General features: G+C 64.5%; 424 protein-coding genes, 6 tRNA genes, 3 pseudogenes and 1 riboswitch (2 of these 434 only partly in view). Of the genes and pseudogenes, 268 read left to right on the top strand and 165 right to left on the bottom strand.

Translation table 11 applies throughout. The annotated features are described in order from the left end of the window. Positions 1-1,319: the 3' portion of a winged helix-turn-helix domain-containing tetratricopeptide repeat protein gene (locus JQ592_RS07920; protein ID WP_211402291.1), read on the top strand. It extends 259 nt beyond the left edge of the window; only the last 1,319 of its 1,578 coding nucleotides appear in the window; its start codon lies beyond the left edge, outside the window; its stop codon occupies positions 1,317-1,319. A 58-nt stretch (positions 1,320-1,377) separates the two neighbouring features. Further along, positions 1,378-1,530: a hypothetical protein gene (locus JQ592_RS07915; protein ID WP_211402290.1), complete on the top strand. Its 153-nt coding sequence runs from the start codon at positions 1,378-1,380 to the stop codon at positions 1,528-1,530. A gap of 21 nt (positions 1,531-1,551) precedes the next feature. Here the strand turns inward: JQ592_RS07915 and JQ592_RS07910 are convergent, their stop codons facing one another. Then, positions 1,552-1,833, bottom strand: a complete 282-nt coding sequence (locus tag JQ592_RS07910) for a hypothetical protein (protein WP_211402289.1) — start codon at positions 1,831-1,833, stop codon at positions 1,552-1,554. A 157-nt stretch (positions 1,834-1,990) separates the two neighbouring features. Between JQ592_RS07910 and JQ592_RS07905 the strand changes: the two genes are divergently transcribed. Beyond that, positions 1,991-3,634, top strand: a complete 1,644-nt coding sequence (locus JQ592_RS07905) for a winged helix-turn-helix domain-containing tetratricopeptide repeat protein (protein WP_211402288.1) — start codon at positions 1,991-1,993, stop codon at positions 3,632-3,634. Positions 3,635-3,822: 188 nt separating this feature from the next. Here JQ592_RS07905 and JQ592_RS07900 read toward each other — a convergent pair whose 3' ends face one another. From JQ592_RS07900 to JQ592_RS07890, 3 genes are all read right to left on the bottom strand, one after another. Continuing rightward, positions 3,823-4,239, bottom strand: coding sequence for a RidA family protein (locus JQ592_RS07900; protein ID WP_211402287.1), 417 nt, complete (start codon positions 4,237-4,239; stop codon positions 3,823-3,825). Positions 4,240-4,455: 216 nt separating this feature from the next. Then, positions 4,456-5,490: an alpha/beta hydrolase family protein gene (locus JQ592_RS07895; protein WP_246820222.1), complete on the bottom strand. Its 1,035-nt coding sequence runs from the start codon at positions 5,488-5,490 to the stop codon at positions 4,456-4,458. A gap of 448 nt (positions 5,491-5,938) precedes the next feature. After that, a complete protein-coding gene (locus tag JQ592_RS07890; RefSeq protein WP_211402286.1) occupies positions 5,939-6,793 on the bottom strand; it encodes an arylamine N-acetyltransferase family protein in 855 nt (284 codons plus the stop codon). A 399-nt stretch (positions 6,794-7,192) separates the two neighbouring features. Between JQ592_RS07890 and JQ592_RS07885 the strand changes: the two genes are divergently transcribed. Beyond that, complete coding sequence (locus JQ592_RS07885) at positions 7,193-7,861, top strand: helix-turn-helix domain-containing protein (RefSeq protein WP_211402285.1); 669 nt, start codon at positions 7,193-7,195, stop codon at positions 7,859-7,861. A 121-nt stretch (positions 7,862-7,982) separates the two neighbouring features. On the opposite strand, the gene JQ592_RS07880 is transcribed toward JQ592_RS07885, so the two are convergent. Continuing rightward, complete coding sequence (locus tag JQ592_RS07880) at positions 7,983-8,312, bottom strand: nuclear transport factor 2 family protein (RefSeq protein ID WP_211402284.1); 330 nt, start codon at positions 8,310-8,312, stop codon at positions 7,983-7,985. 166 nt (positions 8,313-8,478) lie between these two features. Between JQ592_RS07880 and JQ592_RS07875 the strand changes: the two genes are divergently transcribed. Next, entirely contained in the window at positions 8,479-12,525 is a 4,047-nt protein-coding gene (locus JQ592_RS07875) for a response regulator transcription factor (RefSeq protein WP_211402283.1), read from the top strand. Between the two features lie 164 nt (positions 12,526-12,689). On the opposite strand, the gene rpmG is transcribed toward JQ592_RS07875, so the two are convergent. Together rpmG and JQ592_RS07865 are read right to left on the bottom strand one after the other, a co-directional pair. Next, complete coding sequence (gene rpmG / locus JQ592_RS07870) at positions 12,690-12,857, bottom strand: 50S ribosomal protein L33 (protein WP_007603295.1); 168 nt, start codon at positions 12,855-12,857, stop codon at positions 12,690-12,692. A 124-nt stretch (positions 12,858-12,981) separates the two neighbouring features. Beyond that, positions 12,982-14,307, bottom strand: a complete 1,326-nt coding sequence (locus JQ592_RS07865) for an LLM class flavin-dependent oxidoreductase (protein ID WP_211402282.1) — start codon at positions 14,305-14,307, stop codon at positions 12,982-12,984. A gap of 257 nt (positions 14,308-14,564) precedes the next feature. Between JQ592_RS07865 and JQ592_RS07860 the strand changes: the two genes are divergently transcribed. Beyond that, positions 14,565-15,923, top strand: coding sequence for a metallophosphoesterase family protein (locus JQ592_RS07860; RefSeq protein ID WP_211402281.1), 1,359 nt, complete (start codon positions 14,565-14,567; stop codon positions 15,921-15,923). A 27-nt stretch (positions 15,924-15,950) separates the two neighbouring features. Here JQ592_RS07860 and JQ592_RS07855 read toward each other — a convergent pair whose 3' ends face one another. Genes JQ592_RS07855 through topA form a run of 4 tightly spaced genes read right to left on the bottom strand, consistent with a single transcriptional unit; the run spans position 15,951 to position 22,299 of the window. After that, on the bottom strand, positions 15,951-16,712 hold the full coding sequence (locus JQ592_RS07855) for an NUDIX hydrolase (RefSeq protein ID WP_211402280.1): 762 nt from the start codon (positions 16,710-16,712) through the stop codon (positions 15,951-15,953). 31 nt (positions 16,713-16,743) lie between these two features. Then, positions 16,744-17,184, bottom strand: coding sequence for a DUF983 domain-containing protein (locus tag JQ592_RS07850; RefSeq protein ID WP_433996404.1), 441 nt, complete (start codon positions 17,182-17,184; stop codon positions 16,744-16,746). Then, positions 17,178-19,529, bottom strand: coding sequence for a ribonuclease R (gene rnr / locus JQ592_RS07845; protein ID WP_211402278.1), 2,352 nt, complete (start codon positions 19,527-19,529; stop codon positions 17,178-17,180). Before rnr ends, JQ592_RS07850 begins: the two co-directional genes overlap by 7 nt. Before the next feature lie 7 nt (positions 19,530-19,536). After that, positions 19,537-22,299: a type I DNA topoisomerase gene (gene topA / locus JQ592_RS07840; protein ID WP_211402277.1), complete on the bottom strand. Its 2,763-nt coding sequence runs from the start codon at positions 22,297-22,299 to the stop codon at positions 19,537-19,539. A 228-nt stretch (positions 22,300-22,527) separates the two neighbouring features. On the opposite strand from topA, the gene JQ592_RS07835 reads away from it, so the two are divergent. Next, positions 22,528-22,767: a hypothetical protein gene (locus tag JQ592_RS07835; protein ID WP_211402276.1), complete on the top strand. Its 240-nt coding sequence runs from the start codon at positions 22,528-22,530 to the stop codon at positions 22,765-22,767. A 188-nt stretch (positions 22,768-22,955) separates the two neighbouring features. Here JQ592_RS07835 and JQ592_RS07830 read toward each other — a convergent pair whose 3' ends face one another. Continuing rightward, complete coding sequence (locus JQ592_RS07830) at positions 22,956-23,426, bottom strand: winged helix-turn-helix transcriptional regulator (protein WP_211402275.1); 471 nt, start codon at positions 23,424-23,426, stop codon at positions 22,956-22,958. Between the two features lie 122 nt (positions 23,427-23,548). On the opposite strand from JQ592_RS07830, the gene JQ592_RS07825 reads away from it, so the two are divergent. Continuing rightward, positions 23,549-24,322: an SDR family oxidoreductase gene (locus JQ592_RS07825; RefSeq protein WP_211402274.1), complete on the top strand. Its 774-nt coding sequence runs from the start codon at positions 23,549-23,551 to the stop codon at positions 24,320-24,322. Positions 24,323-24,499: 177 nt separating this feature from the next. Continuing rightward, positions 24,500-24,682, top strand: a complete 183-nt coding sequence (locus JQ592_RS07820) for a hypothetical protein (RefSeq protein WP_211402273.1) — start codon at positions 24,500-24,502, stop codon at positions 24,680-24,682. A 60-nt stretch (positions 24,683-24,742) separates the two neighbouring features. On the opposite strand, the gene JQ592_RS07815 is transcribed toward JQ592_RS07820, so the two are convergent. Further along, positions 24,743-25,348, bottom strand: coding sequence for an FMN-dependent NADH-azoreductase (locus tag JQ592_RS07815; RefSeq protein WP_211402272.1), 606 nt, complete (start codon positions 25,346-25,348; stop codon positions 24,743-24,745). An 83-nt stretch (positions 25,349-25,431) separates the two neighbouring features. On the opposite strand from JQ592_RS07815, the gene JQ592_RS07810 reads away from it, so the two are divergent. Next, positions 25,432-25,878, top strand: coding sequence for a winged helix-turn-helix transcriptional regulator (locus tag JQ592_RS07810; protein WP_211402271.1), 447 nt, complete (start codon positions 25,432-25,434; stop codon positions 25,876-25,878). On the opposite strand, the gene dprA is transcribed toward JQ592_RS07810, so the two are convergent. Together dprA and JQ592_RS07800 are read right to left on the bottom strand one after the other, a co-directional pair. Continuing rightward, positions 25,875-27,017, bottom strand: coding sequence for a DNA-processing protein DprA (dprA, locus tag JQ592_RS07805; RefSeq protein ID WP_211402270.1), 1,143 nt, complete (start codon positions 27,015-27,017; stop codon positions 25,875-25,877). The two genes, JQ592_RS07810 and dprA, sit on opposite strands and share 4 nt — an antisense overlap. 106 nt (positions 27,018-27,123) lie before the next feature. Continuing rightward, positions 27,124-27,549, bottom strand: coding sequence for a DoxX family protein (locus tag JQ592_RS07800; RefSeq protein ID WP_211402269.1), 426 nt, complete (start codon positions 27,547-27,549; stop codon positions 27,124-27,126). Between the two features lie 435 nt (positions 27,550-27,984). Between JQ592_RS07800 and JQ592_RS07795 the strand changes: the two genes are divergently transcribed. Together JQ592_RS07795 and JQ592_RS07790 are read left to right on the top strand one after the other, a co-directional pair. Continuing rightward, positions 27,985-28,266, top strand: a complete 282-nt coding sequence (locus JQ592_RS07795; RefSeq protein WP_211402268.1) for a DUF6959 family protein — start codon at positions 27,985-27,987, stop codon at positions 28,264-28,266. Positions 28,267-28,274: 8 nt separating this feature from the next. Beyond that, complete coding sequence (locus tag JQ592_RS07790; protein ID WP_211402267.1) at positions 28,275-29,519, top strand: amidase; 1,245 nt, start codon at positions 28,275-28,277, stop codon at positions 29,517-29,519. On the opposite strand, the gene JQ592_RS07785 is transcribed toward JQ592_RS07790, so the two are convergent. From JQ592_RS07785 to JQ592_RS07770, 4 genes are all read right to left on the bottom strand, one after another. Continuing rightward, the gene (locus JQ592_RS07785; RefSeq protein ID WP_211402266.1) at positions 29,511-30,725 is read right to left on the bottom strand and encodes a patatin-like phospholipase family protein; all 1,215 of its coding nucleotides are present in this window, start codon (positions 30,723-30,725) and stop codon (positions 29,511-29,513) included. The two genes, JQ592_RS07790 and JQ592_RS07785, sit on opposite strands and share 9 nt — an antisense overlap. A gap of 212 nt (positions 30,726-30,937) precedes the next feature. Then, positions 30,938-31,534 (bottom strand): glycerol-3-phosphate 1-O-acyltransferase PlsY, encoded by a 597-nt coding sequence (gene plsY, locus JQ592_RS07780; RefSeq protein WP_211402540.1) that lies wholly within the window; start codon positions 31,532-31,534, stop codon positions 30,938-30,940. 101 nt (positions 31,535-31,635) lie between these two features. After that, entirely contained in the window at positions 31,636-32,937 is a 1,302-nt protein-coding gene (locus JQ592_RS07775; RefSeq protein WP_211402539.1) for a dihydroorotase, read from the bottom strand. 5 nt (positions 32,938-32,942) lie between these two features. Beyond that, positions 32,943-33,890, bottom strand: coding sequence for an aspartate carbamoyltransferase catalytic subunit (locus tag JQ592_RS07770; RefSeq protein ID WP_211402265.1), 948 nt, complete (start codon positions 33,888-33,890; stop codon positions 32,943-32,945). 218 nt (positions 33,891-34,108) lie between these two features. Here JQ592_RS07770 and JQ592_RS07765 point away from each other — a divergent pair, with 218 nt between their 5' ends. The 3 genes from JQ592_RS07765 to JQ592_RS07755 all read left to right on the top strand — a co-directional run bounded on the left by JQ592_RS07765 (position 34,109) and on the right by JQ592_RS07755 (position 37,541). Next, positions 34,109-34,831 carry a M15 family metallopeptidase gene (locus tag JQ592_RS07765; RefSeq protein ID WP_246820218.1) on the top strand — a complete coding sequence of 241 codons (723 nt, stop codon included), beginning with the start codon at positions 34,109-34,111 and terminating at the stop codon, positions 34,829-34,831. 186 nt (positions 34,832-35,017) lie between these two features. Further along, entirely contained in the window at positions 35,018-36,661 is a 1,644-nt protein-coding gene (locus JQ592_RS07760; protein ID WP_211402263.1) for an acyl-CoA dehydrogenase family protein, read from the top strand. A gap of 115 nt (positions 36,662-36,776) precedes the next feature. Further along, complete coding sequence (locus JQ592_RS07755; protein WP_211402262.1) at positions 36,777-37,541, top strand: CPBP family intramembrane glutamic endopeptidase; 765 nt, start codon at positions 36,777-36,779, stop codon at positions 37,539-37,541. Here the strand turns inward: JQ592_RS07755 and JQ592_RS07750 are convergent. Together JQ592_RS07750 and ruvX are read right to left on the bottom strand one after the other, a co-directional pair. After that, complete coding sequence (locus tag JQ592_RS07750; RefSeq protein WP_211402261.1) at positions 37,538-38,461, bottom strand: AEC family transporter; 924 nt, start codon at positions 38,459-38,461, stop codon at positions 37,538-37,540. The genes JQ592_RS07755 and JQ592_RS07750 overlap by 4 nt on opposite strands. A gap of 4 nt (positions 38,462-38,465) precedes the next feature. Beyond that, positions 38,466-38,945, bottom strand: a complete 480-nt coding sequence (gene ruvX / locus JQ592_RS07745; protein ID WP_211402260.1) for a Holliday junction resolvase RuvX — start codon at positions 38,943-38,945, stop codon at positions 38,466-38,468. Between the two features lie 46 nt (positions 38,946-38,991). Between ruvX and JQ592_RS07740 the strand changes: the two genes are divergently transcribed. Then, positions 38,992-39,207, top strand: a complete 216-nt coding sequence (locus tag JQ592_RS07740; protein WP_211402259.1) for a hypothetical protein — start codon at positions 38,992-38,994, stop codon at positions 39,205-39,207. Between the two features lie 58 nt (positions 39,208-39,265). Here the strand turns inward: JQ592_RS07740 and JQ592_RS07735 are convergent, their stop codons facing one another. Both JQ592_RS07735 and JQ592_RS07730 read right to left on the bottom strand, forming a co-directional pair. Then, the gene (locus JQ592_RS07735; RefSeq protein WP_211402258.1) at positions 39,266-40,201 is read right to left on the bottom strand and encodes a cyclase family protein; all 936 of its coding nucleotides are present in this window, start codon (positions 40,199-40,201) and stop codon (positions 39,266-39,268) included. Between the two features lie 187 nt (positions 40,202-40,388). Next, a complete protein-coding gene (locus JQ592_RS07730) occupies positions 40,389-41,279 on the bottom strand; it encodes a LysR family transcriptional regulator (protein ID WP_211402257.1) in 891 nt (296 codons plus the stop codon). Positions 41,280-41,376: 97 nt separating this feature from the next. Here JQ592_RS07730 and JQ592_RS07725 point away from each other — a divergent pair, with 97 nt between their 5' ends. The 9 genes from JQ592_RS07725 (at position 41,377) to JQ592_RS07685 (ending at position 49,744) form a co-directional block, all read left to right on the top strand. After that, on the top strand, positions 41,377-42,402 hold the full coding sequence (locus JQ592_RS07725; protein WP_211402256.1) for an NAD(P)H-dependent flavin oxidoreductase: 1,026 nt from the start codon (positions 41,377-41,379) through the stop codon (positions 42,400-42,402). A 136-nt stretch (positions 42,403-42,538) separates the two neighbouring features. Beyond that, the gene (locus tag JQ592_RS07720) at positions 42,539-43,615 is read left to right on the top strand and encodes an NAD(P)H-dependent flavin oxidoreductase (protein ID WP_211402255.1); all 1,077 of its coding nucleotides are present in this window, start codon (positions 42,539-42,541) and stop codon (positions 43,613-43,615) included. 171 nt (positions 43,616-43,786) lie between these two features. Continuing rightward, complete coding sequence (gatC, locus tag JQ592_RS07715; protein ID WP_008548395.1) at positions 43,787-44,074, top strand: Asp-tRNA(Asn)/Glu-tRNA(Gln) amidotransferase subunit GatC; 288 nt, start codon at positions 43,787-43,789, stop codon at positions 44,072-44,074. A gap of 18 nt (positions 44,075-44,092) precedes the next feature. Further along, positions 44,093-44,305 carry a hypothetical protein gene (locus JQ592_RS07710; RefSeq protein ID WP_027547180.1) on the top strand — a complete coding sequence of 71 codons (213 nt, stop codon included), beginning with the start codon at positions 44,093-44,095 and terminating at the stop codon, positions 44,303-44,305. Further along, positions 44,302-45,777, top strand: a complete 1,476-nt coding sequence (gene gatA, locus JQ592_RS07705; RefSeq protein WP_211402254.1) for an Asp-tRNA(Asn)/Glu-tRNA(Gln) amidotransferase subunit GatA — start codon at positions 44,302-44,304, stop codon at positions 45,775-45,777. The genes JQ592_RS07710 and gatA overlap by 4 nt, the downstream gene beginning before the upstream one ends. Then, entirely contained in the window at positions 45,768-46,070 is a 303-nt protein-coding gene (locus tag JQ592_RS07700) for a hypothetical protein (protein ID WP_211402253.1), read from the top strand. The genes gatA and JQ592_RS07700 overlap by 10 nt, the downstream gene beginning before the upstream one ends. Further along, the gene (gene gatB, locus JQ592_RS07695) at positions 46,067-47,545 is read left to right on the top strand and encodes an Asp-tRNA(Asn)/Glu-tRNA(Gln) amidotransferase subunit GatB (RefSeq protein WP_211402252.1); all 1,479 of its coding nucleotides are present in this window, start codon (positions 46,067-46,069) and stop codon (positions 47,543-47,545) included. The genes JQ592_RS07700 and gatB overlap by 4 nt, the downstream gene beginning before the upstream one ends. A 1,529-nt stretch (positions 47,546-49,074) precedes the next feature. After that, complete coding sequence (locus JQ592_RS07690) at positions 49,075-49,341, top strand: hypothetical protein (protein ID WP_014494734.1); 267 nt, start codon at positions 49,075-49,077, stop codon at positions 49,339-49,341. Between the two features lie 193 nt (positions 49,342-49,534). Continuing rightward, positions 49,535-49,744, top strand: coding sequence for a hypothetical protein (locus tag JQ592_RS07685; RefSeq protein WP_211402251.1), 210 nt, complete (start codon positions 49,535-49,537; stop codon positions 49,742-49,744). 139 nt (positions 49,745-49,883) lie between these two features. Here the strand turns inward: JQ592_RS07685 and JQ592_RS07680 are convergent. After that, positions 49,884-49,976 (bottom strand) — tRNA-Ser (locus JQ592_RS07680). Positions 49,977-50,823: 847 nt separating this feature from the next. Here JQ592_RS07680 and JQ592_RS07675 point away from each other — a divergent pair. The 3 genes and pseudogenes from JQ592_RS07675 (at position 50,824) to JQ592_RS07665 (ending at position 54,966) form a co-directional block, all read left to right on the top strand. After that, positions 50,824-52,386 carry a porin gene (locus tag JQ592_RS07675; RefSeq protein WP_211402250.1) on the top strand — a complete coding sequence of 521 codons (1,563 nt, stop codon included), beginning with the start codon at positions 50,824-50,826 and terminating at the stop codon, positions 52,384-52,386. A gap of 302 nt (positions 52,387-52,688) precedes the next feature. Beyond that, positions 52,689-53,260 (top strand): annotated as a pseudogene (locus JQ592_RS07670) (formylglycine-generating enzyme family protein). A 29-nt stretch (positions 53,261-53,289) separates the two neighbouring features. Continuing rightward, complete coding sequence (locus JQ592_RS07665) at positions 53,290-54,966, top strand: arylsulfatase (RefSeq protein ID WP_211402538.1); 1,677 nt, start codon at positions 53,290-53,292, stop codon at positions 54,964-54,966. A gap of 292 nt (positions 54,967-55,258) precedes the next feature. On the opposite strand, the gene JQ592_RS07660 is transcribed toward JQ592_RS07665, so the two are convergent. Further along, positions 55,259-57,658, bottom strand: a complete 2,400-nt coding sequence (locus JQ592_RS07660; RefSeq protein WP_211402537.1) for a lytic transglycosylase domain-containing protein — start codon at positions 57,656-57,658, stop codon at positions 55,259-55,261. 280 nt (positions 57,659-57,938) lie between these two features. Here JQ592_RS07660 and dapA point away from each other — a divergent pair, with 280 nt between their 5' ends. From dapA to JQ592_RS07640, 4 genes are all read left to right on the top strand, one after another. Continuing rightward, complete coding sequence (gene dapA / locus JQ592_RS07655) at positions 57,939-58,829, top strand: 4-hydroxy-tetrahydrodipicolinate synthase (protein ID WP_211402249.1); 891 nt, start codon at positions 57,939-57,941, stop codon at positions 58,827-58,829. Positions 58,830-58,885: 56 nt separating this feature from the next. Beyond that, positions 58,886-59,299, top strand: a complete 414-nt coding sequence (gene mscL / locus JQ592_RS07650; protein WP_211402536.1) for a large conductance mechanosensitive channel protein MscL — start codon at positions 58,886-58,888, stop codon at positions 59,297-59,299. 67 nt (positions 59,300-59,366) lie between these two features. Beyond that, positions 59,367-59,840 carry an SsrA-binding protein SmpB gene (gene smpB / locus JQ592_RS07645; RefSeq protein WP_035709956.1) on the top strand — a complete coding sequence of 158 codons (474 nt, stop codon included), beginning with the start codon at positions 59,367-59,369 and terminating at the stop codon, positions 59,838-59,840. A 4-nt stretch (positions 59,841-59,844) separates the two neighbouring features. Beyond that, positions 59,845-60,426 (top strand): peroxiredoxin, encoded by a 582-nt coding sequence (locus JQ592_RS07640; protein WP_211402248.1) that lies wholly within the window; start codon positions 59,845-59,847, stop codon positions 60,424-60,426. A 12-nt stretch (positions 60,427-60,438) separates the two neighbouring features. Here the strand turns inward: JQ592_RS07640 and JQ592_RS07635 are convergent, their stop codons facing one another. Beyond that, positions 60,439-61,113, bottom strand: coding sequence for a uracil-DNA glycosylase (locus JQ592_RS07635; RefSeq protein WP_211402247.1), 675 nt, complete (start codon positions 61,111-61,113; stop codon positions 60,439-60,441). Beyond that, entirely contained in the window at positions 61,094-61,741 is a 648-nt protein-coding gene (locus tag JQ592_RS07630) for an NYN domain-containing protein (protein WP_018644573.1), read from the bottom strand. Before JQ592_RS07630 ends, JQ592_RS07635 begins: the two co-directional genes overlap by 20 nt. 330 nt (positions 61,742-62,071) lie before the next feature. Here JQ592_RS07630 and rpoZ point away from each other — a divergent pair, with 330 nt between their 5' ends. The 10 genes from rpoZ to JQ592_RS07580 all read left to right on the top strand — a co-directional run bounded on the left by rpoZ (position 62,072) and on the right by JQ592_RS07580 (position 70,642). Next, complete coding sequence (gene rpoZ, locus JQ592_RS07625; protein WP_008133017.1) at positions 62,072-62,464, top strand: DNA-directed RNA polymerase subunit omega; 393 nt, start codon at positions 62,072-62,074, stop codon at positions 62,462-62,464. Between the two features lie 207 nt (positions 62,465-62,671). Next, positions 62,672-64,957 (top strand): RelA/SpoT family protein, encoded by a 2,286-nt coding sequence (locus JQ592_RS07620; RefSeq protein ID WP_211402246.1) that lies wholly within the window; start codon positions 62,672-62,674, stop codon positions 64,955-64,957. Positions 64,958-65,002: 45 nt separating this feature from the next. Beyond that, a complete protein-coding gene (locus JQ592_RS07615; RefSeq protein WP_211402245.1) occupies positions 65,003-65,755 on the top strand; it encodes a pyridoxine 5'-phosphate synthase in 753 nt (250 codons plus the stop codon). Then, on the top strand, positions 65,752-66,171 hold the full coding sequence (gene acpS, locus JQ592_RS07610; RefSeq protein WP_080137036.1) for a holo-ACP synthase: 420 nt from the start codon (positions 65,752-65,754) through the stop codon (positions 66,169-66,171). Before JQ592_RS07615 ends, acpS begins: the two co-directional genes overlap by 4 nt. Positions 66,172-66,421: 250 nt before the next feature. Then, on the top strand, positions 66,422-67,186 hold the full coding sequence (gene lepB / locus JQ592_RS07605; protein ID WP_211402244.1) for a signal peptidase I: 765 nt from the start codon (positions 66,422-66,424) through the stop codon (positions 67,184-67,186). Then, positions 67,183-68,064, top strand: coding sequence for a ribonuclease III (gene rnc / locus JQ592_RS07600; RefSeq protein WP_211402243.1), 882 nt, complete (start codon positions 67,183-67,185; stop codon positions 68,062-68,064). The genes lepB and rnc overlap by 4 nt, the downstream gene beginning before the upstream one ends. Beyond that, a complete protein-coding gene (gene era, locus JQ592_RS07595) occupies positions 68,054-68,980 on the top strand; it encodes a GTPase Era (protein WP_211402242.1) in 927 nt (308 codons plus the stop codon). Before rnc ends, era begins: the two co-directional genes overlap by 11 nt. Before the next feature lie 21 nt (positions 68,981-69,001). Next, positions 69,002-69,382, top strand: a complete 381-nt coding sequence (locus tag JQ592_RS07590; protein ID WP_183247862.1) for a hypothetical protein — start codon at positions 69,002-69,004, stop codon at positions 69,380-69,382. Positions 69,383-69,522: 140 nt separating this feature from the next. Next, complete coding sequence (gene recO / locus JQ592_RS07585; RefSeq protein WP_211402241.1) at positions 69,523-70,272, top strand: DNA repair protein RecO; 750 nt, start codon at positions 69,523-69,525, stop codon at positions 70,270-70,272. 100 nt (positions 70,273-70,372) lie between these two features. Further along, positions 70,373-70,642 carry a hypothetical protein gene (locus JQ592_RS07580; RefSeq protein ID WP_211402240.1) on the top strand — a complete coding sequence of 90 codons (270 nt, stop codon included), beginning with the start codon at positions 70,373-70,375 and terminating at the stop codon, positions 70,640-70,642. A gap of 71 nt (positions 70,643-70,713) precedes the next feature. On the opposite strand, the gene JQ592_RS07575 is transcribed toward JQ592_RS07580, so the two are convergent. Continuing rightward, entirely contained in the window at positions 70,714-71,721 is a 1,008-nt protein-coding gene (locus tag JQ592_RS07575; protein ID WP_211402239.1) for a helix-turn-helix domain-containing protein, read from the bottom strand. 508 nt (positions 71,722-72,229) lie between these two features. Between JQ592_RS07575 and JQ592_RS07570 the strand changes: the two genes are divergently transcribed. The 10 genes from JQ592_RS07570 (at position 72,230) to JQ592_RS07525 (ending at position 87,569) form a co-directional block, all read left to right on the top strand. Beyond that, positions 72,230-73,249: a formylglycine-generating enzyme family protein gene (locus tag JQ592_RS07570; protein ID WP_211402238.1), complete on the top strand. Its 1,020-nt coding sequence runs from the start codon at positions 72,230-72,232 to the stop codon at positions 73,247-73,249. Positions 73,250-73,259: 10 nt separating this feature from the next. Further along, entirely contained in the window at positions 73,260-74,954 is a 1,695-nt protein-coding gene (locus tag JQ592_RS07565; protein ID WP_211402237.1) for an arylsulfatase, read from the top strand. Positions 74,955-75,054: 100 nt separating this feature from the next. After that, a complete protein-coding gene (locus tag JQ592_RS07560) occupies positions 75,055-76,083 on the top strand; it encodes a DUF1254 domain-containing protein (RefSeq protein WP_211402535.1) in 1,029 nt (342 codons plus the stop codon). 17 nt (positions 76,084-76,100) lie between these two features. Beyond that, a complete protein-coding gene (locus JQ592_RS07555; RefSeq protein ID WP_246820216.1) occupies positions 76,101-77,528 on the top strand; it encodes a DUF1254 domain-containing protein in 1,428 nt (475 codons plus the stop codon). Between the two features lie 49 nt (positions 77,529-77,577). After that, positions 77,578-78,588 carry a SphA family protein gene (locus JQ592_RS07550; RefSeq protein WP_211402235.1) on the top strand — a complete coding sequence of 337 codons (1,011 nt, stop codon included), beginning with the start codon at positions 77,578-77,580 and terminating at the stop codon, positions 78,586-78,588. Between the two features lie 21 nt (positions 78,589-78,609). Beyond that, positions 78,610-80,715 (top strand): adenylate/guanylate cyclase domain-containing protein, encoded by a 2,106-nt coding sequence (locus JQ592_RS07545; protein ID WP_211402234.1) that lies wholly within the window; start codon positions 78,610-78,612, stop codon positions 80,713-80,715. Between the two features lie 56 nt (positions 80,716-80,771). Beyond that, positions 80,772-81,719, top strand: a complete 948-nt coding sequence (locus JQ592_RS07540) for an ABC transporter substrate-binding protein (protein ID WP_211402534.1) — start codon at positions 80,772-80,774, stop codon at positions 81,717-81,719. Between the two features lie 242 nt (positions 81,720-81,961). Beyond that, positions 81,962-84,220, top strand: a complete 2,259-nt coding sequence (parC, locus tag JQ592_RS07535) for a DNA topoisomerase IV subunit A (RefSeq protein ID WP_211402233.1) — start codon at positions 81,962-81,964, stop codon at positions 84,218-84,220. Positions 84,221-84,469: 249 nt separating this feature from the next. Next, a complete protein-coding gene (locus tag JQ592_RS07530) occupies positions 84,470-86,020 on the top strand; it encodes an ABC transporter substrate-binding protein (protein WP_211402232.1) in 1,551 nt (516 codons plus the stop codon). A gap of 4 nt (positions 86,021-86,024) precedes the next feature. Continuing rightward, the gene (locus tag JQ592_RS07525) at positions 86,025-87,569 is read left to right on the top strand and encodes a GMC family oxidoreductase (protein ID WP_211402231.1); all 1,545 of its coding nucleotides are present in this window, start codon (positions 86,025-86,027) and stop codon (positions 87,567-87,569) included. A 269-nt stretch (positions 87,570-87,838) separates the two neighbouring features. Here the strand turns inward: JQ592_RS07525 and JQ592_RS07520 are convergent, their stop codons facing one another. The 3 genes from JQ592_RS07520 to JQ592_RS07510 all read right to left on the bottom strand — a co-directional run bounded on the left by JQ592_RS07520 (position 87,839) and on the right by JQ592_RS07510 (position 90,684). Then, positions 87,839-88,294 carry a hypothetical protein gene (locus JQ592_RS07520; protein ID WP_211402230.1) on the bottom strand — a complete coding sequence of 152 codons (456 nt, stop codon included), beginning with the start codon at positions 88,292-88,294 and terminating at the stop codon, positions 87,839-87,841. Positions 88,295-88,480: 186 nt separating this feature from the next. Continuing rightward, positions 88,481-89,866 carry a chromate efflux transporter gene (gene chrA, locus JQ592_RS07515; protein WP_211402229.1) on the bottom strand — a complete coding sequence of 462 codons (1,386 nt, stop codon included), beginning with the start codon at positions 89,864-89,866 and terminating at the stop codon, positions 88,481-88,483. After that, on the bottom strand, positions 89,866-90,684 hold the full coding sequence (locus JQ592_RS07510) for a chromate resistance protein ChrB domain-containing protein (protein WP_211402228.1): 819 nt from the start codon (positions 90,682-90,684) through the stop codon (positions 89,866-89,868). The genes chrA and JQ592_RS07510 overlap by 1 nt, the downstream gene beginning before the upstream one ends. Positions 90,685-90,879: 195 nt before the next feature. On the opposite strand from JQ592_RS07510, the gene dmeF reads away from it, so the two are divergent. From dmeF to JQ592_RS07495, 3 genes are all read left to right on the top strand, one after another. Then, a complete protein-coding gene (gene dmeF / locus JQ592_RS07505; RefSeq protein WP_211402227.1) occupies positions 90,880-91,854 on the top strand; it encodes a CDF family Co(II)/Ni(II) efflux transporter DmeF in 975 nt (324 codons plus the stop codon). Positions 91,855-91,941: 87 nt separating this feature from the next. Continuing rightward, positions 91,942-92,769 (top strand): N-acyl homoserine lactonase family protein, encoded by an 828-nt coding sequence (locus JQ592_RS07500; protein WP_211402226.1) that lies wholly within the window; start codon positions 91,942-91,944, stop codon positions 92,767-92,769. A gap of 82 nt (positions 92,770-92,851) precedes the next feature. Beyond that, on the top strand, positions 92,852-93,730 hold the full coding sequence (locus JQ592_RS07495) for a DMT family transporter (protein ID WP_211402225.1): 879 nt from the start codon (positions 92,852-92,854) through the stop codon (positions 93,728-93,730). Here JQ592_RS07495 and JQ592_RS07490 read toward each other — a convergent pair. Next, on the bottom strand, positions 93,727-93,918 hold the full coding sequence (locus JQ592_RS07490; RefSeq protein ID WP_211402224.1) for a hypothetical protein: 192 nt from the start codon (positions 93,916-93,918) through the stop codon (positions 93,727-93,729). The genes JQ592_RS07495 and JQ592_RS07490 overlap by 4 nt on opposite strands. A 31-nt stretch (positions 93,919-93,949) precedes the next feature. Beyond that, complete coding sequence (locus JQ592_RS07485; RefSeq protein ID WP_211402223.1) at positions 93,950-95,107, bottom strand: MFS transporter; 1,158 nt, start codon at positions 95,105-95,107, stop codon at positions 93,950-93,952. Between the two features lie 165 nt (positions 95,108-95,272). On the opposite strand from JQ592_RS07485, the gene JQ592_RS07480 reads away from it, so the two are divergent. Next, positions 95,273-96,532 (top strand): adenylate/guanylate cyclase domain-containing protein, encoded by a 1,260-nt coding sequence (locus JQ592_RS07480; RefSeq protein WP_211402222.1) that lies wholly within the window; start codon positions 95,273-95,275, stop codon positions 96,530-96,532. A 201-nt stretch (positions 96,533-96,733) separates the two neighbouring features. Here the strand turns inward: JQ592_RS07480 and JQ592_RS07475 are convergent, their stop codons facing one another. Continuing rightward, on the bottom strand, positions 96,734-97,978 hold the full coding sequence (locus JQ592_RS07475; RefSeq protein ID WP_211402221.1) for an MFS transporter: 1,245 nt from the start codon (positions 97,976-97,978) through the stop codon (positions 96,734-96,736). 168 nt (positions 97,979-98,146) lie between these two features. Between JQ592_RS07475 and JQ592_RS07470 the strand changes: the two genes are divergently transcribed. Continuing rightward, a complete protein-coding gene (locus JQ592_RS07470; RefSeq protein ID WP_211402220.1) occupies positions 98,147-99,499 on the top strand; it encodes an Nramp family divalent metal transporter in 1,353 nt (450 codons plus the stop codon). 127 nt (positions 99,500-99,626) lie between these two features. Here JQ592_RS07470 and JQ592_RS07465 read toward each other — a convergent pair whose 3' ends face one another. The 3 genes from JQ592_RS07465 to hemB all read right to left on the bottom strand — a co-directional run bounded on the left by JQ592_RS07465 (position 99,627) and on the right by hemB (position 102,432). After that, a complete protein-coding gene (locus JQ592_RS07465) occupies positions 99,627-100,403 on the bottom strand; it encodes an arginyltransferase (protein WP_211402219.1) in 777 nt (258 codons plus the stop codon). A 130-nt stretch (positions 100,404-100,533) separates the two neighbouring features. Next, on the bottom strand, positions 100,534-101,076 hold the full coding sequence (locus JQ592_RS07460; protein ID WP_211402218.1) for an RDD family protein: 543 nt from the start codon (positions 101,074-101,076) through the stop codon (positions 100,534-100,536). 294 nt (positions 101,077-101,370) lie between these two features. Next, a complete protein-coding gene (gene hemB / locus JQ592_RS07455) occupies positions 101,371-102,432 on the bottom strand; it encodes a porphobilinogen synthase (RefSeq protein ID WP_211402533.1) in 1,062 nt (353 codons plus the stop codon). Positions 102,433-102,555: 123 nt separating this feature from the next. Here hemB and JQ592_RS07450 point away from each other — a divergent pair, with 123 nt between their 5' ends. From JQ592_RS07450 to JQ592_RS07435, 4 genes are all read left to right on the top strand, one after another. Beyond that, a complete protein-coding gene (locus tag JQ592_RS07450; RefSeq protein ID WP_211402217.1) occupies positions 102,556-103,053 on the top strand; it encodes a DUF6163 family protein in 498 nt (165 codons plus the stop codon). A gap of 551 nt (positions 103,054-103,604) precedes the next feature. Then, the gene (ldtR, locus tag JQ592_RS07445) at positions 103,605-104,123 is read left to right on the top strand and encodes a transcriptional regulator LdtR (RefSeq protein WP_018320040.1); all 519 of its coding nucleotides are present in this window, start codon (positions 103,605-103,607) and stop codon (positions 104,121-104,123) included. Positions 104,124-104,319: 196 nt separating this feature from the next. Then, positions 104,320-104,556: a hypothetical protein gene (locus JQ592_RS07440; protein WP_211402216.1), complete on the top strand. Its 237-nt coding sequence runs from the start codon at positions 104,320-104,322 to the stop codon at positions 104,554-104,556. Between the two features lie 37 nt (positions 104,557-104,593). Further along, positions 104,594-104,815 carry a hypothetical protein gene (locus JQ592_RS07435; RefSeq protein WP_018644620.1) on the top strand — a complete coding sequence of 74 codons (222 nt, stop codon included), beginning with the start codon at positions 104,594-104,596 and terminating at the stop codon, positions 104,813-104,815. 38 nt (positions 104,816-104,853) lie between these two features. Here JQ592_RS07435 and JQ592_RS07430 read toward each other — a convergent pair whose 3' ends face one another. Then, on the bottom strand, positions 104,854-105,174 hold the full coding sequence (locus JQ592_RS07430) for a hypothetical protein (protein ID WP_211402215.1): 321 nt from the start codon (positions 105,172-105,174) through the stop codon (positions 104,854-104,856). 309 nt (positions 105,175-105,483) lie between these two features. Here JQ592_RS07430 and glyA point away from each other — a divergent pair, with 309 nt between their 5' ends. From glyA to JQ592_RS07390, 8 genes are all read left to right on the top strand, one after another. After that, the gene (gene glyA / locus JQ592_RS07425) at positions 105,484-106,782 is read left to right on the top strand and encodes a serine hydroxymethyltransferase (protein WP_211402214.1); all 1,299 of its coding nucleotides are present in this window, start codon (positions 105,484-105,486) and stop codon (positions 106,780-106,782) included. 15 nt (positions 106,783-106,797) lie between these two features. Next, the gene (nrdR, locus tag JQ592_RS07420) at positions 106,798-107,280 is read left to right on the top strand and encodes a transcriptional regulator NrdR (RefSeq protein WP_011087793.1); all 483 of its coding nucleotides are present in this window, start codon (positions 106,798-106,800) and stop codon (positions 107,278-107,280) included. Then, on the top strand, positions 107,277-108,425 hold the full coding sequence (ribD, locus tag JQ592_RS07415; RefSeq protein WP_211402213.1) for a bifunctional diaminohydroxyphosphoribosylaminopyrimidine deaminase/5-amino-6-(5-phosphoribosylamino)uracil reductase RibD: 1,149 nt from the start codon (positions 107,277-107,279) through the stop codon (positions 108,423-108,425). The genes nrdR and ribD overlap by 4 nt, the downstream gene beginning before the upstream one ends. A gap of 1 nt (position 108,426) precedes the next feature. Beyond that, on the top strand, positions 108,427-109,035 hold the full coding sequence (locus JQ592_RS07410; protein ID WP_211402212.1) for a riboflavin synthase: 609 nt from the start codon (positions 108,427-108,429) through the stop codon (positions 109,033-109,035). A 182-nt stretch (positions 109,036-109,217) separates the two neighbouring features. Beyond that, a complete protein-coding gene (ribH, locus tag JQ592_RS07405) occupies positions 109,218-109,709 on the top strand; it encodes a 6,7-dimethyl-8-ribityllumazine synthase (RefSeq protein ID WP_211402211.1) in 492 nt (163 codons plus the stop codon). A 4-nt stretch (positions 109,710-109,713) separates the two neighbouring features. Next, positions 109,714-110,211 carry a transcription antitermination factor NusB gene (nusB, locus tag JQ592_RS07400; protein ID WP_211402210.1) on the top strand — a complete coding sequence of 166 codons (498 nt, stop codon included), beginning with the start codon at positions 109,714-109,716 and terminating at the stop codon, positions 110,209-110,211. Positions 110,212-110,386: 175 nt separating this feature from the next. Further along, positions 110,387-111,385 (top strand): thiamine-phosphate kinase, encoded by a 999-nt coding sequence (gene thiL, locus JQ592_RS07395; protein WP_211402209.1) that lies wholly within the window; start codon positions 110,387-110,389, stop codon positions 111,383-111,385. Between the two features lie 231 nt (positions 111,386-111,616). Next, the gene (locus JQ592_RS07390; RefSeq protein WP_211402208.1) at positions 111,617-113,731 is read left to right on the top strand and encodes a sodium-translocating pyrophosphatase; all 2,115 of its coding nucleotides are present in this window, start codon (positions 111,617-111,619) and stop codon (positions 113,729-113,731) included. Between the two features lie 150 nt (positions 113,732-113,881). Here the strand turns inward: JQ592_RS07390 and JQ592_RS07385 are convergent, their stop codons facing one another. Together JQ592_RS07385 and JQ592_RS07380 are read right to left on the bottom strand one after the other, a co-directional pair. Further along, positions 113,882-114,895 carry a Bug family tripartite tricarboxylate transporter substrate binding protein gene (locus JQ592_RS07385; RefSeq protein ID WP_349630448.1) on the bottom strand — a complete coding sequence of 338 codons (1,014 nt, stop codon included), beginning with the start codon at positions 114,893-114,895 and terminating at the stop codon, positions 113,882-113,884. A 222-nt stretch (positions 114,896-115,117) separates the two neighbouring features. Then, complete coding sequence (locus tag JQ592_RS07380) at positions 115,118-115,603, bottom strand: outer membrane protein assembly factor BamE (protein ID WP_211402207.1); 486 nt, start codon at positions 115,601-115,603, stop codon at positions 115,118-115,120. A gap of 98 nt (positions 115,604-115,701) precedes the next feature. Here JQ592_RS07380 and JQ592_RS07375 point away from each other — a divergent pair, with 98 nt between their 5' ends. The 8 genes from JQ592_RS07375 (at position 115,702) to JQ592_RS07340 (ending at position 121,476) form a co-directional block, all read left to right on the top strand. After that, positions 115,702-116,265 carry a ubiquinol-cytochrome C chaperone family protein gene (locus JQ592_RS07375; protein WP_211402206.1) on the top strand — a complete coding sequence of 188 codons (564 nt, stop codon included), beginning with the start codon at positions 115,702-115,704 and terminating at the stop codon, positions 116,263-116,265. Continuing rightward, complete coding sequence (locus JQ592_RS07370) at positions 116,262-116,831, top strand: YceD family protein (RefSeq protein WP_211402205.1); 570 nt, start codon at positions 116,262-116,264, stop codon at positions 116,829-116,831. Before JQ592_RS07375 ends, JQ592_RS07370 begins: the two co-directional genes overlap by 4 nt. A 298-nt stretch (positions 116,832-117,129) precedes the next feature. Further along, complete coding sequence (gene plsX, locus JQ592_RS07365) at positions 117,130-118,191, top strand: phosphate acyltransferase PlsX (RefSeq protein WP_211402204.1); 1,062 nt, start codon at positions 117,130-117,132, stop codon at positions 118,189-118,191. Continuing rightward, the gene (locus JQ592_RS07360; RefSeq protein ID WP_211402203.1) at positions 118,188-119,168 is read left to right on the top strand and encodes a beta-ketoacyl-ACP synthase III; all 981 of its coding nucleotides are present in this window, start codon (positions 118,188-118,190) and stop codon (positions 119,166-119,168) included. The genes plsX and JQ592_RS07360 overlap by 4 nt, the downstream gene beginning before the upstream one ends. A gap of 134 nt (positions 119,169-119,302) precedes the next feature. Continuing rightward, the gene (locus tag JQ592_RS07355) at positions 119,303-119,644 is read left to right on the top strand and encodes an integration host factor subunit alpha (RefSeq protein ID WP_026311906.1); all 342 of its coding nucleotides are present in this window, start codon (positions 119,303-119,305) and stop codon (positions 119,642-119,644) included. Positions 119,645-119,669: 25 nt separating this feature from the next. Then, entirely contained in the window at positions 119,670-120,248 is a 579-nt protein-coding gene (locus JQ592_RS07350; protein WP_211402202.1) for a MerR family transcriptional regulator, read from the top strand. A 109-nt stretch (positions 120,249-120,357) separates the two neighbouring features. Then, positions 120,358-120,435 (top strand) — tRNA-Pro (locus tag JQ592_RS07345). Positions 120,436-120,519: 84 nt separating this feature from the next. Further along, complete coding sequence (locus JQ592_RS07340) at positions 120,520-121,476, top strand: outer membrane protein (protein WP_349630447.1); 957 nt, start codon at positions 120,520-120,522, stop codon at positions 121,474-121,476. A gap of 160 nt (positions 121,477-121,636) precedes the next feature. Here JQ592_RS07340 and JQ592_RS07335 read toward each other — a convergent pair whose 3' ends face one another. After that, positions 121,637-122,554, bottom strand: a complete 918-nt coding sequence (locus tag JQ592_RS07335) for a TetR/AcrR family transcriptional regulator (RefSeq protein ID WP_246820213.1) — start codon at positions 122,552-122,554, stop codon at positions 121,637-121,639. A 15-nt stretch (positions 122,555-122,569) separates the two neighbouring features. Here JQ592_RS07335 and JQ592_RS07330 point away from each other — a divergent pair, with 15 nt between their 5' ends. Then, on the top strand, positions 122,570-123,355 hold the full coding sequence (locus JQ592_RS07330; protein ID WP_246820211.1) for an alpha/beta fold hydrolase: 786 nt from the start codon (positions 122,570-122,572) through the stop codon (positions 123,353-123,355). Between the two features lie 134 nt (positions 123,356-123,489). Here JQ592_RS07330 and JQ592_RS07325 read toward each other — a convergent pair whose 3' ends face one another. Continuing rightward, the gene (locus JQ592_RS07325; protein ID WP_027547402.1) at positions 123,490-123,729 is read right to left on the bottom strand and encodes a hypothetical protein; all 240 of its coding nucleotides are present in this window, start codon (positions 123,727-123,729) and stop codon (positions 123,490-123,492) included. Between the two features lie 329 nt (positions 123,730-124,058). Here JQ592_RS07325 and JQ592_RS38735 point away from each other — a divergent pair. The 4 genes and pseudogenes from JQ592_RS38735 to JQ592_RS07305 form a co-directional block, all read left to right on the top strand. Next, positions 124,059-124,231, top strand: a pseudogene (locus JQ592_RS38735) (dihydrodipicolinate synthase family protein); the annotation flags it as partial. Between the two features lie 203 nt (positions 124,232-124,434). Beyond that, positions 124,435-124,614, top strand: a complete 180-nt coding sequence (locus JQ592_RS07315) for a hypothetical protein (RefSeq protein WP_211402198.1) — start codon at positions 124,435-124,437, stop codon at positions 124,612-124,614. Positions 124,615-124,650: 36 nt separating this feature from the next. Continuing rightward, complete coding sequence (locus JQ592_RS07310) at positions 124,651-125,622, top strand: SDR family NAD(P)-dependent oxidoreductase (RefSeq protein ID WP_211402197.1); 972 nt, start codon at positions 124,651-124,653, stop codon at positions 125,620-125,622. Positions 125,623-125,896: 274 nt separating this feature from the next. Further along, positions 125,897-127,009: an alpha/beta hydrolase family protein gene (locus JQ592_RS07305; protein ID WP_211402196.1), complete on the top strand. Its 1,113-nt coding sequence runs from the start codon at positions 125,897-125,899 to the stop codon at positions 127,007-127,009. Positions 127,010-127,084: 75 nt separating this feature from the next. Here the strand turns inward: JQ592_RS07305 and JQ592_RS07300 are convergent, their stop codons facing one another. Beyond that, positions 127,085-127,591 carry a MarR family winged helix-turn-helix transcriptional regulator gene (locus JQ592_RS07300; protein WP_026311904.1) on the bottom strand — a complete coding sequence of 169 codons (507 nt, stop codon included), beginning with the start codon at positions 127,589-127,591 and terminating at the stop codon, positions 127,085-127,087. A gap of 407 nt (positions 127,592-127,998) precedes the next feature. Here JQ592_RS07300 and JQ592_RS07295 point away from each other — a divergent pair, with 407 nt between their 5' ends. After that, positions 127,999-129,555 (top strand): porin, encoded by a 1,557-nt coding sequence (locus JQ592_RS07295; protein ID WP_211402195.1) that lies wholly within the window; start codon positions 127,999-128,001, stop codon positions 129,553-129,555. A 267-nt stretch (positions 129,556-129,822) separates the two neighbouring features. Here JQ592_RS07295 and JQ592_RS07290 read toward each other — a convergent pair whose 3' ends face one another. The 3 genes from JQ592_RS07290 to JQ592_RS07280 form a co-directional block, all read right to left on the bottom strand. After that, complete coding sequence (locus JQ592_RS07290) at positions 129,823-130,302, bottom strand: GcrA family cell cycle regulator (protein ID WP_211402194.1); 480 nt, start codon at positions 130,300-130,302, stop codon at positions 129,823-129,825. Between the two features lie 74 nt (positions 130,303-130,376). Beyond that, entirely contained in the window at positions 130,377-130,574 is a 198-nt protein-coding gene (locus tag JQ592_RS07285) for a hypothetical protein (RefSeq protein WP_007603456.1), read from the bottom strand. A 200-nt stretch (positions 130,575-130,774) separates the two neighbouring features. Beyond that, positions 130,775-131,716: an acetamidase/formamidase family protein gene (locus JQ592_RS07280; protein ID WP_211402193.1), complete on the bottom strand. Its 942-nt coding sequence runs from the start codon at positions 131,714-131,716 to the stop codon at positions 130,775-130,777. A gap of 169 nt (positions 131,717-131,885) precedes the next feature. On the opposite strand from JQ592_RS07280, the gene JQ592_RS07275 reads away from it, so the two are divergent. From JQ592_RS07275 to JQ592_RS07265, 3 genes are read left to right on the top strand one after another with little or no spacing between them, the layout of a single operon-like run. After that, a complete protein-coding gene (locus JQ592_RS07275) occupies positions 131,886-132,653 on the top strand; it encodes a YdcF family protein (protein ID WP_211402531.1) in 768 nt (255 codons plus the stop codon). 52 nt (positions 132,654-132,705) lie between these two features. Further along, a complete protein-coding gene (locus JQ592_RS07270) occupies positions 132,706-133,488 on the top strand; it encodes a DUF169 domain-containing protein (RefSeq protein WP_211402192.1) in 783 nt (260 codons plus the stop codon). A gap of 9 nt (positions 133,489-133,497) precedes the next feature. Then, entirely contained in the window at positions 133,498-134,676 is a 1,179-nt protein-coding gene (locus JQ592_RS07265; protein ID WP_211402191.1) for a saccharopine dehydrogenase family protein, read from the top strand. 161 nt (positions 134,677-134,837) lie between these two features. Here JQ592_RS07265 and JQ592_RS07260 read toward each other — a convergent pair whose 3' ends face one another. Beyond that, the gene (locus tag JQ592_RS07260; protein ID WP_211402190.1) at positions 134,838-136,034 is read right to left on the bottom strand and encodes an FAD-dependent monooxygenase; all 1,197 of its coding nucleotides are present in this window, start codon (positions 136,032-136,034) and stop codon (positions 134,838-134,840) included. 147 nt (positions 136,035-136,181) lie between these two features. Here JQ592_RS07260 and JQ592_RS07255 point away from each other — a divergent pair, with 147 nt between their 5' ends. Then, a complete protein-coding gene (locus JQ592_RS07255; protein ID WP_211402530.1) occupies positions 136,182-136,652 on the top strand; it encodes a MarR family transcriptional regulator in 471 nt (156 codons plus the stop codon). Here JQ592_RS07255 and JQ592_RS07250 read toward each other — a convergent pair. The 3 genes from JQ592_RS07250 to JQ592_RS07240 all read right to left on the bottom strand — a co-directional run bounded on the left by JQ592_RS07250 (position 136,627) and on the right by JQ592_RS07240 (position 140,836). Further along, on the bottom strand, positions 136,627-137,877 hold the full coding sequence (locus JQ592_RS07250) for an O-antigen ligase family protein (RefSeq protein WP_211402189.1): 1,251 nt from the start codon (positions 137,875-137,877) through the stop codon (positions 136,627-136,629). The two genes, JQ592_RS07255 and JQ592_RS07250, sit on opposite strands and share 26 nt — an antisense overlap. A gap of 155 nt (positions 137,878-138,032) precedes the next feature. Further along, a complete protein-coding gene (locus JQ592_RS07245) occupies positions 138,033-139,583 on the bottom strand; it encodes an undecaprenyl-phosphate glucose phosphotransferase (RefSeq protein ID WP_211402188.1) in 1,551 nt (516 codons plus the stop codon). Between the two features lie 119 nt (positions 139,584-139,702). Then, positions 139,703-140,836 carry a glycosyltransferase family 4 protein gene (locus JQ592_RS07240; RefSeq protein ID WP_211402187.1) on the bottom strand — a complete coding sequence of 378 codons (1,134 nt, stop codon included), beginning with the start codon at positions 140,834-140,836 and terminating at the stop codon, positions 139,703-139,705. Between the two features lie 201 nt (positions 140,837-141,037). Here JQ592_RS07240 and JQ592_RS07235 point away from each other — a divergent pair, with 201 nt between their 5' ends. Then, positions 141,038-143,326 (top strand): GumC family protein, encoded by a 2,289-nt coding sequence (locus JQ592_RS07235; RefSeq protein WP_211402186.1) that lies wholly within the window; start codon positions 141,038-141,040, stop codon positions 143,324-143,326. Between the two features lie 219 nt (positions 143,327-143,545). Here JQ592_RS07235 and JQ592_RS07230 read toward each other — a convergent pair whose 3' ends face one another. Beyond that, positions 143,546-144,727 carry a GNAT family N-acetyltransferase gene (locus JQ592_RS07230; RefSeq protein WP_211402185.1) on the bottom strand — a complete coding sequence of 394 codons (1,182 nt, stop codon included), beginning with the start codon at positions 144,725-144,727 and terminating at the stop codon, positions 143,546-143,548. Between the two features lie 130 nt (positions 144,728-144,857). Between JQ592_RS07230 and JQ592_RS07225 the strand changes: the two genes are divergently transcribed. Beyond that, positions 144,858-145,907, top strand: a complete 1,050-nt coding sequence (locus JQ592_RS07225) for a polysaccharide deacetylase family protein (RefSeq protein WP_211402184.1) — start codon at positions 144,858-144,860, stop codon at positions 145,905-145,907. Here the strand turns inward: JQ592_RS07225 and JQ592_RS07220 are convergent. After that, positions 145,891-146,112, bottom strand: a complete 222-nt coding sequence (locus JQ592_RS07220) for a DUF2842 domain-containing protein (protein ID WP_152102867.1) — start codon at positions 146,110-146,112, stop codon at positions 145,891-145,893. The genes JQ592_RS07225 and JQ592_RS07220 overlap by 17 nt on opposite strands. Before the next feature lie 110 nt (positions 146,113-146,222). Here JQ592_RS07220 and JQ592_RS07215 point away from each other — a divergent pair, with 110 nt between their 5' ends. Beyond that, positions 146,223-147,305 carry a COX15/CtaA family protein gene (locus JQ592_RS07215; RefSeq protein WP_211402183.1) on the top strand — a complete coding sequence of 361 codons (1,083 nt, stop codon included), beginning with the start codon at positions 146,223-146,225 and terminating at the stop codon, positions 147,303-147,305. Between the two features lie 19 nt (positions 147,306-147,324). Here JQ592_RS07215 and JQ592_RS07210 read toward each other — a convergent pair whose 3' ends face one another. The 4 genes from JQ592_RS07210 to JQ592_RS07195 all read right to left on the bottom strand — a co-directional run bounded on the left by JQ592_RS07210 (position 147,325) and on the right by JQ592_RS07195 (position 150,831). Next, positions 147,325-147,669 (bottom strand): hypothetical protein, encoded by a 345-nt coding sequence (locus JQ592_RS07210; RefSeq protein ID WP_211402182.1) that lies wholly within the window; start codon positions 147,667-147,669, stop codon positions 147,325-147,327. Between the two features lie 195 nt (positions 147,670-147,864). Further along, complete coding sequence (locus JQ592_RS07205) at positions 147,865-149,145, bottom strand: O-acetylhomoserine aminocarboxypropyltransferase (RefSeq protein WP_211402181.1); 1,281 nt, start codon at positions 149,143-149,145, stop codon at positions 147,865-147,867. Positions 149,146-149,294: 149 nt separating this feature from the next. Further along, positions 149,295-149,879: a CoA-binding protein gene (locus JQ592_RS07200; protein WP_211402180.1), complete on the bottom strand. Its 585-nt coding sequence runs from the start codon at positions 149,877-149,879 to the stop codon at positions 149,295-149,297. 127 nt (positions 149,880-150,006) lie between these two features. Next, a complete protein-coding gene (locus JQ592_RS07195; RefSeq protein WP_211402179.1) occupies positions 150,007-150,831 on the bottom strand; it encodes an enoyl-CoA hydratase in 825 nt (274 codons plus the stop codon). 86 nt (positions 150,832-150,917) lie between these two features. Between JQ592_RS07195 and JQ592_RS07190 the strand changes: the two genes are divergently transcribed. The 6 genes from JQ592_RS07190 (at position 150,918) to JQ592_RS07165 (ending at position 154,591) form a co-directional block, all read left to right on the top strand. Next, entirely contained in the window at positions 150,918-151,346 is a 429-nt protein-coding gene (locus JQ592_RS07190; RefSeq protein ID WP_025036650.1) for a PaaI family thioesterase, read from the top strand. Between the two features lie 156 nt (positions 151,347-151,502). Then, positions 151,503-151,967 (top strand): 50S ribosomal protein L13, encoded by a 465-nt coding sequence (gene rplM / locus JQ592_RS07185; protein WP_018642440.1) that lies wholly within the window; start codon positions 151,503-151,505, stop codon positions 151,965-151,967. Between the two features lies 1 nt (position 151,968). Beyond that, a complete protein-coding gene (gene rpsI / locus JQ592_RS07180) occupies positions 151,969-152,448 on the top strand; it encodes a 30S ribosomal protein S9 (RefSeq protein ID WP_018642439.1) in 480 nt (159 codons plus the stop codon). Between the two features lie 231 nt (positions 152,449-152,679). Then, complete coding sequence (locus tag JQ592_RS07175; protein WP_211402178.1) at positions 152,680-153,900, top strand: GGDEF domain-containing protein; 1,221 nt, start codon at positions 152,680-152,682, stop codon at positions 153,898-153,900. 59 nt (positions 153,901-153,959) lie between these two features. Continuing rightward, positions 153,960-154,196, top strand: coding sequence for a hypothetical protein (locus tag JQ592_RS07170; protein WP_211402177.1), 237 nt, complete (start codon positions 153,960-153,962; stop codon positions 154,194-154,196). A 98-nt stretch (positions 154,197-154,294) separates the two neighbouring features. After that, entirely contained in the window at positions 154,295-154,591 is a 297-nt protein-coding gene (locus JQ592_RS07165; protein WP_025036647.1) for an antibiotic biosynthesis monooxygenase family protein, read from the top strand. 6 nt (positions 154,592-154,597) lie between these two features. Here the strand turns inward: JQ592_RS07165 and JQ592_RS07160 are convergent, their stop codons facing one another. After that, positions 154,598-155,767 carry an AI-2E family transporter gene (locus JQ592_RS07160; protein WP_211402176.1) on the bottom strand — a complete coding sequence of 390 codons (1,170 nt, stop codon included), beginning with the start codon at positions 155,765-155,767 and terminating at the stop codon, positions 154,598-154,600. 291 nt (positions 155,768-156,058) lie between these two features. Between JQ592_RS07160 and JQ592_RS07155 the strand changes: the two genes are divergently transcribed. Further along, positions 156,059-156,832, top strand: coding sequence for a gamma-glutamyl-gamma-aminobutyrate hydrolase family protein (locus JQ592_RS07155; protein ID WP_211402175.1), 774 nt, complete (start codon positions 156,059-156,061; stop codon positions 156,830-156,832). 205 nt (positions 156,833-157,037) lie between these two features. Here the strand turns inward: JQ592_RS07155 and JQ592_RS07150 are convergent, their stop codons facing one another. Continuing rightward, positions 157,038-158,018 (bottom strand): GlxA family transcriptional regulator, encoded by a 981-nt coding sequence (locus JQ592_RS07150; RefSeq protein WP_211402174.1) that lies wholly within the window; start codon positions 158,016-158,018, stop codon positions 157,038-157,040. Between the two features lie 150 nt (positions 158,019-158,168). Between JQ592_RS07150 and JQ592_RS07145 the strand changes: the two genes are divergently transcribed. From JQ592_RS07145 to JQ592_RS07130, 4 genes are all read left to right on the top strand, one after another. Further along, entirely contained in the window at positions 158,169-158,423 is a 255-nt protein-coding gene (locus JQ592_RS07145) for a tautomerase family protein (protein WP_211402173.1), read from the top strand. A 176-nt stretch (positions 158,424-158,599) separates the two neighbouring features. Continuing rightward, positions 158,600-159,982, top strand: a complete 1,383-nt coding sequence (locus JQ592_RS07140) for an NfeD family protein (RefSeq protein ID WP_211402172.1) — start codon at positions 158,600-158,602, stop codon at positions 159,980-159,982. Beyond that, positions 159,979-160,740 (top strand): slipin family protein, encoded by a 762-nt coding sequence (locus JQ592_RS07135; protein WP_211402171.1) that lies wholly within the window; start codon positions 159,979-159,981, stop codon positions 160,738-160,740. Before JQ592_RS07140 ends, JQ592_RS07135 begins: the two co-directional genes overlap by 4 nt. 132 nt (positions 160,741-160,872) lie before the next feature. After that, on the top strand, positions 160,873-161,961 hold the full coding sequence (locus JQ592_RS07130; RefSeq protein ID WP_246820209.1) for an asparaginase: 1,089 nt from the start codon (positions 160,873-160,875) through the stop codon (positions 161,959-161,961). Positions 161,962-162,195: 234 nt separating this feature from the next. Here JQ592_RS07130 and glnA (JQ592_RS07125) read toward each other — a convergent pair whose 3' ends face one another. After that, positions 162,196-163,605 (bottom strand): type I glutamate--ammonia ligase, encoded by a 1,410-nt coding sequence (gene glnA, locus JQ592_RS07125; RefSeq protein WP_211402169.1) that lies wholly within the window; start codon positions 163,603-163,605, stop codon positions 162,196-162,198. A 150-nt stretch (positions 163,606-163,755) separates the two neighbouring features. Beyond that, a complete protein-coding gene (locus JQ592_RS07120; RefSeq protein WP_007603495.1) occupies positions 163,756-164,094 on the bottom strand; it encodes a P-II family nitrogen regulator in 339 nt (112 codons plus the stop codon). A 380-nt stretch (positions 164,095-164,474) separates the two neighbouring features. Here JQ592_RS07120 and JQ592_RS07115 point away from each other — a divergent pair, with 380 nt between their 5' ends. Together JQ592_RS07115 and JQ592_RS07110 are read left to right on the top strand one after the other, a co-directional pair. After that, entirely contained in the window at positions 164,475-165,974 is a 1,500-nt protein-coding gene (locus JQ592_RS07115; protein ID WP_211402168.1) for an NAD(P)H-hydrate dehydratase, read from the top strand. Then, positions 165,974-166,408, top strand: coding sequence for a GNAT family N-acetyltransferase (locus JQ592_RS07110; RefSeq protein WP_211402167.1), 435 nt, complete (start codon positions 165,974-165,976; stop codon positions 166,406-166,408). The genes JQ592_RS07115 and JQ592_RS07110 overlap by 1 nt, the downstream gene beginning before the upstream one ends. A 6-nt stretch (positions 166,409-166,414) precedes the next feature. On the opposite strand, the gene JQ592_RS07105 is transcribed toward JQ592_RS07110, so the two are convergent. Then, complete coding sequence (locus JQ592_RS07105; protein WP_211402166.1) at positions 166,415-167,719, bottom strand: multicopper oxidase domain-containing protein; 1,305 nt, start codon at positions 167,717-167,719, stop codon at positions 166,415-166,417. 154 nt (positions 167,720-167,873) lie between these two features. Here JQ592_RS07105 and JQ592_RS07100 point away from each other — a divergent pair. The 6 genes from JQ592_RS07100 to JQ592_RS07075 all read left to right on the top strand — a co-directional run bounded on the left by JQ592_RS07100 (position 167,874) and on the right by JQ592_RS07075 (position 175,424). Next, positions 167,874-167,958, top strand: a tRNA-Leu gene (locus JQ592_RS07100). 172 nt (positions 167,959-168,130) lie between these two features. After that, on the top strand, positions 168,131-169,492 hold the full coding sequence (gene tig, locus JQ592_RS07095; protein ID WP_211402165.1) for a trigger factor: 1,362 nt from the start codon (positions 168,131-168,133) through the stop codon (positions 169,490-169,492). A gap of 367 nt (positions 169,493-169,859) precedes the next feature. After that, the gene (locus JQ592_RS07090; protein ID WP_211402164.1) at positions 169,860-170,495 is read left to right on the top strand and encodes an ATP-dependent Clp protease proteolytic subunit; all 636 of its coding nucleotides are present in this window, start codon (positions 169,860-169,862) and stop codon (positions 170,493-170,495) included. 452 nt (positions 170,496-170,947) lie between these two features. Beyond that, entirely contained in the window at positions 170,948-172,219 is a 1,272-nt protein-coding gene (gene clpX, locus JQ592_RS07085) for an ATP-dependent Clp protease ATP-binding subunit ClpX (protein WP_211402163.1), read from the top strand. Between the two features lie 326 nt (positions 172,220-172,545). Continuing rightward, the gene (gene lon, locus JQ592_RS07080) at positions 172,546-174,969 is read left to right on the top strand and encodes an endopeptidase La (protein ID WP_211402162.1); all 2,424 of its coding nucleotides are present in this window, start codon (positions 172,546-172,548) and stop codon (positions 174,967-174,969) included. Positions 174,970-175,028: 59 nt separating this feature from the next. After that, a complete protein-coding gene (locus JQ592_RS07075; protein ID WP_211402161.1) occupies positions 175,029-175,424 on the top strand; it encodes a GFA family protein in 396 nt (131 codons plus the stop codon). A gap of 133 nt (positions 175,425-175,557) precedes the next feature. Here the strand turns inward: JQ592_RS07075 and JQ592_RS07070 are convergent. Both JQ592_RS07070 and JQ592_RS07065 read right to left on the bottom strand, forming a co-directional pair. Further along, positions 175,558-175,634 (bottom strand) — tRNA-Val (locus JQ592_RS07070). A gap of 228 nt (positions 175,635-175,862) precedes the next feature. Then, complete coding sequence (locus tag JQ592_RS07065; protein WP_211402160.1) at positions 175,863-176,225, bottom strand: hypothetical protein; 363 nt, start codon at positions 176,223-176,225, stop codon at positions 175,863-175,865. Positions 176,226-176,363: 138 nt separating this feature from the next. Here JQ592_RS07065 and JQ592_RS07060 point away from each other — a divergent pair. After that, positions 176,364-176,451: transfer RNA gene (locus JQ592_RS07060), tRNA-Val, on the top strand. A 4-nt stretch (positions 176,452-176,455) separates the two neighbouring features. On the opposite strand, the gene JQ592_RS07055 is transcribed toward JQ592_RS07060, so the two are convergent. Beyond that, positions 176,456-178,273 carry a caspase family protein gene (locus tag JQ592_RS07055; protein ID WP_211402159.1) on the bottom strand — a complete coding sequence of 606 codons (1,818 nt, stop codon included), beginning with the start codon at positions 178,271-178,273 and terminating at the stop codon, positions 176,456-176,458. A gap of 235 nt (positions 178,274-178,508) precedes the next feature. On the opposite strand from JQ592_RS07055, the gene JQ592_RS07050 reads away from it, so the two are divergent. Then, positions 178,509-179,369 carry a class I SAM-dependent methyltransferase gene (locus tag JQ592_RS07050; RefSeq protein WP_211402158.1) on the top strand — a complete coding sequence of 287 codons (861 nt, stop codon included), beginning with the start codon at positions 178,509-178,511 and terminating at the stop codon, positions 179,367-179,369. A 243-nt stretch (positions 179,370-179,612) separates the two neighbouring features. Here JQ592_RS07050 and JQ592_RS07045 read toward each other — a convergent pair whose 3' ends face one another. The 15 genes from JQ592_RS07045 to JQ592_RS06975 all read right to left on the bottom strand — a co-directional run bounded on the left by JQ592_RS07045 (position 179,613) and on the right by JQ592_RS06975 (position 197,450). Further along, the gene (locus JQ592_RS07045; RefSeq protein WP_211402157.1) at positions 179,613-180,596 is read right to left on the bottom strand and encodes a cation diffusion facilitator family transporter; all 984 of its coding nucleotides are present in this window, start codon (positions 180,594-180,596) and stop codon (positions 179,613-179,615) included. A 2-nt stretch (positions 180,597-180,598) separates the two neighbouring features. Continuing rightward, positions 180,599-183,811, bottom strand: coding sequence for a divalent metal ion exporter subunit IhpC (ihpC, locus tag JQ592_RS07040; protein WP_211402156.1), 3,213 nt, complete (start codon positions 183,809-183,811; stop codon positions 180,599-180,601). Beyond that, a complete protein-coding gene (gene ihpB, locus JQ592_RS07035) occupies positions 183,804-184,781 on the bottom strand; it encodes a divalent metal ion exporter adaptor subunit IhpB (protein WP_211402155.1) in 978 nt (325 codons plus the stop codon). Before ihpB ends, ihpC begins: the two co-directional genes overlap by 8 nt. Then, a complete protein-coding gene (ihpA, locus tag JQ592_RS07030; RefSeq protein ID WP_211402154.1) occupies positions 184,778-186,052 on the bottom strand; it encodes a divalent metal ion exporter subunit IhpA in 1,275 nt (424 codons plus the stop codon). Before ihpA ends, ihpB begins: the two co-directional genes overlap by 4 nt. Positions 186,053-186,107: 55 nt before the next feature. Further along, positions 186,108-186,473 carry a hypothetical protein gene (locus JQ592_RS07025; RefSeq protein ID WP_211402153.1) on the bottom strand — a complete coding sequence of 122 codons (366 nt, stop codon included), beginning with the start codon at positions 186,471-186,473 and terminating at the stop codon, positions 186,108-186,110. Positions 186,474-186,616: 143 nt separating this feature from the next. Beyond that, on the bottom strand, positions 186,617-189,775 hold the full coding sequence (locus tag JQ592_RS07020) for an efflux RND transporter permease subunit (RefSeq protein ID WP_211402152.1): 3,159 nt from the start codon (positions 189,773-189,775) through the stop codon (positions 186,617-186,619). Further along, positions 189,772-191,247, bottom strand: coding sequence for an efflux RND transporter periplasmic adaptor subunit (locus JQ592_RS07015; protein WP_211402151.1), 1,476 nt, complete (start codon positions 191,245-191,247; stop codon positions 189,772-189,774). The genes JQ592_RS07020 and JQ592_RS07015 overlap by 4 nt, the downstream gene beginning before the upstream one ends. Next, positions 191,244-191,642: a FixH family protein gene (locus tag JQ592_RS07010; RefSeq protein WP_211402150.1), complete on the bottom strand. Its 399-nt coding sequence runs from the start codon at positions 191,640-191,642 to the stop codon at positions 191,244-191,246. The genes JQ592_RS07015 and JQ592_RS07010 overlap by 4 nt, the downstream gene beginning before the upstream one ends. A gap of 120 nt (positions 191,643-191,762) precedes the next feature. Further along, positions 191,763-192,125 (bottom strand): hypothetical protein, encoded by a 363-nt coding sequence (locus JQ592_RS07005; RefSeq protein WP_211402149.1) that lies wholly within the window; start codon positions 192,123-192,125, stop codon positions 191,763-191,765. A gap of 201 nt (positions 192,126-192,326) precedes the next feature. Beyond that, complete coding sequence (pepT, locus tag JQ592_RS07000; protein ID WP_211402148.1) at positions 192,327-193,577, bottom strand: peptidase T; 1,251 nt, start codon at positions 193,575-193,577, stop codon at positions 192,327-192,329. A 215-nt stretch (positions 193,578-193,792) separates the two neighbouring features. Next, entirely contained in the window at positions 193,793-194,122 is a 330-nt protein-coding gene (locus JQ592_RS06995) for an HU family DNA-binding protein (protein WP_211402147.1), read from the bottom strand. A 197-nt stretch (positions 194,123-194,319) separates the two neighbouring features. Further along, positions 194,320-194,396 (bottom strand) — tRNA-Asp (locus tag JQ592_RS06990). A gap of 160 nt (positions 194,397-194,556) precedes the next feature. Further along, a complete protein-coding gene (locus JQ592_RS06985; RefSeq protein WP_211402146.1) occupies positions 194,557-194,760 on the bottom strand; it encodes a hypothetical protein in 204 nt (67 codons plus the stop codon). Positions 194,761-194,903: 143 nt separating this feature from the next. Next, the gene (locus JQ592_RS06980) at positions 194,904-196,199 is read right to left on the bottom strand and encodes a spinster family MFS transporter (RefSeq protein ID WP_211402145.1); all 1,296 of its coding nucleotides are present in this window, start codon (positions 196,197-196,199) and stop codon (positions 194,904-194,906) included. 60 nt (positions 196,200-196,259) lie between these two features. Then, a complete protein-coding gene (locus JQ592_RS06975; RefSeq protein ID WP_211402144.1) occupies positions 196,260-197,450 on the bottom strand; it encodes an aromatic ring-hydroxylating dioxygenase subunit alpha in 1,191 nt (396 codons plus the stop codon). A gap of 181 nt (positions 197,451-197,631) precedes the next feature. On the opposite strand from JQ592_RS06975, the gene JQ592_RS06970 reads away from it, so the two are divergent. From JQ592_RS06970 to JQ592_RS06825, 30 genes are all read left to right on the top strand, one after another. Further along, positions 197,632-198,144, top strand: a complete 513-nt coding sequence (locus tag JQ592_RS06970; RefSeq protein ID WP_211402143.1) for a MarR family winged helix-turn-helix transcriptional regulator — start codon at positions 197,632-197,634, stop codon at positions 198,142-198,144. Between the two features lie 178 nt (positions 198,145-198,322). Then, positions 198,323-200,578 (top strand): TonB-dependent siderophore receptor, encoded by a 2,256-nt coding sequence (locus JQ592_RS06965; protein ID WP_211402142.1) that lies wholly within the window; start codon positions 198,323-198,325, stop codon positions 200,576-200,578. 660 nt (positions 200,579-201,238) lie between these two features. Then, positions 201,239-201,604 carry an NADH-quinone oxidoreductase subunit A gene (locus tag JQ592_RS06960; protein WP_008136158.1) on the top strand — a complete coding sequence of 122 codons (366 nt, stop codon included), beginning with the start codon at positions 201,239-201,241 and terminating at the stop codon, positions 201,602-201,604. Continuing rightward, positions 201,595-202,182, top strand: coding sequence for a NuoB/complex I 20 kDa subunit family protein (locus JQ592_RS06955; RefSeq protein ID WP_433996402.1), 588 nt, complete (start codon positions 201,595-201,597; stop codon positions 202,180-202,182). The genes JQ592_RS06960 and JQ592_RS06955 overlap by 10 nt, the downstream gene beginning before the upstream one ends. 11 nt (positions 202,183-202,193) lie before the next feature. Next, positions 202,194-202,805: an NADH-quinone oxidoreductase subunit C gene (locus JQ592_RS06950; RefSeq protein WP_211402141.1), complete on the top strand. Its 612-nt coding sequence runs from the start codon at positions 202,194-202,196 to the stop codon at positions 202,803-202,805. Positions 202,806-202,807: 2 nt separating this feature from the next. Then, a complete protein-coding gene (locus JQ592_RS06945) occupies positions 202,808-204,004 on the top strand; it encodes an NADH-quinone oxidoreductase subunit D (RefSeq protein WP_211402140.1) in 1,197 nt (398 codons plus the stop codon). Next, positions 204,004-204,978: an FkbM family methyltransferase gene (locus JQ592_RS06940; RefSeq protein WP_211402139.1), complete on the top strand. Its 975-nt coding sequence runs from the start codon at positions 204,004-204,006 to the stop codon at positions 204,976-204,978. Before JQ592_RS06945 ends, JQ592_RS06940 begins: the two co-directional genes overlap by 1 nt. Before the next feature lie 11 nt (positions 204,979-204,989). Next, positions 204,990-205,601: an NADH-quinone oxidoreductase subunit NuoE gene (gene nuoE / locus JQ592_RS06935; RefSeq protein WP_211402138.1), complete on the top strand. Its 612-nt coding sequence runs from the start codon at positions 204,990-204,992 to the stop codon at positions 205,599-205,601. Then, positions 205,601-205,807, top strand: a complete 207-nt coding sequence (locus JQ592_RS06930; RefSeq protein ID WP_211402137.1) for a hypothetical protein — start codon at positions 205,601-205,603, stop codon at positions 205,805-205,807. The genes nuoE and JQ592_RS06930 overlap by 1 nt, the downstream gene beginning before the upstream one ends. A 15-nt stretch (positions 205,808-205,822) precedes the next feature. Next, entirely contained in the window at positions 205,823-207,148 is a 1,326-nt protein-coding gene (gene nuoF / locus JQ592_RS06925; protein ID WP_122403004.1) for an NADH-quinone oxidoreductase subunit NuoF, read from the top strand. A gap of 5 nt (positions 207,149-207,153) precedes the next feature. Then, a complete protein-coding gene (gene nuoG / locus JQ592_RS06920; protein WP_211402136.1) occupies positions 207,154-209,229 on the top strand; it encodes an NADH-quinone oxidoreductase subunit NuoG in 2,076 nt (691 codons plus the stop codon). A gap of 10 nt (positions 209,230-209,239) precedes the next feature. Then, positions 209,240-210,307 carry an NADH-quinone oxidoreductase subunit NuoH gene (gene nuoH / locus JQ592_RS06915; RefSeq protein WP_130366410.1) on the top strand — a complete coding sequence of 356 codons (1,068 nt, stop codon included), beginning with the start codon at positions 209,240-209,242 and terminating at the stop codon, positions 210,305-210,307. Between the two features lie 14 nt (positions 210,308-210,321). After that, positions 210,322-210,810 (top strand): NADH-quinone oxidoreductase subunit NuoI, encoded by a 489-nt coding sequence (nuoI, locus tag JQ592_RS06910; protein WP_026232873.1) that lies wholly within the window; start codon positions 210,322-210,324, stop codon positions 210,808-210,810. 137 nt (positions 210,811-210,947) lie between these two features. Beyond that, on the top strand, positions 210,948-211,586 hold the full coding sequence (locus JQ592_RS06905; protein WP_211402135.1) for an NADH-quinone oxidoreductase subunit J: 639 nt from the start codon (positions 210,948-210,950) through the stop codon (positions 211,584-211,586). Further along, a complete protein-coding gene (gene nuoK / locus JQ592_RS06900; RefSeq protein ID WP_008547737.1) occupies positions 211,583-211,891 on the top strand; it encodes an NADH-quinone oxidoreductase subunit NuoK in 309 nt (102 codons plus the stop codon). Before JQ592_RS06905 ends, nuoK begins: the two co-directional genes overlap by 4 nt. Before the next feature lie 8 nt (positions 211,892-211,899). Continuing rightward, positions 211,900-213,978, top strand: coding sequence for an NADH-quinone oxidoreductase subunit L (nuoL, locus tag JQ592_RS06895; protein ID WP_211402134.1), 2,079 nt, complete (start codon positions 211,900-211,902; stop codon positions 213,976-213,978). Further along, complete coding sequence (locus JQ592_RS06890) at positions 213,979-215,484, top strand: NADH-quinone oxidoreductase subunit M (RefSeq protein ID WP_211402133.1); 1,506 nt, start codon at positions 213,979-213,981, stop codon at positions 215,482-215,484. Positions 215,485-215,506: 22 nt separating this feature from the next. Continuing rightward, complete coding sequence (nuoN, locus tag JQ592_RS06885) at positions 215,507-216,943, top strand: NADH-quinone oxidoreductase subunit NuoN (RefSeq protein ID WP_211402132.1); 1,437 nt, start codon at positions 215,507-215,509, stop codon at positions 216,941-216,943. A 1-nt stretch (position 216,944) separates the two neighbouring features. Next, positions 216,945-217,751: a biotin--[acetyl-CoA-carboxylase] ligase gene (locus JQ592_RS06880; protein ID WP_211402131.1), complete on the top strand. Its 807-nt coding sequence runs from the start codon at positions 216,945-216,947 to the stop codon at positions 217,749-217,751. Then, the gene (locus tag JQ592_RS06875; protein WP_211402130.1) at positions 217,751-219,421 is read left to right on the top strand and encodes a ribonuclease J; all 1,671 of its coding nucleotides are present in this window, start codon (positions 217,751-217,753) and stop codon (positions 219,419-219,421) included. The genes JQ592_RS06880 and JQ592_RS06875 overlap by 1 nt, the downstream gene beginning before the upstream one ends. 43 nt (positions 219,422-219,464) lie before the next feature. Beyond that, positions 219,465-219,869, top strand: coding sequence for a methylmalonyl-CoA epimerase (gene mce, locus JQ592_RS06870; protein WP_211402129.1), 405 nt, complete (start codon positions 219,465-219,467; stop codon positions 219,867-219,869). Positions 219,870-219,878: 9 nt separating this feature from the next. Next, complete coding sequence (locus JQ592_RS06865; protein WP_211402128.1) at positions 219,879-220,154, top strand: DUF1467 family protein; 276 nt, start codon at positions 219,879-219,881, stop codon at positions 220,152-220,154. 31 nt (positions 220,155-220,185) lie between these two features. Next, positions 220,186-220,533, top strand: a complete 348-nt coding sequence (locus JQ592_RS06860) for a hypothetical protein (protein WP_211402127.1) — start codon at positions 220,186-220,188, stop codon at positions 220,531-220,533. An 86-nt stretch (positions 220,534-220,619) separates the two neighbouring features. Then, a complete protein-coding gene (gene mtnK, locus JQ592_RS06855; RefSeq protein WP_211402126.1) occupies positions 220,620-221,909 on the top strand; it encodes an S-methyl-5-thioribose kinase in 1,290 nt (429 codons plus the stop codon). Between the two features lie 161 nt (positions 221,910-222,070). After that, complete coding sequence (locus JQ592_RS06850; protein WP_211402125.1) at positions 222,071-223,660, top strand: ABC transporter substrate-binding protein; 1,590 nt, start codon at positions 222,071-222,073, stop codon at positions 223,658-223,660. 54 nt (positions 223,661-223,714) lie between these two features. Continuing rightward, positions 223,715-224,638, top strand: coding sequence for an ABC transporter permease (locus JQ592_RS06845; protein ID WP_211402124.1), 924 nt, complete (start codon positions 223,715-223,717; stop codon positions 224,636-224,638). Further along, positions 224,635-225,456, top strand: a complete 822-nt coding sequence (locus tag JQ592_RS06840) for an ABC transporter permease (RefSeq protein WP_211402123.1) — start codon at positions 224,635-224,637, stop codon at positions 225,454-225,456. Before JQ592_RS06845 ends, JQ592_RS06840 begins: the two co-directional genes overlap by 4 nt. Continuing rightward, complete coding sequence (locus tag JQ592_RS06835; RefSeq protein WP_211402122.1) at positions 225,453-226,433, top strand: ABC transporter ATP-binding protein; 981 nt, start codon at positions 225,453-225,455, stop codon at positions 226,431-226,433. Before JQ592_RS06840 ends, JQ592_RS06835 begins: the two co-directional genes overlap by 4 nt. Continuing rightward, a complete protein-coding gene (locus JQ592_RS06830; protein ID WP_211402121.1) occupies positions 226,426-227,466 on the top strand; it encodes an ABC transporter ATP-binding protein in 1,041 nt (346 codons plus the stop codon). Before JQ592_RS06835 ends, JQ592_RS06830 begins: the two co-directional genes overlap by 8 nt. A gap of 138 nt (positions 227,467-227,604) precedes the next feature. Next, positions 227,605-228,498 (top strand): amino acid ABC transporter substrate-binding protein, encoded by an 894-nt coding sequence (locus tag JQ592_RS06825; RefSeq protein WP_211402120.1) that lies wholly within the window; start codon positions 227,605-227,607, stop codon positions 228,496-228,498. A 121-nt stretch (positions 228,499-228,619) separates the two neighbouring features. Here JQ592_RS06825 and JQ592_RS06820 read toward each other — a convergent pair whose 3' ends face one another. Continuing rightward, positions 228,620-229,036, bottom strand: coding sequence for a c-type cytochrome (locus JQ592_RS06820; RefSeq protein WP_211402119.1), 417 nt, complete (start codon positions 229,034-229,036; stop codon positions 228,620-228,622). Positions 229,037-229,234: 198 nt separating this feature from the next. Between JQ592_RS06820 and JQ592_RS06815 the strand changes: the two are divergent. Further along, a pseudogene (locus tag JQ592_RS06815) lies at positions 229,235-229,621 on the top strand (oligopeptide/dipeptide ABC transporter ATP-binding protein); the annotation flags it as partial. A gap of 401 nt (positions 229,622-230,022) precedes the next feature. Continuing rightward, positions 230,023-230,193 (top strand): hypothetical protein, encoded by a 171-nt coding sequence (locus JQ592_RS06810; protein ID WP_211402118.1) that lies wholly within the window; start codon positions 230,023-230,025, stop codon positions 230,191-230,193. A 21-nt stretch (positions 230,194-230,214) separates the two neighbouring features. Here the strand turns inward: JQ592_RS06810 and JQ592_RS06805 are convergent, their stop codons facing one another. Further along, positions 230,215-230,841, bottom strand: a complete 627-nt coding sequence (locus tag JQ592_RS06805) for a LysR family transcriptional regulator (RefSeq protein WP_211402528.1) — start codon at positions 230,839-230,841, stop codon at positions 230,215-230,217. Between the two features lie 128 nt (positions 230,842-230,969). Between JQ592_RS06805 and JQ592_RS06800 the strand changes: the two genes are divergently transcribed. After that, positions 230,970-231,362, top strand: coding sequence for a RidA family protein (locus tag JQ592_RS06800; protein ID WP_211402117.1), 393 nt, complete (start codon positions 230,970-230,972; stop codon positions 231,360-231,362). A gap of 47 nt (positions 231,363-231,409) precedes the next feature. After that, on the top strand, positions 231,410-232,114 hold the full coding sequence (locus tag JQ592_RS06795) for an L-2-amino-thiazoline-4-carboxylic acid hydrolase (RefSeq protein WP_211402116.1): 705 nt from the start codon (positions 231,410-231,412) through the stop codon (positions 232,112-232,114). Between the two features lie 536 nt (positions 232,115-232,650). Here JQ592_RS06795 and JQ592_RS06790 read toward each other — a convergent pair. The 5 genes from JQ592_RS06790 to JQ592_RS06770 form a co-directional block, all read right to left on the bottom strand. Next, complete coding sequence (locus tag JQ592_RS06790; RefSeq protein WP_211402115.1) at positions 232,651-233,784, bottom strand: hypothetical protein; 1,134 nt, start codon at positions 233,782-233,784, stop codon at positions 232,651-232,653. 304 nt (positions 233,785-234,088) lie between these two features. Beyond that, positions 234,089-235,117 (bottom strand): ABC transporter permease, encoded by a 1,029-nt coding sequence (locus JQ592_RS06785; protein ID WP_060912410.1) that lies wholly within the window; start codon positions 235,115-235,117, stop codon positions 234,089-234,091. Between the two features lie 12 nt (positions 235,118-235,129). Next, positions 235,130-236,632 carry a sugar ABC transporter ATP-binding protein gene (locus JQ592_RS06780; protein ID WP_211402114.1) on the bottom strand — a complete coding sequence of 501 codons (1,503 nt, stop codon included), beginning with the start codon at positions 236,630-236,632 and terminating at the stop codon, positions 235,130-235,132. Positions 236,633-236,638: 6 nt separating this feature from the next. Continuing rightward, positions 236,639-237,661, bottom strand: coding sequence for a sugar ABC transporter substrate-binding protein (locus JQ592_RS06775; protein WP_211402113.1), 1,023 nt, complete (start codon positions 237,659-237,661; stop codon positions 236,639-236,641). 140 nt (positions 237,662-237,801) lie between these two features. Further along, complete coding sequence (locus JQ592_RS06770; RefSeq protein ID WP_211402112.1) at positions 237,802-238,206, bottom strand: globin; 405 nt, start codon at positions 238,204-238,206, stop codon at positions 237,802-237,804. 483 nt (positions 238,207-238,689) lie between these two features. Between JQ592_RS06770 and JQ592_RS06765 the strand changes: the two genes are divergently transcribed. The 9 genes from JQ592_RS06765 to JQ592_RS06725 all read left to right on the top strand — a co-directional run bounded on the left by JQ592_RS06765 (position 238,690) and on the right by JQ592_RS06725 (position 248,246). Continuing rightward, on the top strand, positions 238,690-239,064 hold the full coding sequence (locus JQ592_RS06765; protein WP_211402111.1) for a DUF2946 domain-containing protein: 375 nt from the start codon (positions 238,690-238,692) through the stop codon (positions 239,062-239,064). Positions 239,065-239,148: 84 nt separating this feature from the next. Then, positions 239,149-241,626, top strand: coding sequence for a TonB-dependent receptor (locus JQ592_RS06760; protein ID WP_246820204.1), 2,478 nt, complete (start codon positions 239,149-239,151; stop codon positions 241,624-241,626). Positions 241,627-241,664: 38 nt separating this feature from the next. Beyond that, positions 241,665-242,186: a copper chaperone PCu(A)C gene (locus tag JQ592_RS06755; protein WP_211402109.1), complete on the top strand. Its 522-nt coding sequence runs from the start codon at positions 241,665-241,667 to the stop codon at positions 242,184-242,186. Continuing rightward, on the top strand, positions 242,186-242,620 hold the full coding sequence (locus tag JQ592_RS06750; RefSeq protein ID WP_211402108.1) for a hypothetical protein: 435 nt from the start codon (positions 242,186-242,188) through the stop codon (positions 242,618-242,620). The genes JQ592_RS06755 and JQ592_RS06750 overlap by 1 nt, the downstream gene beginning before the upstream one ends. A 20-nt stretch (positions 242,621-242,640) precedes the next feature. Further along, a complete protein-coding gene (locus JQ592_RS06745) occupies positions 242,641-243,159 on the top strand; it encodes a YcnI family protein (protein WP_211402107.1) in 519 nt (172 codons plus the stop codon). Continuing rightward, positions 243,159-244,718, top strand: coding sequence for a copper resistance CopC/CopD family protein (locus tag JQ592_RS06740; protein ID WP_211402106.1), 1,560 nt, complete (start codon positions 243,159-243,161; stop codon positions 244,716-244,718). The genes JQ592_RS06745 and JQ592_RS06740 overlap by 1 nt, the downstream gene beginning before the upstream one ends. Positions 244,719-244,863: 145 nt before the next feature. After that, positions 244,864-246,183: a proline--tRNA ligase gene (gene proS, locus JQ592_RS06735; protein WP_211402105.1), complete on the top strand. Its 1,320-nt coding sequence runs from the start codon at positions 244,864-244,866 to the stop codon at positions 246,181-246,183. Positions 246,184-246,256: 73 nt separating this feature from the next. Beyond that, positions 246,257-247,537 (top strand): lipoprotein-releasing ABC transporter permease subunit, encoded by a 1,281-nt coding sequence (locus tag JQ592_RS06730; RefSeq protein ID WP_018642337.1) that lies wholly within the window; start codon positions 246,257-246,259, stop codon positions 247,535-247,537. A gap of 7 nt (positions 247,538-247,544) precedes the next feature. After that, positions 247,545-248,246, top strand: coding sequence for an ABC transporter ATP-binding protein (locus tag JQ592_RS06725; protein WP_211402104.1), 702 nt, complete (start codon positions 247,545-247,547; stop codon positions 248,244-248,246). A 324-nt stretch (positions 248,247-248,570) separates the two neighbouring features. Here JQ592_RS06725 and JQ592_RS06720 read toward each other — a convergent pair whose 3' ends face one another. Then, entirely contained in the window at positions 248,571-249,650 is a 1,080-nt protein-coding gene (locus JQ592_RS06720) for a quinone oxidoreductase family protein (RefSeq protein WP_211402103.1), read from the bottom strand. Between the two features lie 109 nt (positions 249,651-249,759). On the opposite strand from JQ592_RS06720, the gene JQ592_RS06715 reads away from it, so the two are divergent. Beyond that, positions 249,760-250,533, top strand: coding sequence for a helix-turn-helix transcriptional regulator (locus tag JQ592_RS06715; protein WP_211402102.1), 774 nt, complete (start codon positions 249,760-249,762; stop codon positions 250,531-250,533). Between the two features lie 53 nt (positions 250,534-250,586). On the opposite strand, the gene JQ592_RS06710 is transcribed toward JQ592_RS06715, so the two are convergent. From JQ592_RS06710 to JQ592_RS06690, 5 genes are all read right to left on the bottom strand, one after another. Further along, entirely contained in the window at positions 250,587-250,835 is a 249-nt protein-coding gene (locus tag JQ592_RS06710) for a DUF6894 family protein (protein WP_211402101.1), read from the bottom strand. Positions 250,836-251,204: 369 nt separating this feature from the next. Beyond that, complete coding sequence (locus JQ592_RS06705) at positions 251,205-251,954, bottom strand: Crp/Fnr family transcriptional regulator (RefSeq protein WP_211402100.1); 750 nt, start codon at positions 251,952-251,954, stop codon at positions 251,205-251,207. Further along, positions 251,951-255,121, bottom strand: coding sequence for a CheR family methyltransferase (locus JQ592_RS06700; RefSeq protein WP_211402099.1), 3,171 nt, complete (start codon positions 255,119-255,121; stop codon positions 251,951-251,953). The genes JQ592_RS06705 and JQ592_RS06700 overlap by 4 nt, the downstream gene beginning before the upstream one ends. A 167-nt stretch (positions 255,122-255,288) precedes the next feature. Further along, entirely contained in the window at positions 255,289-255,570 is a 282-nt protein-coding gene (locus tag JQ592_RS06695) for a hypothetical protein (RefSeq protein ID WP_211402098.1), read from the bottom strand. A 6-nt stretch (positions 255,571-255,576) separates the two neighbouring features. Further along, positions 255,577-256,581, bottom strand: a complete 1,005-nt coding sequence (locus JQ592_RS06690) for a chemotaxis protein CheB (RefSeq protein ID WP_211402097.1) — start codon at positions 256,579-256,581, stop codon at positions 255,577-255,579. Positions 256,582-256,665: 84 nt separating this feature from the next. Here JQ592_RS06690 and JQ592_RS06685 point away from each other — a divergent pair, with 84 nt between their 5' ends. Continuing rightward, positions 256,666-257,070 carry a response regulator gene (locus JQ592_RS06685; protein ID WP_211402096.1) on the top strand — a complete coding sequence of 135 codons (405 nt, stop codon included), beginning with the start codon at positions 256,666-256,668 and terminating at the stop codon, positions 257,068-257,070. Between the two features lie 52 nt (positions 257,071-257,122). Continuing rightward, complete coding sequence (locus JQ592_RS06680; protein WP_211402095.1) at positions 257,123-257,293, top strand: hypothetical protein; 171 nt, start codon at positions 257,123-257,125, stop codon at positions 257,291-257,293. Positions 257,294-257,729: 436 nt separating this feature from the next. On the opposite strand, the gene JQ592_RS06675 is transcribed toward JQ592_RS06680, so the two are convergent. From JQ592_RS06675 to JQ592_RS06660, 4 genes are all read right to left on the bottom strand, one after another. Next, entirely contained in the window at positions 257,730-258,983 is a 1,254-nt protein-coding gene (locus JQ592_RS06675; RefSeq protein WP_211402094.1) for a hypothetical protein, read from the bottom strand. An 88-nt stretch (positions 258,984-259,071) separates the two neighbouring features. Next, positions 259,072-260,391 carry an MFS transporter gene (locus JQ592_RS06670; protein ID WP_211402093.1) on the bottom strand — a complete coding sequence of 440 codons (1,320 nt, stop codon included), beginning with the start codon at positions 260,389-260,391 and terminating at the stop codon, positions 259,072-259,074. A 95-nt stretch (positions 260,392-260,486) separates the two neighbouring features. Beyond that, entirely contained in the window at positions 260,487-260,786 is a 300-nt protein-coding gene (locus JQ592_RS06665) for a DUF3551 domain-containing protein (protein WP_211402092.1), read from the bottom strand. 1 nt (position 260,787) lies between these two features. Further along, positions 260,788-261,096, bottom strand: coding sequence for a DUF3551 domain-containing protein (locus JQ592_RS06660; RefSeq protein WP_211402091.1), 309 nt, complete (start codon positions 261,094-261,096; stop codon positions 260,788-260,790). 255 nt (positions 261,097-261,351) lie between these two features. Between JQ592_RS06660 and JQ592_RS06655 the strand changes: the two genes are divergently transcribed. The 17 genes from JQ592_RS06655 to fabZ all read left to right on the top strand — a co-directional run bounded on the left by JQ592_RS06655 (position 261,352) and on the right by fabZ (position 283,311). Then, positions 261,352-262,071 carry an outer membrane protein gene (locus tag JQ592_RS06655; RefSeq protein WP_211402090.1) on the top strand — a complete coding sequence of 240 codons (720 nt, stop codon included), beginning with the start codon at positions 261,352-261,354 and terminating at the stop codon, positions 262,069-262,071. Positions 262,072-262,527: 456 nt separating this feature from the next. Beyond that, complete coding sequence (dnaE, locus tag JQ592_RS06650) at positions 262,528-266,031, top strand: DNA polymerase III subunit alpha (protein ID WP_211402089.1); 3,504 nt, start codon at positions 262,528-262,530, stop codon at positions 266,029-266,031. 114 nt (positions 266,032-266,145) lie between these two features. After that, complete coding sequence (locus JQ592_RS06645; protein WP_211402088.1) at positions 266,146-266,889, top strand: carbonic anhydrase; 744 nt, start codon at positions 266,146-266,148, stop codon at positions 266,887-266,889. 208 nt (positions 266,890-267,097) lie between these two features. Further along, the gene (locus JQ592_RS06640) at positions 267,098-267,538 is read left to right on the top strand and encodes a DUF2846 domain-containing protein (RefSeq protein ID WP_349630446.1); all 441 of its coding nucleotides are present in this window, start codon (positions 267,098-267,100) and stop codon (positions 267,536-267,538) included. A 59-nt stretch (positions 267,539-267,597) separates the two neighbouring features. Then, positions 267,598-268,338: a carbonic anhydrase gene (locus JQ592_RS06635; RefSeq protein ID WP_211402086.1), complete on the top strand. Its 741-nt coding sequence runs from the start codon at positions 267,598-267,600 to the stop codon at positions 268,336-268,338. A gap of 181 nt (positions 268,339-268,519) precedes the next feature. Then, the gene (locus tag JQ592_RS06630) at positions 268,520-271,231 is read left to right on the top strand and encodes a caspase family protein (RefSeq protein WP_211402085.1); all 2,712 of its coding nucleotides are present in this window, start codon (positions 268,520-268,522) and stop codon (positions 271,229-271,231) included. Between the two features lie 212 nt (positions 271,232-271,443). Continuing rightward, positions 271,444-272,439 (top strand): 30S ribosomal protein S2, encoded by a 996-nt coding sequence (locus JQ592_RS06625; protein ID WP_130366453.1) that lies wholly within the window; start codon positions 271,444-271,446, stop codon positions 272,437-272,439. Between the two features lie 133 nt (positions 272,440-272,572). Then, on the top strand, positions 272,573-273,496 hold the full coding sequence (gene tsf, locus JQ592_RS06620) for a translation elongation factor Ts (protein ID WP_211402084.1): 924 nt from the start codon (positions 272,573-272,575) through the stop codon (positions 273,494-273,496). 60 nt (positions 273,497-273,556) lie between these two features. Then, positions 273,557-274,273, top strand: a complete 717-nt coding sequence (gene pyrH / locus JQ592_RS06615) for a UMP kinase (protein ID WP_211402083.1) — start codon at positions 273,557-273,559, stop codon at positions 274,271-274,273. 68 nt (positions 274,274-274,341) lie between these two features. Then, positions 274,342-274,905 carry a ribosome recycling factor gene (frr, locus tag JQ592_RS06610; RefSeq protein ID WP_100179729.1) on the top strand — a complete coding sequence of 188 codons (564 nt, stop codon included), beginning with the start codon at positions 274,342-274,344 and terminating at the stop codon, positions 274,903-274,905. Positions 274,906-274,915: 10 nt separating this feature from the next. Beyond that, entirely contained in the window at positions 274,916-275,674 is a 759-nt protein-coding gene (locus JQ592_RS06605; protein ID WP_211402082.1) for an isoprenyl transferase, read from the top strand. Further along, a complete protein-coding gene (locus JQ592_RS06600) occupies positions 275,671-276,513 on the top strand; it encodes a phosphatidate cytidylyltransferase (RefSeq protein WP_211402081.1) in 843 nt (280 codons plus the stop codon). Before JQ592_RS06605 ends, JQ592_RS06600 begins: the two co-directional genes overlap by 4 nt. 4 nt (positions 276,514-276,517) lie before the next feature. After that, a complete protein-coding gene (gene dxr, locus JQ592_RS06595; RefSeq protein ID WP_211402080.1) occupies positions 276,518-277,741 on the top strand; it encodes a 1-deoxy-D-xylulose-5-phosphate reductoisomerase in 1,224 nt (407 codons plus the stop codon). A gap of 44 nt (positions 277,742-277,785) precedes the next feature. After that, the gene (gene rseP / locus JQ592_RS06590; protein ID WP_211402079.1) at positions 277,786-278,937 is read left to right on the top strand and encodes an RIP metalloprotease RseP; all 1,152 of its coding nucleotides are present in this window, start codon (positions 277,786-277,788) and stop codon (positions 278,935-278,937) included. A gap of 174 nt (positions 278,938-279,111) precedes the next feature. Continuing rightward, positions 279,112-281,649 (top strand): outer membrane protein assembly factor BamA, encoded by a 2,538-nt coding sequence (bamA, locus tag JQ592_RS06585; protein ID WP_211402078.1) that lies wholly within the window; start codon positions 279,112-279,114, stop codon positions 281,647-281,649. A gap of 136 nt (positions 281,650-281,785) precedes the next feature. Next, positions 281,786-282,853 carry a UDP-3-O-(3-hydroxymyristoyl)glucosamine N-acyltransferase gene (lpxD, locus tag JQ592_RS06580; RefSeq protein WP_211402077.1) on the top strand — a complete coding sequence of 356 codons (1,068 nt, stop codon included), beginning with the start codon at positions 281,786-281,788 and terminating at the stop codon, positions 282,851-282,853. Then, positions 282,850-283,311, top strand: coding sequence for a 3-hydroxyacyl-ACP dehydratase FabZ (gene fabZ / locus JQ592_RS06575; protein WP_183238958.1), 462 nt, complete (start codon positions 282,850-282,852; stop codon positions 283,309-283,311). Before lpxD ends, fabZ begins: the two co-directional genes overlap by 4 nt. Before the next feature lie 22 nt (positions 283,312-283,333). Here fabZ and JQ592_RS06570 read toward each other — a convergent pair whose 3' ends face one another. Next, positions 283,334-283,657 carry a KTSC domain-containing protein gene (locus tag JQ592_RS06570; RefSeq protein ID WP_211402076.1) on the bottom strand — a complete coding sequence of 108 codons (324 nt, stop codon included), beginning with the start codon at positions 283,655-283,657 and terminating at the stop codon, positions 283,334-283,336. 159 nt (positions 283,658-283,816) lie between these two features. Here JQ592_RS06570 and lpxA point away from each other — a divergent pair, with 159 nt between their 5' ends. Genes lpxA through lpxB form a run of 3 tightly spaced genes read left to right on the top strand, consistent with a single transcriptional unit; the run spans position 283,817 to position 286,660 of the window. After that, complete coding sequence (gene lpxA, locus JQ592_RS06565) at positions 283,817-284,608, top strand: acyl-ACP--UDP-N-acetylglucosamine O-acyltransferase (RefSeq protein WP_211402075.1); 792 nt, start codon at positions 283,817-283,819, stop codon at positions 284,606-284,608. A 19-nt stretch (positions 284,609-284,627) separates the two neighbouring features. Continuing rightward, positions 284,628-285,485 carry an LpxI family protein gene (locus tag JQ592_RS06560; protein ID WP_211402527.1) on the top strand — a complete coding sequence of 286 codons (858 nt, stop codon included), beginning with the start codon at positions 284,628-284,630 and terminating at the stop codon, positions 285,483-285,485. After that, the gene (lpxB, locus tag JQ592_RS06555; RefSeq protein WP_211402074.1) at positions 285,482-286,660 is read left to right on the top strand and encodes a lipid-A-disaccharide synthase; all 1,179 of its coding nucleotides are present in this window, start codon (positions 285,482-285,484) and stop codon (positions 286,658-286,660) included. Before JQ592_RS06560 ends, lpxB begins: the two co-directional genes overlap by 4 nt. Positions 286,661-286,714: 54 nt before the next feature. Here lpxB and JQ592_RS06550 read toward each other — a convergent pair whose 3' ends face one another. The 9 genes from JQ592_RS06550 to gltX form a co-directional block, all read right to left on the bottom strand. Further along, positions 286,715-287,482, bottom strand: a complete 768-nt coding sequence (locus tag JQ592_RS06550; RefSeq protein WP_211402073.1) for an SDR family NAD(P)-dependent oxidoreductase — start codon at positions 287,480-287,482, stop codon at positions 286,715-286,717. Then, the gene (locus JQ592_RS06545; RefSeq protein ID WP_211402072.1) at positions 287,479-288,594 is read right to left on the bottom strand and encodes an ABC transporter ATP-binding protein; all 1,116 of its coding nucleotides are present in this window, start codon (positions 288,592-288,594) and stop codon (positions 287,479-287,481) included. Before JQ592_RS06545 ends, JQ592_RS06550 begins: the two co-directional genes overlap by 4 nt. A gap of 10 nt (positions 288,595-288,604) precedes the next feature. Then, positions 288,605-289,462: a carbohydrate ABC transporter permease gene (locus JQ592_RS06540; protein ID WP_211402071.1), complete on the bottom strand. Its 858-nt coding sequence runs from the start codon at positions 289,460-289,462 to the stop codon at positions 288,605-288,607. Beyond that, positions 289,455-290,303 carry a carbohydrate ABC transporter permease gene (locus JQ592_RS06535; RefSeq protein WP_246820289.1) on the bottom strand — a complete coding sequence of 283 codons (849 nt, stop codon included), beginning with the start codon at positions 290,301-290,303 and terminating at the stop codon, positions 289,455-289,457. The genes JQ592_RS06540 and JQ592_RS06535 overlap by 8 nt, the downstream gene beginning before the upstream one ends. A gap of 71 nt (positions 290,304-290,374) precedes the next feature. Continuing rightward, the gene (locus JQ592_RS06530; protein WP_211402069.1) at positions 290,375-291,661 is read right to left on the bottom strand and encodes an ABC transporter substrate-binding protein; all 1,287 of its coding nucleotides are present in this window, start codon (positions 291,659-291,661) and stop codon (positions 290,375-290,377) included. A 59-nt stretch (positions 291,662-291,720) separates the two neighbouring features. Beyond that, positions 291,721-292,899, bottom strand: coding sequence for an ROK family transcriptional regulator (locus JQ592_RS06525; RefSeq protein ID WP_211402526.1), 1,179 nt, complete (start codon positions 292,897-292,899; stop codon positions 291,721-291,723). Positions 292,900-293,025: 126 nt separating this feature from the next. Further along, positions 293,026-293,730, bottom strand: coding sequence for a hypothetical protein (locus tag JQ592_RS06520; protein WP_246820202.1), 705 nt, complete (start codon positions 293,728-293,730; stop codon positions 293,026-293,028). Between the two features lie 99 nt (positions 293,731-293,829). Continuing rightward, positions 293,830-295,134 carry a citrate synthase gene (gene gltA, locus JQ592_RS06515; RefSeq protein WP_211402068.1) on the bottom strand — a complete coding sequence of 435 codons (1,305 nt, stop codon included), beginning with the start codon at positions 295,132-295,134 and terminating at the stop codon, positions 293,830-293,832. A 146-nt stretch (positions 295,135-295,280) separates the two neighbouring features. Then, positions 295,281-296,708, bottom strand: coding sequence for a glutamate--tRNA ligase (gene gltX, locus JQ592_RS06510; protein WP_211402067.1), 1,428 nt, complete (start codon positions 296,706-296,708; stop codon positions 295,281-295,283). Positions 296,709-296,852: 144 nt separating this feature from the next. Between gltX and JQ592_RS06505 the strand changes: the two genes are divergently transcribed. Both JQ592_RS06505 and JQ592_RS06500 read left to right on the top strand, forming a co-directional pair. Then, positions 296,853-298,529 (top strand): glutamine--tRNA ligase/YqeY domain fusion protein, encoded by a 1,677-nt coding sequence (locus tag JQ592_RS06505; RefSeq protein ID WP_211402066.1) that lies wholly within the window; start codon positions 296,853-296,855, stop codon positions 298,527-298,529. Positions 298,530-298,546: 17 nt separating this feature from the next. Then, positions 298,547-298,933: a YybH family protein gene (locus JQ592_RS06500; RefSeq protein WP_211402065.1), complete on the top strand. Its 387-nt coding sequence runs from the start codon at positions 298,547-298,549 to the stop codon at positions 298,931-298,933. Between the two features lie 40 nt (positions 298,934-298,973). On the opposite strand, the gene JQ592_RS06495 is transcribed toward JQ592_RS06500, so the two are convergent. The 3 genes from JQ592_RS06495 to JQ592_RS06485 are packed head-to-tail and all read right to left on the bottom strand — an operon-like array spanning position 298,974 to position 301,240. Then, a complete protein-coding gene (locus JQ592_RS06495; RefSeq protein WP_183238967.1) occupies positions 298,974-299,459 on the bottom strand; it encodes an adenosine-specific kinase in 486 nt (161 codons plus the stop codon). Between the two features lie 38 nt (positions 299,460-299,497). Then, positions 299,498-300,178, bottom strand: coding sequence for a phosphoribosylanthranilate isomerase (locus JQ592_RS06490; RefSeq protein WP_211402064.1), 681 nt, complete (start codon positions 300,176-300,178; stop codon positions 299,498-299,500). Positions 300,179-300,199: 21 nt separating this feature from the next. Beyond that, the gene (locus JQ592_RS06485) at positions 300,200-301,240 is read right to left on the bottom strand and encodes a ribonuclease Z (RefSeq protein ID WP_211402063.1); all 1,041 of its coding nucleotides are present in this window, start codon (positions 301,238-301,240) and stop codon (positions 300,200-300,202) included. A gap of 24 nt (positions 301,241-301,264) precedes the next feature. Here JQ592_RS06485 and JQ592_RS06480 point away from each other — a divergent pair, with 24 nt between their 5' ends. Next, entirely contained in the window at positions 301,265-301,774 is a 510-nt protein-coding gene (locus JQ592_RS06480) for a YbhB/YbcL family Raf kinase inhibitor-like protein (RefSeq protein ID WP_246820201.1), read from the top strand. Between the two features lie 17 nt (positions 301,775-301,791). Here the strand turns inward: JQ592_RS06480 and glnA (JQ592_RS06475) are convergent, their stop codons facing one another. Both glnA (JQ592_RS06475) and JQ592_RS06470 read right to left on the bottom strand, forming a co-directional pair. Further along, a complete protein-coding gene (gene glnA / locus JQ592_RS06475; RefSeq protein WP_211402062.1) occupies positions 301,792-303,222 on the bottom strand; it encodes a type I glutamate--ammonia ligase in 1,431 nt (476 codons plus the stop codon). A gap of 126 nt (positions 303,223-303,348) precedes the next feature. Continuing rightward, positions 303,349-303,531, bottom strand: a complete 183-nt coding sequence (locus tag JQ592_RS06470) for a hypothetical protein (protein WP_028171775.1) — start codon at positions 303,529-303,531, stop codon at positions 303,349-303,351. A 247-nt stretch (positions 303,532-303,778) separates the two neighbouring features. Between JQ592_RS06470 and JQ592_RS06465 the strand changes: the two genes are divergently transcribed. Continuing rightward, entirely contained in the window at positions 303,779-304,141 is a 363-nt protein-coding gene (locus JQ592_RS06465) for an SPW repeat protein (protein ID WP_211402061.1), read from the top strand. Between the two features lie 64 nt (positions 304,142-304,205). Here JQ592_RS06465 and JQ592_RS06460 read toward each other — a convergent pair whose 3' ends face one another. Beyond that, complete coding sequence (locus tag JQ592_RS06460; RefSeq protein WP_211402060.1) at positions 304,206-305,534, bottom strand: MFS transporter; 1,329 nt, start codon at positions 305,532-305,534, stop codon at positions 304,206-304,208. A 386-nt stretch (positions 305,535-305,920) separates the two neighbouring features. On the opposite strand from JQ592_RS06460, the gene JQ592_RS06455 reads away from it, so the two are divergent. Continuing rightward, positions 305,921-306,154, top strand: a complete 234-nt coding sequence (locus tag JQ592_RS06455) for a DUF2171 domain-containing protein (protein ID WP_024341296.1) — start codon at positions 305,921-305,923, stop codon at positions 306,152-306,154. A 97-nt stretch (positions 306,155-306,251) separates the two neighbouring features. After that, positions 306,252-308,534: a ComEC/Rec2 family competence protein gene (locus tag JQ592_RS06450; protein ID WP_211402059.1), complete on the top strand. Its 2,283-nt coding sequence runs from the start codon at positions 306,252-306,254 to the stop codon at positions 308,532-308,534. A 9-nt stretch (positions 308,535-308,543) separates the two neighbouring features. On the opposite strand, the gene JQ592_RS06445 is transcribed toward JQ592_RS06450, so the two are convergent. Further along, positions 308,544-309,485, bottom strand: coding sequence for a GAF domain-containing protein (locus JQ592_RS06445; RefSeq protein WP_211402058.1), 942 nt, complete (start codon positions 309,483-309,485; stop codon positions 308,544-308,546). Here JQ592_RS06445 and JQ592_RS06440 point away from each other — a divergent pair. Further along, positions 309,472-309,693, top strand: coding sequence for a hypothetical protein (locus JQ592_RS06440; RefSeq protein ID WP_211402057.1), 222 nt, complete (start codon positions 309,472-309,474; stop codon positions 309,691-309,693). The genes JQ592_RS06445 and JQ592_RS06440 overlap by 14 nt on opposite strands. Positions 309,694-309,710: 17 nt before the next feature. On the opposite strand, the gene JQ592_RS06435 is transcribed toward JQ592_RS06440, so the two are convergent. From JQ592_RS06435 to JQ592_RS06420, 4 genes are all read right to left on the bottom strand, one after another. Further along, positions 309,711-310,142, bottom strand: a complete 432-nt coding sequence (locus tag JQ592_RS06435) for a hypothetical protein (protein ID WP_211402056.1) — start codon at positions 310,140-310,142, stop codon at positions 309,711-309,713. A 195-nt stretch (positions 310,143-310,337) separates the two neighbouring features. After that, positions 310,338-310,541, bottom strand: a complete 204-nt coding sequence (locus tag JQ592_RS06430; RefSeq protein ID WP_211402055.1) for a hypothetical protein — start codon at positions 310,539-310,541, stop codon at positions 310,338-310,340. A 173-nt stretch (positions 310,542-310,714) separates the two neighbouring features. Further along, positions 310,715-311,416, bottom strand: coding sequence for a transcriptional repressor LexA (gene lexA, locus JQ592_RS06425; RefSeq protein WP_211402054.1), 702 nt, complete (start codon positions 311,414-311,416; stop codon positions 310,715-310,717). Between the two features lie 174 nt (positions 311,417-311,590). Beyond that, on the bottom strand, positions 311,591-312,802 hold the full coding sequence (locus tag JQ592_RS06420) for a molybdopterin molybdotransferase MoeA (protein WP_211402053.1): 1,212 nt from the start codon (positions 312,800-312,802) through the stop codon (positions 311,591-311,593). Positions 312,803-312,936: 134 nt separating this feature from the next. On the opposite strand from JQ592_RS06420, the gene JQ592_RS06415 reads away from it, so the two are divergent. Beyond that, positions 312,937-313,164, top strand: coding sequence for a hypothetical protein (locus tag JQ592_RS06415; protein WP_211402052.1), 228 nt, complete (start codon positions 312,937-312,939; stop codon positions 313,162-313,164). Next, positions 313,161-313,478, top strand: a complete 318-nt coding sequence (locus JQ592_RS06410; protein ID WP_246820200.1) for a type II toxin-antitoxin system RelE/ParE family toxin — start codon at positions 313,161-313,163, stop codon at positions 313,476-313,478. The genes JQ592_RS06415 and JQ592_RS06410 overlap by 4 nt, the downstream gene beginning before the upstream one ends. Before the next feature lie 76 nt (positions 313,479-313,554). Here JQ592_RS06410 and JQ592_RS06405 read toward each other — a convergent pair whose 3' ends face one another. The 3 genes from JQ592_RS06405 to JQ592_RS06395 form a co-directional block, all read right to left on the bottom strand. After that, positions 313,555-313,749: a hypothetical protein gene (locus JQ592_RS06405; protein ID WP_211402051.1), complete on the bottom strand. Its 195-nt coding sequence runs from the start codon at positions 313,747-313,749 to the stop codon at positions 313,555-313,557. Between the two features lie 155 nt (positions 313,750-313,904). Further along, positions 313,905-314,531 carry an HAD-IA family hydrolase gene (locus JQ592_RS06400; RefSeq protein WP_211402050.1) on the bottom strand — a complete coding sequence of 209 codons (627 nt, stop codon included), beginning with the start codon at positions 314,529-314,531 and terminating at the stop codon, positions 313,905-313,907. 15 nt (positions 314,532-314,546) lie between these two features. After that, complete coding sequence (locus JQ592_RS06395; protein ID WP_211402049.1) at positions 314,547-315,680, bottom strand: alpha-hydroxy acid oxidase; 1,134 nt, start codon at positions 315,678-315,680, stop codon at positions 314,547-314,549. Positions 315,681-315,975: 295 nt separating this feature from the next. Between JQ592_RS06395 and JQ592_RS06390 the strand changes: the two genes are divergently transcribed. After that, positions 315,976-317,313: a S41 family peptidase gene (locus JQ592_RS06390; RefSeq protein WP_211402048.1), complete on the top strand. Its 1,338-nt coding sequence runs from the start codon at positions 315,976-315,978 to the stop codon at positions 317,311-317,313. Between the two features lie 68 nt (positions 317,314-317,381). Here JQ592_RS06390 and JQ592_RS06385 read toward each other — a convergent pair whose 3' ends face one another. Together JQ592_RS06385 and JQ592_RS06380 are read right to left on the bottom strand one after the other, a co-directional pair. Further along, positions 317,382-318,137, bottom strand: coding sequence for an SDR family oxidoreductase (locus JQ592_RS06385; protein WP_211402047.1), 756 nt, complete (start codon positions 318,135-318,137; stop codon positions 317,382-317,384). Positions 318,138-318,525: 388 nt separating this feature from the next. Next, on the bottom strand, positions 318,526-318,780 hold the full coding sequence (locus JQ592_RS06380; RefSeq protein ID WP_211402046.1) for a hypothetical protein: 255 nt from the start codon (positions 318,778-318,780) through the stop codon (positions 318,526-318,528). Between the two features lie 473 nt (positions 318,781-319,253). Between JQ592_RS06380 and JQ592_RS06375 the strand changes: the two genes are divergently transcribed. From JQ592_RS06375 to JQ592_RS06345, 7 genes are all read left to right on the top strand, one after another. Next, on the top strand, positions 319,254-320,483 hold the full coding sequence (locus JQ592_RS06375; protein WP_246820286.1) for an OpgC domain-containing protein: 1,230 nt from the start codon (positions 319,254-319,256) through the stop codon (positions 320,481-320,483). 151 nt (positions 320,484-320,634) lie between these two features. Continuing rightward, entirely contained in the window at positions 320,635-321,354 is a 720-nt protein-coding gene (locus tag JQ592_RS06370; protein WP_211402045.1) for a Spy/CpxP family protein refolding chaperone, read from the top strand. Positions 321,355-321,376: 22 nt separating this feature from the next. Beyond that, complete coding sequence (locus JQ592_RS06365) at positions 321,377-323,359, top strand: 2Fe-2S iron-sulfur cluster-binding protein (protein WP_211402044.1); 1,983 nt, start codon at positions 321,377-321,379, stop codon at positions 323,357-323,359. Between the two features lies 1 nt (position 323,360). Continuing rightward, the gene (locus tag JQ592_RS06360; RefSeq protein WP_211402043.1) at positions 323,361-324,068 is read left to right on the top strand and encodes an iron reductase; all 708 of its coding nucleotides are present in this window, start codon (positions 323,361-323,363) and stop codon (positions 324,066-324,068) included. Between the two features lie 11 nt (positions 324,069-324,079). Then, positions 324,080-324,844: a class III cytochrome C family protein gene (locus JQ592_RS06355; protein ID WP_349630445.1), complete on the top strand. Its 765-nt coding sequence runs from the start codon at positions 324,080-324,082 to the stop codon at positions 324,842-324,844. A 229-nt stretch (positions 324,845-325,073) separates the two neighbouring features. Beyond that, positions 325,074-325,460, top strand: coding sequence for a hypothetical protein (locus tag JQ592_RS06350; RefSeq protein ID WP_211402041.1), 387 nt, complete (start codon positions 325,074-325,076; stop codon positions 325,458-325,460). A gap of 317 nt (positions 325,461-325,777) precedes the next feature. Next, positions 325,778-326,389, top strand: a complete 612-nt coding sequence (locus JQ592_RS06345; RefSeq protein ID WP_211402040.1) for an RNA polymerase sigma factor — start codon at positions 325,778-325,780, stop codon at positions 326,387-326,389. Here the strand turns inward: JQ592_RS06345 and JQ592_RS06340 are convergent. The 5 genes from JQ592_RS06340 to JQ592_RS06320 all read right to left on the bottom strand — a co-directional run bounded on the left by JQ592_RS06340 (position 326,386) and on the right by JQ592_RS06320 (position 333,579). After that, a complete protein-coding gene (locus JQ592_RS06340; protein ID WP_211402039.1) occupies positions 326,386-329,106 on the bottom strand; it encodes a bifunctional diguanylate cyclase/phosphodiesterase in 2,721 nt (906 codons plus the stop codon). The genes JQ592_RS06345 and JQ592_RS06340 overlap by 4 nt on opposite strands. A 200-nt stretch (positions 329,107-329,306) precedes the next feature. Next, positions 329,307-329,822: a cyclic pyranopterin monophosphate synthase MoaC gene (gene moaC / locus JQ592_RS06335; protein ID WP_211402038.1), complete on the bottom strand. Its 516-nt coding sequence runs from the start codon at positions 329,820-329,822 to the stop codon at positions 329,307-329,309. A gap of 1 nt (position 329,823) precedes the next feature. After that, positions 329,824-330,645, bottom strand: a complete 822-nt coding sequence (trpC, locus tag JQ592_RS06330; RefSeq protein WP_211402037.1) for an indole-3-glycerol phosphate synthase TrpC — start codon at positions 330,643-330,645, stop codon at positions 329,824-329,826. 7 nt (positions 330,646-330,652) lie between these two features. Further along, entirely contained in the window at positions 330,653-331,666 is a 1,014-nt protein-coding gene (gene trpD / locus JQ592_RS06325) for an anthranilate phosphoribosyltransferase (RefSeq protein WP_211402036.1), read from the bottom strand. A gap of 14 nt (positions 331,667-331,680) precedes the next feature. After that, positions 331,681-333,579: a SurA N-terminal domain-containing protein gene (locus tag JQ592_RS06320; protein ID WP_211402035.1), complete on the bottom strand. Its 1,899-nt coding sequence runs from the start codon at positions 333,577-333,579 to the stop codon at positions 331,681-331,683. Between the two features lie 256 nt (positions 333,580-333,835). Here JQ592_RS06320 and tpiA point away from each other — a divergent pair, with 256 nt between their 5' ends. The 3 genes from tpiA to JQ592_RS06305 all read left to right on the top strand — a co-directional run bounded on the left by tpiA (position 333,836) and on the right by JQ592_RS06305 (position 336,931). Then, on the top strand, positions 333,836-334,591 hold the full coding sequence (gene tpiA, locus JQ592_RS06315; RefSeq protein ID WP_211402034.1) for a triose-phosphate isomerase: 756 nt from the start codon (positions 333,836-333,838) through the stop codon (positions 334,589-334,591). Positions 334,592-334,746: 155 nt separating this feature from the next. Then, on the top strand, positions 334,747-335,133 hold the full coding sequence (secG, locus tag JQ592_RS06310; protein WP_211402033.1) for a preprotein translocase subunit SecG: 387 nt from the start codon (positions 334,747-334,749) through the stop codon (positions 335,131-335,133). A 166-nt stretch (positions 335,134-335,299) separates the two neighbouring features. Continuing rightward, the gene (locus JQ592_RS06305; protein ID WP_183239002.1) at positions 335,300-336,931 is read left to right on the top strand and encodes a CTP synthase; all 1,632 of its coding nucleotides are present in this window, start codon (positions 335,300-335,302) and stop codon (positions 336,929-336,931) included. Between the two features lie 4 nt (positions 336,932-336,935). Here the strand turns inward: JQ592_RS06305 and JQ592_RS06300 are convergent, their stop codons facing one another. The 3 genes from JQ592_RS06300 to JQ592_RS06290 form a co-directional block, all read right to left on the bottom strand. Continuing rightward, the gene (locus tag JQ592_RS06300; protein WP_211402032.1) at positions 336,936-337,598 is read right to left on the bottom strand and encodes a class I SAM-dependent methyltransferase; all 663 of its coding nucleotides are present in this window, start codon (positions 337,596-337,598) and stop codon (positions 336,936-336,938) included. A 113-nt stretch (positions 337,599-337,711) separates the two neighbouring features. Continuing rightward, positions 337,712-339,088: a sensor histidine kinase gene (locus JQ592_RS06295; RefSeq protein ID WP_211402031.1), complete on the bottom strand. Its 1,377-nt coding sequence runs from the start codon at positions 339,086-339,088 to the stop codon at positions 337,712-337,714. Positions 339,089-339,098: 10 nt separating this feature from the next. After that, positions 339,099-339,776, bottom strand: a complete 678-nt coding sequence (locus JQ592_RS06290; protein WP_211402030.1) for a response regulator — start codon at positions 339,774-339,776, stop codon at positions 339,099-339,101. A gap of 188 nt (positions 339,777-339,964) precedes the next feature. Between JQ592_RS06290 and JQ592_RS06285 the strand changes: the two genes are divergently transcribed. The 4 genes from JQ592_RS06285 (at position 339,965) to glsA (ending at position 344,455) form a co-directional block, all read left to right on the top strand. Further along, positions 339,965-340,291 (top strand): NIPSNAP family protein, encoded by a 327-nt coding sequence (locus JQ592_RS06285; protein ID WP_211402029.1) that lies wholly within the window; start codon positions 339,965-339,967, stop codon positions 340,289-340,291. A 126-nt stretch (positions 340,292-340,417) separates the two neighbouring features. Then, positions 340,418-341,266: a 3-deoxy-8-phosphooctulonate synthase gene (kdsA, locus tag JQ592_RS06280; RefSeq protein ID WP_211402028.1), complete on the top strand. Its 849-nt coding sequence runs from the start codon at positions 340,418-340,420 to the stop codon at positions 341,264-341,266. Continuing rightward, a complete protein-coding gene (locus JQ592_RS06275) occupies positions 341,266-342,471 on the top strand; it encodes an MFS transporter (RefSeq protein WP_211402027.1) in 1,206 nt (401 codons plus the stop codon). The genes kdsA and JQ592_RS06275 overlap by 1 nt, the downstream gene beginning before the upstream one ends. A 109-nt stretch (positions 342,472-342,580) precedes the next feature. Then, positions 342,581-344,455 carry a glutaminase A gene (glsA, locus tag JQ592_RS06270; protein WP_211402026.1) on the top strand — a complete coding sequence of 625 codons (1,875 nt, stop codon included), beginning with the start codon at positions 342,581-342,583 and terminating at the stop codon, positions 344,453-344,455. Positions 344,456-344,497: 42 nt separating this feature from the next. Here the strand turns inward: glsA and JQ592_RS06265 are convergent, their stop codons facing one another. The 4 genes from JQ592_RS06265 to JQ592_RS06250 all read right to left on the bottom strand — a co-directional run bounded on the left by JQ592_RS06265 (position 344,498) and on the right by JQ592_RS06250 (position 347,694). Continuing rightward, positions 344,498-345,139, bottom strand: coding sequence for a glutathione S-transferase family protein (locus JQ592_RS06265; protein WP_211402025.1), 642 nt, complete (start codon positions 345,137-345,139; stop codon positions 344,498-344,500). 172 nt (positions 345,140-345,311) lie between these two features. Further along, positions 345,312-346,109 (bottom strand): substrate-binding domain-containing protein, encoded by a 798-nt coding sequence (locus JQ592_RS06260; protein ID WP_211402024.1) that lies wholly within the window; start codon positions 346,107-346,109, stop codon positions 345,312-345,314. Positions 346,110-346,125: 16 nt separating this feature from the next. Further along, on the bottom strand, positions 346,126-346,578 hold the full coding sequence (queF, locus tag JQ592_RS06255; protein ID WP_165424973.1) for a preQ(1) synthase: 453 nt from the start codon (positions 346,576-346,578) through the stop codon (positions 346,126-346,128). A gap of 138 nt (positions 346,579-346,716) precedes the next feature. Continuing rightward, positions 346,717-347,694, bottom strand: coding sequence for a Vgb family protein (locus JQ592_RS06250; RefSeq protein WP_211402023.1), 978 nt, complete (start codon positions 347,692-347,694; stop codon positions 346,717-346,719). Between the two features lie 174 nt (positions 347,695-347,868). Between JQ592_RS06250 and eno the strand changes: the two genes are divergently transcribed. Both eno and JQ592_RS06240 read left to right on the top strand, forming a co-directional pair. Beyond that, positions 347,869-349,152 (top strand): phosphopyruvate hydratase, encoded by a 1,284-nt coding sequence (eno, locus tag JQ592_RS06245; RefSeq protein WP_211402022.1) that lies wholly within the window; start codon positions 347,869-347,871, stop codon positions 349,150-349,152. A gap of 34 nt (positions 349,153-349,186) precedes the next feature. Then, positions 349,187-350,323, top strand: coding sequence for a zinc-binding dehydrogenase (locus JQ592_RS06240; RefSeq protein WP_211402021.1), 1,137 nt, complete (start codon positions 349,187-349,189; stop codon positions 350,321-350,323). Between the two features lie 29 nt (positions 350,324-350,352). On the opposite strand, the gene JQ592_RS06235 is transcribed toward JQ592_RS06240, so the two are convergent. Next, the gene (locus JQ592_RS06235) at positions 350,353-351,090 is read right to left on the bottom strand and encodes an SDR family oxidoreductase (protein WP_211402020.1); all 738 of its coding nucleotides are present in this window, start codon (positions 351,088-351,090) and stop codon (positions 350,353-350,355) included. 98 nt (positions 351,091-351,188) lie between these two features. Here JQ592_RS06235 and JQ592_RS06230 point away from each other — a divergent pair, with 98 nt between their 5' ends. The 15 genes from JQ592_RS06230 (at position 351,189) to JQ592_RS06160 (ending at position 366,534) form a co-directional block, all read left to right on the top strand. Beyond that, a complete protein-coding gene (locus tag JQ592_RS06230; RefSeq protein WP_246820199.1) occupies positions 351,189-352,172 on the top strand; it encodes an AraC family transcriptional regulator in 984 nt (327 codons plus the stop codon). A gap of 106 nt (positions 352,173-352,278) precedes the next feature. After that, positions 352,279-353,277, top strand: a complete 999-nt coding sequence (locus tag JQ592_RS06225) for an MBL fold metallo-hydrolase (RefSeq protein WP_211402019.1) — start codon at positions 352,279-352,281, stop codon at positions 353,275-353,277. 280 nt (positions 353,278-353,557) lie between these two features. Further along, entirely contained in the window at positions 353,558-354,109 is a 552-nt protein-coding gene (locus tag JQ592_RS06220; RefSeq protein WP_211402018.1) for an NADPH-dependent FMN reductase, read from the top strand. A 177-nt stretch (positions 354,110-354,286) separates the two neighbouring features. Then, positions 354,287-354,604, top strand: a complete 318-nt coding sequence (locus tag JQ592_RS06215; RefSeq protein WP_130366516.1) for an FtsB family cell division protein — start codon at positions 354,287-354,289, stop codon at positions 354,602-354,604. A 204-nt stretch (positions 354,605-354,808) separates the two neighbouring features. After that, the gene (locus tag JQ592_RS06210) at positions 354,809-355,780 is read left to right on the top strand and encodes a GAF domain-containing protein (RefSeq protein WP_211402017.1); all 972 of its coding nucleotides are present in this window, start codon (positions 354,809-354,811) and stop codon (positions 355,778-355,780) included. A gap of 170 nt (positions 355,781-355,950) precedes the next feature. Next, positions 355,951-357,468, top strand: a complete 1,518-nt coding sequence (adh, locus tag JQ592_RS06205) for an aldehyde dehydrogenase (protein WP_211402016.1) — start codon at positions 355,951-355,953, stop codon at positions 357,466-357,468. A 279-nt stretch (positions 357,469-357,747) separates the two neighbouring features. Then, entirely contained in the window at positions 357,748-358,770 is a 1,023-nt protein-coding gene (gene pdhA / locus JQ592_RS06200) for a pyruvate dehydrogenase (acetyl-transferring) E1 component subunit alpha (RefSeq protein WP_211402015.1), read from the top strand. Positions 358,771-358,799: 29 nt separating this feature from the next. Continuing rightward, positions 358,800-360,182, top strand: a complete 1,383-nt coding sequence (locus tag JQ592_RS06195; RefSeq protein ID WP_211402014.1) for a pyruvate dehydrogenase complex E1 component subunit beta — start codon at positions 358,800-358,802, stop codon at positions 360,180-360,182. A 3-nt stretch (positions 360,183-360,185) separates the two neighbouring features. Next, positions 360,186-360,488, top strand: coding sequence for a DUF5076 domain-containing protein (locus JQ592_RS06190; protein ID WP_027559362.1), 303 nt, complete (start codon positions 360,186-360,188; stop codon positions 360,486-360,488). 2 nt (positions 360,489-360,490) lie between these two features. After that, the gene (locus JQ592_RS06185) at positions 360,491-360,943 is read left to right on the top strand and encodes a nucleoside deaminase (RefSeq protein WP_130366521.1); all 453 of its coding nucleotides are present in this window, start codon (positions 360,491-360,493) and stop codon (positions 360,941-360,943) included. A gap of 62 nt (positions 360,944-361,005) precedes the next feature. Next, positions 361,006-362,346 carry a pyruvate dehydrogenase complex dihydrolipoamide acetyltransferase gene (locus JQ592_RS06180; protein WP_211402013.1) on the top strand — a complete coding sequence of 447 codons (1,341 nt, stop codon included), beginning with the start codon at positions 361,006-361,008 and terminating at the stop codon, positions 362,344-362,346. Between the two features lie 22 nt (positions 362,347-362,368). Continuing rightward, positions 362,369-362,602, top strand: coding sequence for a hypothetical protein (locus JQ592_RS06175; protein WP_183239024.1), 234 nt, complete (start codon positions 362,369-362,371; stop codon positions 362,600-362,602). 17 nt (positions 362,603-362,619) lie between these two features. Then, entirely contained in the window at positions 362,620-364,041 is a 1,422-nt protein-coding gene (gene lpdA, locus JQ592_RS06170; RefSeq protein ID WP_211402012.1) for a dihydrolipoyl dehydrogenase, read from the top strand. Positions 364,042-364,105: 64 nt separating this feature from the next. Further along, on the top strand, positions 364,106-365,347 hold the full coding sequence (locus JQ592_RS06165) for a threonine synthase (RefSeq protein WP_211402011.1): 1,242 nt from the start codon (positions 364,106-364,108) through the stop codon (positions 365,345-365,347). 215 nt (positions 365,348-365,562) lie between these two features. Beyond that, positions 365,563-366,534: a tripartite tricarboxylate transporter substrate binding protein BugD gene (locus JQ592_RS06160; protein WP_211402010.1), complete on the top strand. Its 972-nt coding sequence runs from the start codon at positions 365,563-365,565 to the stop codon at positions 366,532-366,534. 59 nt (positions 366,535-366,593) lie between these two features. Here JQ592_RS06160 and JQ592_RS06155 read toward each other — a convergent pair whose 3' ends face one another. The 3 genes from JQ592_RS06155 to JQ592_RS06145 form a co-directional block, all read right to left on the bottom strand. Then, positions 366,594-366,980, bottom strand: coding sequence for a response regulator transcription factor (locus tag JQ592_RS06155; protein WP_211402009.1), 387 nt, complete (start codon positions 366,978-366,980; stop codon positions 366,594-366,596). 89 nt (positions 366,981-367,069) lie between these two features. After that, a complete protein-coding gene (locus tag JQ592_RS06150) occupies positions 367,070-367,735 on the bottom strand; it encodes a response regulator transcription factor (RefSeq protein ID WP_211402008.1) in 666 nt (221 codons plus the stop codon). Then, the gene (locus tag JQ592_RS06145) at positions 367,732-370,161 is read right to left on the bottom strand and encodes a PAS domain-containing sensor histidine kinase (RefSeq protein WP_211402521.1); all 2,430 of its coding nucleotides are present in this window, start codon (positions 370,159-370,161) and stop codon (positions 367,732-367,734) included. Before JQ592_RS06145 ends, JQ592_RS06150 begins: the two co-directional genes overlap by 4 nt. Positions 370,162-370,871: 710 nt before the next feature. Here JQ592_RS06145 and JQ592_RS06140 point away from each other — a divergent pair. The 3 genes from JQ592_RS06140 (at position 370,872) to JQ592_RS38210 (ending at position 371,795) form a co-directional block, all read left to right on the top strand. After that, the gene (locus JQ592_RS06140) at positions 370,872-371,243 is read left to right on the top strand and encodes a hypothetical protein (protein WP_246820197.1); all 372 of its coding nucleotides are present in this window, start codon (positions 370,872-370,874) and stop codon (positions 371,241-371,243) included. Then, complete coding sequence (locus tag JQ592_RS06135; protein ID WP_211402558.1) at positions 371,240-371,428, top strand: hypothetical protein; 189 nt, start codon at positions 371,240-371,242, stop codon at positions 371,426-371,428. The genes JQ592_RS06140 and JQ592_RS06135 overlap by 4 nt, the downstream gene beginning before the upstream one ends. Before the next feature lie 205 nt (positions 371,429-371,633). Beyond that, positions 371,634-371,795, top strand: coding sequence for a hypothetical protein (locus JQ592_RS38210; protein WP_246820195.1), 162 nt, complete (start codon positions 371,634-371,636; stop codon positions 371,793-371,795). Positions 371,796-371,878: 83 nt separating this feature from the next. On the opposite strand, the gene JQ592_RS06125 is transcribed toward JQ592_RS38210, so the two are convergent. Further along, the gene (locus tag JQ592_RS06125) at positions 371,879-374,065 is read right to left on the bottom strand and encodes a lytic transglycosylase domain-containing protein (protein ID WP_211402006.1); all 2,187 of its coding nucleotides are present in this window, start codon (positions 374,063-374,065) and stop codon (positions 371,879-371,881) included. Positions 374,066-374,382: 317 nt separating this feature from the next. Between JQ592_RS06125 and JQ592_RS06120 the strand changes: the two genes are divergently transcribed. The 9 genes from JQ592_RS06120 (at position 374,383) to JQ592_RS06080 (ending at position 384,466) form a co-directional block, all read left to right on the top strand. Continuing rightward, on the top strand, positions 374,383-376,119 hold the full coding sequence (locus JQ592_RS06120) for an adenylate/guanylate cyclase domain-containing protein (RefSeq protein ID WP_211402005.1): 1,737 nt from the start codon (positions 374,383-374,385) through the stop codon (positions 376,117-376,119). Positions 376,120-376,247: 128 nt separating this feature from the next. Continuing rightward, positions 376,248-376,424: a hypothetical protein gene (locus JQ592_RS06115; RefSeq protein WP_018642221.1), complete on the top strand. Its 177-nt coding sequence runs from the start codon at positions 376,248-376,250 to the stop codon at positions 376,422-376,424. Between the two features lie 152 nt (positions 376,425-376,576). Next, positions 376,577-376,789, top strand: a complete 213-nt coding sequence (locus JQ592_RS06110) for a hypothetical protein (RefSeq protein ID WP_211402004.1) — start codon at positions 376,577-376,579, stop codon at positions 376,787-376,789. A 134-nt stretch (positions 376,790-376,923) separates the two neighbouring features. Beyond that, a complete protein-coding gene (locus tag JQ592_RS06105) occupies positions 376,924-377,181 on the top strand; it encodes a hypothetical protein (RefSeq protein WP_211402003.1) in 258 nt (85 codons plus the stop codon). Positions 377,182-377,274: 93 nt separating this feature from the next. Continuing rightward, positions 377,275-377,496 (top strand): hypothetical protein, encoded by a 222-nt coding sequence (locus JQ592_RS06100; protein ID WP_080137494.1) that lies wholly within the window; start codon positions 377,275-377,277, stop codon positions 377,494-377,496. Between the two features lie 64 nt (positions 377,497-377,560). Next, positions 377,561-377,757: riboswitch (cobalamin riboswitch) on the top strand. 113 nt (positions 377,758-377,870) lie between these two features. Beyond that, positions 377,871-380,102, top strand: coding sequence for a TonB-dependent receptor (locus tag JQ592_RS06095; RefSeq protein WP_211402002.1), 2,232 nt, complete (start codon positions 377,871-377,873; stop codon positions 380,100-380,102). A 58-nt stretch (positions 380,103-380,160) separates the two neighbouring features. After that, positions 380,161-380,739: a hypothetical protein gene (locus tag JQ592_RS06090; protein ID WP_211402001.1), complete on the top strand. Its 579-nt coding sequence runs from the start codon at positions 380,161-380,163 to the stop codon at positions 380,737-380,739. Positions 380,740-381,933: 1,194 nt separating this feature from the next. Beyond that, positions 381,934-383,658: a dihydroxy-acid dehydratase gene (gene ilvD / locus JQ592_RS06085; RefSeq protein WP_211402000.1), complete on the top strand. Its 1,725-nt coding sequence runs from the start codon at positions 381,934-381,936 to the stop codon at positions 383,656-383,658. Beyond that, positions 383,645-384,466 carry a tetratricopeptide repeat protein gene (locus JQ592_RS06080; RefSeq protein WP_211401999.1) on the top strand — a complete coding sequence of 274 codons (822 nt, stop codon included), beginning with the start codon at positions 383,645-383,647 and terminating at the stop codon, positions 384,464-384,466. The genes ilvD and JQ592_RS06080 overlap by 14 nt, the downstream gene beginning before the upstream one ends. A gap of 61 nt (positions 384,467-384,527) precedes the next feature. Here JQ592_RS06080 and xth read toward each other — a convergent pair whose 3' ends face one another. Beyond that, on the bottom strand, positions 384,528-385,325 hold the full coding sequence (gene xth, locus JQ592_RS06075) for an exodeoxyribonuclease III (protein ID WP_211401998.1): 798 nt from the start codon (positions 385,323-385,325) through the stop codon (positions 384,528-384,530). Positions 385,326-385,460: 135 nt separating this feature from the next. Here xth and JQ592_RS06070 point away from each other — a divergent pair, with 135 nt between their 5' ends. After that, positions 385,461-387,791, top strand: coding sequence for a hybrid sensor histidine kinase/response regulator (locus tag JQ592_RS06070; protein WP_211401997.1), 2,331 nt, complete (start codon positions 385,461-385,463; stop codon positions 387,789-387,791). Here the strand turns inward: JQ592_RS06070 and JQ592_RS06065 are convergent. The 4 genes from JQ592_RS06065 to erpA all read right to left on the bottom strand — a co-directional run bounded on the left by JQ592_RS06065 (position 387,788) and on the right by erpA (position 392,858). Continuing rightward, positions 387,788-388,690, bottom strand: coding sequence for a hypothetical protein (locus JQ592_RS06065; protein ID WP_211401996.1), 903 nt, complete (start codon positions 388,688-388,690; stop codon positions 387,788-387,790). The genes JQ592_RS06070 and JQ592_RS06065 overlap by 4 nt on opposite strands. Before the next feature lie 180 nt (positions 388,691-388,870). Further along, complete coding sequence (locus JQ592_RS06060; RefSeq protein WP_211401995.1) at positions 388,871-389,551, bottom strand: hypothetical protein; 681 nt, start codon at positions 389,549-389,551, stop codon at positions 388,871-388,873. A gap of 470 nt (positions 389,552-390,021) precedes the next feature. After that, positions 390,022-391,827, bottom strand: a complete 1,806-nt coding sequence (locus JQ592_RS06055) for an alpha/beta fold hydrolase (RefSeq protein WP_211402520.1) — start codon at positions 391,825-391,827, stop codon at positions 390,022-390,024. Positions 391,828-392,528: 701 nt separating this feature from the next. After that, positions 392,529-392,858, bottom strand: coding sequence for an iron-sulfur cluster insertion protein ErpA (gene erpA / locus JQ592_RS06050; RefSeq protein WP_024342679.1), 330 nt, complete (start codon positions 392,856-392,858; stop codon positions 392,529-392,531). A 123-nt stretch (positions 392,859-392,981) separates the two neighbouring features. Here erpA and JQ592_RS06045 point away from each other — a divergent pair, with 123 nt between their 5' ends. The 12 genes from JQ592_RS06045 (at position 392,982) to surE (ending at position 405,035) form a co-directional block, all read left to right on the top strand. Continuing rightward, positions 392,982-394,190, top strand: coding sequence for a deoxyguanosinetriphosphate triphosphohydrolase (locus JQ592_RS06045; protein ID WP_211401994.1), 1,209 nt, complete (start codon positions 392,982-392,984; stop codon positions 394,188-394,190). A 9-nt stretch (positions 394,191-394,199) separates the two neighbouring features. Next, entirely contained in the window at positions 394,200-395,990 is a 1,791-nt protein-coding gene (gene argS / locus JQ592_RS06040; RefSeq protein WP_211401993.1) for an arginine--tRNA ligase, read from the top strand. A gap of 140 nt (positions 395,991-396,130) precedes the next feature. Continuing rightward, entirely contained in the window at positions 396,131-397,690 is a 1,560-nt protein-coding gene (locus tag JQ592_RS06035) for an SPOR domain-containing protein (RefSeq protein WP_211401992.1), read from the top strand. Between the two features lie 46 nt (positions 397,691-397,736). Then, positions 397,737-398,765, top strand: coding sequence for a beta-N-acetylhexosaminidase (nagZ, locus tag JQ592_RS06030; RefSeq protein WP_211401991.1), 1,029 nt, complete (start codon positions 397,737-397,739; stop codon positions 398,763-398,765). Further along, a complete protein-coding gene (locus tag JQ592_RS06025; protein WP_018642200.1) occupies positions 398,762-399,601 on the top strand; it encodes a segregation and condensation protein A in 840 nt (279 codons plus the stop codon). The genes nagZ and JQ592_RS06025 overlap by 4 nt, the downstream gene beginning before the upstream one ends. 21 nt (positions 399,602-399,622) lie before the next feature. Next, positions 399,623-400,387, top strand: a complete 765-nt coding sequence (scpB, locus tag JQ592_RS06020; protein ID WP_211401990.1) for an SMC-Scp complex subunit ScpB — start codon at positions 399,623-399,625, stop codon at positions 400,385-400,387. Positions 400,388-400,553: 166 nt separating this feature from the next. Beyond that, complete coding sequence (locus JQ592_RS06015; protein WP_018642198.1) at positions 400,554-400,787, top strand: twin-arginine translocase TatA/TatE family subunit; 234 nt, start codon at positions 400,554-400,556, stop codon at positions 400,785-400,787. An 89-nt stretch (positions 400,788-400,876) separates the two neighbouring features. After that, positions 400,877-401,413 (top strand): Sec-independent protein translocase protein TatB, encoded by a 537-nt coding sequence (tatB, locus tag JQ592_RS06010; RefSeq protein WP_211401989.1) that lies wholly within the window; start codon positions 400,877-400,879, stop codon positions 401,411-401,413. Then, positions 401,410-402,222, top strand: a complete 813-nt coding sequence (gene tatC / locus JQ592_RS06005; RefSeq protein ID WP_211401988.1) for a twin-arginine translocase subunit TatC — start codon at positions 401,410-401,412, stop codon at positions 402,220-402,222. Before tatB ends, tatC begins: the two co-directional genes overlap by 4 nt. Positions 402,223-402,406: 184 nt before the next feature. After that, on the top strand, positions 402,407-403,738 hold the full coding sequence (gene serS / locus JQ592_RS06000) for a serine--tRNA ligase (protein WP_211401987.1): 1,332 nt from the start codon (positions 402,407-402,409) through the stop codon (positions 403,736-403,738). Between the two features lie 59 nt (positions 403,739-403,797). Next, on the top strand, positions 403,798-404,154 hold the full coding sequence (locus JQ592_RS05995) for a hypothetical protein (RefSeq protein WP_211401986.1): 357 nt from the start codon (positions 403,798-403,800) through the stop codon (positions 404,152-404,154). Positions 404,155-404,267: 113 nt separating this feature from the next. After that, complete coding sequence (surE, locus tag JQ592_RS05990; RefSeq protein ID WP_211401985.1) at positions 404,268-405,035, top strand: 5'/3'-nucleotidase SurE; 768 nt, start codon at positions 404,268-404,270, stop codon at positions 405,033-405,035. A gap of 112 nt (positions 405,036-405,147) precedes the next feature. Here surE and JQ592_RS05985 read toward each other — a convergent pair whose 3' ends face one another. Beyond that, positions 405,148-405,519: a response regulator gene (locus JQ592_RS05985; protein WP_211401984.1), complete on the bottom strand. Its 372-nt coding sequence runs from the start codon at positions 405,517-405,519 to the stop codon at positions 405,148-405,150. A 239-nt stretch (positions 405,520-405,758) separates the two neighbouring features. On the opposite strand from JQ592_RS05985, the gene JQ592_RS05980 reads away from it, so the two are divergent. The 6 genes from JQ592_RS05980 (at position 405,759) to JQ592_RS05955 (ending at position 414,179) form a co-directional block, all read left to right on the top strand. After that, positions 405,759-406,409, top strand: a complete 651-nt coding sequence (locus JQ592_RS05980) for a protein-L-isoaspartate(D-aspartate) O-methyltransferase (RefSeq protein ID WP_211401983.1) — start codon at positions 405,759-405,761, stop codon at positions 406,407-406,409. Between the two features lie 109 nt (positions 406,410-406,518). Continuing rightward, positions 406,519-407,913 (top strand): LysM peptidoglycan-binding domain-containing M23 family metallopeptidase, encoded by a 1,395-nt coding sequence (locus JQ592_RS05975; protein ID WP_211401982.1) that lies wholly within the window; start codon positions 406,519-406,521, stop codon positions 407,911-407,913. 384 nt (positions 407,914-408,297) lie between these two features. Continuing rightward, complete coding sequence (locus tag JQ592_RS05970) at positions 408,298-409,293, top strand: formylglycine-generating enzyme family protein (RefSeq protein ID WP_211401981.1); 996 nt, start codon at positions 408,298-408,300, stop codon at positions 409,291-409,293. A 114-nt stretch (positions 409,294-409,407) separates the two neighbouring features. After that, a complete protein-coding gene (locus JQ592_RS05965; RefSeq protein ID WP_211402519.1) occupies positions 409,408-411,090 on the top strand; it encodes an arylsulfatase in 1,683 nt (560 codons plus the stop codon). Positions 411,091-411,262: 172 nt separating this feature from the next. Continuing rightward, positions 411,263-412,300, top strand: a complete 1,038-nt coding sequence (locus tag JQ592_RS05960; protein WP_433996401.1) for an HAD family hydrolase — start codon at positions 411,263-411,265, stop codon at positions 412,298-412,300. Positions 412,301-412,748: 448 nt separating this feature from the next. Further along, positions 412,749-414,179: an outer membrane protein gene (locus JQ592_RS05955; protein WP_211401980.1), complete on the top strand. Its 1,431-nt coding sequence runs from the start codon at positions 412,749-412,751 to the stop codon at positions 414,177-414,179. 396 nt (positions 414,180-414,575) lie between these two features. Here the strand turns inward: JQ592_RS05955 and JQ592_RS05950 are convergent, their stop codons facing one another. Then, entirely contained in the window at positions 414,576-415,556 is a 981-nt protein-coding gene (locus tag JQ592_RS05950) for an ATP-binding protein (RefSeq protein ID WP_211401979.1), read from the bottom strand. Positions 415,557-415,737: 181 nt separating this feature from the next. On the opposite strand from JQ592_RS05950, the gene yajC reads away from it, so the two are divergent. From yajC to JQ592_RS05920, 6 genes are read left to right on the top strand one after another with little or no spacing between them, the layout of a single operon-like run. After that, the gene (gene yajC, locus JQ592_RS05945; RefSeq protein WP_028171851.1) at positions 415,738-416,115 is read left to right on the top strand and encodes a preprotein translocase subunit YajC; all 378 of its coding nucleotides are present in this window, start codon (positions 415,738-415,740) and stop codon (positions 416,113-416,115) included. Between the two features lie 47 nt (positions 416,116-416,162). Next, positions 416,163-417,767, top strand: a complete 1,605-nt coding sequence (gene secD, locus JQ592_RS05940; RefSeq protein ID WP_211401978.1) for a protein translocase subunit SecD — start codon at positions 416,163-416,165, stop codon at positions 417,765-417,767. A gap of 10 nt (positions 417,768-417,777) precedes the next feature. Beyond that, positions 417,778-418,797, top strand: a complete 1,020-nt coding sequence (secF, locus tag JQ592_RS05935; RefSeq protein WP_211401977.1) for a protein translocase subunit SecF — start codon at positions 417,778-417,780, stop codon at positions 418,795-418,797. A gap of 60 nt (positions 418,798-418,857) precedes the next feature. Further along, the gene (locus JQ592_RS05930; RefSeq protein ID WP_211401976.1) at positions 418,858-419,241 is read left to right on the top strand and encodes an Mth938-like domain-containing protein; all 384 of its coding nucleotides are present in this window, start codon (positions 418,858-418,860) and stop codon (positions 419,239-419,241) included. Beyond that, a complete protein-coding gene (locus JQ592_RS05925) occupies positions 419,238-420,101 on the top strand; it encodes a phytoene/squalene synthase family protein (protein WP_211401975.1) in 864 nt (287 codons plus the stop codon). The genes JQ592_RS05930 and JQ592_RS05925 overlap by 4 nt, the downstream gene beginning before the upstream one ends. A gap of 45 nt (positions 420,102-420,146) precedes the next feature. Next, positions 420,147-421,391, top strand: coding sequence for a threonine ammonia-lyase (locus JQ592_RS05920; protein WP_211401974.1), 1,245 nt, complete (start codon positions 420,147-420,149; stop codon positions 421,389-421,391). A 10-nt stretch (positions 421,392-421,401) separates the two neighbouring features. Here the strand turns inward: JQ592_RS05920 and JQ592_RS05915 are convergent, their stop codons facing one another. Continuing rightward, on the bottom strand, positions 421,402-422,580 hold the full coding sequence (locus tag JQ592_RS05915) for an aminotransferase class V-fold PLP-dependent enzyme (RefSeq protein WP_211401973.1): 1,179 nt from the start codon (positions 422,578-422,580) through the stop codon (positions 421,402-421,404). Between the two features lie 154 nt (positions 422,581-422,734). Between JQ592_RS05915 and JQ592_RS05910 the strand changes: the two genes are divergently transcribed. Next, positions 422,735-423,208: a VOC family protein gene (locus JQ592_RS05910; RefSeq protein WP_211401972.1), complete on the top strand. Its 474-nt coding sequence runs from the start codon at positions 422,735-422,737 to the stop codon at positions 423,206-423,208. A gap of 40 nt (positions 423,209-423,248) precedes the next feature. Here JQ592_RS05910 and JQ592_RS05905 read toward each other — a convergent pair whose 3' ends face one another. The 6 genes from JQ592_RS05905 to JQ592_RS05880 form a co-directional block, all read right to left on the bottom strand. After that, on the bottom strand, positions 423,249-423,638 hold the full coding sequence (locus tag JQ592_RS05905; RefSeq protein WP_211401971.1) for a response regulator: 390 nt from the start codon (positions 423,636-423,638) through the stop codon (positions 423,249-423,251). After that, positions 423,635-427,234, bottom strand: coding sequence for a GAF domain-containing protein (locus JQ592_RS05900; protein ID WP_211401970.1), 3,600 nt, complete (start codon positions 427,232-427,234; stop codon positions 423,635-423,637). The genes JQ592_RS05905 and JQ592_RS05900 overlap by 4 nt, the downstream gene beginning before the upstream one ends. A 200-nt stretch (positions 427,235-427,434) precedes the next feature. Further along, the gene (locus JQ592_RS05895; protein WP_211401969.1) at positions 427,435-428,001 is read right to left on the bottom strand and encodes a CAP domain-containing protein; all 567 of its coding nucleotides are present in this window, start codon (positions 427,999-428,001) and stop codon (positions 427,435-427,437) included. A gap of 95 nt (positions 428,002-428,096) precedes the next feature. Beyond that, positions 428,097-429,191 (bottom strand): AMP-binding enzyme, encoded by a 1,095-nt coding sequence (locus JQ592_RS05890; RefSeq protein WP_211401968.1) that lies wholly within the window; start codon positions 429,189-429,191, stop codon positions 428,097-428,099. Between the two features lie 7 nt (positions 429,192-429,198). Further along, a complete protein-coding gene (gene trmFO, locus JQ592_RS05885; protein ID WP_211401967.1) occupies positions 429,199-430,626 on the bottom strand; it encodes a methylenetetrahydrofolate--tRNA-(uracil(54)-C(5))-methyltransferase (FADH(2)-oxidizing) TrmFO in 1,428 nt (475 codons plus the stop codon). Positions 430,627-430,753: 127 nt separating this feature from the next. Next, positions 430,754-430,906, bottom strand: a complete 153-nt coding sequence (locus JQ592_RS05880) for a DUF1127 domain-containing protein (protein ID WP_007590701.1) — start codon at positions 430,904-430,906, stop codon at positions 430,754-430,756. A gap of 595 nt (positions 430,907-431,501) precedes the next feature. Between JQ592_RS05880 and JQ592_RS05875 the strand changes: the two genes are divergently transcribed. Then, entirely contained in the window at positions 431,502-431,828 is a 327-nt protein-coding gene (locus JQ592_RS05875) for a hypothetical protein (protein ID WP_211401966.1), read from the top strand. A 63-nt stretch (positions 431,829-431,891) separates the two neighbouring features. Here JQ592_RS05875 and JQ592_RS05870 read toward each other — a convergent pair whose 3' ends face one another. Further along, positions 431,892-432,716 (bottom strand): lytic murein transglycosylase, encoded by an 825-nt coding sequence (locus JQ592_RS05870; protein ID WP_211401965.1) that lies wholly within the window; start codon positions 432,714-432,716, stop codon positions 431,892-431,894. A gap of 127 nt (positions 432,717-432,843) precedes the next feature. Next, positions 432,844-433,752 (bottom strand): DUF2189 domain-containing protein, encoded by a 909-nt coding sequence (locus tag JQ592_RS05865; protein WP_211401964.1) that lies wholly within the window; start codon positions 433,750-433,752, stop codon positions 432,844-432,846. Between the two features lie 336 nt (positions 433,753-434,088). Between JQ592_RS05865 and JQ592_RS05860 the strand changes: the two genes are divergently transcribed. Next, positions 434,089-434,490, top strand: a complete 402-nt coding sequence (locus tag JQ592_RS05860; RefSeq protein WP_211401963.1) for a DUF3597 domain-containing protein — start codon at positions 434,089-434,091, stop codon at positions 434,488-434,490. Positions 434,491-434,540: 50 nt separating this feature from the next. Here JQ592_RS05860 and JQ592_RS05855 read toward each other — a convergent pair whose 3' ends face one another. After that, positions 434,541-434,816 carry a GNAT family N-acetyltransferase gene (locus JQ592_RS05855; protein WP_211401962.1) on the bottom strand — a complete coding sequence of 92 codons (276 nt, stop codon included), beginning with the start codon at positions 434,814-434,816 and terminating at the stop codon, positions 434,541-434,543. A gap of 103 nt (positions 434,817-434,919) precedes the next feature. On the opposite strand from JQ592_RS05855, the gene JQ592_RS05850 reads away from it, so the two are divergent. Further along, positions 434,920-435,855 carry a tetratricopeptide repeat protein gene (locus JQ592_RS05850; protein ID WP_211401961.1) on the top strand — a complete coding sequence of 312 codons (936 nt, stop codon included), beginning with the start codon at positions 434,920-434,922 and terminating at the stop codon, positions 435,853-435,855. A gap of 199 nt (positions 435,856-436,054) precedes the next feature. Continuing rightward, complete coding sequence (locus JQ592_RS05845) at positions 436,055-436,453, top strand: SPW repeat domain-containing protein (protein WP_211401960.1); 399 nt, start codon at positions 436,055-436,057, stop codon at positions 436,451-436,453. Positions 436,454-436,499: 46 nt separating this feature from the next. Here JQ592_RS05845 and JQ592_RS05840 read toward each other — a convergent pair whose 3' ends face one another. The 3 genes from JQ592_RS05840 to JQ592_RS05830 form a co-directional block, all read right to left on the bottom strand. Next, positions 436,500-436,775 carry a GNAT family N-acetyltransferase gene (locus JQ592_RS05840; protein WP_211401959.1) on the bottom strand — a complete coding sequence of 92 codons (276 nt, stop codon included), beginning with the start codon at positions 436,773-436,775 and terminating at the stop codon, positions 436,500-436,502. An 11-nt stretch (positions 436,776-436,786) separates the two neighbouring features. Continuing rightward, the gene (locus JQ592_RS05835; protein ID WP_211401958.1) at positions 436,787-437,302 is read right to left on the bottom strand and encodes a DUF3828 domain-containing protein; all 516 of its coding nucleotides are present in this window, start codon (positions 437,300-437,302) and stop codon (positions 436,787-436,789) included. Between the two features lie 82 nt (positions 437,303-437,384). After that, positions 437,385-437,753 carry a hypothetical protein gene (locus JQ592_RS05830; protein WP_211401957.1) on the bottom strand — a complete coding sequence of 123 codons (369 nt, stop codon included), beginning with the start codon at positions 437,751-437,753 and terminating at the stop codon, positions 437,385-437,387. A 106-nt stretch (positions 437,754-437,859) separates the two neighbouring features. On the opposite strand from JQ592_RS05830, the gene JQ592_RS05825 reads away from it, so the two are divergent. The 3 genes from JQ592_RS05825 to JQ592_RS05815 all read left to right on the top strand — a co-directional run bounded on the left by JQ592_RS05825 (position 437,860) and on the right by JQ592_RS05815 (position 440,928). Continuing rightward, positions 437,860-438,345: a hypothetical protein gene (locus JQ592_RS05825; RefSeq protein WP_246820185.1), complete on the top strand. Its 486-nt coding sequence runs from the start codon at positions 437,860-437,862 to the stop codon at positions 438,343-438,345. Positions 438,346-438,450: 105 nt separating this feature from the next. Continuing rightward, the gene (locus tag JQ592_RS05820) at positions 438,451-440,058 is read left to right on the top strand and encodes an acyl-CoA synthetase (protein ID WP_211401955.1); all 1,608 of its coding nucleotides are present in this window, start codon (positions 438,451-438,453) and stop codon (positions 440,056-440,058) included. 9 nt (positions 440,059-440,067) lie between these two features. Beyond that, on the top strand, positions 440,068-440,928 hold the full coding sequence (locus JQ592_RS05815) for a PCC domain-containing protein (RefSeq protein ID WP_211401954.1): 861 nt from the start codon (positions 440,068-440,070) through the stop codon (positions 440,926-440,928). Positions 440,929-440,944: 16 nt separating this feature from the next. On the opposite strand, the gene JQ592_RS05810 is transcribed toward JQ592_RS05815, so the two are convergent. Next, positions 440,945-443,008, bottom strand: a complete 2,064-nt coding sequence (locus JQ592_RS05810; protein WP_211401953.1) for a DUF1217 domain-containing protein — start codon at positions 443,006-443,008, stop codon at positions 440,945-440,947. 269 nt (positions 443,009-443,277) lie between these two features. Between JQ592_RS05810 and JQ592_RS05805 the strand changes: the two genes are divergently transcribed. The 3 genes from JQ592_RS05805 to JQ592_RS05795 all read left to right on the top strand — a co-directional run bounded on the left by JQ592_RS05805 (position 443,278) and on the right by JQ592_RS05795 (position 446,500). After that, positions 443,278-444,045: an AAA family ATPase gene (locus JQ592_RS05805; protein WP_211401952.1), complete on the top strand. Its 768-nt coding sequence runs from the start codon at positions 443,278-443,280 to the stop codon at positions 444,043-444,045. A 923-nt stretch (positions 444,046-444,968) separates the two neighbouring features. Continuing rightward, positions 444,969-445,535, top strand: coding sequence for an SRPBCC family protein (locus JQ592_RS05800; RefSeq protein WP_211401951.1), 567 nt, complete (start codon positions 444,969-444,971; stop codon positions 445,533-445,535). Positions 445,536-445,552: 17 nt separating this feature from the next. Further along, complete coding sequence (locus JQ592_RS05795; protein WP_211402517.1) at positions 445,553-446,500, top strand: cytochrome D1 domain-containing protein; 948 nt, start codon at positions 445,553-445,555, stop codon at positions 446,498-446,500. 105 nt (positions 446,501-446,605) lie between these two features. Here JQ592_RS05795 and JQ592_RS05790 read toward each other — a convergent pair whose 3' ends face one another. Both JQ592_RS05790 and JQ592_RS05785 read right to left on the bottom strand, forming a co-directional pair. After that, the gene (locus tag JQ592_RS05790) at positions 446,606-447,526 is read right to left on the bottom strand and encodes a nucleoside hydrolase (protein ID WP_211401950.1); all 921 of its coding nucleotides are present in this window, start codon (positions 447,524-447,526) and stop codon (positions 446,606-446,608) included. 35 nt (positions 447,527-447,561) lie between these two features. Continuing rightward, on the bottom strand, positions 447,562-448,203 hold the full coding sequence (locus JQ592_RS05785; RefSeq protein WP_211401949.1) for an HAD family hydrolase: 642 nt from the start codon (positions 448,201-448,203) through the stop codon (positions 447,562-447,564). A 101-nt stretch (positions 448,204-448,304) separates the two neighbouring features. Between JQ592_RS05785 and JQ592_RS05780 the strand changes: the two genes are divergently transcribed. Together JQ592_RS05780 and JQ592_RS05775 are read left to right on the top strand one after the other, a co-directional pair. Continuing rightward, the gene (locus tag JQ592_RS05780; protein ID WP_211401948.1) at positions 448,305-448,532 is read left to right on the top strand and encodes a DUF433 domain-containing protein; all 228 of its coding nucleotides are present in this window, start codon (positions 448,305-448,307) and stop codon (positions 448,530-448,532) included. Positions 448,533-448,542: 10 nt separating this feature from the next. Further along, positions 448,543-448,869: a DUF5615 family PIN-like protein gene (locus tag JQ592_RS05775; protein WP_211401947.1), complete on the top strand. Its 327-nt coding sequence runs from the start codon at positions 448,543-448,545 to the stop codon at positions 448,867-448,869. A gap of 6 nt (positions 448,870-448,875) precedes the next feature. Here JQ592_RS05775 and JQ592_RS05770 read toward each other — a convergent pair whose 3' ends face one another. The 3 genes from JQ592_RS05770 to uvrA form a co-directional block, all read right to left on the bottom strand. Continuing rightward, positions 448,876-449,199: a hypothetical protein gene (locus JQ592_RS05770; protein WP_211401946.1), complete on the bottom strand. Its 324-nt coding sequence runs from the start codon at positions 449,197-449,199 to the stop codon at positions 448,876-448,878. Between the two features lie 74 nt (positions 449,200-449,273). Continuing rightward, positions 449,274-449,843, bottom strand: coding sequence for a DinB family protein (locus tag JQ592_RS05765; RefSeq protein WP_211401945.1), 570 nt, complete (start codon positions 449,841-449,843; stop codon positions 449,274-449,276). Between the two features lie 131 nt (positions 449,844-449,974). Continuing rightward, on the bottom strand, positions 449,975-451,096 hold the 3' end of the coding sequence (gene uvrA, locus JQ592_RS05760; RefSeq protein WP_211401944.1) for an excinuclease ABC subunit UvrA. 1,854 nt of this gene lie beyond the right edge of the window; only the last 1,122 of its 2,976 coding nucleotides appear in the window; its start codon lies off the right edge, out of view; its stop codon occupies positions 449,975-449,977.

Below are 451,096 nucleotides of genomic sequence, written 5' to 3'. Positions count from 1 at the left end.
AGACATTGCCGCGCAAGGGCTTTCGTTTCGTTGGACAAGTGCAGGAAGCGCAAGGACCTGCAGGCGCGACGGTCACCGACAATCTGGAAGAAGAGCCGAAACCCGCTCTCCCACTCCCGGATAAACCCTCGGTCGCGGTTCTTCCCTTCACCAATCTGAGCTCCGATCCAGAGCAGGAATATTTCGCCGACGGGATGGTGGAGGACATCATCGCCGCGCTGTCTCGTTTCAAGGCGCTGTTCGTCATCGCCCGCAATTCGAGTTTCACATACAGGGGACGCGCCGTCGACGTGAAGCAGGTCGGGCGCGAGCTCGGGGTGCGCTACGTGTTGGAAGGGAGCGTTCGCAAAACGACAAACCGAGTGCGCATCACGGGACAGCTCCTCGATGCTGCCACTGGGATACACCTTTGGGCCGACCGGTTTGATGGCGGTCTTGGCGACATCTTCGATCTGCAGGACCAGGTTACCGAGAGCGTTGTCGGGGCGATCGCGCCAGCGGTGGAAAAAGCCGAGATCGAGCGGGCCAAGCGCAAGCCGACCGAGAGTCTCGACGCCTATGCACTCTACTTGCGCGGGTTGGCCCAGACTTATCAGTTTGCGAGCCGGCAAGCGTTCGACGAGGCATTGCGCCTGTTCAACGGTGCGATCCAGCTCGACCAGGCTTTTGCGTCAGCCTACGCCCGTGCCGCTTCTTGCTACGCCAACGCCAAGACTGCTGGCTGGATTTCAGGCACAGCAAACGAGATCGCCGAAGTAACGAGGCTGGCTCAGCGGGCCGTTGAGTCGGGCAGGGATGATGCGCTCGCACTTTCCCGCGGCGGGTGGGCGTTAGCGTTTGTTGTTCGCGATCTTGCGCTGGGCGCTGCCTTGGTCGACCGCGCGCTTGTGCTCAATTCCAATTTGGCCGAGGCATGGTTTTGTGGCGGCTGGATCAAAAATTACCTCGGAGAGCCAAAACTGGCAATCGAGCGCTTCGCGCGTGCCATGCGTCTAAACCCGCTTGATCCGCGCGTGATGGGTACCCGAACCGGGACCGCGCATGCACATTTCTTCCTGCGCCAATATGACGAAGCGGCATCGTGGGCAACGATGGCCTTGCAGGACAGTCCGGACTTTCAACCTGCACTACGCATCTCCGCCGCAAGCAACGCAATGGCCGAACGGCGGGAGCAAGCACATATGGCAATGGTTCGGCTACGGCAGGTGAATCCCGGTCTACGTATTTCCAATCTCAAAAACGTGCTGGGCCCTTATCAGCATGCGGAGGATCTCGGGCTATACGGAGCAGGATTGCGGCAGGCAGGGCTGCCAGAATGACAATCGCAGCCAAGGTGTCTCGCCCGTGGCGATGTTCGTTCTTGGCCCTTTTTGAGACATGCTCGCTGGCCCCGACGGGGGACGCACCGGCTCCTACACCATGGCCTGGCGCATAGGCGTCGCGCTCGGCCTTGCCGGCGGCATCGTGCAGGTGGCGTTCGCGCTGATCCGGCCGTCGCAGTCGCCGGCCCCGGTGTTGAAGGCGGCGTAGGCGGAGCGTCGTGCGGTCCGCTCAGGCATCGCGGGCCGCTCGCGCCGCGCTGGAGGACATGCCGCGCGTTGCCGGATGATCGCACGGTTGCCGAGCAGCTGAAGCGGCCTGATGAGCGATCGACGCTGCAGCCCACGCGTTGAACAGGCGCCTCAGACGCGCCGCCAGCAGCAGAACCTTCTTCCTCAAGGTCGGCGTCGTCGCGGACGGGAGGGATGCGAGCGCCTGCAGGGAGCCGCGCTGTGCCATGACGGCAAACCATCCGGCACGATAGCGGTGCAGACGATCAGACGCGCGGATCATGGCATCTTCTCCGGTTGAACGATGGTTGGCCGGTCTTTAAACTCGACCGATCCCTCACGCTTGGCGGATTTCTTCAGGACACGTTGGTTTTTTCCTGAGTTGGAGATTGTTTCGACGACAGCGGCGATACGCGGCCAGCCTCGGCAAGGAAATGATAATGGTAGCTAAATACCGTTTTTCGGATTTCGAGGTCGATCTAAGCCAGCAGGAGCTTCGACGTGAGGGGACGCCTGTCCATATTGAACCTCAGGTCTTCGATCTCATCGTTCATCTGGTGCGCAACCACGAGCGGGTTGTGAGCAAGGACGAACTGATCGACATCGTGTGGAACGGCCGCATCATCTCCGAGGCGGCTTTTTCCAGCCGCATCAACGGCGCCCGGCGCGTGCTCGGCGACAACGGAACGGATCAGCTCTTCATCAGGACGCTGCATCGGCGTGGCTTCCGGTTCGTGGCTCAGGTCCAGGCGATCGGCGGCTCCGACGCCGATGCGATCCGGCTGGCGCCGGACCACCGCGCGACAATCGACGTTCCGAAACAGGCATCGCTCTCTCCCGACGTGTCCCATCTCGACGACGTCGTTTCGGAAGCGGTCAAGGCAGAGGCAAATTCACGTACGTTCATCGCCGTGCTGCCGTTCACGAACATGTCGAGTGATCCGGAGAACGAATATTTCAGCTATGGATTGACGGAAGACATCATCCGGCTTCTCGCCCGCAACCGCTGGCTTTCCGTGATCTCGCGCCACTCGACGATCGGGTTCCAGGGGCGGGTCGTCGACGCACGCGACGTCGGCGCACAGCTCGGTGTGAGCTATGTCATGTCCGGCAGCGTTCGCAAGAGCCGCGATGTGGTGAGGATTACGGCAGAGCTGACCCGGGCCGCGGACGGGATGCAGCTTTGGTCCGACAAATACGAACTTCAACTCGAGAATATCTTCGATATCCAGGAAGAGATGGCCAAGCAGATCGCCGCCACCATCGAACCCGAATTGTCGAAAGTGGAGCAGCAGCTCGCCGCACGAAAGGCGCCCGAAAGCCTCGACGCGTGGGACTGTTACCAGCGCGGGCTGTGGAATCTCTGGCGATTTACCACGCCTGGATTCGACTCGGCCGAGGACTATTTCCAGCGTGCGATCGCGGCAGATCCCGGCTTTGCGCGCGGACATGGTGCGCTTGCCTACGTCAATATCCAGCGCGCGCTCTATGATGATCCGAAGACGCGGCCTGCGCGACTGGAAACGGCGTTGCGCCAGTCGCGTCTCGCAGTGACGCTCGATGAGCTCGATTGCTTTTGTCATTGCGCCCTTGGACGGGCGCTATGCCTGATGCGTCAGAACGACGAGGCGCTGGCGGCCATCGACACGTCGCTGGAGCTCAATCCAAGTTTCGCGCAGGGATATTTTGCACAAGGGTTCAATCTGCTGTGGTGCGGGCGGGAGCTCGAAGCCGAGGCGCTGCTTGATCGCGCGACGATGCTCAGTCCCCGCGACAGCCATCTCTGGAGCTTTCACCACGTTCGTTCCTGGACGCATTTCTCGCTCGAAGAATACGACATTGCGGTGGAGTTTGCGCGCAGGGCGACGCGGCAACCGAACGCCACGTATCGCGCTTATGCGACACTGGCGGCGTCCCTTGGCCGCCTGGATGAAAGGGTGCAGGCACGCGTGGCAACCGCTGAGCTGCTGCAACGCAAGCCGGATTACAGGATAGAGACGGCGCGGCAGGAGCTCTTTTTTTGCAACGATCAAGGCTTCGTCGATCGTTTCGCTGAAGGACTGGCTGTTGCCGGCATCAGGTAAGTAGACGGCGGACGCCTGGCAGAGCACTGGCGCAAGGTGCGCCGTAGGCGGGGCGTGTGGTCGCTTCGTCTGCTTGGGAGCTTATAGCGGAGCCGCGCTACCTGGTCGCGATGGTTGCTTGTGACCCAACTCGGAAATCTGCGGCGCTGTGCGATATCGCCTTTTGAGCCACTGCAGCCGTCCACCATCTACTTGCGGGGAAGAAAAACATTGGAGGGTTCAACCTCGATCAGAAACGCGTCATTGGCGAGACTCGGCACCCCGATCCAGGTTGCACAAGGCGGGTTCTCGCCGAATATCGCCCTCAGGGCGCCACTGATCGCGTCGCTTTCATGCATATGGCCCTGCTTGATATAGAGTCGAAGTGAACCGACATCATTGAGCGTTGCACCGACCGATGCCAACGCGACAGCTAGGTTTTCGAGGCTCTTTTCAAGTTGACGCCCGATGTCACCGGCGCCAACGATTTTCCGCTCGACGTCCCAAGCGACCTGACCGGAAACATTTACAACGTCACCGAACGGGGTCCGGATGACTGCAACCTGAGCAAAGCCATACGGCCTACTATCAAACAGTCCTGCAGCAACATGGATGGATCGATTCATTGCAGCTCCTTTTGGGCGCGGATCGACGACGCGACACAATAGAGCATACGAACACGATACGACACTTCAGCTATGGCCCCCATTACGTTCTACTTGGCCCCACGTCGGCTTTCAGGTGGGAAGCTGACCACGCGCGGATGGGTCGGCGAAGTCGCCTGTTGACCCGGAACGGACACGCTGAGCGTTTAAAGATGAGTCTGCCGGCAAGCTTCGAGCTTATTTTGCCGACCTGCTCAGGGTTGTTCGAAAGAAGTCCACGATGCTCGCATCGAGTTGCTTGTGGAAAGCAGGCCGATCGAACCCAGCTGCATCTGCACAAATCTCGGAAGCCTGTGCAGACAGCTCTGCCGTACAAGGCGCAAAGAAGGCAAAGTGGCCCGCATTCGGAACTATTCTATAATCCTGTTGTGATCCCAACTTTTGGTGGACGGCCGAAACATCTTGAAGAACGACGCCGTCGCCGCCGAACTCCGAAGCCCATAGCTGCACGGGCACATTGATGGAAGCTAAGCTCCTCGATGAAAAAAATGGAGCTGGCGGATCGGCGAGGGCAGCCGCCTTAATCCGTGGATCGTGCGCAAGCGGCTCGGCTGGAACGTCGTTGCTGAGAACACGCCGACAGAGCTGGTACAACGGGTGTTCTTGGCAAAAGGTCGTACCGATCACCCAATCAGCGTCACCTCCTAACAGAGCTAGCCCAGTATAACCACCGCGCGAGAAACCAAAGAAGCCAATACGGTTCGAGTCGATGGTGGCCGCAAATGCCGAGGTGTGGATCAGAAAGTCGATAACGCGTCTGACCTCTTTCGGCCGCTCGATCCAGACCGATAGATCATTAGTTTGACTTAAATCCTCGGCGGTGTCGCCAGGATGATTGAGGGCAGCGACTATGAAACCGTTTTCGGCGAGGGCCTCCGCAGTGTCGTGATGTGCCAGAAATGACCCGGCCCGACCATGCGAAATGACGATAAGGGGCAGTTCGTGCGCATTGAGAGGACAATTTGCCACGGCGGGCAGCGAAAATGGTCCCAGGACAATCTGCTTGGGCGTGTCCGCGCAGGGATACCAGACTAGCACTTGAATGGCTGGCCCTTCCGTTCCAGCGGGAACGTCAGAGCGGCGGAGTCCAGCGCCGAGAGCGGCATTTACGACAGACGCAAGAATCACAGCGAGCAAGCATGTACGGACGAGCATCATCTTCTCCGAGATCAACTCGCGATGAATTCTACTTAAACGTTTTGTTCTCGGCAAGTTCTCGCTTCTAGCGAGAGGCTTCGTCAGCTTGTGACGCTCGGCCAAATTCGTAGGGAGCGCGGCATGTTTGGTTCCTTGGCAAAGCGGACCATGCCTAATAGGCTGCCAAGGTCTGCTCTTGGCCCTTAGCTGACTTCCGCTCTTGGCCTCGCACTGTCCGCTTTCGAGAGCTGAGCGGAATAGCATCGTGGAGCTGCCCAGGGCAGCCTTTTACCCATTCCGGAAGTCGACTCGAAGAGAGCCTAAGCTCGTAGCTCGTAGGATGGGTAGAGCGAAAGCGAAACCCATCAATCCGTCCATCGATGACGAAACATGATGGGTTTCGCAAGGGCTCAACCCATCCTACACAGGCTACGACTTGCTGCTTGGAGGCTTACAGGGACGCCGCACTGCCTGGTCGTGATGGGTCGCTTGTGACCAATCCGGAAGTCGACTCGAAGAGAGCCTAAGCAAAGAACGGGTGGGGCGCGTCTCCCGTTCCTTTCGCCTTCATGACGGCGATGCACTCATCGATCTGCTGGTCGGACATGTTTAGTCCGAATTCGCCGCATAGCACGTCCCTGAACTCTCTCTCGGTCATCAGCCAGCGTTTCTCCGCATGCCCGTCTGCGTCCCGGACGGTGACACGCGCGTTGTACATGGTGATCCGGCTCCTGTTCGGTCCCGGCTTTGCCACGATGATGTTGCCTTGGTACGGCGTGTCTGGATGTGTCGCCGTGTACCAGTTGGTGATCTCGTATTCGCCATCGTAGCGCGGGTAAGGAATGACCCGGTAAATGTGCTGCCAGCCATGCTTGAGCCGCGCCTGGAGCGTCAGCTCGCCGCCGACATCGATGAAGCGCATGACCTCGTGGGGGGTCTCTTGCTCGATCTGCGGCACGAGCATCAGCGCGCAGGTCGGCGCGAGGTTGCCGAACCCGACATCTGCAAGATAAGTGCCCTCCGGCAGGTCCACTTTCAGCAACATGTGGATGGCCGGGCGCGGCGCGTCAATCTCCAGCCCGCGCACGACCCGCCCTTGCAGGCTTGTGATCCTGTAGCCGAGCGACCGGAGTCCGGCTCGGAACAGCATGTTCTGTTCAAAGCAGTATCCGCCTCGCCCGCCGGCAATCATCTTCTGCTGCAGCGTAGGCACATCGAGCTTGGGCGGATGCCCGAGCATGATATCGAGCGTTTCGTATGGAATTGAATGCGAGTGTGCGAGAATAAGCCGATTCAAAGTCTCGAGCGTTGGCGCGAGCGACCCTTTATAGCCGATGCGCGCAAGCCAGGCCTTCTGGTCGAGTTGAGCGTCGGACATCGCACGCACTCCGGGGGTCTGGTGGGGCCCATATTGGCATTCCTCGGCCCGGCGTCCCAGAAGTAACCGTGCGACGGCCTGGCTCGATTGGAGTTCGGGAATGGCAGCTATTGGCCCATCGTCGACTTCGAGAGACGATTCGCCGCGCCCCGATGCTTGTTTGATCTCGATCAATAGGCCGCCTTTCCGCTGACCTAGGGAAGGGTTGCGTAGCCCCACTACGCGACCCACCAAAGCCGTCGGCTTCCCCAAGGGCTGGCGGCTTCCTTTTGCCCGGCTTCTCCAGGAGGGCCTTGGAAACGCTCCGGGTAATTGCTAGTTTTTCCCGAGTTTGCGTCCGATCAATCTCGCCTCGCCGTATTTGCCTAGCATGTGTTGAACCTTCAGGGAGGTCGAACAATGCTGGTGAGGATCAATGCCGCACCCCGCATGCAAATCGACGGGCAGCTCGCTGCTCTGGCCGGTGAGCGGATGATGTCTTGCTGCGAATTCAGGTATCGCAGGGGCTTCGAGATTTTTGGCGAGGGCGAAGAGCCCGAATACGTCTACCAGATCATCTCCGGCGCGGTGCGCACCTACAAGCTTCTCCCGGACGGTCGCCGTCAGATCAACGCGTTCCACCTGCCCGGCGACATGTTCGGATTCGAGAATGAGACAATTCACCGTTTTACGGCTGAAGCGATCGTCGAAACCAATGTCCACCTCATGCGGCGCAGCAGCATTCTAGAGGCGGTGCGAAATGGAGGCGCGGGTACCAAGGACCTCATCAAATTCGTCACCCAGAATCTTCAGCACGCCGAGAGCCACATGCTTCTCCTCGGCCGAAAGACATCGCTCGAGCGGGTGACGGCATTCCTTCTCGAAATGGATGAGCGGCTGCAGCATCCGGACGTGATGATCTTGCCGATGAATCGCCGCGACATCGCCGATTATCTCGGACTGACCCTGGAGACCGTGTCCCGGGCGCTTTCGATCCTGCGAGACGAAGGACTGCTGCGCTTTGACGGAAATACGCAGCGGCGGCTCGAGCTGGTCGACCGTGGCGCTCTCGCCAGGATCGACGCCTGACGGCCGCTTTCTCCGGCCTGGCAAGCTTCCCTCATGCCGGCGTTCAAGCGGCCGACGATGGCGCATTGCGCCAGCCTGACTGACCGCTAGTGAACAAGCGGGCCTGGATGACGCCGCGGGTCTAGTGGTGGGGGGGACTGCAGTCCAACTCCTTGATCCTCCCGGCGTCGTCAAACGCAAAAAGCGCGCTCATGACGCCGGCACTCGTGATGTAGGAGAGAATGGTCCCGTCGTGGTAGGGATTGAGATCGTCCAACGTGCCTGCCGGATATTCCCGGAGGCGATCGACCCAATAGGCACGCAATGCCTCGCGGCCGGTAATGGTCTTGACGCAGCCGCAGCCGCAATGGACCACGGCATCGTCGGCATACATTTCCAGGATCGCTTCGATATCGCCCGCGCGGTAGGCATCGAGCCAGTCAACCGCAACGCCCATCGGGTCAAAGGACATATTTCTTACCTGCATACCGTCATAACCATATCGTCAAAACTTGCAATTTTAGGTCGGGTTAACCCCGCTAAGCCTCTTTCTCCAAACGATTAATTGTATTTTAATACCCCGACCCGGCCCCGGCCATATGCCGAAGGACATAGATCGCCGGGCCGAGGCAGGGTCCATGTTAGATGTCACTGCGAAGCAGGCGGTATTTCAGCGCATCCGCCTTGTGATCGTCGATCGACAACCGATTGTTCTACAGGGACTGAGGTCGGTATTCGGGCCACAGCAGGACTTCGACGTAGTCGCATCGGCCAGCGATGGGACCAGCTGCCTCGAAGCTATCAGGAATTTGACACCCGACGTCGCGCTTCTTGCTGACACGCTGCCGGATCTGTCGGTCTCCGAGATCCTGGCGATTGCGAAGGCTGAGAATCTTCCCACGCGCCTGGTGTTCTTCACCGAGTCCGACACCGGCCAGGATCTGACCGCAGCTATTGCTGCTGGCGCCTGCAGCGCAATTTCGAAGTATGCCTCCCCCGACACGATGCTGCGATCACTGAGGCTGATGGCGAAGCGTGGTGTGTCGCTCGAGCAGTCCGATTTCTCGCCAACCGGCAAGGCTGACGGCGGCAAAATTGAAAAGATGCTGGAGCTATTGACGCACCGGGAACGTCAAATTGTACGACTGGTGTCGGAAGGAATGTCGAACAAGGAGATCGCGCGCCAGCTCAACGTTTCCCAAGGGACGGTCAAGGTCCACCTGTACAATATTTTTCAGAAGCTTGAGATCACCAACAGAACGGTGCTCGCGACCATCGCATTGTTGCAACGCACCTCCGCCTTCACGCTCTCGCTGGCCCTTCTGGCGCTTGCAATTGCGGACGAACTCAAGGCGTCGGAAGCGAACGACGTGTCTGCGAACGACGTGTTTGCGAACGATAGCGGCATCGGCCATGCGGGAGAGCACGCCGAATATGAGCCCTGGAAGAAGGCAATTCTCCGGCACCTCATCGTCTGGGAATCCGCCGAGACGCCCGCGCTCGCCCAGAGAGACTTGTTTGCGAAGGTGAGCCAGGTCACGAACCCGGCGGCGGCAATGGAGGCGCTGCGCGCGGCTGAGCAGTCTGTTGGCGCCAAACCGTGGAAAGACCACGGTCCTGTGGGATCGAGCACGCCCAATCTTCCAACGCTTGTACTGCGAGGAGCTGGCGACACCCAGATTGGAGGTGACCCGGCCCCGGACCATCTGGTCCCGCGGCTTGCTTCCAATCCGATGTCGATTCAGGGAGGGTATGGCACCTTCGCCACGCTCGCCGGTGCATTGATCTACGCACTGCACGACCCCAATCTCGCCGCCGCACAGACGCATGACCCAGGCAAAGCGTCGCTCGACGGCTTCGTGACCGTCACCGGAGAGAATGCGACGACGAAAGTGGCCGCGATCACCGATGCCGACGTCAATCATATCGGCCACTCAGCCCCGGGTTTCCTTGCGCAGGATTCCCGCCTGCCTTCCGCCTCTGTGGCCCCTGGAAACGAAGGCGTCGCTGGAGAAGCTGCCCGGAGCCAGATGGGCGATGGCGCCGCGGGTGACAACCAAAAATCTCTTGGCTTGTTGGACGGTCACGATGCCGGTGCCGGCGGAGATAGAAGCGATCAACTGACGGGCAGCAACGTCGATGAAAAAATTGTTCATCGCACCGCGATCGATTCCAATTCGACCTCTTCCGACGCTGTCTTCGATTTCGCATCCGGGTCGAGCAGGATCAATCTTGCGGCTTTCGGAGCGCTTGCCTGGCTGCATATGACAGCGGCAAGCAAGTCCATACCGCCACATACTCTCGCCTGGATCTACAACTCGGCGACCAATGAAACGATCGTCTATGTGAATTCGACCGATCATAGTCTCGATATCGGCGATCGCGGCCTGGTGGAAATCCATCTGCAGGGGATTGTATCCATTGCGGAGCCGGATTTCGTCGGCCAGCCAGAGGGCACGGCTGTCGCAATCACCCTGGAGCAGCTCGAAGAAGCGCTGATATCGGCGGCCGCAACCGATGAGGCTGTCCTGAGCACCGACAATGTCCATGGCATTGTCGGGTCGGGCGAGAGCACACTCGAGACGGCCGGGGTCTGGAATCTTCGGGCCGACGACGGCCTGCGGTTTCAATTCGGGCAGACCCGGACCGGATTCGGGGCGTCGACGAGGTCGAGAAGTTTCGCTAGCGATACGGCGGATGCAACGGAAGAGAGCGGTGGCGCGTCTGCCGTGTCGGCTCACACATCATCGATCGTGCTTGCTCATAGCGTGAAGGTTGCGGCAGTTGAAAATCCCACATTGAAGAGTGAGCCGATCAATGCGGGCACCGGCGTATCGCCGACTGGGCTGAACGAGATCATCCAACCGAGCGTGATAACGGGCGACAACGCGGGCCGCGGTAACTCTGAGCACGCTTCGGAGCAAGGATCTGAAAGGGCCGCAGCCAAGGAGTCGACAGAAGCTGATTCCGACCCGGACAACGGCGTCGGTAATGACAAGAAGACGGCAGAATCGGCCGACGTGGTCCACGGCAAATCCGAGCACTCAGACTCTGCAAATGCGGCCGCCACGGAGTCGACTGAAGCTGACTCCAAACCGGACAACGGCGTCGGTAATGACAAGAAGACGGCAGAGACTGCCGACGTGGACCACGGCAAATCCGAGCACTCAAACTCTGCAAAGGCGGCCACCACGGAGGCGACTGAAGCCGACTCCAAACCGGGCAACGGTCTCGGCAATGACAAGAAGACGGCAGAGACGGCCGACGTGGACCACGGCAAGTCCGAGAACTCAAACCCTGCAAAGGCGGCTACCACGGAGGCGACTGAAGCCGACTCCAAACCGGGCAACGGTCTCGGCAATGACAAGAAGACGGCAGAGACGGCCGACGTGGACCACGGCAAGTCCGAGAACTCAAACCCTGCAAAGGCGGCTACCACGGAGGCGACTGAAGCTGACTCCAAACCGGGCAATGGCGTCGGCAATGACAATGAGCATGACGGTTCGCAGGGGGCGGCGAAAAAGGCAGAATCAAGCGGCGTGGAGCCCGGCAACTCCGAGCACTCGAACTCTGCAAACGCAGCGGAAGCAGCCGAGAGTGTTCAGCCGGATGTCGCAACGGCCGCTAACGCGGGCCACGGAAACTCGCAGCACGTTTCGGAGCCGGGGTCTGCCAAGGCGGCAGCTACGGAGTTGGCTGAAGCTGACTCCACACCGGGCAACGGTGTCGGCAATGACAAGAAGACGGCCGAGGCGGCCGACGAGAACCACGGCAACTCGGCGCGCGATCTACACCCAGACTCCGCAAACGGACCGAAAGCAGTCGACGTCGTCGAACCGGTCGTCGCAACGGATGACAGCGCGAGCCACGGCAACTCGGATCACGCTTCGGAGCCGGGGCCTGCAAAGGCGGCTGTTACGGAGCTGGCTGAAGCTGACTCCACACCCGGCAACGGTGTCGGCAATGACAAGAAGACGGCCGAGGCGGCCGACGTGGACCACGGCAACTCGGCGCACGATTTACCTCCAAACTCCGCAAACGGACCGCAAGCAGCCGACGTCGTCGAACCGGTCGTCGCAACGGACGATAGCGCGAGCCGCGGCAACTCGGATCACGCTTCGGAGCCGGGGCCCGCAAAGGCGGCTGTCACGGAGCTGGCTGAAGCTGACTCCATGCCTGGCAACGGCGTCAGCAATGACAACGCGCAAGACGCTCCGGCTGCGGACGCGTCAGCGGCAGTGGAGACGGCAGAGCCGGTCGCCGTTGAGCACGGCAATTCGGGGCACGATTCCAAGTCAACCTCTGCACCGGACGCAGCCGAGACTGTCGAGCCGAGCGTCGCAAGCGGCGATAATGCCGGACACGGAAACTCGCAGCAGGTGGCGCAATCTGCGGCGATCGCATCGGAAGCCGCACAGCCGGCTAAGACTGCGGCCGCGACCGGCGGCGCGGAAGACCTGGTGTTCCGCTTCGATAGCGCGGCAACTCCTTCCACTCCCGTCGCGGTCGTTGAGTCTCAAGTGCTCAATACTCCGCTCGATGCGCACGTACCGCCCGGTCAGGACAAGCACCTCGAGATCATCGTCCAGATAATCACCAGTGTGCTGGACGACCACGCGGCCAACCACGGCAATAGCGGTTCGCATCCTGCCATTGCACATGGGGCTCATGACTTGCTGATTTGAAGTGTTAGTGCGCCCCCGATGATGGCGGCAACTCAGCTCTCGTGCCTCGGACGCAGCGCAGGGTCTCGCCGTCGCCCTGAGGTGCGCGTCCTGCGGTCGAGAGCGGCCAAAATAAAAACGGGGCCGTGAGGCCCCGTCAAAAGTCCGTAACGTATCCCGCGATCTTACTTGATCTTGGCTTCGCGGAATTCGACGTGCTTGCGCGCGACCGGATCGTACTTCTTCTTGACCAGCTTGTCGGTCATGGTGCGCGAATTCTTCTTGGCGACGTAGTAGAAGCCGGTGTCGGCCGAGGACACGAGCTTGACCTTGATGGTGACCGCTTTGGCCATGTTCTGAACCTCAGAAAATTGGGGAATCTGGAGCCGGCCAAACGGCCCGCGTTGGCCGGCAACCTAGCCAGAAACCGCCTGATGTCAAGGTTTTAGGGCCGGAAATCTGTCCGAAACGGCCCGATTACCCCTCAAAGAACCGGTTTTTCGGCCGGGGAAGACCCAGATTCTCCCTCAAAGTGGCCCCTTCATACTCTTTGCGGAAAATCCCGCGCTTCTGCAGCTCCGGGACGACCTTGTCGACGAAGTCGTCGAGGCCCGCGGGCAGGAACGGGAACATGATGTTGAAGCCGTCGGAGCCGCGCCCGACCAGCCATTCCTCCATCTGGTCGGCGATGGTTTTAGCGGTGCCGACGAAGGCGAGGCCGCCATAGCCGCCGACCCTCTGGGCGAGCTGGCGCACGGTGAGCTTGTCGCGGGCGGCAAGATCAACCATGCGCTGGCGGCCGCTCTTGCTGGCATTGGTCTCGGGGATCTCGGGGAGGGGACCATCGGGATCGAAGCCGGAGGCATCGGTGCCGAGGATGACGGACAGCGAGGCGATGGCACTGTCGTAATGCACGCGGCTGTCGAGCAGGGCACGCTTCTCCTTGGCCTCATCGACGCTGTCGCCGACCACGACGAAGGCGCCGGGCAGGATCTTGAGATGCTCGGGATCGCGGCCGATCTTCTCCATGCGGCCCTTGATGTCGGCATAGAGCTTCTGGCCGTCGGCCAGGCTGCCGCCGCCGGTGAACACGGCTTCCGCGGTCTCGGCCGCGAGCTGCTTGCCGTCTTCCGATGCGCCGGCCTGCACGATCACCGGCCAGCCCTGCACGGGGCGGGCGATGTTGAGGGGGCCGCGCACCTTCAGATATTTGCCGTTGTGATCGAGGGTGTGCATCTTGGCGGGATCGAAGAACAGGCCGCTCTCGACGTCGCGCACGAAGGCATCGTCGGCGAAGGAATCCCACAAGCCCGTGACGACGTCGTAGAACTCGCGGGCGCGCTTGTAGCGCTCGGCGTGCTCCATGTGATCGTCGAGGCCGAAATTCAGCGCCGCATCCGGGTTCGAGGTGGTGACGATATTCCACCCCGCACGGCCGCCGCTGAGATGATCGAGCGAGGCGAAGCGGCGCGCGACGTGATAGGGCTCGTCGAAGGTGGTCGAGCCCGTCGCGATCAGGCCGATGCGTTCGGTGACCGCCGAGAGCGCCGACAGCAGCGTGAACGGCTCGAACGAGGTCACGGTGTGGCTGCGCTTGAGCGCATTGATCGGCATGTTCAAGACGGCCAGGTGATCGGCCATGAAGAAGGCGTCGAACTTGCCGGCCTCGAGCTTTTGGATCAGCTGCTTGATGTGACTGAAGTTGAAATTGGCGTCGGGCCAGGCGCCGGGATAGCGCCAGGCGCCGGTGTGGATGCTGATCGGGCGCATGAACGCGCCAAGCTTGAGTTGCCGTTGTGCCATCGCCCCGTATCCGTTCTGGGTGTCGTTCGCAAAGACATAGGCACGCCTGGGAACTCCGCCATTGGGGGAGGCGGGAAGAATTTTTTGTTTTTCGCGACGCGCTCAGCACAATCGCGTCATTGACACGGACCTGACGACCTACGACGTCAATCTCTGCGGCAGCAAGGGCACCGAGCCGGACGAGAGCTGATCAAGGCCTGGTTGCGACCCGTTCCGGAAATTGCCATCTTCGCGGCCAAACACCGCGATGGAAGGCCATGACCTCTGCGAATAATTCCATTCCCGCGCTTCTGCCGCGCGGCAAGGGCCACCAATTTCTGTTGTATGGCGACTCGTGTTCGGGCGTGCCCGGTGCCCTGCACGAAAAGACCTTCGCCTCGGTCAACGCAGTCGTTCAGCGCCTGGAACCGCAGCCTGACTTCGTTCTCTTTCCGGGCGATGAAATCATCGGACTGACGCCGGATCCGGACGCGCTGCGTGCGCAGTGGCGCTATTGGCTGGATACGGAAATGGCATGGCTCGACCGTGCGGCCATTCCGATGTGGCACACGACCGGCAATCACACGACCTATGATTTGATGAGCGAGGCGGTGTTTCGCGCAGTGCTGGACCTGCCGGACAATGGGCCGCCGGGGCAAGCCGGTCTGTCATACTTCGTGAGGCGTGGCGATCTCCTGATGGTGTTCGTCAACACGCTCTGGAGTGGGCTTGGCGGTGAGGGCCATGTCGAGCTGGCGTGGCTGGAGGCAACGCTCAGGGAGCATGGTGATGCCCGGCATAAGCTCGTCCTTGGTCATCATCCGGTGTTTCCGATCAACGGCTTTACAGGGACATATCAGCGCGAGATCGGCCACGAATACGCTCGCCCGTTCTGGGACATCCTGGTGAACGAAAACGTGCTTGCCTATCTGTGCAGCCACATCCTCGCCTTCGACGTGCAGGCGCATCGCGGTGTCCTCCAGATTTGCACTGCGGGCGCGGGAACGGCTCACAGGATGCCGGAAGGCGTCGAGTATCTGCATTGCGTTCAGGCTGCGCTTGACGAGGAGGGCCTGCGTTATCAGGTGCTCGACGTTGACGGCGCCGTCAGGGAGAAGTTGGAATGGCCGCTGCGCGATCCTGATCCCGCCCGGTGGAGGGAGCTGCCGCTCGGGGAAGCCGAAGCGCCGTTCAGCGGACGTGTGGAGAGCGGAGATAGGATCGAGCTGAGACTGGTGGGACAAAGTGCTGCCACCGATGTCGCATCGGCTCAGACGATTTTCACGGCTTTCGCGCCTGGTTCGATCGCGCCGTTCTGGCTTGGGTTTCGGGGACCGAGGCAAACTCTGACAGCCATCGTTGGTCGTGAGCCGGGACGTAGCCCGACCTATTGGTTCGGACCCGATCTTCCGGCAGGCGACCGCTTTGATATTCACGTCGCGATCTGTCCGGATATGGGCCCCGGCGGTCTCCTCTACCGCCATCACGACTCTCCGCGCTGGTCGTCCTTCACCTCTGCGACGGCGCGAGGGCTGGACCAGCTGGCGTGGCCCCGGCATTGGGCGATCGGCCACGGACAAGGTGGCCGCGAAGACCGGGCCTTCAGAGGTGCCGCGCTGAGTTTGCTGATCGCGTGAGCAGGCCTGGAGAGCTCGGCGGCTGGATTAGCCCAAAATATCCTTCTGCATCTTGCCGCCGTAGAAATGGAAGAACGGCACCGGCGCGTCGTGGCGGAGCGGGCCGGTGGCGAGGCGGGTGTCGAGCTCGTTGAGCACGTTGCGCGTCATCGGATGCAGATCGGCGAGAGGTTTCGAGCCGAGCTCGACCCAGACCAGCTCGACCAGCTCCGCATCGGCATGGATCACGCCCTCGACGCGGTGGGTGATCGCGGAGGCATCCGCGGTGAAGAAGCGCGTGTCGAACCGCTTGACGCGGCCGGGCGGGGTGATCGCGCGCGCGATCAGGAACAGGCTGGAGGGATCGGGCAGCAGGCCCGCATCTGCAAACGGTTTCCACGGACCTTCGAGCCTGGCCTTGCCCTCAGTTTTGTCTTGGGCCTTGCGGCCGAGGCAGAGGCCGGTCTCCTCGCACGCTTCGCGGATCGCGGCGATCGCCAGCGATTTTGCGCGCGAGGCCGGCGTCTTTGGGCTGCCCTTGGCGAGATTGGCCTCTAACTCGGCCGTGATCGGAGCAGCACACGGCACGCGATAATCGTCCTTGTCGACACGGCCGCCGGGGAAGACGAATTTCCCGGGCATGAACACCACCTTGTCGTGGCGCTTGCCGACCAGGACCTTTGGGACCGTGCCGCTGCGATCGACCAGGATCAGCGTCGCCGCATCCTTCGGGCGGAAATAGGGATGGTGGTCTGCTTCCTTGCCCTCGTGGATCTTGGCCTTTTCTTCTGCCTGCGAAATATCCGTCATGTCCTCACCCAGACCGTTTCTTGCTTATTGCTTAGACCGGCGGAATACCATCCGGAGGGTTCTCGTCAAAGCCGTGCATGCGCAGAGCCCATTGCAAGCCGACCACGGCGCCCTTCACGGGCTGCAGCAGCGCGAGCGAGGCAAAGAACGTGAAGGGCAGATAGGCCGCGAAGCTGATCCAGATCGGCGTCGTGTAATTGGTCTCGATCCAGAGGATCGCAGGCACCACGATGTGGCCGACAATGACGATGACGAGATAGGCCGGCAGATCGTCGGCGCGGTGCGGCGTGAAATCGAGGCCGCAACTGGCGCAATTGTCCGCCGTCTTCAGGAAGGCGCGGAACAGCTTTCCCTCGCCGCAGCGCGGGCAGCGGCCGCGAAAGCCGCGTTTCATCGCCGTCCAGACGTCGCGCTTCTCGACGAGGCCGGTCTCACGCGTCCAGATCTTTGGGGCCGTGCTCATCGTCACCACGCCTTGCCTTTCTTGCCCTTGCCTTTTCCCTTGTTCTTGCCCTTCTTCCCCTTGCCGGACTTTTGCTTCTCCGGCTTGCGTTTTCTCTCCGGGCTGCGTCCGGGATGCGCCTTGGACGAGGGGCGGCGCTGTGGACCGGGTCGCCTGCGGTCGCGCGGGCTCGCCTCACTGGACGACGACAGCAGCTCGAAGCGCAGCGCGCCGGCGATGGGGGCTGCTTCGATCAGGCGGACGTCGACGACGTCACCGAGCTGATACATGGTGCCGCTGCGCGTGCCGACCAGTGCGTGACGGCTCTCGTCATAATTAAAATATTCCGTGCCGAGGGATCGGATCGGGATCAGACCGTCGGCGCCGGTCTCGCTCAGCTTGACGAACAGGCCGGCGCGGGTGACGCCGGAGACGCGGCCCTGGAAGCTCGCGCCGATTCGATCGGCGAGGTGATGCGCGATCAGGCGGTCGACGGTCTCGCGCTCCGCTTTCATCGCGCGCCGTTCGGTCAGCGAAATATGCGCGGCGACCTCGCCGAGGCTCTCCGGCGTCTCGCTGTCGGGCAGGGCGCCCTCGCCGAGGCCGAGCGCGCGGACCAGCGCGCGATGCACGACGAGGTCGGCATAGCGGCGGATCGGCGAGGTGAAATGCGCATAGCGGCGCAGGTTCAGACCGAAATGGCCGTAGTTCTCGGATGAGTACTCAGCCTGCGCCTGGGCGCGCAGCACGACCTCGCTCACCAGCGGAAAGTAATCATGGCCTTCGAGCTGGGCCAGCACGCGGTTGAACGTGGTGGGGCGCAGCGCGCCCGATTTGGCGAAGGGGACGTCGAGCGTCTCCAGGAATTCCGCGAGCGCGTGGACCTTCTCCAGCGTCGGCTCGTCATGGACGCGGTAGATCAGCGGCAGCGACCTCTTCTCCAGCATCTCCGCTGCGGCGACGTTGGCGAGGATCATGAACTCCTCGATCAGCTTGTGCGCGTCGAGACGCTCCGGCACGACGACGCGATCGACCGTCCCGTCGCTCTTGAGCAGGATCTTGCGCTCGGGCAGATCGAGATTGAGCGGATCGCGCTCGTCTCTTGCGCGCTTGGCGCAGGCGTAAGCAGCATAGAGCGGTTTGAGGATTGGATCGATCAGGGGCCCGGTGGTGTCGTCAGGCCGTCCGTCGATCGCAGCCTGCGCCTGCGCGTAACTCAGCTTCGCGGCCGAGCGCATCAGGATGCGATGAAAACTGTGCGAGCGCTTGCGGCCGTCGGGGCCGAGCACCATGCGCACCGCGAGCGCGCCGCGCGGCTCGCCCGGCACCAGCGAGCAGAGATTGTTGGAAATGCGCTCGGGCAGCATCGGCACGACGCGGTCGGGGAAATAGACCGAGTTGCCGCGATCGAGCGCGTCGCGGTCGAGCGCGGTGCCAGGGCGCACGTAGAAGCTGACATCGGCAATGGCGACGTTGACGATGAAGCCGCCCTTGTTGTGGGGATCGTCGTCCGCCTGCGCATGCACCGCGTCGTCGTGATCCTTGGCGTCCGGCGGATCGATGGTGACGAGCGGGACGTCGCGCCAGTCCTCGCGTCCTTTCAGGTTGGCGGGCTCCGCCGCTTCCGCCTCGCGCTCGGCGGCCGAGGAGAATTGCAAGGGAATATCGTGCGCGTAAATCGCGATCAGGCTGATCGCCTTCTCGGACTTGACCGAGCCGAGCTTCTCCTTGACCCGGCCGGAGGCAAGGCCAAAGCCGCGCGAGCGGACGATGTCGACGCTGACGAGATCGCCGTCCTGCGCGCCTGATGTATCGGTCTTCGCGATGTTCAGCTCGCGATCGGCGAACTTCTTGTCGACGGGGACGAGCCGTCCGCCGCCTTCGGGAAGGCTGCGGAAGACGCCGAGGATGCGGCTCTTGGCCTTGTCGATGACCTTGATGATGCGGCCGCGATAGGCGGGGCCTTCGTCATCATCGCTGCGCTCGACGCGCAGCAGCGCGCGATCGCCGACGCCGGCGGCGGTGCCGGGCTTGGGCCGGCGCGGCATCTCGATGAGGATTTTTGGCGGCTCGCCGTTCTCGACCTCATCCCATTCGGCAGGGGAGGCGATCAATTCGCCGTCGGAGTCGCGGCCGGTGATGTCGGCCAGCAGCGTCGGTGGCAGCGCGTCCGGTTCGGAGACCGTGTGGCGTTTCTTCTTGATGATGCCGTCGTCGGCGAGCTCGCGCAGCATGCGCCTGAGCTCGGCGCGATCGGCGTTCTTCAGGCCGAACTCGCGCGCAATTTCGCGAGTCCCGACCTTTCCTGGATTTGCCTTGATGAAGGCGACGATGGCTTGCCTGTCGGGAAAGCCATGGTCTTTCTTTGGTTTCACTTAACCTCTAATTCTTGCCGGCACTCTTCTTGGCCGGAGCCTTGGTGGCGGCTGCCTTGGTCGGCGACGTCTTTGCGGTCGACGACACGGCGGCGCGCGCCTTGCTGGTGGATTCGGATTTGGATTTGGCCGCGGCTTTCTTCGCGGCCGGTTTCTTCGGCTTTGGCGCGGCGTCCTCGCCGTCCGCGGCCTTGTCTGCAGCCTTCTTGGCCTTGGCGGGCTTCGCCGCCTTTTTCGCCTTGGTCTTGCCGCCGCTCTTTCCGCCACCTTTGGCCGCGCGCTCGTCGATCAGCGCGATCGCCTGCGGCAGCGTGATGGCGTCCTTCTCGAACTCGGCGGGGATCGTCGCGTTGACGCCGCCCGCGGTGACATAGGCGCCGTAGCGGCCGCTCTTCACGGTGACGGTGCCGAGCGTCGGATGATCGCCGATGGCCTTGCCGGGATCGGCGCCGAAGCGCCGGCTCGGGCCCTTGGCGACCTTCTCCGCGATCAGCGTCACCGCGCGGTTGAGGCCGATCTCGAAGACCTCGTCGCCGGCCTCGAGGCTCGCATAGGTCTTCTCATGCTTCACGAACGGCCCGAAGCGGCCGAGACCCGCCGTGATCGGCTGACCGGTTTCCGGATGCTTGCCGATCTCGCGCGGCAGCGACAAAAGCTTCAGCGCAAGCTCGAGATCGACATCGCTGGGCGAGGTTCCCTTCGGGATGCCTGCGCGCTTCGGCTTCTCGCCTTCCTCATAATCCTTCTGCTCGCCGAGCTGGATGTAGGGGCCGAAGCGGCCGGCCTTGACCCAGACATCGCGGCCCGTATCGGGATCCTGGCCGAGCGAACGGTCGGCAGTCGCCTCGCCATCGGCGGCGAGCTGACGGGTGTAGCGGCATTCCGGATAGTTCGAGCAGCCGACGAAGGCGCCGAACTTGCCGGCCTTCAGATTCAGCCGGCCGGTGCCGCAGTTCGGACACTGGCGGACGTCGCCGCCATCCGCGCGGGCGGGGTAGATGTGCGGCCCCAGCGTCTCGTCGAGCACGTCGAGCACCTGCGCGACGCGCAGGTCCTTGATGTCGTCGACGGCGCCGATGAAGTCGCGCCAAAAATCCTTCAGCACCTGCTGCCAGGAGATCTCGTTGTTGGAGATGCGGTCGAGCTGCTCTTCCAGGCCGGCGGTGAAATCGTATTCGACGTAGCGGCTGAAGAAGCTCTCCAGGAACGCGATCACGACGCGGCCCTTGTCCTCGCCGTGCAGGCGCTTCTTCTCCAGCTTGACGTAGCCGCGGTCCTTCAGGACCTGGAGGATCGAGGCATAGGTCGAGGGCCGGCCGATGCCGAGCTCTTCCATGCGCTTGACGAGGGACGCTTCCGAGAAGCGCGGCGGCGGCTCGGTGAAGTGCTGGGTGACGGCGAGCGACTGCCGCTTCAACGCTTCGCCGGCGCTCATGCCGGGCAGGCGGCGGGAATCCTCGTCCTCCTCGTCGTCGCGGCCCTCCTGGTAAAGCGCGAGGAAGCCGTCGAACTTGACGACCTGACCGGTGGCGCGCAGCTCCAGCGTACGGCCGCCGGCCTTCGCGGTGATGTCGACGGTTGTGCGCTCGAGCTCGGCCGATTCCATCTGGCTGGCGATGGTGCGCTTCCAGATCAGCTCGTAGAGCCGCGCCTGATCGGCATCGAGCTTGCGGCTCATGCTGTCGGGGCGGCGGGAGAGGTCGGTCGGGCGGATTGCTTCGTGCGCTTCCTGGGCGTTCTTGGCCTTGGCCTGGTACTGGCGCGGCGCATCCGGCACATAGGCGTTGCCGTAATCCTCGCCGATCACCTTGCGCGCCTGGGTGATCGCGGACGGATCGATCTGCACGCCGTCGGTACGCATATAAGTAATGAGTCCGGTGGTCTCGCCGCCGATGTCGATGCCTTCATAGAGGCGCTGGGCGATGCGCATGGTGTGCGCGGGCGCAAAGCCGTATTTGCGGCTGGCTTCCTGCTGCAGCGTCGAGGTGGTGAAGGGGGCCTGCGGATTGCGCCGGGCGGGTTTTGCATCGACCGCCGTGACGGCGTAGGCGGCCGCTTCCAGCGCCTTCTTGAAGTCCTCGGCTTCCGTGCCGGTGCCGATGTCGAGGCGCTGGATCTTCTTGCCGTCGGCGCCGACGAGACGCGCCTCGAAGGCATCGCCGCGCGGGGTGAGCAGGGTCGCGATCAGCGACCAATATTCGCGGGCTACGAACTTCTCGATCTCGAGCTCGCGGTCGCAGACGAGGCGCAGCGCCACCGACTGCACGCGGCCCGCCGAGCGGGCGCCCGGCAGCTTGCGCCACAGCACGGGGGAGAGGGTGAAGCCGACGAGATAGTCGAGGGCACGGCGCGCCATATAGGCGTCGACCAGCGCACCGTCGATCTCGCGCGGATGCTTCATCGCGTCCGTAACGGCCTGCTTGGTGATGGCGTTGAACACAACGCGCTCGATCTTCTGATCCTTGAGCGCGCGCTTCTCCTTCAGCACCTCCAGCACGTGCCAGGAGATGGCCTCGCCCTCGCGATCGGGGTCGGTCGCCAGAATCAGGCGCTCGGCGCCCTTCAGGGACCTCGCGATATCATTGAGCCGGCCGGCCGCCTTGGGGTCGACCTCCCAGATCATCTTGAAATTGGCGTCGGGATCGACGGAACCGTTCTTCGCCGGGAGATCGCGGACATGGCCGAACGAGGCCAGAACCTCGTAGGACGAGCCCAGATATTTGTTGATCGTCTTGGCTTTCGCCGGCGACTCCACAATGACGATATTCATTTAGTTCCAGTGGCTTACGGGAAAATCTCGGGCCGAAAACGAAAGGACTCGGGTCGGCCGTTTCGACCCGAACATGGGTGGTGAGGCGGCCCCTGTCAAATCGAGGGGTGTTGAAAGCGCTCCAAATGGGAAAAGTTTCATATCGAGAAAGTTGCAAATCACCACCTTGGAGTTGCGGTCAATGTCGGCGTAGTGTCTCTGTGGGGCATGGATTCGGGGTGGGGACGGGTGACAAGGCCGGGAAAGAAGCGGGCGCGCGCCGTATCGGGCGTGCCGGGAGGCTCGCGCAACGAGGAACCAGGGGAAGGCGGGGCAGATGAGGCGGTGGCCTTCATCGCCGAGCAGGTGGCTGCCTTGCGCAAGCTCGCCGAGCGCCACAAGCTCGACGTGCTGCATTATCTCCTGGGGATGACGCAGCTGGAGGCCGACGAGCATTTGCGGCTGCGGACCAAGCGCAAGCTGTCGTGAGGCTTCAATGTCGTCCCGGCGCAGGCCGGGACCCATACCGCGTGATCTATCGAGAACGCGCAGTATCCGTATCGGCGAAGGATCACTGCCAGTCTTCGCCACACCGCTCCCTGTGGTTATGGGTCCCGGCCCCCGTGCGCAATTGCGCACTAGGCCGGGACGACCATGAGGAGAGATCGTGCGCGACGTCATCCCGTTGCGCGCCGCCGTCGCGCCGGTCGTAGCTTCAGCGTGGTATCCGCCGGCGTGAGCAGCCGCCCGTCCTCGGCGCGCATTTCGAGCTTCTTCACCGGGCGGCCTTTCTCGCGATCGACCAAAATGGTCGCGATCTCTTCGGGGTGATCATCGAATTCCTCGCTCCATTGCCGCAGCGCGACCAGGATCGGGAAGGTGCCGCGGCCTTTCGGCGTCAGCACATATTCCTGGTAGGCGCTGCCGTCGGAGGCGGGGGCGGTTGCCAAAATGCCGTGGTCGACCAGCGCGCGCAGCCGCACTGACAAGATGTTCTTGGCCATGCCGAGCTTGCTCTGAAACTCGCCGAAGCGGCGCAGGCCGAACAGCGCCTCGCGGATGATCAGCAGCGACCACCAGTCGCCGAGCGCGTCCAGCGACCGTGCGATCGGGCAGGAATCGCCCTCGAAGCTTGTTCGTTTCACCATCGTTCCGGTCCTGTCGCGTTCGCACGGTTCAGCCGCCGATCACGCGCTTGTGTGGTTGCATCATAAAACCAAATGCCCTAGATGGCAACTTAGTTTCATCATGCAACTAACTGGAGGCGAACGTGAGATTGAAGAACAAGACGGCCCTCATCACCGGCGGCAACAGCGGCATCGGGCTTGCGACGGCAAAACTGTTCGTGGCCGAGGGCGCCAAGGTGGTGATCACCGGGCGCAACAAGGAGACGCTGGCGGCAGCCGCCAAGGAGCTCGGGCCGAACGGCCTCGCCTTGCCTGCCGATGCGACCGACATCGCGGCGACGGAAGCCGCGATCAAGCAGGGCGCGGAAAAATTCGGCAAGTTCGATATCGTGTTCGCCAATGCCGGCATCGCCGGCGGCACGCCGCTGGGATCGGCGGCGCTCGAAGTGTTCGAGAAGGTCATCAGCACCAACCTGACCGGCGTGTTCTTCACCGTGCAGTCCGCGCTGCCTTATCTCAACGATAATGCCTCGATCATCCTCAACGGCTCGGTGATCTCGGTGCTCGGCATTCCCGGCTACTCCGCTTATGGCGCGGCGAAGGCTGGCGTGCGGGCGATGGCGCGGATCATGGCCTCGGAGCTGTCGCCGCGCGGAATCCGTGTCAACGTCGTTGCGCCCGGCGCGATCCGCACGCCGATCTGGGGGCCTGCGACCGCAACGCCCGAAGCCGAGAAGGTGTTCGAGAAGCGGATCGGGCTGATGACGCCGCTCGGCCGCCTCGGCGAGACGGATCACGTTGCGAAGACGGTGCTGTTCCTCGCTTCCGATGATGCCGCGCATGTGCAGGGCCAGGAGATCTTCGTCGACGGCGGCGCGGTGGCATCGCCGAGCGGCGCGCCGATCTATCGCGGTTGATCAAGCAAGGTGAAAATTGAATCTGTCGGCGCGACGAGGTTGGTTGCGCCGGCCGGTTCCCTCGCGTTGTGCGATCTAATTTCTAAACCTTTGCGTGAGGTGTTGAACCTTCGCTTGCGCTGCAAAGACATTTTTACGGGTGGGGGTCACAAGACTCAATTTTAGAGGGAGCCCGTGATGCCGAAGGCAGCTCGCTTCTTTTCATCGATTTCAGCACCGCGTATATACACCGAACGTTCCGCCATTCCCGCCAAGCGCTCCGACGCGTCCGAGTTCATCGGAGTGGCGCTCTTTGCCGGCATCGGCCTGTTCATTTCGCTGGTGGCCGTCATCCTGGGCATGCAGGGCATCTGGCTCTAGCCTATCGATCTGTCAGCCGCCGCCGGAGACCGGCAGCGGCTGGTATCGTCGGCGCGAGCTTTACGCAGCCTGCAAATTGGTGGCGGCCTGGAGTGCGCCTGCAATCGCCTTCTCGCGGTGCTCCGGTCCGACCTGGATGCCATCGGCGATGATGAATTCGGGATTGATCCCGATGAAGCCGAACACGCCGCGCAAGTAGGTTTCGAGATGCTCGAGCGCCGCGGCCGGCGAGCCTGCGCCGTAATAGCCGCCGCGCGAGATGGCCAGGATCACGCGCTTGCCGCCGGCAAGACCCTGCGGTCCATTCGCCCCATAGCTGAACGTCTTGCCCGCGACGACGATGCGGTCGATCCACGCCTTGAGCTGGCTGGGAATCGTGAAGTTGTACATGGGGGCGCCGATCACGACGATGTCGGCGGCCAGGAACTCGTCCAGCGCGGCCGCGCTCGCGGCGAGGTCGGGTCCGAGTTCCGCCGGTGCGGGCGCGCCTTGCGCGGCCGCCAGGTGCGAGCCGGAGAGGTGGGCAAGCGGGGCCTGGCTCAGGTCGCGATAGGCCACCTCGAGCGAGGGCGTGGCCTGCTTGAGACGGTCGACGATGGCGGCGGAAACCTGCCGGCTGACGGAGTGGGGGCCGAGCACGCTGGAGTCGATATGGAGGAGTTTCATTTGGGGTCACCCTGGTATAGATTTGTAACCCGGACTACATGAGTGACTGTCGAAATCCCCGCAAGAACGCACTTTTTTGAGCCATGGACACATTATTGAAACCTGCTCACACCGATTTGCCTGCCTCGCCAAGGCCGGATCAGAGGCTAGGTCCAGGTCCGGATCAAAGGCCGGATCCCAACCACGCGGACTGCCGCGGGGTCGCCTCCGTGCTGTCCCGCGTCGGCGACAAATGGAGCGTGTTCGTCATCATGATGCTGAGCGACGGGCCAAAGCGCTTCAACGAGCTGAAGCGCATGATCAACGGCATCTCGCAAAGGATGCTGACCCTGACGCTGCGTGGCCTCGAGCGCGACGGCCTCGTCACGCGCACGATCTTCCCGACCATTCCGCCGCGCGTCGACTATGAGCTGACCGATCTCGGCCACGGGCTGTCGCGGCCCGTCGAGGCGCTCGGCAAATGGGCGAAGGACCATCTGGATCAGATCGAGGCCGCGCGCACGAGGTTCGACCAGCGCAACGAGGGCTAGATCAGCGAGACCAGTCCGCCGCCGTGGCGCTCGAGCCGGCCGGCGAGCTCGAGCTCCAGCAGCACGGTGCGCACGATCGCGGGCGAGGCGCCGGACATGCGCACGAGATCGTCGATCGTGACAGGGGCAGGGCCGAGCAGGCCGGTGATCTGGTCGCGGTCATGGCTTTGCGGATCGTTCTCGTACGGCTCGCTGTCGGGCTCGCCAGCGGGGTGCATCAGCGGCCGCTCCATGATCGGCTGCACCGCGTTGATGATGTCGGCAGCTTCGGTGACGAGCGTTGCGCCCTGCTTGATCAGGTCGTTGGTGCCGGCGGCGCGCGGATCGAGCGGCGAGCCGGGGACTGCGAACACCTCGCGGCCCTGTTCGGCCGCCATGCGCGCGGTGATCAGCGAGCCGGAGCGGTGCGCCGCCTCCACCACGACGACGCCGAGCGCGGCGCCCGAGATCAGGCGGTTGCGGCGGGGGAAGTCGCGGGCGCGCGGCTCGTGGCCGAGCGGCATCTCGGAGATCGCCGCGCCCTTATGATCGAGGATCGCGGCGAGCAGGTCGCCATGCTCGGGCGGATAGATGCAATCGTGGCCGCCGGCGAGCACCGCGATCGTGCCGCTCTCGACGCTGGTGCGATGCGCAGCCTGATCGACGCCGCGCGCCAGCCCCGAGATGATGACGAAGCCGGCCTCGCCGAGCTCGCGCGCGAGCTGGCCGGCGAATTTCAGTCCGGCACCGGAGGCGTTGCGCGAGCCCACGATCGCGATCATCGGCCGCATCAGGGTTTTGGCGTCGCCGCGCACGGCCAGCAGCGGCGGCGCATCGTCGATCATCGCCAGACGTGCCGGATAGCCGTCCTCGCCGGGCGCGAGCCAGGCAATGCCGAACTTGCGGCTCGCGGCGAGCTCGGCCTTCGCCTCATCGGTGCTGCAGATCCGTCCCGATCGCTGCGCACCGCCGCGGCGCGCGAGATCCGGCAGCCGCTCCAGCGCGGCGCGCGGGCTGCCGAAATGATCGACCAGCGACCGGAAGGTGCGCGGGCCCACATTGTCGGAGCGGATCAGCCGCAGGCGGTCGATCCGCTCTAGCTCGGTCAGCTCCACGCTTGGGTTGATGGCGTCCACGGCGTCTCCTTGCAGGGGCAGCATGGAACAACCTGAGGGCGTGGGCAACAGTCCCGTGCGCTTGATCGGCTTCAAAGGCACCTGCAGGAAGACCCGGCTTGGTCGACGGGTCTTCCGCAGGGGCGTCCATTCAGCGAGCGTGCGCCACCTGGCCGACAGCGACGCCGTTACGCGAGACGCGAGCGTCAAGGCTGAGAGCACCGGCGCCGAAGGCAAAGATCTGAAGCAGGCCGCCTGCCATCATCACGTTCTTGAGGAAATGGATCATCTGATTCTGGTCGGCGAAGTTGTTGTGGAACGAGACTGCCGCAGCCAGCGAGAATATGGCGAGCGTCAGCGCGACCGAGCGGGCCTGATAGCCAGCGATCAGCAAGAGTCCGCCGCCGAGTTCGACGAGCACCGCGATCGCATAGGCCAACGGGGGCACCGGCAGTCCTGCAGAGGCGATGTAAGCGGTCGTTGCACCATAAGCGGTGAGCTTGCTGAAGCCAGTCATTGCGAACGGGAGGCCGATCAGCAGTCGGCCAACGAGGGAAGCATAGCGGGTCGTGTCCATGATAGTCGCTCCTGTGCTTGGTTGAGGTCCAACGGCGGCGCCGGGAGGAAAGGGACCGCCACAGACGCTGTGTCCTCAAACTGGCCCGATCGAATTGCGACTGAAATAGAAATGATTGAAAGCTACTGTTTCCATTTTTGATCTTATTGGCGTGGATCCCTATTGAAATCGACTGCGGATGGAGTTTCGGACAAGAGCTCCTGCCGACCCCAGTTTACCCTTGGGGCACTGGTTTCAAGATCGACGCAGTAATCGATCCGGCGCCGGCTGAATCCACGGAATTTTGGCTCCACGAATTGCAGATGGACGTGCCGTCTAACGCTTCCTTGTGGGCGCGCATGGAACAACGTGAGGGCGTATGGAAAGGGGTGGACCCGTCTGCGACACCCCAATAAATGGATAATGACCAAGCGGATTGATGTCTGAGGCTTTGGAATGCGCGTCGCACCGGTCGAGATTTTCGACGACACCACAAACGCGGCGGTGATGCGCCACCCGGGACGGCATTTTCCCGGCATGCTGATTCAGGGCGATACCCTCCACTCGCTCTGTTGCATGGCAGACGATGCCTGTTCGGCTCTCGACCGGTCGTCGGAAGCGTACGAGAATGCCAACGAGCTCAGAAACCGGCTTTGGTCGTACCTCAATCACTACAAGGCTGTGCTGGATGAGCACGGCTTGCCTCTGCCGTTCAGCGACCGGGGCACCTTCACTTAGGAATATCCATGATCTCACTCGCCGACCTCCAGCGCCGCATTGAAGCGGGCGAGCTTTCGCCTGACGCCGCCATCGCCCAGTCGCACGCGGCGATCGAGGCCAAAGAGAAAGACGTCCGCGCCTTCGTCCGGCACGATAAATCCGCAAAAGCACAAGCCACTGGCCCGCTGCGGGGCATCGCGGTCGGGATCAAGGACATCATCGACACCGCCAACATGCCGACCGAGATGGGCTCGGAGATCTATCGCGGCTGGCAGCCGCGCAGCGATGCGCCTGTGGTGATGATGCTGAAGCGGGCGGGGGCCACCATCATCGGCAAGACCACGACGACCGCGTTCGCCTCGCGCGATCCGACCCCGACGCTCAATCCGCACAATCTCGGTCACTCGCCGGGCGGCTCGTCCTCGGGTTCGGCGGCGGCGGTCGGCGCCGGCATGATCCCGCTGGCGCTGGGCACCCAGACCGGCGGCTCGGTGATCCGCCCCGCGGCCTATTGCGGGACGGCCGCGATCAAGCCGTCATTCCGGATGCTGCCGACGGTCGGCGTGAAGTGTTATTCGTGGGCGCTCGATACGGTCGGCCTGTTCGGCGCGCGCGCCGAGGATCTCGCGCTGGGATTGCTGGCGATGACCGGCCGCAACGAATTCTCCGGCATCGTTCCGGCGAAGGCGCCGCGCATCGGCGTGGTCAGGCAGGAGTTCGCCGGCGCCGTCGAGCCGGCCGCCGAAGAGGGCTTGCAGGCCGCGATCAAGGCGGCGGAGAAGGTGGGCGCCAGCGTGCAGGCCATCGATCTGCCGGAGTCGGTGCGGGAGGCCTGGCGCATCCACCCCATCATCCAGGAGTTCGAGGCGCATCGCGCGCTTGCCTGGGAATTCTCCGAGCATCACGACGAGATCGCGCCGATGCTGCGCGAGAGCCTCGATGCCTCGGTCGGGCTGACGCCGAAGGAGTATGACGAGGCGCGCCGGATCGGCCGGCGCGGCCGCCGCGAGCTCGGCGAGCTGTTCGAGGGCGTCGACGTGCTTCTCACCTATTCGGCGCCGGGCACGGCGCCGGCCAAGGCGCTCGCGACCACTGGTGATCCCCGCTACAACCGGCTGTGGACGCTGATGGGCAATCCTTGCGTCAACGTTCCCGTGCTGAAGGTGGGCGGCCTGCCGATCGGCGTGCAGGTGATCGCGCGCTTCGGCAATGACGCGTATGCGCTGGCGACGGCGTGGTTCCTGGAGCAGGCGCTGGCGAAGTCAGGCTAGCGCGGGCTCGACGGCGGCGATGCTTTGGCCGGAGGCAGGTGGAGCTGCGCCGGCGACCGCGCCTTGATTGAGCCAGCGCTCGGCGGCCTCGCGGCCGCTTCGGTGCAACAGGCGGATGAAGCCGCGGCCGAGATCGGTCGATGAGCGTTGCGCGAGCCCGTCAACGGAGTCTTCCGCGGCGATCCGGGAGAGCCGCAGCGACGGCGCGGTGCGTGACTGCGCCCATTCGATCGCGGCGACCTCGGCATTGAGCGCGGCGTTCGCCGCGATCTGGTCGAGCCGGCGGTCGATGGCGGCGAGCGTGATCGGCACGTAGCTGTCGCGCGATGGCGTGACCTGAACCAGCAGCACGTCCGTCGCCGCCGTTTCCTGCACCAGCCTCACCAGCGGCGGATTGCCGCCGATGCCGCCGTCCCAATAGGCTTCGCCCTCGATCTCGACGGCGCAGTGCACCAGCGGCGGACAGGTTGAGGCCAGCGCGACGTCGGCGGTGATGGCATCGTTGCGGAAGATCTGTTGCTGCCCGTCGCGGATCCGCGTCGCCGCGATCAGGAGTTTGGGGGATTTCGCCTCGCGCAGCGCCGCGAAATTGATGTCGCGCGACAGCGCCTGCCTGAGTGGATCGAGATCGAACGGATCAAACTGGCCGGAGCGCAGCGTCGGCCCGAATGCGACCGAGCTTCCCGCCGGCGAAAATCCGCCGACCAGCATCAATGAGCGGAACGAGGCCTCATGCATGAGGCGGACCCAGAACCGGTTCAGCCGGCTGTGCGCAGCTTCACGGCCGCCCTCGGCGAGGCCGCCAGCGAGCAGCAGCGCATTGATCGCACCGGCGCTGGCGCCGCTGATCGTGTCGATCGCGATGTCAGGCTGTTCCAGCAGCCGCTCCAGCACGCCCCAGGTGAAGGCGGCGAAGGTGCCGCCGCCCTGGAGGGCCAGCGACAATTTTCGCGGGGGCCATTGTCTTGAGGGAGCCGGGGCCGGCGCAACGGGTGCGGCGACGGTGATCACCTCGACAGGACGGGGCGGTTGCGTGGCCGCAACAGGCTGCGGCGCTGGCGGTGAAATGGTGACAGGCTCAGGAGCGGGAGGTGGCGAGGGGGCACCGGACCAGATGTCCGTTGCAAAGAGCAGCCGGCTTGCCGCGGTGCGTGCTGCACCTTGCGAACCACCGTCAATCTGCGTGCCGACAATCTTCTCGCTCATTCTGAGCAACCGCGTAACGCCCTTTTTCCCCGTCAGGATGACAGGCATGGAACCCGTTCGCTACTATCTGCCGCGAGCGGTGCGAAAGTTGCGAACAGAATTTGGCATATAATGCGGAAGAGGCGCGGCGGTATCCGTACTTTTTTCGGACTTGGATTTTGTTTGACGCGTTTTCTTGACGCGAACCGGTATCCACTTCGCTCGAAAACGCTCTACGCCTTCTCGCCGATCCGGCCTTCTTTTCCTGATTGCAGCCGCTTGATGTTCTCGCGATGCATGTAGAACAGCAGCAGCGTCAGCACTGCGAACAGCGAGGCCAGCGCAGGGTGGCCGAACCACCACAGGAACAGCGGGGTGATGAACGCCGCCACCAGCGCCGAGAGCGAGGAGTAGCGGGTGGTGAAGGCGGTCGCGAGCCACAGCAGGCAGAACACCACCGCGCCCGGCCAGAACAGGCCGAGCAGGATGCCGATATAGACCGCGACGCCCTTGCCGCCCTTGAACTTCAGCCAGACCGGGAAGAGATGCCCAAGGAAGGCGCCGAGCCCCGCCACCATCGCGGCGTTGGGACCGGCGATGTAGCCGGCGATCACCACCGCCGCGGTGCCCTTGAGCGCATCGAGCAGCAGGGTGGCCGCGGCAAGACCCTTGCGCCCGGTGCGCAGCACATTGGTGGCGCCGATATTGCCGGAGCCGATCGAGCGCAGATCCTGCGTGCCGGCGAGTTTTGTCAGGACCAGCCCGAACGGAATCGAGCCGAGCAGGTAGCCGATGACGAAGGCCACCGGCAGAAATGCTTCAAGACCCATGGCTGCAAATCCCTTGGTCGCATCTCCATGCTGTGCGACGCCACGCATGATCTCGTCCCGCTGCGCCGTCGCCGTGCAGGGCGAGGCGCGAATTCGCCGGTCTAGACATGCTCGTAGACCGTCCGTCCGCCGACAATGGTGCGCACCACGCGGCCTGTAAAGCGGGCCTCGTCGAACGGGGTGTTCTTGCAGGGCGATTTGAGGTCGGCGGGATCGACCACCCAGGGCGTATCGGGGTCGATCACGATGACGTCCGCAGGCGCACCTGCGCGCAGGGTTCCGCCTGCCAGCCCGAGCAGCTCGGCCGGCCGGGTCGACATCGCCCGGATCAGCGTCTTCAGCTCCAGCTCGCCATTGTGCACCAGCCGGAGGCCGGCCGGCAGCATGGTCTCGAGCCCGATGGCACCGGGAGCTGCTTCCGCGAACGGCAGGCGCTTGACCTCGACGTCCTGCGGATTGTGATCGGACATGATGACGTCGACGAGGCCGGAGGCGACGGCGGCAACCAGCGCGCGGCGGTCGTCCTCGGTGCGCAGCGGCGGGGACAGTTTCAGGAACGTCCGGTAAGGGCCGATGTCGTTCTCGTTCAGCGCGAGGTGGTTGATCGAGACCGAGGCGCTGACGGCAAGCCCGGCATCGCGGGCGCGTTTCAGCACGTCGAGGGAATCGATGCAGGACAGCGATGCCGCGTGATAGCGGCCGCCGGTGAGGGCGACGAGGCGCATGTCGCGCTCCAGCATCACGGCCTCGGCCGCGTTGGGGATGCCCATCAGGCCGAGGCGCGTGGCGAACTCGCCCTCGTTCATCACGCCTTCGCCGACGAGGGCGCGGTCCTCGGTGTAGTGCACGATCAGCGCATCGAAATCGCGGGCGTAGGTCAGCGCCCAGCGCATCACCTGCGCGTTGGTGACGCTTTTGTCGCCGTCGCTGAAGGCGACCGCGCCTGCGGCCTTGAGCAGGCCGAACTCGGTCATCTCCTCGCCGCGCATGCCCTTGGTCAGGGCCGCCATCGGCTGGATGTTGACGATCGCTGTGTCGCGGGCGCGGCGCATCACGAAGTCCACCGTCGCCGAATTGTCGATGACGGGCGCCGTGTCGGGCTGGCAGATGATCGTGGTGATGCCGCCGGTCGCGGCCGCCTGGCTCGCGGAGGCAAAGGTTTCGCGATGGCTGAAACCGGGCTCGCCGACAAAGGCGCGCATGTCGATCAGGCCGGGCGCCACGATCTTGCCGGAGCAGTTGACGATGTCGGTGCCTTCGGGGACGCCGGCAGCGCCAATGCCGCGGCGGGTCTCGCGGATGGTGCCGTCGGCGATCAGGACGTCGCCGGGTCCGTCGAAATCCCTGCTGGGATCGACGACGCGGGCGTTGGCGAGCAGGATGGGGCGGCGATCGGTCAGCATGGGCATCACGCGTTCGGCAAGTTGCGGGCGAGCGCTTCCAGCACGGCCATGCGCACGGCCACGCCCATCTCCACCTGTTCGCGGATCAGCGACTGCGCGCCGTCGGCGACGGCCGAGTCGATCTCCACGCCGCGGTTCATGGGACCGGGATGCATCACGAGCGCGTCCGGCTTGGCGTAGGCGAGCTTCTTCTGGTCCAGCCCGAAATAATGGAAGTATTCGGAGGAGGAGGGCACGAACGAGCCGTTCATGCGCTCGCGCTGGAGCCGCAGCATCATGACGATGTCGGCGCCGTTCAATCCCTCGCGCATGTCGCGCGCGACCTCGACGCCCATCCGTTCCAGCCCCGGCGGCAGCAGTGTGGAGGGACCGACGACGCGGACGCGCGCGCCCATGGTGTTGAGCAGGATGATGTTGGAGCGGGCGACGCGCGAATGCAGCACGTCGCCGCAGATCGCGACCACGAGGCCCTCGATCCGGCCCTTGTTGCGGCGGATGGTGAGGGCGTCCAGCAGCGCCTGCGTCGGATGCTCGTGGGCGCCGTCGCCGGCATTGATCACGGAACCGTCAACCTTGCGGGCCAGCAGTTCCACGGCGCCGGAGGCGTGATGCCGGACCACCAGGATATCCGGGTGCATGGCGTTGAGCGTCACCGCCGTGTCGATCAGCGTCTCGCCCTTCTTCATGGACGAGGAGGACACCGACATGTTCATGACGTCGGCGCCCAGCCGCTTGCCGGCGAGCTCGAACGAGGATTGGGTCCGGGTGGAGGCCTCGAAGAAGAGGTTCACCTGCGTCCGTCCACGCAGGACGGTGCGCTTCTTGTCAACCTGGCGGTTGAGCTCGACATATTCTTCGGACAGGTCGAGGAGGCCGGTGATGTCGGCCGCGGAAAGGCCCTCGATGCCCAGCAAATGCCGGTGGCCGAGGACGAAGGTCGATTTCGATGTCATTAAAAGCAGAGCTATAGGCGCGGACCGGGGGTGGGGCAAGGGGCAAAGAGCGGGACGGGAGTTATCCCCCGATCTGTCTCCCGCACAATCATTTCCGGGATGGCGCGCAAGCGCCAGACCCGGAATCTCGAGATTCCGGGTTCGGCTCTTCGAGCGCGCCCCGGAATGACAGGGGAAAGCGAATGAACTTGGTCAGATCTATTTCAATTTCATTTCTTATGATCGCTTCCATCTCACCCGCGTCCGCCCAATCGCTCCCCGGCGGCTTCGTCTATCTGCGCGACATCGATCCCAGCATCGTCCAGGACATCCGCTACGCCACGGCGAACAATTTCGTCGGCCGCCCGCTCGCCGGCTACGGCGCCGGGGAATGCGTGGTGAAGCGAGAGGTCGGGGAGCGGCTGCGGGCGGTTCAAACCGAGCTGGCAGCGCAAAATTTGTCGCTGAAAATGTTCGACTGCTACCGGCCGGCGCGGGCCTCGCTCGACATGGTCAAGTGGTCGCAGAACGGCCACGAGACCGCCGCCGAGCGGCGCTACAATCCAAAGATCCCGAAGACCGAGCTGTTTCGCCTCGGCTACATCGCTGGCCGCTCGCAGCATTCCACTGGAGCTGCGCTCGACCTCACGCTGGTCGATCTCAAGGCCGATAATTCCGGCAAATATGATCCGACAAAGACCTATGCCGACTGCACGGCGCCGGTCGAGGCGCGGGCGCCGGAAGGCAGCGTCGACATGGGCACCGGCTACGACTGTACCGACGCCAAGGGCCATACCGCGGCACCGTCGATCACACAGGAGCAGCGCGCCTGGCGCAGGCGCCTGGTGGCTGCGATGGCCAGGCAAGGCTTTGTGAACTATTCGAAGGAGTGGTGGCACTTTTCCCTGCCGGGGGCGGGCGGGGCGGCCTATGATTTCCCGATCCAGCCGCGAACAAGGTAGAGTTTGATTGCAGATGCAGCCACGAAGCGGGTTACCTCTCCCAAGGGGAGAGGTCGGCGCGAAGCGCCGGGTGAGGGGATCAACTCCCTCGGTAGAGCGTAACCCCTCACCCGCGCCTCCGGCGCGACCTCTCCCGTCGGGAGAGGTGGCACCTCCCGTGACGGGACAGATTTGATCGGACGCAAGATGACCCAGCCCAGTTTTGCGACCCACGAGGTCTTCAACCAGTCGCCACCATTCGAGGACGTTGACCTGTTCGTCGTGGACCGGCCGCTGGTCGACGCGGTCAAGGCCAATGGCGGTGGGGCGGCTGAACGCGAGCTGTCGGAGTTCGGCAGGCATTGGGGCTCGGCCGCAATGGCCGAGCGCGGGCGCGTGGCAAACGAGAACACGCCGAAGCTGCGGACCTTTGACTCGAAGGGCAATCGCCGCGACCAGGTCGAGTTTCATCCGGCCTATCATGAACTGATGGCGCACAGCGCCCATGCCGGCGTGCACAATTCGACCTGGACGGCGGATGGCAAGCCGGCGGGCGACGCCGCGGAGGTCATCCGGGCCGCAAAGTTCTACATCGCCGCGCAAGTCGAAACCGGCCATCTCTGTCCGATCACGATGACGCGCGCCTCCGTGGCCGCGCTGGCGATGCAGCCTGATCTGCTCGCGCGCGTGATGCCGGTGTTGTCGACCAGAAGCTACGATCCCAGCTTTGCGCCGTGGTGGGACAAGCGCGGCATGACGCTCGGCATGGGCATGACCGAGAAGCAGGGCGGCACCGACGTGCGCGCCAACATGACGCGCGCGGTGCGCGACGGCGATGCCTATCGCATCACCGGGCATAAGTGGTTCATGTCGGCGCCGATGTGCGATGCGTTCCTGGTGCTGGCACAGGCAGATAGCGGGCTGACCTGTTTCTTCATGCCGCGCTTTGCGCCGGATGGATCGGTGAACGCGATCCAGTTTCAGCGGTTGAAGGACAAGCTCGGCAACCGCTCCAATGCGTCCTCCGAGGTCGAGTTCGTCGGCGCCTATGCGGAAGCGGTCGGCGAGGAGGGCAAGGGCATCCGCACCATCATCCAGATGGTGCAGCTGACGCGGCAGGATTGCGCCATCGCCTCGGTCGGATTGATGCGGTCGGGGCTCGCGCATGCGCTGCATCACGCCCGTCACCGCAGCGTGTTCCAGAAACATCTCGCCGATCAGCCGCTGATGCAGGCCGTGCTGTCGGACATGGCGCTGCATGTCGAGGCGAGCACGGCCCTGGTGATGCGGCTCTGCCGCGCCTTCGACCGGACCCCGCACGATGCGTCCGAGGCCGCCTACATGCGGCTGCTCACGCCCGCAATCAAATACTGGACCTGCAAGAGCGCGCCGGCATTCCTTTACGAGGCGATGGAGTGTCTCGGCGGTAACGGCTATGTCGAGGACGGCATTTTGGCGCGCCACTACCGGGAGTCGCCGGTCAACGCGATCTGGGAAGGCTCGGGCAACGTGATGTGCCTCGACGTGCTGCGCGCGCTCGCGCGCGAGCCGGATGCGGCGACGGCCGTGCTGCAATCGCTTGCGGCCGGGGCCAAAGGCCTGCCGGGCGCAGCCGAGGCGGCCGCGTTCATCGGCAAGACCTTTCGTCGCGCCGATGGCGAACGCGTTGCCCGCGTTGCGGTCGAGAAGCTGGCGCTGCTGGCCGCGGCCGCCGCGCTCAACAGCGTGTCGCCTCGTCAGGCCGAACTCTTCGCCGCCACGCGCCTCGCCGCGACCCATGCCAGCATGTATGGCGCGGTCGAGCTGGAGAGCAGCGACGTTCGCGCGCTGCTGGAGCGGGCGCTGCCGTGATTGTTTGTTCCGTCATTCCGGGGCGTCCGAAGGGCGAACCCGGAATCTCGAACTTCCGGGTTCGATGCTCCGCATCGCCCCGGAATGACGATGATATCCAAACGAAAGCCTCCTGATGGACTCCCTCAATCCCGATCATCCGCCGCTCGTCATGACGCCTGCGCCGCCGCGCGTCTGGAAATTCTGGGGCACGGCGCTGTGGGGCCTCTTCATCTTCGTCGCGATGTTCGTTGGGCAGGTCGGTGCGATCCTGCTGCTGGTCGTGCTGCGCGGCGTTCCGATCGGCATGGCCTCGCTGCAGTCGATCGGTCACGAGCCCCAGGCGCTGGCGCTGTCGGTTATCATGGGCTTGCCGACGACACTTGCTGCGGTGTGGCTCGCCATCCGCATCAAGAAGGCGTCCTTCGTCGACTATCTGGCGCTCTATTGGCCGTCCTGGAAGCAGCTGCTGTTCGGCGCGGTCGGTCTCGTCCTGATCGTCCTGGCCTGGGAGGTGGCGTCGCGATCGCTCGGACGCGAGGCGACGCCGGGCTTCATGACCGATCTGTTGAAGTCCGGCCGCGACAAGGGCGGCGCGCTCATGCTGCTGCTCGCCTTCAGCGTGGCGGCGCCGATGTCGGAAGAGGTGCTGGCCCGCGGCTTCCTGTTACGCGGCTGGTCGGCGAGCTTCCTGCGTGTGCCGGGCGCGATTCTGCTGTCTTCGCTGGTGTGGACGGTCGTGCACCTGCAATACGACATGTACTTCCTCGCCGAGGTCTTCTCGATCGGCCTGTGGTTCGGCTATATGCGCTATCGTGCGGGCTCGCTCTGGCTCACGATCATATTGCACGCGCTGAACAACATGACCGCGGTGGTGCTGACGATGTGGCTGGGGAGCTAGGCCACCAGCGCGATCGCGACCGGCATGGTGATCGCCGCCAAGATCGTCTGCAGCGTGATGATCTGCGCCAAGAGTGGCGCATCGCCGCCCATCTGGCGGGCCAGCACATAGGCGCTGGGTGAGGTCGGCACCGCCGCGCAGATCGCGACGATCGCAAGGCTGTTGCCTGAGAGCCCGAACCAGCCGGCAAGAACCAGCGCGAGCACGGGCATCAGGACCAGCTTGAACGCCACGCCGATGATCGCGCTCACGCTGGGGCGGAGCAGGCCCTTGAGCTGGAGGCCGGCGCCGGTGACGAGCAGGCCGATGGCGAGCGAGGAGCGGCCGAGCGCGTCCGCCACCTCGTGCCAGATCTTCGGCAGCGGCAGATGGACGACGTTGATGACGAGGCCGATCGCGCAGGCCCAGATCAGGGGATTGCGGATCACCGTCATAACGATGGCGCGGGCGGACTGTTTTTCGGGGGAAGCATAGTGCGCAAGCACGGCGACGCTGAAGACGTTGACCAGCGGAATGATCGCGACCATGGCCACGGAGGCGAGCGCCAGCCCGACGTCGCCGAACATGTTGGCGGAGACGGACAGTGCGACATAGGTCTGCCAGCGCGTCGCGCCCTGGAAGATCGAGGTGAAGGCGGGGCCGTCGATGTCGAGCCGCGACAGCGCAGGACGCAGCGCGAGGCAGAGCAGCGACATCGCCAAAGCCGACAGCAGCAGCGCGCCGCCGACGCCGGCGACCGGCACTTTTGAAAGGTCCGCCTTCACCAGCGTCTGGATCAGCAGCATCGGGAACAGCACGAAATAGGTCAGCCGCTCCAGCCCGTGCCATTGCGTGTCCAGCCGCATCAGGCTGTGCCGGAGCACCACGCCGAGCACGATGAGAATGAAGACCGGCAGCAGCGCCGCGATCACGACGGCCATGGGATCAGCCGGTGCGCAGATTGGTGAGCCGGTCGAGTGCGCCTTGCAGGATGAAGATCGCGGCGTGCTCGTCGATCACCTCGGCGCGCTTGGCGCGGCTGACGTCCATGCCGATCAGCTCACGCTCGACGGCCGCGGTCGACAGGCGCTCGTCCCAGAGGCCGATCGGGAGGGCAGTGAGGCCGGCGAGGTTGCGGGCGAAGGCGCGGGTGGATTGCGCGCGCGGGCCCTCGCTGCCGTCCATGTTGATGGGCAGGCCGAGCACGAAGCCAGCCGCCTTGCGCTCGGCGGCGATCGCGAGCAGCCGGGCCGCGTCCTGCTTGAACTGCTTGCGCTGGATCGTCTCGACGCCGGTGGCCAGGCGCCGGTCCGGGTCGGACACGGCAACGCCGATGGTTTTTGTGCCGAGGTCGAGCCCGACCAGCGCACCGCGTTCGGGCCAGTGGGTTGCAGCGTCGATGAGGGGCAGGATAAGAGCCGGCATGGATTTAGCGCATATCATGCGTCGCGCTGCGGAGTGAACCCGGAACATGGATGCGCTGACACTATTCGGCCTGTTTGCCGTGACGGCGATGCTGGTCTGCTATGCCCTGGAGGACCGCAGCCACTGGTTCGTGTTGCTGTTCGCGGTGTCGTGCGCGCTCGGTTCGGCCTATGGCTTCCTGCAAGGCGCCTGGCCGTTCGGCCTCGTCGAGGCGATCTGGGCCATGGTTGCATTGCGGCGGTGGAATCTGAGGCCGCGGTGACGGAGAAGGCGGGCGAGGGGCCTGCCGGGCAGCAAGCGGCTCCTCGCCCGGTATCAGATCAGCGGATCGCGATCGGGTTGATCATCGCCTGCACGCCGCCGGTCCAGCGCGGCTGGCCCAGCACGAACAGGAATTCGTAGCCCTTGTCCCGGGCGAGCGCGGCGGTGTCCATGTTCTCGAGGATGTAGGTCCCGTTCATGGCGAGCAGGATCTGGTGCACCTCGAACACGTTCTTGCCTTCGAACGGCAGCACCTCGAGCGCCCAGGTATCGGCGCCAACAGCGACAACGCCCTTACCGGTCAGGTACTTTGCGCCCTCGACGCCGAGACCGGGCTCGCCGGCCGAATAGCGCTTGTCATCCTTGCCGATCAGGCTGAGCCAGCCGGTGTGGAAGATGACGACATCGCCCTGGCGGATCTCGACGTTCTGCTGCTTGGCGGCTTCCTCGATCTCCTTGACGTTGAAGGCGGTGCCTTCCTTCACCACGTCGGTCTTGAAATAGGCGGCCATGTCGAGCAGCACGCCGCGGGTGACCATCGGCGGCACCTTCTCGATGCCGAGCTTCTTCAAGCCATTCGGATCGGCGAAGTCGGCGAGCTTGTTGCCGTTGTAATAGACGTGCTCGACGCCGAGATGGCCAAGGCCGTCGAGCTGGCTGCCGATGCCGACCCAGGTGTCGAGGATGTCGTCGTTGTAGGTGGCCTTGTTGGGTCCGAGGCCGGAGTTGCCGGCCTGTCCGGGTTGCACGATGGTGAGCTTGAAGGTGCGCGGCGGATACGCCGGCGTGCTGGGCGTGACAGGAATGCCGAGGGCATAGGTCTTGCCGGTCTTCACCAGCGATGCCGCCTTCACCACGAGCTCGGGCGTCATGTAGTTGGCGGCGCCGATCTCGTCGTTCGGCCCCCATTTCGATTTGGTCCAGTCCTGGGCGCTTGCTGTTCCTGATGTCGCCGACAAAACGGCGAGACAGCACAACACGAGCGTATTGCGCATCGATAGTCCTCCCGATGTTTGGCTTCGTTTATGGTTTCGCGCTGGCCAGTCACTCATCCTAACGTAGAAGGAGCGCGGGCTTCAAAGCTTTTCGAAGTGCTGCGCTGCGATGGCAGAACACCGCGCGGATTGATTCAAACGCGATAGATTTGTGACGAATTTCGTGGCGTGGAACGCTCGCGCTGCGTCAGGCTGCGATGACGTCGTCGTCTTTCTTCAGGCAGGCGACGAAACCTTGAAGCGCGCTGTATTGATGTCCGGCGCTGCGCTGGATGAAGAGCGTCTCGGCGCGCGCATGCGAGGAGCTCAGTGTGTGGATCGACACGCTGCCGTTCATCGCGCTGCGTTCGACGACCGCGCGTGGCAGCAGCGTCACGCCCATGTCGGCGGCGACGCAGCCGATCATGCCGTCGAGCGTGCCGAGCTCGAAGCGCGCGGCCGACGGCCAGCCGAACTCGACGAACACCTGCTCGAGCCGCTGGCGATAGGTGCAGCCGGTGCGGAACACCAGTGCGGTCGGGCCCGACTCCGGCGTGCCGGCGCGCAGCTCGGCAAGCGAAGTCCAGCGCCGCGCGCTGACCAGCACCAGCTCTTCGCGGAAGGCGCTGGTCGCGGTGAGGTCGGCGTGCGCGATGGGACCCGCGACGAAGGCGCCGTCGAGCGTGCCTTCGAGCACGGCGGCGACGAGGTCGGCCGTGGTTGCGGTGCGCAGAGAGAGGCGCACGGCCGGGAAGCGGCGGTGGAAATCGGCGAGCAGCGGCGGCAATCGCACGGCGGCGGTCGTTTCCATCGAGCCGATCGCCAGCGGCCCCTTCGGCTCGCCATCGTCGCGTGCGGCCAGCACGGCCTCGCGCGACAGTGCGGCCATTCGCTGCGCATAGGGGAGGAGACGTTTGCCGGCGCCGGTCAGCGTCATGCCGCGGCTGTGGCGCTCGAACAGCGGCGTGCCGATCTCGGCTTCCAGTGCCTTCACGCGCTGGGTGACGTTCGACTGCACCGTGTTGAGCTCTTCGGCGGCGCGGGTGATGCCGCCGGTGCGGGCGACCGCGGCAAACGTCTGGATGTCGCTGAGTTCCATGGCATCATTTCGCTTTTGTGATGGCTGCGTTCGCAACAATTCATTTTTCGAGAATGCTAGTCGCGCCTACTCTCGCTGTCCAGATCGGGGAGGGACCATGCCGATTGTGACACCGCTGACTACGCTGCTGGAGATCGAGCATCCGATCCTGCTGGCGCCGATGGATGTCATCGCCGGCAGCCGTCTGGTCTCGGCTGTGAGCCGCGCCGGCGGCTTCGGCATTCTCGGTGGTGGCTATGGCGAACGGGCGTGGCTGGAGCGGGAGACGGCGAAGCTCGCCGAACTGCGTGCGCCGTTCGGGATCGGCTTCATCACCTGGAGCCTCGCCAAGCGGCCCGAGCTTCTCGATGTCGCGCTCGCCGCAAAACCGTCTGCGATCATGTTGTCGTTCGGCGATCCCACGCCGTTCGCGCCCAAGATCAAATCCGCCGGCGCGCGCCTGATCTGCCAGGTGCAGGACGAGGCGATGGCGCGGCAGGCGCTCGACGCCGGCGCCGACATCCTGATCGCGCAGGGAACGGAGGCGGGCGGTCACGGTGCTTCGCGCACCACCGTCGATCTCGTGCCGGCGATCGTCGATCTCGCGGCCGGCCGCGTGCCTGTCGTTGCGGCCGGTGGCATCGCCGACGGGCGCGGGCTCGCCGCGATGATGATGCTGGGCGCCAGCGGCGTGCTGCTGGGCACGCGCTTCTATGCCAGCCAGGAGGCCGACGGTGCTGAGGAGGCCAAGCGGCGCATCTGCGCGGCGAACAGCGGCTCAACGGTGCGCGGCATCATCTTCGATCTCTCCCGCAACAATGTCTGGCCGGCGCCGTTCACGGGACGGTGTCTGGTCAACGACCACGCCAGGCGCTGGATCGGCCGCGAGGTCGAGCTGATGCAGAATGTTGCCGCAGTCGCGGCCGAGTATGCGGCGGCAAAGGCCGCCGGCAATTTCGACGTCGCGGCGGTGATCGCGGGCGAGGCGGTCGGACTGATCCATGATATTCCGCCGGCGGCCGAGATCGTCGAGCGGATTGCGGTTGAGGCGGAGCAGTTGCTGGAAGGACGGCGCAACTCCGGTGCTTCTTTCCCTTCTCCCCTTGTGGGAGAAGGTGGCGCGGATGCAATCCGCGCCGGATGAGGGGTTCTATCCGCGGAGAGTGAAGTCAAATCCGAGAGGTCTGCGTCCGCAGATGCAAACCCCTCACCCGTCTCGCCGCTAACGCGGCGATCCACCCTCTCCCACAAGGGGAGAGGGTCAGAGCGAGAGAACAACCATGTGGCCTGACCGTCGACTGATCGATCTCTTCAAGACCGAATTCCCGATCGTGCTGGCGCCGATGGCCGGTGCGATCGATGCGGAGCTGGTGATCGCGGCCGCACAAGGCGGAGCGCTGGGGTCGCTGCCGTGTGCGATGATTTCGGCGGAGAAGGCGCGCGAGCAGGTCGGTCTGATCCGCCAGCGCGTCAAGGCGCCGGTCAACATGAATTTCTTCTGCCATACGCCGATCGAGCTCACCGCGGAGGCTGAGGCACGCTGGAAGCAGCGGCTGACGGGCTACTACACCGAGCATGGTCTCGATCCGGCGGCGCCGATCGCGGCGGCCAACCGTGCGCCGTTCGATGCTGCGTTCTGCGAGGTGGTCGAGGAGTTGAAGCCGGAGGTCGTCAGCTTCCATTTCGGCCTGCCGGAGCAGGCGCTCCTGAAGCGCGTCAAGGTCGCTGGCTGCCTCGTCATCTCGTCCGCCACCACCGTGAAGGAAGCGGTCTGGCTCGAGCAGCACGGCGTCGATGCCGTGATCGCGCAAGGTGCCGAGGCGGGCGGTCATCGCGGCATGTTCCTGACGGACAAGATCGCCGAGCAGCCCGGCACTTTTGCGCTGGTGCCGCAGGTGGCCGATGCCGTGAAGGTGCCCGTCATTGCGGCGGGCGGCATCGCCGACGGGCGCGGCATCGCCGCGGCCTTCGCGCTCGGCGCCTCCGGCGTGCAGATCGGCAGCGCCTATCTGCGTTGCCCGGAATCCAAGGTCAGCGCGGGCGGGCGCAAGGCGCTCGCCGAAGCGCGGGACGATTCCACCGTGATCACCAATGTCATGACCGGCCGGCCGGCGCGCGGGGTGCAGAACCGGCTGATGCGCGAGGCCGGCCCGGTCTCGCCGGATGCGCCGCCGTTCCCCCATGCGGCGACCGCGCTGGGGCCGCTGAAGGCGTCTGCCGAAAAGCAGGGCAGGGTGGATTTCACCAATCTCTGGGCGGGACAGGCCATCGCGCTCGGCCGCGAGGTCTCCGCCGCTGAATTGACCCGCGATCTCGCCAAATCGGCCCTCGCTCGCCTGAAAGCGCTGGCCGGATAGGCCCAAAGCGCGATGAGCTCCGGTCTCATCGTGCTTTAGGTTATTGTTTGCGCATGATCTTTTCGGAAAACCGCTGCGCACTTTTCCGGATCATGCGCCCAGCGCCGGTTGCGGCGCAAAAGCGGCCTCTGCTATACGGCACATAGGTTTTGCCGTGAGAGGCCTTATATAATGTCCGTCGACGCCGCTACCGTCCGCCGCATCGCGCATCTGGCGCGCATTGCGGTTTCCGAGGACGAGGTTCCGCATCTGCAAGGCGAGCTCAACGCCATGCTCGCCTTCGTCGAGCAGCTCTCGGAGGTCAATGTCGAGGGCGTGGAGCCGATGACCTCGGTCACCCCGATGCAGATGAAGAAGCGGCAGGACGTGGTCAATGACGGCGAGATCGCCGACGATATCGTTGCCAACGCGCCGGCGACCGAAGGTCACTTTTTCCTTGTGCCGAAGGTCGTCGAGTAACTCTTAGGACCAGGCCCGATGTGTCTGCTTTGCGACGATGAGAAGGCCTACCAGGCCTACATGAATTACCTCGACAAGATGGAGCGGCAGGGCAAGGCTGCCGATCCCAATGTCGCCGTCAACGCCGTGCTCGACGAGATCGAGGCGGCCGCGAAAGCCGCCGCCAAAAAAGACGACCCGGCCAACGACAAAACCCTGTCTCCGTTCTTCTGCAGCCCGATCAATAAATGACCGATTTGACATCGCTGACGCTCGCCGAGGCCCGCAAGGGTCTCGCCGACAAGACTTTCACGTCACTCGAGCTGACCGACGCACATCTTTCCGCGATCGAAGCCGCGCGCGTGCTCAACGCCTTCGTGATGGAGACGCCCGACCAGGCGCGCGCCATGGCGCGCGAGGCGGACAACAAGATCGCCAAGGGTGACGCCGGCCCGCTCGCAGGCATCCCGCTCGGCATCAAGGATCTGTTCGCGACCAAGGGCGTGCGCACCACGGCTTGCTCGAAGATTTTGGGCAATTTCGTGCCGACTTATGAGTCCACGGTGACCTCGCAGCTCTGGCGCGACGGCGCCGTGATGCTCGGCAAGCTCAACAATGACGAGTTCGCCATGGGGTCGGCGAACGAGACCTCGTGCTTCGGTCCCGTCGGCAATCCCTGGCGGCGCGAGGGAAGCAACACGACGCTGGTGCCGGGCGGCTCGTCCGGCGGCTCGGCCTCGGCGGTGGCGGCGCTGCTGTGCATGGGCGCGACCGCGACCGACACCGGCGGCTCGATCCGCCAGCCGGCGGCGTTCACCGCGACCGTCGGCATCAAGCCGACCTATGGCCGCTGCTCGCGCTGGGGCATCGTCGCCTTTGCCTCCTCGCTCGACCAGGCCGGTCCGATCGCACGCAGCGTGCGCGATAGCGCAATGCTGCTGCGCTCGATGGCCGGGCACGATCCGAAGGACACCACGTCTGTCGATATCCCTGTGCCGGATTACGAGGCTGCGATCGGCAAGTCCGTAAAGGGTATGAAGATCGGCATCCCCAAGGAGTATCGTCTCGACGGCATGCCGGCCGAGATCGAGAAACTTTGGGAAGCGGGCGCAGCGTGGCTCAGGAGCGCCGGCGCCGAGCTCGTCGAGGTGTCGCTGCCGCACACCAAATACGCACTGCCGGCCTATTACATCGTGGCGCCGGCGGAAGCGTCCTCCAACCTCGCGCGCTATGACGGCGTGCGCTACGGCCTGCGTGAGCAGGGAAGGAACATCATCGAGCTCTACGAGAACACCCGCGCCGAAGGCTTTGGCGCAGAGGTGCGCCGCCGCGTCATGATCGGCACCTACGTGCTCTCGGCCGGCTATTACGACGCCTATTATCTGCGCGCCCAGAAGGTGCGCACGCTGATCAAGAAGGATTTTGAGGATTGCTTCGCCAAGGGCGTCGACGCGATCCTGACGCCGGCGACGCCGTCGGCGGCCTTCGGCATCGGCGAGAAGGGCGGTGCCGATCCGGTCGAGATGTACCTCAACGACATCTTCACGGTGACCGTGAACATGGCGGGCCTGCCGGGCATCGCGGTGCCTGCCGGCAAGGACGCACAGGGCCTGCCGCTCGGCCTGCAGCTGATCGGCCGTCCGTTCGAGGAGGAGACGCTGTTCTCGCTCGGCGAGGTGATCGAGCAGGCCGCCGGCCGCTTCACGCCCGCGAGGTGGTGGTGAATGTCGCGGCATTCATCGCGAGCCTCGACGGTGCGGCGCCCGCGCCGGAGCTGAACGCGCCGCTCGCCGGTCTCTGGTGGGCCGGCAAGGGTGACTGGGACCGCGCGCACAAGATCGTCCAGGACGAGAGCAGCCGCGATGCGGCGTGGGTGCACGCTTATCTGCACCGCGTCGAAGGCGATCTCGGCAATGCCGGCTACTGGTATCGCCAGGCCGGCCAGGTCGCGGCAAAGGATTCATTGGAAGCGGAGTGGGAGCGGATCGCTGCCACGCTGCTCGGGAGCAGGACATGAGCACGGCCACGCACAAGCTTCTCAAAGGCGCCACCGGCGATTGGGAGATGGTCATCGGCATGGAGATCCATGCCCAGGTGACCTCGAACGCAAAACTGTTCTCGGGCGCCTCCACCGCTTTCGGCGGAGAGCCGAACAGCCACGTGTCGCTGGTCGACGTCGCGATGCCCGGCATGCTGCCTGTCATCAACGAGGAATGTGTCAGGCAGGCTGTCCGGACCGGGCTCGGTCTCAACGCAAAGATCAATCTGCGTTCGGTGTTCGACAGGAAAAACTATTTCTATCCGGACCTGCCGCAGGGCTACCAAATCAGCCAGTACAAGTCGCCGATCGTGGGCGAGGGCGAGGTGCTGGTCGAGCTCGACGGCGGCCGCAGCGTCACCATCGGCATCGAGCGCCTGCATATCGAGCAGGATCCCGGCAAAATGCTGCACGACCAGTCGCCGTCGCTGTCCTTCATCGACTTCAACCGCTGTGGCGTGGCGCTGATGGAGATTGTCTCAAAACCGGACATCCGCGACGCCGAGCAGGCCAAGGCCTATGTGACCAAGCTGCGCTCGATCATGCGTTACCTCGGCACCTGTGACGGTGACATGGAGAAGGGAAACCTGCGCGCCGATGTGAACGTTTCCGTGCGCAAGCCCGGCGGACCGCTCGGCACCCGCTGCGAAATCAAGAACATGAACTCGATCAACTTCATCGGCCAGGCGATCGAGTATGAAGCGCGGCGCCAGATCGAGATCATCGAGGACGGTGGGCAGATCGAGCAGGAGACGCGTCGGTTCGACCCCGACAAGGGCGAGACGCGCTCGATGCGGTCGAAAGAAGAGGCGCACGACTATCGCTACTTCCCCGATCCCGACCTGCTGCCGCTGGAGTTCAGCCAGGCGTTCGTCGACGAATTGAAAGCGAAGCTGCCTGAGCTGCCCGACCAGAAGAAGGCGCGCTTCGTCGCCGATTTCGGCCTGTCGGCCTATGATGCGAGCGTGCTCGTCGCCGAGCGCGAGAGCGCGGTGTTCTACGAGACGGTGCTCGACAAGCTCGCCAATCGCGCGCGCGACGGCAAGATGGCGGCGAACTGGGTGATCAACGAGCTGTTCGGCCGTCTCAACAAGGAAGGCCGGGATATTACGGGCTCTCCGGTCAATGCCGAGCAGCTCGCTGCGATCATCGACCTGATCGGCGAGGGCACGATCTCCGGCAAGATCGCCAAGGACCTGTTCGAGATCGTCTGGCAGGAAGGCGGCGACCCCCGCGCGCTGGTCGAAAGCCGCGGCATGAAGCAGGTCACCGACCTCTCGGCGATCGAGAAGGTGGTCGACGACATCATCGCGGCCAATCCCGACAAGGCCGCGCAGGTCAAGGATAAGCCGCAGTCGCTCGGCTGGTTCGTCGGCCAGGTGATGAAGGCGTCCGGCGGCAAGGCCAATCCGCAGAGCGTCAACGACCTGCTCAAGTCCAAGCTCGGCATCTAGCCTCACGCGTTCGAACGAGGTGACGGACGCGCTTCGTCACCTCGCTTTGGGTTCGCGATGCGACGCGCGCGCACCCTCGAGCGGCAAACATCACCCGCTCAGGGCGCGCAACGCCACCGAATCGCCGTCGCGCGATTCGCGCAAAACGGCGGCTTGCACACGCTCTGACGAGCGCTTCCGCCGTTAAGCATGAAAATAATTTCGTTGCCAAAATTCGCGACTCAGAGTCCGCGACTCGCCTCCGCGAGGCGATCGAGCGCTTTGCAGCGTGCTTCGTCGCATTGATCACGCGTGATGTGCGCGCACAGAATAATACTTGCTGCATAGAGTTTTTTTGCAATCGCTGCGCTTGACGACGTCGATGCTGCGAGAAGCATTTGCAATCGCAGACGCGTGTCTCTGCGTGTCGGCAAATCAAGCGCGGCTGGCGCAGGCGCACCGCGCCGTCAACACTTCCTTAAGTGAGAAGATGTTTTTTTCGTCGTGTTGGTGTATTCGGGGTGAGTGCATTCGATCCCCGAATGCACGCAGCGATTAAAGCCATCTCACACATCGGAGGGCAACATGGCCAAGAAAGCGAAGAAGGCGAAGAAGGCGAAGAGCGCAGTGAAGAAGACTGCGAAGAAGACCCGCAAGGTCGCGAAGAAGAAGAAGTAACTTCGCTTCTGAAGTTGCCGGCTCTTAAAGCAGCCGGCACGTCATCAGCGCCTCCCAGAGGTTCTGGTCGACGATAGAGGGTGTCGGCGAGACATCAGGTCAACGGTCGGGCCGTTCTCTTTCACGGTCCGGCAGAAGAAACGAGTTTTCTTCGTTCGGTGCGGTTCTCTTTCCAAAGGGCTCCGCAATTCCGCAAGCGGCCTTCGGGTCAACGTGGAATCTGGTCCTGACGTGTTCGCCGACGCCCTCGTTCTCCCTGAGGCCGGGGTATTGCCGGCATCCCCTTTCCCGACATTGCTGATCTGACCGCGACGCGTCCGCGCCGCTCTCGTCGTGCTGCCTTCGGGCAGGCGAGGGCTGCGGCCCGATTGCGCGCTGTTTGCGCGACGCTTCTCCATTCGCGGCGTCATCGCCCGGCTCCGACCGGGCGATCCAGTACGCCGAGACGGCAGTGGTTGAATCGATGGGCCGCGGCGTACTGGATTCCCCGCCGGAGCCTGTCATCGGGCTCGCCGAAGGCGAGACCCGGTGGCGGGGAATGACAGGGCGGACGCGGTCCGTCACCGCGCGCAATGGTTATCGTTCTCCGAAAATCCCAGGGTAAACCGAATCTGACGAATCGCAGAAGTGCCTGCAAATCAGGGACTTCTTGAATTCCTCGCGCAGGCCTCGCGCGCTCGCGTTTACGTCCCCTTCATCGCGATACTTAAACTGCCATTCAAATTTGCCCGCCATCATCGCCTCCAACAAGCCGGCAAACGGCATGGGGAGAGTTGAACACCGCACGATCCCAGAAGGGATCATGCACATCAGAGTTGGACGGGAGCCGCGCTCGGGGGAACGAGGCGGCACAAGAACAAAGGGGATGCGTTATGTTTCAGGGTACTTTCGATCTGGAGACGGCGACGCCGATCGACGCGAGCGCGCTGTCGGACGTGCTGTTCGAGCGCGGGATCTATTGGGCGAGCGGCCGCTCCGGCCTCGTCGATCTCGTCGCCGCGCACAAATGGTTCAATCTCGCCGCGCTGAAGGGCCGCAAGGATGCCGTGGCGCTCCGCCAGGAAGTCGCCGGGCAGATGTCGGATGCCGAGATCTCGGCCGCGCAACGCGAGGCGAGGGCCTGGGTTTCCGCCCACTAGGCCATTTCCGTTCCGGTTGGTCGGAGCGGCACTCCAGGTCTTCGTTGATGCGTCTTCTTTACGCGAGCCGGTATCCGCCACGCTCGAAAACATCTTAAGCGCAGAAACGTGTCCGGCCCCGTGTTTTCACGGGTGAGCCTTGTTGCGCTGAATCAATGGTGTCGCCGCGTGGCTGCTTAACAACCGGCCCGCAATGAGCGCCCGTGACACGAATGGACAATGGCTGCCGATTCAGATCGCGCCCGATGATTGCGATCTGGAACTCGGACGGCCGCACAAGACGGGCATCGTGCCCTGGACCTTTCCGGCCTGCCGCAGGTCCGGCGTCTGGTTCAACGTCTGGGCCAACGAGCCGGTGCTGATCTCGCCCTCGCATTGGCGCATCTGGCGGTCCGGCCGCTAGGCGCGGACACACATATATAAGGTGATCGCGAATCGGCCTGAGTTCGGCGGCGTTGATCGCTTGCGCGGGGCTTTCGCAGCCGTTCGGCAGCTGCTTTCAGGTGAAAGAACCCACAGATCTCGGTGCTGCTGCTTTTGGGTGGCGGAGAGGGAGGGATTCGAACCCTCGATACAGCTTGAGACCGTATGACGCTTTAGCAAAGCGTTGCCTTCAGCCACTCGGCCACCTCTCCGGTGCGAGCCTTATGCATCTAATTGCTTGAGCGGGTCAATTTGGAAGCGTGTGTTTTCGCTCGAATATTCCCATCGATTTTCCCAGACAAACCGGTTTGCGCGGGGGGAGCGAACCTGAGGCGGCGAGAACGGACCAGCGAGCTGGAATCGTCTGGAGTCCCACGACAAGGACGCCTTTCGCGGATGAACGCGGCTCTTCTCGTGCAAGCACCTGACATTACTGATAATTTTTCAGAGCTTACGCCCGAAAGCGCCTGACTGGGTTCCCTCCAGCTCCGCTTGAGCTGCTGGCCAAATCCCCAATAGCCCGCCATCCCCAGGAGTATGCCGCGGCCTGGGAGCACCGCTGTGACCGCGCGCGCACCAAGAGATGCGTCGCGAAACGAGCCGCGGAAGGAGGCTGAGCCTTGTCCTTGAGTCTTCTTCTGATTCCACGATTCGAGCGCGCCAAAGCCCGTGCGAGCGAAGGCGTTGTCCGTCGCTCCTTAACTGGGGAGTTTTCATGGCAAATGGAACCGCTTCAAAAATGATAGCAAAAACAGCATGTTACGAGGGCGCTGCGATCACATCTGCGTGTTATTTGTGCAACACCCGTCGGAAAACACGCTTCTTAGGCCCGTCTCGGAGCGTTCTGTTGTTGTGTGTGCAAGGACGTTCGGTAATTGTGACTGAGCGACGGAGGGGGGCATCCCGAGGTCGTCCCGTTTAGGTCTTTCGCTTAAGTCCCTCGCGTTCATGCGGGTGTGTCCGAAGGCGCGAAGGGGCCAAGAGCGGTGATTTAGAGGGGGTTGGGGAATTGGCCGTCCGGTCAGTGACCTTCCCTGAAGAGCAACTTGGAGGTTTAACATGAAGTTGGTTAAGAGCCTTTTGCTCGGCTCAGCGGCGGGTCTGATCGCCGTGGGCGGAGCGCAGGCAGCCGATCTCCCCGTGAAGGCCAAGGCGGTCGAGTACGTGAAGATCTGCTCCCTGTACGGTGCCGGATTCTACTACATCCCGGGCACTGACACCTGCATCAAGCTGGGTGGTTATCTGCGCGCTGAAGTCGCGCTGGGCACCAACAGCGTCTACGGCATGGCGACCGGCACCCCGGCCGGGGCGCACAACCGCCTGAGCAACTACTACACCTGGCGCGCTCGTGAAGACCTCAACATCGACACGCGCACCGCGACCGAATATGGTGTGGTCCGCACGTTCTTCGATGCGACGTTCTCCTGGACCTCGGGTGGCTATGTCGGCCTGGGCAACGCCACGGGTCTGACCCAGTATACCTCCGGGCTCGGCATCAACTCGGCAGGTGGTCTCGCTGGTGCAAGCGCCGTCAACCCGACTGACGGCGGTACCTCGGGCGGTTCGCTCGGCGTGTACTATGCCTTCATCCAGTTCGCCGGCTTCACGATGGGTAAGGCCGTGTCGCAGTTCGACGCGCCCTGGACCAACTATCCCGGCAACAACTTCGACGGTCTCGTCGGCGGCAGCGGCACGGTCACTGGTGTCAACCAGTTCACCTACACCGCTGACTTCGGTCAGGGCATCACGGCGTCGTTCTCGGCGGAAGACGCGACCGCGTACTACCAGGCCGGCAACGTGAACCTGAGCGGTGCGACGGGCCTCGGTGCGATCACCGGTGCTGCGTATGGCTCCAACGCCATCGGTGGCTCGCGTTCGCCGAACCTCGTCGGTATGGTCCGCGTCGACCAGGCTTGGGGTCTCTTCCAGGCGTCGGTGGCCGCGCATGACAACCACGTTGCCTACTACGGCGCGACCGAGCCGAGTGGCCACCCCGACGACAAGTGGGGTTGGGCAGTTCAGCTCGCTCTGTCGATCAAGAACATCCCGACCGGTGCGGGTGACGTGATCAACATTTCGGGCGTCTACACCGACGGTGCGACCCGCTACAACTTCCAGAACCTGGTCGGCAGTTCGTTCGGCATCTACGGTAGCTCGGGTGTTGCCTACCAGAGCTTCGGAGGCGGCTTTGCTCCGGACACCGTGTTTGTCACCGGTGGCTCGCAGGAGAGCATCAAGACCTGGGGCTTCCGTGGCGCTTACACCCACAACTGGGATCCCTACTGGAACACCGCGATTTACGGTGCTTACGGTGCGGTTCAGTGGGGTGGCGGGGCCAAGACCTTCCTTTGCGGAGCCGGTGGTCTCATCTCGTCGATTGCGGGCGTGACGGGTTGTAACCCCGACTTCAACATCGGCCAGGTTGGTTTGATCACGCGCTGGACTCCGGTGAAGAACCTGACCTTCTCGGCTGACTTCAACTGGACCCACCTCGACCAGAAGTATTCTGGTGTCGTGACCACCACTGCAATCAACTCGGGGTCTGCCAAGCCGATCGCGAGCTACGAGCTGAAGGATCAGGACTCTTTCACCCTGCTCCTCCGCGCTCAGCGCAACTGGTAAGTTCGGTCTAACGACCTGACAGAGAGCCCCGGCGGGAAACCGCCGGGGCTTTTCTTTTGGTTGCATGGGCTTGCGAGCCAGCGAGGGTCGGCTTTCAAGCTACTCAGGCTTGAGCCTCCGCTGCCGCCGAGCTGTGGACCCTTGATCTGGATCAATCCGGAGACGAGCCGCTCCGTTTCTGTACGCCTCACCGTCCGTCAAAGGCCCCACTTTCGAAAGACGCACATCAAGCGAATCGACTCTTCGGGCGGTGTCACGAATCAAGCAACGCAGGCCGCTGATGCACGCGCCCGGGGGGCGTCATGAATCTGGCTGATACGAAATCGTTGTCTGGCTCCGGACAATCGTCTGAGCATCCAGCAGGTGAGGGGATGCTGTATGTGCCGGGCGGCACGTTTCGCATGGGCTCGGATCGGCATTATCCGGAGGAAGCGCCGGCCCATCGCGTTACCGTTGACGGATTCTGGATGGATCGCACGCCGGTCACCAACCGCCAATTCCGCAAATTCGTGAACGCGACCGGTTACGTCACTGTCGCCGAAGTTACACCTGATGCGAATGACTATCCGGGCGCTCTGCACATGCTCAGGGCCGGCTCGCTGGTCTTCACGCCGCCTAAGCGAGCCGTAGACTTGCGCCCCGAAAGTCTGCTGCATCCCGCAAAATCCTCGCGGAGGGCCCGAGGGCGCGAGCTACGACTCTTGTCAGCCAAACCTCAGGATTCCGCGCAAGGTGCTCAAGGGCGGCTCGCATCTTTGCGCTCCCAACTACTGCCGCCGCTATCGTCCGGCCGCGCCGTCATGCCGAGCCGATCGACACCTCAGCAAGCCATCTCGGCTTCAGGTGCATCACCAGGAAGAGGATCACATCATGAGTAACGATAGGATTCCAGAACAGCCTGAGATGAGCACGAGACCAATCGGCGGAGAATTGAAACGCCGCGATCTCTTGTTGAGTGGCAGTTCTCTCGTCGCCGCTTCGGCGCTCTCGGCCGTCGGATTGACGAGCCCGGTACAAGCGCAGCAACCGGCACCAGCGCCAGCAGCGGCCGGCCAGCGGCCGAACATCGTCGTCATCATGGGAGACGATATCGGCATCTGGAATATCGGCGCCTACCACCGCGGGATGATGGCCGGGCGGACGCCAAACCTCGACAAGATCGCCGCCGAAGGCATGCTGTTCACCGACTACTACGCCGAGGCGAGTTGCACGGCGGGTCGCGCCAACTTCATCACCGGTGAGCTGCCGATCCGGACCGGCATGACCACAGTCGGCCAGGCCGGCGCTCCCACCGGCTTGCCGGCGGAGGCCGTGACCATTGCCACGGCGCTGAAAGGAATGGGCTACGCCACCGGCCAGTTCGGCAAGAACCACCTTGGCGACAAAAACGAGTTTCTGCCTACGGTGCATGGCTTCGATGAGTTCTTCGGCTACCTGTATCACCTCGACGCGATGGAAGATCCGGCCCACCCCGCTTATCCGCAGGAGCTGTTGAACACAGTCGGTCCGCGCAACATGGTTCACTCGTGGGCGACCAACGTGGACGATGCCACCGTGGATCCGCGCTGGGGCAAAGTCGGCAAGCAGAGGATCGAAGACGCCGGAACGCTCTATCCCAAGCGGATGGAAACCGTGGACGATGAAATCCGCGACTTTGCGCTGAATTTCATCGACAGAGCTAAGGCCGACAACAAGCCATTCTTCCTGTGGCTCAATCCGACCCGCATGCACATCGTTACGCACCTGTCGCCGAAGTACCAGGCGATGCGCAACTCCAAGAACGGTTGGTCCATCCATGAAGCCGGCATGGCGCAACTCGACGACGACGTTGGCATCGTGATGCAGAAGCTGAAGGACATGGGCGTCGATGACAACACCATCGTGGTCTTCACGACCGACAACGGCACCGAGGTCTTCACCTGGCCCGATGGGGGACAGACGCCATTCGCGCAGAGCAAAGGCACGGTCATGGAGGGCGGCTTCCGCGCGCCGGCGATGATCCGCTGGCCGGGCAAGGTGCCGGCCGGCAAGGTCGAGAACGGCATCATGTCCGGGCTGGACTGGTTCCCGACCTTCCTGGCCGCTGCCGGCAACCCCAACATCGTCGACGAGCTCAAGAAGGGTAAGCACATCGGCGACCGCACCTACAAGTGCCATCTGGACGGCTACAACCAGCTGGACATGATCACTGGCAAGGGGCCGTCAAATCGGCACGAAATCTTTTATTTCGGCGAAAGCGAGCTGGGGGCCGTGCGCATCGACGACTACAAATATCGTTTCATCGACCAGCCTGGAGGCTGGTTGGGTGAAAAAAGCAAGGTTGACGTGCCCTATTTGACCAACCTTCGCCTCGATCCTTTCGAGCGCACGGGCTGGCCCGATAGCGGGACCAAATACGGAGCGCAACAATACTTCGACTGGTTCAAATACGAATTCTGGCGCTTCGTGTTTGTTCAGCAGCAGGTGGAAAAGCTGGCGATGACGGCGATCGAGTTTCCGCCGATGCAGAGGGGTGCAAGCTTCAATCTAGACGCGGTGAAGGCCAAGATCGAAGCGGCGCGGGCGGCGATAGCGAAATAGGCGCGCAGTTCTGAGCCCTTGCGGGTGGCCTCCTATGGTCGCCCGCTCCTCTTGCCCGTTGTTGGTACTTTGCGTCGTTTCGCTGCGATGCGGAATTTGGTCCGCTATCGGCGCCGTCGCGGACGTTCTGACTAGCTACGTCGGCAGCTCTCAAGCTGCGCGCTCTGGGACGGCTCGCCTCACGACCAGGTTCGGCCTCGAGAATATTCCTCGAAGGCTCGAGCCGGACGACGGCGCATGTCCGGCCTTCGCCACCGATGCTCCCGGCAGCGAATCGAGAGTCGGGCCGTCTCTATTCCACGCTGCCGGCGCCGCGGCGCAAATCGGCCTCGATCTGCAGCCGCGTACCGCCGCCGAAGCGGGCGCGGTAGACCTGAAGGTTCTCCATGATCCGCTGCACGTAATTGCGCGTCTCGGAGAAGGGGATCAGCTCGACCCAGTCGACCGCATCGACCTTGGGGTCGCGTGGATCGCCGTAGCGGTCGATCCACTTCTTCACGCTGCCGCGGCCGGCATTGTAGGCGGCAAAGGTCATGATGTAGGAGCCGCGATAATCCTCGAGCAGCCCGCCGAGCTCGGCCGAACCGAGCGTGGCGTTGTAGACCGAATCGTTCTTGAGCCGCCCCAGATCGTAGGTCGCGCCGTGCCGCTTGCAGACATAGCGCGCGGCATCCGGCGTCACCTGCATCAGCCCGTAGGCCTGGGCCGGCGAGACCACCGACGGGTTGAACGCGCTCTCCTGCCGCGCGATGGCGTAGACGATGCTGCGCTCGACCTCGGGGCCGATCGGCGTGAATTGCGGGATGCCGTTGACGGGATAGGCATAGAAGTCGAAGGGCAGGCCACGGTTGAGCGCGGCCTTGCCGAGCAGCAGCATGCCGCGCGCGTCGCTGTAGCGCTGGGTCAGCTCGCCAAGGCCGGCAAGCGCCTCGGGATCGCCGTTCTCGCCCATGTCGGCGAGCATCGGCACCGCCATCTCGCGTTCATCGAGCTCGTAGAGCAGGTGCGCGGCGCGCACGATCTCGAGCCGCTCGGCGCCGCGGCCGCGCGGCTGGCTGTTCAGCTCGATCTGCGGCAGGCCGAGTTTTGCGCGCGCGAGCTGGCCGTAATAGCTGGTCGATTGTTCGGCAGCGCGGGCATAGGCATTGCGCGCCTCCTGCTGGCGGCCGGCGGCTTCCGCGGCGCGGCCCTGCCAATAGCCGGCGCGCGCCAGCGTGGTCGGGTTGACGCTGCCGACGCCGATGCGGGCAAAGTGCTGCGTGGCGATCGTGGGGTCGTTGAGGAAGCGCAGCGCGATCCAGCCCGCGGTGAATTCCTGCTCGGTCTTGTAGATGTCGCGGGAGGGCAGGGCCGCATCGCGCGCGATCAGATAGGCGCTGCGGAATTCCTCGGTGTCGATCATCTTGCGCGCCAGGAGGCGCCGCTCGATCCACCATTCGTCGAGATTGTAGAGCCGGTTCGGATCCTTCGGCGCCGACAGCATCAGCTGGGCGGCCTCAGTGAACTTCTCCTCGCGGCGCAGCAGCTGGATCCTGCTGAAGAGGAAGCCGGGATCATTGTGCAGCTCGCGCGGCACCGCCTCGAGCAATGCCCGCGCGTTCGGCGCCTTCTTGACGGAGGCGATGCGGGCCTTGGCGAGCGCGACATAGCCGGCGCCGAGGCGTTTTGCGGCGCGCAGCGCGGCCTCGTTCTCGCTGCCGTAGAGCAGGGTGTCCATCCGCGCCTTCTGGTCGCCCGGCGTCAGCAGGGCACCGAACTGGTCGAGCGCGTTGTTCTCGGTGTCCTCCGACATCGGATCGCTGCGCCAGGCCTCGCGCACCAGCCGCTCGGCATTGGCGCGGTCGCCGCGCGCCAGCATCGCCTTGGCGAGCGTGAAGCGGCCCTTGGCGGATACCGGGGATTCGTTCTCGAACCAGGACCACGCGACGGAATCGTCGCGCCTGTCGTCCCACATCGCGGCCTCGAGGCGGCGGCGCAGGAAGGTCTGCGACGGCCAGCTCGGATTGGCCGAGAGGAAGGCGCGGTAGCGCTCGACGGTGGCGCCATTATCCTCGCTGCGCAGGATGATCCATTCCGCAAGTTTTCGCGCGACGGGATCGGAGATGGAGGCGGCGTAGTTGGTGGCGTCTCCCGCCTTGCGCTTGCGCACGAGCTCGATGACGTTCTCCAGCGTGTCCTTGTCGGCCTGCGACGTCGACGAGGTCGCAGCGACCGCGGCTGGCGTGACCGGCTTGCGCGGTGCGGCGTGCTGGCGGGTCGCCGGCGCCAGCACGGGAGCTGCGATGGGTTTTGCCGGGGCCGGGGCGGTCGGCCTGACGGTGGCCGTCACGGCCGGGGCGGGCGCCGTTTTGGCGGGCGAGCCGTTGGCGGTTGGCTGTGATTTTGGCGCAGGGGCTGCGGCTGCTGGCTTCGGCTTGTCCTTCCCGGAGTCCTTGCCCGCGGTCTTGCCGGCATCCTTGCTGGTCTCCTTGGCCGGCTTCTTCGCTGCATCCTTGGCCGGGGCGCCAGCCGCCGCCTTGCTCGAACCCTTTGTTGCGTCCTTGCCGGTTCCCTTCGACGTGTCCTTGGCTGCGCCCTTGGCTGATCCCTTCGCGGCGTCCTTGGCAGTTTGCTTCGCGGGTTCCTTGGTCCCGTCTGCGGGCGTTTCGTTGGACTTGGCGAGGGCGACGCAGCCGACCGACAGCCCTGCCATCAGGCTCACGACCAGACCGGCGGATCGCCAGGCGGCACGAGGAAAGGAGGTCACGGCGTTTCGTCGCCCCGAATCAGTGAAGTGGCTCAAGATCTAGCTGAATCTGATTGAATATGCGGACAAAATACCAACAGCCGCTTACTTCCGGCGGGTTTGCACCACCACCGCGGCAAAATCGCGGCCTAAACGGTGCGTCCCCGGGCTGCGGCCCTTTTACCGGCGGGATAGACCCGATATGTATGGGGCTTGCTCTCAAGATTGCCGCGTACGGAGGAAGTCCATGGCAGCCAAGACGAAATTCCGGGGTTCGTTCACCGCCTTGGTCACGCCGTTCAAGAACGGTTCGCTGGACGAGGCGGCGTTCCGCTCCCTGGTGAACTGGCAGATCTCGGAGGGCACCAATGGCCTGGTCCCGGTCGGCACCACCGGCGAGAGCCCGACGCTGAGCCATGACGAGCACAAGAAGGTCGTCGAGTGGTGCATCGCTGAAGCCAAGGGCCGCGTGCCCGTGATCGCGGGCGCCGGCTCCAATTCGACCAAGGAGGCGATCGAGCTCTCGCAGCACGCCGAGAAGGCTGGCGCGGACGCTGTGCTGATCGTGACGCCCTATTACAACAAGCCGACCCAGGAAGGCATGTATCAGCACTTCAAGGCGATCAACGATGCGATCGGGATTCCGATCATCATCTACAACATTCCGCCGCGCTCGGTGATCGACATGTCGGTCGACACCATGAAGCGGCTGTGGGAGCTGAAGAACATCGCCGGCGTCAAGGACGCCACCGCCAGCATGGTGCGCGTCTCGCAGCAGCGCGCGGCGCTGGGCGAGGATTTCAACCAGCTCTCCGGCGAGGACGCCACCATCATCGGCTACATGGCCCATGGCGGCCATGGCTGCATCTCGGTGACCTCCAACGTCGCGCCGCGCCTGTGCTCCGAGTTCCATGCCGCCTGGCAGAAGGGCGACCATGCCACCGCCTTGAGGCTGCACGACAAGCTGATGCCGCTGCACAACAACCTCTTCATCGAGAGCAATCCGGCGCCGATCAAGTACGCGATGTCGCTGCTCGGCAAGCTCGACGAGACCCTGCGGCTACCGATGGTGCCGGTCTCCGAGCCGACGCGCGTTGCGGTGCGCAGCGCCATGGTGCATGCCGGCCTGATCAACTGATGCGGTAGGCTTTCGGGGAGCTTGTCATGGGCGGGGTCGACGAAAGGGGCATGCGGATGCTCAAGGAGTTCCGCGAGTTCGCGATGAAGGGCAACGTCGTCGACCTCGCGGTCGGCGTCATCATCGGTGCGGCCTTCGGCGCCATCGTCACGTCGCTGGTCGGTGACGTCATCATGCCGATCATCGGCGCCGCCACCGGCGGTCTCGACTTCTCGAACTACTTCATCCCCTTGTCGAAGGCGGTTACCGCCACCAACTTAGCGGATGCGAAAAAGCAAGGCGCGGTGCTCGCTTACGGCAGCTTCCTGACGTTGACGATCAACTTCATCATCATCGCCTTCGTGCTGTTCCTGGTGATCCGCGCCATGAACACGCTGAAGCGCAAGGAGGAGGCCAAGCCCGCGGAGCCGCCGAAGCCGTCGGCCGAGGTCGAACTGCTCACCGAGATCCGCGATCTCCTCAAGAAGTGACGCGCGCGCTTCGTCCAAACTGTTAGCATCGCTGCGCATCAGGTTTGTCCGCCGGGTTTTGTAGGTCATGGCCGATAAGAACGAACGTCCGATCAAGGTCATGGCGGAAAACCGCAAGGCCCGCTTCAACTACGCCATCGAAGATACGATCGAGGCGGGCATTGCGCTGACCGGCACCGAGGTCAAGTCGATCCGCAACGGCAAGAGCACGATCGCCGAATCCTACGCCGATTCCAAGGACGGCGAGATCTGGCTGATCAACGCCACCATTCCCGAATATCTCCAGGGCAACCGCTTCAATCACGAGCCGAAGCGGCCGCGCAAGCTGCTGCTGCATCGCCGGCAGATCAACAAGCTGATGGGCGCGGTCGACCGCGAGGGCATGACGCTGATCCCGCTCAAGCTCTATTTCAACGAGCGCGGGCGCGCCAAATTGCAGCTCGCGGTTGCCAAGGGCAAGAAGCTGCACGACAAGCGCGAGAGCGAGAAGAAGCGCGACTGGAGCCGGGAGAAGGGCCGGTTGATGCGGGCGAGGGGATAATGCGATGAACCAGCGGAACCTGCTCGAGGTTGACTGGAGCCAGATTCCGGCACCCGCCGATGATGGCGGTGCCGCGCATCTCAAAGGTTTGACGCTGCCTCCGATCGGCCTGCTCGCGACCGACGACAGGTCGGTGACGCTGTCGGCGCTGCGCGGCCGGACCGTGGTGTTCGCCTATCCGCGCACCGGCGAGCCCGGCAAGATCGCGCTGGTGGACGATTGGGACATGATCCCGGGGGCGCGCGGCTGCACGCCGCAGACTTGCGCGTTCCGCGATCTGTTCGCCGAGCTGAAGGCTGCAGGCGCCGCCCACGTGTTCGGCCTCTCAACCCAGAGCAATGACTACCAGACCGAGATGGCCTCGCGCCTGCATCTGCCGTTCCCCGTGCTGTCGGACGAGAAGCTGGCGCTGACGCGGGCGTTGAACCTGCCGACCATGGAAGTCGCGGGCCTGACGCTGATCAAGCGGCTTGCGCTGATCATCGACGATGCCAGCATCACGCATGTGTTCTATCCGGTGTTTCCGCCCGACCGGAATGCCGGCGACGTCCTGGACTGGCTGAAGGCCAATCCAGCCAAGGGCTGACCAGGACGAGACCTAATCGAGGTCGGCCTTGATCCTCGCGAACACCGACCTGAACATGTCGGCGGTCAGCACGCCGGTGTTCGTGTTGTAGCGCGAGCAGTGATAGCTGTCGTACAGCTTGAACGGTCCGGCCTGATGCACCGCGCCATGGCCGAAGGGGGCCTGCGAGGCCTTCAGCTTCAGCGGCTTGAGCACGCTGTCGTGCGCAATCCGACCGAGCGCGACGATGGCGCGCAGCTTCGGCATCGTCTCGAGATTCGCGACGAGGAACTGGCGGCAGGTGTTGATCTCGACCGGCAGCGGCTTGTTTTGCGGCGGCACGCAATGCACCGCATTGGCGATGCGGCAGTCGACCAGCTTCAGCCCGTCATCAGGCCGCGCCTGATAGGCCCCCTTGGCAAAGCCGTATTCGAGCAGCGTGGCGTAGAGCAGGTCGCCGGCATAGTCGCCGGTGAAGGGACGGCCGGTGCGGTTGGCGCCCTGCATGCCCGGCGCCAGGCCGACGATCAGGAGGCGTGCCGTGATGTCGCCGAAGGGCGGGACCGGGGCGTTGTGCCACAGCGGCTCGCGCGCGCGGTTCGCCTCGCGAAAGGCGACCAGGCGCGGGCAGAACGGGCAGTCACGATCGGGGACGAGGGTGGGGGGCTGGCGGCTGGACCGTGCCGCCTCACTCCTCGAAGTCGTCATCGCCCCTCGGCGCCATGGTGGTCGCGCGCTGGAGGAACTGCGGGGCGTGGTGGCGTCCCTCGCCACGCTCGCCGCGGTCGCGCGGGGCGGGGCGTTCGGACGGGTCGCGGCCGAGCTTGGATTGCAGCTCGACGAGGTCGGTGAAGACGTCGGCCTGGCGGCGCAGCTCGTCGGCGATCATCGGCGGCTGGCTGGCGATGGTGGAGACCACGGTGACCCGCACGCCGCGGCGCTGGACGGCCTCGACCAGGGAGCGGAAGTCGCCGTCACCGGAGAACAGCACCATCTGGTCGATGTGCTCGGCGAGCTCCATGGCGTCCACGGCCAGCTCGATGTCCATGTTGCCCTTGACCTTGCGGCGGCCGGAGGCGTCGATGAATTCCTTGGTCGCCTTGGTGACGACGGTGTAGCCGTTGTAGTCCAGCCAGTCGATCAGCGGGCGGATCGAGGAGTATTCCTGATCCTCGATGATGGCGGTGTAGTAGAACGCCCGGAGCAGCGTCCCGCGGCTCTGAAACTCCTTCAGCAGGCGCTTGTAGTCGATGTCGAAGCCCAGGGTTTTCGCCGTCGCGTAGAGATTGGCCCCGTCGATGAAGAGCGCGATCTTGTTGGTAGGAGAAGGTGACATTCAGTTTGCTCGCGTAGTGTGTCGTGATTGATCGTTTATTGTTGGCGCGGCGGCAGCCAGTCGCGCAGTCCCAAGGTGGCGCCTAAACCCGTCGAATCCGCAAATCCGGAGAAGTCGGGGCAATCAAGGTATAGTTATGGCGGACTCTCATACACCCGGCGCCGCCCTCGCTGGCAGCCCGGGAAATCACCCATCCCAGCCCTAATGTGGGGGTACCAGAGCCATTTGGCGAGGCCAAATCACAAATTGGCCTTGCGAAACTGGCTTGGCCCCTATAACTAGCCCCAATCATCCACATATTTCGTCCCACCCACAACGGAGCGACAGTCCATGGCTCGCGTCACCGTAGAAGATTGTATCGACAAGGTCGACAACCGGTTTGACCTGGTCCTGCTGGCCGCCCACCGCGCCCGCATGATTTCGTCAGGTTCACAACTAACGGTTGACCGCGATAACGACAAGAACCCTGTTGTGTCTTTGCGTGAAATTGCCGACACGACCATCTCGCCGGAGGACCTCCGCGAGGAGCTGGTGCACTCGCTCCAGAAGTTCGTCGAGGTCGATGAGCCCGAGCCGGATACGGTGCCGCTGATCGGTTCCGCCGGCGCCAGCGTCGATGCGGACGATACCGAAGTTGCCGTTGAGCGCATGACCGAAGAGGAGCTCCTGAAGGGCCTCGAAGGCCTCGCGCCGCCGGAAGAGCAGCCCGAGGAGGACGAGTAATCGTCCCGTCGCAATCGTCGACTTCTTGTGATCATATCAAAGGCCCGAACCGTTGTTCGGGCCTTTGCTTTTGTTGGCGTTTTCGTGGTTACCATAGCGTTGCCGGTTCGCGCCGCGCACCTGTCACCGAATTGATCGGACGCGCGCGCGATCGGCGCTAAGATGTATACAACGGGTAGCTCATGGCCCGTTTGAAGGCAGGACGGAATGGTATATCGGCGCCGGAGATCAACGCAGATGCAGGCCGCAACCGAATCGGTTGCAATGGCCCCGACTGCGCCGGTGGTGCGCCCGGCAAAGCCGCGCGCGCGCATGATGCGTCAATATGACCTCGTCGAGCGCGTCAGGTCCTACAATCCCAACACCAACGAAGATCTGCTCAACCGCGCCTATGTCTACGCCATGAAGGCGCACGGCTCGCAGACGCGGGCCTCGGGCGATCCTTACTTTTCGCACCCGCTCGAAGTGGCGGCGATTCTCACCGACCTCAAGCTCGACGATGCCACCATCGTGGCCGCGCTGCTGCACGACACGATCGAGGACACCGAAGCGACGCGCGGCGAGATCGACCAGATCTTTGGGCCCGAGATCGGCGCGCTGGTCGAGGGCCTGACCAAGCTGAAGCGGCTGGAACTGGTGTCGCGCGAGGCCAAGCAGGCCGAGAACCTGCGCAAATTGTTGCTGGCGATTGCCGATGATGTCCGTGTGTTGCTGGTCAAGCTCGCCGACCGCCTGCACAACATGCGCACGCTGGAATTCGTGCCGACAGAATCGCGCCGGCGCATCGCCGAGGAGACGCTCGACATCTATGCGCCGCTCGCGGGGCGCATGGGCATGCAGCAAATGCGCGAAGAGCTGGAAGATCTGTCCTTCCGCACGCTCGACCCCGAGGCCTATTCGGTGGTGATGCAGCGGCTCGATGCGCTCGCCGAGCGCAACCGCAACCTGATCGGCGAGATCGAGGACCAGCTCTCCAACAATCTGCGCCACCGGGGCCTGGGGGCGCGGGTCTACGGCCGCCGCAAGAAGCCATTCTCGATCTGGACCAAGATGGAGCGCAAGTCGGTCGGCTTCGAGCAATTGTCTGATATCTTCGGCTTTCGCGTCGTCGTGAACGACGTCGAGGCGTGCTACCGCGCGCTCGGCATCGTTCACACCACCTGGCCGGTCGTGCCGGGCCGTTTCAAGGACTACATCTCGACGCCGAAGCAGAACGACTACCGCTCGATCCACACCACCGTGATCGGTCCGGGCAACCAGCGCGCCGAGCTGCAGATCCGTACCGAGGAGATGGATCAGATCGCCGAGCGCGGCATCGCCGCGCACGTGTTCTACAAGGAAGACGCGGGCTCGCCGACCGAATACCTCAAGCGCGAATCCAATGCGTTTGCCTGGCTGCGCCACACCGTCGGCATCCTGTCGGAGAGCGCCAATCCCGAGGAATTCCTCGAGCATACCAAGCTCGAGCTGTTCCACGACCAGGTGTTCTGCTTCACCCCGAAGGGCAAGCTGATCGCGCTGCCGCGCCATGCCAACGTGATCGACTTCGCCTATGCCGTACACACCGACGTCGGCAACAGCGCCGTGGGCTGCAAGATCAACGGCAAGTTCTCGCCGCTGTCCTCGGAGCTGCAGAACGGCGACGAGGTCGAGGTGCTGACCTCCGAGGCGCAGTCGGCACCGCCGTCCGCCTGGGAAACGCTGGCGGTCACCGGCAAGGCGCGCGCCGCGATCCGCCGCGCCACGCGTACCGCGGTGCGCGACCAATATGTCGGCCTCGGCCGGCGCATCGTCGAGCGCCTGTTCGAGCGTGCCAAGATCGAATACGCCGACGACAAGCTCAAGGGCGCGCTGCCGCGGCTTGCGCGCACCTCGATCGAGGACGTCATGGCGGCCGTGGGGCGCGGCGAGATCAAGGCCTCCCACGTCGCGCGCGCCATGTATCCCGACTACAAGGAGGAGCGCGTCGCCCGCTACGGCATCAAGAAGGGCCTGGCCGCCAAGCTCAAGGAGAAGTCGTCCGAGCCGCCGCGCAGCCCGGTCGCGATCCCGATCCGCGGCATCAATTCCGACCTGCCGGTGAAGTTCGCCCCGAACGGCGGCGCGGTGCCCGGCGACCGCATCGTCGGCATCGTCACCCCGGGCGAGGGCATCACGATCTATCCGATCCAGGCGCCGGCCCTGAAGGATTTCGAGGAGGAGCCGGAGCGCTGGCTGGACGTGCGCTGGGACATCGAGGACACCGCGCCGCAGCGCTTCCCGGCCCGCATCAAGGTCGAGAACGTCAACGAGCCCGGCGCGCTGGCGCAGATCGCGACCGTGATCGCCGAGCACGACGGCAACATCGACAACATCAGCATGCAGCGCCGCTCACCCGATTTCACCGAGACGACGATCGACCTCGAAGTCTACGATCTCAAGCACCTGAGCGCGATCCTCGCCCAGTTGCGCGCGAAGGCGGTCGTCGCCCGCGTCGAACGTGTTAATGGATAGACGCATGCCGCATGTGTCCGTCTCTCTGATTTCGTGAGTCCTGAAATGCCTGCAACTCCGCTCCGTCTCGGCGTCAATATCGATCACGTTGCAACCGTGCGTAACGCGCGCGGCGGCCGCCATCCCGACCCGGTGCGCGCCGCGCTGCTGGCCATCGAGGCCGGTGCCGACGGCATCACGGCTCACTTGCGCGAGGATCGCCGGCACATCCGCGACGAGGACATGGCGCGGCTTAAGGCGGAAATCTCCAGGCCGCTCAATTTCGAGATGGCCGCGACCGACGACATGATGCGCATCTCGCTCGCCACAAAGCCGCACGCGGTGTGCCTGGTGCCGGAGCGGCGCCAGGAGGTGACGACCGAAGGCGGGTTAGACGTGGTCGGGCAGCACAATGCGCTCGCGCCCTACATCGCGCGATTGAGCGATGCCGGCATCCGCGTCTCGCTGTTCATCGCCGCGGACCCCGCGCAGATCGAGATGGCGGCGCGGCTGCGTGCGCCTGTGATCGAGATCCATACCGGCGCCTGGTGCGATGCCGTCGTCGACGGCCACGCCGACAAGGCCGCGGCCGAATGGCAGCGGATCGTGGCCGGGGCAAAGCTGGCGAAGGACGCCGGGCTGGAGGTTCATGCCGGCCACGGGCTCGACTACGCCACGGCGGAGACGATCGCAGCGCTGCCTGAGATCATGGAGCTCAACATCGGCTACTACATGATCGGCGAAGCGCTGTTCGTGGGCCTTGCCGAGACGGTGCGCAGCATGCGGGCGGCGATGGACCGCGGCCGGAGCCGGGCATGATCATCGGCATCGGCTCCGACCTGATCGACATCACCCGCGTCGCCAAGGTGATCGAGCGCCATGGCGAGCGCTTCCTCGACCGCATCTTCACCGCGGCCGAGCGGGCCAAGGCGGAGCGGCGGGCCAAGAACGAGAAGATGGTGGTGGCGACCTATGCCAAGCGCTTCGCCGCCAAGGAGGCCTGCTCCAAGGCGCTCGGCACCGGTATCCGCCGCGGCGTCTGGTGGCGCGACATGGGGGTGGTCAACCTGCCGGGGGGACGGCCGACCATGCAGCTCACCGGCGGTGCCCTGGCCCGGCTCCAGGCCCTGACGCCGGAGGGATTCGAGCCGCGGATCGACCTTTCGATCACCGATGACTGGCCGCTCGCCCAAGCCTTCGTCATCATTTCCGCCGTCCCGTTGGCGAAGCCCTGACCGTTCGAGGGTCATTTTATAATTCTTATTAAAAATCAATATCTTATGCAGTTTTGATGCGATCCTTGATTGCGTGGCTCCCGACAACCGTCTAAAAGTCCGCCGACGCAAACCAGGCTGGGTGAATTCGGCTTTACGCCGGAATTGGCCCTCATTATCAGAATCAGGACAATCTCCTTGCGCCGCGAAGCGATGGGCCGTTCGCGGGAGGAGGGCGCTCTGTGACCCGCCGGCTGGAATTGAGAGAGCAATGAGCGTGACTTCGGGAACGAAAACTGAGAGCGGCGTCGGCGAAACGATCCGGGTCGTGATCCATGCTCTCCTGATCGCGCTCGTGATCCGCACCTTCCTGTTCCAGCCGTTCAACATTCCCTCGGGGTCGATGAAGGCGACGCTGCTGGTCGGCGACTATCTGTTCGTCTCGAAATATTCCTACGGCTATAGCCACTACTCGATCCCGTTCTCGCCACCGCTGTTCTCGGGGCGGGTCTGGGGCTCGGACCCGAACCGCGGCGACATCGTCGTGTTCCGCTTGCCCAAGGACGACTCCACCGATTACATCAAGCGCGTGATCGGCCTTCCCGGCGACCGCGTCCAGATGCGGGACGGGCTGCTCTACATCAACGACACCCCGGTCGAGCGGCAGCGCATGAGCGAATATGTCGGCGAGGATCCGTGCGGCTCCGAGGGCGGCGGCATCTCCCGGGTGAAGCGCTGGAAGGAGACGCTGCCGAACGGCGTGAGCTATGAGACGCTGGACTGCGCCGACAACGGCTACATGGACAACACCAACGTCTATACCGTGCCGGCCGGGCACTTCTTCATGATGGGCGACAACCGCGACAACTCGACCGACAGCCGATTCCTCGGCCAGGTCGGCTACGTGCCGCAGGAGAATTTGATCGGTCGCGCCCAGATGATCTTCTTCTCGATCGCCGAAGGCGAACATGCCTGGATGTTCTGGCGCTGGCCGTGGGCGGTGCGCTGGAATCGCTTCTTCAAAATCGTCCGATGAAAGACGAAGCCAAGGACATCACGACCGAACCGATCGACGCGCAAGCCGTCCCTGACGGCGAAGCTGCAGCCAAAACGCTTGCGACCAAGACTCCGGAAACCAAGTCTCCTGAAGCCAAGGCTCCCGAAGCCAAGACTCCCGCAAAGAAGAAGCGGGTGCGGAGCAGCAAGGCCAAGGCGGCGGACGCGAACGCCGCGCTCGAGGCGCGCATCGGCCACGCCTTCACTGACCCGAACCTCTTGATGCAGGCGATCACGCACGTCTCGGCGCTGAAGTCCGGACGCAAGCGCGGCGACAGCTACCAGCGCCTCGAATTCCTCGGAGACCACGTGCTCGGTCTGGTCGTCTCCGACATGCTCTATCATGCCTTCCCCAATGCCGATGAAGGCGAGCTGTCCAAGCGCCTTGCCGAGCTCGTGCGCAAGGAAAGCTGCGCGGACGTCGCCAAGTCGCTCGGCCTGCTCGACGACATCAAGCTCGGTTCGGTCGGCTCCAGCGCAGATGCGCGCTTACGCAAATCCATCCTCGGCGACATCTGCGAGGCCGTGATCGGCGCCATCTTCCTGGACGGCGGCCATGCCGCGGCGGCCGAGTTCGTCAGGCGCAACTGGACCGAGCGCATGCACAAGCCGCGGCGTCCGTTGCGCGATCCCAAGACCGTGCTGCAGGAATGGGCGCAAGGGAAGGGGCTGCCGACCCCGGTTTACCGCGAGGTCGAGCGCACCGGCCCGCATCACGATCCGCAATTCCGCGTCGCCGTCGACTTGCCGGGCCTTGCGCCGGCCGAAGGCGTCGGCGGCAGCAAGCGCGCGGCAGAGAAGGTGGCGGCCTCGGTGATGATCGAACGTGAAGGCGTTGGCGGCGGCAATGACGGCTGAAGCAAGCGGCGAGGCGCCGACCGCGACGCGCTGCGGCTTCGTCGCGCTGATCGGCGCGCCCAATGTCGGCAAGTCCACGCTGGTCAACGCGCTGGTCGGGGCCAAGGTCACGATCGTCTCGCGCAAGGTGCAGACCACGCGCGCGCTGATCCGCGGCATCGTCATCGAGAACAACGCGCAAATCATCCTGGTCGACACGCCCGGTATCTTCTTGCCCAAGCGCCGGCTCGACCGCGCCATGGTCTCGACCGCCTGGAGCGGAGCGCATGACGCCGACCTCGTCTGCGTGCTGCTCGATGCCAAGACCGGGATCGACGAGGAGGCTGAGGCCATCCTCGCCAAGGCGGCCAGCGTCAACCACGAGAAGATCCTCGTCATCAACAAGGTCGACCTGGTTCAGCGCGAGAAGCTGCTGGCGTTGGCGCAGGCCGCCAACGAGCGCATGAAGTTCGCGAGAACCTTCATGATCGCGGCGATCTCGGGCGATGGCGTCGACGACATCCGCACGACGCTCGCCGAGATGGTGCCGTCGGGCCCGTTCCTCTATCCCGAGGACCAGATGTCGGACGCGCCGATGCGGCAGCTGGCGGCCGAGATCACGCGCGAGAAGATCTATCAGAAGCTGCACCAGGAATTGCCCTACCAGTCCACGGTCGAGACCGACAAATGGGAGGAGCGCAAGGATCATTCGGTGCGGATCGAGCAGACGATCTACGTCGAGCGCGAAAGCCAGCGAAAGATCGTGCTCGGCAAGGGCGGCGCCACCATCAAGTCGATCGGCGCGGACTCGCGGAAGGAGCTGATGCAGATCCTGGACGTGCCGGTGCATCTGTTCCTGTTCGTCAAGGTGCGCGAGAACTGGGGTGACGATCCCGATCGCTACCGCGAGATGGGCCTGGACTTCCCCAAAGAATAACCAAGAAAAGATCGGCATGCGATGAGCGTACCCGCCAACGTCCAGCGCTTCGAAGCGCTGCTGTATGCATCATTGATGCTGGATGCCGTCTCGGTTGCCGTGCAGGACCGCACGCCCAATGCCGAGATGACCGAGCAGATGATCATGACGGCGACCTTGCTCGCCGGCGGCATGATTCTGCTCCTCGTCTATTTCGTCTGGCTGGCCGCGCGTTGGCGCAAGAACTGGCCGCGCTGGGTGCTGGCGGCAGCCCTCGTGCTGTCGGTGATTTCGCTCGGCCAGATCATCGGCGAGAAGGGCATGGAGCTCGACAGCGCCATCGAGATCGTGTCCTGCGTGCTGACGACGATGGGCCTGTATTTCTCCTTCACCGGCGACGCGCAGGGCTGGTTCAACGCGTGAATTGATATGTTCCGTCATTCCGGGGCGATGCGAAGCATCGAACCCGGAATCTCGAGATTCCGGGTTCGCCTCTTCGAGGCGCCCCGGAATGACGGGAGATGGCGCTGCGCTCCTGACTGGAATCCGCTACACTTCCTCCCATGGAATGGACCGACGAAGGCATCGTGCTGGGCGTGCGGCGGCATGGCGAGAGCAGCGCCATTGTCGAGCTCTTGACGCGCGCGCACGGCCGACATCTCGGCCTCGTGCGCGGTGGCGCCAGCTCGCGGCTGCGGCCGCTGCTGCAACCCGGCAACAGCGTCAGCGCGGTGTGGCGGGCACGGCTCGACGAGCATCTCGGCACCTACGCCATCGAAGGACTGAAGCTGCGCGCGGCCACGCTGCTGGGATCGTCCCATGGGGTCTACGGCGTCACCCATCTGGCCTCGATCGCGCGGCTCCTGCCGGAGCGCGATCCGCACGAAGAGATATTTGCGCTGCTCGAACATTCGCTCGATGATTTCGACGACATCGGCAGCGCGGCGGTGCATCTCATCCACTTTGAGCTGGCGATGCTCGCCGAGCTCGGCTTCGGGCTGGCGCTGGAGAATTGCGCGGTGACCGGCGAGACCACGGACCTGATCTACGTCTCGCCCAAATCCGGCGGGGCGGTATCTCGCGGCGCGGGCGAGCCGTGGCGGGACCGGCTGTTGCGGCTGCCGCCATTCCTGCGGCACGGCGAAACCGCGAGCGAACTCACCGAGCAGGATCTCCAGGATGGCTTCAGGCTGACCGGCCTGTTCCTGCTTCGCCACGTGCTGGAGCCGCGCGGACAGGGCCATTCCGACGCGCGGGCCGGCTTCATCAATGCGCTGATGCGGCAGCAGGCGAAGGCGATCTCGGGGCCATGAGGGAGCCGCGCGTCTGCCCTGCCTGAGGGCATGGAGTTCCCCGGAACGAAATCGGCCTGATGGCGTTGCCGGCGAGGGTTCCACAATGGGGACAGCCTAAATGTTGATCAGAGGATTTGCGCTCTCGGCGGCGCTGCTTGCTCTTGCGCCTGATGCGATGGCTGGCGAGCCGCAACCCGGCCTGTTTCGCCGCGCCTCCTGCACGGTTGTGCGGTACTATGTGGCGAAATATTCCGCGGCAGCCGCAGAGACATGGGCGCGCTCCCACGGCGCGACGGAGGCCGAGATCGAGACGGCCCGCCGCTGCCTGACCAACACCCCGGCACAGGCAAAGACCCAGACCGTGACCGCCGGATGGGCCGGGCAATAGCCTGCCCGCAAGGAACCGATTGATCCTGAACCGGGCTGCACGGAACAACGTCGCGCGATCCGCTCGTTGTTTCATCTCTCGGAGAGGATGGAGCCTGCTTGGGCGTGACCATCGTCCGAGAGAGGGAATGATGTGACTCCCAGGGTTTGCGACGGACGCTCTCCGAACATCATCGAATAATACTGCGAGAAGCGCCCGAGCTCGTAGAAGCCCTGTTGCATCGCGACCGCTGCCACGGTGGTCGAACCCGGCCTGCTCTCCCGCAGGATGGAGTGAATGGTGCACAGGCGCTTGTGGCGCAGGAAGGTGACGGGGCCGAGCCCGAACACCTCTTGAAAGGCGCGATGCAGAGTGCGTCGCGACACCGTGAACGCGGCGCATATTTCCGAAACATGCACCGGGCGCGTGCCGGCCTGGTCGAGATACTCCTCGACCTTGCGGATCAGCCGCCTTGCTGAAGGAAGTCTGCCGCGGTCATCGGGCGGCAGCGACGACATCACGTTCGCAGCCATGCATTCGACGATCGATCGTTTCCAGAAATCGGCCGTCGACGGCGTCAGGCCGTGCTTGTGGATGGCCAGATGGGACATGATCCGGATCAGACGACGCGAGGCCAATGCGCCGGTCGCGAGGTCTGCCCGGAAGTGACCACGCCTGCGCCATGTGTCGGGATCGCTCAGACGCGCCTCTCCGCCGAACAACTCCCCCACCTGATCGAGATCGAAGCGCATGGCCGCATAAGCGGATGCGCCGTGAAAGACGCCGTCATGCTCGAGCAGCGGCGGAATCACGAGCACGTCGTTGAGCTGCATGTCGAACGACCAATGGGCAACGCGCTGCTCGGCTGCCAGCAGCATGCCGATGATGAGCTTGTCGTCGCTGGAGGTGCGCTGCGTGCGCATTCCGATGTTGAAGGCGCCGATGCTGAGCGAGAAATCGCCGATGCCGACATGCGACAGTGTCCCGCGTAGCCGCCCGCGTCCGAGCTGCATGACGTCGACGTGAGAGCCGTGCACGGCCTGGTGTAGACCCTCGAAACCGTCGAGCTTCCGCGAATCAACCAGAAGAGACTGCACCATGGTCGTACACTTGTATTGAAGCGCGACATTTGTGCGGCAGGCGGCAAACGGAAATACCACTACAACGCGAAGAGGTGCTGTGAATTGAGTTCGCGTTTTGAGGCGAATGATCGTCGAATTCGACACGATGAATCCGGCAATGAGGCTGCCAATTCAGCGAATGTGAGACGTGGCATCGCTCGATCCCGGCCATCGCCGCGACGTGCTGGCACAATCTGCACATCACAGTCGCCGCATCTTCGGATACCGTTTGCAACCTAAGCGATACGAATCGAGAGCGCGCTGCAGATCGTGGCGTGGAAGGGGCAGCGTGCTGCTGCATGCTCGGATCGCGTGCGCAAGAACGGGAGAGATGTTGACGCAATTCGCGATCTGCATCTCCTGCCCTCAGCGCCAGGAAGAGGGGGACCAGACCATGCGTCCAATGCGCCGGGCAATCCGCCGTCATCGGCGCCTGCCGAAGTCCGTATCATAGCACCGGTGGACTGCGCGTATCGGAGTTTCCATCATGCTGCGGGCCGACCCGGATCACTGCGAGTGGTTGCCGGATGATGTGAAGACCGGCGAGATGGTCTTCATTCCCGGCGGCACCTTCCGTATGGGATCCGATCACCACTATCCCGAGGAAGCGCCGAGCCATCGTGTCTCGGTCGACGGCTTCTGGATCGACCGCACGCCGGTGACCAACCGGCAGTTCAAGGAGTTCGTCAACGCCACCGGCCATGTCACGGAGGCGCAGCTCGTTCCCGATCCCAAGGATTATCCCGGTGCGCTCAGGGAGATGCTCTACGCAGGCTCGCTGGTGTTCTCGCCGCTGCCGCGCATCACGGATCTTGCCGACTGGAGCCAGTGGTGGTCCTTCATGCGCGGCGCCAATTGGCGCCATCCCTACGGCCCCGGCAGCAATATCAAAGGGCTCGACGACCACCCGGTCGTGCACGTCTCCTACAATGACGCGGCCGCCTATGCGCGTTGGGCTGGCAAGGATTTGCCGACCGAAGCGGAGTGGGAGTTCGCTGCGCGCGGCGGGCTCGATGGCGAGGAGTTTGCCTGGGGTGATGCGCTGATGCCGGGCGGCAGGTACATGGCCAACATCTGGCAGGGAAGTTTTCCTGTCCAGAACCTCGGCGAGGATGGGTTCGAGCGTACCTCGCCGGTCATGGCCTTTCCGCCGAACGGCTACGGGCTCTACGACATGATCGGCAATGTCTGGGAGTGGACCTCGGACTGGTGGTCGTCGCGGCATCAGGCCGAAGCGGCGAAGCCCTGCTGCATTCCCAAGAATCCGCGTGGCGGTCGGGAGGATGCGAGCTTTGATCCATGTCAACCCGACGTCCGCATCCCGCGCAAAGTCTTGAAGGGTGGCTCACACCTCTGCGCGCCGAACTATTGCCGTCGCTACCGCCCCGCGGCGCGGCACGCCGAGCCGGTCGATACCTCGGCCAGCCACGTCGGGTTCAGGTGCGTGGTGAGATCGCCTATCTCCGTGCATCACAAGCAGGAGGGAAACGCCGCCAGAGTAACGTAGGGAGAATCGCATGAGCAGCGAATTGGAGAATAAGAACAACAAGTCCCGGGCTGAGCAGACGATCAATCGCAGACATCTGTTGCTGGGAACGTCGTCCATCGTCGCGGCCGCGACGCTGACGTCGGAGGCACTGGCACAGGCCCAGAAGGCCGCACCCGCGCCGGCCGCAGGCGATGCGCGCAAGCCGAACATTCTCTTCATCATGGGCGATGACATCGGCTGGTTCAACGTCAGCGCCTACAACATGGGCATCATGGGCTACCGGACGCCTAACATCGACCGCATCGGCAGGGAAGGCGCTGTCTTCACCGACTGGTACGGTCAGCAGAGCTGCACCGCGGGCCGCGCAGCCTTCATCACCGGACAATCGCCGATCCGCACTGGATTGACCAAGGTCGGGCTGCCAGGCGCCGAGCTGGGTCTCGGGCCGCTCGATCCGAGCGTTGCCGACGTCATGAAGTCGCTCGGCTACGCCACCGGCCAGTTCGGCAAAAATCATCTCGGCGACCGCAACGAACATTTGCCGACCGTGCACGGCTTCGACGAGTTCTTCGGCAATCTCTATCATCTCAATGCGGAAGAGGAGCCGGAAAACCCTGACTATCCAAAGGGCCCGCGATTCCGCGCGAAGTTCGGTCCGCGCGGTGTGCTCAAATGCAAAGCCAGCGACCGCGACGATGCAACCGTCGATCCCGCCTTCGGACGCGTCGGCAAGCAGGTCATCGAGAATACCGGCGCGCTCGACAGCAAGCGTATGGAGACCATCGACGAGGAATTCCTCAGCGCGGCAATAGATTTCGTCAAGCGCAAGCAGGCCGAGGCTGTTCCATGGTTCTGCTACTTCAATTCGACGCGGATGCACATCTTCACGCATTTGAAGAGAGAATCGGACGGCAAGACCGGTCTCGGCGTCTATCCGGACGGCATGGTCGAGACCGACGGACATGTCGGGCAGCTCCTCAAGGTCATCGACGATCTCGGCGTCGCCGACAACACCATCGTCGTCTACACCACCGACAATGGCGCCGAGGTATTCACCTGGCCCGACGGTGGTTCGACGCCGTTCAAGGGCGAGAAGGCCACGAACTGGGAGGGCGCTTTCCGCGTGCCCTGCCTGATCCGCTGGCCCGGCGTGATCAAGCCGGGAACCATCGTGAACGACATCTGTGCGCATGAGGACTTCATTCCGACATTCGCGGCGGCGGCGGGCGAGACTGGTATCCTCGCCAAGCTGAAGTCGGGCACCACGCTGAATGGCAAGACGTTCAGGGTCCACCTGGACGGCCAAAACCTGCTGCCCTTCTTCAAAGGCGACGAGAAGGAATCGCCGCGCCAGGAATTCCTCTACTGGAGCGACGACGGCGATCTGATGGCTCTGCGGGTCCGCGAGTGGAAGATCGCTTTTATGGAGCAGAATAGCGAGCCAAATCCCAAGACGCCGATTGGCGTCTGGCAAGGCAACTTCAACAAGTTGCGCGGGCCCAATCTCTATAATCTACGGGCCGATCCGTTCGAGCGCGGGACCGAGAGCATCTACTACGCCAATTGGCAGGTGCATCGAGCATTCCTGTTTGTGCCGGCACAAGCTGCGGTCGCACAATGGCTGGAGAGCTTCAAGGATTTCCCGCCACGCGCCAAGGCGGCGAGCTTCACCGTGAGCGACGCGATGGACAAGATCACCGTTGGCGTCTCGAACAGGAATTGAGGTCGACGGCGGTGCGGTCGGCGGCCACAAACCCGCCGGTCGCATCGCCGTGTTCGACGGCACCCCGCGGTGCGAGCAGCGTGGCTGTGGGAGTCCCGCAATGAAACCAGCTGTTTGGTTTGCGTCCATCGCCATGTTCGCGAGTTCGCAGGTTCTCGCGCAATCGCCCGTGCCCGTCACGGTCGACAATTTCGTCCGCGCCGAGACCGATCTCTATCTCGGTAATGCGGCCAGGGACGCCGGGGGCGTAGGCAAGCTTTTTCATCATCGCGAGCCCATGCAGATCGACAGGCAGCCCGTCATCCGAACCAATCGCGATACGCTGTATTCGTCGGTGGTGCTTGACCTCGATGCCGGGCCGGCAACAATCACGTTGCCGGACGCGGGCAAGCGCTTCCGCTCGATGCAGGTGATCAATGAAGATCACTATGTGGTCGGCAATGTCGAGCACGGCGCTGGCACCTACACCTACGGCAGGGAAAAGGTCGGCACCCGATACGTCTTGGTCGCATTGCGCACGCTGGTCGACCCGCAAGATCCAAAGGACGTCGAGAGGGTGCACGCGTTGCAGGACGCGACCACAGTGAGCCAGAAAGCTGCTGGCAAGTTCGAGGTTCCTGCGTGGGACCCAGCGAGCCAAAAGAAGGTGCGGGATGCCCTCCTTGTTCTCGGCGCGTCGTTGCATGACTTCAAGCGCGCGTTTGGGGCGAAGGAGCAGGTGGACCCGATCCGTCATCTGATCGGCACAGCGACCGCATGGGGTGGTAATCTCGACAAGGAAGCCACGTATCTCAGTTTCAATCCTGAGAAGAACGACGGCAGCACGGTCTACAAGCTGATCGTTCCCGGCAACGTGCCTGTCGACGGCTTCTGGTCGATCAGCCTCTACAACGCCGAGGGCTATTTCGAGAAGAACCCGTACAACGCCTACTCCCTCAACAATCTGACCGCGGTGAAATCGGCCGACGGCTCGACGGCGATCCAGTTCGGCGGCTGCGACGGCAAGATCCCGAACTGCCTGCCGATCATGAAAGGATGGAACTACACCGTGCGGCTCTACCGGCCGCGCCCCGAAATCCTGAACGGCAAGTGGAAATTCCCGGAGCCGAAGCCGGCAAGCGGAGCGTAGCGAAGATGGAGGCCGTCATGAGACGGGCAGTCGGCGGATTGGTTGCGATGATGCTGGCGACCGCGACCGTGCAGGCGCAAAGCCTGTCGCCGGATGACATTGCCGCGCGCAACATCCAGCGCCGCGCCGTCGAGGCGATGATCTGGGGCATGCCCGCGGTCAATGCCGACCTCATGCTTCAGGCCATGCTGAGGACCACCAGCGCGAAGGTCAATGAGGTCGTCTACTGGTCGAGGCCAGTGAACTGGAAGAACCAGACGCTGACACCGAATCCGGATGCGATCTATCTGATGTCGTTCTGGAATGTGAAGGACGGCCCGGTCGTGATCGAAATCCCGCCGGCGCGGGGCGGCTCGATCGCCGGCAATATCGTCACGGCCTGGCAGATGCCGCTGGAGGACGCCGGCCCCGAGGGTGCCGACAAGGGGCAAGGCGGCAAGTATTTGATCCTGCCGCCCGGCTACAAGGGCGAGGTGCCGGCGGGCCACATTGCGCTTCAATCGGACACCTTCAGCGGCTTTGCGCTGCTGCGCTCAAATCTCGCAAGTCATGGCGATGCTGACGTCGCAAAGTCGGTCGCCTACGGCAAGCAGATCAAGGTGTATCCGCTCGCGCAGGCGAAGAGCCCGCCACCGACCCATTTCACGGATGCCTACGACGTCCTGTTCGATTCCACGATCCCTTACGATGCGAGTTTCTATCGCAGCCTCGACCGCGTGGTGCAGAGCGAGCCATGGCTTGATCGCGATCGCACGATGATCGACCAGCTTGCGACCATCGGCATCGAGAAAGGCAAGCCGTACAATCCCGACCAGAAGACGCTTGCGCTGCTCGATCAGGCTGCGCGCGAGGCGCATGCGGTGCTGGAGCAGCGCTACGATGCGGGATTCCCCGTGATCAATCCGGGCATTCGCTGGTTCCCGGCCGCCGTGGCGGAGATGGTGAAGGCGGCAAGCGGTGGATACGCCGATCCGAATGCCTATCCGATCGACGCGCGCGCGGTGACGTACACGCTCGGCTTTACCGGCGTGAAGCGGCTCGGCACGGCGCAGTTCTACCTGATGGTGGCGAAGGACAAGGACGGCCAGCCTCTCGAGGGCAGCGCAACCTATCGCCTGACCGTGCCGGCAAATGCGCCGGTCAGGCAATACTGGTCGGCAACGGTCTACGACCGCGAGACGCATGCGCTGGTGCGGAATATGCCGAGCGCGAGCCGAGCCTCGATCAGCCCGGGCATCGAGAAGAACGCCGACGGTTCAGTCGACGTCTATTTCGGCCCCAAGGCGCCGGCCGGCAAGGAAGCCAATTGGGTGCCGACCGATCCCGCGCGAAGATTCGAGTTGCTGTTCCGTCTCTATGGTCCGGAGCAGCCGTTGTTCGACCACAGCTGGAAGCTGCCCGATGTGGAGCGCATCGCCACGACGATTGGAGGGGCCACGAAATAGAGGACCAGGCGCGACGGTTGGATGACGCGATCGGAACGAGGGCACGACAATGTCGGGACACATTCGAAAGACCGGGCTTGCAACCGCCTTGGCGCTGGCGACCTTCTCCGCCCAGCCGGCGCTGGCCGCCGCCGGCGGCGTGAGCTTCTGGCTGCCGGGTATCTTCGGCAGCCTGGCCGCCGTTCCGGTGACGCCGGGATGGGCCTATTCGACCATCTACATCCATCTGCAGGACAAGGCCGGAGCAGGGCAGAACTTCGTCACAAGCGGCGGCATACCCGGTTCGGTGACCGCCGGCCTCAATGCGCATGCCGACGTGCTGGTCATGGGCATTACTTACACCTCGCCGATGCCGGTGCTTGGCGGCCAGGCTGGCTTCACCCTGCTGACCGTGCCGGGAAACATCGGCGTCGGCATCGACGCGACGCTGACAGGTCCGAGAGGCAACACCATCTCGGGCAGCGCGACGGACAACCGCACAACGCTGGCCGACGTCTTCTATCAAGGCACGCTGAAATGGAACCAGGGCGTGCACAACGAGATGGTCTACATCACCGGCAACATCCCGAGCGGCACCTACGATTCCAGCCGGCTCGCGAATTTGAGTTTTGGCTTCCCGGCGATCGATGCGGGAGCCGGCTACACCTATCTAGACCTCAAGACCGGGCATGAATTCTCGATCGTCGGTGGGCTCACCTACAATTTCATGAACCCGTTCCTCCAGTACCAGAACGGCATCGACTTCCATGTCGATTGGGCGGCGTCCCAGTTCGTCAGCAAGAATGTCCATATCGGCGTCGCCGGCTATTTCTTCCAGCAGCTCACCGACGACAGCGGTCCCGGCGCCAGGCTCGGCGGCTTCAGGGGGCAGGCGGTCGGCATCGGGCCGCAGATCGGCTTCATGATCCCGATGTCCGACGGCTATCAGGGCTATCTCAATGTCCGTGGCTACAAGGACCTCGAGGTCGAGAACCGGCCGAAGAGCTGGTCGACCTGGGTCACCTTCTCGGTCTCGCCGGCCGCGCCCGCGCCGGCGAAGCCCATCGTTCGAAAGTACTGAGGGAGGCGCCGGCGTCGCTCGATGGCGGGAGATCAAACCACAAAGCGCGCATTCCGCATCGGCTTTCAGACATCGATCATCACGGTGTTCGTTGCCGTCGTGCTGATCGTGGGCTTGACGCTGGTCTATCTCAGCTTCGAACGCGTGACGGTGATCACGCAGAAGGCAGCCAGCAGCTTCATCGAGAAGGTGGCTCAACTGGGCGCGGACCACGTCGATGAGCAGTTCAAGAACGTGCGCGACAATCTCGAAATCCTGTCCGGCCTGCCGTCGATCCAGGAGGCTGACATCGCCGATAACTCGCGGCTCTACAGCCTGATGGCGGCGATGCTGCGCAACAATCCGCAGCTCTTCAATCTCTATGTGGGCTATGAGGATGGTTCATTCATCGAGATGGACGTGATCGATCGCGCCAGGGCCGCCTTCAGGACGAGCCTGAATGTGGATCAGGATGCGGCCTTCAGGCTTGTGGTGATCTCGCGTACGGCGGGAGCCGCACCGGTGACCCAATATCTGTCCGAGAACCTCATCCAGGTCGCCGAGGTCGCAGGACCCAGGGGCTACGACCCGCGTCAGCGGCCCTGGTATGTCGAGGCATTCAGGAACGACAAGACGCTGCTGACCGGCCCTTACGTCTTCTACGCCACGGGCGAACCCGGTTACACGCTGCGGACGCCGTTGAAGGAGGGACGGCGCGGCGTCGTCGCCGGAGACGTGCTGCTCAACCGCTTCGAGGACATGCTGGCGGAGCAGAAGCTCGGGCCGTCGGGCCTCGCCTTCCTGTTCAACGACACCGAGCGGATCGTCGGCCATCCCGAGATGAACCGCCTGATGGCCGAGATTCCGGAGCGGCAGGACGACCTGCCGCAGGTCGGCGCGCTCAAGCTGCCGGGCCTCGTGCCGATCATTCGCTCCTGGCGCGAGGGCGGGCCGGCCCAGCAATTCTTCACAGGCGCGTCGGGGCGCACCTATGTCGCCGCGGTCCACAAGCTTGAAACGACGGGCTCCGCCAATGTTCGCCTCGCGATGATCGCGCCGCTCGACGAATTCTACGCGCAGATCATCCGCGAGCGCCGCACGCTGTTCGCGCTGGCGCTCGCCTTCGTCGGCGCCACGCTGCCGTTCGCGTTCTGGCTGGGATCGCTGATGGCGCGGCCGCTGCGCAACATCGTCCAGCAGACCGACGAGATCCAGCGCTTTGAGATCGCGGAGCGGCCGCGCGTTCATTCCGTCATCACCGAGATCGAGGAGCTCGGTCGCTCGGTGTTCACCATGCGCAGCGTGGTCCGCAGTTTTGCCAGCTTCATCCCGCGCCAGATCGTGCGGCAGCTGATCGAGACCGGCTCCTCGCTCAGCCTCGGCGGAGCCAGGCGCGAGGTGACGGTGCTGTTCACCGACGTCGCCGATTTCACCGCCAAGACGGAACGGGCCGACCCGTCGCAGGTGATGATCCACACCTCGCGCTACTTCGCCGCGCTGTCGGACGAGATCATGCGGCACCAGGGTACGATCGACAAATATATCGGCGATGCCGTGATGGCATTCTGGAATGCGCCCGCCGATGACCCTGATCACACCGTCAATGCCTGCCGCGCCGTCCTGGCATGCGTCGTGGCGAATGAAGCGCTCAACGGGGAATTTCGGCGCGAAGGCTGGCCGCCCTACCACACGCGCTTCGGCCTTCACGTCGGCGATGCCGTGGTCGGCAACATCGGCTCGAGCGACCGGATGAACTACACCGCGCTCGGCGCCACCATCAACCTGGCCTCGCGGCTGGAAGGGCTGAACAAGAATTACGGCACGCGCGTGCTGGCCAGCGCGGCCGTTCGCGCCCGTGCGGAGCAGGCGTTTCTGTTCCGAAGTGTCGACAGCATCAGACCCAAGGGATTTGCCGAGGCGATCGAGGTCAGCGAGCTGCGCAGCGAGCTCATGCAGGCGAACGAGGCCGAAATCACGATGTGCCGGCGCTGGGACGAGGTTTTCACGCTGATCGCTCAGGACGGCGCGGTCGAGACGGCCCGGGTCCGGCTCGCCGGCTTCCTGCTCGATTATCCCGCGGACGGCATCGCGCAGTTTCACGCCCGGCGACTCCGCGCGGCGGCCCAGAATCCGGGTGAGGCGGCGTGAGCGCCGGCGCCATCAGCCGCCGACGGTTGCTGCATCGTGGCGCGGCCCTGGCCACCATGTCGGCGCTGGGCGCACCGGCTCTTGCGCAGGCCCGCAGCAGAGTGCGGCTCGGCTATCTCCACGTGGTTGCCGTGGATGGGCACATCTGGACCGGCCTCGATCGCGGCTCGTTCGACCGCGAGGGAATTGATTTCGAACTGCACGAGTTCAGCACCGGACCCGAGGTCTTCGAGGCGATGGGGAAGGGCCGGGTCGATGTCGTTTCGGCTGGTGGCGTCATCTCGAATTATCTTGCGCTTGGCCAGGGCCGGGGCTTTCTCATCAACGACATCGAGGTGGCGACCGCGCAACTCTGGGTCCGGCCGACGCTCGGCGTCACGACCTTCGCCGACCTCAGGGGGAGACGGATCGCGACGACCACGAAGACCACGGCGCACATCTTTCTCGACAGGGCGCTGCGCGCCAACAACATCAATCCGTCCGAGGTTCAGATCGTCAATCGCAGCATGCCCGCCGCGGTCCAGGCGTTCATTGCCGGCGACGTTCCTGCCGTGGCGCTCTGGGTGCCGTTCAATATCGCGGTGCGTAAGGTGCTGCCCGAGGCAATCAAGCTGGTGGATGCGTCCGCCTTCTATCCGCAATCGGCCGTGCTGGGCGGTTGGGCCGCGATGAGCAATTACCATGCGGAGAACAGGGAGGTGCTCAGCCGGATCATCCGGGCCTGGACGGATGCCAACGATCACATGGTCCGCAATCCGGCGGCGGCCGCGGAGGCCTTGCAGCGGTCCCACTATCAGCAGTCGGGCCGGGACGACATCACTGAGGCCTTCAAGGCGCAGAAGCTTTATTCCTCGCGCGAATGGCGGCGCCTCTATTCGGACGGCACTGTCGTGAAGTGGCTCCAGCAGGTCAGCGACTTCTTCATGGCAGATGCCGGAGTCACGAGCCCAGTCCGGGCATCGGACTACTTTGACACGCAGCTCTATCTTTCGACCGTCGCATAAATGCCCGGACCATCGCGGCCTCTGCGGTCATTGCGACGCGACCGGCGCCCCATACCGCCTGGAGCGTCGGCAGGCGCCCTGTGGATAACTCGCGCCGCGGCCCTGAGACAGGGCAGGGGGCGCATGTCGCTGCCCAGCCTGCTATATATCCGCCCGAATCGCGCCCCAGCGGGGGAGAATTGGCTACGTTTCTGGGCGATCAGCCCGAAGCTTGACCGTAAGTCTTTGAAAGTAAAGGCCTAATGGGCAAACGAATAGTTCCGCCGGAAGAGCCGGCCGAAATCCACGAGGTGCCGCTGCGGGAAGCGCTGGAAGAGCGCTATCTCGCCTATGCGCTGTCCACCATCATGCACCGCGCGCTGCCGGACGCGCGCGACGGCCTGAAGCCGGTGCACCGGCGCATCCTTTACGGCATGCGGCTGCTCCGGCTCGATCCCGGCACGGGGTTCAAGAAGTCCGCAAAGATCGTCGGCGACGTGATGGGCTCGTTCCATCCGCACGGCGACCAGGCGATCTACGACGCCATGGTCCGCCTCGCGCAGGATTTCTCCTCGCGCTACCCGCTGGTCGACGGCCAGGGCAATTTCGGCAATATCGACGGCGATAATCCGGCCGCCTACCGCTACACCGAAGCGCGCATGACCGACGTCGCGCGGCTTCTGCTCGAAGGCATCGACGAGGACGGCGTCGAATTCCGTGCCAACTATGATGGTCAGTCGAAAGAGCCGGTCGTGTTGCCCGGCGGCTTCCCGAACCTGCTCGCCAATGGCGCGCAAGGCATCGCGGTCGGCATGGCGACCTCGATCCCACCGCACAATGCCGCCGAGCTTTGCGACGCGGCGCTGCATCTGATCGAGAAGCCCGACGCGAAATCCAAGTCGCTCTTGAAGTGGGTCAAGGGCCCGGATTTCCCGACCGGCGGCATCTGCGTTGATTCCAAGCAGGCCATCGCTGAAGCTTACACCACGGGCCGGGGCTCGTTCCGTGTCCGCGCCAGATGGCAGCAGGAAGAGGGCGCGCGCGGCACCTGGGTCGTCGTCGTTACCGAGATTCCCTATCTGGTTCAGAAGTCGCGGATGGTCGAGAAGATCGCCGAGCTGCTCGACCAGAAAAAGTTGCCGTTGGTAGGCGAGGTCCGCGACGAATCCGCCGAAGACGTTCGCCTCGTCATCGAGCCGAAGTCGAAGAACGTCGACCCCGCGCTGATGATGGAATCGCTGTTCCGGCTGACCGAGCTCGAAAGCAAGATTCCGCTGAACCTCAATGTGCTGATCAAGGGCCGCATTCCCAAGGTCGTGGGGCTCGCGGAGTGCTTGCGTGAATGGCTGGACCATCTGCGCGACGTACTGATCCGCCGCAGCAACTTCCGCAAGGCGCAGATCGAGCACCGGCTGGAAGTCCTCGGCGGCTTCCTGATCGCCTATCTGAACATCGACAAGGTGATCAAGATCATCCGCACCGAGGATGAGCCGAAGCCCGAGCTGATGAAGGCGTTCAAGCTCACCGAGGTGCAGGCGGAAGCCATCCTCAACATGCGCCTGCGCTCCTTGCGCAAGCTCGAGGAGATGGAGATCCGCACCGAGGACAAGAACCTCCGTGCCGAGCTCAAGGGCATCAACGCGGTGCTCGCCTCCGAAGCCGAGCAGTGGAAGAAGGTCGGCGAGCAGGTCGGCAAGGTCCGCGACATGTTCGGACCGAAGACGCCGCTCGGCAAGCGCCGCACCACCTTTGCGGATGCGCCCGAGCACGATCTCGCCGCGATCGAGGAAGCCTTCGTCGAGCGTGAGCCGGTGACGGTCGTCGTGTCCGACAAGGGCTGGATCCGCACCATGAAGGGGCATGTCGAGGATCTCTCGGGGCTCGCCTTCAAGCAGGACGACAAGCTCGGCTTCGCCTTCTTCGCCGAGACGACCTCGAAGCTGCTGCTGTTCGCCACCAACGGCAAGTTCTATTCGCTCGACGTTGCGAAGCTGCCGGGCGGCCGCGGCCACGGCGAACCGATCCGCCTGTTCATCGACCTCGAGCAGGAGGCGGCGCCGGTCGCGCTGTTCGTCAACAAGGGCGGACGCAAGTTCCTGATCGCAAGCCACGAGGGTCAGGGCTTCGTCGTCAACGAGGACGATTGCGTCGGCACCACCAAGAAGGGCAAGCAGGTTCTCAACGTCGATATGCCGAACGAGGCGCGCGCGATCACCGAGGTGCTCGGCGACACCGTCGCGGTCATCGGCGAGAACCGCAAGATGCTGGTCTTCCCGCTCGACCAGGTGCCGGAGATGGCCCGCGGCCGCGGCGTGCGGCTGCAGAAGTACAAGGACGGCGGCCTCTCCGACGTCGCCGTGTTCGACGCCAAGGCCGGCCTGACCTGGAAGGACTCCGCCGGCCGCGAGTTCAGCGCGACCATGAAGGAGCTCGCGGAGTGGCAGGGCACCCGCGCCGACGCCGGCCGCCTGCCGCCGAAGGGTTTCCCGAAGTCGAACAAGTTCGGCAAGGTGATCGGGTAGGGGGCGCTGGCCGCAACTGTTGCCACAACAACGGTGTCATGCCCCGGCTTGACCGGGGCATCCAGTACGCCGCGGCCCATCGGTTCAATCACAGCCGTCTCTGGAATACTGGATCGCCCGCCTTCGCGGGCGATGACAGTGAGTGTGGCGCAAACGCGTGGCAGATAGTCGTGAGCGCATACGTGCGGGCACGAACATTGCTTTTTCCTGGCGACTGCAAACGGCTGGTCAAAAGGCAAAAACAACCCAATGTTCAAACTGAAGGCTTTCATTCCGGCGCTGTTCGGCCTCGCGCTGGTGGCGGCGCCCGTGCATGCGGCGAGCAATCTCGTCGCGGTGCTCGAGGCGGAAATCGTCACGCTCGATCCGCATTTCTCCACGGCCTATATTTCGCGCACGTTCGGCTACATGGTGTTCGACACGCTGTTTGCGAAGGACTCCAAGGGCGAGATCAAGCCGCAGATGGTGCAGGACTGGAAAGTCTCGGCCGATGGCCTGACCTACAGTTTCACGCTGCGCGACGGTTTGAAATGGCATGACGGCCAGCCGGTCACATCAGCCGATTGCGTGGCCTCGCTGCGCCGCTGGGGCACCCGCAGCGCACTCGGCCGCCGCATCTTCGCGATCACGGCCTCGCTCGAGCCGTCCGATGCCAAGACCTTCGTGCTGACGCTGAAGGAGCCGTCCGGGCTCGTCATCGACGCGCTCGGCAATCCCGTCAGCCCGGTCGCCTTCATGATGCCCGAGCGCATCGCGAAAACGCCCGGCGACCAGCGCATCACCGAGATCATCGGCTCCGGTCCGTTCGTCTACAGCAAGGCCGATCACCGCACCGGTGACCGCATGATCCTGAAGAAGTTCGCCGACTATGTGCCGCGTCCCGAGCCCGCCGACTTCCTCGCCGGTGGCAAGCGCGTCAACGTCGACACGCTCGAGATTCGCGTCATTCCCGATGGCGCGACCGCGGCCTCTGCGCTCCAGGCCGGCGAGGTCGACTTCATGCAATACGCGCCGTTCGATCTGTTGCCGCAACTGGAGAAGAACTCGCGCGTCAAACTCGTCAACTTCACCGGCGGCAACATGTTCGCCGGCGCCTATCGCCTCAACGCCGCGTCGAAACCGTTCGACGATCCCGAGATCAGGCGCGTGCTGTGGAAGCTGGTCGATCAGCGCGAAGTGCTGGATGCGCTCGGCCTCGATGCCAAATACGCCACGCCCTGCGCGACCTACTTCACCTGCGGTACCACCTATGAAAGCAAGGCCGGCACGGAAGCGGCCGCCAAGCCGTCAATCGAAGCGGCGAAGGCTGCGCTGAAGGCGACCAAATATGCCGGCGAGCCCGTCGTCGTCATGGAGGCCAACGATCTCGAAGCTCCGCGCGTCTCGGCGCAGGTGCTGGCCGAGCGGCTGAAGGCTGCAGGCTTCAACGTCGATCTGCAGGTGATGGACTGGGCGAGCGTGCTGGCGCGCCGCGCCAAGAAGGAGGGCTGGAGCGTCTACGGCGTTCACGCCGGCGGCTTCGATCTCGGCTCGCCGCTGACCAACGTCATGGTCGCCTTCAACTGCGCCGACTTCACCGGCTGGCAATGCGATGCGCGCATTACGCCGTTGATGGAAGCCTTCGCCAAGGCGCCGGCCGAGGAGGACCGCAAGAAGATCGCGGGCGAGATCCAGGCCGTCATGTACGATCAAGCGCCCGCGATCCCGTGGGGGCAGTTCGCGCAGCCGGCGGCCTATCGCGCCACTCTGCGCGGTCTGATACCGTCCGCCATCCCCGTGTTCTGGAACGTTGAGAAGTAACGCGATGTACGATGTCATTGTTGTCGGCGGCGGTTCCGCCGGCGCCGCTGTGGCCGCAAGGCTCTCCGAAGATCCCGCACGCCGCGTGCTGCTGTTAGAGGCCGGTCTCGACTGGCGCGCTGATGAAGCGCCCTGGGAAGTGAGGACGCCCAATCCGATTCCGATCATCCACAAGCGCGAATATCAGGAAAAATGGCAATGGCCCGATCTTCTGACACGCCGCGTGGCGGGGCAGGAGCCGCGCTTCTACTGGCGCGGCAAGGGGCTCGGCGGCTCGTCGATGATGAACGGCCAGATCGCGATCCGCGGCGTTGCGGATGCCTTCGACGAATGGGCCGCCAATGGCTGCACCGGCTGGTCGGCCAAGGAGGTGATGCCGCTGTTCTCCGTGATCGAGGACGATCTGGAGTTCGGCGACGCCGCAGGCCACGGCAGTGGCGGACCGCTCCCGGTCTACCGCGCGCCGCCCGAGAAATGGGGCCCAATCGATCGCGGCTTGCGCGATGCCGCGCTGGCCAGCGGCTACCCATGGTGCGCCGACCTCAACGGTCCCGATGGTGAGGGCGTTGCCTGCTATCCCATCAACAGCCGCGACAGCCGACGCATCACCACCAATGAGGGCTATCTGGAGCCCGCGCGCGGCCGCGCCAATCTGGAGATCCGCGGCCACGCGCTGGTCGATCGTGTCCTGATCAGCGACGGACGGGCAACCGGCGTCCGGGTCCATGTCGAGGGGCAGGGCACCCACGAGATCAGCGCGCGTCAGATCGTGCTGTGCGCCGGCGCGATCCACAGTCCGGCGATCCTGCTGCGCTCGGGCATCGGCCCGGCAGGGGAGCTGAAGGCGATGGGCATCGCGGTCGAGCGCGATCTGCCGGTCGGCCGCCACTTCTTCGACCACCCGCTGTTTCGCGCCACCATCCAGCTCCGCGAGAACCTGCGGCCGAGCGATCCGGATACCCGCCACACCAATTGCTGCGTGACCTATTCCTCGGGCCTCGCCAATGGCGGCAAGCGCGACATGATCCTGATCGCGTTCAATCATCGCGGCATCGGCGTGCCCGGCGCGATCGGCGCCGGGCTGTTCAACGCCTATTCGCGTGGAACGCTCAAATTGGCCTCGACCGATCCCGCGATCGATCCTGTCGTCGAGGAGAACATGCTGGCCGATCCCCGCGACATGCTGCGGATGATGGATGCGGTGAAACGGCTGGCCGTGATCACCTCGCAGCCCGCGCTATCAGGCATCGCCGACTGGATCAGGCTGACCGACACCGACCTGACGCTGCCGCAGGCAGCTAACCTGCCCGATCACGAGCTCGATGCGCTGCTGCGGCGCGAGACCGGCGACATCCAGCACGCCGCGGGCAGCTGTCGCATGAGCGGCGCTGGCGACGCCGATGGCGTGGTCAACCCCGATGGCACCGTGAAAGGGATCAACGGCCTGCGCGTCGCCGATGCCTCGATCATGCCGTCCGATTGCCGCGCCAACACCCATTTCACCACCGTGGTGATCGGGGAGGCGATTGCGCGGATGATGATGCGGTAGCGCGACAACGACAGTGTCATGCCCCGGCTTTGACCGGGGCATCCAGTACGCCGCGGCCTCTCTTCTCGATCACGACCATCTCGGAGTACTGGATCGCCCGGTCAAGCCGGGCGATGACACCGAGAGTGAGGCTAGACAGGTCATCGCTCCGCTACAGGTTTCAAACAGCGGGCGAGCGTTCGCATTCTCGCGGCGCATGTCGCCCGAGTTTGACCTCTCTGTTTTGCCCGACGGATAACGGTCGACGGGGCCACGCCCCAGAGGGATACTCAGATTTCGCAACCGGTCAGATTCAGCGCCTTGAGCAAACCGCCAAACGCCTTGAGCCGACAGGGCTCGGTATTGCTGGCGGCCTTTGGACGCTGGAAATTGGCGGTTTGCTTGATAGCGATTGCTCTTGGCTTCGGCTTGGGACGTTCAGCGGCCGCGATCTTCTTCGAATTGTGCCGATGACGGGCAATCGGCTTCGGCTCGGACGAACCAATATGGATGTCTTCCGGGGGAGCGGCACGGTCTTCAACCACAGCAGCCTGCGTCGGCGTCTCGCTGCTCACAGCAACAATTTCAAGGCGATCAGCTTTCGCCAGCGCGCCATGTGAAGCGGAAATGTCTGTTTTTTGCTCGGCGACCGCGGCTGCGCGACGCGGTGGAGCTCTCAGCTCCATGGCCGACAGCATTCCTACAGTCAGCAGGATCAGGAGGCCCAACAACGCCATTCTCAGCATAATGCGCCTCTAACCTGCGTTAGTGCTGCTGAAAATTCTCCGCTCCAATAAGGCAACTTGTCGGCGGGCGGCCGGCTCACGACGGATCATTTACCGACAGGGTTAACGTCGGTGATGCGCCCCACACATGCCGAGAATGCTGCCGCTCACGTCCGTCCGGCGGTGAAAATGGAGGCGCTACACTTCCTAAATGACCCCCGCCAGCCGTAGCGCCACGCCCGCCGCGCAGCTGCCCGCCAGCACCGTCAGCATCCCGAGCTTGAACCGGAAGATGGCGGTCGCCGCCGCGATCGCCAGCAGCAGCGCCGGGATATCGACGCTGGTCAGCACCGGCCGGTCGAACGCGAACGGGAAGGCGTGCACCGGCGCGGTCTCGCGGAACAGGGTGTGCAGCGCGAACCAGATCGAGAGGTTGAGGATCACGCCGACGACCGCGGCGGTGATCGCGCTGAGCGCGCCGGCAAGGCCTGTGTTGCCGCGTAGCCGCTCGATGTAGGGGGCGCCGACGAAGATCCAGAGGAAGCAGGGCGTGAAGGTGACCCAGGTTGCGAGCAGGCCGCCGAAGGTTGCCGCGACCATCGGCGACAGTCCGCCCGGATCGCGATAGGCCGCCATGAAGCCCACGAACTGCAGCACCATGATCAGCGGGCCCGGCGTGGTCTCGGCCATGCCGAGGCCGTCGAGCATCTCGTGCGGCTTCAGCCAGTGATAATGCTCGACCGCCTGCTGGGCGACATAGGCCAGCACCGCATAGGCGCCGCCGAAGGTGACCAGCGCCATCTTCGAGAAGAACAGCGCGATCTGGCTGAACACGTTGGCCTGTCCCAGCGCTGCGAGCAGCGCGATCACGGGCACCAGCCAGAGCGCGAGCCACAGCGCGCCCACGCGGATCGCGCGGCCGGTGTCGGGTTTGACGTGATCGGGCACGGCCTCGCCGAGCATGCTGTCGATCGCGGCGCTGCTGCCGCCGGGACCGTGACCGGCCGGGGCAAATTCCGGACGGCCTTGCCTTGCGCCGATATATCCGATCACGCCGGCGGCGATGATGATGATCGGGAAGGGGACGGCGAAGAAGAAGATCGCGACGAAGGCGATCGCAGCGAGCGCGATCATGATGCGGTTCTTCAGCGCGCGCTTGCCGACGCGCACCACGGCCTCGACGACGATGGCGAGCACGGCGGCCTTGAGGCCGAAGAACAGTGCCTCGACGAAGCTGACATTGCCGAAAGCCGCGTAGATGTAGCTCAGGGCCATGATGGCGATGATGCCGGGCAGGACGAACAGCCCGCCCGCCATCAGGCCGCCGGCGGTCCGATGCATCAGCCAGCCGACATAGGTCGCAAGCTGCTGCGCCTCCGGTCCCGGCAGCAGCATGCAGTAGTTCAGCGCATGCAGGAAACGGCCCTCGGAGATCCACTTCTTCTCCTCGACCAGGATGCGGTGCATCACCGCGATCTGGCCCGCGGGCCCGCCAAAGCTCAGGCAGGCGACGCGAAGCCAGACGCGGAAGGCCTCGTTGAAGCTGATGCCGTGACCGGCATCAGCTCCCGTTTGAAGGCTGCGAATATCCATTACGCCTTCACCTTGTTGGTCGGCCAGTTGTGGGTCTCGGTGGTGGCGTCGCGGCACCAGCGGTAGAAGGCATCGTAGAGCAGCATGCCGGCCTCGAGCTGCTCGAGATCGTCATCGTACATCCGCGACAGCCCGAGCGAGGCCGCGAGCAGGCCCGGTGCCTCCGGCGCCAGATCCGGCCGCGCGGTGTCGGCGCCGCGCACCAGCGTCGCGAGCCGGAGCAGGGCCGGCGTCGCAATCCCGAACTCCTCGATCATGACGTCGAAGGTGCAGAGCTCGCCGCGGTGGCTCCAGAACACGTTCTCGATGTCGAAGGGGGCTGCGCCAAAGCGCTCGCCAACGGCGACCACCTCGGACGGCGCCACGTAGAGGAACACCGCGTTGGGATCGACGAAGCGGCGGATCAGCCAGGGGCAGGCGATACGGTCGATCTTCGGCCGCGCCCGCGTGACCCAGACGGTGCGCCCCTGCGCGTCGCGCGGCGGCAGCTTCCGGGTGTCGAGGAGCGGCAGCTTGGCCGCCTTCCAGCCCTCGAAGCCGCCCTCCAGCGTCTCGGCCTCCACGCCGAGCTGGCGGAGCCAGGCCGCCGTGCCCTGCGCGAGCTTCTCACCGCGGAAGCACGAGACGACGGCCCGGCGGCCGGCGAACTCGCCGCCCCAGTCCGTCACGTTCTCGTGGCTGCGCCTGATGGAGCCGGGGATCAGCCGCCGGTCGGCGGCAAAATCCTCCTCCGTGCGGACGTCGATCAGGACAGGTGCATTGGCCGTGCCGATCAGGCGCGCCAATTTATCGGATGATATGGTCGTGAAAGTAGACATGTTGAGCGTCCTCGTAGGAACTAAACGGGACGCGATACTTGGGCATGTCGCCTCGTGGGGAGATCGCTCAAATCCCCATGGGCTGATTACAGCTAAACTAAGCGGAACTGTCAATCCGCGGGACGTTTGGGCCTTAGAAAATCGGCGGCCGCGGGTCTATAGTGTCCTCGAGACCTGAATCTTCTGGAGAATTCGATGCATTCCCACTCCATTGAACAGTGGACCCATGATCACGCCTTCCTCGGCGAGAAGCACGACGAGAACGAGCGGCGCACCTGGCTCGTGGTCGTGCTGACGCTGGTCATGATGGTCGGCGAGATCGTGGCCGGCTCGCTGTTCGGCTCGATGGCGCTTCTGGCCGATGGCTGGCACATGGGAACGCATGCGGCCGCGCTCGGCATTGCCGCCTTCGCCTACCGCTTCGCGCGCCGGCATCTGGGCAATGCGCATTTCACCTTCGGCACCGGCAAGTTCGGCGATCTCGCCGCCTTCTCCAGCGCGATCATCCTTGGCCTGATCGCGGTCGAGATCGCCTATGAGAGCGTGCTGCGGCTGATCACGCCGGTACCGATCGTCTACGGCGAGGCAATCGCGGTGGCCGCGCTGGGGCTGTGCGTCAACCTCGCCAGCGCGTGGCTGCTGCGCGATAGCCACGACCATCATCATCACGGCCACGATCATGGCCACAGCAATGCGCATCACGATGACGACGATCATGACCACGACCATGATCACCACCACCATCATCACGACAACAACCTTCGCGCGGCTTACGTCCACGTCATGGCGGACGCAGCGACCTCGGTGCTGGCGATCGGCGCCCTTGTGGTCGCGATGTATTCGGGCTGGGTCTGGGCCGACCCGGCCGTGGGCCTGATCGGCAGCGCCGTGATCGCAAGCTGGGCGTTCGGCCTGATCAAGTCGTCGGGCGCGGTCCTGCTCGACGTCCGCGCCGACGAGACGCTGGAGCGGGTGATCCGGGCCCGCATGGAGGTCGGCGAGGATCGTGTCACCGATCTGCATCTGTGGCAGGTCGGCCCCGGTCATTGCGCCGTGCTGGTGTCCGTAGTGTCGGACAAGCCGAAGCAGCCAGCCGTCTACAAGAAGCGGCTCGCCGGGCTGAAGGGCCTCAGCCACGTCACAGTCGAAGTCGAGACCTGTCCGCACTGATGTGATCGGCGGATGCGGAATTCTGTGGCGCGGCCGGGGTTGATCCCCGGTCGCAGCTTCCCAAACGCTTGCCAAGGAGGACCAGGGATGATGCCCAGGATCAAGCTTGCTTTCGCCGTCGCTCTCGCCTTGTCCAGTCATGCCGCGATGGCGCAGTCGGAGAGGAGCGGCGTCGAAAGGCTCTACGTCCTCAATTGCGGCGAGGGCACTGCCGGCGACATCTCGCGTTGGACGCCCGGCATCAACGAGGGCAAGACGATGGACTTCGTCGACAGCTGTTACCTCGTCAAGCACGCCAAGGGCTGGTTCCTGTGGGACACCGGGATCGCGGACTCCGTCGCGGCCATGCCCAATGGTCTTACGCCCGCCGATCCCAAGGCCGTGACCTGGCGGCGGCCGAAGACGCTGGCCGCCCAGCTCGACCAGCTCGGTGTCAAGCCCGACGACATCAAGGCCATGGCCGTCTCGCATACGCACCCGGACCATTCCGGCAATGTCGAGCTGTTCCCGCAGGCCACGCTCTACGTGCAGAAGGCCGAATATGACTGGCCCGGGGCCAACAACGAGCCGCGCTTCAAGCCCTCGCACCCGGTCGAGCAACTCGCGGGCGACAAGGATGTGTTCGGCGACGGCAGCGTAACCATCCTGTCGACGCCCGGCCACACGCCGGGGCACCAGTCGCTGCTGGTGAAGCTGCCCAAGACCGGCGCGGTGGTCCTCTCCGGCGACGCCGTGCACTTCAAAGACAATTGGGACAACCGCCGCGTGCCCAGCATGAACGTCAGCAAGGACCAGACCGCGGCCTCGATGCAGAAGATCGCCGACACCCTTGCCAAGGAGAAAGCGCAGCTCTGGATCAACCACGACAAGGCCCAGCGCGACAGCCAGAAGATGGCGCCGGAGTTTTACGACTAGCTTCGCGCAAGCCCCTGTTGCCACACCGATGGCAGCAGGGATGTGCTAGCCGCCCGCATAAGCTCCGGCATAGGAGACGGTCGTGGGGGAGTGGCTCGGGGTTGCGATCGCGCTTGTCTCGAGCAGCATCGGCGGCACCGCCGCGGCGATCACGCGCTATCTCGTCGCCGGCGCCGATCCGGTCCTGCTCGCGACCCTGCGCTGGGGGATCGGCTTCCTCTGCCTGCTGCCATGCGCGCTGTTGCTCGGTGTGCGTTGGCCACAGCGCTCCGACTGGCCGGCTGTGGCGCTGCTCGGCATCTGCTTCTTCGGCATTTTCTTCATTCTCTACAATATCGCGGTGTCCTACACGACCGCGGCGCGCGCCAGCCTCGCGCTGGCGACGCTGCCGTTGCACACCATGGTGGTCGGCGCGATCCTCGGCGTGGAGCGGCTGACCGCGCGCAAGATCATGGGTGTGGGCATCGCCGTGCTCGGCGTGGCGGCGGCGCTCGCCGCGGGCCTGGCGCAAAGTCCGCCGGGAGCGTGGCGCGGTGAGCTGATCATGACCGCGGCTGTGTTCTGCATGGCGTTCTACAACGTCTTGTCGCGACCGCTGATGCAGCGCTCGAGCGCGCTCGGCTTCCTCACGGTCGGCATGGGCGCGGGCGCCGTGGTGCTGGTGCTCGCAGGTCTCGTGAAGGGTAGCTTTGCGGCGCTCGATCATTTCACCACGGCGCAGTGGATCGCGGGCATCTATCTCGGCGCCGGCGGCGGCGCGCTCGCCTTCATCCTCTGGGTCATGGCGCTGGCGCGGGCGACACCGACCCGCGTCGCCAACACGATGACGGTCAATCCGATCGCCGCCACGTTGCTGGCCGCGCTGCTGATCGGCGAGCCGATCACGGCGAACCTTCTGATCGGGCTCGTCGCGGTCTTCGCCGGCATCTGGATCGCGACCGGCGAGACGAAGCCGGCCTAGCTCTTCGGCACCGTGGCCGCCGGCGGGCTCGCCTCCGGCGTCTTCTTCGGCTTCAGCGAGCCGGCATAGAACGAGACCAGCCACACCAGCAGGAGGGCGAGGAGATAGACGCCCCAGGCCTGCGGCGGCGTGGTCGCCCAGCGCAAAAGGCCCTTGAAGGAGCGGGGCGGAGTGTTGTCGTCGGTCATGGCCCGCTTGTGCGCGAAAGCGGCGATGCGGTCAATCCGGCCGCCGCTCGGCGCGGATCAGGAAAAGCGCCGCCAGCGCCGAGAGGCTGAGCGCGGATGAGACGATCAGCACCTTGGCGCCCATGACGTCGATCAGCAGGCCGAAGACCAGCGGCGCCACCGCCTGCGCCATCCGCGCCGGCGCGCCGATGATGCCGAGGCGATAGCCGAAATCCTTCGGGCCGAAGATCGACAGCGGCAGCGTCCCGCGGGCGATCGTCAGGATGCCGTTGCCCGAGCCGTGGAACAGCGCAAAGGCGCTCGCGGCGGCACCGCCAAAGATGGCGACGACGGCAGCGCCGATCGGATGGGTGAGCGAGGCGAGCCGTGTCGACCATAAGGGATGAAAGCGGCTCAGAACGCCGGCTTCGAGGATGCGTGCCGCCACTTGCGCCGGGCCGATCAGCGCGCCGGCCGCGATCGCCTCGACATGCGTCGCGCCCGTGGCCTCGACGATGCGCGGGAAATGCACCGCCATCGCGCCGGTGACGGTCCAGACCGCGGCGAAGACGAAGGCGAGCAGGATCATGGTGCGGTCGAGCGGCAGATGTGGCTTCTCGGCCGTCGCCGCCGCCTGTCTTGCGCCCTTGATCGCGGGCAGCATGAAGAAGTTGAGCGGCAGGCCGATGAGGATGTTGGCGGCGGCCCAGGCAAAACAGGTCTCGCGCCAGCCGATATGGGCAAGGCCCCAGGCGGTGAGCGGCCAGCCGACAGTGGAGGCAAAGCCCGCCATCAGCGTGATGCCCGTGATGGGCCTGCGCGCCTCGGTGCCGTAAATGCGGCCGAGCGCGGCGAAGGCGGCGTCGTAGAGGCCCATCGCCATGCCGATGCCGAGCACGAGCCAGGCGATCGCCATCACCAGAACGGATTGCGACAACCCAAGGAGTACGAGGCCGGCGGCGATGGTCAGGTTGGAGGCCGACAGCACCTGCCGTCCGCCGACGAGATCGATCTGCCTCCCGATGCGCGGGCCGAGCATCGCCGAGATCACCAGCGAGGCCGAGAAGGCGCCGAAGATCCAGTTGGAGGAGACGCCGAGGTCGCGCGCCATGGGGTCGGCGAGCAGGGCCGGCAGATAATAGCTGGAGGCCCAGGCCAGGGTCTGCGTGGTGCCGAGCGCCAGGATGATCGGAAGCTGGCGCTGGCTCATATTCCGGTATGTCTGATCGGCGGGGTCATCGGCCGCATTTGCAGCCCGCGGCGAGGGTGCGTCAACAGCGCCTGCGGCATATTCGACCTGCTGCGGGCGGGAGACTCATTGCACGCGCTCCGTGCGCGGCCTTTCGTTCGTCACGAATGCACGCCATAATGGCGTATGCAATTGACCTCGCGCCTCGCGCTGATGAACTGGCTGACCGGCCAGGGGCTCACGGGCCTGCCCGAAAACGAACTGCTCCGCGGGTTCTGCGAACGCTGCCGCGCCGAAGGGCTGGAACTCTCGCGCGGACTCGTCGTCATCGACACGCTGCATCCGATCTATGAGGGCCGCGGCTTCCGCTGGAGCGACCGTCCCAGCAACGAGAGCGACGCCTTCGAATACGGCTCGACCGCCGAGGGCGACGCGGCCAAGAGCTGGCGCCGTTCGGTGTTCTTCCACATGCTCGAGCACGGCCACGACGAGATGGTGATCGATCTCGCCGATGCGCCGTCGCTGGATTTCTCGCAGATCGGCGATCTCGCCGACAAGGGCCACAAGCACTATCTCGCCTTCGTGCACCGCTTCGGCGAGAACGGCGCGCTCGGCCTGATGGACTGCCTGTATTCCTGCTGGACCACACGCCGCCCCGAAGGCTTTGGCGAAGACGGGCTCGAGGCGCTGCGCGATCTGGTGCCGGTCTTGGGACTTGCGATCAAGTCGGCGCAGCAGGTCGATATCGCGCGCACGCTCGGCCGCGTCTATCTCGGCCGCGACGCCTCCGAGCAGGTGCTGCGCGGACGCATCTCGCGCGGCGTCACCGAGCGCATCAACGCCGTGCTCTGGTATTCGGATTTGCGCGGCTCGACCGGGATCAGCGAGAGCATCGGCCCCGACGAGATCATCCCGTTCCTCAACGATTATGCGCAGGCGGTGATCGATGCGATCCACGACGCCGGCGGCGACGTCTTGAAGCTGATCGGTGACGGTGTGCTCGCGATGTTCACCGGCGACGACATGGCAGCTGCGCGCCGCGCCGCGCTCCGCGCCGAGCATCTGTCCCGCCAGAACGTCGCGGCGCTGAACGCGCGCCGGGCGGCCGACGGCCGTCCCACCACGTCCGCCTATATCGGCCTGCATGTCGGCGAGGTCTTCTACGGCAATATCGGCAGCGAGGACCGGCTCGATTTCACGGTGGTGGGCCCGACGGTGAACGAGGTCAGCCGCATCGCCTCGATGAGCCGCTCGGTCGATCGCGAGCTCTTGGCATCAGCGGAGTTCTACAAGGGCCTGGATGCCGCCGGCCGGCGCTATCTCGTCTCCACCGGCCGCTACGCGCTGCGCGGCATCGGCCGCGCGCAGGACCTCTACACCCTCGATCCCGAGGTCGATGCCAGCGAGCCGGTGACGGGGAGCTATGAGCGGTATCTGGCGGGGTAGGCGCAACGTCGTCCCGGCCTAGTGCGCAATTGCGCACGGGGGCCGGGACCCATACCGCGTGATCTATCGATCGCGAACGGCGCTAGTCCCAACAAACACTTTGTAACTAAGAGTCTCCGCCAAACTACTCTTTGTGGTTATGGGTCCCGGCCTTCGCCGGGACGACGATGGAGTTTTGTTGCTCCTCTTTCGAGAGATCGGCTAACACCCCACCGCCACCTCATCTCCCACCATGTCCGGCTGCCGGTCGAGTGCTGCTGCCGGGGACAGCAGGATCACCAGCGCCTGCGCGCCGAACACGGCTGCGGCGAGATAGAGGCAGGCTTCGGCGCTCCAGAAGCCGCCGACGATCGCACCCAGTGCCGAGCCGAGCGGGCGGGCGCCGTAGCTCATGATGTTGATGGCGGAGACGCGGCCGAGCAGGCGCGGCGGCGTCACCGACTGGCGCAGCGTCGTCGTCGAGATCACCCACAGGATCGGCCCGACGCCGAGCAGGAAGAAGCTCAAGCCCGCAAGCCAGGGCGAGGGGACCAGCACCGTCAGCGCCATCACGACCGAGGCGACGAAGCCCGTGACCGGACCGAGGCCGACAACCGTGCCGAAGGCGATGCGCTGCATTACGCGTGTGGCGAGGAGCGCGCCGATCACCATGCCGACGCCGTACATCGTCAGCACCGTGCCGACGCCGGCGGCGGTCAGGCCGAGATGGCGCACGGCGTAGGGCACGAACACCGCGATCTGCAGGAACCAGCCGGTGTTGAAGATGAACTGGGTGATGAACACCGGCCGCAGTAGCGGATGGTGAAACACGAACGCCGCGCCTTCGCGGATCTCCTGGAACGGATGGCGCCGTGGCATCGGCGCGCGGGCGGGCTCGTAGATCCCGGAGAGCAGCACCACCGCGATGGCCGAGAGTGCCGCGGCAAAGCCGAAGGCGAGACTCGCCCCCCACCAGCCGACCAGTGCGCCGCCGAGCGCAGGCCCACTTGCAAAGGCGATGGTGCGCGCAAGCTCGATCCGCGCATTCGCTGCTGGCAACAGGTCCGCGCTCACCAGCGAAGGCACCAGCGCCGGCGCTGCGACACTGTAGACGACGGTGCCGCACACGGCGGCGAAGCCGAGCAGCGACAGCAGTGACAGATTGAGCGCGCCGAGCACGAGCAGCAGCACGATGGCCGCGAGTGCCGCCGCCCGCAGCGCCTCGGCGCCCGCCATCAGCGTGCGGCGGGAGATGCGGTCGGCGAGCAGGCCGGCCGGAATGGCGAACAGCACGAAGGGCAGGGTCAAGGCGGTCTGCAGCACGCCGGTCTGGCCTTCGGCGACCCCGAGCGTCAGCACGGCGACGATCGGAGCGGCGGCCAGCGCGATCTGCTCGGCGGACTGCGCCGCGAGATTGGACCAGGCGAGGCGGCTGAAGGTGTCAGGGAGGCGCGGCGAATTTGACATGGCTCATTTCCTGCAAAGTCGGATTGGCGCCAGTATCCGCTTCCGGGCCCGGCCAAACCCACCCGGTTTCCGACAGGCGGGGCAAAACGCGGCCGCACCGGGAGCTGATGCGGCTAGATGCAGTTGCAAATGAGTTGCAATAAGCGCCGACTTCGGTATTCTGACCGCATGGATGCCCGCTCCCCTGATTTGACCCCCAATGCCGCCGGCTGGCGCGCTGACGCGCCAGCCACCAAGAGCCTCGCCGAAGTGAACGCCACGGTCGCCATTCCGGCCGCGGGCCGCTGGTGGCGGCGGCTGCTCGCCTTTGTCGGTCCCGGCTACCTCGTTTCGGTCGGCTACATGGACCCCGGCAACTGGGCAACCGACCTCGCCGGCGGCTCGAAGTTCGGCTACACGCTGCTGTCCGTCATCCTGCTCTCGAATTTGATGGCGATCCTGCTGCAGTCGCTGGCGGCTCGGCTCGGCATCGTCACCGACCGCGATCTCGCGCAGGCCTGCCGCGCCACCTATTCGCCGGCGGTGAACTTCCTGCTCTGGCTGGCCTGCGAGGCCGCGATCATCGCCTGCGATCTCGCCGAGGTGATCGGCACCGCGATCGCGCTGAAACTCCTGTTCGGCATTCCCTTGATCGGCGGTGCATTGCTCGCCGCGCTCGATGCATTCCTGCTTCTCATCCTGATGAACCGTGGCTTCCGTTTCCTGGAGGCCTTCGTCATCGCGCTGCTCGCGGTGATCGCGGCCTGCTTCGTGGTCCAGATCGCGGCTGCGGCTCCGCCGGTCGCGGAGGTCCTGCACGGCTTTGTGCCGAAGAGCGAGATCTTCACCAATCCGGAGATGCTCTACATCGCGATCGGCATCATCGGTGCCACCGTGATGCCGCATAATCTCTATCTGCACTCCTCGATCGTGCAGACGCGCGCCTATCAGCGTAACGACGAGGGCCGCCGCGAAGCGATCAAATGGGCGACGACGGACTCCACCATCGCCCTGATGCTGGCGCTGTTCATCAACGCCGCAATTCTCGTCGTGGCAGCCGCGACCTTCCACGGAAGCGGCCATTCCGACGTCGCCGAGATCGGCCAGGCCTTTGAGCTGCTGTCGCCGCTGCTCGGCCTCGGCGTTGCCTCGACGCTGTTCGCGGTGGCGCTGCTCGCCTCGGGCCTCAACTCGACGGTGACCGCGACGCTCGCCGGCCAGATCGTGATGGAAGGTTTTCTCGATCTGCGCCTGCCGAGCTGGGCGCGCCGCCTGCTGACGCGCGGCATCGCGATCATTCCGGTGATCATCGTCACGGCGATCTATGGCGAACGCGGCACGGCGGATTTGCTGGTGTTCAGCCAGGTCGTGCTCTCGATGCAGCTGCCCTTCGCCGTCATCCCGCTCGTGCGCTTCGTCTCCGACCGCCGCAAGATGGGCCAGTTCGCGATCCCGGTGTCCGTCGCTGCGATCGCTTGGATCGTCGCGGGCGTGATCGTGATTTTGAACGTGAAGCTGCTGGCGGATACGTTGTTCGGGTGATGTTGCCACCGCGTAGCTGTCATCGCCCGGTTTAACCGGGCGATCCAGTATTCCAGAGGCCGTTGTGATTGAGCCGAGAAGCCGCGGCGTACTGGATGCCCCGGTCAAGCCGGGGCATGACAGAAAGCTAATCCTGCGGCTCGGACGCCGTATCCCCCTGCGCGTCGATGCGGAGCCAGCCTGACGGGGCAAGGCGCTGCTGCGGCAGGAAGCGGGCCTTGTAGTCCATCTTCTTGGAGCCCTCGATCCAGTAGCCGAGATAGACGTAAGGCAGGCCCTGACGCCGCGCGCGGGCGATGTGGTCGAGGATCATGAAGGTGCCCATCGACCGGCTGACCTGGCTCGGCTCGAAGAACGAATAGACCATCGACAGGCCGTCGCTGAGGACGTCCGTGAGCGCGACCGCAATCAGCTCCTCGCCGCGGCCGGTGACGCCGCTGTCGGGGCCGCGCTTGCGGTACTCGATGATACGGGTCTCGACATGGCTGTCCTCGACCATCATGGCGTAGTCGAGCACGGTCATGTCGGCCATGCCGCCATGGCGGTGGCGGGCGTCGAGATAGGCGCGGAACACCGAATATTGCTCGGAGGTCGGCACCGCGCTGCGCTGCTCGCCGATGATGTCGGCGTTGCGCGCCATCACCTTGCGGAAGTTGCGGGAGGGGCGGAACTCGTTGGCGATGACCCGGACCGAGACGCAGGCGCGGCACTGATCGCAGGCCGGCCGGTAGGCGATCGACTGGCTGCGGCGGAAGCCGCCATGGGTCAGGAGGTCGTTGAGGTCGCCGGCGCGGTCACCCACGAGGTGCGTAAACACCTTGCGCTCATGCCGGCCCGGCAAATACGGGCAGGGCGAGGGCGCCGTGAGGTAAAACTGGGGGGTGTCGCGCGAGTGCTGGGTCAAGGGACGTCGTGGGCCTCCGAAGTGGACATCAGCATCGCGCTACGGAAGCTCTCGGTCAATTGGTCTGCTCGGCAGGTCAGATGCGTCAGCTTAGTCGGTCCTGGTTGATAGGTTCTTGATCGCCGGGTTCTCAGTAGGTCCTTGCGCCTTGCGGGACGGGCGCACGCACGGAGTTGTTGATCACGACCGTTCCCAGCACGAAATCGTGCAGCAGGCGCCGGCGGCCGTTGAACGGGCCGACCAGCACCACGAAGGGCGACAGGAACGACACCGTCACCCAGAACAGCACGGCATGGGTGGCGCCGAGCACGAAATAGCCGGGCGCGCCGTACCAGGTGCGCAGCTCCAGGTCCATGACCCGCATGCCGATCGTCGCGGAAGAGGCACCGCCGATGCACGCGCCGTAGTAGACGATGGCCCAGATCACGGAGGCCGGCCAGGCCAGCCAGAACAACGCCCAACCGATGCCGAGCGTGACCACGCCGAACAGCGCGATGAAGATGTATCCGAGGATCACCGGCACCGAGATTACGACCATGTCGATCAGGAAGGCGAACACCCGCCGCGTTGCGACGCCGCGGAACAGTTCCGGGTGGAGATAGGGATCGTACGCATGCGGTTGCACCCCGCCGTCGTTGCGCCAGGCGCCTGAATTACCCGAGTCGTACGACATGGTCCGTTCTCCCAGCGAAGCCGCTTCGCAGGACATGGGAACAGGCCATCCCCGTGCCAAGGGCGCGCGGGCGTCAGCAAGCCGAAATATTCCGGCGATTCGGGGGCGGTGGCAGGCAATGCTAGCGCCCCCCCGGATGTCGTCCCGGCGAAGGCCGGGACCCATACCCACAGGGAGCAGTTTGGCGAAGACCGGCAGCGATCCTTCGTCGGTACTAACGCCGCGCGCTATCGCTAGATCACGCGGTATGGGTCCCGGCCTTCGCCGGGACGACGCCGGAGAGGCCGTGTGCGCTTATCCTTGGCTCCGCAGCTTCTCCGCCGCCTTCGGCGCAAAATAGCTCAGCACGCCGTCGGCGCCGGCGCGCTTGAAGGCGAGCAGGCTCTCCATCATCGCACGGTCGCCGTCGAGCCAGCCGTTGTTCGCGGCGGCCGCGATCATCGCGTATTCGCCGGAGACCTGGTAGGCGAAGGTCGGCATCGCAAAGGTGTCCTTCACGCGGCGGACGACGTCGAGATAGGGCATGCCGGGCTTCACCATCACCATGTCGGCGCCCTCGGCGATGTCGAGCTCGACCTCGCGCAGCGCTTCATCGGTGTTGGCGCTGTCCATCTGGTAGGTGCGCTTGTCGCCGGTGAGCGTCTTGGCCGAGCCGATGGCGTCGCGGAACGGGCCGTAGAAGGCGGAGGCGTATTTGGCCGCATAGGCCATGATCTGCACGTCGAGCAGGCCAGCGCGGTCCAGCCCCTCGCGGATCGCGGCGACGCGGCCGTCCATCATGTCGGAGGGGGCGATGATGTCGCAGCCGGCTTCGGCCTGCACCAAGGCCTGACGCACCAGCACGGCCACCGTCTCGTCGTTCAAAATCTTGCCATCGGAGATCAGGCCGTCATGGCCGTGGCTGGTGAAGGGATCGAGCGCGACGTCGCAGAGGATGCCGATCTCCGGAAACTCCTTCTTGATCGCGCGTACGGCCTGGCAGACCAGGTTGTTCGGATTGGTGGCTTCCGAACCCTCTTCGTCGCGCAAGGAGGGATCGGTGTAGGGAAACAACGCGATGCAGGGGATGGTGAGCTTCATCGCGCGTTCGGCCTCGCGCACGGCCTGGTCGACGCTGAGGCGGTCGACGCCCGGCATCGAGGCGACCTGCTCACGCTTGTTGTTGCCATCGATCAGGAATAGCGGCCAGATCAGATCGTCCGTGGTGAGGACGTTCTCGCGCACCATCCGCCGGGCCCATTCGGCCTTGCGGTTGCGGCGCGGGCGGACGGTCAGATCGAGGGCAGGGGAGGCTGCTCCGCCATCCCGGCGCGAAACCTCGCGCAATTCGATCGGACGCCCGTATTTGATCGCCATCATTCTTCCTCCGGCTGGAATTATTCTTATACCAGCTCGCATGGTTCCCGTCACCGCGGCTTGACCTGCCGCAAGGGATGGCAGCCGATTGATTTTGCGGGCCGAAGCAGCCAGAAGGGGCCCATGTCCGAGATCTCCACCCGCGAAGCGGCCCGTGACAGCGCCAGGGACGCTGCCCGAGACAATGCCAGAGAGAGCGCGCTCTCGGTGGCGGCGATCTCGTCGGAGCGGCCCGAGTCTGATGACAATGTCTGGACGCGGCGGCTAGTGCTGTTCCTGCGGGTGATGGCGCTGCTCTCGATCCTCAAGGGCCTCTATCACTGGGCGCAGGTGACCGGCTTCGTCGGCGGTGAGGACGAGGCGTTCGAGAACCAGGCGATGGCCTGGCAGGCCGCGACCGTCTACTTCGCCGTGATCGAGCTCGTCGCCGCCGTTGGCCTGTGGCTTGCCACGCCCTGGGGCGCGGTGGTGTGGCTGACCACCGTGGTGTCGATGGCGGTGATCGAGCTGATGTTCCCGGGAATCTACGGCGGCAGCCTGGTCGTGGTCGGCGTCGAGGTCTTCATGCTCGCCGCGTATCTGGCGCTCGCCTGGATGGCCGCGCGCGAACGGCCGCCGTAGGCGACGTGCGTCGCTCGACAATGCTCTCGTGCCCCGGACGCAATGCAGCGCGCCCCTGGCGATGCGAAGCATCGTCCAGTGCGGCGTGATGCGTTGCAGAGCCGGGGTCCACTTATCCGCTTGTCCGCAATCTCGCTTTGAAACATCTGGGTCCCGGCTCTGCGCTTCGCTTGTCCGGGACACGAGAGCGGAGCTTGCGCAGTTGTGCGCGATTGGTTGACCGCTGGTTGCCTCAAATTTGCAGTAAGTTTTCACTAACCAGCGTGTTCCGCCACAGCTGTTACGCGCCCGTTTCGAAACGGGGCGGGGCTGTTCTGGAATGCGACAGTGGCGGCGGACGGAGGGTGAACAGGACCTTGCGAAGGTCAACAGAGGGTTGCGAAAAGTCCTTGTGGGACAGGCTTAATCCGCAATTCACTGTCTTAAATTCATGATCTCTTTATTCTCTTATTTAAGCCGATCTTCAAACGAGCCCCTTAAGTTGCACCTATCGGACGGGACACAAGTTTCGTCGAATAAGTGTCGATAAAAACGACAACAGGGGAAGTGTCATGATGAAAGCCGTCGCAACTGCGGCAGATACCGCAGAGCGCGTCTCCGGCCAGCAGGGTTCGGTGCAGTCGCTCTATCTGGAAGCTTTGACTCTGGTGGAGCGGCTGCATCGCCGGCTCCTCGACGTCATCAAGGACGAGTTCGATCGTCGCGGTCGCGCCGACATCAACTCGGTGCAGGCGCTGCTGCTCTACAACATCGGCGACAAGGAGCTGACCGCCGGCGAGCTGCGCACGCGCGGCTACTATCTCGGCTCCAACGTCTCCTACAATCTGAAGAAGCTCGTCGAGCTCGGCTTCCTCGATCATCAGCGCTCGCGCGTTGATCGCCGCTCGGTGCGCATCCGCCTGACCCCGCAGGGCCAGGAAGTCCGCCGCATCGTCGACGCGCTCTATCAGAAGCACGTCAAGACGGTCGAGCAGGTCGGCGGCATCTCGGGCGAGGAGTTCTCGACCCTCAACAAGTCGCTGCACCGTCTCGAGCGGTTCTGGACCGACCAGATCCTGTACCGCCTCTGAGTTCCAAGGGATCAAGGCCAAGCCGGCCCGGCAACAAGACCGGCAGGCCTCCCGAACGTGCCTGACTTCCCCAAGCGCATCGGCCCGGCTTCGCCCGGTCCGGTGCGTTTTGCCATTTCGCAACTGCGAAAAAATGTCCGATCGGGGCGGAACCAGAGCCCGGCATCGCGGTTAGTCCTCTGGATCGGAGGATGCAATGGCGGGCGGGCGCGGGTTGCAGGCAATGAACGTCGAGCTCGTGAGCGATGCCTACGCGATCGCCGCGAACTACCTCCGCCGCTCCGGTGCAATCTCCGACACGCTCGTCACCAACGAACGCCTGCTCGAGATCATCATCAAGCTGATCCAGCACGGCGAATTCAACAAGATCAGGCTCGCCAACAAGGCGATCACGCGGTTCGAGACGCAATCCGAGGTCCGCGCGGTTGCCTGATCAAGATTCCCAAGACTTGAGAGAACCAGAGGGTGCAATGGAAGCTGCCATCGACCGCATCATGCAGACCTATGACCTGCTCGCCAACCGCACCGCTGCGGCCAGCGAGGAGGCACGGGCCAAGGTCACGAACTACCTCAATACCCTGGTAGAAGCGGGCGAGAAGGACCCGCACAGGTTGACGGTCTGCGGCCTGACCTATCTCCGCCAGCTCGACGGTAGCGTGGACCCGGTGAAGGCGGGGTATACCGGCTTGTAAGAGGGGGCCGGATCGCAACAGCCGAATTGGCGGCAGCCCTATTTGAACTCAACCTTTTCGGTCCTCGATCCGGGAGGACCGAACCTCTTGACGGCGTATCCCCCTTTTAGAGCCGGCCAGCTGCTCAAGATCGGGAAGATTGCTTCGAAGCGTGCATTTGCATCCGGGCCGTACATAAACAGCTGGCATTCGCCGCCCCCAAACTCGTCGCCGTCAAATTCGCCGACTTCATGCAAAATGATTGCGTCGTGCAGCCTGTCGGAGACGCTGTGAATTGAAGTGCGTTCCTCGGCTGTTCCAAGACCGGGGCCCGACAGGGGGACATGCACCTTCACGCATTGTTCGATCTTGCCTGACATTTCACCTCCAGCATGTGGCCAATTCGTACCCTATAATGCCTGGATCCTCATAAGAACCGGCGGCCTACTGGGTGTCTTTATATTTTTATACAATCTAAAATAGAAATGGGTCGCATTTTTACGGTGATCGGGATTCCCGGGACAGGCCCGAATTCCGCGATTCCCACCATATCTTGCATAAATATCAGGCCCGACCCGCAAATGCTTGGCCGGGGGCGGGCGATGTGGTAGATCGCGCGTGCTTCCGATCGCCACACCAGACCCGCCCGTAGCCCGCCAAAAGGCTGCGGCGGTGGAGATATTCGCAAGATGACCCTCGCAAAAACCGCCTCCGCGCCCGATTCGTTTTTCACCGCCTCGCTCGAGCAGGCCGACCCGGAAATCGCCGCCGCCATCAAGGGCGAGCTCGGACGGCAGCGCCATGAGGTCGAGCTGATCGCCTCCGAGAACATCGTCAGCCGGGCCGTGCTGGAAGCGCAGGGTTCGGTGATGACCAACAAGTACGCGGAGGGTTATCCGGGCGCGCGCTATTACGGCGGTTGTGAGTGGGTCGACGTCGCCGAGAACCTCGCGATCGATCGCGCCAAGAAGCTGTTCGGCGCTGGCTTCGCCAACGTGCAGCCGAACTCCGGCAGCCAGATGAACCAGGCGGCGTTCCTGGCGCTGCTGCAGCCTGGCGACACCTTCATGGGCCTCGACCTCGCGGCCGGCGGCCATCTCACCCACGGTTCGCCCGTCAACATGAGCGGCAAGTGGTTCAAGGCCGCGCACTACACCGTGCGCCGCGAGGACCAGATCATCGACATGGACGCTGTCCAGAAGCAGGCTGAAGAGGTCAAGCCGAAACTGATCATCGCCGGCGGCTCGGCCTATTCGCGCGCCTGGGATTTCAAGCGTTTCCGCGAAATCGCCGACAGCGTCGGCGCGTATCTGCTCGTGGACATGGCGCACTTCGCGGGCCTCGTCGCCGGCGGCGTGCATGCTTCGCCGGTGCCGTATGCGCACGTCACCACGACGACGACGCACAAATCGCTGCGCGGTCCCCGCGGCGGCCTGATCCTCACAAATGACGAGACGCTCGCCAAGAAGCTCAACTCGGCGATCTTCCCGGGCCTGCAGGGCGGCCCCTTGATGCACGTGATTGCGGCGAAGGCGGTGGCTTTCGGCGAGGCGCTGCGGCCGGACTTCAAGGTCTATGCCAAGAACGTCGTCGAGAACGCCAAGGCGCTGGCCGAGGCGATGAAGAGCCACGGCTTCGATATCGTCTCCGGCGGCACCGACAACCATCTGATGCTGGTCGACCTCAGGCCGAAGGGCCTGAAGGGCAATGTCTCGGAGAAGGCGCTGGTCCGTGCGGCCATCACCTGCAACAAGAACGGTATCCCGTTCGATCCCGAGAAGCCCTTCGTCACCTCGGGTCTGCGTCTCGGCACGCCCGCCGCGACCACCCGCGGCTTTGGCGTTGCCGAATTCCAGCAGGTCGCCGGCATGATCGCCGAGGTCCTCAACGCGATCGCGCAGTCCTCCGATGGCAAGGCGCCGCTGGTGGAAGCTGCGATCAAGGAACGGGTCAAGGCGCTCACCGACCGGTTCCCGATCTATCAGTAAGGCTGGGTTCAACGGATGCGCTGCCCGAACTGCAATAGTCTCGATACGCAGGTAAAGGACTCGCGTCCGACCGAGGACTCGTCCGTGATCCGCAGGCGGCGCGTGTGCGTCGCCTGCAATTTCCGCTTCACCACCTTCGAGCGCGTGCAGCTGCGCGAGCTCACTGTCATCAAGCGCAACGGCCGCCGCGTGCCGTTCGATCGCGACAAGCTGATGCGCTCGGTACAGATTTCGCTGCGCAAGCGGCAGGTCGAGCCCGAGCGGGTGGAGAAGATGGTCTCCACCATCGTGCGCGAGCTCGAGACCGGGGGCGAGGCCGAGATCTCCTCCGAGGTGATCGGCGAGACCGTGATGGAGCATCTGCGCACGCTCGACGACGTCGCCTATGTGCGCTTCGCCTCGGTCTACCGCAATTTCCGCGAGGCCAAGGATTTCGCCGACGTGCTCGGCGAGCTCTCCGGTGAGGAGGAAGCGCGGCTCGCCGCGATCCGCAAATGATCTTCCGCATCCTGGAAGATCAGTTCGCGCAGAAGGCCCGCGAGGCCAAGAACGCGGATCGCCGCTTCATGGAGCTGGCACTTTCGCTGGGTAAGCGCGGGCAGGGGCGCACCTGGCCCAATCCGGCTGTGGGTGCCGTGATCGTCAAGGACGGTCTCATCGTCGGCCGCGGCTGGACGCAACCGGGCGGGCGTCCGCATGGCGAGCCCGAGGCGCTGCGGCGCGCAGGCGAGGCGGCACGCGGTGCCACGCTCTATGTCACGCTCGAGCCGTGCTCGCATTTCGGCAAGTCGCCGCCTTGCGCCGACGCGGTGATTGCAGCCGGCATCAAGCGCGTGGTAGCGGCGATCGAGGATCCCAATCCGGAAGTGGCGGGCCAGGGCCATGCGCGCCTGCGCGCCGCCGGCATCGCGGTGGATGTCGGTCTTTGCGCGGCGGAGGCTGCGTTCGACCACGCCGGGCATTTTCGCCGCATCCGTGACAAGCGCCCGCATGTGATCCTGAAGCTCGCTGTCTCGCCCGACGGCAAGATCGGTGCGGCCGGCGGCAAGCCAGTCGCGATCACGGGGGAGGCCGTGCGCGACCGTGTGCATCTCCTACGCGCGCAGAGCGACGCCATTCTGGTCGGCATCGGCACGGTGCTGGCCGACGATCCGCAGCTCAATTGCCGCCTGCCGGGCATGGAAGCGCGTTCTCCAATACGTGTCGTTCTCGACCAGAATCTGCGCATTCCGGCCTCGAGCCAGCTCGTGCGCTCCGCACGTGAGACACAGCTTTGGGTGATTGCTTCCGAGCTTGCGGAAGCGGCCGCCGCGACCCGCCTTGGCGCTGCCGGTGCGCAAATCATGCGGATGCCGCCGGGCAGTGCATCCGGATTCGATCTACCGGCCGTGCTGCATGCACTGGCGGAGAAGGGCATCACGCGGCTGATGGTCGAAGGCGGCAGCCGCGTTGCGGCTTCGTTCGTCGCGGCCGATCTCGTCGACGAGATCTGGCTGTTCCGCGGGGCGGAAGCGGTCGGCGAGGGCGGCGTCGATGCGCTCGATGCATTGCCCCTGTCGAAAATCACGCAGTCGCAGGCCTATAAGGTTCATGCTAGCGAGACATTCGACCACGATACTCTCACCGTCTACGAGCGCGCCTAACATGTTCACCGGCATTATCACCGATATCGGCGAGATCGTCAGCTTCACGCCAACGGCGCAGGGGCAACTGCACCGGCTGCGCATCGCCTGCCGCTACGATCAGACCACCATTGCCGACGGCGCCTCGATCGCCTGCAACGGCGTCTGCCTGACGGTGGTGGCCTCGGGCGTTGCCGACGGCAGGACGTGGTTCGATGTCGATGCCGCGGCCGAGACGCTGGCGCTGACGACGGCAAAGCACTGGAAGCTGGGGACGAAGCTCAATCTCGAGCGCGCGCTGAAGATCGGCGACGAGCTCGGCGGCCATATCGTCGCCGGCCACGCCGATGGCATCGCCACCATCGTCAGTCGCGAAGACCTGCCCGACATGGCGCGGTTCGTGCTCTCGACGACGCGCGAGCTGGCGCGCTTCATCGCCACCAAGGGCTCGATCACGCTCGACGGTGTCTCGCTGACGATCAATACGGTTGCAGATGTGACCTTTTCGGTGCTGATCATCCCGCACACGCTGACGGTCACGACGATCGGTGGCTGGAAGGCAGGCGCCGAGGTCAATATCGAGGTCGATCTGATGGCCCGCTACGCGGCGCGGCTGACGGAAATGAAGTGACCGGCGCAGCCGTCATTCCGGGATGGTCCGCAGGACCAGACCACAGGTGCGCAATTGCGCACCGGGGAATCTCGAGATTCCGGGTTCGATGCTTTGCATCGCTCCGGAATGACAGTTTCTAACTTGGCTTACGGACCTGCGGCGACTACATAGCGCCGACCCCTTTCGAAACGGATTGAACGATGGCAGACGCGCGGCGCGCACCCCTGAAGGACCAAACCGACATTTCCGGCGCACGTGCGCTGATTGTCGAGGCGCGGTTCTATGACGATCTCCAGGACGCGCTGCTGGATGGCGCGGTGGCCGAGTTGAAGGCGGCCGGTCTGACGCATGACGTCATTACGGTTCCCGGCGCGCTGGAGATCCCGGCGGCGGTGGCCATCGCGGTCGATGCCGCGGCGGCGAACGGCAAGCCCTATGACGCGGTGATCGCGCTTGGCTGCGTGATCCGCGGCGACACCATCCATTTCGAGATCGTCTCGCAGGAATCCTCGCGCGCGCTGATGGACCTCGCCGTGGCGCGAAAGCTGCCGCTCGGCAACGGCATTCTCACCGTCAACACCGAGGCGCAGGCCTGGGCGCGGGCGCGTGCCAGTGAGCTCAACAAGGGCGGCGATGCCGCGCGCGCGGCGCTTGCAATGCTGCGTATCAAACGCCGTCTGGCGCGGGCCTGAAGTCATGGCTGACAACACCAAGAAGCCGGCGGGGCTTGCGGAGAAGAAGGCGAACCGGCGCGGCGCGGCGCGGCTCGCGGCCGTCCAGGCGCTGTACCAAATGGACATTGCCGGCGCCGGCATCAACGACATCTTCGCCGAGTTCGAAAGCCACTGGCTCGGCAACGAGGTCGAGGGCGATACATATCTGCCGGCGGAAGCCGCCTTCTTCCGCGACGTCGTCTCCGGCGTCGTGCGTGACCAGAAGAAGCTCGACCCCCTGATCGACGAAGCGCTGTCGAAGGGCTGGCCGCTCAAGCGGATCGAGGCGATCCTGCGCGCTGTGCTGCGGGCCGGGGCCTATGAGCTCCAGCACCGCAAGGACGTGCCGGGCCGCGTCGTCGTTTCCGAATATGTCGACGTCGCCAATGCCTTTGTCGACCGCGAGGAGACCGGCATGGTCAACGCCGTGCTCGACCAGATCGGCCGCCAGTTTCGCGGTGACGAGTTCGGGCGGGGGTAGTTTCCCGCGAGGGCGGTGAAGTGATGCGAGACGGCTGCCCCATATTCCGCTGTCATCACCCGCGAAGGCGGGTGATCCAGTACGCCGCGGCCTGTCGATTTTACGTAACCGCCTCTGGAATACTGGATCGCCCGGTCAAGCCGGGCGATGACAGTGGAGTGTGGGGCTGACTCTGATGGCAAACCAGCAGAATCCCTCCGCCGAAGACGCCCTCATCGCGCGCTATTTCAAGCCGCTGGCGACCGATCCCGGTGCGTTCGGGCTGGTCGACGACGCGGCGGTCCTGTCCTCATCCGGCGACGACATCGTCGTCACCACCGATGCCGTGGTCGAGGGCGTGCACTATCTTGCCACCGATCCCCCCGAGACCATCGCGCGCAAGGCGTTGCGGGTGAACCTGTCCGATCTTGCCGCCAAAGGCGCGGCGCCGGCCGGCTTCGTGCTGACGCTGGCGTTGCGGAGCAAGGAGGATGCATGGCTCAGGCCGTTTGCGGATGCGCTCGGCGAGGATGCGAAAGCGTTCGCCTGTCCGCTGCTCGGCGGCGACACTGTCTCGACGCCGGGACCGCAGATGATCTCGATCACCGCCTTCGGCCGCGTGCCGAAGGGGCGGATGGTCGGCCGCACCGGCGCCAGGGCCGGCGATCGTATCCTGGTGACAGGCACGATCGGCGATGCCGCGCTCGGCCTCGACGTGCTCACCGGTGGCGCCGCGGCTGAGGGGCTGGCATCCGATCCCGCGGGAAGAGAAGCCTTGATCTCGCGCTATCGAGTGCCGCAGCCGCGCAATGTGCTGGCCCGGGCCGTGCGCGACCATGCGTCGGCCGCGATGGACGTCTCCGATGGCCTTGCCGGCGATCTGACCAAACTCTGTGCAGCGTCCGGCGTCACGGCCACGGTCGACGTGGCGAGCGTGCCGCTTTCGGCGACCGCAGCAAGTCTCGTCGCCCGCAACGTTGTTTGCGTTGAGACGCTGCTGGCCGGAGGCGACGATTACGAGGTCCTGTGCACTGTTCCGCCGGCGCAAAGCGATGCTCTGATTGCGGCCGGTCGGGCGGCGGGCCTTTCCGTCGCCGCGATCGGCACGATCGTCGCGGGCCAGAAGCGGCCACGCTTCCTGGACGGGCAGGGGCGAGAACTGACCTTGAAGCGGCTGTCCTACAGCCATTTCTAGGAATTGCTCCAAACCGGCATCTTAGTTCTCGGGACTGGCTAAATACCTGCCGAGATCGGCTTTTTCGGCCTCATCCGGCGTTGCACCCTCAATTTGATTTTGGCAAGCTTGTGACCGACTGGAGCCGCCCCTTCGGGAAAGGGGCGGCTTTGTTCAAAATCAAGGCGCCGTACCGCACGACGGACAACAAAAGGCGCCGGGGGTACATCAAGGATCTGAGGCAAAAATCACATGACAGCATTATGGTTGATAGTGCTCTGCGGAGTGCTTTCCGTCGTCTACGCGATTTGGGCGACGTCTTCGGTGTTGGGCGCGGATGCGGGGTCGCCGCGCATGCAGGAGATCGCAGGTGCGGTGCGTGAAGGCGCACAAGCCTATCTCCGGCGCCAGTACACCACGATCGGTATCGTCGGCATCGTCATCTTCGTGCTGCTTGCCTATTTCCTCGGCCTCTATGTCGCGATCGGTTTTGCCATCGGCGCCGTCCTGTCCGGCGCCGCGGGCTTCATCGGCATGAACGTCTCGGTTCGCGCCAATGTGCGTACGGCACAGGCCGCGACGACGTCGCTCGCCGGCGGCCTCGAGCTCGCCTTCAAGGCGGGCGCCATCACGGGCCTGCTGGTGGCGGGTCTCGCGCTGCTGGGTGTGACCCTCTATTTCGGCTTCCTGGTCCACTCACTGAAGCTCGCGCCCGACAGCCGCACCGTGGTCGACGCCATGGTGGCACTCGGCTTCGGCGCCTCGCTGATCTCGATCTTCGCCCGTCTCGGCGGCGGCATCTTCACCAAGGGTGCGGACGTCGGCGGCGACCTCGTCGGCAAGGTCGAGGCCGGCATCCCCGAGGACGATCCGCGCAACCCCGCGACCATCGCCGACAATGTCGGCGACAATGTCGGCGACTGCGCCGGCATGGCCGCCGACCTGTTTGAGACCTACGCGGTGACCGCGGTCGCCACCATGGTGCTCGCGGCGATCTTCTTCGCCAAGACGCCGATCCTCGCCAACATGATGACGCTGCCGCTCGCTATCGGCGGCATCTGCATCATCACCTCGATCATCGGCACCTTCTTCGTCAAGCTCGGGCCGAGCCAGTCGATCATGGGTGCGCTCTACAAGGGCCTGATCGCGACCGGCATCCTGTCGCTGATCGGTATTGCCCTGGTGATCTACTACCTGATCGGCTTCGGCAAGCTCGACGGCGTCGACTACACCGGCATGGCGCTCTTCGAATGCGGCGTTGTCGGGCTCGTCGTCACCGCGCTGATCATCTGGATCACTGAATACTACACCGGGACCGACTATCGTCCGGTGAAGTCGATTGCGCAGGCCTCGGTGACCGGTCACGGAACCAACGTGATCCAGGGCCTTGCCGTCTCGATGGAGGCGACCGCGCTGCCTGCGCTCGTCATCATCGCCGGCATCCTCGTCACCTACAGCCTGGCCGGCCTGTTCGGTATCGCGATCGCGACCGCCACCATGCTGGCGCTCGCCGGCATGGTCGTCGCGCTCGATGCCTTCGGCCCCGTCACCGACAACGCCGGCGGCATTGCCGAGATGGCGGGCCTGCCGAAAGAGGTGCGCAAGTCGACCGACGCGCTCGACGCGGTCGGCAACACCACCAAGGCGGTGACCAAGGGCTACGCGATCGGCTCCGCCGGTCTCGGTGCCCTCGTGCTGTTCGCCGCCTACAACGAAGACCTCAAGTTCTTCGTCGCGAACAAGACCCCGTACTTCGCCGGCGTCAATCCCGACTTCTCGCTGAACAATCCTTACGTCGTCGTCGGCCTGCTGTTCGGCGGCCTACTGCCGTATCTGTTCGGCGCGATGGGCATGACGGCCGTGGGCCGTGCGGCCGGCGCGATCGTCGAGGAGGTGCGACGCCAGTTCCGCGAAAAGCCGGGCATCATGCAGGGCACCGACAAGCCGGACTACGGCAAGGCCGTGGACCTGCTCACCAAGGCGGCGATCAAGGAGATGATCATCCCCTCGCTGCTTCCGGTGCTGTCGCCGATCGTCGTCTACTTCCTGATCTATGCGATCGCGGGCGGCGGCGCGGCCGGCAAGTCGGCGGCGTTCTCCGCCGTCGGCGCGATGCTGCTCGGCGTCATCGTGACCGGCCTGTTCGTCGCGATTTCGATGACCTCGGGCGGCGGCGCCTGGGACAACGCCAAGAAGTACATCGAAGACGGCCATTTCGGCGGCAAGGGCAGTGACGCCCACAAGTCCGCCGTCACCGGTGACACCGTTGGCGATCCCTACAAGGACACGGCGGGCCCCGCGGTGAACCCGATGATCAAGATCACCAACATCGTGGCCCTGCTGCTGCTGGCGATCCTGGCGCACTGAGACGCGATGATGAGACAAGACAAAACCCCGCGGCGCGAGCCGCGGGGTTTTTGATTCGCGTTGTCATTCCGGGTTGGTCCGAAGGACCAGACCCGGAATCTCGAGATTCCGGGTTCGATGCTGCGCATCGCCCCGGAATGACGCTGCGCGCTACTGCACGTCCATCTGCAGCCCTTCCTTCTGGATGATGCCGGCGAACTTCTTCGTCTCGGCGTCCACGAAGTCGGCGAACTGCTGCGGGGTGCCGTAATCGGCGCGGGCGCCCATGGCGGCGATCTGCTTCTTGATGTCGTCGCGCTCCAGCATCGCCTTCACCTGGAGATTGAGCGCATCGAGGATGGGGGCAGGCACGCCCTTCGGCAGGAAAACCGCGAACCACGACGAGACATCGAAGTTCGCCAGCTCCGGCGCGCTCTCGCGCATGGTCGGCAGATTGGGCGCGAGGTCGCTGCGTTCGGGCGTGGTGACGCAGAGGCCGGTGAGGGTGCCGTTCTGCACCTGCGGCAGGCTTGGATAGAGATTGTCGAACAGAATCTGGATGTCGCCGGCGAGCGCGGCCTGGAGCGCGGGCCCCGCGCCGCGGAACGGGATGTGCGTCATCTTCAGCCCGGTGAGCTGGAGGAACCAGGCGCCGGTGAGGTGAGGGCTCTGGCCGACGCCGGAGGAGGCGTAGCTGAGCTTGTCCGGATTGGCCTTCAGGTAGGTGATCAGCTCGGCGACCGACTTGATGCCGGTCTTCGGATGGGCCGAGACGATGTTCGGGATCCGGATCATGTTGGAGACCGGCTGGAGCTGGTCCGGCTTGTAGGTCAGGTTCTTGAAGATGCTGTAGGCAATCGCGTTCGGGCCGGGGTTACCGACCAGGATGGTGTGACCATCGGGCTTGGCGCGGACCACCTCGGCGGTGCCGATCGTGCCGCCGCCGCCGGAGCGGTTCTCCACGACGGCCGACTGGCCCCAGGCGGTTTGCAGATGGGCGGCCAGCAGCCGGCCCATGACATCGGTCGAGCCACCGGCCGCAGCCGGGACCACGAGGCGGACGTTCTCGGTGGGCTTCCAGTCCGCAAGACTCGATCGCGGCAGGATCGCTGCGGCCGAAAGGCCGGCAGCGCCGGCAAGCACGCGACGGCGGGACAACAAAGTGTTCTGAAGTTTCTTGGACACGAATCCACTCCCAGCTTCTTGTTTTGCTGGGAGCGTAGGGAACCCGGTGCGCAACGGCAAGTCGCGCACGACGGCATGTGCCGCGCGGATAGCGGCACGACGCCGCAGGCTAGAGCCATTTCCGTTCCGATGAATCGGAACGGGGCTCTAAATTTTTGTTTTGACGCGTTTTCTTGACGCGAACCGGGGTCCACTTCGCTCGAAAACGCTCTGAAGAAGGGCTCAGTTAAAGCTGAGCAGCTTGAAGATCGGCGTGAGGTAGCTCATCTCCTGGCCCGATGTCGGCGTGGTGCGGCTGATGAAGTCGAAGATCTTGCCGTCCTGCAGGCCGTAATTCGCCAGCCGGCGCACGCGCCGGTTCTTGTCGAAATAGATCGCGATCACGCGCTGATCGACCACCCTCTGGTTCATGAAGGCGACCATGCGCTCCGAGCGCTGCGAGATGTAGTAGAACACCTCACCGTCGAGCGTCGCGACGGTGGAGGGCGTGCCCATGACGATCAGGACCTGGTCCTGGCTCGCGCCGATCGGGATCTGCTCCAGCGCGCCGGGCGGCAGGATGTAGCCCTTCTGGAATTGCTCGCCGGTGCAGCCCGCAAGCGCCACGCCGACCAAGGCCGCAGCGGCCGTAAGGCGCAGGCCGCGCCAGCGTGCATGAAGGCCGCGCCGCTTGTCCGCGCGCAGGCCGGTCTGGTTCGTTTTCGTCATAGCGGAACTGATTCCGTCCCCTTGCGTCGCGCGAGGCGCTGAAGTACCGGGCGGAGGCTCTGAATGCAACACGCGCGCGCCCGCTTGCGGAAACCACAATGCTTTGGCCGTTCAATCACTTCAGGAAACCCCGGCTAGCCCCGCCGGGCACCATTGAAGCCATCTATGGCATGATCGTGACGCAGGCGCGAGAACCCATATTTTACCGCGACTTGGGCGTGCCTGATACGGTTAACGGGCGTTTCGACCTGTTGCTGCTGCATCTGTGGCTGCTCTTGCGCCGCCTGCGCACGGTTCAGGGAGGCGCTAGAGGCGCCACGGAGCTGTCGCAGGCGCTGTTCGACCGCTTCTGCGAGGACATGGATGACAATCTGCGCGAGATGGGCGTGGGCGACCAGACCGTGCCGAAGCGGATGCGGGCCTTCGGCGAGGCCTTCTACGGCCGCGTCCAGGCGTATGACCAGGCCATGGACGGCGGGGGCGAGGCGCTGGCGGCGGCGATCTGCAAGAATATCTTGAATGGCGCCGGCATGGACCACGCTCGGCAGCTCGCGGCCTATGCGAGGGCGACCGAGGTCGATCTCGGCCGGACCAGCGAGGCCGCACTGCTTGGTGCGTCCTTCAGTTTTCCCCCGGCGTTCAGGGAGGGTGTCACGCCATGAGCCGACCCAACAGGACATCCTCGCCAGATCCCTGGCGGGCGCCCGTCATCGTTGCGCAGATTCCCGACACCGGCCTGCATCGCGAGCTCGAGGCATCGGCGGCCGAGCGGCAGGCCATGGCGGATGTCGCCGGCGTCCGGGAGATCCTGTCCGCTCACGCCAGCTTCGACGTCGTGCCGAAGAGCGGCAGCCGGGTCCAGGTCACGGGGCATGTCCGCGCCCGGGTCGGCCAGACCTGCGTGGTCACGCTCGATCCGATCGAGAGCGAGATCGACGAGGAGGTGGACCTGACATTCGCCCCCGAGGCCGAGGCGCGGCGCCTGTCCGACCTGATCGAGGAGCGGCAGGACGACGAGGAGCCGCCGGAGGTGGTTGATCCGCCGGAGGCCATTCTCAACGGCGTCATCGACCTCGGCCGGCTCGCCACCGATGCCTTGTTCCTGGCGATCGATCCCTATCCGCGCAAGGAGGGGGCCGTATTCGAGGCGGAGGTCACCGCCCCCGACCCGGAGGACCATCCGTTCGCGGCGCTGAAGGCGCTTCAGGACAACAAAAAGGACCAGTAGCTGCCGATTCCCCGTAAGACCGCTGGCCACGGCGCTCGAGGCGTCTGTGGCGGTGGTTTGAAAGTCTGATTTATCTATTTGATTTCTATGTGTTTCCAGCGAATTCGCCGGTCCGCCGCCGGATCGCCCCGAATGCAAAAGGCTGGGGGCAAGAGGTTGTTTCGGAGTAACAAAACGCTATTGTCGCGCCCCGGTCCGGGTGCGGCGTGGCGCTTGGCCGGCCGCCATGTTCATGGCGAACCCATTTGCGGGCCCCGCTCGTTCAAGACCGCAACCAGACCAGGTTTCCAGGACTTTCATGCCCAGCAAGGTTCGTATCGCGCTTGACGCCATGGGGGGCGACGACGGCGCCGCCGTGGTCATTCCAGGCGCCGCCATCTCGCTTGGCAGGCATCGCGACACCGAGTTCCTGCTGGTCGGGGACCGGGCCAAGATCGAGCCCGAGCTCGAGAAGCATCCCCAGCTCAAGGCCGCCTCGAAGATCGTCCATACCGATGTCGCCGTCAGCATGCACGACAAGCCGAGCCAGGCGCTGCGGCGCGGCCGCAAGACCTCCTCGATGTGGCTGGCCATCGACGCGGTGAAGAAGGGCGAGGCGGATGTTGCAGTCTCCGCCGGCAATACCGGCGCGCTGATGGCGATGTCGCGCTTTCATCTGCGCACGCTGCCGGGCATCGACCGCCCGGCGATCACGGGGATATGGCCGACCAGGCGCGGCGAGTCCGTCGTGCTCGACCTCGGCGCCACCATCGGCGGCGACGCGCACCATCTGGTGGCGCTCGCGCTCATGGGCGCGGCGATGGCGAGCGTGCTGTTCGACAAGAAACGCCCCACGGTCGGGCTCCTCAATATCGGAACCGAGGAGATCAAGGGGCACGAGGAGATCCGTGAGGCCGGGGAAATCCTGCGTGCCAGAAATCTGCCGGAACTCGACTATATCGGCTTCGTCGAGGGCGACGGCATCGGCAAGGGGCTGGCCGACGTCGTCGTGACCGAAGGTTTCAGCGGCAATATTGCCCTGAAGGCCGCCGAGGGAACCGCCCGGCAGATGGCCGAATTACTCCGTAACGAGATGCAGCGGAGCTGGCCGTCCAAGCTCGGCTATCTGTTTGCGCGCAGCGCCTTCCAGGCCCTGCGGGACAAGATGGACCCCAACAAGTCCAATGGCGGCGTGTTCCTGGGGCTCAACGGACTGGTGGTTAAAAGCCATGGCGGAACCAGCGCCGAAGGCTTTGCCTATGCGATCGATGTTGGCTATGAGATGGCTCACTACGATCTCCTGAACAAGATCAATCAGATGCTCAACCGCGAAGGTGGTGCACTCAGTTCCGTGCAGGCCGCGCAGGAGGCTGTTTCGTGACTCAAATTCGTTCGGTCGTGCTCGGCTGCGGCTCCTACCTGCCGGAGCAGGTGGTGACCAACGCCCAATTGGCGGCGCGTATCGACACCTCCGACGAGTGGATCGTCCAGCGCACCGGCATTCGCGAGCGGCACATTGCGGCCGAGGGCGAGTTCACCTCGCACCTCGCGATCAAGGCGGCACAGGCGGCGCTCACCGATGCCGGCGTGGACGCGCAGTCGATCGAGCTGATCGTGCTGGCGACCTCGACGCCGGACAACACCTTCCCCGCAACGGCGGTCGCCGTGCAGCACGGCCTTGGTATCAACCACGGCGCGGCCTTCGATCTTCAGGCGGTGTGCTCGGGCTTCGTGTTCGCGCTCGCGACCGCCGACAATTTCCTGCGCACCGGCGCCTACAAGCGGGCGCTGGTGATCGGCGCCGAGACCTTCTCGCGCATCCTCGACTGGAACGACCGCGGCACCTGCGTGCTGTTCGGCGACGGTGCCGGCGCGGTGGTGCTGGAGGCGCAGGAGCAGCCGGGCAATGCCGCGACCGACCGCGGCATCGTCACCACTCACTTGCGCTCCGACGGCCGCCACAAGGCAAAACTGTTCGTCGACGGCGGACCATCCTCGACCCAGACCGTCGGGCATCTGCGCATGGAGGGCCGCGAGGTCTTCAAGCATGCGGTCGGCATGATCACCGACGTGATCGTCGACGCCTTTGAGGCGACCGGGCTCAATGCCGACAGCATCAACTGGTTCGTGCCGCACCAGGCCAACAAGCGAATCATCGACGCGTCCGCGCACAAGCTGCATATCGCGCCGGAGAAGGTGGTGCTGACGGTGGACCGTCACGGCAACACCTCGGCCGCCTCGATCCCGCTGGCGCTGGCGGTGGCGCGCAAGGACGGCCGCATCAAGAAGGGCGACCTGGTCCTCTTGGAAGCGATGGGCGGCGGTTTCACCTGGGGCTCGGCGCTGGTGCGCTGGTAGCGCCACAGTCGATAAAATTTTGCCGGAATCAGCCGCGATTATCGATGCGTCTGCATTGATGAGCGCTGTTGACCGCCGTATCGTAACCTCATAATTTCAGACAACAATTGTTCGCCGTGATGTGGGGCAGGGCGATGACCGATCAAAGTAAAACCGTAACGCGTGTCGATCTCTGCGAAGCTGTCTACCAGAAGGTGGGCCTGTCGCGGACGGAGTCGTCCGCGTTCGTGGAACTCGTGCTGAAGGAGATCACCGATTGCCTGGAGAAGGGCGAGACGGTGAAGCTGTCCTCGTTCGGTTCCTTCATGGTGCGCAAGAAGGGCCAGCGTATCGGCCGCAATCCGAAGACCGGCACCGAGGTGCCGATCTCGCCGCGCCGCGTCATGGTGTTCAAGCCGTCGGCGATCCTGAAGCAGCGGATCAATGCCCAGCACCGCACCAACGGCGACGGCAGCAAGGTTCAACCCGAGGCGTAACCGCCCAACGGATAAGGATTGGCATTTGGACAAGGCGCCGGATGCGTTCCGAACCATCAGCGAAGTAGCGCAGGAACTCGACATTCCGCAGCACGTGCTGCGGTTCTGGGAGACCCGCTTCTCCCAGATCAAGCCGATGAAGCGCAGCGGCGGCCGCCGCTATTACCGCCCCGATGACGTCGACCTGCTCAAGGGCATCCGCCGGCTGCTCTACGGGGAGGGCTACACCATCCGCGGGGTGCAGCGGATTCTCAAGGAGCACGGCGTCAAATCGGTGCAGGGCCTCGCCGACGGCGCGGCCGCGGTCTCGTTCGGGGCGATCGAGGACGCCATCGGCGCGAGCCTGATCGAGCCCGACGACGAGGGGCCCATCAAGGGCATCGCTGACGCCGACGATGACGACTACCAGGGGAATGAGGAGGAAGGCATCGACTTCCGCTTCACCGAGGTCGACGACGAGGAGATTCTCACCACCTTCCGCAAGGGCGGCACGGCCGCCGCGCCCGCCGGCCCCAGCGCGCTGGACCGGGAGCGCCTCGGGCGGGCCCTTGCCGACCTCGTCGCCTGCCGGGAGATGCTGGATCAGGCGCTGAAGGACGGGTAGGGCGGTCCGCCCGGCTTTGTGGCCAGTTTCGGGAGAGATGGGCGCGGGATACCAAAATGGTGTCGCTCGCCTTGCGCAAAGCGGCGATCCTAGCTAATGGAACGACGTTCGGAGCGTGGCGCAGCCCGGTTAGCGCACTAGTCTGGGAGACTAGGGGTCGGAGGTTCAAATCCTCTCGCTCCGACCAAATTCCTCAAGAATCAAATTCCTTTCCGGGCCGTCGGTTTACCGCGGGCCGGCCGTTTGCGGTTGATTTTGCAACGTCCCGCAAGTGTTGCCCTCGCGTCACAGCGTGCAGCGTCAACATGATTTAAGAATTTCGGGCACTTTGGAATCGCGGAGGGGGCGTCCCGTGAGAAGAGTACTGGCTGCTGTAGCAGTCTTGGCGAGTGTCGCGTCGGGGGCGGAAGCTGCTGATCAAAGCCCTGCACTTTTCACGAAAGTGCGCCCGGCTGACTCCAGTCCACGCTGGACGGGATTTTACGCTGGCGGCAACGTTGGCGGCGCATGGGCAGACCGGTCCGTGAATTTCACGAGTGACGCGGCCTCCGCTTTCATCTTCAATCCTGGAGTTCCGATTGCGCCTGCGTTTGCGGGGCAGGTTGCTCCCAGCCCTCACGATTTTTCGATGAGTGGTGTAACGGGAGGGCTGCAAGCGGGCTACAATTGGCAACTCGATAGCAAATGGCTGGTCGGCGTAGAAGGTGACTTGAGCGCATCCAGCTTGCGCGGCGGCGGTCGTGAAACAACGCCGATTCTACCCCCAGCTTTCGCACAGACCATCTCGGCTGAGCAAAAGATTGACTGGTGGGGGAGCATTCGTGGGCGTCTGGGGGCGCTGGTCACGCCTAGCGTTCTTTTGTATGGGACCGGCGGCTTTGCTTTTGGTCGAGTAGCGACATTTGACGACTACATCGTGAACGGACCGGGTGGCGCTTTCAGTGTCTCCGTCGCCGGCACTTCATTCAGCTGTACGATCGGATTGATTTGCTTCACGGGGACCGATTCCCGCATTCAGGCTGGCTGGACGGTCGGTGGAGGCGGCGAATGGCGCTTTGCGCCTCGTTGGAGCTTCAAGGCCGAATATCTCTACGTTGACCTCGGCAAATCGTCGGTGGCAGTCAACGCACTCGCAACGAGCATCGGTCCGAACCTGTCCAGATACACCGCAAATTTCGGCCGGGCGGATTTCCATGTCGCCCGAGTCGGCGTGAACTATCATTTTTGACGTTTGGAGCAGATCGTGCCCTCGGAATGATAGGGACCTCCGGCAATCGGTCGCGCAAGCCTCGCCGGAATGTTTTCCAGTCATAGCGGGAGCCAGGCCTTGCTGAAAAGGTGGGGCTAGAGTGCAGGCGCGCCCACATCGTTCTATCTGTAAGGGCTACCTACCTCAAATACCCCACCACCATCCGCGTCGTCTCGTCCACCAGCGTCTTCACCATCTTCTCCGTCAGCATCTCGGCGTGGTTCAGCACGGTGTTGTGCGCGACGGATTCGATCGCGCTGACGCAGATGAACGTCGCCAGCCCCGGATCGATCTTGCGCATCTCCTTGCGGCGGCTTTCGAGATAGGTGCGCACCAAGGTGTGGACCTCGCGGTTGAAGGCTTCGACGTCCTTGAGCTGGCCGGTGCGGGGGATCTGCTCGGCGAGCACCCGATGTAGTTTCGGGTTGATGCGGTGGGCTTCGATCGCGACGGTGACGAGTTTTCGCACGGCCTTGTCGATCGGCATGTCGGCGACCTCCGTCAGTGCTGTGCGGACGATGCCCATGATCTCCTCGTTGTGACGCTCGATCACGGCGGCGACGAGGGCCTCCTTGCTCGGGAAGTATTGGTAGAGCGAGCCGACGCTGACGCCGGCCACTTCGGCGATGCGGTTGGTGCTGGCTTTCTCGAAGCCTTCCTTGACCAGAATGCGAGCAGTTGCCTCGACCAGCGCGTCGACGGTGGCGCGGGATCGCTCCTGCGAGGCATTTTTCCGGGGTTTTGTGTGCGATTTGCGGGCCACGGCCTTGTGATCTGAATGCGAGTAGGAAAAGCGAGCGAATGCTCGCATTATATCGGCAAGTGGCGGCGGGTCGGCAAGCCTCTTGTCGCCGTTTCGAAAGAGCCAGATGGGGATGTGGCCATGAGCGTTGCCAGACTTGTGTCGGCATTTCAGTTCTGCCCGGGCGGTTGCGTGTTCGGTCCACCGGCCCGGCGCGATCCAGCGCCAAGCCTGCAAAGCCGCGCCTTCAACCTGCTGCTGCGCCTTCTTCCATTCAAGAAGCAGCTTGCATCGGCCGAGGCCGTGCAGGCGCATGTGCAGAAGCTCGCGTTGGAGCCTGTAACGTTCGAGCCGACCGGGCTCGGCCGCGGCGTCGAGGCAACGCTGACGAAGATGGGCGGCTGGCCGGTCTACTACACCACGCCGTCGTCGGGACATGAGGGCTGCAACTACGTCATGTTCCTGCATGGCGGCGGCTTCATCAACGAGATCGTGCCGGCGCATTGGCGCTTCGTCGGACAGATGACGCGCAAGGCGCGTGTGTGCTGCGTCGTGCCGATCTATCCGCTGGCGCCGCGCGCGACCGCGAAGGATGTCGTGCCGGCGACAGCTGAGTTGCTACGCATGCTGCTGGAAGACGCAGGACCGGCCAAAGTCACGGTGGTCGGCAATTCGGCCGGCGCGGGGCTCGCGCTCGCGGCCTGCCAGTGGCTGCGCGATCGCGGTCATCGGCAGCCGAGCCGGCTGGTGCTGATCTCGCCCGCTGCCGATGCGTCGGTCAGCCGTCCGGAGCAGGTTGCGATCGCTGCGCGCGATCCGATGCAGGACATTCCGGGGATCCTCGAGGCGGGGCGGCTCTATGCCGGCGAGCTCGATGTCGGCCATCCCTTTGTCAGTCCGCTCAACGGCGCCTTCCGCGCGCTGGCGCCGATGACGATCTTCGCAGGCACGCGCGATCTGCTCTATCCTGACAGCGTCGATCTCGCGGAGCGGGCGAGGGCGGTGGGCGTGCCGGTCGAGCTGCATCTGTTGCGTGACCAGCCGCACAATTATGCGCTGATGCCGACGCCGGAGGGACGGCGGGCACGTGCGATCATCTTGCGTGAGGTGGCTTAAGGGTGTGACGTGATCATCGTCACAGAGCGCGCTGCCGCGAACGGTCTGGCGCTGGCAGTGCCCGCGTGGAGGGACAAGGCGGCCCCCGGGGCGTTTCCTCTTGTAGTCTTGCTATCCGTAGTCTTGCGGGGCCTTCAGGCGTGACCCTTGATCTCGTAGTGACCCGGCACGCATTTGTAGCGCTCGAGGCGCCAGTTGGCGTGATAGATCGGATGCTCGCCCATCCACTTCGCCAGCGGTGCCTGTGCACCGATCGCACACTGCATCATCGACATTTCGGGCGTCATATTGCTGTCGGTCACGATTTCCTCGACGCAAGCGCCCGAGGCAGATGCACCTAGCCGGCAGAGCACGGCAACGACGGTCACGAACATTCCAGTCACCTCATCGGTAGTTTCAGACCACGAAGAGGATGCAAGCGGAGTGCCAGAGCCTGTGACACAAACAACACGCTGGCCTGGACGACTCGACCCGGCGTCCACCTTTCATTTGGCGATTCGGATTGTAAAAAATTGCCATTAACCCGAAGCCGGACAAATACGGGGAACCCGCGGCAAAACACCCTGGAATGATCGATTGTCAGGGCAGCGCCGCGTATGAGCCACTTCACAAGGCCCGCACGGCCGACACGATTCGTGAAGTTGCGGGCACTCGTCAAACGAGCGGGGCTGCCGCAGCACCACAGGAAACGCGAGGGCGGACCATGAAGGTGCGACGGACCGGCGTGATCCCGCCGATGACGACGCCGTTCCGGAACGACGGCTAGCGACGGGGGAGGCGGTGGAGGGACGTATTCCCGTGATCGCCGGCATCATCGTCGACGCCACGCGCGACGCGATCCGTCGCGGTATGCGCGTGCGCGACTGGAGTGTCGCCGTCCACAAGCTCGGGACCTGCGGCGCCGCAGGCCTCCTGTCGCGCGATCTCGTGGGGTGAAGGGTCGCGACCATTCATGCGCGCCAATGCAGGCGTTTCACACCGCGCAGCAAGGCCGCAACCCGCGAGGCATTCGAGGCTCACGGCATGCTGAGCGGCGCGCGCATCGCGGCGGCCGAATAGTCCGCGGGCCGAAATAACCGATGTCGAACGGCCGCGCCGATCCGCTTTTACCTGCGGATGCGGCGCTGCTACATTTCGCGCGCGTCAGCGCAGCGCTAAAAGCGCGATGCGATTGGATAAATCGTCATCGCGCTTTAGGTTATTGTTTGAGCATGATCTCTTCGGAAAACCGCTTCACACTTTTCCGGATCATGCTCTGAAGAAACATACCGACAAGGGGAGGGGCCGAAAGTCCCATGAAGGATTTTGCTGGAAAGATCGCGGTCATCACCGGCGGCGGCACGGGAATGGGGCGCGAGCTCGCGCGGCAGCTCGTTGCCGAGGGCTGCAATGTCGCGATGTGCGACGTGTCGGAGGCCGCAATGGCCGAGACCAGGCGGCTGTGCGAAGTCGAGAAGCTGCCGCAGGGCCTGCGCGTCACGACGCATGTCGCCGATGTCGCGATCGAGGATCATCTCAAGCGCTTCCGCGACGAGCTCGCCGAGCAGCAGAAGACCGACAGGATCCATCTCTTGTTCAACAATGCCGGCATCGGTGGCGGCGGCAGCCTGTTCACCAACACGCGCGAGCAATGGGAGCGCACCTTCAACATCTGCTGGGGCGGGGTCTATCTCGGCGTGCGCACCTTCCTGCCGATGCTGGTCGCGGCCGACGAGGCCCACATCGTCAACACCGCCAGCGTCAACGGCTTCTGGGCCTCGATCGGCATGAACCAGGCGCACACCGCCTACAGCTCGGCCAAGTTCGCGGTGAAGGGATTTACCGAAGCGCTGATCAACGACCTGCGCCTGCATGCCCCGCACGTCAAATGCTCGGTGGTGATGCCCGGCCATATCGGCACCTCGATCGTCTCCAATTCGCGCAAGGTGCAGAGCGCGGACGGCTCGGAGCGGCTCAACGCCGACGAGGTCGCGCTGACCCGCAAGCGCATGGTCGCCGCCGGCGTGCCGGATGCCGACAGGATGTCGGACGAGGACATCCAGGCGGCGTTCGCCGAGCGCGCCCGCAGCTTCCTGGAGGACGCGCCGACGACGGCCGCGCAGGCCGCGAAGATCATCCTCGACGGCGTCAAGGCGGAGCGCTGGCGCATCCTCGTGGGCGAGGACGCCAAGCGCCTCGACGAGCGCGTCCGCGCCACGCCGGAGCAGGCCTACGATCGCGCCTTCTACGAAAGTTTTACCCAGGAGGTCGGCTGGCGGCTCGGTTGAGTCTGCGTCGCCGTGGCTGCCGGCGGCGCGCGCATATGGGTATGATGATCGTCATGGCAAGAGGTGCGCAGTCAATTTGACGTGCCACCTCCTGCCATTGCTCGCAGCCTTATGACGAATTGGAATGTCACGCATGCGGGCGCGGTCCATCGTTCAAGCATCGTTCAAGCGATGGTGATCTCAAACACCTGTAATGGCGCGCACGGCAGCTTGGTTGGCGAACCAAAATAGTTTAGTCAATCAGGGGTAACGCGATGACAGAGCGTAGCTCCCGATGATGCCCGCATGCCTCTCCGACGACTGGACCCTTTGCCCGGAGAGAGAGGACATCTCCGCTGAATTCACGCGGCTCCTCACCGCGGCCCAGGAGGGCGGCGCCACGATCGCGGAATGCCTGATGATCGCGCGGCAGCTCAAGCGGGGCGACGAGCAATCCTGGCATCGCGAGTGGAAGAAGCTGGCGCGGACCAACCGCCACCGTGCCGAGGCCGCGTTCGCGGAAGGCCACATGGCGACCGCGCAGCGCAACTGGCTGCGGGCCCTCAACTACTACGGTGCGGCGGCGATGCCGCTCGATCCGGCCGACGAGCGCCGCTGGGTCGCGGTGCTGGCGATGCAGGAATGCGCCCGCCGCTATCTCACGGCGCGCGCGCCGGCCGGCGAGGTCGTGACGATTCCCTGGGTCGAGGATCATGCGTTGCAGGGCTACTTCCTGCCCGCGCCGTCTGCACGAGGGCGGACGCCGACCGTGATCTGCATCGGTGAGCCCGGACACCGCAAGGAGGAATTCCTGTTCAAGCTCGCGCCGCATGCGCGCGAGCGCGGATTGTCGATGCTGGCGCTGGACCTGCTCGGCGACCAGCGCGACGACTACACCGATACGCTTCTGCAGCGCCGCGACCTCGAGAGCGCGATTGCGAGCGTCATGGATTATCTGGAAACGCGCGGCGATGTCGATTTCGGCCGCGTCGCCATCGTCGCGGACGGGTGGGGCTCCTCCTTCGTGGCGCGCGCGGTGTTGCAGGAGCCGCGGCTGGCTGCGGCGGTCTGCGACGGCGGCCTGTGGGATCTGCACGAACGATCCTTCTTCGCCAGCCGATTCGCGATGAGCGACCTCAGCATCGTCCCGGTGCCGCACGCGCCGCTGATGGCCTCCAGCGCCGATTGTCCGGTGCTGATCACGCTCGGCGAGGATGGCTGGCTCAAGGCCGACCGGGCGCGTCAGATCGTCCAGAAATCCCGGCTCGGCAGCTCCGACATCGCGCTGAAGGTGTTCACCGCAGCGGAGACCGGCGCCGCGCAGGCCCATGCCGACAATCCGAGCCTTGCCAACGAATACATCTTCGACTGGCTGGAGACCCGGCTCGGCACCGGGCGGGGGATTTGAGCGCGGCCTCGCGTGCTTGGGTTTATTTGAGCATGATCTTTTCGGAAAACCGCTGCGCACTTTTCCGGATCATGCTCAGAAATCGAGCGAGATCCTGACGCAGGCCTTTTCCAACCGGGTCTTCAGCGTCGCCAGCTTGGTGGTGAATTCCGTCAGCTCGTTCTCGTCGAACTCCTGGAAGACGAATTCGCGAATCGTCTTGTACTGCTCGTTGAGGCTCGCAATGTGCTTCTGGGTCTTGTCGACCAGGGACAGCCGCACGACCCGGGCGTCGGTCGGCGAGGGCCGCCGGCGCAGCAGGCCTTTCTTCTCCAGCAGCTTGGACTGGGTGGTGACGAAGGAGGGATCGACGTGGAGCAGCTTGGAGACCACGTTGACCGGCACGCCGTCGTCCTTGTCGAGGTCGGAGATCGCCATCAGGATCAACCATTGCGGGCCGCTGATGCCGAGCGTCCTCGCCCAGAACTGACGCAACTCCTCCAGATACATGTTGATCGAGGATATCTCCCAGGTGAAGCGCCTGATGATATCCAGATTGCCGATGGAGCGCAGGCGCGCTCCTTCTTTCCTCGTCGCGGACACAGCATCACTCCCGTGAAATGATTCTTCAGGCCGGTGTTCGTGCGGTGGACATAGTCCACGCAAGCCTGCCCCGACGCAAGTGCAGAGCAGGGTAATTTTGTCACTAAAACTACAAAGATGAGCCGGTCAGCATATTCACCCGGCCCGGGTGTTGCGCCCGGGGCACAGGTTTAGTGAAACCACAAAGCTGATCAAATAAACTATTTTGATTAGTGTAATGGCGCAGGCATATTGGCGCATGACGGTGGGGGGTACTCGATCGTCCCGTTGCAGGTGGTTCGCTCACGTCCCTCGCGTCGAAAGCGGGTGTGTCCGAAAGCGCGAAGCGGCCGAGCGGATTTGAAGAGACGGGGATCTGGGGGGCCTCACGGTCCAGTCTCCGTAAAATGACAACTTGGAGGTTTTAAATGAAAATGGTGAAGAGCCTTTTGCTCGGCACTGCGGCGGGTCTGATCGCCGTCGGCGGAGCTCAGGCAGCCGATCTTCCGGTCAAGGCCAAGGCGGTCGAATACGTGAAGATCTGCTCGCTCTACGGCGCGGGTTTCTACTACATCCCGGGCAGCGACACCTGCATCAAGCTGGGCGGCTATCTGCGTGCCGAAGTGGCGCTCAATGCCGGCGGCAACTACAGCGCCCAGTACAACGGTGTGTTCGCAGCCAACAACCGGCTGACCAACTACTACTCGATGCGCGCTCGTGAAGATCTCAACATCGACACGCGCACCGCAACCGAATACGGCGTGGTCCGCACCTATTTCGACGCTGTCTTCACCTGGACGACCGGCAACTATGGCGGCACCGGTTCGGCCACGGGCGGGACCCAGTACAGCGGCACGATCGGCCTCAACGCCGCGGGTACCGGCCTTACGGGCTCGAGCGGCGGCAACGTCAACGGCACCGACGGCAACCTCTCGGGCGGCGCGCTTGGCGTCTACTACGCCTTCATCCAGTTCGCCGGCTTCACACTGGGTAAGGCGGTCTCGCAGTTCGACGCGCCCTGGATCAACTATCCCGGCAACAACTTCGACCAGCTGGTCGGCGGCAGCGGCACCACCAACGGTGTCGTTCAGGCCACCTACACGGCCGATTTCGGTCAGGGCGTGACGGCCGCGTTCTCCGTGCAGGACCAGACGCAGGTCTTCACGACCAACATCTGGAACACCGCCGGCATGAGCACCACGGGTGTCCTCGGTGGTGCCTACGGCTCCAACGACATCGGCGGCAGCCGCGCGCCCGATATCGTCGGCATGGTCCGCGTCGATCAGGCCTGGGGCCTGTTCCAGGCGTCGGTGGCCGCGCACGACAACCATGTCGGCTACTACGGCGCGACCGAAGTCACCGGCCATCCCGAAGACAAGTGGGGCTGGGCCGTTCAGCTCGCCTTGCAGATCAAGAACATCCCGACCGGTGCCGGCGACGTGATCAACGTCTCGGGCGTCTACACCGAGGGTGCGAGCCGCTACAACTTCCAGGAGCTGGCAGCGACCAGCTACTCGATGTTCGGCAGCTCGAACGCGGCGTATCAGAGCATCGGCTTTGCCGGCGTGTCTGACGCGGTGTTCGCTCCGGGCGGCGGCCTCGAGCTGACCAAGACCTACGGCTTCCGTGGTGCCTACACCCACAACTGGAGCCCGTTCTGGAACACGGCCGTCTACGGCGCGTGGGCTGCGGTCAACTACAGCGGTACGGCGAAGAGCCTGATCTGCGGCAGCGCCGCGTTCGCCACCCTGACCGGCACCTGCAACCCGGACTTCAACATCGGCCAGGTGGGTGTCATCACCCGCTGGACGCCTGTGAAGAACCTGACCTTCTCGGCTGACTTCACCTACAGCCATCTCGACCAGAAGTATTCGGGCGTGATCACGACCGGAGCGCTGACGGGCGTCGCCAAGCCGGCGGCCACCTACGAGCTGAAGGACCAGGACACCTACAGCCTGCTGCTGCGCGCCCAGCGCAACTGGTAAGGCCGGTCTATCGGACTTGATGAAGCCCCGGCGGGAAACCGCCGGGGCTTTTTCGCAAGAGGGGGATTTCGGAAAATCAGGTGGCCTCTGCCAGGGACGAAGACGAGCTATGCGATACGACCGCCTCAAACTTATTTACTTACCTGAGTTAATCAGCTATATAGCTTTCAGCCGAATACGAAAGTTGCGGCTCTTAGCTTCACGCTAAGCCTCCAGGAACCTCCGGTGATGCCCCGCCGGAGGTTTTTCTTTTTTGGAGAACAGGGGTCAACCGCGCATCATGCGAACGCGCGAGTTCGGCCGGTAGGCGAGGCGGCTGTGGCCTGTGCAATAGGGCTGGCCGTCGGGCGCAGTATTGCCGCAGAAACAGAAGTCCTCCGCGCCCGGCGTCGAGATCGGCCAGCGGCAGCGGTTCTCGGACAATTCCAGCAGCGAGCAGCGATTGGCCTCGTCGATGGGACCGGCGACGACAGGCGCGTCGGTCTCGCCATAGATCGTGGCGAGCATCTCATATTGCAGCCGCGGCACGGCGCGTGTCGCGCGCGCCGGCGGCGCGAGGCTTCGCTCGAGCCTGCGGTCTTCGACCGCGCGGCTGCGCGTCAGATTGAGCCGGGACAGCTTGCCGATGACCGCATTGCGGCTGACGCCGATGTCGGCGGCGATCTCGCGGCAGGAGAGGCCGGCCTCGAAGTGCTGCTTCAGAAGTTCAATTCGTTCGTCGGTCCATGTGGGTGAGAGAACAGGCATTGGTAACGGTCCCAGGTTGCAGATGTCGGCCATCCGCCTTGTCCAGATCCGTCCGCCTCACGTCCTGCGCGCGCTCACGTCCTGCCATTGTCGCGAATCGACAAGAGCCCGTCCTTGATGGCGAGACGGATGCCTTCCTCGATCAAGGTACGTGCGACGCCGGGAACGCTGGTGCCGTGGGTGCCCTGTCTCACCAGTTTCTCCAGATAGGTGATGGTCGAGAGCGCCAAGGTTACGGGAATGCGGTCAGTCTCGGCTTTTTCGGTGGCCATGGCCCGAACGCTAGCCTCTTACTCGGGTACATAAAAGTAACGATTAAGACTCTATTTAGGTTCGGGGGTGGAAGTCAAATGTGGTCACGGGCCGCAGTGCAGCGCATTGGAATCACTTGAGAAATCGGACACGCGCCGGCGCGCCGCGCGAAAACTCGCGCGGCGGCGTGGCGTCTAAAGGTCGGAAGATGCGGGCCGGCTCAGCCGTGCACGATGGCCTTTTCGATCATGCAATGGATGCCCTTGGAGCCGTTGACGGTCTGGGTCACCCGCAGATCGGCCGCCAGGCTGCACAGGGTGTAAGCGTCCTCACGCGACAGGTTTCGCGTCTCACCGAGCAGGGTGATCATGTCGCGCAGCGCGCGCACCACGCAACTGTCGAGGTCGGGATCCATCGCCATGGTCATGTAGTGCGTCGCCGTCTCGGCCCGCGGATAGTTGAAACGCAGGTCCTTGCGCAGCGTCAGGCGGAAGCGGCCCTGCAGCGCGGTCTCGATCGCGGTGACGCAGACCTCGCCGTCGCCCTGCACGCCATGGCCGTCGCCGCAGGAGAACAGCGCGCCGGGGACGAACACCGGCAAATAGAGCGTCGCGCCCGCACCAAGCTCCTTGTTGTCGAGATTGCCGCCCATGGCGCGCGGGACCAGCGAGGAGATGCGGCCCCAGCTAGGTGGCGGCGATACGCCCATCACGCCGAAGAATGGTTTGAGCGGCAGATCGAGGCCCCAGGGCAGACGGCCGACCATCCGCGTCCGGTCCAGCGGGATGTTGAGGATGCGCGTCTCGTGAAAATCGTCGGGCAGGGTGCCGGCCAGCGGCCTGATGAGGTTGTAGCCCCAATCCTGCCGGAGCTGGACGTCAAGAATCTCGATCGCGAGCACGTCGCCGGGTTCGGCGCCCTCGACCGCGACCGGTCCGGTGAGGATGTGGCCGGGCAGCATGCGCTCGCACCTGGCATGAACCTCGAGCAGCTCCGGCGGAATGTGAAACTTGTCGCGGTCGGGCAGCATGTCGGGGCCGCCGCTGATGGTGTCGACCGTCACCTCGTCGCCGCTCTTGATGGTGAGGACGGGCTTGAGCGCGGCCTCGAAGAAGCCCCAATGACAGGTCTCGGGGCTGGAATGCAGGTGATGATGGGTCATTTGCGGCCGTCCAATCGGTTCTTGCTTGTCATGCCCGGGCTTGACCCGGCGAGCGATCCTCTTTCAAGAAGATTTCCGATCATGGACGGGCCGGTCAAGCCCGCGCGTGGCAACATCATTCAGCGAGGCTCCCCTGTATTTCGTTCTGTCCAAGACCCTCGGCATCGCGCTGCTGCCGATCAATCTCCTGGTTGAGCTCGGCATCCTGTCGCTGCTGTTGATGCTGACGCGCTTTGCCGCACTCGGCCGCAAGCTTGCGGTGGCAACACTGGTCCTGCTGGCGCTGGCTGCGTTCTCGCCGCTCGGCAATCTCCTGCTTTATCCGCTGGAGTCGCGCTTTCCGGCGTGGGATCCCTCGCGCGGGGCGCCCGACGGCATCATCGTGCTCGGCGGCTCCGTCGACACCGACCTGTCGGAGGCGCATCGCACGCCGGTCGTTCGGCACGCAGCCGACCGCTTGTTCGCGCCGGCTGATCTGGCCCGCCGCTATCCAAACGCGCGCATCGTCTTCACCGGGGGCTCGGCGAACCTCGTCTCGACCGAGGCCAAGGAGGCCGACTACTCCGCGCCGGTGCTGGAAAGCCTGGGCATCGCGAAGGAGCGCCTGATCCTCGAGCGCGACTCCCGCAACACCTGGGAGAACGCGATCTTCACCAGGCAATTGGTGTCGCCGAAGCCGGGCGAGCGCTGGCTGCTGGTCACCTCGGCCTTTCACATGCCGCGCTCGATGGGCATCTTTCGCAAGGCAGGATTCGATGTCGAGGCCTATCCCGTGGACTGGCGCATGGGCGGGCGTGAGGATCTCTTCGCATTCACCCGCATCGGCGGCGAGGGTCTTGCCAAGACCGACGTCGCGATGCGCGAATGGATCGGCCTCCTGGCGTACCGCATCATGGGCCGGATCGGCGAGTTGCTTCCGGGGCCGACCAAGGACTAGGGTCGCAAAACAAGAACACAGCACCGGCGCGATCGCCGGCCGGGAGGACGCCATGCAGCAGCAGAGTGCAGAGAGGATCGACCTTGCCGGCCTCGTTGCCGATCTCAACAGCCTGCTGCGGGTGAAGACGAATGTGATCGGCATGAAGCTGTTCGCGCACGCCGCGGAGATGGAAGCGATCCCGAAGATTCGCCGGCCGAATGCGATCCACACCACCGACCAGATCGTCAGCATGGCCGCGCGTCTGGGATGGACTGTCGGCATCACCGCCGACGATCTGGTCGGCGCGCAGTGCCGTGCGGTGATCGGGCTTGCGCCGCAGGACGACAAATGGCTCGCCGGCGAAAACTATGTCGGGGTCTGGCACGGCACCGCGGAGGACGCGCGCAAGCGCCAGGAGGCGCTGGACGTGGTTCCGTTCGGGCAATATCAGGCGCTCGCGGTCAGTCCGCTCGCCAGCGGCCGGCTCGATCCACCCGACATCTGCCTCGTCTACGCGACGCCGGGACAAATGATCATCCTGATCAACGGGCTGCAATATACCGGCTACAGGAAATTCGAGTGGGGCGTGGTCGGCGAGACCGCTTGCGCGGATTCCTGGGGCCGGGCGCTCAAGACCGGGGAGCCCAGCCTGTCCTTGCCATGCTATGCCGAACGGCGCTATGGCGGCGTGCCGGACGAGGAGATGCTGATGGCCTTGAAACCTTCGCATCTCGCCAAGGCAATCGAGGGCATGAAGGCGCTGGCCAAGAACGGCCTGCGCTATCCGATCCCGCCCTATGGTATTCAAAGCGACGTCCGTGCCGGCATGGGCGTGAGCTACGCGAAGAAGTAAAGGCCAGTCATGAGCTCTGCGAAATTCGACATCGTCGTCTACGGCGCGACCGGTTTCACCGGCCAGCTCGTCGCCGAATATCTGGCGGCGCATTACACGGACGACAAGGCGCTCAAATGGGCGATGGCGGGCCGCAGCCTCGACAAGCTGAAAGCGGTGCGTGACGCCATCGGCGCGTCCGCCGACACGCCGCTGATCGTGGCGGATGCGTCGGACGCTGCCTCGCTGAAGGCGATGGTGGCGCAGACCAAGTCGGTGATCACGACGGTTGGTCCGTATCAATTCTATGGCGAGGACCTGTTAGCTGCCTGCGTCGCCGCGGGTGCGGATTATTTCGATCTCTGCGGTGAGCCGGTCTGGATGCGGCAGATGATCGACAAGTACGATGCGGCAGCCAAGGCGAGCGGCGCGCGCATCGTGTTCTCCTGCGGTTATGATTCCGTGCCGTTCGAGCTCGGGACGTTCTTCGTGCAGGAGGAAGCGAAGCGTGTGTTCGGCGCGCCGGTGGCCCGCGTGAAAGGCCGCGTGCGCGACATGCGCGGCACGCTGTCGGGCGGCACCGCGGCGAGTGCGAAAGCGACCTTCGACGCCGTCGCCAAGGATCTCAGCCTTGTCGCCATCCTCAACGATCACTTCGCGCTGACGCCCGGCTTCACCGGCCCGAAGCAGCCCAAGGGCAACAGGGCGGTCTATGAGGAGGACCTGCAATCCTGGGCCGCGCCGTTCATGATGGCGCTGATCAACACCCGCAACGTCCATCGCTCCAACATGCTGATGGGCTTTCCCTACGGCCAGGACTTCGTCTACGACGAGATGGTCCTGACCGGCCCCGGCGAGAAGGGCGAGGCGAACGCCAAGCGCGTGATGGCGGCCAACGCGGAGAAGACCGGCCCGAATGCGCCGAAGCCGGGCGAGGGGCCGTCGAAGGAGGAGCGCGAGAAAGGTCTCTTCAACCTGCTCTATGTCGCGATCGCGCCCGACGGCCGCATGGTCCGCGCCGGCGTCACCGGTGACCGCGATCCCGGCTACGGCTCGACCTCCAAGATGATCTCCGAATGCGCGATCTGCCTGCTGCGCGACGCGAGCGATGTCGCAGCCGGCTTCTGGACGCCGGGCGCAGCGATGCAGCACAAGCTGATCAAGCGGCTGCAGGACAATGCGGGGCTGACGTTCAGGGTGGAAGGCTAGGCGTTTCCTTCGCCTCGCCCCGCTTGCGGGGAGAGGCCGACGCGCGGAACGCGCGGCGGGTGAGGGGGAGTCTCCGCGAGTCCCGCACTCACCGTTTTCGCGGAGAGAGCCCCTCACCCCAACCCTCTCCCCGTAAGAACGGGGAGAGGGAGAGAAAGAAACTACACCGCCCGCGCGTCATACGCGTACATGAACTCCATGCTCTTCGAGCCCAGCGGCAATAGCCATTTCAGCATCTGATTGCGGACCCATGCGCCGGTGGCGCTGAACTCGTGCTTGCTGTTGCCGTTGCGGCGGGCGATCGCGACGATCTTCTCGGTGCGCGGGCGGCGCTCGGCCTCGAAGGCCTGGAAGGTGGCGCCGAGTTCCTGTCCCTCCTGCATCAGACGGGCAAGCCGCATCGCGTCCTCCAGCGCGAGCGAGGCGCCCTGGCCGGCATGGGGACTGGTCGCATGCGCGGCATCGCCGATCAGCAGCGAGCGCTTGCGCGACCAGGTCGGCAGGGTCGCGACGTCGAGCGTGTCGGTGACCACGATGTTCTCGGCCGCTTCGATGATATCAGGGATCGGATCGTGCCAGCCGCGATGGAAGCCGCGCAGATGCTGCTTCAGCGTCGCCTGGTCGAGCGCGCGGAACATCGCCGCGTCCATGCCGTGCGCGGGCTGCGTGCTCCACCACATCACGCCGTCGTTCGGATCCGGGCTGCAATAGCCGTAGCCGAAGAAGCCGCTCTGGCCGAACGTGGTCTCGACACGCCGGCCGATCGGCCTGCCGTCGAGGACGGCGTGCGGCACGAAGCCGCCGAAGCCGATCAGGCCGGTGTCGAAGGGTTGCGGCCCGTCCGGCACGACTTGGCGGCGCACGACCGAGTGCACGCCGTCGGCGCCGATCAGGAAGTCGCCTTCGGCGGTGGTGCCGTCGGAGAAGTAGGCGATGATCGGCTGGTCGCCGCGGTCCTCGATCTTGATCAGCCGCTTCTCGAAATACAGCGAGACGCAGGCGCACCAGGCTTTGTCGATGAGGATCTCGTTCAGCGCCGCGCGGGAGATGTTGACGGCGGGCTGGCCGAAGCGCCGCGCCATGTCGCGGTTGATCGAGCCGAGCTTCTCGCCGCCCTGGGAATAGAAGTCGAAGGCTTCGGCGACCGAGCCGCGGCTGATCAGCTCGTTGGCAAGCCCGATCTCGTCCATCACGTGCATGCCGTTCGGCGCAATCTGGAGGCCGCCGCCGATGCCCTTTGAATAGGGCCACGCCTCGTAGATCGCGGACTCGATGCCGGCGCGGCGCAGCAGGATGGCGGCGACGGGCCCGGCGATGCCGGCACCGATGATCAGGGCCTTGCGGGGACGGCTGGACATGGCTTGCTCCCGACGTTTCCGTGGTGCTAGGAGAAATTACGGTCGCTAAATCTCTTAGTGACTAAGATATATATCGAGTAAGATAAGGGGCAGACCTTGTCAAGGACGAAGGCGCGCGCTGCGCTGTTGCAGGAGCTCGAGGCGGCGATGCGCAGGTCGTCCGCGCAGGGCGTGCTCTATGGCCAGACCGTTGCGAACGTTGCCGGAATCGCCAACTCCGACCTCGAATGCATGGACATCCTCTATCTCGAGGGCCGCGTCACCGCGGGCCGGCTCGCCGAGGTCACGGGCCTCACGACGGGCGCGATCACCGGCGTGATCGACCGGCTCGAGAAGGCCGGCCTCGTGCGCCGCGAGCGGGATGAGAAGGACCGCCGCAAGGTCTTCATTTCCGTCGTGCCGGAGACGGCCATGAAGATCGGTCAGCTCTATGTGCCGATGCAGCAGGCGATGGAGAAGGTGTTCGGCGCCTATTCGGACGAGGAGTTGCGCCTGCTGCTGCGCTTCGCCAACGAGGGCTACAAGGGCGTGCTCGCGGCAACGGAGGCGCTGAAGGGGCTGCTCGACACGCCGCCGGAGAAGCGTCCCGCGCTCAAGCTGAAGAAGCTTCGTCCCTAACCTTGTAGATCTGCGCCGCGGCGATCATGCCCCACATCGCGCCCAGCATCATCCAGAAGTGGCGCCAGTGGTCGGTGTCGATCACGAAGCTTTCGCCGACGGTGCCGACGAAGGCGGAGAAGATCGCGAGATAAGCGCGCTGCCAGGGTACGCGGACGAAGATGTGCCTGAAGCCCATGATGACGGTGGTGATGACCAGCGCGGGATAGCAGACGCCGGAGAGCCAGCCGCCGGACATGAAGGCGTTGAGGTAAGAGTTGTGGGTGTCCTCGGGGAAGTAGCGGTGGAATTGCAGCGGGCCGATGCCGAACGGCAGCTCGAGCGCCATCTCCGCACCCAGGATGTGCCGGCCGAAGCGGCCGAAGCGGCCCTCGTCATAGCTCTGGTCGAAGCTCGCGCGCTGCTTGAACATCTCGGCGGTGGCATCGAATGACAGCAGCACCGCGATCAGCGCGAGGCCCAGCACCGCGGCGACGATCGCCATGATGACGATGCGCGAGCGCTGCGCGTTGGTGCGGCTGGTCAGCACCATCAGCGCCAGCATGAACGCGGAGGTCAGCACCAGCCCGCCCCAGGCGGCGCGCGAGAACGCGAGCAGGATCGCCAGCGACATGATGCCGAAGGCGATGACGTTGCGGAGCGCCTTGCCGAGCCTGTCCGAGACCACGCTCTGGAGCGCGAACAGCGCCGGCAGGATCAGGAAGGCGCCGAGCACGTTCGGGTCCTTGAACGTGCCGCGCGCGCGGCCGTAGAGCGTGAGCAGGTCGCTGCCGCCGGGAACGAGGTGGAAGTAGCCGGCGATCGCCAGGAGTGAGGCGACCATCGCGCCGACCACGAGGCCGCGGCGGAGCATGTCGAGCCGCGCCGCGGTGTCCTCGGAGGTGACCATCGCGAAGAACACCACGGTCACAGCCATGTACCAGGAGGTCGCGATCCAGCTCGCCACCTCGGGCTGCTCGAACAGCGGGATCGCGCTGATGGTGTAGCCGACATTGAGCAGGACCAGCATCAGCACCAGCGGCATCAGCACCAGCCGCAGGCGCAGACCGGTTGCGAAGAAGGTGACGGTGGCGAGCAGCGTCGCGATCTCGTAGGGGCTGGGCTCGATGAAGACGATGGCGCCGGAGGCGCCGACCAGCCATACCAGCGCGCGCTGGAGCGCCAGCACGCCGGGCGCAGCCGGTGCGGCCAATTTCACTCCACCGGCTGTCGCCGCATACGCCATCACACGCTCATACGCTTACGCTACTGGTACACCACAAACTCGGCTGTCATCGCCCGGCTTGACCGGGCGATCCAGTACTCCGCGGCGCGCGTTGCAGGAAACGGCTGGCGCTGCGGCGTACTGGATGCCCCGCCTTCGCGGGGCATGACGGAAACTCAATACGCGTTCTCGTTCTTGGTCAGCAGCGAGATCGGCGTCTTCAGGAGAATGACGAGGTCGAACAGCACCGACCAGTTCTCGATGTAATAGAGGTCGAACTCGACGCGCTTCTGGATCTTCTCTTCGTTGTCGATTTCGCCGCGCCAGCCGTTGATCTGGGCCCAGCCGCTGATGCCGGGCTTGACGCGATGGCGGGCGAAATAACCGTCGACGGCTTCGTCGAACAGCCGGCTCTGGAGCTTGCCCTGCACCGCATGCGGGCGCGGGCCGACCAAAGAGAGGTTGCCGGAGAACACCACGTTGAAGAGCTGCGGCAGCTCGTCGAGGCTGGTCTTGCGGATGAAGCGGCCGACGCGGGTGACGCGCGGATCGTTCTTGGTCACCACCTTCGACGCGGTCGGGTCGGCCTGGTGGTGGTACATCGAGCGGAACTTGTAGACGTCGATGCGCTCGTTGTTGAAGCCGAAGCGCTTCTGGCGGAACAGCACCGGACCCGGGCTGTCGAGCTTCACGGCCAGCGCCACCAATCCCATGATCGGCAGCGCTGCGAGGAGGGCGAGGCCGCCGACGATGCGGTCGAACAGCCATTTCATCACCAGGTCCCAGTCGGTGATCGGCGCCTCGAACACGTCGAGCGTCGGCACCTCGCCGAGATAGGAATAGGAGCGGGGACGGAAGCGCAGCTTGTTGGTGTGCGCGGAGAGACGGATGTCGACCGGCAGCACCCAGAGCTTCTTCAGCATCTCCAGGATGCGGGTCTCCGCGGAGATCGGCAGCGCGAACAGCACGAGATCGACGCGGGTACGGCGGGCAAACTCGACGATGTCGTCGACCTTGCCGAGCTTTCGCGCGCCGGCGCAGGTGTCGAGCGCGCGGCTGTCGTTGCGGTCGTCGAACACGCCGAGCACGTGGATGTCGGAATCGTCCTGCGCCTTCAGTGCCTCGACCAGTTCCTCGCCGTTGCGGTCGGAGCCGACGATGATGGTGCGGCGGTCGAGCCGGCCCTCGCGCGCCCAGGCGCGCACCAGCGAGCGCAGCACCAGACGCTCCGCGATCAGCGCGGCGAGCCCGAGGAAATAGAAGGCGGCGAGCCACAGCCGCGACATCTCGCTGCCGAACTTGGCAAAGAAGGAGACACCGATGAACAGCAGGAAGACGAACGACCAGGACGAGATCATCCGCGTCATCTGGCGGAGATGACCGCGGAACAGTTGCACCTGGTAGATGTCGGCAGCCTGGAAGCAGACCACGGCTGCGACCGCGACGGCCACGATCTCCGCAGGATAGATCCAGTTGAAGCCACCCGCGAGCGGCATGACATAGCCGACATAGACCGCGATGCCGACGAGGCTCAGCAACACGAAATCAATGAGGCGGACGAAGCCGGTGATCACGATCGGCGAATAGGCGCGGGCGACCTTCTGGTTGACGACCTCGAGCGCGGCGGGCGAGAGCCGGCGGCGGCGCTCCACAAAGGGCTGGTCAGCTGGCCTCGCCGCGGCGCTGGTCGCGGCATCGATCATCGAGCGTGCGTTGAGCGGTTCCACGGGCGTCCACGTCCATTCCAAGAGCCCGCGGGTCGCGACTTTGCGGCCCCGGGCAAGCATCCCCTGGCACTCGATTACCGAATAAATCGGAAGATTTTCTAAAGCGGCCTTAAGGGTGGTTAATGATTGGCAAATGCGTCGCGATAGCCCGCGAGCACGCCGTCGACCATTGCCTGCTGGGAGAAATGCGCGGAGATCCGCTCGCGCAAGGTCGTGGCGCGTTGCGCGGTCGCTTGCGGATCGTCCAGCGCCGCAGCGATCGCCTCCGCCATGGCCTCGGGATTGCTCGGCGCGAACAAAGCGGGGCTGTCGGGGCCGAAGATTTCGGGGATGCCGCCGATCTTCGACGCGATCATGGGAATGCCAGCCGCTCCCGCCTCGATCACCACATAGGGCATGGAATCGCCGCGCGAGGGAACGACCAGCAGCCGCCCCTTGGAGAAGCCGTAGCGCGCCTTGACGTGGCCGATGAAGCGGATGGCGCTGGAGAGGCCGAGCTTTTCGACCTGTGCCTTCAGCGCCGCCGTCTCTTCGCCGTCGCCGCCGAGGGTGAGCGTGACCTTCTTGCCGCCTTCGCGCAGGCGCGCCACGGCATCGACCAGCAGGTCCGCGCCCTTGATGTGCCTGAACTCGCCGACATAGCAGAGGTCGGTGGCATCCTCGGCGGTGGCGACAGGTTCGAATTCTTCCGGCGTCACGCCATTGAAGACGCAATGCACCACGCCCTTGGGCGTGCCGACGATGCGCTGGTAGGTGTCGCGGGCAAAGGCGCTCTCGAACAGGAACAGGTCGGTCGCGCCCGTCAGCGAGCGCTCGAGCCGCGCGTAGAACTCGCCCTTGAAGGTGTTGAGCGGATAGTGCAGCGAGCCGCCATGCGGGGTGTAGATGCGGATGGTGTCGTCGGTGCGTCGCCGCATGCGGATGAAGGCGCCGGCCTTGGCGCCGTGGCCGTGCAGGACGTCAGGCTTGAGCTTCGCGATCAGGCGCCGCATCCGCAGCCACACCATGACATCATCGGGCGACGGCTCGCGGCGGATCGCCATGCGGTGCACGCCGAGCCTCAAGCGCGGCGCGAGCTCGGCCAGCGCCTTGTCGGCGCGTTCGCCGCCGGTGAGGCTGTCGGCGAGGATCCCGACATGATGGCCGCGGTCGACCTGGCCGTTGGCGACGTCGAGGATGTGGCGAAAGATGCCGCCGACCGGAGCGCGCACGGCGTGCAGGATTCGAAGCGGCTGGTCGGGTGAGGGGGGCATGATCAAAACCAGCGCTCGACGGCGAGTACCGAACAACTCCGGGAAATATCGAGATGGATTAAGAGCCTTCGTGGTTAACAAACGGTGACGGGCGCGCGTGCGCGCGGCGCGGGACGCCTGCGATTAACCCAGCGGCAACCTTAATGGAGTGTAATCGCCGTGGTTGAGGTAGAGTCGCGGCGTTGCCTGCGGGAGTGTTCGATGCGTTTAGCGTTCTGGCGTGCCGGCAAGGACAAGGCGGTGGTCGAGCGGGCTGTTTCGAAGTCCAAGGCCGAAGCCAAGAAGGCCGAATCCGCACCCAAGGTCGAAGCCCCCAAGGTTGAAGCAAAGTCTGCGCCGGTGGTCGCGAAGCAACCAGCAGTCGAATCCGGTGACATCGATCTGCACGCGCTCGGCGCGGCGTTGGCGCGCAAACGCGGCTGGATCATCGTGCCGACGGTGCTGGCGCTCGTCGCGTCGATCGCCGCCGTCAATCTCGTCACGCCGCGCTACAAGTCGGAATCCCGCATCCTGATCGACGGCCGCGAGAACGTGTTCCTGCGCCCGAACAGCGACCGCGCCGAGGAGCGGCAGGCGCTCGACGCCGAGGCCGTCACCAGCCAGGTGCAGCTCGTGCTGTCGCGCGATCTCGCGCGCGAGATCATCAAGAAGAACAAGCTCGCCGAGCGGCCCGAATTCGATCCGGTGCTGCAAGGCATCTCGCCGCTGAAGTCGCTGGCGGCCCTCGTCGGCATCGGCCGCGATCCGTTCTCGATGACGCCGGAAGAGCGCGTGCTCGATGCCTATTACGAACGCCTCCAGGCCTACGCCGTCGACAAGTCGCGCGTCATCGTGGTCGAATTCCAGTCCGCCGATCCGGATCTCGCCGCGCGCGTCGCCAACTCGATCGCCGACGGCTATCTCGTGCTGCAGCAGAATGCCCGCCAGGACCAGGCGCGCAATGCGAGCCAATGGCTCGCAGGCGAGATCGAGAATCTGCGCAAGAAGGTCTCCGACGCCGAAGCCAGGGTCGAGGATTTCCGCTCCAAGTCGAGCCTGTTCGTCGGCACCAACAACACCACGCTGTCGAACCAGCAGATGGGCGAGGTCAACACCCAGCTCAACAACGCACGCTCGATGAAGGCGGATGCGGAATCCAAGGCGCGGCTGATCAAGGAGATGCTCCAGAGCGGCAAGCCGATCGAGGCATCCGAAGTGGTGAACTCCGAGCTGATGCGGCGGTTGTCGGAGCAGCGGGTCACGTTGCGTGCGCAGCTCGCCGAACAGTCGTCCACGCTGCTCGGCAACCATCCGCGCATCAAGGAGCTGAAGGCCCAGCTCGGCGACCTCGACAACCAGATCCGGGACGAGGCGGCCAAGATCTCCCGCTCGCTCGAAAACGATGCGCGCATCGCCAGCGGCAGGGTCGACGGCCTGACCGCGAGCCTCGAGCAGCTCAAGAAGCAGGCGACCTCGACCAACGGTCAGGATGTCCAGCTCCGCGCGCTCGAGCGCGAGGCCAAGGCGCAGCGCGACCTGCTCGAGACGTATCTTGCCAAATATCGCGAGGCCAATACCCGCGAGACCATCGACACCGCGCCGACGGATGGTCGCATCATCTCGCGCGCCATCGTCTCCAACACGCCGGCCTATCCGAAGAAGCTGCCGATCGTGCTGATCGCGACGATCGCGACGCTGCTGCTCTCGTCCGGCGTCGTCGTCACCGGCGAGCTGCTGCGCCAGACCGCGCCGCGCGCGGCGGCTGTCTTTGCGCCGGCGCCGGCGCAAATCCAGGCGGCGGTCCGTCAGGAACCATTGGTCCAACCGGTGGTCGAGCCCTTCGTCGAACCTGTCATTGAAGAGCCGGCGCCGCTTCAGCCGGAGATGACGGCTGGTGCCGGTGTCGCGGAATTCGCCGAGATCGAGCATCTGGCGGGCAGCTTGCGTGCCGCGGGCGCCGCGGCGAAGAAGGTCACGGTGCTCGGCACCGCGCCCGGCGAAGCCGTCACATTGTCGGCGCTGACGCTGGCCCGGCATCTGGCACGCGACGCGCGCGTCGTCGTGGTCGATCTCGCCGCGTCCTCGCCGACCATCGCCGCGGTGTCGGTCGATGCTTCTGCCCCCGGCCTGGCCGAGCTGATGCAGGGCGAGGTCTCGTTCGCCCAGGTCATCACCCGCGACAAGCTCTCGCGGCTGCATCTGGTCATGGCCGGCCGTCCCGGTTTCGACCGCAGCCTGTTGCAATCGCCGCGCGTGGGCCTCGCGATCGACGCGCTGCTCCGCGCCTACGACCATGTGCTGCTCGATGCCGGCGGCGCTTCCGACCTCCCGGCCGAGCTGCTGACGGCCAACGCCCGCGCCGTGGTGGTGCCCGACGCCTCGATGGGACCGGATGCGCGCACGCTGATGTGCGAGCAGCTCAAGGCCGTCGGATTCAGCGAGGTGACGATGCTGAGCAAGCCGGTGCAGGCGTCGGATGCCGTGGACACGCCGCGCGTGGTGGCGGCTTGAACTTTGTTCCCCTCTCCCCTTGCGGGACCTTGCGGGAGAGGGTGGCTCGCCGCAAAGCGGCGAGACGGGTGAGGGGTCTCCATCCTCACGAATAGTCGAGCGAGCGGAGAGGACCCCTCATCCGGCGCCATAGCCGAAGCTTCGCTTCGGCGTTCTTAAGAACGGCGGCCGAAGGCCGCCTATGCCACCTTCTCCCACAAGGGGAGAAGGGAAGGGAAACTACCCGAACGCCTGCCGAAGCCGTCGGGCCAGGTCGAACAGCACCTGGTTCTGCTTCACCAGCCGCTTGCCGTGGCTGAGCGAGGACATCGCCATTGCCGCGAGTTTTCCGCGCGAGGTTAGCGGCACGAAGCTGTCGAAGATGTCCTCGTCGTCCTTGCAGAACATCCGCTTGTAGTCGTCCGAGCCGATGCCGAGGTCGAGCGAGCGGTAGCCGCGCTCGCCGTAGCGGTCGATGATGTAGCGCATCAGGATCAGCCCGGGGCTGTAGCGGGCGTGCTCGGACATCGTGTAGGTGTTGAACATCATCGAGAAGCGCTGGCCGTCGGCGACGCCGGCGAAGATCGCGATCACCTCGTCGTTGCATTCGAGCGCGTGGATGTCGATGACACGTCCTTCGCCGCGCGGCGCGAGGCACGCGCTGCGGACGAACTGCTCGACGCCCGGCTCGGCGAAAACGTTCGGGAGCTTCTGTTCGGCCATCCGCGCCGGCTTGACGCGGAAGAACCAGTCGAGCAGGCGGGTGACGTCCGCGTCCGTCGTGGCGAGGTGATAGCGGTAGCCGGCGAGCGACTGGAGCTTCTTCTCCTTGCTCTTCAGGCGGCGGCGGAAGGAATTGCTGATCCGCGATGCAGGCGGGCCGCCCGGCTCCATCGTCAGCAGCGGACAGCCGTTGATCGCGCTCTGTCGCGACAGGGCTGCAAACGGGTTCTGCTGGTCGTTCCAGCGCAGCGGCTGCTGCGTCAGCGCGAGCACGTCGACATGGGCGCGGAGCGGCGCAAGCAGCGCGTCGAGATCGGCGGCGCCGGCCTCGCCTGCGAACTCGGCGTTCCACAGGCCCATGTTGAAGGTCGTATGCTTGCCGCCCATGAAGCAGGCCGTGCGCACGCCGTGGCCCTGGCGCAGCGAGAGCGGCAGCAGCAGGAGCGGCTCGCGATCGGCGTCGCGGGCGATGACGACGAAGGGGCGGGCGCCTTCGTGAGCGCCGACCAGCCGCTGCCAGGGGCCGAGCAGGTCGAAGCGCTGGTAGGGCGTGAAGAGGTGACCGGGCTCCTCGAAGGCACGCCAGACCGCCTCGGCTTCACCGAGATCACTGAGGATGTCGACATGCGCGATACGGTTCGCTTTCGACCGCGCTGGCGCTTCTGCCGTCCGGCTTTGCATCGCCGCAGCCATGGTCATTCGCGAAACCTGTCGAGAAAACGAAAATTGCGTAATTCGGCCTGTGGCCGACCTTTGCAAACAAATGTCAACAAAGGGTAATGACAATAAGCGAGGGAACGGGCCGCCGGCGAGCGCGAAGGGTGGGATATTGGCATCCGACGACAGATGGTTGGAACGGCTGCGCCTTGAGCTGACCTGGCTCACCGGTCAGGCTCTGCTCCGCAGTCGTGGGGCCGGCGCCATCCTGCGCTTTGTGCATGTGCGGCCGCGGCGGCGCGGCGGATTTCAGCCGCTGCGCGCGCACGAGATCACGCCGCAATTCCTCGACCGCGCCATTCGGGCGCTGAAGCGGTGGAAGTATGATTTTCTCGGCATGGACGAGGTCTGCCGCCGCGCCGTGACGCTGCCGGAGAAGCGGCGCTTCGTGGCGCTCACCTTCGACGGCGCTGCCAAGGACCTGATCAAGTTTGCCTATCCGGTGCTCGCACGCCACGCCGTGCCATTCACGATCTATGTGCCCACCGCATTTCCCGACGGCGTCGGCGAAGCCTGGTGGCTCGGGCTCGAGCAGGTGATCGCGCACGAGAGCCGCATCAGCCTGATGATGGGCGACAAGGAGCAGCGTTTCACCGTCACAGGCAACGCCGAGAAGCAGGCGTTGTTCGCGTATCTCGAGAGCTGGCTGCGCTCGCTGCCGCCGGTGGAGCTATCGGCTGCGATCGCCGATCTCTGCACGCGCTACCGGGTCGACCTCGCCGCGCTCTCGCGTGAGGCGTCGATGGATTGGGAGGATCTGGCGAAGCTGGCTGCCGACCCGCTGGTCACGGTCGGCAGCGCGACCGTGAACTATCCCGTTCTCGCCAACATGAAGGACGCCGCCGCGCTGCGCGAGATGACGATGGGCAAAGCCGTGGCGGAATCCGCCTTTGACCGCGAGATCCGGCATCTCGCCTTTCCGTTCGGTGACCGCTCCTCGTTCCGGCGCAGCCACGTCGTGATGGCGGAGGAGGCCGGGTTTGCCAGCGCGGTCTCGACGATCCCGGGCATCGTGGAGGCGGAGGGGCGAACCAATCTGCGCGCGCTGCCGCGGATTTCCTGGGACGGCCGGGTCCGCTCGCTGCGGATGCTGCGCGTGCTGATGTCAGGTGTCGCCTTTGCCCCGGTGAGACCGACCGGCAGCGCTACGAGCCAGACTTGATACGATCAGGCCTCTGCATCCAGCTCACGATCGGCATCGCCGGCAGCACCCAGCCCATGCCGACCACGACGTAGTAGATCGCCTGCCGCCAGCCGGACTCGGCGATCCACGGCATCTGCGCCGCCGCCATGCCGAGCAGAGCCCAGACGGTGGCCAGCACCAGGAGCAGGATGGCGCCGAGGAACTTGCGGGTGCGGATCGTCATGGCAGACTACTAGCGGCCTTCGCGTAACTTGCGCTGCGGGAGCGGGGGACTATAAGGAGCACGCAGTCCGGTTCAAGTCTCTTAGGCACAGGCTTGGTTTTGTCCTTGAAATGACGATGATTTCCACCCCGTCCGAGCCGCACCGCGCCGTGCGCTGGTGGCTGATCTCCGTGGCCGCCTTGATCGCGCTGATGGTGCTGGTCGGCGGGGCGACGCGGCTGACGGAATCCGGCCTGTCGATCGTCGAATGGAAGCCGGTCACGGGCAGCATTCCGCCGCTCTCGGAGACGCAGTGGACCGAGGCGTTCGAGGCCTACAAGAAGATCCCGCAATATCGCGAGCTCAACGCCGGCATGAGCCTGTCCGAGTTCAAGGAGATCTTCTGGTGGGAATGGAGCCACCGGCTGCTCGGCCGCTTCATCGGCGTTGCCTATCTGCTGCCGTTCCTGTTCTTCCTCTGGCGCGGCGGCCTGTCGGGTGAGCTCAAGCGTCGGCTGTGGCTGCTGTTCACGCTCGGCGGTCTCCAGGGCGCGGTCGGCTGGTGGATGGTGGCCTCGGGCCTGTCGGAGCGGGTCGAGGTCTCGCAATATCGGCTGGCGACGCATCTGGTGCTGGCGCTCTTGATCTTCGCCGGCATCGTCTGGACGGTGCGGCGGCTCAAGGAGCGGCCGCAGATTGTCGCGCCTGCGCGGCTGCGCTTCACCAGCGCGCTGCTGCTCGTCGTGACCTTCGTGCAGATCTATTTCGGTGCGCTGGTCGCGGGCCTGCGCGCGGGGCGCGCTTACAACACCTGGCCTGAGATCGACGGCGCGTTCATTCCGTCGGCTGATCGACTCTGGTTCGAGACGCCGTGGTGGCGCAACATGTTCGACAATGTGCTGACCGTGCAGTTCGAGCATCGCATGACGGCCTATGCGCTGTTCGTGCTGGCGGCGCTGCATGCGTTCGACGCGGTGCGTTCTCGCGCGGGTGCCGCGGCCGGCGGCGCGCTCTGGCTGTTCGCGGCGGTCAGCCTGCAGGCCGTGCTCGGGATCCTCACGCTGCTCAATCAGGTGCCGATCGGGCTCGCGCTCGCGCACCAGGCGGTTGCGATCGTGGTGCTGACGCTTGCGGTGATGCAGGTGGAACGGCTTGCGTCACGGCAGTCTGCGCAAGCGCAGCCGCGCGCGGTTCCTGTCAGCCAGCCCGGCTGATCACCATCAGCCCGGCTGATCAGCAATAGCCGTAGACGCCGCACGCGTAGGGCAGGCGCCAGAAATAATCGACCTGCTTCCCGCCGTAATACGGGCCCTGATAATCGTAGCTCCAGGGCCGGCCGTAATAGCCCGGCAAGGTGCTGGAGCCGGGCAGGAGCGGCGTGCCCGGCAGGTTGCGGATATAGCTGCCGATGCCATAGGCCGGCGAGATCAGCGCATCCGCATCGGTCTCGACATAGACCTGTGGCGGGTCCTGCGGCGGCACGGCAGCGCGCCGCTTCGGCGTCGCCGGCAGATCGGCGGCGAGCGCGCCTGAAACCGTCAGCATCGCCGCAAGGGCAGGCACCATCCAGCGCAGCATCGTCGGCTCCGAATCAAAGGGGCGATCCAAGGACGATGTATGCGGCAGATATGGTTAATGACTGTTAACTGGCGGCGGCCGAAACGGCCGCCGTCATTCCGGGGCGCGCGGAAGCGCGAACCCGGAATCCAGAGATGAGCAAATATTGTCGAGGTTCCGGGTTCGGTGCTTCGCACCGCCCCGGAACGACAGCAACTACGCGCTCAACGCCTGCTCGAGGTCGGCGATCAGATCTTCCTTGTCCTCGATGCCGACCGAGAGCCGCACCACGTCGGGGCCGGCGCCGGACTTCACCTTGGCGGCGTCATCGAGCTGGCTGTGCGTGGTCGAGGCCGGGTGGATCACGAGCGAGCGGGTGTCGCCGACATTGGCGAGGTGCGAGAACAACTGCAGCTTCGACACCAGGCTGACGCCGGCGTCATAGCCGCCCTTCAGGCTGAAGGTGAACACGGCACCGGCGCCCTTCGGCGCGTATTTGCGCGCGAGCTGGTTGTACTTGTCGCTCGGCAGGCCCGCATAGCTGACCGAGGCCACCGCCGGATGGCCGGCGAGGAATTCGGCGACAGCCTTGGCGTTGTCGCAGTGCTTCTGCATGCGCAGCGGCAGCGTCTCGATGCCGGTCAGGATCATGAAGGCGTTGAAGGGCGAGAGCGCGGGGCCGAGGTCGCGCAAGCCGAGCACGCGGCAGGCGATCGCGAAGGCGAAATTGCCAAAGGTCTCCTGGAGGCGGATGCCGTGATATTCCGGCCGCGGCTCGGAGAGCATCGGGTATTTGCCGCCGGTGGACCAGTCGAAGGTGCCGGCATCGACGATGATGCCGCCGAGCGAGTTGCCGTGACCGCCCAAAAACTTCGTCAGCGAGTGCACGACGATGTCGGCGCCGTGGTCGATCGGGCGGATCAAATAGGGCGAGGCCAGCGTGTTGTCGACGATCAGCGGCACGCCCGCTTTGCGCGCCACCGTCGAGATCGCCTCGATGTCGGTGATGCTGCCGGCAGGGTTGGCGATGGACTCGATGAAGATCGCTTTGGTGCGCGGCGTCACCGCGCGCTCGAAGCTTGAGATGTCATCGGGATCGGCCCACACCACGTTCCAGCCAAAACTCTTGAACGCATGCGTGAACTGGTTGATCGAGCCGCCATAGAGCTTTCGCGCGGCGATGAACTCGTCGCCGGGCTGGAGCAGTTGCTGCAGGATCACAACCTGCGCGGCATGGCCGGAAGCAACCGCCAGCGCGGCGGTGCCGCCTTCGAGCGCGGCGACGCGCTCTTCCAGCACGGCATTGGTCGGGTTGCCGATGCGGGTGTAGATGTTGCCGAACGCCTGCAGGCCGAACAGCGAGGCGGCGTGATCGGCGTCGTTGAAGACAAATGATGTCGTTTGATAAATCGGGGTCGCGCGCGCGCCGGTGGTCGGATCGGGCTGTGCACCGGCATGCACGGCGAGGGTTGAAAATCCCGGAAGGCGATCGCTCATAGAAGGCGTCCTGTTCTCTTGGTCTGAAATCGCGCGGCATGCTGATGGGCAGGGCGCCCGCCGTCAAGGCGCCGCGTCACATCAGGATCATTTGGGAATGATCGTGCTACCCATTGTCGCGCCCGCGAAACGAAACCTTCGCAATTGCGTCAGCTTTGCTCGGTCTTGTTTTTCGCGGCGCGATCCGATGCTGCGGTCTCGCCGCCGCCGACGCTCATCCGATTGAGGGATAGCCGCATGCCCTGTGTCGGTACCGGCGCGCGCTTGGAGCTGAGTGTGCGCGAATTCACGCCCATCCAGGATATTTCGGACGACAGGCGGCCATATTCGATCTTCGGGCAGCGGTTCATGACCACCTTGATACCGACCGATTCCGCTTTCGCCGCCGCGGCATCGTCACGCGCGCCGAGCTGCATCCAGATCACCTTCGGCAGCGGATCGAGTGTGAGCGCCTCTTCGACGACGGGCATGATGTGGCTGGAGTTGCGGAAGATGTCGATCATGTCGATCGGACGGCCGATGTCGGAGAGCGAGGCGACGAAGGGTTTGCCGAGCAGCTCCTTGCCGACATGACCGGGATTGACCGGGATCATGTCGTAGCCGCGCTGTGCCAGATATTTGAACGCGAAATAGCTCGGCCGCACGTTGACCGGCGATGCGCCGACCATCGCGATCAACTTCACGCTGTTGAGGATGCCGCGGATGTAATTGTCGGGATAGGCGTCGTGGTTCATCTTTTTCTTTCGTTCGTCATTCCGGGGCGATGCGCAGCATCGAACCCGGAATCTCGAGATTCCGGGTTCGGCTCTGCGAGCCGCCCCGGAATGACGATGTGGGGTTGAGCAGCGATAACGCCGCCCATCATTCATCCCGCCATGTCGGCGTGCGCTTCTCGATGAAGGCGCCGATGCCTTCCTCGGCGTCGCGCGCCATCATGTTCTCGGTCATCACCTCTGCGGCATAGCGATAGGCGTCCGCAAGGCTCATCTCGGCCTGGCGGTAGAAAGCCTCCTTGCCGAGCTTGACGGTGTAGGCGGATTTCAGCGCGACCTGTTGTGCCAGCTCGATCGCGGCGCCGAGTTCGGTGCCGGCAGGCACGACACGGTTGACGAGCCCGATCTCGCGGGCGCGGTCGGCCGTGACAGGCTCGCCCGTCAGCAGCATCTCCATCGCCTGCTTGCGCGGGACGTTGCGCGACAGTGCCACCATGGGCGTCGAGCAGAACAGACCGATGTCGACGCCGGGCGTCGCAAAGCTTGCGGCTTCCGAGGCGATTGCGAGGTCGCAACTCGCGACGAGCTGGCAGCCGGCGGCCGTCGCGATGCCCTGGACGGCCGCGACCACGGGCTTCGGCAGATGCACGATCGCCTGCATCATCGCGCTACAGGCGTTCATGATCCCGGCGAAATAGGCGCGGCCGCGATCGGGATCGCTGCGGCGCGCGGTCAATTCCTTGATGTCGTGGCCGGCGGAAAAGGCCGGGCCGTTGGCGGCGATGACGGCAGCGCGGATGCGCTTGTCCTCGGCGATCGCGTTGAAGCTCGCATGCAGCTGGCCGATCATCGCCTCCGACAGGCTGTTGCGCGCGGCGGGGCGGTTCAGCGTCAGCACGGCGACGCTGCCGACGATCTCGCGCAGCAGGATCGGCGGTTGCGGGGAGGGGGCACGGGCGGCCTGAACGGACATTGACGCGACTTCCGTGGAATGATTGCAATTGGATGACACCAATAACTTAATGTACCAGGGCGACCGAAGCGAGGGTGGGGAACGGCATGGCGTTAGCGAAAATGAGCGTGGCGGAGCTCGAGCAGTTTCTCCGCGACGAGTTTCCCCAGGCCTTCAGCGGCGACGACATCACGATCGAGAGTGCGGACGGCCAAACCAGCCTTTTGCGCCAGCGCTATAGCGAAAGGATGCTGCGGCCGGGCGGAACCGTGTCGGGTCCGACGCTGATGGCGCTCGCCGATTTCGCGATGTACGTGGTGCTGCTGTCCGCGATCGGGCCGATCGGCCTCGCCGTCACCACCAATCTCAACATCAACTTCCTGCGCAAGGGCCAGCCAGGGCAGGACGTCCTGGCCGAGGCGCGGCTGCTCAAGCTCGGCAAGCGCCTGGCGGTCGGGGAGGTGAACCTCTTGTCTGGTACCTCACCCGATCCGATCGCTCATGTCACCTCGACCTATTCCATTCCAAATGTTTGAGCTTTTTGAGGGTAATATAGCACCTTATTTTCAAGTCATTGATTTCATGGATGTAATTTCCGTCGTTGGGCATTGACCGTTGCGCGTCTCTTCTCTAGAAACTCGCGCAGTCCGGTGCGGTGTTCGCGCCGATGTCTCCCTCACGGAAATTCTGACATGAAAACCTTTTCGGCAAAGCCGGCCGAGGTGACGAAGAAGTGGGTGCTGATCGACGCCAAGGGTCTGGTCGTCGGCCGTCTCGCCACCATCGTCGCAATGCGCCTGCGCGGCAAGCACCTCCCGACCTACACCCCGCACGTTGATTGCGGCGACAACGTCATCATCATCAACGCGCAGCATGCGGTCCTCACCGGTCGCAAGCGCGAGCAGAAGACCTATTACAAGCACACCGGCTATGTCGGCCACGTCAAGGAGCGCACCGCGCGCCAGATCCTCGAGGGCCGTCACCCCGAGCGCGTGCTCGAGAAGGCCGTCGAGCGCATGATCCCGCGTGGTCCGCTCGGTCGCGTGCAGATGGGCAACCTCCGTGTCTACGGCGGCGCCGATCATCCGCACGAGGCGCAGCAGCCCGAGAAGATCGATATCGCCAAGTTGAACCGCAAGAACACGAGGGCCGCATAACATGGCCGAATCCATCCAGTCGCTCGACCAGCTCTCGCAGCTCAAGACGGCGGCGGCGCCCGAGGCGCCCAAGCACGAGAAGAAGGTCGACAAGTTCAACCGCGCCTATGCCACCGGCAAGCGCAAGGACGCGGTCGCCCGCGTGTGGATCAAGCCGGGCGCCGGCAAGGTCACCGTCAACTCGCGCGAGGTCGAGGTCTATTTCGCCCGTCCCGTGCTGCGCATGATGATCGAGCAGCCGTTCTCCGTGGCCCAGCGTTCGGGCCAGTACGACGTGATCTGCACCGTCGCCGGCGGCGGTCTGTCCGGCCAGGCCGGCGCGGTCCGTCACGGCATCTCCAAGGCGCTCACCTATTTCGAGCCGGAGCTGCGCTCTGTGCTCAAGAAGGGCGGCTTCCTCACCCGCGACTCGCGCGTGGTCGAGCGCAAGAAGTACGGCAAGGCCAAGGCCCGCCGGTCCTTCCAGTTCTCGAAGCGTTAATCGCTTCGGTCGCATTCGCCGCGAAAGCGGCTTCAATGAGATGCAAAAGGGCGCTGATTTTCAGCGCCCTTTTTATTGTTCGTTTGTATGCAAATTGACGACGAGTTTCCGGAAAACTTGCGGACGCGCGAAAACCTGAATGGAACCCGCGGGAACCTAGCGTCGCATTCGGAAGGGCGCGCAAATCGGATGTGCCGATCGCGTAACTGCTATGTTTTCAAGGGGGCCGACATGATGTCGCTCGATAGCATCACGCTCTATTTGGTTGCCACCATGGTTGCCGCACTGCTCGGCGCCATGATGGTGTTCTTTGGCAGGCAGGAGAACAGTCCTGCGCTGAAATGGTGGGGCACCGCCTATCTGCTCGGTGCCGCCTCCGTCGCGCTTTGGACGGCCGCCGGCGAAAGGCTGGGGCCGCATCTCTATCTGGCGTTAAATGCCGTCGGCTTCGTGGCCTGCGGCATGGTGTGGAATGCGGCGCGCGTCTTTCACGGCCGCAAGCCGAACTGGCCCGGCCTCGTGCTCGGCGCGCTCGCCTGGGTCGCCGCCGTGACGCTGCTCGATCCCACGGCGTCCATGCTGCGCATGATCATCGGCGCCGGCATCGTCTCGGTGTACGCGGCGGTGACGGCGAGCGAGCTCTGGGTCGAGCGGCGCAAGAGCCTGCAGCGGCGCTGGCCGGCCTTCGTCGTGCCGGTGATGCACGGCTGCGTGCTGATGCTGCCGATCCTGATCGGCAGTTTCCTGCGCCCGCATGATGCCGGCTTCTCCTCAAGCATCTGGGTCACCGTGTTCGCGGTCGAGCTCGTGCTCTACGCCGTCGGCACCGTCTTCGTGATCTTCATGCTGGTGTCGGAGCGCACCGTCACCGCGCACCGGACTGCGGCGTCGACCGATCCGCTCACCGGCATGCTCAACCGCCGCGGCTTCTCCGAAGCCTGCGGCCGCGTGATCGACCGCGAGGCCAAGGCCGGGCGGCCCGTCACCGTGATGATCTTCGACATCGACCACTTCAAGTCGATCAACGACCGCTTCGGCCATCCCGCCGGCGACGAGATGCTGAGACTGTTCTCGACCGTCGTCGTCAGCAACTTACGCATCTCCGACCTCTCGGGCCGCATTGGCGGCGAGGAGTTCGCCGCGCTCCTGCCGTGTGCGCTGGAGGAGGGCGTGCTGGTCGCCGAGCGCGTGCGCGAGGCGTTCGAGACCTCCGGCGTCGTGGTCGACGAAGGCCCGGTCGACACCACCGTCAGCATCGGCGTTGCCGGCGGTCCGGCCGGCACCGAGCTCGAGGTGTTGCTGGCGTCTGCCGACACCGCGCTCTACCAGGCCAAGCGCGGCGGCCGTAACCGCGTCGAGGCGGCGGAGGAGCTGCCGCTGTCGCTGGAGAACTGGCGCCGCCAGAGCGCGGCGCGGGCCGGTGCGCCGCAGGCGCGTCCGGTCACGGCGTGAACGCGAGGGCGGCCCTGCGGTAATCCGCTGTTTACCGTTCGATCCCTACCATTGCGGTCATGGAATCGATCCGTCGACAGAACCCGCAGGCCGCCCTGATGTCGCTCGAAGCTCAGGCAGCCTCGGCACGCGGCGGCTTCGCCTGCCTGTTCTCGACCGCGGACGAATACGAGACGGCGCTGATCACCGAGCGCCGTGCGCAGGGACGCTACACGCAAGGCCGCAGCTACTGGCCGCTCGCGCTGTTCGTCGGTTGTGCGCTGATCGTCGCGGGCACGGTCCTGCTGTTCGCCTGACAGGCCTGCATTTTTCGTCCGGGCAGGGCGCCGTTTCGGCGCCTTTTTCTTTGTCGCGGTCTGCGGTAGACACGGCCGTCAACAAAAAGGTGGAAACGATGATCACCGAGATCGCGCAAATCGACGTCAAGCCGGGCAGCGAGAAGGATTTCGAGGCCGCCGTCGCCAAGGCCAAGGCCGCCTTCGGCCGCTCCAAGGGGTTTCACGGCTTCGAGCTGCACAAGTCGATCGAGAAGCCGCAGCGCTACCGGCTGATGGTGAAGTGGGCGACGCTGGAGAACCACACCGTCGATTTCCGCGGCTCCGAGAATTTCACCGAATGGCGCGGCCTCGTCGGCCAGTATTTTGCCGCGCCACCGGAGGTCGAGCACACCGAGACCGTGCTGACCACGTAAGGCGTGTTAGGCCGCCTCGGCGAGGGGCGGCGCCTCATACGTCTTGAAATGGTCGATCATGACCTTGGCGATGGCGACCAGCGGGAGCGCCAGCGCGAGGCCCCAGATTCCGAACACGACGCCGAGCAGGATCTGGAACGCGAACAGCGTGGCCGGCGGGATGTCGAGCGCCTGCCGCTGCAGGATCGGTGTCAGCACGTAACTCTCCAGGGCGTGGACGCCCATGAAGAGCAGAAAGGCCGACAGCGCCGGGATCCAGCCCGAGGCAAGGCTCGCCAGCACCACGACGACGCCGGCGATGATGGCGCCGACAGTCGGGATGAAGGCGAGCAGGCCAGCCTGGATTCCAAGGATGAACGAGCCGGGAATGCCGATGATGGCAAGCCCGATCCAGGTCACGACGCCAACCGCGATCATCACGATGATCTGTGCGATCAGCCAGCGCTCCAGCGTCTCAGCTGTCCGGTCGATGATGAGCGCGACGCGGGTGCGATGCTTCGCAGGCGCGAGGAACAGCAGGCCGTCGTGATAGACGGCGGGCTGGGCAGCGAAGGCGAGCCCCAGAAACAGCACGATGAAGATGTTGCCGACGGCGCTGATCGCGCTGAACAGCAACTTGAAGGTCTGGCTTACGATCGCCCCGCCGCTGGAGGCGAGCGCGCCTGCGCCCGGCAGGCCGCCATGTGAGGGCTGGCTCGGGGCGGGCGCCGGCGCCGCGTCGGTCGAGGCCGCGGGCGCGCCATTGCCGAGATCGAACACGCTGGTGTCGATGCCGTGGTTCTCCAGGAAGGACCGGACGTTGGTGATCTGCGACTTGATGGTCTTGCTGAGCAGCGAGGCCTGCTCGGCGATGGTGGCACCGCCGAGATAGGCAACGCCTGCGAGCAGCACCGCAAGGACGAGGCAGACGATCGCGAGTCGCATTGTGTGTGGCAGGTGAACGCGCCGTCCGAGCGCATTGGTCAGCGCGTTGAGGCCGACGCCGAGCAGCATGCCGGTGAAGATCAGGAGCAGGGTGGCCGCAAAATACCAAGTGAAAGCGAGCAGCGCGGTGAACAGCACGACGCCGATGCCGCCGACCGAGATCGCCCAGGCCTGATCCCGAGCCTGATGCCAAGCCTGATCCCGAGCCAGATCGGTGCGGGGCCGGGGCCGTTCATCTCTGGAAATGGTCACGTCGGGTCCTTTTCGGAACACTGCAGGTGGCCAGCCACTCTTTCGCGAAATTCCAGCGGGGATCAAGCCGGGGGCCGAAGTGCGGGGCCCAAGTGCCGGCCTCTGGTGCCGATCTGGCGCGTCCGGCCTGAAAGGCCTAACGCGGCGGGCACCAAAAGGGGCCATATCGGCGCACTGGCCCGGCATTTGCGCGAAAATAGCATTGCCGTCCCGCGATCCCCTCTGTTGAATTTGTTCCATCCCAGGGGCATCTTTGGAGAATCTTCTTCGCGCGGGAGGTCGGAAGGACAGATGAGAAAGCCGGTCGTCGGCGTGATCGGGAACGCCCATCGCGTCGAGAATCGATTTCAGGTCCAGATGGTCGGCGAGCGCAATTTGCGCGCCGTGGCCGAGGTCTCCGGCGGCTTGCCGGTGATGTTCGCGGGCTCGCCCGATATCACCGATATCGGAGCGCTGCTCGATACCGTCGACGGCATCATCCTCACCGGCGCCCGGGCCAACGTGCATCCGACCCGCTTCAACGTCGATCCGTGCGAGAAGCACGAGCCCTACGACATCCATCGCGACGAGGTGGCGCTGGCGCTCTCGGTCGCGTGCGTTGCCCGCGGCATCCCGCTGTTCGGCATCTGCCGCGGCCTGCAGGAGATGAACGTCGCCTTCGGCGGCTCGCTGCATCCCGAGATCCGCGAGATCCCCGGCCGCATGAACCACCGCATGCCCCGGCTCGAGAACGGCGAGATCCACCCCGATCCGACGGTCGTGTTCGCCGACCGTCACGACGTCAACCTGACGCCGGGAGGCGCCTTCGCAAAAATTCTCGGCTGCGAGAAGATCAGGGTCAATTCGCTGCACGGCCAGGGCATCCTCGATCCAGGCAAGCGCGTGCTGATCGAGGGCATCGCCGAGGACGGCACCATCGAGGCGATCCGCATCGCGGAAGCCCCGACCTTTGCGCTCGGCGTGCAATGGCATGCCGAATACGACCCGCAGCACAATCCCATCAACCGCAAGCTGTTCGAGGCTTTCGGCGAGGCGCTGGTGGCGCGGCAGAAGGCGGCGGCGTAGGGCAGACTCTTACCCCGCCGTCATTGCGACGGCGGGGAGATTGCTGGAGACTACGGCATGCATTCAAGGTGCTCTCCAAATTCGGACGGGATAAACCAATCAGTAGGAATTGGTCCGCCCTGATTTTTGCGGCTCTGATTTGTTCTTTGAGAACGAAGTGGAGTCATATGCAGAACGAAGGCTGACGCCGCGAAGTGCCGGAACACTAACTCGGCGTCGCCACCATCCGCCGCGCGCGATACGCCTGCGGCGACATCAAGGTCAGCTTGCGGAACGCCTTGCGAAAGCTGCTTTCGTCCTCATAGCCGGCGGCGCGGGCGATGGTCTTGACCGGCTGGGTCGTGGTCTCCAAGAGGGTGCGCGCATGCTCGACGCGGCGGCGCATGATGAAGGCCTGCGGCGGCTCGTGGGTGAGCTCCTGAAACTTGCGGTTCAGCGTGCGCTCGCTGAGGCCGAGCGCGCCCGCGAGGCGCTTGACCGTCATCGGGCTCTTGCCGGCGCGGCGAACCAGAAGGTCGGCCCTGGTCAGCAGCGGGTCCTGCGAGAGCAGATAGCCGACGGGCATGAAGATCGATTGGCTGCGCTGCGCGGTGTCGATGACGACGTAGTCCGCGCATAGTTTGGCGATCTCCTTGCCATCGATCATCTCGATCAGCCGGAGCAGGAGGTCGACCCACGACATTGGTCCGGCCGCACAGACGATGCGGTCCGCGACCGTGATGACGGCGTCCGCCGCGAGGTCGATCGTGGGATGCCGCTGCCGGAGTTCGCCCTGCAGCCACCAGGTGATGGTGGCGCGGCGGTGATCGAGCAGGCCACTGCCTGCCAGCAGGAACACGCCGCTGCAGAACGCCCCGATCAGCCGGCCATTCGCATGCTGCTGCCGCAGCCAGGCGCCGGCACGGGCATATTGTGGCTTTAGGCGCTCGGCCGTGACGTGATCGACGAGGTTGCCGGGGACGAGGATCGCATCGAAGCTGCCGCGTCTGCCGATCGCGCCGTCGACTGCGACCATCTGACCGCCGCCGGCGCGGACGTCCCGGCCGTCGAGCGACAGCGTCTGCCAGCTGAAGCGGGGTTTCGCGCCGCTTTGCTGCATCACGTGATTGGCGAGCGACAGGATGTCGGCGATGCCGGCGATCGCCGAATGCATGCAACCTTCCAGCGCGAGAATTGCGAGCTTCATGGGACCTCCAGCGAGATGCGGCGATCCTAGCCGATCACCACGGCGGCGCGTGGCGGAAATTGCCCGATCTCTGGCTTATCCGCCACTGCCTTGCCGGGCCTGCCGGGTCCAAATTCGCCGCGTCGTCACCCGACATGATTGGAGAGAGATATGCCTTACATCACCATTTCGACCGTTCGCGGCATCCTCGATGCTGCGCAGAAGAAGACGCTGCTCGAACGGATCACCGACCTGATGGTCGAGGTCGAAGGGCAGGGAAGTCCGGATTTTCGCCGCAACGTCTGGGTCCGGATCGAGGAGCAGGAGCCCTCGCACTGGTCGCTCGGCGGCATGCAGCCGACGAGCGAGATCATCGCGAGCACGTTCGGTGCGATCGGAGCCGACGGCGTGAGGGTGGCACGGTAGCCTGGCGCAGGGCGGATCAGCCGCAGGCATGGTCCGCCACTGCCTCTGCTCAGCCGATCACATCGCCATTCTGCTTGGCCATTCCCATTGCGTTGCACAATCGCAATGTTGGTCTCCACGCGCAGCATTGAGGTTCTCAAGAGGAACACCATATCCTCTGCAAGGGAGCCCTTGCCGTGCAGACCATGAAGGCGGCCCTCGTTGCGGCGATCACCGTCGCGGCTTTGACCTGCTACCTCCTTCCCAGCGCAGCGGAGGAGAGCGGCCGTGTTGCACTGATTGTTTCGATCGACGGGGCGATTGGCCCCGCGTCGGCGAGCTATGTGAAGGAAGCTTTGGCCAAGGCGAGCGAACGGCGCGCCGAGGTCGTGCTTCTGAGAATGAACACGCCCGGCGGTCTCAATTCCAGCATGCGCGAGATCATCGCGGATGTGCTCGCCTCGCCCATTCCCGTCATCGGTTACGTCGCTCCCTCCGGCGCCCATGCGGCGAGCGCGGGGACCTATATCCTTTATGCGACCCACATCGCGGCGATGGCGCCAGGCACCAATATTGGTGCCGCGACGCCGGTGCAGATCGGCGGGCCGCTGCCCGGACTGCCGGGCGGTACGCCGGACAAGGACGGCAAAGACAAGAAGGATGAGCCGAAGGACGCCATGACGGCAAAGGCGACCAATGATGCGGTCGCCTTCATCCGCAGCCTTGCGGAGCTGCGCGGCCGCAATGCGGACTGGGCGGAGAAGGCGGTCCGAGAGGCTGCGACACTCTCGGCCAACGGCGCGCTGGAAGCTCATGCCATCGATCTCGTCGCGCGCGATCAGGCCGAGTTGCTGCGGCAGCTCGACGGTCGCGTGGTGGAGGTTGCAGGCGGCAAGACGCAGCGCCTCGCAACGAAGGATGCCGTCGTTGAAGCCGTCGACCCCGGTCGGATCTCCCGCTTCCTGGCGGTCATCACCGATCCGAACGTGGCCTTCATTCTCCTGATGATCGGCATCTACGGCCTGATTTTCGAATTCATGTCTCCCGGTGCCGTCGCCCCGGGGGTGGTCGGCGCGATCTGCCTGCTGATCGGCCTCTATGCACTCAATCTGCTGCCGGTCAATTATGCCGGCTTCGCCCTGATGCTGGTTGGACTCGTGCTTCTGACGATCGAGGCCTTCAACCCGACCGTGGTGATCGGTCTCGGCGGGATCATCGCTTTCGTGCTGGGAGCCTTGATGCTTTTCAGGGGCGAGGCGCCTGGCTACCAATTGTCGTGGTGGGTGATCGGCATCACTGCGGCCGTGTTCAGCGGCTTTGCGCTCGTCGTGCTTGGTTCACTTCGGCGCGTCCGCACGGCTCCTGCACTGGTCGGCGCGAAGGCCATGCGAGGCTTGCCCGCGGAGGTCCTCGACTGGAACGGGAACGAAGGTCATGTGTTCGCCCATGGTGAGCGCTGGAGGGCGCGCGGTGCCGAAACGTTCAAGCCCGGAGAGACGGTCGAAGTCGCCAACGTCATCGACCTGACGCTGCTGATACGGCGCGCACCAGCCCGAACCGGCGAGGGAGGTCCATCATGATGCTGGAATATCTGACTTATGCGGCGCTTGCGCTGCTTGTCGTCATGTTTCTATCCCAGGCCATTCGAATCCTGCGCGAATACGAGCGTGGCGTCGTCTTTACGCTCGGCCGCTTTACCGGCGTGAAGGGGCCGGGCCTCATCCTCCTCATTCCGGTCGTGCAGCAACTCGTCAAGGTCGATCTGCGGGTGATGGTGCAGGTCGTGCCGCCGCAGGACGTGATTTCCCGGGACAACGTGTCCGTCAAGGTCAACGCCGTTCTGTACTTCCGCATCGTCGACCCCGAACGTGCCATTATCAAGGTCGGCGACTACATGGCCGCCACCAGCCAGCTCGCCCAGACCACGTTGCGCTCGGTCCTCGGCAAGCACGAGCTGGACGAGATGCTTGCCGAGCGCGACAGGTTGAACGCCGACATCCAGGAGATCCTCGACAAGCAGACCGACGTCTGGGGCATCAAGGTCACCGGCATAGAGATCAAGGACGTCGACATCAACGAAACCATGGTCCGCGCGATCGCCAAACAGGCAGAGGCGGAGCGCTTGCGACGGGCCAAGGTGATCAATGCGATGGGCGAGCAGCAGGCTGCTGAAAAGCTGGTCGAAGCCGGCCGGATTCTTGCGCAGGAGCCTCAGGCGATGCAGCTGCGTTATTTCGCGGCTCTGCACGACATTGCGGGCGAACGGTCGTCGACCGTCGTCTTTCCGCTTCCGACGGGGCTGCTCGACCATTTTATGCCGCGACGGGACAACCCGTAGCAATTAGCAACAGGCTGACCCATCTTCGGCCTCAATGGGCGTATCGAATGTCGATCCCTACTTAAACGGGAGGACAATTCGATGACGAAGCCTACCGCCGGCCCAGCCAGCCGTCGCCAACGTCGAACTTCCATGCTCGCCATTCCACTGCTGTCCTTTGCGCTCTGGTCCGGCGGCATCGGTGCAGCCGCGCACGCCGCAGAGCCGGGCAAGGACGCTTCGGCCAGCAGTCTGCCGCGCATTCTCGTGCTTGCGACGGGAGGCACCATCGCGGGCCAGGCCGATCCGCGCGCGACCGGCGCCTACAAATCCGGGCAGATCACCGGCGAGCAGCTGATGGCGTCGGTGCCGGGCCTGGACAAGCTGGCGACGTTGAACGCCGAACAGATTTCGTCGATCGGCTCCCAGGACATGAACGACAAGGTCTGGTTCGCGCTGGCCCGTCGCATCCAGGACGCCTTCGACAAGAACGAAGCCGACGGCGTCATCATCACCCACGGCACGGATACGCTGGAGGAGACTGCGTTCTTCCTCGACAACGTGGTGCGCGGCGACAAGCCGGTGGTGATCGTCGGCTCGATGCGGCCGGCCACTGCGGTGAGCGCCGACGGCCCCGGCAATCTCTACGAGGCGGTGCAGGTGGCCGCCGATCCGCGTGCGCGCGGCCGCGGCGTGATGGCCGTGCTGAACGACAAGATTCAGGGCGCGCGTTCGGTGACCAAGACCAACACGACGAGCATCGAGACCTTCAGCTCCCCCAATGACGGCCCGGTCGGCTATGTCGACACCGCCGGCGGCATCCGTTTCATGACCCAGGCCGCCGGCTTCAAGCGCGCGAGCTATCAGCTTCCCGCAGGCGAGCAATTGCCGCGCGTCGAGATCGTCTACTCGCATGCCAACATGGACGCCGTTCCGATCGAGGACGCGATTTCCCACGGCGCCAAGGGCATCGTGCTGGCCGGCGTCGGCGACGGCAATACGTCCAAGCCGGCACTGGATGCGCTCGAGGCGGCGGCAAAGAAGGGCATCATCGTCGTCCGTTCCACCCGCGTGCGCTCCGGCTTCGTCACCCGGAACGTCGAGGTCGACGACGACAAGAACGGGTTCGTCGTGTCCGAGGATCTCAATCCGCAGAAGGCACGCGTCCTCACCCAGTTGCTGATCGCGGGAGGCGTGACGGGGCCGGCAGAGCTGCAGAAGGCCTTTACGGCGACGTGGTGATAGGCCGCCTCGCATCTTGTAGGGTGGATTAGCGTAGCGGATTGCGCGAAGCGCAAACCGCTAGGCGTAACCCACCAACTTGATCCCGCATTTTGTTGAATGGTGGGTTACGCCAGCGGACAGCGCTTCGCGCCGCCGCCAGCAAACTAACCCACCCTACGGACTTGCGACTCCGCAAACGAAAAGGCGCCCCTCGCGGAGCGCCTTTTGCTTGTTGCAGAGAGTTCGGGCCGACTAGCCCGAATAGTACATGTCGAACTCGACCGGGTGCGGGGTCATTTCGAAGCGCTCGACTTCGGTCATCTTCAGCTCGATGTAAGCGTCGATGAAGTCGTCGTCGAACACGCCGCCGTTCTTGAGGAAGCCGCGGTCCTTGTCGAGGTTTTCCAATGCCTCGCGAAGCGATCCGCACACCGTCGGGATCTGCTTCAGCTCTTCCTTCGGCAGGTCGTAGAGGTCCTTGTCCATCGCCGGACCCGGATCGATCTTGTTCTTGATGCCGTCGAGGCCGGCCATCAGCATCGCGGCGAAGCCGAGATAGGGATTGGCAAGCGGATCGGGGAAGCGCACCTCGACACGCTTGGCCTTCGGCGAAGCGGTGTAGGGGATGCGGCATGAGGCCGAGCGGTTGCGCGCGGAGTAGGCCAGCAGCACCGGGGCCTCATAGCCCGGGACCAGACGCTTGTAGGAGTTGGTCGACGGGTTGGTGAAGGCGTTGATCGCCTTGGCGTGCTTGATGATGCCGCCGATGTAGTGCAGGCAGGTCTCCGACAGGTCGGCATATTTGTTGCCGGCGAACACCGGCTTGCCGTCCTTCCAGATCGACTGGTGCACGTGCATGCCCGAGCCGTTGTCGCCGAAGACCGGCTTCGGCATGAAGGTGGCGGTCTTGCCGTAGATATGCGCGACCTGGTGGATGCAGTATTTGTAGATCTGCAGGTGGTCGGCCATCAGCGTCAGCGTGTCGAACTTCATGCCGAGCTCGTGCTGGGCGGAAGCGACCTCGTGGTGATGCTTCTCGACCTTGACGCCCATCTTGGCCATGGCACCGAGCATCTCGGAGCGCATGTCCTGCACGGAGTCCTGCGGCGGGACGGGGAAGTAGCCGGCCTTGGTGCGGATGCGGTGGCCGAGATTGCCGCCTTCATATTCCGTGTCGGTGTTGGTGGGCAGCTCCGAGGAGTCGAGACGGAAACCCGTGTTGTAGGGGGTGGAAGAGAAGCGCACGTCGTCGAACACGAAGAACTCGGCCTCGGGGCCGACGAACACGCTGTCGCCCACGCCCATCGACTTCACCATGGCTTCGGCCTTCTTGGCGATGCCGCGGGGGTCGCGGTTGTAGGGCTCGCCGGTGGTCGGCTCGAGCACGTCGCAGGTGATGACCATCGTGGTCTCGGCGAAGAACGGATCGATCGTCGCGGTCACCGGATCGGGCATCAGGCACATGTCGGACTCGTTGATCGCCTTCCAGCCGGCGATCGAGGAGCCGTCGAACATCGTTCCTTCGGCGAAAATGTCCTCATCGATCATGCTGACGTCGAACGTCACGTGCTGCCACTTGCCGCGCGGATCGGTGAAGCGCAGGTCGACGTATTTGACGTCGTTGTCCTTGATCGATTTCAGGACGTCTTTGGCGGTCTTCATGCATACCCCTTTTGGCTCTGCGGGTCGGTTTCCAGGTGAGCAGATTCGTTCTCGCTTTCGGCGAGTTGGCGCAACCGCACAAACGAAATCAGGCCGCCGAAGCAGCCTTTTTTCTTTCAGAGTGTCGCAAAATGCGGGATAGCACCCGGCTCAGATAGCGTCCAGCCCGGATTCGCCGGTCCGGATGCGGATCGCCTCTTCGATGTTGGAGACGAAAATTTTGCCGTCGCCGATGCGCCCGGTCTGCGCAGCGCGGCGGATCGCGTCGATGGCGCGCTCGACCAGATCGTCGCCGATCACGATCTCGATCTTCACCTTGGGCAGGAAGTCGACGATGTATTCTGCGCCGCGGTAAAGCTCGGCGTGACCCTTCTGCCGGCCGAAGCCCTTGGCTTCTGTGACAGTGATGCCCTGAAGGCCGACTTCCTGAAGCGCTTCCTTCACCTCGTCGAGCTTGAACGGCTTGATGATGGCTTCGATTTTCTTCACTGCGCGCCTCCCGGCCTTTCGATCAAATAGCAACGTCTTCGTCAGGATGCGCTTATTCACGCACGATCTTGTCTTCGCTATGCCGGGATCCCTGACCCGTCCGGCAACAACGGCCGGCCACACCCTGTGAGATGTCAGTGAGCACGACGAACCGAAGCGGCTTCCTCGAAAGCAGGGTCTATGCCAAGTTGCAAATACCCTGATTATTGGAGCGTTATCAGCCTTTTAACGAGCATCTCTGATAGGTGGACCCGACCGGGCCAAAATACCGAAGACTACGAAATAGGCAAACAGTTCAGTATGTGTGCAGATTAGTGTTCCCGGCGACGGATCGGCACAAAAAATGCCTGTTGAACAGGCGTTTGTACCAGGGAAGTGGCATGGAAGTTCTGACCAACGCCGAAATGCAGCGCGCCGACCAGCTCGCGATCGCGGCCGGCACGCCCGGCTTCAAGCTGATGCTGAGCGCGGGCCAGGCGGTCGCGGAGGCCGCCAACGTGCTGGTGGAGGAGGGGCCGATCCTGATCGTGGCCGGCCCCGGCAACAATGGCGGTGACGGTTTCGTTGCAGCCGCCGAGCTCGCTGCGCAAGGGCGCGAGGTCTCGGTGATCCTGATGTGCGAGCGCGATCAGCTCCAGGGCGATGCAGCCTCCGCCGCGCGCGGCTGGAAGCATCCGGTGCTCCCGTTCAATCCGCAGGCGATCGGAAAGCCCGCACTGATCATCGATGCGCTGTTCGGTGCCGGCCTCAGCCGTTCCGTCGAGGGCGAGGCGCGGGAGATGATCGAGGCGATCAATGCCAACGGCGCGCCAGTGCTGGCGGTCGACCTGCCGAGCGGCATCAACGGCACCAGCGCCGCCGTGCTGGGCACAGCGGTCAATGCCACCGAGACCGTTACCTTCTTCCGCAAGAAGCCGGCGCACCTGCTGCTGCCGGGACGGATGCATTGCGGCCGGGTGCGGGTTGCCGACATCGGTATCGACGCACAGGTGCTGGACGAGATCAGGCCGCAGATTTTCGAGAACGATCCGGATTTCTGGGGCGGGGCGTTTCCGGTGCCGCGCATCGACGGCCACAAATATGCGCGAGGGCACGTGCTCGCGGTATCGGGCGACGCTGCCGCGACCGGCGCAGCGCGGCTCGCCGCGCGCGGCGCGCTACGCGCCGGCGCCGGGCTGGTGACGCTCGCCACACCGCGCGATGCGCTCGCGATCAATGCCGCCGCGCTCACCGCGGTGATGGTGCGCCCCGTCGACACCGCGGTCGAGTTCGGCGAGCTGCTCGGCGACAAGCGCTACAACACCTGCATCATCGGTCCCGGCGCCGGAATCGGCGAACGCACCTGCGACATGGTCCACACCGCGCTGGCCGCACAACGACATCTGGTGCTGGACGCGGACGCGCTGACGAGCTTTGCCGCAACCCCCGAACACCTGTTTGAATCGATCAAATCCTCCCACGACACGGCCGTGGTGCTCACGCCGCACGAGGGTGAGTTTCCGCGCCTGTTCTCCGATCTCAGCAACAAGCATCCGGGCCGCTCCAAGCTCGAGCGCGTGCGCGTCGCTGCCGAGCGTTCCGGCGCGGTGGTGCTGCTGAAGGGGCCGGATACCACCATCGCCGCGCCAGACGGCCGCGCCACCATGGCCGCCAACGCGCCGCCATGGCTTGCCACCGCCGGCGCCGGCGACGTGCTGTCCGGCATCATCGCCGGTCTTCTCGCGCAGGGCGTGCCCGCCTTCGAAGCCGCCAGCATCGGCGTCTGGATGCACGGCGAGGCCGCAAGCGAGGCGGGGCCGGGCCTGATCGCGGAGGACCTGACCGAGACGCTGCCGGCCGTGCACCGGCGCATCTATGATGCGCTGGGGGTGGAGTATTAGTGCTGAGGCAGCTCGCGCTCGCCGACATGGACGCGGCGGCGCTGGTCCAACGGATCGCATTCGACCTGGCGATGCCGTGGCTCGCCGGGTTGCACACGCCGGAGGAGGACCGCTGGTTCTATCGCGAACATATCTTTCCGACGTGCCGCGTATGGGGATGGTTCGCTGATGACGTCCTGAGCGGGATCATCGCCTTCCGCGACGGCTGGGTCGAACAGCCCTACGTGCTTCCGGTCGCGCAAGGCCGCGGCGTCGGCACCGAACTCCTCGACATCGCCAAAGGCGCCAGCGGACGGCTGGAGCTGTGGACCTTCCAGGCCAGCGTACCGGCGCGGCGCTTCTATGAGGCGCGCGGCTTCGCACTGGTCGAGCAGACCGACGGGGCGCGGAATGAGGAGCGAGAGCCCGACGTCCGCTACCTCTGGACACGCTGATAGGACTCACTCCACCCCATACCAGCGCACCAGGCGCGGCGCCGCCCAGTCGGTCACGACGGATTCGAGCAGCCATCGTCCCGGTGAGGTCGCGGCGAACGCGATGCGCTGGGTCTGGCCGGGCTCGATCGCGAGCGTGTCGAGCCAGTAGGGCTTCCAGCCGTCGTCGAGCTTGTCGAGCAAACGGAACGGGGCGCCGTGCAGGTGGAACACGGTGGTGATCGGGGCGGGGTTCTTGAGGGCCAGCACGACGGTGCGGCCGGCCTTGGCGCGGAAGGCGGGGGCGGAGGCTGTAGAGAAATTTGCGGGCCGTGCCCAACCGGACTCGGCTGCGCCGAGCGCGACATCGAACCGCAGGGCGCCTTTCAGATCGAGCCTCTCGGGAAGATCGTTCGACGGCAGTGGCTGCGGCGGCAACAGCGGCGCGCGCCGCTCCAGTTGGCCTGATATTTTGAGGCTGCCCACCTGGCGTGCCTCCTTGCCGTCATGCAGCAGGAATGTGGCCGATGCGGCCGCATCCACGAAGGCGTCGGCCCGTCCGCCAGGGGCCAGGACGAGGGCGCCGTTGCGGGCCGGGAATGGCTCGGCGGGCTGTCCGTCCAGGGCCATCACGCGGACGTCGTGGCCTTCCAATTTGATCGCCAGAACAGTGCGTTGCGAGCCGTTGATGAAGCGCAGTCGCAGCCGCTCATTGGTTGCGGCTGAGAGTTCGAATGAAGTCTGCCCGTTGATCGTGTAGAGCGGCGCCGTGTCCTTGGGGTCCTGGCCCGGCGGGACCGCGGTGCCATCCGGCCGCAGCCGCCATTCCTCGATCAGCAAGATCTCGTCGCGATCGACAGCGACGGGGCTGGTCTCGACCGCAATGATCGGCAGCGGGCGCGCGGGCTGCTTCAGGCCGTCCTCGAAGAGACGGAAGTCGGCCAGCAGGGTTCCTGCGTTAGGTATTGAAATAATTGATGTTTCGGTCGTGCCCGGCGCTACCGGCGCGCGACCCCGGAGCGGATCGGCCGCGGTCGCGGCATTAAGGCCGTACCAGACTGGTGCAAGTGACACAGGCAGGTCGTTGCGGAAGACCACCTCGCAGCGGTCGAAACGCTTGAGACGGACGTCCCTGAGATGGCTTACGGCGGCCAGCTCCCAGATTGGTGTAGCCGGCTGATCTGGCCTCAGAGCCAGCGTTGCGGGCCTTGCCTGAAGCGCGAGCTGGGCCGTCACGGATGGGCCGGCGCCGCCGGCGATCAGCCCGGCTGCCGAGGCGCCGAGGCCTGCCAAAACCTCGCGTCGATCGGGGGCAAATATCCGCGTTGTCATGGCGCGATCCGGACCACGCTGCGCTGGATAAGTCCAGCCGTCGTGCCTACTTTAAGCCTGTCTGCAGCAGGCCATTTTTTTGCTGCGAACAGTCAAGCACATGTTATAAGCCCGGCCGCCCGCGGCATCGCGGCCGGTCTTGATGCAAATTCACGCGGGCGTGGCGGAACTGGTAGACGCGCTGGATTTAGGTTCCAGTGACGAAAGTTGTGGGGGTTCGAGTCCCTCCGCCCGCACCAAGCGCTTTCAGCGTTTGCACGGATTACGAGGGTCTGCTCCTCGCGGATGTTGTCCGCCTGAAGCCGGTCCGATGAACCACCGGCGGTGAGGCGTTTGCCTCGCGCCGGATCGATTAATGACAGCGTCCCGACGCATGCGCGCCGGGGCCGAACGAAAAGAAGATTGGACGCCATGCAGGTCACAGAGACCCTCTCGGAAGGTTTGAAGCACGAGTTCAAGATCAGCGTTCCCGCGTCTGATCTCGACGCCAAGGCCGGCGCCAAGCTCGTCGATCTCAAGGACAAGGTCCGCATCAACGGCTTCCGTCCCGGCAAGGTGCCGGTGACGCACCTGAAGAAGGTCTATGGCCGCTCGGTGATGGCCGAGACCATCGACCAGACCATCCGCGACACCAACACGCAGCTGTTCTCCGAGCGCGGCTTCCGTCTTGCGACCGAGCCGAAGATCACGATGCCGACCGAGCAGGCCGAGGTCGAGGAGCTGCTGAACGGCAAGACCGATCTGACCTACACGGTCGCGATCGAGGTGGTGCCGTCGATTGCGCTCGCCGACTTCAAGACCTTCCAGGTCGAGAAGCCCGTTGCTGAAGTGACCGATTCCGACGTCGACGAGGCGATCAAGCGCATCGCAGACAGCAACCGTGGTTATGCCGCGAAGGGCGAGGGCGACAAGGCCGCCTCCGGCGACCGCGTCACCATCAACTTCAAGGGCACCATCAACGGCGAAGCCTTCGAGGGCGGTGCCGGCGAGGGCATCCAGGTCGTGATCGGCTCCAACACCTTCATCCCGGGCTTCGAGGAGCAGCTCATCGGCATCGGCGCCAACGAGACGCGCACGCTGAAGGTGACGTTCCCCAAGAACTACATGAGCGAGAAGCTCGCCGGCCAGCCCGCCGAGTTCGAGACCACCGCGACGACGATCGAAGCGCCGCAGGACGTTGCGATCGACGACGAGTTCGCCAAGACGCTCGGCCTGGAATCGCTGGACAAGCTGAAGGATGCCGCGCGCGAGCGTCTGGTTGCCGAGTTCGCCACCGCGACGCGCCAGCGCGTCAAGCGCGCGCTGCTCGACCGCCTCGACGAAGCGCATCGCTTCGAGGCGCCGCCCTCGCTGGTCGACGAGGAGTTCAATCTGATGTGGAACTCGGTCAAGGCCGAGATGGACTCCGCCGGCAAGACCTTTGCCGACGAGGACACCACTGAGGACAAGGCGAGGGAAGAGTACCGCAAGATCGCGGACCGCCGCGTGCGGCTCGGCCTCGTGCTCTCCGAGATCGGCGAGAAGAACAAGATCACCGTGACCGATGACGAGGTCGGCCGCGCCGTGATCGAGCGCGCCCGGCAGATGCCCGGCCGCGAGAAGGAGGTCTGGGACTATTACCGCAGCAACGCCCAGGCGCTGGCCCAGCTTCGTGCACCGATCTATGAGGACAAGGTCGTCGACTTCATCCTCGAGCTCGCCAACGTGACCGAGAAGAAGGTTTCGCGCGAGGATCTCTACAAGGACGACGAGGCGGAAAAGACCGCAGCCTGAAGGCTCTAGAGCGTTTTCGAGCGAAGTGGATACCGGTTCGCGTGAAGAAAACGCGTCAAAAATAGAAGCCAGATCCCCTTTCCGATTCCATCGGAACGGGGCTCCGGGACAGTCTTCTATTAAGGATGATCAGCGAAGGGCCCAGCTAGCCAGATGGTCGGCTCGGCCTCTTTGTGCGAATCAGCTTCAACTGCCCCACGGATTAAGCCTTAATGCGCTCCGCACTTGTCAGGCGCGAATTGGGCTATATCTGTCGCTACATCCTACAAGTCCTGCATCACGGGACGTCCATCAGCCTTCCGGCACATCCAGCCCAAACTGGCAGCCAAGATTGGCGATGTTCGCTTCCTAAAACCCTAGGTGACTCATGCGCGATCCGGTTGAAACCTACATGAACCTCGTGCCCATGGTGGTCGAGCAAACCAACCGTGGCGAGCGCGCCTACGACATTTTCTCGCGCCTGCTGAAGGAGCGCATCATCTTCGTGACCGGTCCGGTCGAGGACGGCATGTCGACGCTGATCGTCGCGCAGCTCCTGTTCCTCGAGGCGGAAAATCCGAAGAAGGAAATCTCGATGTACATCAACTCGCCGGGCGGCGTGGTGACGTCGGGCCTTGCGATCTACGACACCATGCAGTTCATCCGCCCGCCGGTCTCCACGCTCTGCACCGGCCAGGCCGCCTCGATGGGCTCGCTGCTGCTCGCCGCCGGCGAGAAGGACATGCGCTTCTCGCTGCCGAACGCGCGCATCATGGTGCACCAGCCCTCTGGCGGCTTCCAGGGCCAGGCCACCGACATCATGCTGCACGCCCAGGAAATCCTGAACCTGAAAAAGCGGCTCAACGAGATCTACGTGAAGCACACCGGCCAGACCTACAAGTCGATCGAGGATGCGTTGGAACGCGACAAGTTCCTGACCGCCAGCGACGCCAAGGAGTTCGGGCTGGTCGACAAGGTCATCGACAAGCGCGCCGAGGAACCGGCGGCGGCGAAGGCCCCGTAGCACTACTGGACCGTAACGGCGATCCCCGGGATCGCCGGGGTCCCATCAGGGCGGCGTTCACGCTAGGTGCGTGTGGGCGCATTGCAAAACAGTCGTTTTCCGCCCTGCGACAGGCAGAAAGTTCCGCTTTCGTGCTGGTTCTTTCGTGGTAATCCAGCAACGCCGGGGTGATTTCGGTCACTTCTCCCGTGCCAAGACCGGAAATCACGGTATTGTCACGGGTAGCCGGCGACCCCCGATTAGCGAATTCTTGATAGTCGGGTGACAGCATGGTTGGCTACGATTGATCGGCTATGATCGCGGGAGAATCGAGTGACCGTGATTCGCACGGGATGTAGTAACGCGTAGGTCTTTTTTGGTACGGAATTTGCTCTATTTGAACTTCATCCCGACCATCGTGTCGGAATGGAGCGATCGAGCGGAACGGGATCGAACCGCGGACGGAGACATGAATGAGTAAGGTCGGCACGAGCGACTCCAAGAACACGCTATATTGCTCGTTCTGCGGCAAGAGCCAGCACGAAGTCCGCAAACTGATCGCGGGTCCCACGGTCTTCATCTGCGACGAGTGCGTCGAGCTCTGCATGGACATCATCCGCGAGGAGAACAAATCCTCGCTGGTCAAGTCGCGCGACGGGATTCCGACGCCGAAGGAAATCTGCAAGGTGCTGGACGATTACGTGATCGGCCAGAGCCATGCGAAGAAGGTCCTGTCGGTCGCGGTGCACAACCACTACAAGCGCCTCAACCACCAGACCAAGCACAACGACGTCGAGCTCGCGAAGTCGAACATCCTGCTGATCGGTCCGACCGGCTCGGGCAAGACGCTGCTCGCGCAGACGCTCGCCCGCATCCTGGACGTGCCGTTCACGATGGCCGATGCGACGACGCTGACCGAAGCCGGCTATGTCGGCGAGGACGTCGAGAACATCATCCTGAAGCTGCTCCAGGCCGCCGACTACAATGTCGAGCGCGCTCAGCGCGGCATCGTCTACATCGACGAAATCGACAAGATCAGCCGCAAGTCCGACAATCCCTCGATCACGCGCGACGTGTCGGGTGAGGGCGTGCAGCAGGCGCTGCTCAAGATCATGGAGGGCACGGTGGCTTCGGTCCCGCCGCAGGGCGGCCGCAAGCATCCGCAGCAGGAGTTCCTGCAGGTGGATACCACCAACATCCTGTTCATTTGCGGCGGTGCCTTCGCCGGCCTCGAGAAGATCATCTCGGCGCGCGGACGGTCGACCTCGATCGGCTTCGGCGCCCAGGTGCTCGCACCGGAAGATCGCCGTACCGGCGAGATCTTCCGTCACGTCGAGCCTGAGGACCTCCTGAAGTACGGCCTCATCCCCGAGTTCGTCGGCCGTCTGCCGGTCGTTGCGACGCTCGAGGACCTCGACGAGACCTCGCTGAAGAAGATCCTGACCGAGCCGAAGAACGCGCTGGTGAAACAGTACCAGCGGCTGTTCGAGATGGAGAACATCGAGCTGACCTTCGCCGACGAGGCGCTTGGCGCGGTTGCCCGTAAGGCGATCGAGCGCAAGACCGGTGCGCGCGGGCTGCGTTCGATCCTCGAGGCGATCCTGCTCGAGACCATGTTCGACCTGCCGGGCCTGGAGGGTGTGGAAGAAGTCGTGATTTCCCGCGAGGTCGTGGAAGGCACGGCGCGTCCGCTCTACATCTACGCCGATCGGACCGATCGCGCCGTCGAGAATGCCAGCGCCTGATCTCACGACGCTGGAACGCTCCAATCGTCTCATCGAGTTGGGCTGCGGAAGTGTATCTCCGCAGCCGGTGTTGCGTTCGCTTATCCGCGTGCGTAAGCGCCTGATGGCGCGCGTTTTTCAATGACTTGACACCCCCCGGGTCGATAGCCACCTAATGTCGACGGCGAGCGAGAATTCTCTTCAAGATTCGCCTCAGTTCCGATCCGGCAAGCCCGGTCCAACCTGGAAATGGTAGACCGGTTTTGTGGATCACCTCGGCACCTTGTGGCGGTTGCGCATGAGCATGGCGGGCTGCGTGCAAGGGGGCAAAGCAAAAGGAAAAGGCCATGACTAATCCAAAACCCCGGCCAACCATCGTCCACGGCGAAGCGCACGCCTATCCCGTGCTGCCGCTGCGCGACATCGTCGTCTTCCCGCACATGATCGTTCCGCTCTTCGTCGGCCGCGAGAAGTCGATCCGCGCGCTTGAAGAGGTGATGAAGAACGACGCGCTGATCATGCTCGCGACGCAGAAGAACGCGTCCGACGACGATCCGGCGCCCGATGCCATTTACGAGACCGGTACGCTCGCCAGCGTGCTGCAGCTCCTGAAGCTTCCCGACGGCACCGTGAAGGTGCTGGTCGAAGGGCTCGAGCGTGCGCACGTGCAGAAGTACACCGATCGCGCCGACTATTATGAAGCCACCGCCGTGGCGCTCGCCGACACCGATGCGAAGTCGGTCGAGGCGGAAGCCTTGGCACGCTCGGTCGTGTCCGACTTCGAGAGCTATGTGAAGCTCAACAAGAAGATCTCGGCCGAGGTCGTCGGCGTCGTGCAGGCGATCACCGATTTCGCTAAGCTCGCCGACACCGTTGCCTCGCATCTCGCGGTCAAGATCGCCGACCGCCAGGGCATCCTGGAGACGCTGTCCGTCACCACGCGCCTGGAAAAGGTGCTGGGCCTGATGGAGAGCGAGATCTCGGTGCTGCAGGTCGAGAAGCGCATCCGCTCGCGCGTCAAGCGCCAGATGGAGAAGACCCAGCGCGAGTACTATCTCAACGAGCAGATGAAGGCGATCCAGAAGGAGCTCGGCGACGACGATGGTCGCGACGAGCTCGCCGATCTCGAAGAGAAGATCGCCAAGACCAAGCTCTCCAAGGAAGCGCGCGAGAAGGCGCAGCATGAATTGAAGAAGCTGCGCCAGATGTCGCCGATGTCCGCGGAAGCGACCGTCGTGCGCAACTATCTGGATTGGCTGCTGTCGATTCCGTGGAACAAGAAGTCCAAGGTGAAGAAGGACCTGGAGGCCGCGCAGGCCATCCTGGACTCCGATCACTACGGTCTGGAGAAGGTCAAGGAACGCATCGTCGAATATCTCGCGGTGCAGTCGCGCGCCAACAAGTTGACCGGACCGATCCTGTGCCTCGTCGGGCCTCCCGGCGTCGGCAAGACCTCGCTCGGCAAGTCGATCGCGAAGGCGACCGGACGTGAGTTCGTGCGCGTCTCGCTCGGCGGCGTGCGCGACGAGGCCGAGATCCGCGGTCACCGCCGCACCTATATCGGCTCGATGCCCGGCAAGATCATCCAGTCGATGCGGAAGGCGAAGTCGTCCAATCCGCTGTTCCTCTTGGACGAGATCGACAAGATGGGCGCCGATTTCCGCGGCGATCCGTCGTCGGCGCTGCTCGAGGTTCTGGACCCCGAGCAGAACGGGACGTTCAACGACCACTATCTCGAGGTCGACTACGATCTGTCCAACGTGATGTTCATCACCACCGCGAATACGCTCAATATTCCCGGGCCGCTGATGGACCGCATGGAGATCATCCGGATCGCGGGCTACACCGAGAACGAGAAGGTCGAGATCGCGCGCAAGCATCTGATCCCGACCGCGGTGTCCAAGCACGGCCTGGACTCCAAGGAGTTCTCGATCGATGACGACGCGCTGCTGCTGCTGATCCGCCGCTACACCCGCGAAGCGGGCGTGCGTAACCTGGAGCGTGAGCTCTCCACACTCGCCCGCAAGGCGGTGAAGGAGCTGATGATCTCCAAGAAGAAGTCGGTCAAGGTCACCGAGAAGACTCTGGAAGAGCTGCTCGGCGTGCCGAAGTACCGCTTCGGCGAGATCGAGAGCGAGCCGCAGGTCGGCATCGTCACCGGCCTTGCCTGGACCGATGTCGGCGGCGAGCTGCTGACGATCGAAGGTGTCATGATGCCCGGCAAGGGCAAGATGACGGTCACGGGCAATCTGCGTGACGTGATGAAGGAATCGATCTCGGCCGCGGCGTCCTACGTCCGCTCGCGCGCGATCAATTACGGCATCGAGCCGCCGATGTTCGACCGGCGCGACATCCACGTGCACGTGCCGGAAGGCGCGACGCCGAAGGATGGTCCGTCGGCGGGCGTGGCGATGGCCACCGCGATCATCTCGGTGATGACCGGCATCCCGGTCCGCCACGATGTCGCGATGACCGGCGAGATCACGCTGCGCGGCCGCGTGTTGCCCATCGGTGGTCTGAAGGAGAAGCTGCTGGCTGCGGCCCGCGGCGGCATCAAGACGGTGCTGATCCCCGAGGACAACGCCAAGGATCTCACGGAGATTTCCGATGCGATCAAGGGCGGCATGGAGATCATTCCGGTGTCGCGCCTCGACGACGTCGTCGCCAAGGCGCTGGTGAAGAAGCCGGTGCCGATCGTCTGGGAAGAGGACGCCAAGGTGACGGTGAAGCCGGATGGCGATGAAGCCGCCGGCGGCCTGACCGCTCACTGATCTCAAGCGAAAGATGATAAAACGGCGCCTTCGGGCGCCGTTTTTGTTTGAGGCTGGTCATGCAGATCGATGGGCAGTGCCATTGCGGGAAGATCACCTTCGAGGCGGAGATCGACCCGGAGGCAGTCTCGGTGTGCCACTGCACCGACTGCCAGACCCTGACGGGATCGCCGTTCCGGGTGACCGCGATCTGCACCAAGGCCGACGTCAAGCTGACTGCCGGCACGCCCAAGGTCTACGGCAAGCGTGGCGACAACGGCCGGATGCGCTTCCAGCATTTCTGTGGCGACTGCGGTTCCCCGCTGTTCACCAGCGGCGAGGGCGACCAGGCCGATGATTGGGGCATCCGCTGGGGCAGCATCCGCCAGCGCGACGGCTTGCGGCCCTCCAGGCAGATCTGGTGCCAGTCGGCGGCCGTGTGGATCGACGCCGTGCCGCTGCTGCCGGGGGATTGAGGATTGAGCTAGCTTTGGGGATGAGAAGCCCGCCTTCGCCTGCTCGGCTTCGGCGTGGCAGCCTTCGCCCGCTTCGCGTCAGTACGCGTTTTGGCTGGCTTGCCAAGCCGTAGCCCGCGAAGCGGGCGAAGGCTGGTGGGCGGTCACGGATTCGAACCGCGGACCCTCTCGGTGTAAACGAGATGCTCTAACCAGCTGAGCTAACCGCCCAAGTGCGCCTCTTTAGCGCCCCGGCGGGGGGAGGAGCAAGGGGCGAGCGCGCCGCGAGCTGGCCCCAATTTGCGGCTCGGTCAGGGTTTTCAGACCGAACACGAGCAGCCCCGCGACGAGCCCGCTGCGGGGGAATTCACTTTCGTAAGCGCATTTCGCGTCGTTTGACCGAGGAGGCGGCAATCGTGCTTGCCGCCGCTGTGCAGTGCCTCGGCCTGGAGTTCCACGTCAGGCCGTCTTGGTGAACATCGTCAGGACGCCGTCGGTGATGTTGATCGCGACGACTTGTGACGAGCTCAAGCCCTTGGCCTTGAGCACGGAGGCGGCCTGCGGTGTGGCGTCGATGGACTGCCGGAGCGACTGGATGTCTTGGTCGCTTGTGTGCGCCACGAGTTCATCGACCTTCGCGCGCACGGCCGGCTGCAATTCCTTGACGTCCACAACCTGTATGCTCCGGATTACCGTGCTGGACTGAGCGGACGGGGACTCCGCGCCGGGTTGCGACGATGCGCCCTGTGCCTGCACGAGGGCCGGTGTTCCGAGGGAGAGAGCTGCAACGATGACGGATGCCGTGAAGCTGCGCATGGTCATGCCTTTCCGGTTTGAGGAACGGCGAACCTATCGAGGAAATCTGGTTGGCATCTGATTCCGATGTGGCCGTTCGGTGAAACCAATGCGGCCGTAGTGTGCACAGGTAGACGCGCTGCGCAGGCTCCGGTGATGTCTACGGCAAGGGGTTAGCTCAGCTGGTTCGAGCATCTCGTTGACATCGAGAGGGTCGCGCTTCGAATCCGTAGTCCGAACGGCTTCCCTTGCCGCAGTCAGTTGCAGACCTCGATGGCCGTTCCCCAGCTGCCCCCCTTGTAACCTGCAGTGGGGCTGCCCGACTCCAGCTTGCAGCCCGGCCGGACAGGCCGGCAGCCTGCGGCGCCGCAAAACATTTGCCCGCTCGACTTTGCTTGCGGTTTCGCAGGCGATGACTCGACTTGTTTCCGCTCCTCGTCCCGAGCTTTGGGCTGGTCGCGTGTCGCGACCGGCTTCTTGTCCTGCACCTTCTCGCATTCGTTGTCATCATTGACGCGGTAGCCGGCGCGGCAGGCGATCTTCACGCAGGCGTCGCCGTCCGCCTTGAAGCCGCGGTCGCAAACCAGCGGGCAGACGCGGCCCGGCTTGGCCTTGATCGCATCGAGCGCCTCGAAGCTCGCGAGCTTGGCGTCGAACTTCGTGCCGGCATACTTGTTGAACAGCGTCAGCGAGCGTTGTGACGGGGCGCTCCAATCGCCGTCCGCCGAGGCTGTCAGGCAGCCGACACGGCGCAGCTCCGACTGCACCAGCTTCGTGATCTCCTGCGGCGACATCGCCGGCGGGGTTGAAGAGGGGGCCACGGCCGCGACTTTCTGCTCCGCATCGGCGGCGGCCTTCTCGCTCGCGAGCTTCTCGGCCAGCGCCTTCTCGGCGGCAAGCTTGTCGGCGAGCGCCTTTGCCGCTGCGGCCTCGGCGTCCTTCCGCCGTTGCTCCGCTGCGGCCGCCTTGGCTTCCTCGACCTGCTTGGCCTTCTCGGCGGCAAGACGCTTGTCCTCGGCCGCCCTGGCTGCGGCGGCCGCCTTGTCCTGCTCGGCCTTGTTGGCGCGCTCGGCGGCGAGCCGGGACTTCTCCTCTTCCGCCTGCCGAGCTTTGTCTGCGGTCGCCGCGCGGGTTTCTTCGGCGCCGATCTTGTTCAACTGGCCTTTGGCGAGATCGGCATAGAAGCCGCTCGGAAAGCGGTTGAGGAACGCTGTCCATCCGTCGCGCGTACCGAGCTGAAGCGCCAGCTCGTAGTCGCGCCGGATCTCGCTGTCGGGGTTTGCCTGAGGGCCGGCCGCGATCGGCTTTGCCGCAACCAGCGGGACGTCGTCGCCGCCGAGCGAGCCGTAAACATAGGGCTCCTGCTTGTAGCCGGTGTTCTTGAGAACGTCGTCGCGGACGAAGCCGAACGCCTTGCGCAGGTCGAGCCCGGGCGTGGGGAGGCGTTCGACCAGCGCTGCGGCAAACGGGCTGTTCTTGGAGTCTCCGTCAGAGGCGGTGGAGCCGGCCTTTGCCGCGAAGGCGATCATGGTGTTTGGACTGGTCGGCTCGACCTTGGCGAGGCCGCGGCCGATGGCGCGCGCGGCGACGGTACGCTTCATCGTCTTGGCGAACGGGTTGTCGCGGCAGGCGTCCAGGATAACGAGGCGGAGCTGCTTGGCGGGCTCGATGGCGAACAACACCCGGTCGAGCGGAAAAGCCTCGTCGAAGACGTCAGTGTCGGTTTCGAGCGCTGCGTCGGTGGGGATGAGATAGTTGTTGCCGTCCAGCTCGATGCCGTGGCCGGCATAGTAGATGACGGCGACGTCCGCCTCGCGCGCCTTGCTGCCGAACTCGCGCAGCGCCTTGCGCATGTCGACGACGCTAAGGTCGAGTTTGACATCCACGGTGTCGAATCCGGCCTTCCTAAACATGCCGCCCACCAGCGAGGCGTCGTTGACCGGGTTGGTCAACTTCGGCACGCTCTTGTACGCAGAATTGCCGATCACCAGCGCAACGCGCTTCTCGGCGTGGGCCGATCCGCAGCCAAAGCATAATGCGGTCAATAAAAACAGAAAAATCCGAATCGCGCCCATTGCAGCCCCAAATCGCAATGTGACCAGAATAGTCGCAGAGTGCCATCAAGGCAAAAACCTCTATGTGACGAACGTCACAGGCGGCCGCGCGGGTGTAGCCGGAGTGCCGCCAGCCACTGGCGTTGGTTCCGGAAAGAGTGCGCCAAGCATCCCGACGTGATATCGCCGCTGTGCCGGTGCATGCGGTTGGACCGCGGTGCGGGTATCGCGCGGACGAGAACGACCGGGGACAGTCATGCAACAGCCAAGCGGAAACGAGCAAAACGCCGACCAGATCGCCTACTGGAACGGGCCCAGCGGACAGCGCTGGGCCGATCGCCATGCGGTGCAGGAGAAGCTCCTCGGGCCGATCGCCGATGTGCTGTTCGACCGCGCTAAGCCGAGGCCAGGCGAGCGCGTGATCGATGTCGGCTGCGGCTCCGGTGCGACGACGGTGGCGTTCGCGAAGGCGGTCGCGCCGAATGGTTTGGCGCTCGGGCTCGATGTGTCCGAACCGATGCTGTCGCAGGCGCGGACGCTGGCGCCAAAGGGCCTGCCGCTCGATTTCGTGCTGGCGGATGCGACGGTGCATCCGTTCGAGCCGGCGAGCTTTGACCTCCTGGCCTCGCGCTTCGGCGTCATGTTCTTTGCCGATCCCGTCGCGTCCTTCGCCAATCTCCGCCGTGCGCTGAAGCCCACCGGGCGGCTCGCCTTCGTCTGCTGGCGCGAGCCGAAGGAAAATCCCTGGATGATGGCGCCGCTGATGGCGGTCTACAAGCACGTGCCGAAGATGCCGCCGGTCGGGCCGGAGGAGCCGGGCCCGTTCGCCTTTGCTTCAGAGGAGCGCGTGATGCGCATCCTGAAAGGCGCCGGCTTCGTCGACGTCGCAATGGAGCCGCACAATCTGGCGATGGACATCGCGATCGGCGGCGGCCTCGATGCCGCCGTCGACGGCTCGCTCCAGATCGGCCCGGCCAGCCGCGCGCTGCAGGGCCATCCGCCGGAGACCTATGAGGCCGCGAAGGTCTCGATCCGCGAGATGCTCGCGCCGTTCCTCAAGGGGCAGAGCGTGGCGCTGCAGGGTGCGATCTGGATCGTGACGGCGAAGGCGGGGTAGGGCGCTACTCGACGTCGTTGTGGCCCAAGTCGCTGCCAAACACTCGGTGTCGTCCCGGCCTAGTGCGCAATTGCGCACGGGGGCCGGGACCCATAACCACAGGGAGTGGTTGTGGCGCGAGGCTGGCAACTCCGAGTCTTCGACAAACTTCATCCTGTGGTTATGGGTCCCGGATCTGCGCGCGCTTTGGGCGCGCTTGTCCGGGACGACATCGGAGATTGAGGCTGCGGTGCAAACGACACCTCACACCACATCATCCGGCACCAGCGCGCAGCCGTTGTCCGGATGCGTCTCGACCTGGAGCGTGGTGTGGCCGATGCGGAAGGATGCTTTGAGCATCCGCGCGGTCTCCATCAGGAATGCGTCGCCGGCCCCGTCGGGCATGACGAGATGGCAGGTCAGCGCCGTCTCGGTGGTCGAAATCGGCCAGACGTGGAGATCGTGGATCGCGGACACGCCGGGGCGCGCCAGCAGGAGCGCCCTGATCGCGGCGAGGTCGGTGCCCTTGGGGGCGGCCGCCATCGACATGTCGATGGAGCCGCGCAAGAGGCTGGTCGTACTCCAGAGGATGGTGGCGCAGATGACGAGGCTGGTGACGGGATCGAGCCAGAGCCAGCCGGTCCAGACGATCAGCGCGGCCGAGACGACGACGCCGAGCGAGACGGCGGCATCCGCCGCCATGTGCAAATACGCGCCTTCGATGTTGATGTCGTCCTTGCGTCCGCGCGCGAACAGCATGGCGGTGAAACCGTTGATGAGGATGCCGATGCCGGCGACCACCATCACGGTGACGCCCGCGATCGGCTCCGGCTCGCGCAGGCGCAGGATCGCTTCCCAGCCGATCGCGCCGGTCGCGACCAGCAGCAAGACGGCGTTGGCCAGCGCCGCCAGGATGGTGGAGGCACGCAGGCCGTAGGTGAAGCGGCCGCTCGGCGCGCGCCGCGCCGCGATCGATGCGCCCCAGGCGACGACGAGGCCGAGCACGTCGGAAAGATTATGGCCGGCATCCGCGAGCAGGGCGGTGGAGTTGCCGATATAGCCATAGACCGCCTCGGCCACGACCAGCGCGGTGTTGAGGGTAATGCCGATCGCGAAGGCCGGGCCGAAATTGGCAGGCGGATGGACATGCGCGTGGCCAAGACCATGATCGTGACCGTGGTCGTGCCCATGGCCATGAGCATGCGAATGGCCGGCATGGTCATGGCCGTGATGGTCGTGGCTGCCCAAATCTAGCGCTCCCCGGACGCCGCCAAATCGGGCACCATTCTAGGCGTTTCGCGCGCCCCGTCACGCCGGAACAGCACGTAGAGCGCCGGCAGCACCAGCAGCGTCAGCATGGTCGAGGAGATGATGCCGCCGATCACCACGGTTGCGAGCGGCCGCTGCACCTCGGCGCCGGCGCCGGTGGCGAGTGCCATCGGCACGAAGCCGAGCGAGGCGACGAGGGCCGTCATCAGCACCGGGCGAAGGCGCGTCAGCGCGCCCTCGCGCACCGCCTCCACAATGGGCCGCCCCTCGCTGCGCAGCCGCTCGATGAAGGCGATGATGACGAGGCCGTTGAGCACGGCGACGCCCGACAGCGCGATGAAGCCGACGCCGGCACTGATCGACAACGGAATCCCGCGCAGCAGCAGCGCCGCAACGCCCCCGGTCAGCGCCAGCGGCACGCCGGAGAACACCAGCGCCGCATCCGCTGCCGATCCCATGCCCATGAACAGCAGCAGGAACACCAGCAGCAGCGCCACCGGCACCACGATGGTCAGCCGCTTCGTGGCGGAGACCAGCTGCTCGAACTGGCCGCCCCAGCCGATCCAGTAGCCCGGCGGCAGCTTGACCTTCTCCCCGACGGCGGCTTGCGTCTCGGCGACGAAGGAGCGCAAATCGCGCCCGCGAACGTTGGCCATCACCACGACGCGGCGCTTGCCGTTCTCGCGGCTGATCTGGTTGGGGCCCGGCGCGATCTCGATCGCCGCGACCGAGGAGAGCGGCACGTAGCGCGGCGTTGTCCCCGATGTCCCCGGCCAGGCGGTTTTCGTGACGGCCGCAACGTCCTCGCCCGGCGGCAGCGGGATCGGCAGCGACTTGATCGTATCGGGGTTGGCACGCAGGCTTTCCGGCAGCCGCACCACGATGTCGAAGCGCCGATCGCCCTCGAACAGCTTGCCGACCGGCTTGCCGCCGATCGCGATCTCGACGAGGTTTTGCACCTCGCTCAGGCTGAGGCCATAGCGCGACAGCGCTTGGCGGTCGAGCTTGACGGTGAGGATCGGCAGGCCCGCGATCTGCTCGGTCTTGACGTCCGCGGCGCCCTCGATGCCGCGAACGACGCCGTTGACCTGCTGGGCAATGCCGGCGAGCACATCGAGATCGTCGCCGAAGATCTTGACGCCGACGTCGCTGCGGATGCCGGCGATGAGTTCGTTGAAGCGCATCTGGATCGGCTGGGTCATGCCGTAGGCGGTGCCGGGCAGGGTGTTGGCGGCGCGCTCGATCTTCTCGATCACCTCACTCTTCGGCTTGGCGGGATCGGGCCATTCCTCGCGCGGCTTGAGCGTGACATAGGTGTCGGCGACGTTCGGCGGCATCGGATCGTTGGCGATCTCGGCGGTGCCGACCTTGGAGAAGATGGTCGCGACCTCCGGCACCTGCCTGACCGCCTTCTCCAGCCGAAGCTGCATGTCGACGCTCTGGGTCAGGCTGGTGCCGGGAATGCGAATGGTCTCGATGGTGATGTCGCCTTCATCCAGGCTCGGGATGAATTCGCCGCCCATGCGTGTCGCGGCAAAGATGGAGCCGGCGACGATCAGCACGGCGCCGAGCGCGACGCTGCCGCGATAGTGGATGGCGCGGTCGAGCAGCGGCACGTAGAACCGCTTGGCCGCCCGCATGAAGACGTTTTCCGTCTCGGAGACCTTGCCTGTGACAAAGATCGCAACCGCAGCCGGTACGAAGGTGATCGACAAAAGCGCTGCGCCGGCAAGCGCCATCAGCACCGTCAGCGCCATCGGCGTGAACATCTTGCCCTCGGTTCCGGTCAGGGTGAGGACCGGAAGATAGACCACGGCGATGATCAGCGTTCCGAATAGGCTCGGCTTGATCACCTCACTGCTCGCGGCCCGGATGGTCTGCAGGCGTTCGTCCAGCGTCAGCAGCCGCCCGCGGCGGTGCTGCTCGGCGGCGAGCAGCCGCAGGCAGTTCTCGACGATGATGACCGCGCCGTCGACGATGATGCCGAAATCGATTGCGCCCAGACTCATCAGATTGGCGCTGACCTTGCTCTCGACCATGCCCGTGATCGTGAACAGCATGGAGAGCGGGATGACGCAGGCGGTGATCAGCGCGGCGCGGATGTTGCCGAGGATCAGGAACAGCACCGCGATCACCAGCGCCGCACCCTCGACGAGGTTCTTCTCGACGGTCTGGATGGTGGCTTCCACCAGGTTCGTGCGGTCGTAGACGGCGCGCGCGATGACGCCATCGGGCAGCGATTTCGCGATCTCCGTGAGTCTCGCCTTCACGCGCTGGGCCACCGTGCGGCTGTTCTCGCCGATCAGCAGCATGGCGGTGCCGAGCACGGTCTCACCGCCGTTCGTGGTCGCAGCGCCTGAACGCAGGTCCTGGCCTTCCTGGACGTCGGCGACGTCGCGGATGCGCACCGGCACGCCGCCGCGCGAGCCGATCACGATGTCCCTGATGTCCTCGATATTGGCGACCTGGCCGGGAGCGCGGACCAGATATTGCTCGCCGTTGCGCTCGATATAGCCGGCGCCGACATTGGCGTTGTTGGCGGCCAGCGCCGTCATGATGTCGCGGAAGCCGAGCTTGTAGGCCATCAGCCGGCCGGGGATCGGCAGCACATGGAATTGCCGCTCATAGCCGCCGATCGAGTTGACCTCGACCACGCCGGGAATGGTGCGCAGCTGCGGCTTGATGATCCAGTCTTGGATCGTGCGCAGCTCCGTCGGGGTGAACTCGGCGCCCGTCGGCGACTTCGCGCCGGCCTTGGCCTCGACGGAGTAGACATAGATCTCGCCGAGCCCGGTCGAGATCGGCCCCATCGCGACATCGGTGCCTGCAGGCAGCTGGTCCTTCGCCTGCTGGATGCGTTCGTTCACGAGCTGGCGCGCGAAGTAGATGTCGGTGCCGTCCTGGAACACGACGGTGATCTGGCTCAGGCCGTATCGCGAGATCGAGCGGGTGTAGTCGAGCCTGGGCAGGCCGCCCATTGCGGTCTCGAGCGGGAAGGTGATGCGCTGCTCGGCTTCGAGCGGCGACAGGCCAGGCGCGCGCGTGTTGATCTGGACCTGGACGTTGGTGACGTCGGGGACGGCGTCGATCGGCAGCCGCGTGAAATTCCAGGCCCCAAAGGCGCCGGCGGCGAGTGCGAGCAGCACCACGAGCCAACGTTGACGAACGGAGAAGGCGAGGAGGGCGTCAATCATGATCGGCATCTCCCTTGCCCATCTCCGCCTTGACCACAAAGCTGTTCTCGGCGACGTAGCGCTCACCGGCCGAAAGGCCGGCGCGAATCTCGACGAATTTCGGATCGGCATCGCCAAGCTCCACGGGACGCGCCTCGATCTTGTCGCCGTCCTCGCGGACGAACACGATGGTCTTGTTCTCCAGCGTCTGGATCGCGCTTCGCCGCACGGCGACCGCGACGTTGCGGGCGGCGAGGATCAGCCGTGCGGTGACGAACAGGCCGGGGCGCAGGCGGCCGTCGGGGTTGGGCAGCACCACGCGCGCGAGCGCGGTCTGGGTCTCGCTCGAGCCGATCGGCGCCATGTAGGAGATCGTGCCCTTGATCTCGCCGCGGCCGTCGTCGGGATCGATCAGGACCTCGTCGTTGAGACGGACGCGTTTGAGGTCCTGCCGGTAGATCGACAGATCGACCCAGATGGTGGAGAGGTCGGCGACGACGAAAGCCGGCTTCTGCTCGGAGGCGTATTCGCCGAGCGAGATCCGCCGCTCGATGATGGTGCCGGCGAGCGGCGCCTTCAGCTCGTAGACGGTGAGGCTCTGGTTGCTCTCGATCGCGGCGAGCAGATCGTCCTTGGCGACCTTGTCACCGATCCGCTTCTGGATCGATTTTGCAATGCCGGGGAAGCGGGGTGTGACCTGGACGACCGCCTCCTGGTTGGCGCGCAGGATGCCGTTGAACGACAGTGTGTCGGTCAGCGTGGCACCCGCGGCCTCTTCCAGCGTCACGCCGGCGGCGGCCAGCTTGACGTCGGAGATGCGGATGCGGTCGGCGCCGTGCTCGTCCTGCTCGACGTGGTCGTTGGGTTTCTCCGGCTTCTTCTTCGCGGCATGCTCGGTTGACGCAACCTTGGCTGGCGCAAGCATGGAATAGCCATAGGCGCCGAGCGCGGCCGCAATGACGGCGACGATGATGGTGGAGGATGTCTTCATCGTGCGCTCTCCCGGGCCAGCGCAAAGGGATTGCCGACGAGGCCTTCGATGGTGGCAACGCCGGCATGGAAATTCTGCAGCGCCTCCTGCTCGCGCAGCCGGGCCTGGGTGACGCTGGCCTGAGCGTCGAGCACTTCGAGCAGGGTGAAGCGGCCCTGACCGTAGCCTTGCGAGATCGCCTCGGACGCTTCGACGGCCTTGGGGATCGCGGTCTCGCGCAGCACGGAGAGCTCGCGCAGCGAGCCCTGCAGCGAGTCATAGGCGCGGCCGGCGATCACGATCAGCGTGTTGCGGTTGGCTTCGCGCTCGGCTTTGGTCTTGGCGAGGCTCTCCTGCGCCGAGAGGATGTTGCCCTGGTTCTGGTCGAACACGGGGATCGGCACCGAGACGGTGAGGCGCACCGCATCGTCATTGCTCTCGTTGAAATGACGCCAGCCGGCGGCGATCCGCACGTCCGGATAGGGTTTGAGCCGCGCGATCAGCAGCTCGGCATTGCGCTGGGCAAAGACGGCGGTCCAGCGCACCAGTTGCGGATTGGCGTCGATGGCCGCGACCACCGACTGGAATGTCGGCGGGCGTCCCGTGGTGTCGAGCCGGCCGGAGACCTCGCCGAATTTCGCCCCGGGATCGCCCATCAGCACCGCAAGCTCGCGCCTGGCGCTCGCCAGCGTCGCCTTGAGGCGCTCGCGGTCGGCCTTCACCAGCGCGGAGGCGACCTCGGCGCGGCCGGTCTCGGCCGGCGAGGAGGCGCCGGCCTCGACGCGGCGGCGCAGCAGCGGCGTCAACTGGTCGATCGCGGCAATCTGCTCGTCGAGGATCTGGATGCGCCGCTGCGCACCGAGCACGCTGAGGAAGGCGATCGCGGTCTCCGACAGCACCTCCAGCCTGACCGCCTTGCGCTGGATCGCGGCGACCTCGATGCCGGCGGCGCCTGCGGCAATGCGCGCCTCGCGCTTGCCGAACAGCTCGAAGGCCTGGCTGATCTGGAGCGTCGTCTCGGCCGATTTGGTGCCGCGATAGATTCCGGAGCCGAACGAATTGTCCTGCTCGTACGACAGTTCCGGATTGAACAGCGCGCCGGCCTGGATGCGCTGACCCGTGGCGATGCCGACGTCGCGCTCCGCCGCCGTCAGGCGCGGGCTCGCCGCCAGCGCGCGCGAGAGTGCCGCACGCATGGTCAGGGTCTGGGCGTGCGAGGTCGGCACCAGCGATGGGCTGATGAGAATAGCCAGCGCGCACGCGATGCGCGCAGCCGTTCGTCTGCAAGGCATGAAAAGGACCCGTGAAGGAGAACCGATGGGCGCGCGCAACGCCCGGCTGATCCGTTCAGGTCAGGTGTTTTGGAGGCGGGGAGTCCGTGTCGGGCGCGATGCCGGCAAGCGCCTTCTGCCGCTGCTGGACCGGCGGGGCCATCACATCGGTCGCGGCGTCCGAGAGCACCGGCTGCAGGACGGCGACCGAGAAGCAGCCGTGGCAGTGATGACCGGCAAGCGCCTTGTGGTCGCCATGGCCGGCCGGGCCGTCGTCGAGGATCGAGGCGATCTCCGAGCCGCCGGACGGGCTCGTCACATCGATGTCGTGGGCGCCATGGAGCGCGCCCGAGAGTAGATACATGACCGCGACGACCACAGCCACGAGCCCGCGCCAATTGCGCGCGTCGCTCAGTCTGAAGGGCCGGCGGTTCAACACCACGAATTCACTCTCGCTGTCAGTCCGGCTGGCCTAGCATGGCAGCGTGAACAGTGTCGACCCGCAATAGTGTTACGTGTGGGGAACTCAACGTCGCAGGCGCACCCGTCTCGTGCGACCGCGACCGGCTCGCAACATGTGCGAGCTCATTCGGCGGCCTCCCGAACTTGGTCAGATGCGACAACCTCGTCGCCCGAACGCAGCCCAAATCCCTTCACCAGCCCGAAAATCGCGGGGATCACGATCAGCGTCAGCAGCGTCGACGAGATCATGCCGCCGATCATGGGCACGGCGATGCGCTGCATGATCTCCGATCCCGTTCCGCTGCTCCACATGATCGGCAGCAGGCCGGCCATGATCGCAACCACCGTCATCATCTTCGGGCGGACGCGCTCGACGGCGCCTTCCATGATGGCCTTGTCGAGATCTTCGCGGGTCAGGGCGCGGCCAGCAGCTGCGCAGCGCGCTTCGGTTTCGGCAAGGGCGTGGTTGAGATAGATCAGCATCACCACGCCGGTTTCGGCCGCCACGCCCGCGAGCGCGATGAAGCCGACGGCGACCGCGACCGAGAGGTTGAAGCCGAGCCACCACATCAGCCACAAGCCACCGACGAGCGCGAAGGGCAGGGACAGCATCACGATCATGGTCTCGGTGATCGAGCGGAAGTTGAGGTAGAGCAGCAGGAAGATGATCAGCAGCGTCACCGGCACCACGATCTTCAGCCGCGCGGTGGCACGTTCCAGATATTCGTATTGTCCGCTCCAGACCACGTAGTAGCCGGGCGGGAACGGGATGCTCGCCTGCACCGCGGCCCGCGCATCGGCGACATAGCCGCCGAGGTCGCGGTCGCGGATGTCGACATAGATGTAGGTGGCGAGCTGCCCGTTCTCGGTCCGGATCGAGGTCGGCCCGCGCGCCGGCGTGATGCTGGCGACCTCGCCGAGCGGGACGGCGCCGCCGCCCGGCATCGGCACCAGGATGTCGCTGGCGATCGCCTTCGGATTGTCGCGCAGGTCGCGCGGGTAGCGCATGTTGACGGTGAAGCGCTGCCGGCCCTCGACCGTCGTCGTCACGGCCTGGCCGCCGAGCGCGGTGGCGATCGTGTCCTGCACGTCCTGCACCATGATGCCGTAGCGCGACAGCGCCTCGCGGTCCGGCGTGATCTCGAGATAGTAGCCGCCGAGGCTCCGCTCGGCATAGGCCGAGGACGTGCCAGGCACGGCCTTGAGCACCTGCTCGATCTGCCGGGCGAGCTTGTCGATCCCGACGAGATCGGTGCCGATGACCTTGACGCCCACGGGCGTGCGGATGCCGGTCGAGAGCATGTCGATGCGGGCCTTGATCGGCATGGTCCAGGCGTTGGAGACGCCGGGAAACTGCAGCGCCTTGTCCATCTCGGCGATCAGGCTGTCGATGGTCACGCCGGCGCGCCATTGCTCCTTCGGCTTGAGGTCGACGATGGTCTCGAACATCTCCGACGGCGCCGGATCGGTCGCGGTGGCGGCGCGGCCGGCCTTGCCGTAGACCGAGGCGACTTCCGGAAACGAGCGGATGATCCGGTTCTGGGTCTGCATCAGCTCGGCGGCCTTGGTCACGGAAATGCCGGGCAAAGTCGTCGGCATGTAGAGCAGGGTGCCTTCGTTGAGGTTCGGCATGAACTCGGAGCCGAGCCGGCCGGCCGGCCAGATCGAGGCGGCGAGCACGCCGAGTGCGAGCAGGATCACCGGGATCCTGGCGCGCAGCACGCCTGAGATCACCGGCCGGTAGATCCAGATCAGGAAGCGGTTGATCGGGTTCCTGTGCTCCGGGATGATTTTGCCGCGGACGAAGATCACCATCAGCGCCGGCACCAGCGTCACCGACAGCAAGGCTGCCGCCGCCATCGCGAAGGTCTTGGTGAAGGCGAGCGGGCTGAACAGCCGGCCCTCCTGCGATTCCAGCGTGAAGATCGGCATGAACGAGACGGTGATGATCAGGAGGCTGAAGAACAGCGCCGGTCCGACCTCGGCGGCGGCCTCGATCAGGATCGCGACCCTGGATTGGCCGGGCTCTGCGCGCTCGAGATGCTTGTGCGCGTTCTCGATCATGACGATGGCGGCGTCGATCATGGCGCCGATCGCGATCGCGATGCCGCCGAGGCTCATGATGTTGGAGCCGATCCCGAGCAGCTTCATGGCACCGAAGGCCATGAGAACGCCGACGGGGAGCATCAGGATGGCGACCAGCGCGCTGCGGACATGCAGCAGGAACACGATGCAGACCAGCGCCACCACGATGCTCTCCTCGAGCAGCGTGTGCCGTAGCGTGTCGATCGCGGCCTTGATGAGATTGGAGCGGTCGTAGACCGGGACGATCTCGACCGATTTCGGCAGGCTGGTCGCGATCTCCTTGAACCGCTTCTTGACGTTCTCGATCACGTCGAGTGCGTTCATGCCGAAGCGCTGCAGCACGATGCCGCTCGCCACCTCGCCTTCGCCGTTGAGCTCGGCGATGCCGCGCCGCTCGTCCGGCCCGAGCTCGACGCGGGCGACGTCGCGCAGCTTGACCGGCGTTCCATTGTCGGTCTTCAGCACGATGTTGCCGAGATCGTCGACGCTTTTCAGATAGCCCTTGCCGCGGATGACATATTCGAACTCGGACAGCTCTACGGTACGTCCCCCGACGTCGGCATTGCTGGCGCGGATGGCCTCGCGCATCTTCTGCATGGTGATGCCGAGGTCACGCATGCGCTGCGGATCGAGGATGACGTTGTACTGCCGGACGAAGCCGCCGATGCTCGCGATCTCCGCGACGCCTTCCGCCCTGGCGAGCGCGAACTTCAGATTCCAGTCCTGGATCGTCCGGGTTTCCGCGAGGTTCAGCTCCTTGGACATCACGGCATATTGGTAGACCCAGCCGACGCCGGTGGCGTCGGGGCCGATCGTCGGCGTGACGCCGGCGGGCAGCCGGGAGGCGGCACCGTTGAGGAATTCGAGCACGCGCGAGCGGGCCCAGTAGATGTCGGTGCCGTCTTCGAAGATGACGTAGACGAAGGAGACGCCGAAGAAGGAGAAGCCGCGCACCACTTTCGACTTCGGCACCGTCAGCATCGCCGTAGTGAGTGGATAGGTGACCTGGTCCTCGATCACCTGGGGCGCCTGTCCCTGATATTCGGTGTAGACGATGACCTGGGTGTCGGAGAGGTCAGGGATGGCGTCCAGCGGCAGATGCAGTAGGGCATAGAGGCCGGCGGCGGCGGCGAAGCCGGTGCCGAACAGCACCAGCAGCAGGTTGCGGGCCGACCAGGCGATGATGCGCGCGATCATGGCTTGCCTCCCATGGCGTGGCCGGCGTGCGCGTCAGCGCCTTGGGTGTTGGTGCCTTGGTTCGTACCTTGGGCGTTGCCGCCTTCGGCGAGCCCCTTGAGGGCCGCCTTGAGGTTGCTCTCGGCGTCGATCAGGAAGTTGGCGGAGGTGACGATGGCATCGCCCTCGGCGAGGCCGTCGCGGATTTCGACATAGCCGTCGCCGCGCCGTCCGAGCTTGACCTCACGTGGTTCGAAGCGGCCCTGTCCCTTGTCGACCAGGACGGCCTGGCGGCTGCCGGTGTCGAGCACCGCGCTTTCGGCGACGCTGAGCACCGGCGTCGGATTGCCGGTATCGATCTCGGCATCGACATACATGTCGGGAAGCAGCGCAAGATCGGCGTTGGCGAGTTCGATCCGCAGCCGCGCCGTGCGCGTCTCCTTGTTCAGCTGCGGGTAGATGACGCTGATGCGGCCCTTAAAATCCCGGCCGGGATAGCTGCGCGCGCGCACCGTCACGGGCTGGTCGACCGCAATGCCGCCGAGGTCGCGCTCGGCGACGTCGACGGTGGCCCACACCAGCGAGATGTCGGCGATACGGAACAGGATGTCGCCCGGCTGGGCGCGCATGCCGTCGATGGCGCTCCGCTGGAGCACGATTCCGTCACGCGGCGACGACCACTGGATGGTGATCGGGACCGAATGGCTCTTCTCCATCTCGGCGATGACGGGTTCGGGGACGTCGAGGTTGACCAGCCGCTGCCGCGAGCCGCGGCCGTAGGGCTCGATGCCCGCGGTGGTCTTCGAGGTGATGGTCGCGAGATATTCGGCCGCCGCGGACGACACCGCGGGGCTGTAGATCTCCATCAGCGGCTGGCCCTTGGTCACGCGGCTTGCGGTGGTGACGTCGGCAACCTTCTGCACGTAGCTCTCGGCCCGCATGGCGATCACCGAGACCCGGCGCTCGTCGAGCTGGATCGTGCCGGGCGCGCGCACCAGTGTCCGCAGCCGGCGCAGCTCGGCCGGCTCCGATTTGACCCCGCTGCGCTGGATCTTGCCGGGCGACAGTTTTACCGAGCCGTCGTCGCTGTCGTCGCCGTCATAGACGGGGATGTAGTCCATCCCCATCGAATCCTTCTTCGGCACCGGCGAGGTGTCGGGCAGGCCCATCGGGTTGCGGTAATATTTGATCTTGCGATCGCCCTTGTGCGCCCCCCCGTGCTCGGCCGCGCTCATCGTCGCCGGCTGCTCGGAGGCATCGGACGGCGCCGGCACGGCGACATAGTCGCGGCCGTCGTCGGTCTTCTTCGGCGTCGGCGAATAGAGCGGCTTGCCGTCCGGGTCCTGGTAATAGAGCGGGGCCGGCGCATCCGCCGCATTGGCGGCGGACAGGACTGGATCGCCGTTCGGCGGCAACCGGCTGCCGGCGAACAGCGCGACGCCTGCCGCTGCGACAAGCGCAGCGGCAGTGCCGATGAGGCGGCTCCTGCTCATTGCTCGGCCGTGACGACGAGCTTGTTGTCGACCGTGCCGCTTTCGCCCTGCACCTTGGCGCCGAGCGAAAGCTGCCAGCGTCCGGCCATGCCGAAGGTGGCCTTGAAACGGTAGGTGCCGGGCTCGCTGCCCGGCATCGGCGTGACCTTGGTGGCCATCTCCTGCATGCCGTCGGGCGCCATGTCGAGCCGGTTGGCGAACACCACGGCATCGGGCACCGCCTTGCCGGTGGTCTTGTCGACCAGCCGCACCGTCACGACGCGATCGGCGCCGGCCTTGACGGTCGGCTGCACCAGCTGGAATTCGTAGTTCTTGATCTCGGCGCGCGCGGCAGTCGCGAACGTGGTGGCGATCAGCGCGGCCATGGCGGCACGCGCGAGGTTGGTCGTTGTCATGATTTCAATGCCTCGATGGGTCTGATGGAGCCGCACGCAACGACGTGATGTTTTGCGAGACGGCAGGCAGCGATGCGCGCCGGTTGCGGCGCGCATGTTCACCAGGCGCCTGGGCGCCTGTCAGACGATCGATCGAGGTGGGTGGTCCGGAGGCGGGCGGACGAGGCCGTCGACGATGGCATCATCGAGCGGCCGAAGCAGAGCGAGGGGACGCGCATAGCGGATTGCGGTCGCGACCGCTGGTCCCGCCTGCAACACCTTCAGCACGCACATCGCGAGGAGGGGACAGTCCTGGCAGCCGCTCTGCTTCTGCTCCTCTTCCGGACAGCAGGGCATATCGGCCGCCATGTCCGCCATCTGCATCATGCGCGTATCGGAGGAGGCGGGGCCTGACGCGGCCGCCGGGGCGACCAAGGGCGCCACCGCTAATCCGATCGAGATCAGCGATGCAAAGAGCAAGCGGAGGAGGCGCGCCGTCGTCATCGGGGCGATATTCCCACGGGTGGCTCGGACGAGGAAGGTCCCCGTCATTCACTTCTTTGCCAAGCTTAACGGCCCGGCAACCCGCGCGTGTTGATCAATGACAAATGGACCATTTTTCTCGCGCCGGAGTCGCATGAACGACCGGAACTATCTTTCCGGACGGGACCGGGACAGCCGCTTCAGGCTGTTCCGGATCAAGACCTACGCCTTCTCCTCCCAGATCATGGCCAGGTGGACGATGGTCTGCACCGCCTTCTCCATGTCCTGCCGGCTGACCCATTCGAGGCGCGAGTGGAAGGCGTGCTCGCCGGCGAAGATGTTGGGGCAGGGCAGGCCCATGAAGGACAGGCGCGAGCCGTCGGTGCCGCCGCGGATGGCGGTGCGCATCGGGCGCAGGCCGGCCCGGCGGATCGCCTCGATCGCGTATTCGAGCACATGCGGGTGACGGTCGATCACCTGCTTCATGTTGCGGTACTGCTCCCTGACCTCGAAAGTGTAGGTCGAGCGCGGATAGTCCTTCATCACGTCCTTGACGATATCCTCGAGCAGCGCCTCCTTCTCCTTCAGCCCTTCCTCGGTGAAGTCGCGGACGATGAAGGAGAGCGTCGCCTGCTCCAGCGCGCCGTCGATGCCGATCGGATGCAGAAAGCCCTGCTTGCCTGAGGTGGTCTCGGGCGAGCAGCCTTCCTTCGGCAGACGCTCGACGATGGCGGCCGCGATCTTGATCGCGTGCTCCATCTTGCCCTTGGCATAGCCGGGATGGGCGCTGACGCCGTTGATGGTGATGGTGGCGCCGTCGGCCGAGAAGGTCTCGTCCTCGACGCAGCCGGCACTCTCGCCGTCCATGGTGTAGGCGAAGTCGGCCCCCAGCTTCTTCAGGTCGACATTGTCGACGCCGCGGCCGATCTCCTCGTCCGTCGTGAACAGGATCTTGATGGTGCCGTGCTTCACATCGGGATTGTTGATGAAGAAATGCGCGGCATCCATGATCTCGGCGACGCCGGCCTTGTTGTCGGCACCCAGCAGCGTGGTGCCGTCGGTGGTGATGATGTCGTTGCCGATCTGGTTCTTCAGCGCCGGATGCTCGGCGAAGCGGATCACCTGGCTGGTGTCGCCCGGCAGCACGATATCGCCGCCGCGATAGTTCGTCACCATCTGCGGCTTGACGTCCTTGCCGGTGACGTCGGGCGAGGTGTCCATGTGCGAGCAGAAGCAGATCACCGGCACCTTCTTGTCGGTGTTGGCCGGGATGGTGCCGTAGACATAGCCGTAATCGTCGAGATGGGCGTCAGCGACGCCCATGGCCTTCAGCTCGGCGGCGAGCACGCGGCCGAGATCCTTCTGCTTCTCGGTCGAGGGCGAGCTGGGGGATTCCGGATCGGACTGGGTGTCGATGGTGACGTAGCGCAGGAAGCGCTCGGTCACGGTATGCGAAAAGGTGAGGGAGGACATTTCTGGTCAAACCGCCGGGGCTTGTGGGAGCAGGTCTTGGGGAAGCAGGCGGTATATCAGAAAAGCGGGCCGCGATGCGGCCGGAACGACGTACGATCAGGCTTAATGAAACGTAGCGGCCAGAGCGTTTTCGAGCGAAGTGGGCACCGGTTCGCGTAAAGAAAACGCGTCAAAACAAGAATCTGGAGCCAGTTCCGATGCAATCGGAACGGGCTCTAGATCGCCTCTTTGAGTTCCTTGACCGGGCGGAACGCGACCTTCTTGCTCGCCTTGATGTGAATGGCTTCGCCGGTGGCCGGATTGCGGCCGGTGCGGGCGGCGCGCTTGCGGACCTGGAGGATGCCGAGCCCGACGATGCGGACGCGGTCGCCCTTCTTCAGGTGCTTGGTGATCAGATCGACCATGTCCGTGAGGACGGCCTCGGCGTGCTTCTTGGAAAGGTCCTGGCTCTCCGCGATATCGGCGGCGAGGTGCTTGAGCGTGATGGTGGCGGGAGCGGCTGCCTTCTTCGCCGAATCCTTCTTAGCCGAATCCTTCTTAGCCATCTCTGGCCTCCTCAATGACAGGGAAGCCCCGGAAAAGCCGGGAAAGCGTGGGGATCCCTTCTTAAGTCCTGGAAGGCGTAGACGATTCGGACGCGGGCTGACTATGCCACCGGTTCCCGACGGGCGCCGGCAATGGCCCGCACAGCCGCGAAAGGCGTCGAGAAGTTCGGGCTAAGGCTATGAAGGGATTGCCAAAATGGCGCGAGAGACGGGGCTCGAACCCGCGACCTCCGGCGTGACAGGCCGGCGCTCTAACCAACTGAGCTACTCCCGCGTGGCTCGCTGAACGCGCGCGGAACGAGGGGGGACTTAAAGGCGGGGCTTGGTGAAGTCAAGGACGTTGCGCTTCGCCAGCGCATCTCGGCTAAGCATTGCTTTGGAAAACGAAAAAGGCCGCCCGGCGGCGGCCTCTTGTCAACCCGAAGCCGGGCTTATCAGCGAATCTCGGACGTGCCCGCGCTGGTAACCGCCACCGGCTTGCCGGCCTTGATCACCTGGGTCGACTGGGCGGTCTGGCCATAATCGGCGTTGGTACGGGCCGCAATCCCGAAACCGGCCACTGCAATGCCGGCCACCAGCGCCACCACCACGATCTTCAGGTGGGTCGCACGATCAGCAGAGTGAATTGAGTGGTTCATATGAGCCTCCCGACGGGCTTTGCCGCCGTCTATGGGCTCATCTTCTAAGGACCATCTGTTTCCGGATCGTTTCGCGGGTTCCGCAAAATGGTTTCATCCGGCCGCCCGGCTGATTTCGCCGGGCGGTGGCGCGGAGGCGGCTTTCAGGCCGCGGCCCGGCCGATATCGTTCCGGATCGAGCGGGCGGCCCAGACGAACAGCAGGGCGCCGAGCGTGGTCGTGATCGCCGCCGAGAGCAGGGAATAGCGCACCGCTTCCGCGCCATAACTGCCCTTCAGGGCATCGTTGACCATGCCCACGGCGAGCGGGCCGACGCCCTGGCCGAAGCAGGTGGCGGTCAGCGCGATCAGGGCGGAGGCGAGCGCGCGCATGCTGGGCTTGGCCACGGTCTGCGCGATCGCGAAGATCGGGCCGAGATGGAAGCCGACCATGAACGAGGTCAGCGCCAGCATCGCCACCATCATCGCGAAATCCTGCGTCAGCATGCACAGCGCGAACACCGGTCCAGCGAGGCCTGAGGTGATCGCGGGCGCCCACAGCTTCCAGCGGTCGTCGCGGCGGCTGATCTGCGCGACCACGAAGCCGCCGAGCAGGGTGCCGGCCATGCCGGCGAGGCCCTTGAAGGTGCCGGCATAGGTGCCGATCTCGGCGCTCGACAGATGGTGCACGCGGGCCAGGAACGGCGGGATCCAGGCCGCGGTCGCATAATTGGTGTAGGTGGTGAGGCAGAAGCCGATCAGGACGATGATGAAGCTTTGCTGCGAGGCCAGGAAGCGCAGCGTCGGCCCCAGCGGCTCTGGCACAAAATTCTCCTGCATGGCGCCGCGCTTCGGCTCGGAGATCGTCAGCCACAGGATGGCCGCGAGCAGGATGCCGGGCAGGCCGGCGACGTAAAAGGCCATCCGCCAGCCATAGTGCTGGTTGACGTAGCCGCCGACGAAATAGCCGAGGAAGACGCCGAGATAGGTGCCGATGGCGTAGATGCCGAGCGCCCGCGGGCGCTCGTTCTTGGCGAAGAGATCGGCGACGATCGACTGCGAGGCCGGGGAGCCAGCGGATTCACCGATGCCGACACCGATGCGTGCCAGCGCCAGCGAGGTCAGGCTGGTGGCCACACCGCACAGCGCCGTCATCGCGCTCCAGAACGCGAAGGCGACGGCAACGATGTTGCGCCGGTTGAGCCGGTCGGCGACCCGCGCGATGGGGATGCCGAGCAGGGAATAGAACAGCGCGAAGCCGAAGCCTGCGAGCAGGCCCATCATGGTGTCGCTGAGCTGAAATTCCTTCTTGATCGGCTCGATCAGCACGTTGAAGATCGTGCGGTCGAGGAAATTCAGCGCGTAGATGATGGTGAGCAGCCCCAGCACGTAGTAGCGCCGCGCCGAGGGCTTGGCCGCGGCAGCCGTTTGCACCGACATCTGTGACGTCACATCGACCATCGCTTCCCCCAATTTGTCTTTGTTATCGTTGTCGGTCCAGCTCCGATTGGAGCTGGCAGGTCAGCCTTCGCGGATGTAATTCCCCGCTTCGAATGCGACCGGCGGCGCGCTTGCATCAAAGGAGACGCCGATCGGATCGCGGCCCGCGGCGAGTGCATCGAGCTGGTCGCTCAGCATGCGCCGGATCATCAGGATGCCGCGGTCGCTCTGGCCGAAATGCTCCTCGGAATGCACCGTCACCTCGCCCTGGCCGACCTGGGCCTCATAGTCGCCCGGGAATTGCTGGTGCTCTTGCTCGGTCATGTCCCACCAGAACTTTCCGTTGAACTTCGAGCGCATGCGGCTGATCTCGCCAGGTGCCTTGACGCGGCCGGCGACATAGATGCGGAACGACGTATCGTCGATCGGCAGTACCCAGCCAATGGATTCGACGCGGGCGAACTGCGCGACGCGCGGGTTCGGCACCACGCGCAGCGTCGGCAGCGCCGCCTCGCTGACGCGATAAAACACCTTGCCGTCGTCCTGCTTGCGCTCGGAGCGCACGAGGACGCCGCGCGGCGATTTCTCGAACTTCACCTCCGGGATCGACGCCATCATGTTGGTGAATTGCGGACCCGAGAACGAGCCGTGCAGCACCGGCACGTGGTAGGGGTCGACCACGTTCTCGAAATGCTGGAGCCAGTTGCAGGGGATGATCGCCGGACCGCCGCCGCCGATCGAGGAATCGTCGGCCTCGACCAGCTCGCCGTCGTCCATCTTTTCCAGGCACTCATAGTGCGGCAGCACCGGGCGTTTCTCGGCCGGGCCCATATAGGCGAAGATCAGCCCGTAGCGCTCCTCGACCGGATACCAGGGCTGGCGCACCTTGTCCTTGAACTGGCCGCCATCGGGCTCGCAGGGCTGCTCCAGGCAATGGCCTTCGGTGTCGAACTTCCAGCCGTGATAGCAGCAGCGGATGCCGTCCTCCTCGACCTTGCCGTAGTAGAGCGTGGTGCCGCGGTGGCAGCAGCGCGCGTGCAACAGGCCGGCGCGCCCATGCTTGTCGCGGAACAGCACCAGGTCCTCGCCCAGCGCGCGCACTTTCTTCGGCGTGTCGGTGGCGTCACTGATGAGCCCGACCGGATGCCAGTAGCGGCGCAGCAGTTCGCCCATCGGCGTGCCGCGCACGACCGAGGTGAGCTCGGTGCGCGTGTGCGCCGGCTTCATCGCATAGGCCGTGCCGAGATCGCGATCCCGCTGGGTGATGGTCATGCCGGTCCTCCCGCTCTCGGCCGTGCTGGCCGGGGCCTTTTTGATGTCTTGGAAGCAGTGAAAGATAATTCGATGACATTGTCAACGATCTTCTAAATGCCTCTTAATCGCATTTGAGGAGAACGGCCGGCCGCGGCGGCTCAGGCTTGGCAGGGCCGGGCTTTCTTGGCAGAGGTGGACGATGAACCAGACACCGAGCAGCGACGGGTGGACGGCCCCCGAGACGGGCAAGAGCGAGCCGGCGCCGATCACCGCGATGCTGTCCTCGCGGCTGATGGTGCTCGCCAATCTGCTCAAGCGCGGCGCCATCCTGCGCTACAAGCGCCTCACCGGATTGTCCTCCGTCGAGTTCGGTCTCGTCGCCTCGCTCGGCCGGCGGCCGCCGATGAGCGTGGCGCGGCTCGCCGAGGCAGTCGGCCAGGACAAGGGGCAGATCAGCCGCGCGCTGGCCAATCTGGTGTCGCGCAAGCTGATCGCGAAATCGGCAAATCCGAAGGATAGCCGCGAGGTGCTGATCTCGCTCACCCCGGCGGGCCTCGCCGCGCACGATGCGATCGTCGAAGGCGCGCAGGAGCGCAACCGCCGCCTCTTGGAGCATCTGAGCCCAGCCGAGTTCGACATGCTGCTGCAAAAGGTCGATCAGCTCACGGCGATCGCCGCCGAGATGCTCGAGAGCGAGAAGAATTCGCGCTGACGTCCCGATGTGCCCGGGAACATTGGATCGGTTCTAAGAGCAGCTCTAAGAAGCTTTCAATTAGGGAAATCGCGCACCCTCACATAAGCGTCACCATCAGGCGCATGCCGTCGCCGGGACACGGCGGCATGACGCATCAAACATGCAGCTTTGGGGTGGCGCGTTGAACAGTCTTGGAATGCTGCGGTCGGCCGTGTTGGCGACCGCATCCGTTTGGGTTTTGGTGCCGCAGGCATCGTTTGCACAATCATCCACACAGAGCGGCGCGCAGAATCTGCCGTCGGTGACCGTCACCGCACCTGAAGCACGCCGCCGCGCACCCGCATCCGCCGCGCGCAGTGCGCCGCGGCGATCGGTGCAGGCCGCGAACAGAAGCAAGCCGCAGCCGCAGCGCAATGCCGGCTTCGTCGAAACGCCGCGTGGCCCGGTGCGCGGCTACGTCGCCGGTCGCAGCTCGTCCGGCACCAAGACCGACACGCCGATCATGGAGACGCCGCAATCGGTGTCCGTCATCGGCGCGGAGCAGATCCGCGACCAGAAGCCGAACAAGCTCGACGAGGTGCTGCGTTACACCGCCGGCGTGCGGGCAGGGACCTTTGGCGCGGATACGCGCAACGACTGGTGGCTGATCCGCGGCTTCAAGTCCGACGACGTCGGACTGTTCCTCGACGGCATGCAGTTGTTCTACACATCCTATGCGAGCTGGAAGCTCCAGCCTTTCAACATGGAGCGCGTCGAGGTGCTGCGCGGTCCGTCGGCGGTGCTCTATGGCGGATCGAGCCCGAGCGGCATCGTCAACGTCATCAGCAAGATGCCGCCAGCCGAGCCGATCCGCTATGTCGAGACCGGCGTCAACAATTTCGGTAACGCCTATGTCGGGTTTGATTTCGGCGGTCCGGTCGCGACGCAGCCCCAGGATGGCAAGCTGTTCTATCGTGTCGTCGGCCAGGTCCAGAACGGCCCGACGCAGGTCAACTTCACACCCGACAACAATTACTTCATCGCCCCGTCATTGACGTGGAAACCGGATGCCGACACCACGTTCACGGTGTTGGCGTCGGCCTCCCGGCAGGACACCCGCGGCATCAACTTCCTGCCCTATGTCGGCACGGTCACCAATGCCTCGTTCGGCAAGATCCCGACCAGCTTCTTCGCCGGCGATCCCAGCGTCGACAAGTTCACGCGCGAGCAGGAGATGCTCGGCTACCAGTTCGAGCGCAATCTCACTGACGATGTGACGTTCCGGCAGAACGCGCGGTTTGCCCATGTCGACATCACCTATCGCGGTTACGTCGGCAACGACTATGGCAATCAGGCGACGGCCACGCTCAATCGCTACAATTGGTATGCGAAGAACACAGCCAATCAGGCCGATCTCGATAATCAGCTGGAGTATCGCTTCAACACCGGCCCCGTAAAGCACACGATGCTGTTCGGGGTGGACCTGAAGGGTTACCAGATCGACGACTACCAAGCCTTCGGGTTTGGCGTGTCCCCGGTCAGCATCTTCAATCCCGTCTACGGGCAGGCCGAAGTTCCCCTCCCAAGCGATCCGTTCCGAAACTTCCGCATCACGCAGAAGCAGGCCGGCACCTATCTTCAGGACCAGATGAAGCTTGGCAATTTCACGCTGGTGCTGAGCGGGCGCAACGATTGGGTCGAGACCACCCAGGACAACCGCTTTACCGGTGCCACCGTCGACAGCCGCGACGACAGCAGGTTCAGCGGCCGCGCCGGGCTGATCTACAATTTCGACAACGGCATCGCGCCCTATGTCTCCTATTCGACGAGCTACAATCCGATTATCGGCCTCAACGCGCAGAACCGGTTGTTCCTGCCGGAGACAGGGAAGCAGGCCGAGATCGGTGTGAAGGTCGCACCGAAGGGGTTCGACGGCTATTTCACGGCGTCGGCCTTCGACCTGGTCCGTCAGAACGTGGCGACGACACTGCCGGGCAGCGTTCCGGTCCTGCAGAACCAGACCGGCGAGGTGACCTCGCGCGGTATCGAGCTCGAAGCGGTGGCGAACGCCACCAAGGAGCTGAAGCTGATCGGCGCCTTCACGGCCTATCATCTGTTCAACAGCAAGGACCTCGATCCGGCCCTCGTCGGCAAGACGCCGACCAACACGCCCGAGATGCTGGTGTCGGGCTGGGCCGACTACACCTTCAAGGACGGACCGCTTGAGGGCTTCGGCTTCGGCGGCGGCGTCCGCTATATCGGCGCGTCCTGGGCCGATACCGCCAACACCCTCGAGGTTCCCGCTGTGGTGCTTGGCGACCTCGCGCTCCACTACGAATGGCAGAACTGGCGCACGGCGCTGAACGTGATCAACCTGACCGACAAGATCTACGTCGCGAGCTGTGCGTCGGCCACGTCATGCTTCTATGGCGACCGCCGGCGCGTCACCGCCAGCGTCTCCTACAAATGGTGAGGCAAGGGATGAGGAGAGGCGGGGGCAGCTCCGCGCGCCCCTGATCTCGACCATCCCGAGGCTCTACCGACCTGACGACCGCTGATCGCCCAATTGGAGATCGATGAGCTCCCGGGCTATGCCCCCCAGCCCGAAGCTCATTGCGAGCGCGGCGCGTGCGACGCCCCAGCAAGTTGCCGACGCCGCGCTCGCCCCCGTGGCGGGGGCCGGAACGACGCATTCGCCCGACGGGCCCCGGACCCGTCGGGATGCATGGCTCGTCTGACCAGCGGTGCCTGTGGACAGGCGCTATGGCTGTCCTAATCTGCCGTCGCGGCGATCGGGCCACAATGAGCAGCATGTCGCCGACATGACAGGGCGCACTATCCTCGTTGTAATTTGGATTTCGCGGCTTCGCGGCCTAAATAGAGTGGGCTTCCCCAATAGCGGACCTGCCGGCCAAGCGCGCAGGACTGATCGGGATCGCCCTTGCTGGGGCGGTCGATCTGCTCCATACCAGCCGCGGGGTTGATTCCGGGATTTCCACCGTTCTGGGGGCGGCAAAGGGCCTGAAAAGAGCGTGTCTTGCGCCCATTGGTGCACTGCGCTAAGGCTCAGAATAATTCCAAATCGGGACGAATCCGCGGCTCCCCCGACGTCGCGGGAAACAAGGGCTCGCCAATGAGCGGCATTCTACAGAACTATCTTCCACTCGTCGTCTTTATAGGGGTGGCGGGCCTCATCGGCCTCGTGCTGCTGATCGCGCCCTTCATCGTGGCGTTCCAGCAGCCGGACCCGGAAAAGCTGTCGGCGTATGAGTGCGGTTTCAACGCCTTCGACGACGCGCGAATGAAGTTCGACGTCCGCTTCTATCTGGTCGCCATCCTCTTCATCATCTTCGACCTCGAGGTGGCGTTCCTGTTTCCCTGGGCGGTGGCGTTCGGCAAGCTTGGCGCGACCGGCTTCTGGTCCATGGTGGTGTTCCTCGCCGTGCTGACGGTCGGGTTCGCCTATGAATGGAAGAAAGGGGCACTGGAATGGGATTGAACACTGTACCGTCCGCCGGTCCGGTCGTTGCGCCGGCCCCCAAGGGCATTTTGGATCCCTCGACCGGCAAGCCGGTCGGGGCCAATGATCCGTTCTTCCTCGAGGTCAATTCGGAGCTGTCCGACAAGGGCTTCTTCGTGGCCGCGACCGACGACCTCATCACCTGGGCGCGTACCGGCTCCTTGATGTGGATGACCTTCGGTCTCGCCTGCTGCGCGGTCGAGATGATGCAGGTGTCGATGCCGCGCTACGACGTCGAACGCTTCGGCTTCGCCCCGCGTGCCTCGCCGCGCCAGTCCGACGTGATGATCGTCGCAGGGACCCTGACCAACAAGATGGCGCCCGCGCTGCGCAAGGTCTACGACCAGATGCCGGAGCCGCGCTACGTCATCTCGATGGGCTCCTGCGCCAATGGCGGCGGCTACTACCACTACTCTTACTCGGTCGTGCGCGGCTGCGACCGCATCGTGCCGATCGACATCTACGTGCCGGGCTGCCCGCCCACGGCGGAAGCGCTGCTCTACGGCGTGCTGCTGCTGCAGAAGAAGATCCGGCGCACCGGCACCATCGAACGCTAAGGTTTTACGTCATGGACGACGGCAAGCTCGACGCCCTTGGGCAAACGATCGTTAGCGCGCTTCCGGGCGCCGCCACCGGTCACGCGGTGGCCTTCAACCAACTCACGGTTGATGTCGAGGCCGGCAAGATCGTCGAGGTGGTCAAGTACCTCCGCGACGATCCGAACTGCCGTTTCGTCAACATCACCGACGTGACCGCGGTCGATTACCCCTCGCGCGAAAAGCGCTTCGACGTGATCTATCACTTCCTGTCACCGACCCTGAACACGCGGATCCGGCTGCGCGTCGCCGCCGATGAGACCACGCAGGTTCCGTCGCTGATCGACGTGTTCCCCGGCGCCGACTGGTTCGAGCGCGAGGCCTACGATCTCTACGGCGTGTTCTTCGTCGGCCATCCCGACATGCGCCGCATCCTCACCGATTACGGTTTCGAGGGCCATCCGCTGCGCAAGGATTTCCCGCTCACCGGCTTCGTCGAGGTCCGCTACGACGACCAGGAGAAGCGGGTGGTGTATGAGCCTGTCCGGCTTAACCAGGAATTCCGCAAGTTCGATTTCCTCTCGCCGTGGGAAGGGGCGGACTATCCGCTTCCCGGCGACGAGAAGGCGGGACCGAAGGCCTGATCATGAACGAGCAACCCGAACAGCTTCGCAATTTCACCATCAACTTCGGGCCCCAGCATCCGGCCGCGCACGGCGTGCTGCGCTTGGTTTTGGAACTTGACGGCGAAATCGTCGCCCGCGTCGACCCGCATATCGGCCTGCTTCACCGCGGCACCGAAAAGCTGATCGAGCAGAAGACCTATCTCCAGGCGATCCCGTATTTCGACCGGCTCGACTACGTCGCGCCGATGAACCAGGAGCACGCCTTCTGCCTCGCCGCCGAAAAGCTGCTCGGCATCGAGGTGCCGCGCCGCGGCCAGCTCATCCGCGTGCTCTATTGCGAGATCGGCCGCATCCTGTCGCATCTGCTCAACGTCACCACGCAGGCGATGGACGTCGGCGCGCTGACCCCGCCGCTGTGGGGCTTCGAAGAGCGCGAGAAGCTGATGGTGTTCTACGAGCGCGCCTCGGGCAGCCGCATGCATGCGGCCTTCTTCCGCGTCGGCGGCGTGCATCAGGACCTGCCGCAGAAGCTGATCGACGATATCGAGGCATGGTGCGACCCGTTCCTGAAGGTCGTGGACGACCTCGACCGGCTGCTCACCGCCAACCGCATCTTCAAGCAGCGCAACGTCGATATCGGCGTGGTGCCGCTGAAGGAAGCCTGGGAGTGGGGTTTCTCGGGCGTGATGGTGCGCGGCTCGGGCGCGGCGTGGGACCTGCGCAAGTCGCAGCCCTATGAGTGCTACGCCGAGATGGATTTCGACATCCCGATCGGCAAGAACGGCGACTGCTACGACCGTTACCTGATCCGCATGGAAGAGATGCGCCAGTCCATACGCATCATGAAGCAGTGCGTCCAGAAGCTGAACGCGCCTGAGGGCAAGGGCCCCGTCGTCGTCGCCGACAACAAGGTCGCCCCGCCGCGCCGTGGCGAGATGAAGCGTTCGATGGAAGCGCTGATCCACCACTTCAAGCTCTATACCGAGGGCGTCCACGTGCCGGCCGGCGAAGTCTATGCCGCGGTCGAGGCGCCCAAGGGCGAGTTCGGCGTCTATCTGGTCTCCGACGGCACCAACAAGCCCTACAAGTGCAAGATCCGCGCGCCGGGCTTTGCCCATCTGCAGGCGATGGACCACATCTGCCGCGGCCATCTGCTCGCCGACGTCTCGGCGATCCTGGGCTCGCTCGACATCGTGTTCGGAGAGGTCGATCGGTGATGGCGCAGGCGCCAATCCAGTTTGACCGCGCCTCGGGGGCCCTTGAAGGGGCCAACCTGTGGGAGCGGACGGCTGCCTTGGCGCTGGTGACGGGATCGAAGATCTCCTCGCACTTCTCGCATATGGGCTACATCGCCTGCGCCAATTTGCTGGCAAAGACGCTGCCCAAGCGCAACATCGCGATCAAGCTCAATCCCGACGCCGTGTTCGAGTTCCCCTACGGCGACGGCTATTGGAGCAAGCTGCTCAACCGCTCGTACAACTATGAGGACGAGCTCGAGCTGCTGTTCGCCGACTCCATCGACGTCGACTACACGCTGCTCGATTGCGGTGCCAATTACGGCTATTGGTCGGTGCTGGTGTCGAGCAAGCCGTTCGGCTCGCACAAGTCGATCGCGATCGAGCCATCGGGCCAGAACTACCCGAAGCTTGCCAACAACGCCCGCGTCAACGGCAACCGCTTCGAGACCATGAAGTGCGCCATCGGCGCCGCCCGCGGCACCGCGCGCCTCTCCGGCACCAAGCACGAGGCCTTCAGCATCGCCGGCGATCCGACGGCGGGGGGCGAAGAGGTGCCGGTCATTGCGCTGGATAATCTGATCGACGACGGCAAGATCGCCGCCAGCGGCAAGTACCTGATCAAGCTCGACGTCGAGGGCGTCGAGATCGAGGCGATCAAGGGCGGTGCCCGGCTGCTCCAGGCCGACAGCGTCATCATGTGCGAGGAGCACGGCAGCGACCGCAGCCACGCGGTGTCGCGCTACATCCTCGAAGAGACCCCGCTGAAGCTGATCGTGTTCGATCCGCGCAGCAACCGGATGGAGACCGTGACCGAGCTGTCGATCCTCGACCGCATCAAGGTCTCGACCCACGTCGGCTACAACGTTTTCGGCACCGCAAGCGCATTCTGGCAGGACAGGATCGACGCCCTGAATGCCAAGACTCTGAATGCCACCGCGCGCCGCATGCAGTGAGAGATTGAGAGATGTCCGTTCGCCGATTAGCACCGAAGGAAGTCCAGCCCGCGAGCTTCGCGTTCACGGAGGAGAACCTCGCGTTCGCCAGGCAGCAGATCGCGAAATATCCGGCCGGCCGGCAAGCTTCCGCCGTCATCGCCATTCTGTGGCGTGCGCAGGAGCAGCACGACGGCTGGGTCTCGGAGGCCGCGATCCGCGTCATCGCCGACATGCTCGACATGCCCTATATCCGCGTGCTGGAGGTCGCGACCTTCTACACCATGTTCCAGCTCGCCCCGGTCGGCAAGAAGGCCCATGTCCAGGTCTGCGGCACCACGCCGTGCCGCTTGCGCGGCGCCGAGGATCTGATCCACGTCTGCGAGCACCGCATCCATCACGAGCCCTTCCATCTCTCCAAGGACGGCAATTTCAGCTGGGAGGAGGTGGAGTGCCTCGGTGCCTGCGTGAACGCGCCGATGGTGCTGATCGGCAAGGACACCTATGAGGACCTGACCAAGGAAAGCTTCGGCAAGGTGCTCGACGGCTTTGCTTCGGGCAATCCGCCCAAGCCCGGCCCGCAGAACGGCCGCCAGTTCTCGGCGCCGATCACCGGGCCGTCCACGCTGAAGGAGATCACCTGATGCGTGGTCTCTCGACGCCTTCGGTGGAGGGGAGCGGTGCCATGAAGAAGTGGGGCTTCATCGCGATGCATGCCGCCGTGGCGGCTGCCTTCATCTTTCTCCTGCAACGCTTCGGCCTGAACGCGTCGCTGGAATCCAGTCTGCTCTGGGCGTTGACCTTCGCCGTCTGCGCCGCCGGACTTGCCTACAAGCAGTCCAATCGTTGATCGGAAAGCACTGACATGCTCGAGGACAAGGACCGCATCTTCAAGAACCTCTACGGCCTCCACGACTGGGGGCTCGAGGGTGCGCGGCGCCGTGGCGCCTGGGATGGTACGAAGAATATCATCGACAAGGGCCGCGACTGGATCATCAACGAGATGAAGGCGTCGGGCCTGCGGGGCCGCGGCGGCGCCGGCTTCCCGACCGGTCTGAAGTGGTCCTTCATGCCGAAGGAATCGACCGACGGCCGGCCGAGCTACCTCGTCGTCAACGCCGACGAGTCCGAGCCCGGCACCTGCAAGGACCGCGAGATCATGCGGCACGATCCGCATCTCTTGGTCGAGGGCTGCCTGATCGCGAGCTTCGCAATGAACGCGCATGCCTGCTACATCTATGTCCGCGGCGAGTTCATTCGCGAGCGCGAGCGCCTCCAGGCCGCGATCGACCAGGCCTACGAGGCCAAGCTGATCGGCAAGGACAACGTCAACGGCTGGCCGTTCGACCTCTACGTCGCCCACGGCGCCGGCGCCTATATCTGCGGCGAGGAAACCGCGCTGCTCGAGAGCCTCGAAGGCAAGAAGGGCCAGCCGCGCCTGAAGCCGCCGTTCCCGGCCAATGTCGGCCTGTTCGGCTGCCCGACCACCGTCAACAACGTCGAGTCGATCGCGGTTGCGCCCGACATCCTGCGCCGTGGCGCGGCTTGGTTCGCCGGCATCGGCCGTCCGAACAATGTCGGCACCAAGCTGTTCTGCATCTCCGGCCATGTCGAGCGGCCCTGCAACGTCGAAGAGGCCATGGGCATTCCGTTCCGTGAGCTGATCGACAAGCATTGCGGCGGCATCCGCGGCGGCTGGGACAATCTCAAGGCCGTGATCCCCGGCGGCTCGTCGGTGCGCATGGTGCCGGCCGAGCAGATCATCGACACGCCGATGGATTTCGACAGCTTGAGCAAGCTGCGCTCGGGCCTCGGCACCGCGGCCGTGATCGTCATGGACAAGTCGACCGACCTGATCCGCGCCATCGCCCGCATTTCGTACTTCTACAAGCATGAGAGCTGCGGCCAGTGCACGCCCTGCCGCGAGGGCACCGGCTGGATGTGGCGCGTGCTGACCCGCATGGCCGAAGGCCGCGCCCACAAGCGCGAAATCGACATGCTGCTCGAGGTGACAAAACAGGTCGAAGGCCACACCATCTGCGCGCTCGGCGACGCGGCGGCCTGGCCGATCCAGGGCCTGATCGCGCATTTCCGTCACGAGATCGAAGCGCGCATCGACCAGTATTCGCATAAGGCCGATGTCGACGACATCGGCGTCCGCGATCCCGTGAACATGGTCGCGGCGGAGTAAGAGACATGACCAAGCTCATCATCGACGGCAAAGAGATCGATGTCCCCGCCGAGTACACGCTGCTTCAGGCGTGCGAGGCGGCCGGCGCCGAGATTCCGCGCTTCTGCTATCACGAGCGGCTGTCGATCGCCGGCAATTGCCGGATGTGCCTCGTCGAGGTGAAGGGCGGCCCGAAGCCGGTCGCCAGCTGCGCCTGGGGCGTGCGCGACTGCCGTCCGGGCCCGAAGGGCGAGCCGCCGGAGATCTCCACCCGTTCGCCGATGGTGAAGAAGGCGCGCGAAGGCGTGATGGAATTCCTTCTCATCAACCATCCGCTGGACTGCCCGATCTGCGATCAGGGCGGCGAGTGCGACCTGCAGGACCAGGCGATGGGCTATGGTGTGGACACCAGCCGCTTCGCCGAGAACAAGCGCGCCGTCGAGGACAAGTATCTCGGCGCGCTGGTCAAGACCTCGATGAACCGCTGCATCCAGTGCACGCGCTGCGTCCGCTTTTCGGCGGAAGTCGCCGGCGCGCCCGAGATGGGCGCCACCGGCCGCGGCGAGGACATGGAGATCACGACCTATCTCCAGCACGCGCTGACCTCGGAACTGCAGGGCAACCTCGTCGACATCTGCCCGGTCGGTGCGCTGACCTCGAAGCCTTATGCGTTCGCGGCGCGCCCCTGGGAGCTCGGCAAGACCCAGTCGATCGACGTCATGGACGGCGTGGGATCGGCGATCCGGGTCGACACCCGCGGCCGTGAGGTGATGCGCGTGCTGCCGCGCATCAACGAGGCCGTGAACGAGGAGTGGATCTCCGACAAGACCCGCCACATCGTCGATGGCTTGCGCACCCAGCGCCTCGACCGGCCCTATATCCGTGAGGCCGGCAAGCTGCGCGCGGCAAGCTGGACCGAAGCCTTCGCCGCGATCGCGGCCAAGGCGGCGCGCACCGACGGCAAGCGCATCGGCGCGATCGCCGGCGACCTCGCCGGCGTCGAGGAGATGTTCGCGCTGAAGGACCTCTTGGCCAAGTACGGCTCGAGCAATCTGGCGGTGCAGGGCGGCGACGCCTTCGATCCCGCGCTCGGCCGCGGCTCCTACATCTTCAATCCGACGCTGGTCGGTGTCGAGCAGGCCGACGCGCTGCTCATCATCGGCGCCAATCCGCGGAAAGAGGCGGCCGTGTTCAACGCCCGCATCCGCAAGCGCTGGCGGGCAGGCGGCTTCAAGGTCGGCGTGATCGGCGCCAAGGCCGATCTGACCTATGACTACGACCATCTCGGCGCAGGCACCGAGACGCTGGGCGAACTCGCAGCCGGCAAGCACTCCTTCATGGACGTGCTCAAGAACGCCAAGCACCCGATCATCCTGGTCGGGGCGGGCGCGGCGGCCCGTCACGACGGCGCCGCCATTCTCGCCGCCGCCGCCAAGCTCGCGCTCGATGTCGGCGCGGTGAAGGACGGCTGGAACGGCTTTGGCGTGCTGCACGAGACCGCCTCGCGCGTCGGCGCGCTTGACATCGGCTTCTCCGCCACTGCAGGCGGCCTCAACGCCGCGCAGATGACGACGTTCGGCACGCTGGACTTGCTGTTCCTGCTCGGTGCCGACGAGATCAAGGCGCCGGACGGCACCTTCGTCGTCTATATCGGCACCCATGGCGACCGCGGCGCGCATCGCGCCGACGTGATCCTGCCGGCCGCCGCCTACACCGAGAAGTCCGCGATCTACGTCAACACCGAAGGCCGCGTGCAGATGACCGGTCGCGCCGCGTTCCCGCCGGGCGAAGCCCGCGAGGACTGGGCGATCGTCCGCGCGCTGTCGGAAGCGCTCGGCAAGAAGCTCGGCTACGACTCGCTCTCGGCGCTGCGCCAGGCGATCTTCAAGGCCGTGCCGCATCTGATCCGTCTCGACCAGATCGAGGCCGGCTCCGCCGACCAGATCAAGAAGCTGGCGGGGAAGGGCGGCTCGCCCGAGAAGGCGCCGTTCAAGCCGCTGGTCGAGGACTTCTATTTGACCAACCCAATCGCGCGTGCGTCCGCCGTGATGGCGGAATGCTCGCGGCTTGCCTCCGGGCAGATGCTGACCGCAGCGGAGTGAGCGTGTTCTGATGGAATTCTTCGAAAGCGCATTCTGGACCGGGTTCCTCTGGCCGCTGATCATCATGGTCGCCGAGAGCGTCCTGGTGCTCGTCGTCCTGCTCGTGGCGATCGCCTACATCCTGCTCGCGGACCGCAAGATCTGGGCGGCGGTGCAGATCCGCCGCGGCCCGAACGTGGTCGGCCCGTGGGGCCTGCTGCAGTCCTTCGCCGACCTGCTCAAGTTCGTGCTGAAGGAGCCGATCATCCCGGCCGGCGCCAACAAGGGTGTGTTCCTGCTCGCGCCGCTGGTGTCCTGCGTGCTCGCGCTCGCAGCCTGGGCGGTGATCCCGACCAATCTCGGCTGGGTGATCTCCGACATCAATGTCGGCGTCCTCTTCATCTTCGCGATCTCGTCGCTGTCGATCTACGGCATCATCATGGCCGGCTGGTCGTCGAACTCGAAGTACCCGTTCCTGGCCGCGCTGCGTTCGGCGGCGCAGATGGTGTCCTATGAAGTCTCGATCGGCTTCGTCATCATCACGGTGCTGCTCTGCGCCGGCACGCTGAACCTCTCGGCCGTGGTCGAGGCCCAGCACGCACGCGGTCTCGCCAGCCTGATCGGGCTGCCGCAGCTCACCATCCTGAACTGGTACGTCTGGCCGCTGTTCCCGATGTTCGTGGTGTTCTACGTCTCGGCGCTGGCGGAAACCAACCGTCCGCCCTTCGACCTCGTCGAAGCGGAATCCGAGCTCGTCGCCGGCTTCATGGTCGAATACGGCTCGACGCCGTATCTGCTGTTCATGCTCGGCGAATACGTTGCGATCGTCACGATGTGCGCGCTGGCGACGATCCTGTTCCTCGGGGGCTGGCTGCCGCCGGTGGATTTGCCGCCCTTCAACTGGGTGCCGGGGATCATCTGGTTCTCGCTGAAACTGTTCTTCATGTTCTTCCTGTTCGCGATGGCAAAGGCGATCGTGCCGCGCTACCGCTACGATCAACTGATGCGCCTCGGCTGGAAGGTGTTCCTGCCGCTGTCGCTGGCGATGGTGATCGTGGTGGCCGGCGTGCTGCACTTCGCCGGCATCGCGCCGAAGTGAGGGCCGTCATGGGTATCAACATCAACGCCACTGCACGCTCGCTTCTGCTGTCGGAATTCGTCTCGGCGTTCTTTCTCGCCATGCGCTATTTCTTCCAGCCGAAGCCGACGCTGAACTATCCGTTCGAGAAGGGCCCGATCTCGCCGCGCTTCCGCGGCGAGCATGCGCTGCGCCGCTATCCGAACGGCGAAGAGCGCTGCATCGCCTGCAAGCTGTGCGAAGCTGTCTGCCCCGCGCAGGCCATCACCATCGAGGCCGGCCCGCGCCGCAACGACGGCACCCGCCGCACCGTGCGCTACGACATCGACATGGTGAAGTGCATCTATTGCGGCCTCTGCCAGGAGGCCTGTCCGGTCGACGCCATCGTCGAAGGTCCGAACTTCGAGTTCGCGACCGAGACCCGCGAGGAACTGTTCTATGACAAGGCCAAGCTGCTCGCCAACGGCGACCGCTGGGAACGCGAGATCGCGAAAGCGATCGAGCTCGACGCGCCGTACCGGTGAGGTGAGGGCATGATCCTTCCCGCCAACCTCTCGTCATTCCGGGGCGCGCGCAGCGCGAACCCGGAATCTCGCGCCACAACCTCCAGATTCCGGGTTCGCGGCCTTTACCCGCGCCCCGGAATGACGGGGAATGCCCGATGATCCTTCCCGCGCTGTTCTTCTATCTCTTCGCCGGCATCTGCGTCGCCTCGGCGGTGATGGTGATTGTCTCGCGCAATCCCGTGCACTCCGTGCTGTATCTGATCCTGGCCTTCGTCAACGCCTCCGGCCTGTTCGTGCTGATGGGCGCCGAGTTCCTCGGCATGATGCTGATCGTCGTCTATGTCGGCGCGGTCGCGGTGCTGTTCCTGTTCGTGATCATGATGCTCGACGTCGACTTCCTCGAGCTGCGCGAGGGCTTCATCGAGTATCTGCCGGTGGGCCTCGTGATCGGCGGCATCTTCATGTTCGAGCTGCTGCTCACCGTCGGCTTCTGGGTCATCAATCCCGGCGTCGCCAAGACGATCACGGCGGCGATCCCGGCCAACGTCTCCAACACCGAGGCGCTGGGGCTCGTGCTCTATACGAAGTACATCCACTACTTCCAGCTCGCGGGCATGGTGCTTCTGGTCGCCATGATCGGCGCCATCGTGCTGACGCTGCGCCACAAGGCGAACGTGAAGCGGCAGGACATCAACGTTCAGAACGCGCGCACGCCTGAGATGGCGATGGCGATGCGCAAGGTGGCGCCGGGGCAGGGGCTTTCGGATGCCGATGCGGCGGAGTGGGTGAAATGACGATCGGGCTCGGACATTATCTGGCGGTCGGCGCGATCCTGTTCACGCTCGGGATCCTCGGCATCTTCCTGAACCGCAAGAACATCATCGTCATCCTGATGTCGATCGAGCTGATCCTGCTCTCGGTCAACATCAACCTCGTGGCGTTCTCGACCTTCCTCGGCGACATCGTCGGCCAGGTCTTCGCGCTTCTGGTGCTGACCGTCGCGGCCGCTGAAGCCGCGATCGGTCTCGCCATCCTGGTGGTCTATTTCCGCAACCGCGGCTCGATCGCGGTTGAGGACGTCAATCTGATGAAGGGCTGAGCTCTCAAATGGTTCAGGCAATCGTTTTCCTGCCCCTGCTGGGCGCCATTCTGGCCGGCCTCATCTCGCTGGTCGGCGCGCATGCCCGCAACCCCTCGGGCGACGAGGTCGAGCATCACGGCGACCATGGTCACGGCGATGCCCACGCGTCGGCGGCCCATGACGACCATGGGCACGACGACCACGCCCACGACGACCACGGCCATGGTCCGGTGGAGCCGGCGGCGGCCGGCTCGCGCGCGGCGGAGCTGATCACCACGGGACTGCTGTTTGTCGCGGCGGCGCTGTCCTGGATGACGCTGGTCGACGTCGGCTTCATGCACCATGACGCCCGCATCCAGCTGCTGCCTTTCATCTTCTCCGGCGACCTCCAGGTCTGGTGGACGCTGCGCGTCGACACGCTCACCGCCGTGATGCTGGTGGTGGTGACGACCGTGTCCTCGCTCGTGCACCTCTATTCCATCGGCTACATGGACGAGGATCCGTACCGGCCGCGCTTCTTCGGCTATCTCTCACTGTTCACCTTCGCCATGCTGATGCTGGTGACGGCGGACAATCTGGTCCAGCTGTTCTTCGGCTGGGAAGGCGTGGGTCTGGCCAGCTATCTGCTGATCGGCTTCTGGTACCAGAAGCCGTCAGCGAACGCGGCCGCCATCAAGGCCTTCGTGGTCAACCGCGTCGGCGATTTCGGCTTCGCGCTCGGCATCTTCGCGATCTTCATGCTGGTCGGCTCGACCGATTTCGAGACCATCTTCCATGCCGCCCCCGGCCTCACCGGCAAGACCATCAATTTCCTCGGCTGGCACGCCGACGCGCTGACCCTGACCTGTCTCCTGCTGTTCATGGGCGCGATGGGCAAGTCGGCGCAGTTCCTGCTGCACACCTGGTTGCCGGACGCGATGGAAGGCCCGACCCCGGTGTCGGCGCTGATCCATGCCGCGACCATGGTCACCGCCGGAGTGTTCATGGTCGCGCGCCTGTCGCCGCTGTTCGAGCTCGCCCCGACCGCGCAGGCCGTGGTGATGTTCTTTGGCGCCACCACCGCGTTCTTCGCGGCGACCATCGGCCTCGTCCAGAACGACATCAAGCGCATCGTCGCCTACTCGACCTGTTCGCAGCTCGGCTACATGTTCGTGGCGATGGGAGCAGGGGCCTATTCGGTCGGCATGTTCCATTTGTTCACGCACGCCTTCTTCAAGGCGCTGCTGTTCCTAGGCTCCGGCTCGGTGATCTACGCGATGCACCACGAGCAGGACATCCGCAACATGGGCGGCCTCTGGCGCAAGATCCCCTACACCTACGCGGTGATGGTGGTTGGCACGCTGGCGCTGACCGGCTTCCCGCTCACCGCCGGCTACTTCTCCAAGGACGCGATCATTGAGTCCGCCTACGCCTCGCACAATCCGTTCGGGGTGTACGGCTTCCTGATGACGGTCGTCGCCGCCGGCCTGACCTCGTTCTACTCCTGGCGCCTGATCTTCAAGACCTTCCACGGCGAGCCGCATGACGAGCATCATTACGAGGCCGCGCATGAGGCCCCGCTCTGGATCCTGATCCCGATCGGCGTGCTCGCGGTCGGCTCGATCGTCGCGGGCTTCCCGTTCAAGGAGCTGTTCGCCGGTCACGGCGTCGAGGAGTTCTTCCGCGAGTCCGTGAAGATGAACCCGCACATCATCGAGGAGATGCATCACATCCCCGAGACCATCGCCTTTCTGCCGACGGTGATGATGGTGCTGGGCTTCCTCGTCTCGTACCTGTTCTATATCCGCCGGCCGTATCTGCCGGTCGAGCTCGCGAAGACGCAGCCGATGCTGTACCAGTTCCTGCTCAACAAATGGTACTTCGACGAGCTCTACGACGTCATCTTCGTCCGTCCGGCGAAGTGGATCGGCTATCAGCTCTGGAAGAAGGGCGACGGCTTCATCATCGACGGCTTCGGGCCCGACGGCGTCTCCGCCCGCGTTCTGGACGTCACCCGCAACGTCGTGAAGATCCAGACCGGCTATCTCTATCATTATGCATTCGCCATGCTGATCGGCGCCGCCGGCCTGATCACCTGGTTCATGTTCGGCTTTGGAGGCCAGTAAATGACAACCTGGCCCATTCTCTCGGTCACGACGTTCCTGCCGGTGGTCGGCGCGCTGATCGTCTATCTCAGCCGCGGCGATGACGAGGCGGCCCGGCGCAATTCGCGCTGGATCGCGCTCTGGACCACGCTGATCACCTTCGCGGTGTCGGTGATCCTGGTCATGCGCTTCGATCCCAACAGCGCCGACTTCCAGTTCGTCGAGAAGGCGAACTGGCTCGCCACCGGCATCACCTACCACATGGGTGTGGACGGCATTTCGCTGCCCTTCGTGATCCTGACCACCGCCTTGATGCCGTTCTGCATCATCGCGAGCTGGAAGGTCACGAGCCGGGTGCGCGAATACATGATGGCGTTCCTGATCCTGGAAACGCTGATGGTCGGCACCTTTGCGGCGCTCGACCTCGTGCTGTTCTACCTGTTCTTCGAGGGCGGCCTGATCCCGATGTTCCTGATCATCGGCGTCTGGGGCGGCCCGCGCCGGGTCTACGCCTCGTTCAAGTTCTTCCTCTACACGCTGCTCGGCTCGGTCTTGATGCTGCTCGCCATCATGGCGCTGTACTGGAACGGCAACACCACCGACATCCCGACCCTGATGCACACCGCCGTGCCGCGGTCTTTGCAGACCTGGGCCTGGCTCGCCTTCTTCGCCTCGTTTGCGGTGAAGATGCCGATGTGGCCGGTGCACACCTGGCTGCCCGACGCGCACGTCGAGGCGCCGACGGCGGGCTCCGTGGTCCTCGCCGCGATCCTGCTGAAGATGGGCGGCTACGGCTTCCTGCGCTTCTCGCTGCCGATGTTCCCGCTGGCCTCGCATGACTTCGCGCCGCTGATCTTCACGCTGTCGACCATCGCGATCATCTACACCTCGCTGGTGGCCCTGATGCAGGAAGACATGAAGAAGCTGATCGCCTACTCGTCAGTGGCGCATATGGGCTTCGTCACCATGGGCATCTTCGCCGGCACCATGCAGGGCGTCGCCGGCGGCGTGTTCCAGATGATCTCGCACGGCATCGTCTCCGGCGCGCTGTTCCTCTGCGTCGGCATCGTCTACGACCGCCTGCACACCCGCGAGATCGCGGCCTATGGCGGCCTCGTCAACCGGATGCCGCTCTACGCGATGACCTTCATGGTCTTCACCATGGCCAATGTCGGTCTGCCCGGAACCAGCGGCTTCGTCGGCGAATTCATGACGCTGCTCGGCACCTTCAAGGTCTCGATCCCGACCGCGTTCTTCGCCACCTTCGGCGTTATCCTGTCGGCGGGCTACGCGCTGTGGCTCTACCGCAAGGTCGTGTTCGGGGCGCTGGTCAAGCCGTCGCTGATGAGCATGAAGGACCTCACCTTGCGCGAATGCGTGACGCTGTTCCCGATGATCGCGCTGACGATCCTGTTCGGCGTCTATCCGAAGCCGGTGCTCGACATGTCGGCCGCCTCGGTCCAGCAACTCGTCAACAATTACAACACCGCTGTGACGGCCGTGAAGGCCGCCGCACTGCTCCAGTGATCGGGCAGGTCAGGATATCGCCATGAGCTTTTCGACTGCAGGTTATCAACTGGCGCCGGTGCTGCCCGAGCTCGTGCTCGCGGTCGGCGCCATGGCGCTTCTGATGCTCGGGGCCTATCGCGGGCAGGAGACCACGAAAGCGGTCACGACGCTCTCGGTGCTGCTGCTGATTGTGGTCGGCGTGCTCGAATATCTCCAGCCGGCGGGCAAGACCGTCACCTTCGGCGGCAGCTTCATCGTCGACGACTTCGCGCGCTTCATGAAGATCCTGGCCCTGATCGGCTCGGCGGTGACGCTGGTGCTGTCGACCGAGTTCCTGTCCGATCCGTCGCGCCGCATCTTCGAGTATTCGATCCTGGTGCTGCTCTCGACGCTCGGCATGATGGTGCTGATCTCGGCTGGCGATTTGATCTCGCTCTATCTCGGCCTCGAGCTGATGTCGCTGGCGCTCTATGTCGTCGCCGCCTCGAACCGCGACAACGCCAAGTCGACCGAAGCCGGCCTGAAGTATTTTGTGCTGGGCGCGCTGTCCTCGGGCATGCTGCTCTACGGTGCCTCGCTGATCTACGGCTTCACCGGCACCGTGAGCTTCACCGGCATCGCTACCGCCGTGACGGCCGCGAATGTCGGCCTGGTGTTCGGCCTCGTCTTCCTGCTCGCCGGCCTCTGTTTCAAGATCTCGGTGGTACCGTTCCACATGTGGACGCCCGACGTCTACGAGGGCGCGCCGACGCCGGTGACCGCCTTCTTCGCGTCTGCGCCGAAGGTCGCCGCGCTCGCCGTCTTGACCCGCGTCACGCTCACTGCCTTCCCCGGCATCGTCTCGCAGTGGCAGCAGATCCTGGTGTTCGTCTCGATCGCCTCGATGGCGCTCGGTGCCTTCGCGGCGATCGGCCAGAGCAACATCAAGCGCCTGATGGCCTATTCCTCGATCGGCCACATGGGCTTCGCCCTGGTCGGCCTAGCCTCCGGCACGGTCGAGGGTGCGCAGGGCGTCTTGATGTACATCGTGATCTATGTCGCGATGACGCTCGGCTCGTTCTCGATCATCCTCGCCATGAAGCGCAACGGCCAGGCCGTCGAGCAGATCAGCGATTTCGCCGGCCTGTCGCGGACCAATCCGCTGCTCGCCTTCTTCTTCGCGATGCTGCTGTTCTCGCTCGCCGGCATTCCGCCGCTCGCCGGCTTCTTCGCCAAATGGTACGTCTTCGTCGCCGCCATCAAGGCGAACCTGTTCACGCTCGCCGTCATCGGCGTGCTGACCAGCGTCGTGGGCGCCTACTACTATCTCGCCATCGTCAAGACGATGTACTTCGACGAGCCGGCCGGCCAGGTCGACCCGGTGCGCATCGAGGTGCGGACGGTGCTGGCGGTTGCGGGCGTGTTCAATATCCTGTTCGCGCTGTTCGCGGGACCGGTGGTGAGCGTCGCCTCCGCCGCGGCAAAGTCGCTGTTCTAGCATGGGGTTCGCGCTCGGTCCTCGCGCACTCTCGGCGGGCTATAAGCTCGCCGCTTTCGAACGGACCGGCTCGACCAACACCGACGCGATCGAGCACGCGCGGGCCGGCGAACACGGCCCGATGTGGTTCGTCACATCCGATCAGACCGCGGGCCGCGGCCGCCGCCAGCGCGCCTGGATCGCGCCGAAGGGAAATCTCGCCGCCAGCGTCCTCGAGGTCCTGGACATCGCGCCAGCGGTTGCCGCCACCATCGGGTTTGCGGCGGGGCTGGCGGAGGAGGCCGCACTCGAGAAGGTCAGCCTCGAGGCCGCGCTGCGGCTCGGCGAGGGTCGTCCCCGCTACGCCCTGAAATGGCCGAACGACGTCCTCGCCAACGGCAAGAAGCTGGTCGGCATCGGCCTGGAGGCGGAGGCCGTCGGTGACCGCCTCGCCATTGTCGTCGGCATCGGCACCAACGTCGTGGGGGCGCCCGAGGGCACGCCGACGCCCGCCGTGTCGCTCGCAGCTCTCGGCGTCCAGATCAGCGCGGAGGAGCTGTTTACGGCCCTGTCGGACGCCTGGGTCGAGTTTCGTGGCATATGGGACAATGGCCGCGGCTTTGCCGATATCCGTAAACTGTGGCTTGAGCGCGCAGCCGGCCTCGGCGAGAAGGTCGCGATCCATACGGGGACGACGACACTGGAAGGCATTTTCGACACCATCGACGACACCGGCTGCCTGATCGTCTGCACCGAGGACGGCCGGCGTGTGCCGGTGGCGGCTGGCGAGGTGTTCTTCGGCCCGGTCCGCTCGGTGGGGGCTGCGTGATGGCGAGGCCCGACGAACTGGTGTTTGCGCCGCTCGGCGGCGTCGGCGAGATCGGCATGAACCTGTCGATCTATGGCCTCGGCAACCGCCACCAGCGCGCCTGGCTGGCGGTCGATCTCGGCGTCTCCTTCGGTGACGAGGAGCATCTACCGGGCATCGATTTGATCATGCCCGACATCAGCTTCCTGGAGAAGGAACGCAAGAACCTGATGGGCCTCGTGCTGACGCACGCCCATGAGGATCATTTCGGCGCCATCATCGACCTCTGGCCGAAGCTGAAATGCCCGATCTACGCGACCAAGTTCAGCGCCGCGCTGTTCGAGGCCAAATGCGCCGCCGAGCGTAATGCGCCCGAGATTCCGGTCACCGTGGTGCCATCAGGCGGCCGCGTCGATATCGGCCCGTTCAACGTCGAGTTTATTCCCGTCGCGCATTCGATTCCGGAAGCGCATGCGCTGGCGATCCACACCGAAGCCGGCATCGTGCTGCACACCGGCGACTGGAAAATCGACCCGACCCCGACGCTTGGGGCGCCGACCGACGAGAAGCGGCTGCGCGAGCTCGGCGAGGAGGGCGTGCTCGCCCTGATCGGCGATTCCACCAACGCCGTCCGCGACGGCCGCTCGCCTTCGGAGGCCGAGGTCGCCAAGACCATCATCGACCTCGTCAAATCCGCCAAGGGCCGCGTCGCGGTCACGACCTTCGCCTCCAACGTCGCCCGCGTCAAAGCCGTCGCTGACGCCGCCAAAGCCGCCGACCGCGAGGTCGTCGTGGTCGGCCGCGCCATGGAACGCGTGGTGCAGGTCGCGCGCGAGACCGGCTATCTCGACGGCGTGCAGAATTTCCGCTCGCCGGAGGTTTACGGCCACCTGCCGCAGGACAAGGTGCTGGCGCTCTGCACCGGCAGCCAGGGCGAGCCGCGCGCCGCGCTGGCGCGCATTGCCAATGACGACCACCCTGAAATCACGCTGAACCGCGGCGACAGCGTCATCTTCTCCTCGCGCACCATTCCCGGCAACGAGAAGGCGGTCGGCTCGATCATCAACAATCTGGTGCTCCAGGGCGTCGAAATCATCACCGACCGCGACGCGCTGGTCCACGTCTCCGGCCATCCCCGCCGCGACGAGCTGCGCGAGCTGATCTCCTGGGTGAAGCCGCAGCTCCTGATCCCGGTGCACGGCGAGGCCCTGCATCTGCACGAGCATGCAAAACTCGCGCGCGCCGCCGGCGTGCCGCGCGTGCTGGTCTGCCGCAACGGCGACCTCGTCAAGCTCGGCCCCGGCGATCCCGGCATCGTCGGCGAGGTGCCGTCGGGCCGGCTCTACAAGGACGGCACGATCCTGGAGGACTCCAAGTCGCGCGCCGTGGTCGAGCGCCGCCGCATGGCCTTCTCCGGCTGCGCCTTCGTCGCCATCGCCATGACCGCGCAGGGCGAACTCGCCGACGAGCCCGAGGTCGATCTCGTCGGCATCCCCGAGAAGAACAGGGCGGGCGAGACCTTTGACGACCTGGTCTTCGACGCCGTGATGTCCACGATCGAAGGGCTGCCGAAGGCGCGCCGGCGGGATCCGGATGCGCTGGCCGAGTCGGTGCGGCGCGCGGTCCGGGCCGTCATCAACGAACATTGGGGCAAAAAGCCCCCCTGTCTGGTACACGTCCTGACAGTGTAGACTAGGCGTGGTCTTGCGGATCACGCTCTGAGGGAGAAGAAACATGCTGGGTCGCCTCAACCATGTCGCGATCGCGACCAAGGACGCCGTCAAGGCCGCCAAGATCTACGGTGCGGCATTCGGCGCCCAGATCTCGGAAGCCGTGCCGCTGCCCGAACACGGCGTGACAACCGTCTTCGCCACACTGCCCAACACCAAGATCGAGTTCATCGAGCCGCTCGGCGAATCCTCGCCGATCGCAAAGTTCCTGGAGCGCAACGCCGACGGCGGCATCCACCATGTCTGCTACGAGGTCGTCGACATCATCGTCTCGCGCGACACGCTGGTGAAGGAGGGCGCCCGGGTGCTCGGCGACGGCGTGCCGAAGATCGGCGCCCATGGCAAGCCGGTGCTGTTCCTGCACCCCAAGGATTTTTCCGGCGCCCTCGTCGAGATCGAGCAGGCATAAGGCCGCCTCATGGCCATCCAGATATCGACCGCGCTTGCGATCTACTTCGTCATCTGGTGGGTCGCGCTGTTCCTGACGCTGCCGTTCGGCGTGCGCAGCCAGCACGAGGACGGCGTCGGCGCCCCCGGAACCGATCCCGGTGCGCCGATCCTGACGCGGATGGGCCGCAAGCTGATCTGGACCACGATCATCTCGGCCGTCATCTACGGCCTTGGCATGGTGGCCTACCACGCCGGCTATCTCTCGATCGAACGCCTGTCGAAAATGATGGGAATGCCGTTCTAGGTTTTTGATTGCGTTATTGTTGGGGTCATAAATGACATTTCAGAGGATCGTCGTCGCGCTTCTGGTGCTGATCGTCGCAGGACTCGGCGCCATCGGCTATTTCGAATGGAAGATCGCCGTTCAGGCCCGGACGCTGAAGGCGTTCGTCGAGGGCTATGTCTTCAACGAGGCGGTGATGGCCTGCGAGCAGGCCAAGAGCTCGACGCCGTTCAAGTGGAACGGCGGCAAGAGCACCTCGGTGATCGGGCTGAACTCGGTCAAGCCGGACAAATACAACGTCATCGCCAGCTACACGCTGGTGGCGGACAGCGTCTATTGCGATTACGATCCGATCAAAAGAAAGGCCGAGATCGGCTCGAGCTTCCTGGAGCGGGAGTAACGATCCGGCCCATACCAGCATGATCCGGAAAAGTGTGAAGCGGTTTTCCGAGAAGATCATGCTCAAATATGTGGGGTGGGATCGTCATGAGCGGGGACCGGGCAGGGGACTATCGGATTCTGCATGAGGCGGCCTTGCGGGACTATCTCGCGGGCCTTCCGGACCTGAAGGCGCTGCTCGGCGGCGATCCGGCGTCCTGGGCGATCACCGAGGTCGGCGACGGCAATCTCAACCTCGTCTTCATCGTCAAGGGCGCGCGGGGCGGGATCGCGGTGAAGCAGGCGCTGCCTTACGTTCGCCTCGTCGGTGAGAGCTGGCCGCTGCCGCTGTCGCGAGCCCACTACGAATTCCTGGCCCTGTCGCGGCAGGCCGAGCTCGCACCCGGCCTCGTGCCGGCCCTGCTGCATCACAACGAAAAGCTGGCGCTGACGGTGATGGAGCTGCTCGAGCCCCACATCATCATGCGCAAGGGGCTGGTCGCGGGGACGCAATATCCGCGCTTCACGGACGACATCACCACCTTCATGGCGCGGACGCTGTTCTTCACCTCCGACCTCGCGCTCTCTGCCGCCGAGAAGAAGGAGGGCATCGCCGCTTTCGCCGGCAACCACGCGCTCTGCAAGATCACCGAAGACCTGATCTTCACCGATCCCTACCGCATCGCCGAACAGAACCGCTGGACGGCGCCATATCTCGACGGCCTCGCGGCGAACTTACGCGACGATCTGGAGCTGCATGTCGCCATCTCCCGGCTGAAGCTGAAGTTCATGGCGAGCCCCGAGGCGCTGCTGCACGGCGACCTCCACACCGGCTCGATCATGGTGACGGACAGCCAGACGCGCGTGATCGACCCGGAATTTGCGTTCTACGGCCCGGTCGGGTTCGACGTCGGCGCGGTGCTCGCCAATCTGCTGATGGCCTATTTCGCCTCCGCCGGCCACGAGCGCGTGCCGGGCGAGCGGGCCGCGTTCGAGGGCTGGGTGCTTGAGGCGGTCGAGCAGGTCTGGACCGGGTTCGCCGGCAAATTCCTCGACCTCTGGCGCGGCGGCGCGGCCGGAGACGCCTATCCGCCCTCGCTCTTTCCCGGCGAGAAGGGCGCCGCGCGGCTGGAGGCCGAGCGGCAGGCCTACATGCAGCGCCTGTTCGCTGATGCGGTCGGCTTCGCCGCAGCCAAGATCATCCGCCGCATCTTCGGCCTTGCCCACAATATCGATTTCGAGCTGATCGAGGACCCCAGGCAGCGGGCGACCAGCGAGGCCCGCGCGGTGCGGCTGGCGCGGGTGATGATGGTGGAGACGAGGGCATTCCCTGCGATCGCCGACGTCACCGGCGCCGCACGAAAGCTGCGGGACTGGCAGGCGGAATTGTCCGGCTGAAAGAGCCGCATGGTGAGGAGCCCGCCCCACGCTCACCGCGGCCTCCGTCGAAGGACTGCCTCAGGAACCGGCATCGGTTGCCACCAAAACGAAGCTTGCTTTCGACAGGCGACGAATGATCAAATCTGTTGTCGGAACAAACCTGCGTTGTTGGGGGACTCATGATGTTCAGGATGATTGCGATCGTCGCGGGTTTGGGACTGGCGCTCGCCGGAACAGTGGAGGCCCAGACGCCGCGCAAGGGCGGAACCATCCGCATGACGGCGCCCTACGGCTCGAGCTTCACCAGCCTGGACATCCACACCACGCAGCGCGCCCAGGACGAGATCTACGCCAAGGCGCTGCACCGCTCGCTCTACGTCTGGAATTCCGCGGCAGGAAAGCCGGTCCTGGAACTCGCCAAGGAGGACGTGGTCTCGGGCGGAGGTCTCGTTCACACCTTCAAGCTCCGCGACGACGCCTATTTCCACAATGGCCGCAAGATGACCGCCGACGACGTCATCTGGTCCTACAACCGCATCATGGACGGCACCAAGGCCTATCCCGGCGCGCGCTTTGTCCGCGTGATCGAGGGCGCGGCCGCGGTGGAGAAGGGCCAGGCCAAGGACATCTCCGGCCTGAAGAAGATCGACGACTTCACCATCGAGATGAAGCTGACCGAGAAGGTCGATCCGGGCTTCTACTTCTTCACCGCGCTGACCTCGATCTATCCCGCCGACGAGGCCGTCAAGGAGAGCTTCATCCAGAAGCCGATCGGTCTTGGGCCTTTCAAGTTCGTCGAGCATGTGCCGGGATCGCGCATCGTGCTGGAGCGGTGGGACCGGTTCTACAAGCCCGGCAAGCCCTACGCCGACAAGGTCATCGTCTCGGTCATGGGCGAGGCCGCGGCCCGCGATGTCGCCTTCCGCAACAAGGAGATCGACACCTCGGTGCTGGGACCTGCACAATACGTCGCCTACCAGTCCGACGCCGACCTCAAGGGCACCGTCGTCGAGGTCGCCGAGGTGTTTACGCGCTATATGGGGATGAACACCTCATTCAAGCCGTTCGCCGACAAGCGCGTCCGGCAGGCGATCAACTACGCGATCGATACCGATCTGATCATCAACAAGCTGGTGAAGGGCAAGGCCTATCGCGCCACCAGCTGGCTGCCGCTGACCTCGCCGCTCTACGACAAGACCATGAAGCCGTATCCCTTCGATCCCGCCAAGGCCAAGCAGCTCCTCGCGGACGCGGGCTATCCCAACGGTTTCGAGTTCGAATGGACCACCAGCCAGAATGAAAGCTGGGGCCTGCCGATCGTCACGGCCGTCATCCCGATGCTGGACAAGGTCGGCATCAAGGCCAAGGTCAAGCAGGTCGAGACCGCGGTGCTGGCGGAGGTGGTTCGCACCGGCGACTACCAGGCCTTCATCTATTCCCAGCAGACCGGCCCGGATCCCCAGGCGGCGCTGAAATGCTTCCACTCATCGACGCCGCAATCAGCCTGCAACTACATGAACTTCAAGAACGCCGACTTCGATAAGCTGATGGATGAGGCCGGGCAGGCCGACGACGTCGCCAAGCGCGGCCAGCTGCTGCAGAAGGCCAATGCGCTGCTCTATGACGAGGCGCCGGTCTGGTTCTTCAACTACAACAAGGCGGTCATGGCGGTGCAGCCCTGGCTCAAGGGAGTTCAGTTGAACGCGACGGAGCTGACCCATCAGAACGTCGAAGACCTCTGGGTCGACGAGACCTCGCCCGCGAAGTGACACGCGCGCTCCCTCCAGCGCGACAGGCGAGGGAGGGAGCGAGGAAAAGTTGAGATGCTCGCGTTCCTGATCCGTCGCCTCCTGCAGACCATTCCGACCGTGCTGGCCGTCGTGTTGCTGGTCTTCGTGCTGTTCAGCGTCGTTCCCGGCAGCATCGTCTCGACCATGAGCGACGACAGCGATCCGCAGGTCGAGCTGCGCATGAAGAAGCAGCTCGGCCTCGACCAGCCCGTCTACATGCGCTTTGGCGCCTATGTCGCGAGGCTCGCGACCGGTGATCTCGGGGCCTCGTTCCGGACGCGCGAGCCGGTGACGACCATGATCGCCAAGCGGGCATGGCCGACGCTGCAACTGATCTTCGCCTCCATGGCCTTTGCGGTCGTGCTCGGCGTGCCGCTCGGTTTCGTCGCGGCCTTGCGGCCGGGCGGTATCGTTGACAGCGCAGCGATGGTCCTGGCGGTGTCGGGCCTGTCATTGGCCAAATTCTGGCTCGGACTGCTCTTGATGTACCTGTTCGCGCTCAAACTCGGCTGGCTGCCGAGTTTCGGCTATGGCGACGGCAGCCTCAAATACCTGATCCTGCCGGCCGTGACGCTCGGCGTCTCGCCGATGGCGCTGCTGGCCCGCACGACGCGCGCCGCGGTGCTGGAGATCATGACCGCCGACTTCGTCCGCACCGCGCGCTCGAAGGGCATGAGCGAGACCAGGGTCGTGAAGTGGCACGTGATGCGCAATGCGCTGGTCCTCATCCTCACGACCATGGGCCTGCAGTTCGGCGCGCTGATGGGGCAGGCGGTCGTTGTCGAGAAACTCTTCTCCTGGCCGGGCATCGGCTCGCTGCTCGTGGACAGCGTCCTGCAGCGCGACATTCCCGCCGTCCAGGGCTCTATTCTCGTGGTGGTCCTGTTCTTTCTCGCGATCAATCTGCTGATCGACGTGCTCTACGGCGTGATCGATCCGAGGATCAGATACGCATGAAGCTCCGCGCCAATCTCGTCATCGGCGGGTCGTTGTTCGCGCTCGCGATCATCGTCGGCCTGCTTGCGCCCTGGCTGGCGCACACCGATCCCGTCATGGACGCCAATCTGATGAATGCGGAGGAGCCTCCGAGCTGGACCTGGTGGTTCGGCACCGACGGGCAGGGCCGCGACATTTATTCCCGCGTCCTCTACGGCGCGCGCGTCTCGCTGACGGTCGGCATCGTCTCGCAGCTCATCAACAGCGTCATCGGCGTGGCGCTGGGCCTGAGCGCCGGCTATTTTGGCGGCTGGTGGGACGATGTCGTCAACGCCCTGACCAATCTGATGCTCGCGATCCCCTCGCTGATCTTCGCGCTCGCCATCATGGCGGTGCTGGGCCCCGGCCTCACCAGCCTGTTGATCGCACTCGGGTTGACCAACTGGTCCTTCACCTGCCGCCTCGCACGGGCCTCGGCACTGTCGCTGCGGAACCAGGGCTATGTGCAGGCGGCAACCGTGCTCGGCTACGGCGACCTGCGCATCATGGTCACGCAGCTCCTGCCGAACATGTTAGGGCCGATCGTCGTCATCGGCACGCTCGGCATGGGCAGCGCGGTCCTGTCCGAAGCCGCGTTGTCGTTCCTCGGCCTCGGCGTCCGCCCGCCCTTTCCGAGCTGGGGCAGCATGCTCTCGGAGGCCCGCGACCAGATCACGACCGCGCCGTGGCTCTCGCTGTTTCCGGGCCTTGCCATCTTCCTGACGGTGCTCGGCCTCAATTTGCTCGGCGATGGCCTGCGCGACATCCTCGATCCCCACTCGCGGAGCCGGCGGACATGACGGGCGTGCCGCTGATCGAGGTCGAGAATCTCCGCATCGATCTCGATGATGGATCGAGGCGCGTTGCGGCGGCCGAAGGCGTTTCGTTCCGCATCTCACGGGGCGAGACGTTCGGCCTTGTCGGCGAGTCCGGCTGCGGCAAGAGCATCACGGCGCTCGCCTTGATCGGGCTGCTGCGGTCGCCCTTGTCAATCGGTGGCGGCGTCATCCGGTTCGAAGGACGGGAGATCCAGCGGCTCTCCGCTGCCGGGCAGCGGGAGCTGCGCGGCAACCGCATCGCCATGATCTTCCAGGAGCCGATGACGGCGCTGAACCCGGTCTCGCCGGTGGGACGGCAGATCGCCGAGATGTTCGTGCTGCACAAGGGCAAGAGCTGGCGCGAGGCCAACCAGCTGGCGGTCGAGTCGCTCGCGAGCGTCCGCGTGCCCGCGCCGGAGCGGCGTGTCAACGACTATCCGCATCAGCTGTCCGGCGGCATGCGCCAGCGCGTCATGATCGCGATCGCGCTCGCCTGCGGTCCGGACCTCCTGATCGCCGACGAGCCGACCACCGCGCTCGACGTGACCGTGCAGGCGGAGATCATCGAGCTGATGCGCAATCTGTGCGCCGAGCGGGGAACGGCGATCCTGATGATCAGCCATGATCTCGGCCTTGTCGCCAATGTCTGCCGCCGCGTCGCCGTCATGTATGCCGGCCGCATCGTCGAGGAGCGCGGCTCGGCCGACATCTTCCGCGCGCCGTCGCATCCCTATACCCAAGGCCTGGTCGACTCGCTGCCGCGGCTCGGCAGCCGCGCCGCGCTCGGGCGTGTCAGGCTCAAGGAGATTGCAGGCGTTGTTCCGGCCATCACCGGTTTCCCCGATGGCTGCCGGTTCAATCCGCGTTGCGCGCAGGCCACGGATATTTGCCGGACCGCCGCGCCGGAGACGGATTTGCTGGAGGCGGGCGGTTTCGTCCGGTGTCACCACCATGCATGAGCCGCAGCCGAGGCCGGATGACGATCTCATCCTCAGGGTCGAGGATCTCGCGGTTCATTTTCCGCTGGGGGGCGGCTTGTTCGGCCGCGAGCGGCGGCTGCTCCGCGCGGTCGACGGCGTCGATCTCAGCTTGAGGCGAGGGGAATGCCTCGGCCTCGTCGGCGAGTCCGGCTCCGGCAAATCGACGGTCGCCTTGTCGATCCTGGGGCTGTTGAAGCCGACGCGCGGCCATATCGTTGTGGACGGGCGGGAGGTCGTGACGAACAGCCGATCCGCCGATCGCAAGGCCCTGGCGCGGACCGTGCAGATCGTGTTTCAGGATCCCTACGCCTCGCTCAATCCACGCCAGACCGTTCGCCGCACGCTCGAGGATCCCCTGCGTGTGCATGGTGTCACCGCGAAAAGCGAGATCGAGGACCGCGTTGCGACCATGCTCAAGCATGTGGGCCTGCGCCCCGAACAGGCCGACCGCTTCCCGCATGAATTCTCCGGCGGCCAGCGCCAGCGCATCGGCATTGCCCGCGCCCTGATCCTCAATCCCAGGATCGTCATCTGCGACGAGCCGGTCTCGGCGCTCGACGTCTCGATCCGCGCCCAGATCATCAATCTGCTGCTGGAGCTGAAGGACACGCTCGGCCTGTCCTACATCATGATCAGCCACGACCTCGGCGTGGTCGAGCACATGAGCGACCGCGTCGCCGTGATGTATCTCGGCCGCATCGTGGAGAACGGCGACTGGCGTGAGATTTTCGAACGCCCGGCGCACCCCTACACGCAAGCCCTGATCGCCGCCATCCCCGATCCGTTGCGCCACGCCCCGCTGGCGACGACGGGGGGCGACTTGCCCAACCCGCTCAATCCGCCAAACGGATGTGCGTTCAGCCCGCGATGCCGGTATGCGGAGGCGGTGTGCCGGAGCGAGCCGGGGCCGGTGCTGGAGACGCGGCCCGATGGGCATGCGGTGCGGTGCTGGCGGAGTGAGGAGATTGCGGGGCGGAGGGCGCTCGCCTCGACCGAAAGCGGATCTCTCTAAGATAGAGAGCGCATTTTCCGCTCGCCAAGCACGCGAGGTGAGACAAGGCCGGCTCGGCAGCAAGGTTGATCCAGCGCAAATTCAGGCCGGCTTTGCGCCTTTACCTTGAGACTTTTCATCGAGGCTGAGGAGGCAAAAATGCCGACTTTATCGAGTCTCTCGCGGTTTTGCGCTGTTGGCGGCGCCTCACTGATCATCCTGGGTTCTATCGGCGCAACGGCACGCGCTGCGGAGTTGTCGGGTACGCTGGAGAAGGTCAGGAATACCGGGACGATAACGATTGGCCACCGCGAAGCTTCCACCCCCTTTTCATTCGTCGACTCGAACAAGCAACCGGCAGGATATGCAGTCGATCTGTGTCTGAAGATCGTGGATCACGTGAAGACCGTCCTAGAGAAGCCCGATCTCGCAGTCAGGTATGCGGTCGTCACCCCGCAGACACGTATCCCCGCGGTCGTCGATGGCACCGTCGACCTCGAATGTGGATCCACGACCAACACGCTTGCGCGACAACAGCAGGTCGATTTTTCGGCCATTTACTTCACGACCGGTACGCGTCTGCTGACCTGGAAGGCCGATAAGGTCCGGGACATCGAGGATCTCGCGGGCAAGACGATCGCGGTCGTCAGCGGCTCCACCAACGAAAAAGCGCTGAAGGCGCTGATCGACGATGGACGGGCGAAGGGTACCCAGCTCCTGCCCGCAAAAGATTACGCCGACGGCATTGCCGCCCTCGAGGCGAAGAGGGCCGACTCCTTCGCGACGGACGACATCGTGCTGTTCGGCCTGCTTGCCAAGTCGGACAAGAAGCAGGATCTCGAGGTGGTGGGGCGCTATCTCAGTTATGATCCCTATGGAGTCATGTTTCGCCGCGGCGACCCGGACTTTCGCTTGGCAGTGAACAGGGCTTTGGCTCGGGTTTTCCGTTCGGGCGAGATCGCCAGGATCTATGCCAAATGGTTCGATCCGATCTCGGTCCCGATGAGCCCGCTGCTCAAGGCTGGATTTGAGTTGCAGGCGATCCCTGAATGAGGATGTCGTTCAAGCCGTTTCCAATCGGCAAGAAGGCGATCGGAAGGAAACCTTCCGATCCCTGCGGGCTTGACAGCCTGCCGACACGACCTCGCACGATCGACGTGAGAGGTCGACAGGGTTACTGCTGAATGCGGTTTAGATAGTCGACGATGGACAGTGCTTCAGCGCGTATGTAGGCCTCCTGATCATAGGGAGCGTCGACATAGTGTTCCGCTGCTTTCACGGCCCATCGCTTGCCCCAGATCGGCATGTCGCGCGAGCCATGGGCGGAGATCTCAGTCCGTCCGTCGATTACCTTGATGACGCGATCGACTGGAAACACTCCGCCATTCTTCCTGGACAATGAGCTCAAATCGGATGGCGCGACCTTGAGGCTTGTTATGTAGGGGCCATTCCCCTTCGCATCCAACCCATGACAAACGGCGCATTGGACCTCATACGCCTGCTTGCCTGCATCGACCGGCTTGCCTGGTTGAGCGAAGGCGGGGATCTGTGCGGTAGCGAGAATGATGGTGACGATTGAAAGCTTCTTCACGGGCGTCCTCCACTTTCAATGTCCCATTTTTCGATGGGATTTGTGGCGGTCGCCATGATCCAAATCAATGCAATCGCTGCAAGGAGTCTTGGAGACGCGCATGCGGTCGTGGAAGTGCGGATGCAGGCCGTGCGATGCACCGATCGTGGCCGGGTGCCGGGTTCAGAACAGGGCCTGCAGCGCAGCCGTTAGAACAAGGTCGGCCTGTCCTACATCATGATCAGCCACGACCTCGGCGTCGTCGAGCACATGAGCGACCGCGTCGCCGTGATGTATCTCGGCCGCATCGTCGAGAATGGCGACTGGCGCGAGATCTTCGAACGCCCCGCGCACCCGTACACACAAGCCCTGATCGCCGCCATCCCCGATCCCTTGCGCCACGCACCGCTGGCGACGACAGGCGGCGATCTTCCCAACCCGCTCAATCCGCCGAACGGATGCGCGTTCAGCCCGCGATGCCGGTATGCCGTGGACGTGTGGCGCCGCGAGCCGGGGCCGTCGTTGGAGACGCGCGTGGACGCGCACGCGGTGCGGTGTTGGCGGAGCGAGGAGATCGCGGGGCGGATGGCATTGGCCTCAACCTAACGCGTGGAGGTGCAAATCAGTCGCCGGTCACAATCCGGCGCTCAAGATCTCGAGAAATGCGAGAGGGGAAGCTGCCAGCAAGGCTCCTGCGCAAAATCCGACGGCTCCGAGTGCAATGGCGCCCAACCATCCGTGGTGGACCCAACCGTAGGTGCTGCCTATGAAGGTGCACGTTCCCACGGCCGCGACCGTCCATACGATCTATGCGGCAATCTTAACTATTCTGCCCATCGGCTCTTTACCTGGCGCAGTTCGCATCGCCCCAACGAGATGCGTATTTTGTGTCGGCCCATTGTTTCGCGGGCTTGCGATGTACAGGTAATGAGGCATCAGGTTGAACGGAAGTCATCGCGCGTAACGTCAGCAATATTCCGACCGGGTGGACCTATTTGGGGTTCACGTTGGTTTGGACCATCGTGACGTTTTTCGTCTTCCTGCTTTGCATTGCAGTGTTTGCCGCAGGCCATTGGATTGCTGGCCTGTTTATCGTCCTCCTCACCGTTTATCTTGATGTTCGGCACTGCATTGCGATTGGCAAGCGCGCGAGGCTGGGGCTTGTTCGTCGTCCGTAGGTCCAGCAAAAAGCTGTCGCCTCAACTTCCGACGCCGCCGACCAGGCGCGGGCGGCGGTTTGCGAGCGGTTTCTCGGCCGGCAGGGCGCGCAACCACACGCGAAAACTGACGATCTCGGGGCAATCCGCGGTGCCTTCAGGCGCAATCAGCCAATCGCCGAGGCCCGATCCCTCATGGACCCGATCGCAGCGATAGCCTGGATGGTGGCCCACGCCGCGGGCGACCAACAGGTCGACCTTGCCCTCGATCAGTTCGTGGAGGCCTGCGGGCTGCAGCACCCGCAAGCCGATCTCCGCGTGACTGCTGCGAAACGCCGCCAGATCGAGGCGGCGCAGGTCGTAGCTGCCATGGACTCCCAATTGCAGCAGCACTGTACCTGACGGTTTCAATTGCGAGGTCGCATCCGCAATGTGGCGAAAACCTTCGGATATTCCGGGCAGATAGGCGTGACCGGCCGCGGTGAGGATGAGCTGCTTGTGCAGCCGCTCGAACAGCTGCACGCCAAGGCGCGCCTCCAGCGCCTTCACTTGCTGCCCAACGGCGGCGGGCGTCACGTGCAACTCGTGCGCGGCGAGCTTGAAGCTGAGATGCCGGGCGGCGGCCTCAAAGGCGCGGAGCGCGTTGAGCGGGGGGAGGGCGTAGGTCATCGCACCGCACTTTGACACCGATGGGCGGCGGCCTTGCAATAGATTTTCTTGCGCTGAACCGCAGGAATGATGCTTTGCGCAGCCGTGATGCCGCCGGATACGCTCGGCCCGCAATCCGGAGAAACCCCATGCCCCCAGCTCACATCGTCAGCCACAATCCCGCAACGGTCCATGGGCCCGCCGGCGGCTACAGCATGGGGCTTGAGGTGAAGGAGCATCGCCGCCTGCTGTTCATCAGCGGCCAGGTGCCCGAAAATTCCGACGGCACCGTGCCTGACGGGTTCGAGGCGCAATGCGAGCAGGCCTGGCGCAACGTCAAGAACGTGCTCGCTGCCGCCGGTCTTGGCGTCGAGCATCTGGTGAAGGTCACCACGTTCCTGACCGACCGCAATCAGGTCGTGCCCAACCGCACCATTCGTCGCGCGGTGCTCGGGGAGCATCAGCCCGCGCTGACGGTCGTGATCGTCGAGACGGTTGACAGCAAATGGCTGCTGGAGATCGAGGCGATCGCCGCGGAATGAAACCGGCGTCATCGACGTTGCAATCAGCGAACTAGATCAGGTGTTCAATGGCTGAGATGATCCATCCCTTCTACCAGACGCATCGGGACGCAATGGAAGCCGCGATGCGCGAGCGAATAGACCTTGCCGACGCGATGCTGCGCGAGCGCGCGCGCCTCTCTGATATCGACGGGATCAGGCAGGAAGTGATGGACGAGTTCGAGATCGTCCTCACCCAGATGCCCTATGTCGGCGGCGCGGCAAGTCGCATGAGCGATTTCTTCATGCGTCTGACGGGTTTCATGGCCATCAGCCGCGTGCTGCGGCGACACGGCGTGCCGGTGCCCGTGATTGGCGAGATCGAGCGGGAAACCTACAAGGCGCAATTGCTGACCGCGCCTGAAGCGGAGCGTCTCGCCTCGGGGCGTCAATTCATGTCGCCGGGGAACCAGGCCTTGCTGCGCGAGCAGGCGGCAAAAAGCGTAACTGAAAGCCATCAGCAAGAATTTCCGGAAGATTTCGTCTACGATTTCGTCGAGCCGGGTCCGCTGGACAGCTTCGAGTTCGGCATCAACTACAAGGCCTGCGGCTTCTGCAAGCTCGCGGCGCGCCATGGCGACAAGGACATCCTGCCGAACATCTGCGGGCTCGATTTCGACGCCTACGCGACGCGCGGCATCCGCCTGGAAAGGACGCAGACGTTAGCGGGCGGTGCAAGCCACTGCAATTTCCGCTTCTCGCGGCTGCCGTCGAATGCAAAGGCTGAGAGTTGAGCCTTAGTCCAATCTCCATCACCCCCGCGCAATGGCGAAGCCATTGTCGCTGGAGGTGCCGGAGCGTAGCGGAGGCCTCGAAGGGCGACGGCCCGGCTCATCGCGGCCGTAGAAACAGCGGGGCAGGTGTCCCTGCGACAACAGCCCTTACGGCACGTTCCTGATCACCTTCGCCCCCACATAGGGACCGGAGACAGCGATATTCTGTTCCGGGCGTTGGCCCAAATTCAGCGGAGTGTTGGGACGCGAATAACTGCCTGTCTGCAATCCCTGGGGCTGGACCTGATTGGGCTGCCTTGGCGTGTTGGGGGTGGGTAATGTGCGAACGGTGACGCCGTTCCCACCGGTGGGCACCTGTACATTCTGGGCCCGGGCATCGGCCGTAATCAGAACGCTGCCGAGGACGAAGGTTGCGCCTGCAAGTAAAATCGCTCTGCCAGACATGGCGGGTTATCCTCAAAATAATCGACCTTGAGTGGAACACGCCGGCGAACGTTTATCAAGCGGCGGCGCTTTGTCGCAAAGACGCCGACCGCTCAATTCCACGTGTAACGGAGACCGGCTTGAAATCCCGTTGTCTGGGTCGTGTTGTAGGTCGCGATCGGCTTGCTGGGGCCACTGGCTTGCCCGGTCGCGTGCACCTCGAGGTACGACGAAAAATTTGCGCTCCAGACAACGTTGATCTTGCCTGATCCGCGATAGCCAATTGCGCTCGAGGGGAAGATCGGCCCGACGACTCCCAGCGCGCTCGAGTCCGTGATCTGATAGGCGAACAGGGCGACGGCCGGCTGAACCGTATAGGTCATCCATTTCATTTCCGTGCCCAACCGCGCGCCAGCGTGCACTTCCATGGTGTCCGAGAGCTTCGTTCCGAAATTGGCCGTGTAGCCTTCGGAATAGGTCATGCCAATTCCGGGTTCGATGAATACGGAATAGGGGAAATCGAAACGGTATTGCACGTTTCCGGTGAAGCCGACCGAACTGCCCTTGATGACGGTTGGGACGAATACGGGGCCTGACAGGGCGCTTCTCGTCCAGCCGACAAAGCTGGTGAGATCGAGGGAGAAGCCTCCGTTGAGATAGGCGAGCGTGGCCGATGTCGAAGGGACGGTGGTGTCGACGTTCAACAGGCCACCTTGGTGGGACGAGGCGTCGCCTCCCGTCCCCATGAAGGTCAAGGCGTCACTCCCGGTGAAAATCCCGATCTTCGTAACGTCGAATGCCCCCGTGACCGACGCTGTGTCGGTGATGATACCGGCGGTCATGGAGCGCTCGCCGCTGCCGATCAGATTGGCACCATAAAGCCAGCCTGAGGCGATGGCAGGTGTGCCTGCCGGAGCTTTCGCGTAGGCAAGAGCACCGAAGCGATCGTCAAAACCGGTGGCCGCAAACGGATTGCGAGCGTCGAAATCCGATCCGCCCGCGCTGAACGCGAGTCTGGCGGGAAGCGACCCCGGCCTCCGTGCGCGGATCTGGTCGCGAAGGCCCTGCAGGATGTTCTGCACCGCGTTGTTGTTGATCTGCTGATAGAGGCTGATGCCGCCGGACTGGGCTGCGGCGGGTTGTGCCAGGATCAGCAGGAAAGCAGCCGCAGCTGCCGCCGAGACGCTTGAAAATCCTCGAAATCTCATTTCATTTTCGCTCTCGAATCTCTCGCCGAGAATAGCCAAACCCCGGATGAGGCCGCTAGTGCGGCGCGGACACTGCCGCAAGGAGTTGTACGGAGCACAAACGAGAAAGCTCCAACCGGGGCGGCAGAGGCGGGGGGCGCCCGAGCGTCGCGTGCGAGTTGCTGATTGAAGAGGCTAGGCAGGCGAGCAGCGGCAGCATGACATCCTGCCCCTGTTTTGCCCGACGAGTCAAAATTTGAGTGCGGCCGCACTCATGCACATGCGGGTTTGGTAAGTGGCTGAACTGCCTCACAGTTTCTACTGTGCATGGGGTTGTTTTCGCACTTTTTATCTGGAGCGCCGTCTACTCCGCCGCTTTTTCCCTTAAGCGCTGCGCATAGACGTTGATGATCAGCGCCGCCAGCAGGATCAGGCCGCGGATCAGGATCTTCAGAAAACTGTCGATGTTGACGTGGTCGAGGCCGTTGTTGAGCACGCCGAGCACGAATAGGCCAACGATGGTGTTGCCGATGCCGCCGCGGCCGCCGAACAGGCTGGTGCCGCCGACGACGACGGCGGCGATGGAGTCGAGGAGATAGGTGTCGAACTCGTTCTGCTGCGCGCTGCCGAAATGGGCGACGCCGAGCATGCCGCCGATGCCCGAACAAACCGCCGAGATCACCATCACCGCGCCGAGGATGAGCTTGACGTTGAGGCCGGAATATTCGGCCGCCTCGCGGTTGCCCCCGACCATGTAGACGTAGCGGCCGAAGCGCGTGTAGGTCAGCACCAGGTGGCCGCCGAGCAGCATGATGGCGGCGACGATGACGATCCAGGGAATGCCGCCGATCGAGCCCGAGCCGAGCGTCGTGATCAGGCCCGGCACCTTGTAGGCGATCTGGCCGCGCACCAGCAGCGCGGAGATGCCGGCGGCGATCTGCATCATCGCCAGCGTCATGATGAAGGAGGGGATGCCGATCACGGTCAGCCCCAGCGCATTGACGAGCCCAAGCAACGCGCAGAGCAGGATCGACAGGATGATCGCGACCGCGCCGGGCAGGGGAATATTGGCGATGTTGACGTAGGACTCCTGCAGCGTGAAGTAGGCGACCGCGATGCCGGTGACGTTGGCGATGCTGGCGATCGACAGGTCGATCTCTGCGCACAGGATCACGAAGGTGAGGCCGACCGCGATGATGCCGGTCACCGAGACCTGCGTCAGGATGTTGCCGAGATTGTCGAGCGTTGCGAAGGAGGGGCTGGCGAAGGCGAAGAAGGCGGAGAGGAAGATCAAGGTCAGGAACGGGGCGATGTTGCGCATCTGCGAGCGCAGAAAGGGCGCGAGCCCTCGCGCCCGATGGGCTTCCGCAAAGGCCGTCTCACTGCTCGCCATTGTGCTTCTCCGTCACGCCGCTTCCAGCAGGCGGTCCTTGCTGACCGGCTCGTTCGAGAATTCCCGCACCAATGCACCGCGCTTAAGCACGAGGATGCGGTCGGCCAGCGACAGCACCGTTTCCGGCTCGGTCGACAGCACGATGATCGCGAGCCCCCTGGCGCGGAGGTCGCGGACGATGTTGATGACATCGTTCTTGGCGCCGACATCCATGCCGCGGGTCGGCTCGCACAGCACCAGCAGTTTTGGCGGATAGGTGAGCCATTTCGCGAGGGCCACCTTCTGCTGGTTGCCGCCGGAGAGCATGCCGAGATCGAGGCCGACCACGGGCGGCCTGATCTGCAGCTGCTCGACCTGACGCCTCGCGATATCGCGCTCCTGCGTTGGCTTGAGCAGCAGGGACGAGATGCGGTCGAGAATGCTGATCGAGATGTTCTTGTAGACCGCCTCCTGGTGAAACAGCATGTCGCGGCGGCTCTCCGGCACCAGCGCCACGCCCGCGCGCCGCGCTGCCGCCGTGCTGGCGAAGGTCTTGGGCGTGCCCTCGACGGCCAGCGTGCCGGCATCCGGCTTCAGCTTGCCGAACAGGATGCGCGACAGCTCCTGCTGGCCGCAGCCCATGAAGCCGTAGATGCCGAGCACCTCGCCGGCGCGCGCCTCGAAGGAGACGTCCTTCAGGCTGCGCGCAAGCGAAAGCTGATCGGCCTTCAGAACCACCGTGCTGTCGCTTGGCTGCGGCAGCATCAGATCATCGGTGTAGCTGTGCTCGAGCGCCTCGCCGCCGCGGCCGATCATGGCCTCGATCAGCGCGCCCTTGCTGGTCGCCGCGCTCGCGGTCTCCGCAACCTTCCGCCCGTTGCGGAATACGGTCACCGTGTCGGACACAAGCAGAATGTCCTCGATGAAATGCGAGATAAAGACGATGGCGGTGCCTTCCTCGCGCAGCCGCCGCAGCGTTGCGAACAGACGCTCGACCTCTGGCGGGGAGAGGGCGGAGGTCGGCTCGTCCAGGATGACGATGCGCGCGCCGGAGAACAGCACGCGGGCGATCTCGATCAGCTGCTGCAGCCCGATCGGGAGATCGCCGAGCCTGGTCATCGGATCGACGTCGATGCCGAAGCGGGCGAGTTGCTCGCCGGCTTCGCGCGCCATCCGCCGCCATTGTACGAGGCCAAGACGGTTGGTCGGCTGGTTGCCGAGGAAGACGTTCTCGGCGACCGTGAGATCGGGGGCGACAGAGAGCTCCTGATGCACCATGGCGATGCCGGCCGCGTGCGCATCGCGCGCCGAGCGGAAATGCGTCTCCTTGCCGTCGATCAGGAAACGGCCGGAGAACTCGGTGTGCACGCCGGCGATGATCTTCATCAACGTGCTTTTTCCCGCGCCATTTTCGCCGACGAGACCGTGGATCTCACCGGGAAGAAGCGCGAAGTCGACACCACGAAGCGCTTCGACGCCGCCGAAGCTCTTCGTGATGCCCTGCAGTTCCAGGATGGGCGAGCGAACCTCAGGCATGAAGGCTCAGATCAGGAAGTGATCCTGCATCCACTGCATCCCGGCGGCATTGGCCTTGGTCACGACAGGACCGTCGGTGACGACGTTCTTGGGAATGCCCTGTCCGCTCTTCTCGCCGCCGACCACGGCGGAGACGCCGGCGATGATCGCGCCGCCATGGATGCGGCAGGAGGGATTGCGCACGGTTGCGAACATACGGCCTTCGCTGACCGCCTGGATCGCCGGCGGCATGGCATCGACGCCGCCGATCAGGATGTTGGTGCGGCCCCGCGCCTTCATGATGTTGGCCGCCGCAAGCGCCATGTCGTCATTGTGGAAGAACGCCGCGTCGATCTGGGGATATTTCGTCAGGTACGTTTCCCAGAGGCGGGCGGTCTTCGACACGTCCCAGTCGGCCGGCTGGGTGTCGAGCACCTCGATCCCGGGGAATTGCTTGACCACCGAATTGAAGCCCTTGGCCCGTCCTTGCGCGCCGGTGTGACCGAGCGCACCTTGCGTCATGATGATCTTGCCCTTGCCGCCCATGGCGTTGCACAGCGCCTGCGTCACCGAGGCGCCCATGAACTCGTTGTCGGGGGCGAGGAAGGAGTGGACGTTGATCTGGTCGAGCGGCGCGATCAACGTGTCCATGTCGATCACGGGCGTGCCGGCGTCGATCATCTTCTGCACCGGCTGGGTGAGGGTGCCGATGCCGAACGCCTGGATCGCGACGAAGTCCCATTTCTGGGAGGCCATGTTGTCGATCGCCGCGCGCTGCTTCACCGCGTCGAGCTGGCCGTCGAACCAGGTGACCTCGACATTGAACAACTTGCCCCAGAATTCCGCCGCCTGCTTGCCTTGCGCGCACCAGGTCGCCTGAAGGCCGGCGTTGGAGAACGCCGCTTTCAGCGGCTTCTCGCTGCGTCCGACTTCGGCGGCCCGTGCTGGGTTTATGCCCATGCTGCCGAAGAGGGCAGCCCCGGCGCCGGCGGTCGCTGCCGCCTGAAGAAGATCGCGCCTCGTCGTCGAGAAATCTTTCGTCCCGGACATCGCTCGCTCCCATATATTTTGTCGTCGGCGCGTCATTGCCTGCGCGACCGATGGCCGAAAGTCTCTCACAAGAGTTGTTGGCACTCAATCTGCAATCAATCGCGAGATCGCCGCAGCTCGCGTTGGTGCAGCGCAAAGCGTCAGGCCGGAATGCCGGCGTATGTGTCGATCTCGACGAGCAATGCGTCCCAGGCCCGCGCCATGTCCGGCGTCCATTCATCGCCGAGCAGATCGCGCAGCGTATCCCTGATGATGGCGAAGAAGGCGATGAACAGTTCGCGCGACGTGCCATAAGCATCGTGCGATGCGACCTCGCAGGCGATCAGCCGGAAATGTCCGCACCGCTCGCCCGCGAAGTCGAGAATCGCCTCGATCGTCAGCGCCAGCATCGACCCCTTCACGAGCTCGCTGCCTTGCGCCCGGAACATCGTCCGCGTTTCCGGATGGGCTTCGAACAGCCTCTGATAGACGAGCGGCGTGAGATCAGCGCAGCGCTGTGCCGCGAGCTCAAAACTCTGTTCGATCGGATGGGGGGGAGCATTCATCGGCTTTTCAGCCATGCGGGCAAAAAAAGAGCGGGGCCCTGGCCCCGCTCAAAAATTGTGTCGACCCTATTATCCCCGATCTTAAGATTTGATCTTGATTGACGGGGCGACGCTGCGTTTTGCGCGCCAGGGGCTCCTCCCGAGACTTGGACCACCAGACCTCGACCTCGCGGTCAAGTGCCTGAGCAAGAGGATGCTAGATCAACTTTTCTCACTTGTCATCATTTTCGGCAACGATTGTTCAAAATAAGAGCAGCTGACGAAATGATCGGGCTTTTGGCCGTCTAAGCATATGACAAATATAAGAAATCTGTGGATGGGCGGGGATGGTTCGGCTGCCTCAAATGCCGGACCTGGCCCGGCGGTGGGGCACTGCGACCACAGTTTCAGCGGAATTTGCGCTGGGCCAAGCGGGTGGCGGAACTGGCCTCGACTCGGGTGCCGGCCGGTGTTTAGTTAGCGCACGAACGAATGGTTCGGTGGATGCGCGCACGGCTGCAAAAATTCTTACCTCTGGTCCTGCTCGCCCTGGTGATGCAGGTGCTGGCGCCAATTGCCGCCTGTCTCGCGGCGGGCCAGGCCGTTGCCGATCCGCTGTCCGCCACTGTCATCTGCCATAGCGCGAGCGACCAGGGCGGCCTCAACGATCGGACCGGCTCGCCGACTGCGCATGGCGCTGCGTGTGCACTCTGTTGTCTGGCGCAGGCTAACGCTTCGCTCGATTCGCCGCCGCAGCTGGCACTCGCCATTCCCTTCCGCCACGTCGAACGCGTGGTGTGGCGCGCGGCGGATGTATCGGCCGTTTTCGCGCACAATGGCTCAAGCGCCCAGGCGCGCGCGCCTCCTCGAATTTCCTGACGACCTCCACCGTCGCCGCGGCTCGTCCGCTGGCGATTGATGCTGTCGAGCAGCCGGGAAGAAAGCCGGCGTCAGGAATGCCCCATGTTACGTTGTCATGCCCGCCGCGGCGTGAGCGTCGTTGCCGTCCAGGCTGCGCTGCTTGCCTCGTCGAGCGGAGCCTTTGCCCAGAGCAGCAGCGCCGTGCTGCCGCCGGTTACCGTCGATGCGCCCGCGGCAGCGAAGCCCAAGCCGCGCAAGCCGTCGGTGCAGACGACTGTCGCCCGGAACCGGTCGGCGAAGCCCGCCAGCGAGCGGGCAGCTCCCGTCGCCGCGGGCGAGCAGGGGGCGGGCAGCACCCGGCCGTCGCTGGATCCGCCGGTCGCTGTCGCGCGCTATCAATTGCCGCAGCGCTCCTTCAGCATCACGGCGAAGGAGGTCGATGAGACAATCAACCTCAAGGATCCCGAGGACGCCGTCAAATACATGCCGAGCCTGTTCGTGCGGAAACGCAACGACGGGGACAACAATGCCGTTCTCGCGACCCGAAGCTGGGGCCTCAATTCGAGCTCGCGGACGTTGATCTACTACGACGATCTCCTGATCTCCGCGCTGATCGGCAACAACAACACGAATGCCTCGCCGAAGTGGAGCCTGATCTCGCCGGAAGCGATCGGTCGGATCGACTACCTCAACGGTCCGTTCGCGGCCGCCTATCCCGGCAATTCGATCGGCGGCGTGCTGCTGATATCGTCAAAGATGCCGGACAAGCCGTTCGCGGTCGCCAAGGAAACCGTCTCGGTGATGCCGTGGAATCAGTACGGCACCAAGGACACCTACGCGACCAGCCAGACCAGTGCTGCCGCGGGCAATCGCGACGGCAAGCTGTCCTGGCTCGTCAGCGCCAACTATCTCGACAGTTACCAGCAGCCGCTGACCTACACGACGAGCGCTACAATCCCGGCCGGCACGACCGGTGCGTATCCCGCGCTGAACAAGCAGGGCATTGCGGCCAACGTGGTTGGTGCGGGCATCCTCGCGCATTCGCAGCAGACGTCCGGTAACATCCGCCTTGCCTATGACGTGACGGCGCAGGTGCAGGCGACCTATTCGTTCGGGATCTGGAATAACCACCAGGTCTCCAATCCCCAGACCTACTTGAAATCGGCCGCGACGGGTGCGCCCACATTCGCGGGCTTGTCCGGATTTGCCGCTGGCAAGTATGTCTGGGACCAGACCCACGTCAGCAACGCCGTCGCGATCAAGAGCGATACCAAGGGCGCCTACGATTTCGACCTTTCAGTTTCGAGCTACAATTATCTCCAGGACATCCAGCTCAATCCGTTCACCGTCACGCCGACAGGCGTCGGCTATTCCCTGAACGGGAAGATCACGAGGATGGACGGCACCAACTGGCAGAATGCCGATGCCAAGGGGATCTGGCGGCCGTTCGGTTACGACGGACCGCACGAGGTCAGTTTTGGCCTGCATGGGGATCGGTACCGCCTCGAAAGTCCCGTCTATGCGTCATCGGTGTGGTATGCGACGGGAGATACCGGGACAGGAACGCTCTACTCACAGGGCCAAGGTGAGACCCGGACCGGTGCGATCTGGCTTCAGGACGCCTGGAGAATCCTTCCCAATCTGAAGCTCACGCTCGGTGGACGGTTCGAAACCTGGCGAGCCCAGGACGGCTTCAATATCAGCACGGGGACGAGCGCTGCGGGTGCGATTACATCGATCGCGGCGGTTCAACAGCCGCAACTTTCCTCGACGAATTTTTCACCGAAAGCGTCGCTGTCCTTCGACCCGAACAAGGACTGGAACATCACAGCAAACTTCGGGCAGGCCTATCGTTACCCGACCGTCATGGAGCTCTATCAGAACCTGACGGTCGGCGGGGTGGCGACCATTGCCAATCCCAACCTACTACCCGAGCAGGATCTGACGGGTGAGCTGAACATCGAGCGCAGATGGAGCGACGGCCGCATCCGGTTGACCCTGTTCCGGGAGCACACCGACCACGCGATCATCTCCCAGACCAACCTCGTCACCAATCCGGTCACGAAGGTGCAAACGCCGACGACGGTGATCAGCAATGTCGATGCGATCCGGTTGCAGGGTGTCGAGTTGTCCGCCGACAAGGACAACGTTCTCCTCAGCGGTCTACAGCTATTCGGCAGCGTAACCTATGTCGATTCCCGAATCCTGGCCGACGCGGGCTGGGCCGGCGTTGATCCCTTGACGAACCTGCCCACGACCGTGGTCGGCAAGCGCGTGCCTTACGTGCCCGACTGGCGCGCCAAGTTCGGCGTGACCTACCGGCCGAACGACAGCTGGGCCTACACGGTTGCTGCACGCTACAGCGGCAAGCAGTACTCGACGCTGGACAACACGGATCGTGTTTCCCACGTCTATGGCGCGTTCGATGACTTCTTCGTCGTGGACTTGAAGATCCACTACAACGCGACGAAGAATTTTGCGTTCGACTTCGGCATCGATAATCTCTTCAACGAGCAGTATTTCCTGTTCCATCCGTTCCCGGGGCGAACCTTCGTTCTCGCCGGCAAGTACACGTTCTGACGGGTGGGGCGATGTTCACGACAAGAAAGGCAAATGACATGACCAAGCTCTCACGCATCCTCGCGCTCGCGGCACTCTCCGCCACAATGTTTGCAGCACCAGTGCGTGCCGAGGACGTCAAGGCCGGTGATCTCATCATCTCGCAGGCATGGAGCCGGGCGACGCCGGGCGGCGCCAAGGTCGCGGGTGGCTATCTGACGATCGAGAACAAGGGAACGGCCGCGGACAGACTGGTCAGCGTTTCCGCCGACATCGCAGGCAAGGCCGAGGTCCACGAGATGGCGACGGACAATGGCGTGATGAAGATGCGACTGCTCGACAAGGGGCTGGTGATTGATCCGGGCAAGACCGTGAAGCTGGCGCCCGGTGGTTATCACTTGATGCTCCAGGAGCTGAAGGGGCCGTTCAAGCAGGGCGACAAGGTTCCGGTGACGCTTCAGTTCGAGAAAGCCGGCAAGGTCGCCGTGTCTCTCGATGTGCAGGCCGTCGGTGCGCAGGCGCCGGGCGATGGTGGGCAGATGATGAAGAAGATGCACGATCATTCGGGAATGAAAATGTGATGAAACAGATCAAGTCTTCCATGACCTTGCACCGACACTTCGCGGGACTTGCGCTCGCGATGACAGCGTTGCTGTCGATTGCCGCGACACCACTTGCGGCGGCGACCGACGACGACAGCTTCTTCACGCATCTGCACACCGAGAAGGCGATGGCCAATGTCACGGTCTCGCCCGGCCGCGCCGGCCCGGTCGAGATCGCCATCCAGCTCGAGACGGTCGACGAAACACCGCTCACGGCCAAAGCCGTATCGGTGACGCTCGTGGAAACGCGGACCGGGAGAAAACTCGCTCCGGTCGAGGCCTCGCGCGACGGCGAGGATGGCTGGCGCTTGAAGGTGGCGCAGTTGACGCCCGGACGCTGGATGCTGGGGCTCGGGATTTCGATCTCCGAAGCCGATCATGTCAGCGTGGAATCGCCGATCCTGATCAAATGACCCCGCTCGAGAGGCCGAACATGTCGAAGCAATCCCTCTTGTTCCTTGTTGCCGTGCTCGCCGCTTCGCCTGCGGCGGCGCATGTCTTTCTGGAGAGCAAACAGGCCACCGTCGGGGCGTCCTACAAGGCGGTGTTCGCGGTCCCGCACGGCTGCGCGGGCTCGCCGACGGTGAAGATCCGCGTGCAGGTTCCGGAAGGGGTGATCGCGGTGAAGCCGATGCCGAAGGCAGGCTGGACCATCGATGTCGTCGAGGGCAAATATGCCGCCGAGTACAACTTTCACGGCAACAAGCTCTCCTCCGGCGTCAAGGAGGTCGCATGGTCCGGCGGCAAGCTGGCGGACAAGAACTATGACGAGTTCATCATGCACACGGTGCTGACCGACGCGCTCAAGCCGAACACGACCCTGTATTTCCCCGTGGTCCAGGAATGCGAGACCGGCGTCAGCCGCTGGATCGAAATTCCGGCGGAAGGGGCAGGGCATTCGCACGAGGGCAAGTCGCCTGCGCCTGGTGTGAAGCTGCTGCCCAAACCTTGATGCGCCTCCTCGCCGCGCTCGCGACGCTGCTCCTTGTTGCCGGCTTTGCGACCGGCGCGTCGGCCCATGCCGCGCTCGTCTCGGTCGAACCGGCGAGCGGCAGCATCCTGAAGACCGCGCCGAAGGCGGTGGAGCTGCGCTTCAACGAGGCGGTGACGCCGGGCGCAATTCTGCTGATCGATGGTGCGGGCAAGGCACGGGACGATGCCCGCATCGACGCATCGGGCGAGACCATTTCGGTTGTGATGCCGCCGGACCTGCCGCAGGGAACGGCCGTGGTCAGCTATCGCGTGACCTCGCAGGACGGCCATCCCGTCGCGGGATCGGTGATCTTCTCGGTCGGTGCTCCGACGGCGACGAAGCCGCCCGGACGGGCGGACGGCGGATTGAGCGCGCTGATCTGGCTGGCACGGGTTGGTCTCTATCTCGGCCTGTTCGTCGGCATCGGCGGCGTGTTCTTCGCGCGCTGGATTGCGTGGTCGATGACAGGGACGACAGTGCCGCGCATGGCGCTTCTCATCGGCATTCCGAGCGCGATCGTCTCTCTCGGCCTGCAGGGCCTCGATCTTCTGGGCCTGCCGCCAGCAGCGCTCGTGACGACTGTTCCATGGAAGGTCGCATTCGCAACCAGCGCCGGCCCCGCGCTAGTCGTCGCGGTCGCATCGATGCTGTTCGCGATGATGGCGCTGCGCAGCGCGTGGTATGCGCGCGCCTTTGCGATGATCGCATTCATCGGTGTTGGCCTGTCACTCGCCGCGACTGGACACGCCGCGACGGCACCGCCCGAGGTGCTGACGCGGCCGGCGGTCTTCCTCCATGGCCTCGGCGTCGCCTTCTGGATCGGAGCCCTCGCGCCGCTCGCCGCGCTGGTGTCGAAGCCCGCGACTGCGGCTCTTCCGGTCGTGAACCGCTTTTCGCGTATTGCCGTGTTGGCCGTCGGTGTGCTGGCGTTGACCGGCCTTGGCCTCGCCATCGTTCAGCTCGAAAGACCGTCTGCGCTGGTTGAGACCCGTTACGGGGCCGTCCTCTCGATCAAGCTTGGTCTGGCCGTGCTGCTGCTGGCGCTTGCCGCGCTCAATCGGTTCCGGCTGACGTCGGCCCTGGCGCGGGACGAGAAGGCCGCGCCCGCGCTCAAGCGCTCAATCCTGCTCGAATGCGTGATCGCGTTCGCCATCTTCGCCGTCGTGGCCGGCTGGCGCTTCACGCCGCCGCCGCGGACCATTGTTCCCGAGACGCCGCTGGCAATCCACATCCACACCGACAAGGCGATGTTCCAGGTGTTGGTCTCACCGGGAAAGGTCGGCGCCAACGACTTCGTGCTCCAGCTCATGACGGGCGAGGGGACGCCGCTTGGGGCGAAAGAGGTGACGTTGACCCTGGGCCTGCCGGAGCGCGGCATCGAGCCGATGGCGCGGGCCGCCTCACGCGGGCCGGACGGCTACTGGCATGTGCGCAAGGTCGAGCTGCCCTTCGCCGGCCGCTGGCATGTGAGAGTCGATGCGCTGGTGACCGATTTCGAGCAGATCACGCTGGAGGACGACCTCGAGCTGGCGCCGTAGGCAAACGGGTTCAAGCTGAATCTGAAGGCAACGGAAAAATGACAGGAATTCCGCCGCCTTAGCGGCTTTTCCTCATTCCCGGCCTTGTGTTTTCGCTCTCAATCCGGTTTCACTGCAACCCCTCACTGATTCCCAGAGTATTGCCATGCGGTTGTCGCGGTTCTTTCTGCCCATTCTGAAGGAAAATCCGAAAGAGGCGGAGATCGTCTCGCATCGGCTGATGCTGCGCGCCGGCATGATCCGGCAGGAGGCCGCCGGCATCTATGCCTGGCTGCCGCTGGGCTTCCGCGTGCTGAAGAAGATCGAGCAGATCGTGCGTGAGGAGCAGGACCGCTCCGGTGCGATCGAGGTGCTGATGCCGACGCTCCAGCTCGCCGACCTCTGGCGCGAGAGCGGCCGCTACGACGCCTACGGGCCGGAGATGCTGCGCATCGCCGACCGCCACAAGCGCGAACTGCTGTATGGGCCGACCAACGAGGAAATGATCACCGAGATCTTCCGCGCCTACGTGAAGTCGTACAAGAACCTGCCGCTGAATCTCTATCATATCCAATGGAAATTCCGCGACGAGCAGCGTCCGCGTTTCGGCGTGATGCGCGGCCGCGAGTTCCTGATGAAGGACGCCTATTCGTTCGACCTCAACGAGGCGGCGGCGCGCGTTGCCTACAACAAGATGTTCGTCGCCTATTTGCGCACCTTCGCGCGGATGGGGCTGAAGGCGATCCCGATGCGCGCCGAGACCGGCCCGATCGGCGGCGATCTCAGCCACGAGTTCATCGTGCTCGCCGAGACCGGCGAATCCGGCGTGTTCATCAATCGCGACGTGCTGGATCTGCCGGTGCCGGGCGAGGACGTCGACTACGACGGCGACCTGACACCGATCATCAAGCAATGGACCTCGGTCTATGCCGCGACCGAAGACGTTCACGATGCCGCTAGGTTCGAGCAGGAAGTGCCCGCGGACAAGCGGGTGAACACCCGCGGCATCGAGGTCGGGCAGATCTTCTATTTCGGCACCAAATATTCCGAGCCGATGAAGGCGCTGGTGGCGGGGCCTGATGGTGTCGACGTGCCGATCCATGGCGGCTCCTACGGGGTCGGCGTCTCGCGCCTGCTAGGTGCCATCATCGAGGCCTGCCATGACGATGCCGGCATCAAATGGCCCGAGGCCGTCGCCCCGTTCCGGGCGGTGGTGCTCAACCTCAAGCAGGGCGATGCCGCGGTCGATGCGGCCTGCGAGAAGCTCTATGCCGAGCTCCAGGCCAAGGGCGTCGACGTGCTCTACGATGACACCGACCAGCGCGCCGGCGCCAAATTCGCCGCCGCCGACCTGATCGGCATCCCCTGGCAGATCATGATCGGCCCGAAGGGGCTGGCCGACGGCAAGGTCGAGATCAAGCGGCGCAGCGACGGCTCCCGCGAGACCATGTCGCCTGCGGACGCGGTCGCCCGGCTGGTCGGCTGAATATTGTTCATCGCCCGATATCGCGGCCGCCAATCCGGCCACAATTGACCCCGAATCATGGGATTATCGAGCGATGGACGAGACCATGACTGAAACCGTGCAAACCGCGCCTTTTGCGCCCTTCGAGTGGATGCTGTCGGCGCGCTACCTGCGGGCGCGCCGCAAGGAGGGATTCATCTCGGTCATCGCCGGGTTCTCGTTCCTCGGCATCATGCTGGGCGTGGCGACGCTGATCATCGTCATGGCCGTCATGAACGGCTTCCGCAAGGAGCTGCTCGACAAGATCCTGGGCCTGAACGGCCACATCCTGGTGCAGCCGCTGGAATCGCCGCTGACCGACTGGAAGGACGTCGCCGACCGCCTCAGCCAGGTGAAAGGTATCCGGCTCGCCGCACCCGTGGTGGACGGCCAGGCGCTGGCGTCCTCGCCGTGGAACGCCTCGGGCGTGCTGGTGCGCGGCATCCGCTCCGACGACCTCAACAACCTCACCTCGATCGCCAAGAATATCAAGCAGGGCTCGCTCGAGGGTTTTGACGAGGGGCAGGGCGTCGCCATCGGCCGGCGCCTCGCCGACCAGCTGTCGCTGCATGCCGGCGACAGCATCACGCTGGTGGCGCCGAAGGGCGCGGTAACACCGATGGGCACCACGCCGCGCATAAAACCGTACAAGATCGTCGCCGTGTTCGAGATCGGCATGTCCGAATACGATCTCGGCTTCGTGTTCATGCCGCTCGCCGAAGCGCAGGCCTATTTCAACCGCAGCAACGACGTCACCTCGATCGAGGTGTTCACCACCAATCCCGATCAGATCGTCGCCTTCCGCCAAGCTGTGACCGAGGCTGCGGGACGGCCGGTGTTCCTGGTCGACTGGCGGCAGCGCAATTCGACCTTCTTCAACGCGCTCCAGGTCGAGCGCAACGTGATGTTCCTGATCCTGACCATGATCGTGCTGGTCGCAGCCCTCAACATCGTTTCCGGCCTGATCATGCTGGTGAAGGACAAGGGCAGCGACATCGCGATCCTGCGTACCATGGGCGCTTCGCAGGGCTCGATCATGCGCATCTTCCTGATCACGGGTGCCTCGATCGGCGTGGTCGGCACGCTGGTCGGATTCGTCGTCGGTTTGGTGATCTGCCTCAACATCGAGTCCATCAGGCAATTCCTGTCCTGGCTGACCAGCACCGAGCTGTTCTCGCCGGAGCTCTATTTCCTGTCGAAGCTGCCCGCCGAGATCGACATCGGCGAGACCACGGCAGTCGTCATCATGGCGCTGACGCTGTCGTTCCTGGCGACGCTGTACCCGTCCTGGCGCGCCGCGCGCCTCGACCCCGTCGAAGCGCTCCGGTACGAGTGAGGGGCTGATGGAGCAGCAGGGGGCTGACGATGTACCGGTCATTTATCTCCACGAGATAAAGCGGCAGTACTTGCAGGGCGAGGTGCCGCTGACGATCCTCGACGGCGCCAAGCTCGCGTTGTGGGCGGGGCAATCGGTCGCGCTGGTGGCGCCGTCGGGCTCGGGCAAGTCGACGCTGCTGCACATTGCCGGGCTGCTCGAAGCGCCCGATTCCGGCGAGGTCTATGTCAACGGCGCGCCGACATCGCAGCTGCCCGACATCGAGCGCACCCAGCTGCGCCGCACCGATATCGGCTTCGTCTACCAGTCGCACCGGCTGCTGCCGGAGTTCTCGGCGCTCGAGAACGTGATGATGCCGCAGATGATCCGCGGCCTGAAGAAGTCCGAGAGCGTCAAGCGCGCCAAGGAGATCCTCGGCTATCTCGGCCTCGGCGACCGCATCACCCATCGTCCCGCGGAGCTGTCGGGCGGCGAGCAGCAGCGTGTCGCCATCGCGCGCGCGGTGGCCAATGCGCCGCGCGTGCTGTTTGCGGACGAGCCGACCGGCAACCTCGATCCGCACACGGCCGATCACGTGTTCCAGGCCCTGATGCAGCTGGTCAAGGCAACCAAGGTTTCCATGCTGATCGCGACCCACAACATGGAGCTCGCCGGCCGCATGGACCGGCGAGTCTCGCTGTCGAACGGCCAGGTCGTCGAGCTCGAATAACTGAAGTGCGTTTGGCTGATGCAGCCGCGGGCTCGGTTCACCTCTCCCCAGCGGGGAGAGGTCGATTTGCGCCAGCAAATCGGGTGAGGGGGCGCTGCCCAACGTGAGACCGTAAACCCTCACCCGGCGCTACGCGCCGACCTCTCCCAAGGGAGAGGTGAATTCCCGACGCCGCGCCAGTTCGACCTCAAACTAAAAAATCGCGAAAACAACCCCATGCACAGTAGCCGGCCTGTTTCAGGCAGGGCCGGCCCGACGCCTGTCAGGTGGCTGATGTGTCGGGCAAAACGGCGCTGACCGCGCATCGCCGCAGCGGCACGCCAGTTACGGCCTGATCACCGTCAATTTGAATGGCCCGCCATTGGCGGCGGCATGCGCCACGGCGTCGTTGGCGTGGTCGAGGTCGAAGGCCGTCGTCTCGTATTCCTCCAGTCGCAAAAGCCCTGAGCGCACCAGCGCGATCAGGCGGGCCGCTGCATCGGGCGGATACATCCAGACGCCGTGGATGCTGATGCAGTTGCGCATGATCCAGGGGTAGGGCAGCTCGAGCCCTGCGCCGCCCGCCATGCCGACGCCGCCCATCAGCACGACGCGGCCGTAAGCGCGCACCGTCATGACCGCTGCGCGCACGATGGTCGGGCTCACCGAGGGCGGCATGATGTCGAACACGCAGTCGATCGGCCCGGGCGCGGCGCGCTTCATGGCTTCGCGGTCGTCGTCCTCATTGCCCGTGAGCTTGACCGGTTTCACACGGCTGCCGAAGCGGCGGACGAGGTCGGCGAGGATCATCTCGTTGCGGCCCGGCGTGACCACGCAGGCTGCGCCCATGGCCAGTGCAACCGACACCGCCGCGCTGCCAAAGTTGCCGGTGGCTCCGCTCACCAGCACGGTCTCGCCCGGCTGAAGCTTGGCGGCGAGGAAACCGCCATAGGGCACCAGCAGCGTGCCGAGCGCGCACCATCGCGTGGCTTCCTCCGATGTGATCGCGCCGAGGCGTTTGACGTTCTCCGTCGGCACGCGCATCTGCTCGGCAAACGAGCCGTGACGAAAATGCTGTTGCAGGCGCATGCCGCCGGGACCGGCGGCCGTGAGCCCCTGCAGGGCGATATCGGGCGCCACGGCGTCGTCGCGCGAGCGCACCGTCGGGTCGCAGAACACCCAGTCGCCGACGGCAAGCCTGGTCGCGTCCGGGCCGATCGCGCGCACCCGCCCGATGCCGCCCGGGCCGGGGATGATCGGAAGGTCGAGCGCGTAGTTCCGCTCTCCGCTGAAGACCTCGTTCATGTAGGACAGCACGCGCGTGGCGACGATTTCGATGATGACCTCGCCGGTGCCGAGCACCGGGTCGGGGGCAGTCTCGATCGCCAGCGGCGAGCCGAAGGATTTGAGTACGGCAGCTTTCATGATGTTTCACCTCCGGGACGGGTGAGGTGGATATGCACCGCCCTTGAAGGGACAAGAAGGCCTGGTATTATCCTAGTATTCCCAAGGCCCTCCATCGGGGACACGCATCATGGCCGATCCACGCCGCGTCGAATTCGGCGACTTCCTCAGGTCCCGCCGCGAAAAGCTGTCACCGAAGACCGTCGGCCTTCCGGCAGGCCGCCGGCGCCGCACCGCGGGCCTGCGCCGCGAGGAGGTCGCCCATCTCGCGGGCATCGGTGTCGACTGGTACATCCGCCTCGAGCAGGGCCGCACCGTCAGCCCCTCGGTCACCACGATCGACGCGCTGGCCCGTGCGCTGCGCCTCTCGAAGACCGAACACGCACATCTCAAGGCGCTGGCGCGCGATGGCACGAGGGGCGCCTTCGTGCGGGAGAACGTGCCGCCGCCGATCCAGCGGATGATCCAGAGCCTGACGCAGCCGGCCTACGTCACCGGGCGGCGCTGGGACGTGCTGGCCTGGAACGATGCAGCCGAGGAGGTCTTCGGGTTCGGGCAGTTGCCCGAGCAGGATCGCAACACGCTGCTGCTGGTGCTGACCAACAAGCAGACGCGAAAATTCTACGGCGCGAGCTGGACCGATGTGGCCAGGAGCATGGTCGCGATGTTTCGCGCCACCCATGACGTCTGGGCCGGCGATCCCGCCTTTGCGGAGTTGCTCACGCGGCTGCGTCAGGGCAGTCCGGAATTCGTCAAATGGTGGGAGGCGCATGACATCCGCAGCACCTCGTCGGGCCTCAAGACCATGAACCATCCGACCAAGGGCCTGCTCCGGTTCGAGCACACGAGCTTCCAGGCCAACGACGATCCCGCGCTGAAGCTCGTGATCTACACGCCGGTGTGAGGCGCGAAGACACGGCGGTCGACTGCCGGCTTTCAGCGGCGCCCGAGGCGGCATCAATGCTTCAGCGTCTCGACCTCGAAAGTGAACTTGACCTGCATCACGGGGCCGCTGATGTCGCGGACCTCGATCGCCATGCGGTGTCTGCCATTCACGGGAACGGACGAGCAGGCCGCCTCTCTCGCCATATCGGCCAATGATCTGGCGGCCTCGACCTGGGCTGCGCGAAGGCCGGACAGCTCGAGACCTTCCTCGTCGAGGGCCAATTCCTCTTCGTCCCGAAGATCGAAATAGTAACGTGGCATTCTCGGATCTCCAATGCCAGTCGCTCGCCAGCGGTCCGCGCCACGACTTTTCACGTTGCGCGTTGTTGGCCGATCTCTGCCGCTCCGCGACAAGCGGCGAGCATACATCCTGGGCGAGCGGATCGAGCGCTCCGCCCGTCCATGAGCGGCACTGTTCCGCCCGAAGGCGTCAGCGCCTCGCATCTGCCTCATCGCACGAAGCTCCCCGATGCGTCCGCTTTAACATAAGCTAATGGCAGCACACTCGTTCCCCGGGACGAATGAAAGGGCCACACGAAATTCGACCCAGCGGGTTCGGGCAGTGCTGCTGTCTGAAACATCGGCGGACGTCTTGAGCCGTCGCATTGACGGCTTTGGCCGCAGGATCGTTCACTTCGCCTGATAGAGCCTGAGATAGCCGGGCGAATACATCGCCGCGTTCTTGAGCGCTTCGAGATCACCGATCGTCAAGGTTCGATCCTTCAGGACGATCAGGCCGCACGCCCGCAACTCCTGGATCGTGCGGTTGAGATGAACCACAGACAGACCGGTCGCGTCGGCGAGATCGGTCTGGGTGACCGGAAGCGCGCAGGAATTGCCGTCGACGAGGCCAACGGGTCGAAGCCGTTCGAAGATTTCGCAGAACAGATGGGCCACGCGCTCGAAGGCCGCCCGCCGGCCGAGGTTGACGATCCATTCTCTCTGGATCGCGCTATTCAGCAGCGTCTCGCACATGAAGGCTTCGGCCAGCGTGCTGTTGGCCGCCATCAGCTGTTCGAACCGTGCGCGCTTGATCTCGGCATAGGCAACCGGCGTCGCTGTCGTGATCGAATGATCGATGCTGGACAGGAGATAAGCATGGGAGTCGCAGGTCTCGCCCGGCAGGATGAAATTGACGATCTGCCGGCGCCCGTCCTCCAGCGTTTTGTGGCGGAACAGCCAGCCCGAGAGCACGAGGCGGACGCTGTCGACGGGATCGCCTTCGGCGATCAGGTCCTCGCCCGGCCCCGCACGCAGCAAGCCTTCGAGAATGGCATGTTCCAGCGCAGCGGCGTCCTCTTCGGACAGCGGGCGCAAGGCATTGAAGCGGCGGAGGACCGCCTGCGCCACGCCGCCATCGGTCCCGTGAGAACGCATCATCTCTCCACCGATGGCGTATGGAAGGTACGCCTGGTCACGGGGATCGCGATCAGGCAGGTGAGGCCGGACGCGTGGAACGACATCGTCGTTTGCCCCTTCAACTCGAACGCTAGGGTGCGCTCCAGAAGCTCGGTGCCAAACCCCTTGCGCGGCGGTGGTGTCACCGACGGACCGCCCCGCTCACGCCATTCGAACAGCAGTTGCGGGAGCTCGACGGCCCCGTCGATACGCCACGAGATCTCGAGCCGGCCGCGGGGCTGACTCAACGCGCCGTATTTGAGCGCGTTGGTGGCAAGCTCGTGGATCGCGAGCGCAAACGTCTCCGCTGCCTTCGGCTGGAAGCGTACCGAGGGCCCGGACGCGCGCACCTGCTCGCCCTCATGGGCATTATAGGCCAGCAGTTCCTCGATCACCAGATATTCAAGATCGACACCGCCCTCCGGATCGCGCGTCACCAGCGCCTGGGTGCGCGCGAAGGCATTGAGGCGGCCGTCGAGATGGGCGGCATATTCCTCGACCGTGGAGCTCGTCTCCGCGGAGCGGCGCGCGATCGACCGCACCACGCCCAGCGTATTGCGAACGCGGTGCTGAAGCTCGGCGAGGAGAAGGCGCTGCCGTTCCTCCGCGCGCGTGATCGCGGTGACGTCGATGAAGGTGATCACGACGCCGGCGATGAAATTGTCGATGCTGCGATAGGGCAGGATGCGGACGATGTAGCGCGTGCCGCTGTCGGGTGCGGTCAGTTCGCGTTCGGCGCTGGCAAGCGTGCGGAGCACGCGGCGCACGTCGTCGTATAGCTCCTCGATCGGAATGCGCGCCTTGATGTGGGCGATCGGGCGGCCGACGTCGGTCTCGACCAGGTGCAGGATGTGCGTGATCGCGGGGGTGAAGTTCATGACGCGGAGATCGTTGTCGAGGAAGACGGTCGCGATCTGCGTGCTTTCGAGGAAGTTCTTGAGGTCGCTGGTGGCGCGGGTCAGCTCCTGGACCCGATGCGCCAGCTCGCCATTGACGGTGGTCAATTCCTCGTTGACCGATTGCAGCTCCTCGCGCGAGGTCTCCAGCTCCTCGTTGGCGGATTGCAGCTCTTCATTGAGCGACTGATATTCCTCGTTCGAGGATTTCAGCTCTTCGTTGGTGCTTTCGAGCTCTTCGATCGTGGCCTGGAGGCGTTCGCGGGTCGCCCGCAATTCGCCCTCGAGACGTTCGACATGCTCGGTCCGCACCAGCACGCCCGGATTATTCTCGGGAGCATCGGCGATGTGCGCCGGGCCATCCTTGAACAGGACGATGAAATTGCGATGGCCACCCGCGCCGTCCTGGATCGGCTCCACGGTGATGTCGACGAGAACGCGATGGCCGTTGACGCCGAGCTGGACGTGCTCGGCATGGGCGACCTCGTTGGTTTCCGAGGCGCGGGAGAGGGCAGTGCGCAGCTCCAGCCTGAGATCGCGATGCACCAGCTGGAGCAGATCGAGCGAGGCGGCGCCGGCCGTCGGCTCGATGTAGCGTCCGGTCCGTCCGGAGAAATGCAGGATCTGGAAATTGTTGTCGGTGATCACATAGGCGGGCGCATAGCGCTCGGCGATGCGCTGGGCGCGGCGTTCGAGGCCCACATCCGGCCCGAACGAGCGGACCGGCGGCACCTCGACCGGCGCACGTCCGGCCGAGGTCGAGATTGGAAATTCCGGCGGCAGCCGCGTCCCCGTATCGAGCTTCCTGAAGATGCGGGCGCGACGATCGATCGGTGCAAACAGCTTCGGGTGCCGCGTCACGTTCTCGGAGTTGCCGAGGAACAGGAAGCGCTCGGGCAGTAACGCGAAATGGAACAGCGGGATTACCCGGTTCTGAAGTTCCGCGTTGAGATAGATCAGCAGGTTGCGGCAGGAGACGAGATCGAGCTTGGAGAACGGGGCATCCTTGATCACGTTGTGCTGGGAGAAGATGCACATCTCCCGCAATTCCTTCACCACGCAATAGGTGTCGCCCTCGCGCACGAACCAGCGCGCCAGGCGCTCGGGAGACATGTCCTGCTCGATGTCGGTGCGGTAACGCCCGACGCGGGCGGCTGCGAGCGCCCGGCCGTCGATGTCGGTCGCGAAGATCTGGACCTGCGGAGCGGAATCGAGCGTCGCCATGTGCTCGCGCAGCAGGATGCCGATCGAATAGGCCTCCTCGCCGGTGGCGCAGCCCAGTACCCAGACGCGGACCTGCTGGCCATTTCCCTTATCCTCGAAGATCTTCGGGATGATCTGCGTCTCGAACACTTCGAACTCGCGCTTGTCGCGGAAGAACTCGGTGACGCCGATCAGAAGGTCGTTGAAGAGATTCTGGGCCTCGTCCTTGTCGTTGCGCAGGAAGTCGACATAGGAGGTGATCTCTTCGATCTGCACGACCTGCATGCGCCGCTGCACGCGGCGCAGGAAGGTGTTCTGTTTGTAGCCGTGGAAATCGTTGCCGGTCTTGTTGCGCAGGATGTCGGCGATGCGCGACAGCGAGGTTGCCGCCGCGGCCAGGACTTCGTCGAAGCCTTGCTTCTCCTCCAGTCGTCGGAGATGGCGGGCATAGACCTGGATATGCTCCGGGATGTCCTCGGGCGGCAGGACGTAATCTGCGATCGCCGCCGGCCTGTTGCTGTCGACCAGGTGATCGGACGCTTCGTCGCCGGCCAATCTTTCCGCAATGGCGAGGCCGCCATGGTCCTTCAGCGTGGCCGTGCCGAGCGTGCCGTCGCCGCCGGTCCCGCTCAAGAGAACGCCGATGGATTGCTCGGCGCGCTCTTCGGCCAGCGAAACCAGGAAACTGTCGATGGTGGCCCGCTCGCCCGGGCCCTGTTCGGCCTTGCGCACCGCAAAACGCCCGTCCTGGATCGTGGTGATCATGGCCGCCGGACTGCGATAGATCGTGCCCCCTTCCACCGCCATCGCATCGCGGATGTCGGCGAAGCGCGCGCCGTCGGCGCGCTGGATGATGCTTCGCAACCGCGCATCGTCGAGCGCCTCGGCGCTCTGGAGAACAAGGACGACGGCCTGGTCGTCGCCCAATGTCAGCTTGGCGAAGAACCGCTCGATGCTGTCGATTGCACCGGCCGACGCCCCCACGCCGATGACCAACGGGGCCTTGGCCTGAGGCTCCGGCTCCCCCGCCGTCTCGCCGACTTCATCCATGATTGCCGCTACTCTCGTTGCCCGGGACCAACGGATTCCGGTTTCTGCAAATAGCAGAAATCGATGTTATCCCAACAGCTAAAAGCGGGAAACGTTCGCCGTTCCGACGGAGCGCCGATGGTGCGGACCGCAAGGCCCGCGCCCCGGCGGCGCGGACCGTCACCGTATCAGGCGACCGCTGGCGGCACCGGGTCGACCTCCTGCTGGAGGTAGTCCACTCTCTGAACGATCAGGGTGCGATGCCGCTCCCATTCCACCAGGGTCTGCTTGAGCAGCTCCACCAGCCGTTCCGCCTGCTGGCAGTCATATCCGCTGTCCTGCAGGTCGCGCACGCGATCCTCCTGCCTGCGCAGGCGCTGCCAGCCCTCCTCGATATCGAGATCGGCCTTCTCCAGAAGGCGCCGCTCGTCACGGAGTTGCTGGGTCCGCTGGGCAAGGGATACTGCCATAGCGCTTCACTTCCCTCGCTGGATCGGAGGATCGAGCGATTGTAGCACGACGCGCCGGATCATATCGGCATATTCGCGATATTCGGCCGCGCGCAGCTCGTACATTTCGGCCACAGCCGGCCTGCCGCTGCGACGGCCGTCCGCGGCCATGCGCTGCACGAGTTCGGCCCGCTCCTCGATGATCCGGAGCGCGACGCGCAGGGCCTCGTCGACTTGCCCTTCCTGCTCCTTGGCGAGGGTATCGGCGGTGTAGGCGTGGCCGACCTGACAGCGAAACCGCATGGGACGCGCTTCTTTCACCTGGGAGAGAACCCCGCCGCAACCGGGGCAGGTCAGCGCCGCCGGATCGGCGATGTCCGCCAGGATTGCGCTGCCGATTCTTTCGCCCGCGGCGATCTCCACCTCCAGGCGGATATCCGGAGCGACGGGACATGCGAGACCCGGCGGTTCCCGGGCGAGATCGGAGAGAACGTCGCCGAGCCGCGCGGCGGGCACGCAAAGGTCGGCCGTGGTCGCTTCCAGGGCGCGCTGCGGCATCTCCGCCGCGATCGCTTCCAACGGATCCTGCACGATCGTCATTCCGCCGCAGCGCTTGATCGCGTTGAGGCCGGCGGCCCCGTCCGAGAGCAATCCGCTCAGCACCACTCCGATCACGCGCGGGCCGTGATGGAGCGCGGCCGAGCGGAACAGCGCGTCGATTGCGGGCCGCACCATGTTCTCGCGTGGGCCGCGCCCGAGGCGAATATGATTGCCCGACAGCAGCAAATGATGGTCGGGGGCACCGAGATAGACGTGGCCGCGCTCGAACTTCATGCCGTCGACGGCCTGATGCACCGGGAGCCTGCCGGCGGAAGCGGCGACGGTCGACAGGATGCCGATGCCCTGCGCAGGGATGTGGAGGACGATGAAGATGGCTGCCGGAACATCCGGATGCAGATCTGCCAGAATCCGTTTCAGCGGCGCCGTGGCCCCGGAGGAGCCGCCGATGACAATGATGTCGCGGTTGCTCATGGAACCCGCCATTCAATGCTTCGTTTGCACCAAGACGGCCTTGAGGCCTATGTTCCTATCCATCCGCTGGGTGCTGGAGGAAACATGGCGCTATCGCCAACGTTGTCGCGCAGGAGCGCCCCCTTGTCGGGATGTCGCATCCTCGTGCTCGAGGACGAGTATTTCCTCGCCGACGACATCACCCGCGCGCTACGCTCAGCGGGGGCGGAGATCGCCGGGCCGGTCGGCCAGATCGACGATGCGCTCCCGATCATCAACGACGGCGGCGTTCTCGACGGCGCGGTGCTCGACGTGAATATTCATGGCGAAATGGTGTTTCCCGTTGCCCAGGAGCTCAAGGCGCGCCAGGTGCCGTTCGTGTTCACGACCGGCTACGACAAGGTCAGCATCGCTCCCCAATTTCACGACGTGATGCTCTGGGAAAAGCCGATCGACGTCGCGGCGTTGGTCCGCGGCCTGGCCGGGCTGATCGGGAAGCCGAAGACGTGAGGCGCAGCGTCGCGCCACCGCGTAGCCTGCTCATGATCCAAGTGAGGTTCGAATGATCTACACCGCCCGCGCGGGCGACGCGCAGCTCATGTCCTTTTCGCGCGAGCTGGTTCGCGATGCCCTCAAGATACTGCGCGACAGCGATCACATCGCAAGGGCACAGCGTGCCCGGGACGAACTGGCTGCGCTCGGGCCGGTTCGCGGGGAGGGCGGTCCGGCCTGAAACGCGATGAGAATGATGAAGCGTCATCGCGCTTCAGGTTGTTGTTTGAGCATGATCCTATCGGAAAACCGCTTCGCACTTTGCGCTAACGCGGCCCTTCGGGTCCGGATCATGCCTAAAGCAGGCGGCTCCAGGTCAGCCACATAGCCACGGCAAGGCAAAGGGCGATCCCGAGATAGGGCAACGCCTGCGACAAGGCTTGTCGCAAGGAGTAACCCGTCAGCTCACCATCATCCATATGATCGCTCCCAGCATCACCAGGAAACCCAGCATCGCGGTCGCGATGAATGCCCGTTCGACGCGATCCATCGTCATCGTAGTGCCCTCATCCCGGACACGATTTTGACGTTTTGCCGCACGGTGCGCATTAGGCTATGTGAATCGCCGGCCGCTTTCCGGGCAATGAGCCGGCTTGGCGTCCAGGCGGTGGCTGCGCTTACGGCGCCGCCGCAGCCGGAGGCGCTGCGCTGACGTTCGGCACCGTGGCCGGCCAGGGGCTGATCGGGTTGAGCGCCGACAGGGCGCAGGACGACTTGAGCTGCGTCCACGCTGGCGAAAGGCCCGTCAGGTCGAGGTCGAATTTCGTCATGTCCGTCTTGTCGTCGGGCATCGTCGTGGTTTCGCGGACATGGAGGGAGCGGGAGGCGAGGATCGCCTTGACCATGTCGGCGTCGATGCTGCCGCGCCAGACCTCGTACTTGCCGGATCGCAGCGGCGGTCCTCCAGCCGCCTTGTCCGTGGCGGCGTCCGCCGTCATCAGGATCGTGCTCTTGCCGGTGGAGGCCTCATCGATTTCGGCTGCGAACCACAGCGGCACGCGCGCCCTGTTTTCGCATGACAGGCGCCACTCCATGGTCCGGAACGACGAGTCGTTCTCCTTCTTCATCACGGCGATCTTGCGGACGAATGGTCGCGCGTCCTTTTCCAGCTTCCACGCCGTTTCGGCGAGCGGTCGCGTGTCGATCCCGAAACGATAAAGCTCGGCTCGGGTCAGCACATGCAGGTTCTCGAACTTCACGGTCCGGATGAGGGCATCGAGCTCACGGCTGATGCCCATCGACGCGATGAACGCAGTGCGGTCGCGATCGGCGCTCGCTATTCGGCGCTGCCTCGCCTCGGCGACCACCTGTGGGGGCGGATCTCCCCGAAAGCGCAGGACCAGCCTGGAATTATGGACCGCCAGCGCCGCGTCGGGCGCCACCTCGCGGGAGGTCGCCCCAATGAACAGGTAACCGCAGGCCGAGTTGCACATCGCCTTGCGGGTGGTGAGCTCGGCCTCGACTTCTCCGCTTGCGTTTTTCAGCTTCAGGCAGGCGGCGTCCACCTGCTTGTCCGCGGCGCACGCCGTCACAATGGTGCGGCCGACCCGGGCGACCGCCTTGCGGCTGCGCAGCAGCCGCCCGATCGCGTAGGACTGCTCCACGTTCCCGCCGGGTGAATAGAGATAGATCGGACGCTGTGTGTCCTTGACGGCGGCGAGGAAGCGGCGGATGCGCGGGGCGGCGTCCCCGTCGATCTCGCCCTCGATGGCGATCCAGCGGTCGCAGCCCGGCCCGCACGCATCGGGCGGCCCCTTGGCGAGATAGATCGTCAGCGTGGAAGCAAATCCGGCCTTCTCAGAGGGCGTTTCCGCGCGCAATGCGCCGGGAAGCGACAGCGCGGCGACGACGAGCAGAATGCGGGCGAGCATGAAATGATCGACTATGCGGTGCAAACCGATATCGACGCTATACGACGCCTGACGCTTTCACAACTTGCAGTGGCGCTCCAGTCGGCGTTTATTTCGCTGATGTCCGGGCGGGCAGATCCTCGTGAGCGGCCGAACGGCGTCGATGGTCCGGGGCCAACGGGGGTGCGAGCGGAGCAGCGTCGCGCCGCGAGGCGACCTCGGCCGACGCAGACCCGGCATCGCGCCGGGCGACGGCCCAGATCAGCAAACCGAGAAGCGCGAGTGCGGCGCCGACGGGACCGGTGGAGGTCCAGCCCAACCCTTCTCGAATGGCAAGGCCGCCCAGGAACGGGCCGAGCGCGTTGGCGGTGTTGAACGCTGAATGGTTCAGCGCGGCCGCGAGCGCCTGCGCGTCACCTGCGACGTCCATGAGGCGCGTCTGCAGGATGGCTCCGAGCGAAACGCTGGTGCCGATCGCGAAAACGTCGGCCGCCAGGAGCCAGGGATTGTGGGCGGCGAGCGGAAACACCAGCAGCGCGACGGCTGCAAACAGCAGGATGATGCCCGCCGTCGGCATCAGGGCGCGGTCGGCGAAGCGCGGCACGAACAGATTGCCGAGCGTGGCGCCGACACCGAATACGGCGAGGAAGAACGGAATGGCCGCGGGGCTGACCCTGGTGACCTCGATCAGCGTCGTCGCAAGATAGGTGTAGACGGCAAACATGCCGCCAAAGCCGATGGCGCCGATTGCCAGCGTGATCCAGACGCGGCCGCTCTTCAAAGCGCCGAGCTCCCGTAGCGGATCCGACCGGCCCGCCCGGTCGCGCGGAGCGAACAAGGCGCACAGCAGCACGGTGAGCAGCGCCAGCACCGACACGAGACCAAAACTCGCGCGCCAGCCGGCCGCCTGGCCGATCAGATTGGCCAGCGGCACGCCGATGATGGTGGCGCAGGTCAGGCCGAGCATGACCTGGCCGATCGCCTGCGAGCGGCGCTGTTGCGGAACCAGGGACGCTGCGACCAGCGCGGCGATGCCGAAATAGGCGCCGTGTGGCACCCCTGAGAGGAAGCGCGCCGCGATCATCCAGCCGAAGCCGGGTGCGAGCGCGGTGAGCGCGTTGCCGAGCGCGAACACGGCCATCAAGGCGAGCAGCTGCGTGCGCCGGGCGAAGCGCGCACCCAGCACCGCGATCAGCGGCGCGCCCAGCACGACGCCGAGCGCGTAGGCGCTGATCGCGTGGCCTGCGGTCGGCTCGTCGACGTGGAGGTTGACGGCGAAAAACGGCAGCAGGCTCATCGACGCGAATTCGGTGGTCCCGATCGCAAAGCCGCCCATCGCGAGCGAGACGAGGACGATGGCGAGGTGAGGGGGAGTAGCGGCCGCGGTCGAATTGGCGCGGGGCGAGGTCGCGTGAGGCGAGATCGTCATGAGTCCTGCATTGGTGGCGTCAACGGGAACCCGCCCAGCGAACGTCGCCATCCCTGCAAGATTTGTCCGTCGTAATTAAACCGGATCAGTCTTCGTCAACACAAGGCAGGCCGCATATCAGCGTCCCGATTTGCGTGTGCCAACAACTGGCCGGAGCGGTTCGACCGGCGAGCCGGCCTCCGCTGCGAAAAATACGGATTCGCGACACAGCTCGCCGAACGCCCGACCGCGAGAAACCTGCACTGCGCGAGCGAGGTGTAGCGGCAATCGAAATAGCCCACCTGGCCGTAGATCTGCATGCAGACGGGATAGGTGGGGTCATAGGTCTGTGCGCGCGCCTGCGCGCTCACGAAGAGTGTGCCGGTCGCAGCGAGTGCAAGCCAGGCGCTGCGCATCTCAGCGCGACAAGTAGTAGCCCGGCGCCAGCGTGCGCGGACGATTCTGATACGCGTAGGGATCATCACTCTGTCCGCCGAAATAGGGATTGGCGATGCAGGTCAGCGCGCGGCCCGATGCGCTTGCCTGACACTGTGCGTAAGTATCGAACCTGCAATTGCTCAGCCCCGGCCATTCATCGCCCGTAAGGCAGAACGCGTGATGCGTACCGAATGCGCGTGCGGGTGTGCTTGCGCTCAGCGTGAGCGTGAATGTGGCGATTGCGAGCGAAAATGTGGCGGCAATGGGGAAGGCAATTCGTGCTCGCATTTTTCGATTCTCCAATCACACAATTGTGCGCGCGACGATGTTACGCGCGCGTGCAGTTTATCTCGTCTCGTCGACATTGGAACTGCCGAAAACACTTGTTTCAAAGGGTTTCCAGCGCGCTCCGATAAATCTTCATTAATGAAGCGCGGGCCTTTGGAGTGAACTGTTGCGTCGAGGTTACAGCAATTCCGTCGATCGCTGTTATGACGACGCCACGGCCAGGGGGCCTAACGACGAAACTGGAACGGGATTGAAATGAAGAAGAATTTGTTGCTTGCCGCTGTGAGCCTCGTCGCGCTCAGCGCAGCTGCACCGGCGCTGGCTGCCGATCTCGCGGCTCGGCCGTACACCAAGGCGCCCGCGATGGTCGCCACGATCTACGACTGGAGCGGCTTCTACATCGGCATCAACGGCGGCGGTGGTTCGTCGCACGCGACCTGGGATTTCGTCGGCGTTGGTCGTGAAGGCTCGCACGATGCGACCGGCGGCACGGTCGGTGGCCAGATCGGCTATCGCTGGCAGTCGGGCCAGTGGGTGTTCGGCGTGGAAGGCCAGGGCAACTGGGCCGACTTCTCCGGCGACAATGCCAGCGCGCTGTTCGCCACTCGCAACCGCACGAAGATCGATGCGTTCGGCCTGATCACCGGCCAGGTCGGTTACGCCTGGAACAACGTCCTCGTCTACGTCAAGGGCGGTGCGGCTGTGGTCAGCGACAAGTACGAGATCTCCGGCCTCGGCGGCGGGCTGCTCGCATCGACCAGCGACACCCGTTGGGGTGGCACCGTTGGCGCCGGCCTCGAGTACGGCTTCGCGCCGAACTGGTCGGTTGGCGTCGAGTACAACCACATCTTCCTGTCGGACAAGGACGTCACCTTCGCTGGCTTCGCCGGCACCGAGCGCATCAAGCAGGACGTCGACATGGGCCTCGTCCGCCTGAACTACAAGTTCGGCGGCCCGATCCTCGGCCGTTACTGATACCGATCGCTCTTTTTGAGCGGTCATCGAAAGCCCCGGCCGTCGGCCGGGGCTTTTTTGTTGCGTGAATTCAGCGAGTTAACCATCGCGTCGCGAGATCGCCAGCCAGGCTTGACTCCCGTGAACGAAATGAGAACAATGTTCTTCATACGTTCTAGCAAGGGAGCGAGACCATGTTCAGGATTTTCGTGGAAGAGGCGGCAGCACTGGCGTCCATCACACTGTTCGTCGGGATGATCGCGATCTGGGCCCAGGTGATCCCGCAGCTCTGATTCCGCAGCTCCACGGCAGGCCCGGTTGGGGAAAAGCGGGACGACGCGGTGGATCGACCGCTCCGGCGTGGACTCTCGCAGCGTGACACCCCACCATTGTGAGGCGAGTCGGCCGAGCAAGCGCATGATGCCTTGAGGAGCCGGCGACCGCTCCATCTCATCTGCAAGAGGCCGTCACGCGACCATGCCGAGCGCCGGATTTGTCCACCTTCACGTTCACTCGGCCTATTCCCTGCTCAAGGGCTCGATCAAGATCGCCAAGCTCGCCGAGCTTGCGAAGAAGGACCATCAGCCCGCGCTGGCGCTGACCGACACCGACAATCTGTTCGGTGCGCTGGAGTTCTCCGACAAGATGGCGGGCTCCGGGATCCAGCCGATCGTCGGCTGCGAGCTCGCGATCGATTTCGGCGATCAGGACCCGAACGCGCGCAATGCGATGGGACCATCGCGCGTCGTGCTGCTGGCCGCGCAGGAGCGCGGCTATCGCAGCCTGATGCGGCTGAATTCGCGGGCGTTCCTGGAATCGCCCGACAGCCATGCCCCGTTCATCAAGTTCGACTGGTTCGAGGGCGAGACCGAGGGGCTGATCGCGCTTACGGGCGGTCCGGACGGCCCAATCTCGCTGGCGCTGGCCGGCGGCATGGCCGAGCTTGCGGCGACGCGCTGCGAGCGTCTGGCGGGCCTGTTCGGCGACCGCCTCTACATCGAACTGCAGCGCCACAACATCGACAAGGAGCGGCGCGTTGAAAGCGGCTTGATCGATATCGCCTATGCGAAGGGCCTGCCGCTGGTTGCGACCAACGAGCCGTATTTTGCCGCGACCGACGACTACGAGGCGCATGATGCGCTGCTCTGCATCGCCGGCGGCCGGCTGATCGCCGAGACCGATCGCGTGCAGCTCACGCCTGATCACCGCTTCAAGACCCGCGCCGAGATGGCGGTGCTGTTCGCCGACATTCCGGAGGCGCTGGCGTCCACGGTCGAGATCGCCGAGCGCTGCTCGTACCGCCCGATGACGCGCAAGCCGATCCTGCCGTTCTTCACCGTCGGCGCCGCGGCGAGCTCGGACGCCGCCTCGGTCGAGGCCGCCGAACTGAAGCGGCAGGCGGAGGAGGGGCTCGCCAACCGCCTGCGCGTGCACGGCCTGTCACAGGGCATGACCGAGGAGGACTACAACAAGCGCCTGGCGTTCGAGCTCGACGTCATCATGCGCATGAAGTACGCCGGCTACTTCCTGATCGTGTCCGACTTCATCAAATGGGCCAAGGCGCACGGCATCCCGGTCGGGCCGGGCCGCGGCTCCGGCGCAGGCTCGCTGGTGGCGTGGGCGCTGACCATCACCGACCTCGACCCGATCAAGTTCGGCCTGCTGTTCGAACGCTTCCTCAATCCGGAACGCGTCTCGATGCCGGACTTCGACATCGACTTCTGCCAGGACCGCCGCGGCGAGGTGATCAAGTACGTGCAGGAGCGCTACGGCCGCGACCAGGTCGCGCAGATCATCACCTTCGGTACGCTGCAGGCGCGCGGCGTGCTGCGCGATGTCGGCCGCGTGCTGCAGATGCCCTACGGCCAGGTCGACAAGCTGACCAAGCTGGTGCCGCAGAATCCGGCGGCTCCTGTCACGCTTGGGGCGGCGATCGAGAGCGAACCAAAACTTCAGGCGTTCCGCGATGAAGATCCGGTGGTGGCGCGCGCCTTCGACATCGCCCAGCGCCTCGAAGGCCTGACCCGCCACGCTTCGACCCACGCGGCCGGCATCGTGATCGGCGATCGCCCCTTGAGCGAACTCGTGCCGATGTACCGAGATCCGAAGTCGGACATGCCGGTGACCCAGTTCAACATGAAATGGGTCGAGCCGGCCGGCCTCGTGAAGTTCGACTTCCTCGGCCTGAAGACGCTGACCGTGCTCGACGTCGCCTGCAAGCTGCTCAAGCCGCGCGACATCCATGTCGATCTCGCCACACTGCCGATCGACGATGCCGAGAGCTATCAGATGCTAGCGCGCGGCGATGTGGTCGGCGTGTTCCAGGTTGAAAGCCAGGGCATGCGGCGCGCGCTGATCGACATGCGCCCGGACCGCTTCGAGGACATCATCGCGCTGGTCGCGCTCTATCGTCCCGGTCCGATGGCCAACATCCCGACCTATTGCGCGCGCAAGCACGGCGACGAGGAGCCGGAATATCTCCATCCGGTGCTCGAGCCGATCCTCAAAGAAACCTTCGGCGTCATCATCTACCAGGAACAGGTGATGCAGATCGCGCAGGTGATGTCGGGCTATTCGCTCGGCGACGCCGACCTGCTGCGCCGCGCCATGGGTAAGAAGATCCGCGCCGAGATGGACAAGCAGCGCGACATCTTCGTCGCGGGTGCGGTGAAGAACGGCGTGCCGAAAGGGCAGGCCGAGACCATCTTCGAATTGCTCGCCAAGTTCGCCGACTACGGCTTCAACAAGAGCCACGCGGCAGCCTATGCGCTGGTGTCCTACCACACCGCCTACATGAAGGCGCATTATCCGGTGGAGTTCATCGCGGCGTCGATGACGCTCGATCTCAACAACACGGACAAGCTCTCCGAATTCCGCTCCGAGGCGCAGCGCCTCGGCATCAAGCTCGAGCCGCCGAACATCAATCGCTCGGGCGCGACCTTCGAGGTCGGCGAGAAGACCATTTACTACGCGCTCGCCGCCCTCAAAGGCGTCGGTATCCAGGCGATCGAGCAGATCATCGAGGAGCGCACGAAGCGGGGGGTGTTCACCTCGCTCGCTGACTTCGCCGCGCGCGTCAATCCGCGTGCGATCAACAAGCGCATCATCGAAAGCCTGGCTGCCGCCGGCGCCTTTGATACGCTGGAGCCGAACCGCGCCCGCGTCTTCGCCGGGGCGGACTCGATCCTGGCTGCCTGCCAGCGTGCGCATCAGGCCGAGACGATCGGCCAGAACGACATGTTCGGCATGTCGGCGGACGCGCCGACCATCATGCTGCCGCAGATCGAGCCATGGCTGCCGGCCGAGCGGCTGCGCCGCGAATACGACGCGATCGGCTTCTTCCTGTCCGGACATCCGCTCGACGATTACGCCACCGTCCTGAAGCGGCTGCGCGTGCAGAGCTGGGCCGAGTTCTCGCGTGCGGTGAAGACCGGCGCCACCGCCGGCAAGGTCGCAGCCACCGTGGTCTCGCGCATGGAGCGTCGCACCAAGACCGGCAACAAGATGGGCATCATGGGGCTCTCTGATCCCACTGGCCACTTTGAGGCGGTGCTGTTCTCTGAAGGCCTCGCGCAATATCGCGACGTGCTGGAGCCGGGCGCCGCGGTGCTGCTCCAGCTCGGTGCCGAGCTCCAGGGCGAGGACGTGCGCGCCCGCGTGCTGCATGCCGAGCCGCTCGATGACGCCGCGGCCAAGACGCAGAAGGGCCTGCGTATCTTCCTGCGCGACACCAAGCCGCTCGAGTCGATCGCCAAGCGTCTCGCCGGACCCGACATGGCTGCGTCGAACGGCGCCGCACCAAAGATCGGCAGTCCCGGCATCGCACCGCGCTCCAATGGCGACGGCGAGGTCTCGCTGGTGATGATGCTCGACCTCGAGACCGAGGTGGAGATGAAGCTGCCCGGCCGCTTCAAGGTCTCGCCGCAGATCGCCGGCGCGATCAAGGCGGTCGCGGGCGTGGTGGACGTGCAGCAGCTCTGACGTTGCACGCGCCGCCGCAAACCAAAGCTTAACTATCAAGTTCACACCTGGTTTCGAAGTCTGCCGCGCACAGCTATCAGTTGTTTCCCGGCGCGAGACCAAGGAAGAAGAACCATGTGTGACAAATGCTCCGAAAATCTGCATCAATCGGTTGCTCCCTCCCGACGCTCGATGATGCTTTTTGCCGCCTCCGCGCTCGGGGTGGCGGCGTTTGGCGGGGCCGCGTTGGCCAAGGAGGCGAAAGCGCCGCCGAAACCTCAGAACGTGCTGTCGTCCGATGCGGCGCTCAAACGGCTGATGGAGGGCAATTCGCGCTACGTATCGGGAGTGTCGCGCCGTCACGACTTCGCGCACGAGCGCGAGGCATTGGTCGGCGGTCAGAATCCCTACGCTGCCGTTCTGAGCTGCGCTGATTCGCGGATCGCGCCTGAATATGCCTTCGACAGCGGACGCGGAGACCTGTTCGTGTGCCGCGTCGCCGGAAATTTTGCCGGCGATGAGACCGTTGCGAGCATGGAGTACACCGTCGCCGTGCTCGGCACGCCCCTGATCCTGGTGCTCGGCCATGACAATTGCGGCGCCGTCGACGCGACGATCAAGTCGCTCAAGGACGACAAGCCGCTGCCGGGACATATCCCCTCGCTGGTCGCCGCGATCGCACCGGCAGTGAAGACGGCTGCCCAGCAGAGCGGGAATGCGCTCGACAATGCCATCCGTCAGAATGTCATCGACAACGTGGTCAAGCTGAAATCGGCTGCGCCTATCCTCAATGCGGCAGTCGAGCAGGGCAAGCTCAAGGTGGTCGGCGGCATCTATCGGCTGAGCACAGGGACCGTCGAGTTGCTGGCCCAGGGCTGAGGTTGGTCGCGCGTCTTTCCGGCGGCTTGTCCGCGCGATCCACGCAGGGATCGTCGGATGTTGTTGCAACCTTGCGCTGATTTTGGCTAGCATACACCCGGGGAATGGACTGGGGTGTGCGATGCTGCGATGGGGTGCGTTGGTGGTGACCGCTGGCGTCGTGTTGGCGGGGTGCGTGAGCGATCAGGTCGGAACGGACTTCGCATCCGTGACAAAGAAGATCGGACCTCCGCGCGCGGGTCAGTCGCGTGTGGTGTTCCTGCAGGACAAGCGCAACGGCCTCAGCATGGCGTTGTGCGCCTGCGAGGTGAAGCTCGATGGTGCACCGATGGGTAAGGTGCTCGCCGGCAAATATGCCTATGCCGATCGCCCGGCCGGCCGTCACGACGTGCTGGTGACCGAGCTGATGTTTCCCGGCGACACCAAGCGCGAGATCGTGATGGAATCCGGCCGGACGCACTTCTACCTCATCAAGAGCAGTGCCAGGCACGATGCCGCCACGGGCGGGGCGGTGCTTGGCGGGCTGGCCGGGCTTGCTGTGGTTTCCGTCGCGACGGCTGGCGAGGCGAATCCGGGGCCCGCCGAGCTCGTCGCGCTGGATGAGGCGACCGCGCGAACGAAGCTCGCGGAGTTGCAGGCTGTCGAGTAAGATGCGCGGCACGATTGCCGCTCCATCAACGAGGGCGGCGCGATGGGGAGGAGCAAGGCATGTGCGCGAATTGCGGCCGTGATCACGACGTCCACATCCGCCCTTCGCGGAGGTCGCTCGTTCACTTCACGGTCTCTGCGGTCGGTTTGGCTTTCGCCGGCAAAGCCTTCGCGAAGGAGACCAAGCCGCCGCCCAAGCCGCAGAACGTGCTGTCGCCCGACGCTTCGTTGAAGCGGCTGATGGAAGGGAATGCACGCTACGTCGACGGTGTGTCGCGGCGTCACGATTTCAAGCATGAGCGCGAGGCGTTGGTCGGCGGGCAGAACCCGTTCGCCGCCGTGCTGAGCTGTGCCGATTCCCGCATCGCGCCGGAATATGCGTTCGACACGGGCCGCGGCGATCTCTTCGTCTGTCGCGTCGCCGGAAACTTTGCCGGCACCGAGACCATCGCGAGCATGGAATATGCGGTGGCCGTGCTGAACACGCCGCTGATCCTCGTGCTCGGCCATGATGCGTGCGGCGCGGTTGATGCGACGCTGAAGGCGATCAAGGACGACAAGCCGCCGCCGGGACACATCCCTTCGCTGGTCGATGCGATCGCGCCCGCCGCAAAAGCTGCAATGCAGCAGGGTGGCAACGTGCTCGACAAGGCGATCCGGCAGAACGTTGTCGACAACGTCGCCAAGCTGAAAGCGGCCGCGCCGATCCTCAATGCCGCTGCTGAGCAGGGCAAGATCAAGGTCGTCGGCGGCATCTACCGGCTCACGACCGGAACGGTCGATCTGATTGCGCAGGGCTGAGCGAACTGGCCGCTCCTGCCGTCTTATGGTCGCGAGACTGACGCGGAACTGACGTCGCAGGCGGGCGCCATGTCACCGCCTCAATCCAAGCCTTTCGTGACGACAGCCTTTCGTTCAAGCGCCATTCAGCCGGCCGCGCGTCTGATGTGCGGTGGCACCTCAACAACAGCGAGCACAAGCCATGCGTGGGACGCTCAAAGTCTTCATCTGCCTTTTCCTGCCGATCGTGGTCCTTGCCGCGGGCGCGCCGCATCAGGCGCGTGCACAGCAGCAGGAAAAGCGCATCGCGCTCGTGGTCGGCAACGCCGCCTATGCCAAGTCGCCGCTGGCGACGACCGCGAACGATGCCGGCCTGATCGCGCAGACGCTGCAGGCCGCGGGCTTCGACGTCGTCGGCGCCCGCGATCTCGACGGCGACACGCTGCGCAAGAGCTTTCGCGATTTCGTCCAGAAGGCGCAGGCGTCGGGACCCGGCACCGTCGCGATGGTCTATCTGGCCGGCTATGGCGTGCAGCTCGCCGGCGAGAACTATTTCATCCCGGTCGATTCCAACATCACCCGCGACACCGACATTCCGACCGAAGCCTTGCGCATCAGCGACTATGCGCGCCAGCTTGCGGCCATTCCGCTCAAGGCCAACATCGTCGTGCTCGATGCAGCCCGCGCACAGCCTTTCATCGAGGGCGGGCAGCCGATCGCGAGCGGGCTGGCGCTGGTCGAGCCTGATCCGAACATGCTGATCGCGTTCAACGCCGCGCCCGGCACGGTGGCGCCGGAGGAGCCGGGACCCTATGGCATCTACGCGCAATCGCTGGCGGAGATGATCCGCACCGGCGGCCTGGCGCTGCCAGACGTCTTCGACCGCGTCCGCCTGCGCGTCAACGAGGCCAGCAAGGGCGCGCAGGTACCCTGGAACGAGCAGAAGATATCGGCGCCGTTCTCGTTCTTCGAGCGCGGGCCCGACGCGCCGCCGCCGGAGACGGCGCCGGACCAGGTCGCCGCGATCCGAAGCAAGCCGATCCGCGATCTCGGTGCGCAGGATGCCTATGCCGCCGCGCTCTCGCGCGACACGATGCCGGCCTATGAGGAATTTCTCGCGGCCTATCCGAACGATCCGATGTCCAGGCGCGTGATGGCGATCGTCGCGGCGCGCCGCGAGGCGATCACCTGGCGGCGCACGTATCGGACCGATACGCCGGACGCTTACTGGTCCTATCTGCGCCGCTATCCGCGCGGGCCGCATGCCGGCGACGCACGGCGCAGGCTTGCGATCCTGACCGCGCCGCTCGAGCCGCCGCCGAGCTTTGCCATGCTGGATTACGACGTGCCGCCACCGCCGCCGGAGGAGGTGGTCTATGTCGATCGCCCGGTGCTGTATTTCAGCGACCCCGATTTCGGCTTCGCGCCGCCACCGCCGCCGCCGGTCTACTATCTGCCGCCGCCGCCGCCCGATTTCGTCGTGCTGCCGCCGCCACTGCCCGTGGTCGGCCTGTTCGTGCTGCCGCAGCCGGTGTTCGTGCCGATCCCGGTGTTCGTGAGGCCGCCGGTCTATGTCGCGCCGCCGCCGAACAACATCATCTACCAGAACATCCATAACACCACGGTCATCAACACCGTGATCAACCAGGCGCCGGCGCCTGCGCCTGCTGCGGGAGCCGGCGCTGGGCCTGCCAATCTGGCGCCCGCGGTTGCCGGCCGCGCCAACCCGGTGGCGCCAGCCGTGCCGCAGGCGGTGATGCAGCGCGCCGCCCTGATCCAGCAGGGCAAGGCGCCGTTGCCGCCGAGCGCGACAATCCAGCCGACGGCAAAGCCCGGGACACCAGCGGTGACGCCGGCGAATGTTGCGCCGACCACGGCGCCATCGCCGTTGGTCGCGCCGCAGACCAAGCTGCCCCAGGCCAACACGCTGCCGGTTCCTGGTGCCCATGGTGGTCCGCCGGTGCCGCCGGCCGGGGCAGGGCCCCTGCCGGGTGGCAGGCCCGCACCAACGGCGACTGCGCCCGGTGCAACGCCGCCGGCTCATCCGGGGGCGCCGACGGCCGCAGCGCCCGGCACAACACTGCCTGCCCATCCCGGTGCGCCAAATACGGCCGCTACAACTGCGCCCGCCACGACAAGCCCGACCGCAGCGCCGTCACCGCTGGTCGCGCCGCAGACCAAGCTGCCCCAGGCCAACACACTGCCGGTTCCCGGCGCCCATGGTGGTCCGCCGGCGCCGCCGGCCGGGGCAGGGCCCCTGCCGGGCGGCAGGCCCGCACCAACGGCGACAGCGCCCGGAGCGACGCCGCCCGCTCATCCGGGGGCGCCGTCGGCTGCGGCTCCCGGCCAGCCTCCCAAGCCGCCGGTGGCACAAACGCCGCCGGGGGCCGGGCCTGCTGATCGTGCCAAGTCCGCAACCCGCGAGTCGCCCGGCACGCCTCCGGCCGCGGCCGGACGGCCGGTTGTTGCGCCGCCGCCCTCGGCTGCGCATGAGCCGATCCGGCCGCAGAATCGGCCATCGGCCGCTCCGCCCCAGGCAGCGAGACCCGTTGCACCGCCGCCGCGGCCCCAGGCAGTGGCGCGGCCCACGCCGCCGCCTCCGCATGTATCTGCGCCACCGCCTCCGCCGCGTGTATCCGCGCCGCCGCCCCGGGTGGCTGCGCCTCCGCCGCCACGGATGGCTGCACCTCCGCCGCCGCGACCCGCTCCGCCGCCAGTCGCCGCGGCCCGTCCGGCGCCGCCACCGCCTGTTGCCCGGCCGGCTCCTCCACCGCCGGTGGCCCGTCCGGCTCCACCACCGCCGCCACCACGGGTGGCCGTGGCCCCGCCGCCGCGTCCGGCGGCACCTCCGCCACGCCCGGCGCCCCCGCCGCCCGCCGCAAAGAAGTGCCCGCCCAACCAGCCGAGGTGCTAGATGGCAGGGCGGTATTGATGGAGTAGGGGTCTTTCGCGGGCGAAAACCGCCCAGATCAGGCCCTTATTTCCTTGCTTCTGGCCGAAATTGCGCTATAGAGCGCGCCATCTCACACGGAAACATGGCTCACAAGGCCGTCCGGTGGCAACCGGGGCGAGAACGCTCCGTTTTGCTCACACGTTTCCGGAGGAACCAACCGGAGAATTAGAACGATGGCACTACCCGATTTCACCATGCGTCAGCTTTTGGAAGCTGGCGTGCACTTTGGTCACCAGTCTCACCGCTGGAATCCGAAAATGGCTCCGTTCATTTTCGGCACCCGCAACAACATCCACATCGTCGACCTCGCCCAGACCGTGCCGATGCTGCATCAGGCCCTTCAGGCCGTCAGCGACACGGTGGCCAAGGGCGGCCGCATCCTGTTCGTCGGCACCAAGCGCCAGGCGCAGGACGGCGTTGCCGATGCTGCCAAGCGCTGCGCGCAGTATTTCGTCAATTCGCGCTGGCTCGGCGGCACGCTGACCAACTGGAAGACGATCTCGGCCTCGATCAAGCGCCTTCGTCACCTCGACGACGTGCTCTCGGGCGGCGAAGCCAATTCCTACACGAAGAAGGAGCGCCTGACGCTTCAGCGCGAGCGCGACAAGCTCGATCGCTCGCTCGGCGGCATCAAGGACATGGGCGGTCTGCCCGACCTGATCTTCGTGATCGACACCAACAAGGAAGACATCGCGATCCAGGAGGCCCAGCGCCTCAACATCCCGGTCGCCGCGATCGTCGACACCAATTCGGACCCGAAGGGCATCACCTATGTGGTGCCGGGCAATGACGACGCCGGCCGCGCCATTTCGCTGTACTGCGATCTGATTGCGCGTGCGGCGATCGACGGCATCTCGCGCGCCCAGGGCGATTCGGGCATCGACATCGGTGCCTCGGTTCGTCCGGTCGCCGAAGAGCTGCCGGCGGCGTCCTCGAGCGGCTTCCAGGGCCTCGCTGGTCCCCGCGGCACCGCCGACGACCTCAAGAAGCTCCCGGGCGTGTCGGGCGCGATCGAGAAGAAGTTCAACGACCTCGGCATCTTCCATTACTGGCAGCTCGCCGAGCTCGACCACGACACCGCGCACACGATCGGCGAAGAAGTGGGTCTGCCGAGCCGCGCGGATGCCTGGGTGGCCAAGGCCAAGGCGCTGACCGCGGAAGCGGAATAGTCAAAAAGAGCGATGGGTTGGCCGGATAGGATCCGGCCACCATTTCAGTTGACGCGAATCCCTGAGATGGACCGCGGCGGGGCGATTGGGTGCCACGCCGCGGCAAACCGGCAGGCACAAAGGATTTTCAACGATGGCAACGATCACAGCTGCGATGGTCAAGGATCTGCGCGAGTCGACCGGCGCAGGCATGATGGACTGCAAGGCCGCGCTCACCGAAAACGACGGCAACATGGAAGCGGCGCAGGACTGGCTGCGCAAGAAGGGCCTGTCGAAGGCCGCCAAGAAGTCGGGCCGCGTCGCGGCCGAGGGCCTGATCGGCGCGCTCACCAAGGGCACCAAGGGCGTCGTGGTCGAGGTCAACTCCGAGACCGACTTCGTCGCGCGCAACGGCCAGTTCCAGGGTCTGGTCAAGATGATCGCCCAGGTCGCCTTCGACGCCGGCGCCGATGTCGAGAAGATCAAGGCCGCCAAGGTCGGCGACGTCACGATCGAAGCCGCCATCAATGATGCGATCGCCACCATCGGCGAGAACATGACGCTGCGCCGTGCCGCTTCGCTCGAAGTGAAACAGGGCGTGGTGTCGCACTACGTCCATGGTGCCGTCATCGACGGCGCCGGCAAGATGGGCGTGATCGTCGCGCTGGAATCGCCGGGCAAGGCCGACGAACTCGCCGCCCTCGGCCGCCAGATCGCGATGCATGTCGCGGCCGCCAACCCGCTGGCGCTCGATCCGTCCGGCCTCGATCCGGCCGTGGTCAAGCGCGAGAAGGACGTGCTCGCCGACAAGTACCGTCAGCAGGGCAAGCCGGAGAACGTGATCGAGAAGATCGTCGAGTCCGGCCTGAAGACCTACTACAAGGAAGTCTGCCTGCTCGACCAGGCCTTCATCCACGACACCGGCAAGTCGGTGGCGCAGGCGGTGAAGGAAGCCGAGGGCAAGGTCGGCGGCGCAGTGAAGATCGCCGGCTTTGTGCGCTATGCTCTCGGTGAGGGAATCGAGAAGCAGGAAAGCGACTTCGCAGCCGAGGTCGCGGCGGCCAGCGGCAAGAAGTAAGCGCCGGAACGTTCCTTCCGGCGTGCCGCCGGAAGCGGCGCCCGGACAAGGAAAGTGCTCATGACTGATCCGGTCTATCGTCGCGTCGTGATCAAGCTGTCCGGCGAATATCTCGCGGGACAGCAGGGGTTTGGCATCGATCAGCCGACCGTCGACCGGGTTGCGGACGATCTGATCGCCGCCCGCAAGCTCGGCACCGAGGTTGCGGTCGTGATCGGCGGCGGCAACATGGTCCGCGGCGTCGAGGTCTCCTCCCGGGGGGTGTCGCGCACCACCGGCGACACCATGGGCATGCTCGCCACCATGATGAACTGCCTCGCGCTGGAAGCGGCGATCGAGCGCAAGGGCACGCCGGCACGCACGCTCTCGGCCTTCGTCATGCCCGAGATTTCCGAGCTGTTCACCCGCACTGCAGCGCACAAATACCTCGCCGAAGGCCGGATCGTGCTGCTCGGCGGCGGAACCGGCAATCCGTTCTTCACCACCGATACGACCGCGGTGCTGCGCGCCGCCGAAATCGGCGCGGAGGCGGTCCTGAAGGCGACCAATGTCGATGGCGTCTACTCGGCCGACCCGAAGAAGGATCCGACGGCCACGCGGTTCGACCGGCTGACGCATTCGCAGGCGATCGCTGGCGGCTACAAGGTGATGGATGCGACCGCCTTCGCGCTTGCCCGCGAGACGTCGCTGCCTATCATCGTGTTCTCGATCGCGGAACCGGGCTCGATCGGTGCGATTCTGCGTGGCGTCGGCCACGGAACCATCGTCGCCGGCTGACGGCTCAGCTGCCGCGCCCTCAAGAGAAGGGGGCGGTGAGGTCGCCGGGATTTTGAAGGAGAAACGTGATGCCCACGGGTAATTTCGACCTCAACGAAGTGAAGCGCCGCATGCAGGGCGCCGTCGCCTCGCTCAAGCACGAGCTTGGCGGCCTGCGCACGGGGCGCGCCTCCGCCTCGATGCTCGATCCCGTGCAGGTCGACGCTTATGGCAGCCACATGCCGCTGAACCAGCTCGCCACCGTCAGCGTGCCCGAGCCGCGCCTGATCTCGGTGCAGGTCTGGGACAAGTCGATGGTCAAGGCGGTGGAGAAGGCGATCGTCGATTCCAATCTCGGCCTGTCGCCCGCGACCGAAGGCCAGGTGCTGCGCCTGCGCATCCCCGAGCTCAACGAGGAGCGCCGCAAGGAGCTGGTCAAGGTGGCGCACAAATACGCGGAAGCCGCCAAGGTCGCGGCGCGCCACGTTCGCCGCGACGGCCTCGACGTCCTGAAGAAGCTCGAGAAGAATCACGAAATGTCGGAGGACGACCAGAAGCGTCACGCCGACGAGGTACAGAAGGCGACCGACGGCACCATCGCCGAGATCGACCAGCTGCTGGCCGCCAAGGAAAAAGAAATCCTGACCGTCTAAGGCTACCCTCATGTCCAACGCCGCCGCGCCCGCAACGGAAGGACCCGACCGGTCCGAGGCGCCCGCGCATGTTGCCATCATCATGGATGGCAACGGGCGTTGGGCGGCCGCGCGCGGCCTGCCGCGTGCGGAGGGGCATCGCCGCGGCGTCGAGGCCCTGCGCCGCGTGGTGCGCGCCTCGCACGAACTCGGCATCCGCTATCTCACCATCTTCTCCTTCTCATCGGAGAACTGGTCGCGTCCGGCGAGCGAGATCGGCGATCTCTTCGGTCTGCTCCGCCGCTTCATCCGCAACGATCTGGCGAGCCTGCATCGCGACGGCGTCAAGGTCCGCATCATCGGCGAGCGGGACGGGCTCGAAAGCGATATCTGTTCGCTGCTCAACGAGGCCGAGGAATTGACGCGCGACAACACGCGCCTCACGCTCGTCGTCGCCTTCAACTACGGCTCGCGGCAGGAGATCGCGAAGGCGGCGCAGAAGCTGGCGCGCGAGGTTGCCGAAGGTAAGCGAGATCCCGCCACGATCGATGCCGAGACGCTCGGCGCGCATCTCGATGCGCCCGACATTCCCGATCCCGACCTCATCATCCGCACCAGCGGCGAGCAGCGCCTCTCGAATTTCCTGATGTGGCAGGCCGCCTATAGCGAGCTCGTCTTCGTGCCGATCCACTGGCCCGATTTCGACAAGACGGCGCTCGAAAGCGCGATCGCCGAATTTGCCAGGCGCGAGCGCCGTTTCGGCGGCCTGGTCGCGAAAACCGCCTCGTGAGCGAACCCGACGCCGCATCGGCAGGCGCAAAGCCTGCCCCGAGCAATCTGGTGATGCGGGTCCTCGCAGCGCTGGTGCTGGCGCCGCTGGCCATTGCGATCGCTTATGCCGGCGGCTGGCTGTGGGCGCTTCTCGTCACGCTGGTGTCGATCGGGCTGTTCACGGAATGGCTGATGGTGGTGGGCGCGGGATCGGCAGCGTTGACCGGGGCAGGGACGGTCGTCATCGCCATGATGGGAGCCGCCGTCGCTTTTGGCGCGCTCAAGACCGCCGTCATCACCGGCCTCATCGGTGGCGCGATCGTGACGCTGATCGCGCGGGGCAAGTTCTTGTGGGCGGCCACCGGCTTCGCCTATGCATCGGCGGCGCTGCTGGCCTCGATCCTGGTGCGCAAGGATCTCGTCAACGGTTTCTCCGCACTGATGTTCGTCCTGCTGGTGGTCTGGGCGACCGATATCGGCGGCTATTTCGCCGGCCGCGGCATTGGCGGGCCGAAGCTGTGGCCGCGCGTGAGCCCGAAGAAGACCTGGGCCGGCGCCCTCGGCGGCTTTGCCGCGAGCCTTGCGGTCGCCGCCGGCTTTGCGGCTTTTGGGGTCGGCAAGGCGGTCCCGCTGCTGCTCGTCAGCGCCGTGCTCTCGGTGGTGTCGCAGCTCGGCGACCTGTTCGAATCCGCGGTGAAGCGGCGGTTCGGAGTCAAGGATTCCAGTCACTTAATTCCCGGCCATGGCGGACTTATGGACCGCCTGGACGGCTTTGTTGCCGCCATCCTGGCGGCCTGGTTTATCGGCTTTCTCCGTCACGGTGCGCATAGCGCCGGAAGCGGTCTTATGGTTTGGTGAGGATATGAGCGCCGTTCCCTTGCGTAATAACAGGCTTGCTGCGTCCGACATTCGCAGCGTCACAGTCCTCGGTGCCACCGGCTCGATCGGCGACAGCACGATGGATCTGCTGCGCGCCTCTCCCGAGCGCTACCGCGTCGAGGCCTTGACGGCGAACGGCAATGTCGAAGCGCTGGCCAAGCTCGCGAAGGAATTTTCCGCGCGCTACGTCGCGATCGCCGACACCTCCAAGCTCGGCGAGCTCAAGGCTCTACTTGCGGGAACGAGCACCGAATGCGGCGCCGGCGAAAGCGCGGTGATCGAGGCTGGCGCCCGTCCCGCCGATTGGGTGATGGCGGCCGTCAGCGGCGCGGCCGGTCTGAAGCCGGCGCTGGCGGCGGTCGATCGCGGCGCGCATGTCGCGCTCGCCAACAAGGAATGCCTCGTCTGCGCCGGTGATTTCTTCATGCAGCGCGCGGCGAAAGCGGGCGCCTGCATCCTGCCGGCCGATTCCGAGCACAATGCGCTGTTCCAGGCACTCGCCTCGGGCAATCGCGACGAGCTCGTCCGCGTCATCATCACGGCCTCGGGCGGCCCGTTCCGAACCTGGAAGCCGGCCGACATCGAGCAGGCGACGCTCGAGCAGGCGCTGAAGCATCCGAACTGGAGCATGGGCCAGAAGATCACGATCGATTCCGCGTCGATGATGAACAAGGGCCTCGAAGTGATTGAGGCGTCCTATCTGTTCGCGCTCTCGTCCGACGAGATCGACGTGCTTGTGCATCCGCAGTCGATCATCCACGGCATGGTCGAATTCTCCGACCGCTCGGTGATGGCGCAGCTCGGTGCGCCCGACATGCGCACGCCGATTGCCCACTGCCTCGGCTGGCCCGATCGCATCAAGGGCCCGGCGGCCAAGCTGGACCTCGCCAAGATCGGTCAGCTCACCTTCGAGGCGCCCGACTTCGAGCGGTTCCCGGGACTACGGCTGGCCTACGATGCGCTCCGGACCGGGAAGGGGGCCACCACGGTCTACAATGCCGCTAATGAGGTCGCGGTCGCCGCCTTCATCGCCGGCAAGATCCGCTTCGGCGCCATTGCGCGGCTGGTCGAGGCGACCCTGGATGACTGGACCCGCGGCGGGAACCAGGCGCCCATGACGTCCGCCGACGATGCAATCTCTGTTGACCATGTTGCTCGAAATAGAGCTGCCGCCCTATTGCCTCAAATTGCCTTAAAGGCATCCTAGTTGGTTCGGGGCCAGGGCCTTGCGGCGCTGGGTGAGGGAAATCGATGATCGACTTTTTTGTCCATAGTTTCAATACGTTGAGCCATGGGCTCCTCGGCTACGCGGTTCCCTTCCTGTTTGTCCTGACCATCGTCGTGTTCTTCCACGAACTCGGCCATTTCCTGGTCGCGCGCTGGGCGGGCGTTCGGGTGTTGACCTTTTCGCTCGGTTTCGGACCCGAGCTGATCGGTTTCAACGACCGGCACGGCACCCGCTGGAAGATCTCGGCGATCCCGCTCGGCGGCTACGTCAAGTTCTTCGGTGACGAGAGCGAGGCCTCGACCCCCTCGGCCGAGACGCTCGCCGCCATGTCGCCCGAGGAGCGCGCCGGCAGCTTCCACCACAAGAAGGTCGGCCCGCGCGCGGCCATCGTCGCGGCCGGACCGATCGCCAATTTCATTCTGGGCGCGCTGATCTTCGCCGGCATGGCCCTGTACTACGGCAAGCCGAGCACGATCGCGCGCGTCGACGGCGTCGTCGCCGACGGCGCGGCGGCCGCGGCCGGTTTCAAGATCGGCGACGTCGTCGTTCAGATCGACGGCAAGCCGATTGAGAGCTTTGCCGACATGCAGCGAATCGTTGCGATGAACGCCGGTTCGGCGCTTGCGTTCCAGGTGAAGCGCGACGGGGCCATCGTGTCGCTGACTGCGACCCCGGCGCTGCTCGAGCGCAAGGATCCGTTCGGGAACAGCCACCGTGTCGGCGTGCTCGGCGTCGAGCACAAGTCGCAGGCCGGCGAGGCCTCGACCGCACCCGTCGGTGTCGGTGAGGCGTTCAAGATCGGCGTGGAACAGGTCTGGTTCATCATCACCAGCACCTTCAAGTTCCTGGGCTCGCTGTTTGTCGGGCACGGTAACCCGAACGAGGTCAGTGGCGTCCTTGGCATCGCGAAGATGTCGGGGCAGGCGGCCAGTGCCGGGTTCCAGTTCGTGATCAATCTCTGCGCAGTGCTGTCGGTGTCGATCGGTCTGTTGAATCTGTTCCCGATCCCGCTGCTCGATGGCGGTCACCTTATGTTCTATGCGGCCGAAGTGGTCCGCGGCCGGCCCCTGTCCGAGCGGACTCAGGAGATGGGGTTCCGAATCGGGCTGGGTTTGGTGCTGATGTTGATGGTGTTTGCGACCTACAACGACATCCTGCGGATGGCAGCTTCCTGATAGGGGCTTTTTTGTGGCGTTGCTGTTGAGCAACGTCCTGGAATGAAATTGAAATTACGGCGCTTTCGGCCGTTTGCGGCGTCGGCGAAATTGGCTACAAGCGGCCAGAACTTGGGGAATCTCCAGACCGGCGTTGGGGTGGGTCTGGCACGGAATGATAAGGGCGCGTTGCGCATGAAGTTTGGACTGCGACTCCGGGGGGGCTTGCTCGCAACCCTGATCATGTTCGGCGCGCCGGTGGTTGCCCCGGTCGGGGCTGTTTTTGTGTCTTCGTCTGCGCTTGCTCAGACCGTCCAGTCGATTTCCGTCGAAGGAAATCGCCGCGTCGAGGTGGAGACGATCCGCTCCTATTTCAAGCCGGGTCCGGGCGGCCGCCTGGATCAAGGCGCCATCGATGACGGCCTCAAGGCGCTGATCGAGACCGGCCTGTTCCAGGACGTCAGGATCAACCGTGGCCCCGGCGGCCAGATCATCGTCTCCGTAGTGGAAAACCCGGTGATCGGGCGCATCGCCTTCGAGGGCAACAAGAAGATCAAGGACGAGCAGCTCACCACCGAGATCCAGTCCAAGGCGCGCGGAACCTTCTCCCGCGCCATGGTGCAGTCCGACACGCTGCGAATCGCCGAAATCTACCGCCGCTCCGGTCGCTACGACGTGCGCGTCACGCCCGAAATCATCGAGCAGCCGAACAACCGCGTCGATCTCATCTTCACGATCGTGGAAGGCTCCAAGACCGGCGTGAAGTCGATCGAGTTCGTCGGCAACGTCGCGTTCTCGTCCTACCGCCTGCGGGACGTCATCAAGACGCGCGAATCGAACCTTCTCAGCTTCCTTGCCAGCGGCGACATCTACGACCCTGATCGTGTCGAGGCCGACCGCGACCTGCTCCGCCGCTTCTATCTCAAGAACGGTTTCGCCGACGTCCAGGTCGTGGCCGCGCTCACCGAATACGATCCGGAGAAGAAGGGCTTCAACGTCACCTTCAAGATCGAGGAAGGCTCGCAGTATCGCGTCGGCGCGGTCGACTTCCGCTCCAGCATTCCGAACTTCGATCCGTCTTCGATGCGGGCCTATTCGCGCGTCGGTGTCGGCTCGCTCTACAACGTCGAATCGGTCGAGAAGTCGGTCGAGGAGATGCAGATCGAAGCCTCGCGCCGCGGCTATGCCTTCGCCGTGGTCCGTCCCGGCGGCGACCGCAATTTCGAGGCGCACACGGTGTCCGTCGTGTTCAACATCGACGAGGGCCCGCGCACCTATATCGAGCGCATCAACCTGCGCGGCAACACCCGCACGCGTGATTACGTCATCCGCCGCGAGTTCGACATCTCGGAAGGAGATGCCTACAACCGCGCGCTGGTCGATCGCGCCGAGCGGCGCCTGAAGAACCTCGACTATTTCAAGAGCGTCAAGATCACGACGGAGCCCGGCTCGTCGAGCGACCGCGTCATCCTGATCGTCGACATGGAAGAGAAATCGACCGGCGACTTCTCGATCTCGGGCGGTTACTCCACGACCGACGGCGCGCTCGCCGAGGTCTCGGTCTCCGAGCGCAACCTGCTTGGCCGCGGCCTGTTCGCCAAGGCGTCGGTGACCTACGGCCAGTACGCGCGCGGCTATTCGCTGTCGTTCGTCGAGCCGTACCTGCTCGACTACCGCGTCGCGCTCGGCCTCGACCTCTATCAGCGCCAGCAGCTGTCCAACAGCTACATCTCCTACGGCACCAAGACGCTCGGCTTCTCGCCGCGGCTCGGCTTCTCCCTGCGTGAAGACCTGGCGCTGCAGCTGCGCTACTCGATCTACCAGCAGGAAATCTCGCTGCCGTATTACCTGGCGAACTGTAACAACATCCCTGGTCCGGGCTTCAACCCGAGCCCGGCTTTCGCCGCGTCGCAGACGCCGCCGATTGACCTGAGCTCGACCAACGGCCTCGGCTGCTACAGCGACGGCGAAGCCTCGCTGCCGGTCCGCAAGGAGCTTGCCGGCGGCAAGACCCTGACCTCGGCGCTCGGCTACACGCTGACCTACAACACGCTGGACAACAACAAGAACCCCACCGACGGTCTGCTCGTCGACTTCCGCCAGGACTTCGCCGGCGTCGGCGGCGACGTCTCCTACCTGAAGTCGGTGATCGACGCGAAGTACTACACCCCGCTGGTGTCCGATATCGTCGGCCTCGTGCACGTGCAGAGCGGCATCCTGAACAAGATCGGCAGCAACGATCTGCGCATGCTCGATCACTTCCAGATGGGCCCGAACCTCGTCCGCGGCTTCGCTCCGAACGGCATCGGCCCGCGCGACATCAACCCGTTCGACACGCAGGACGCGCTTGGCGGCACCAAGTACTGGGGCGCTTCGTTCGAATTGCAGATGCCGTTCTGGTTCCTGCCGAAGGAAGTGGGTCTGAAGGGCGCGGTCTATGCCGATGCCGGCGGTCTGTATGACTACAAGGGACCGACGACGTGGAGCGTGACCGGCGAAACGACCACGCCAGCCAACTCGAACTGCATCCCCTCGACCACCAATCCGGTGACTGCGGGAACCTGTACCGGCCTGATCTATGACGACAGCAAGGTGATCCGCTCGTCGGTCGGTGTCGGCCTGATCTGGCAGTCGCCGTTCGGTCCGCTGCGCTTCGACTACGCCGTGCCGCTCAGCAAGGGCAAGTACGACCGTACCCAGGAGTTCCGGTTCGGCGGCGGCACCACCTTCTAATTCGAACAGCACTGCATGATCCGGTCCCTCAGTTTTCCTGGGGGACCGATCTCTAAAAAGATCGTGCTCAATCCATGAGATAAGGCATGATGCGGCCAGACCGCTTCATGCCGAAGCCGGACCGCGACGGGGTGGAATGGCGCAGCCGACCTTCTTCACAAAGCCGCCAGCCACAGCGCTGGCCGACATTGCCACGCTGACCAAGGCGCAACTGGTCGACCCCGAGAGGGGCGGCCACGTCATCACGGGCCTGGCTTCGCTCGACGAAGCCGGCCCGATGCATCTGGCATTCTTCGACAACCTCAAATACGCCAATCAGCTCAGGGCAACCAAGGCGGGGGCCTGTCTGGTCAGTCCGCGCTTCGAGGCCGAGGTGCCGGCGCATGTGGCCGTGCTGCGGGTGGCGCAGCCCTTCCGCGCCTTCGTCAGGATCGCACGGGAGTGGCACGGCGACGCGCTGAGGCCGCAATCCTGGGTCGGCAATGACCGCATCGCGCCGTCGGCCATCATCGACCCCACGGCTCGGCTCGAGGACGGCGTGATCGTCGATCCCCTGGCGGTGATCGGTGCCGATGTCGAGATCGGCAGCGGCACCGTGGTCGGCGTCGGCGCCGTGATCGGCCCCGGCGTCAAGATCGGCCGCGACTGCAATGTCGGCGCCCGTACCGCGATCCAGTGCGCCCTGATCGGCAACAACGTCCTGATCCATCCGGGCTGCTCGATCGGCCAGGACGGTTACGGCTTCATCTTCTTCGGCCCCGAAGGCCATCTGAAGGTGCCGCAGACCGGGCGCGTGCTGATCCAGAACGACGTCGAGGTCGGCGCCAATACCACGATCGACCGCGGGTCTTTGCGGGATACGGTCATCGGCGAGGGGACCAAAATCGACAATCAGGTCCAGATCGGCCACAATGTGACGATCGGCCGGCACTGCCTGCTGGCGGCCCAGATCGGCCTCGCGGGCAGCCTGACTATCGGCGACAACGTGGCGCTCGGAGCGAAGGTGGGCATCAACAATCACCTCAAGATCGGCGATGGAGCCCAGGTGACCGCGATGAGCGCGGTCAAGGACGACATTCCGCCGGGCGGCCGCTGGGGCGGGCATTTCGCCAAGCCGACCAAACAATGGTTCAAGGAGATCATCGCGGTGGAGCGCCTGGTACGCGACAGCAAGGCCGATCCGAAGGACGAGGGACGGGAATGACGGAGGAATCGCCTATCAAGTTCGAGCTGGTGGACATCAACGCGATCCTCCAGACGCTGCCGCACCGCTTTCCGATGTTGCTGATCGATCGCGTGATCAACATCCGCGCCGATTACAGCGGCATCGGCATCAAGAACGTCACCTTCAACGAGCCGGCCTTCCAGGGGCATTTCCCCGAGCGCCCGGTCTATCCCGGCGTCATGATGATCGAGGCGATGGCGCAGACGGCGGGCGTGATCGGCATCAAATCGGTCGAGGGCACCGAGAAGCCGCGCGCGGTGTATTTCCTCACCATCGACAAGTGCAAGTTCCGCAAGCCCGTGCTGCCCGGCGATACCATCGAGTATCACATGCGCTCGCTCGGCCGCCGCAAGACCATGTGGTGGTTTCACGGTGACGCCAAGGTCAACGGCCAGGTCGTTGCGGAGGCCGACGTCGGCGCCATGCTGACGGACTGAGGGACCAACTGCGCGAATGGATTCAAGCGTGGCAGTCGTAGCGGCTACCGGCGGTTTCGCGCCTGATATTCTGGTTGAAGAACTGGCCCATCGACGGTGCGCCGAGGAGACGCTCGACCGTGTCGGCTGTCACGCCGCAATAGCGGTCATAGGCGCCGCCCGCCACGACGACGAGGTCCTGCCGCGCGCGATCGTAGCAGACCCGCTGGAGCACCGTGCTGCGGGTGATGTCGCGGCACTCGAATGTCCCGAGATCGACGCGGTGGCGCTCGCCGATCTCGACCGTTTCGGAGACAACAGGCGCAGCCGCGAGCTGTGCGAACAGAAGTGCCAGGGCCCTGACCATGTTAACTTCAAGCTCCACATGAACACGTTGAAGGGCCGGGACGCCGGCCTCATCCGGCACTTGAAACACGCCGAGATGATACGTCACTGGACAGATCGGGCATAGTCGCGCTAACCACCGGAAAAGCGAGCGACTTCAACACATAAGCAGACCTTTTTGATGAGCAGGATTGATCCCACCGCACGGGTCGCGGACGGCGCCGTGATCGGCGAGGGCACCGAGATCGGACCCTATTGCATCATCGGCCCGAATGTCGTGATAGGCGCGAACTGCAAGCTGATCGGGCACGTGCATGTCACGGCGCAGACCACCATTGGCGATGATTGCACCATCTATCCCTTTGCCTCGCTCGGCACGCCGCCGCAGTCGCTCAGCTATCGGGGCGAGCTGACGAAGCTCGAGATCGGCTCAGGCTGCACCATCCGCGAATCCGTGACCATGAACGCCGGTACCGTCGCCGGCGGCGGCATCACCACGGTCGGCGACCGCGGCTACTTCATGAATTGCAGCCATGTCGGCCACGACTGCCATGTCGGCAACGACGTGATCTTCGCAACCTCGGCCACGCTCGGCGGTCACGCCGAGATCGGCGACTTCGTCTTCATCGGCGGCCTATCCGCGGTGCACCAGTTCACCCGCATCGGGCCGCAGGTCATGGTCGGCGGCGTGTGCGGCGTGCGTGACGACATCATTCCGTTCGGCCTCGTCAACGGCCAGTATGCGGTGCTCGAGGGCCTCAACATCATCGGCATGAAGCGTCGCAAGTTCACCAAGCAACGGCTCGCGACGGTGCGCGGCTTCTATCAGAAGCTTTTTCACGGGCCCGGAACGTTCGCCGAGCGGCTCGAGGCGGCGCGGCCGCTCGCGGGGGAAGATCCGGCCATAGCCGAAATCCTCGACTTCATCGGCAAGGGCAAGCGCCCGCTCTGTCTTCCCGCCATCGAAAAGTGAAGCTGCGATGGCCGCGGACATGACATCGGCGGCTTCGGAGATTTCATCGCCGGTCGGCGTGGTCGCGGGCGGCGGCGCGATGCCATTCGCGGTGGCCGAGTCGCTCGCTGCGCGCGGCATCACGCCGGTGCTGTTTCCGCTGCGCGGAGCCTGCGATCCGGCGCGGGTAGAGAAATTCCGCCATCGCTGGATATCGGTCGGCCAGCTCGGTCGCGCCATGCGGCTGTTCCGCGAGGAAGGCTGCCGCGACCTGATCTTCATCGGCACCCTGGTGCGGCCTTCGTTGTCCGAGATCCGGTTCGACATCAAGACGCTGCGCCTGCTCGGCAACGTCATCCGCGCCTTTCGCGGCGGCGATGATCATCTTCTCTCCGGCGTCGGCCGCCTCCTGGAGCAGGACGGCTTTCGCATGGTCGGCATCAAGGATGTCGCGCCAGACCTGCTGATGCCCGAAGGCTGCATCAGTCGTGCCTGGCCGAATGACAATGCCAAGGTCGATATCGAGCGCGGGCGCGCGGTGCTGACCGCGCTCGGCCCGTTCGACATCGGCCAGGCTGCCGTCGTGATCGACGGCCATGTGGTGGCGGTAGAGGACATCGAGGGCACCGACGCGCTGCTCGCGCGCGTCGCGCGCCTGCGCGAGGAGGGCCGCATCCGCGCCGCCACCGGCCGCGGCGTGCTGGTGAAGGCGCCGAAGAGCGGCCAGGATCTGCGCTTCGACCTGCCGACGATCGGCCCGCGCACCATCGAGGGGGTCGCCAAGGCCGGCCTTGCCGGCATCGCCGTCATCGCCGGCAACACGATTGCCGCAGAGCCGCAGGCGATGATCGCGCTTGCGGACGCCAAATATCTCTTCGTGATCGGCCTGCCCAAATGATGCAGACCCGCGATCCCAAGCGAAAGATTTTTCTGATCGCCACGGAGGAATCCGGCGACCGTCTCGGCTCGGCCCTGATGAAGGTGCTGCGCCAGCGCCTCGGCGATGGCGTGCAGTTCGAGGGAGTCGGCGGCCGCACCATGGCGCGCGAAGGGCTGGAGACGCTGTTTCCGATCGAGGAGCTGTCGATCGTCGGTTTCGCTGCGGTGGCGCAGCAATTGCCGAAGATCCTGCGGCTGATCCGCCAGACCGTGGACGCCGTGACCGAGGCCGCGCCGGACGCGCTCGTCATCATCGACAGCCCGGACTTCACCCATCGCGTCGCACGTCGCGTGCGCGCGAAGAATCCTGCGATCCCGGTCGTCGACTACGTTTCGCCGCAGCTCTGGGCCTGGCGGCCCGGACGGGCGCGGACCATGCTCGGCTATGTCGATCATGTGCTCGGCCTGTTGCCGTTCGAGCCGGAGGAATACCGCAAGCTCGGCGGGCCGCCCTGCAGCTATGTCGGCCATCCCCTGATCGAGCAATTGTCCTCGCTGCGGCCGAATGTGGAGGAGCAGAAGCGCCGCAATAGTGAGCCGCCGGTGCTGCTGGTGCTGCCGGGCAGCCGCCGCAGTGAGATCCGGCATCATCTCGAGGTGTTTGGCGCGGCGCTCGGCCGGTTGCAGGGGCAGGGGTGCGCCTTCGAGCTGATGCTGCCGACCATGCCGCATCTCGAGGCCAACGTGCGCGAAGGCATTGCGAGCTGGCCGGTGAAGCCGCAAATCGTGATCGGCGAGGCCGAGAGGCGCGCCGCCTTCCGGATCGCGCATGCCGCGCTGGCGAAGTCCGGCACGGTGACGCTCGAGCTCGCGCTGTCAGGCATTCCGATGGTGACGGCCTATCGTGTCGGCGCGATCGAGGCCTTCATCCTGCGCCGTGCGATCCGCGTCTCCTCGGTGATCCTCGCCAATCTCGTGATCGGCGAGGATGTGATTCCGGAGTATTTGCAGGAAGACTGCACGCCGGAAAAGCTCGCGCGGGCGCTGTCGGAGGTGCTGACCGACACGCCGCTGCGCAGGCGGCAGGTCGAAGCCTTGGCCCGGCTCGATCAGATCATGTCGACAGGTAATAAGTCGCCAAGTGTGCTCGCCGCCGATGTCGTGCTCGCGACGATGCGGAAGGCGCGACGGTAGACGACGGTCTTGTAGGGTGGGCAAAGCGCAGCGTGCCCACCCTACGACACTGCCCTAGGCCAAGCCGCCGTCGACCCGAAAACACTGACTGGTGATGCGTTGGCTTTCGTCGGATGCGAGGTACAGCGCCATATTGGCGATGTCCTCGGGCGTCACCGCATCGGGAATGGCCTGGCGGGTGCGAAACTCTGCGATGACCCGTTCGTCCGGATACCACAGCCGGCGCTGGCGTTCGGTGATCACCATGCCCGGCGCGATCGCGTTGACGCGGATGCGGTCGGGGCCGACGGACCGCGCCAGCGAGTTGGTGAAGCCCACGATGGCGGCCTTCGCCGCGGCATAGACCGGCAGCGCCGGGGCGCCGCGCATCCAGGCGATCGACGACATGTTGATGATCGAGCCGCCGCCGCGCGCCTGCATCTGCGGCACCACGGCTTGTGCGGCAAAGAAGACGTGCTTCAGATTGACGCCGATCATCCGGTCGAACTCGGCGGGCGTAATCTCCGCGAGCACCTGGCGCTGGTCGTTGGCGGCGTTGTTGACCAGCACCGCGGCGTCGCCGAGCTTCCGTTGGACCTCTGCCATCGCGGCGCGCAGAGCGTCGATGTCGAGGAGGTCGCAAGGTACGAACAGTGGCGCCGTGTCGGACACCGCGGCCACCTCCTTCACCAGCGCGCCGCCTGCGGCTTCGTCGACATCGAGGAACGCGACGCGGGCGCCTTGGCCTGCGAAGGCGCGTACGAAGGCGGCACCGATGCCGCTGGCGCCACCGGTGATCAGCACCACGCGGTTGGTGAGGCCGGCATAGTTCGTCTTTGTCATGCGATCAGTCGCTCCGTCTCGGGGTCGAACAGGCAAAGGCGGCGGGTGTCGAGCGCAAAGGGGGCAGAGGTGCCCGGCGCGGGCCGGACGTCCGGCGAGATGCGCGCCTGGGCGGACTCGCCGCCAAGCCGCAGCAGGACGATGGTCTCGGCCCCGGTGGGCTCGACCATCTCGACCGGCGCGGTGACGACGACCGGCGCGCCGGACGTGCCGGAGAATGCGCGGTCGCCTTCGGCGATGCATTCCGGCCTGATCCCAAGCACCACCTCGCGGCCGACATAAGATGCGGCGGCATCGTAGCCCTGCAGATGCAGCCGCACCTCGTCGGAGCGCCCGGCGCCGATCACGACCACCGGCCCGCTACCATCTGCCTCGAGCCGAGCCGGCATCGTGTTCATCGGCGGCGAGCCCATGAAGCGGGCGACGAACAGATTGGCGGGATAGCGGTACACGGTGTCGGGATCGGCAAACTGCTGCACCACGCCGCGGTGCATCACGGCGATCCGCGTCGCCATCGTCATGGCCTCGATCTGGTCGTGGGTGACGTAGACGATGGTGGCGCCGATGCGCTGATGCAGGCGCTTGATCTCCATCCGCATCTCGACGCGCAGCTTGGCGTCGAGATTGGAGAGCGGCTCGTCGAACAGGAAGAGCAGGGGATTGCGCACCAGCGCCCGGCCCATCGCCACGCGCTGACGCTGGCCGCCTGAGAGCTGCGACGGCTTGCGGCCGAGCAGCGGCTCGATCTGGAGCAGCCGGGCGACGTTCGCAAGCGCCTTCTCCTGCTCCGCCTTGGCGACGCGTCGGCATTCCATGCCGAAGGTGATGTTCTGGCGCACCGTCATGGAGGGATAGAGCGCATAGGACTGGAACACCATGGCGATGTCGCGGTCCTTGGGCGGGACATCGTTGACGACGCGCCCGCCGATCTCGATCGTGCCGTCGCTGGGACGATCGAGCCCGGCGACGATGTTGAGCAGCGTGGACTTGCCGCAGCCGGAGGGCCCGACCAGCACGGTGAACTCGCCGCTCTCGATGTCGAGATCGATGCCCTTCAGCACCTCCAGATTGGCGTAGCGCTTCGACAGGGCGCGAATGCTCAGTGCTGCCATGATGGCCTCATCATTTCACGGCCCCGGCGGTGAGGCCTCGCACGAAGTACCGGCCGCCGAGGAGATAGATCAACAATGTGGGCAGCGCCGCGATGATCACCGCAGCGCTCTGCACGCCATGCTGCGGGATGTCAGCGATTGCGGCAGACAGCGCGATGAGCGCAGCCGTGACGGGCTGCTGCTGGCCGGTCGTGAACGTCACGCCATAGAGGAACTCGTTCCAGATGTGCGTGAACTGCCAGATCACGGTGACGATCAGGATGGGAGCCGAGAGCGGCAGGATGATGCGCCAGAAAATGCGAAAGAACCCGGCGCCATCGATGCGCGCAGCCCTGATCAATTCATGTGGAATGGCGACATAGTAGTTCCGGCAGAACAGCGTGGTGAAGGAGAGCCCCTGGATGGTGTGGATCAGCACGAGGCCCGTCAGCGTGTTGATGAGGCCGATGTCCCGCAGCACGATGGTCCAGGGAAGCAGGCGCATCTGCTGGGGCAGGAACAGGCCGAGGGTCACGATACCGTAGATCCAGTTGTCGCCGCGAAAACGCCAGAGCGACACGGCGTATCCGGCAATCGCGCCGAGCAGCGTCGAGATGATCGTCGCGGGGATCGTGACGAGTGCGGAATTCAGCATGTAGGGCCGGATGCCGGCGCAGGTTTCGGCGACGCAGAAACCGCTCCAGGCCCTGGCATAGTTGCTCCAGGCCCATTGTTGCGGCCAGCCGATCATCGAGGCCTGCGCGATCTCTTCGTTGGTGCGGAGCGAGTTCAGGACGACGACAACCAGCGGCGCGAGATAGGCCGCCGCGATCAGCGAAACAACGAGATAGATCAGAAGCCGGCTCGGCGCGAAGGTTCGCTCACGCATGGGTGGCCCGCCGTCGTTGGACATACCGCCACGCCGCATAGGGCAGCAGCACCGCGAGAAGGATGAGCAGCATCAGCACCGCCGCCGCCGCGCCCCGGCCAAGTTGGCTGCGCTGGAACATGAGGTCGTAGACGACGAGGGCCGGCAGCTGGGTCGCGATCCCGGGCCCGCCATTGGTGAGGGCGCGGACGAGATCGAAGGCCGAGATCGCGAACTGCAGCTGGACGACGATGACGGTGATGGTGATCGGCCAGAGCGTCGGGAGGATGACGCGCCAGTAGGTCCGGACCGGTCCGGCGCCGTCGATCTGCGCGGCCTTGATGATGTCGGCATCGACGGACCGGAGGCCGGCAAGGAAGAGCGCCATGGCGAAGCCCGATGATTGCCAGATCGCAGCGATGACGATGGTCCAGATCGCCATGTCGCGGTCGACCAGCCAGTCGAAGCGGAAGGAGGTCCAGCCGAGATCGTGGACGAGCTTCTGGATCCCGATGCCGGGATTGAGCAGCCAGCTCCAGACTGTGCCGGTGACGACGAACGACACCGCCAGGGGGTAGAGGAAGATGGATCGCAGCACATTCTCGCCGCGAATGCGCTGATCGAGCAGGATCGCAAGCATGAGGCCTGTCACCAGGCTCAGCAGCACGAAGGCGCTGCCGAAGAGCAGCAAATTGTCGAAGGCGATCTGCCAGTTCCGTGACGCCAGGACCGCCGTGTAGTTGCGCATCCCCACCCAGCCCGTAACAGGGACGAGCGTGGATGGCGTGAAGGAAATCCAGATCGTCCACAGCGAAAACGAGATGAGATGCGCGGCGGACAACAGCAACGGCACCCAGATCATCAGATATTCGGGCAGCCGGCCGACCACGCCTGATAGCGCCGGCCGGCCCGTTGCTGGAGAGGCGATGTCGGTCAACGCGCGCCCTCGACGGCCTCGGCAAGGCGGGTGACTGCCTGCTCAGGCTTGATCGTCTTGTTCTTCACGTATTCGGTGAGCACGTCGATCATCGCGGCGGTCAGGCCGTTTTCCTGCGCCATGTTGTGGGCGAGGCTGAGGACGGCCTGATTGTTGGCGACGGCGTCCTTGAGCGCAGCTGCAGTTCGTCGTTGACCGTCCGACCAGCCCTCACCGGAGAGGTCGACATCGGTGCGCACGGGGATCGATCCCGTGATCTGCGAATACATGGTCTGGATCGCCGGATCCATGACGAGCTGGGCCATCAGTGTCTGTCCGGCCTGCAGATCTGGCTCCTTGCGCTGCCAGAAGATGAAGGCGTCGGCATTCAGCAGGAACACCGGCTTGCCGTTGTCGCTGGGGCCCGGCACGATGATGAAATCGTCGAACTTGAAACCGGCGTTGCGCAGCACGCCCTGCGCCCAGCCGCCCTGGATCATCATGCCCATCTCGCCGTCGATGAAACGCTTCAAATTGGTGGCATAGGGCTGGGCGCCGACATTGGGGTCCATCCATTCGGAGATCCTGCGGACCTGTACGAAGGCGGCTTTGATCTCGGGCCCTTCCAGGGCCTTCTTGTCGAGATTCATGATGGCCGCGCGGTAGGCTGCGGGACTGATGCCGGCCAGCGAGGCCTCGAATTTCTGTCCGTCGTCGGGGCGTGTGCCGCCATTGGCGATGGGATAGGTGATCCCGCCCGATTTCATCTTCTCGGCGAGATCGTTGAAGTCGGCCCAGGTGACGGGGATCTTGTCGGTCTTGGCCTTGTCCATCGCGCGTTTGGACAGGAACAGCATGTTGGTGCTGTAGATCTGCAAGGGCAGCGCAATCCACTTTCCGCCCGGCTTGTGCAATTTTGCAAGGTCGGGAGCGACGACCTTTTCGTAACCGGCGGCCGCGACGATGGCGTCGAGATCGACGGTCGGGGCAATCTTCGACCAGGCCGCGATTTCCGGGCCCTTGAGCTGCGAACAGGCCGGCGGATCGCCGGCGATGATCTGGGCACGCAGCTTGTTCATCATCTCGGTGGTGAAGCCGGGGACGGGCGAGTGCTGCCAGACTCCGCCCTTTTCCTCGAATTTCTTGCCGAGCGCCGTGATCGCCGCTCCGTCGCTGCCCGCGGACCATTGCGAGATCGCGGTCAGGCGCGGCTTGACCGCGCTTTGGGCGCGGGCAAATGACGGCAGCGCGAGCGCGGCAACGGATCCAGCGAGCAGACGACGCCTTGTTGTTGTGATCGGCATGGCAGTTCCTCCCGGTGTGAACTTTCGTGGCGCGTGCAGACTGCGCGGCTCAGGGCATGTCAGGCGGCCTCCGTCGATGCGGCGGGCATGCCGCCGCTTCTGGCGAGGCAGAAGGCGGCGAAGGCGAGTGCGGCCTGCGGATCGTTGCCGGTCGAGGGCGGCACGAAGGCGAGGGACACTTGCGCCAATTTGCGACCGCCCAGCAGGCAGGCGTCGATCCCCTCGACCACAGCCTTGCGGTCATCCTCGGCGAGCAGCGACGGCCAGCCGCTGATCGCGACCCCGCCGCAAGGCTTCACGTTCAGCGTGTTGCCGATCGCAAGGCCGAGCCGGAACAGCCGCCGGCGCAACTCCTGGCGAACGCGCGATGAGAGCGGGATCGCGTTAACCCATTCGTGGCCGAGCTGAAGCAACTCGGTTTCGGAAACGCCAAGAAGCTCAGCCAGGGCCTGCAGCGACGTGTAGGCCTCGACGCAGCCATGATGTCCGCAGCGGCAGCGCGGTCCATCCGGCCCGAACACCATGTGGCCGAGCTCGATCGGTTGCAGGGCGTCGGCTTCGGCCGGATCGTCCATCCAGGCGCCCGCGACGCCGTGGCTGACAAGGACGAACAGATGCGTGTCGCTGAAGGGATAGTTTTCCGTGCGACAGCGGTGAAAGGTGGCGTGCGCCACGACCGAATTGGTGAACTCGGCGGGCACGCCGGCAAACATGCCGTCGAGCATGTCGCGGATGCGTCCGACATCGCAGGGAATGATCGGATTGCCCGACACGCTGAGCCGGCCGAGGCCGGGAATGGAGACGCCGATCTGCGCGAGGGTGATGCGGCGGCGCCGCGTCCAGTCGCGCAGCAACGTCATCGCCTCGCGGAACACACGGCCGACGGATTCGATAGTCGGCGTTTTCGGCAGCGGTACACGCTCCGTGTAGTGCAGCTCGCCCGACAGGCTGCCAACACCGACACTGAGCCGCTGAGTGCTCAACTCGAAGGCGGCGAGGGCTACCGAGCCATCGAGTGCGACGAGCGCCGTGGGGCCGCCGACGTAAGGGGCAGGGCGCCGCACTTCCTCGATCAGACCTTCGGCCTTGAGGTCAAACAGGATGCGCGACAGGCTCGCTTCAGACAGACGAACGGCCTTGGCCAGCGGCGGGCGAAACGAGCCGCCCGACTGAAGCAGATGAGTCAAAATGGCAGCACGCGTCTGCCGCCGACTTCTCGGCTGCTCCGGCATTTCCATCCCTGTCGTCATTCTTACTTAGTGTAAGAATTTGCGCGCTGAGCGTTTCGACTGTCAAGCCTTTGCCGGCGCGATGCGGCGACTTGTTGTTGTGCGCGGCAGCAAGGTTGGAGAGAACGACGCCACTCAGGACAGACGCGCGACGTCGACGATGATCGGTTTGCGGTTGTCGGGATCGACCAGGACTGGCAACTCGACCCCAGTGGCGGTGCGGCGCTCGCGGTGGCTTGAGCTGCTGAATGACATGCGCGTGACCGCTTCCCAGGCGGCTCCGCCGTTCGGGTCGTTCACCGCGACGGCGATGTCCCACGTCCCGCCGGGTGCGCTGCTCGGTTGCACCTCATGCGCGCTCAAGACCTTCGCCGTCGCCGGAACCAGCCCGAGCGCGGCGCCGCCGCCGGCCAGCGCAATCTCCGTCTGCTGCGGCGTAAGCCCATTGATCAGCGCCGGCGAGGACGTAGCGTGTTCAACCTCGCGCCAGACGCGGGGAAACGGGCGGCGGCCGGGCGTGTCGGCCTGCTGCTCGCCACGCAAATGTACCGCCAGCTTTTCGGAGGCTTCCGGTCCGGTCGGTACCCGATCCCATTCGATCGTGAACCGCGTGGGATCAGCGAGGTCCACGGTCACTGGAAGCATCACACCAGGGCGCGGCCATTTCGCTTTGGGCACGTCATAGCCGCTATACTGCACGGCCGCCGCAGCGAGGCGTTCCGCGGTGATCACCCCGTCAATGTCGCATCTGGGATAAAGGACCATCTCGCCGGCCGCATCGGGGAACGGCGAACAGGCCACGACCTGCAACAATCCGTCCACCGGGTTCGTGATCCGCATCGGCTTGTCCTGCGCCTTGCTGCCTCTTCGGTAGCCTGCCAAACAAAAACGGCGCCATCGTGAGATGGCGCCGCATCGAAGGCCGCAGTGGCCGAAGACTTACTTGCGATCCTTGATCGGCACGTAATCGCGCTTGGTGACGCCGGTGTAGAGCTGACGCGGACGGCCGATCTTCTGCTGCGGGTCCTCGATCATCTCGCTCCACTGGCTGATCCAGCCGACGGTGCGGGCGACCGCGAACAGCACGGTGAACATCGAGACCGGGAAGCCCATCGCCTTCAGCGTGATGCCCGAATAGAAGTCGACGTTCGGGTAGAGCTTGCGGTCGATGAAGTACTGATCGCTGAGCGCGATCTTCTCGAGCTCCATCGCCACCTTCAGCATCGGATCGTCGCCATGGCCGGTCTCCTTGAGAACGGCATGACACATCTTCTGCATGATCTTGGCGCGCGGATCGTAGTTCTTGTAGACGCGATGACCGAAGCCCATCAGGCGGACTTCAGAATTCTTGTCCTTCACCTTGGCGATGAATTCGGGAATCTTGTCGACCGTGCCGATGTCGTAGAGCATGTTGAGCGCGGCTTCGTTGGCGCCGCCATGCGCGGGGCCCCAGAGGCAGGCGATGCCGGCCGCGATGCAGGCGAACGGGTTGGCACCCGAGGAGCCGGCGATGCGCACCGTCGAGGTCGAGGCGTTCTGCTCGTGGTCGGCGTGCAGGATGAAGATCTTCTCCAGCGCGTCGGCGAGAACCGGGCTGACCTTGTAGTCCTCGCAAGGCACTGCGAAGCACATGTTCAGGAAGTTCTCGGCAAAGCCGAGCGAGTTCTTGGGATACACGAAGGGCTGGCCGACGGTGTATTTGTAGGCCATTGCCGCCAGCGTCGGGATCTTCGCGATCATGCGCATGGAGGCGATCATGCGCTGCTTGGTATCGTTGATGTCGGTGGAGTCGTGATAGAACGCGGCGAGGGCGCCGACGGCCGCCACCATGATCGCCATCGGATGGGCGTCGCGGCGGAAGCCCTGGAAGAAGCGGGCCATCTGCTCGTGCACCATCGTGTGATGGGTCACGCGGTAATCGAAATCCCTCTTCTGCTCAGCGGTCGGCAGGTTCCCGTAGAGCAGGAGATAGCAGGTCTCCAGGAAGTCGCCGTGCTCGGCGAGCTGCTCGATCGGATAGCCGCGGTATTCCAGCACGCCGGCATCACCGTCGATATAGGTGATCTTGGACTGGCAGCTCGCGGTCGAGGTGAAGCCGGGATCGTAGGTGAACAGACCCGACTGGCCGTAGAGCTTGCCGATATCGACGACATCGGGCCCGACGCTGCCGCTGAGGATCGGGAGATCGTAGTTCTTGTTTCCGACCGTCAGCGTGGCGGTCTTTGGGCTTTCTTTTGCGTCCATCAGAGGTCCCCGATGTATGGTGAAACGGGCCGGACCCGGAAGGCCCCGATGAGATGGCGGGGCAGGCCGGATGTTCCAGAAGGTACGGGGGAGATGGGTATATTATTGCTGTGTGCGCTGCAAGATCACCCGCACGCATGGCCTACTTACGTCGTAGCCTGATCCTTAAGCCGCCCCAGGCTTTCCTGGCGTCCCAGCACGTCCAATACCTCAAATATACCAGGCGATGTGGTCCGTCCGGTCAGCGCCGCCCGCAAGGGCTGGGCAACCGCGCCGAGCTTGAGACTATTTTCCTCGGCAAAAGCGCGCAGCGCGGCCTCGGTTGTGGCGCCGCTCCACGTCTCGACTTTCTCCAGCGCGGAATGAAGCTGGCCGATCAGCTTGCGGTTCTCAGGGGTCAGCAGCGCCTGCGCCTTGGGATCGAGCTGCAGCGGCCGGTCGGCGAAGATGAAATAGGCGCCGTCGATCAGCTCGAGCAGCGTCTTGGCGCGCTCCTTCAGGGCCGGCATGGCCTTGAGAAGCTGCCCCCGCGTGCTGTCGTTTAACTTCGCCTTAATGTCGTCGCGGCTGGGCACGACATGGTCGAGCACGTCCTCGAACATCCTCACGAGTGATTGATCGTCGGCGTGGCGGATGTAATGGCCGTTGAGGTTCTCCAGTTTGGCGAAGTCGAAGCGGGCGGCGGCCCGGCCGACGCTGGCGAGGTCGAACGCTTCGATCATCTCCTCGGTCGAGAAGATTTCCTGGTCGCCATGGCTCCAGCCGAGGCGGACGAGATAGTTGCGGAGCGCGGCCGGCAGGTACCCCATGGCACGGTAGGCATCGACGCCAAGCGCGCCGTGCCGCTTCGACAGCTTTGAGCCGTCGGGGCCGTGGATGAGGGGGATGTGGGACATGCTCGGCAGCGCCCAGCCCATCGCGTCGTAGATCTGTTTCTGGCGGGCGGCGTTGATCAGATGGTCGTCGCCGCGGATGACGTGGGTGACGCCCATGTCGTGGTCGTCCACGACCACGGCGAGCATGTAGGTCGGATTGCCATCGCCGCGCAAAAGCACGAGATCGTCGAGGTTCTCGTTCTGCCAGACCACGCGGCCCTGGACCTGGTCCTCGATCACGGTCTCGCCGGTCTGCGGCGCGCGCAGGCGGATGGTCGGCTTGACGTCGCCCGGCGCCGTGGCCGGGTCGCGGTCGCGCCACATGCCGTCATAGAGGCGGGTGCGGCCCTCCGCGCGTGCCTTCTCGCGCATCGCGGCGAGCTCCTCCGCCGTGGCGTAGCAACGATAGGCCTTGCCGTCGGCGAGCAGCTGCTCGGCGACCTCGCGGTGGCGGGCGGCGCGGCTGAACTGGTAGATGACCTCGCCGTCCCAGCCGAGCTCGAGCCACCTTAATCCGTCGAGAATGGCGCCGATCGCGGCCTCGGTGGAGCGCTCCCGGTCGGTATCCTCGATCCGGAGCAGCATCTTGCCGCCATGCTTCTTGGCGTAGAGCCAGTTGAACAGCGCCGTACGGGCGCCCCCGATATGGAGGAAGCCGGTCGGCGAGGGGGCAAAGCGGGTGACGACGGAATCGGTCATTCTTGGCAGGGCCTATGCATTGGAGGCGGTGGTGTATAGCAGGACCGGAGCATAACTAAAGCCCGACGGCGGACGGCTTGGGCCCTTGGCGCGGCCACGCGAATTTGGCAGAAGGACCGCTGATTTCCCTACAGGATTTTCGTAATGACAGAACCGGTGGCGACTGAGGTTGGGCGCGATTTCATTCGTGACATCATCCAGGCCGACCTCGATCAGGGCAAGTACAAGGAGATCGTGACCCGGTTCCCGCCGGAGCCGAACGGCTACCTGCATATCGGTCACGCCAAGTCGATCGCCCTCAATTTCGGCATCGCCCAGGAGTTTCCGGGACGCTGCCACCTGCGCTTCGACGACACCAACCCGGTCAAGGAAGAGCAGGAATATATCGATTCCATCCAGGCCGACGTGCGCTGGCTCGGCTTCGATTGGGGCAAGAACCTGTTCTTCGCCTCCGACTATTTCGACCGCCTCTATGAATGGGCGGAGAAGCTGATCCAGGACGGGCTCGCCTATGTCGACGACCAGACCCAGGAGGAGATCCGCTTCTCGCGCGGCACGCTGACCGAGCCCGGCAAGAACTCGCCCTTCCGCGACCGCCCGGTGGAGGAGAACCGCGACCTGTTCCGCCGCATGAAGGCCGGTGAATTCCCCAACGGGGCGCGCGTGCTGCGGGCCAAGATCGACATGGCCGCGGGCAACATCAATCTGCGCGACCCCGTGCTGTACCGCATCCTGCATGCGCACCATCCGCGCACCGGCGACGCATGGTGCATCTATCCGAGCTACGACTATGCCCACGGCCAGTCGGACGCCATCGAGGGCATCACGCACTCGATCTGCACGCTGGAGTTCGAGGATCACCGGCCGCTCTATGACTGGTTCATCGAGAAGCTGCCGGTGCCGTCAGAGCCGCATCAGTACGAGTTCGCGCGGCTGAACCTGACCTACACGGTGCTGTCCAAGCGCGTGCTGACGCAGCTCGTCCGCGACGGCCACGTCGCCGGCTGGGACGATCCGCGCATGCCGACGATGGCGGGCATGCGCCGCCGCGGCGTGCCGCCGGCGGCGCTGCGCGAATTCGTCAAGCGCATTGGCGTTGCGAAAGCCAACAGCGTCGTCGATGTCGGCATGCTCGAATTCTGCATCCGCGAGGAGCTGAACCGCACCGCCCAGCGCCGCATGGCGGTCTTGAGGCCGCTCAAGGTCGTGATCGAGAACTATCCGGAAGGGCAGACCGAGGAGCTCGAGGCGATCAACCACCCCGACGACGCTAGCGCCGGCACGCGCAAGATCACGTTCGGCCGCGAGCTCTATATCGAGCAGGACGACTTCATGGAGAACCCGCCGAAGAAGTTCTTCCGTCTGTCGCCCGGCAACGAGGTGCGGCTGCGCTACGCTTACTTCGTCAAGTGCACCGGCGTGATCAAGAACGACGCAGGCGAGGTGGTGGAGCTGCGCTGTACCTACGATCCCGCGACCAGGGGCGGCAATGCGCCCGACGGCCGCAAGGTCAAGGCGACGATGCACTGGCTGCCGGCGGCGGCGTCGAAGCCGGCGGAGATCCGCATCTACAACCAGCTGTTCTCCAACCCGAGCCCGGATGCCTCGAACTTTGCCGCCGATCTCAATCCGAACTCGCTGGAGATCCTCTCCGATGCGCGGATCGAGGCTTCCGTGGCCGAGAGCAATTCGATGGAGCCGATGCAGTTCGAGCGCCAGGGCTATTTCGTGCGCGACAAGGATTCCACGCCCGGAAAGGCGGTATTTTCGCGTACCATCGGCCTGCGCGACACGTTCGCGAAGGAAGTCGCCAAGGGCTGAGAGGGGCTGAGGCGGACATGAGCAGAGAGGCCGACGCCATCGTTTCCGCCATCATCGCGAAATGGTGCGCCGGCTTCGCAAAGCTCGATGCGGCGGCGCTGTCGTCGCTGTACGCGAAGAACGCGTTCTTCTTCGGCTCCAACCCGAAACTCTATCGGGGCAGGGACGGGGTGGCGGACTATTTCAATGGTCTGCCGCGATGGCGCCAGCCGAGCGTCGGATTCTCTGCGGTGGCTGCGGCTCAGGTCGTGCCCGATGTGATTAACATGGCCGCGGTCGCATCATTCGACCTCGACGAAGAGGCCGCGCCGCTCTCGGTCAAACTCACCTGGGTGATCGTGCGCGAAGACGGCGACTGGAAGATCGCGAGCCACCACGTGTCGTCCAAGGCTGCGCTGATCTAGCGCTGGAGGCGTACTTCATCGCACCCGCTTCATCCGGTCGCTACAGCTTGTAGCCGATCTTCCTCAGGAGGTCCTTCCGCCACGCAATGTCAGCGTCGGTCTCGATACCCAGCGGTGAGGCGCCATCCACTACGCCGAGCACGCCACGGCCGAGCTCCGTTTGCGCGACGATCACCTGCGTGGGGTTGGCCGTCGCGCAGTAGATGCGGCAGACCTCCGGCACCGAGCGAACGGCAGCTAGGACGTTGACCGGAAAGAACCCGTCGCCCAGGAAGATCAGAAAAGTGTGGCCGGCGCCGATGGCCAATGCGTTGTTGCGGGCGTGGGTGAGGGCCGCTTCGTCATTGCCCGACCAGCGCACCAGCCGCTTGCCGGAGGCCTCGCAGAAGGCCAGCCCGAAGCGGATGCCCGGAACCGTGCCAACGAGCGCCTCGTGGAGGTCTTCCACGGTCTTGATGAAATGCGACTGACCGAAGATGAAGTTGGCCGCGTCCGGCTTGACGATGGGTACGACGGTGAGTTCCATGGCCGCGCTCCTCCGGGGGAGAGCTTACGCGATGCATGTTAGGCCGACGGAAAGCGATTGTCAGCCGCTGCCCGAGCCGCTTCGTGGAACCGGCGGACTCGCTCCAGATCCTTGGCATGCGAACCGTCCTGATCCGTCTTCGTCTTGGAGTCGACGCCGGCTGGACGGACAGTTCGGATCGCTCCTGCGACGTTGTCCGGTCCGAGGCCGCCGGCGAGGACGACCGGAACACGGACGAGGTCCACGATGCGGCGACTGATATTCCAATCATGCGTCACGCCGAGCGCGCCGATCTGCTTGTCCGTGGACCGATAGCTGTCGAGCAGCAGAAAGTCTGCAATGCCAACGTAGCTCTGGGCAATCGCGACGCTTTCCTCGGAGAACACCGGTATGCTTCTCATCACGACGATCCCGGGCAACATGCGTTTGAGCGAAGCAACATCTTGCGGGGAGAGCAGTTCGGCGCTGGCTCCCAAATGGACGATCGCAGGGTTGAGCTCGCGCGCCCACGACGCAATCAAGGAGAGATCGCGGGTCAGAAACAGTGCCGAGAATTTCGATGGCGGTACAATTGCCGCGCCGATCTTGGAAGCCGCCGAGATCGGCAGTTCGCGCGGAAATTGGCCGTCTCCGACGAGCACGCCGATATGGTCGACGCTAATGGCTGAAAGTGCGGACGCCTCTTCGGGGGTGGAGATTTCATAAATCTGGGTCAACATCGGGCGTAACCTCTCCGAGTCTCAGGCGCGATATGCCTCGAACGCTGCCGTCACCTCGGCCAGCATCCGCTCCTGCTCTCCCGCATAGCGCGGAGAGAAGTGAAAAGGCTCGACGCGGCGGACATTGGCTTCCCGTGCGACTTCTCCGGCAGCCGTGGTGGTAAGATGAGCCCGCTCCTTCGCTATTGCGGCGTCTGCGTCCGCAAACGCCGCCTCGATGAAGAGGATGTCTGCATTCTGAATCAGCGCCACGATGGCGGCACGATTGGCCGGAGTGTCGGCAACATCGGTCACATAGGCGATTTTCTGGCCGGCAGTGACCGTCACGAGATCGCGCAGGCTTGAGAGTGGCACGAGGCGATCCGACTTGGCCGCTTCTTCGATACGGATCAAATGATCGTCCGCGCGACGCTCGACGACGGCCTTCTTCAGCGACAGCAACCAGGGACCGACGGGTAGTCCACGCTCCGACAGCCTGTTCTTCCATACGTTGACATGGGCCGCCTCCTGCAGCGCAAAGGCGAGGCAGGGCGTGCCATGCTCAAGGATCGCGGCTGACACGCGATGGGTCGGTTCATCGCAGAGTACGCCCGCAATGGTCTTGCGAGAGACGGATGGCTCTGCCGCGAAGCCTTTCCTCAGCCGGAACCGCGTGGTGGACATGGAATTTTCCGCTTCAAGTTCGCTGACGTCGAAAACAAGGTCGCAGGGATAGTTTTCGACCAGGTTCCAGCGATAGGCCTGAAGCTTGTGAAAGACGTGCTCGGCAAAGCCGGGCGGACCGAACAGCTGCACCGATTTCTCGTGCCCGACGAGCAAACGCAGCAGATGGTCGAAGCCAACGAAATGATCGATATGCGCATGTGAAACAAAGACCTGGTCGACGCGTCGAATCTTCCGTGGCGCCAGTGAAGCAATCTCTCCAATATCGAACAGCAGACTTCGTTTCTCGAACAACGTTTCGACGTAGACCGTCGGATCGCCGTAGCGACCGTTGACCAGGCTCGGATGGAAAAGCGGTCGCATGACAACAATTCTGTGCTGCAACAGTCCCAAATGCATCTCCCCTCATCTTAGGGGACGGCGATGGATTCCGCACCGGGCAGGATCGAGCTAGAATACATCAATCGGATCGAGGAGAGAGTCATGAAACTCGTTTCAAGCGCCTTCGCCGATGGTGCCGCAATTCCGCGACGGTTTACCTGTGATGGCGAAAATCTTTCGCCACCTCTGCAATGGAGCGACGCGCCGGAGGGGGCGCGCAGTCTTGTCCTGCTCTGCGACGATCCCGATGCGCCCGCCGGCAAATGGCATCATTGGGCAGTCTACAACATTCCGCCGGCGGTCACGGAATTTGCGATCAACGCCGCGCAGAACGCCAGAATGAAGCAAGCCGTCAACGACTTTCGGAGGGTGGGCTATGGCGGCCCGTGTCCACCGCATGGCCATGGGCCTCATCATTATCACTTCCGACTGCTTGCCCTCTCGATGGAGGGCCTGCCGGCAAAGGCCAATGCATCCTGCGGCGACATCGAGCGAGAGGCGCGCAAGCACGTGATCGCGGAAGCGACCCTCGTCGGTTGGTATGAGAGGTAGGCCGGCGAAAAAATGCCCTAGATGTCGTAGTAGAGATGGAACTCGTAAGGATGCGGTCGCAGCCGGATCGGGTCGACCTCCTTCTTGCGCTTGTAGTCGAGCCAGGTTTCGATCACGTCGGCGGTGAAGACATCGCCGCGGAGCAGGAAGGCGTGATCGTGCTCGAGCGCGTCGAGCGCCTGGTCAAGCGATCCCGGCGTCGACTTCACCTCCTTCGCTTCCGCCGGCGGGAGATCGTAGAGGTTCTTGTCGATCGGGCTGCCGGGATCGATCCGTCGGTCGATACCGTCGAGGCCGGCCATCAGCATCGCGGCGAAGGCCAAATAGGGATTGCAGGATGGATCGGGTGAACGAAACTCGACGCGCTTTGCCCGCGGATTCGGCGAATACATCGGAATCCGGCAGCAGGCGGAGCGATTGCGCTGGGAGTAGACGAGGTTGATCGGAGCTTCATAACCCGGCACCAGGCGCCGGTAGGAATTCGTGGTGGGGGCGCAGAGCCCGCACAACGCCCAGGCGTGGCTCAAGAGCCCGCCGATATAGTAGCGCGCGAGCTGGCTCAGCTCGGCGTAGTCGCCCTTGTCGTAGAACAAATTGGTCTCGCCCTTCCAGAGCGACTGGTGAACGTGCATGCCCGAAGCGTTGTCCTCGAACAGCGGCTTCGGCATGAATGTCGCGGTCTTGCCATGCTGATGCGCGGTGTTCTTGACCACGTATTTGTAGATCATCAAATTGTCGGCCATGCGGGTCAACGTGGTGAAGCGCATGTCGATCTCGTTCTGACCGCCGGTCGCGACCTCATGGTGATGGGCTTCGATCTGGATCCCCAGAGATTCCATCGTCAGCACCATTTCGGTGCGTAACGCCTGCATGCTGTCGGTCGGAGGAACGGGAAAGTATCCCTCTTTCGGGCGCGGCTTGTGGCCGAGATTCGGTCCCTCATCCGTGCCGGTGTTCCAGCTGCCTTCGCTGGAGTCGATTGCGTGCATGGCGAAGTTGATGCCCTGTCCGTAGCGGACCTCGTCGAAGACGAAGAACTCGGCCTCCGGGCCGAAATAGCTCGTATCGGCACGCCCGGTACCCTTAAGGTAGGTTTCGGCCTTCTGGGCGATGTAGCGGGGGTCCCGGTTATAGGATTGGCCGGTCACGGGGTCGCGGATGTTGCAGATGAGAACCAGCGTCTTGGCCGGACTATAGGGATCGACGAAGGCCGTCGTCGGATCCGGGACGACGAGCATGTCGCTTTCCTGGATCTCCTGGAAGCCGCGGATCGATGAGCCATCGAATCCAAGGCCCTCATTGAGTGCATCGGCATTGACCGCGCTCGGCGGCACGGAAAAATGTTGCCACATCCCCGGCAGGTCGGTGAACCGCAAATCGATCATCTGGACTTTCTCGTCCGTGATCGCCTTCACGAGGTCTTCGGCTGTCGTACATTTCGCAACCATGGCTTCGCTCCCAGGTCAGCGTCCCGAGATCGCGTAGCCGTTCGGCCGCAACCTAGCGGCTCGCGACGGACTGTGGTCCACGTTCGGCGTTGTCGCCGCAGTCAGGCAAGCTTTGCGCGCCGGCAGTCAGCTTTGGTGTGGCCCGCGCATCAGCTTCATCGCATCTTCGATGTGCCGCCAGGTTTTTGCCAATTCGAGCTCGCCCTTCTGCTCGAGGTCGATGGCGTTTTGAGCGGCTTCCGCAATGGCCTTGGGGCCATGGGCTTCCAGCAACTGCCGCGCATAGTCGTGGATTTCCATTTCTCGCATGGCGTCATCTCCCTCTGCTCCGGGCGCGAACTTCCGCGGCACCGGGAACGGTCGACATTGACACCTTTCTAGCGGCGACAGTCTGCATCCGGGTGCGCCGCACTCGCAAGGGCCCTCTCCGGGGCATGGGCGGCCGGGCTTGGACGCCGGCTCCCGGTCCGGCCCTCGCGGCAACACAACGCAGGCCGGACGGATGGTTCATCGTCGGCGCGCCCCCCATATCAATACCAGAAGGGAGGTGAGCATCATGCGCATCCAACATTGGCAAGACGCTGCCAGCCTGTTGGTAGGCGTATGGCTGGTCCTGTCATCCTTTGTCCTCGGCTTATCCGGGGCGGCGGTCTGGATCACCATCGCGCTCGGGCTCGGCGTCATGCTGTTTGCCGTAGAGGCCTTTTTCATCCCGTCCTACCTGGAAGAGTGGGGCGAAATGCTGCTGGGCCTGGCGTTGGTGCTGGTGCCTTGGACCATAGGTTATGACCAGGCAGCAGCCACGGCGAGCAGCGTATTGTCGGGCCTGCTGGTGATCTTGCTCGGTGGCTGGGAGCTGACGACCGATCGTGACTTCAGCGCCTGGTGGCACGATCACTGGCCGCACCGCGCCGGCTGAGACGAGAGCTTGCCGGCTCTTCTCCGACCGCCATCGTATGGCGGCCGGAGGAGAGGCGATCACGTCAGGATGCGGTTCTGGGCTCGATCGGCTGCCAGATGCTGATCTTGCGCGTCTCCGGCATCAGGAACAGCGCGAGCAGGAAGCACACCGCGGGGACCGCGATCGGGTAGATCAACGCGTAGCCGACGCTCCCGGTCGCCGCGAAGGCCGCCGACGTGATGAACGGCACCAATCCACCACCCCAGCCATTGCCGATGTGGTATGGCACCGATACCGACGTGTACCTGATCCTGGCCGGAAAGAATTCCGCCAGGAACGCGCCGACCGGCCCGTAGACCATCCCAACGTAGCAAACGAGGACGAAGATGATGAAGATCGCGGTCGGATAGTTGATGTTGCCGGGCTGCGTCACCGTTCCCAGCCACAGATACAGCGGATAGTAGGTGATCGCGGCGAGCAGCATGCCGCCCAGGATCACCGGCTTGCGGCCGATCTGATCAGACAGCCAGCCGAAGAAGATCAGGCTCGGTGTCGCGATGAGCAGCGCCGCTCCCACGATGTAGGACGAGGTTAGCGCATCGACCTTGGAGACCTGCTGAAGGAAGTACAGCGCCCAGAACTGGCCGCTGTACCAGACCACGCCCTGTCCGATCAGGACGATGATTGCGATCCCGATGAATTTGACGTTCGAACTGAGGAAGGCCTCCTTCCACGGATTCGTCGTCATCTGGCCGCGGGCCCTGATCTCCTGGAAGATCGGCGTCTCCTGGAGTTGGAGCCGAATGTAGATTGCGATGGCCACCAGCAGGAACGACACCAGGAACGGAACGCGCCAGGCCCATTCGTCGAAGGCCTGATTGCCGGCCCAGGTCCGTGTCAGGATGATCACGGCCAGCGACACGACGATGCCGAGAGTCGGGGAAGTCTGCAGCCAGCCGGTGTAGTAGCCGCGCTTGTCGTCCGGCACGTGCTCCGCGACATAGGTGATGGCGCCGCCATATTCGCCGCCCAGGCACAGCCCCTGGATCATGCGCAAGCCGAACAGCACGAACGCCGCCGTCAGACCGATGGACTGGTAGGTCGGGATCAACCCGATTGCCCCGGTGCCCAGTCCCATTCCGCTCAGCGTGATGAGGAACGTATATTTTCGCCCGACCCGGTCGCCCATCCATCCAAAGAGGAAAGCTCCCAACGGACGGATCAGGAATCCTGCAGTGAACAGCGCGATCGTGCTGAGGAGGGCTGCAACCGGGTGGGACTGCTCGAAGAACTTGACCGACAGAACTGCGGCCAGGCTGCCAAAGATATAGAAATCATACCATTCGATGACGTTTCCCACCGACGCAGCAACGATCACGCGGCGAAAATCGCTTGGTACTTGAATTGCCATGTGCTGCTCCTGTCAAATTCAACCGCTACTCTTGGCGCTGTGCAGCGCCCATTCGCTCGCGCAGTACGCTTGGTGCGCGACGCCACAGGCGAGAATTGCGAGTTGCGTCCGCAACGCCAAATCTCAGGGAGGCTCGAGCCACCCGAGAAAGAGCTCCAGCGGTCGTTTCAGTACCGCGAGCTATGACAACCTGCCCGTCTGCCGGGGAGGCGGAGGAGCAGTGTAGTCCCGCCGGGGCTGGCGTCTTATGAGACTTTCGGCTCAATCGACCGAACCGGGGCTGCCCCGTCCTGAGATGGAACGGTCGCCCGCCGCGCCCGGCGGTTTTGTCACGAACGAACGGAAAGGCCTCTCAGGCGTTGTGTGGGTCCAACGAGGATCCGGCCATGCAGAACATCGCAGAGCATATGGAAGTCATCGGCGCCGACGGCGTCCATGTCGGCACAGTCGATCGCGTCGAGGGCAACCGCATCAAGCTGACCAAGAAGGATAGCGGTGAGGGCAGCCACAAGGGTCATCATCACTTCATCGACAAGGGCCTCGTCGCTGATGTCGAAGGCAACAAGGTCCGGCTGTCGGCCAAAGCGTCGGTGGCCGTGACCATGGAAGAGGAAAAGTAGGGCGCACACTCTTCGTTCCTGATCTGTACCACTATTCGGCCGCCTGCACGTTCCGGTAGCCTCTGCGCGTGTCGCGTATCTCAGGGGTTGCCAGGGAATGGCGGAGCCGGGCCGGCCGCAGCGTGTCTCGCATGGGATCGCAGGAACCTGGCCGGCGGGCCGCACCGCCTCGGCCGGCGGCTTTGCACCGGCGGGCTTTGGCGCCTGGCCCGCGCTCGTCGAGACGTCGCGCCAATGGGCCAGCGCCGAGGCCGGCGCCGGCCGGCTGTTGCCCTGGGTACCCGTCGCTTTCGGCAGCGGCATCGCGCTCTACTTTGCGGCCGACCACGAGCCGGTGCTGTGGGTGGTTGCCACAACGGCCATCGCGCTGATGCTCGGCGCCGTCCTGTTGCGGCGGAGCCGGCTGTTTGCGCCGGCGCTTCTGATCGCGGCGGTCGCGGCAGGCTTTGCCATCGCGACCTGGAAGACGGCGCGCGTTGCGCACACGGTTTTGGCAAAACCGCTCTATTCGGTGTCGCTGTCGGGCTTCGTCGAGACCCGCGACATTCGCGAGCGCACCGATCGCTTCGTGCTGCGCGTCACTGCGATGGAGGCGCAGCGCAGCGACGTCAAGCTCGAGCGCGTGCGGCTGTCGGTGCGCAAGGGGACCGCGCCCGAGGTCGGCAGCTTCGTGCAGCTCAAGGCGCGGCTGATGCCGCCGATCTCGCCGGTGCGCCCCGGCAGCTATGATTTCTCGCGCGACATGTTCTTCCAGGGCATCGGTGCCTCCGGCTTCGTGATGGGCGCGATCACGGCTGCAGTGCCGCCGGATGCCGGCGGCTTGCGGCTGCGCTACGCCGCTTTCATGCAGGGCCTGCGCGATGCGATCGATGCGCGCATCCGCGCAACGCTCGAAGGCGACAACCGCGCGATCGCGACCGCGCTTCTGACCGGCCGGCGTGATGCGATCACTGCGCCCGTCAATGAGGCGATGTTCGTCTCGGGGCTCGGCCACGTGCTTTCGATCTCGGGCTATCACATGGCCGTCGTTGCCGGCGTCGTGTTCTTCGCGGTGCGCGCGCTGCTGGCCTTGATCCCGGGACTGGCGGTCGGCTTCCCCATCAAGAAATGGTCGGCGGCCGCGGCGCTCGTTGCCGCCGCGTTCTATCTTTTGCTCTCGGGCGCGGAGGTCGCGACGCAACGCTCGTTCTTCATGACCGCGGTGGTGCTGATCGCCGTCATGGTCGATCGCCGCGCCATCACCTTCCGCACGCTGGCCGTGGCCGCGCTGATCGTGCTCGCGGTCGCGCCGGAGGCGCTGGTGCATCCGAGCTTCCAGATGTCGTTTGCGGCAACGCTCGGGCTGGTGGCGCTGGTGCAGATCGGGATGCCGAACCTGTTTGCTTCGCCCGACCATTCCGCGACCGCGCGCATCGCGCTGTGGGGCGGCCGCGAGATTGCCATGCTGTTCCTGGCCTCGCTGATCGCGGGGCTTGCGACCACGCCCTATGCCGCCTTCCACTTCCATCGCGTCACGCCGTACGGCGTGCTCGCCAATCTCGGCGCGATGCCGGTGGTCTCGGCGCTGGTGATGCCGGCCGGATTGCTCGGCCTGCTCGCGGCTCCCTTCGGCCTCGACGGCGTGTTCTGGTGGCTGATGGGGATCGGCATCGACTGGATGGTCGCGGTGTCGCGCTGGGTGGCGGCACTGCCGGGCGCGGTCGGGCGCCTCCCGGCGTTCGGCATCGCGCCGCTGATCGCGGCCAGTCTCGGCATCATTGTCATGGGTCTCTTGCGCACGCCGTTGCGCTGGTCAGGCGGGCTGGTGCTGTTGGCTGCGATCCTCTGGGGCCTGTCGGTGCGGCCGCCGGATATCCTGATCGCTGGGGACGGCCAGAGCGTTGCGGTGCGAGGGAGGGACGGGCACCTGCACGTGATCCGGGCGAGCAAGGACAGCTTTCTGCTGAAAGAGTGGCTGGCTGCCGACGCCGATCCGCGCGACGCGGGCAGTGCGTCGCTGGCCGACGGCGTGTCGTGCGACGATGCCGGCTGCGTGACGCCGCTTGCCGATGGTCGCCTCGTCGCGCTGGCTGTGCGCATTGATGCGCTGGCTGACGATTGCAGCCGCGCCGCGCTGGTGGTGACGGCCCGGCCAGCTGCGCCGGATTGCGCGGCGATGGTGGTCGACCGGCAGCGTCTCGCCGCGCAGGGCGCGCTCGCGCTGACACGGCGCGGCGACGGCTTTGCGGTCCAGGCAGTCAAGGCAAGAGGCGCTGACCGCCCGTGGGCACCGGCAACTGCCAGCGAGGGCGATTTTGGCGCGAGCCTTGCGCCGCCAGCGGCGGCGTCCCGCAACCGGGATGCGACGCCGTCCGAGGCGGACATGCAGGCTGAGGATTGAGCGGACGGGCTACAGGTACCAGGCCAGCACGGCGTCGAGCCCGGCTTTCCCGATCACCGGCAAGGCCACCATCTGGCTCAGCCCGGACGCGCGGGCTTCAGTGGCCGCGATAGAATTGTCATGCGCCAGATCATCGTTGAGGGCGGGCATCGCGGTGGCCCAGGCGCCGCCGATGCTGCCCTCGCTCCTGCCGATGGATTTGTCTGCATAGAGCGCGGCAAGGTCGGTCTGGGCGCTGCAATCCCCGGCGCGGAACACCAGCGCAGAACGGGCCTCGTTCGGTACCCAGATCTCGAAGCGCCGTGCAATCGGCGTCGCCTGCGCGGAGAGGAAGGTCAGCACCCAGGTCTGGTCGGTACTGGTCTGGTAGGGCACGCCGACACCGAGATTGATCCCGACCTCGGCGGCGTCTTCCCAGCGCAGAAAGCTCTTGGCGTTGTGCAGGTCCTTGATGATCAGCGGCAGGCCGGCTTTCCAGGTGCGTCCGGGCAGGCCGAAGCCGCGCGGAAACCTGGTGTGGCGCGAGTTGAACTCGAACATCTCGGCGGTGCCATAGTAGCCGTCGACGAGCCCCATCTCGTGGGAGGTATCGGGATCGTTGTGCCAGAGCTCGATCGCGCCGACATGCGCTTCGTCGTCGCCGCAGAACAGCACCATTACGGCCTGCAGGAATTCGCCTGAAAACACCGGCACCGCCACGCCGCAGGTCAGGCCTGCCGCGAGCGCCTGGTCGGTCCGCTTGAAGTAGGAATTGGCGAATTTGGTGAGGATGACGGGATGGCCAGAAGCCCAGGCCTTGCCGGGAAGGCCCTCATCACGTCCGAAGCGCATATCTTCACTTGCGGCTTCGAACGCGGACAGCCCTTCGCCGTAGAGGCCGCCGCCGAATTCCAGCCGCATACGCGTTCGGTCGGGCACCCAGAGTTCAACGACGCGAATGAAGGTCTTCATCGAACGTGTCCGCTGCCTCAAGCCTTTTGGCAGCATCGGCCATTTGCCTGCGGAACGGACGTTCAAAATTCAGGCAGGGCAGCGCAAACTTCGTGCGACGGAGAACAGCGGCGGGTGGTCCGGCGAAGGTATTTTCGAAGATGCAAACCGCACCACGTCGCCGGCCACGGCCGGCGATGGCGATTTCATTCCTGGCCCCGACCCGTGAGCCGGGGTGCGGCTACGTCAGCCGATCGGCAGGCGTGTGATCGTCGGCCTGTCGGCGGTGATCTGCGGCTTGTGCTCGCGCTCGCCCACCGGCTGGGTCACCGGCAATTGCAGCACGGTTGCGCGCTGGCCTTCGACGAGCTGAGTCACCAGCACGTATTTGCCGTCGGGGAATTCGATCGCATCGTGATGGCGGTCCGGAATGTGCGGATCGATCTTGCCGAACTTGCCGACGCGCGAGTTGATGGTGCGCGTCCAGATCCAGCGATTGTCGTAACGGACGTTGTCGGCGAAAGCGAGCTCCGTTCCCGGCAGCAGGCATACCGCAACCGACATGTCGGCTTCGGAGGCGAAGCCGCGTGTCGAGGTGCCGCGGAAGGTTGTCGTGACGATCGTTTCGCCGACTTCGGCGGGACGCGTCGCGACGGCGTGCAGGCTGTAGTCACACATCGGGGTGCTCCTCATTCGAAGATAGCAACCCGCGCCTCTTGTCGAGGCGTAGGCCTCTATCAGAGTGGAAGCATACAACGGTCTGCTTGTTTGTGGGCAAATCTGCGGCTTTGGGTCCGCAGGCCGCCATCACAATATCTTTTTCAGATGCACGAGGAACAAAGTCAGCTTCCGTGCATTCGGCATGCTTCTCCGTCAGCGGCCAGCAGGTGCCGACCAGCCCGAATACGGCCAGGCGGGTTGCGGCGGCTGTGCAATGGCACCGTGTGCGTTGCGGAATTGCTCGCTCGTCGTCGCTGGCGTCGTCTTGCGGACGTGATGCGACTGTGCGGCGACGGCCTGTGACACCGACGTTGCGATCAGCGCCATCGTGACGGTGCTCAAGACGATCTTGCGCATGGTTATCTCCTCGGTTTCTCAAAAGGCCCGCAAAGCGATGAGTGCTTCGCGCGGCGTGCCGAGGATCTAGCGCGGGAGAGGTGGCCGGATAATCTGTGCAGAACCAGAAAGACTATCCAGCCGGAGCGGACAATTGTCCGCTCCAACAGGTGTCGAACGATCGCGAGGGCAGCTCAGTACTTCCGGTACAGGCCGATCAGCTTGCCCTGAATCTTCACCCGGTTGGGCGGCAGGATGCGGACCTCATAGGCGGCGTTGGCGGGCTCGAGCGCGATCGAGGCGCCGCGGCGGCGGAAGCGCTTCAGCGTAGCTTCCTCGTCGTCGATCAGCGCCACCACGATGTCGCCGGTGTCGGCGCTCTCGTTGCGCTGGATCAGCGCCATGTCGCCGTCGAGGATGCCGGCTTCCACCATCGAATCGCCGCGCACCTCAAGCGCGTAGTGCTCGCCGGAGCCGAGCATGTCAGGCGGTACGCTGATGGTGTGGCTGCGGGTCTGCAGCGCCTCGATGGGCGTGCCGGCCGCGATACGGCCCATGACAGGCACGGCGACGGGACGCTCACCCTCGTCGGCGGGCAGGCTGGACGTCGTGCGCACCTTGCCGAGATTGCCCTCGATGACGCTCGGCGTGAAGCCGCGGCGGTTGCCGGCAGCCGCCTGGAGCTCGGGCAGCTTGATGACTTCGATCGCGCGGGCCCGGTTGGGCAGGCGCCGGATGAAGCCGCGCTCCTCGAGTGCGGTGATCAGGCGATGGATGCCCGATTTCGAGCGCAGGTCGAGCGCGTCCTTCATCTCGTCGAAGGAGGGCGGCACGCCGCTTTCCTTCAGACGCTCGCTGATGAATCGCAGAAGCTCGTATTGTTTGCGCGTTAACATCTCGACCAAATCCCCCGGTTGATGTCGTTCGATTCCGAGACGCTGGTTCAGCGATAAGCCGCTGCATGCTCGAAACAAATCATGAACGGACACTATATGTTCGATATGTGTTCCGCAACTGCTTAATTTACCGTGAACAGGGCAAAGTTCGCGGAACGCGTGTGGCCGTGCAGCTCAGACGGGGAGCCGCAGCACCTCGCAAGGCGTGCCGGCCTCGGCCTTGGGGGCGAATGGCGCGCGCACGAGAAGTACCTGTGCCGCAGCGAGATTCGCAAGCAGTGAAGAGTCCTGATGGCTGACGGGAAGGGCGACGAGATTGCCATCGTCGCGCAGCTCCAGGCGCGCGCGGAGATAATCCTCACGCTGGTCGTTTGCGCCGACGTCGCGGCCGAGCACGGCGCGCTCGCGGCGATGGTGAATCACCTGTTGGCCCGACAACGCGCGAATCAGCGGCACCATGAACAGGAAGCCGCACACATAGGATGACACGGGATTACCGGGCAGGCCGATCACGCGCATCGTGCCGAGCCGCCCGTGCATCATCGGCTTGCCCGGCCGCATCGCGATCTTCCAGAACGTCATCGCGATCCCCTCGGCCTTGAGCGCCTGCTGGACCAGGTCGTGGTCGCCGACGGAGGCGCCGCCGGTCGTGATCAGGATGTCGGCGCCGCTCTCGCGGGCCTGGCGTATTCCGGCGGTGGTGGCCTCCAGCGTGTCCGCGGCAACGCCGAGGTCGACGGTATCAGCGCCCTCCTGGCGGGCGAGCGCGTGCAGGGCATAGCCGTTGGAGGAGACGATCTGGCCGGGGCCGGGCGTTGCTCCGGGCATCACCAGCTCGTCGCCGGTGGCGAGGATCGCGACCTTCGGACGGCGTTGGACGGGCAGGTGCGGGTGGTTCATCCCGGCGGCGAGCGCCAGGTCGCGGTCGGTGAGCCGGGTTCCCTTCCGCAGCAGCACGTCGCCCTCGGCAAAGTCGACCCCGGCGCGCCGGATGTGCCGTCCGGGAATCGCTGCTTCCTTGATCGTGATGCGCTTGCCGTTCGTGACCGTATCCTCCTGGATCACGACCGCGTCCGCGCCGGCAGGAACGACGCCGCCGGTGAAGATCCGGACGGCTTCGCCGGCGCCGACCAATCCGGCAAACGGCCGCCCGGCCGCGACCTCGCCGATGACCGTCAGCTGGGAATCGATCGTCGCCGCATCGGCCGCGCGCACGGCATAGCCGTCCATCGCCGACATCGCCTCCGGCGGCTGCGTGCGCCGCGCCGCGACGTCGCGCGCGAGCACGCGGTGGTAGGCTTGGTCGAGGGCCACCGCTTCTTCGGCCAGAGGCTCTGCACCCGCGAGCACGGCGGCAAGCGCATCGGATACCGGCATCAGGGCCACGGCGAACTCCCGCAACAATCGAAGGACTCGGTCGGCAGCGTTCTAGCCGAGCGGAGAGGCTGAAGCAAAAGGGCTCCTCGACGGAGCGAGAAGCCACACTTCCTTTTGGCGGAGGCTCGGCTTATCTTCCCTCCATGACCAAATTGCTCGAAAAAGCGCTCCAGGCCGTGCGGCAGCTTCCTGCGGATAGCCAGGACGAAATTGCGCGCGCGATGCTGGCCTTGACCGGAAACGCAGGAGAGCCCGAGGAGATCGACCCGGGGCATCTTCCGGCGGTCCTTGAGGGGCTTGCACAAGCCAATCTCCGGCAGTTTTCATCTGATGCCGAGGTGGAAGTCGCATTTCGCCGCTTCGAGCGATGAAACTCCGGTTCACCCCGCGCGCGACACAAGATCTCATCAGCATTGCCGAGTATGTTCGGGACTACAGCCCGCAAGGCGCGTTGCGCGTGCGTGCTGCGATCCTTCAATCGCTTCAGAATCTCGTTCGCTTCCCGCGACTTGGTAGACCGCAGCAGGTTGAGGGCGTGCGCAAGCTGGTGACGCGGCGATATCCGTATTTGGTCTATTATGCGCTGGACGAGCGGCCGGCGAAGTCGTCATTCTCACGATCCAGCATCCCGCACGGGAACGCGAGCATTCGGACACCTGAGGACCTCAAATCCTCCGCGGCATGATCCGGAAGGCGAGACAGACCGGTACGAGGACGGCCATGGCAAGCACGAGAAGAACGAGCGCCACGGCCAGCATCGGTCAACTCCCGGCCGGGTCGCCCGGACTGACGTCCGGCGCTTTGGGGCCCTGGTCCTTATCGGGCAGCGGGTCGGCCTGGGATTTCAGGTCGGCGGCCTTGCTGATCAGCTTGGCGGATAGGTCCGAATCCGAGGTGGTTCTTGCGAACTCGAGCAGGAGAGAGGCTTGCTTGGTGAGGTAGGATTTGCCCAGCACGTCGATCAGTCCAATGTAGAAGTCCCAACGGACTCAAGAGTCCGGAAGGGCGGATTCCGTTCCCGGAACTCTGTACAAAAATGCACAAAGCGATTTGGTTCCTCATTTTTGGCAGATGAGTTCCCGGAACCGCACGTGCCGGGAGGCGGGTCCGTTCAAATCCCGAGCTTCTTCAGCGCCTCACCGACGTCACGGGGGGAGGTCACATGCACCGCCGTCAATCCGCGCGCCCTTGCCCCCTCGATGTTTTCTGCGAGGTCGTCGAAGAACACGATGCGGCTCGCCGGCATGCCCATGGCGGCCACGACATGGTCGAAAGCCTCCGCGTCCGGTTTGCGCAGGCCGATGCTGGATGACAGATAGAGCTCGCGAAAATGGCCAAGCAGGCCGGCATATTCCTTCGAGAAGTAGTCCACATGCGGCCGGTTGGTGTTGGAGAAGGCGTAAAGCGGCATCCGCTTGGCCGCCCGCGGCAACAGCTCCGCGATGTCAGGCATCTCGCCGGCGAAGATCGCGTTCCAGCCTTCCAGGAACTGCGCATCCGAGATGCCGATCCCGAGCGAAGCACGCAGCGAGGCGAAATAGTCCTCGTCGCTGATCTTGCCGACCTCGTGGAGCCGATAGGCCTCACAGTCGCGCACAAAGCGCGCGACGATGGCTTCAGGCTGGCAGCCGGCATGTCCCGCCCAGCAGGCGATCACCTTGGAGAAATCGATATCGAGCACCACGCGCCCGAGATCGAACAGAAGCGCATCTGCGCTGCCGGGAGAGAGCGAAGTCATAGCGTCCTTTTCACTTCAATATCGATAGGGGTCGTGGTCGAACAGCGGGAACGCGCTGAACACGCTCGGCGCGTTGGTGGCGATGGCCGGATGCAGGCAGGATTTGTCAACCTCGGCGAACGAGGTGGCGCCCAGAAGGCCGAGGCAACGCAGCACCTCGTCTTCCAGTAACTCCAGCATCCGCGTCACGCCGGCTTCGCCGGCCGCCGCCAGGGCCCAGCATTGCAGCCGGCCGATGCCGACGAGGTCGGCGCCGGCCGCAATCGCCTTGACGATGTCGGTGCCGCGGCAGAAGCCGCCATCGACCATGATCTTGGCGCGGCCTTTCACGGCGTCGACGATTTCAGGCAGGACATGCATGGCGCCGCGCCCGTGATCGAGCTGGCGGCCGCCATGGTTGGAGACGTAGATCCACTCGACGCCGTGATCGAGCGCGATCAACGCGTCCTCGGCGGTGGCGATGCCCTTCAGGATCAGGGGGATCTTGAACTTGTCCTTGATCATCTTCACCGTTCGCCATTCCAGTCCTTTCTGGTAGTCGCCGCCAGTGGCGCGCAGGCGGCTCTCGCGAACATAGCGCTTGGCGATGTCACGTTCGCGACGGCTGTAATGGGCGGTGTCCACGGTCAGGCAGAAGGCGGCATAGGCGTTCTTCTCGGCGCGGCTGACGACATCGGCGACGAAGGCGTCGTCACCACGGACATAGAGCTGGAACAGGCGCAGCGCATCGGGGGCGGCTTCAGCGGTTTTCTCCAGCCCCGGCTCGGTTACCGAGCTCAGCATGTGTGCCGCGCCGAAGGCGCGGGCGGCGCGGGCGACGGCCGCCGCTCCGTGCGGGTCGAAGACTTCCAGCGCCCCGACTGGCGCCAGCACCACCGGCAGGCGCATCTTGCGGCCGAACTGCTCGACCGAGCCGTCGACCTCATGCACGTCGCGCAGCACACGCGGGCGAAAGGCGATCTCGTCCAGCGCCATGCGGTTGCGGCGCATCGTGGTCTCGGTTTCGGCGGCGCCGACGATATAATCCCAGGCGTTCTGGTTGAGGTTGGCGCGCGCCTTCTTGATGAATTCGTGCAGATTCTGGAACGGCTCGTTGCTGGCGCCGAGTTCGACGTTCCGTTCCGGCCGGATGCGGGGCGCTTCGTTCATTGTTATCCTCCCGAGAATTTGAAGCCTTGTGTCATCGCCTAACCCGTCCAGCTCTCCAAAACCATCCTAAAATCGCATAGCTGCGAGGCGCGGGCCGGCCGACCAAGTCCCGTCTTTCGCGCGAGACGGTTTCGGAACGTTGCCAAAAGTTTAGGTCCGGACGAAGGGGTTTTTGCAGGTAACCCGCCTGCGTGGGGGGCGGCCATGAAGAAACCTGAATGGTGTTGTGAGAAGCGGGCTGGATCGCCATTTGCATGGCGGCTCCCGAGCCCCGAGCAAGAAGGCTGACTCATCCATGCGGAAATCCCTGCTGTTCCCCCTGGGCGCGCTCACCGGCGTGTGCCTGACCCTTCTGGTATCCGGTCCGCAGGGCGGGCTATGGGCGGCGAGGGCGGCGGCGGGCGCGGACGATGCCTATTCCAAGCTCAACCTGTTCGGCGAAGTGTTCGAGCGGGTGAAGGCGAGCTACGTCGAGAAGCCTGATAATGCCAAGCTGATTGAAGGCGCGATCACCGGCATGGTGACCTCGCTCGATCCGCATTCGCGCTACATGAACGACAAGGCCTGGACCGAGATGCAGGAGACCACCTCCGGCGAGTTCGGCGGGCTCGGCATCGAGGTCACCATGGAGGATGGCCTCGTCAAGGTCGTCTCGCCGATCGACGACACGCCGGCCTCGAAGGCCGGCCTCATGTCCGGCGACCTCATCAGCAAGATCGACGGCGAGGCCGTGCAGGGCATGACGCTCGAGCAGGCCGTCAACAAGATGAAGGGCCCGGTCGACACCAAGACCAAGCTCACCATCGTGCGCAAGGGCGCGGACGCCCCGCTCGACGTCGCGATCACGCGTGAGATCATCCACGTGCGCCCCGTGCGCTTCCACGTCGAGAACGGCGACATCGGCTATATCCGCGTCACCTCGTTCAACGAGCAGACCACCGACGGCCTGAAGAAGGCGATCGCCTCGATCTCCAAGCAGGTGCCGCAGGAGAAGCTGGTCGGCTACGTGATGGACCTGCGCAACAATCCGGGCGGATTGCTCGACCAGGCAGTGTCGGTGTCGAGCGCGTTCCTGCAGCGCGGCGAGGTCGTCTCGACCCGCGGCCGCAATCCGGAAGAAACCCAGCGCTTCACCGCGCATGGCGGCGATCTCACCAAGGGCAAGCCGCTGGTGATTCTGGTCAATGGTGGCTCGGCTTCGGCCTCGGAGATCGTGGCCGGTGCGCTGCATGACCACAAGCGTGCCACGATCATCGGCACGCGCTCGTTCGGCAAGGGCTCGGTGCAGACGATCATCCCGCTCGGCTCCGGCAACGGCGCGCTGGCGCTGACCACGGCGCGCTACTACACGCCGTCGGGCCGCTCGATCCAGGCCCAGGGCATCGCACCCGACATCGAGATCCTCCAGGACGTGCCGCCCGAGCTGAAGGGCCGGATGGACACCATGGCGGAGTCCCAGATGCGCGGGCATCTGTCGGCCGCCGATGGCACCGAGCAGACCGGATCGCAGTCCTATGTCCCGCCGGAGGAGAAGGACGACAAGGCCCTGCATGCGGCCTATGACTTCCTCCACGGCGTCACCGCCAATGCGGTCGCCGCCAAGCCGGCGCCGAAGGCTGCGGTGCCGAACTAGACCTTGCGATCTCCAGACATCGATCGCCCGGGAGCGGATGGCCGCTCCCGGGCGAATTCGTTTTGAGCTCAGCTCGGATTCATGGCCGCAAAGGTCGCCTCATAGCGGCCGTCGCGTTCGGCCCAGCGGCGGGCGCGGTCGCGTTCGACCAGCACTTCGTCGCGGGGATGGACCCGCAACTCCAGCAATTGCATGACTTCCGCGATGTAGGCGCTGAGCGGCATGGCGCGCGCATCGCTCGCCTGCGCGGTGCCGGTGAGCTCGGTCTGCACATAGGGCGGCGCGAGCTCCAGCACCTCGACCGGGATCCTGCGGAGTTGGTATCGCAGCGACTGCAGCCAGGAATGCAGGAACGCCTTGCTGGCGCAGTAGGTCGGGAAGTCGGCGCGGGGCACGAAGGCGAGATTTGAGCTGGTTGCGATGATCGTTGCGTTCTGCTGCTTTTTCAGAGCCGGCAGGAACGCCGCCGTGACGCGCAGCACGCCGAGAATGTTGGTCTCGACGATCGCCTCCGCGTCGGAGGCATCCCAGCCGTCCGCACGCATGTCCTCGGCCCGCGAGATGCCGGCGTTCGCGATCAGCACGTTGAGTTCGGGAAATCGTGTGCGAACCTCAGTCGACAGGCGCGGCAGGCTTGCGGGATCGTCGAGGTCGAGCGACATGCCGATCAGGCCGGGGCGCTCAGCCGTGATCTGATCGAGCAGGGCTTGCCGTCGCCCGGTGACGATGACGTGGTTGCCGCGGTCGTGGAAGGCTTCAGCGAGTGCACGGCCGATGCCGCTGGTGCCGCCGGTAATGAGGATCGTGTTGCCGGTCATCTTCATGGTTGCTGCCTTTCGGTTGAGGTGAAGGCCACGGCAACCCTGGGAATCCCGATGGTGCGCGATCCGGCAAGACAACGGACATCCAGGCGCGGTTGGGCCGCGCCGGAATGGGCCTCTTGAACGGGGGAGCGTCCGCAAACGGGAAGAGTGATGGCATGACCGTGGCGTCTCGTGAATCGAGATCTCCCTGCTGGGATCCTCTCGACAAAGGACGCGTTGGATGACGGTAACGCCTACGGCAGCGCCGCCTGGGCAGCTGCGGGGGCGGGAATACTTTGGGCGAGCGTAATCGTCAAGCCTGAAGCGGGGGAAGGCGTCTTCCCGCCGGACTGGCCTCGGAGGCGGGTGATCCCGCGGCTTCGCGAGCCGCGAGATCACGGCGTCATGGTCATTGCTGCTTCTTCGCGCCCGTATGGTGCGGGACTTCCGTCTTCGGTCCGCCGCCGTAATGGTGGCTGCCGCCGGATCCGCTGGTCGACCCGCCGTCGCTCTCCTTCTTGCCCATGTGGTGAGGGACCTCGGTCTTCGGTCCGCCTGCATAGTGGTGGCCGTTCTTCTCGTCGGTAGCGCTCGTCTGCGCCATCGCAGGCAGCGCGACGAAGGACATGATCGCGGCAGCGACGATCAGCTTGCGGTGACTCATTTTGGTTTCTCCTCGTTGACCTTGTCGAGTTGGTGTCAATCAAGTCCCGGTGGCTTGATTGAGTGGCAACCAAACCCGGAGTGCGATCGTCCGGGTTGAGCAAGATCAAATCGCCGATGCACGTGCCTGCACGCCTCGATGCGAAGATCGTCGAGTTGCCGCAGGCGACGGGAAGCGGCGATCTTCTTACAGAAAAAAATTGTAGCCGACGCCCCAATGGTGAGCTTCGTGCGATGCCCTCGATCATGCTGCTGGGCGAAGCAGAGATCTCGTCGGCAGGTGACGCTTCCGCCCGAAGACGAGAGGCGCCTCGATTCATTACGCGATTGAATCACAAAAAGATTTGGCTGGTGCGTCGATCGAGTTTGATGTCCGTCAATCCGGCATCAATGCCGCAACCTAGCGTGCCTGCGCGAATGAGCGGCGACGAGGTTGCGATCCGAAAGGCCGACCGCAAAAAGGAGAACGCGCCGTTGACTGACGAGACCATCTACGAGCCTGGCCGGCCTCTGCAGATCGCTCTTCTCTTGCGACGCCGGCTCTGGGAGACCATCACGATCAGATCGGTTCTGGCCAAGCCGCGACGCGATGTCCGGCTGGATCTGTTTCGCGGTCTGGCGAACTGGCTGATCTTCCTCGGACACATTCCGAATTCGGTGCTGGTCTGGTTCACGACGCGCAATTACGGCTTCAGCGACGGCGCCGATCTGTTCGTGTTGATCTCCGGCTACACCGCGACGTTCGTGTTCGGCTCCATGATGATGGAGCGTGGCTTCGTCATCGGGGCAACCCGGCTGCTGCGGCGGGTATGGCAGCTCTATGCCGCCCATCTGCTGCTGTTCTTCGTCTATCTCACCGCCGTGCATTACCTCGCGCACAGGTTCGACGACCTTCACCTCATGGATCAGTTCAACGTCGCGCCGCTGATGGACGTTCCCGTCGAGACGCTCTCGCAAGGCCTGCTCCTCAAGTTCAAGCCGCTCAATCTTGACGTCCTGCCGCTCTACATCGTGCTGATGGCCGCGTTTCCTGTTGTGCTTTGGCTCATGCTGCGATGGCGCAACGCGGTGATGATCGGCTCGCTTGGTCTTTATTTGGCCGCCCGCCATTACGGCTGGAACTTGCCCGCCTATCCCGCCGGTGTCTGGTATTTCAATCCGTTTGCTTGGCAATTGCTCTTCGTATTCGGAGCCTGGCTCGCCTTGGGAGGGGCGACGGCAAGCCGCTGGCTGCTGTCGTCCCGCGCGCTCTTTGTCATGAGCTGCGGCTTTCTGCTCTTCGCGCTTGTGATGACTCTGGCTGAACGAATTCCCGGGCTCAGGGAGCACATCCCTGAGGCACTCGCCACCGTCTTCATACCGAACGACAAGACCAATCTCAGCCCCTATCGGGTCATCCATCTGGCGAGCCTAGTGCTGATCGTCGTCTCGCTCGTTCCGATCGACTGGCCGGGACTGAAGTCGCCGTTGCTGCAGCCGTTGATTCGATGCGGCCAGCAATCCCTGCCGGTGTTCTGCGTCGGTCTCTTTCTTTCGTTCATCGCGCACTTCCTGCTTGATTTCGGATCGGAGGGAATTCCGGCTCAGCTCTTCGTTGGCGCTGCGGGTCTCTGGATCATGACGGGCGTCGCCTACTACCGGACCTGGTCGAAAGGCGTGGACAGAAGCCGATCGTCCGAGCAGGGCAGGGAGGCGGGCGAATGATGACTTCCGAGTTGATCGCAGCGGCCTTTGACGCCTCCTGCGTAAGAGTTGCCGGCGCTTCGCGTCTATATGGCCTGACCCGCCGCGCGCTGTCCTCATCGCCGATCTCGATGAGCAGATGACTATCCAAATCAACACTTGGAGAATGACCATGAACCGTTCGAGAAATTTCGTCGTGAGTGCAGCCGTCTTTGCGGTCCTCGCCCTGGGGCCGGTCGGGCTGTCACCCGCAATCGCCGCCACCGATCTTGGTCGGATCGCGATGATGGATGACGACAAGATGTCGAAGATGCCCGACCCCTCGGATTCCGGCGGCAAGATGAACATGGGCCAGCCAGCGGGGCAGTCTCAGAACATGAGCGGCGGTCGGATGAACGACGACAAGATGAAGATGCCGCCGCAAGGCCAGATGCGGGACTGTCAGGGCGCCGGCTGTCAGGACAATTCCGGCATGATGCCGATGATGCCGATGATGCAAATGATGGAAAAGATGATGCGCAGCCAGATGAGTCCATCCGGCGGCAGCGGCGCGATGAGCGGTCCGGCGGACGTGACCGAGCGGCTCGAAGGGCGGATCGCCTTTCTGAAGGCGGAGCTGCAGATCAGCGACAGGCAGGCCGCGGATTGGAACGGTGTCGCAGACGCCTTGCGATCGAGCCGGCAGCACCTGCTGGAAGCGCGCAAGATGCTTGCAATGGACGATCGGCTCGGAAGTGCCGATCGACTGGAGCATTACGAGCGACACCTGTCCGAGCGTCTGGAGGCCATCAAATCGGCCCGCCAGGCCTTGATGCGGCTCTACGCGTCGCTGAACGAGAGCCAGAAGCAGACCGCAGACACGATCCTGCTGCCACTGATTGCGTCGTTCTGACCGCTGAAGTGAACGTAGGATCATGTTCGCTTCGTCTCTTCGACATCGCTCCGGCGTGCTGATCTTCGTTGTCCTGGCGAGCCAGCTTGCGGCGATTGCCGCGCCGGCGTCGGACGCCGGGCGCGGCGTAACGCATCCGGCCGGGCAACTTGCCCAGCGCTGGGAGGTGGCGGAGGCCGAGGGCGACCACGCGGCGCACCATCCCGCAGCGTCCGGCTCCGCCGGCGATGCAGCGCCGAAGCCGGAGAGATCATCAGGTCCGAGCGAGCGTCAAGCCGCCGGCGTCGCCACGTCGGGAATGATGGGTGGAATGGACGGCATGATGGGCCGGCCGCGCAAGGAATTCTATCCGGCCTTGATGGACATGGCGGCGCTGTCCGCCGAGCAGCGGAGCAAGCTGGAGATCCAGGCGCGCGAGCGCATCGGCGCCGAGGCCGATCGCCTGGCGGGTGCCGAAATGGATCTGCGGCACGCCATCGCCGCGGGCGACATCGTTGCTGCGGAGCACGCGGCGCGGCGGCTTCGCGAATCCTTGAACGCAGTCCAGAGCGGCGTGATCGCGCTAGGCTCGCTGCACGAGGGCAGGCCGCCGCAGCAAATCGCGCAGACCTGGTTCAAATCGCAAATGAACCTGCTGCCTCAGCAAGGCGCCGCAGGGGTCGATAACGGCGCGCCGGGAATCTCCTGGTTTCACGTCACGACCATGGCGCTGCTGGTGCTGTTCTCGCTGGGCATGCTTGCCGTTTACGTCGCGCGCATGCGCCGGGCGAACGCGCTGGTCGACCGGCTGACGCGCGCGGCGGTCGCGCCGGCTGCCATCACGCCACTCGTGTCCATGCCAGCCGCCGGCGCGCCGAATGACAAGGCCGGGACGACAACTTCTCCTAAGACAAGCCGCCAGCCGCGGCGCGGCGAGACGAACGGTTCCTGGAAGGGCAAGCTGAGGATCTGCGCGATCTATCAGGAAACGCCAAACGTGAAGACCTTCCGTCTGCAAGCAGCTGGTGGCGGGGCGATTCCGTTTGCGTTCCTGCCCGGTCAGTTCCTGACCTACGCCATTGAAATTGGCGGAACGACAGTCAGGCGCTCCTACACGATCGCCTCGTCTGCAGCCCAGACCGCCTATGTCGAGACCACGATCAAGCGCGAAGACGGCGGGCTCCTGTCCGACTACATGCATGGCCACCTGAAGGAGGGCGACCTGATCGAGGTAGCGGGTCCCTCCGGCGCCTTTACGTTCACGGGCACGGAAGCCGACAGCGTGGTCCTGATCGGTGGCGGCGTCGGCATCACGCCGCTGATGGCGGCGATCCGCTATCTCTCGGACATCGCATGGCCCGGCCAGATCTACCTCGTCTATGGCGCGCAGACGACCGAGCAATTCATCTTCCGGGACGAGCTGGAATATCTCCAGCGCCGGATGAACAATTTGCATGTCGCTGCCACGATGATGCGGGCCGCCGGCACCTCGTGGATGGGGAGCGAGGGGCAGATCACGGCCGAGTTCCTGACTCATGCCGTGCCGGATCTTGCGAAGCGGCGCGTTCATCTGTGCGGTCCGCCCGGAATGATGGAGGCGCTCCGGAAAACCCTGATCGGCCTCGGCGTGCCGCGCGAGCAGATCAAGACGGAAGCCTTCGGGCCGGCCCGCGGAGCCGTTCCGCCTCCCGGCAAGGTCTCTGCCGAGGCGCCAATCCCGCGAAGCGAAGCGGGCGATCGAGCGGCCGTGGCGGTCGGTCCTGCAACGGCCACGATCCGTTTTGCGAGATCGGGCAAGGTGGCGGCGCTGCCTCCGGACAAGAGCGTCCTGGAGGTGGCCGAAAGCGCCGGCGTGTCGATCGACTATTCGTGCAGGGCCGGGGTCTGCGGCGTCTGCAAGACGCACCTTCTGGAAGGCTCCGTCACGATGGAAGTCCAGGACGCCCTGACCGCAGACGACAAGGCGAGCGGTCTCATCCTGGCCTGCCAGGCAAGATCAGTCGGAGATCTCGTCGTCGAGGCCTGACATGATGAACGGAAGAGCGCGCCTGATCGTTGACGTTATTCTGGCGGCCCTGTTGCTGCTGGTGCCGGCTTTCCTGCTTCACTCCGACAGCCGGTTTGCAGGAAGCTTGGCCGGCTTTGTGCTCGGGGTGGGCGCGGCGGCGCTGATGTTCCTCCTTCTCGCCTATCCCATGGCGAAATACAGCACTGGCGTGAAGGCCCTGGTCACGCGATGCGTGTCGATGCCGACGCTCCTGGCGTTTCACGCTCGTGCGGGCATCGTTGCAGCATTCTTCGCGCTTCTGCATACCGGGCACAAGTTTCAAAGCCCGCTCGGGATCGCCCTGGTGACGTGCATGCTGATCGTCGTCGTCACCGGATTTGTCGGGCGCTACTACCTGCCGCAAACCGCGCTGGAGCTCCGTCAGCAGCAGTCGCATCTGGCGACGTTGAGATCGGCGTATGAGCACACCGCAGCGGCCATGTCGTCGCCCGATCGGGCGGAGCGTGACGGGGCCGGCATGCCTGCAATGGCATTGCAGAACGTGCCACTGCTGCAACTGGTCGATGGCATTTCCGATCTCGAATCGGCCATCGGCTCGAGTGAGGCGGTCAAGGCGATCTTCATGCAGTGGATCGGGCTGCATGTCCTGGCAGCTATCGTCATGTACGCGCTACTCGCGGTGCATGTGGCGGCCGAGATCTATTACGGGCTGCGGTGGCTCGCGTGACGATCAGGGGCGTGCTCTACGTCGTGGTCGCGACACTGGCGATCGCAAGTGCGGCGGTCGCGTCGATCGCCTTGTATCGGGGCAGCCCTGGGATCGTTCAGGGCTGGACGGGGCTCGTCAGCCCCGGACCGCTGTCCGCGAAGCATGCCTTCCTGTCCGACAGATGCGAGAGCTGCCATGCGCCGATCAAAGGCGTCGAGGCGGCCGCCTGTATCACCTGTCATGCGCCTTCCGCCGCTGATCTCGCCAAGCAATCGACGGCGTTTCATGCCGTGGTGGGCGGTCAATGTTCCGGCTGCCATCGCGAGCACTCTGGCGACTTGCGGCCGATCAGGATGGACCATGCGTCCTTGCTGCAAGTCACAATGCCCGCCGCCGGCAAGAAGGTGCTCGACCGGACCTCTGCCGATCAACTGAGGGCCGACCTGACGGAGTTTCTGGGCTTGCCAAGGTCCGACCGGCCGGAACGGGCTGCGCTTGATTGCGCCAACTGCCACAGCAACCGGGAACCGCACCGCGGATTGTTTGGACGTGAATGTGCGGATTGCCATGGGCTCGCGTCCTGGAAGATCGCAGGTTTCCTGCATCCCTCGCCGACCTCGAAGGACTGCGCCCAATGCCATCAGGCGCCGCCGAGCCACTACATGGGCCACTTCATCATGATGGATCGGACGATCGCGGGGCAGGAGCGCGCATCGGTCGATCAATGCTTTCTGTGCCACAGGACGGACTCGTTCAACGACATCAAAGGCGTCGGCTGGATGAAGCACCATTGATTGGTGCGACGCGGATGTGGCTCATACATTACGGTGGGCAGCGAAAAATATCCCATGAGCTGCGCTGCCGGAGCACGATGGCTTGCGAGGCCCATAATTCCGCCGGACGAATGTGGCGCAGCATCTGTCCTGTCTTGCCGGCTCTATGTGCGTCGTTTTCTGTTGGCCGGCCGTACAACCAGAGTTATATATTCCACGACGGGTAGCGGGAGCGGAAATGATTGGCTTGATGAAGCCAAGGCGAAGGTGGTGGGGATGGCTTGTCGCCATCGCCTATCTGCTTGCGTCGATGACGCCGTCTCTTGCGGTCCCGATCGTCTCAGTTACGGCGATTCCGTGCGAGCATCAGCATGCGCATGAGCACGATCAGGCCGATGCCGGATCGGTTGCGCATTCGCACGACGTTGCGATGACCGGAGCTTGTGACGACGACCAGGACGAGCCCCGCGACCGGCATGCGAGCTGCTGCGGCTCGGTGCTGTGCTTCAGCGCCGTGTCGCCCCAAGCTCCCGCCATTGCGGAGTTCGTGCTCCCGCACTCGCGCTGCGAAGCGCAGCCCGACGTGATCGACGACGAAGGTGCGTTCCGTCGTCACTACCGGCCCCCCATCGCCTGAGATAGCTGCCAAAGACCGAACTGCGTCGCTCTGATCCGGGCGCGAAGCGACACGTCTGCCAAGGACACATGTCCAAGCGGATGACGACGATGCGCGCAAGGTCTCGCACGCGCAGGCGCGGCAGAGCCGACCTGGCTTTCTGCTCGCGCGCTAAGCGTTGAGCGGGAGAGCGCCGACATCGTGATCAGCAGCTTGCGGTAGGCAAGTTGGCCGCGTGAGCGCCGCCATAGCGGTGATCTCTCGCGACCCTTGTCCGGATCGATACGTTCCCGCCACCGCGAAGCGATCTGCCGAATGGCATCCAAGGACGATACGTCATGAAGTCGCCGAACGAGAGTCTGCCGATGCAGACAGCCGGTTCCCTGGACGCGCAGGACACGATCGTTCGTGCCGCCCTCATCGGCAGCTACGATCGCCTCCGCGGTTATCTGCAGCGACGCTTTGGTGGTCAGGCGGAAGCGGAGGAGGTGCTCCAGGCATTCATGTTGCGCGCACTGGAGCGATCCGGCGATATCCGCGATGCGGATTCGGTTCGGGGCTGGCTGAGCAGGGTCCTGGCAACGACCATCGCCGACTTTCACCGCCAGACATCGAGGAGCAGGGCGCGGGAGATGCCGTTCCCGAACGAGCTCAACGATCGTCTTGCCGCCGAGCAGGACGCCGCGGCGAATGCCGCGGTCTGCGAGTGTCTTCATACCCATCTGTCCCTGATGAAGCCGGAGCATGCCGAGGTCATCAGGAGGGTGGATCTCGGCGGTGAGCCGCGGGAGCTGGTTGCTGCCGATCTGGGCGTTACCGTGAACAACCTGACTGTCCGGCTTCATCGCGCACGGCACGCCCTGAAGGAGCGCCTCGAGCAGACCTGTGTTGTATGTCTCGAGGAAAGCTTCTGGGAGTGCCGCTGCGCAGACAACCGAGGTCCGACCTAACCGGCCTCGCGCCGGCGGCCCTCGCTGCCTTCGCGCCGGGCGAGCCGGCTGCGATGCAGCGCGAACAGCTCCAGCATCTTGTCGGCGGGCTTGGCGGCGCTGAACAGATAACCCTGCATCTCGGAGCAGCCGAGCGTGCGGAGCAGGCGCTGCTGCTCCTCGGTCTCGACACCCTCCGCCGTGGTGGTCATGCGACGGGCGGCCGCCAGGTTGACGACCGCCTGGACGATGCTGGCGGAGCCATCGGGGCCGGCGATGTCGTCGACGAAGCAGCGGTCGATCTTGATCTTGTCGAACGGGAAACGGTGCAGATAGCTCAGCGAGGAATAGCCCGTGCCGAAATCATCGAGCGCGATACGGACGCCGATGGCGCGGAGCTGATGCAGGATCGTGAGCGCCGTGTCGTCGTCGCGGATCAACACCGCCTCGGTGATTTCGAGCTCGAGTCGGCTCGCCGGCAAGTTGGAGGCGGCGAGCGCCGCCATGATCTTCAGCGCCAGCGTGCCACTCTTGAACTGCACCGGCGAGACGTTGACGGCGAGGCGGATGTCGTCGGGCCAGCCGGCCGCATCCCGGCAGGCGGTCGCCAGCACCCATTCGCCGATCTCGTTGATCAGGCCGGTGTCTTCGGCGATCGGGATGAACTCGGCCGGCGAGACCATGCCGCGCTCGGGATGGCGCCAGCGCACCAGCGCCTCGCAGCCGGTGATGCGGTCGTCCTTCAGGCCGAGGCAGGGCTGGTAGTAGACCTCGAGCCCCCCTTGGGCGATGGCGTGGCGCAGGTCGATCTCGAGCTGCCGCCGCTCGCGGACCTTGGCATCCATCTCGGGCTCGAAGAAGCGGTAGGTGCGGCGTCCCGCGGATTTGGCGGCGTACATCGCAAGGTCCGCGTTCTTCAGGATCTGGTCCAGCGCCGTGCCGTGTCCCGGCGCCAGCGCGATGCCGATGCTGGCGTCGCTGGTGAGATGATGGCCCATGCAGTCGAACGGGGTGCGGATGGCCTGGAAGACCCGGGCGACGAGATCGTTGACCTGTTCCGGCGAGGTCACCGCGCTCTGCACGATGGCAAATTCGTCGCCGCCGAGCCGCGCCACGAAGTCCATCGTGCCGGCGCAGCGGCTGAGGCTCGTTGCGACCGATTTCAGCAGCTCGTCGCCGACGAGATGGCCGAGCGCGTCGTTGACGCCCTTGAACTCGTCGATGTCGATGTAGTGGACCGCGACCTGCTCATCATTGCCGATGGCGGCCAGCTCCTGCCGCAGATGCTCGTGGAACATGGCGCGGTTGGGCAGATCGGTCAGCGCGTCGTAGTGGGCAAGGTGGGTGATGCGCTCCTCGATGCGCCGGCGCTCGGTAATGTCCTCGTGCGTCGCCACCCAACCGCCGTCCGCGAGCGGTTCGTTGAGGACCTGGATCGAGCGACCGTCGGCGGTGTCGACCACCATGGAGTTGCGCACGTGAATGTCGCGCAGCACGCGCTCGACATATTGATCGACGTCGCCGGTGAACGAGCCGGTCGTCTTACGATGCGCGATGATGTCGTGGAAGCTGCAGCCGGGCTTCACCACGGCGGCCGACAGGCCGTACATTTCGATATAGCGCTGGTTGCACACCACGAGTCGACGCTCGGCGTCGAACAGCAAAAGACCCTGGGTCATGTTGTTGACCGCGCGGTCGAGACGCTGCTTTTCCAGCGTCAGCCGTTCTCGCGAGAGGCGGTGCTGCTCCAGCAGCTTGCGCACGATCGCGATCAGGACGCCGGCGATGGCGAGCGCGGAAGAGGCGGCGACCGAGATCAGGATGCCGATCTGCTCACGCCAGTCCGTCAAGGCCGCCGTCCGCGTCGTGGTGGCCATCATCAGGATCGGGAAGTGGGGCAGGGCGTGCGAGGCGATCAGGCGGTCTTCGCCGTCGACCGGGCTCATGAAGCGTCCGGCGAAGTGATCGAGCCCGAAGACCCGCTGCTGCTCGAACGGGCCGGTCTTGAAATTTCGCCCCATCAATTCACTGGAATGGGGATAGCGGGCGAGCAGCGTGCCGTCGCGATGCAGCATCGAGATCGTCGCGCCTTCGCCGAGCACCACGTTCTCGAAGAACTTCTCGAAATTGGCCGGCTCGATGCCGCGACCGACCACGCCCATGAACTCGCCGTTCGGGCCGACGATCTTGCGGACGATCAGGATGGTCCAGGCGCTGGAGATACGGCTGTGCAGCGGCTCGATCAGGACATCAGGCGAATAGGGGTCGTATTTGAAGGTGCGGAAATAGGCGCGATCGGCAACGTTCACCTTGGGGGCCGGCCACGCGGTCGACGAGTTGACCAGATTGCCGTCGGCATCGATGACATTGACGCCGCCGATATAGGGCAGCGCCTCGATCTTCGAGCGCAGCATCCGGTGGATGTCCTGCCCGGAGAGGCGCTTGCGATAGTTATCCGCGCTGGCAATGCCGATCGCGCGGACGTGGTCGACGAAGTCCTTCTGAATGACCGCGAAATCCTGCAATTGCTGATCGAAATGATGGGCCAGCATCAGCACGGTGTTTTCCAGCTCGCGGCCGGAATTGCGCAGCGTGCGTTCGCGGAAATTCTGTGCCATCAGCGTCGCGCCGACCGCGATCGCGGCGATCAGCAGCGTGCCGCCCACGACCAGCCAGCGGATCGGTCCGCTGCGCACGAAGGCCTGGTCGAAAATGCGACTGCCGTATCTCGTCATCATGTCGGTTATTGCCGCGCACACGCCAGGATCAATTCTTGATCCTCAAGACATCCGTTGGTTTACGGGAACGGTATGGAGGCGAAGTTAGGAAGCGCGGTTAACGCGACATGAATCGTTACACACAAAAGCGATCGATGCGCGGGATGCAAGCCGTGCAGGAATTGCCGGAAGACACCTGTGATGCCGGTCGTAGCGGAAGATCAGGCGCGGTAATGGCCGGACTTGCCGCCGAGCTTCTCGACGAGATGGATGCCCTCGATCCGCACGCCGCGCTCGACGGCCTTGATCATGTCGTAGATGGTGAGGCAGGCGACCGAGACGGCCGTGAGCGCCTCCATCTCGACGCCGGTCGGTCCCGTCACCTTGACGCTGGCGCGGACGAGGCAGCCCGGCAGTTTCGCGTCGGGCTCGATGTCGACGGTGACCTTGGACAGCGCGAGCGGATGACAGAGCGGGATCAGCTCGGAGGTGCGCTTGGCCGCCATGATGCCGGCGATGCGCGCGGTGCCGAGCACATCGCCCTTCTTGGCGTTGCCGGACACGATCAGGTCGAGCGTCTCCTTGGTCATGACGACGCGGCCTTCAGCGACAGCGAGCCGCTCGGTCGCGGGCTTGGCCGAGACGTCCACCATCCGCGCTTCGCCGGAGGCGCCGATATGGGTGAGGGCAGGGCCTGCTTTCTTCGAAGGCGTGGTCGTGGAAGTCTTGCGCGCCATGTCAGCGCGTACCGGTCGCGCGCGCGCCGGTCTCGCGCGCGAGCAGCGTGCGCGTGGCGGCGGTGACATCGGCCTGCCGCATCAGGCTCTCGCCGACCAGGAAGGTCGACATGCCGACGCGCTCGAGCCGGGCGAGATCGGCAGGGGTGAAGATGCCGCTTTCGCCGACCATCAGCCGCCCCTCGGGGATCAGCGGCGCCAGTGCCTCGCTGGTCGCGAGCGTGGTCTCGAAAGTGCGCAAATTGCGGTTGTTGACGCCGATCATCGGCGAGCGAAGTTTCAGCGCCCGGTCGAGCTCGGCACGGTCATGGATCTCGATCAGCACGTCCATGCCATAGGCGATGGCGGCATCCTCGAGGTCCTTGGCGGTGGCGTCGTCGAGCGCGGCCATGATGATCAGGATGCAGTCCGCTCCGTGTGCGCGGGCTTCGGCCACCTGGTAGGTGTCGAACATAAAATCTTTGCGCAGCACCGGCAGCGAGGTCGCCGCGCGCGCAGCCACCATGAAGTCGAGATGGCCCTGGAACGAGGGCGTGTCCGTCAGCACCGAAAGACACGCGGCGCCGCCGGCCTCATAGGCCTTGGCGAGGAGCGGCGGATCGAAATCGGCGCGGATCAATCCTTTCGACGGCGAGGCCTTCTTGACCTCGGCGATCAGCGCGTAATCGCCATTGGCATGCTTGGCCCGGATCGCGCGCACGAATCCGCGCGCGCCGGGCTCTGCCTTGGCCTTCGCCTCCACCGCCGACAGCGGCTGCGCGCGCTTGGCGGCGGCAATCTCATCGCGCTTGTACGCCTCGATCTTGGTCAGGATGTCCGACATGTCAGGCTCAGCCGTTGGAGACCGCGATCAGGTGTTTCAGCCGCGCGTTCGCCGCGCCGCTGTCGAGCGATTTGGCGCCGATCGCGACGCCCTCCTTGAGGTCCTTGGCGCGGCCGGCCACGACCAGTGCGGCGGCGGCGTTCATCAACGCCACGTCGCGGTAGGGACTCGGCTTGCCGTTGAGCACGCTTTGCAGCGCGATCGCATTGGCGTCGGCATCGCCGCCCTTGAGCGCGCCGGTCTCGCAGCGCGTCAGTCCGGCTTCCTCCGGCGTCACCTCGAAATTCCTGATCTCGCCATTGTGGAGCGCGGACACGAAGGTCGGGCCGGTGAGGGTGATCTCGTCGAGACCATCGGAGCCATGCACGACCCAGACGGATTCGGATCCGAGGTTCTTGAGCACCTGCGCCAGCGGCTGCACCCATTGCCTGGAGAACACGCCGACCATCTGCCGCTTCACGCCCGCCGGATTGGACAGGGGGCCGAGCAGGTTGAAGATCGTGCGGGTCGCCAGCTCGACCCGGGTCGGGCCGACGTTCTTCATGGCGGGATGGTGGGCGGGGGCGAACATGAAGCCGATGCCGCATTCGCGCACGCAGCGGCCGACTTGCTCGGGTTTGAGGTCGATCTTCACCCCGAGCGAAGCCAGCACGTCGGCGGCACCCGAGCGCGACGACAGTGCGCGGTTGCCGTGCTTGGCCACCGGCACGCCGGTACCTGCGACGATGAAGGAGGCGCAGGTCGAGACGTTGACCGAGCCGGAGCCGTCGCCGCCGGTGCCGACGATGTCGACGGCGTCGGGCGGTGCCGTCACGGTCAGCATCTTGGAGCGCATCGCCGCCACCGCGCCGGTGATCTCGTCCACGGTCTCGCCGCGCACCCGCAGCGCCATCAAGAGACCGCCCATCTGCGAGGGCGTTGCCTCGCCCGACATCATGGCATCGAAGGCGGAAGCGGCTTCGTCACGCGACAGGCTGGCGCCGGTCGCCACTTTTCCAATGATCGATTTCAGGTCGTCCATCGCGTGCTTTCAACTCACTGGTTCGCGCCGGTCACCTGCGCGAAGGCGGCCTGATTAATGGTGGTCCCGATGTCGGTTTCAAGCTTGTTGACGTAGGAGGCGACCTGCTCCTCGGTCTGGGCACGGTCGAGGCTTTCCTTCAGCTTCTTGACCGCGTCGGAGGCGGCATCGACCGCGGGATCGATGATGTCGGTGACGCGGAACACGATCACCTCGCTGCCGCCGCTCACTTGCGTCTGTCCGACGCCGTCCTTGGCGGTGCGGAATGCGGCCGCCACGACGGTGCCGGGCACGCCGGCGGGCGAGTCATCGCGCTTGAAGCCGGTCGCGCTCTCGACCTTGGCGCCGATCGCTGCCGCCTCATCCGCGAGCTTGCCGCCCGCTTCGAGCTTCTGCACCATCTCGGTCGCCTTGGCCTTCAGCTTGGTCGCGATCTGGTCCTGGCGCCAGCGCGCCTCGACCTGGTCGCGAACCTCGTCGAGATTGCGGTCGCGCGACGGCGTGATCGCAATCACGTCGTACCAGACATAACCGCCCTTGAAGGAGATCGCGTCGTTGTCGACGCCGACATCGGTGTTGAAGGCCTGCGACACCACGTCGAGGCCCTGCGGGATGTTGGCCACCGGCTGGCCGTTCGGAGCACGGCCGGAGCGGTCGACAGCGTCGATGGTTACGGCGGTGAGGCCGAGCTTCTGCGCCGCGTCGATCACGCTGGAGCCGCCGCCGCGCTCGTCTTCCATCTTGTCGCGGAGGTCGGCGACCTTGACGCGCGCGCGCTCAGTCGCGATCTCGCGCTTGATGTCGCCGGCGAGCTTCGCGTAGTCGGCCTCGACGCCCGGCTCGATCTTATCGACCTTGACGATGGAGGTGCCGAGGGCGCCCTGGATCGGCTGGCTGATCTCACCGGCTGGAAGTGCGAATGCAGCATTCCCGACCGCGGGGTCGAGCGCCGACTTGGTCACCAGTCCAAGATCGACGTCGGAGGCGCTCAGCCCGCGCTCCTTGCCGAGGTCCTCGAACGACATTCCGCCGGCGAGGCGCTCGCGTGCAGTCTTTGCCTCAGCCTCGTTGGGAAACACGATCTGATGGATCTGGCGCTTCTCCGGCGTGCCGAGCCGGTCCTTGCGCTGCTCGAACACCTTCTTGGCGTCCTCGTCGGAGACCTCGCTCCATTTGCCGATCTCTTCCGGCGAGATCACGACAAAGGCGATCTTGCGATATTCGGGTGCGCGGAACTGGACCTTGTGATCCTCGAAATAGGCGGCGAGCGCCTCGGGCGAGGGCGCGTCGATCTGACCAGCCTGGGCCGCGTCCAGCCTGAGGAATTCGATGGAGCGTTGCTCGTTCTGGAAGCGCGTCAGCACGTCGATCATGGCCTTCGGCGGCTCGAGGCCGGCGCCGATCGTGCCGGTGATCTGCCGGCGCAGCGACACCTTGCGCTGCTCGGCGACGTAGCGCTGCTCGGTATAGCCGAAATTGCGGATCACAGCCTGGAAGCGGTTCGCATCGAAGTTGCCGCCGACGCCCTTGAAGTTGGGGTCGTTCATGATGACCTGGCGGATCTGCTCGTCGGACTGGCCGAGTCCGAGACGGCGCGCCTCTTCGTCGAGAGCGGCTTCCGCGATCGTTTGCTGCAGCACCTGCCGGTCGAGGCCGAAGGCGCGGGCCTGGTCGGGCGTCAGCGGCCGGCCGAACTGGCGGCTGATCTGCTGCAGGCGATCGGTGTAGATCTGCCGGAACTCGTTCAGCGAAATCTCGGTATGGCCGATCTTGGCGACCGTGGACTGTCCGAAGCCCTTGAAGATGTCGGCGATGCCCCAAATGCCGAAACTGACGATCAACACGCCCATCACCACGGCCATAATGGTCTTGCCGAGCCAATTTGATGAGGCCTTGCGCATTCCTCGAAGCATTTGGTCCAACTTGTTTGGTCAGGAGGGGAACGGGAGCGCGTCTTAATGCAGATTCCGCAAAAGCGCGTCACCAAATTGATAGATCATCATAAAGTGGCGGCTTTCCCCCCGCAACCTCGGGTCATGCGACGGCGAGGAGCTGCGGTTAAAAGCCCCAAAGCGTTTTCCGTCTGGAAAACGCGTCAGAACAAGAATCTGGAACTGCAGGAGCACCTCTGCTAGCGCATCAACAAACCTCTTATCGCTGGAAACTGACATGACCGACGCCATCCGACCGCTGATCGCCGGCAACTGGAAAATGAACGGCCTGAAGGCCCAGACTGCCGAATTCGACGCCATGCTCAATGGTGCGGCAGATGTGGTCGCCAAGGCCGACCTGCTGGTCTGCCCGCCGGCGACCCTGGTCGCCGCCTTCGCCGAGAAGGCGCGTGGCAAGAAAGTTGCGGTGGGGGCGCAGGATTGCCATCCGAAGGCCTCCGGCGCTCATACCGGCGATATCGCCGCCGAAATGCTGGCGGATGCGGGCGCGACCGCCATCATTGTCGGCCATTCCGAGCGCCGCGCCGACCATGGCGAGGGTGACACCCTCGTCAGGCAGAAGGCCGAAGCCGCCTGGCGGGCAGGGGCCATCGCGATCGTCTGCATCGGCGAGACGCAAGGCCAGCGCGACGCCGGCCAGACCCTGGACATTCTGCGCGGCCAGCTTGTTGGCTCGCTGCCGGACGGTTCCACTGCCGCCAACCTGGTGGTGGCCTACGAGCCGGTCTGGGCGATCGGCACGGGCCTCACCCCCACCGCGAAGGATGTCGAGCAAATTCATGGATTTATCCGGGAATTCCTGACCTCCCGGTTCAAGGCCGATGGCGCCAGGATGCGGATCCTCTACGGCGGTTCGGTCAAGCCCTCGAACGCGGCCGAGCTGATGGCCGTGAAGAACGTCAACGGTGCGCTGGTCGGCGGCGCCAGCCTGAAAGCGGCCGATTTCCTTGCCATTGCCAAGGGCTGCCCCTAGCTAACCCAAACCGTTGGCAGTTCTAGGCTAAGTTATTGGACCGATCGGGGGTGGCAATGCCCCCTCCGATCGTGTAACACCGCGCAACTTCAGGAAAACCCGCGAAGCGCGATCGGCCGCCGTCAGGCGCCGCCCGCTTGTGACGGAAGGATACTATGCAGACCGTTGTCATCGTCATCCACCTCATGATCGTCGCCGTCATGATCGGCGCCGTCCTGCTCCAGAAGTCGGAAGGCGGCGGCCTTGGCATGGGCGGCGGCGCGGGCTTCATGTCGAGCCGCGGCACCGCGAATCTCTTGACGCGGACCACCGCGATTCTGGCTGCGGGATTCTTCCTCACCAGCATGTTCCTGTCCTGGCACGCGGGCTACAGCCGCGCGCCGTCGTCGATCATTGGCACGCCGGCGTCCCAGACCCAGCCGGCCGGCGGATCGCCGATCGCGCCGCCGACCTCGGGCGGCATCCTGGATTCGCTGAAGAAGGCCGACGAGCAGCAGCAGGCGCCGGCTCCGACCGGCCCGCAGGTGCCACGTTCGCAATAAAGCAGGGGGGCCATGCAGGGCGGCCGCTACCGTCCTGCATCAACAACCCCCATCAAGGCACTGTCACCACTCTTAGTTCTGGCTCACCCACAGGCCCGCAAAATCTTTGGGGCGGAATACGAATCGCTTTGGCGAATCGAATTCGAGGGATTAGAGGTTAAGTCCCATGGCGCGGTACATATTCATCACCGGCGGCGTGGTTTCCTCGCTCGGCAAGGGTCTGGCTTCGGCGGCACTCGGTGCCCTGCTGCAGGCCCGGGGCTACAAGGTCCGCCTCCGCAAGCTCGACCCCTATCTCAACCTCGATCCCGGAACGATGTCGCCGTACCAGCACGGCGAAGTGTTCGTGACCGATGACGGCGCGGAGACCGATCTCGATCTCGGTCACTACGAGCGCTTCACCGGCCGGCCGGCGACCAAGGCCGACAACATCACGACGGGGCGCATCTACCAGGACATCATCACCAAGGAGCGCCGCGGCGATTATCTCGGCGCGACCATCCAGGTGGTTCCGCACGTCACCAACGCCATCAAGGAGTTCGTCCTCGACGGCAATGACGATTACGACTTCGTGCTGGTCGAGATCGGCGGCACCGTCGGCGACATCGAGGGTCTGCCGTTCTTCGAGGCGATCCGCCAGCTCAAGAACGAGCTGCCGCGCGATCACGCCGTCTATATCCACCTCACGCTGCTGCCCTACATTCCGAGCGCCGGCGAATTGAAGACCAAGCCGACGCAGCACTCGGTCAAGGAGCTGCGCTCGATCGGCATCCAGCCCGACATCCTGCTCTGCCGCACCGATCGCGAGATCCCGAAGGAAGAGCGGCGCAAGCTCGGGCTGTTCTGCAACGTGCGCGAAAGCGCCGTGATCGAGGCGCGCGACGTCGACAACATCTATGCCGTCCCCGAGGCCTACCACAACGCGGGCCTCGACGACGAAGTGCTCGCCGCCTTCGGCATCGGCTCGCGGATTCCGCCGGTGCTGCAGAGCTGGCAGCAGATCAACGAGCGCATCCGCAACCCCGAAGGCAACGTCACCATCGCCATCGTCGGCAAATACACCGGCATGAAGGATGCGTATAAGTCGCTGATCGAGGCACTCTCGCACGGCGGCATCGCCAACAAGGTGAAGGTCAATCTCGACTGGATCGAGAGCGAGATCTTCGAGAAGGAGGATCCGGCGCCGTTCCTGGAGCACGTCAACGGCATCCTGGTGCCGGGCGGATTCGGCCAGCGCGGCGCGGAGGGCAAGATCAAGGCGGCGCAGTTCGCGCGCGAGCGCGACGTGCCGTATTTCGGCATCTGCTTCGGCATGCAGATGGCGGTGATCGAGGCCGCGCGAAACCTCGTCGGCATCGAGGATGCCAATTCCACCGAGTTCGGCCCGACCAAGGAGCCGCTAGTCGGCCTGATGACGGAATGGCTGCGCGGCAACGAGCTCGAGAAGCGCACGCAGGCCGGCGATCTCGGCGGCACGATGCGGCTTGGCGCCTATCCCGCCGCGCTCAATCGCGGCAGCCGCGTTTCGCAGGTTTATGGCGGCGCGACCGAGATTTCCGAGCGTCACCGCCATCGCTACGAAGTCAACACCGCCTACAAGGACCGCCTCGAGCAGCATGGCCTGAAATTCTCAGGGCTGTCGCCCGACGGCGTGCTGCCTGAAATCGTCGAGTACGAGGATCACCCCTGGTTCATCGGCGTCCAGTTCCACCCCGAGCTGAAGTCGCGGCCGTTCGAGCCGCACCCGCTGTTCGCCTCGTTCATTCAGGCGGCGATGGTGCAGAGCCGGCTGGTCTGACGGCTTAGCGCGCGGCGGAATAGTCGCGCGCGTGATGCATCGGCGCCAGCGCGACCCGCGCCGATGGTTCAGGCGCAAGCGATCCCGTGACCAGCTTCATCTGCGGGCGGCGCGTCAGCCTGTAGACGGCGGCGGGCGGCACGTTCAGCAAGGCGCGATCCACGAGCTTTGCGCGCAGGCCGAGCCGGTCCAGCACGGGCCGCGGCACCGGGCAGCTCATTCCGTAGGTGAACTGGTAGAAGGCGCCGCCGGGGCGGACATAGCTGAACGCGCCGCTGAGGATCGACATAACCTTGCGCCTCGACATATTGAGCAGCGGCAGGCCGCTCACGACCGCGCCGACGGGGGCGCCGTCATAGAGGCGCTCGGCCGCAAGCCGCGCCGCGTCCATCCACAGCACGCGCGACCCGGGAAAGCGCATTTGCAGGAGCTTCATGAAGTCGGAGCCGTATTCGATCAGCGTGAGATCCTGTGGCCGGACGCCGCGTTTGAGCAGCTTGTAGGTGAACGCACCGGTACCGGGACCGAGCTCGAGAATCGGACCGGTCGTTGCGCTGATCTCGCGCGTGATGAGATCGGCAAGCGCCGCACCCGATGGTGCGACCGCACCGACCCGACGCGGGGACGACATCCAGGACAGGAAGAACGAGAGAAAATCATTGGGCATGCGCACTCCGGCATCTTGGTTTGCACCTCCTAAAGACCGGAGGTGAGACGGATGCAGTGTTGCGGAGGCGCATTGCGACAGCATTGCGCTGCTGGAGGCGAATGCGGATTGAATCAACTCTGTCGGACCGGCGGCAGCGTCATCCGGAAACAGGCGCCGCCCTCCGGTCCGTCCGCCACCGAAACGTGGCCGCCATGCAGCTGCACGATCTCGCGCACCATGTTGAGGCCGAGGCCAGCCCCGCGGTCGAGCGGCGTCAGCCGATAGAACGGCTCGAAGATCTGCTCGCGCTGATCGGCGGGAATGCCGGCGCCTTCGTCGGTGACCTCGATACTCGCGGGCCTGCCGACGCGAATCCCGATCGTGCCGCGGCGCGGGCCGTGCTGGATAGCGTTCTGCACGAGATTGGTCAGTGCACGCTCCAGCGCCGCGGCATCGCCGATCGTCTCAATCGGTGTCGCCGGCGCATCGAGGGCCAGCTCGTAACCGGCCGCGATCGCCAGCGGGGCGAGGTCGGCGGCGACGCTTTGCGCAACGGCGACGAGATTGACCCGCGTGAAAGGATGGCCGCAGCGGTCGAGCCGCTGGATATCGAGCAATTGCTCGGCAAGCGTGGCCAGCCGCGCGGCATCCTCCAGCAGACGGGTCTTGTCCGGCCCAGGGGCGAGTGACTCCAATCGCGTGTTCAGGATCGCGATCGGCGTGCGCAGCTCGTGTGCGGCGTCGGCGACGAAGCGCTTGTGGCGGGCATAGCCCTGGTCGAGCCGCGCCAGCGCGTCGTTGATCGCGGTCACGAGCGGCACGACCTCCAGCGGAATCCGCTCCACCGGAAGCCGCGCGCCGCGCTGATGGATGTCGATGCGCCGGGCCTCGTCCGCGGCGGTATCAAGCCCTTTGAACGCGCGCTGCACGATCATTGGCGTGGCAATGAACGTCGCCGTTCCCATCAGCAGCAGGCCGGGCAGGGCGATGCCGAGGAACGCAAGGGAGGTCGTGAACAGTGCCTTGGCGCCGGTCAGGCGTCCTTGCGTCGCCGTGATGACCTGCACGTTGCCCGCGTCGGTGTCGACCCGCTTCAGCCGCGCCGCCGGCTTGCGCGGATCGTCCTCGAACATCTGCCAGCCGAGCCGCGCCTGGCTGATCTGGTCGAGACCGTTGCCGATTGCGGCGAATTCGGCCGGCACGGTGCCTTCGCTGAGGAAACGACCCTGCCGGTCGCGTACCAGGAACCAGAGGTCCGGGGTCTCGCTGCGCAACTGCTCCAGCGCGGCCGTCGGGCGCAAGGCCAGTCCGCCTTGCGTGTCGCGCGTGAGCGCGCGCTGGACGACATCGATGACGCGGTCCTCATCGCGCCCGGCCAGCACGAAGCCGGAGGCGCAAAGCCCGGCCAGGACGACGGCAACCAGCGCGACCAGGATCGCGGCCTGAAGCGAGAGCAGGCGCCAGCTCAAGCGCGAGCGCAGGCAATAGGGATCGTCGTGTTTGCTCATGTTAGCTTCTTCAGGCTGGCAGCTTCTTGAGGAGATAGCCGACGCCGCGAATGCCGTGGATCTCGATGCCCGCGTCAGCTTCCGCGAGCTTTCGCCTGAGACGCGAGACATGCGTGTCGAGCGCGTTGGACTGGATCTCGTCGTCGAAATTGTAGACCGCCTCTTCCAGCGCCGAGCGCAGCACGGTCCGGCCCATGCGGCGGACCAAGGCTTCAAGCACCAGGAGCTCGCGGCGGGGCAGCTCGAACGGCGCGCCGTCGATGCTGGCTTCGCGATGACTGAGGTCGAAGGCGAGGCGGCCAGCGCGGATGATTTCGGGAGAGAGGCCGGCGGGCCGCCGCAGCACGGCGCGCAACCGCGCCAGCAGTTCCTCGACTGCAAACGGTTTTGCCAGATAGTCGTCGGCGCCGCCGTCGAGCCCGGCAATGCGGTCGGCGAGCTCGCCCCGCGCGGTCAGGACGATGATCGGCACGCCGTCGGCGCGCGCGCGGAGCTTTGGGATCAAGGCGAGGCCGTCGCCGTCAGGAAGCTGGCGGTCGAGCAGAACGGCGGCATGGACATCGGCGGAAATGGCCTCCTCCGCCTCGGCAAGCGTCGGCGCGTGGTCCACCACCATGTCGTAGCGCTTCAGCGCCGAGGCCAGCGCGCCGGCCATCTCCGCTTCATCCTCGACGAGCAAAATCCGCATGTGACAGCCACCTGAACCGCAACTGAGCCTTTCTAGCGGCCCGATCATTGCGGCAGCATTGCGGGAGTCTGGCGCGGCGGCTGAAGCTCAAGCCATGCGCAGAACGCCACAGGGGGGGCCGGGCGGGGCTCAAGACACCGTCATGGCCTGCCGCTATAACCGCCGGACCTGTTCAGGGAGGAACATGAATGATCTACGAAATGCGTCAGTATCGCTGCGTGCCGGGCCGCCTGCCGGCGCTCTTGAAGCGGTTCGAGACGGCGACGCTGAAGATCTGGGAAAAGCACGGCATCAGGCAGGCCGGGTTCTTCACCACGCTGATCGGCGAATCCAGCCAGGAGCTGACCTATTTCCTCGCCTGGGAGTCGCTTGCCGAGCGCGAGACGAAGTGGGGCAAGTTCGTGACCGATCCGGACTGGATGAAAGCGCGCGCCGAGAGCGAAGCGGACGGCCAGATCGTCGCCAACATCGTCAGCCAGATCTTGGCGCCAACCGCCTTTTCGGCAGTGAAGTAAGGGGGCTGCCGGCGCAAAAGGCGGCGGAGAGCCCTGGCGCAACCCTGATATTCTGACGGCCCGGGCCGAATAGGGTTGATCCGACCCTCATGGCGGCTATGGTCGCGCCGAAAAGAGGGATTTGCCTTGAGCTCTTCGACGTCAGCGGCGCCGGTCGTCACCATCGGCAAGGTCAAATTCGGCAATGATCTGCCGATCGCGATCATTGCGGGACCTTGCCAGCTCGAAAGCCGCCAGCATGCGCTGGAGGTGGCCTCCGCGCTGAAGGAGATCGCCGCGCGGCTGAACATCGGCCTCGTCTACAAGACCTCGTTCGACAAGGCCAACCGCACCAGCGCGTCGGCGGCGCGCGGGCTGGGCCTTGAGCAGTCGCTGCCGATCTTCGCCGAAATCCGATCCTCGCTCGGCCTGCCGGTGCTGACCGACGTGCACGAGGCCACGCAATGCGCCGAGGTGGCGCAGGCCGTGGACGTCCTGCAGATCCCGGCGTTCCTGTGCCGGCAGACCGATCTGCTGCTGGCAGCGGCCGCGACCGGCAAGGTCGTCAACGTCAAGAAGGGGCAGTTCCTGGCGCCATGGGATATGGCGAACGTGGTCGCGAAGATCACCAGCGCCAACAATCCCAACGTGCTCGTCACCGAGCGCGGTGCGTCCTTCGGCTACAACACGCTGGTCTCCGACATGCGCGCGCTGCCGATCCTGGCGCGCAGTACCGGCGCGCCCGTGATCTTCGACGCCACCCATTCGGTGCAGCAGCCGGGCGGGAAGGGCACGTCCTCCGGCGGCGAGCGCGAATTCGTGCCGGTGCTGGCGCGCGCGGCTGTCGCGGTCGGCGTTGCCGGCGTCTTCATCGAGACCCATCCCGATCCCGATCGCGCGCCCTCCGACGGCCCCAACATGGTGCCGCTGCGCGAGTTCGAAGGCTTGATCGCCAGGCTGATGGCGTTCGACGCGCTGGCCAAGAACCCGCGCTGATGCAGCAAGGCGAGGCGCGGCCGCACGATCACGGCTTGCCGGCAGCGCTCTATGTCATTTCCGGGGCAAGCTTCGCTGCAGCGCTCTCGGCGCGCGCGCTCGATCCGGTGCTGCCGCATGTTGCTGAGGATTTCGGCGTCAGCATCGCGGCCGCGGCGGGCTTTGCCGCTGTGTTCGCCTTCACCTTCTCGATCATCCAGCCGGTGATCGGCGCTGCTGCCGATCTGTTCGGCAAGACGCGGCTGATGATCGCATGTCTGGCGTTGCTGGGTCTCGCCAACATCCTGGGCGCGCTCTCGACTTCGTTCTCGGTGCTGTTTGCCACGCGCATCCTCGCCGGCATCGGCTCCGGCGGCGTGTTTCCGGTGGCGCTGAGCCTGACCAGCGATCTGGTCGGGCCGGAGAAGCGGCAGGTCGCGATCAGCCGCACGCTCGCCGGCGCCATGACCGGCAATCTGCTCGGCGCTTCGGCTTCCGGCCTGATCGGCGATTTCCTCGGCTGGCGCGGCGTGCTGGCGGTGCTCGGCGTGCTCGTCATCGTCGCCTCGATCGCAGTCGCCGCCGGCTTTCGCGGCGCGAAGGTCAAGCATCCGCCGAAAACGAGCCTTTCCGCGCTGAAGGCGGGCTATCGCACCATCTTCACCAATCCCAACGCCTACGTGTGCTACTCGGCCGTGTTCGTCGAGGGCTGCTGCGTGCTCGGCCTGTTTCCCTATATCGCCTCGTTCCTGTTCGAGCTCGGGCAAACCTCGCTGTCGATCGCCGGCATCGTCATCGCGGGCTTTGCGGTCGGTGGCCTGTTCTACACGCTGACGGTGTCGCGCCTGCTGCCCTGGCTGGGCATGAAGGGAATGATGATCGCGGGCATGACGCTGGTAGCCTCACAGCTTATCGCCGTGGCCTTTGGCCCGCGCTGGGAGGTGCAGGCGTTGAACCTCATCGTGATGGGCTGGGGCTTCTACATCGCCCATGGCTGCCTTCAGGTCTTCGCCAGCGAACTGTCGGTCGAGGCGCGCGCGACCGCGCTGTCGCTGCATTCGTTCTTCTTCTTCATGGGGCAGACGGTCGGGCCGCTCGCCTACGGCTTCGGGCTCCAGCATGCCGGCAAGGTGCCGACCTTGCTCGCGAGCGCCGCGATCATGGTGGTGCTGGGCCTCGTCTGCGCACGGCTGCTCAAGCAGCGGGCGCCCTCCGACGCGCGCTGAAGTCCATTCGGTGACTTGAGTGGGGCGCCGTCCCTCACCATGACACCACCGGCAACGTATACATGGCACACGAATTGCTTTTATTCTGGGCAAATCGAGGTGTGAGATCGTGGACGCCCAGACCAGCCGTTCCGCCAGCGCAGCCAACTCGCCCCGCTTGACCGGGTATCTCACCAAGCCACCGCTGCGGCGTTTCCTCACCGATTGCCACGCCGAATTCCGCTCCGACAATTCCGGCGAGCTCGCCGACTACATTCCCGAGCTGAAGCGCGCCAATCCCGATCATTTCGGCATCGCGCTCGTCACCATCGACGGTCACATCTACGAGGTCGGCGACAGCGACGTGCCGTTCACGATCCAATCGGTGTCCAAAGCCTTCGTCTTTGCGCTGGCGCTGGAGATGGTAGGCGAGGAGCGCGTCGCGGCCACCATCGGCGTCGAGCCGAGCGGCGAAGCCTTCAACTCGATCCGGCTCACCAACGACAACCGTCCTTTCAACCCGATGGTCAATGCCGGCGCCATCGCCTGCTCGGGCCTGATCTTCGATGTGGACGGAAAGGGCGCCTTCGAGCGCGTCCGCGCCAAGCTCAGCCAGTTTGCCGGGCGCGAGCTCGGCGTCGACGAGGCCGTGCATGCCTCGGAGACCGCGACCGGCAACCGCAACCGCGCGATTGCCTGGCTACTGCGGAATTACGCAGTGCTGCCCGATGATGTCGATGCCGTGCTCGACGTCTATTTCCGCCAATGCGCGATCCTGGTCACCGCGCGCGACCTCGCGGTGATGGCGGCAACGCTCGCCAATCGCGGCATCAATCCGGTCACTGGCGTCCAGGTGATCACACCAAACATCGTCGCGCGCACGCTGTCGGTGATGACGAGCTCGGGCATGTACGATTATGCCGGCGAGTGGACCTATCGCGTCGGCATTCCCGCCAAGAGCGGCGTCGGCGGCGGCATCGTCGCGGCGCTGCCCTCGCAGCTCGGGCTCGGCACCTTCTCGCCGCTGCTCGACAACCATTTCAACAGCGTGCGCGGCCTGAAGGTCTGCGAGGCGCTGTCGGCGCGGTTCGACCTGCACATGCTCAACCGCAACGCGGACGTGCGCACCAGCATCATGGCGGACTACGACGTCTATGGCATCTCGTCCCGTCGCAGCCGCCAGCCGCACGAGCAGCAGATCCTCGACGAGCGCCACAGCGACATTCGCGTGCTCGAGCTGGTCGGTGCGATGAATTTCGGCACGATCGACTACGTCACGCGAAGGCTCACCAGCGAGCCGCCGAACGCACCGCTCCTGATCATCGATTTCCGCCGCGTCCCCGACATCACCGCGGCCGGCGCGGAGCTGCTCGGCGAGACGCTGACCGCGCTCGGCAATGCCGGCGTCACCGCCATTCTGTCCGGCTTCGAGGACAGCTCCGCCGTGTGGAGCGCGATCGCCGCGCGCACGGCTGAGCCGCGCCGGCTGCGCCACTTCGCGCTGCTCGATGATGCCATCGAATGGGCCGAGGATCAGGTGATCTACCGCTTCGGCGGCTTCACCGACGCCAAGGAGAGCGCGCAGCTCGGCGAGCAGGCGCTGCTCGCCGAGCTCGACGCGGAGGAGATCGCCGCGATCGTCAAGCTCTCGACCACGCGGCACTACGCGGCCGGTCAGCGCATTGTCGCCGCCGGCGAGCCCGCCAATTCGCTGTTCTTTCTCCAGAGCGGGATGGTGAGCGTGAAGCTGCGCAGCGGTGTGCGGCTGGCGTCCCTCGGCCCCGGCATGGAGTTCGGCGAAATGGCGATCCTGGAGCAAAGCCGCAGCGCCGACGTCCTCGCTGATACGCCCGTCACCTGCCTCGAACTGCCGCTCGACAGCTTTGCCGACTATCGCCGCCTGCACCCGGAGACGTCGTTGAAGATCATGCGCAACCTCGCCGGGATCCTGGCGCGGCGGCTGGTCGCGGCGAATGCCAAGGTCGATCTCCTGAGCGCGTATTAGGCCGTAGACTCGTAAGCTTGTTGGGCAGGATCGGCTCGAGCACTACAATCCCGGTGATCTCGCCGCCCAAGCCTTGGTGGCTTGGCAGCTTTCCATCGCTCGGGCGTAGGCAAGGCGTGCCATCGTGCGAGCGAGATAGTCCCGCTCGGTAGAACCGGGGACGTAGTTGCCAGTTCGCAGGCCGAGCAGGAGGGCGTAGCTCACCGAGATATCGGCAGCAGTGAATCGGTCGCCGGCGAGATAGGGGCAATCCGCGAGGCGGCGGATAACCAACCCCAGCCGGCTCTCGAAGGTCTCGAGTGCCCAGCAGGTAACCCGGGCATCTCGCTCGGCTTCGGGCGCCAGTTGGCGACCGACAATGACAGCGTTCATCGGCCCGGCGAGCCCGGCCTCGCCTAAGTGAAGAAATTGCAGATAGGACGCGAAGGCGGGATCGTCCGGGGCGACGGCAAGCGAACCTGAGCCGTGGCGGGCAAGCAGGTACTCAAGAATCGCGATCGATTCGACCATGATCGTCTCGCCGTCCTGCAGTGCGGGAATGAAGCCGGCGGGGTTGATCGCGAGGAAATCGCGATCCTTCTCGACTGCCAGCAGATCGACCGGCCGCAGCCGATAGGCCAACCCTAATTCCTCAAGCAGCCAAACAACACGGAAGCCACGACCTTCGCCATAGACGGTGAGCATAGCTAAGCGTTCCTAGATTGGGGCCAGATATACTAACTCGGAGGTGAGCCAGGCGCGCAGTGGACCATCGATGGCGCATAATGCGCTCAAGGCTTGGCGCATATTCGTCATCCTACAGCGCAGAGTCTCACGCTGCACCACGTCCGGGACACGAGCGAGGGGCTGGCTTGCCTCAGTTCGCTCCGCCAGTCGGGATCGGCTCCATCCCGCTCGCGATGATCGCTTCGCGTGCGGCGGGAGAGGCGAGGAATTTGATCAGGGCCCGGCCAGCCTCGGGCTCCTTCGAACCGGTCGCAATCCCGGCCGAGAAGATCGTGATCTTCTGCAATTCGTTCGGCAGGGGACCTACGATGTCGATGCCCTTCACGGGCTTCAATTCGCTGATCTGCTGAAAGCCGAGTTCGGCCTCGCCATGCGCGACGATCTCGCCGACCGGCGTTGCCGGAATCTTGCGCGCCTTGTCCTTCATGATTTCGGCAATGCCGAGCTTGTCGAACATCTCGGTCGAGACGTAGACGCCGCTGGCGCTGTCGGAATAGGCGATCGTCTTCGCCGCCAGCAGCGCGCGCTTGACCGCGTCGACCGAGCTGATGTCCGGCTTCGGCGCGCCCGATTTCACGGCGATCCCGATCGGCGATTTGGTGAGATCGAACTGGCTGCCGGCAACGACCTTGCCCTTGCTCGCGAGGTCGTTGAGGGCATAGCCAACCATGATCAGGACGTCGGCCGGCTCGCCGCGCTCGAGCCGCACGGGAATCGCGTTGGTGGTGGTCCCCATCGACGGCCCATATTCCGTCAGCACCTTGTTGCCGGTGGCTTTCTCGAATTCCGGCACGAGCGCCTTGTAGGCAGCCGTCAATCCGCCCGAGATCATCACCCGGACCTCGGCAGCATCGGATGCGCCGGTGAGCCACAGGACGCCCAGAAGAGCCAAGGCAATGTTGCGGAATGTTGCTGACATCGATTTCATTGTTGTTCTTCTCCTGCTAACCGCGCCCGCGATAGGGCGCGACGCCTTGCTCGGGCACCCAGAGGCCCTTCGGCACACGGCCGGTCTGCCAGAACACGTCGATCGGTATGCCGCCGCGCGGATACCAGTAGCCGCCGATGCGCAGCCATTTCGGCTTGATCTCGGATGCGATGCGCTTGCCGATCATGACAGTGCAATCCTCGTGGAAGGCGCCGTGATTGCGGAAGCTCGCGATGTAGAGTTTCAGCGACTTCGACTCCAGCAGCCATTGGCCGGGCGCGTAGTCGATCATCAGATGTGCGAAATCCGGCTGGCCCGTGACTGGGCAGAGCGAGGTGAATTCCGGTACCGTGAAGCGCACCAGATAATCCGTGCCCTTTTGCGGGTTGGGTACGCGGTCGAGCTGGGCTTCTTCCGGTGTGTGCGGCCATTCGACCGCGCGGCCGAGCTGGAGGGATTTTTTCGCCATCGTCGTCACATCCTTTGGAGCATGATCCGGAAAAGTGGGCACCGGTTTTCCGAAAGATCATGCTCAATCAAAAATCGGCTAGAGCGCGACAAGATCGCGCTCCAGAGGATGTCGGGATGGACGCAATCGCGACCGTCGTCAACCCGAGGCGATCGTCTGGATCATGACGATGCGGTCGTTGCCGGACTCGCAGCCCCACAACTCGCCCGGACGGCCGTCGAGCTGGCGGACATTGGCGTTGGCCTTGTCGCTGGCGAAGACGTTGAACTTCTCAGTGGCGGGATCGAAACGCACGATGGCATTGGCCGAAAAATCCGTCAGCCACACCTTGTCCCTGTCGTCGACATAGACCGCGTAGGCGCGGGGACGCTCGCCCGGCAGCTTCCATGTCTTCCAGGATCCGTCGGCGGGATCGTGCACGGAGACGTGGCCGCTGTTCCACTCGCTGACCCAGATCCGGCTCTTCGAATCCGACCAGACCCGCCGCGCGCCCTGGTTTGGCGTCGGCGGCTCGACGACATGGGCGCTGCCCGTCGCAAGGTCGATCCTGGCGATATGGCTGCCGGCGAGCGAGGCGTACCAGACATCGCCTTTGGGCGTCACGGTGATGCCATAGGGCCCGACGCCCTTTGGTGCCCTGAACACGTTCATCTCGCCCGACTTCGGCGCGAGGCGGCCGTAATATCCGGACATGCCCGTGAACCAGTAGATTCCAGTCTTATCGAACACGCCGGTGTTGAGATTGGCGGAGGCGAACTTTTCCGGCAGGCGGAACAGCGTGACCTTGAGATCGCCGGGATCAACCCGCGCAATCGCGTTCTGGCCGCCTTCGGTGATCCAGGGGGCGCCGTCGGGGCCGATCGTCACGCCGTGCGGGGCGGCGCCCTGGCCGAGGCTGACCGTCTTGAAACTGCCATCCCGGGGATCGAGCCTGCCGAGCAGGCCCTTGCCCTGGGCGGTGAACCAGATCGTGCCGTCAGGGGCGGGCGTGAGATCGTGCAAGCCAATGCCGGCGCTGATCGGGAAATATTTCGTCCGGAACGGGGGCTCCTGCGCAAGACTTGGGCGGGCGGCAAGGACGGCGGCGCTCGAAGCAAGAAACTGGCGGCGATTCATGGCGTTACCTCGGCTTCTTGGGATTGAGGATGGACGCGCAGACCCGGCGTTCTCAAGTTTAGTCCTGGGTGCTTCAGGCGTCAGCCGAAGCCGGGCGTCCAAGCGTTCACATTTGCTTGCGGCCCGTGTAAGACCCGCGGCACCGATCAGCCCTAACGAACGGAAGTGCACATCATGACCGCCATCATCGACATCATCGGCCGCGAAATTCTCGATAGCCGGGGCAATCCCACCGTCGAGGTCGACGTCGTGCTGGAAGATGGCGCGCTCGGCCGCGCCGCCGTGCCGTCGGGTGCTTCGACCGGCGCCCATGAGGCGGTGGAACTGCGCGATGGCGACAAGGCCCGTTATCTCGGCAAGGGCGTCACCAAGGCGGTCGGCGCCGTCAATGGCGAAATCTTCGAGGCCCTGAGCGGCCTCGACGTCGAGCAGCAGGCCCAGATCGACCAGATCATGATCGATCTCGACGGCACGCCGAACAAGAGCCGGCTGGGCGCCAACGCCATCCTCGGCGTGTCGCTGGCCTGCGCGAAGGCCGCCGCGAACTCACTCGACATGCCGCTCTACCGTTACGTCGGCGGCACCTCGGCACGGCTCCTGCCGGTGCCGATGATGAACATCATCAATGGCGGCGTGCACGCCGACAACCCGATCGACTTCCAGGAATTCATGATCCTGCCCGTCGGCGCGTCGTCCTTCGCCGAAGGCCTGCGCTACGGCGCGGAGGTGTTCCACACGCTGAAGTCGGAGCTCAAGAAGGCCGGCCACAACACCAATGTCGGCGACGAAGGCGGCTTCGCCCCGAACCTGCCGTCGGCCGACGCCGCGCTCGACTTCGTCATGAACGCGATCGGCAAGGCCGGCTTCAAGGCGGGCACCGACATCGTGCTCGGCCTGGACTGCGCCTCGACCGAGTTCTTCAAGGACGGCAAGTACGTCTATGAAGGCGAGGGCAAGACCCGCTCGATCTCCGAGCAGGCCAAGTATCTCGGCGACCTCGTCTCGCGCTATCCGATCGTCACCATCGAGGACGGCATGTCGGAAGACGACATGGACGGCTGGAAGGAGCTCACCGATCTCATCGGCAAGAAGTGCCAGCTCGTCGGCGACGACCTGTTCGTCACCAACGTCAAGCGCCTCGCCGAAGGCATCAAGGCCGGCCGCGCCAATTCGATCCTGATCAAGGTCAACCAGATCGGCACGCTGACCGAGACGCTCGCCGCCGTCGAGATGGCGCACAAGTCGGGCTACACCTCGGTGATGTCGCACCGCTCCGGCGAGACCGAGGATTCCACTATTGCCGACCTCGCGGTCGCCACCAATTGCGGTCAGATCAAGACCGGCTCCCTTGCGCGTTCCGACCGCACCGCCAAATACAACCAGCTCCTGCGCATCGAGCAGCAGCTCGGCAAGCAGGCGCTCTACGGCGGCAGGGCGGCACTGAAGGCGCTGGCATAAGCCAGAGCTTCAACACGGACAGGGGAGGATCGACATGAGCGACGGCAAGACCGGACTACAACTGCGTTCGCTGATCAAGGCGAGCGGTGAGCTGGAAATCTCGCTGGTCGACGTGCCGACCCCCGAGCCCGCGGACGACGAGGTCGTCGTCCGCGTCGAGGCGACGCCGATCAACCCGTCCGACCTCGGCCTGCTCGTCGGCGCCGCCGACATGAGCACGGCCAAGGCCTCGGGCACGAAGCAGGCGCCCGTCATCACGGCAACTGTCCCGCAAGGCGCGATGCGCGCGATGGGAGCGCGCCTCGACCAGTCCCTGCCGGTCGGCAATGAAGGTGCCGGCGTCGTCATCAAGACCGGCTCGTCGGACGCTGCGAAGGCGCTGATGGGCAAGACGGTCGCGATGATCGGCGGTGCCATGTACGCGCAATACCGGACCCTGAAGGCGAGGGACTGCCAGCCCTTGCCCGAGGGCACTACGGCGGCGGAGGGCGCGTCCTGGTTCGTCAATCCGCTCACTGCGCTCGGCATGACCGAGACCATGCGGCGTGAGGGCCACAAGGCGCTGGTACACACCGCGGCCGCGTCCAATCTCGGCCAGATGCTGAACAAGATCTGCATCGCCGACGGCATCCCGCTCGTCAACATCGTGCGCAGCAAGGAGCAGGCGGAGATCCTGAAGAAGATCGGCGCCAAATACGTCGTCGATTCCAGCGTGCCGAGCTTTCTCGACGATCTCACGGCCGCGCTGGTCGAGACCGGCGCCACCATCGCCTTCGACGCCATCGGCGGCGGCAAGCTTGCCGGCGACATCCTCAATTGCATGGAAATCGCGATCAACAAGACCGCCAAGGAATACAGCCGCTACGGCTCCAGCGTGCACAAGCAGGTCTATGTCTACGGCGCGCTCGATGTCCGTCCGATCGAGCTGCCGCGCGGCTTCGGCATGGCCTGGGGCGTCGGCGGATGGCTGCTGACGCCGTTCCTCCAGAAGATCGGTCCGGCCGATATCGGGCGGCTGCGCCAGCGCGTCGTGAACGAACTGAAGACCACCTTCGCCAGCCACTACACCAAGGTGGTGTCGCTTCAGGAGGCTCTCGATCCCGCCAACATCGCGGCGTACGCCAAACGCGCCACCGGCGAGAAATTCCTCATCGACCCGAATAAGTCGTGACGCTCTGCGGCATCCAGGCCTGATCGAATTTATGCCTGAGCCGTGGGGCGAATAACGATCTCGCCGACGTCCACGCTATCCGGCTGCGCTATCGCGAAGGCCATCGCCTCCGCGATAGCGCTCGCCGGAATGGCCATCGCCTTCATGCTTGCCTGTCCTTGCTCCCGTAACGCCGAATCCGTCATGGAAGACGGCAGTTCGGTGTCGACATAACCGGGTGAGATGGTCGTCACGCGAAGGGACGGGCCGATCTCCTGACGAAGTCCTTCGGAAATCGCCCTGACGGCATTCTTCGACCCCGCATAGACGGCCATTGTCGGAATGATCTTGATGCCGGCGGTCGACAGGGTGTTGACGAAATGGCCGAAGCCCTGACGACGGAAGACGGGCAGGGCCGCGGCGATCCCGTAGAGTACGCCCTTCACGTTCACGTCGATCATGTCGTCCCAGTCGTCGACCCTCAGATCGTCCAGGCGCGAAATCGGGGCGATCCCCGCATTGTTGATCAGGACGTCCAGCTTCCCGTATCGGTCCGTGGCAAGTCCGACGAGCCTGGCGACATCCTCGCGTTGCCTGACATCGGTGACGAGATACGACGCCGTTCCGCCCTTTGAGGCGATACTCGCGGCCAGCATCTGCAGCCGGTCGGGGCGCCGTGCGCCGAGGATCACGATGGCGCCACGCTCTGCGAGATGCCGGGCGGCGGCTTCGCCAATTCCGCTGCTGGCGCCCGTGATGGCGATGACCTTGCCTGCGATGCCCGTCATAGATGTTCCACCCAATTCGTTGCGAGATGAACTTCGCATCGGAATCGAGGATGATCTATGCTCGAAGTGCTCGAAAATCGTCGAGATCGGATCAAGCCTTGGACAAACAAGCCTTGGACAAACCCTCGGATAGGCACAAGACCTCGGACCCGTTGTCTCAGGTCTTCTCGCTCCTGAACGTTCGCGCTGCGCGTTGCACGAGGTTCGAGGCGGGCGGCAATTGGTCGTATCGGTTCCCGGCCAAACCCGCCCTCAAGTTCGGCGCGGTCATCCGGGGTGATTGCTGGATCGATTTCGGCGACGAAGCCCATCATCGGCTTGTCACCGGCGACTGCTTTCTTCTGGCCAATGCACCAGCCTATGTTCTGGCCAACGACCAACGCCTTGCTCCCGAAGACGGTATGGCGGCGTTCGATTGGACGCGGTCGGATGTCGCGCGTCACGCGGGCCGCGATACCGTTCTGCTTGCGGGCAGTTTCGGCTTCGAAGCGTCGGACGCCGGATTGCTGCTCGATGCGCTCCCTCGCTTTCTGCTCATACCGTCGCGCAGTCCGTCGGCACCCGTCATTCATTCCACGCTCGAGATTCTCGACCTTGAAATCAGGGGGACGGGAATCGGAGCGGCCGTACTCACCGACAGGCTTGCCGACGTCCTACTCGTCCAGGTGCTCCGCGCGGCGCTGGATCAGAGTGCCGGCGAGGGTTTGGGATGGATCAACGCGCTGGTCGATGCCAGGATTGGCAAGGCCATCAGGCTGATGCACGAAGACGCCGCTCACCCCTGGACCCTGGAAGCATTGTCCGAAGCGATCGCCATGTCGCGATCCGCGTTTTCGAAGCGGTTCAAGTCGCTGGTGGGGCTGGCGCCGCTCGACTACCTGCTTCGATGGCGAATGCGACTTGCACGCGATCTGCTTCGACGTGGAGCCACCGTTTCGGCAACGGCCGCGCAGCTCGGATACTCGTCGGAGAGCGCCTTCGGACACGCCTTCAAGCGAGTCTACGGCCATTCACCAAAGCGATACTGGCGCGGACAGGCCATGGGCGAAAAATTCCCCAACGCCCCAAATAAATTATCGTGATGCGCGACGGCGCATCACGTCTTGCCTTCTGAGCGAAGCGGGGGATTATTCCCGCCGCCGTTGAAAGCGGAAAAACCGCAAGGCGCTCAGAAGGGGACTTCATTCCATGACCGATCTCAATCGTCGTCACCTGCTCGCAGGCGTCGCCGCCGTCGGTGCGGCTGCCGCCACCGGACTTCGCCCGACCATTGCCAATGCCTCAGTGCCGCCGGCCGGGACGCAGGTGCCGGGCTTCTATCGCTACAAGGTCGGCAGCTACGAGTGCACCTCGATCAACGACGGCGCGCGCACCTTCCCGATGCCCGACAAGTTCGTCGTCAATGCGCCGAAGGAAGAAGCCGCGGCCGCCGGCGAAGCCGCTTACATGCCCAAGGGCATGGTCACGGTGCCGTTCAATCCGCAACTCATCAACACCGGCTCCAAGCTCGTGCTGATCGATACCGGCAACGGCGTCGCCAATCTCGAGCCGAGCAAGGGGGCCGTCGGCCGCACGCTTCAAAACCTTGCCGCCGCCGGCGTCGACCCGAAGAGCATCGACGTCGTGCTGCTGTCGCATCTGCATCCCGACCACACCAACGGCATCCGTCTCGCCGACGGCGCGCTCGCGTTCCCGAACGCCGAGATCATGGTGCCGGGCAAGGACTGGGAGTTCTGGACCAGCGAGGACAACGTCGCCAAGGCCGAGTCCAATCCGATGATGAAGAACTACTTCGCCAACGTGAAGAAGACCTTCGCCGGGCTCGAGTCCAAGGTCACCAAGTACGAGTGGGGCAAGGAGGTCGCGCCCGGCATCACCTCGATCGCGACGCCGGGCCATACGCCCGGCCACACCTCGTTCGCGGTCGCCTCGGGCGATGCGAAGGTGCTGATCCAGTCCGACGTCACCAACATCCCGGAATTCTTCCTGCGCAATCCGGACTGGCACGTGATGTTCGACACCGACGCCGTGTTGGCGCAGGCGACGCGCCACAAGTTCTACGACATGGCGGCGGCGGAGAAGGCCACCGTGATCGGCTTCCACTTCACCTTCCCCTCGGTCGGCCATGTCGAGAAGGACGGGGCCAAATATCGCCTGATCCCGTCGGCCTGGAATCCGACGATCTGATCCGGGTTCGAGATTTGCGCGAAAGATCGGGCCGCCGCTTGGCGGCCTGATTGTTTTGATCGTAGCCCGGATGAAGCGCAGCGTAATCCGGGATCGTGCCGCAAGCTACATGTGCCCCGGATTACGCTTCGCTCCATCCGGGCTACGGTAGCAGGGCCTCAACGTCTGCTTTCGCGAAACGCAGCGTTTCCAAATCGGACCGGTTCATGCACTTGCATCCATCGATCCGGATCGCTTAAGTGCCGCACGGCACTTCCCCTCAAGGTTTCAAGGACACCCCATGGCCTACAATATCGTCGTCATCGCCGGCAGCCTGCGCAAAGACAGCTTTTCGCTGAAGCTTGCCAATGCGCTCGCCAAGCTCGCGCCGGCCTCGCTCAAGCTCGAGGTCATCACGCCGGCGGGCATCTCCTTCTTCAATCAGGACCTCGAGGCCGCGCCGCCCGCGGACTGGCTGACCTTCCGCGACAAGCTCCAGAAGTCCGACGGCGTCATCTTCATCACCCCCGAATACAACCGCGCCATTCCGGGCGCCCTGAAGAACGCCATCGACGTCGCCTCGCGGCCCTATGGCAAGAGCTCGTTCAATGGCAAGCCGGTCGGCATCATCTCGAACTCGCCGGGACCGCTCGGTGGCGTCAGCGCGGCCAAGACGCTGCAGAACATCCTGCCCGGCATCGCCGGTCCGATCATGCAGCAGCCCGAGACCTACCTGAACGCCGTCGGCGATGCCTTCGATGCGGAAGGCAACCTCACCAAGGACTCGCTGAAGGGTGTGCTTCAGGCCTACATCGATGCCTTCGCTGCGCACGTGGCGAAGCATCACGGGTGAGGCTGAACGGCCAGCCGATAGGTTTGTCATTCCGGGGCGGCTCGAAGAGCCGAACCCGGAATCTCGAGATTCTCAGGTGCGCAATTGCGCACCAGAGTTCGATGCTGCGCATCGCCCCGGAATGACAGCTTGCTCAAAATTAGCGTTCCCTTAACCAAGCTGCCCCATCTTCCCAAGATGGTCTCCCGCGCGCGCCTGAAATCGATCCTGACCGGTCTTGCCCTCTATGCGATGGCGGCCGCCATCGTCGGCTATTTCGGCGTCAACGCCTATACCGGCAAATACGGCCTCAACGCGCGCCAGGAACTCGACCAGGAGATCATCGCGCTAACGAGCGAGCTGGCGCAGCTCAAGCGCGAGCGCGCCAGGAGCGAGCAGCGCGTCTCGCTGCTGCGCACCTCGAGAATCGATCCGGACATGCTGGACGAGCGGGCCCGGTTCCAGCTCGACTACGTCAATCCGCATGATCTCGTCCGGATGATCCCCCCGAACTAGCGTTTTCGCGCCATTCGAAACTGGCCTCGAAAGCTGGCTCGGACCGGCAGTTGCTTCTCCATCACACCAAGGTCGCAAGGCGGCCGCCTTGACGGGGCTGCGCCGGCGGGGGCACGGCTTGTGCGGCGCGCTGCCCCCAAAATTGACGAGGATCAATCCGGCGGCGTCGGCACGTCTTAAGAATGCCACCCGGAGGAAACGGTGATGAATGGGCAAGCCCCCCAGCATCACGCGGCCCGTGTCGAGGCCGCCATCGCATCAGGCCAGGCGGCTCGCTCCGCGCTCGTGGCCTCTTGGCGCCGTTCGTCCCGATTGCATCATCTCGACCCCTCCGGCCGCGGCCTGCCGAAGCGGCTGACAGAGGTGGAACTCCGCGAGGCGCGCGAGCGCATCGCGCCGCTGCTGGCCGCTGCGCAAGGCGCCATGGACCGGCTCTACCAGGCGGTGGGTGCCGCCGGCTGCTGCGTGCTGCTCGCCGACGGCGAGGGGGTGCCGGTCGACCGTCGCGGCACGCCCGCGGACGATGCGACGTTCCAATCCTGGGGCCTGTGGACCGGCGCGCTCTGGAGCGAGGAGCACGAGGGCACCAACGGCATCGGCACCTGTGTCGTCGAGCAGCGGCCGCTGACGATCGACCGAGACCAACACTTCTTCACCCGCAACACACTTCTGAGCTGCACCGCCGTTCCGATCTACGACCACGAGGCGGCCTTTGCCGGTGTGCTCGACGTCTCCTCCTGCCGCGCCGACCGTACCGATGCGTTTTCCAGTCTGATCGCGCTGGCGGCGGGCGAGGCGGCCAAACGTATCGAGGCCGACCTGTTCCGCCGCGCCTTCGCCCATGCCCGCATCGTGCTGACGCCGGCTGCGGACGGACAGTGCGGCGGCCTCGTGGCCGTCGATGGGGACGATCTCGTGATCGGCGCGACCCGCTCCGCCCGGGTGGGACTTGGTATTGGACTTGGGATCGCGCCCGGCCGCCCGTTGCGGCCAGTGCCCGCGGCCGATCTGCTCGGCGGCGATATCGCGCGCGACCACCTCGCCGGCGGTCAGCGCGCAGTGTTGCAGCGGGCGCTGCTCCGCGCGGGCGGCAATGTTTCCGCCGCCGCCAAGGCCCTCGGCGTCAGCCGCGCCACGCTGCACCGCAAGCTCAAGCGGTTCGAGCTGAGCCACTGAGCCGTTGTTTCCTCCAATGACGGGTGCCCGCATCATCTGTCGCAGAACTGCGACAGGTCCGCTCCGCCATCGTTTTTCCCCGGGCTGACAGAAAACATCTCCCGCATCATCGTCGGCGCAAGTCGTGAACACACGACGACAATCGCAAACAGCAACATCGGGAGTGATCAATGAACAAGGTGGAATTCCTGGGCGTCGCCCAGCATCCCTTCGCCGAACGCTATGACAATTTCATCGGCGGCAAGTTCGTCGCGCCGGCTGCCGGCAAGTATTTCGACAATGCTTCGCCCGTGAACGGCCAGATCGTCTGCAAGATCGCGCGCTCCGACGCGCAGGACGTCGAGGCGGCCCTCGACGCGGCGCATGCCGCCAAGGGCGCCTGGGGCCGCGCCAGCGTCGCCGAGCGCGCCGCGATCCTGAACAAGATCGCCGACCGCATGGAAGAGAATCTCGAGCGCCTCGCGGTTGCCGAGACCTGGGACAACGGCAAGCCGATCCGTGAGACCCGCGCCGCCGACCTGCCGCTCGCGATCGACCATTTCCGCTATTTCGCCGGCGTGGTACGCGCCCAGGAAGGCTCGATCGGCGAGATCGATCACGACACCATCGCCTATCATTTCCACGAGCCGCTCGGCGTGGTCGGCCAGATCATTCCCTGGAACTTCCCGCTGCTGATGGCCTGCTGGAAGCTTGCGCCTGCGCTGGCCGCCGGCAATTGCGTGGTGCTCAAGCCCGCCGAGCAGACCCCGGCCTCGATCATGGTCTGGGCCGAGATCATCGCCGACCTGCTGCCGCCGGGCGTGCTCAACATCGTCAACGGTTTCGGCCTCGAGGCCGGCAAGCCGCTGGCGTCCAGCCCGCGCATTGCCAAGATCGCCTTCACCGGCGAGACCACGACGGGCCGGCTGATCATGCAATATGCCAGCCAGAACCTCATCCCGGTCACGCTGGAGCTCGGCGGCAAGTCGCCCAACATCTTCTTCAAGGATGTCACCGCCGAGGACGACGACTTCTTCGACAAGGCGATCGAGGGCTTCGTCATGTTCGCGCTGAACCAGGGCGAGGTTTGCACCTGCCCGAGCCGGGCGCTGGTCCACGCCGACATCTACGACCGCTTCATGGAGCGGGCGCTGAAGCGCGTCGCCGCGATCAAGCAGGGCGATCCGCGCGTGGCCGACACCATGATCGGCGCGCAGGCCTCGAGCGAGCAGCTCGCAAAGATCCTCTCCTATATCGACATCGGCAAGCAGGAGGGCGCCAAGGTGCTGGCCGGCGGCGGTCGCGCCGAGCTCGGCGGCGATCTCGCCAAGGGCTTCTATGTCCAGCCGACGGTGTTCGAGGGCCACAACAAGATGCGCATCTTCCAGGAGGAGATCTTCGGCCCGGTCGTCTCGGTTACGACCTTCAAGACCGATGACGAGGCGCTCGCGATCGCCAACGACACGCTCTATGGCCTCGGGGCCGGCGTCTGGAGCCGCGATGCCAACCGCTGCTACCGCTTCGGCCGCGCGATCCAGGCCGGCCGGGTCTGGACCAACTGCTACCATGCCTATCCCGCGCATGCGGCCTTCGGCGGCTACAAGCAGTCGGGTGTCGGTCGCGAGACCCACAAGATGATGCTCGATCACTACCAGCAGACCAAGAATCTCCTGGTCAGCTACAGCCCGAAGAAGCTCGGCTTCTTCTGATCGGCAAGATCTGATCGGAGGAGAGGGCGGCGCCGTTTCGGCGTCGCCCGTTCCAAATGTCGGGATTTGGTTGACCGGGCGTTTCTTGACGCGGCCACGAATCTGCGCGTGCCGTTCCCCGGCAGCAATTTGTTGCCCGATCAGCGCCAAACATTTTGCAATATTACGATCACGTTGCAGTGCGGCATAATGAAAGTCGTGGCATGCCGCCGCGGTGCTTTCCAAGGGCGTTTGACTTGGGTTAGAGAGGGCGAAAGTTTTCTCTGACCCGGAATTCCCATGGCCGCACCCAAGAAAGCCGCCGCAGGCGCTGCACAGGACAAAACCGACGGCGGTTCGCCCCCGGAATTCACCAGGGAGCAGGAGCTCAAGGCGCTCCGCGAGATGCTCCTGATCCGGCGGTTCGAGGAAAAGGCCGGCCAGCTCTACGGCATGGGCGCCATCGGCGGCTTCTGCCATCTCTATATCGGCCAGGAGGCCGTGGTGGTCGGCATGCAGATGGCCCTGAAGGAGGGCGATCAGGTCATCACCGGCTATCGTGATCACGGCCATATGCTTGCCACCGGCATGGAGGCCAACGGCGTCATGGCCGAGCTCACGGGCCGCCGCGGCGGCTATTCCAAGGGCAAGGGCGGCTCCATGCACATGTTCAGCAAGGAGAAGCACTTCTACGGCGGCCACGGCATCGTCGGCGCCCAGGTCTCGCTCGGCACGGGCCTCGCCTTCGCCAACCACTATCGCGGCAACGGCAATGTCAGCGTCACCTATTTCGGCGACGGCGCGGCCAACCAGGGCCAGGTCTATGAGAGCTTCAACATGGCGGAGCTCTGGAAGCTGCCGGTGATCTACGTCATCGAGAACAACCGCTACGCCATGGGCACCGCGGTCTCGCGCGCCTCGGCCCAGCAGGATTTCTCCAAGCGCGGCGTGTCCTTCAACATCCCCGGCAAGCAGGTCGACGGCATGGACGTCCGCGCCGTGAAGGCGGCGGGCGAGGAGGCGGCGGCCTGGTGCCGTGCCGGTAAAGGCCCCTTCATCCTGGAAATGCAGACCTACCGCTATCGCGGGCATTCGATGTCCGACCCTGCAAAATATCGCACGCGCGAGGAGGTCGAGAAGATCCGCCACGACCAGGACCCGATCGAGCAGGTGCGCAATCGCCTGCTCGCTGCCAAGGTCAGCGAGGCCGACCTCAAGGCGATCGACGCCGAGGTGCGCGACATCGTCAACGCGTCCGCCGACTTTGCCCAGCATGATCCCGAGCCGGATGCCGCCGAGCTCTGGACCGACGTTTACCGCTGAACGCGCGCAAGCTTTCTTTTGGAGTCGATATGCCAATTCAAGTGCTGATGCCCGCGTTGTCGCCCACGATGGAGAAGGGCAACCTCGCCAAGTGGCTGAAAAAAGAGGGCGAGACGATCAAGTCAGGTGACGTGATCGCCGAGATCGAGACCGACAAGGCGACCATGGAGGTCGAGGCGACCGACGAGGGCACGCTCGGCAAGATCCTGATTCCCGAGGGCACCGCCGACGTCGCGGTGAACACGCCGATCGCGACGATTCTCGCTGATGGTGAGAGCGCGGCTGATCTTGCGAAAGCACCTGCACCGGCCGCGAAGTCTGCCGAGTCCGCGCCGCCCGCCGCAGCGAAGGCCGAAGCGCCCGCGCCCAAGGCCGCGCCCGCTCCGCAGGCCGTTGCCGAGCCCGATCCCGAAGTGCCCGCCGGCACCGAGATGGTGACGCAGACCATCCGTGAAGCCTTGCGCGACGCCATGGCCGAAGAGATGCGCCGCGACGCGGACGTCTTCGTGATGGGTGAAGAGGTCGCCGAATATCAGGGCGCCTACAAGGTCACCCAGGGCCTCCTCCAGGAATTTGGCGCCAAGCGCGTCATCGACACCCCGATCACTGAGCACGGCTTTGCCGGCGTCGGCGTCGGTGCCGCCATGACCGGGCTGAAGCCGATCGTCGAGTTCATGACCTTCAACTTCGCCATGCAGGCGATCGACCAGATCATCAACTCCGCGGCCAAGACGCTCTACATGTCCGGCGGCCAGATGGGCTGCTCGATCGTGTTCCGCGGCCCGAACGGCGCGGCTGCGCGCGTCGCCGCCCAGCACAGCCAGGACTACTCGGCCTGGTACTCGAACATTCCGGGCCTCAAGGTCGTCGCGCCGTTCTCGGCCGCCGACTACAAGGGCCTGCTCAAGGCTGCGATCCGCGACCCCAATCCGGTGATCTTCCTCGAGAACGAGGTGCTCTACGGCCACACCGGCGAAGTGCCGAAGCTCGATGATTTCATCATTCCGATCGGCAAGGCGCGCATCGTCCGCTCCGGCAGCCATGTCACCATCATCTCCTGGTCGAACGGCATGACCTATGCGCTCAAGGCCGCCGACGAGCTCGCCAAGGACGGCATCGAGGCCGAGGTGATCGATCTGCGCACGCTGCGTCCGATGGACACCGAGACCATCGTCAACTCGGTCAAGAAGACGGGCCGCGCCGTCACGGTGGAGGAGGGCTGGGCCCAGAGCGGCGTCGGCGCCGAGATCGCCGCGCGCATCATGGAGAACGCCTTCGACTATCTCGATGCGCCGGTCGCGCGGGTCTCCGGCAAGGACGTGCCGATGCCCTATGCCTCGAACCTGGAGAAGCTCGCGCTGCCCTCGGCGGCGGAAGTCGTCGGGGCCGCCAAAGCCGTCTGCTACAGGTAGACCATGGCGGGCCCGAAGGAGCAGCCACTGCCGCCCGACGTCATGACCCGCGAGGATGCGGTCGAGATCCTGCGCGTGTTCGTGCTGGATGGCGGGCTGTCGATGGCGTTCCAGCGCGCCTTCGAGGAGCCCGACATGTGGGGCCTGCTGCTCGTCGATCTCGCCCGCCACGCCGCGCGCGCCTATGCGCGCGAGAGCGAATATACCGAGGAGGACGCGCTGAACCGGATCCTCGACATGTTCCAGGCCGAGATCGAGCGTCCCACGGACACCGGCACCACGACGCCGCGGGGGAAGGGGCACTGAAAGTGGCGATCGAATCCTACCACTTCGACTTCATGCTGGAGGCGATCCGCGAGGCGGAAACCTCGATCGCGCAGGGCGGTTTGCCGATCGGCGCCGTACTGACGCGCGACAACAAGATCATCGCCCGCGGCCACAATAACCGCGTGCAGGAGAACAACGTGATCCTGCACGGCGAGATGAGCTGCCTGCGCGAAGCCGGCGCGATCACGTTCCACGACACCGTCATGTACACCACGCTGTCGCCATGCTCGATGTGCGCCGGCGCGCTCGCGCTGTTCAAGGTCAAGCTGGTGGTGATCGGGGAGTCCGTCACCTTCCCGGGCTCCAAGGACATCCTCGACAAGTTCGGCATCCCCTGGATCGACCTTGCCGACGACCGCTCCATCACCATGATGAAGAATTGGCGTTCCATCCCTGCCAATGAGCGCCTGTGGCAGGGCGACATCGGCAACTAAACCTGGTCTGTTCGTCTCCGCTGTCGGAGACGACGTTTTGCAAAGTTCTTCTTGAGGTCAGCATGCCCATCAACATCCTGATGCCCGCTCTCTCGCCGACGATGGAGAAGGGCAACCTCGCCAAGTGGCTGAAGAAGGAAGGCGACAAGGTCAAATCCGGCGACGTCATCGCCGAGATCGAGACCGACAAGGCGACCATGGAGGTCGAGGCGATCGACGAGGGCACGATCGCCAAGATCCTGGTGCCCGAGGGCACGCAGGACGTTCCGGTCAACGACGTGATCGCCGTGCTCGCCGGCGAAGGCGAGGACGTGAAGGCCGCCGGCAGCGCCAAGCCCAGCGCTTCGGCCGCGCCGCCGAAGGCTGCTGAGGCTCCCGCTGCCGCACCGGCTCCCGCGCCGGCCGCTCCCAAGGCCGCACCGCCGGCTCCTGCGCCGCAGGCGGCAGCGCCGGCTGCGCAAAGCAACGGCCATGGCGGCCGCGTATTCTCGTCGCCGCTGGCCCGCCGTCTGGCCAAGGATGCCGGCATCGATGTCTCGATGATATCAGGTAGCGGCCCGCACGGCCGCGTCGTTGCCCGCGACGTCGAGCAGGCCAAGTCCGGCAAGGGCCTCAAGGCGCCCGCCGCGGCGCCGTCAGGCGCGCCCGCGATCGCGCCGACCATGTCGGACAAGCAGATCCTGTCGTTGTTCGAGCCGGGCTCCTACGACATCGTCCCGCACGACGGCATGCGCCGCACCATCGCGCAGCGCCTGACCGCGTCGATCCAGAACGTCCCGCACTTCTATCTCACCATCGACTGCGACATCGGCAAGCTGCTCGTCGCCCGCGAGGAGATCAATGCGGCTGCTCCCAAGGACAAGGAGAAGAAGCCGCTCTACAAGATCTCGGTCAACGACTTCGTCATCAAGGCGATGGCGGTCGCGCTGCAGAAGATCCCGAACTGCAATGTGAGCTGGACCGAGAGTGGCATGGTCAAGCACCATCATTCCGACGTCGGCGTTGCCGTGGCGATGCCGGGCGGCCTGATCACGCCGATCATCCGCAAGGCCGAGACCAAGACGCTGTCGACCATCTCCAACGAGATGAAGGATTTTGCCGCGCGGGCCCGCTCGCGCAAGCTGAAGCCCGAGGAGTACCAGGGCGGCACCACGGCCGTTTCCAACCTCGGCATGTACGGCATCAGCCACTTCACCGCCGTGATCAACCCGCCGCATGCGACCATCCTCGCGGTCGGCACCAGCGAGGAGCGGCCGGTCGTCCGTGGCGGCAAGATCGAGATCGCGCACATGATGAGCGTGACCCTGTCCTGCGATCACCGCGCCATCGACGGCGCGCTCGGCGCCGAGCTGATCGGCGCTTTCAAGCAGCTGATCGAAAATCCTGTGATGATGATGGTCTGACGCGGCGGCAGAGGGGGCAATTTTGCATGTCCGGACCCGCTGGCCATGGATATCGCTGCTGCTTGGAGCCGTCGTCGCGCTCAACCCGGTTGGGCTCGATTTTCTTCACTCTGCGTTCTTTGCCGGTGAGCAACTGGCACGGAACATCGCCCAGCCCATCGTGCTCACCGCGCTGGCCATCATGGTCCTCGCGGTGCTGCTCGAATGGCTGGTGAGGTCTTTTCTGGTCAAGCGCCGCGCCCGCGGCGACTCTTGAGTTGAACGGGAGCCGACATGGCCGACACATCCTTCGACGTCATCATCATCGGCTCCGGTCCCGGCGGCTATGTCACCGCGATCCGCGCCGCGCAGCTCGGTCTCAAGACGGCGATCGTCGAAAAATCTTATCTCGGCGGCATCTGCCTGAACTGGGGCTGCATTCCGACCAAGGCGCTGCTGCGTTCGGCCGAGATCTATCATTACATGCAGCACGCCAAGGACTACGGCCTGTCGGCGGAGAAGGTCTCGTTCGATCCGAAGGCCGTGGTGCAGCGCTCGCGCGGCGTCTCCAAGCGGCTGAACGACGGCGTCGGCTTCCTGATGAAGAAGAACAAGGTCAGCGTGATCTGGGGCGCGGCCTCGATCGACGCGCCCGGCAAGGTCACGGTGAAGAAGTCCGACGTCGAGGGCCCGAAGGGCGCGCTGGGCGAAGGGACCTACCAGGCCAAGCACATCATCGTCGCGACCGGCGCACGGCCGCGCGTGTTGCCGGGGCTTGAGCCCGACAAGAAGCTGATCTGGACCTATTTCGAGGCGATGGTGCCGGAGCGGATGCCGAAGTCGCTGCTGGTGGTCGGCTCCGGCGCGATCGGCATCGAGTTCGCCTCCTTCTTCCACACCATGGGCTCTGACGTCACCGTCGTCGAGGTGCTGCCGCAGATCCTGCCCGTCGAGGATGCCGAGATCGCGGGCCTTGCGCGCAAGCGCTTCGAGAAGCAGGGCATCAAGATCATGTCCTCGACCAAGGTGACGAAGCTTGAGAAGAAGGCCGACAGCGTCGTCGCCACCATCGACGACGGCAAGGGCAAGCCCGTCACCACCGAATTCGAGCGCGTGATCTCGGCGGTCGGCGTCGTCGGCAACATCGAGAATCTCGGCTTGGAAAAGCTGGGTGTCAAAACCGACCGCGGCTGCATCGTGATCGACGGCTACGGCAAGACCAATGTCCCCGGCATCTACGCCATCGGCGACGTCTCTGGTCCCCCGATGCTCGCGCACAAGGCCGAGCACGAGGGCGTGATCTGCGTCGAGGCGATCAAGGGCCTGCACCCGCATCCCATGGACAAGAACATGATCCCGGGCTGCACCTATTGCCACCCGCAGGTCGCCTCGGTCGGCCTGACGGAAGCCAAGGCCAAGGAGAACGGCCGCGAGATCCGCGTCGGCCGCTTCCCCTTCGTCGGCAACGGCAAGGCGATCGCACTCGGCGAGGATCAGGGCCTGGTCAAGGTCATCTTCGACAAGAAGACCGGCCAGCTGCTCGGCGCCCACATGGTCGGCGCGGAGGTGACCGAGCTGATCCAGGGCTACGTCGTCGCCATGAACCTGGAGACCACGGAAGAAGAACTGATGCACACGGTGTTCCCGCATCCGACCCTGTCGGAGATGATGAAGGAAGCCGTGCTGGACGCGTATGGACGGGTGTTGAATATCTGACCGTCGCTGCGCTCGCAATGACGAGCGGAGAGAGCCGTTTGCAGAATAAGAAGGAAATCATCCCATGCACGACAACGACAATCTCACCATCGAACGCCCGACCTTCGTCACACATCTTGAATGTGCGATGGAGGGCGATCATTACGCCGCCGATCAGGTCCACAATCTCTCCAAGGCCGGCAAGCCGCTGCTGGTGCGCTACGACCTCGCGGGCGTGAAGAAGGCGCTGACCAAGGACGCACTCGCCCAGCGGCCCGGCGACATGTGGCGCTACCGCGAGCTGCTGCCGGTGCGCAAATGCAAGGACATCGTCTCGCTCGGCGAGGTCACCACGCCGCTGATCCGGCTGCCGAAGCTCGGGAAGAAGCTCGGCGGCGGCGAGATCATCGTGAAGGACGAGGGACGCCTGCCGACCGGCTCGTTCAAGGCCCGCGGCCTCGTGATGGCGGTGTCTATGGGCAAGGCGCTCGGCATCAAGCACATGGCGATGCCGACCAACGGCAATGCCGGCGCAGCGCTCGCTGCCTACGCCACGTCCTGCGGTATCAAGACCACGATCTTCTGCCCGGCCGATACGCCTGAGGTGAATGTCAGCGAGATCGAGCTCCAGGGCGCGACCGTCTACCGGGTCAACGGCTATATCGACGATTGCGGCAAGATCGTCGGCGAGGGGAAAGCAAAGGTCGGCTGGTTCGACACCTCGACGCTGAAGGAGCCGTACCGCATCGAGGGCAAGAAGACGATGGGCCTGGAGCTCGCCGAGCAGCTCGGCTGGGACGTGCCCGACGTGATCTTCTATCCGACCGGCGGCGGCACCGGCCTGATCGGCATGTGGAAGGCGTTCGACGAGCTCGAGAAGATCGGCTTCATTGGAAGCAAGCGCCCGCGCATGGTCGCGGTGCAGGCCTCGGGCTGCGCGCCGATGGTGCGGGCTTACGACGCCGGCACCGAGCATGCGACGCGCTGGGAGGACGCTCACACCATTGCGTCGGGCATCCGCGTGCCGCAGGCGATCGGCGATTTTCTCATTCTGCGCGCGGTGCGCGAGAGCAAGGGTTTTGCCATTGCGGTCGACGACGACAAGATCTCGGCGGCGCTGAACGAGGTCGCGCGCGAGGAGGGGCTGCTGCTGTGCCCGGAGGGCGCCGCCACCTACGCCGCCTACAAGGAGAGCCTTGCCGACGGCCGCGTCAGCAAGACCGATCGCGTGATGCTGTTCAACTGCGCGACCGGCCTGAAATATCCGCTGCCGCCGGTCACTCGCACGCTCGATCGCCACAAGCCGATCGACTACGCGCAGTTCTAGCGCCGCGCAAAAGAGGCTGCGGGCGAGCTCGTAGTTCTCCCTCGCCCCGCTTGCGGGGAGAGGGTTGGGGTGAGAGGGAGTCTCCGCGGGGACGGTGACAGCTGAATTTGCGGAAGCTCCTCACCCGAATTGGCGCCGCGCACGAATTCGACCTCTCCCCGCAAGCGGGGCGAGGTGAAGAAAAAAACAACAAAGACATCGCTGGGGAGAACACAATGAAGAAGGCCGTCTGGGCCGGACTGATCGGTATTCTCGCTATTGCAAGCGCCGCGCGCGCCGACGACTATCCTTCGCGCCCCATCATCATCATCGTTCCCTTTGCGGCCGGCGGCCCGTCGGATGCGATGGCGCGCGTGCTCGCCGAGCGGATGCGGACCTCGCTCGGCCAGCCGCTGGTGATCGAGAACGTCACTGGCGCGGGCGGCTCGATCGGCGTCGGGCGAGCCGCGCAATCGCCGCCCGACGGTTACACCATCTCCTTCGGCCATCTCGGCACCCATGTCGCCAACGGCGCCGTCTACAAGCTCAGCTACGATCTCGTCACGGACCTCCAACCCGTGGTGCTGCTGCCGAGCAATCCGATGATCGTGGTCAGCAAGAATGCGGTGCCCGCGACCTCGCTGAAAGAACTGATCGAATGGCTGAAGTCGCGGCCGTCGCCGCCGACCGCCGGCACGGCCGGCGCAGGGTCCGGCAGCCACATCGCCGGCGTTTATTTCGAGAGCGTGTCCGGCATCAAGCTGCAATACGTCCCGTACCGCGGCACCGCGCCTGCGCTGAACGACCTGATCGCCGGCCAGATCGATATCATCGTCGACCAGACCTCCAACTCCATCAACCAGGTCCGCGCTGGCACCATCCGCGCCTACGCCATCACCGACAACAAGCGCCTCGCCTCCGCGCCCGATATCCCGACTGCGCAGGAGGCGGGCCTGAAAGGCTTCAACATGACACTGTGGTCGGGCATGTGGGTGCCGAAGGGCACGCCGAAGGAGATCGTGGCGAAGCTCAACGCCGCGGCCGTGGAGGCGCTGAACGATCCCGCCGTGAAGAAGCAGCTCGAAAGCCAGGGTCTTGAGATGACGCCGCAGGACCAGCTCACCCCAGAGGCGCTTGGTGCGCGGCAAAAGGCCGAGATCGCAAAATGGTGGCCGATCATCAAGGCGGCCAACATCAAGGTGGATTGAGGGCCACGCAGCCCACAATGTCCCGGCCGTGGGGACCGGCGGGATGCGGCGCTGCCGCATCACATCGTGGCCTCACCGGCGTCAGACAATGCCGTCTCCAGGCACTCGATCAGGGCTCGCGTTGAAAACGGCTTGGCGAGAAAGCAGATCGCGCCGGCCTTCAGCGCGCGGTCGCGCACGGCCTCGTCCGGAAAGGCCGTCATGAAGATGAAGGGCGTGATGCGCCCGAGGCCGCGCATATGGGTCAACAGCTCGACACCGCTCATGGCCGACATCTGCACGTCCGCGATCACGCAGGAGGTCGCCTCCAGTTCGGCGGATTGGAGAAATTCGTGAGCGGAGCCAAAGGTGTAGACCGTGTATCCTCGCGACGTCAGGAGGTTGTTCGTCGCAAGACGAACGGAGGGATCATCATCAATGACGGAAATGATCGAAGACACTGACAAGATGATCGCTCCTGCAACGGGGGAGCCGCCGGCCGCGGTTCAGCCGCTTGAGGGAAGGTGGGCCACAAGAGCGAGCTTGGAAAGCATACTTAGGTTTGCAGGTGACCCCTATTGCGCGGGATTCCGAGCGCGTCCGTCATTCTGACGAGATCGGCCAACGACTTCGCCCCCATTTTCCGCATGATCTGCCCGCGATAGATCTTCACGGTGATTTCGGCCAATCCGAGCTCGGCGGCGACCTGCTTGTTCATCAGGCCGGATGCAACCAGGGCGAGGACGTCGCGCTCGCGTGCCGTCAGCCCCTCGAAACGGGATCGCACACCCGAGATCGACTTCTCGGCATCGCGCCGCTTGCGATCCCGTTCGATCGCCGCTTGCACCGCATCCAGCATGTCCTGGTCGCGCACCGGTTTGGTCAGAAAATCGACGGCGCCGCTTTTCATGGCTCTCACGGTCATGGGGATATCGCCGTGACCGGTGATGAAGATAATGGGCGTGTGAATATTGGCCTTGGCGAGGTCGGCCTGGAGGTCGAGGCCGCTCAAGCCCGGCAGGCGGATGTCGAGCACGAGGCAACTGGGGACCGCAGGCGGTTTGGCTTCCATGATCTCCGCCGCCGAACTGAAGGCTTCGACCTTGAGACCGACCGATTGAAAGAGATTGGTGAGCGCACGGCGCATCGACGGATCGTCATCGACGATCAGGACGATCGGATCGCCGGCGCTCCCCTCGGTCTGCTTGGCATGGTCGGTCACGACGTGTCCTTGTGTGGCAAGGGCAGGGCGATCTGGAATGTTGCACCGCGCCCCTCATTTTGAAAGGCCGAAAGCCGACCCGCGTGAGCCTCGATGATCGATCGGCAGATCGAGAGTCCCATTCCCAGACCGCCCGATTTCGTCGTGAAGAAGGGGGTGAAGATGCGCTCCTTGACGTCTTTGCCGAGGCCGATACCGCGGTCCGTCACGGTGAGGAGCAGGCGGTCGTCGTCGTCGTCCGCCCGGCACGAGCGGATCGCCACCTCGCGCGGGCGGTCGACATTGCCCTGCATCGCTTCGATGCCGTTCATCACCAGGTTGATCAGCACCTGCTGGAGCTGGATCCGGTCGCCGCAGATCTGCGGCAGGTCGGATGCCAACTCCATCCGCACCGACACCGCATGGGTCGCGAGCTCGCGCCGAACGAGCGCCACTGCCTCCCTGACGACCTGGTTGATGTCGAGTGGAACGACTTCGATCTCGGTCTTCTTCGCAAGTGCCCTGATCCGGCGGATCACCTCGCTCGCCCGATGGGCGTCCTCGACGATCCATTCGGCGGAACGGCGCGCGGCCTTCAGATCGGCCGGTTCGCGGTCGAGCCAGGCCATGCAGGCGTCCGCATTGGAGATCACCGCGGCAAGAGGCTGGGTGATTTCGTGGGCAATCGAGGTGGTCAGCTCGCCGAGCGTCGTGACGCGCGTGACATGGGCGAGTTCGCCTTGCGCTTTGCGCAGCGCCTCTTCCGCCTGTTCGACGCGGATCGCCGCCGTGATGTCGCTGCTGACGCCGCGATAGCCGAGAAAATTGCCCTGGGCGTCATGGAAGGGCTTGCCGCTGGTGCGCACGTAGATTGGAGAGCCATTACGATCCCTGCTGCGGTAGATCAGATCGCGGAACGGAAGGCGGGCATCGAGCGCCGCGCGATGCTGCTCCCACTTCTCCGGCTCAAGCTCCGAATCGGGTGGAATGACCCAACTGGTCAGGCCGATCCAGCCCGTCGGCGCGGCGCTGGAGGTATCGGCATGTTCCGATATCCGCGTGATGCGGTGGTCCGGGCCGGTCTCCCAGAACCAGTCCGATGCGGTTTCGGCATAGTCGCGGAATCGCTGCTCGGATGCCTTGAGCTCGTCGAACGCCTTATGCAGCGCATCCTTTGCCGCGAGCTGCTCGGTGACGTCCACGTGCGTACCGATGATTTCCCTCACCTCGCCGTCGTGGCCTAACACGGGATGTCCCTCGCTGTGGACGCGCCTGATCGAACCGTCGGGGCGGGCAATCCGGAAGTCGATCTGGAAGGGCTGCTTCTGCCTGATAGCTTCGCGCTCCATCTCGACAATGCGCTGAAAGTCCTCCGGCAGGATACGTTGCTGAAAAGCCCGGGCGGGAACATCGATTTGGTCCGGCTCGAACCCGAACAGGCGGTAGAGTTCAGCCGATCGGTAGGCGAACTCCTGACGATGAACGTCCCAGGCCCAGCTGCTCGTATGGCTGAGGCGTTGGGCTTCACTCAAATAGGCTTCGCTGCGACGCAGCCTCTGTTCCGCTTCCTTGGCAATCGTGACATCGGTCACCGCCCCGACGAACTCGATGCGCCCCGATGGATGTCGAACCACGCGCGCCACGGAATGGAGATATTTGACCGATCCGTCGGGCATCAGCAGGCGGTATTCGTGGTCGAAATCCTCCGCCCGGCGGTAGGCCCGATCAAGGGTGCTGCGAACCCTATCGCGGTCCTCCGGATGGATGCGCTGAAAGACGAAGCGCAGGGTCGGCTTCGTCGCCGGGTCGCACTGGAAGATGCGGAAGGTCTCCCTCGACCAGACGGCTTCGCCGGTCGCGAAGTGCAGGCCGAAGCTGCCGGTGTGGCTCAATTCCTGAGCCTGGGCGAGATAGGCCTCGCTCTGCCGCAGCGCATCCTCCGCCTCCTTGCGCTGGGTAATGTTCTCGCAGGCGACCAGCAGGATCGGCGTGCCGTCGCCGCGCAGCATCGCCTTGGCGTTTTCACGGACCCAGAGCACCGAGCCGTCCTTCCGGAACTTGCGAATTTCCCAGGTGTGCGACTGGTTCACGGTCTTAAGGCACAAGGCGACGCATTGACGAACGAAGTCGTGGTCTTCCTCGAAGAAGACGTTCAGCACGGATTGGCCGATCAGTTCGTCCGTCGTGTAGCCCAGTTGTGCGGCGCCGAATGTATTGACGTTGAGCACCGTTCCGGCCGGATCGACCATGAAGTACATGACCGGATTGTGCTCGAACACCTCGCGCCATTGCTTCATGGCGTCACGCAGATCGGTGTTCTGCCGCGCGGCGTCTGCGACCGCGGGCCCGTCCTTCTCACCGTTGCCGAATGATCGAAGCGCCGCAAGGCCGCCGAGCAGGAATTGTGCGGCCGAATTCCCGATTTTCATGATCTGGCCAGGCATCATCGCAAGCGTCCGGCTCGCCAGCGTCAAGGCGAGTAGAGCACTTTGCCATAGTAGGGGCAATTCCCTCCGACCAAAGTCGAACTCTCGGCAGAATTCCCGATTGCCGTGCAGCTTGCGCGCGTTGCGCCGTCTCGTTGCGCAGGTGGGGCGGAGGTCCGGAAAACTACGGCACAAACCTACGTATAGCTCGCACAACCCTAGTTCTAGCGCACATTTACCTCCGTACAATTGAGCGGGGCGTTGCGAGGAGCCTAGTCTTGCGGCCAATCGAGAGGAGACGATTGCGGAGCACAAATTGCCGAAAAGCTCGGCGTGTTGCCCCCAAAAGAGCCAGGCTCTGCGTCCCAACGATTGAGAAGCCGCATTTTCCGTGACGACCGTGGCGACCCCTGCATTTGCGCACGAGGAAGCCAGGACCCCAAGAGGTCAAGAGGAGAGGATGATGTGCGATAGCCCCGAGTATTCCGAGCGCCGTCCCGAGTCCAAAGGCTGTGCCGTCTGTGCCGGGAAGTTTGGCCTGATCCGATACTACTCCTGGCGGACGCCGCTCTGCTCGCGGAAATGTCTCGACCGCTTCAGGGCGCGTCGCGAACGCGACCGCAGCTGGCTGTTCCGATGTCAGGCGGCATGACGATCGGCTGCCGCACCTAGCCCGTCAGGCCATTTCTTCGTCCGGAGGCTGTGAGTTGAACCGTGGCTGCAAGCTCCTGTTGGCGATCGCGCTGCCGCTTCCGCTGCTGACGGGCGTGAAGGCCGATGAAGTCGCACGGGATGGTTCGCATCGTCACCATCCGCCTCAGGATCAGCTGCTGCACGAGAAGTTCTATTCGAACTGGCACATGCCGGACAACCCGGTTCTGAGCTGCTGCAACAATGCGGATTGCTACCCGACCGAGATACGCTACGTCGACGGCAGGATCTACGCGCGGCGCCGGGAGGACGGGAAATACATCCTGATTCCGTCCCAGAAGGTCGAGCGCAACAGGGACAATCCCGACGGCCGCAACCATATCTGCGCGCCGCCGCCGTCCGCCTCTCTGGTCGACACGGTCTACTGCTTCGCGCTGGGAGGTGCCACGTGAGATTCATATTGGTGAACGGCAGGACCCCGTTCCGCAAGACGTCGTGCCTGTGGTGCTGCGAGGAGATCGAGGGCGGCTATCTGCGCGACGCCAGGACACTGCTGCGCTACTGCGGCTACGAATGCTACGCGATTCACCAGGAAGCAGCGTCGTTGATCGAGGCGCGTACGCGCGCGGCATCCTGAGCAGAGAGGCCGGCGGGACGCATCGGCGGAGATTCCATCGGCAGGAGAGGACACGGCATTGAGATTCATGCTCGTCAATCAGGAACATCCTCGCCACGGCGCCGTCTGCAGTGCATGCGACCGGCCGCTGGGTTCGAGTTACGTCCGGCATGTGTCCAAGCAAGAGCGATATTGCGACTACGATTGCTACCGCCAGCAGACGGCCATGAACATGCTGTGGCCCCGCAGCCCGTTCGAGGCGATCGCGGTGCTGACGGCAATCGCGAGCTTGAGCTGGATGATTCAGATGGGCGCGCTGTCGCGCTCATTGGCCGAGGCCTATCTGCGCGAGTACGACCTTCTGATCACGGAAGGAGGTGACCGCTAGCTGCTCGATGCCGGCCGCGCAGAGTCGTCGGCCGCAGTCACCGCGTCCAGCCCGCGCCGCATCCAGCCCCGGCGGTCGCGAGGCTAGGGCGACGGGGCTGCGGCCGATACCGTTGGCTCCGCGCTCACTTCCTGCGTCGTGACGCGCTGCTCGGATTTCGAGGCGACCATGCCGCTGCTCTCGAACCTTGCGCGGTAGACCAGCACGTTCTCCATCACGCGCTGGACGTAATTGCGCGTCTCCGACAGCGGGATGCGCTCGACCCAGTCGACCGGATCGACATTGGGATCCCTGGGGTCGCCGCGCGCCTGCACCCATTCGCGCACCCGGCCACGGCCGGCATTGTAGCCGGCGAAGGTCATGATCTGGTTGCCGCGATATTCCGACAGCAGCGCGCTGAGTTCGGCCGCGCCCATCTGCGTGTTGTAGACGGGATCGGAGACCATCCTGTCCCAGTCATAGGTCAGGCCGAAGCGTTTTGCGGTGTCGCGGCCTGCTTCCGGCGTCACCTGCATCAGCCCGACCGCATTGGCGGGCGACTTGTCGCGCTGGTCGAACGAGCTCTCGGTGCGTGCCACCGAGTAGATCACGCTGGTCTCGATCGCGGGGGCGACCTGCTTGTGCTCGGGGATGCCGATGGTCGGGAAGGCGTAATGGTCGAGCGCGAGCCCGCGCGCCAGCGCCGACTTGCCGACCTCCAGCATCACGCGCGCATCGTTGCGCCGTCCGGCGAGCTCGCCGAGCGCTTCGAGCGCTGCGACGTCGGTGCTCTCCTTGGCAAAATCCTCGGCATAGTAGAACACCATGTCACGCTCGCCGATCCCGTAGAGCATGTCGGCGGCGCGCACGCGATCGTCGGCAGGTGGTGTGTCGGCAGATGCCAGAACCGGCGACGGCGCACGCAGCTCGATACGGTCGAGCCCGAGCTTGGTGCGGGCGAGCTGGCCGTAATAGGCGGTCGAATAGCGCGCGGCGGCCTTGTAGCTCGTGCGGGCGTCGGCGGTCGCGCCCATGGCTTCCGCCGCACGGCCGCGCCAGTAATGCGCGCGCGACAGCGCGATCGGATTGGCCGAGCCCTCGTCGATCGCAGCGAAATGCACCATCGCCGTCCTGGGCTCGTTGAGGTAGCGCAGCGCGATCCAGCCGCACATGAAGTGATAGTCGACGCGGTAGACTTCCTTCTCGGGCACCGCCGCGGCGCGGACCACGTCGTAAGCGGTCTTGAACTTGCCCTGGTCGAGCAGCTTGCGCGCCAGGAGGCGACGCTCGCGCCACCAGGCGTCGGTGTCCTGCGCCGCCATCGTGTCGGGCGCGGCGGCGAGGATCACCTCGGCCGCATCGTCGATGCGGTCCTTCTGGAGGTGCCATTGCGCGCGGCACAGCACATAGCCGAGATCGCGGCGCGCCTCGCTCGCGACGTCGTCGAGATAGTCCTTGGCCTTGTTCGCCTTGCCGGTGACGGCGGCGCAGGCCTTGACGATCGCGAGTGCATCCTCGCCGAGCCGTTTTGCCGCGCGCCTTGCGCCGGCGTAGTCCTTGGCGCCGAGCCGCCTGTCCATGCGGGCGCGATGATCGTCGGCGTTCAGCAGATCGCGGAACGCCTCGTAGGAATCTTCCTCGCTGCGCTCGGAGAGCTCGTCCGTGCGCCAGGCCTCGCGCACGAGCCGCGCGGCCCTGTCGGTCTCGCCTTCGTTGAGCAGCACGCGGGCGAGCGCGAACTTGCCCTTGGCGCTGGTCGGGCGGTCCATCGTGAATTTGTGCACGGTGGCGGCGTCGGTCTTCTCCTGCCACAGCCGGGCCTCGGCGCGGCGGCGCAGAAGCGCGCTGCTCGGCCAGTCCGGGTTGGCGGCGAGGAAGCCGGCGTAGCGCTTGAAATTCGCGGTGCTCTCGGAGTGGCGCAGCATGAACCAGTCGGCGAGCTTCTGCCCGGCGGGGTCGGCGATGCGGTCGCGCGCCGCGCTGGCGTCGTCGGTCTTGCCCTTGCGCGCCAGATCGATCGCGTCCTTCAGCGCGGCGAGATCGCCGGTGAGCGGCGGGGCGGCCGGCTTGTCCGCGGGCTCGTCGTCCTGCTTCTTCGACTTGCGCTTGGCCTCGGCATGCTTGCCGTGACGGGATTTCGCCGCGGCATGGCGATGCTTGCCGGCTTTCGCCTCATGCGTCTTCTTCGACGCAGACGATTTGTGACTGCTCTTCGCCGCCAGCTCCGACGGAAGGAGGGCCAAAGCGGCCACGGCAACGACACACGCGAGCGAGCGTAGGCACTGGTTCATTGGATGGTCCCCCTGCGAAACCACTACAAACCAAGGTCCGCGATCGTATGCGGCTTGAGAATCAAAGACACCAAACGATGCCACGGCATCGTTTCGCATTTCTCACGCTGTCGCAACAATGCGGCAAAATACGGATGAGGCGAGGGAACTTCCGCAAAGGAGAAAAGGGCAGGCGTTTTAACCTTTGTTAACGATTTGGGCTCGCGCGACGGTTGTGCGCGGTTTGGAGCGTCACCGCAGCCGGATTGCGCGTGTTCCCGCCGCCAAATCCGGTATATTGCGTTCCCAATCGGTCCTTTCAGCCTTTGCCCGCACCTATGCCGCTTTTCAACCAGTCGATCCGGCGCAAGATCGTCGGCATCGCCCTCGGACTCATCGTTCTGATGCTGGTCACCTCGATCCTGTCGATGGTGATGTCGAGCCAGGTCGGAATCCTCCTTGACGAGCTGACCAATCGCTACATCCCGGCCTATGGCGACCTGGCGCGCGCCAACATCCGCTCGCTGGAGCGGGCGGTGGCGCTGCGGCGCATGGTGATGATGAAGATGCAGGCGTCCTCGGACGAGGAGGCCTACGCGGCGCGCTTGCGCGAGTTCGAGGAAGCGGACCGCAAGATCGAGGAAGAGGCCGAGAGCGCGCGCAAGCTGATCAATGCGATCATCGATGATCCCAGGACGCCGTCCGACAATGCGGCACTCGCACGGATCGATATCCGCATCGACACCGCCGTCACCGAGCTGCGTCGCGACCAGAGCGAGGACCACGCAAAACTCCTCAAGCAGATCGAGGCACAGCAGATGGCGGAGGCCCGCATCACGCTCGAGCACATCGACCTGCTGCGCGACCAATTCAACCAGAAGATCGACGCCATCCGCGCCGACATGCTCAAGCAGGTCTTCGTCAGCACGTCGCAGGTGATCAGCCATCAGCACCAGGCGATCATCGTATCCGGCATCGTGACCGTGCTCGCGGCAGTGGTCGGATTTGCCTTCGCGCTGCTGGTCTCCAGCGGCATCACGCGTCCGGTGCGGCTGTTGCTCGCCGGCACCCGCGAGGTCGAGGCGGGCCGGTTCGACAAGCCCATCACGGTCTCCACCCAGGACGAGATCGGCGAGCTTGCCGCCGCCTTCAACCGCATGATCGAACAGTTGCGCCACAACGAGCGCATCCGCGAGACGTTCGGACGCTACATCGATCCCAAGGTGGTGCAGGGCCTGATCGAGCGGCCGGAGGTCGCCATCGACGGCCAGCGCCGGGTGATGACCATCATGTTCTGCGACATGAGCGGCTTCACCTCGATGAGCGAAGGCATGACCCCGCGCGGCCTCGTCAAGGTGATGAACCACTACTTCACGGTCATGTCCGCTCCCGTGAGAAACAATCGCGGTGTGATCGATAAATATATCGGCGACGCCATCATGGCCTATTGGGGGCCGCCCTTCATCGAAGGGGACGAGCCGGCGCTGCTCGCCGGCCTTGCCGCCGTCGAGATGGCCGACGAGGTGCCCGCGCTGCAGAAGCAGCTGCCGGATCTGCTCGGGATCCGCGCCATGCCCGCACTGTGCGACCTGCGGATCGGCATTGCGACCGGCGAGGTCCTGACCGGCAGCATCGGCTCCGAGTTGATGATGAGCTTCACCGTGATGGGCGATGCCGTGAACCTCGCTTCGCGGCTCGAGGCCGTCAACAAGGTCTACGGCACCCGCATCCTGATCGCGCAGGCGACGGCGGATGCGATCGGCCCGCATCTCGAGCTGCGCGAGATCGATCGTCTCGCGGTCGCCGGCCAGAGCGCGCCGCAGGCGATCTTCGAGGTGATGGGCAGGGCTGGCGCGCTGACCGAAGCGCAAGCGAGCCTGCGAAAGCATTATGCCGAAGGTCTCGCCGCCTATCGCGCCTGCCGCTTCGCCGAAGCCCGTGCCGCCATCAACGCGGCACTCGAAGCCGTCCCGGGCGACGGTCCCTCGCGCACGCTGCTCGCCCGCATCGCGCAGTTCGAGGCCAATCCGCCGGAGGCGGGCTGGGACGGCGCATGGCGGTTGGAGCAGAAATAGGTAGCGGCATCCTCTTCGCGCTGCGTACGGCAGCGAAAATTGATGCTACCCCATAACGATGTTCGCCGTGACCTATTTCCGGGGCTTAGGCTCATTGGTCCTTTGTGGCGTTTGATGGGGACACGCCGATGACAGAACTTGAGGACAGGCTGGAACGGTTCGAGACGCTCACGGCCGAATGCGAGCTGATCGCCAAGCTCGCTACCGACAGCACCAAGCGCGCATTCTATCTGAAACTGTCAGAACAGTACCGCCAACTCGCGGTGGACATGCGGCAGGCGATCGCGACCAAAACTGCGGCCTGAGGCCGGCTGCAATCCGTTTTTAATCTTTGGCGCGCATCCTCTGGGGATGCGAGCCTCGGGCTTCCACGGTTGCTCGCAGTGGGAATGCCGGGGTCCGTTGCGGTGCAACGTTCCTCGCTGACGTCGCTTTGCCGCTCCTACAGGGCAATTCCATGCGTCTTCTTGCAGTCCTTGTTCTCGCGCTCGCAACGGCAGCCTGCAACCAGGAGCAGGACATCACCGGGTCGACCTCGACCTGTCCGATGCGGAACTACAGCTCGTACAATGCGCGCGACATGAACCAGTGCGTTGCCGCCTGCAAGGCGTGCGACCGCGGCACCACGGTCACCTGCACCACCTCCTGCACCCTCAAGGGCGCGCACTGAGCCTTTCGGAGGCCGGCGGATCGGGAACAGCGAGTCCGTTGGCTCCGCAGGGCGGGAGGCTGACGGTGTCACGGCACCGGAACGATTCACATGGGTTAATCATTGAAGGGGCGGGCAGCGCGGAGTCCGATGGAATGGGTATGCTCGATCCCGGACGGTTTCTGGTGTCGTGCTCGAAATGCGAGGCTTGGCCGATGGCGGCCAATGTGAAGCGCTCGAGCTGGTCGGCGTCCCCGCATGAGGTTCGCTTCGTGTGCCCGCGCTGCGGCCGCGAGGAAACGGCGATCATCTCCGCCTCGGGCGAATTGACCCCGATCCGGCGCATCGACGTTCCGCCGCGCGACGTTGCTGTCGCCTGGGCTCTGGCGCAGCGCCCGAGAAGCCGGACGTAGACGGCCGGCACATCCCTCGCTTTCCGTTTTGGAACCCGGCCGATCGCCACGGCGTTTTCTGCCACCGACATCAACGCGATCGAGGCCGTGCCAATGATCAGCGAGCATTTCGACACCCGCACCCGGATCAACATGAAGCTGGCATTGGACCGGGTCTGCCGCAATCGCCCCGACGGCGAGGACCATGGCTTTCGCAGATCGGTGGCCGAAAACATCATCCGCTGTGCGCTGGCGGGCCGGACCGGCATCGGCCAGCTCGTCGACGCCGGCGAGCGGGCGATGATCAGGACGCCTACGGAGAAAGAGCCAGCGTGATCGCGTTCGCCTGACGTTCGGGCTCATCGTTCGACCGGTCGATTGACTCAACCTGCGATCGCCTCGTAGATTGATCAGTGACGGTTCTCCTCACGGAGATCAAAAGGGAACGTGGTGCGGGATTTTCCCAACGCCACGGCTGCCCCCGCAACTGTAAGCGGTGAATCTTTCGTCATATGCCACTGGGAATCTCGGTCCTGGGAAGGCGACGTAAGGTAACGACCCGCGAGCCAGGAGACCTGCCGTCAGCCGTGGTCACACGCGAAGATGTCGGTCGGGGAGTACAGACATTAGCTTCACACGAGCAATCCATCGCTCCGCGTGAAACCTCGTTCGCTGTGACGTGCCACTGACGTCATGCCGAGGTTACAACGGTGTCCCGCATTGTCTCTGCCGCCAGGCGCCTCAGCGCCGGCCTTGTCGCATCCATTTCCCTCCATTCGCTCGATCTCTCCGTCGCCCTGGCGCAGCACGCTGCCACCGAGCAGCTGCCGCCGGTCGAGGTGACCAAGTCCGACGATCAGAACCGCACCCGCGCCAGGGCGACGGGCGATGGCGATACGGTGAGGAGGCGTGCGCCGTCGAATGCCGCCCCGAGCGGCGCCGGCTCATCCGGCTCCGGCAGTGCGGCTGCCGCCAGCAACGGGGGCATTGTCGGGGCCGCCACGACCGTCATCACGGCCGCGGACATCGCGCATTCGCCGTCGCAGACACTTGCCGAGATCATCGCGACGCAAGTCCCGGGCGCCCAGATCACGACGCTCTATGGCGGGCCGGTGGCCGCGAGGACCAGCGTCGACCTGCGCGGCTTCGGCGCCTTTGCCACCGCCAACACGCTGGTGCTGATCAACGGCCGGCGGCTGAACGACATCGACATGACACAGGTGGACCTCTCCACCATCCCGCTCAATTCCATCGAGCGCATCGAGATCACGCGCGGCAATTCGGGCGCGGTGCTCTACGGCGACAACGCAGTCGGTGGCGTGATCAACATCGTCACCAAAAACGGCGTCGGCGGACCGCCCGCGACCGCACGCATCGAGGCCGGCTTCGGCTCGTTCAACACGAAGCTTGGCAACATCTCGACCTCGCTCAATTCCGGTCCGTGGTCGACCTCGTTTTACGGCAACACCGTCAAGACCGACGGCTACCGCGACAACAATCGCTATTCCCAGGAGAACGGCGTCGGCAATCTGAACTATACGACACCTGGCCTTTCCGCGTTCCTGACCGTGACAGGCGACAATCAGGAGCTGCGACTGCCGGGCGGCCGCATCGTCGATCCCTCGATCGGCGTCGACGAGCTCGCAACCAATCGGAAGGGGACCAGCACGCCTTTCAATTACGCCAACCAGCAGGGTTTTAGCGCAACGGCAGGCTTCACCAAGACTTTGGTCAACGGCGTCGATCTCATCGTCGACGGCGGCGTGCGCGACAAGAAGCAGCAGAGCGCGTTCTTCTCCGGCCCAACGCCGGTCCCGGCATTGTTCACGTCGACCTATGTCGATGCCGATCTGACGACATGGTCGATCACGCCGCGTCTCAGCGTGAAGAGCCTGCTGCTGGGGATGCCGTCGCAGCTCCTGACCGGTATCGACTACTACGATGCGAGCTTTCAGCAGAACCGCGGTGCCGGGCAGGGGCTGGCTCCCTGGCACAATTACGACCTCAGGCAGCAGACGGTTGCGGGCTATTTTCAGCACACATTGAGTGTGCTGCCCACGACCGACATCTCCTACGGCGGGCGCGTGCAGAACGTCAGCCTCTCGGCTCGCGACAATTTCGACCCGGCGGCCCCGTTCAACACCGACATCGGCGCGCTCCCGCTTCGGAGCGATGAGACGCAATATGCGCTGCACCTCGGTGCCGAGCATCGCCTCAATGACATGATCTCGCTGTTCGGCCGCGCGGCGCGCGCATTCAGGACGCCTGACGTCGATGAGCGCGTGTCGTCGGGGCCGTCGTTCGATCCCTTCACCTTCGCTCCGATCCCGCAAACCTTCCAGCTCAAGACCCAGACGTCGCGAGATGTCGAGGGCGGGCTGCGCATCAAAGGGGGCGGGCTGCAGTTGCAGAGCAGTCTCTATCTGATGGACCTCACCAATGAGATCCATTTCAGCCCGATCCTGTTCTACAACACCAATCTCGATCCGACCCGGCGCTACGGCTCCGAGACCAGTCTGTCCTATCGCGTCAACGACGCTCTGCTGCTGCGCTCCGGCATGGCCTATACACGGGCCGTCTTCCGCGAAGGCGTCTGGGCCGGCAATGATGTGCCGCTGGTGTCGCGATACACCGCGAGTGCGGGCTTCACTTGGAACATCTGGCAGAACTATGTTGTGCTCGATGCCACCGCGCGCTTCTGGAGCGAGCGGCGCATGGACAACGACCAGGCGGGAACCCAGAAGCCAATCCCTGCCAACGGCACGATCGACCTCAAGCTCGGCGGTCAGTACGAGCGCTATTTCTGGTCCCTCAGTGTCAACAATGTGCTGAACGCGCTCTACTACGACTATGCGATCGCCAGCACTTTCACCGATGGCCGCTTCAGCGCCTATCCGCTGCCCGGCCGCACCTATCTGCTCAAGGCCGGCGCCACGTTCTGAGCCCCGATGGGGCTGTCACATGCTCCCGAATGGGCTAGAATTGCAAAAGGAGATACCCATGGCTCTCGACATCCTGCCGTCTCAAGGCGATCGTTTCCGGCTTCACCCGGTCGCGCCGCGCCTCGCGCCGATGTTTTGCCTTGCACTGCTGACGATGTCGTGTGCGCTGGCAAGCTTCGCGCTCGCCTGCGCAACTCCGTTTGCCGCGTTCGCCGTCATCGCGGCCGCGATGCTGCCGCTGCGGCCGGCGCTGCTCGTCGTCATCGGCGCATGGCTGGTGAACCAGAGCATCGGTTTCGGTGTGCTGCACTATCCGGTCGATGGCAGCACTCTCGCCTGGGGTTTTGTCATCGGCGCCGCTGCGCTGGTTGCGACCGCCGTCTCGTCTGTGGTGCTTCGTGTGCTGCCGCAGGGGCGCGCGCCACTGATGCTGGCGATCACGCTCGTCGTCGCGTATGCGATCTACGAGCTCGTGCTGTTTGCCGCGACGCCGGCCCTTGGCGGAGAGGGCGCCTTCACCGCCGCCATCGTGATGCGGCTTGGGCTTCTCAGCGCCGTCTGGCTCGCCGGCCTCGTCGCCGTCTGCGAGATCGTCCGCCTGGTCGCTCCGTTCCGGCGCAAGGCGATGTCGGCCTGAGCGGTCACGCGTAGCCCGGGTGAGCGCAGCGACACCCGGGTATCCGCTCGCAATATCCCCGGATATCGCTTCGCTCATCCGGGCTACGGGACCCGGGCTGTGTCGCCCGGCTGTCAACCCGCATCGCCAAAAAGATTCCGCTTTACCGAAATTCGGATTTGTCGTATGTGTTGCCCATCCCGGCTCATCCTTGAGGGGCGATCATGTGGTCGTCATTTTCGCGAGCCGGGCTTGCGGTGGACGCGGCAGCGTCGGGCGCGAGAGCTTGAGGGCAGGGCGGATTGCTCTCCGTGAGCCCTTTAGGCTTCGTGCGGACGAACGGCGCTGTCAGGTTCGTCTCGTCTGTAAGTTTCCGGCTCCGTCGACAGGGCTGGGAAAACTGCGGCGAAATGGCGGGCCGCGCGTACGGCAAAACCGTGTGGTCCTGGCCGTCGTTGCTACGGCCAAGCTCTTGCGGAGGCGGCCCTCGCGTCAACCGGCGCGGTGCTGGTGAATTTCGCAAGGACGAGGGAGGCCAGAAGGAATTCGGCTCCCAGGAGAGCGCGGCATAAGCCGTCCGACCACTCCAGAGTCTTTCCGCGGAGGGATTCTGGATTGCTTCGCTGCGCTCGCAATGACGACTTGGAGAGAGCGTGCGCCACACTTCGCTCTCGTGCCCCGGACGGAGCGCAGCGTCTCCCCGGCGATGCGAAGCATCGTCCGGTGCGGTGCGCTGCAGAGTCGGGGCCCATCCAACCGCGCGGTGCCATGCTGCCCTGGGTCCCGGCTCTGCGCCGCAACGCCTTACGAGTTGCAGCTTGTCCGGGACACGAGCGATGCACCTCGCTCCGCGAGGGGCGCCAGCGACTCACTTCGTGGGTGTGCCCGTCGGTCGTCCCATGCGGGGTGCGCTGTACCTGCTACAAAATCTCAGATTGTGGACTGTCATCTTCTGGGCGGTATCCAAGTAGCCATCTCCGTGTCTTCCCGGTAACGATTGTGCTGTCTACGCAACACCTATTCCGGATTAAGCCCTCATCGCCAGCCGTTCGCATCACCGCCGCTTTTTGGCCACACCCGAACATGAATAAAATCGCTCTAAGTTTTTCGGCGGGAGCGGCGATCCCTCGAAGACGACGGGAAATCCCAAGGTCGATTCAAATCTTGGCTCTGATTTTTCGGGTCTGAAAGGGTTGACCGGGGAAACTGGTTGCGATGGACGCGAAGACTAACATCAAGCAGAGGCTGCCGAGCCGTCACGTGACGGAAGGCCCTGCGCGCGCGCCGCATCGGTCCTACTTCTACGCCATGGGTCTGACCACCGAGCAGATCCACCAGCCCTTCGTCGGTGTCGCCTCCTGCTGGAACGAAGCCGCTCCCTGCAACATCGCTTTGATGCGCCAGGCGCAGGCGGTGAAGAAGGGCGTCGCGTCCGCGGGCGGCACGCCGCGCGAATTCTGCACCATCACCGTGACCGACGGCATCGCCATGGGCCATGACGGCATGCGCTCCTCGCTGCCGTCGCGCGAATGCATCGCCGATTCCGTCGAGCTGACCGTGCGCGGCCACGCCTACGACGCGCTTGTCGGGCTTGCCGGCTGCGACAAGTCGCTGCCCGGCATGATGATGGCGATGGTCCGCCTCAACGTGCCCTCGATCTTCATCTACGGCGGCTCGATCCTGCCCGGCAATTTCCGCGGACAGCAGGTCACCGTGCAGGACATGTTCGAGGCCGTCGGCAAGCACTCGGTCGGTGCCATGTCGGACGAGGACCTCGACGAGATCGAGCGCGTGGCATGCCCCTCCGCGGGCGCCTGTGGCGCGCAGTTTACCGCCAACACCATGGCGACCGTCTCCGAGGCGATCGGCCTTGCGCTGCCTTACTCGGCCGGTGCCCCGGCACCCTACGAGATCCGTGACGCCTTCTGCATGACCGCGGGCGAGAAGGTGATGGACCTGATCGCCGAGAATATCCGGCCGCGCGACATCGTCACCCGCAAGGCATTGGAAAACGCGGCGGCCGTCGTCGCTGCCTCCGGCGGCTCGACCAATGCTGCGCTGCACCTACCAGCGATCGCCCATGAGGCGGGCATTAAGTTTGACTTATTCGACGTCGCCGAAATCTTCAAAAAGACACCTTATGTCGCGGATTTGAAGCCGGGCGGCCGTTATGTCGCCAAAGACATGTTTGAAGTAGGTGGCATACCGCTTCTGATGAAGACGCTGCTCGACAACGGATTTCTCCACGGCGACTGCATTACGGTCACCGGTCGAACGATCGCCGAAAACCTCAAAAGCGTGAAGTGGAATCCGCACCAGGACGTGGTGCACCCGGCAGACAACCCCATCACCGTCACCGGCGGTGTGGTCGGTCTGAAGGGCAATTTGGCGCCAGAAGGTGCGATCGTGAAAGTCGCGGGAATGTCCAACCTCAGGTTTACCGGTCCGGCCAGGTGCTTTGACCGGGAGGAGGACGCGTTCGAGGCTGTTCAGAACCGCACTTACAAGGAAGGCGAAGTCATCGTCATCCGCTACGAGGGCCCCAAGGGTGGCCCCGGCATGCGGGAGATGCTCCAGACCACCGCGGCGCTGACCGGGCAGGGCATGGGCGGCAAGATCGCGCTCATCACCGACGGCCGTTTCTCCGGCGCCACCCGCGGCTTCTGCATCGGCCATGTCGGGCCTGAGGCCGCCATCGGCGGCCCGATCGGGCTGCTCGAGGATGGCGACATCATCGAGATCGACGCCGTCGCCGGGACCCTTAACGTAAAATTGAGCGACCAGGAGCTCGCCCAGCGCAAGACCAAATGGAGCGCTCGCGCGACTAACCACACGTCGGGTGCGCTCTGGAAATATGCTCAGCAGGTTGGACCAGCGGTCGGGGGGGCTGTGACCCATCCGGGCGGCGCGCACGAGAAACAGTGCTATGCGGACATCTAGGCGTGCCATAGTTGCGTTTGTGTTGGGGGCCAGTGCGCTGGTCGCGCCTGCGCTCGCCTTTGACGGCGCGCCGGTCAACCAGAAGGACGCCACCATCCCCGTCGTGACCACGCTGCCGGGCGCCGCGGGTGCGGTGCGCGGCAAGGTGGCTCCGGCGACCCAGGAAACCTCGCTCAGCGCCCTGCAATATGCCGCCGAGGGCGGTCATCCCATCGCGCAGTGGAAGCTCGGCCGCATGTACGCCAATGGCGACGGCGTCGCCCAGGACGACGTGCGTGCCTTCGAATATTTCAGCCGGATCGCCAACGCGCACGCCGAGGACAGCCCGTCGGCACCGCAGGCACAGGTCGTGGCCAACGCCTTCGTCGCGCTCGGCCGCTACTACCTCAGCGGCATCCCGAACTCGAAGATCAAAGCCGATCCGGAGCGGGCGCGGGAGATGTTCTCCTATGCGGCCTCCTATTTCGGCAATGCGGATGCCCAGTACGATCTCGCCCGGCTGTACCTGAAGACGCCGGACGCCTCGCGCGAGGACTTCCGCTACGGCGCCCGCTGGCTCGGCCTTGCCGCACAGAAGGGCCAGCATGAGGCGCAGGCGCTGCTCGGCCAGATGCTGTTCAACGGTGACCGCCTGCCGCGGCAGGCGGCGCGCGGCCTGATGTGGCTGACGCTGGCGCGCGACAGTGCAGGTAGCGAGGAGACCTGGATCAAGGAAAGCTACAACCGCGCCTTCGCCAAGGCCTCCGACGACGACCGCGCCATGTGCCTGCAAATGCTGGAACAATGGGTGCAGGGCCGCCGGGAGTAGCTCGGCAACACCGGTGCCGTAGGGTGGGCAAAGCGCAGCGTGCCCACCATCTCGACGTAGCTTACGCAGCCTCCAGATCCAGGTCCGCCCACACCGGCACGTGGTCCGACGGCTTCTCCCAGCCGCGCACATAGCTGTCGATCCCGACATTGGCGAGCTTGTCGCTGGCCTGAGGCGACAGCAGCAGATGGTCGATACGCAGGCCCTGGTTCTTCTGCCAGGCGCCGGCCTGGTAATCCCAGAAGGTGTAGAGGCCCGGCTCGTCCGTGACCGCCCGCAAGGCGTCGGTCAGGCCGAGGCCGAGCAGGGACTGAAAACTCTCGCGCGTCTCGGTCTTGAACAGGGCATCCTCGGTCCAGGCGGCCGGATTGGAGACGTCGCGGGCATGCGGGATGACGTTGAAGTCGCCCGCGAGGATCAGCGGCTCCTCGGTCTTGAGGCGCTCCTTCGAATACTCAAGAAGCCGCGACATCCATTTGAGCTTGTAGGGATATTTCTCGGTCCCGACCGGATTGCCGTTGGGCAGATAGAGGCAGGCGATGCGCAGCACGCCAGACTTGAGCGTCACCACGCCCTCGAGGAAGCGGGCATGGGCGTCCTCGTCGTCGCCGGCGAGCCCCGACCTGGTCTCGTCGAACCGCAGCTTTGAGAGCAGGGCGACGCCGTTGAACGTCTTCTGCCCATGGGTGACGACGTTGTAGCCGAGCGCCTCGATCTCCAGCCGTGGGAAGGCCTCGTCGACGCATTTGATCTCCTGCAGGCAGACGATGTCGGGCTGGCACTCCCTCAGCCAGGTCAGGAGGAGATCGATCCGCTGCCGGACCGAATTCACGTTCCAGGTGGCAACTCTGATGGGCATTGGCGGAGGGCTCCAGGCAGGGGCCATGGTTAGAACAAAATGCAAACGTGCCCGTCAAGGACGCCGCAAAATCTCCCACAAAATTAACCCGGCTTAAGCGTGCCGCGGGCCATTGATACGGAAAAGGTTCCGTGGATGGGATGGCCGGTCAAGACTTCACAACGCACTGAGCCGCGCGACGGCCTCGTCGGCGCGTTCCTGTATTGGCTCGGCGGCTTCGAGATCGAGGACGGCCTCACCGCCGATCTCAGCGAACGCGAGCTGCGCCGTATCCGCGCCAAGCAGATCGACGCCGTGACGCGGCTGATCCCGGTGACGATGGCCGTCACCATGCTCAACGTTGCCATCGTGCTGATCCTGTTCTGGGGACGGGGCTGGAACGACTTCCTCGCGATCTGGGGCATGACCCTTGCCGTCACCGCCTCGCTCGCGGTGCGGGCCTGGCGGCGGTCGCATCAAAGCCCGCCGCAGGAGGCTTCACCCCGCGCTGCGCGCCAGATGATGCGGCAGGCCTTCTTCCTCGCAGCGATCTGGGCCACGCTGCCGCTCGCGCTGTTCAGCCGCATCGAGCCGACCAGCCAGCTCCTCCTCGCCTGTCTGATGGTCGGCATGATGTCCGGCGGCGCCTTCATGCTCTCGACCTTCCCGCGTGCAGGCCTCGTCTATCTCGCCACCATGACGATCGGCTGCGCCGGCGCGCTGCTGCTGTGCGGCACGGGGCCATACCTGGTGACTGCGGTGTTCCTGCTGCTGTTCGCGTTCTTCATGGCGCGCAACATCGTCTCGCAGGGCAATCTGTTCCTCGGCAATCTCAAGGCCCAGCTCGAGCTCGAGCGGCAGACCGAGATCATCTCGCTGCTGCTGAAAGACTTCCAGGAGAACGCCAGCGACTGGCTGTGGCAGACCGATGCCGAGGGGCATCTGGTCGACGTTCCCCAACGCTTCGCAGACGTCGCACAGCTGCCGCTTCCGCTGCTGAAGGGCTCGCATTTCGCCGACGTGCTCGACATGCTCTCCCCCGAGGACAAGACCGCGGCCTACAACATCGTCGGCCTGATGGAGCATGCCGAGCCGCTGCACGAGATGAACCTCAAGGTCGTTGCCGGCGGCGAGGCGCGGCTGTGGTCGCTGACCGCGAAGCCGGCCTATGACCGCGACGGCCAGTTCCTCGGCTATCGCGGCTTCGGCCGCGACGTCACCGAGCGCTGGCGCGCGGAAAAGGCCGAGGCCGAAAGCCGCGCCAAGTCGGATTTCCTCGCGGTGATGAGCCACGAGATCCGCACGCCCATGAACGGCGTGCTCGGGCTTGCCAGCATGCTGCTCGAAACGAAACTCGATCCGGAGCAGCGTGAGGCCGTCACCACGATCCGCGAGTCCGGCGACAATCTCCAGCGCATCCTCAACGACATTCTCGACCTCTCCAAGCTGGAAGCCGGCCGCTTCCAGTTCGAGGCGATCGACTTCGCGCCGCAGGCTCTGGTCGAGACGGTTGCGACCGTGGTGCGCGCGACCGCCAAGAGCAAGGGGCTCATCGTCAAGGTCGAGCTCGATCCGAACCTGCCGCCGACGCTGCGCGGCGACGTCGCCCGCATCCGCCAGGTGCTGCTCAATCTCGCCTCCAACGCGGTGAAGTTCACCGATGAAGGCGAGGTGACGATATCGGCGACCTGCCAGGCGCGGCGCGACCTGCTGGCGACCGTCGAATGGACGGTGACCGACAGCGGCATCGGCATCGCGCCCGAGAAGCTCGGCCTGCTGTTCAGCGATTTCGCCCAGGCCGACGCCTCGATCAGCCGCCGCTTCGGCGGTACCGGCCTCGGCCTTGCGATCTCCCGGCGCATCATCGAGCAGATGGGCGGCACGATCGGCGTCACCTCGGCGCCGGGCGAGGGCTCGACCTTCCGCTTCACGCTGGTGCTGCCCTGGAGCCAGGCCCAGGCCTCCGATGCGGCGGCCGAACGCGACGAGGCCGAGGAGCTGAAAGCCCGCATCGCCGGCCTCGATCGGCCGCTCAAGGTGCTGGTCGCCGAGGACGATGCCGTCAACCGCATGGTCGTGAGCAAGATGCTGGGGGCCTTCGACGTCGAGTTGCGCGTCGTCACCGACGGCGTGGAGGCCGTCGCCGCGGCCTCGGAGGGCGACTACGATGTCGTGCTGATGGACGTGCGCATGCCCGATATGGACGGCCTTGCCGCGACCCGCGCGATCCGTGCGCAGGGCGGCCGCTTCGAGGCCCTGCCGATCGTCGCGCTCACCGCCAACGCTTTCCCCGAAGACGTCAAGATCTGCCGCGAAGCGGGCATGTCGGACTTCCTGGCCAAGCCGCTGCGCAAGCCGGCGCTGGTCGCGGCCTTGCTGCGCGCGCTGGACGGCCATCTGGTGTCGGATGACGCACCGCTCCAGCCGGCACTATCGCCGGGCGACGTGGAGTGGACGGACGAGGAAAGGCAGATGACCGGCGTCTAAAGCTTTCCATAGACCCGCCCGGCGACCGCCTTCAGGCGCTCGACCGAGCCGGACTCGGGATGCGGCTTGACCGGTGCGAACAGGATCGAAGCCTGCCTGCCATTCTTCCAGACGTAGATGTTGGCGGCGTTGCCGTTGCCCTTGGTGCAGGAATGCTCGCCGAACGCTCCACTGCCGAGCTCGGGAATCGCCACGTGCCGGCACGGGCCCGTGCGCTTCATCATGCTGACGACGGTATCGCGCGACATCGTGATCACCGCGCCGGTCATGGTGTTGGCCTCGCGATCGAACATCATGCAGCTGCCCGCGCCGGTCCGCTGGACCGTCAGCGTGCTCTTGTCGAGAAAGCCGTCGGCATCGGCGGCGGTGAGCCACTCGCAATCGCCGAACCGCTCGCTGCTCTTGCTCACGCTGGCGATGGCAACGCGCGCGGCTTCGGTGAGCGGTCGGAGCAGCGCATCGTCGGAACGCCGGCCGATCGGATAGACGCTGACCTGCAGGATGTAATCGCCGGACAAGGCGACGACCGAGGCCTCCTGGCGCTCTGCGCCGGCGGCGCTCGTTCCGCCCTGGCCTTCGTCGCCGATCCCTGCGACTGCGTTCAGCGGCATGCGCTCGCCAAGCGTCTTGACGAAGGTCGCGTACAATTCCCTGGCGCGGTCCTGGTCGGGATTGCGGAACACGCTCAACATCATCGTGTCGCCGCGCCCGGCCTGGTAGATGCAGCCGCGGCCGTCCTGATTTGAGATCAGTGACCATTTGAGCGCCGGCATCGCACTGGCGAGCTGCTGGGCGCTGATGAAGGGGCAGGTTTCGGCGGCGCGCACGGGAAACACCGGGAGGGCTGCCATTGCGATGAATAGAGCGAGGCAAGAGAACAGACGATCAATAATACGCATTGGATAATTTACTGCCGCTATTGGCGCGCCACGGCCGATGAAGATGGGCACTATTGCTTCGCCGTGGCGCTATGATGCCGCCTTCAATATTGCGCTACCGCCAGCTGTGGTGCGCTTCCCTGCACACTAGCGCTACGCCGCTTTGGAGGGACCGGAGGGACTCGAGGTGTCGAGGCGACCCTACTGGACAAGTTTGCCGCAAATTTCGGTGAGCAATTCAGGAACAGTCGTCGCTCTTGCCTCAACGAGGAATGATTCCGCGACACATTCGAAGGTACAGTCGTGGAATCCGAAGATGTAGTGGTTGAGACCGCGCCAGGCTTCGGGTCTGTAGCCGCTATGTATTGAATTGATCGCCTCCAGTTCCTTGATCCAAAGAGAATTCTTCACTCGTAGCGGACTATACCCTCGCAAGCCCTTGCCGTTCAGCGGATGGCCATGAAACACCTCGTCGTTTGGTGTCCCCATCTTTGTGCATATGCAACGTTTGAACTCGACAACTGCAAGGTTGCTTGGACTGGCGTCATCAGCGTGACGAATGTTGACGTAGGTTCTATCCCACCCTGGGTCAGCGTCGCGCAGGAAGAACACGAGAAACGCCCGATAGTCGTTCTGGAGCAAATAGGGAAGCGGAGCGCCGGTGTCCCATTGTACGGGAAACTCAATTGGAATGGCATGCGGTTCGTTCTGCGCTGCTGCGAGGGCGCGCTCCGCCTCAAGCAAAGCCTCCTGGGCCGCGGCAAACTCCTCAAGCTCTCCACCCTTATGCTTAGGTGCGAGAGCTTGCACTGCACGTTTGAGCCGTATCTGTGCGGCATTCAGTGCGCTTTGAAGATCTGTTACGGAGATGCTTTTTGACATCCTTGAAATCTACCGATCCGCCGTTCACTGAACTTGTATCAATATCGAAAACAGAACGACAGCGCCCCGGCGACCGATCAAGACGGCTAGATAAAAGCGACGGTGTTGCTCCGGGCTGTCGGGGGTCGTAAGTATTTGCCTGCACTTTGTTTTTGATGGCACTGAAGCGGCATCGCATGAAGTGGCCCGGTGCCGCTCGCGCTTCGCGCGACCGGCTGCGGCCTTGACTGCGCTCCGCTAGCCCGGCCTTTTGGCTTCCCTGCGTTCATGGCCTGCTCTGCGCGATCGCGCCCATGCTGCATGAGGAATGCGAGGTCGCAGCGCTGCAGCGTGACGTGGCGTGGACTTCGGCCGTTCTGTGCATCGGCCGGCGAGACGCTGCGTGATGGGTTGCGGCTCTCGAGGCAGGTGAGCGGAGACCAGCCTGCTCTCGTAGCGCAATAATGCGCGCGAGGTCCGTGAGCGCAGCTCTATTGCTCCAGCACGTACTTGCCTGGGGCATCGTCGAGCGGTTCGCTGCTTCTTGCGAGATCCCCGATTGGCGGCGGAACGGGTTCACCCGAATAGGCGTCCAAGAACCCAATCCATTCGCCCCACCATGAGCCCTCGTGGCTTGGCGCCGCCTTCAGCCATTCGTCCGGTCCAACATAGGGTGTATGCGCCTTCTTGGTGAATATCTGGTACGAGGGCCCCTCCTCATCCGGAGCGGCCACGATGCCTGCATTGTGTCCACCGCTTGCGAGCACGAAGGTGACGTCCGCATCGGCGAGGAAATGAACCTTGAATGTCGACCTCCAGGGCGCGACATGATCGTGCAGCGTTCCCACAACGAACATGGGCGCGTGGAGATCCGACAGCGCGACCGGCTCGCCATCGGCGCGGTAACGTCCAGCTGCCAGGTCGTTGTTGAGGAAGAGCTGCCGGAGATAGTCCGAATGCATGCGATAGGGCATCCTCGTCGTATCGGCATTCCAGGCCATTAAATCACTCACAGGCTCACGCTCGCCGATCAGATACTCGCGAACCGCGCGCGACCAGATCCGATCGATCGAGCGAATTATCCGGAACGCACCGGCCATCTGCGCGGCCTCGAGCACGCCTCGCTGCCACATCATGTCTTCGAGGAGTGACACCTGGCTTTCATTGATGAACAGCGTTAGTTCGCCAGGCTCGGTGAAGTCGGTTTGTGCGGCGAGCAGTGTCATCGAGCGGAGACGGTCAGGCTTCTGTTTGCTTAGTCGCGCGGCCTCGATCGACAGCAACGTTCCGCCCAGACAATATCCAGCGGCGTGAATGGGTTGCCCGGGTATGATCCGGCTGATCGCTTCGATTGCGGCTTCAACGCCGAGGCGTCGGTAGTCTTCGAGACTCAGGTTCCGGTCATCCGCCGTTGGGTTGCGCCACGAGATCATGAAGACAGTGAAGCCGTGTTCGATCAGGAAGCGGACCAGCGAGTTGCGCGGCGACAAGTCGAGAATATAGTACTTCATGATCCATGCCGGGACTATCAGAACCGGTTCGGGTCGAACCGTTCGCGTTACCGGAGAATATTGGATCAGCTCGATCAGTTCGTTGCGATATACGACCTTTCCTTTGGTGACGGCGACGTTCCTGCCCACCACGAAATGGTGAGCCGGTTCTCGGCCCATGGGGAACGCCTTCCAATCCTCCAGCCAATTGTGCAAGCCGCCGACGAAGTTGCCGCCACCGGTTTCCATGATCTTGCGCAGCACTTCGGGATTGGTCAGCGCGAAATTGGTCGGTGCCATCACCTCCAGGCATTGCCTGATCGCAAAATCCGCGATTGCCGCGTTCGGCCGCGCCACACCGCGGACGTCAGTTGTTGCGGATCGCCACCATCGCTGGTGCAGCAGGAAAGCCTGCGCCAGCATGTTGAGCGCCGGCAGCTCCCAATCCGGATCGGAAAATCGACGATCGTTCGCCGCCGGCGCGATCATCGACCAGCTCGGAAAGGTCGGATGCCGGGTCGCCAGTGTTGCGAAAAACCGCATCAGGTCCCAGGCGGCTTCACTCGCCAGGGCGAGTTGCTTGCCCGGCGAGGCCGCAAGATGGAGTTGCCAGTCAAGAAGCGCTAGCGCAAGCGTCGCGGGCGAAAGTCCGCCGGTCCAGCGCGCCGTGATCGCGCGAGCCAAACGGTCGAACAGCTCAGGCGCCGTGAGCGCCTCGGCCGGCGCCAGAGGGGGAGTGACCGCGGTGATCTTCGGCAAGGGTATTGCAGCATCGATAGTCCGCACGTCGTGAGCTTGGACGGTCATCACGGGTTCACCATCGTAAATCTCCTCCCGGCTACCGTCATCGGGGTTGCGGAAAATCAACAGCGAGCTGTGGGTGGCTGACATAGTCATCTGACGGTCGTCCTGAGCCTACAGGGACTTTAGATCGCAGGATCGCCCCAACTATGAGATCATTCGCGCGATCGTTAGCTACTCCGAAGTAACCCGGACGTGTACCACCCAACGGAAGACTTCATCTTTTGCGAGACCGAAGATTCACGATCCGGCTGCGGTTGCAAAAGTCGGTGATACACAGTCGCCCCTGAAGAACGCGGGAGCCGAAATCCGCGTTCCTACGGACGACCAGCTGGATCGTCGGGCGATGCTTGGGATTCTGCTACACGGAGATGGCATGCAGCTCTATATGGCGCTCGGAGCTACTGCTCGGCGCCAAGGCAGCGATGCTCAATCTCGGACGGATCGGTCCCCCACCAGAAACTGGCCGGAAGCAAATGGCGCCGCTGACGAGATTCGAACTTTCTCGAATGATTGGACTGCGGCAGGGGCCGCTTCGGCGTCAGACTGTATCGGACCCGCCGAGCCCCGCTTTTGGGGACCCCGCGATGATCACAGGTTACCCCTGTTTTGCCCGACGCGTCAAATGGCGTTCGTAAAGTCCGAAATGCATCGTGCCGGCGTCCCGGCTACTGTGCATGGGGTTGTTTTTCAGATTTTAAGTCGGGCTAGACCGAGAAGCTGGTGCCGCAGCCGCAGGACGCCGTCGCGTTCGGATTGTTGACGCGGAACGAGGCGCCGATCAGATCGTCGACGAAATCGACCTGCGAGCCCGCGAGGAACGGCTGCGAGGCGGAATCGACCAGCACCACCGCGTTGTCCTGCTCGATCACGAGGTCGTCGTCAGTGCGGGCGCGGTCGATGTCGAACTTGTACTGGAAGCCGGAGCAGCCGCCGCCCTCGACCGAGATGCGCAGCATCGCGCCCGACCCTTCGCCCTTGAGGATCTCCCCAATCCGGCGTGCGGCTCGGTCACTGATGGTCACGGCAGTCGTCATTGCTGGTCTCCGATAGTCCCGCGGTCATACCAAGTTCACTTGCCCAATTCATTTGGTATCCCGCGCCTGACATAGTTAAGTGCCACCATACGCAGAATCAAATGGATAGGGACTAAATTCGCCGTGTCCGTCGGAATGGCAGCCCCCCGCGCGCCCTATGCCTGCGACCCCGATCGCAGCCGCGGCCGGCTGGTTGCCGAGCCCCCGAGCCGGACCCGCAGCCCGTTCCGGCGGGATTGCGACCGGGTGATCCATTCCACCGCGTTCCGCCGCCTGAAGTACAAGACCCAGGTGTTCGTGTTCCACGAGGGCGACCATTACCGCACCCGGCTGACCCATTCGCTGGAGGTGGCGCAGATCGCCCGCGCGCTGGCCCGTCAGCTCGGGCTGGACGAGGACCTCACCGAAACCCTCGCGCTTGCCCACGACCTCGGCCATCCGCCGTTCGGCCACGCTGGCGAGCGGGCGCTCGACGCCTGTCTGAAGGAGTTCGGCGGCTTCGATCACAATGCCCAGACCTTGCGCGTCGTGTCAGCGCTCGAGCATCGCTACCCCGAATTCGACGGGCTCAACCTGACCTGGGAGTCGCTGGAGGGCATCGTCAAGCACAACGGCCCGCTGACCGATCGCAGCGGCGCGCCGGTCGGCCGCTATTGCGAGCACGGCATTCCTGTCGGGATCGCCGACTACATCAAGGTCTACGATCTCGAATTGTGGAGTTTTGCTTCGCTCGAAGCCCAGGTCGCCGCTATCGCCGACGACATCGCCTATGACGCTCACGACATCGACGACGGCCTGCGCGCGGGCCTGTTCGATCTCGACGATCTCAAGGTCATGCCGCTCACCGCCGAGATCATCGACGGGATCGCGGCCCACTATCCTGATCTCGAAGACGTCCGGCGCGGTGCCGAGCTGGTGCGCGAGCTGATCTCGCATCTGATCGGCGCGGTGTTTGCCGAGGCGCAGAAGAACCTCGCAGCCACCAGGCCGCAATCGGCCCAGGACGTGCGCCGGCTGAGCCGGGCGCTGGTCGCGTTCCCCGCGGAGGTCGCCGAGGAGGAGGCCGCCATCAAAACCTTCCTTTACCAGCACATGTACCGCCACAAGCGGGTGATGCGGGTGATGGGGGAGGCCGAGCAGATCCTGTTCGACCTGTTCGCGAAATACCTGAAATCGCCGGCGGAGCTGCCGCCGGAATGGCTGGTCGGGGCGGAGGCGGACGACGAGGGCGACCGGGCCCGGCGGATCGGCAATTTCATTGCCGGAATGACCGACCGTTTCGCCCTGACCGAGCACCAGCGGCTTTTTGACTCGACCCCGGATTTGCGTTAGGCGGCGCCCATGCCCCAGACACCCTCATCCCTGCATCTGTTCGCCGACGTGCTCGCACGTGTGCACGCCGCCTGCCGCGCGCTCGCGGCGGACGCCAGCTGGCCCGAGGGCATCGATTTCTCCCGCGTGGTGGTCGAGCCGCCGCGCGACGCCACCCATGGCGACATGGCGACCAATGCCGCGATGGTGCTTGCGAAAGAGGCAAAGGCAAAGCCGCGCGATCTCGCCGAGCAGATCGCCGAGCAGCTGCGCGCCGATGCGTTGATCGCCAAGGTCGATGTCGCCGGTCCTGGCTTCATCAACCTGACGCTGAAGCCCGCGGCCTGGGCCGAGGCGCTGCGCACCGTGCTGCGCGAAGGCCCCGATTACGGCCGCGTCCAGGGCGGCTCCAAGGTCAATGTCGAATATGTCTCGGCCAATCCGACCGGGCCGATGCATGTCGGCCATTGCCGCGGCGCCGTGTTCGGCGACGCGCTGGCGAGCCTGCTCCAGTTCGGCGGCCATGACGTCACCCGCGAATATTACATCAACGACGCTGGTGCGCAGGTCGACGTGCTCGCGCGTTCCGCGTTCCTGAGGTATCGCGAGGCGCTCGGCGAGGATATCGGCGCCATCCCGGAGGGGCTCTATCCCGGCGACTATCTGAAGCCGGTCGGGCAGGCGCTCGCGACGGAACACGGCGACAAGCTGCGCGCGATGAGCGAGGCCGAATGGCTGCCGACCGTACGCGCCAAGGCGATCGCGATGATGATGGACGAGATCAAGGACGATCTCGCCGCCCTCAACATCCGTCACGACGTGTTCTTCTCGGAGCGCTCGCTGATCGAGACCGGCAACAACAAGGTCGCCGAGACCATCGATTTCCTGAAGGCCAAGGGCGATATCTACGAAGGTCGCCTGCCGCCGCCGAAGGGCGCGCCGGTCGAGGACTGGGAAGACCGCGAGCAGTTGCTGTTCAAGGCGACCGCTTACGGCGACGACGTCGATCGTCCGCTGATCAAGTCGGACAATTCCTACACCTACTTCGCCTCCGACATCGCCTACCACAAGAACAAGTTCGACCGCGGTTTTGCGGAGATGATCGACGTCTGGGGCGCCGATCATGGCGGCTACATCAAGCGCATGCAGGCGGCGGTGAAGGCGACGACCTCGGGCAAGGGATCGCTCGACGTCAAGATCGTCCAGCTCGTGAAGCTGCTGCGCAACGGCGAGCCGGTAAAAATGTCGAAGCGGAGCGGGGACTTCGTCACCCTGCGTGAGGTGGTGGATGAAGTCGGCCAGGATGCCGTCCGCTTTATGATGCTCTACCGGAAGAACGACGCGGTGCTCGACTTCGACCTCGCCAAGGTCATGGAACAGTCGCGCGACAACCCGGTGTTCTACGTCCAGTACGGCCATGCCCGCGGCCACTCGATCTTCCGCAACGCGCGGGCTGAGGTATTCCCGGAACTCCCCGAGGACGCCGGCAAGCGCATCGCCTGGCTCGCTGAGTCGGCGGTGGAACGGCTGTCTGACCCCGTCGAACTCGATCTTCTTAAGCGCCTCGCAATTTATCCGCGCATGCTGGAAGCCGCCGCCGCGGCCCATGAGCCGCACCGAATTGCCTTTTATCTCTATGATTTAGCCAGCGAATTTCACGCACTTTGGACGAAGGGGCGCGATTTGCCCTATTTACGCTTCATTATCAATAATGATGCAGATCTTACAAAGGCGCGACTGGCCATGGTCCAGGGCGTCGTCTCTGTCCTGGCATCGGGCCTCGCCATCCTCGGCGTCCATGCTCCGGACGAGATGCGGTAGTTTGGGGCGAACTACTTAAGGGGAATTCGGGGGTAACCGGCAGAAGCCGGATCGCTTAGACTTGGTTGAAAGCCTTGTGGGTCGAAAGCCGTGCCTTGGTCGAGGGGCGCGCGGCTTTCCCGAAGGGACGCATCATCACGATGGCCGAACGATATCACGACAGACCGTTTCCTTCCGATGACTATGGTCGCGGCGGCGATCAGCATGGGAAGGCGGAAAACGATCCGTTGGCCGAGCTCGCCCGCCTGATCGGACAGACCGATCCGTTCGCCGCGCAGGGCCGGCCCGCCGCGCGCCAGCCGGCAGCACCCGCGCAGAGCTATCAGGACGAGGACTACCGTCAGGACGATTATCAGCAGGACTATGCCGAGCCGGCCCCGCCGCCTCCGTCCGGGCCGCCGTCATGGATGCGCCGTGCCAACGTGCAGCCGCAGCCGGCCCCCGCGCCGGAGCCCGACTATCCCGTTTCTGTCAGCCCGGTTCATCCGTTGCACCGTTATTCCGCCCAGCCGGCCGCGCCGGAGCCTGATTTTCATCAACCGCAGGCCTATCAGGATCACGCTCACCAGGATCAGGCTTATCAGACCCAAGCTTATCAGCAGGAGCAGACCTATCAGGAGCCGTATCAGCAGCCCGATCCGTCGCGCTACGACGATGCGCTCTACGGACGGCTGGAGACGGGCGAGCAGGACTTTCAGCGCGATCCGGCCTATCCGGACGACCCTTACGCGTTCCAGAGCGACTATCCCGAGGCCGACCTCGACGAGCCGAAGAAGCAGCGCGGCGGCATGATGACGGTTGCGGCGATCCTCGCGCTTGCGGTGGTCGGCACCGGCGCGGCCTTCGCCTACAAGACCTACGTCGGATCGCCCCGCAGCGGCGAGCCGCCGATCATCAAGGCCGACAACACCCCGACCAAGGTCGTGCCGGCACCGACGGATTCCTCGGCCAAGGTGCCGGATCGCATGGTCACCGGTGACGGCACCGAGAAGATCGTGCCGCGCGAGGAGGCGCCTGTCGACGTCAACGCCAGGGCGGGCGGTCCCCGCGTGGTGTTCCCACCACTGAACCAGAATGCGAATCCGCCATCGGTGGCGAGCGTGTCGCCGTCTGCGGTGCCGCCGCCGAGCGTAGGGCCGACCCCGAGCAATGGCACGCTGCCGAACAATTCGCCGCGCCCGATCAGGACCGTGGCCGTGAAGGGTGATCAGACCGACAGCGCCACGCCCCAATCGGCCGCTGCCAAGCCGGCAGCAGCCGCGCCGAAGCCTGTTGCCGCGCCCGCTGCTCCGGCCGCGCCGCGCAATCCGCCGACCTCGGCCAATGCCAGCGCTAACCAGCCAATGTCGTTGGCGCCGCAATCGGTACCGGCGGCCGAGCCGCCGCAGCGGATGGCTGCGACCAACCCGACGCAAATTGCGCCCGCGAGCAGCGGTGGTGGTGGTGGCTTCATCGTGCAGGTCTCCTCGCAGCAGAGCGAGGACAGTGCCGCCGCCTCGTACCGGGTGCTCCAGAGCAAATATGGCAGCGTGCTCGGATCGCGCTCGCCGGTGATCAAGCGGGTGGATCTCAGCGACAAGGGCAAGGGCGTCGTCTACCGCGCCTTCGCCGGGCCCTACGGTTCGGCCGAGGAAGCGACGCAGGCTTGCAACAGCCTGAAGTCTGCAGGCCTTCCGTCCTGCTTCGTCCAGAGGAATTAGCGGCCGTTTCCTTGACCCCCTCGCGGGTCAGGGTTAATCGGCCGTTATGAGCACGCGGGCCTTCATTACCGGCGTATCCGGAACGGAACTGACCGCCGCCGAGCGGGAGTTCATCCGTGCCGAACGCCCATGGGGCTTCATCCTCTTCAAGCGCAATGTCGCGACACCAGCTCAAGTTGCTGCATTGGTTGCGGAATTGCGGGCAGTTGCGAATGCGCCTGATGCGCCGGTCCTGATCGATCAGGAGGGCGGACGCGTGCAGCGGCTCGGCCCGCCGCACTGGCCGGTCTACCCACCGGGGGCCGTGTTCGCGACTTTGTACGACACTGATTCGGTGCTCGGACTCACCGCGGCGCGGCTCAGCGCCCGCCTGATCGCGGCCGATCTCGCGGATCTCGGCATTACCGTGGACTGCCTGCCGCTGGCCGACGTGCCGGTACCGGGCGCCGACGCCGTGATCGGGAACCGGGCCTACGGCACCTCACCGGGCAAGGTCGCGGCGATCGCCCGCGCGGTCACCGAGGGCCTGGAGCAGGGCGGGGTGCTGCCGGTGCTCAAGCATATCCCCGGCCATGGCCGCGCCACCGCCGACACCCATTTCAAGCTGCCGACCGTCGACACGCCCCGGGACGAATTGGAACGGACCGATTTCGCGGCGTTCCAGCCGCTGGCGGATCTGCCGATGGCCATGACTGCACATGTTGTGTTTAGCGCCGTCGACCCCGCCCATCCGGCGACGACATCTGCGACAATGATTGCTCAGGTGATTCGCGGCGCAATCGGGTTCCAGGGTTTGTTAATGAGTGATGACGTGTCGATGAACGCGCTGGCGGGCAGCATCGCCGAGCGGACCCGCGCGATTTTCGCGGCCGGCTGCGACATGGCCCTGCATTGCAACGGCAACATCGACGAAATGCGCGAGGTCGCCGGTCAGACGCCGGAACTGTCCGGCAAGGCGCTGGAGCGAGCGTCCGCCGCGCTCGCCGCACGCAAGGCGCCGCAGCCGTTCGACCGGGCGGCGGCACGCACTGAGCTGGACGCATTGATCGCACGGGCAAACACGGCATCCGCATGACCGCAGAAATCCTATCGTTTGAAACCGGGCGGCCCGCAGAGCTCGCCGAGGGCGAGCCGGCGTTGGTGGTGGACGTCGAGGGCTATGAAGGCCCGCTCGACCTGCTGCTCGCGCTGGCGCGGCAGCAGAAGGTCGATCTCGCCAAGATCTCGATCCTGGCGCTGGCCGACCAGTATCTCCACTTCATCGAAGCCGCGCGAAAGATCCGGCTGGAGCTCGCCGCCGACTATCTGGTCATGGCGGCCTGGCTTGCATTCCTGAAATCGCGTCTGCTGCTGCCGGAGCCGCCGAGCGCGGAAGGGCCGAGCGCCGAACAGATGGCGACCGCGCTCGCCAACCGCCTGCGCCGTCTGGAAGCCATTCGCGAAGCCGCCAACCGGCTGATGAACCGGCCACAGTTGCAGCGCGACATCTTCCCGCGCGGCGAGCCCGAGCAGATCGCCGAGATCAAGCATCCGAAATACACCGCAACGCTCTACGACCTGCTCACTGCCTATGCCTCGCAGCGGCAGTCGCGCGTGCTGGCAAGCGTGCATCTGGCCAAGCGCACGGTGTGGTCGCTGGCGGAAGCGCGCGCCACGCTGGAGCGGCTGGTCGGCAGCATCACCGAACAGGACGACTGGGGTGTTCTCGATGACTTCCTGATCCGGCACGTCGCCGATCCCACGCAGCGCGCGACAGTGTTCGCCTCGAGCTTCGCCGCCGCGCTCGAGCTGGTGCGCGAGGGTCAGCTCGAGCTGAACCAGAAAGAGGCGTTTGCGCCGATCTATTTCCGGAAGGGGCGCCCTAAACCGGTTCCGGACGCAGCTCCTGCGCCCGACGCGCCGGTCGCTTAAGTGCAAGAAGGAGAGTCTGTCATGGCAAGCCTGGCTGAAGTGCGGGTAGAAGAGGCCGAGCCGATGGAGAACGAGACCCAGGCACGTCCCGAAGAGCTACGGCTGCTGGAAGCGCTGCTGTTCGCTTCGAGTGAACCGCTGGATACCGCAACGCTGGCCAAGCGCATGCCCGATGGCGTGGACGTCAAGGCCGCGCTTGAGCAGCTCCAGGCCGACTACGCCTCGCGCGGTGTCAACCTCGTGCGGGTCGCCAACAAATGGACCTTCCGCACCGCCGGCGATCTCGCCTGGCTGATGACGCGCGAGAGCACCGAGACCCGCCGTCTGTCGCGCGCCGCGATCGAGGTGCTGGCGATCATCGCCTATCACCAGCCGGTGACGCGCGCCGAGATCGAGGAGATCCGCGGCGTCGTCACCTCGAAGGGCACGCTCGACGTGCTGCTGGAGACCGGCTGGATCAAGCCGCGCGGCCGTCGCAAGACGCCGGGCCGTCCGCTGACGTTCGGAACCACCGAGGACTTCCTGTCGCAGTTCACCTTGGAACAGCTCGGCGACCTGCCCGGCCTGGAAGAGCTGAAGGGCACGGGCCTCCTGGATTCGCGCCTGCCGACGGGCTTCAGCGTGCCGACGCCGTCGGACGATCCGGCGCTGCGTGAGGACGAGGATCCGCTGGAACCGGGCGAGGACCTCGATCTGGCGCTCGCGCCGGCGGTCGAGCCCGAGGCGCCGGAAGGCGGCAATGAGGGCGGCGGCGAGGGTGGCAGCGAAGGCGGCGCCGAGGACTGACGTATCGTCCTTCTGAGGGGCCCTGCGACCGGTTAACACTAGCAAGATTACGTAGTGCCAACAGCGAATTGGCGCTGCCTTGGTCCTTGTTTTTGACACCCGCCAAGCCTAGGTTTCGGTGAAGATCGGCCGGGTCCCCGGCCATGCGCGTTTGGAGGGTTGCAGGATGGGTTCACTCAGCATTTGGCACTGGATCTTGGTGATCGCAGTGGTCCTGCTGCTGTTCGGCCGCGGCAAGATTTCGGATCTGATGGGCGACGTGGCGCAGGGCATCAAGGCGTTCAAGAAGGGCATGCAGGACGACGACAAGCCTGCCGAGAAGCCCGAGCCGGCCAAGTCCATCGAGCACAACGCCGCGCCGACCGCGGCACGGTCCGACGTCGGCAGCAAGGCCGTCTGAGCCAGAGAGCACGCGAGACGCGGGTAGCGGCCCGGATCCTGCGCGCAAGGGATTGGGCCGGTTGCGGCTTCGCGTGAACGGAAGACCTCATGTTCGACATCGGGTGGAGTGAACTGGTCCTGATCGGGGTCGTGGCCCTGATCGCCATCGGCCCGAAGGAGCTGCCGGGCGTGCTGCGCATGGTCGGACAGTGGATGGGCAAGGCCCGCAAGATGGCCGCCGAATTCCAGGGCCAGTTCCAGGAGGCGATGCGCGAGGCCGAGATGGCCGACCTCAAGAAGAGCTTTGATGAGGTCAAGGAAGCCGCTACTGGATTCAATCCACTGACCTCGCTCCAGAAGGACGTCAGCGACGCGCTCCGCGTCGATGCGCTGGACAAGCCGGCCGAGACGTCGGCCGCCACTGCCGTCGAACCGCCGGCGATTTCAAGTGAAACGCCGGCGACTTCAATCGAAGCGCCGGCGACTCCGACCACCCCAGAAGCCCCGACGCCAGAGACCTTCGTGGAAGCCGAGGCGCATGCGGCCGTGAACGAGCCGCTCGCCATCACCCGTGAGGTCGAGCAGGCAAAGGTCGCGCAGGACACCGCGCCATCCGAAGCGATCAAGGACGCCAAAGCGTCATGACCGACGCCGATATCGAGGCCAGCAAAGCCCCGCTGATGGACCACCTGATCGAGCTGCGCTCGCGGCTGATCAAGGCGCTGCTCGGCTTTGGCGTGGCCTTCATCTTCTGCTTCTTCTTCGCCAAGCAGATCTACAATGTGCTGGTCTGGCCGTTCGTGTGGGTCGCAGGGCCCGAGAACTCCAAATTCATCTACACGGCGCTGCTGGAATATTTCATCACGCAGCTCAAGCTCGCGCTGTTCGGCGCAGGTTTCATCTCGTTTCCGATCGTCGCGACGCAGATCTACAAGTTCGTGGCGCCAGGGCTCTACAAGCACGAGAAGCAGGCCTTCCTGCCGTATCTGGTCGCGACCCCGTTCTTCTTCGTGCTGGGCGCGGCGCTGGTCTATTTCGTCGTGCTGCCGATGCTGGTGCGCTTCTCGCTTGGCATGCAGCAGGCCGGCAGCGACGAGACAGCGCAGATCCAGCTTTTGCCCAAGGTCGGCGAATATCTGTCGCTGATGATGTCGCTGATCTTCGCCTTCGGCATCGCCTTCCAGCTCCCGGTGATCCTGACGCTCCTCGGCCGCATCGGCATCGTCACGTCGAAAATGCTGCGCGAGAAGCGGCGGTATTTCATCGTCATCGCCTTCGTGATCGCGGCTGTGCTGACGCCGCCCGATGTGCTGAGCCAATGCTCGCTGGCGATCCCCTTGCTGGCGCTCTACGAGGGCTCGATCATCGCGGTGGGGATGGTGGAGAAGAAGGCGGCGGCCTCGTCGCAGGCGACCGGTACCGACGTGTCGACGCCGGCCAATCCGGCGGAGTAGGGACTCGGTGTCATTCCCCGCGAAGGCGGGGAATCCAGTACGCGGCCGCCTATCGGGGAATCACTGACGTCTCTGGAATACTGGATCATCCGCCTTCGCGGATGATGACAGCTGTGCTAGGGGAGGCGCGCTGACGTACAACGTTTGCCGTTGTATGTTTACGCGCAGCCCCAGGACCACGGCCATGCACGACATCAAATCGATCCGCGATAACCCGCAAGCCTTCGACGACGGCCTCGCCCGGCGTGGCCTGAAGCCGCTGTCGGCGTCGCTGCTGGCGATCGATGAGAGGCGGCGGGCGGCGATCCTGGCCTCCGAGCAGGCGCAGGCGCGGCGCAATGCGGCCTCGAAGGAAATCGGCGATGCCAAGAAGGCGAAGGACGAGGCGCGCGCGACCACGCTGATGGCCGAGGTCGCCGAACTCAAGACCACGATGCCCGAGCTCGAAGCCGCCGCAAAAGCCGCCGACGAGGAGCTGACCAAAGAGCTGTCCGCGATTCCGAACATTCCGTTCGACGAAGTGCCCGACGGCGTCGACGAGCACGGCAACGTGCAGCACCATTTGTTCGGCAACAAGCGCAATTACAGCTTCGCGCCGAAGCTGCATGACGATCTCGGCACGGCGCTCGGCTACATGGATTTCGAGACGGCCGCAAAACTCTCCGGCGCGCGCTTCGTCGTGCTGAAGAAGGGGCTGGCGCGGCTCGAACGCGCCATCGGTCAGTTCATGCTCGATCTGCACACGACCGAGCACGGCTACACCGAAATCAACCCGCCGCTGCTGGTGCGCAACGAGGTGATGTTCGGCACGGGACAATTGCCGAAATTCGAGGACGATCAGTTCTGGGCGATCAAGGGCGAGCTGCTCGCCTCGCCAGATCATGAGCGGCTGAAGACCGAGCGCCTCGGCCTCATTCCGACCGCGGAAGTCTCGCTCACCAACCTCGCGCGCGAATCCATCCTCGACGAGAAGCAATTGCCGATGCGCTTGACCGCGCTGACGCCCTGCTTCCGTGCCGAGGCGGGCGCCGCGGGGCGCGACACCCGCGGCATGATCCGGCAGCACCAGTTCACCAAGGTCGAGCTGGTCTCGATCACGACGCCCGAGACCAGCAAGGACGAGCTGGAGCGGATGCTGTCCTGCGCCGAACAGGTGTTGCAGAAGCTCGACCTGCATTATCGCGTGATGACGCTCTGCGCAGGAGATATGGGATTTTCGTCGCAGAAAACCTATGACATCGAGGTCTGGATGCCCGGGCAGGGCGATGGCGGCATGTTCCGCGAGATCTCGAGCTGCTCGGTCTGCGGCGACTTCCAGGCACGCCGCATGGATGCGCGCTCGCGCGGGCCCGACGGCAAGCCACGCTTCGTGCACACGCTGAACGGCTCCGGCACTGCGGTTGGCCGCGCGCTGATTGCGGTGATGGAGACCTATCAGCAGGAGGACGGCTCGATCGCGGTCCCCAGCGTGCTCCAGCCCTATATGGGCGGGCTGAAGGTGATCGCGCGCGAGTAGGGTTGCGAAGATCGGGCGGCTGGCTATCCTGCCGGCCCGTCAACGCGAACCTACCGTCCATGGCCTTGCACCGCGATATCTTCTGGGTCGGCAGACAATGGGCGGTGACGGGTGCCGGCATCCAGGCCGTCGACCAGCGTTTGCGCGGTGTGCTCGACATCGAGATCGCGCGGCTCTGGGATGAGGATCTCGTGCAGAGCCGGCGGGCCAAGCCCGGCGTGAATGCCGCTGACTTCGACAAGGCACTGACGGTGGCACGCGAACGTTTTCCGCAGACACCGGACCCGATCGTTGCGCAGCTGGCGGCACTCGGCGTGGTCGAGACGCCCGTCGAAAGCCCGGTCCTGCCGGCAATGCAGCTGCGGGTCGAAGGCCGGCTGGCGCGCTTCCTGCCGCAATGGCGCGTCCGCCGGTAACAGGACCAGGCTAGGGAACCCGGCCGGCCGGCCCCGAAATTGGTCCGGTTTGCCTGATCGGCCATAGCCGGATAAGACGGCTCGGACCCCGCTTTCTGGAATCGACCTCTCTCATGCGCATTCTCTGCACCAATGACGACGGCATCCACGCTCCCGGCCTCACGGTCGTGGAGGAGATCGCGCGTGCCTTGTCCGACGACGTCTGGGTAGTGGCGCCCGAGCTCGACCAGTCCGGCGTGTCGCATTCGCTGTCGCTGAACGATCCCCTGCGCCTGCGCGAGGTCGGTCCGCGGCACTTTGCCGTGCGCGGCACTCCGACCGACTGCGTGATCATGGGAGCGCGGCATATCCTCGGCACCAAGCCGCCCGATGTCGTGCTGTCGGGCGTCAACAAGGGCCGCAACGTCGCCGAGGACGTGGTCTATTCCGGCACCATCGCCGGCGCACTGGAAGGCACCATCCTCGGGCTGCCATCGTTCGCGCTGTCGCAGGAGTTCAGCGTCGAGACCCGCGAACGGCCGCCGTGGGACACCGCGCGCAAATTCGGTCCCGACATCCTGCGTAAGGTGATCGCCGCGGGCATCCCGAAGGACACCGTCATCAACGTCAATTTCCCGTCCTGCGCGCCGGAAGATGTGCTCGGCATTCGCGTCACCCGCCAGGGCAAGCGCAATCTCGGCTTCCTCAGGATCGACGAGCGCAGGGACGGGCGCAACAACCCCTATTTCTGGATCGGCTTCGAGCGCGCGGCGATGATGGATACGCCGGCCGACGGCACGGATCTCGCTGCGCTGCGCGATCGCTATGTCTCGGTCACGCCGCTCAGACTCGATCGCACCAACGAGGCGTTCTCGGAAGCGCTGAGCGCGACGCTGAAGTAGCGGTTCGCGACGAACCTGTAGCCCGGATGGAGCGAAGCGCAATCCGGGGCCGTCGTTGCACGTGGCGAAAATCCCGGATTTCGCTGCGCTCCATCCGGGCTACGGAAGTGTCCTAGCTGCCTCGAAGGGCGGCCTCGATGGTCTTGCCGAGCGCGTCGAGCTGGAACGGCTTCTGCAGCGCCGGCCGGTCGCGATACTGTTCGGGCAGGCCGGAGGAGCCGTAGCCGGTGGCGAAGATGAACGGGCAGCCCTTCGCCCTGATCACATCGGCGACCGGCGAGATGACCTTGCCGTTGACGTTGACGTCGAGGATGGCGATGTCGAACTCGGTGGCCTGGGCGAGCCGCATGGCCTCGGTGATATCGCCGGCTTCGGCTGCGACCTTGTAGCCGAGCTCTTCGAGCATGTCCGCGACCATCATCCTGATCATCACCTCGTCCTCGACGAGGAATACAGAGCGGCCCGAAAGCCCTGTCGCAGTCATTGTCGGTGAGTCCTTGCCCATTTGCGAAAACGTTCGCAGATAACGCGAATCGACGCAATGCGCGTTTCGGCGAACGAGCGCCCGAAAATGGCCTTCGCGGCCAGACCGCTGCAGGCCAATTTGTGGTCAAATACTGCAGCAAAAGGCTATCATGGGTTCCTGGGCAGGAACAAGATTCTCGCCCGGGCCTTGAGCTCTGCAAGCGACGATCCGGACCCGACGAGACGATACAAGCAGCGATGACCCCCAATCAGCATCCGCCGGAAAAGATGATGTTTCAGCTCACGCTGAGGCGTCGGGGCATCAGCGATCAGGCGGTGCTGAGGACCATGGAGGAGGTGCCGCGCGAGCTTTTCGTCGATGAGGCCGATCGCGAGGTCGCCTATCGCGATAGCGCGCTGCCGATCGCGTGCGGGCAGACCATCAGCCAGCCCTTCGTCGTTGCCTACATGACCGAGCAGCTCCAGCTCCAGAAGCATCACCGTGTGCTCGAGATCGGCGCGGGCTCCGGCTATCAGGCGGCGGTGCTGTCGCGGCTCGCAGGCAAGGTCCTGACCGTCGAGCGCTATCGCAAGCTGGCCGATGCCGCACGCGCCAGGCTCGAAAAGCTCGCTTGTCACAATGTCGAGGTGATGCTCGGCGACGGTCTCAACCTGCCGCCCAATATCGGGCCGTTCGACCGCATCATCGTCACCGCCGCGGTGGAGCAGCTTCCGGAGAACCTGGTCGAGCGGCTCGAGGTCGGGGGCATCCTGATCGCCCCGGTCGGGCCGCATCAGGGCGTGCAGACGCTGATCCGCCTGACCCGGACCGAAGCCGGGATCGAGCGCAAGGAACTCGTCGACGTCCGCTTCGTCCCGGCACTGCCCGGCGTGGCGCGGGAGCTGTAGAATTCCGGATTGGCTGTTCCGCCAACATCTTATTGGGAGGGTTAAGCCGTTATTTACTCGGCGCGTGTTTACTTAAAACACCAGTTCTGTTGCGTACGAGTGAGTAACCATGTCTGTCGTCGTCGAGTTGCTTTACTCGCGCCGCGTGCCGCAGGTCGCGGTGCTGGCGCTGATCTCCTTCAGCTTCGCAGGGTGCAGCGCCGACATGTCGTCGCGGCTGTCCCAGTCGAATTTCTCCAATCCTTTCTCATCTGAATCGACCGGTTCGGTGCAGCAGGCCCCGCCGCCGCAGCAGCCGCGTGAGCTGCCGCAATATGCGCGGCCGCAGACGCAGCCCGGTTACTATCAGTCGCAGCCCTTGCCGCCGCCGGCGGTGTCCGCGCCGCAATCCTATCCCGTCACCTCGGGCGCCGGCGTGTCCGGAGGCGGCCGCGGCGTCAGCTCCTACGCGCCCCCGGCGCAGCCGCATCTGGAGACCACGGCCACCGTGCCGCCGCGCTCGGTCGCGGCCGCCCAACCGGCCGGCGGGACCAAGATCATCGTCGGCACCAGCGACACCCTCGACGTGCTCGCCAAGCGCTACCATGTCACGCCGCAGGCGATCCTCGCCGCCAACGGCTACAAGGGTCCGCGCGCGCTCTCGCCCGGCCAGCAGCTGATCATCCCGCATCCAGCGACGGCCGCAGCGCCCGCGCCGGCGATGGCTCCCATTGCGGCAGCGTCTGCTGCGAAGCCGGTCGCGGCCGTTGCGGCGCCGCCGAGCACTCATTTCGTCAATCGCGGCGACACGCTCGCGAGCATCGCCCGCAAGAACCACATCTCGGCGGTCGAGCTGGCTCGTGCCAATGGCCTCGATCCGTCGGCCAAGCTCAAGCTCGGCACCAAGCTGACCGTGCCCGGCGCCAAGACCGCTGCGATCGCGGCGCCGGTTGCCGCGGCGCCCGTCGCAGCGGCACCGGTTGCAGGAACGTTGCAGCCCGTTGCCGCTGCTCCGGCACCGGCTCCCGCCACCAAGATGGCGGCTGTCGCTCCCGTGCAGAGCGCGCGCTTGGCCCAGGCAACGGCGAACGTCGAAGAGAAGCCCGCCGAGACGCCGGCGAAGGCTGCGGAGGCCACCGGCGCGCTGCCGACCTTCCGCTGGCCGGTGCGCGGCAAGGTGGTCACGACCTACGGCGCCAAGACCAACGGCAAGTCCAACGACGGTATCAATCTCGCAGTGCCCGAGGGTACGCCGGTGAAGGCGGCTGAAGACGGCGTCGTCGCCTATTCCGGCAACGAGCTGAAGGGTTACGGCAATCTGGTCCTGGTTCGGCACTCCAACGGCTACGTCACCGCATATGCCCATGCGAGTGAGCTGCTGGTGAAGCGCGGCGATACCATCAAGCGCGGTCAGGTCATTGCCAAGTCGGGTCAATCCGGTGAGGTGGCGTCGCCGCAGCTCCACTTCGAGATCCGCAAGGGATCGAGCCCGGTTGACCCGCTTCAATTCCTGAACGGGGCGTGAGGCGCGGGCCCACAGAGTCGGGCGCGCAATCACCACAAATATGCTGTCATCGCCCGTCTTGTGCGCATTGCGCACTCGAGCGGGCGATCCAGTATTCCAGCGGCGGCGATCGCCAAGCCGAGAAGCTGCCTCGAACCATGGCGTACGGAAAATCAAATTTCGAAAAACAACCCCATGCAAAGTAGCCGATGGCTGTCGGTGCGATCGTCTAGTGTTTTGAGACTGCTTCGGTTTCGACGGCGCAACGGACATGGCTGGGCTTGCCAGCGACCCAGCGCCGGCGTGAAAACCCAACCCTGAACCCTTGATCTAGATCAACCTGGAAGAGTGGCGTTCCGTTTTCGTGGCGGCGCAAGCCAATGATGCACGGGTCCGGAGATCGGCATGAAGCTGGCTGATACGAAATCGTCGCCTGATCCCGGACAATCGTTCCAGCATCCAGCAGATGAGGGGATGCTGTACGTGCCGGGCGGCACGTTTCGCATGGGTTCGGATCGGCACTATCCGGAGGAAGCGCCGGTCCACCGCGTCACCGTGGATGCGTTCTGGATGGATCGCCATCCAGTGACGAACCGGCAATTCAAGGCATTCGCCAGAGCTACCGGCCACGTCACCGTTGCCGAGATCACGCCCGATCCAAAGGATTATCCCGGAATTCTCCCGCATATGATCTACGCGGGTTCGCTGATGTTCTCTCCGCCCGCGTATCCGGTCAATCTCCGGGACTTCAGCCAGTGGTGGACCTTCGCCAAAGGCGCGGACTGGCGGCATCCCTATGGACCCGGAAGCGACATCCGTGGGCTGGACGATCATCCCGTCGTGCATGTGGCGTTCAGCGACGTGATCGCCTACGCAAGATGGGCCGGCAAGGATTTGCCGACCGAGGCGGAATGGGAATTCGCGGCGCGCGGCGGGCTGGACGGTGCCGAGTTCGCATGGGGAGATGAATTTACGCCCGAGGGCCGTCACATGGCCAACACCTGGCAGGGCGAATTTCCACGCCATAACACTGGGGACGACGGGTACGAACGGACATCGCCGGTCACCGCGTTTCCGCCGAACGGATACGGGCTGCACGATATGATCGGCAACGTCTGGGAGTGGACGTCCGACTGGTACGCGCCTCGGCATGAGGCCGACGCTGCAAAAGCCTGCTGCATTCCAGAGAACCCGCGCGGCGGCCGCGAGGCCGATAGCTACGACCCCAGAACGACCAACGTCAAGATTCCACGCAAGGTCATCAAAGGCGGCTCGCATTTGTGCGCGCCGAATTACTGCCGGCGCTACCGGCCGGCTGCGCGGCATGCGGAGCCGGTCGACACATCCACGAGTCATCTTGGATTTCGGTGCATCAGACGAGGTGTCTCCAACGCATCATAACGGGAGAGGAATGCCATGTTGAATTGCGTATTCAATGACAAGCTTTCGGTTGCAACGCCGCGCAAGACGCAAAGCTGGATCAAGCGGTCCTGTCTGGCGCTGCTCAGTGCGACGATGATAATTCCATCCGCAGCGTTGATCAGCACTCCGGTAGTCGCCCAACAGCCGGCGCAAAAACCAAACATCCTCTTCATCATGGGCGACGACATCGGCTGGATGCAGCCGAGCATCTACCACCGCGGATTGATGGTCGGCGAAACGCCCAATATCGATCGCATCGGCAACGAGGGCGCGATGTTCACGCACTATTACGCCGAGCAGAGTTGCACGGCCGGGCGTACGGCCTTCCTTACCGGCATGCAGCCGGTTCGCGTCGGCATGACCTTGCCAGAGATTCCCGGCAGCCCATCCTATCTGCGGCCCGGGACGCCGTCCCTCGCCAGGTTCCTGCTCGATCTCGGCTACAACACCGGGGAGTTCGGTAAGAACCATCTCGGCGACCACACCGACTCGCTGCCAACTGCACATGGTTTCCAAGAGTACTGGGGCTACCTGTATCACCTCGATGCCATGCAGGGGGTGAGCTTCCCCGACATCAACAAGAGCCCGGCCCAGCAGACCGTCGCGCCGCCATGCAAGAACACGCCGATCCCCGGCGTACCTGAGGTTCCCGGCGCGGTGGACCCCAAGACCACGGTCTGCCTGACGCCACCCCGTCCAATGCTCGCGTGCAAGTCCTCAGATGGCACCGCCAAGAACATGACATGCAAGGACGAGGGCCCGCTGACCCTCGATCGATCGAAGGGTATCGACGAGGAAATCTCGGCCAAGGTCGTCGACTTCCTCGATCGCAACGATCCTCGTCGCACCAACAAGCCGTTCTTCGTCTGGTACAATCCGGCGCGCATGCACATCACGACCGTGCTGAACGATAAGTACCTGGCGATGGTGGGCGAACCCGGCGGCAAGGATTGGGGCATCAATGAAGCCGGCATGAAGCAGATGGACGACAATATCGGCGTGGTGCTGAAAAAGCTCGGAGACATGGGCCAACTCGACAACACGATCGTCGTCTTCACCACCGACAACGGCGCCGAGACCATCACCTTCCCGGACGGCGGCGTCACGCCGTTCAAGGGCGGCAAGTTGAGCACCTGGGAGGGCGGCATGCGCGCCCCGATGGTGATCCGGTGGCCAGGCGTCATCAAGCCCGGCACGGTGAAGAACGAAATGTTTTCCGCCCTTGACTGGCTTCCGACTCTCGTCGAGATCGCCGGCGGGCCCAAAGGCGACGCACTGAAGCAACGGATCGAGGCCGGCGAGTATCCCGGCATCGTCAAGACCACGCTCGACGGCATCAACCAGATCGACTACCTGAGCGGCAAGTCAGAGAAGTCGGCACGCGACCACTTCTTGTACTACTCCAGCAAGGATCCGTCGGCGGTCCGCTACAAGAACTGGAAGATGTATTTCGCAATGGTGTCCGACGACCCGGCCGGCTTCGTTAACGGCGTGCGGCCCTACTCCTGGACCCAGGTCGTCAACATCAAGCGCGATCCCTTCGAGACCTCGGTGGGTCAGCAACAGAAGACGCTCTTCGGTATGGGCGGGGCGATTGCTTCTCCATCGACGGCCTATGTCTATGACTGGAACTTGCTGCCCATCGGCCAGCAGCTTTGGCTGATGCACCTCGAGACCTTCATCAAGTTCCCGCCGCTGCAGGACCCGGCCAGCTACAACCTGGAACAGGTCATGCAGCAAGTTAAGAATATGAAGACGGCAGGCCGCAGCGACTAGTGGCTCGATACTGCATTGGCGAGCGTCACTTTCGGCGCTCGCCAATCCACCGCGCTCTGAATCCGACTTCTCACGAAGCAGCATATCGGCAAGCGCGCGACGAATAGCAGCGACACTAGCCTCGCACGCAACTTCAATGTTGACCGGTAGGGGCCGCACAAGCGGATCGACAATGAAACAGATCATGCGATTTCCACGCCTTGACCGTCGCGCACTGCTCTCGTCTCTGGCGATGCTTCCGTTTCTATCTGCCGCCCTGCGTTCCACGTCGGCCATGGCCCAGACGCAAGCCGGTCCTCTGCCATCTTGGAATGAAGGCCCGACGAAAGCTTCGATCGTCGACTTCGTCGCACGGATCACGGAGAGTGGCGGGCCCTATTTCGTACCGCCCGATCAACGCATCGCGACCTTCGACAACGATGGGACGCTTTGGATCGAGCAGCCGATGTATGTGCAGCTCGCTTTTGTGTTGGATCGCGTGAAGGTTCTTGCACCCATGCATCCGGAATGGAAGGAAAAGCAGCCCTTCGCGGCAGTGCTGAACGGCGACCTGAAGGCGCTCGCAGCTTTCGGCGAAAAGGGTGTGGCCGAGCTGGTGGCGGTGACTCACGCCGGCATGACGACAGCGGAGTTTGAGAAGATCGTTACAGACTGGCTTGCGACCACGCGTGATGGCCGCTTCAAACGCCCCTACACCGAGCTTGTTTATCAGCCTATGCTCGAATTGCTCGCTTACCTCCGCACCAACGACTTCAAGACCTTCATCGTGTCAGGAGGCGGCATCGAATTCATGCGGCCGTGGACCGAGCGGATTTATGGCATACCTCCCGAGCAGGTCGTCGGATCGTCAATCAAGACCAGATATGAAATGCGTGACAGCACGCCGGTCCTATTTCGCCTGCCCGAGGTCGATTTCATCGACGACAAGGCCGGCAAGCCGATCGGGATCAATAGCCACATTGGCCGGCGTCCGATCGCCGCCTTCGGCAACTCCGATGGCGACCTCGAAATGCTGCAATGGGCGACGCTCGGTGCCAGCGGCGCGCGGTTCGGCCTGATCGTCCACCATACCGATGCGGAACGTGAATATGCCTACGATCGCCAGTCGCATTTCGGCAAGCTCGATGTCGCTCTCGATGCTGCAGCGCTGAACAGGTGGACCGTTGTTGACATGAAGAGGGACTGGAAGAGGATCTTTTCGTTTGATTAGAGGCGAGATCGTAAGGCTTCTGGCCGCGCGAATGCGGTGCGGATCAACCATCAAGCTAAATGCACGCTATTGAGCCGAGCACGCCAACTCATCCACGTATCGCGGAAAGTGACCCGTTGCGGCCGCAAGTTCTTTACCGACTGACGCGAGACGCATGGGTTGCCCATCGCTGACGCTACCATGAGAGGGCTTTGACTTCTGGTATGGGTCAATCGCGTCGTTCTGACTACGCACCCGTCGCTTCCGGTCTACCCATAAGCGGACAATTCTGAGTCGGTTGGTCTGTCTCAAACGGGCCAAAAGCGGCCTCGTATGCGGTAAGCATCCAGCTGATCGACATTCTCGCCGGGTGTGTCCCGTAAGAGACAGTCAAAAATAACCAATTGTAGTTGAATGAGGAAGCGACGGGAAAGTCTGGCAATATCGTTACCCCATATGGGAGCGTGCCATGAAGTCGTTCCTTGCGGCTCTGCTTGCTATCTTGGTGAGCGTCACTGCGCGTGCTGCGGATATGCCGGTGAAGGCTCCGACCGCTCTTCCGCCGCCATACAATTGGTCAGGGTTCTATCTTGGCGCAAATGTCGGTGGGGCCTGGACCAGCGGCAGCCTGAACATTCCAGGCAACAATTTATATGGCGGGCTGACGGAATTCATCGGTGGCGTTCAGGCCGGCTACAACTTCCAGGCCGGCCATCTTTTGTTTGGCGTGGAAGGTGATTTCGATGGGGCGACATTTGGTCATCCCGTGCTTCCGACTCCTACGCTCGGCTCGGTGAGCCAGAACTGGATCGGAACGGTGGCAGGCCGCGTCGGCCTCGTGGAAGACCGCTGGCTTCTCTACGGCAAGTTTGGCGGTGGCTGGGTGCAGAGCAATGCCTCGTTGAACTTTCCCGGCGTCACTTGGCAGGGGTCCAACACCAGTTCCGGCTGGCTAGCTGGCGTGGGCATCGAGTACGGGTTTAAATCGCATTGGACGATCAAGCTCGAATACGATTACGTTGGGCTGGGACACTGGACTTCGCCCACCGTCCCGCCCATCCCGCTGAATCGCGACCTTCAGATGGTCAAGTTCGGTGCGAACTATAAGTTCGAGAGCGGGCTTCCCGATACGGTCGCGCCGGCAAGAACCGTGCATTCTGCCGAGCACTCCGAAGGTGAAGACCTAGCCAAGAAATCACAGAACCCCATCGCCGATCTCGTCAGCGTTCCCTTCCAAAGCAACACTAATTTCAACGCCGGGCCGTTCAACCGCACCCAGGAAGTACTCAACATTCAGCCAGTCGTGCCGCTTTCCCTCAACGCAGACTGGAATCTGATTTCGCGGACCATCATGCCCGTGATCAGTCAACCGAGCCCGTTTTTTGACAGCAACACGAATGGCATTGGTGACATCACTCAGGAATTCTTTGTGTCACCCACCCATCCGGGTTCCCTGATCTGGGGCGTCGGTCCGGTCTTTACGATTCCGTCCGCGACCGATCCTATTCTTGGACAGGGAAAAGTACTGCTCGGTCCAACGGCCGTCGCGTTAGTAACGCCGGGACATTGGGTGATCGGCGTGTTGGCCAACAATCAGTGGTCCGTTGGCGGCAATCCGTTGCGCCCGAGCGTGAATCAATTTCTCGTGCAGCCGTTTATCAACTACAACATGGCGCACGGATGGTACCTGACAAGTTCACCGATTATGACCGCGAACTGGCTTGCAGCGCCGGGTCAGCAATGGACCGTACCGATCGGTGGCGGCTTTGGTCGGTTGTTCAAGCTCGGCGACCAGCCGGTGAGTGCGTCGATCCAAGGCTTTTATAACGTGGTTAGACCGGATGGCGCGCCGGCGTGGCAACTGCGCTTGTTTTTCTCCCTGCTATTCCCGGAGAGGTGAGAGGCGTCTGTTGCGAGCGAGATTAGGAAATTTCTGGTCGCGCAACCCTAGTCCGTTGCATGACCGGGCCGGCTTTGTGCAGCCGATCGTTTTCGGGGTCCTCACACGGCCGGATTGTTCTTCGGTTGTGCGGAGGGCAGTTGAAGAGTGGAAATCGGCAGATGCAGATAAAGAGCAGGAAGTCGATATCAACGGCTGGTTTCGTTTGGGCGCGGCGGCAATTGCCACCTTACTCGCGCTCCCCAATGATGCGGCGCGAGCCGATGAAGGCGGTGTCAGCTTCTGGATACCCGGCTTCTTTGGCAGCCTCGCCGCCGTCCCTGCGGCGGCGTCGCACGCGCCCTTGATTCCCCGTCTTCGGGGAAAGACACCCGTAACTGGGTTGCAATCCGACCGCTACTGCGCCGTCAGCTTCACGCCCAGCCGTCCCGCCAGCTCCTGCACGAACTGCCAGGCAACGCGGCCCGAGCGGGACCCGCGCGTGGTCGACCATTCCAGCGCCTCGCGCTCCAGGGCCTCGTCGTCGATCTTGATGTCGAAATGGCTGCAATAGCCGCGCACCATGGCGAGATATTCGTCCTGGCTGCAACGGTGGAAGCCGAGCCAGAGGCCGAAGCGATCCGACAGCGAGACCTTCTCCTCGACCGCTTCGCCGGGATTGATCGCGGTCGAACGCTCGTTCTCGATCATGTCGCGCGCCAGCAGATGGCGGCGGTTGGAGGTGGCGTAGAGGATGACGTTCTCGGGGCGGCCCTCGATGCCGCCTTCGAGCACGGCCTTGAGCGATTTGTAGGACGCGTCATTGCCGTCGAAGGATAGGTCGTCGATGAACACGATGAAGCGGAAGCTGGCGTCGCGGAGCTTCTCCATCAGCGCCGGCAGGCTCTCGATGTCCTCGCGGTGGATCTCGATCAGCTTCAGCCTGTAGGCGGGCTTGCGGCCGGCATTGATGCTGGCATGTGCCGCCTTCACCAGCGACGATTTGCCCATGCCGCGCGCGCCCCAGAGCAGGGCGTTGTTGGCGGGCAGGCCGGCTGCGAAACGCTCGGTGTTCTCCATCAGGATGTCGCGCATCCGGTCGACGCCCTTGAGCAGGAACAGCTCGACGCGGCTGACCCGCGGCACGGCCGAGAGGCGGCCGTCGGGGTGCCAGACATAGGCATCGGCCCGCTCGAACGACTCGGGCTCAATGGCCGGGCTGCCCTGGGCGGCGAGGTGCGCCGCAATGGTCTCCAGCGCGCGGACGAGGCGCTCCTGGGAGAGGTCCGGGGCCGCCTTGACGGCCGCCGTGGGGCGTTTTGCCGCGACGCGGGCGGGCTTGCCGGCAGGGGGACGGGGGCCTTTGTCGGCCGGGCTTTTGCTTGGTTTTTTGGGCATGTCCGAAGTTCCTGAGAATGCAGCCTTATCGGGCCTGACGGCGCGCCGCAAGGTGGCCAAATCGACGGTCTGGCAGCGTTGCAATTGGGGCAATGGCCGCTATAGTCCGCGCGAATTTGACCGAACCGGTCGCCCCTGAGGGCCTGACCGGCTTTCCCCCGTTCTCACGAGGATCGTCCGAATGCTGATTACCCCTGCGTATGCCCAGGCTGCGGGCGCCGGTGACACCAACAGCATGTTGATGTCGCTGCTGCCGTTCGCCCTGATCTTCGTGATCATGTACTTCCTGATTCTGCGTCCGCAGCAGAAGAAGGTCCGCGACCATGCCGACCTCGTGAAGAACATCCGCCGCGGCGACACCGTCGTGACCTCGGGGGGCCTGGTCGGCAAGGTCACCAAGGTCGTCGATGACGACCAGATCGAGTTCGAGATTTCCGACGGCGTGCGCGTGCGGCAGATGCGCCAGATGATCTCCGGCGTGCGCGCCAAGGGCGAGCCGGCGAAAGAATCCAAGGATAGTGCGAAGGAAACCGCCAAGGACGACGCCGCGTCGAAGTGAGCGCTTCCGCGAGTCTCCAAAGTCTCCTGATCTGACAGGTCCAGTCGATGTTGTATTTCACGCGGTGGAGGGCGCTGGGGATTATCCTGACAGCGCTGATCGTGTGCCTCTGCGCGGTCCCGAACTTCTTTCCCGAGGCGACGGTCAAGACCTGGCCGGCCTGGGCGCAGCGCCGGATCGTGCTTGGCCTCGACCTTCAGGGCGGTTCCTATCTGCTGCTCGAGGTCGATTCCAACTATGTGAAGAAGGAGCGGCTGGACCAGATCCGCGACGACGTTCGCCGGACGCTGCGCGATGCCAAGATCGGCTTCACCGGCGGCGTGACCGTGCGTAACGACGCGGCCGAGGTTCGCATCACTAAGGAAACCGACGTGCAGCCGGCGCTCGCCAAGCTGCGCGAATTGTCCCAGCCGCTGGGCGGTCTGATGGGATCGAGCGGTCAGCGCGACCTCGAGGTGACCGACGCCGGCGGCGGCGTGATCCGCCTGAGCATCCCGCAGGCCGCGATGCTCGACCGCATGCGCAAGACCATCGAGCAATCGATCCAGATCGTCGAGCGCCGCGTCAACGAGCTCGGCACCGTCGAGCCCGTCATCCAGCGCCAGGGCAACGACCGCATCCTGGTGCAGGTCCCCGGTCTGCAGGATCCGACCCGCCTGAAGGAGCTGCTGGGCAAGACCGCGAAGATGGAATTCCGCATGGTCGACACCTCCGTGCCGCCGGATCAGGCGCAGCAGGGCAGGTTGCCTCCGGAATCCGAGCTGCTGATGAGCGCCTCGCCGCCGCCCGTGCCGTACGTGGTCAAGAAGCAGGTGCTGGTCGCCGGCGGCGATCTGACCGATGCCCAGGCGAGCTTCGACCAGCGCACGGGTGAGCCGGTCGTCAGCTTCAAGTTCAACACCTCGGGCGCGCGCAAGTTCTCGCAGGCCACCACCGAGAATGTGGGGCTGCCGTTCGCGATCGTGCTCGACAACAAGGTGATCTCGGCGCCCGTCATCCGCGAGCCGATTACCGGCGGCCAGGGCCAGATCTCGGGCAATTTCACGGTGCAATCGGCCAACGATCTCGCGATCCTGCTGCGCGCCGGCGCGCTGCCGGCGCCGCTCACGGTGGTCGAGGAGCGCACCGTCGGTCCGGGCCTCGGCCAGGACTCGATCGAGAAGGGCGAGCTTGCAGCTTACGTCGGCTCGATCCTGGTCATCGTGTTCATGCTGCTGACCTACCGGCTGTTCGGCGTGTTCGCGAACGTCGCGGTGGCCATCAACGTCGCCATGATCTTCGGCCTGTTGTCGCTGCTCAACGCCACGCTGACGCTGCCCGGCATCGCCGGCATCGTGCTCACCGTCGGCATCGCGGTGGACTCCAACGTGCTGATCTACGAGCGCATCCGCGAGGAGCTGCGCGGCGGCCGCAACGCGATCTCGGCGATCGACGCCGGCTTCAAGCGGGCGCTCGCCACCATCCTCGATTCCAACATCACCACCTTCATTGCTGCCGCGGTGCTGTTCTACATCGGCACCGGCCCGGTGCGCGGCTTCGCCGTGACGCTCGGCATCGGCATCATCACCACGGTGTTCACCGCCTTCACCCTGACCCGGCTGATCGTCGCCTGGTGGGTGCGGTGGAAGCGGCCGCAGAGCGTGCCGATCTAGGAGCCTGATTGTGACTCACACCGTTCTCATCGGGCTCGGCGTCCTGATTGCCATCCTCACCGTGGTTGCGGCCCTCGGCCTGTTGCCGTCGCTGCGCATCGTTCCTGACAACACGCATTTCGACTTCACGCGCTTCCGCCGCATCAGCTTCCCGATCTCGGCCGCGCTGTCGATCGTCGCGATCACGCTGTTCTTCACCCATGGGCTGAACCTCGGTATCGACTTCAAGGGCGGCACGCTGCTGGAGGTGAAGGCGAGGTCCGGCACCGCCGACATCGCGGCGATGCGCACCAAGCTCGACGCCCTCGGTCTCGGCGAAGTCCAGTTGCAGCAGTTCGGCGGCCCCGAGAATGTCCTGATCCGCGTTGCGGAACAGCCGGGTGGCGACGCCGCACAGCAGGCAGCCCTGCAGAAGCTTCGTGGCGCGCTCGGCGACAGCGTCGACATTCAGCGCACCGAGGTGCTCGGTCCGCGCGTCGCCGGCGAGCTCTTGGCCTACGGCATGATCGGCCTGATGCTCGCGATCGTCGCGATCCTGATCTATCTCTGGTTCCGGTTCGAATGGCAGTTCGCGCTGGGCGCCATGATCGCCAACGTGCACGACATCGTGCTGACGATCGGCTTCATGTCGATCAGCCAGGTCGATTTCGACCTGACCAGCATCGCGGCTCTTTTGACCATTCTGGGCTATTCGCTCAACGACACCGTCGTCATCTACGACCGCATCCGCGAAATGCTGCGGCGCTACAAGAAGATGCCGATGCCGCAGCTGCTCAACGAGTCCATCAACTCGACGCTGTCGCGCTCGATCATCACCCACGTCACGGTGACGCTGGCACTGCTCGCGCTGCTGCTGTTCGGCGGCCACGCCATCCACAGCTTCACGGCGGTGATGATGTTCGGCGTGGTGCTGGTCGGTACCTACACCTCGATCTTCATTGCGGCGCCGATCCTGATCTATCTCGGCGTCGGCGAGCATCGCGAGGATGCGCCCGAGACGGCTACGCCGGCGAAGAAAAACAAGGCATGATCCGAACTGCAGGCCCTCGCAGGCGTTTGCGAGGGCAATAAGCTCATTCGGACGAACCAGATGGCCGGCGATCCCAACGCACCGCATTTCCCGCGCTCGGCGCCGATCGATGCCTATGGCAAGGGCGGCTTCGCCTTTGCCGGCATGTCGCATCGGGGATCGCTGCTGTGCCTGCCCGACGCGATCTGGGCCTGGGACGTGACGGATCCCACCAAGATCGACCGCTACTCGCTGGATCGGGTGTTCGCAGCCGCCAACAGCATCGACACGCTCCTGGTCGGCACCGGAACCGGGCTCTGGCTGCCCCCGCCGGAGCTGCGCCAGGCCCTTAAGGCGGTGAGGGTGGTGCTGGATACGATGCAGACCGGCCCGGCCGTGCGCACCTACAACATCATGATCGGCGAACGGCGCCGTGTCGCCGCCGCGCTGATCGCCGTGCCATGAGCAGCCCCGCGCCGCCGTCCGATTCTGCCGCCTTCTGCGCCGATCTCGTGCGCAGCCACGACTTTCCGCGCTATGCCGCGACCCTGTTCGCGCCTGCCACCGAGCGCCGCGCGCTGCTGGCGCTCTATGCCTTCAACGTCGAGATCGTCCGCGTCCGCGACCAGGTGAGCCAGCCCTTGCCCGGCGAAATCCGCCTGCAATGGTGGACCGACATGCTGTCGGGCCATGTCCATGGCAGTGCCGAGGGCAATCCGGTCGCGGCCGAGCTGCTGCGCGCGATCCGCGATTTCGACCTGCCGGTCGAGCCGCTGTCGCTGCTCGCCGACGAGCACCAGTTCGATCTCTACAACGATCCGATGCCGACCATGGCGGCGCTGGAGGGCTACCTGGCCGCGACCTCATCGGCGTTGTTCGGTCTGGCGGCGCAGGTTCTGGGACCGCCGTCGGAGGCGGCCGAGCACCTCGCGAGGCACGCCGGGCTGGCGCAGGGCATCGCGCAAATCATCGCCAATCTGCCGCGCGATGCAGCGCACCGGCAATTGTTCCTGCCGCAGCAGGTGCTGGCGAGCCATGGCTGCAGCATGGAGGATGTCTTCGCCGGCAAGGCGACGCCGAGCCTGCGGGCCGTGCTGGACCAGCTCACGGGCGAGGCGCGGCAGCATGTGACCACGGCCTTGTCGCTGCTGACGCAGCTGCCGCCGTCCGTGCGGCCGGCGTTTCTGCCGCTGAGCCAGGCGCAGGGCGACCTCAAGCGCCTGTCGCGGCCCGGGCGCAATCCGTTTGCGCTGCAGCCTCCGTCGCGACTGCGGATGCTGTGGACACTCTGGCGAGCATCACGTTCCCGGGAATTTACCAAATAGCGGTTGGCTTATCGCCCGGCCGAAGCAAATGCTCTATGCTGGCCCATGGCTGAGTTGTCCCAAACCACGTCCTCCGATCTCAGCGGCCTTCCGGTCGCACCGGGCGACATTCACGCCGCCGCCGCGACCATCCACGGCGCCGTCGTCGAGACGCCCTGCAGCTACAGCCGCACGCTGAGCAGCATCTGCGGCTGCGATATCTGGCTCAAATTCGAGAACCTCCAGTTCACTTCCTCGTTCAAGGAGCGCGGTGCGTTGAACCGGCTCACCGCGCTGACGCCGGAGGAGCGCGCGCGAGGCGTGATCGCGATGTCCGCGGGCAATCACGCGCAAGGCGTCGCCTATCACGCCAGGCGGCTCGGCATTCCCGCCACCATCGTGATGCCGATCGGCACACCCATGGTGAAGATCCAGAACACCAGGCATCACGGCGCCGAGGTGGTGGTGACAGGCGCGACGCTGGAAGAGGCGGCCGCCTTTGCGCGCAGCCACGGCGAATCCCGCGGCATGATCTTCGTCCATCCTTATGACGATCCGCTCGTCATCGCGGGGCAGGGCACCGTCGGCCTCGAAATGCTCAAGGCTGTCCCCGAGCTCGACACGCTGGTCGTCCCGATCGGCGGCGGCGGGCTGATCAGCGGCATTGCCATTGCCGCGAAGTCGATCAAGCCGTCGTTGCGGATCCTGGGTGTCGAGGCCTGGCTCTATCCGTCGATGTACAATGCCATCCATGACGGCAATCTTCCGGCGCGCGGCGATACGCTGGCTGAAGGCATTGCGGTGAAATCGCCGGGCAAGATCACGACCGAAATCGTCCGCCGCCTCGTCGACGACATCGCGCTGGTCAACGAAGCCGAGCTCGAACGTGCGGTCGCGACTCTGATCTCGATCGAGAAGACGGTTGTCGAGGGCGCCGGCGCCGCCGGCCTGGCCGCGCTGATGTCCGATCCATCCCGCTTCGCCGGCCAGAAGGTCGGCCTCGTCCTGAGCGGCGGCAACATCGACACAAGGCTGATCGCCTCGGTCCTCACGCGCGAGCTTGCGCGCGAAGGGCGGCTGACCCAGCTCTCGCTCGACATTCCCGACAGGCCCGGCCAATTGGCCGCCGTGGCAACGCTGCTGGCCGAAGCCGGCGCCAATATCATCGAGGTCTCGCACCAGCGGACCTTCTCCGACCTGCCGGCCAAGGCGACGTTGCTGCAGCTGGTCATCGAGACCCGCGACAGCGCGCATCTCGACGAGGTCATGGCGAGGCTCAGCGCATCCGGACTGAGCGCACGCTGCACGTGAGCGCGCCACGCTAACGCGGCGCCAAATCCGCGAGGTGACCGATCAGCCGGTCGATCTCCGCTTCCGTGTTGTAGTAATGCGGGGACGCCCGCACGAGCGGCGGCAGCGCGCGGAGTTCGGCGTCGATGCGGGTGCTCGCCGGATCCGAAGCGCCGATGGTGATGCCCGCCGCAGCGGCGCTGCGAACAATGGCGTCCGCCTCGTGCCCTTCCATCGTAAAGCTGACGATGGCGCCCGGCGTGCGGCCGAGGTCGCGAATGGTGACACCGCGAATGGAGGCGAGGCCGCTGCGAAGGCGGCCCGTCAGCAGGCGGCAGCGCTGCTCGATGGGTCCCATGCCGATATCGAGCGCATAATCGACGGCAGCGCCGAGCCCGAGCCGGGCCGCGTAATTGTTCTCCCAGGTCTCGAAACGGCGCGCATCGTCGCGGAGTCGATATTCATCGCGCGAGACCCAGGGCGCGGCGAAATGATCGATCATGGGCGGCTCGAGCTGCTGCAGCAGCGCGCGGCGGACATAGAGAAAACCGGTGCCACGCGGGCCGCGCAGGAATTTGCGCCCCGTTGCCGACAGCATGTCACAGCCGATGGCTTCGACGTCCACGGCCATCTGGCCGACCGCTTGGCAGGCGTCGAGTAGATAGGGAATGCCGTGCGCCCGCGCGATCTTGCCGATCGTCGCCGCGGGATTGACCAGCCCGCCATTGGTCGGAACCCAGGTGATGGCGATCAGCTTCACGCGCGCGTCGATCATGCGTTCGAGCGCGTCGATGTCGAGTTCGCCCGTTGCATCGCTCGGCACCACGTCGATGGTCACGCCGGTTCGTTTCGCGACCTGAAGAAAGGCGACATAGTTGGCGGCATACTCCGCCTCGGCGGTCAGGATGCGGTCGCCCTTGCGGAACGGCAGCGCGTAGAACGCCATCTGCCAGGCAACCGTCGCGTTCTCCACGAGAGCGATCTCATCGGGCGCGGCATTCAGCAGACGCGCCACCGAGCCGTAGACCGCTTGAAGTCGATCCGACTCGCGGTCGGCGGCAGCATAGCCCCCGATCTCGCTCTCGAGGTCGATATGCCGTTTTATCGCCGCGGCAACCGCCGTTGGCATGAGAGCCGCACCGGCGTTATGGAGGTAGGCGAGCCGAGCGGCGGCCGGTGTATCGGCTCGTATTTGGTCGATGTCGATCACGTGAGAACCTCTGCCATCGGGTTCCCAGAGTTAGACACAATGACGCATGCGAGCAAGATCGGGGCAAACGGATGTTGCGGCTGGAGGATGCAGAGCGGGATGCCTATGCTGACAGGGGGCGTGATTTGGTACGGAACGACTGAAGGGGATTCTGATGGCCAAGAACACGATTTGCCTCTGGTACGACAAGGATGCCGAAGCGGCTGCCCGCTTCTATGCGGAGACGTTTCCCGACAGCGCGGTAACCGCCGTGCACCGCGCGCCCGGCGACTATCCGTCCGGCAAGGCGGGCGATGTGCTCACCGTCGAGTTCACGGTGGCGGGCGTCGCCTGTCTCGGCCTCAACGGCGGCCCCATTTTCACGCACAATGAAGCCTTCTCGTTCCAGATCGCCACCGACGACCAGGCGGAGACTGACCGCTACTGGAACGCCATCGTCGGCAATGGCGGGCAGGCGAGCGCGTGCGGCTGGTGCAAGGACAGATGGGGCGTGTCCTGGCAGATCACGCCGCGCGCGCTGACGGAGGCGCTGGCGGCCGGAGGCCTTGAGGCCAAACGCGCGTTCGACGCGATGATGGGGATGACGAAGATAGACGTCGCCGTGATCGAGGCCGCGCGGCGGGGCTGACGTGGACCTGCAGGCGCACCGAGCTGCGCCCGCATGACGATCATGCGGCGTGACCGAGCCTCGCCTCGATCTCCTGGCGCAGCGCTGCAAAGTCAATCGGCTTGGTCAACAGATCAGTAGCGCCGCTGTCCAGCGCTCTGCGCTTGGTTTCGGTATCGCCGTAAGCCGTAATCATGATCACGGGAACGTCGGGCCGGGCCGCACGCACAATCGGCAACATCTCGAGCCCGCTCATGCCGGGCATGTTGATGTCTGACAGGATCAGGATGAGCGTGGCATCCCGGAACTCCATGGCGCGCTGCAGCGCCACCGGCGCCGACGATGCAAATTCCATCAGAAAGCGGCCGGCGCGCAGATCGCGTCGGAATTGCTGGCGAAACAGCACCTCGACATCCGGCTCGTCGTCAACAACCAAAATGTACACGCTCACCCCTTGTCTCCGGTCTGCATTGCGCTGGCCGCAGTGCGCGGCAGCGTGATGATGAACTCCGTAAAGGCGCCTGGCTCGGTCTCGAAATCGATGCTGCCGCCATGTTGTTTCACGATAATGTCGTGACATATCGACAGGCCGAGCCCGGTTCCTTCGCCGACCGGCTTGGTCGTGAAGAACGGACTGAATATCTTCTCCCTCACCTCGGCCGGAATTCCGGTACCATTGTCGCGAATGCGGATTTCCACGGCGCGATCGAGACCCCTTGTTGTCGCGCTAAGAACGGGCTCGAACCCATCGCCGGCGACTTCCTTGCGTTTCATGGCCGCATAGAAGCCGTTCGAGATCAGATTGAGAAAGACCCGCGTGATTTCCTGCGGGTACACGCCGACGATCCCCGCAGAGGGATCGAGCTTTCGCTCGAGCGTAATGTGAAAATCCGGCTTTTCCGCGCGCGCGCCGTGATAGGCGAGATTGAGGCCTTCCTCGACGATCCCGTTGATGTCGGCGGCGCGGCGCTCGCCAGAACCCTGTCGCGAATGCAGCAGCATGTTCTTCACGATGGAATCGGCGCGTGCGCCGTGCTGCACGATCCTTGCGAGGTTGCCCTGGAGCACCTGCGTGAGTTCGTCGATCTCCTGCCTGACCGCCTCGTCCAACTCGGTCGCACGCAGCCTCTCGTTCAGCTCGCCGATCAATTCCGATGAGAGCGATGAGAAATTGTTGACGAAATTGAGCGGGTTCTTGATTTCATGGGCGATGCCTGCGGTTAGCTGGCCAAGTGAGGCGAGCTTTTCGGTCTGGATCAGTCGATCCTGTGTCGCGCGCAGCTCTTCGAGAGACTGCGAGAGCTCTTTTGTGCGCTTGCGCAGTTCATTCAACAGACGAGCGTTCTCGATCGCGATGACGGCCTGATTCGCGAAATTGGCAACCAACGCGATCTGCTTCGAAGTGAATGGCTTCACTTCCTGGCGGAAGATCGTGATCGTCCCGATAAGCTCGTCTTCCCTAAGCATGGGCACGATGACAAGGGTTCTTGCTCCGGCAAGGTCGGCGAGCGCGCGGACGTTGGGATTGCCTTCAATGTAAGGCGGCTGGGTCCGGATGTCCTCGATGTGGACGGGCTGATGAGTCTTCTCCACAGTGCCGAGACCGCTGCCGGGATGTGGGCGAATGCGCTGGTACAAGCGGGTATCAACATAGGCCTGCGGCGCGTTGTAGAGTGCAACCGTGCGGAAGCCGCCTTCCTCGTAGAGATTCATGGTGCCAAATCGGGCTCCGCAGACGCGGGTCGCGTTCTCCAGCATCTTGTCGAAGACCGGCTCCAACTCGCCGGCGGACGAGCTGATCGTCGCCAAAACTTCCGCTGTCGCGGTCTGCTGCTCGAGGGATTCCGTAAGTTCGCGCGTGCGCTCTCGGACCTCTTCGAACAGTCGGACATTGCCGATCGCAATGACGGCCTGATCGGCGAAGGTCTGAAGCAGAGCAATCTGCTTGGCGTTGAACGGATTGACCTCGGTGCGTCGAAGGGTGATGGCGCCAATTCCTTCGCCTTCGCGCAAAAGTGGTACACTGAGGATGGTCCGCACGCCGTCATCGCGCCTGAGTTCTCGTCCATCAGGAAATTCATCGCCCTCCGGCGAGGTGATGTCCCCCACCTGGACCGGAGACCGGTCGAGAATCGAGCGGCCGGCTGTCCATTTGCGATTGATGGGCCACGTTGCGCGGGAGGGCACTATCGGACCGTGATGTGCAACCAGTTGAAGATGGTCGTCCCTTCTCAGGCGAAGTACCGCATCGGAGCTTTCGCAGAGCTCGCAGGCGCTTTCGACAATCGCATTCAAGACCGGATCGATCTCGGTCGGGGAGGACGCGATGACCTTCAGAATACTGGCGCTGCCGGTTTGGTATGTCAGTGCGTCCTGCAAGTCACGGCTCGTAGTTTGCACTTCCTCGAAAAGACGCACGTTCTCGATGGCAATCACCGCCTGATCGGCAAACGTCGAAACCAGCTCGACCTGTTTCTCGGAAAACGATTGAACCGTCGTGTGACCCAGGAACAGCACGCCGATCGGTTCGCCTTCGCGCATCATCGGCACGCCGAGCAGCGTGCGATAGCCTGCGGCCTTCTGCATGTCCAGGTAGGCATATTCGGGATCAGCCAGCACATCGAGGATTTGAACGGACCGCTGTTCGAGGAGAACCCGGCCGATCAAACTGTCTCTGCCGGGCTGAAGCCGGTGAACGTCGGCGACCTTGACCCAATTCACGCGAAAATTGTAGCCGGTGGCATGATAGAAACCGCGCTCGTCCTTGCGCGCAATCGCGGCCATATCCGCATTACATAGGCGCGCTGCGGATTCCGTCAGCGTATCGAGCACCTTCTGAAGGTCGAAGGCGGAACGGCTGATGACCTTCAGCACGTCTGCAGTCGCCGTCTGCTGCTGCAATGACTCGCTCAGGTCATTGGTCCGTTGCCGAAGCTCATCAAACAGGCGCACGTTTTCGATCGCGATGACGGCTTGGTCGGCGAAGGTGGTGACGAGCTCGATTTGCTTCTCGGTGAAGAGCTCCGTGCGTTGGCGCGCGAGCACAATGGTCCCGATCGGCTCGTTCTGGCGCAGCAGCGGTACACAAAGCGCTGTATGCTGGCCGCCGAGGCTCGTCGCCTCCTGCAGCGTATATTCCGGGTCGGAGGCGACATCGAAGATCTGGACCGGACGCTTTTCCATCACCGCCCGCCCCGTGATCGTGCCGCGCCCGGGGGCGATGGGGTGGTCCTTGATGAACTCGATATACTCTGCGCTGTAACCGACCGCTGCTCCGGCGCGGTAGAGATCGCCTTCGCGCCGCATGATGAAAGCCATCTCGGCGTTGCACAAGCGCGCTGCGGTCTGAACGAGCGTATCGAGCACCGGCTGCAGATCGAAGGTCGAGCGGCTGATCGTTTTGAGAACGTCTCCGACCGCGGTCTGCTGCTGAAGCGATTCAGTCAAGTCGTTTGTGCGCTGCTGGACTTCGCTGAACAGCTTCGCATTGTCTATGGCGATGACAGCCTGCTCCGCAAAGATCCGCAGCAGTTGCTTGTCGTGCTCGGCAAAGTTGCCCGGCTGGGGACGCGTGACGCTGATCATGCCGATTGCAGTTCCGCCCTTCATGATAGGGGCGAACAGCATCGCGCGGAAACCGCGCAATCGGGCGACGTCTCGGATCTGCAGTTCGGAGGTGGCCTCGGTGTCGGGGACGGGGACAACCTTTCCGAACGAAGCGAGTTGAAAGCTTGGAAAGTCCGCAATGGGCCGCGGAAACATCTGCGTTAAATGTGCATCTGCGACAGCATTGGTGCGGGTGAACGCGGCAAGGTGCGCAATTCCGTCGACGAAACGGAATACTGCGGTGGAAAAGCCCCCGATCAACCGGTTGGCGCTGGTGGCGATTGCGTCGAACACCGGCTGCACGTCGGAGGATGACGTCGCGATCACTTTCAGGACGTCGGCGGTTGCGTTCTCCCGATCGTGCGCGGCGCGCAACTCGGCCAATAGCCGGGCGTTCTCCTGCTTCAAATCTGCCACCACGTCCTGGGAGAGCGCGGGCATCGGAAATCCATATCGCCGAATGCGTTATAGCATTGGGCCAAAATATGCGGCAGTTTCGACTGGATTATTTCACTTCGGAACGCGTTCGGCCAGCCTTATCGCAAGTTGCGCCGACAGGCTCTGCACGTCTCCCCGGCGATTGCAGGGCGGGCCTGCTGGAATGCCGGCAATCAAGACGGTACGCGGGCGCGGAGCCCGCCTCAGATGCAGAGGCTGAGCAGCTTGATGTGGCAGTTGCTCGGTTTCGGCTTGCTGGCCGGCGCCGCCTCGCGCTTCACGGCAACCAGCGGCTCCCCGTCGTTCTTCTTGCCTTTACCTTTGCCTTTGCCCTTGGGCTCGTAGTCGCCGGCAATGACCATCGCCCAATAGGTGCGCTTGCCGCTGGTATTCCTGGCGCTCGCGATACCGACGCGGGAGGCGTTATGCAGCAAGAGGTTCTTGCGGTGCCCGGAGGAGTCGATCCACTGTCCGAGCGTCTTCTCGAAATTGTCGTAGCCATAGGCGATGTTCTCGGCGGCGCGACCTGCGCCGGCCGGGGCGACGCGGCGGTTGAACGGGCCGAGCGCGTCGTGGCTGAGATCGTCCTTCGCCGCCATCGCGCGGGCCTGGTCCATGGCGATGCGGTCGAGCGTGGCATCGCGGACGACGCGGACTTCACCGTGCTTGAGACGGAAGCTCGAGATCAGCTCGGCCGGGGATTCGGCCATTGCGGGGGCGGCCGCAAGCAGCACAACGCCGGCGATCAGGCCGCCAACCGCACGCTGCATCGTCGTCCCCCGAGTGCCCATGACCCCGCCAAGTCCCAATTGCCCGACCGCTTCTCTATCGCCAATGTGGACGCTTCAAGGCACGGGCCATCAGACTAGCCGGCCGGCAGGTCCGCCTCGAAATTGAAGCGGTCGCGCAGGTTCTTGCGCTGCTCCAGGATGTCCTTGAGGAAGGCGCGGTCCTGGTCGTTCTTCATCATCGGCTCGATCAGGTCGAGCTGGTTCATGGCGACCAATTGCAGGATCTCGGTGCGTGGCTTGCCGCTGTTGTCACGCGGCAGCGCGTGCACCACCTGGATGTGCTCCGGCGGCTTGGGACCCTTGGCCGCCGAAAGCTCGCTCCGGAGCTGGCCTTCGAGCGTGGCCTGATCCGCCTCGACGAAGGCATAGAGACCGACGCCGGTGCGCCGATCGGCAAAGGCGACGATGGCGGTGTCGCGCACGGCCGGATTCTTGCGGATCAACTCGGCCAGCACCGGCGCGTCGTTGACGAGCCGGCGGCCGCCGCCCTCGCGGTCGGTGAAATTGAACAGGCCGCGCGTGATGGCACGGTAGACCTTCTTGCCCGTGACAAGCCACAGGCTCGCAGCAAAGGACTTCTTCGCCAGGATTTTTCGCTCGCGCGGCGTCAGCGCTTCCGGCGCGTAGGAGCGCTTGTGCTTGAGCAGGTGGCGGAGGTCTTCATAGGCAAGAATGCGATAGAGCCGGCCACGGCGCGCAAAGCATGCGGCGAGCTGGAAGTCGGTCACATAGGCGCGGCCGTCGCGGCCGACCAGCCAGTTCTGCTCCTTGGCGAGATCGTTGTGGCAGATGCCGGCGCGTCGCAGCCGCCGCAACGCCGCCTTGGCCGAGCGGAAATAGGCGAGGTCGCCATGCGGCTTTGCCAGATGCAGTGCGACGCCGTCGACGAAGCCGCGCACCAAAGCGCGGCGTCCGGCCCAGAGCAGCTCGGGACCGACGTTCAGACCCTTTGCGAGCGCGAGTGCATGCTTCTCGCGCGCGAACAGATGCCGCGCCAGCAGGAACGACCACCACGGCACCTCGTCCAGCCGGCGCAGCACCGCGTCGACCTCGCAATTGTCACCGCGGAAGCGGCCGCGCTCGACGGTCGAGAACACGTCGCGCTTCAGCAGCACGCCCTCGGTCCAGCGCGCCGAGAGCTCTGCGGCGTCGTCTTTGGGGAGGCTCATCTAAAACTCACGCAGCAGCGGCTATGCGCAGGTGATCGGCGATCCAGCGATCGAGATCGGCGAGCGCCCGCGCGCTCATCGCCTGCTTCTTGGCTACGGTCTTCTCGTTGCTGCGCAGGCGCGTGCCGTCGGGCTTCCTCGTCGGTACGCTCGCCAGTGGCGGGAATAGGCCGAAATTGATGTTCATCGGCTGGAACGAGCGCGTGCCCGGCTCGATGGTCTCGATGTGGCCGCCGGTGATGTGGCCGAGCAGCGATCCGAGCGCGGTCGTGCCCGGCGGGCTCTCGAGCGTCTCGCCGCGTGCATCCGCGGCTGCATAGAGGCCGGCGATCAGGCCGACGCTGGCGGATTCCACGTAGCCCTCGCAGCCCGTCATCTGGCCGGCGAAGCGCAGTCGCGGCTGCGCACGCAGGCGCAATTGGCCGTCGAGCAGCTTGGGTGAGTTGAGGAAGGTGTTGCGATGCAGGCCGCCGAGGCGGGCGAATTCGGCCTTCTCCAGCCCGGGAATTGTGCGGAAGATGCGCTGCTGTTCGCCGTACTTCAGCTTCGTCTGGAAGCCGACGATGTTGTAGAGCGTGCCGAGCTTGTTGTCCTGGCGCAGCTGGACGATGGCGTAGGCCTTCGTCGCGGGATCGTGCGGATTGGTGAGGCCGACCGGCTTCATCGGGCCGTGGCGCAGCGTCTCGGGGCCGCGCTCCGCCATCACCTCGATCGGCAGGCAGCCGTCGAAATAGGGCGTGTTGGTCTCCCATTCCTTGAACTCGGTCTTCTCGCCGGCGATCAGCGCGGCGACGAAGCCGTCATACTGCTCCTTGGTCATGGGACAGTTGATGTAGTCGGCGCCGTTGCCACCGGGGCCGACCTTGTCGTAGCGCGACTGGAACCAGGCCACCGACATGTCGATGGATTCGCGGTGCACGATCGGCGCGATCGCATCGAAGAAGGCGAGTGCGCTCTCGTCGGTCAGCTGGCGGATGGCGTCGGCCAGCGGAGCGGAGGTGAGGGGGCCGGTCGCGACGATGACGTTGCTCCAGTCCGCCGGCGGCAGGCCTGCAACCTCGCCGCGGGCGATCTCGATCAGCAGATGATCGTTGAGAGCCTTGGTGACGGCCGCGGAGAAGCCTTCGCGGTCGACCGCAAGGGCGCCGCCGGCGGGCACCTGGTTGGCATCGGCCGCGCGCATGATCAGCGAGTCGAGGCGGCGCATCTCCGCATGCAGCAGGCCGACGGCGTTGTTGGCCGCGTCGTCCGAGCGGAACGAGTTGGAGCAGACGAGCTCGGCGAGCCCGTCGGTGCGGTGCGCCTCGGTCATGCGGTCCGGCCGCATCTCGTGCAGCACCACGGGCACGCCTGATTTGGCGATCTGCCAGGCGGCCTCGGAGCCGGCAAGGCCAGCGCCGATCACGTGCACACTATTGGAATGGGATCCTGTCATGGGGCGGACAGGTAGCGCTTTTCGGCGAAGAGTGGAATCGCCGAGATCGAGTTTTCTGCCTCCGGAAACGACAACGCCCGCACGAGGCGGGCGCTATCGGTCCGTTCCGGTGAAGGGCTGAACGATATCAGCCCTGATACTGGCCGGCGGCGACGCGCGGGATGTCCGAGCGATCGAGGCCGATGTCGGCCAGTTCGCGATCGCTGAGCTGGGACAGCTCGGCAACATTGCGCTGATAATCCCGGAAAGCCTGGATCATGCGGATGAGCGAGAGCAGCATTGGTAGTCTCCTGTAGTTCGATTCAGCCTTTGCCTAAGGCGTCATCGTTGAAATGAATATAGGTGAGAGTGGTGCAGTGCGAAAGTTCCGATGTTGCGATGCAGCTAAGCGATGAGCGCATAGCGTCGGTAAGGGGCGATTAACCTCTTGGCACTCCCGCCCAAGTGCTGGGCGAAAGTGACCGCTGGCTACAATAAATTACCGTGAAATCACGGGCTTATGGCAGACAATGCGGTTCCGATGAGGGTTGAAATAAGTTGCGTTCCCGTGATCCGCAACACGATGGGTCAGCTTGTAAGCCCAAGTCTCTCATGCGTGATTCGCATGAATCGCGCTGGCGAAAAAAATGAATTTATATTCAAATATTGGACGCGTACTGCCGCGCTCCCAAGGGAGCCTGGATGCAATCGTTCGCGATCGGTCCTGGGGCTGACCGCCCTCGTTGATGCGGCGCGCACACGCCAAGCGTGCGTCAGCTCATTACCAAGTTGTAATGAAAATCAGAATTTCCGCATGCGGCTCTGCGCGGCGCGCAACATCACGCAATTCTCGCGGGGAATTTATTGCGGCAAGTTGCCGCAACCGGAGGAAAGTCATGTCGCAGATTCCGGCAATGTCGCTGGTTCTGGCCCAAGAACAAGAGAAGGAAAGTAACATCATGACGAAGTTACTCGGGGTTATCGCATTCGCCGCCGTCGCATTCGCCGTTGCGCCGGCTCAGGCCGCCAAGCACGCCACGGGCGGCTGCAGCGGGGCCAGTCTGGAGAAGACGGAGACCGCGATCGAGAACATGGCTGACGGCGACAGCAAGTTCGTCGCGCAGAAGGAGATTGCGGCGGCGCAGGACTCGCTGCTCAACGGCAAAATGGGTGCCTGCGGCGCGCATCTGAACAAGGCGATGCACGCCACCATGGGCAAGTAAACGCGACCCAAGAGAGGGCCGATCGCCTTGCGGTCGGCCCTACGCGTTTTGTCGGGTGTGTTTTTAAGGAGCGCGTGCGAGCTGGGCGGCGAAATAGGCCACCGTCTTGGAATAGACCTCGCTCTTGTTCCACTGCTGCAGCACCGCGAAGTTCGGGCTGCCCGGCTGCCAATCCTTCCCCTTCTGCCAGCCGTAGCCGGCGAGGTAATTGGCGGTGGAGGCGAGCACGTCGGGCGCGTTGTGCAGGAGATCGCGCTTGCCGTTGCCGTCGAAGTCGACGGCATATTTCATCCAGGACGAGGGCATGAACTGGGTCTGGCCGAGCTCGCCGGCCCATGCGCCCTTCATGTCGGCTGGTGCGAGGTCGCCGCGCTGGACGATGCGTAGCGCGTCCATCAGTTCGCCGCGAAACTGCTCGGCGCGCCGGCAGTCATAGGCAAGCGTCGCCAGCGAGCGGATGGTGGCGAACTTGCCGGTGTTGACGCCGAAATCGGTCTCCAGACCCCAGATCGCGACCAGCACCTCACCCGGCACGCCGTAGGTCTGCTCGATGCGCGACAGCACCGAGCCGTATTGCTTCATCATGTTGGAGCCGCGCGTCATGCGCGGCGGCACCATGCGGCCGGAAAACTCTTCAAAGGTCTGGGTGAAGACCTTTTGCGACTTGTCGCGGTTCAGCACACTCTGATCGAGCGTCACGCCGGCAAGCCCCGCGGTGATGGCCTGCTGCGAAATACCCTTGGCCGCGGCGTCGGTTTTGAAATCTGCAAGCCAGGCGTCGAAATTGCCCGAGCCGCAAGCAACAGCGGAAAGCGCTGGCTGGGCGGACAGGATTGACGCGGAGAGGGCGAGGGCTGCAAGAGCGAGACGAGAAATCGTCGGGGTCATCAGATGAAATGGATTCCGTGAAGTGATCTGACCGGCGGTGCAATTTTGATTGTAACCGCGGCCAAAGCAAGGCGCATGACAGGCCGATCCTGCCCGGAGCCGGGCAGGATCGGATGTCACGAGATCGTTAAGCGTCCGTTCGATTCCGCCAAGGGAAGAGATTGGCCGGGAAATCCGCGGCCGGTTTGCGTGGACGATGCGGTGGAGGCGGTACGGGCCGCGCGCCGGGATCGGATACGATCACCTTGCGGTAGAGATGCCAGGTGGCGTGGCCGAGCAGGGGGATCACGACGGCGAGACCGAGGAAGGCCGGGATCGTACCAAGTGCCAGCAGCACTGCGACGATCAGGCCCCAGGCCGCCATCGGCACCGGGTTCCTGGCGACGACGCGCAGCGAGGTCACCATGGCCTCGAACGCGCCGGCATGGCGGTCGAGCATGAGCGGGAACGACACGACGCTGATGCAGAGCGCGGCGAGCGCGAACAGGAATCCGGTGCCGCAGCCGACCACGATCAGCCACCAGCCTTGCTGGGTCGTCAGCACGCGCGTCAGGAAATCCGAGATCCCGGTGACGCCCTCATAGCCGAACGCCGCAATATAGATCGCCTGCGCGGTCGCAACCCAGGTCACGAACAGCGCGAGCAGCAACGCGCCGAGGCCGAGCATTGCGCCGAACGAAGGCGAGCGCAGCACCTCCATGGCATCCCAGGCGCTGGCCTCCTCATAGCGTTCGCGTCGGCTGGAGAGTTCGTAGAGGCCGAGGGCTGCGAATGGGCCGATCAGGGCAAAGCCTGCGGCCAGCGGAAACAGCAGCGGCAACACCGAATAGCCCATCACCACACGGGCGAGCACGAGGCCCAGTACCGGATAGATCACGCACAGGATGATGGCGTGGCTCGGAACTGCCTTGAAATCCTCCCAGCCGCGCCGGAGCGCCTCGTGCAGGTCGGACAGTTGGATGGTTCGGATCACTGGTCCAGCCGCGTCTGCGGGCTGGGCCATCGTGGGTACATTGCCCTGGTAGAGTGTCGCCATGGTCGCTAGCTCCCTTGCCGGGCAGCCGCACTCGGCGCCGGCAAACGGCGCAAGCGGCCGCTCTTCTCTGAGTTTCGCGATTCCAACCAGACGCGAATTCCGGACGGGATCGCGAGTTGAACGTAAAGGCTACTCCCAATTCCGAGTCCTGTCCCTCACGCTTGGGTGAAATTCGATGCCGCAGTGCAACCTCAATGATGTCATTCGGTCGTCATTTCGCCGCAGATAAGCTGATGCTGTTTGCTGGTTCGCAGAACTCCGCGGGCGCAACGCAGTGACTTCGTCTATAAGGGGCCACTCACGGCCCTTCCAACGGATCCTTTTCGGGGAACAGACATGAGCATTTTCGGGAAAATCATGAGCGCGATCTTCGGCAGCCAGCCGGCTTCCGCCGCGCCCGCCGGTGGCGCAGCGCCGGGCAGTGCCCCCGCAGGGACCGCGCCGGGCGCATCAGCGCCGGCATCAGCGCCCATGGCGGCCGTCGATGTCGCCGCCATCGTCGACAAGGCGGTCGCCGCGCACAAGGGCGAGAAGCTGGAATGGCGCACCTCGATCGTCGACCTCATGAAGGCGCTCGACATCGATTCCAGCCTAGCCGCGCGCAAGGATCTCGCCAAGGAGCTCGGCTATAGCGGCGACATGAACGACTCCGCCAGCATGAACGTCTGGCTGCACAAGCAGGTGATGTCCAAGCTCGCCGCCAATGGCGGCAAGCTGCCGCCTGAGATCAAGCACTGACCGATCCCTCGGTCGTCGAAGGGCCCGCGATTGCGCGGGCCCTTTTGCGTTCAAGCGACGAGGTCCGCATCCTCCGGATGCTTGTCGAGATAGTCGACGACGAAGCCGCAGCCGGCGATCACCTTCCTGCCGTCGCGGCGGATCAGATCGAGCGCACCTTTGACCAGCTCGGAGGCGATGCCGCGGCCGCGAAGCGCGCGCGGCGTCTCGGTGTGGGTGATGATCACCGCCGACGGCGTCAGCCGGTAATTGGCGAAGGCGATGTCGCTGCCGACATCGAGCTCGAAGCGGCTCTTGTCCTTGTTGTCGCGTACCGATGCCGCCATGCGAAATCCTTCCGAAGCGTTGTCTGCCGCTGATCTAGGCGCCTGAACCCGGCCTTGCCAAGGCGCGACCAAGGGAGGTTGCCGCAGGGGAGATATCTGCAAAATGCGTGTCGAGCTCAGTCTAATGGCCTTGCTTGCCGTGCTCGCTTCGGCAACGCCGGTCCCAGCCGCAGCCGAAGGCGGTCCCGCTTGGGATGCCTGCTTTGCGCTGACCAGCACGCCGGATGAGCGGGTGACGGCCTGCTCGACAGTGATTGACACCAAGAGCGAGACTGGCCGCAGGCTCGCCGGTGCCTATTGCAGCCGCGGGCATGGCCTCACCGAGAAGCGCGAGCTCGATGCAGCGCTGTCCGATCTCGACGAAGCGGTCAGGCTCGATCCTGATTATGCCTGCGCCTACAACAATCGCGGTCGCGTCTATAACTTCAAGCGCGATTATGATCGCGCCATCGCCGATTACGACCAGGCCATTAAGCTCGATCCCTCGCTGGCGCTCGCCTACAACAATCGCGGCGACTCCCGTTACAACAAGGGGGATCTCGACGGCGCCATCGCCGATTTCGACGCGGCGATCAAGCGCAATCCGAACTATGCCCGCGCTTACGCCAATCGCGGCTACGTCTACGCGCGCAAGCACGATACGGCGCATGCGCTCGCCGACTTCAGCACGCGGATCAAGCTTGCCCCGGACCTGATCGCCTACATCGACCGCGGCAACGTTTATCGCGACAGCGAGCAGCTCGATCGTGCCGCCGCCGACTATGGCGAAGCGATCCGCATTGCGCCGACCGATGCGCGCGGCTGGCGCAATCGCGGCATGATCCGGCTCTACCAGGGCGACAACAAGGGCGGCGCGGCCGACTACGACAAGGCGCTGCAATACGACCCCTCGGACGTCTTCTCGTGGAACAATCGCGGCCAGGCCCGCCTGCGGCTCGGCGACAAGCAGGGTGCGATCGCCGATCTTAGGAAGGCGCTGGAATTGGAGCCGGGTCTGGCGACCGCGCGCGATGCGCTGCAAAAGCTCGGCGCTCTGTAGCTGCGGTGCGGTATGGGGCAATGACCGGCGTGCATCGCGGATTCCATCGAAATAATCCTGATGCCTGCTCTTGCGCGGCTGCCCGCGGTTCCCACGTCCTTTGCAGGACATACGTCCGAATGCGGCAGGCAGGGTCGCCAGACATTCGGAAGTCGTGATCGCCAGCCGCCGACGTGTGCCTCTGTCAGAGGAGGGTACGATGTCGGACTTTGGTTTCTTGAATACTCATCGCACGTGGGAAGATTGGTCCGGGATGCTGCTGGGCGCACTGATTGTCGTCTCGCCATGGTTTCCCATTCAGGATCAGCCCGGGATCGTCGGAGACCCGACGGTCATCCTGAATGCGGTCGCAGTCGGCCTGGTCGTGTTTGGCATCAGCCAGCTCGAATATGTCGCGCTGCAGCGCTGGCAGGAAGTGGCGACGATCCTGATCGGATTGTGGCTCATCGCCTCCCCCTACGTCCTCGGCTATTCCGGTGAAGGGTTCCTGCGCATCTACCACACGAGCCTCGGCGCGGGGGTGGTACTCCTCGGCGTGCTGCTGCTGTGGCAGGACTGGGACCTGGACGACCAGGACCTGCTCAAGCACGGGCGATAGACCGTAGATTTCGGCAGGCCCGCCCAGCTACGGGCGGGCCATGCGCTCATTGCTCCACAAGATCCTGATAGTCCGGGTGCTTGTCGATCCACGCCTTCACGAACGGGCATTGCGGGATCAGCTTCAATCCGGCGGCACGGACCTGGTCGAGCGCGCCTTGCACCAGCTTCGAGCCGACGCCCTTGCCGCCGAGCTCCTTCGGCACCTCGGTATGCTCGAAGGTGATGACATCGCCGTCGAGCCTGTAATGCTCGGTCGCAAGGTGGCCTTCGACCTCGAGTTCGAAGCGGTGGTGGGCCTTGTTGTCGATGACGTTGCTCATGTCGTCTCCGGTCAGCTCTTCAGCGAGTCCGTCAGCATCTTGCGGATCGACCAGGCTTCGCCGTCGGAGGCGCCCCTGATGTCGTCGATCCGCCAGCTACCTGCCTCGCGCACGAAGTCGTAACGCACGATCAGATCACTGGGTTTCCGGTCGTTACGGTGACCGGTGATGGTCACCGCGACGGTCGCCTTGTCCGCCTCCGTCTTCTCGGTGTCCACCTTGAACGACCTCACGTCCGGCTCCTGCGAATTGGTGACCGGATCGAAATCGACCGGCCCGACATCGCCCTTCGGCGTATGCGCATCCGCCTTGGCCCACAGCGCAACCAGCGCCTTGGAGAGGTATTTTGCCTTGGCCGCCTTGTTCTCGATGACGAAGCCGCCGCCGCCATCGCCCTTGCCCTTGCCGGCGCGGGTGTAGATCGCAGTCAGAATAGCGACGGGATCGGCGGGGACAGGGGTCTCGGCGAATGCAGGGGAGATGCCCGCGAGCAGAGCGGCGGCGACGAAGGAGCGGCGGGTGAGCATGAGATGTCCCTGAGATGATGGCGCATGACGGCAGGTCGGAGCCGGCGCGCATCTCTGTAGACCGATGGGAAGGCCGTTCGGTTCAATCGCTCGCTTTGGCGAGCCTGGAATCTTCCGCCTGCGGCTGCGGGCGGAGGCAGCCCTGGCAAATGACGAGGGAGCGGTTGACCCCGGCGTCCTGTTCGGCCTCGATGCTGTCCCGTGCCTGCCACCATTCCTTCGAATAGGGCTGCAGTCCGGCTTGCGACCTGGTGTGCTCGGATGTGGTGGCTGTACGCGTCGTTCGCGATGATCCGGCGGCAGCGCGCGGATGATTGGGATCCTCGCCGGCGCCATCCCAGGCATAGCGTGCAGGCTTGAAGGCGGGATCGGAGGGCAAATGCGCCTGCGGGCCAATGGCACATCCGGCGAGCGCCAGCGACAACAGGAGGAGGGCGGGCGCTTTGACCATGATGCGGCACTCTGTACGCGAGAACTGAGCGAGGTTGCGCCGATCATGTTTAAAATTCCCTGAACGATCGCGGACCTGCGCACGACCAACGCGAATGCGATATCTGATGCTCCTTCTGACCCTCCTTGCCACGGCTGCGCGCGCCGACGACGCAAAGCCGTTCAATCCGGCCGACTATCCGCCCGGCGTGCAGAAGGCTCTGCGTTACGCCAATGAGGAATGCGAGAGCCAGGACGGAGGGGCGGTGACCTTTGCGCCGGACACGGTGCACAAGGTCGACCTGACCGGCGACGGCCGCGACGATTACATCGTCGATTTCCGCGACACCAAATGCGGCGACCGCGAGACCACCTATTGCGGAACCGGCGGCTGCGTCATGAACATCCTGGTCACGCTGCCGGATGGCAGCGTGCGTCCGGTGTTCGACGGCTACGTCCGCAGCTACAGGATCCTGGCGCCGCCGATGAAGCGCGGCGCCGCGCGCGTTATCCGGTTCGATCTGCATGGCAGCTATTGCGGCGGTTTTGGCGCGCAGGCCTGCTCCAAGGAGAAGGCGATCACGGCAACCCCGTTTGCGTTTAGGCAACCGTAAGGCAGGTGTGCGGCGGGCGGCCTTGCGGGGGCGCCGGCGATGGCGATAAATGGGCTGCAATGAGCGGGCGGCGTGCGCGCCGTCCGCGCTCGAAGAGGAAGCCCGATGCAGCCTTTGCGCATGTCCCGCCGCGTCATGAATCTCGCCTACATGCTGACCCAGAATGCGCGGCGGCACGGGACGCGTCCCGGTTTCGTCTGGGGCGATAAGTCCTGGACCTGGCGCGAGATCGACGCGCAGGTCTCGGCGCTGGCGGCTGCGCTCGCCGCGCGCGGCATCACCAAGGGCGACCGCATCCTCGTCCACTCCAAGAACGGCGACGAGATGTTCTTCTCGATGTTCGCCGCGTTCCGGCTCGGTGCGGTGTGGGTACCCACCAACTTCCGCCTGATGCCCGATGAGGTCACCTATCTCGCTGAGGCCTCGGGCGCGAAGGCGTTTCTGTGCCATGTCGATTTTCCCGAGCATGCGGCGGCGGTGAAGGGCGGTGCGCTGCAATTCACCTGGAGCCTCGACGGCAAGGCCGCGTTCGGTGAGCGCTCGGTGGCCGATGCCATCGCCGCGCAGGCCGGCGCTGACGTCGCCAATGTCGACGTCGAATATGACGATCCCTGCTGGTTCTTCTTCACCTCCGGCACGACCGGGCGATCCAAGGCGGCCGTGCTGACCCACGGCCAGATGGGATTTGTCATAACCAACCATCTCGCCGATCTCACCCCCGGCGTGACCGAAGCCGATGCCTCGCTGGTGGTGGCGCCGCTGTCGCACGGAGCCGGCGTGCACCAGCTGGTGCAGACCGCGCGCGGCGTGCGTACCGTGCTGTTGCCGACGGAGAAATTCGACATCAACGAGGCGTTCCGCCTGATCGAGGCACACCGCGTCAGCAATCTCTTCACGGTGCCGACGATCCTGAAGATGATGGTCGAGCATCCCGCCGTCGACAAATACGATCATTCCTCGCTGCGACAGGTGATCTATGCCGGCGCGCCGATGTATCGCGAGGATCAGAAGGCGGCGCTGAACAAGCTCGGCAACGTGATCGTGCAGTATTTCGGCTTGGGCGAGGTCACCGGCAATATCACCGTGCTGCCGGCGGCGTTGCACGATCCCGAGGACGGCCCGCATGCGAAGATCGGCACCTGCGGCTTCGAACGCACCGGCATGCAGGTCTCGATCCAGGATGACGAGGGCCGCGAGCTCAAGGCGAACCAGAGCGGCGAGATCTGCGTGATCGGACCTGCGGTGTTCGCCGGCTACTACGACAACCCCGAAGCCAATGCCCAGGCGTTCCGCAACGGCTGGTTCCGCACCGGCGATCTCGGCCATATGGACGAGGAGGGGTTTGTCTACATCACCGGCCGCGCCTCCGACATGTACATCTCCGGCGGCTCCAACATCTATCCGCGCGAGATCGAGGAGAAGATCTTGACGCATCCCGCAGTCGGCGAAGTGGCCGTGCTCGGCGTGCCCGACGCGACCTGGGGCGAGGTCGGCGTCGCCGTCTGCGTTGCGCGCGAGGGCGCGAAGGCGGTGAGCGAGGCCGAGATGGCGGCGTTCCTCGCGCCGAAGGTGCCGCGCTACAAGATGCCGAAGCGCTTCTTCTTCTGGGAGGCCTTGCCGAAATCCGGCTATGGCAAGGTGCCGAAGCGGATGGTGCGCGACGAGCTCGAGGCGCGCGGGCTGCTCGACCTCGACAAGACGAAGGTGGGCTGAGATTAGGTGATGCGGAGTATCAAGCAGCCTGGAGCGCCGATCGCGGAACGCATTCAATGGGTGGAGGCGAGCGGGCGTACCTTCTCCTTCACGCTTCAGGCAGGCGTGCCGCTGCTGGAGGCTGCACAGCGCGGCTTTGCGGCGGAGGGATTTGCCGGCGGCGTGCTGAATTTTCACCGCGGCGCGCTCGGGCCGTTCGGCTATGTCATGCCGGCGCTGTCGAAGACCGGCGAGAATGCCGCGTTCTACAGCGATACCTATCGGCCGGCCGGTGTGACGCGCACGAAGCTCGGCAGCATGACGCTCGGCACGCGCGCAGGCGCGCCGTTCTTTCATTGCCATGGGCTCTGGACCGAGGCCGACGGCAAGGCCAGCGGTGGCCACATGCTGCCGGACGAGACCATCGTCGCCGAACCGTTCGAGGTCGAGGCGTTCGGTATCGATGGCGCGATGTTCACAGCCGAGCCAGATCCCGAGACCAATTTTAGGCTGTTCGGACCGGTCGCGGCCGCGGGCACCGGCGCGCGCACGACCAGCCGCGCCTTCGCGCTGCGGCTGCGCCCCAATCAGGATTTTGCCTCCTGCCTCGAAGACTTTTGCCGCGCGCACGGCATTGCGCGCGCGAAGATTCGCGGCGGCGTCGGCTCGACCATCGGCGCGCGCTTCACCCATGGTGGCGTGACCGAGCCGTTCGCAACGGAGCTTGCGGTGACCGCGGGGACGATCGCGCCGGGCTCTTCGGGTGCACTCGAGGCAGCGCTCGACGTTGCCCTGATCGATTACACCGGCGGCATTGCGGAGGGGCGTCTGATCCGTGGCGACAATCCCGTGCTGATGACCATGGAGTTGGTGCTTGAGGTGTTGAGCTAATATCGGCGAGCGATCATCAATGAGTACGTAGCTTGGCAATGGCCAGAAACGTGGATTCACTGATCCCTGAGCTCGCCCCTTGGAAGAGGTTGAGCAAGGGGGATTGTCCCTGACCGATGCTCTGGCTGTTTTTGACGTCATACATGGCGGAGAAACGGCCCAACAGCTTTTCGACCTTCGCGGGATCGGAGAGATCTTTGATCTTCATGAATTTGTCCACGAACTTGGCCTGCTGATCGATCGGCATCGATGCCATCGAGTCAGGCAGGTTGAAGGTGGTCCTGAACACCTCCGAAAGCGCCTTGTCGGCAAGGATGTCGTATGCGGACGTGATCTCCCCCGCCTTGCGCTGGAAATAGAGCGCCAGGCGCACGCCGGGATTCGTATCGCCCTGCTGCTGCTCGAGGCTTTGCTGGAGATAGTTCGCCTGTGTTTCCCGCAACTGGACTTGCTTCTGAGGGCCAACCATCGCAAGGCGCGCGACATTGCCCTTGCTGTCGAAATTGAACGACGCCGCGATTTCGGCAAAGCGATGATCGCTCTCGGTGTTCGCGAAGCTCTTTGGATTGTTCAGGTCGGAGGCGAAGATCTTCTTGAGATAGTCGGTGCTGACCTTCTTGGGATCCAGGCCCTTGGCGACGAGAATGAAATCGACCATCTTCCGGTTCGCAAGCAGCTCGGAAACGCTGTCGATGCCTGCGATGGCTTCCTGATAGGACGTCGCGTCTTTCTGGGCCTGTTCCCGGACTGCTTTCTGCTGCTCGGGGCTGGCCTGTTTCAGCACTGCAATGACGTAGTTCTTCGAGATATCGAGGACTTTTGCCGGGTCCTGAGCCACCAGGGGGGTCGTCAGATTGCCTTTTGCGTCGAAGTTGAAGGCGCGTGCGAGCTCGACGTATCGATTGTCCTTGAGCGTATAGACGTAGCTCTTGGGATCGCTGAGGTCGCTTTCTAGGACCGCCTTGATGGTGTCCTGCGAGACCACTGCGGGATCGAGCCCGACGGCGCCCAGCGCAAAATCATACACGGCCGGAGTCGACACGAACGCCTGGACTGAATCGATCTTGCCGATGGCGTTTCTGAATTGAACGGTTGCGAAGGCCTCACTCAGCGGACTTGCCGCCGCATAGACGGCGGACTTGCTGTCGTCGAACCGTTTTGTCGTGAGCGTGACGTTCGCGGCGGTCTGCGCGGACACGCCCGACGGCAGCGACCCGTCAGGCGAAAACTCGAATGCGCCGGCCAGGTCTACGAAATTGCCAATCGTCGCGATCTGGTCGTTGAGGCTGGATATGCTCTTCGTGTACGACTCCATGTGATATTTTTCGACCAGGATCTGGACGTTCAACTGGGCCACGTCCGCGCCCGGTTGCGAGAGCTGGGCGGTGTAGTCGGCGATCTTCGTGTTGGTGGCGCTCACGTCCGATTTGGCTTGAGCGAGTTGGGTGTTGAGGCCGGTCAACTGAGACGCGAAGGTGGTGTTGACGTAGCTGTTCGGATCGGACGGATCGCTGCGCAGGACCTGACTGATCGTGTCGCGCGGCCACTTGCTCTGATCGATCCCGAATGCCGAGTAGACGTAGTTGCGCAGACGATCGTCGTTCAGGAGCTGGTCAGCATTGCTGATGCTGCCGATATGGGCGCTGTAGTATTTCGTATCGTCGGCAAGCGCGTCGACCTGGCTCTTCTTGGTTGCCGTGTACAGGCCGATCATCTCGTCGATCTGATCCTCCGATTGCGCAACGGGCTTTATACCGCTCGTGAAGGAGAATGCCTCGGCAAACTCCCGGTAACGCTTGTCGACCAGCTTGTTGACGAAGCTGTTTTGGTCGGAGAGGTCACTCTCCAGCACCTTTTTCATGAAAGCCTTGGCATATGCCATGTCTTCCAGGCCATACGCCTTCATCGCATAGTGATAGAGGCGATAGTCCTTCATGAGATCGTCGACGGTCTTCACCTTGCCGATGTTGGCCTTGTAATAGGCGGCCTCTCGCGCGACGTCGGTCTGCTGTTCGACCCGCGTCAGGGACTGCTTGAGATGGTGCGAAATGTAGTTGTAGCTGAAATACGTTGATACCATCGCGCATTCCTCGCGGCTTCTTACGGTCCCGGACATCCGTCAATCATTGCGGGGTCGCGAGGTGGGAGCTGGCCTCATGCCAGCGACTGTCTCACAGCTGCGTTTTCTTAGGACGATTCTGACCTGCAATCTCAGGTTTCAATTAGCGTCCAAGTGACGCATGACGGGTTTTATTGCTGTTTGTGTCCATATGTTTCTCAGATGCAGCTTTCGCGAAGATTGCGTTCCTGATATGTTCTGGTCGAGGGATGTCGCAATGGGGGCCGGGCATGAGCCGAAGAGGCAGTCGAACGATCAACCTGCCCGCGCCTTATCTGAGACGGGTCTGGCTCGACTCGTCGCAAGTCCAAGACCGCGAAGCCTATCCGTTCTGCCTGCCCATCTTTCCGGATGATTTCGAGCTCAACTTCGACGCGGCCATCACGATCATCGTCGGAGAGAACGGCACCGGGAAATCGACGATCCTCGAGGGCATTGCAGCGCACGCCGGCTACGACGATGCTGGTGGCGGGAAGGGCTACATGCCGGTCGACCACTCCGAAGCACGGGAGAAGATGGGCGGTCGGCTCTCCAAGGCGCTGCGCGCAAGCTGGCTGCCGAAGATCACCAATGGATGGTTCTTCCGCGCCGAGAGCTTCTTCTCGGTCGCGCGATATCTTGACAAGGCTGCGCGTGATGCTGGCCAGGTCGGCCCTGATTTCCTGTCGCATTCCCATGGCGAGGGCTTCCTGCGCTTCTTCGAAGAGCGTTGCCAGCGCCAGGGCATCTTCATCTTCGACGAGCCCGAGTCGGCGCTGTCGCCGGCGCGCCAGATCGAGTTCCTGAAACTGCTGCGACGCATGGACGAATCCCGCATCTGCCAGGTCATCATGGCAACCCATTCGCCGATGCTGATGGCTTATCCCAATGCGCGGCTGCTGCGGCTCGGGAAGTACGGGCTGGAGCCTGTCACGGTGGAGCAGACGGATCACTATCGGGTCATGCGGGAGTTTTGCGACGATCCGCGCGGGTTCGTCGAGGCGACGCTGGCGGAGTAGACGAGGGGCGCACCCGACGCCCATACGCGTGTCCCGGACAAGCTGCAACGCGCGAGCGTTGCGGCGCAGAGCCGGGATCCAGAAGCGGCGCATTCTGCTGTTGTATGGGCCCCGGCTCTGCAGCGCACCGCCGAAGGGGCGCTGCGCTGCGTCCGGGGCACGAGAGCCCGAATTCATCTCGCATTGCTACCAGATCACATGCGCGGTTTCGCATTCTCGCGGCATGAACTGCCCGAGCTTTGCTGTCGTCATCGCCCCCGAAGACTCCGAGGGCGCAGGGAAGGCCGGGTGCCGGCTGGCACCCACGGTCCACTGTGCGGAAATTGCGCTACGAGAAGCTGCACAGCGGCATACAGGTGAAGCCCAACACACGGCCTTCCCTGCGCAGTGGTTTGACGGCTTATGTCGTGCTCTCCCCGGGGAGCGATGCACTATTGCCCCCGTCGCCCTGCGGATGGCTGATGCCGCGGACCCGGTTGGGCCGCAGCATCACCGCAGCACTTGGCGCACAGACCCCGGGCGCCAGGACCACACGATTTTGCCGTACGCAGGCTGCACCGGTCGTGTGCGCGCGGCGTTCGCTCACGGAGTGACCCGCCCTGCAAACCGCCTTCGCGCCGACGCCGCCTGCGTCCACCACGTCCCCTCCCGCGTGTCGTGACGATCGCGATACGCCCCTCGGACCGGGCTGGGATGGCTGCAACATGCGATAATTCCGAATTCGCGTAAAGCGAATTGTTTTCATCCTGATGCATTGACCCCAGTCTTGTGTGTTTTGCCCGTCGAGCAACGCAAGGAATGGTGTGAACGGGGTGCGCCCCCGCCACCGCCGTGCCACGAACCGGTCTCCCCTCGGCCCAAAAATACGCTACGATGATCCCAGCGCGCCTCAAGTCGCGCAGATCCAAGAGTGAGGAAACGGTATGAGGATAGGAAGTGGAACGGCGGTCGCCGGGGTGGCGGCGCTGGCGGTGGCGGGGATTGCTTTCATGGCGGCGTTTGCGCCGGCCTGGTCCCACGGGCCGACCCGGCAGAAGGTCCGGGAATCCATCGAGATCAACGCTGCTCCGGCCAAGGTGTGGGCGGTGATCGGCAATTTCCAGGACATGAGCTGGCTTCCGCCCGTCACCAAGACCGAGGGCGAGAAGGGCAATGAGATCGGCGCGACGCGGAAGCTGACGCTGACGGGCGGCGCCACCGTCGACGAGGAGCTCTACAAGTTCGACGCGGCCGCGATGACCTATTCCTACCGGATCACCACCGTGGATGTGAAGGTGCTGCCGGTCACCAACTATTCCTCGACGCTGACGGTGACGCCGAGCGCCGACGGCAAGGGCGCGACGCTGGAGTGGGCCGGCGCTTTCTACCGCGGCTTTCCCAACAACGACCCGCCGCCGGAGTTGAGTGACGAGGCCGCCAAGACTGCGGTGAGCGGCCTCTACAAGGCCGGCCTCGAGGCGCTGAAGAAGAAGATCGAGAGCGGAAGCTGACCGTGCGGATGCTGGTCGTGCGTGCGCTGGTTCTGGCGGCGCTCGCCGCCAGCCTTGCGTGCCCTGGCTGCGCCTCCGCCGAGGAGGCGTTCGTCACCAACCAGCTCAGCGACGATCTGATGGTCGTGGACCTCGCGACCTCGCGCAGCGTTGCGACCATCCCGATCGGCGGCAAGCCGGCCGGCGTCGCCGTCAGCGCCGACGGGCGCTTTGCCTATGTGACGAGCCCGGATGCCAAGGCGGTGACGGTGGTGGACGCCGCCACGCGGCAGGTCGCTGGCCGCGTCGAGGTCGGCGGTGGACCGCTCGGTATTGCCGTCGCGCCCGACGGCAAGACGGTCTATGTCGCGGACTGGTACGCGGCGGCGGTGCGGGTGATCGATGCGGCCTCGCGCAGCGTCACCGCCAGCATCGCGGTCGGCGCCTCACCGTCGGGCCTGGCGGTGACGCCTGACGGCAGGCTGCTGCTCTCGGCGGACCGCGACGACGACAGCGTCTCCGTGGTCGACACCGCGACGCGCCAGCGCAAGGCGACCATCAAGGTCGGCACGCGTCCGTTCGGCGTCACCATCGATGCCGAGGGCAAGCGCGCCTACACCGCCAATGTCGGCTCCGACGACGTCTCCGTGATCGACCTCGCGGAGGCCCGCGAGATCGGCCGCGTGCCGGTGGGGGTGCGTCCCTATGCGGTTGCGCTGACGCTGGGCCGCGGCTTCGTCACCGACCAGTACGGCGGCACCGTCAGCGTGTTCGACCTGGCGAGCCTGAAGCCGGTCAAGCGCATCAATGTCGGCGAGTACCCCGAAGGTATTGCGGCGACCGCCGACGGCAAGCGCGTGATCGTCGCCTGCTGGGAGAGCAACACGCTCGATATCATCGATGCCACTGATCTGAAGGTGATCGGCGAGATCAAGACCGGCGACGGCCCGCGCGCGTTCGGGGTGTTCTTGAGAAGGACGGAGTAGGGGATGTCTCGTAGCCCGGATGAGCGAAGCGATATCCGGGACTTGCTTCAGGCGCGGACGGTCCCGGATGTCGCTTCGCTCATCCGGGCTACCGATTCTACGGACTCATTTCGGTCCAGCGAAGTCTCGCAGCTTCACGAAAAAGTCCCTCAGGATCGGATTGCGGTCCACATAGGTCACGTAGCGGATCGGATGCCGCCTGCGGTCGACGCTCCACGTCATCTGATCCGTGAGCACCGGAGCGGGGATGACGACGCTTGGTGCCCACACGGGATTGAGCAGCCAGCCGACCGGCGCCATGTCCCAGATCTCCTTGGCCCAGCCCATGTGGTCGGACGAATATTCCTTGAAGCGCATGGCGAGGAATGCGCCGATGCTGCCGTGGGGTTCGACGTATCGTTCGATCTCCGGCACCGTCGAGTGAAGACGCGAAGTGACGCCCATGCACGGGACGAGGACGAGCGGCACGCCGCTGTCGAGCAGCACCTGTGCGCCGCCGACGTCCTGCTTCAGATTGAACTCGACCGTGTGGGGCCATTCCAGCGCATGGCCGCCGAGCCAGACCACGACGATACGGTCGATGATGTCGGGCGCCCTCAGCAGCGCCGAGGCGACGTTGCTGATGGCGCCGATGGCAACGACGTAGAGCGGATTGTCCGGCGTGCCCGCGCGCGCCCGGGCGATGAGGTCGTCCACGGCGGGTGCCGTCCGCGCCGTCTTGCCGGGGCCGACATAGTCGGTGACGCCGCGGTGAACCAGGCCGTCCGGCGCGACATCCAGGCGATCCAGCAGGCGAAGGATTTCCTGATAGCTCAGCTCCATGCCGTGGCCGGGACTGTCCGCGCGCGCATTGAAGAACGGCGCGGCGTAGATCGCCTCGACATCGAAGCGGTCCTTCGACAGCAGCATCTGCACGAGCGCGAACTGATCGTCGATCTCGTTATAGGTGTCGGTGTCGAGCACGACCCGCAGCCGGCCGACCGGCGGCTCCAGGAGCTTGAGGCGGCTTGCATCCGTGAGTGTCATCGACGTCTCCCTGGGCCGTGCGTGGCGATTGCGGATCAGGCTCTCTGCGGAATCCGGCAGACCGCTTCGGCAATCTCCTCCATCCGCTCAAACGTGTGATCCGGCCCCAGCGCCCGCAGCGCCGCCGGCGCCGCATAACCCCAGCACACGGCACCGCAGGCAATGCCGACGGCGCGCGCCGCATCGATGTCGCGGACCTCGTCGCCGATCGCGATGACCTTGCCCGGCTCCACGCCGGCGCGGCGGACGACCCGGCGGAATTTCGCGGGCTTGCCGAACAGTGACGCAGAGCAATCGAAATGCGAAAACAGAGTCGCGGCCTCGCCGAGCTTCTCGCGCGCATTGGCTTCGCTGTCGGACGTCACCAGCGCGAGCTGCACGCCGTTCTCAGCCAGCGTCCGCAGCATCGTCTCGACGCCTGCAAACAGCGAGATCTCAGCTGTTGCCTCCGCCTTCAGCCGCCGCGCATGCCGCGCAATCGCCGGCAGCTTCCACAAGGGCACTTCGAGCCGGCTCAGGATCTCGCGGTTCGAGGCATGCCGCAGCGCCTCGATGTCCTCATCCGCCACGCGGCGAAAGCCGAAGCGGTCGGCGACATCGTTGATGGTGCGCAAGAACCACGGAAAACTGTCGGCGAGGGTGCCGTCGAGATCGAAAATGGCGAGGGAGTAGGGCATGGAGGAGACGGAAGTACCGGGCGGACCTGCGCATCGAGTCCAGCTGGCGACGCGCTGACAGATGCGATCGGAGATGCTATATTAAGGTCCAGAGGTGACAGATGTCGGAGCTACTGGCAAGGATTACGGTTGATCCCCAGCGTATGCATGGACGCCCATGCGTTCGCGACCTGCGCATCACGGTTGCCGACGTCCTGGGGCTGCTGTCAGCGGGACAGACGCGGGAGAGCATCCTCGAGGATTATCCATATCTGGAAGAGGCCGACATCGACGCGGTGCTCGCCTATGCTGCCCGTCAGGTCGACCACCCGATCATAGCGGCCAAATAGCTTGCCATACTTGATCGATGCTCAGCTTCCTCCGGCACTCGCGGAAGCCATGCGTCGTGCTGGATACGATGCGGTTCATGTGGCCGAGTTCGGGATGGCAAACGCGATCGATGGAGTGATCTGGAACGAAGCCATTTCTCGATCGGCCGTTCTCGTCACCAAGGATCGCGACTTTTCGCTTCTCCGCGTTGCAAAGGGTCAGGGACCGACCGTGCTATGGGTGCGCGTGGGCAATATCGAAAATCGCGTGCTGATCCGCCAGTTTCTAGGCGCCATGCCGCAAATTGTCGAAGCCGTCGCGCGGGGCGAAGCGGTCATAGAATTCGTCGGCAGCTAGCGGCGCTCACCGCAACTTGCGCACGTGAACGTTGATGTCGAGATCGATGTTCTTGATGCAGGTCTGTGTCGTCCGATGCGAACCACCCTCATGCCAGTCGCCGTCGCGCGCCCGGGCGCCGCTGACATTGGCGAGCTTCAGGCACCGCCATTGCGGCAGCGGTCCGCTGCTCTCGCCGGCAAATTGCCAGGCCAGCACAGCTTCTTCCCCGTTCTTGCTGGTGCCGATGATGTGCGGGCAGAGCTCGCGGTAGCGCCCCTCGTAGATGCAGGTGACGTGCTGCTCGGCGAGGATGGCTTTCCGGAAGAGAGCATAGGCTCGACTGGGCATCGCTCCCTCGGATCGATCATCCGACAGTGGCGTCTGGCTGACCGACCACGTGCCGCTGGAGTTCCTGGCGTAGCTTATATCCGGGATTTCCAGACGGTCTCCTCGGTCCAGCCGAGTTCGGCGAATTCGGCAGCCCGGAGCGGCGCTTCGCCTTCTGCGAAGAATTCATCGAGCTGCGGGGGCGCAACGGCCGTTTCGGACAGCATGGCATGCGCCTGCCCGCGATGATGGATCTGGTGCTGGAACAGATGCATGAGCAGCCGGTCGCAGCGCTCGGTCTGAACGCTCGTGTCGCGGTTGATCTTCACAACGTCATCGAACCGCGCGGGCGTCAGTGCATCGCAGATCGCAATCAGGCGCCTGTCCATCGCGGCTTGCGCAGGCTGCAGCGCGGTGAGGGCAGGAAAAGGCACCTCGTTCTTCCAGGCTGCCGGTCCGAGCCAGCCGCCTTCGAGTGCATCGATGTAGAAGAGGTCGATGATGTAGATGTGGTTCAGCGTACGCTGCAGGCTCGGGAAGAAACCGGTGCGGTGGGCTTCGAACTCTGCCTGGGACAGCGCGGCGCAGGCGGTGAGAAGCCGGTGATTGGCCCAGGCATTGTTGTGGGCGAAGGCGCGGTAGGTTTGGACGAGTCCAGCGGACATGTCGGTTCTCTCCCGGATCCTGCGTGGTTCGTCGGGCGAGGATGACGAAGCCTAGCCCGACTGTCCCACAAGAGGGGCAGTGGCGGATTACGCCTAGCTAATCCGCCCTACGCGACCTCGATCCAAAGTTTTCACTCCGCCGCTTCGCTCGTGCTCCGCCGCTTCGGCTTCCGCGCCTTCTTCAGCACCGGCTCCAGGAACTTGCCGGTGTAGCTCCGCGGCGCTTTCGCGATGTCCTCCGGCGGGCCCCAGGCGACGATCTCGCCGCCGCCGTCGCCGCCTTCGGGGCCGAGGTCGATGACCCAGTCGGCAGTCTTAATGACTTCGAGATTGTGCTCGATGACGACGACCGTGTTGCCCTGCGCGACCAGCTCGTGCAGCACCTCAAGCAGCTTCTTGACGTCATGGAAGTGCAGGCCGGTGGTGGGCTCGTCCAGGATATAGAGCGTGCGGCCGGTGGCGCGCTTGGACAGCTCCTTGGCCAGCTTGACGCGCTGGGCTTCGCCGCCGGAGAGCGTGGTGGCCTGCTGGCCGACATGGATGTAGTCGAGGCCGACGCGGTGCAGGGTCTGGAAGGTTTCGCGCACGCGCGGCACCGCCTTGAAGAACTCGGCGGCTTCCTCGACGGTCATGTCGAGCACGTCGGCGATGCTCTTGCCCTTGAACAGGACTTCCAGCGTCTCGCGGTTGTAGCGCTTGCCCTTGCAGACGTCGCAGGTGACGTAGACGTCGGGCAGGAAGTGCATCTCGATCTTGATGACGCCGTCGCCCTGGCAGGCCTCGCAGCGGCCGCCCTTGACGTTGAAGGAGAAGCGGCCGGGCTCGTAGCCGCGCGCTTTCGCTTCGGGCAGGCCGGCGAACCATTCGCGGATCGGCGTGAAGGCGCCGGTATAGGTCGCAGGATTCGAGCGCGGGGTGCGGCCGATCGGCGACTGGTCGATGTCGATGATCTTGTCGATGTGCTCGAGGCCCTCGATGCGGTCGTGCGGCGCGGCGCCCTCGCTGGCGCCGTTCAGCTTGCGGGCGATGGCGCGGTAGAGCGTGTCGATCAGGAGCGTCGACTTCCCGCCGCCGGAGACGCCGGTGACGCAGGTGAACAGTCCGAGCGGGATCTCGGCGGTGACGTTCTTGAGGTTATTGCCGCGCGCGTTGACCACCTTGATGGTGCGGCGGTGGTTCGGCGGACGCCGCTCCGGCACCTCGACCTCGAGCTCGCCGGTGAGATACTTGCCGGTGAGCGATTTCGGGTTGCG

This window comes from Bradyrhizobium iriomotense (assembly GCF_018129405.1).
Classification (GTDB): domain Bacteria; phylum Pseudomonadota; class Alphaproteobacteria; order Rhizobiales; family Xanthobacteraceae; genus Bradyrhizobium; species Bradyrhizobium iriomotense_B.
The sequence above is the reverse complement of the archived record's forward strand: the minus strand, read 5'-3'. Positions and strand labels throughout refer to the sequence as shown.

Bases quoted from the DNA above. Each gene is read 5' to 3' on its own strand.
- JQ592_RS07915 (WP_211402290.1), top strand. From the start codon at position 1,378: ATGCTCGCTGGCCCCGACGGGGGACGCACCGGCTCCTACACCATGGCC.
- JQ592_RS07910 (WP_211402289.1), bottom strand. From the start codon at position 1,833: ATGATCCGCGCGTCTGATCGTCTGCACCGCTATCGTGCCGGATGGTTT.
- JQ592_RS07905 (WP_211402288.1), top strand. From the start codon at position 1,991: ATGGTAGCTAAATACCGTTTTTCGGATTTCGAGGTCGATCTAAGCCAG.
- JQ592_RS07900 (WP_211402287.1), bottom strand. From the start codon at position 4,239: ATGAATCGATCCATCCATGTTGCTGCAGGACTGTTTGATAGTAGGCCG.
- JQ592_RS07890 (WP_211402286.1), bottom strand. From the start codon at position 6,793: ATGTCCGACGCTCAACTCGACCAGAAGGCCTGGCTTGCGCGCATCGGC.
- JQ592_RS07885 (WP_211402285.1), top strand. From the start codon at position 7,193: ATGCTGGTGAGGATCAATGCCGCACCCCGCATGCAAATCGACGGGCAG.
- JQ592_RS07880 (WP_211402284.1), bottom strand. From the start codon at position 8,312: ATGTCCTTTGACCCGATGGGCGTTGCGGTTGACTGGCTCGATGCCTAC.
- JQ592_RS07875 (WP_211402283.1), top strand. From the start codon at position 8,479: ATGTTAGATGTCACTGCGAAGCAGGCGGTATTTCAGCGCATCCGCCTT.
- rpmG (WP_007603295.1), bottom strand. From the start codon at position 12,857: ATGGCCAAAGCGGTCACCATCAAGGTCAAGCTCGTGTCCTCGGCCGAC.
- JQ592_RS07865 (WP_211402282.1), bottom strand. From the start codon at position 14,307: ATGGCACAACGGCAACTCAAGCTTGGCGCGTTCATGCGCCCGATCAGC.
- JQ592_RS07860 (WP_211402281.1), top strand. From the start codon at position 14,565: ATGACCTCTGCGAATAATTCCATTCCCGCGCTTCTGCCGCGCGGCAAG.
- JQ592_RS07855 (WP_211402280.1), bottom strand. From the start codon at position 16,712: ATGACGGATATTTCGCAGGCAGAAGAAAAGGCCAAGATCCACGAGGGC.
- topA (WP_211402277.1), bottom strand. From the start codon at position 22,299: ATGAATATCGTCATTGTGGAGTCGCCGGCGAAAGCCAAGACGATCAAC.
- JQ592_RS07830 (WP_211402275.1), bottom strand. From the start codon at position 23,426: ATGGTGAAACGAACAAGCTTCGAGGGCGATTCCTGCCCGATCGCACGG.
- JQ592_RS07820 (WP_211402273.1), top strand. From the start codon at position 24,500: ATGCCGAAGGCAGCTCGCTTCTTTTCATCGATTTCAGCACCGCGTATA.
- JQ592_RS07815 (WP_211402272.1), bottom strand. From the start codon at position 25,348: ATGAAACTCCTCCATATCGACTCCAGCGTGCTCGGCCCCCACTCCGTC.
- JQ592_RS07810 (WP_211402271.1), top strand. From the start codon at position 25,432: ATGGACACATTATTGAAACCTGCTCACACCGATTTGCCTGCCTCGCCA.
- dprA (WP_211402270.1), bottom strand. From the start codon at position 27,017: ATGCTGCCCCTGCAAGGAGACGCCGTGGACGCCATCAACCCAAGCGTG.
- JQ592_RS07800 (WP_211402269.1), bottom strand. From the start codon at position 27,549: ATGGACACGACCCGCTATGCTTCCCTCGTTGGCCGACTGCTGATCGGC.
- JQ592_RS07795 (WP_211402268.1), top strand. From the start codon at position 27,985: ATGCGCGTCGCACCGGTCGAGATTTTCGACGACACCACAAACGCGGCG.
- JQ592_RS07790 (WP_211402267.1), top strand. From the start codon at position 28,275: ATGATCTCACTCGCCGACCTCCAGCGCCGCATTGAAGCGGGCGAGCTT.
- JQ592_RS07785 (WP_211402266.1), bottom strand. From the start codon at position 30,725: ATGAGCGAGAAGATTGTCGGCACGCAGATTGACGGTGGTTCGCAAGGT.
- plsY (WP_211402540.1), bottom strand. From the start codon at position 31,534: ATGGGTCTTGAAGCATTTCTGCCGGTGGCCTTCGTCATCGGCTACCTG.
- JQ592_RS07775 (WP_211402539.1), bottom strand. From the start codon at position 32,937: ATGCTGACCGATCGCCGCCCCATCCTGCTCGCCAACGCCCGCGTCGTC.
- JQ592_RS07770 (WP_211402265.1), bottom strand. From the start codon at position 33,890: ATGACATCGAAATCGACCTTCGTCCTCGGCCACCGGCATTTGCTGGGC.
- JQ592_RS07765 (WP_246820218.1), top strand. From the start codon at position 34,109: ATGATCGCTTCCATCTCACCCGCGTCCGCCCAATCGCTCCCCGGCGGC.
- JQ592_RS07760 (WP_211402263.1), top strand. From the start codon at position 35,018: ATGACCCAGCCCAGTTTTGCGACCCACGAGGTCTTCAACCAGTCGCCA.
- JQ592_RS07755 (WP_211402262.1), top strand. From the start codon at position 36,777: ATGGACTCCCTCAATCCCGATCATCCGCCGCTCGTCATGACGCCTGCG.
- JQ592_RS07750 (WP_211402261.1), bottom strand. From the start codon at position 38,461: ATGGCCGTCGTGATCGCGGCGCTGCTGCCGGTCTTCATTCTCATCGTG.
- ruvX (WP_211402260.1), bottom strand. From the start codon at position 38,945: ATGCCGGCTCTTATCCTGCCCCTCATCGACGCTGCAACCCACTGGCCC.
- JQ592_RS07740 (WP_211402259.1), top strand. From the start codon at position 38,992: ATGGATGCGCTGACACTATTCGGCCTGTTTGCCGTGACGGCGATGCTG.
- JQ592_RS07735 (WP_211402258.1), bottom strand. From the start codon at position 40,201: ATGCGCAATACGCTCGTGTTGTGCTGTCTCGCCGTTTTGTCGGCGACA.
- JQ592_RS07730 (WP_211402257.1), bottom strand. From the start codon at position 41,279: ATGGAACTCAGCGACATCCAGACGTTTGCCGCGGTCGCCCGCACCGGC.
- JQ592_RS07725 (WP_211402256.1), top strand. From the start codon at position 41,377: ATGCCGATTGTGACACCGCTGACTACGCTGCTGGAGATCGAGCATCCG.
- JQ592_RS07720 (WP_211402255.1), top strand. From the start codon at position 42,539: ATGTGGCCTGACCGTCGACTGATCGATCTCTTCAAGACCGAATTCCCG.
- gatC (WP_008548395.1), top strand. From the start codon at position 43,787: ATGTCCGTCGACGCCGCTACCGTCCGCCGCATCGCGCATCTGGCGCGC.
- JQ592_RS07710 (WP_027547180.1), top strand. From the start codon at position 44,093: ATGTGTCTGCTTTGCGACGATGAGAAGGCCTACCAGGCCTACATGAAT.
- gatA (WP_211402254.1), top strand. From the start codon at position 44,302: ATGACCGATTTGACATCGCTGACGCTCGCCGAGGCCCGCAAGGGTCTC.
- gatB (WP_211402252.1), top strand. From the start codon at position 46,067: ATGAGCACGGCCACGCACAAGCTTCTCAAAGGCGCCACCGGCGATTGG.
- JQ592_RS07690 (WP_014494734.1), top strand. From the start codon at position 49,075: ATGTTTCAGGGTACTTTCGATCTGGAGACGGCGACGCCGATCGACGCG.
- JQ592_RS07685 (WP_211402251.1), top strand. From the start codon at position 49,535: ATGAGCGCCCGTGACACGAATGGACAATGGCTGCCGATTCAGATCGCG.
- JQ592_RS07675 (WP_211402250.1), top strand. From the start codon at position 50,824: ATGAAGTTGGTTAAGAGCCTTTTGCTCGGCTCAGCGGCGGGTCTGATC.
- JQ592_RS07665 (WP_211402538.1), top strand. From the start codon at position 53,290: ATGAGCACGAGACCAATCGGCGGAGAATTGAAACGCCGCGATCTCTTG.
- JQ592_RS07660 (WP_211402537.1), bottom strand. From the start codon at position 57,658: ATGGCAGGGCTGTCGGTCGGCTGCGTCGCCCTCGCCAAGTCCAACGAA.
- dapA (WP_211402249.1), top strand. From the start codon at position 57,939: ATGGCAGCCAAGACGAAATTCCGGGGTTCGTTCACCGCCTTGGTCACG.
- mscL (WP_211402536.1), top strand. From the start codon at position 58,886: ATGCTCAAGGAGTTCCGCGAGTTCGCGATGAAGGGCAACGTCGTCGAC.
- smpB (WP_035709956.1), top strand. From the start codon at position 59,367: ATGGCCGATAAGAACGAACGTCCGATCAAGGTCATGGCGGAAAACCGC.
- JQ592_RS07640 (WP_211402248.1), top strand. From the start codon at position 59,845: ATGAACCAGCGGAACCTGCTCGAGGTTGACTGGAGCCAGATTCCGGCA.
- JQ592_RS07635 (WP_211402247.1), bottom strand. From the start codon at position 61,113: ATGACGACTTCGAGGAGTGAGGCGGCACGGTCCAGCCGCCAGCCCCCC.
- JQ592_RS07630 (WP_018644573.1), bottom strand. From the start codon at position 61,741: ATGTCACCTTCTCCTACCAACAAGATCGCGCTCTTCATCGACGGGGCC.
- rpoZ (WP_008133017.1), top strand. From the start codon at position 62,072: ATGGCTCGCGTCACCGTAGAAGATTGTATCGACAAGGTCGACAACCGG.
- JQ592_RS07620 (WP_211402246.1), top strand. From the start codon at position 62,672: ATGGTATATCGGCGCCGGAGATCAACGCAGATGCAGGCCGCAACCGAA.
- JQ592_RS07615 (WP_211402245.1), top strand. From the start codon at position 65,003: ATGCCTGCAACTCCGCTCCGTCTCGGCGTCAATATCGATCACGTTGCA.
- acpS (WP_080137036.1), top strand. From the start codon at position 65,752: ATGATCATCGGCATCGGCTCCGACCTGATCGACATCACCCGCGTCGCC.
- lepB (WP_211402244.1), top strand. From the start codon at position 66,422: ATGAGCGTGACTTCGGGAACGAAAACTGAGAGCGGCGTCGGCGAAACG.
- rnc (WP_211402243.1), top strand. From the start codon at position 67,183: ATGAAAGACGAAGCCAAGGACATCACGACCGAACCGATCGACGCGCAA.
- era (WP_211402242.1), top strand. From the start codon at position 68,054: ATGACGGCTGAAGCAAGCGGCGAGGCGCCGACCGCGACGCGCTGCGGC.
- JQ592_RS07590 (WP_183247862.1), top strand. From the start codon at position 69,002: ATGAGCGTACCCGCCAACGTCCAGCGCTTCGAAGCGCTGCTGTATGCA.
- recO (WP_211402241.1), top strand. From the start codon at position 69,523: ATGGAATGGACCGACGAAGGCATCGTGCTGGGCGTGCGGCGGCATGGC.
- JQ592_RS07580 (WP_211402240.1), top strand. From the start codon at position 70,373: ATGTTGATCAGAGGATTTGCGCTCTCGGCGGCGCTGCTTGCTCTTGCG.
- JQ592_RS07575 (WP_211402239.1), bottom strand. From the start codon at position 71,721: ATGGTGCAGTCTCTTCTGGTTGATTCGCGGAAGCTCGACGGTTTCGAG.
- JQ592_RS07570 (WP_211402238.1), top strand. From the start codon at position 72,230: ATGCTGCGGGCCGACCCGGATCACTGCGAGTGGTTGCCGGATGATGTG.
- JQ592_RS07565 (WP_211402237.1), top strand. From the start codon at position 73,260: ATGAGCAGCGAATTGGAGAATAAGAACAACAAGTCCCGGGCTGAGCAG.
- JQ592_RS07560 (WP_211402535.1), top strand. From the start codon at position 75,055: ATGAAACCAGCTGTTTGGTTTGCGTCCATCGCCATGTTCGCGAGTTCG.
- JQ592_RS07555 (WP_246820216.1), top strand. From the start codon at position 76,101: ATGAGACGGGCAGTCGGCGGATTGGTTGCGATGATGCTGGCGACCGCG.
- JQ592_RS07550 (WP_211402235.1), top strand. From the start codon at position 77,578: ATGTCGGGACACATTCGAAAGACCGGGCTTGCAACCGCCTTGGCGCTG.
- JQ592_RS07545 (WP_211402234.1), top strand. From the start codon at position 78,610: ATGGCGGGAGATCAAACCACAAAGCGCGCATTCCGCATCGGCTTTCAG.
- JQ592_RS07540 (WP_211402534.1), top strand. From the start codon at position 80,772: ATGTCGGCGCTGGGCGCACCGGCTCTTGCGCAGGCCCGCAGCAGAGTG.
- parC (WP_211402233.1), top strand. From the start codon at position 81,962: ATGGGCAAACGAATAGTTCCGCCGGAAGAGCCGGCCGAAATCCACGAG.
- JQ592_RS07530 (WP_211402232.1), top strand. From the start codon at position 84,470: ATGTTCAAACTGAAGGCTTTCATTCCGGCGCTGTTCGGCCTCGCGCTG.
- JQ592_RS07525 (WP_211402231.1), top strand. From the start codon at position 86,025: ATGTACGATGTCATTGTTGTCGGCGGCGGTTCCGCCGGCGCCGCTGTG.
- JQ592_RS07520 (WP_211402230.1), bottom strand. From the start codon at position 88,294: ATGCTGAGAATGGCGTTGTTGGGCCTCCTGATCCTGCTGACTGTAGGA.
- chrA (WP_211402229.1), bottom strand. From the start codon at position 89,866: ATGGATATTCGCAGCCTTCAAACGGGAGCTGATGCCGGTCACGGCATC.
- JQ592_RS07510 (WP_211402228.1), bottom strand. From the start codon at position 90,684: ATGTCTACTTTCACGACCATATCATCCGATAAATTGGCGCGCCTGATC.
- dmeF (WP_211402227.1), top strand. From the start codon at position 90,880: ATGCATTCCCACTCCATTGAACAGTGGACCCATGATCACGCCTTCCTC.
- JQ592_RS07500 (WP_211402226.1), top strand. From the start codon at position 91,942: ATGATGCCCAGGATCAAGCTTGCTTTCGCCGTCGCTCTCGCCTTGTCC.
- JQ592_RS07490 (WP_211402224.1), bottom strand. From the start codon at position 93,918: ATGACCGACGACAACACTCCGCCCCGCTCCTTCAAGGGCCTTTTGCGC.
- JQ592_RS07485 (WP_211402223.1), bottom strand. From the start codon at position 95,107: ATGAGCCAGCGCCAGCTTCCGATCATCCTGGCGCTCGGCACCACGCAG.
- JQ592_RS07480 (WP_211402222.1), top strand. From the start codon at position 95,273: ATGCAATTGACCTCGCGCCTCGCGCTGATGAACTGGCTGACCGGCCAG.
- JQ592_RS07475 (WP_211402221.1), bottom strand. From the start codon at position 97,978: ATGTCAAATTCGCCGCGCCTCCCTGACACCTTCAGCCGCCTCGCCTGG.
- JQ592_RS07470 (WP_211402220.1), top strand. From the start codon at position 98,147: ATGGATGCCCGCTCCCCTGATTTGACCCCCAATGCCGCCGGCTGGCGC.
- JQ592_RS07460 (WP_211402218.1), bottom strand. From the start codon at position 101,076: ATGTCGTACGACTCGGGTAATTCAGGCGCCTGGCGCAACGACGGCGGG.
- hemB (WP_211402533.1), bottom strand. From the start codon at position 102,432: ATGGCGATCAAATACGGGCGTCCGATCGAATTGCGCGAGGTTTCGCGC.
- JQ592_RS07450 (WP_211402217.1), top strand. From the start codon at position 102,556: ATGTCCGAGATCTCCACCCGCGAAGCGGCCCGTGACAGCGCCAGGGAC.
- ldtR (WP_018320040.1), top strand. From the start codon at position 103,605: ATGATGAAAGCCGTCGCAACTGCGGCAGATACCGCAGAGCGCGTCTCC.
- JQ592_RS07440 (WP_211402216.1), top strand. From the start codon at position 104,320: ATGGCGGGCGGGCGCGGGTTGCAGGCAATGAACGTCGAGCTCGTGAGC.
- JQ592_RS07435 (WP_018644620.1), top strand. From the start codon at position 104,594: ATGGAAGCTGCCATCGACCGCATCATGCAGACCTATGACCTGCTCGCC.
- JQ592_RS07430 (WP_211402215.1), bottom strand. From the start codon at position 105,174: ATGTCAGGCAAGATCGAACAATGCGTGAAGGTGCATGTCCCCCTGTCG.
- glyA (WP_211402214.1), top strand. From the start codon at position 105,484: ATGACCCTCGCAAAAACCGCCTCCGCGCCCGATTCGTTTTTCACCGCC.
- nrdR (WP_011087793.1), top strand. From the start codon at position 106,798: ATGCGCTGCCCGAACTGCAATAGTCTCGATACGCAGGTAAAGGACTCG.
- ribD (WP_211402213.1), top strand. From the start codon at position 107,277: ATGATCTTCCGCATCCTGGAAGATCAGTTCGCGCAGAAGGCCCGCGAG.
- JQ592_RS07410 (WP_211402212.1), top strand. From the start codon at position 108,427: ATGTTCACCGGCATTATCACCGATATCGGCGAGATCGTCAGCTTCACG.
- ribH (WP_211402211.1), top strand. From the start codon at position 109,218: ATGGCAGACGCGCGGCGCGCACCCCTGAAGGACCAAACCGACATTTCC.
- nusB (WP_211402210.1), top strand. From the start codon at position 109,714: ATGGCTGACAACACCAAGAAGCCGGCGGGGCTTGCGGAGAAGAAGGCG.
- thiL (WP_211402209.1), top strand. From the start codon at position 110,387: ATGGCAAACCAGCAGAATCCCTCCGCCGAAGACGCCCTCATCGCGCGC.
- JQ592_RS07390 (WP_211402208.1), top strand. From the start codon at position 111,617: ATGACAGCATTATGGTTGATAGTGCTCTGCGGAGTGCTTTCCGTCGTC.
- JQ592_RS07380 (WP_211402207.1), bottom strand. From the start codon at position 115,603: ATGACGAAAACGAACCAGACCGGCCTGCGCGCGGACAAGCGGCGCGGC.
- JQ592_RS07375 (WP_211402206.1), top strand. From the start codon at position 115,702: ATGCTTTGGCCGTTCAATCACTTCAGGAAACCCCGGCTAGCCCCGCCG.
- JQ592_RS07370 (WP_211402205.1), top strand. From the start codon at position 116,262: ATGAGCCGACCCAACAGGACATCCTCGCCAGATCCCTGGCGGGCGCCC.
- plsX (WP_211402204.1), top strand. From the start codon at position 117,130: ATGCCCAGCAAGGTTCGTATCGCGCTTGACGCCATGGGGGGCGACGAC.
- JQ592_RS07355 (WP_026311906.1), top strand. From the start codon at position 119,303: ATGACCGATCAAAGTAAAACCGTAACGCGTGTCGATCTCTGCGAAGCT.
- JQ592_RS07335 (WP_246820213.1), bottom strand. From the start codon at position 122,554: ATGCGCCTGCACGGCCTCGGCCGATGCAAGCTGCTTCTTGAATGGAAG.
- JQ592_RS07325 (WP_027547402.1), bottom strand. From the start codon at position 123,729: ATGTTCGTGACCGTCGTTGCCGTGCTCTGCCGGCTAGGTGCATCTGCC.
- JQ592_RS07315 (WP_211402198.1), top strand. From the start codon at position 124,435: ATGTCGAACGGCCGCGCCGATCCGCTTTTACCTGCGGATGCGGCGCTG.
- JQ592_RS07310 (WP_211402197.1), top strand. From the start codon at position 124,651: ATGAAGGATTTTGCTGGAAAGATCGCGGTCATCACCGGCGGCGGCACG.
- JQ592_RS07305 (WP_211402196.1), top strand. From the start codon at position 125,897: ATGATGCCCGCATGCCTCTCCGACGACTGGACCCTTTGCCCGGAGAGA.
- JQ592_RS07295 (WP_211402195.1), top strand. From the start codon at position 127,999: ATGAAAATGGTGAAGAGCCTTTTGCTCGGCACTGCGGCGGGTCTGATC.
- JQ592_RS07290 (WP_211402194.1), bottom strand. From the start codon at position 130,302: ATGCCTGTTCTCTCACCCACATGGACCGACGAACGAATTGAACTTCTG.
- JQ592_RS07285 (WP_007603456.1), bottom strand. From the start codon at position 130,574: ATGGCCACCGAAAAAGCCGAGACTGACCGCATTCCCGTAACCTTGGCG.
- JQ592_RS07280 (WP_211402193.1), bottom strand. From the start codon at position 131,716: ATGACCCATCATCACCTGCATTCCAGCCCCGAGACCTGTCATTGGGGC.
- JQ592_RS07270 (WP_211402192.1), top strand. From the start codon at position 132,706: ATGCAGCAGCAGAGTGCAGAGAGGATCGACCTTGCCGGCCTCGTTGCC.
- JQ592_RS07265 (WP_211402191.1), top strand. From the start codon at position 133,498: ATGAGCTCTGCGAAATTCGACATCGTCGTCTACGGCGCGACCGGTTTC.
- JQ592_RS07260 (WP_211402190.1), bottom strand. From the start codon at position 136,034: ATGTCCAGCCGTCCCCGCAAGGCCCTGATCATCGGTGCCGGCATCGCC.
- JQ592_RS07255 (WP_211402530.1), top strand. From the start codon at position 136,182: ATGCGCAGGTCGTCCGCGCAGGGCGTGCTCTATGGCCAGACCGTTGCG.
- JQ592_RS07250 (WP_211402189.1), bottom strand. From the start codon at position 137,877: ATGGCGTATGCGGCGACAGCCGGTGGAGTGAAATTGGCCGCACCGGCT.
- JQ592_RS07240 (WP_211402187.1), bottom strand. From the start codon at position 140,836: ATGCCCCCCTCACCCGACCAGCCGCTTCGAATCCTGCACGCCGTGCGC.
- JQ592_RS07235 (WP_211402186.1), top strand. From the start codon at position 141,038: ATGCGTTTAGCGTTCTGGCGTGCCGGCAAGGACAAGGCGGTGGTCGAG.
- JQ592_RS07230 (WP_211402185.1), bottom strand. From the start codon at position 144,727: ATGACCATGGCTGCGGCGATGCAAAGCCGGACGGCAGAAGCGCCAGCG.
- JQ592_RS07220 (WP_152102867.1), bottom strand. From the start codon at position 146,112: ATGACGATCCGCACCCGCAAGTTCCTCGGCGCCATCCTGCTCCTGGTG.
- JQ592_RS07215 (WP_211402183.1), top strand. From the start codon at position 146,223: ATGACGATGATTTCCACCCCGTCCGAGCCGCACCGCGCCGTGCGCTGG.
- JQ592_RS07210 (WP_211402182.1), bottom strand. From the start codon at position 147,669: ATGCTGCGCTGGATGGTGCCTGCCCTTGCGGCGATGCTGACGGTTTCA.
- JQ592_RS07205 (WP_211402181.1), bottom strand. From the start codon at position 149,145: ATGAGCGATCGCCTTCCGGGATTTTCAACCCTCGCCGTGCATGCCGGT.
- JQ592_RS07200 (WP_211402180.1), bottom strand. From the start codon at position 149,879: ATGAACCACGACGCCTATCCCGACAATTACATCCGCGGCATCCTCAAC.
- JQ592_RS07195 (WP_211402179.1), bottom strand. From the start codon at position 150,831: ATGTCCGTTCAGGCCGCCCGTGCCCCCTCCCCGCAACCGCCGATCCTG.
- JQ592_RS07190 (WP_025036650.1), top strand. From the start codon at position 150,918: ATGGCGTTAGCGAAAATGAGCGTGGCGGAGCTCGAGCAGTTTCTCCGC.
- rplM (WP_018642440.1), top strand. From the start codon at position 151,503: ATGAAAACCTTTTCGGCAAAGCCGGCCGAGGTGACGAAGAAGTGGGTG.
- rpsI (WP_018642439.1), top strand. From the start codon at position 151,969: ATGGCCGAATCCATCCAGTCGCTCGACCAGCTCTCGCAGCTCAAGACG.
- JQ592_RS07175 (WP_211402178.1), top strand. From the start codon at position 152,680: ATGATGTCGCTCGATAGCATCACGCTCTATTTGGTTGCCACCATGGTT.
- JQ592_RS07170 (WP_211402177.1), top strand. From the start codon at position 153,960: ATGGAATCGATCCGTCGACAGAACCCGCAGGCCGCCCTGATGTCGCTC.
- JQ592_RS07165 (WP_025036647.1), top strand. From the start codon at position 154,295: ATGATCACCGAGATCGCGCAAATCGACGTCAAGCCGGGCAGCGAGAAG.
- JQ592_RS07155 (WP_211402175.1), top strand. From the start codon at position 156,059: ATGAGAAAGCCGGTCGTCGGCGTGATCGGGAACGCCCATCGCGTCGAG.
- JQ592_RS07150 (WP_211402174.1), bottom strand. From the start codon at position 158,018: ATGAAGCTCGCAATTCTCGCGCTGGAAGGTTGCATGCATTCGGCGATC.
- JQ592_RS07145 (WP_211402173.1), top strand. From the start codon at position 158,169: ATGCCTTACATCACCATTTCGACCGTTCGCGGCATCCTCGATGCTGCG.
- JQ592_RS07135 (WP_211402171.1), top strand. From the start codon at position 159,979: ATGATGCTGGAATATCTGACTTATGCGGCGCTTGCGCTGCTTGTCGTC.
- JQ592_RS07130 (WP_246820209.1), top strand. From the start codon at position 160,873: ATGCTCGCCATTCCACTGCTGTCCTTTGCGCTCTGGTCCGGCGGCATC.
- glnA (WP_211402169.1), bottom strand. From the start codon at position 163,605: ATGAAGACCGCCAAAGACGTCCTGAAATCGATCAAGGACAACGACGTC.
- JQ592_RS07115 (WP_211402168.1), top strand. From the start codon at position 164,475: ATGGAAGTTCTGACCAACGCCGAAATGCAGCGCGCCGACCAGCTCGCG.
- JQ592_RS07105 (WP_211402166.1), bottom strand. From the start codon at position 167,719: ATGACAACGCGGATATTTGCCCCCGATCGACGCGAGGTTTTGGCAGGC.
- tig (WP_211402165.1), top strand. From the start codon at position 168,131: ATGCAGGTCACAGAGACCCTCTCGGAAGGTTTGAAGCACGAGTTCAAG.
- JQ592_RS07090 (WP_211402164.1), top strand. From the start codon at position 169,860: ATGCGCGATCCGGTTGAAACCTACATGAACCTCGTGCCCATGGTGGTC.
- clpX (WP_211402163.1), top strand. From the start codon at position 170,948: ATGAGTAAGGTCGGCACGAGCGACTCCAAGAACACGCTATATTGCTCG.
- lon (WP_211402162.1), top strand. From the start codon at position 172,546: ATGACTAATCCAAAACCCCGGCCAACCATCGTCCACGGCGAAGCGCAC.
- JQ592_RS07075 (WP_211402161.1), top strand. From the start codon at position 175,029: ATGCAGATCGATGGGCAGTGCCATTGCGGGAAGATCACCTTCGAGGCG.
- JQ592_RS07065 (WP_211402160.1), bottom strand. From the start codon at position 176,225: ATGACCATGCGCAGCTTCACGGCATCCGTCATCGTTGCAGCTCTCTCC.
- JQ592_RS07055 (WP_211402159.1), bottom strand. From the start codon at position 178,273: ATGGGCGCGATTCGGATTTTTCTGTTTTTATTGACCGCATTATGCTTT.
- JQ592_RS07050 (WP_211402158.1), top strand. From the start codon at position 178,509: ATGCAACAGCCAAGCGGAAACGAGCAAAACGCCGACCAGATCGCCTAC.
- ihpC (WP_211402156.1), bottom strand. From the start codon at position 183,811: ATGATTGACGCCCTCCTCGCCTTCTCCGTTCGTCAACGTTGGCTCGTG.
- ihpB (WP_211402155.1), bottom strand. From the start codon at position 184,781: ATGAAGACATCCTCCACCATCATCGTCGCCGTCATTGCGGCCGCGCTC.
- ihpA (WP_211402154.1), bottom strand. From the start codon at position 186,052: ATGCCTTGCAGACGAACGGCTGCGCGCATCGCGTGCGCGCTGGCTATT.
- JQ592_RS07020 (WP_211402152.1), bottom strand. From the start codon at position 189,775: ATGATCGCGCGCATCATCGCCTGGTCGGCCCGCAACCTGCTGCTGGTG.
- JQ592_RS07015 (WP_211402151.1), bottom strand. From the start codon at position 191,247: ATGAGCAGGAGCCGCCTCATCGGCACTGCCGCTGCGCTTGTCGCAGCG.
- JQ592_RS07010 (WP_211402150.1), bottom strand. From the start codon at position 191,642: ATGACAACGACCAACCTCGCGCGTGCCGCCATGGCCGCGCTGATCGCC.
- JQ592_RS07005 (WP_211402149.1), bottom strand. From the start codon at position 192,125: ATGACGACGGCGCGCCTCCTCCGCTTGCTCTTTGCATCGCTGATCTCG.
- pepT (WP_211402148.1), bottom strand. From the start codon at position 193,577: ATGTCCTCCCTCACCTTTTCGCATACCGTGACCGAGCGCTTCCTGCGC.
- JQ592_RS06995 (WP_211402147.1), bottom strand. From the start codon at position 194,122: ATGGCTAAGAAGGATTCGGCTAAGAAGGATTCGGCGAAGAAGGCAGCC.
- JQ592_RS06985 (WP_211402146.1), bottom strand. From the start codon at position 194,760: ATGAACCACTCAATTCACTCTGCTGATCGTGCGACCCACCTGAAGATC.
- JQ592_RS06980 (WP_211402145.1), bottom strand. From the start codon at position 196,199: ATGGTCGATGTGACGTCACAGATGTCGGTGCAAACGGCTGCCGCGGCC.
- JQ592_RS06975 (WP_211402144.1), bottom strand. From the start codon at position 197,450: ATGACCATCACCCAGCGGGATCGCGATCTCGGCACGGCCTATGCGATG.
- JQ592_RS06970 (WP_211402143.1), top strand. From the start codon at position 197,632: ATGAACCAGACACCGAGCAGCGACGGGTGGACGGCCCCCGAGACGGGC.
- JQ592_RS06965 (WP_211402142.1), top strand. From the start codon at position 198,323: ATGCTGCGGTCGGCCGTGTTGGCGACCGCATCCGTTTGGGTTTTGGTG.
- JQ592_RS06960 (WP_008136158.1), top strand. From the start codon at position 201,239: ATGAGCGGCATTCTACAGAACTATCTTCCACTCGTCGTCTTTATAGGG.
- JQ592_RS06955 (WP_433996402.1), top strand. From the start codon at position 201,595: ATGGGATTGAACACTGTACCGTCCGCCGGTCCGGTCGTTGCGCCGGCC.
- JQ592_RS06950 (WP_211402141.1), top strand. From the start codon at position 202,194: ATGGACGACGGCAAGCTCGACGCCCTTGGGCAAACGATCGTTAGCGCG.
- JQ592_RS06945 (WP_211402140.1), top strand. From the start codon at position 202,808: ATGAACGAGCAACCCGAACAGCTTCGCAATTTCACCATCAACTTCGGG.
- JQ592_RS06940 (WP_211402139.1), top strand. From the start codon at position 204,004: ATGGCGCAGGCGCCAATCCAGTTTGACCGCGCCTCGGGGGCCCTTGAA.
- nuoE (WP_211402138.1), top strand. From the start codon at position 204,990: ATGTCCGTTCGCCGATTAGCACCGAAGGAAGTCCAGCCCGCGAGCTTC.
- JQ592_RS06930 (WP_211402137.1), top strand. From the start codon at position 205,601: ATGCGTGGTCTCTCGACGCCTTCGGTGGAGGGGAGCGGTGCCATGAAG.
- nuoF (WP_122403004.1), top strand. From the start codon at position 205,823: ATGCTCGAGGACAAGGACCGCATCTTCAAGAACCTCTACGGCCTCCAC.
- nuoG (WP_211402136.1), top strand. From the start codon at position 207,154: ATGACCAAGCTCATCATCGACGGCAAAGAGATCGATGTCCCCGCCGAG.
- nuoH (WP_130366410.1), top strand. From the start codon at position 209,240: ATGGAATTCTTCGAAAGCGCATTCTGGACCGGGTTCCTCTGGCCGCTG.
- JQ592_RS06905 (WP_211402135.1), top strand. From the start codon at position 210,948: ATGATCCTTCCCGCGCTGTTCTTCTATCTCTTCGCCGGCATCTGCGTC.
- nuoK (WP_008547737.1), top strand. From the start codon at position 211,583: ATGACGATCGGGCTCGGACATTATCTGGCGGTCGGCGCGATCCTGTTC.
- nuoL (WP_211402134.1), top strand. From the start codon at position 211,900: ATGGTTCAGGCAATCGTTTTCCTGCCCCTGCTGGGCGCCATTCTGGCC.
- JQ592_RS06890 (WP_211402133.1), top strand. From the start codon at position 213,979: ATGACAACCTGGCCCATTCTCTCGGTCACGACGTTCCTGCCGGTGGTC.
- nuoN (WP_211402132.1), top strand. From the start codon at position 215,507: ATGAGCTTTTCGACTGCAGGTTATCAACTGGCGCCGGTGCTGCCCGAG.
- JQ592_RS06880 (WP_211402131.1), top strand. From the start codon at position 216,945: ATGGGGTTCGCGCTCGGTCCTCGCGCACTCTCGGCGGGCTATAAGCTC.
- JQ592_RS06875 (WP_211402130.1), top strand. From the start codon at position 217,751: ATGGCGAGGCCCGACGAACTGGTGTTTGCGCCGCTCGGCGGCGTCGGC.
- mce (WP_211402129.1), top strand. From the start codon at position 219,465: ATGCTGGGTCGCCTCAACCATGTCGCGATCGCGACCAAGGACGCCGTC.
- JQ592_RS06865 (WP_211402128.1), top strand. From the start codon at position 219,879: ATGGCCATCCAGATATCGACCGCGCTTGCGATCTACTTCGTCATCTGG.
- JQ592_RS06860 (WP_211402127.1), top strand. From the start codon at position 220,186: ATGACATTTCAGAGGATCGTCGTCGCGCTTCTGGTGCTGATCGTCGCA.
- mtnK (WP_211402126.1), top strand. From the start codon at position 220,620: ATGAGCGGGGACCGGGCAGGGGACTATCGGATTCTGCATGAGGCGGCC.
- JQ592_RS06850 (WP_211402125.1), top strand. From the start codon at position 222,071: ATGATGTTCAGGATGATTGCGATCGTCGCGGGTTTGGGACTGGCGCTC.
- JQ592_RS06845 (WP_211402124.1), top strand. From the start codon at position 223,715: ATGCTCGCGTTCCTGATCCGTCGCCTCCTGCAGACCATTCCGACCGTG.
- JQ592_RS06840 (WP_211402123.1), top strand. From the start codon at position 224,635: ATGAAGCTCCGCGCCAATCTCGTCATCGGCGGGTCGTTGTTCGCGCTC.
- JQ592_RS06835 (WP_211402122.1), top strand. From the start codon at position 225,453: ATGACGGGCGTGCCGCTGATCGAGGTCGAGAATCTCCGCATCGATCTC.
- JQ592_RS06830 (WP_211402121.1), top strand. From the start codon at position 226,426: ATGCATGAGCCGCAGCCGAGGCCGGATGACGATCTCATCCTCAGGGTC.
- JQ592_RS06825 (WP_211402120.1), top strand. From the start codon at position 227,605: ATGCCGACTTTATCGAGTCTCTCGCGGTTTTGCGCTGTTGGCGGCGCC.
- JQ592_RS06805 (WP_211402528.1), bottom strand. From the start codon at position 230,841: ATGACCTACGCCCTCCCCCCGCTCAACGCGCTCCGCGCCTTTGAGGCC.
- JQ592_RS06800 (WP_211402117.1), top strand. From the start codon at position 230,970: ATGCCCCCAGCTCACATCGTCAGCCACAATCCCGCAACGGTCCATGGG.
- JQ592_RS06795 (WP_211402116.1), top strand. From the start codon at position 231,410: ATGGCTGAGATGATCCATCCCTTCTACCAGACGCATCGGGACGCAATG.
- JQ592_RS06785 (WP_060912410.1), bottom strand. From the start codon at position 235,117: ATGGCGAGCAGTGAGACGGCCTTTGCGGAAGCCCATCGGGCGCGAGGG.
- JQ592_RS06780 (WP_211402114.1), bottom strand. From the start codon at position 236,632: ATGCCTGAGGTTCGCTCGCCCATCCTGGAACTGCAGGGCATCACGAAG.
- JQ592_RS06775 (WP_211402113.1), bottom strand. From the start codon at position 237,661: ATGTCCGGGACGAAAGATTTCTCGACGACGAGGCGCGATCTTCTTCAG.
- JQ592_RS06770 (WP_211402112.1), bottom strand. From the start codon at position 238,206: ATGAATGCTCCCCCCCATCCGATCGAACAGAGTTTTGAGCTCGCGGCA.
- JQ592_RS06765 (WP_211402111.1), top strand. From the start codon at position 238,690: ATGCGCGCACGGCTGCAAAAATTCTTACCTCTGGTCCTGCTCGCCCTG.
- JQ592_RS06760 (WP_246820204.1), top strand. From the start codon at position 239,149: ATGTTACGTTGTCATGCCCGCCGCGGCGTGAGCGTCGTTGCCGTCCAG.
- JQ592_RS06755 (WP_211402109.1), top strand. From the start codon at position 241,665: ATGACCAAGCTCTCACGCATCCTCGCGCTCGCGGCACTCTCCGCCACA.
- JQ592_RS06750 (WP_211402108.1), top strand. From the start codon at position 242,186: ATGAAACAGATCAAGTCTTCCATGACCTTGCACCGACACTTCGCGGGA.
- JQ592_RS06745 (WP_211402107.1), top strand. From the start codon at position 242,641: ATGTCGAAGCAATCCCTCTTGTTCCTTGTTGCCGTGCTCGCCGCTTCG.
- JQ592_RS06740 (WP_211402106.1), top strand. From the start codon at position 243,159: ATGCGCCTCCTCGCCGCGCTCGCGACGCTGCTCCTTGTTGCCGGCTTT.
- proS (WP_211402105.1), top strand. From the start codon at position 244,864: ATGCGGTTGTCGCGGTTCTTTCTGCCCATTCTGAAGGAAAATCCGAAA.
- JQ592_RS06730 (WP_018642337.1), top strand. From the start codon at position 246,257: ATGGACGAGACCATGACTGAAACCGTGCAAACCGCGCCTTTTGCGCCC.
- JQ592_RS06725 (WP_211402104.1), top strand. From the start codon at position 247,545: ATGGAGCAGCAGGGGGCTGACGATGTACCGGTCATTTATCTCCACGAG.
- JQ592_RS06720 (WP_211402103.1), bottom strand. From the start codon at position 249,650: ATGAAAGCTGCCGTACTCAAATCCTTCGGCTCGCCGCTGGCGATCGAG.
- JQ592_RS06715 (WP_211402102.1), top strand. From the start codon at position 249,760: ATGGCCGATCCACGCCGCGTCGAATTCGGCGACTTCCTCAGGTCCCGC.
- JQ592_RS06710 (WP_211402101.1), bottom strand. From the start codon at position 250,835: ATGCCACGTTACTATTTCGATCTTCGGGACGAAGAGGAATTGGCCCTC.
- JQ592_RS06705 (WP_211402100.1), bottom strand. From the start codon at position 251,954: ATGATGCGTTCTCACGGGACCGATGGCGGCGTGGCGCAGGCGGTCCTC.
- JQ592_RS06700 (WP_211402099.1), bottom strand. From the start codon at position 255,121: ATGGATGAAGTCGGCGAGACGGCGGGGGAGCCGGAGCCTCAGGCCAAG.
- JQ592_RS06695 (WP_211402098.1), bottom strand. From the start codon at position 255,570: ATGGCAGTATCCCTTGCCCAGCGGACCCAGCAACTCCGTGACGAGCGG.
- JQ592_RS06690 (WP_211402097.1), bottom strand. From the start codon at position 256,581: ATGAGCAACCGCGACATCATTGTCATCGGCGGCTCCTCCGGGGCCACG.
- JQ592_RS06685 (WP_211402096.1), top strand. From the start codon at position 256,666: ATGGCGCTATCGCCAACGTTGTCGCGCAGGAGCGCCCCCTTGTCGGGA.
- JQ592_RS06680 (WP_211402095.1), top strand. From the start codon at position 257,123: ATGATCTACACCGCCCGCGCGGGCGACGCGCAGCTCATGTCCTTTTCG.
- JQ592_RS06675 (WP_211402094.1), bottom strand. From the start codon at position 258,983: ATGCTCGCCCGCATTCTGCTCGTCGTCGCCGCGCTGTCGCTTCCCGGC.
- JQ592_RS06670 (WP_211402093.1), bottom strand. From the start codon at position 260,391: ATGACGATCTCGCCTCACGCGACCTCGCCCCGCGCCAATTCGACCGCG.
- JQ592_RS06665 (WP_211402092.1), bottom strand. From the start codon at position 260,786: ATGCGCAGCGCCTGGCTTGCACTCGCTGCGACCGGCACACTCTTCGTG.
- JQ592_RS06660 (WP_211402091.1), bottom strand. From the start codon at position 261,096: ATGCGAGCACGAATTGCCTTCCCCATTGCCGCCACATTTTCGCTCGCA.
- JQ592_RS06655 (WP_211402090.1), top strand. From the start codon at position 261,352: ATGAAGAAGAATTTGTTGCTTGCCGCTGTGAGCCTCGTCGCGCTCAGC.
- dnaE (WP_211402089.1), top strand. From the start codon at position 262,528: ATGCCGAGCGCCGGATTTGTCCACCTTCACGTTCACTCGGCCTATTCC.
- JQ592_RS06645 (WP_211402088.1), top strand. From the start codon at position 266,146: ATGTGTGACAAATGCTCCGAAAATCTGCATCAATCGGTTGCTCCCTCC.
- JQ592_RS06635 (WP_211402086.1), top strand. From the start codon at position 267,598: ATGTGCGCGAATTGCGGCCGTGATCACGACGTCCACATCCGCCCTTCG.
- JQ592_RS06630 (WP_211402085.1), top strand. From the start codon at position 268,520: ATGCGTGGGACGCTCAAAGTCTTCATCTGCCTTTTCCTGCCGATCGTG.
- JQ592_RS06625 (WP_130366453.1), top strand. From the start codon at position 271,444: ATGGCACTACCCGATTTCACCATGCGTCAGCTTTTGGAAGCTGGCGTG.
- tsf (WP_211402084.1), top strand. From the start codon at position 272,573: ATGGCAACGATCACAGCTGCGATGGTCAAGGATCTGCGCGAGTCGACC.
- pyrH (WP_211402083.1), top strand. From the start codon at position 273,557: ATGACTGATCCGGTCTATCGTCGCGTCGTGATCAAGCTGTCCGGCGAA.
- frr (WP_100179729.1), top strand. From the start codon at position 274,342: ATGCCCACGGGTAATTTCGACCTCAACGAAGTGAAGCGCCGCATGCAG.
- JQ592_RS06605 (WP_211402082.1), top strand. From the start codon at position 274,916: ATGTCCAACGCCGCCGCGCCCGCAACGGAAGGACCCGACCGGTCCGAG.
- dxr (WP_211402080.1), top strand. From the start codon at position 276,518: ATGAGCGCCGTTCCCTTGCGTAATAACAGGCTTGCTGCGTCCGACATT.
- rseP (WP_211402079.1), top strand. From the start codon at position 277,786: ATGATCGACTTTTTTGTCCATAGTTTCAATACGTTGAGCCATGGGCTC.
- bamA (WP_211402078.1), top strand. From the start codon at position 279,112: ATGAAGTTTGGACTGCGACTCCGGGGGGGCTTGCTCGCAACCCTGATC.
- lpxD (WP_211402077.1), top strand. From the start codon at position 281,786: ATGGCGCAGCCGACCTTCTTCACAAAGCCGCCAGCCACAGCGCTGGCC.
- fabZ (WP_183238958.1), top strand. From the start codon at position 282,850: ATGACGGAGGAATCGCCTATCAAGTTCGAGCTGGTGGACATCAACGCG.
- JQ592_RS06570 (WP_211402076.1), bottom strand. From the start codon at position 283,657: ATGGTCAGGGCCCTGGCACTTCTGTTCGCACAGCTCGCGGCTGCGCCT.
- lpxA (WP_211402075.1), top strand. From the start codon at position 283,817: ATGAGCAGGATTGATCCCACCGCACGGGTCGCGGACGGCGCCGTGATC.
- JQ592_RS06560 (WP_211402527.1), top strand. From the start codon at position 284,628: ATGACATCGGCGGCTTCGGAGATTTCATCGCCGGTCGGCGTGGTCGCG.
- lpxB (WP_211402074.1), top strand. From the start codon at position 285,482: ATGATGCAGACCCGCGATCCCAAGCGAAAGATTTTTCTGATCGCCACG.
- JQ592_RS06550 (WP_211402073.1), bottom strand. From the start codon at position 287,482: ATGACAAAGACGAACTATGCCGGCCTCACCAACCGCGTGGTGCTGATC.
- JQ592_RS06545 (WP_211402072.1), bottom strand. From the start codon at position 288,594: ATGGCAGCACTGAGCATTCGCGCCCTGTCGAAGCGCTACGCCAATCTG.
- JQ592_RS06540 (WP_211402071.1), bottom strand. From the start codon at position 289,462: ATGCGTGAGCGAACCTTCGCGCCGAGCCGGCTTCTGATCTATCTCGTT.
- JQ592_RS06535 (WP_246820289.1), bottom strand. From the start codon at position 290,303: ATGATCTGGGTGCCGTTGCTGTTGTCCGCCGCGCATCTCATCTCGTTT.
- JQ592_RS06530 (WP_211402069.1), bottom strand. From the start codon at position 291,661: ATGCCGATCACAACAACAAGGCGTCGTCTGCTCGCTGGATCCGTTGCC.
- JQ592_RS06525 (WP_211402526.1), bottom strand. From the start codon at position 292,899: ATGGAAATGCCGGAGCAGCCGAGAAGTCGGCGGCAGACGCGTGCTGCC.
- JQ592_RS06520 (WP_246820202.1), bottom strand. From the start codon at position 293,730: ATGCGGATCACGAACCCGGTGGACGGATTGTTGCAGGTCGTGGCCTGT.
- gltA (WP_211402068.1), bottom strand. From the start codon at position 295,134: ATGGACGCAAAAGAAAGCCCAAAGACCGCCACGCTGACGGTCGGAAAC.
- gltX (WP_211402067.1), bottom strand. From the start codon at position 296,708: ATGACCGATTCCGTCGTCACCCGCTTTGCCCCCTCGCCGACCGGCTTC.
- JQ592_RS06505 (WP_211402066.1), top strand. From the start codon at position 296,853: ATGACAGAACCGGTGGCGACTGAGGTTGGGCGCGATTTCATTCGTGAC.
- JQ592_RS06500 (WP_211402065.1), top strand. From the start codon at position 298,547: ATGAGCAGAGAGGCCGACGCCATCGTTTCCGCCATCATCGCGAAATGG.
- JQ592_RS06495 (WP_183238967.1), bottom strand. From the start codon at position 299,459: ATGGAACTCACCGTCGTACCCATCGTCAAGCCGGACGCGGCCAACTTC.
- JQ592_RS06490 (WP_211402064.1), bottom strand. From the start codon at position 300,178: ATGTTGACCCAGATTTATGAAATCTCCACCCCCGAAGAGGCGTCCGCA.
- JQ592_RS06485 (WP_211402063.1), bottom strand. From the start codon at position 301,240: ATGCATTTGGGACTGTTGCAGCACAGAATTGTTGTCATGCGACCGCTT.
- JQ592_RS06480 (WP_246820201.1), top strand. From the start codon at position 301,265: ATGGATTCCGCACCGGGCAGGATCGAGCTAGAATACATCAATCGGATC.
- glnA (WP_211402062.1), bottom strand. From the start codon at position 303,222: ATGGTTGCGAAATGTACGACAGCCGAAGACCTCGTGAAGGCGATCACG.
- JQ592_RS06470 (WP_028171775.1), bottom strand. From the start codon at position 303,531: ATGCGAGAAATGGAAATCCACGACTATGCGCGGCAGTTGCTGGAAGCC.
- JQ592_RS06465 (WP_211402061.1), top strand. From the start codon at position 303,779: ATGCGCATCCAACATTGGCAAGACGCTGCCAGCCTGTTGGTAGGCGTA.
- JQ592_RS06460 (WP_211402060.1), bottom strand. From the start codon at position 305,534: ATGGCAATTCAAGTACCAAGCGATTTTCGCCGCGTGATCGTTGCTGCG.
- JQ592_RS06455 (WP_024341296.1), top strand. From the start codon at position 305,921: ATGCAGAACATCGCAGAGCATATGGAAGTCATCGGCGCCGACGGCGTC.
- JQ592_RS06450 (WP_211402059.1), top strand. From the start codon at position 306,252: ATGGCGGAGCCGGGCCGGCCGCAGCGTGTCTCGCATGGGATCGCAGGA.
- JQ592_RS06440 (WP_211402057.1), top strand. From the start codon at position 309,472: ATGAAGGTCTTCATCGAACGTGTCCGCTGCCTCAAGCCTTTTGGCAGC.
- JQ592_RS06445 (WP_211402058.1), bottom strand. From the start codon at position 309,485: ATGAAGACCTTCATTCGCGTCGTTGAACTCTGGGTGCCCGACCGAACG.
- JQ592_RS06435 (WP_211402056.1), bottom strand. From the start codon at position 310,142: ATGTGTGACTACAGCCTGCACGCCGTCGCGACGCGTCCCGCCGAAGTC.
- JQ592_RS06430 (WP_211402055.1), bottom strand. From the start codon at position 310,541: ATGCGCAAGATCGTCTTGAGCACCGTCACGATGGCGCTGATCGCAACG.
- lexA (WP_211402054.1), bottom strand. From the start codon at position 311,416: ATGTTAACGCGCAAACAATACGAGCTTCTGCGATTCATCAGCGAGCGT.
- JQ592_RS06415 (WP_211402052.1), top strand. From the start codon at position 312,937: ATGACCAAATTGCTCGAAAAAGCGCTCCAGGCCGTGCGGCAGCTTCCT.
- JQ592_RS06410 (WP_246820200.1), top strand. From the start codon at position 313,161: ATGAAACTCCGGTTCACCCCGCGCGCGACACAAGATCTCATCAGCATT.
- JQ592_RS06400 (WP_211402050.1), bottom strand. From the start codon at position 314,531: ATGACTTCGCTCTCTCCCGGCAGCGCAGATGCGCTTCTGTTCGATCTC.
- JQ592_RS06395 (WP_211402049.1), bottom strand. From the start codon at position 315,680: ATGAACGAAGCGCCCCGCATCCGGCCGGAACGGAACGTCGAACTCGGC.
- JQ592_RS06390 (WP_211402048.1), top strand. From the start codon at position 315,976: ATGCGGAAATCCCTGCTGTTCCCCCTGGGCGCGCTCACCGGCGTGTGC.
- JQ592_RS06385 (WP_211402047.1), bottom strand. From the start codon at position 318,137: ATGAAGATGACCGGCAACACGATCCTCATTACCGGCGGCACCAGCGGC.
- JQ592_RS06380 (WP_211402046.1), bottom strand. From the start codon at position 318,780: ATGAGTCACCGCAAGCTGATCGTCGCTGCCGCGATCATGTCCTTCGTC.
- JQ592_RS06370 (WP_211402045.1), top strand. From the start codon at position 320,635: ATGAACCGTTCGAGAAATTTCGTCGTGAGTGCAGCCGTCTTTGCGGTC.
- JQ592_RS06365 (WP_211402044.1), top strand. From the start codon at position 321,377: ATGTTCGCTTCGTCTCTTCGACATCGCTCCGGCGTGCTGATCTTCGTT.
- JQ592_RS06360 (WP_211402043.1), top strand. From the start codon at position 323,361: ATGATGAACGGAAGAGCGCGCCTGATCGTTGACGTTATTCTGGCGGCC.
- JQ592_RS06350 (WP_211402041.1), top strand. From the start codon at position 325,074: ATGAAGCCAAGGCGAAGGTGGTGGGGATGGCTTGTCGCCATCGCCTAT.
- JQ592_RS06345 (WP_211402040.1), top strand. From the start codon at position 325,778: ATGAAGTCGCCGAACGAGAGTCTGCCGATGCAGACAGCCGGTTCCCTG.
- JQ592_RS06340 (WP_211402039.1), bottom strand. From the start codon at position 329,106: ATGATGACGAGATACGGCAGTCGCATTTTCGACCAGGCCTTCGTGCGC.
- moaC (WP_211402038.1), bottom strand. From the start codon at position 329,822: ATGGCGCGCAAGACTTCCACGACCACGCCTTCGAAGAAAGCAGGCCCT.
- trpC (WP_211402037.1), bottom strand. From the start codon at position 330,645: ATGTCGGACATCCTGACCAAGATCGAGGCGTACAAGCGCGATGAGATT.
- trpD (WP_211402036.1), bottom strand. From the start codon at position 331,666: ATGGACGACCTGAAATCGATCATTGGAAAAGTGGCGACCGGCGCCAGC.
- JQ592_RS06320 (WP_211402035.1), bottom strand. From the start codon at position 333,579: ATGCTTCGAGGAATGCGCAAGGCCTCATCAAATTGGCTCGGCAAGACC.
- tpiA (WP_211402034.1), top strand. From the start codon at position 333,836: ATGACCGACGCCATCCGACCGCTGATCGCCGGCAACTGGAAAATGAAC.
- secG (WP_211402033.1), top strand. From the start codon at position 334,747: ATGCAGACCGTTGTCATCGTCATCCACCTCATGATCGTCGCCGTCATG.
- JQ592_RS06305 (WP_183239002.1), top strand. From the start codon at position 335,300: ATGGCGCGGTACATATTCATCACCGGCGGCGTGGTTTCCTCGCTCGGC.
- JQ592_RS06300 (WP_211402032.1), bottom strand. From the start codon at position 337,598: ATGCCCAATGATTTTCTCTCGTTCTTCCTGTCCTGGATGTCGTCCCCG.
- JQ592_RS06295 (WP_211402031.1), bottom strand. From the start codon at position 339,088: ATGAGCAAACACGACGATCCCTATTGCCTGCGCTCGCGCTTGAGCTGG.
- JQ592_RS06290 (WP_211402030.1), bottom strand. From the start codon at position 339,776: ATGCGGATTTTGCTCGTCGAGGATGAAGCGGAGATGGCCGGCGCGCTG.
- JQ592_RS06285 (WP_211402029.1), top strand. From the start codon at position 339,965: ATGATCTACGAAATGCGTCAGTATCGCTGCGTGCCGGGCCGCCTGCCG.
- JQ592_RS06275 (WP_211402027.1), top strand. From the start codon at position 341,266: ATGCAGCAAGGCGAGGCGCGGCCGCACGATCACGGCTTGCCGGCAGCG.
- JQ592_RS06265 (WP_211402025.1), bottom strand. From the start codon at position 345,139: ATGCTCACCGTCTATGGCGAAGGTCGTGGCTTCCGTGTTGTTTGGCTG.
- JQ592_RS06260 (WP_211402024.1), bottom strand. From the start codon at position 346,109: ATGAAATCGATGTCAGCAACATTCCGCAACATTGCCTTGGCTCTTCTG.
- queF (WP_165424973.1), bottom strand. From the start codon at position 346,578: ATGGCGAAAAAATCCCTCCAGCTCGGCCGCGCGGTCGAATGGCCGCAC.
- JQ592_RS06250 (WP_211402023.1), bottom strand. From the start codon at position 347,694: ATGAATCGCCGCCAGTTTCTTGCTTCGAGCGCCGCCGTCCTTGCCGCC.
- eno (WP_211402022.1), top strand. From the start codon at position 347,869: ATGACCGCCATCATCGACATCATCGGCCGCGAAATTCTCGATAGCCGG.
- JQ592_RS06240 (WP_211402021.1), top strand. From the start codon at position 349,187: ATGAGCGACGGCAAGACCGGACTACAACTGCGTTCGCTGATCAAGGCG.
- JQ592_RS06235 (WP_211402020.1), bottom strand. From the start codon at position 351,090: ATGACGGGCATCGCAGGCAAGGTCATCGCCATCACGGGCGCCAGCAGC.
- JQ592_RS06225 (WP_211402019.1), top strand. From the start codon at position 352,279: ATGACCGATCTCAATCGTCGTCACCTGCTCGCAGGCGTCGCCGCCGTC.
- JQ592_RS06220 (WP_211402018.1), top strand. From the start codon at position 353,558: ATGGCCTACAATATCGTCGTCATCGCCGGCAGCCTGCGCAAAGACAGC.
- JQ592_RS06215 (WP_130366516.1), top strand. From the start codon at position 354,287: ATGGTCTCCCGCGCGCGCCTGAAATCGATCCTGACCGGTCTTGCCCTC.
- JQ592_RS06210 (WP_211402017.1), top strand. From the start codon at position 354,809: ATGAATGGGCAAGCCCCCCAGCATCACGCGGCCCGTGTCGAGGCCGCC.
- adh (WP_211402016.1), top strand. From the start codon at position 355,951: ATGAACAAGGTGGAATTCCTGGGCGTCGCCCAGCATCCCTTCGCCGAA.
- pdhA (WP_211402015.1), top strand. From the start codon at position 357,748: ATGGCCGCACCCAAGAAAGCCGCCGCAGGCGCTGCACAGGACAAAACC.
- JQ592_RS06195 (WP_211402014.1), top strand. From the start codon at position 358,800: ATGCCAATTCAAGTGCTGATGCCCGCGTTGTCGCCCACGATGGAGAAG.
- JQ592_RS06190 (WP_027559362.1), top strand. From the start codon at position 360,186: ATGGCGGGCCCGAAGGAGCAGCCACTGCCGCCCGACGTCATGACCCGC.
- JQ592_RS06180 (WP_211402013.1), top strand. From the start codon at position 361,006: ATGCCCATCAACATCCTGATGCCCGCTCTCTCGCCGACGATGGAGAAG.
- lpdA (WP_211402012.1), top strand. From the start codon at position 362,620: ATGGCCGACACATCCTTCGACGTCATCATCATCGGCTCCGGTCCCGGC.
- JQ592_RS06165 (WP_211402011.1), top strand. From the start codon at position 364,106: ATGCACGACAACGACAATCTCACCATCGAACGCCCGACCTTCGTCACA.
- JQ592_RS06160 (WP_211402010.1), top strand. From the start codon at position 365,563: ATGAAGAAGGCCGTCTGGGCCGGACTGATCGGTATTCTCGCTATTGCA.
- JQ592_RS06145 (WP_211402521.1), bottom strand. From the start codon at position 370,161: ATGATGCCTGGCCAGATCATGAAAATCGGGAATTCGGCCGCACAATTC.
- JQ592_RS38210 (WP_246820195.1), top strand. From the start codon at position 371,634: ATGAACATGCTGTGGCCCCGCAGCCCGTTCGAGGCGATCGCGGTGCTG.
- JQ592_RS06125 (WP_211402006.1), bottom strand. From the start codon at position 374,065: ATGAACCAGTGCCTACGCTCGCTCGCGTGTGTCGTTGCCGTGGCCGCT.
- JQ592_RS06120 (WP_211402005.1), top strand. From the start codon at position 374,383: ATGCCGCTTTTCAACCAGTCGATCCGGCGCAAGATCGTCGGCATCGCC.
- JQ592_RS06115 (WP_018642221.1), top strand. From the start codon at position 376,248: ATGACAGAACTTGAGGACAGGCTGGAACGGTTCGAGACGCTCACGGCC.
- JQ592_RS06110 (WP_211402004.1), top strand. From the start codon at position 376,577: ATGCGTCTTCTTGCAGTCCTTGTTCTCGCGCTCGCAACGGCAGCCTGC.
- JQ592_RS06105 (WP_211402003.1), top strand. From the start codon at position 376,924: ATGGGTATGCTCGATCCCGGACGGTTTCTGGTGTCGTGCTCGAAATGC.
- JQ592_RS06100 (WP_080137494.1), top strand. From the start codon at position 377,275: ATGATCAGCGAGCATTTCGACACCCGCACCCGGATCAACATGAAGCTG.
- JQ592_RS06090 (WP_211402001.1), top strand. From the start codon at position 380,161: ATGGCTCTCGACATCCTGCCGTCTCAAGGCGATCGTTTCCGGCTTCAC.
- ilvD (WP_211402000.1), top strand. From the start codon at position 381,934: ATGGACGCGAAGACTAACATCAAGCAGAGGCTGCCGAGCCGTCACGTG.
- JQ592_RS06080 (WP_211401999.1), top strand. From the start codon at position 383,645: ATGCGGACATCTAGGCGTGCCATAGTTGCGTTTGTGTTGGGGGCCAGT.
- xth (WP_211401998.1), bottom strand. From the start codon at position 385,325: ATGCCCATCAGAGTTGCCACCTGGAACGTGAATTCGGTCCGGCAGCGG.
- JQ592_RS06070 (WP_211401997.1), top strand. From the start codon at position 385,461: ATGGGATGGCCGGTCAAGACTTCACAACGCACTGAGCCGCGCGACGGC.
- JQ592_RS06065 (WP_211401996.1), bottom strand. From the start codon at position 388,690: ATGCGTATTATTGATCGTCTGTTCTCTTGCCTCGCTCTATTCATCGCA.
- JQ592_RS06060 (WP_211401995.1), bottom strand. From the start codon at position 389,551: ATGTCAAAAAGCATCTCCGTAACAGATCTTCAAAGCGCACTGAATGCC.
- JQ592_RS06055 (WP_211402520.1), bottom strand. From the start codon at position 391,827: ATGACCGTCCAAGCTCACGACGTGCGGACTATCGATGCTGCAATACCC.
- erpA (WP_024342679.1), bottom strand. From the start codon at position 392,858: ATGACGACTGCCGTGACCATCAGTGACCGAGCCGCACGCCGGATTGGG.
- argS (WP_211401993.1), top strand. From the start codon at position 394,200: ATGCCCCAGACACCCTCATCCCTGCATCTGTTCGCCGACGTGCTCGCA.
- JQ592_RS06035 (WP_211401992.1), top strand. From the start codon at position 396,131: ATGGCCGAACGATATCACGACAGACCGTTTCCTTCCGATGACTATGGT.
- nagZ (WP_211401991.1), top strand. From the start codon at position 397,737: ATGAGCACGCGGGCCTTCATTACCGGCGTATCCGGAACGGAACTGACC.
- JQ592_RS06025 (WP_018642200.1), top strand. From the start codon at position 398,762: ATGACCGCAGAAATCCTATCGTTTGAAACCGGGCGGCCCGCAGAGCTC.
- scpB (WP_211401990.1), top strand. From the start codon at position 399,623: ATGGCAAGCCTGGCTGAAGTGCGGGTAGAAGAGGCCGAGCCGATGGAG.
- JQ592_RS06015 (WP_018642198.1), top strand. From the start codon at position 400,554: ATGGGTTCACTCAGCATTTGGCACTGGATCTTGGTGATCGCAGTGGTC.
- tatB (WP_211401989.1), top strand. From the start codon at position 400,877: ATGTTCGACATCGGGTGGAGTGAACTGGTCCTGATCGGGGTCGTGGCC.
- tatC (WP_211401988.1), top strand. From the start codon at position 401,410: ATGACCGACGCCGATATCGAGGCCAGCAAAGCCCCGCTGATGGACCAC.
- serS (WP_211401987.1), top strand. From the start codon at position 402,407: ATGCACGACATCAAATCGATCCGCGATAACCCGCAAGCCTTCGACGAC.
- JQ592_RS05995 (WP_211401986.1), top strand. From the start codon at position 403,798: ATGGCCTTGCACCGCGATATCTTCTGGGTCGGCAGACAATGGGCGGTG.
- surE (WP_211401985.1), top strand. From the start codon at position 404,268: ATGCGCATTCTCTGCACCAATGACGACGGCATCCACGCTCCCGGCCTC.
- JQ592_RS05985 (WP_211401984.1), bottom strand. From the start codon at position 405,519: ATGACTGCGACAGGGCTTTCGGGCCGCTCTGTATTCCTCGTCGAGGAC.
- JQ592_RS05980 (WP_211401983.1), top strand. From the start codon at position 405,759: ATGACCCCCAATCAGCATCCGCCGGAAAAGATGATGTTTCAGCTCACG.
- JQ592_RS05975 (WP_211401982.1), top strand. From the start codon at position 406,519: ATGTCTGTCGTCGTCGAGTTGCTTTACTCGCGCCGCGTGCCGCAGGTC.
- JQ592_RS05970 (WP_211401981.1), top strand. From the start codon at position 408,298: ATGAAGCTGGCTGATACGAAATCGTCGCCTGATCCCGGACAATCGTTC.
- JQ592_RS05965 (WP_211402519.1), top strand. From the start codon at position 409,408: ATGATAATTCCATCCGCAGCGTTGATCAGCACTCCGGTAGTCGCCCAA.
- JQ592_RS05960 (WP_433996401.1), top strand. From the start codon at position 411,263: ATGAAACAGATCATGCGATTTCCACGCCTTGACCGTCGCGCACTGCTC.
- JQ592_RS05955 (WP_211401980.1), top strand. From the start codon at position 412,749: ATGAAGTCGTTCCTTGCGGCTCTGCTTGCTATCTTGGTGAGCGTCACT.
- JQ592_RS05950 (WP_211401979.1), bottom strand. From the start codon at position 415,556: ATGCCCAAAAAACCAAGCAAAAGCCCGGCCGACAAAGGCCCCCGTCCC.
- yajC (WP_028171851.1), top strand. From the start codon at position 415,738: ATGCTGATTACCCCTGCGTATGCCCAGGCTGCGGGCGCCGGTGACACC.
- secD (WP_211401978.1), top strand. From the start codon at position 416,163: ATGTTGTATTTCACGCGGTGGAGGGCGCTGGGGATTATCCTGACAGCG.
- JQ592_RS05930 (WP_211401976.1), top strand. From the start codon at position 418,858: ATGGCCGGCGATCCCAACGCACCGCATTTCCCGCGCTCGGCGCCGATC.
- JQ592_RS05925 (WP_211401975.1), top strand. From the start codon at position 419,238: ATGAGCAGCCCCGCGCCGCCGTCCGATTCTGCCGCCTTCTGCGCCGAT.
- JQ592_RS05920 (WP_211401974.1), top strand. From the start codon at position 420,147: ATGGCTGAGTTGTCCCAAACCACGTCCTCCGATCTCAGCGGCCTTCCG.
- JQ592_RS05910 (WP_211401972.1), top strand. From the start codon at position 422,735: ATGGCCAAGAACACGATTTGCCTCTGGTACGACAAGGATGCCGAAGCG.
- JQ592_RS05900 (WP_211401970.1), bottom strand. From the start codon at position 427,234: ATGCCCGCGCTCTCCCAGGACGTGGTGGCAGATTTGAAGCAGGAGAAC.
- JQ592_RS05895 (WP_211401969.1), bottom strand. From the start codon at position 428,001: ATGCAGCGTGCGGTTGGCGGCCTGATCGCCGGCGTTGTGCTGCTTGCG.
- JQ592_RS05890 (WP_211401968.1), bottom strand. From the start codon at position 429,191: ATGAGCCTCCCCAAAGACGACGCCGCAGAGCTCTCGGCGCGCTGGACC.
- trmFO (WP_211401967.1), bottom strand. From the start codon at position 430,626: ATGACAGGATCCCATTCCAATAGTGTGCACGTGATCGGCGCTGGCCTT.
- JQ592_RS05880 (WP_007590701.1), bottom strand. From the start codon at position 430,906: ATGCTGCTCTCGCTCATCCGCATGATCCAGGCTTTCCGGGATTATCAG.
- JQ592_RS05875 (WP_211401966.1), top strand. From the start codon at position 431,502: ATGTCGCAGATTCCGGCAATGTCGCTGGTTCTGGCCCAAGAACAAGAG.
- JQ592_RS05870 (WP_211401965.1), bottom strand. From the start codon at position 432,716: ATGACCCCGACGATTTCTCGTCTCGCTCTTGCAGCCCTCGCCCTCTCC.
- JQ592_RS05865 (WP_211401964.1), bottom strand. From the start codon at position 433,752: ATGGCGACACTCTACCAGGGCAATGTACCCACGATGGCCCAGCCCGCA.
- JQ592_RS05860 (WP_211401963.1), top strand. From the start codon at position 434,089: ATGAGCATTTTCGGGAAAATCATGAGCGCGATCTTCGGCAGCCAGCCG.
- JQ592_RS05855 (WP_211401962.1), bottom strand. From the start codon at position 434,816: ATGGCGGCATCGGTACGCGACAACAAGGACAAGAGCCGCTTCGAGCTC.
- JQ592_RS05850 (WP_211401961.1), top strand. From the start codon at position 434,920: ATGCGTGTCGAGCTCAGTCTAATGGCCTTGCTTGCCGTGCTCGCTTCG.
- JQ592_RS05845 (WP_211401960.1), top strand. From the start codon at position 436,055: ATGTCGGACTTTGGTTTCTTGAATACTCATCGCACGTGGGAAGATTGG.
- JQ592_RS05840 (WP_211401959.1), bottom strand. From the start codon at position 436,775: ATGAGCAACGTCATCGACAACAAGGCCCACCACCGCTTCGAACTCGAG.
- JQ592_RS05835 (WP_211401958.1), bottom strand. From the start codon at position 437,302: ATGCTCACCCGCCGCTCCTTCGTCGCCGCCGCTCTGCTCGCGGGCATC.
- JQ592_RS05830 (WP_211401957.1), bottom strand. From the start codon at position 437,753: ATGGTCAAAGCGCCCGCCCTCCTCCTGTTGTCGCTGGCGCTCGCCGGA.
- JQ592_RS05825 (WP_246820185.1), top strand. From the start codon at position 437,860: ATGCTCCTTCTGACCCTCCTTGCCACGGCTGCGCGCGCCGACGACGCA.
- JQ592_RS05820 (WP_211401955.1), top strand. From the start codon at position 438,451: ATGCAGCCTTTGCGCATGTCCCGCCGCGTCATGAATCTCGCCTACATG.
- JQ592_RS05815 (WP_211401954.1), top strand. From the start codon at position 440,068: ATGCGGAGTATCAAGCAGCCTGGAGCGCCGATCGCGGAACGCATTCAA.
- JQ592_RS05810 (WP_211401953.1), bottom strand. From the start codon at position 443,008: ATGGTATCAACGTATTTCAGCTACAACTACATTTCGCACCATCTCAAG.
- JQ592_RS05805 (WP_211401952.1), top strand. From the start codon at position 443,278: ATGAGCCGAAGAGGCAGTCGAACGATCAACCTGCCCGCGCCTTATCTG.
- JQ592_RS05800 (WP_211401951.1), top strand. From the start codon at position 444,969: ATGAGGATAGGAAGTGGAACGGCGGTCGCCGGGGTGGCGGCGCTGGCG.
- JQ592_RS05790 (WP_211401950.1), bottom strand. From the start codon at position 447,526: ATGACACTCACGGATGCAAGCCGCCTCAAGCTCCTGGAGCCGCCGGTC.
- JQ592_RS05785 (WP_211401949.1), bottom strand. From the start codon at position 448,203: ATGCCCTACTCCCTCGCCATTTTCGATCTCGACGGCACCCTCGCCGAC.
- JQ592_RS05780 (WP_211401948.1), top strand. From the start codon at position 448,305: ATGTCGGAGCTACTGGCAAGGATTACGGTTGATCCCCAGCGTATGCAT.
- JQ592_RS05770 (WP_211401946.1), bottom strand. From the start codon at position 449,199: ATGCCCAGTCGAGCCTATGCTCTCTTCCGGAAAGCCATCCTCGCCGAG.
- JQ592_RS05765 (WP_211401945.1), bottom strand. From the start codon at position 449,843: ATGTCCGCTGGACTCGTCCAAACCTACCGCGCCTTCGCCCACAACAAT.